General features: G+C 65.6%; 431 protein-coding genes, 4 tRNA genes, 2 pseudogenes and 8 riboswitches (2 of these 445 running past the window's edge). Of the genes and pseudogenes, 179 read left to right on the forward strand and 258 right to left on the reverse strand.

The features are described from left to right. The 22 genes from ACSYG9_RS01880 to ACSYG9_RS01985 all read right to left on the reverse strand — a co-directional run. A protein-coding gene (locus tag ACSYG9_RS01880; RefSeq protein WP_454840946.1) for a non-ribosomal peptide synthase/polyketide synthase crosses the window boundary here: on the reverse strand, positions 1-5,434 show its 5' end (the start). Its footprint begins 24,203 nt before the window's first position; only the first 5,434 of its 29,637 coding nucleotides appear in the window; the start codon lies at positions 5,432-5,434; its stop codon lies beyond the left edge, outside the window. A gap of 139 nt (positions 5,435-5,573) precedes the next feature. Then, positions 5,574-26,501: a non-ribosomal peptide synthase/polyketide synthase gene (locus tag ACSYG9_RS01885; RefSeq protein ID WP_454840948.1), complete on the reverse strand. Its 20,928-nt coding sequence runs from the start codon at positions 26,499-26,501 to the stop codon at positions 5,574-5,576. Between the two features lie 312 nt (positions 26,502-26,813). After that, positions 26,814-27,164 (reverse strand): hypothetical protein, encoded by a 351-nt coding sequence (locus ACSYG9_RS01890; protein WP_440125547.1) that lies wholly within the window; start codon positions 27,162-27,164, stop codon positions 26,814-26,816. 65 nt (positions 27,165-27,229) lie between these two features. Further along, entirely contained in the window at positions 27,230-29,176 is a 1,947-nt protein-coding gene (locus tag ACSYG9_RS01895; protein ID WP_440125549.1) for an acetoacetate--CoA ligase, read from the reverse strand. Between the two features lie 5 nt (positions 29,177-29,181). After that, a complete protein-coding gene (locus ACSYG9_RS01900) occupies positions 29,182-30,042 on the reverse strand; it encodes an aldolase/citrate lyase family protein (RefSeq protein ID WP_440125551.1) in 861 nt (286 codons plus the stop codon). Between the two features lie 166 nt (positions 30,043-30,208). Further along, positions 30,209-30,481 (reverse strand): GlsB/YeaQ/YmgE family stress response membrane protein, encoded by a 273-nt coding sequence (locus ACSYG9_RS01905; RefSeq protein ID WP_440125553.1) that lies wholly within the window; start codon positions 30,479-30,481, stop codon positions 30,209-30,211. A 122-nt stretch (positions 30,482-30,603) separates the two neighbouring features. Next, complete coding sequence (locus ACSYG9_RS01910; protein WP_440125555.1) at positions 30,604-31,716, reverse strand: NDMA-dependent alcohol dehydrogenase; 1,113 nt, start codon at positions 31,714-31,716, stop codon at positions 30,604-30,606. A gap of 60 nt (positions 31,717-31,776) precedes the next feature. Further along, positions 31,777-33,276: an aldehyde dehydrogenase family protein gene (locus ACSYG9_RS01915; RefSeq protein WP_454840950.1), complete on the reverse strand. Its 1,500-nt coding sequence runs from the start codon at positions 33,274-33,276 to the stop codon at positions 31,777-31,779. Positions 33,277-33,374: 98 nt separating this feature from the next. Further along, complete coding sequence (locus ACSYG9_RS01920; RefSeq protein WP_454840952.1) at positions 33,375-35,012, reverse strand: sigma-54-dependent Fis family transcriptional regulator; 1,638 nt, start codon at positions 35,010-35,012, stop codon at positions 33,375-33,377. After that, the gene (locus ACSYG9_RS01925) at positions 35,009-36,667 is read right to left on the reverse strand and encodes an AMP-binding protein (RefSeq protein ID WP_440125560.1); all 1,659 of its coding nucleotides are present in this window, start codon (positions 36,665-36,667) and stop codon (positions 35,009-35,011) included. The genes ACSYG9_RS01920 and ACSYG9_RS01925 overlap by 4 nt, the downstream gene beginning before the upstream one ends. A gap of 145 nt (positions 36,668-36,812) precedes the next feature. Further along, a complete protein-coding gene (locus tag ACSYG9_RS01930; protein ID WP_440127498.1) occupies positions 36,813-38,147 on the reverse strand; it encodes an MFS transporter in 1,335 nt (444 codons plus the stop codon). Between the two features lie 200 nt (positions 38,148-38,347). Further along, positions 38,348-38,896, reverse strand: coding sequence for a hypothetical protein (locus tag ACSYG9_RS01935; protein WP_440125562.1), 549 nt, complete (start codon positions 38,894-38,896; stop codon positions 38,348-38,350). An 88-nt stretch (positions 38,897-38,984) separates the two neighbouring features. Continuing rightward, on the reverse strand, positions 38,985-39,794 hold the full coding sequence (gene eutC, locus ACSYG9_RS01940) for an ethanolamine ammonia-lyase subunit EutC (protein WP_454842832.1): 810 nt from the start codon (positions 39,792-39,794) through the stop codon (positions 38,985-38,987). A gap of 5 nt (positions 39,795-39,799) precedes the next feature. Continuing rightward, positions 39,800-41,215 (reverse strand): ethanolamine ammonia-lyase subunit EutB, encoded by a 1,416-nt coding sequence (locus ACSYG9_RS01945; protein ID WP_454840954.1) that lies wholly within the window; start codon positions 41,213-41,215, stop codon positions 39,800-39,802. Positions 41,216-41,310: 95 nt separating this feature from the next. Then, positions 41,311-41,844: a DUF779 domain-containing protein gene (locus ACSYG9_RS01950; protein WP_440125564.1), complete on the reverse strand. Its 534-nt coding sequence runs from the start codon at positions 41,842-41,844 to the stop codon at positions 41,311-41,313. An 88-nt stretch (positions 41,845-41,932) separates the two neighbouring features. Further along, a complete protein-coding gene (gene adh, locus ACSYG9_RS01955) occupies positions 41,933-43,456 on the reverse strand; it encodes an aldehyde dehydrogenase (RefSeq protein WP_440125565.1) in 1,524 nt (507 codons plus the stop codon). 69 nt (positions 43,457-43,525) lie between these two features. Continuing rightward, positions 43,526-44,839 carry a GAF domain-containing protein gene (locus ACSYG9_RS01960; protein ID WP_454840956.1) on the reverse strand — a complete coding sequence of 438 codons (1,314 nt, stop codon included), beginning with the start codon at positions 44,837-44,839 and terminating at the stop codon, positions 43,526-43,528. Positions 44,840-44,875: 36 nt separating this feature from the next. After that, on the reverse strand, positions 44,876-46,375 hold the full coding sequence (mftG, locus tag ACSYG9_RS01965; RefSeq protein WP_454840957.1) for a mycofactocin dehydrogenase MftG: 1,500 nt from the start codon (positions 46,373-46,375) through the stop codon (positions 44,876-44,878). A gap of 1 nt (position 46,376) precedes the next feature. Then, entirely contained in the window at positions 46,377-47,795 is a 1,419-nt protein-coding gene (gene mftF / locus ACSYG9_RS01970; protein WP_454840958.1) for a mycofactocin biosynthesis glycosyltransferase MftF, read from the reverse strand. Then, positions 47,792-48,478: a mycofactocin biosynthesis peptidyl-dipeptidase MftE gene (mftE, locus tag ACSYG9_RS01975; RefSeq protein WP_440125569.1), complete on the reverse strand. Its 687-nt coding sequence runs from the start codon at positions 48,476-48,478 to the stop codon at positions 47,792-47,794. Before mftE ends, mftF begins: the two co-directional genes overlap by 4 nt. Before the next feature lie 105 nt (positions 48,479-48,583). Next, positions 48,584-50,632 (reverse strand): CocE/NonD family hydrolase, encoded by a 2,049-nt coding sequence (locus tag ACSYG9_RS01980; RefSeq protein ID WP_454840959.1) that lies wholly within the window; start codon positions 50,630-50,632, stop codon positions 48,584-48,586. A gap of 10 nt (positions 50,633-50,642) precedes the next feature. Next, positions 50,643-51,935 carry an ATP-grasp domain-containing protein gene (locus ACSYG9_RS01985; RefSeq protein ID WP_454840961.1) on the reverse strand — a complete coding sequence of 431 codons (1,293 nt, stop codon included), beginning with the start codon at positions 51,933-51,935 and terminating at the stop codon, positions 50,643-50,645. A 64-nt stretch (positions 51,936-51,999) separates the two neighbouring features. Between ACSYG9_RS01985 and ACSYG9_RS01990 the strand changes: the two genes are divergently transcribed. Beyond that, positions 52,000-52,998 carry a GNAT family N-acetyltransferase gene (locus tag ACSYG9_RS01990; protein WP_454840963.1) on the forward strand — a complete coding sequence of 333 codons (999 nt, stop codon included), beginning with the start codon at positions 52,000-52,002 and terminating at the stop codon, positions 52,996-52,998. A gap of 6 nt (positions 52,999-53,004) precedes the next feature. Here the strand turns inward: ACSYG9_RS01990 and ACSYG9_RS01995 are convergent, their stop codons facing one another. Beyond that, positions 53,005-53,664: a TetR/AcrR family transcriptional regulator gene (locus tag ACSYG9_RS01995; protein ID WP_454840964.1), complete on the reverse strand. Its 660-nt coding sequence runs from the start codon at positions 53,662-53,664 to the stop codon at positions 53,005-53,007. Positions 53,665-53,856: 192 nt separating this feature from the next. Between ACSYG9_RS01995 and ACSYG9_RS02000 the strand changes: the two genes are divergently transcribed. The 6 genes from ACSYG9_RS02000 (at position 53,857) to ACSYG9_RS02025 (ending at position 60,803) form a co-directional block, all read left to right on the forward strand. Further along, positions 53,857-54,663 (forward strand): TauD/TfdA dioxygenase family protein, encoded by an 807-nt coding sequence (locus ACSYG9_RS02000; protein WP_454840966.1) that lies wholly within the window; start codon positions 53,857-53,859, stop codon positions 54,661-54,663. Between the two features lie 41 nt (positions 54,664-54,704). Further along, positions 54,705-55,670, forward strand: a complete 966-nt coding sequence (locus ACSYG9_RS02005) for a TauD/TfdA dioxygenase family protein (RefSeq protein ID WP_454840968.1) — start codon at positions 54,705-54,707, stop codon at positions 55,668-55,670. 71 nt (positions 55,671-55,741) lie between these two features. After that, a complete protein-coding gene (locus ACSYG9_RS02010) occupies positions 55,742-57,319 on the forward strand; it encodes an ABC transporter substrate-binding protein (protein ID WP_454840970.1) in 1,578 nt (525 codons plus the stop codon). Between the two features lie 6 nt (positions 57,320-57,325). Next, positions 57,326-58,285 carry an ABC transporter permease gene (locus ACSYG9_RS02015; RefSeq protein WP_454840972.1) on the forward strand — a complete coding sequence of 320 codons (960 nt, stop codon included), beginning with the start codon at positions 57,326-57,328 and terminating at the stop codon, positions 58,283-58,285. After that, positions 58,282-59,148, forward strand: a complete 867-nt coding sequence (locus ACSYG9_RS02020) for an ABC transporter permease (RefSeq protein ID WP_454840974.1) — start codon at positions 58,282-58,284, stop codon at positions 59,146-59,148. The genes ACSYG9_RS02015 and ACSYG9_RS02020 overlap by 4 nt, the downstream gene beginning before the upstream one ends. Before the next feature lie 32 nt (positions 59,149-59,180). Continuing rightward, complete coding sequence (locus ACSYG9_RS02025; RefSeq protein WP_440125579.1) at positions 59,181-60,803, forward strand: dipeptide ABC transporter ATP-binding protein; 1,623 nt, start codon at positions 59,181-59,183, stop codon at positions 60,801-60,803. Positions 60,804-60,896: 93 nt separating this feature from the next. On the opposite strand, the gene ACSYG9_RS02030 is transcribed toward ACSYG9_RS02025, so the two are convergent. The 7 genes from ACSYG9_RS02030 to mftA are packed head-to-tail and all read right to left on the reverse strand — an operon-like array spanning position 60,897 to position 68,583. After that, the gene (locus ACSYG9_RS02030) at positions 60,897-62,864 is read right to left on the reverse strand and encodes a mycofactocin system FadH/OYE family oxidoreductase 2 (protein WP_454840977.1); all 1,968 of its coding nucleotides are present in this window, start codon (positions 62,862-62,864) and stop codon (positions 60,897-60,899) included. 4 nt (positions 62,865-62,868) lie between these two features. Next, positions 62,869-63,681 carry a mycofactocin-coupled SDR family oxidoreductase gene (locus tag ACSYG9_RS02035; RefSeq protein ID WP_440125581.1) on the reverse strand — a complete coding sequence of 271 codons (813 nt, stop codon included), beginning with the start codon at positions 63,679-63,681 and terminating at the stop codon, positions 62,869-62,871. Positions 63,682-63,732: 51 nt separating this feature from the next. Beyond that, positions 63,733-65,649, reverse strand: a complete 1,917-nt coding sequence (locus ACSYG9_RS02040) for a mycofactocin system FadH/OYE family oxidoreductase 1 (RefSeq protein WP_454840979.1) — start codon at positions 65,647-65,649, stop codon at positions 63,733-63,735. Between the two features lie 22 nt (positions 65,650-65,671). Beyond that, complete coding sequence (mftD, locus tag ACSYG9_RS02045) at positions 65,672-66,880, reverse strand: pre-mycofactocin synthase MftD (RefSeq protein WP_440125583.1); 1,209 nt, start codon at positions 66,878-66,880, stop codon at positions 65,672-65,674. 21 nt (positions 66,881-66,901) lie between these two features. Next, positions 66,902-68,146, reverse strand: a complete 1,245-nt coding sequence (gene mftC, locus ACSYG9_RS02050) for a mycofactocin radical SAM maturase (RefSeq protein WP_440125584.1) — start codon at positions 68,144-68,146, stop codon at positions 66,902-66,904. Positions 68,147-68,171: 25 nt separating this feature from the next. Further along, a complete protein-coding gene (gene mftB / locus ACSYG9_RS02055) occupies positions 68,172-68,486 on the reverse strand; it encodes a mycofactocin biosynthesis chaperone MftB (protein WP_440125585.1) in 315 nt (104 codons plus the stop codon). A gap of 1 nt (position 68,487) precedes the next feature. Continuing rightward, complete coding sequence (mftA, locus tag ACSYG9_RS02060; RefSeq protein WP_006553546.1) at positions 68,488-68,583, reverse strand: mycofactocin precursor MftA; 96 nt, start codon at positions 68,581-68,583, stop codon at positions 68,488-68,490. Positions 68,584-68,724: 141 nt separating this feature from the next. Here mftA and mftR point away from each other — a divergent pair, with 141 nt between their 5' ends. Together mftR and mftM are read left to right on the forward strand one after the other, a co-directional pair. Then, entirely contained in the window at positions 68,725-69,369 is a 645-nt protein-coding gene (gene mftR, locus ACSYG9_RS02065; protein ID WP_440125586.1) for a mycofactocin system transcriptional regulator, read from the forward strand. Continuing rightward, positions 69,366-70,175: a mycofactocin oligosaccharide methyltransferase MftM gene (gene mftM, locus ACSYG9_RS02070; protein ID WP_454840984.1), complete on the forward strand. Its 810-nt coding sequence runs from the start codon at positions 69,366-69,368 to the stop codon at positions 70,173-70,175. Before mftR ends, mftM begins: the two co-directional genes overlap by 4 nt. On the opposite strand, the gene ACSYG9_RS02075 is transcribed toward mftM, so the two are convergent. Next, positions 70,124-70,942 (reverse strand): NAD(P)H-dependent oxidoreductase, encoded by an 819-nt coding sequence (locus ACSYG9_RS02075; protein ID WP_454840986.1) that lies wholly within the window; start codon positions 70,940-70,942, stop codon positions 70,124-70,126. The two genes, mftM and ACSYG9_RS02075, sit on opposite strands and share 52 nt — an antisense overlap. Before the next feature lie 86 nt (positions 70,943-71,028). Here ACSYG9_RS02075 and ACSYG9_RS02080 point away from each other — a divergent pair, with 86 nt between their 5' ends. Continuing rightward, entirely contained in the window at positions 71,029-71,370 is a 342-nt protein-coding gene (locus ACSYG9_RS02080) for a winged helix-turn-helix transcriptional regulator (RefSeq protein ID WP_440125589.1), read from the forward strand. A gap of 5 nt (positions 71,371-71,375) precedes the next feature. Here ACSYG9_RS02080 and ACSYG9_RS02085 read toward each other — a convergent pair whose 3' ends face one another. From ACSYG9_RS02085 to ggt, 4 genes are all read right to left on the reverse strand, one after another. Further along, positions 71,376-72,050 (reverse strand): MadR family response regulator transcription factor, encoded by a 675-nt coding sequence (locus tag ACSYG9_RS02085; RefSeq protein ID WP_440125590.1) that lies wholly within the window; start codon positions 72,048-72,050, stop codon positions 71,376-71,378. Beyond that, positions 72,047-73,423, reverse strand: coding sequence for a MadS family sensor histidine kinase (locus ACSYG9_RS02090; RefSeq protein ID WP_454840989.1), 1,377 nt, complete (start codon positions 73,421-73,423; stop codon positions 72,047-72,049). Before ACSYG9_RS02090 ends, ACSYG9_RS02085 begins: the two co-directional genes overlap by 4 nt. Then, positions 73,420-74,586 (reverse strand): iron-containing alcohol dehydrogenase, encoded by a 1,167-nt coding sequence (locus ACSYG9_RS02095; RefSeq protein ID WP_440127500.1) that lies wholly within the window; start codon positions 74,584-74,586, stop codon positions 73,420-73,422. Before ACSYG9_RS02095 ends, ACSYG9_RS02090 begins: the two co-directional genes overlap by 4 nt. Before the next feature lie 212 nt (positions 74,587-74,798). After that, complete coding sequence (ggt, locus tag ACSYG9_RS02100) at positions 74,799-76,778, reverse strand: gamma-glutamyltransferase (protein ID WP_454840992.1); 1,980 nt, start codon at positions 76,776-76,778, stop codon at positions 74,799-74,801. Positions 76,779-76,931: 153 nt separating this feature from the next. Here ggt and ACSYG9_RS02105 point away from each other — a divergent pair, with 153 nt between their 5' ends. Next, positions 76,932-77,279, forward strand: coding sequence for a metalloregulator ArsR/SmtB family transcription factor (locus ACSYG9_RS02105; RefSeq protein WP_440125593.1), 348 nt, complete (start codon positions 76,932-76,934; stop codon positions 77,277-77,279). Between the two features lie 37 nt (positions 77,280-77,316). After that, the gene (locus ACSYG9_RS02110; protein WP_440125594.1) at positions 77,317-77,799 is read left to right on the forward strand and encodes an SRPBCC family protein; all 483 of its coding nucleotides are present in this window, start codon (positions 77,317-77,319) and stop codon (positions 77,797-77,799) included. A gap of 25 nt (positions 77,800-77,824) precedes the next feature. Here ACSYG9_RS02110 and madC read toward each other — a convergent pair whose 3' ends face one another. From madC to mdo, 3 genes are all read right to left on the reverse strand, one after another. After that, entirely contained in the window at positions 77,825-79,348 is a 1,524-nt protein-coding gene (madC, locus tag ACSYG9_RS02115) for a MadC family VWA domain-containing protein (RefSeq protein WP_440125595.1), read from the reverse strand. Positions 79,349-79,355: 7 nt separating this feature from the next. After that, a complete protein-coding gene (locus ACSYG9_RS02120; RefSeq protein WP_454840995.1) occupies positions 79,356-80,420 on the reverse strand; it encodes a MadB family AAA-type ATPase in 1,065 nt (354 codons plus the stop codon). A gap of 113 nt (positions 80,421-80,533) precedes the next feature. Further along, the gene (mdo, locus tag ACSYG9_RS02125) at positions 80,534-81,805 is read right to left on the reverse strand and encodes an NDMA-dependent methanol dehydrogenase (protein WP_440125597.1); all 1,272 of its coding nucleotides are present in this window, start codon (positions 81,803-81,805) and stop codon (positions 80,534-80,536) included. Between the two features lie 305 nt (positions 81,806-82,110). Between mdo and ACSYG9_RS02130 the strand changes: the two genes are divergently transcribed. Continuing rightward, entirely contained in the window at positions 82,111-83,166 is a 1,056-nt protein-coding gene (locus ACSYG9_RS02130) for a 2Fe-2S iron-sulfur cluster-binding protein (protein WP_440125598.1), read from the forward strand. Between the two features lie 24 nt (positions 83,167-83,190). Here the strand turns inward: ACSYG9_RS02130 and ACSYG9_RS02135 are convergent, their stop codons facing one another. After that, positions 83,191-84,432 (reverse strand): MFS transporter, encoded by a 1,242-nt coding sequence (locus ACSYG9_RS02135; protein ID WP_440125599.1) that lies wholly within the window; start codon positions 84,430-84,432, stop codon positions 83,191-83,193. Between the two features lie 274 nt (positions 84,433-84,706). Between ACSYG9_RS02135 and ACSYG9_RS02140 the strand changes: the two genes are divergently transcribed. Both ACSYG9_RS02140 and ACSYG9_RS02145 read left to right on the forward strand, forming a co-directional pair. Beyond that, complete coding sequence (locus ACSYG9_RS02140; protein WP_440125600.1) at positions 84,707-85,069, forward strand: SPW repeat domain-containing protein; 363 nt, start codon at positions 84,707-84,709, stop codon at positions 85,067-85,069. A 104-nt stretch (positions 85,070-85,173) separates the two neighbouring features. Further along, positions 85,174-85,806, forward strand: a complete 633-nt coding sequence (locus tag ACSYG9_RS02145) for a TetR family transcriptional regulator (RefSeq protein ID WP_440125601.1) — start codon at positions 85,174-85,176, stop codon at positions 85,804-85,806. A gap of 51 nt (positions 85,807-85,857) precedes the next feature. On the opposite strand, the gene ACSYG9_RS02150 is transcribed toward ACSYG9_RS02145, so the two are convergent. Together ACSYG9_RS02150 and ACSYG9_RS02155 are read right to left on the reverse strand one after the other, a co-directional pair. After that, positions 85,858-86,634 (reverse strand): aspartate/glutamate racemase family protein, encoded by a 777-nt coding sequence (locus ACSYG9_RS02150; RefSeq protein ID WP_440125602.1) that lies wholly within the window; start codon positions 86,632-86,634, stop codon positions 85,858-85,860. Positions 86,635-86,666: 32 nt separating this feature from the next. After that, positions 86,667-87,848, reverse strand: a complete 1,182-nt coding sequence (locus ACSYG9_RS02155; protein ID WP_440125603.1) for an FAD-dependent oxidoreductase — start codon at positions 87,846-87,848, stop codon at positions 86,667-86,669. Positions 87,849-88,055: 207 nt separating this feature from the next. Here ACSYG9_RS02155 and ACSYG9_RS02160 point away from each other — a divergent pair, with 207 nt between their 5' ends. The 5 genes from ACSYG9_RS02160 to ACSYG9_RS02180 are packed head-to-tail and all read left to right on the forward strand — an operon-like array spanning position 88,056 to position 90,663. Beyond that, on the forward strand, positions 88,056-88,517 hold the full coding sequence (locus ACSYG9_RS02160) for an Asp23/Gls24 family envelope stress response protein (RefSeq protein ID WP_440125604.1): 462 nt from the start codon (positions 88,056-88,058) through the stop codon (positions 88,515-88,517). After that, entirely contained in the window at positions 88,514-88,882 is a 369-nt protein-coding gene (locus ACSYG9_RS02165; protein ID WP_454841001.1) for a hypothetical protein, read from the forward strand. The genes ACSYG9_RS02160 and ACSYG9_RS02165 overlap by 4 nt, the downstream gene beginning before the upstream one ends. Further along, positions 88,879-89,073: a hypothetical protein gene (locus ACSYG9_RS02170; protein WP_054714775.1), complete on the forward strand. Its 195-nt coding sequence runs from the start codon at positions 88,879-88,881 to the stop codon at positions 89,071-89,073. The genes ACSYG9_RS02165 and ACSYG9_RS02170 overlap by 4 nt, the downstream gene beginning before the upstream one ends. After that, entirely contained in the window at positions 89,066-90,103 is a 1,038-nt protein-coding gene (locus ACSYG9_RS02175) for a DUF6286 domain-containing Asp23/Gls24 family envelope stress response protein (RefSeq protein ID WP_454841003.1), read from the forward strand. The genes ACSYG9_RS02170 and ACSYG9_RS02175 overlap by 8 nt, the downstream gene beginning before the upstream one ends. Continuing rightward, positions 90,100-90,663, forward strand: a complete 564-nt coding sequence (locus ACSYG9_RS02180) for a hypothetical protein (protein ID WP_440125607.1) — start codon at positions 90,100-90,102, stop codon at positions 90,661-90,663. Before ACSYG9_RS02175 ends, ACSYG9_RS02180 begins: the two co-directional genes overlap by 4 nt. 107 nt (positions 90,664-90,770) lie before the next feature. On the opposite strand, the gene tuf is transcribed toward ACSYG9_RS02180, so the two are convergent. The 7 genes from tuf to ACSYG9_RS02215 form a co-directional block, all read right to left on the reverse strand. Then, on the reverse strand, positions 90,771-91,961 hold the full coding sequence (gene tuf / locus ACSYG9_RS02185; protein ID WP_440125608.1) for an elongation factor Tu: 1,191 nt from the start codon (positions 91,959-91,961) through the stop codon (positions 90,771-90,773). A gap of 92 nt (positions 91,962-92,053) precedes the next feature. Continuing rightward, positions 92,054-94,156: an elongation factor G gene (gene fusA / locus ACSYG9_RS02190; protein ID WP_440125609.1), complete on the reverse strand. Its 2,103-nt coding sequence runs from the start codon at positions 94,154-94,156 to the stop codon at positions 92,054-92,056. A gap of 144 nt (positions 94,157-94,300) precedes the next feature. Next, positions 94,301-94,771 carry a 30S ribosomal protein S7 gene (rpsG, locus tag ACSYG9_RS02195; RefSeq protein ID WP_054714779.1) on the reverse strand — a complete coding sequence of 157 codons (471 nt, stop codon included), beginning with the start codon at positions 94,769-94,771 and terminating at the stop codon, positions 94,301-94,303. Further along, positions 94,771-95,145: a 30S ribosomal protein S12 gene (gene rpsL, locus ACSYG9_RS02200; protein WP_440125610.1), complete on the reverse strand. Its 375-nt coding sequence runs from the start codon at positions 95,143-95,145 to the stop codon at positions 94,771-94,773. Before rpsL ends, rpsG begins: the two co-directional genes overlap by 1 nt. Before the next feature lie 332 nt (positions 95,146-95,477). Further along, the gene (locus ACSYG9_RS02205) at positions 95,478-96,053 is read right to left on the reverse strand and encodes a DUF3558 family protein (protein WP_440125611.1); all 576 of its coding nucleotides are present in this window, start codon (positions 96,051-96,053) and stop codon (positions 95,478-95,480) included. Between the two features lie 8 nt (positions 96,054-96,061). Next, complete coding sequence (locus ACSYG9_RS02210) at positions 96,062-96,628, reverse strand: DUF3558 family protein (RefSeq protein ID WP_440125612.1); 567 nt, start codon at positions 96,626-96,628, stop codon at positions 96,062-96,064. 11 nt (positions 96,629-96,639) lie between these two features. Next, positions 96,640-97,269 carry a TetR family transcriptional regulator gene (locus ACSYG9_RS02215; protein WP_440125613.1) on the reverse strand — a complete coding sequence of 210 codons (630 nt, stop codon included), beginning with the start codon at positions 97,267-97,269 and terminating at the stop codon, positions 96,640-96,642. A gap of 101 nt (positions 97,270-97,370) precedes the next feature. Between ACSYG9_RS02215 and ACSYG9_RS02220 the strand changes: the two genes are divergently transcribed. Next, the gene (locus ACSYG9_RS02220; protein WP_454842835.1) at positions 97,371-97,907 is read left to right on the forward strand and encodes a TetR/AcrR family transcriptional regulator; all 537 of its coding nucleotides are present in this window, start codon (positions 97,371-97,373) and stop codon (positions 97,905-97,907) included. Positions 97,908-97,939: 32 nt separating this feature from the next. Here the strand turns inward: ACSYG9_RS02220 and ACSYG9_RS02225 are convergent, their stop codons facing one another. The 10 genes from ACSYG9_RS02225 to ACSYG9_RS02270 form a co-directional block, all read right to left on the reverse strand. Beyond that, entirely contained in the window at positions 97,940-98,740 is an 801-nt protein-coding gene (locus tag ACSYG9_RS02225) for an enoyl-CoA hydratase family protein (RefSeq protein WP_440125615.1), read from the reverse strand. Positions 98,741-98,753: 13 nt separating this feature from the next. Continuing rightward, a complete protein-coding gene (locus tag ACSYG9_RS02230; RefSeq protein WP_440125616.1) occupies positions 98,754-99,914 on the reverse strand; it encodes an acyl-CoA dehydrogenase family protein in 1,161 nt (386 codons plus the stop codon). After that, positions 99,911-101,935, reverse strand: coding sequence for an acetyl/propionyl/methylcrotonyl-CoA carboxylase subunit alpha (locus tag ACSYG9_RS02235; protein WP_454842837.1), 2,025 nt, complete (start codon positions 101,933-101,935; stop codon positions 99,911-99,913). Before ACSYG9_RS02235 ends, ACSYG9_RS02230 begins: the two co-directional genes overlap by 4 nt. Before the next feature lie 32 nt (positions 101,936-101,967). Next, the gene (locus tag ACSYG9_RS02240; protein ID WP_454841009.1) at positions 101,968-103,566 is read right to left on the reverse strand and encodes an acyl-CoA carboxylase subunit beta; all 1,599 of its coding nucleotides are present in this window, start codon (positions 103,564-103,566) and stop codon (positions 101,968-101,970) included. Beyond that, positions 103,563-104,711, reverse strand: coding sequence for an acyl-CoA dehydrogenase family protein (locus ACSYG9_RS02245; RefSeq protein WP_454841011.1), 1,149 nt, complete (start codon positions 104,709-104,711; stop codon positions 103,563-103,565). The genes ACSYG9_RS02240 and ACSYG9_RS02245 overlap by 4 nt, the downstream gene beginning before the upstream one ends. Continuing rightward, positions 104,708-106,363, reverse strand: a complete 1,656-nt coding sequence (locus tag ACSYG9_RS02250; RefSeq protein WP_454841013.1) for an acyclic terpene utilization AtuA family protein — start codon at positions 106,361-106,363, stop codon at positions 104,708-104,710. Before ACSYG9_RS02250 ends, ACSYG9_RS02245 begins: the two co-directional genes overlap by 4 nt. A gap of 68 nt (positions 106,364-106,431) precedes the next feature. Next, positions 106,432-107,223, reverse strand: coding sequence for a TIGR03084 family metal-binding protein (locus ACSYG9_RS02255; RefSeq protein WP_454841015.1), 792 nt, complete (start codon positions 107,221-107,223; stop codon positions 106,432-106,434). 80 nt (positions 107,224-107,303) lie between these two features. After that, entirely contained in the window at positions 107,304-108,083 is a 780-nt protein-coding gene (locus tag ACSYG9_RS02260; protein WP_440125621.1) for an SDR family oxidoreductase, read from the reverse strand. 7 nt (positions 108,084-108,090) lie between these two features. Continuing rightward, positions 108,091-108,522, reverse strand: a complete 432-nt coding sequence (locus tag ACSYG9_RS02265; protein ID WP_454841017.1) for a nuclear transport factor 2 family protein — start codon at positions 108,520-108,522, stop codon at positions 108,091-108,093. 135 nt (positions 108,523-108,657) lie between these two features. Beyond that, positions 108,658-109,587 carry a LysR family transcriptional regulator gene (locus ACSYG9_RS02270; RefSeq protein ID WP_454841020.1) on the reverse strand — a complete coding sequence of 310 codons (930 nt, stop codon included), beginning with the start codon at positions 109,585-109,587 and terminating at the stop codon, positions 108,658-108,660. A 46-nt stretch (positions 109,588-109,633) separates the two neighbouring features. Here ACSYG9_RS02270 and ACSYG9_RS02275 point away from each other — a divergent pair, with 46 nt between their 5' ends. Then, entirely contained in the window at positions 109,634-110,056 is a 423-nt protein-coding gene (locus ACSYG9_RS02275) for a PaaI family thioesterase (RefSeq protein WP_454841022.1), read from the forward strand. Here the strand turns inward: ACSYG9_RS02275 and ACSYG9_RS02280 are convergent. The 5 genes from ACSYG9_RS02280 to ACSYG9_RS02300 all read right to left on the reverse strand — a co-directional run bounded on the left by ACSYG9_RS02280 (position 110,048) and on the right by ACSYG9_RS02300 (position 114,688). Then, a complete protein-coding gene (locus tag ACSYG9_RS02280; RefSeq protein WP_440125625.1) occupies positions 110,048-110,365 on the reverse strand; it encodes a DUF202 domain-containing protein in 318 nt (105 codons plus the stop codon). The genes ACSYG9_RS02275 and ACSYG9_RS02280 overlap by 9 nt on opposite strands. A 6-nt stretch (positions 110,366-110,371) precedes the next feature. Continuing rightward, positions 110,372-110,740, reverse strand: coding sequence for a DUF202 domain-containing protein (locus ACSYG9_RS02285; RefSeq protein WP_440125626.1), 369 nt, complete (start codon positions 110,738-110,740; stop codon positions 110,372-110,374). A gap of 33 nt (positions 110,741-110,773) precedes the next feature. Beyond that, the gene (locus ACSYG9_RS02290; RefSeq protein ID WP_454841025.1) at positions 110,774-111,214 is read right to left on the reverse strand and encodes a QcrA and Rieske domain-containing protein; all 441 of its coding nucleotides are present in this window, start codon (positions 111,212-111,214) and stop codon (positions 110,774-110,776) included. A 123-nt stretch (positions 111,215-111,337) separates the two neighbouring features. Next, complete coding sequence (locus tag ACSYG9_RS02295) at positions 111,338-112,858, reverse strand: DHA2 family efflux MFS transporter permease subunit (protein ID WP_454841026.1); 1,521 nt, start codon at positions 112,856-112,858, stop codon at positions 111,338-111,340. Between the two features lie 150 nt (positions 112,859-113,008). After that, positions 113,009-114,688, reverse strand: coding sequence for an FAD-dependent oxidoreductase (locus ACSYG9_RS02300; RefSeq protein ID WP_454842839.1), 1,680 nt, complete (start codon positions 114,686-114,688; stop codon positions 113,009-113,011). Positions 114,689-114,863: 175 nt separating this feature from the next. Between ACSYG9_RS02300 and ACSYG9_RS02305 the strand changes: the two genes are divergently transcribed. Beyond that, positions 114,864-115,355: a histidine phosphatase family protein gene (locus ACSYG9_RS02305; RefSeq protein ID WP_440127503.1), complete on the forward strand. Its 492-nt coding sequence runs from the start codon at positions 114,864-114,866 to the stop codon at positions 115,353-115,355. A 136-nt stretch (positions 115,356-115,491) separates the two neighbouring features. Here the strand turns inward: ACSYG9_RS02305 and ACSYG9_RS02310 are convergent, their stop codons facing one another. The 26 genes from ACSYG9_RS02310 to ACSYG9_RS02435 all read right to left on the reverse strand — a co-directional run bounded on the left by ACSYG9_RS02310 (position 115,492) and on the right by ACSYG9_RS02435 (position 141,586). Continuing rightward, on the reverse strand, positions 115,492-119,463 hold the full coding sequence (locus tag ACSYG9_RS02310; RefSeq protein ID WP_440125629.1) for a DNA-directed RNA polymerase subunit beta': 3,972 nt from the start codon (positions 119,461-119,463) through the stop codon (positions 115,492-115,494). A 115-nt stretch (positions 119,464-119,578) separates the two neighbouring features. Beyond that, positions 119,579-123,085, reverse strand: coding sequence for a DNA-directed RNA polymerase subunit beta (rpoB, locus tag ACSYG9_RS02315; RefSeq protein WP_440125630.1), 3,507 nt, complete (start codon positions 123,083-123,085; stop codon positions 119,579-119,581). Between the two features lie 359 nt (positions 123,086-123,444). Continuing rightward, the gene (locus ACSYG9_RS02320; RefSeq protein WP_454841028.1) at positions 123,445-124,296 is read right to left on the reverse strand and encodes a hypothetical protein; all 852 of its coding nucleotides are present in this window, start codon (positions 124,294-124,296) and stop codon (positions 123,445-123,447) included. 73 nt (positions 124,297-124,369) lie between these two features. After that, a complete protein-coding gene (locus ACSYG9_RS02325) occupies positions 124,370-124,972 on the reverse strand; it encodes a hypothetical protein (protein WP_454842841.1) in 603 nt (200 codons plus the stop codon). A gap of 47 nt (positions 124,973-125,019) precedes the next feature. Next, a complete protein-coding gene (locus tag ACSYG9_RS02330; protein WP_440125632.1) occupies positions 125,020-126,267 on the reverse strand; it encodes an MCE family protein in 1,248 nt (415 codons plus the stop codon). Then, positions 126,264-127,565: an MCE family protein gene (locus tag ACSYG9_RS02335; RefSeq protein WP_440127505.1), complete on the reverse strand. Its 1,302-nt coding sequence runs from the start codon at positions 127,563-127,565 to the stop codon at positions 126,264-126,266. The genes ACSYG9_RS02330 and ACSYG9_RS02335 overlap by 4 nt, the downstream gene beginning before the upstream one ends. A 29-nt stretch (positions 127,566-127,594) precedes the next feature. After that, positions 127,595-128,857, reverse strand: a complete 1,263-nt coding sequence (locus tag ACSYG9_RS02340) for an MCE family protein (RefSeq protein ID WP_454841030.1) — start codon at positions 128,855-128,857, stop codon at positions 127,595-127,597. Beyond that, positions 128,857-129,855 (reverse strand): MCE family protein, encoded by a 999-nt coding sequence (locus ACSYG9_RS02345; RefSeq protein ID WP_440125634.1) that lies wholly within the window; start codon positions 129,853-129,855, stop codon positions 128,857-128,859. Before ACSYG9_RS02345 ends, ACSYG9_RS02340 begins: the two co-directional genes overlap by 1 nt. Continuing rightward, positions 129,852-130,931: an MCE family protein gene (locus ACSYG9_RS02350; RefSeq protein ID WP_440125635.1), complete on the reverse strand. Its 1,080-nt coding sequence runs from the start codon at positions 130,929-130,931 to the stop codon at positions 129,852-129,854. The genes ACSYG9_RS02345 and ACSYG9_RS02350 overlap by 4 nt, the downstream gene beginning before the upstream one ends. Beyond that, positions 130,928-132,298, reverse strand: a complete 1,371-nt coding sequence (locus ACSYG9_RS02355; protein ID WP_440125636.1) for an MCE family protein — start codon at positions 132,296-132,298, stop codon at positions 130,928-130,930. Before ACSYG9_RS02355 ends, ACSYG9_RS02350 begins: the two co-directional genes overlap by 4 nt. Continuing rightward, positions 132,295-133,155 (reverse strand): ABC transporter permease, encoded by an 861-nt coding sequence (locus ACSYG9_RS02360; protein WP_440125637.1) that lies wholly within the window; start codon positions 133,153-133,155, stop codon positions 132,295-132,297. Before ACSYG9_RS02360 ends, ACSYG9_RS02355 begins: the two co-directional genes overlap by 4 nt. A 4-nt stretch (positions 133,156-133,159) precedes the next feature. Continuing rightward, on the reverse strand, positions 133,160-133,951 hold the full coding sequence (locus tag ACSYG9_RS02365; protein ID WP_440125638.1) for an ABC transporter permease: 792 nt from the start codon (positions 133,949-133,951) through the stop codon (positions 133,160-133,162). Positions 133,952-133,959: 8 nt separating this feature from the next. After that, the gene (locus ACSYG9_RS02370) at positions 133,960-135,045 is read right to left on the reverse strand and encodes an ABC transporter ATP-binding protein (RefSeq protein WP_454842843.1); all 1,086 of its coding nucleotides are present in this window, start codon (positions 135,043-135,045) and stop codon (positions 133,960-133,962) included. Between the two features lie 337 nt (positions 135,046-135,382). Continuing rightward, entirely contained in the window at positions 135,383-135,769 is a 387-nt protein-coding gene (gene rplL, locus ACSYG9_RS02375; protein ID WP_169689996.1) for a 50S ribosomal protein L7/L12, read from the reverse strand. Positions 135,770-135,895: 126 nt separating this feature from the next. Next, positions 135,896-136,423 carry a 50S ribosomal protein L10 gene (rplJ, locus tag ACSYG9_RS02380; RefSeq protein ID WP_169689997.1) on the reverse strand — a complete coding sequence of 176 codons (528 nt, stop codon included), beginning with the start codon at positions 136,421-136,423 and terminating at the stop codon, positions 135,896-135,898. Positions 136,424-136,841: 418 nt separating this feature from the next. After that, positions 136,842-137,555, reverse strand: coding sequence for a 50S ribosomal protein L1 (rplA, locus tag ACSYG9_RS02385; protein ID WP_440125639.1), 714 nt, complete (start codon positions 137,553-137,555; stop codon positions 136,842-136,844). Positions 137,556-137,665: 110 nt separating this feature from the next. Next, positions 137,666-138,100 (reverse strand): 50S ribosomal protein L11, encoded by a 435-nt coding sequence (rplK, locus tag ACSYG9_RS02390; protein ID WP_003937618.1) that lies wholly within the window; start codon positions 138,098-138,100, stop codon positions 137,666-137,668. Positions 138,101-138,179: 79 nt separating this feature from the next. Further along, positions 138,180-138,980 (reverse strand): transcription termination/antitermination protein NusG, encoded by an 801-nt coding sequence (nusG, locus tag ACSYG9_RS02395; RefSeq protein ID WP_440125640.1) that lies wholly within the window; start codon positions 138,978-138,980, stop codon positions 138,180-138,182. Positions 138,981-139,028: 48 nt separating this feature from the next. Then, complete coding sequence (gene secE, locus ACSYG9_RS02400) at positions 139,029-139,454, reverse strand: preprotein translocase subunit SecE (protein WP_454841032.1); 426 nt, start codon at positions 139,452-139,454, stop codon at positions 139,029-139,031. Positions 139,455-139,487: 33 nt separating this feature from the next. Continuing rightward, a tRNA-Trp gene (locus ACSYG9_RS02405) sits at positions 139,488-139,560 on the reverse strand. 179 nt (positions 139,561-139,739) lie between these two features. Next, on the reverse strand, positions 139,740-140,165 hold the full coding sequence (gene hadB, locus ACSYG9_RS02410) for a (3R)-hydroxyacyl-ACP dehydratase subunit HadB (protein ID WP_454841034.1): 426 nt from the start codon (positions 140,163-140,165) through the stop codon (positions 139,740-139,742). Then, positions 140,152-140,724, reverse strand: a complete 573-nt coding sequence (gene hadA / locus ACSYG9_RS02415) for a (3R)-hydroxyacyl-ACP dehydratase subunit HadA (protein WP_440125643.1) — start codon at positions 140,722-140,724, stop codon at positions 140,152-140,154. The genes hadB and hadA overlap by 14 nt, the downstream gene beginning before the upstream one ends. An 87-nt stretch (positions 140,725-140,811) precedes the next feature. After that, positions 140,812-140,979, reverse strand: coding sequence for a 50S ribosomal protein L33 (rpmG, locus tag ACSYG9_RS02420; RefSeq protein ID WP_031937658.1), 168 nt, complete (start codon positions 140,977-140,979; stop codon positions 140,812-140,814). Between the two features lie 61 nt (positions 140,980-141,040). After that, a tRNA-Met gene (locus ACSYG9_RS02425) sits at positions 141,041-141,113 on the reverse strand. A 44-nt stretch (positions 141,114-141,157) separates the two neighbouring features. Beyond that, a tRNA-Thr gene (locus tag ACSYG9_RS02430) sits at positions 141,158-141,230 on the reverse strand. Between the two features lie 273 nt (positions 141,231-141,503). Next, a tRNA-Tyr gene (locus ACSYG9_RS02435) sits at positions 141,504-141,586 on the reverse strand. A 150-nt stretch (positions 141,587-141,736) separates the two neighbouring features. Between ACSYG9_RS02435 and ACSYG9_RS02440 the strand changes: the two genes are divergently transcribed. After that, positions 141,737-142,228, forward strand: coding sequence for a YajQ family cyclic di-GMP-binding protein (locus tag ACSYG9_RS02440; RefSeq protein ID WP_440125644.1), 492 nt, complete (start codon positions 141,737-141,739; stop codon positions 142,226-142,228). Between the two features lie 94 nt (positions 142,229-142,322). Here ACSYG9_RS02440 and htpX read toward each other — a convergent pair whose 3' ends face one another. Together htpX and ACSYG9_RS02450 are read right to left on the reverse strand one after the other, a co-directional pair. Further along, positions 142,323-143,138: a zinc metalloprotease HtpX gene (htpX, locus tag ACSYG9_RS02445; RefSeq protein WP_240959921.1), complete on the reverse strand. Its 816-nt coding sequence runs from the start codon at positions 143,136-143,138 to the stop codon at positions 142,323-142,325. Between the two features lie 167 nt (positions 143,139-143,305). After that, positions 143,306-144,355 (reverse strand): polyprenyl synthetase family protein, encoded by a 1,050-nt coding sequence (locus tag ACSYG9_RS02450; protein ID WP_440125645.1) that lies wholly within the window; start codon positions 144,353-144,355, stop codon positions 143,306-143,308. A 144-nt stretch (positions 144,356-144,499) separates the two neighbouring features. On the opposite strand from ACSYG9_RS02450, the gene ACSYG9_RS02455 reads away from it, so the two are divergent. Next, positions 144,500-145,723 (forward strand): geranylgeranyl reductase family protein, encoded by a 1,224-nt coding sequence (locus ACSYG9_RS02455; RefSeq protein WP_454842845.1) that lies wholly within the window; start codon positions 144,500-144,502, stop codon positions 145,721-145,723. A 45-nt stretch (positions 145,724-145,768) separates the two neighbouring features. Here ACSYG9_RS02455 and ACSYG9_RS02460 read toward each other — a convergent pair whose 3' ends face one another. The 4 genes from ACSYG9_RS02460 to menD all read right to left on the reverse strand — a co-directional run bounded on the left by ACSYG9_RS02460 (position 145,769) and on the right by menD (position 149,912). Next, on the reverse strand, positions 145,769-146,467 hold the full coding sequence (locus ACSYG9_RS02460; RefSeq protein ID WP_440125646.1) for a demethylmenaquinone methyltransferase: 699 nt from the start codon (positions 146,465-146,467) through the stop codon (positions 145,769-145,771). 75 nt (positions 146,468-146,542) lie between these two features. After that, positions 146,543-147,685, reverse strand: a complete 1,143-nt coding sequence (locus ACSYG9_RS02465) for a glycosyltransferase (protein ID WP_440125647.1) — start codon at positions 147,683-147,685, stop codon at positions 146,543-146,545. A gap of 125 nt (positions 147,686-147,810) precedes the next feature. After that, positions 147,811-148,242: a DUF3592 domain-containing protein gene (locus tag ACSYG9_RS02470; RefSeq protein ID WP_440125648.1), complete on the reverse strand. Its 432-nt coding sequence runs from the start codon at positions 148,240-148,242 to the stop codon at positions 147,811-147,813. Positions 148,243-148,292: 50 nt separating this feature from the next. Beyond that, the gene (gene menD, locus ACSYG9_RS02475) at positions 148,293-149,912 is read right to left on the reverse strand and encodes a 2-succinyl-5-enolpyruvyl-6-hydroxy-3-cyclohexene-1-carboxylic-acid synthase (RefSeq protein WP_440125649.1); all 1,620 of its coding nucleotides are present in this window, start codon (positions 149,910-149,912) and stop codon (positions 148,293-148,295) included. Between the two features lie 95 nt (positions 149,913-150,007). On the opposite strand from menD, the gene ACSYG9_RS02480 reads away from it, so the two are divergent. Genes ACSYG9_RS02480 through ACSYG9_RS02490 form a run of 3 tightly spaced genes read left to right on the forward strand, consistent with a single transcriptional unit; the run spans position 150,008 to position 151,746 of the window. Continuing rightward, positions 150,008-150,598: a flavin reductase family protein gene (locus ACSYG9_RS02480; RefSeq protein ID WP_454841036.1), complete on the forward strand. Its 591-nt coding sequence runs from the start codon at positions 150,008-150,010 to the stop codon at positions 150,596-150,598. Between the two features lie 57 nt (positions 150,599-150,655). Next, positions 150,656-151,063, forward strand: coding sequence for a hypothetical protein (locus tag ACSYG9_RS02485; protein WP_454841037.1), 408 nt, complete (start codon positions 150,656-150,658; stop codon positions 151,061-151,063). Further along, the gene (locus tag ACSYG9_RS02490; RefSeq protein WP_454841039.1) at positions 150,970-151,746 is read left to right on the forward strand and encodes a VanZ family protein; all 777 of its coding nucleotides are present in this window, start codon (positions 150,970-150,972) and stop codon (positions 151,744-151,746) included. Before ACSYG9_RS02485 ends, ACSYG9_RS02490 begins: the two co-directional genes overlap by 94 nt. Positions 151,747-151,863: 117 nt before the next feature. Here ACSYG9_RS02490 and ACSYG9_RS02495 read toward each other — a convergent pair whose 3' ends face one another. The 3 genes from ACSYG9_RS02495 to ACSYG9_RS02505 form a co-directional block, all read right to left on the reverse strand. Continuing rightward, positions 151,864-152,304, reverse strand: coding sequence for a DUF6918 family protein (locus ACSYG9_RS02495; protein ID WP_169690127.1), 441 nt, complete (start codon positions 152,302-152,304; stop codon positions 151,864-151,866). A gap of 83 nt (positions 152,305-152,387) precedes the next feature. Continuing rightward, positions 152,388-153,320 carry an o-succinylbenzoate synthase gene (locus ACSYG9_RS02500; protein WP_454842848.1) on the reverse strand — a complete coding sequence of 311 codons (933 nt, stop codon included), beginning with the start codon at positions 153,318-153,320 and terminating at the stop codon, positions 152,388-152,390. Between the two features lie 71 nt (positions 153,321-153,391). Continuing rightward, on the reverse strand, positions 153,392-154,030 hold the full coding sequence (locus ACSYG9_RS02505) for a hotdog domain-containing protein (RefSeq protein ID WP_440125653.1): 639 nt from the start codon (positions 154,028-154,030) through the stop codon (positions 153,392-153,394). Positions 154,031-154,092: 62 nt separating this feature from the next. Here ACSYG9_RS02505 and ACSYG9_RS02510 point away from each other — a divergent pair, with 62 nt between their 5' ends. After that, positions 154,093-154,986, forward strand: a complete 894-nt coding sequence (locus tag ACSYG9_RS02510) for a 1,4-dihydroxy-2-naphthoyl-CoA synthase (RefSeq protein WP_440125654.1) — start codon at positions 154,093-154,095, stop codon at positions 154,984-154,986. A gap of 94 nt (positions 154,987-155,080) precedes the next feature. On the opposite strand, the gene ACSYG9_RS02515 is transcribed toward ACSYG9_RS02510, so the two are convergent. Beyond that, a complete protein-coding gene (locus ACSYG9_RS02515; RefSeq protein ID WP_440125655.1) occupies positions 155,081-155,365 on the reverse strand; it encodes a DUF4193 family protein in 285 nt (94 codons plus the stop codon). A 122-nt stretch (positions 155,366-155,487) separates the two neighbouring features. Here ACSYG9_RS02515 and ACSYG9_RS02520 point away from each other — a divergent pair, with 122 nt between their 5' ends. From ACSYG9_RS02520 to ACSYG9_RS02560, 9 genes are all read left to right on the forward strand, one after another. Then, positions 155,488-155,649, forward strand: a complete 162-nt coding sequence (locus tag ACSYG9_RS02520; protein ID WP_440125656.1) for a hypothetical protein — start codon at positions 155,488-155,490, stop codon at positions 155,647-155,649. Beyond that, a complete protein-coding gene (locus tag ACSYG9_RS02525; RefSeq protein WP_440125657.1) occupies positions 155,646-156,092 on the forward strand; it encodes a hypothetical protein in 447 nt (148 codons plus the stop codon). The genes ACSYG9_RS02520 and ACSYG9_RS02525 overlap by 4 nt, the downstream gene beginning before the upstream one ends. Positions 156,093-156,114: 22 nt before the next feature. Further along, on the forward strand, positions 156,115-156,495 hold the full coding sequence (locus ACSYG9_RS02530; RefSeq protein WP_454841040.1) for a VOC family protein: 381 nt from the start codon (positions 156,115-156,117) through the stop codon (positions 156,493-156,495). Positions 156,496-156,629: 134 nt separating this feature from the next. After that, the gene (locus ACSYG9_RS02535) at positions 156,630-157,802 is read left to right on the forward strand and encodes an inorganic phosphate transporter (RefSeq protein WP_440125659.1); all 1,173 of its coding nucleotides are present in this window, start codon (positions 156,630-156,632) and stop codon (positions 157,800-157,802) included. Beyond that, a complete protein-coding gene (locus ACSYG9_RS02540) occupies positions 157,799-158,071 on the forward strand; it encodes a hypothetical protein (RefSeq protein WP_454841042.1) in 273 nt (90 codons plus the stop codon). Before ACSYG9_RS02535 ends, ACSYG9_RS02540 begins: the two co-directional genes overlap by 4 nt. A gap of 31 nt (positions 158,072-158,102) precedes the next feature. After that, the gene (locus tag ACSYG9_RS02545; protein WP_454841043.1) at positions 158,103-158,498 is read left to right on the forward strand and encodes a DUF3349 domain-containing protein; all 396 of its coding nucleotides are present in this window, start codon (positions 158,103-158,105) and stop codon (positions 158,496-158,498) included. 12 nt (positions 158,499-158,510) lie between these two features. After that, positions 158,511-158,807: a DUF3349 domain-containing protein gene (locus ACSYG9_RS02550; RefSeq protein ID WP_054718026.1), complete on the forward strand. Its 297-nt coding sequence runs from the start codon at positions 158,511-158,513 to the stop codon at positions 158,805-158,807. Next, positions 158,780-159,952, forward strand: a complete 1,173-nt coding sequence (gene menE / locus ACSYG9_RS02555) for an o-succinylbenzoate--CoA ligase (protein ID WP_454841045.1) — start codon at positions 158,780-158,782, stop codon at positions 159,950-159,952. Before ACSYG9_RS02550 ends, menE begins: the two co-directional genes overlap by 28 nt. Before the next feature lie 56 nt (positions 159,953-160,008). Continuing rightward, positions 160,009-160,878 (forward strand): 1,4-dihydroxy-2-naphthoate polyprenyltransferase, encoded by an 870-nt coding sequence (locus ACSYG9_RS02560; protein WP_440125663.1) that lies wholly within the window; start codon positions 160,009-160,011, stop codon positions 160,876-160,878. 23 nt (positions 160,879-160,901) lie between these two features. On the opposite strand, the gene ACSYG9_RS02565 is transcribed toward ACSYG9_RS02560, so the two are convergent. From ACSYG9_RS02565 to ACSYG9_RS02585, 5 genes are all read right to left on the reverse strand, one after another. After that, a complete protein-coding gene (locus ACSYG9_RS02565; protein ID WP_440125664.1) occupies positions 160,902-161,291 on the reverse strand; it encodes a phage holin family protein in 390 nt (129 codons plus the stop codon). Positions 161,292-161,333: 42 nt separating this feature from the next. After that, entirely contained in the window at positions 161,334-161,915 is a 582-nt protein-coding gene (locus tag ACSYG9_RS02570) for a Clp protease N-terminal domain-containing protein (protein ID WP_440125665.1), read from the reverse strand. A 4-nt stretch (positions 161,916-161,919) separates the two neighbouring features. Further along, positions 161,920-162,138, reverse strand: a complete 219-nt coding sequence (locus ACSYG9_RS02575) for a helix-turn-helix domain-containing protein (protein ID WP_454841048.1) — start codon at positions 162,136-162,138, stop codon at positions 161,920-161,922. A gap of 97 nt (positions 162,139-162,235) precedes the next feature. Then, positions 162,236-163,348, reverse strand: a complete 1,113-nt coding sequence (locus ACSYG9_RS02580; RefSeq protein ID WP_454841049.1) for a PLP-dependent cysteine synthase family protein — start codon at positions 163,346-163,348, stop codon at positions 162,236-162,238. Beyond that, positions 163,345-163,707, reverse strand: a complete 363-nt coding sequence (locus ACSYG9_RS02585; RefSeq protein WP_454841051.1) for a DUF4229 domain-containing protein — start codon at positions 163,705-163,707, stop codon at positions 163,345-163,347. The genes ACSYG9_RS02580 and ACSYG9_RS02585 overlap by 4 nt, the downstream gene beginning before the upstream one ends. Positions 163,708-163,906: 199 nt before the next feature. On the opposite strand from ACSYG9_RS02585, the gene ACSYG9_RS02590 reads away from it, so the two are divergent. Continuing rightward, positions 163,907-164,116 (forward strand): BldC family transcriptional regulator, encoded by a 210-nt coding sequence (locus ACSYG9_RS02590; RefSeq protein WP_072704338.1) that lies wholly within the window; start codon positions 163,907-163,909, stop codon positions 164,114-164,116. A gap of 191 nt (positions 164,117-164,307) precedes the next feature. Continuing rightward, positions 164,308-164,517, forward strand: coding sequence for a hypothetical protein (locus tag ACSYG9_RS02595; protein ID WP_440125669.1), 210 nt, complete (start codon positions 164,308-164,310; stop codon positions 164,515-164,517). A gap of 13 nt (positions 164,518-164,530) precedes the next feature. On the opposite strand, the gene ACSYG9_RS02600 is transcribed toward ACSYG9_RS02595, so the two are convergent. The 7 genes from ACSYG9_RS02600 to hemL form a co-directional block, all read right to left on the reverse strand. Further along, entirely contained in the window at positions 164,531-165,508 is a 978-nt protein-coding gene (locus ACSYG9_RS02600; protein WP_440125670.1) for an AAA family ATPase, read from the reverse strand. Positions 165,509-165,559: 51 nt separating this feature from the next. Continuing rightward, on the reverse strand, positions 165,560-166,525 hold the full coding sequence (gene ccsB / locus ACSYG9_RS02605) for a c-type cytochrome biogenesis protein CcsB (protein ID WP_440125671.1): 966 nt from the start codon (positions 166,523-166,525) through the stop codon (positions 165,560-165,562). Continuing rightward, a complete protein-coding gene (gene resB / locus ACSYG9_RS02610; protein WP_440125672.1) occupies positions 166,522-168,198 on the reverse strand; it encodes a cytochrome c biogenesis protein ResB in 1,677 nt (558 codons plus the stop codon). Before resB ends, ccsB begins: the two co-directional genes overlap by 4 nt. A 119-nt stretch (positions 168,199-168,317) precedes the next feature. After that, positions 168,318-169,142: a cytochrome c biogenesis CcdA family protein gene (locus tag ACSYG9_RS02615; protein ID WP_454841053.1), complete on the reverse strand. Its 825-nt coding sequence runs from the start codon at positions 169,140-169,142 to the stop codon at positions 168,318-168,320. After that, positions 169,139-169,747 (reverse strand): TlpA disulfide reductase family protein, encoded by a 609-nt coding sequence (locus ACSYG9_RS02620; RefSeq protein WP_454841054.1) that lies wholly within the window; start codon positions 169,745-169,747, stop codon positions 169,139-169,141. The genes ACSYG9_RS02615 and ACSYG9_RS02620 overlap by 4 nt, the downstream gene beginning before the upstream one ends. Beyond that, positions 169,744-170,394, reverse strand: a complete 651-nt coding sequence (locus ACSYG9_RS02625) for a histidine phosphatase family protein (protein ID WP_169690034.1) — start codon at positions 170,392-170,394, stop codon at positions 169,744-169,746. Before ACSYG9_RS02625 ends, ACSYG9_RS02620 begins: the two co-directional genes overlap by 4 nt. Positions 170,395-170,458: 64 nt before the next feature. After that, complete coding sequence (hemL, locus tag ACSYG9_RS02630) at positions 170,459-171,784, reverse strand: glutamate-1-semialdehyde 2,1-aminomutase (RefSeq protein ID WP_454841056.1); 1,326 nt, start codon at positions 171,782-171,784, stop codon at positions 170,459-170,461. A gap of 149 nt (positions 171,785-171,933) precedes the next feature. Here hemL and ACSYG9_RS02635 point away from each other — a divergent pair, with 149 nt between their 5' ends. Next, positions 171,934-173,862 (forward strand): acyl-CoA dehydrogenase family protein, encoded by a 1,929-nt coding sequence (locus ACSYG9_RS02635; RefSeq protein WP_440125674.1) that lies wholly within the window; start codon positions 171,934-171,936, stop codon positions 173,860-173,862. Positions 173,863-173,877: 15 nt separating this feature from the next. Here ACSYG9_RS02635 and ACSYG9_RS02640 read toward each other — a convergent pair whose 3' ends face one another. The 8 genes from ACSYG9_RS02640 to ACSYG9_RS02675 form a co-directional block, all read right to left on the reverse strand. After that, on the reverse strand, positions 173,878-174,360 hold the full coding sequence (locus ACSYG9_RS02640) for a hypothetical protein (protein WP_440125675.1): 483 nt from the start codon (positions 174,358-174,360) through the stop codon (positions 173,878-173,880). 258 nt (positions 174,361-174,618) lie between these two features. Beyond that, a complete protein-coding gene (locus ACSYG9_RS02645; RefSeq protein WP_440125677.1) occupies positions 174,619-175,155 on the reverse strand; it encodes a hypothetical protein in 537 nt (178 codons plus the stop codon). Continuing rightward, on the reverse strand, positions 175,152-176,129 hold the full coding sequence (gene hemB, locus ACSYG9_RS02650) for a porphobilinogen synthase (protein WP_454841058.1): 978 nt from the start codon (positions 176,127-176,129) through the stop codon (positions 175,152-175,154). The genes ACSYG9_RS02645 and hemB overlap by 4 nt, the downstream gene beginning before the upstream one ends. A gap of 82 nt (positions 176,130-176,211) precedes the next feature. Further along, complete coding sequence (locus tag ACSYG9_RS02655; RefSeq protein ID WP_440125679.1) at positions 176,212-177,777, reverse strand: uroporphyrinogen-III synthase; 1,566 nt, start codon at positions 177,775-177,777, stop codon at positions 176,212-176,214. 60 nt (positions 177,778-177,837) lie between these two features. Then, positions 177,838-178,827: a hydroxymethylbilane synthase gene (gene hemC, locus ACSYG9_RS02660; protein WP_454841061.1), complete on the reverse strand. Its 990-nt coding sequence runs from the start codon at positions 178,825-178,827 to the stop codon at positions 177,838-177,840. Then, complete coding sequence (locus ACSYG9_RS02665) at positions 178,824-180,248, reverse strand: glutamyl-tRNA reductase (protein ID WP_454841063.1); 1,425 nt, start codon at positions 180,246-180,248, stop codon at positions 178,824-178,826. The genes hemC and ACSYG9_RS02665 overlap by 4 nt, the downstream gene beginning before the upstream one ends. Next, positions 180,245-181,135, reverse strand: coding sequence for a redox-sensing transcriptional repressor Rex (locus ACSYG9_RS02670; RefSeq protein ID WP_440125682.1), 891 nt, complete (start codon positions 181,133-181,135; stop codon positions 180,245-180,247). The genes ACSYG9_RS02665 and ACSYG9_RS02670 overlap by 4 nt, the downstream gene beginning before the upstream one ends. Positions 181,136-181,291: 156 nt before the next feature. Beyond that, positions 181,292-181,582 carry a glutaredoxin family protein gene (locus tag ACSYG9_RS02675; protein ID WP_440125683.1) on the reverse strand — a complete coding sequence of 97 codons (291 nt, stop codon included), beginning with the start codon at positions 181,580-181,582 and terminating at the stop codon, positions 181,292-181,294. A 163-nt stretch (positions 181,583-181,745) separates the two neighbouring features. Here ACSYG9_RS02675 and ACSYG9_RS02680 point away from each other — a divergent pair, with 163 nt between their 5' ends. Continuing rightward, positions 181,746-182,750, forward strand: coding sequence for an HAD-IB family hydrolase (locus ACSYG9_RS02680; RefSeq protein WP_440125684.1), 1,005 nt, complete (start codon positions 181,746-181,748; stop codon positions 182,748-182,750). A 12-nt stretch (positions 182,751-182,762) separates the two neighbouring features. Here the strand turns inward: ACSYG9_RS02680 and ACSYG9_RS02685 are convergent, their stop codons facing one another. From ACSYG9_RS02685 to ACSYG9_RS02715, 7 genes are all read right to left on the reverse strand, one after another. Then, on the reverse strand, positions 182,763-183,761 hold the full coding sequence (locus ACSYG9_RS02685) for a 1-acyl-sn-glycerol-3-phosphate acyltransferase (protein ID WP_440125685.1): 999 nt from the start codon (positions 183,759-183,761) through the stop codon (positions 182,763-182,765). Further along, the gene (locus tag ACSYG9_RS02690) at positions 183,758-184,828 is read right to left on the reverse strand and encodes an NAD-dependent epimerase/dehydratase family protein (RefSeq protein WP_440125686.1); all 1,071 of its coding nucleotides are present in this window, start codon (positions 184,826-184,828) and stop codon (positions 183,758-183,760) included. The genes ACSYG9_RS02685 and ACSYG9_RS02690 overlap by 4 nt, the downstream gene beginning before the upstream one ends. A gap of 224 nt (positions 184,829-185,052) precedes the next feature. Next, positions 185,053-185,154: a 30S ribosomal protein bS22 gene (locus tag ACSYG9_RS02695; protein ID WP_003402602.1), complete on the reverse strand. Its 102-nt coding sequence runs from the start codon at positions 185,152-185,154 to the stop codon at positions 185,053-185,055. A gap of 203 nt (positions 185,155-185,357) precedes the next feature. Beyond that, complete coding sequence (locus tag ACSYG9_RS02700; protein ID WP_054719598.1) at positions 185,358-185,594, reverse strand: helix-turn-helix domain-containing protein; 237 nt, start codon at positions 185,592-185,594, stop codon at positions 185,358-185,360. 172 nt (positions 185,595-185,766) lie between these two features. Further along, positions 185,767-186,585: a pyrroline-5-carboxylate reductase gene (gene proC / locus ACSYG9_RS02705; protein WP_454841066.1), complete on the reverse strand. Its 819-nt coding sequence runs from the start codon at positions 186,583-186,585 to the stop codon at positions 185,767-185,769. An 85-nt stretch (positions 186,586-186,670) separates the two neighbouring features. Further along, a complete protein-coding gene (locus tag ACSYG9_RS02710) occupies positions 186,671-187,510 on the reverse strand; it encodes a thioesterase family protein (protein ID WP_454841068.1) in 840 nt (279 codons plus the stop codon). Further along, entirely contained in the window at positions 187,507-188,193 is a 687-nt protein-coding gene (locus tag ACSYG9_RS02715) for a MerR family transcriptional regulator (protein WP_454841070.1), read from the reverse strand. The genes ACSYG9_RS02710 and ACSYG9_RS02715 overlap by 4 nt, the downstream gene beginning before the upstream one ends. An 89-nt stretch (positions 188,194-188,282) precedes the next feature. Here ACSYG9_RS02715 and ACSYG9_RS02720 point away from each other — a divergent pair, with 89 nt between their 5' ends. Then, positions 188,283-188,699 carry a hypothetical protein gene (locus tag ACSYG9_RS02720; RefSeq protein ID WP_454841072.1) on the forward strand — a complete coding sequence of 139 codons (417 nt, stop codon included), beginning with the start codon at positions 188,283-188,285 and terminating at the stop codon, positions 188,697-188,699. Here the strand turns inward: ACSYG9_RS02720 and ACSYG9_RS02725 are convergent. The 3 genes from ACSYG9_RS02725 to ACSYG9_RS02735 are packed head-to-tail and all read right to left on the reverse strand — an operon-like array spanning position 188,658 to position 191,882. Next, positions 188,658-189,644, reverse strand: a complete 987-nt coding sequence (locus ACSYG9_RS02725; protein WP_454841075.1) for a sugar phosphate isomerase/epimerase family protein — start codon at positions 189,642-189,644, stop codon at positions 188,658-188,660. The genes ACSYG9_RS02720 and ACSYG9_RS02725 overlap by 42 nt on opposite strands. Positions 189,645-189,654: 10 nt before the next feature. Next, positions 189,655-190,932, reverse strand: a complete 1,278-nt coding sequence (locus tag ACSYG9_RS02730; RefSeq protein WP_454841077.1) for a hypothetical protein — start codon at positions 190,930-190,932, stop codon at positions 189,655-189,657. Continuing rightward, complete coding sequence (locus tag ACSYG9_RS02735) at positions 190,929-191,882, reverse strand: Ppx/GppA phosphatase family protein (protein ID WP_440125693.1); 954 nt, start codon at positions 191,880-191,882, stop codon at positions 190,929-190,931. Before ACSYG9_RS02735 ends, ACSYG9_RS02730 begins: the two co-directional genes overlap by 4 nt. A 45-nt stretch (positions 191,883-191,927) precedes the next feature. Between ACSYG9_RS02735 and ACSYG9_RS02740 the strand changes: the two genes are divergently transcribed. After that, the gene (locus tag ACSYG9_RS02740; RefSeq protein ID WP_454842850.1) at positions 191,928-192,728 is read left to right on the forward strand and encodes a hypothetical protein; all 801 of its coding nucleotides are present in this window, start codon (positions 191,928-191,930) and stop codon (positions 192,726-192,728) included. Positions 192,729-192,823: 95 nt separating this feature from the next. Here ACSYG9_RS02740 and ACSYG9_RS02745 read toward each other — a convergent pair whose 3' ends face one another. The 3 genes from ACSYG9_RS02745 to ACSYG9_RS02755 form a co-directional block, all read right to left on the reverse strand. Next, complete coding sequence (locus tag ACSYG9_RS02745; RefSeq protein WP_440125694.1) at positions 192,824-193,513, reverse strand: winged helix-turn-helix domain-containing protein; 690 nt, start codon at positions 193,511-193,513, stop codon at positions 192,824-192,826. A 64-nt stretch (positions 193,514-193,577) separates the two neighbouring features. Then, on the reverse strand, positions 193,578-194,750 hold the full coding sequence (locus ACSYG9_RS02750) for an ATP-binding protein (protein ID WP_440125695.1): 1,173 nt from the start codon (positions 194,748-194,750) through the stop codon (positions 193,578-193,580). Positions 194,751-194,911: 161 nt separating this feature from the next. Continuing rightward, positions 194,912-195,667: a phosphoglyceromutase gene (locus ACSYG9_RS02755; RefSeq protein ID WP_440127511.1), complete on the reverse strand. Its 756-nt coding sequence runs from the start codon at positions 195,665-195,667 to the stop codon at positions 194,912-194,914. 140 nt (positions 195,668-195,807) lie between these two features. Between ACSYG9_RS02755 and ACSYG9_RS02760 the strand changes: the two genes are divergently transcribed. Then, positions 195,808-197,577 (forward strand): hydroxysqualene dehydroxylase, encoded by a 1,770-nt coding sequence (locus ACSYG9_RS02760; protein WP_454842852.1) that lies wholly within the window; start codon positions 195,808-195,810, stop codon positions 197,575-197,577. A gap of 154 nt (positions 197,578-197,731) precedes the next feature. Here the strand turns inward: ACSYG9_RS02760 and ACSYG9_RS02765 are convergent. The 5 genes and pseudogenes from ACSYG9_RS02765 to ACSYG9_RS02785 form a co-directional block, all read right to left on the reverse strand. Then, positions 197,732-198,058 (reverse strand): annotated as a pseudogene (locus tag ACSYG9_RS02765) (transglycosylase family protein); the annotation flags it as partial. Between the two features lie 421 nt (positions 198,059-198,479). Then, entirely contained in the window at positions 198,480-199,007 is a 528-nt protein-coding gene (locus ACSYG9_RS02770) for a YbjN domain-containing protein (RefSeq protein WP_440125696.1), read from the reverse strand. Next, positions 199,004-200,386, reverse strand: coding sequence for a D-inositol-3-phosphate glycosyltransferase (gene mshA, locus ACSYG9_RS02775; protein WP_440125697.1), 1,383 nt, complete (start codon positions 200,384-200,386; stop codon positions 199,004-199,006). The genes ACSYG9_RS02770 and mshA overlap by 4 nt, the downstream gene beginning before the upstream one ends. Before the next feature lie 5 nt (positions 200,387-200,391). Further along, the gene (locus ACSYG9_RS02780; protein ID WP_454841080.1) at positions 200,392-201,219 is read right to left on the reverse strand and encodes an alpha/beta fold hydrolase; all 828 of its coding nucleotides are present in this window, start codon (positions 201,217-201,219) and stop codon (positions 200,392-200,394) included. 5 nt (positions 201,220-201,224) lie between these two features. Continuing rightward, a complete protein-coding gene (locus tag ACSYG9_RS02785) occupies positions 201,225-202,418 on the reverse strand; it encodes an MFS transporter (protein ID WP_440125699.1) in 1,194 nt (397 codons plus the stop codon). A 59-nt stretch (positions 202,419-202,477) separates the two neighbouring features. Here ACSYG9_RS02785 and ACSYG9_RS02790 point away from each other — a divergent pair, with 59 nt between their 5' ends. The 4 genes from ACSYG9_RS02790 (at position 202,478) to ACSYG9_RS02805 (ending at position 205,578) form a co-directional block, all read left to right on the forward strand. After that, a complete protein-coding gene (locus ACSYG9_RS02790; protein ID WP_454841082.1) occupies positions 202,478-203,251 on the forward strand; it encodes a PIG-L deacetylase family protein in 774 nt (257 codons plus the stop codon). A gap of 28 nt (positions 203,252-203,279) precedes the next feature. Beyond that, positions 203,280-203,744 carry an SRPBCC family protein gene (locus ACSYG9_RS02795; protein ID WP_440125701.1) on the forward strand — a complete coding sequence of 155 codons (465 nt, stop codon included), beginning with the start codon at positions 203,280-203,282 and terminating at the stop codon, positions 203,742-203,744. 4 nt (positions 203,745-203,748) lie between these two features. Beyond that, positions 203,749-204,780, forward strand: a complete 1,032-nt coding sequence (locus tag ACSYG9_RS02800; protein ID WP_454841083.1) for a tocopherol cyclase family protein — start codon at positions 203,749-203,751, stop codon at positions 204,778-204,780. An 87-nt stretch (positions 204,781-204,867) separates the two neighbouring features. Beyond that, the gene (locus ACSYG9_RS02805) at positions 204,868-205,578 is read left to right on the forward strand and encodes an LppP/LprE family lipoprotein (protein ID WP_454841085.1); all 711 of its coding nucleotides are present in this window, start codon (positions 204,868-204,870) and stop codon (positions 205,576-205,578) included. An 18-nt stretch (positions 205,579-205,596) separates the two neighbouring features. Here ACSYG9_RS02805 and ACSYG9_RS02810 read toward each other — a convergent pair whose 3' ends face one another. Beyond that, on the reverse strand, positions 205,597-206,850 hold the full coding sequence (locus tag ACSYG9_RS02810; RefSeq protein ID WP_454841086.1) for an ROK family protein: 1,254 nt from the start codon (positions 206,848-206,850) through the stop codon (positions 205,597-205,599). A 375-nt stretch (positions 206,851-207,225) separates the two neighbouring features. Between ACSYG9_RS02810 and ACSYG9_RS02815 the strand changes: the two genes are divergently transcribed. Beyond that, positions 207,226-209,226 (forward strand): APC family permease, encoded by a 2,001-nt coding sequence (locus ACSYG9_RS02815; protein ID WP_454842854.1) that lies wholly within the window; start codon positions 207,226-207,228, stop codon positions 209,224-209,226. A gap of 4 nt (positions 209,227-209,230) precedes the next feature. Here ACSYG9_RS02815 and ACSYG9_RS02820 read toward each other — a convergent pair whose 3' ends face one another. Next, positions 209,231-209,878: a TetR family transcriptional regulator gene (locus ACSYG9_RS02820; protein ID WP_440125705.1), complete on the reverse strand. Its 648-nt coding sequence runs from the start codon at positions 209,876-209,878 to the stop codon at positions 209,231-209,233. Positions 209,879-209,988: 110 nt separating this feature from the next. On the opposite strand from ACSYG9_RS02820, the gene ACSYG9_RS02825 reads away from it, so the two are divergent. After that, positions 209,989-210,738, forward strand: coding sequence for an SDR family NAD(P)-dependent oxidoreductase (locus ACSYG9_RS02825; protein ID WP_440125706.1), 750 nt, complete (start codon positions 209,989-209,991; stop codon positions 210,736-210,738). Positions 210,739-210,769: 31 nt separating this feature from the next. Beyond that, complete coding sequence (locus ACSYG9_RS02830) at positions 210,770-211,804, forward strand: DUF2804 domain-containing protein (protein WP_454841088.1); 1,035 nt, start codon at positions 210,770-210,772, stop codon at positions 211,802-211,804. A 2-nt stretch (positions 211,805-211,806) separates the two neighbouring features. Here ACSYG9_RS02830 and ACSYG9_RS02835 read toward each other — a convergent pair whose 3' ends face one another. Continuing rightward, entirely contained in the window at positions 211,807-212,901 is a 1,095-nt protein-coding gene (locus tag ACSYG9_RS02835) for a UDP-N-acetylmuramate dehydrogenase (protein ID WP_454841090.1), read from the reverse strand. 23 nt (positions 212,902-212,924) lie between these two features. On the opposite strand from ACSYG9_RS02835, the gene ACSYG9_RS02840 reads away from it, so the two are divergent. The 3 genes from ACSYG9_RS02840 to ACSYG9_RS02850 all read left to right on the forward strand — a co-directional run bounded on the left by ACSYG9_RS02840 (position 212,925) and on the right by ACSYG9_RS02850 (position 214,809). Continuing rightward, the gene (locus ACSYG9_RS02840; protein WP_440125709.1) at positions 212,925-213,434 is read left to right on the forward strand and encodes a DUF2505 domain-containing protein; all 510 of its coding nucleotides are present in this window, start codon (positions 212,925-212,927) and stop codon (positions 213,432-213,434) included. Positions 213,435-213,509: 75 nt separating this feature from the next. Then, positions 213,510-214,010, forward strand: a complete 501-nt coding sequence (locus ACSYG9_RS02845; RefSeq protein WP_440125710.1) for a DUF2505 domain-containing protein — start codon at positions 213,510-213,512, stop codon at positions 214,008-214,010. 4 nt (positions 214,011-214,014) lie between these two features. After that, on the forward strand, positions 214,015-214,809 hold the full coding sequence (locus tag ACSYG9_RS02850; RefSeq protein WP_454841093.1) for a class I SAM-dependent methyltransferase: 795 nt from the start codon (positions 214,015-214,017) through the stop codon (positions 214,807-214,809). A 13-nt stretch (positions 214,810-214,822) separates the two neighbouring features. Here ACSYG9_RS02850 and ACSYG9_RS02855 read toward each other — a convergent pair whose 3' ends face one another. Continuing rightward, on the reverse strand, positions 214,823-215,440 hold the full coding sequence (locus ACSYG9_RS02855) for a type IV toxin-antitoxin system AbiEi family antitoxin domain-containing protein (RefSeq protein WP_440125712.1): 618 nt from the start codon (positions 215,438-215,440) through the stop codon (positions 214,823-214,825). 103 nt (positions 215,441-215,543) lie between these two features. Here ACSYG9_RS02855 and ACSYG9_RS02860 point away from each other — a divergent pair, with 103 nt between their 5' ends. From ACSYG9_RS02860 to ACSYG9_RS02925, 14 genes are all read left to right on the forward strand, one after another. Further along, the gene (locus ACSYG9_RS02860; protein WP_440125713.1) at positions 215,544-216,296 is read left to right on the forward strand and encodes an LmeA family phospholipid-binding protein; all 753 of its coding nucleotides are present in this window, start codon (positions 215,544-215,546) and stop codon (positions 216,294-216,296) included. 119 nt (positions 216,297-216,415) lie between these two features. Further along, positions 216,416-217,495 carry a phosphotransferase gene (locus ACSYG9_RS02865; protein WP_440125714.1) on the forward strand — a complete coding sequence of 360 codons (1,080 nt, stop codon included), beginning with the start codon at positions 216,416-216,418 and terminating at the stop codon, positions 217,493-217,495. Positions 217,496-217,654: 159 nt separating this feature from the next. Beyond that, positions 217,655-219,277 carry an AMP-binding protein gene (locus ACSYG9_RS02870; RefSeq protein WP_454841094.1) on the forward strand — a complete coding sequence of 541 codons (1,623 nt, stop codon included), beginning with the start codon at positions 217,655-217,657 and terminating at the stop codon, positions 219,275-219,277. Continuing rightward, on the forward strand, positions 219,270-219,497 hold the full coding sequence (locus tag ACSYG9_RS02875; protein WP_454841096.1) for a ferredoxin: 228 nt from the start codon (positions 219,270-219,272) through the stop codon (positions 219,495-219,497). Before ACSYG9_RS02870 ends, ACSYG9_RS02875 begins: the two co-directional genes overlap by 8 nt. Then, positions 219,490-220,722: a CaiB/BaiF CoA transferase family protein gene (locus ACSYG9_RS02880; RefSeq protein ID WP_454841098.1), complete on the forward strand. Its 1,233-nt coding sequence runs from the start codon at positions 219,490-219,492 to the stop codon at positions 220,720-220,722. Before ACSYG9_RS02875 ends, ACSYG9_RS02880 begins: the two co-directional genes overlap by 8 nt. After that, the gene (locus ACSYG9_RS02885) at positions 220,719-221,150 is read left to right on the forward strand and encodes an OB-fold domain-containing protein (RefSeq protein ID WP_440125718.1); all 432 of its coding nucleotides are present in this window, start codon (positions 220,719-220,721) and stop codon (positions 221,148-221,150) included. The genes ACSYG9_RS02880 and ACSYG9_RS02885 overlap by 4 nt, the downstream gene beginning before the upstream one ends. Beyond that, the gene (locus tag ACSYG9_RS02890; protein ID WP_454841100.1) at positions 221,147-222,343 is read left to right on the forward strand and encodes a thiolase C-terminal domain-containing protein; all 1,197 of its coding nucleotides are present in this window, start codon (positions 221,147-221,149) and stop codon (positions 222,341-222,343) included. Before ACSYG9_RS02885 ends, ACSYG9_RS02890 begins: the two co-directional genes overlap by 4 nt. Positions 222,344-222,427: 84 nt before the next feature. Next, a complete protein-coding gene (locus tag ACSYG9_RS02895; protein ID WP_454841102.1) occupies positions 222,428-223,897 on the forward strand; it encodes an aldehyde dehydrogenase family protein in 1,470 nt (489 codons plus the stop codon). After that, positions 223,894-225,117 (forward strand): amidohydrolase family protein, encoded by a 1,224-nt coding sequence (locus ACSYG9_RS02900; RefSeq protein ID WP_440125721.1) that lies wholly within the window; start codon positions 223,894-223,896, stop codon positions 225,115-225,117. The genes ACSYG9_RS02895 and ACSYG9_RS02900 overlap by 4 nt, the downstream gene beginning before the upstream one ends. Positions 225,118-225,157: 40 nt before the next feature. Next, a complete protein-coding gene (locus tag ACSYG9_RS02905; protein ID WP_440125722.1) occupies positions 225,158-225,943 on the forward strand; it encodes a glucose 1-dehydrogenase in 786 nt (261 codons plus the stop codon). Further along, positions 225,940-227,196, forward strand: a complete 1,257-nt coding sequence (locus tag ACSYG9_RS02910) for a cytochrome P450 (protein ID WP_440125723.1) — start codon at positions 225,940-225,942, stop codon at positions 227,194-227,196. The genes ACSYG9_RS02905 and ACSYG9_RS02910 overlap by 4 nt, the downstream gene beginning before the upstream one ends. A gap of 7 nt (positions 227,197-227,203) precedes the next feature. Beyond that, the gene (locus ACSYG9_RS02915; protein ID WP_440125724.1) at positions 227,204-227,638 is read left to right on the forward strand and encodes a nitroreductase family deazaflavin-dependent oxidoreductase; all 435 of its coding nucleotides are present in this window, start codon (positions 227,204-227,206) and stop codon (positions 227,636-227,638) included. 21 nt (positions 227,639-227,659) lie between these two features. Next, positions 227,660-228,301 carry a TetR family transcriptional regulator gene (locus tag ACSYG9_RS02920; RefSeq protein WP_440125725.1) on the forward strand — a complete coding sequence of 214 codons (642 nt, stop codon included), beginning with the start codon at positions 227,660-227,662 and terminating at the stop codon, positions 228,299-228,301. A 187-nt stretch (positions 228,302-228,488) separates the two neighbouring features. Then, positions 228,489-230,063, forward strand: a complete 1,575-nt coding sequence (locus ACSYG9_RS02925) for an ABC transporter substrate-binding protein (RefSeq protein ID WP_454841103.1) — start codon at positions 228,489-228,491, stop codon at positions 230,061-230,063. 19 nt (positions 230,064-230,082) lie between these two features. On the opposite strand, the gene deoC is transcribed toward ACSYG9_RS02925, so the two are convergent. The 3 genes from deoC to ACSYG9_RS02940 form a co-directional block, all read right to left on the reverse strand. Next, positions 230,083-230,760 carry a deoxyribose-phosphate aldolase gene (gene deoC / locus ACSYG9_RS02930; RefSeq protein WP_454841105.1) on the reverse strand — a complete coding sequence of 226 codons (678 nt, stop codon included), beginning with the start codon at positions 230,758-230,760 and terminating at the stop codon, positions 230,083-230,085. Positions 230,761-230,841: 81 nt separating this feature from the next. Further along, complete coding sequence (locus tag ACSYG9_RS02935; RefSeq protein WP_454841106.1) at positions 230,842-231,696, reverse strand: TetR/AcrR family transcriptional regulator; 855 nt, start codon at positions 231,694-231,696, stop codon at positions 230,842-230,844. A 1-nt stretch (position 231,697) separates the two neighbouring features. After that, positions 231,698-232,141, reverse strand: a complete 444-nt coding sequence (locus ACSYG9_RS02940; RefSeq protein ID WP_440125729.1) for a hypothetical protein — start codon at positions 232,139-232,141, stop codon at positions 231,698-231,700. Between the two features lie 320 nt (positions 232,142-232,461). On the opposite strand from ACSYG9_RS02940, the gene ACSYG9_RS02945 reads away from it, so the two are divergent. Both ACSYG9_RS02945 and purU read left to right on the forward strand, forming a co-directional pair. Next, positions 232,462-233,340 (forward strand): class I SAM-dependent methyltransferase, encoded by an 879-nt coding sequence (locus ACSYG9_RS02945; RefSeq protein WP_440125730.1) that lies wholly within the window; start codon positions 232,462-232,464, stop codon positions 233,338-233,340. Further along, entirely contained in the window at positions 233,337-234,224 is an 888-nt protein-coding gene (purU, locus tag ACSYG9_RS02950) for a formyltetrahydrofolate deformylase (RefSeq protein WP_440125731.1), read from the forward strand. Before ACSYG9_RS02945 ends, purU begins: the two co-directional genes overlap by 4 nt. Before the next feature lie 16 nt (positions 234,225-234,240). Here the strand turns inward: purU and ACSYG9_RS02955 are convergent, their stop codons facing one another. From ACSYG9_RS02955 to ACSYG9_RS02980, 6 genes are all read right to left on the reverse strand, one after another. Next, complete coding sequence (locus ACSYG9_RS02955; protein ID WP_440125732.1) at positions 234,241-235,284, reverse strand: alpha/beta fold hydrolase; 1,044 nt, start codon at positions 235,282-235,284, stop codon at positions 234,241-234,243. Positions 235,285-235,367: 83 nt separating this feature from the next. Then, the gene (locus ACSYG9_RS02960; RefSeq protein ID WP_454841108.1) at positions 235,368-236,312 is read right to left on the reverse strand and encodes an AurF N-oxygenase family protein; all 945 of its coding nucleotides are present in this window, start codon (positions 236,310-236,312) and stop codon (positions 235,368-235,370) included. 107 nt (positions 236,313-236,419) lie between these two features. After that, positions 236,420-236,710 carry a DUF2516 family protein gene (locus ACSYG9_RS02965; protein WP_169690090.1) on the reverse strand — a complete coding sequence of 97 codons (291 nt, stop codon included), beginning with the start codon at positions 236,708-236,710 and terminating at the stop codon, positions 236,420-236,422. A gap of 88 nt (positions 236,711-236,798) precedes the next feature. Beyond that, complete coding sequence (locus ACSYG9_RS02970) at positions 236,799-237,677, reverse strand: heparin-binding hemagglutinin (protein WP_454841110.1); 879 nt, start codon at positions 237,675-237,677, stop codon at positions 236,799-236,801. Between the two features lies 1 nt (position 237,678). Continuing rightward, positions 237,679-238,206, reverse strand: a complete 528-nt coding sequence (locus ACSYG9_RS02975; protein WP_454841111.1) for a helix-turn-helix domain-containing protein — start codon at positions 238,204-238,206, stop codon at positions 237,679-237,681. 61 nt (positions 238,207-238,267) lie between these two features. After that, positions 238,268-239,521, reverse strand: coding sequence for a DUF445 domain-containing protein (locus ACSYG9_RS02980; RefSeq protein WP_440127514.1), 1,254 nt, complete (start codon positions 239,519-239,521; stop codon positions 238,268-238,270). A 169-nt stretch (positions 239,522-239,690) separates the two neighbouring features. Here ACSYG9_RS02980 and ACSYG9_RS02985 point away from each other — a divergent pair, with 169 nt between their 5' ends. The 3 genes from ACSYG9_RS02985 to ACSYG9_RS02995 all read left to right on the forward strand — a co-directional run bounded on the left by ACSYG9_RS02985 (position 239,691) and on the right by ACSYG9_RS02995 (position 241,736). Further along, entirely contained in the window at positions 239,691-240,395 is a 705-nt protein-coding gene (locus tag ACSYG9_RS02985; protein ID WP_440125736.1) for a TetR family transcriptional regulator, read from the forward strand. A gap of 43 nt (positions 240,396-240,438) precedes the next feature. Beyond that, a complete protein-coding gene (locus ACSYG9_RS02990) occupies positions 240,439-240,777 on the forward strand; it encodes a DUF4873 domain-containing protein (RefSeq protein WP_454841114.1) in 339 nt (112 codons plus the stop codon). 101 nt (positions 240,778-240,878) lie between these two features. Beyond that, a complete protein-coding gene (locus tag ACSYG9_RS02995) occupies positions 240,879-241,736 on the forward strand; it encodes a polyphosphate kinase 2 family protein (protein ID WP_454841115.1) in 858 nt (285 codons plus the stop codon). A gap of 4 nt (positions 241,737-241,740) precedes the next feature. Here ACSYG9_RS02995 and ACSYG9_RS03000 read toward each other — a convergent pair whose 3' ends face one another. From ACSYG9_RS03000 to ACSYG9_RS03035, 8 genes are all read right to left on the reverse strand, one after another. Further along, the gene (locus ACSYG9_RS03000; protein WP_440125739.1) at positions 241,741-241,962 is read right to left on the reverse strand and encodes a hypothetical protein; all 222 of its coding nucleotides are present in this window, start codon (positions 241,960-241,962) and stop codon (positions 241,741-241,743) included. Between the two features lie 94 nt (positions 241,963-242,056). Next, on the reverse strand, positions 242,057-242,620 hold the full coding sequence (locus ACSYG9_RS03005) for a dihydrofolate reductase family protein (RefSeq protein ID WP_440125740.1): 564 nt from the start codon (positions 242,618-242,620) through the stop codon (positions 242,057-242,059). Continuing rightward, positions 242,617-243,594 (reverse strand): helix-turn-helix domain-containing protein, encoded by a 978-nt coding sequence (locus ACSYG9_RS03010; RefSeq protein WP_440125741.1) that lies wholly within the window; start codon positions 243,592-243,594, stop codon positions 242,617-242,619. The genes ACSYG9_RS03005 and ACSYG9_RS03010 overlap by 4 nt, the downstream gene beginning before the upstream one ends. A 60-nt stretch (positions 243,595-243,654) precedes the next feature. After that, positions 243,655-244,512, reverse strand: a complete 858-nt coding sequence (locus tag ACSYG9_RS03015; RefSeq protein WP_440125742.1) for an SDR family oxidoreductase — start codon at positions 244,510-244,512, stop codon at positions 243,655-243,657. An 80-nt stretch (positions 244,513-244,592) separates the two neighbouring features. Next, on the reverse strand, positions 244,593-244,820 hold the full coding sequence (locus ACSYG9_RS03020; RefSeq protein ID WP_440125743.1) for a hypothetical protein: 228 nt from the start codon (positions 244,818-244,820) through the stop codon (positions 244,593-244,595). 60 nt (positions 244,821-244,880) lie between these two features. Continuing rightward, the gene (locus ACSYG9_RS03025; protein WP_440125744.1) at positions 244,881-245,966 is read right to left on the reverse strand and encodes an NAD-dependent epimerase/dehydratase family protein; all 1,086 of its coding nucleotides are present in this window, start codon (positions 245,964-245,966) and stop codon (positions 244,881-244,883) included. Then, entirely contained in the window at positions 245,951-246,178 is a 228-nt protein-coding gene (locus ACSYG9_RS03030; protein ID WP_454841118.1) for a hypothetical protein, read from the reverse strand. The genes ACSYG9_RS03025 and ACSYG9_RS03030 overlap by 16 nt, the downstream gene beginning before the upstream one ends. A gap of 18 nt (positions 246,179-246,196) precedes the next feature. Beyond that, a complete protein-coding gene (locus ACSYG9_RS03035; protein ID WP_440125746.1) occupies positions 246,197-246,736 on the reverse strand; it encodes a ferritin-like domain-containing protein in 540 nt (179 codons plus the stop codon). Positions 246,737-246,986: 250 nt separating this feature from the next. Between ACSYG9_RS03035 and ACSYG9_RS03040 the strand changes: the two genes are divergently transcribed. After that, positions 246,987-247,664 (forward strand): DsbA family oxidoreductase, encoded by a 678-nt coding sequence (locus tag ACSYG9_RS03040; protein WP_454841119.1) that lies wholly within the window; start codon positions 246,987-246,989, stop codon positions 247,662-247,664. A 44-nt stretch (positions 247,665-247,708) separates the two neighbouring features. Here the strand turns inward: ACSYG9_RS03040 and ACSYG9_RS03045 are convergent, their stop codons facing one another. Next, entirely contained in the window at positions 247,709-248,155 is a 447-nt protein-coding gene (locus ACSYG9_RS03045) for a DUF5709 domain-containing protein (RefSeq protein ID WP_440125748.1), read from the reverse strand. Positions 248,156-248,309: 154 nt separating this feature from the next. Here ACSYG9_RS03045 and ACSYG9_RS03050 point away from each other — a divergent pair, with 154 nt between their 5' ends. Further along, a complete protein-coding gene (locus tag ACSYG9_RS03050) occupies positions 248,310-248,465 on the forward strand; it encodes a DUF6131 family protein (RefSeq protein ID WP_169690105.1) in 156 nt (51 codons plus the stop codon). Positions 248,466-248,608: 143 nt separating this feature from the next. On the opposite strand, the gene ACSYG9_RS03055 is transcribed toward ACSYG9_RS03050, so the two are convergent. The 4 genes from ACSYG9_RS03055 to ACSYG9_RS03070 form a co-directional block, all read right to left on the reverse strand. Continuing rightward, a complete protein-coding gene (locus tag ACSYG9_RS03055; RefSeq protein WP_454841120.1) occupies positions 248,609-248,818 on the reverse strand; it encodes a CDGSH iron-sulfur domain-containing protein in 210 nt (69 codons plus the stop codon). Next, entirely contained in the window at positions 248,811-249,521 is a 711-nt protein-coding gene (locus tag ACSYG9_RS03060; RefSeq protein ID WP_454841121.1) for a HemK2/MTQ2 family protein methyltransferase, read from the reverse strand. The genes ACSYG9_RS03055 and ACSYG9_RS03060 overlap by 8 nt, the downstream gene beginning before the upstream one ends. Before the next feature lie 96 nt (positions 249,522-249,617). Beyond that, positions 249,618-251,237, reverse strand: a complete 1,620-nt coding sequence (locus ACSYG9_RS03065) for a phytoene desaturase family protein (RefSeq protein WP_454841122.1) — start codon at positions 251,235-251,237, stop codon at positions 249,618-249,620. Beyond that, positions 251,234-251,689 carry an SRPBCC family protein gene (locus tag ACSYG9_RS03070; RefSeq protein WP_454841123.1) on the reverse strand — a complete coding sequence of 152 codons (456 nt, stop codon included), beginning with the start codon at positions 251,687-251,689 and terminating at the stop codon, positions 251,234-251,236. Before ACSYG9_RS03070 ends, ACSYG9_RS03065 begins: the two co-directional genes overlap by 4 nt. A gap of 137 nt (positions 251,690-251,826) precedes the next feature. On the opposite strand from ACSYG9_RS03070, the gene ACSYG9_RS03075 reads away from it, so the two are divergent. The 3 genes from ACSYG9_RS03075 to ACSYG9_RS03085 all read left to right on the forward strand — a co-directional run bounded on the left by ACSYG9_RS03075 (position 251,827) and on the right by ACSYG9_RS03085 (position 255,386). Next, entirely contained in the window at positions 251,827-252,807 is a 981-nt protein-coding gene (locus tag ACSYG9_RS03075) for a PfkB family carbohydrate kinase (protein WP_440125753.1), read from the forward strand. Beyond that, complete coding sequence (gene surE, locus ACSYG9_RS03080) at positions 252,804-253,580, forward strand: 5'/3'-nucleotidase SurE (protein WP_440125754.1); 777 nt, start codon at positions 252,804-252,806, stop codon at positions 253,578-253,580. Before ACSYG9_RS03075 ends, surE begins: the two co-directional genes overlap by 4 nt. Positions 253,581-253,904: 324 nt before the next feature. Then, positions 253,905-255,386, forward strand: a complete 1,482-nt coding sequence (locus ACSYG9_RS03085) for an aminotransferase class I/II-fold pyridoxal phosphate-dependent enzyme (RefSeq protein ID WP_454841125.1) — start codon at positions 253,905-253,907, stop codon at positions 255,384-255,386. Here the strand turns inward: ACSYG9_RS03085 and ACSYG9_RS03090 are convergent. Next, positions 255,379-255,861, reverse strand: a complete 483-nt coding sequence (locus tag ACSYG9_RS03090; RefSeq protein WP_440127515.1) for a YetF domain-containing protein — start codon at positions 255,859-255,861, stop codon at positions 255,379-255,381. The two genes, ACSYG9_RS03085 and ACSYG9_RS03090, sit on opposite strands and share 8 nt — an antisense overlap. Continuing rightward, the gene (locus ACSYG9_RS03095) at positions 255,861-256,391 is read right to left on the reverse strand and encodes a hypothetical protein (protein ID WP_454841127.1); all 531 of its coding nucleotides are present in this window, start codon (positions 256,389-256,391) and stop codon (positions 255,861-255,863) included. The genes ACSYG9_RS03090 and ACSYG9_RS03095 overlap by 1 nt, the downstream gene beginning before the upstream one ends. Before the next feature lie 152 nt (positions 256,392-256,543). Between ACSYG9_RS03095 and ACSYG9_RS03100 the strand changes: the two genes are divergently transcribed. Continuing rightward, the gene (locus ACSYG9_RS03100; protein WP_440125757.1) at positions 256,544-257,194 is read left to right on the forward strand and encodes a superoxide dismutase family protein; all 651 of its coding nucleotides are present in this window, start codon (positions 256,544-256,546) and stop codon (positions 257,192-257,194) included. A gap of 71 nt (positions 257,195-257,265) precedes the next feature. Further along, a complete protein-coding gene (locus ACSYG9_RS03105) occupies positions 257,266-257,823 on the forward strand; it encodes a DUF2231 domain-containing protein (RefSeq protein ID WP_454841128.1) in 558 nt (185 codons plus the stop codon). Between the two features lie 49 nt (positions 257,824-257,872). Here ACSYG9_RS03105 and ACSYG9_RS03110 read toward each other — a convergent pair whose 3' ends face one another. Then, positions 257,873-259,054, reverse strand: a complete 1,182-nt coding sequence (locus ACSYG9_RS03110; protein ID WP_440125759.1) for an alcohol dehydrogenase catalytic domain-containing protein — start codon at positions 259,052-259,054, stop codon at positions 257,873-257,875. A 191-nt stretch (positions 259,055-259,245) separates the two neighbouring features. Between ACSYG9_RS03110 and ACSYG9_RS03115 the strand changes: the two genes are divergently transcribed. The 3 genes from ACSYG9_RS03115 to ACSYG9_RS03125 all read left to right on the forward strand — a co-directional run bounded on the left by ACSYG9_RS03115 (position 259,246) and on the right by ACSYG9_RS03125 (position 261,997). Next, positions 259,246-259,815: a type 1 glutamine amidotransferase domain-containing protein gene (locus ACSYG9_RS03115; protein WP_440125760.1), complete on the forward strand. Its 570-nt coding sequence runs from the start codon at positions 259,246-259,248 to the stop codon at positions 259,813-259,815. 18 nt (positions 259,816-259,833) lie between these two features. Further along, on the forward strand, positions 259,834-261,243 hold the full coding sequence (locus ACSYG9_RS03120) for an alpha,alpha-trehalose-phosphate synthase (UDP-forming) (RefSeq protein WP_454841130.1): 1,410 nt from the start codon (positions 259,834-259,836) through the stop codon (positions 261,241-261,243). Positions 261,244-261,319: 76 nt separating this feature from the next. Continuing rightward, positions 261,320-261,997 carry a PAS and ANTAR domain-containing protein gene (locus ACSYG9_RS03125; RefSeq protein WP_454841131.1) on the forward strand — a complete coding sequence of 226 codons (678 nt, stop codon included), beginning with the start codon at positions 261,320-261,322 and terminating at the stop codon, positions 261,995-261,997. 39 nt (positions 261,998-262,036) lie between these two features. Here the strand turns inward: ACSYG9_RS03125 and mbp1 are convergent, their stop codons facing one another. Both mbp1 and ACSYG9_RS03135 read right to left on the reverse strand, forming a co-directional pair. Further along, complete coding sequence (gene mbp1 / locus ACSYG9_RS03130; RefSeq protein WP_440125763.1) at positions 262,037-262,273, reverse strand: microaggregate-binding protein 1; 237 nt, start codon at positions 262,271-262,273, stop codon at positions 262,037-262,039. A gap of 98 nt (positions 262,274-262,371) precedes the next feature. Then, on the reverse strand, positions 262,372-262,617 hold the full coding sequence (locus ACSYG9_RS03135) for a DUF6480 family protein (protein ID WP_440125764.1): 246 nt from the start codon (positions 262,615-262,617) through the stop codon (positions 262,372-262,374). Between the two features lie 230 nt (positions 262,618-262,847). Between ACSYG9_RS03135 and ACSYG9_RS03140 the strand changes: the two genes are divergently transcribed. The 3 genes from ACSYG9_RS03140 to ACSYG9_RS03150 are packed head-to-tail and all read left to right on the forward strand — an operon-like array spanning position 262,848 to position 264,752. Further along, complete coding sequence (locus ACSYG9_RS03140) at positions 262,848-263,087, forward strand: hypothetical protein (RefSeq protein ID WP_440125765.1); 240 nt, start codon at positions 262,848-262,850, stop codon at positions 263,085-263,087. A gap of 8 nt (positions 263,088-263,095) precedes the next feature. After that, positions 263,096-263,452: a hypothetical protein gene (locus ACSYG9_RS03145; protein ID WP_440125766.1), complete on the forward strand. Its 357-nt coding sequence runs from the start codon at positions 263,096-263,098 to the stop codon at positions 263,450-263,452. A gap of 46 nt (positions 263,453-263,498) precedes the next feature. Beyond that, positions 263,499-264,752 carry a glycosyltransferase gene (locus ACSYG9_RS03150; RefSeq protein ID WP_454841133.1) on the forward strand — a complete coding sequence of 418 codons (1,254 nt, stop codon included), beginning with the start codon at positions 263,499-263,501 and terminating at the stop codon, positions 264,750-264,752. Positions 264,753-264,880: 128 nt separating this feature from the next. Here ACSYG9_RS03150 and ACSYG9_RS03155 read toward each other — a convergent pair whose 3' ends face one another. Continuing rightward, positions 264,881-265,306 (reverse strand): STAS domain-containing protein, encoded by a 426-nt coding sequence (locus tag ACSYG9_RS03155; protein WP_440125768.1) that lies wholly within the window; start codon positions 265,304-265,306, stop codon positions 264,881-264,883. Between the two features lie 297 nt (positions 265,307-265,603). Here ACSYG9_RS03155 and ACSYG9_RS03160 point away from each other — a divergent pair, with 297 nt between their 5' ends. Both ACSYG9_RS03160 and ACSYG9_RS03165 read left to right on the forward strand, forming a co-directional pair. Beyond that, complete coding sequence (locus ACSYG9_RS03160; RefSeq protein ID WP_440125769.1) at positions 265,604-266,038, forward strand: ATP-binding protein; 435 nt, start codon at positions 265,604-265,606, stop codon at positions 266,036-266,038. Continuing rightward, entirely contained in the window at positions 266,035-266,817 is a 783-nt protein-coding gene (locus ACSYG9_RS03165; protein ID WP_440125770.1) for a SigB/SigF/SigG family RNA polymerase sigma factor, read from the forward strand. The genes ACSYG9_RS03160 and ACSYG9_RS03165 overlap by 4 nt, the downstream gene beginning before the upstream one ends. A gap of 25 nt (positions 266,818-266,842) precedes the next feature. On the opposite strand, the gene ACSYG9_RS03170 is transcribed toward ACSYG9_RS03165, so the two are convergent. From ACSYG9_RS03170 to aceA, 4 genes are all read right to left on the reverse strand, one after another. Beyond that, positions 266,843-267,910 (reverse strand): alcohol dehydrogenase catalytic domain-containing protein, encoded by a 1,068-nt coding sequence (locus ACSYG9_RS03170; RefSeq protein ID WP_440125771.1) that lies wholly within the window; start codon positions 267,908-267,910, stop codon positions 266,843-266,845. Between the two features lie 52 nt (positions 267,911-267,962). Beyond that, positions 267,963-270,287: a 5-methyltetrahydropteroyltriglutamate--homocysteine S-methyltransferase gene (metE, locus tag ACSYG9_RS03175; protein WP_454841135.1), complete on the reverse strand. Its 2,325-nt coding sequence runs from the start codon at positions 270,285-270,287 to the stop codon at positions 267,963-267,965. A 19-nt stretch (positions 270,288-270,306) separates the two neighbouring features. After that, entirely contained in the window at positions 270,307-271,203 is an 897-nt protein-coding gene (locus ACSYG9_RS03180) for a 3-hydroxybutyryl-CoA dehydrogenase (RefSeq protein ID WP_440125773.1), read from the reverse strand. A gap of 165 nt (positions 271,204-271,368) precedes the next feature. Continuing rightward, positions 271,369-272,658 (reverse strand): isocitrate lyase, encoded by a 1,290-nt coding sequence (gene aceA / locus ACSYG9_RS03185; protein WP_169686904.1) that lies wholly within the window; start codon positions 272,656-272,658, stop codon positions 271,369-271,371. Positions 272,659-273,185: 527 nt separating this feature from the next. Between aceA and ACSYG9_RS03190 the strand changes: the two genes are divergently transcribed. From ACSYG9_RS03190 to ACSYG9_RS03250, 13 genes are all read left to right on the forward strand, one after another. Next, entirely contained in the window at positions 273,186-274,349 is a 1,164-nt protein-coding gene (locus tag ACSYG9_RS03190; RefSeq protein WP_440125774.1) for a globin domain-containing protein, read from the forward strand. Positions 274,350-274,403: 54 nt separating this feature from the next. Continuing rightward, the gene (gene ramB / locus ACSYG9_RS03195) at positions 274,404-275,816 is read left to right on the forward strand and encodes an acetate metabolism transcriptional regulator RamB (protein ID WP_440125775.1); all 1,413 of its coding nucleotides are present in this window, start codon (positions 274,404-274,406) and stop codon (positions 275,814-275,816) included. A gap of 15 nt (positions 275,817-275,831) precedes the next feature. Beyond that, entirely contained in the window at positions 275,832-276,233 is a 402-nt protein-coding gene (locus ACSYG9_RS03200) for a TIGR03618 family F420-dependent PPOX class oxidoreductase (RefSeq protein WP_440125776.1), read from the forward strand. A gap of 262 nt (positions 276,234-276,495) precedes the next feature. Further along, positions 276,496-277,764, forward strand: coding sequence for an urea ABC transporter substrate-binding protein (gene urtA / locus ACSYG9_RS03205; RefSeq protein WP_440125777.1), 1,269 nt, complete (start codon positions 276,496-276,498; stop codon positions 277,762-277,764). 30 nt (positions 277,765-277,794) lie between these two features. Next, entirely contained in the window at positions 277,795-278,679 is an 885-nt protein-coding gene (gene urtB / locus ACSYG9_RS03210) for an urea ABC transporter permease subunit UrtB (protein ID WP_454841138.1), read from the forward strand. Next, positions 278,679-279,803 (forward strand): urea ABC transporter permease subunit UrtC, encoded by a 1,125-nt coding sequence (gene urtC, locus ACSYG9_RS03215; RefSeq protein ID WP_440125779.1) that lies wholly within the window; start codon positions 278,679-278,681, stop codon positions 279,801-279,803. The genes urtB and urtC overlap by 1 nt, the downstream gene beginning before the upstream one ends. Next, the gene (gene urtD / locus ACSYG9_RS03220; protein ID WP_454841139.1) at positions 279,800-280,582 is read left to right on the forward strand and encodes an urea ABC transporter ATP-binding protein UrtD; all 783 of its coding nucleotides are present in this window, start codon (positions 279,800-279,802) and stop codon (positions 280,580-280,582) included. Before urtC ends, urtD begins: the two co-directional genes overlap by 4 nt. Position 280,583: 1 nt before the next feature. Continuing rightward, positions 280,584-281,276: an urea ABC transporter ATP-binding subunit UrtE gene (gene urtE, locus ACSYG9_RS03225; RefSeq protein WP_440125781.1), complete on the forward strand. Its 693-nt coding sequence runs from the start codon at positions 280,584-280,586 to the stop codon at positions 281,274-281,276. Beyond that, the gene (locus ACSYG9_RS03230; RefSeq protein WP_440125782.1) at positions 281,276-281,962 is read left to right on the forward strand and encodes a GntR family transcriptional regulator; all 687 of its coding nucleotides are present in this window, start codon (positions 281,276-281,278) and stop codon (positions 281,960-281,962) included. Before urtE ends, ACSYG9_RS03230 begins: the two co-directional genes overlap by 1 nt. A gap of 51 nt (positions 281,963-282,013) precedes the next feature. Beyond that, positions 282,014-282,553: a carboxymuconolactone decarboxylase family protein gene (locus ACSYG9_RS03235; protein WP_440125783.1), complete on the forward strand. Its 540-nt coding sequence runs from the start codon at positions 282,014-282,016 to the stop codon at positions 282,551-282,553. A 286-nt stretch (positions 282,554-282,839) separates the two neighbouring features. After that, positions 282,840-286,379 (forward strand): urea carboxylase, encoded by a 3,540-nt coding sequence (gene uca / locus ACSYG9_RS03240; protein ID WP_454842857.1) that lies wholly within the window; start codon positions 282,840-282,842, stop codon positions 286,377-286,379. Between the two features lie 5 nt (positions 286,380-286,384). Next, positions 286,385-288,094: an allophanate hydrolase gene (gene atzF, locus ACSYG9_RS03245; RefSeq protein ID WP_440125784.1), complete on the forward strand. Its 1,710-nt coding sequence runs from the start codon at positions 286,385-286,387 to the stop codon at positions 288,092-288,094. A gap of 169 nt (positions 288,095-288,263) precedes the next feature. Continuing rightward, positions 288,264-288,920 carry a GAF and ANTAR domain-containing protein gene (locus ACSYG9_RS03250; RefSeq protein ID WP_454841143.1) on the forward strand — a complete coding sequence of 219 codons (657 nt, stop codon included), beginning with the start codon at positions 288,264-288,266 and terminating at the stop codon, positions 288,918-288,920. A 22-nt stretch (positions 288,921-288,942) separates the two neighbouring features. On the opposite strand, the gene ACSYG9_RS03255 is transcribed toward ACSYG9_RS03250, so the two are convergent. Genes ACSYG9_RS03255 through ACSYG9_RS03265 form a run of 3 tightly spaced genes read right to left on the reverse strand, consistent with a single transcriptional unit; the run spans position 288,943 to position 290,709 of the window. After that, on the reverse strand, positions 288,943-289,281 hold the full coding sequence (locus ACSYG9_RS03255; RefSeq protein ID WP_440125786.1) for a cupin domain-containing protein: 339 nt from the start codon (positions 289,279-289,281) through the stop codon (positions 288,943-288,945). Continuing rightward, positions 289,278-290,090 (reverse strand): methyltransferase domain-containing protein, encoded by an 813-nt coding sequence (locus ACSYG9_RS03260; protein WP_454841144.1) that lies wholly within the window; start codon positions 290,088-290,090, stop codon positions 289,278-289,280. Before ACSYG9_RS03260 ends, ACSYG9_RS03255 begins: the two co-directional genes overlap by 4 nt. Before the next feature lie 28 nt (positions 290,091-290,118). After that, positions 290,119-290,709 carry an ATP-binding cassette domain-containing protein gene (locus ACSYG9_RS03265; RefSeq protein WP_454841145.1) on the reverse strand — a complete coding sequence of 197 codons (591 nt, stop codon included), beginning with the start codon at positions 290,707-290,709 and terminating at the stop codon, positions 290,119-290,121. 9 nt (positions 290,710-290,718) lie between these two features. Between ACSYG9_RS03265 and ACSYG9_RS03270 the strand changes: the two genes are divergently transcribed. Together ACSYG9_RS03270 and ACSYG9_RS03275 are read left to right on the forward strand one after the other, a co-directional pair. Beyond that, entirely contained in the window at positions 290,719-291,789 is a 1,071-nt protein-coding gene (locus tag ACSYG9_RS03270; RefSeq protein WP_440125789.1) for an ABC transporter substrate-binding protein, read from the forward strand. Positions 291,790-291,797: 8 nt separating this feature from the next. Further along, positions 291,798-292,616 carry an ABC transporter permease gene (locus tag ACSYG9_RS03275; protein WP_454841146.1) on the forward strand — a complete coding sequence of 273 codons (819 nt, stop codon included), beginning with the start codon at positions 291,798-291,800 and terminating at the stop codon, positions 292,614-292,616. Here the strand turns inward: ACSYG9_RS03275 and ACSYG9_RS03280 are convergent. Next, positions 292,579-293,370 (reverse strand): hypothetical protein, encoded by a 792-nt coding sequence (locus tag ACSYG9_RS03280; RefSeq protein ID WP_454841148.1) that lies wholly within the window; start codon positions 293,368-293,370, stop codon positions 292,579-292,581. The genes ACSYG9_RS03275 and ACSYG9_RS03280 overlap by 38 nt on opposite strands. Before the next feature lie 82 nt (positions 293,371-293,452). Between ACSYG9_RS03280 and ACSYG9_RS03285 the strand changes: the two genes are divergently transcribed. Beyond that, positions 293,453-294,136: an ArsR family transcriptional regulator gene (locus tag ACSYG9_RS03285; protein ID WP_440125792.1), complete on the forward strand. Its 684-nt coding sequence runs from the start codon at positions 293,453-293,455 to the stop codon at positions 294,134-294,136. A 38-nt stretch (positions 294,137-294,174) separates the two neighbouring features. Here ACSYG9_RS03285 and lpdA read toward each other — a convergent pair whose 3' ends face one another. The 3 genes from lpdA to ACSYG9_RS03300 form a co-directional block, all read right to left on the reverse strand. Beyond that, the gene (lpdA, locus tag ACSYG9_RS03290; RefSeq protein ID WP_440125793.1) at positions 294,175-295,578 is read right to left on the reverse strand and encodes a dihydrolipoyl dehydrogenase; all 1,404 of its coding nucleotides are present in this window, start codon (positions 295,576-295,578) and stop codon (positions 294,175-294,177) included. Between the two features lie 78 nt (positions 295,579-295,656). Next, a complete protein-coding gene (locus ACSYG9_RS03295; protein WP_440125794.1) occupies positions 295,657-296,472 on the reverse strand; it encodes an ABC transporter permease in 816 nt (271 codons plus the stop codon). Beyond that, positions 296,469-297,416 (reverse strand): ABC transporter ATP-binding protein, encoded by a 948-nt coding sequence (locus tag ACSYG9_RS03300; RefSeq protein ID WP_454841150.1) that lies wholly within the window; start codon positions 297,414-297,416, stop codon positions 296,469-296,471. The genes ACSYG9_RS03295 and ACSYG9_RS03300 overlap by 4 nt, the downstream gene beginning before the upstream one ends. 87 nt (positions 297,417-297,503) lie before the next feature. Between ACSYG9_RS03300 and ACSYG9_RS03305 the strand changes: the two genes are divergently transcribed. After that, a complete protein-coding gene (locus ACSYG9_RS03305) occupies positions 297,504-298,211 on the forward strand; it encodes a TetR/AcrR family transcriptional regulator (protein WP_454841152.1) in 708 nt (235 codons plus the stop codon). 48 nt (positions 298,212-298,259) lie between these two features. Here ACSYG9_RS03305 and ACSYG9_RS03310 read toward each other — a convergent pair whose 3' ends face one another. The 6 genes from ACSYG9_RS03310 to ACSYG9_RS03335 form a co-directional block, all read right to left on the reverse strand. Next, positions 298,260-298,826, reverse strand: coding sequence for a response regulator (locus ACSYG9_RS03310; RefSeq protein WP_454842859.1), 567 nt, complete (start codon positions 298,824-298,826; stop codon positions 298,260-298,262). A 71-nt stretch (positions 298,827-298,897) separates the two neighbouring features. Then, a complete protein-coding gene (locus ACSYG9_RS03315; RefSeq protein ID WP_440125798.1) occupies positions 298,898-300,139 on the reverse strand; it encodes a histidine kinase in 1,242 nt (413 codons plus the stop codon). 26 nt (positions 300,140-300,165) lie between these two features. Beyond that, positions 300,166-300,936, reverse strand: a complete 771-nt coding sequence (locus tag ACSYG9_RS03320; RefSeq protein WP_440125799.1) for an ABC transporter permease — start codon at positions 300,934-300,936, stop codon at positions 300,166-300,168. Beyond that, positions 300,933-301,841 carry an ABC transporter ATP-binding protein gene (locus tag ACSYG9_RS03325; RefSeq protein WP_454841155.1) on the reverse strand — a complete coding sequence of 303 codons (909 nt, stop codon included), beginning with the start codon at positions 301,839-301,841 and terminating at the stop codon, positions 300,933-300,935. The genes ACSYG9_RS03320 and ACSYG9_RS03325 overlap by 4 nt, the downstream gene beginning before the upstream one ends. Positions 301,842-301,938: 97 nt before the next feature. Then, positions 301,939-302,778 (reverse strand): SDR family oxidoreductase, encoded by an 840-nt coding sequence (locus ACSYG9_RS03330; RefSeq protein ID WP_440125801.1) that lies wholly within the window; start codon positions 302,776-302,778, stop codon positions 301,939-301,941. Positions 302,779-302,829: 51 nt separating this feature from the next. Continuing rightward, the gene (locus ACSYG9_RS03335; RefSeq protein ID WP_440125802.1) at positions 302,830-303,555 is read right to left on the reverse strand and encodes a MerR family transcriptional regulator; all 726 of its coding nucleotides are present in this window, start codon (positions 303,553-303,555) and stop codon (positions 302,830-302,832) included. Positions 303,556-303,597: 42 nt separating this feature from the next. Here ACSYG9_RS03335 and ACSYG9_RS03340 point away from each other — a divergent pair, with 42 nt between their 5' ends. Further along, positions 303,598-304,071: a DUF6194 family protein gene (locus tag ACSYG9_RS03340; RefSeq protein ID WP_440125803.1), complete on the forward strand. Its 474-nt coding sequence runs from the start codon at positions 303,598-303,600 to the stop codon at positions 304,069-304,071. A gap of 52 nt (positions 304,072-304,123) precedes the next feature. On the opposite strand, the gene ACSYG9_RS03345 is transcribed toward ACSYG9_RS03340, so the two are convergent. Beyond that, a complete protein-coding gene (locus tag ACSYG9_RS03345; protein WP_454841156.1) occupies positions 304,124-305,533 on the reverse strand; it encodes a wax ester/triacylglycerol synthase domain-containing protein in 1,410 nt (469 codons plus the stop codon). On the opposite strand from ACSYG9_RS03345, the gene ACSYG9_RS03350 reads away from it, so the two are divergent. Beyond that, a complete protein-coding gene (locus ACSYG9_RS03350) occupies positions 305,532-307,538 on the forward strand; it encodes a prolyl oligopeptidase family serine peptidase (RefSeq protein WP_454841157.1) in 2,007 nt (668 codons plus the stop codon). The two genes, ACSYG9_RS03345 and ACSYG9_RS03350, sit on opposite strands and share 2 nt — an antisense overlap. Positions 307,539-307,586: 48 nt before the next feature. Here ACSYG9_RS03350 and ACSYG9_RS03355 read toward each other — a convergent pair whose 3' ends face one another. Further along, positions 307,587-308,444 carry an alpha/beta hydrolase family protein gene (locus ACSYG9_RS03355; RefSeq protein ID WP_454841159.1) on the reverse strand — a complete coding sequence of 286 codons (858 nt, stop codon included), beginning with the start codon at positions 308,442-308,444 and terminating at the stop codon, positions 307,587-307,589. Between the two features lie 4 nt (positions 308,445-308,448). Next, positions 308,449-309,501 carry a patatin-like phospholipase family protein gene (locus ACSYG9_RS03360; RefSeq protein WP_440125807.1) on the reverse strand — a complete coding sequence of 351 codons (1,053 nt, stop codon included), beginning with the start codon at positions 309,499-309,501 and terminating at the stop codon, positions 308,449-308,451. Between the two features lie 95 nt (positions 309,502-309,596). Here ACSYG9_RS03360 and ACSYG9_RS03365 point away from each other — a divergent pair, with 95 nt between their 5' ends. The 4 genes from ACSYG9_RS03365 (at position 309,597) to ACSYG9_RS03380 (ending at position 311,101) form a co-directional block, all read left to right on the forward strand. Next, a complete protein-coding gene (locus ACSYG9_RS03365; RefSeq protein ID WP_440125808.1) occupies positions 309,597-309,986 on the forward strand; it encodes a phage holin family protein in 390 nt (129 codons plus the stop codon). 185 nt (positions 309,987-310,171) lie between these two features. Continuing rightward, positions 310,172-310,492 carry a hypothetical protein gene (locus ACSYG9_RS03370; RefSeq protein WP_440125809.1) on the forward strand — a complete coding sequence of 107 codons (321 nt, stop codon included), beginning with the start codon at positions 310,172-310,174 and terminating at the stop codon, positions 310,490-310,492. A 77-nt stretch (positions 310,493-310,569) separates the two neighbouring features. Beyond that, positions 310,570-310,770 carry a PspC domain-containing protein gene (locus ACSYG9_RS03375; protein ID WP_440125810.1) on the forward strand — a complete coding sequence of 67 codons (201 nt, stop codon included), beginning with the start codon at positions 310,570-310,572 and terminating at the stop codon, positions 310,768-310,770. A gap of 130 nt (positions 310,771-310,900) precedes the next feature. Beyond that, on the forward strand, positions 310,901-311,101 hold the full coding sequence (locus tag ACSYG9_RS03380; RefSeq protein WP_440125811.1) for a PspC domain-containing protein: 201 nt from the start codon (positions 310,901-310,903) through the stop codon (positions 311,099-311,101). A gap of 512 nt (positions 311,102-311,613) precedes the next feature. Here the strand turns inward: ACSYG9_RS03380 and ACSYG9_RS03385 are convergent. The 6 genes from ACSYG9_RS03385 to htpG form a co-directional block, all read right to left on the reverse strand. Then, complete coding sequence (locus tag ACSYG9_RS03385; protein WP_440127517.1) at positions 311,614-312,570, reverse strand: alpha/beta hydrolase-fold protein; 957 nt, start codon at positions 312,568-312,570, stop codon at positions 311,614-311,616. 296 nt (positions 312,571-312,866) lie between these two features. Next, complete coding sequence (locus ACSYG9_RS03390) at positions 312,867-313,880, reverse strand: alpha/beta hydrolase (RefSeq protein ID WP_454841160.1); 1,014 nt, start codon at positions 313,878-313,880, stop codon at positions 312,867-312,869. Between the two features lie 249 nt (positions 313,881-314,129). Beyond that, positions 314,130-315,755 carry a chaperonin GroEL gene (groL, locus tag ACSYG9_RS03395; RefSeq protein WP_169686940.1) on the reverse strand — a complete coding sequence of 542 codons (1,626 nt, stop codon included), beginning with the start codon at positions 315,753-315,755 and terminating at the stop codon, positions 314,130-314,132. A gap of 276 nt (positions 315,756-316,031) precedes the next feature. Further along, positions 316,032-316,559 (reverse strand): DUF6764 family protein, encoded by a 528-nt coding sequence (locus ACSYG9_RS03400; protein WP_440125813.1) that lies wholly within the window; start codon positions 316,557-316,559, stop codon positions 316,032-316,034. Positions 316,560-316,645: 86 nt separating this feature from the next. Beyond that, complete coding sequence (locus tag ACSYG9_RS03405) at positions 316,646-317,422, reverse strand: HAD-IIA family hydrolase (RefSeq protein ID WP_440125814.1); 777 nt, start codon at positions 317,420-317,422, stop codon at positions 316,646-316,648. 33 nt (positions 317,423-317,455) lie between these two features. Further along, positions 317,456-319,381, reverse strand: a complete 1,926-nt coding sequence (htpG, locus tag ACSYG9_RS03410; protein ID WP_440125815.1) for a molecular chaperone HtpG — start codon at positions 319,379-319,381, stop codon at positions 317,456-317,458. 124 nt (positions 319,382-319,505) lie between these two features. Here htpG and ACSYG9_RS03415 point away from each other — a divergent pair, with 124 nt between their 5' ends. Then, on the forward strand, positions 319,506-320,768 hold the full coding sequence (locus tag ACSYG9_RS03415) for an FAD-dependent oxidoreductase (RefSeq protein ID WP_440125816.1): 1,263 nt from the start codon (positions 319,506-319,508) through the stop codon (positions 320,766-320,768). Positions 320,769-320,771: 3 nt separating this feature from the next. On the opposite strand, the gene ACSYG9_RS03420 is transcribed toward ACSYG9_RS03415, so the two are convergent. Then, positions 320,772-321,296, reverse strand: a complete 525-nt coding sequence (locus tag ACSYG9_RS03420) for a helix-turn-helix transcriptional regulator (RefSeq protein ID WP_440125817.1) — start codon at positions 321,294-321,296, stop codon at positions 320,772-320,774. 130 nt (positions 321,297-321,426) lie between these two features. On the opposite strand from ACSYG9_RS03420, the gene ACSYG9_RS03425 reads away from it, so the two are divergent. The 13 genes from ACSYG9_RS03425 (at position 321,427) to mnhG (ending at position 337,761) form a co-directional block, all read left to right on the forward strand. Further along, positions 321,427-322,053 (forward strand): DUF1707 SHOCT-like domain-containing protein, encoded by a 627-nt coding sequence (locus ACSYG9_RS03425; RefSeq protein WP_440125818.1) that lies wholly within the window; start codon positions 321,427-321,429, stop codon positions 322,051-322,053. A gap of 79 nt (positions 322,054-322,132) precedes the next feature. Then, positions 322,133-325,576, forward strand: coding sequence for a TM0106 family RecB-like putative nuclease (locus ACSYG9_RS03430; RefSeq protein WP_454841162.1), 3,444 nt, complete (start codon positions 322,133-322,135; stop codon positions 325,574-325,576). 80 nt (positions 325,577-325,656) lie between these two features. Then, positions 325,657-326,121 (forward strand): SRPBCC family protein, encoded by a 465-nt coding sequence (locus tag ACSYG9_RS03435; RefSeq protein ID WP_440125820.1) that lies wholly within the window; start codon positions 325,657-325,659, stop codon positions 326,119-326,121. A gap of 85 nt (positions 326,122-326,206) precedes the next feature. Continuing rightward, positions 326,207-326,935, forward strand: coding sequence for a phosphatidylserine decarboxylase (locus tag ACSYG9_RS03440; RefSeq protein ID WP_440125821.1), 729 nt, complete (start codon positions 326,207-326,209; stop codon positions 326,933-326,935). After that, positions 326,932-327,855: a CDP-alcohol phosphatidyltransferase family protein gene (locus tag ACSYG9_RS03445; protein ID WP_454841163.1), complete on the forward strand. Its 924-nt coding sequence runs from the start codon at positions 326,932-326,934 to the stop codon at positions 327,853-327,855. The genes ACSYG9_RS03440 and ACSYG9_RS03445 overlap by 4 nt, the downstream gene beginning before the upstream one ends. A 21-nt stretch (positions 327,856-327,876) precedes the next feature. Then, positions 327,877-330,078 carry an AAA family ATPase gene (locus ACSYG9_RS03450; protein ID WP_440125823.1) on the forward strand — a complete coding sequence of 734 codons (2,202 nt, stop codon included), beginning with the start codon at positions 327,877-327,879 and terminating at the stop codon, positions 330,076-330,078. A gap of 1 nt (position 330,079) precedes the next feature. Next, positions 330,080-331,258 carry a hypothetical protein gene (locus tag ACSYG9_RS03455; protein WP_440125824.1) on the forward strand — a complete coding sequence of 393 codons (1,179 nt, stop codon included), beginning with the start codon at positions 330,080-330,082 and terminating at the stop codon, positions 331,256-331,258. A 232-nt stretch (positions 331,259-331,490) separates the two neighbouring features. After that, positions 331,491-334,328 (forward strand): Na+/H+ antiporter subunit A, encoded by a 2,838-nt coding sequence (locus tag ACSYG9_RS03460; RefSeq protein ID WP_440125825.1) that lies wholly within the window; start codon positions 331,491-331,493, stop codon positions 334,326-334,328. After that, positions 334,325-335,044, forward strand: a complete 720-nt coding sequence (locus tag ACSYG9_RS03465; RefSeq protein WP_440125826.1) for a Na(+)/H(+) antiporter subunit C — start codon at positions 334,325-334,327, stop codon at positions 335,042-335,044. Before ACSYG9_RS03460 ends, ACSYG9_RS03465 begins: the two co-directional genes overlap by 4 nt. Beyond that, entirely contained in the window at positions 335,041-336,627 is a 1,587-nt protein-coding gene (locus ACSYG9_RS03470) for a Na+/H+ antiporter subunit D (RefSeq protein ID WP_440125827.1), read from the forward strand. The genes ACSYG9_RS03465 and ACSYG9_RS03470 overlap by 4 nt, the downstream gene beginning before the upstream one ends. Beyond that, on the forward strand, positions 336,627-337,166 hold the full coding sequence (locus ACSYG9_RS03475; RefSeq protein ID WP_440127518.1) for a Na+/H+ antiporter subunit E: 540 nt from the start codon (positions 336,627-336,629) through the stop codon (positions 337,164-337,166). Before ACSYG9_RS03470 ends, ACSYG9_RS03475 begins: the two co-directional genes overlap by 1 nt. Before the next feature lie 2 nt (positions 337,167-337,168). Further along, on the forward strand, positions 337,169-337,429 hold the full coding sequence (locus tag ACSYG9_RS03480) for a monovalent cation/H+ antiporter complex subunit F (RefSeq protein WP_169686955.1): 261 nt from the start codon (positions 337,169-337,171) through the stop codon (positions 337,427-337,429). Beyond that, complete coding sequence (gene mnhG, locus ACSYG9_RS03485; RefSeq protein ID WP_440125828.1) at positions 337,426-337,761, forward strand: monovalent cation/H(+) antiporter subunit G; 336 nt, start codon at positions 337,426-337,428, stop codon at positions 337,759-337,761. Before ACSYG9_RS03480 ends, mnhG begins: the two co-directional genes overlap by 4 nt. 27 nt (positions 337,762-337,788) lie before the next feature. Here mnhG and ACSYG9_RS03490 read toward each other — a convergent pair whose 3' ends face one another. From ACSYG9_RS03490 to ACSYG9_RS03505, 4 genes are all read right to left on the reverse strand, one after another. Then, the gene (locus ACSYG9_RS03490) at positions 337,789-338,910 is read right to left on the reverse strand and encodes a glutamate--cysteine ligase (RefSeq protein ID WP_440125829.1); all 1,122 of its coding nucleotides are present in this window, start codon (positions 338,908-338,910) and stop codon (positions 337,789-337,791) included. Positions 338,911-338,988: 78 nt separating this feature from the next. After that, positions 338,989-339,639 carry a superoxide dismutase family protein gene (locus tag ACSYG9_RS03495; protein ID WP_440125830.1) on the reverse strand — a complete coding sequence of 217 codons (651 nt, stop codon included), beginning with the start codon at positions 339,637-339,639 and terminating at the stop codon, positions 338,989-338,991. 97 nt (positions 339,640-339,736) lie between these two features. Continuing rightward, positions 339,737-340,378 carry a LytR C-terminal domain-containing protein gene (locus ACSYG9_RS03500; RefSeq protein ID WP_440125831.1) on the reverse strand — a complete coding sequence of 214 codons (642 nt, stop codon included), beginning with the start codon at positions 340,376-340,378 and terminating at the stop codon, positions 339,737-339,739. A gap of 43 nt (positions 340,379-340,421) precedes the next feature. Beyond that, entirely contained in the window at positions 340,422-340,787 is a 366-nt protein-coding gene (locus ACSYG9_RS03505) for a DUF3263 domain-containing protein (RefSeq protein WP_440125832.1), read from the reverse strand. A 134-nt stretch (positions 340,788-340,921) separates the two neighbouring features. On the opposite strand from ACSYG9_RS03505, the gene ACSYG9_RS03510 reads away from it, so the two are divergent. The 3 genes from ACSYG9_RS03510 to ACSYG9_RS03520 are packed head-to-tail and all read left to right on the forward strand — an operon-like array spanning position 340,922 to position 343,323. Then, a complete protein-coding gene (locus ACSYG9_RS03510; protein ID WP_440125833.1) occupies positions 340,922-341,521 on the forward strand; it encodes a peptide deformylase in 600 nt (199 codons plus the stop codon). Then, entirely contained in the window at positions 341,511-342,500 is a 990-nt protein-coding gene (locus ACSYG9_RS03515; protein ID WP_454841166.1) for an N-acetylglutamate synthase, CG3035 family, read from the forward strand. Before ACSYG9_RS03510 ends, ACSYG9_RS03515 begins: the two co-directional genes overlap by 11 nt. A gap of 19 nt (positions 342,501-342,519) precedes the next feature. After that, positions 342,520-343,323 (forward strand): exodeoxyribonuclease III, encoded by an 804-nt coding sequence (locus tag ACSYG9_RS03520; protein ID WP_454841167.1) that lies wholly within the window; start codon positions 342,520-342,522, stop codon positions 343,321-343,323. A gap of 15 nt (positions 343,324-343,338) precedes the next feature. Here the strand turns inward: ACSYG9_RS03520 and ACSYG9_RS03525 are convergent, their stop codons facing one another. Further along, positions 343,339-343,683: a GNAT family N-acetyltransferase gene (locus ACSYG9_RS03525; RefSeq protein WP_454841169.1), complete on the reverse strand. Its 345-nt coding sequence runs from the start codon at positions 343,681-343,683 to the stop codon at positions 343,339-343,341. A gap of 136 nt (positions 343,684-343,819) precedes the next feature. On the opposite strand from ACSYG9_RS03525, the gene thiD reads away from it, so the two are divergent. Next, the gene (thiD, locus tag ACSYG9_RS03530; protein ID WP_440125837.1) at positions 343,820-344,668 is read left to right on the forward strand and encodes a bifunctional hydroxymethylpyrimidine kinase/phosphomethylpyrimidine kinase; all 849 of its coding nucleotides are present in this window, start codon (positions 343,820-343,822) and stop codon (positions 344,666-344,668) included. A gap of 39 nt (positions 344,669-344,707) precedes the next feature. Here the strand turns inward: thiD and ACSYG9_RS03535 are convergent, their stop codons facing one another. The 6 genes from ACSYG9_RS03535 to thiO form a co-directional block, all read right to left on the reverse strand. Then, complete coding sequence (locus ACSYG9_RS03535) at positions 344,708-346,174, reverse strand: M28 family metallopeptidase (protein ID WP_454841170.1); 1,467 nt, start codon at positions 346,172-346,174, stop codon at positions 344,708-344,710. Positions 346,175-346,201: 27 nt separating this feature from the next. After that, positions 346,202-346,981 carry an ABC transporter permease gene (locus ACSYG9_RS03540; protein ID WP_440125839.1) on the reverse strand — a complete coding sequence of 260 codons (780 nt, stop codon included), beginning with the start codon at positions 346,979-346,981 and terminating at the stop codon, positions 346,202-346,204. After that, positions 346,981-347,910: an ATP-binding cassette domain-containing protein gene (locus ACSYG9_RS03545; protein WP_440125840.1), complete on the reverse strand. Its 930-nt coding sequence runs from the start codon at positions 347,908-347,910 to the stop codon at positions 346,981-346,983. Before ACSYG9_RS03545 ends, ACSYG9_RS03540 begins: the two co-directional genes overlap by 1 nt. 58 nt (positions 347,911-347,968) lie before the next feature. Beyond that, the gene (gene thiG / locus ACSYG9_RS03550) at positions 347,969-348,766 is read right to left on the reverse strand and encodes a thiazole synthase (RefSeq protein ID WP_440125841.1); all 798 of its coding nucleotides are present in this window, start codon (positions 348,764-348,766) and stop codon (positions 347,969-347,971) included. Next, positions 348,759-348,974 carry a sulfur carrier protein ThiS gene (gene thiS / locus ACSYG9_RS03555; RefSeq protein WP_440125842.1) on the reverse strand — a complete coding sequence of 72 codons (216 nt, stop codon included), beginning with the start codon at positions 348,972-348,974 and terminating at the stop codon, positions 348,759-348,761. The genes thiG and thiS overlap by 8 nt, the downstream gene beginning before the upstream one ends. Next, positions 348,971-350,035, reverse strand: a complete 1,065-nt coding sequence (thiO, locus tag ACSYG9_RS03560; protein ID WP_440125843.1) for a glycine oxidase ThiO — start codon at positions 350,033-350,035, stop codon at positions 348,971-348,973. Before thiO ends, thiS begins: the two co-directional genes overlap by 4 nt. Continuing rightward, a riboswitch (TPP riboswitch) is annotated at positions 350,031-350,145 on the reverse strand. (Overlaps the previous gene by 5 nt.) Positions 350,146-350,171: 26 nt before the next feature. Between thiO and thiE the strand changes: the two genes are divergently transcribed. Next, positions 350,172-350,873 (forward strand): thiamine phosphate synthase, encoded by a 702-nt coding sequence (gene thiE / locus ACSYG9_RS03565; RefSeq protein WP_169686969.1) that lies wholly within the window; start codon positions 350,172-350,174, stop codon positions 350,871-350,873. Positions 350,874-350,877: 4 nt separating this feature from the next. Here the strand turns inward: thiE and ACSYG9_RS03570 are convergent, their stop codons facing one another. Together ACSYG9_RS03570 and ACSYG9_RS03575 are read right to left on the reverse strand one after the other, a co-directional pair. Further along, on the reverse strand, positions 350,878-351,762 hold the full coding sequence (locus ACSYG9_RS03570; RefSeq protein WP_454841172.1) for an NUDIX hydrolase: 885 nt from the start codon (positions 351,760-351,762) through the stop codon (positions 350,878-350,880). Next, positions 351,752-351,874 (reverse strand): hypothetical protein, encoded by a 123-nt coding sequence (locus tag ACSYG9_RS03575; protein WP_440125845.1) that lies wholly within the window; start codon positions 351,872-351,874, stop codon positions 351,752-351,754. The genes ACSYG9_RS03570 and ACSYG9_RS03575 overlap by 11 nt, the downstream gene beginning before the upstream one ends. A gap of 72 nt (positions 351,875-351,946) precedes the next feature. On the opposite strand from ACSYG9_RS03575, the gene ACSYG9_RS03580 reads away from it, so the two are divergent. The 3 genes from ACSYG9_RS03580 to ACSYG9_RS03590 are packed head-to-tail and all read left to right on the forward strand — an operon-like array spanning position 351,947 to position 356,572. Then, entirely contained in the window at positions 351,947-353,287 is a 1,341-nt protein-coding gene (locus tag ACSYG9_RS03580; RefSeq protein WP_454841174.1) for a hypothetical protein, read from the forward strand. Beyond that, complete coding sequence (locus ACSYG9_RS03585) at positions 353,284-354,258, forward strand: glutamate ABC transporter substrate-binding protein (RefSeq protein WP_440125847.1); 975 nt, start codon at positions 353,284-353,286, stop codon at positions 354,256-354,258. The genes ACSYG9_RS03580 and ACSYG9_RS03585 overlap by 4 nt, the downstream gene beginning before the upstream one ends. A 7-nt stretch (positions 354,259-354,265) precedes the next feature. Next, a complete protein-coding gene (locus tag ACSYG9_RS03590; RefSeq protein WP_454841176.1) occupies positions 354,266-356,572 on the forward strand; it encodes a tetratricopeptide repeat protein in 2,307 nt (768 codons plus the stop codon). A 51-nt stretch (positions 356,573-356,623) separates the two neighbouring features. On the opposite strand, the gene ACSYG9_RS03595 is transcribed toward ACSYG9_RS03590, so the two are convergent. The 3 genes from ACSYG9_RS03595 to fgd all read right to left on the reverse strand — a co-directional run bounded on the left by ACSYG9_RS03595 (position 356,624) and on the right by fgd (position 361,032). Then, on the reverse strand, positions 356,624-357,832 hold the full coding sequence (locus tag ACSYG9_RS03595; protein WP_440125849.1) for an acetate/propionate family kinase: 1,209 nt from the start codon (positions 357,830-357,832) through the stop codon (positions 356,624-356,626). Further along, complete coding sequence (gene pta / locus ACSYG9_RS03600; protein ID WP_440125850.1) at positions 357,829-359,913, reverse strand: phosphate acetyltransferase; 2,085 nt, start codon at positions 359,911-359,913, stop codon at positions 357,829-357,831. The genes ACSYG9_RS03595 and pta overlap by 4 nt, the downstream gene beginning before the upstream one ends. Positions 359,914-360,018: 105 nt before the next feature. Beyond that, a complete protein-coding gene (gene fgd / locus ACSYG9_RS03605; RefSeq protein WP_440125851.1) occupies positions 360,019-361,032 on the reverse strand; it encodes a glucose-6-phosphate dehydrogenase (coenzyme-F420) in 1,014 nt (337 codons plus the stop codon). A gap of 691 nt (positions 361,033-361,723) precedes the next feature. Here fgd and ACSYG9_RS03610 point away from each other — a divergent pair. The 3 genes from ACSYG9_RS03610 (at position 361,724) to ACSYG9_RS03620 (ending at position 363,637) form a co-directional block, all read left to right on the forward strand. Continuing rightward, positions 361,724-361,939, forward strand: coding sequence for a DUF559 domain-containing protein (locus tag ACSYG9_RS03610; protein WP_440125852.1), 216 nt, complete (start codon positions 361,724-361,726; stop codon positions 361,937-361,939). A 91-nt stretch (positions 361,940-362,030) separates the two neighbouring features. Then, positions 362,031-362,804 carry a TSUP family transporter gene (locus ACSYG9_RS03615; RefSeq protein ID WP_440125853.1) on the forward strand — a complete coding sequence of 258 codons (774 nt, stop codon included), beginning with the start codon at positions 362,031-362,033 and terminating at the stop codon, positions 362,802-362,804. Between the two features lie 74 nt (positions 362,805-362,878). Next, positions 362,879-363,637 carry an HAD-IIA family hydrolase gene (locus ACSYG9_RS03620; protein ID WP_440127519.1) on the forward strand — a complete coding sequence of 253 codons (759 nt, stop codon included), beginning with the start codon at positions 362,879-362,881 and terminating at the stop codon, positions 363,635-363,637. Positions 363,638-363,703: 66 nt separating this feature from the next. Here ACSYG9_RS03620 and ACSYG9_RS03625 read toward each other — a convergent pair whose 3' ends face one another. The 8 genes from ACSYG9_RS03625 to ACSYG9_RS03660 form a co-directional block, all read right to left on the reverse strand. Beyond that, a complete protein-coding gene (locus ACSYG9_RS03625) occupies positions 363,704-363,949 on the reverse strand; it encodes a WhiB family transcriptional regulator (RefSeq protein WP_330136120.1) in 246 nt (81 codons plus the stop codon). 375 nt (positions 363,950-364,324) lie between these two features. Then, on the reverse strand, positions 364,325-365,668 hold the full coding sequence (gene cobU, locus ACSYG9_RS03630) for a bifunctional adenosylcobinamide kinase/adenosylcobinamide-phosphate guanylyltransferase (RefSeq protein ID WP_440125854.1): 1,344 nt from the start codon (positions 365,666-365,668) through the stop codon (positions 364,325-364,327). Continuing rightward, entirely contained in the window at positions 365,668-366,468 is an 801-nt protein-coding gene (locus ACSYG9_RS03635) for an ATP-binding cassette domain-containing protein (RefSeq protein ID WP_440125855.1), read from the reverse strand. The genes cobU and ACSYG9_RS03635 overlap by 1 nt, the downstream gene beginning before the upstream one ends. Continuing rightward, positions 366,465-367,427, reverse strand: coding sequence for an iron chelate uptake ABC transporter family permease subunit (locus ACSYG9_RS03640; RefSeq protein WP_440127520.1), 963 nt, complete (start codon positions 367,425-367,427; stop codon positions 366,465-366,467). The genes ACSYG9_RS03635 and ACSYG9_RS03640 overlap by 4 nt, the downstream gene beginning before the upstream one ends. 59 nt (positions 367,428-367,486) lie before the next feature. Continuing rightward, positions 367,487-368,380, reverse strand: coding sequence for an ABC transporter substrate-binding protein (locus tag ACSYG9_RS03645; protein WP_454841179.1), 894 nt, complete (start codon positions 368,378-368,380; stop codon positions 367,487-367,489). An 83-nt stretch (positions 368,381-368,463) separates the two neighbouring features. Next, positions 368,464-368,609: riboswitch (cobalamin riboswitch) on the reverse strand. A gap of 12 nt (positions 368,610-368,621) precedes the next feature. After that, complete coding sequence (locus ACSYG9_RS03650; RefSeq protein WP_454841181.1) at positions 368,622-369,845, reverse strand: O-succinylhomoserine sulfhydrylase; 1,224 nt, start codon at positions 369,843-369,845, stop codon at positions 368,622-368,624. Then, positions 369,842-370,252, reverse strand: a complete 411-nt coding sequence (locus ACSYG9_RS03655) for a rhodanese-like domain-containing protein (protein ID WP_440125858.1) — start codon at positions 370,250-370,252, stop codon at positions 369,842-369,844. The genes ACSYG9_RS03650 and ACSYG9_RS03655 overlap by 4 nt, the downstream gene beginning before the upstream one ends. Before the next feature lie 83 nt (positions 370,253-370,335). Beyond that, a complete protein-coding gene (locus ACSYG9_RS03660) occupies positions 370,336-370,779 on the reverse strand; it encodes an Rv0361 family membrane protein (RefSeq protein WP_440125859.1) in 444 nt (147 codons plus the stop codon). Between the two features lie 286 nt (positions 370,780-371,065). Between ACSYG9_RS03660 and ACSYG9_RS03665 the strand changes: the two genes are divergently transcribed. Beyond that, the gene (locus ACSYG9_RS03665; protein ID WP_440125860.1) at positions 371,066-372,460 is read left to right on the forward strand and encodes an FAD-dependent oxidoreductase; all 1,395 of its coding nucleotides are present in this window, start codon (positions 371,066-371,068) and stop codon (positions 372,458-372,460) included. Between the two features lie 69 nt (positions 372,461-372,529). On the opposite strand, the gene ACSYG9_RS03670 is transcribed toward ACSYG9_RS03665, so the two are convergent. Continuing rightward, complete coding sequence (locus tag ACSYG9_RS03670) at positions 372,530-373,012, reverse strand: DUF456 domain-containing protein (protein ID WP_440125861.1); 483 nt, start codon at positions 373,010-373,012, stop codon at positions 372,530-372,532. Further along, positions 373,009-374,232, reverse strand: coding sequence for a formate-dependent phosphoribosylglycinamide formyltransferase (gene purT, locus ACSYG9_RS03675; RefSeq protein ID WP_440125862.1), 1,224 nt, complete (start codon positions 374,230-374,232; stop codon positions 373,009-373,011). Before purT ends, ACSYG9_RS03670 begins: the two co-directional genes overlap by 4 nt. 88 nt (positions 374,233-374,320) lie before the next feature. On the opposite strand from purT, the gene ACSYG9_RS03680 reads away from it, so the two are divergent. Continuing rightward, a complete protein-coding gene (locus ACSYG9_RS03680; protein WP_440127521.1) occupies positions 374,321-377,041 on the forward strand; it encodes a vitamin B12-dependent ribonucleotide reductase in 2,721 nt (906 codons plus the stop codon). Between the two features lie 27 nt (positions 377,042-377,068). Further along, positions 377,069-377,497, forward strand: a complete 429-nt coding sequence (locus tag ACSYG9_RS03685) for a hypothetical protein (RefSeq protein ID WP_440125863.1) — start codon at positions 377,069-377,071, stop codon at positions 377,495-377,497. A 6-nt stretch (positions 377,498-377,503) separates the two neighbouring features. On the opposite strand, the gene ACSYG9_RS03690 is transcribed toward ACSYG9_RS03685, so the two are convergent. Then, positions 377,504-377,884 (reverse strand): VOC family protein, encoded by a 381-nt coding sequence (locus ACSYG9_RS03690; RefSeq protein WP_440125864.1) that lies wholly within the window; start codon positions 377,882-377,884, stop codon positions 377,504-377,506. Positions 377,885-377,974: 90 nt separating this feature from the next. On the opposite strand from ACSYG9_RS03690, the gene ACSYG9_RS03695 reads away from it, so the two are divergent. Further along, the gene (locus ACSYG9_RS03695) at positions 377,975-378,355 is read left to right on the forward strand and encodes a nuclear transport factor 2 family protein (protein WP_440125865.1); all 381 of its coding nucleotides are present in this window, start codon (positions 377,975-377,977) and stop codon (positions 378,353-378,355) included. A 77-nt stretch (positions 378,356-378,432) separates the two neighbouring features. Next, entirely contained in the window at positions 378,433-379,530 is a 1,098-nt protein-coding gene (locus ACSYG9_RS03700) for a CoA transferase (protein WP_440125866.1), read from the forward strand. Between the two features lie 34 nt (positions 379,531-379,564). Here the strand turns inward: ACSYG9_RS03700 and ACSYG9_RS03705 are convergent, their stop codons facing one another. Next, positions 379,565-382,837 carry a protein kinase domain-containing protein gene (locus ACSYG9_RS03705; RefSeq protein WP_454841186.1) on the reverse strand — a complete coding sequence of 1,091 codons (3,273 nt, stop codon included), beginning with the start codon at positions 382,835-382,837 and terminating at the stop codon, positions 379,565-379,567. Positions 382,838-383,405: 568 nt separating this feature from the next. Here ACSYG9_RS03705 and ACSYG9_RS03710 point away from each other — a divergent pair. Next, the gene (locus ACSYG9_RS03710) at positions 383,406-384,638 is read left to right on the forward strand and encodes a DUF222 domain-containing protein (protein WP_454841188.1); all 1,233 of its coding nucleotides are present in this window, start codon (positions 383,406-383,408) and stop codon (positions 384,636-384,638) included. A gap of 24 nt (positions 384,639-384,662) precedes the next feature. Here ACSYG9_RS03710 and yczR read toward each other — a convergent pair whose 3' ends face one another. Further along, positions 384,663-386,120 (reverse strand): MocR-like transcription factor YczR, encoded by a 1,458-nt coding sequence (yczR, locus tag ACSYG9_RS03715; protein ID WP_454841190.1) that lies wholly within the window; start codon positions 386,118-386,120, stop codon positions 384,663-384,665. Positions 386,121-386,292: 172 nt separating this feature from the next. After that, positions 386,293-387,582: an adenylosuccinate synthase gene (locus ACSYG9_RS03720; RefSeq protein ID WP_454841191.1), complete on the reverse strand. Its 1,290-nt coding sequence runs from the start codon at positions 387,580-387,582 to the stop codon at positions 386,293-386,295. Positions 387,583-387,827: 245 nt separating this feature from the next. On the opposite strand from ACSYG9_RS03720, the gene ACSYG9_RS03725 reads away from it, so the two are divergent. Further along, complete coding sequence (locus ACSYG9_RS03725; protein WP_440127523.1) at positions 387,828-388,478, forward strand: hypothetical protein; 651 nt, start codon at positions 387,828-387,830, stop codon at positions 388,476-388,478. Between the two features lie 13 nt (positions 388,479-388,491). Here the strand turns inward: ACSYG9_RS03725 and ACSYG9_RS03730 are convergent, their stop codons facing one another. From ACSYG9_RS03730 to ACSYG9_RS03740, 3 genes are read right to left on the reverse strand one after another with little or no spacing between them, the layout of a single operon-like run. Continuing rightward, entirely contained in the window at positions 388,492-389,493 is a 1,002-nt protein-coding gene (locus ACSYG9_RS03730) for a TauD/TfdA dioxygenase family protein (protein WP_454841193.1), read from the reverse strand. 26 nt (positions 389,494-389,519) lie between these two features. Further along, entirely contained in the window at positions 389,520-391,754 is a 2,235-nt protein-coding gene (locus tag ACSYG9_RS03735) for an arylsulfatase (protein ID WP_454841195.1), read from the reverse strand. Continuing rightward, entirely contained in the window at positions 391,751-392,455 is a 705-nt protein-coding gene (locus ACSYG9_RS03740; RefSeq protein ID WP_454841196.1) for a TetR/AcrR family transcriptional regulator, read from the reverse strand. The genes ACSYG9_RS03735 and ACSYG9_RS03740 overlap by 4 nt, the downstream gene beginning before the upstream one ends. 249 nt (positions 392,456-392,704) lie before the next feature. Between ACSYG9_RS03740 and ACSYG9_RS03745 the strand changes: the two genes are divergently transcribed. Next, entirely contained in the window at positions 392,705-394,273 is a 1,569-nt protein-coding gene (locus ACSYG9_RS03745; RefSeq protein ID WP_454841197.1) for an ABC transporter substrate-binding protein, read from the forward strand. Positions 394,274-394,346: 73 nt separating this feature from the next. Here ACSYG9_RS03745 and ACSYG9_RS03750 read toward each other — a convergent pair whose 3' ends face one another. Beyond that, entirely contained in the window at positions 394,347-394,925 is a 579-nt protein-coding gene (locus tag ACSYG9_RS03750; protein ID WP_440125878.1) for a TerD family protein, read from the reverse strand. A gap of 213 nt (positions 394,926-395,138) precedes the next feature. On the opposite strand from ACSYG9_RS03750, the pseudogene ACSYG9_RS03755 reads away from it, so the two are divergent. The 13 genes and pseudogenes from ACSYG9_RS03755 to ACSYG9_RS03815 all read left to right on the forward strand — a co-directional run bounded on the left by ACSYG9_RS03755 (position 395,139) and on the right by ACSYG9_RS03815 (position 409,189). Then, a pseudogene (locus tag ACSYG9_RS03755) lies at positions 395,139-396,187 on the forward strand (glycosyltransferase family 1 protein). Next, the gene (locus ACSYG9_RS03760; protein WP_454841198.1) at positions 396,184-397,263 is read left to right on the forward strand and encodes a glycosyltransferase; all 1,080 of its coding nucleotides are present in this window, start codon (positions 396,184-396,186) and stop codon (positions 397,261-397,263) included. Before ACSYG9_RS03755 ends, ACSYG9_RS03760 begins: the two are co-directional and overlap by 4 nt. Continuing rightward, entirely contained in the window at positions 397,260-398,258 is a 999-nt protein-coding gene (locus tag ACSYG9_RS03765; RefSeq protein ID WP_454841200.1) for a glycosyltransferase, read from the forward strand. Before ACSYG9_RS03760 ends, ACSYG9_RS03765 begins: the two co-directional genes overlap by 4 nt. Further along, positions 398,255-399,097 carry a glycosyltransferase family 2 protein gene (locus ACSYG9_RS03770; RefSeq protein WP_454841202.1) on the forward strand — a complete coding sequence of 281 codons (843 nt, stop codon included), beginning with the start codon at positions 398,255-398,257 and terminating at the stop codon, positions 399,095-399,097. Before ACSYG9_RS03765 ends, ACSYG9_RS03770 begins: the two co-directional genes overlap by 4 nt. Continuing rightward, positions 399,094-399,212: riboswitch (cobalamin riboswitch) on the forward strand. It overlaps the preceding gene by 4 nt. Before the next feature lie 35 nt (positions 399,213-399,247). Further along, on the forward strand, positions 399,248-400,447 hold the full coding sequence (locus ACSYG9_RS03775; protein ID WP_454841204.1) for an ABC transporter substrate-binding protein: 1,200 nt from the start codon (positions 399,248-399,250) through the stop codon (positions 400,445-400,447). Continuing rightward, a complete protein-coding gene (locus ACSYG9_RS03780; RefSeq protein ID WP_454841207.1) occupies positions 400,444-401,469 on the forward strand; it encodes a FecCD family ABC transporter permease in 1,026 nt (341 codons plus the stop codon). The genes ACSYG9_RS03775 and ACSYG9_RS03780 overlap by 4 nt, the downstream gene beginning before the upstream one ends. A gap of 73 nt (positions 401,470-401,542) precedes the next feature. Next, positions 401,543-402,364, forward strand: coding sequence for an ABC transporter ATP-binding protein (locus tag ACSYG9_RS03785; protein WP_454841209.1), 822 nt, complete (start codon positions 401,543-401,545; stop codon positions 402,362-402,364). Continuing rightward, positions 402,357-403,004, forward strand: coding sequence for a (2Fe-2S)-binding protein (locus ACSYG9_RS03790; protein WP_440125884.1), 648 nt, complete (start codon positions 402,357-402,359; stop codon positions 403,002-403,004). The genes ACSYG9_RS03785 and ACSYG9_RS03790 overlap by 8 nt, the downstream gene beginning before the upstream one ends. Next, a complete protein-coding gene (locus tag ACSYG9_RS03795) occupies positions 403,001-403,561 on the forward strand; it encodes a DUF7676 family protein (protein WP_440125885.1) in 561 nt (186 codons plus the stop codon). Before ACSYG9_RS03790 ends, ACSYG9_RS03795 begins: the two co-directional genes overlap by 4 nt. A gap of 185 nt (positions 403,562-403,746) precedes the next feature. Next, positions 403,747-403,951: riboswitch (cobalamin riboswitch) on the forward strand. A gap of 151 nt (positions 403,952-404,102) precedes the next feature. Then, positions 404,103-406,385, forward strand: a complete 2,283-nt coding sequence (metE, locus tag ACSYG9_RS03800) for a 5-methyltetrahydropteroyltriglutamate--homocysteine S-methyltransferase (RefSeq protein ID WP_454841212.1) — start codon at positions 404,103-404,105, stop codon at positions 406,383-406,385. Between the two features lie 26 nt (positions 406,386-406,411). Then, entirely contained in the window at positions 406,412-407,629 is a 1,218-nt protein-coding gene (locus ACSYG9_RS03805) for a cobalamin-independent methionine synthase II family protein (protein WP_454841214.1), read from the forward strand. Between the two features lie 313 nt (positions 407,630-407,942). After that, complete coding sequence (locus ACSYG9_RS03810; RefSeq protein WP_454841216.1) at positions 407,943-408,533, forward strand: helix-turn-helix domain-containing protein; 591 nt, start codon at positions 407,943-407,945, stop codon at positions 408,531-408,533. After that, positions 408,533-409,189: an RES family NAD+ phosphorylase gene (locus ACSYG9_RS03815; RefSeq protein ID WP_454841218.1), complete on the forward strand. Its 657-nt coding sequence runs from the start codon at positions 408,533-408,535 to the stop codon at positions 409,187-409,189. The genes ACSYG9_RS03810 and ACSYG9_RS03815 overlap by 1 nt, the downstream gene beginning before the upstream one ends. 15 nt (positions 409,190-409,204) lie before the next feature. On the opposite strand, the gene ACSYG9_RS03820 is transcribed toward ACSYG9_RS03815, so the two are convergent. The 3 genes from ACSYG9_RS03820 to ACSYG9_RS03830 are packed head-to-tail and all read right to left on the reverse strand — an operon-like array spanning position 409,205 to position 412,747. After that, positions 409,205-410,119 (reverse strand): aldolase/citrate lyase family protein, encoded by a 915-nt coding sequence (locus ACSYG9_RS03820; protein ID WP_440125890.1) that lies wholly within the window; start codon positions 410,117-410,119, stop codon positions 409,205-409,207. Further along, entirely contained in the window at positions 410,116-411,321 is a 1,206-nt protein-coding gene (locus ACSYG9_RS03825; RefSeq protein ID WP_454842864.1) for a CaiB/BaiF CoA transferase family protein, read from the reverse strand. Before ACSYG9_RS03825 ends, ACSYG9_RS03820 begins: the two co-directional genes overlap by 4 nt. A 22-nt stretch (positions 411,322-411,343) precedes the next feature. Then, a complete protein-coding gene (locus ACSYG9_RS03830; protein ID WP_454841219.1) occupies positions 411,344-412,747 on the reverse strand; it encodes an LLM class flavin-dependent oxidoreductase in 1,404 nt (467 codons plus the stop codon). Positions 412,748-412,854: 107 nt separating this feature from the next. Here ACSYG9_RS03830 and ACSYG9_RS03835 point away from each other — a divergent pair, with 107 nt between their 5' ends. Then, positions 412,855-413,565, forward strand: a complete 711-nt coding sequence (locus tag ACSYG9_RS03835) for an FCD domain-containing protein (protein WP_440125892.1) — start codon at positions 412,855-412,857, stop codon at positions 413,563-413,565. A gap of 23 nt (positions 413,566-413,588) precedes the next feature. On the opposite strand, the gene ACSYG9_RS03840 is transcribed toward ACSYG9_RS03835, so the two are convergent. Further along, entirely contained in the window at positions 413,589-414,128 is a 540-nt protein-coding gene (locus ACSYG9_RS03840) for a flavin reductase family protein (protein WP_454841220.1), read from the reverse strand. 60 nt (positions 414,129-414,188) lie between these two features. Here ACSYG9_RS03840 and ACSYG9_RS03845 point away from each other — a divergent pair, with 60 nt between their 5' ends. Next, complete coding sequence (locus ACSYG9_RS03845) at positions 414,189-415,148, forward strand: aldolase/citrate lyase family protein (protein ID WP_440125894.1); 960 nt, start codon at positions 414,189-414,191, stop codon at positions 415,146-415,148. A 104-nt stretch (positions 415,149-415,252) separates the two neighbouring features. On the opposite strand, the gene ACSYG9_RS03850 is transcribed toward ACSYG9_RS03845, so the two are convergent. The 3 genes from ACSYG9_RS03850 to prpD are packed head-to-tail and all read right to left on the reverse strand — an operon-like array spanning position 415,253 to position 418,846. Further along, entirely contained in the window at positions 415,253-416,377 is a 1,125-nt protein-coding gene (locus ACSYG9_RS03850) for a bifunctional 2-methylcitrate synthase/citrate synthase (protein WP_454841223.1), read from the reverse strand. A gap of 52 nt (positions 416,378-416,429) precedes the next feature. Next, positions 416,430-417,344 carry a methylisocitrate lyase gene (gene prpB / locus ACSYG9_RS03855; protein ID WP_454841225.1) on the reverse strand — a complete coding sequence of 305 codons (915 nt, stop codon included), beginning with the start codon at positions 417,342-417,344 and terminating at the stop codon, positions 416,430-416,432. Beyond that, positions 417,344-418,846 (reverse strand): 2-methylcitrate dehydratase PrpD, encoded by a 1,503-nt coding sequence (gene prpD, locus ACSYG9_RS03860; RefSeq protein WP_454841227.1) that lies wholly within the window; start codon positions 418,844-418,846, stop codon positions 417,344-417,346. Before prpD ends, prpB begins: the two co-directional genes overlap by 1 nt. Before the next feature lie 144 nt (positions 418,847-418,990). On the opposite strand from prpD, the gene ACSYG9_RS03865 reads away from it, so the two are divergent. Beyond that, the gene (locus ACSYG9_RS03865; protein WP_454841229.1) at positions 418,991-420,415 is read left to right on the forward strand and encodes a short-chain fatty acyl-CoA regulator family protein; all 1,425 of its coding nucleotides are present in this window, start codon (positions 418,991-418,993) and stop codon (positions 420,413-420,415) included. Position 420,416: 1 nt separating this feature from the next. After that, positions 420,417-420,674 (forward strand): WhiB family transcriptional regulator, encoded by a 258-nt coding sequence (locus ACSYG9_RS03870; RefSeq protein ID WP_440125899.1) that lies wholly within the window; start codon positions 420,417-420,419, stop codon positions 420,672-420,674. Between the two features lie 24 nt (positions 420,675-420,698). Here ACSYG9_RS03870 and ACSYG9_RS03875 read toward each other — a convergent pair whose 3' ends face one another. The 4 genes from ACSYG9_RS03875 to ACSYG9_RS03890 all read right to left on the reverse strand — a co-directional run bounded on the left by ACSYG9_RS03875 (position 420,699) and on the right by ACSYG9_RS03890 (position 424,698). Next, positions 420,699-421,475 carry an ATP-binding cassette domain-containing protein gene (locus ACSYG9_RS03875; RefSeq protein WP_440125900.1) on the reverse strand — a complete coding sequence of 259 codons (777 nt, stop codon included), beginning with the start codon at positions 421,473-421,475 and terminating at the stop codon, positions 420,699-420,701. Beyond that, positions 421,472-422,521, reverse strand: coding sequence for an iron chelate uptake ABC transporter family permease subunit (locus tag ACSYG9_RS03880; RefSeq protein ID WP_440127525.1), 1,050 nt, complete (start codon positions 422,519-422,521; stop codon positions 421,472-421,474). The genes ACSYG9_RS03875 and ACSYG9_RS03880 overlap by 4 nt, the downstream gene beginning before the upstream one ends. After that, positions 422,521-423,609, reverse strand: coding sequence for an ABC transporter substrate-binding protein (locus ACSYG9_RS03885; RefSeq protein WP_440125901.1), 1,089 nt, complete (start codon positions 423,607-423,609; stop codon positions 422,521-422,523). The genes ACSYG9_RS03880 and ACSYG9_RS03885 overlap by 1 nt, the downstream gene beginning before the upstream one ends. 12 nt (positions 423,610-423,621) lie before the next feature. Further along, positions 423,622-423,812, reverse strand: a riboswitch (cobalamin riboswitch). Further along, the gene (locus ACSYG9_RS03890; protein ID WP_440125902.1) at positions 423,805-424,698 is read right to left on the reverse strand and encodes an SDR family oxidoreductase; all 894 of its coding nucleotides are present in this window, start codon (positions 424,696-424,698) and stop codon (positions 423,805-423,807) included. It overlaps the preceding riboswitch by 8 nt. A 138-nt stretch (positions 424,699-424,836) precedes the next feature. Here ACSYG9_RS03890 and ACSYG9_RS03895 point away from each other — a divergent pair, with 138 nt between their 5' ends. Together ACSYG9_RS03895 and ACSYG9_RS03900 are read left to right on the forward strand one after the other, a co-directional pair. Further along, positions 424,837-425,007 (forward strand): hypothetical protein, encoded by a 171-nt coding sequence (locus ACSYG9_RS03895; RefSeq protein ID WP_440125903.1) that lies wholly within the window; start codon positions 424,837-424,839, stop codon positions 425,005-425,007. Between the two features lie 105 nt (positions 425,008-425,112). Further along, positions 425,113-425,625, forward strand: coding sequence for an Rv2732c family membrane protein (locus ACSYG9_RS03900; RefSeq protein WP_440125904.1), 513 nt, complete (start codon positions 425,113-425,115; stop codon positions 425,623-425,625). A gap of 21 nt (positions 425,626-425,646) precedes the next feature. Here the strand turns inward: ACSYG9_RS03900 and cobF are convergent, their stop codons facing one another. Next, positions 425,647-426,396 (reverse strand): precorrin-6A synthase (deacetylating), encoded by a 750-nt coding sequence (gene cobF, locus ACSYG9_RS03905; protein ID WP_440125905.1) that lies wholly within the window; start codon positions 426,394-426,396, stop codon positions 425,647-425,649. Beyond that, positions 426,393-429,989: a cobaltochelatase subunit CobN gene (gene cobN, locus ACSYG9_RS03910; protein WP_454841230.1), complete on the reverse strand. Its 3,597-nt coding sequence runs from the start codon at positions 429,987-429,989 to the stop codon at positions 426,393-426,395. The genes cobF and cobN overlap by 4 nt, the downstream gene beginning before the upstream one ends. 54 nt (positions 429,990-430,043) lie before the next feature. Next, a riboswitch (cobalamin riboswitch) is annotated at positions 430,044-430,260 on the reverse strand. A gap of 13 nt (positions 430,261-430,273) precedes the next feature. On the opposite strand from cobN, the gene ACSYG9_RS03915 reads away from it, so the two are divergent. Genes ACSYG9_RS03915 through ACSYG9_RS03925 form a run of 3 tightly spaced genes read left to right on the forward strand, consistent with a single transcriptional unit; the run spans position 430,274 to position 433,520 of the window. Next, the gene (locus ACSYG9_RS03915) at positions 430,274-431,362 is read left to right on the forward strand and encodes a cobalamin biosynthesis protein CobG (RefSeq protein ID WP_454841231.1); all 1,089 of its coding nucleotides are present in this window, start codon (positions 430,274-430,276) and stop codon (positions 431,360-431,362) included. Further along, positions 431,359-432,009, forward strand: coding sequence for a precorrin-8X methylmutase (locus ACSYG9_RS03920; RefSeq protein ID WP_454841233.1), 651 nt, complete (start codon positions 431,359-431,361; stop codon positions 432,007-432,009). The genes ACSYG9_RS03915 and ACSYG9_RS03920 overlap by 4 nt, the downstream gene beginning before the upstream one ends. Then, positions 432,006-433,520, forward strand: coding sequence for a precorrin-2 C(20)-methyltransferase (locus ACSYG9_RS03925; protein WP_454841234.1), 1,515 nt, complete (start codon positions 432,006-432,008; stop codon positions 433,518-433,520). Before ACSYG9_RS03920 ends, ACSYG9_RS03925 begins: the two co-directional genes overlap by 4 nt. A gap of 28 nt (positions 433,521-433,548) precedes the next feature. Here the strand turns inward: ACSYG9_RS03925 and ACSYG9_RS03930 are convergent, their stop codons facing one another. Together ACSYG9_RS03930 and ACSYG9_RS03935 are read right to left on the reverse strand one after the other, a co-directional pair. After that, complete coding sequence (locus ACSYG9_RS03930) at positions 433,549-434,097, reverse strand: TetR family transcriptional regulator (RefSeq protein ID WP_454841235.1); 549 nt, start codon at positions 434,095-434,097, stop codon at positions 433,549-433,551. A gap of 7 nt (positions 434,098-434,104) precedes the next feature. After that, the gene (locus ACSYG9_RS03935; protein WP_454841237.1) at positions 434,105-435,544 is read right to left on the reverse strand and encodes an MFS transporter; all 1,440 of its coding nucleotides are present in this window, start codon (positions 435,542-435,544) and stop codon (positions 434,105-434,107) included. A gap of 236 nt (positions 435,545-435,780) precedes the next feature. Here ACSYG9_RS03935 and ACSYG9_RS03940 point away from each other — a divergent pair, with 236 nt between their 5' ends. From ACSYG9_RS03940 to ACSYG9_RS03955, 4 genes are read left to right on the forward strand one after another with little or no spacing between them, the layout of a single operon-like run. After that, positions 435,781-438,108: a xanthine dehydrogenase family protein molybdopterin-binding subunit gene (locus ACSYG9_RS03940; protein ID WP_454841239.1), complete on the forward strand. Its 2,328-nt coding sequence runs from the start codon at positions 435,781-435,783 to the stop codon at positions 438,106-438,108. Beyond that, on the forward strand, positions 438,105-438,992 hold the full coding sequence (locus ACSYG9_RS03945; RefSeq protein ID WP_454841240.1) for an FAD binding domain-containing protein: 888 nt from the start codon (positions 438,105-438,107) through the stop codon (positions 438,990-438,992). The genes ACSYG9_RS03940 and ACSYG9_RS03945 overlap by 4 nt, the downstream gene beginning before the upstream one ends. Then, positions 438,989-439,474 carry a 2Fe-2S iron-sulfur cluster-binding protein gene (locus ACSYG9_RS03950; RefSeq protein WP_440125914.1) on the forward strand — a complete coding sequence of 162 codons (486 nt, stop codon included), beginning with the start codon at positions 438,989-438,991 and terminating at the stop codon, positions 439,472-439,474. Before ACSYG9_RS03945 ends, ACSYG9_RS03950 begins: the two co-directional genes overlap by 4 nt. A 1-nt stretch (position 439,475) precedes the next feature. Continuing rightward, entirely contained in the window at positions 439,476-440,312 is an 837-nt protein-coding gene (locus ACSYG9_RS03955; RefSeq protein WP_440125915.1) for a mycofactocin-coupled SDR family oxidoreductase, read from the forward strand. On the opposite strand, the gene ACSYG9_RS03960 is transcribed toward ACSYG9_RS03955, so the two are convergent. Then, the gene (locus ACSYG9_RS03960) at positions 440,305-441,060 is read right to left on the reverse strand and encodes a cobalt-precorrin-4/precorrin-4 C(11)-methyltransferase (RefSeq protein WP_454841241.1); all 756 of its coding nucleotides are present in this window, start codon (positions 441,058-441,060) and stop codon (positions 440,305-440,307) included. The two genes, ACSYG9_RS03955 and ACSYG9_RS03960, sit on opposite strands and share 8 nt — an antisense overlap. Then, on the reverse strand, positions 441,057-442,256 hold the full coding sequence (gene cbiE, locus ACSYG9_RS03965) for a precorrin-6y C5,15-methyltransferase (decarboxylating) subunit CbiE (protein WP_454841243.1): 1,200 nt from the start codon (positions 442,254-442,256) through the stop codon (positions 441,057-441,059). The genes ACSYG9_RS03960 and cbiE overlap by 4 nt, the downstream gene beginning before the upstream one ends. Before the next feature lie 56 nt (positions 442,257-442,312). Then, a riboswitch (cobalamin riboswitch) is annotated at positions 442,313-442,504 on the forward strand. Between the two features lie 34 nt (positions 442,505-442,538). Here cbiE and ACSYG9_RS03970 point away from each other — a divergent pair. Genes ACSYG9_RS03970 through ACSYG9_RS03985 form a run of 4 tightly spaced genes read left to right on the forward strand, consistent with a single transcriptional unit; the run spans position 442,539 to position 448,348 of the window. Further along, on the forward strand, positions 442,539-444,434 hold the full coding sequence (locus ACSYG9_RS03970) for a VWA domain-containing protein (protein WP_440125918.1): 1,896 nt from the start codon (positions 442,539-442,541) through the stop codon (positions 444,432-444,434). Continuing rightward, positions 444,434-445,048: a cob(I)yrinic acid a,c-diamide adenosyltransferase gene (cobO, locus tag ACSYG9_RS03975; protein WP_454841244.1), complete on the forward strand. Its 615-nt coding sequence runs from the start codon at positions 444,434-444,436 to the stop codon at positions 445,046-445,048. Before ACSYG9_RS03970 ends, cobO begins: the two co-directional genes overlap by 1 nt. A 10-nt stretch (positions 445,049-445,058) precedes the next feature. Beyond that, positions 445,059-447,428: a cobyrinate a,c-diamide synthase gene (locus tag ACSYG9_RS03980; protein WP_454841246.1), complete on the forward strand. Its 2,370-nt coding sequence runs from the start codon at positions 445,059-445,061 to the stop codon at positions 447,426-447,428. Beyond that, positions 447,410-448,348: a cobalamin biosynthesis protein gene (locus tag ACSYG9_RS03985; protein WP_440125920.1), complete on the forward strand. Its 939-nt coding sequence runs from the start codon at positions 447,410-447,412 to the stop codon at positions 448,346-448,348. Before ACSYG9_RS03980 ends, ACSYG9_RS03985 begins: the two co-directional genes overlap by 19 nt. Positions 448,349-448,418: 70 nt before the next feature. On the opposite strand, the gene ACSYG9_RS03990 is transcribed toward ACSYG9_RS03985, so the two are convergent. The 3 genes from ACSYG9_RS03990 to ACSYG9_RS04000 are packed head-to-tail and all read right to left on the reverse strand — an operon-like array spanning position 448,419 to position 451,556. Then, positions 448,419-449,951 (reverse strand): CotH kinase family protein, encoded by a 1,533-nt coding sequence (locus tag ACSYG9_RS03990; protein ID WP_454841247.1) that lies wholly within the window; start codon positions 449,949-449,951, stop codon positions 448,419-448,421. After that, positions 449,951-450,628 carry a DUF4956 domain-containing protein gene (locus ACSYG9_RS03995; protein ID WP_169687043.1) on the reverse strand — a complete coding sequence of 226 codons (678 nt, stop codon included), beginning with the start codon at positions 450,626-450,628 and terminating at the stop codon, positions 449,951-449,953. Before ACSYG9_RS03995 ends, ACSYG9_RS03990 begins: the two co-directional genes overlap by 1 nt. 22 nt (positions 450,629-450,650) lie before the next feature. Beyond that, entirely contained in the window at positions 450,651-451,556 is a 906-nt protein-coding gene (locus tag ACSYG9_RS04000) for a VTC domain-containing protein (RefSeq protein WP_454841250.1), read from the reverse strand. A gap of 149 nt (positions 451,557-451,705) precedes the next feature. Between ACSYG9_RS04000 and ACSYG9_RS04005 the strand changes: the two genes are divergently transcribed. Both ACSYG9_RS04005 and ACSYG9_RS04010 read left to right on the forward strand, forming a co-directional pair. After that, entirely contained in the window at positions 451,706-452,140 is a 435-nt protein-coding gene (locus ACSYG9_RS04005) for a DUF1801 domain-containing protein (RefSeq protein ID WP_440125924.1), read from the forward strand. A gap of 101 nt (positions 452,141-452,241) precedes the next feature. Then, on the forward strand, positions 452,242-452,796 hold the full coding sequence (locus tag ACSYG9_RS04010) for a hypothetical protein (protein ID WP_440125925.1): 555 nt from the start codon (positions 452,242-452,244) through the stop codon (positions 452,794-452,796). Here the strand turns inward: ACSYG9_RS04010 and ACSYG9_RS04015 are convergent. The 4 genes from ACSYG9_RS04015 to ACSYG9_RS04030 are packed head-to-tail and all read right to left on the reverse strand — an operon-like array spanning position 452,771 to position 456,003. After that, the gene (locus ACSYG9_RS04015; RefSeq protein WP_454841251.1) at positions 452,771-453,511 is read right to left on the reverse strand and encodes a cobalt-precorrin-6A reductase; all 741 of its coding nucleotides are present in this window, start codon (positions 453,509-453,511) and stop codon (positions 452,771-452,773) included. The two genes, ACSYG9_RS04010 and ACSYG9_RS04015, sit on opposite strands and share 26 nt — an antisense overlap. Continuing rightward, positions 453,508-455,001, reverse strand: coding sequence for a cobyric acid synthase (locus ACSYG9_RS04020; RefSeq protein WP_454841253.1), 1,494 nt, complete (start codon positions 454,999-455,001; stop codon positions 453,508-453,510). Before ACSYG9_RS04020 ends, ACSYG9_RS04015 begins: the two co-directional genes overlap by 4 nt. A 4-nt stretch (positions 455,002-455,005) precedes the next feature. Further along, on the reverse strand, positions 455,006-455,770 hold the full coding sequence (locus tag ACSYG9_RS04025; RefSeq protein WP_440127526.1) for a CbtA family protein: 765 nt from the start codon (positions 455,768-455,770) through the stop codon (positions 455,006-455,008). 38 nt (positions 455,771-455,808) lie between these two features. Beyond that, a complete protein-coding gene (locus ACSYG9_RS04030) occupies positions 455,809-456,003 on the reverse strand; it encodes a CbtB domain-containing protein (protein ID WP_054714377.1) in 195 nt (64 codons plus the stop codon). A 30-nt stretch (positions 456,004-456,033) separates the two neighbouring features. Then, a riboswitch (cobalamin riboswitch) is annotated at positions 456,034-456,152 on the reverse strand. Positions 456,153-456,220: 68 nt separating this feature from the next. On the opposite strand from ACSYG9_RS04030, the gene ACSYG9_RS04035 reads away from it, so the two are divergent. Then, positions 456,221-456,757: a histidine phosphatase family protein gene (locus tag ACSYG9_RS04035; RefSeq protein WP_454841254.1), complete on the forward strand. Its 537-nt coding sequence runs from the start codon at positions 456,221-456,223 to the stop codon at positions 456,755-456,757. Positions 456,758-456,760: 3 nt separating this feature from the next. Here the strand turns inward: ACSYG9_RS04035 and ACSYG9_RS04040 are convergent, their stop codons facing one another. From ACSYG9_RS04040 to ACSYG9_RS04050, 3 genes are all read right to left on the reverse strand, one after another. After that, positions 456,761-457,690, reverse strand: a complete 930-nt coding sequence (locus ACSYG9_RS04040; RefSeq protein WP_440125929.1) for a cation diffusion facilitator family transporter — start codon at positions 457,688-457,690, stop codon at positions 456,761-456,763. Positions 457,691-457,867: 177 nt separating this feature from the next. After that, the gene (locus ACSYG9_RS04045) at positions 457,868-458,962 is read right to left on the reverse strand and encodes an FUSC family protein (protein ID WP_454842866.1); all 1,095 of its coding nucleotides are present in this window, start codon (positions 458,960-458,962) and stop codon (positions 457,868-457,870) included. Between the two features lie 34 nt (positions 458,963-458,996). Beyond that, complete coding sequence (locus ACSYG9_RS04050) at positions 458,997-459,413, reverse strand: DUF3151 domain-containing protein (protein WP_440125930.1); 417 nt, start codon at positions 459,411-459,413, stop codon at positions 458,997-458,999. A gap of 80 nt (positions 459,414-459,493) precedes the next feature. Between ACSYG9_RS04050 and ACSYG9_RS04055 the strand changes: the two genes are divergently transcribed. Then, a complete protein-coding gene (locus tag ACSYG9_RS04055) occupies positions 459,494-460,579 on the forward strand; it encodes an Rv0361 family membrane protein (protein ID WP_454841255.1) in 1,086 nt (361 codons plus the stop codon). Positions 460,580-460,645: 66 nt separating this feature from the next. Here ACSYG9_RS04055 and fbaA read toward each other — a convergent pair whose 3' ends face one another. Then, positions 460,646-461,373 carry the 3' portion of a class II fructose-bisphosphate aldolase gene (fbaA, locus tag ACSYG9_RS04060; RefSeq protein ID WP_440125932.1) on the reverse strand. Its footprint extends 310 nt past the window's final position, so only the last 728 of its 1,038 coding nucleotides appear in the window; its start codon lies off the right edge, out of view — the gene reads right to left on this strand; its stop codon occupies positions 460,646-460,648.

Below are 461,373 nucleotides of genomic sequence, written 5' to 3' on the forward strand. Positions count from 1 at the left end.
ACTCGTGCCGTCCCAGCACATCCGACACCGCAGCCTGCAACGCGGCCACATCCAACGACCCCGACAACCGGATCGCCACCGGAATGTTGTTCACCGCAGAATCGGGCTCGAACCGATTCAAGAACCACATCCGCTGCTGAGCCAACGACAACGGCACCCGCTCCGGACGCACCTGCGCCACCAACGGCGCACGCCCGTCACCCCCGGCTCGTTCCACGCGGGCAGCAAGATCTTCGACACCGGACGCTTCGAACAAGGCACGAACCGGAACGGTGGTCCCCAGTGCTGCGCCGAGGCGGGCCACCACCTGAGTGGCGATCAGCGAGTTGCCGCCGAGGACAAAGAAATCGTCGTCGAGGCCCACCCGGTCGAGGTCCAGCACGTCAGCGAAGACGCCCGAGACGATCTCTTCGATCGGTGTCGTGGGAGCGCGGAAACGGCGGGTTTCGAAGACGGGCTCGGGCAGTGCCTTACGGTCGATCTTGCCGGAGCTGCCGAGCGGCATGACATCGAGCACGACGAACGTCGTGGGAACCATGTACGCGGGCAATACCGAGGACAAGGCTTCCTGGGCGCCTGCGCTGTCGAACGTGCCCCCTTGCGCGGGAACGACATACGCGACCAACTGCTCGTGACGTACGTCGGCCGCAGCCTGGGTCGCGGGGGTGCGTTCGAGGAGCGCCGACTCCACCTCGCCCAGCTCGACGCGCAGACCGCGCAGTTTGACCTGGAAGTCGCTGCGGCCCAGGTATTCGAGTTCACCGGCCGATGTCCACCGGACGAGGTCGCCGGTCCGGTAGACGCGTGCGCCCTTCTGGAACGGCGAGGCCACGAAGCGTTCGGCGGTCAGTTCCGGCCTACCGAAGTATCCGCGTGCCACCTGGATACCCGACAGATACAGCTCACCCACCACACCCGTCGGAACGGGCGCGAGGCGGTCGTCGAGGACATAGGCGCCGGTGTTCCACACCGGTGACCCCATCGGCACGGAGCCCGCGGTGAGGTCGCCGACCGGCCGGGCGGTCGCGTGCACGGTCGCCTCGGTGGGACCGTACAGGTTGTGGAGTTCCGCATCGCTCACACGCGCAAACTGTTCGGCCACCGAGACCGGGAACGCCTCGCCCGCCACGAGGACGACGCGGAGTGAGGTGCATTCGGCGGCGGAGACGGCACCTGCGAATACGGCGAGCATCGACGGCACGAACGATGTCGCGGTCACGGCCCGGTCACGGATCACCTGTCCGAGATAGGCCGGATCGCGGTGACCGTCAGGCGTGGCGATGACGAGGCGGGCGCCGACTGCCGGCGCACCGAACAGTTCCCACACCGACACGTCGAATGTGAACGGTGTCTTCTGCAGAACGACGTCTGCCGCGTCGAGGGCGTATTCGGTCGTCAACCACAGCACCTGGTTGACCGCGGACGCATGGGACACCGCGACGCCCTTCGGCCGGCCCGTCGACCCCGACGTGAACAACACATACGCCGCATTCGACGACCGCAACGGCGCCGAACGCTCTGCGTCCGTCACCCCCGCATCGGAGAACTCCGACACATCGAGCACGTCGAGTTCGACCGAAAGCACACGATCGTCGGCAAACGCGTCACGCGAGGTCGTCAGCACGACCACCGGAGCAGCAGTATCGAGAATGTACCCGTTGCGATCGGCAGGCTGATCCGGATCCAACGGCACATACGCACCACCGGCCTTGACGATCGCATACATCCCGACCAGCAGATCCAACGATCTGCGCACAGCCAGACCCACCGTCGACTCGGGCCCCACACCCACCGAAATCAAATACCGCGCAACCCGATTCACACGAGAATCGAACTCCGCGAACGTCAACGACCGACCCTCGAACTCGAGCGCCACCGCACCCGGAGTCCGGCGCACCTGCGCCTCGAACAGATCCACCAACGTCGACGACGACTCGACCTCGCGCGCGGTGTCGTTCCACCGCTCCAACACCAGAGACCGTTCATCACCATCGAGCAGATCGATGTCACCGACCTTGATCTGTCGGTCTGCGACGATCGCTTCGAGCACTCGCACGAAACGGTCGGCGAAAGTCGTCATGGTGGTCGGGTCGAACAGGTCGGTTGCGTAGGTCAGATCGACGAGGTAGCCGTCGGCAGCGTCGTCCGACACGGTGACCTGCAGATCGAACTTGGCCACCGCAGCGTCGGCGTCGAGCGCCGATACGGTCAGACCGGGAAGCTCGAGTGTGCCGATGTCGAGGTTCTGGAACGCGAGCATCACCTGGAACAGCGGATGCCGCGCAGTCGAACGCTCCGGATCGATGACCTCGACGAGACGCTCGAACGGCACATCCGCGTGCCCGAACGCCTCCAGGTCGTTGCGTCGCACCTGCGAGAGCACCTCATCGAAGGACTCATCGCCGTCGACCCGCGTGCGCAACACCAAGGTGTTGACGAACATCCCGATCACGTCGTCGAGTGCAGCCTCACCGCGACCCGCGACCGGAGTACCGATCGCGACATCATCGGTGGCGGCCAACCGCGCGATGAGCACCGACAGTGCAGCGTGAACGACCATGAAGTCGGTGGTACCGGTGCGACGCGCGAGGTCTGCAATATTCGCACGAAGATCGGATCCGATCGTAAACTGCTGCGCCGCACCGCGATACGATTCCACCAGCGGGCGGGGCCGATCGGACGGCAGGTCCAGCTGTTCCGGAGCTCCCGCGAGCGTGTCGCGCCAGAACGCCACCTGCGACGCGAACACCGAGTCCGGATCGTCCTCCGAACCCAGCACCTCCCGCTGCCACAACGCATAATCCGCGTACTGCACCGGCAACGGCTCCCAAGCCGGCGCACTGCCTGCTGCGCGGGATGCGTACGCCGTGACGACGTCGCGCGTCAGTGGGCCCAGCGAGAAGCCGTCGGCCGCAATGTGATGCAGAACGAGAACCAGGACATGCTGGTCGTCGGACAGTTCGAACAGCTGCACGCGGACCGGCACCGAAGAGGTGACGTCGAAGCCCGCCGAGACGAGCTCGGTGATCTTCTCGACCACGCCCGACGGGTCGACCGGCACCGGCGACAGATCAGGAGCGACCTCCGACACCGGCAACACCCGCTGATACCCGACACCGTCGACGTCCGGATACACCGTCCGCAACGACTCGTGCCGTCCCAGCACATCCGACACCGCAGCCTGCAACGCGGCCACATCCAACGACCCCGACAACCGGATCGCCACCGGAATGTTGTTCACCGCAGAATCGGGCTCGAACCGATTCAAGAACCACATCCGCTGCTGAGCCAACGACAACGGCACCCGCTCCGGACGCACCTGCGCCACCAACGGCGCACGCCCGTCACCACCGGCAGCGATCGCGGTGTCGACAAGGGAGGACAGTTCGGCTGCGGTGGGCGCGTCGAAGAATTCGCGGACGTCGATGCGCACCTTGTGATCGGCGTTGATTCGGGCCACCACGCGGGTCGCGCTCAGGGAGTTACCACCGAGCTCGAAGAAATCGTCGTCCACACCGAATTTCTCGACACCGAGCACCTGCTCGAAGGCCGAAACGACGGCGTGTTCCGTCGGCGTGCTCGGTGCGCGGTATTCGCGTGCGAGGGAACTGAAGTCGGGCTCAGGCAGAGCGCCCCGGTCGAGCTTTCCGCTTGCGCCGAGCGGGAATTCGTCCATCTCGACGAACAGCGACGGCACCATGTAGTCGGGCAGCCGGTGACGCACTGCGTCGGCGAGCTCGGTCCGCTCGATGTGTCCGCCGTCGGTGACGAGGTAGGCGACGAGGTGATCTCCGAGGCCGGGGTCGGAATGCACGACCACAACGGCCTGCCGCACACCCGGATGATCGAGCAGAGCGGATTCGATCTCGCCGAGTTCGATCCGGAGGCCGCGCAGTTTGACCTGGAAATCTGTCCGGCCGATGTAGACGAGTCGGCCTGCGTCGTCGAGTTCGACGAGGTCGCCGGTGCGGTACATCCGGTCGCCGGGTTCGCCGAAAGGATCAGCGACGAACCGGTCGGAGGTGAGGTCGGGGCGACGGAGGTAGCCGCGTGCGAGCTGTACACCCGCGAGATACAACTCTCCCTCGACACCTGCTGGTACGGGCCGCAGTCCTTCGTCGAGTACGTACAGCCCGGTGTCGGCAACCGCGTCACCGATCGGCACGACGGTGTTGTCGGCGGCGGTCGCGAAGTAGGTGACGTCGACCGCGGCCTCGGTCGGGCCGTAGAGATTGTGCAGACCCGCGGAGCTGATCTCATAGAAGCGGGCGACCGTCTGCGGAGGCAGAGCTTCACCGGATGCGAAGACGTAGCGCAGGGTGGTCACCGATGCCGCGGTGGGTTCGGCGAGGTAGACCGCGAGCATCGACGGAACGAAGTGCGCGATGGTCACACCCCGGTCGATCATCGTCCGGGCGAGATAGGCGGGGTCGCGGTGCCCGTCGGGGACCGCGATGGACAAGCTGGCGCCCACCTGGAGGGGCCAGAAGAACTCCCACACCGACACGTCGAACGTGAACGGCGTCTTCTGCAGTACGACGTCGTCGGCGCGCATCGCGTATTCGGACTGGCGCCACGCGATGTTCGCGGTGATCGCACGGTGCTCGACCGCCACGCCCTTCGGCCGGCCGGTCGAACCCGAGGTGAAGATGACGTAAGCGAGGTGGTCGGCGGTCAATGCGCCGTTCCGCTCGTCCTCCCCGATCGGACCGTCGGCGTAGCCGGACACGTCGAGGGTGTCGATCTCGACGACCGGCACGGTTCCGGGTAGGTCGACGGCATCGCGCGCGGTGGTGACCACCGCGACAGGTTCGGCGATCTCGAGCACATAGGCGCTGCGGTCGGCGGGGTGATCCGGGTCGAGGGGGACGTACGCTCCGCCGGCCTTGACGATGGCGTACATGCCGATGAGCAGATCGAAGGACCGGCGGATCGACAGGCCGACCCGGGTGTCCGGTCCGACACCGAGCTCGATGAGGTGACGAGCGAGGCGGTTGGCGCGGGCATCGAACTCGCGGTAGGTGAGGCTCTCGCCCTCGAACTCGAGTGCGGTGGTATCGGGAGTGGCCGCGACCTGCGCGTCGAAGCGCGCGACGAGCGTGTGCGGATCCGCTGTCACGGGGGCAGACGCGTCGTCACCGAGGACCTCGGATGCATCGGCAAGCAGGGTATCGACCACCGCGGGGAGACCGGCGCCTCCCAGTAGTCCCGGCGCCACGTTGGACAGCACGACGGGAAGAAGCGCGTCGAAACCGAGCACACCGCCCATCGCACCGTCGAGAGTGGTGATCTCCTGCTGCAACCCGGCATAGGTGAGGTGCGTGTCACCATCGGAGAGCGCGATGCGGTCGGGGTCGACGTCCACAACTGCGGCGAGCAACCGGGGAAGATCCTCGATCGTCAGCGCCGGCTTGCCCGCCATACCACCCGTCATCTACGTCATCCTCCTGAAAATAGCCTGCGACCGGCGTATCACCGCGCGCTCTGCTGTTCGACGCCGTCCGGGGACGGTACGCCCCCGGACGTCCGAACGACAGTCGATCCTCCATTATCCCGAACCGACCGACAGGCGGCTAATCCGTGCCGGTGACCGCCTCCGCGGAAGCGATCACGTCGCGGATCAACCGACCGAAACCGTCGGCGCCGAGTTGCGGCAGCATCCCCGGGACGAGCCCGTTGAGTACTACCGAGACCAGTGCTTCGGCGGTGAGTGCACCGCCCGTCGTCGAGGCCATCGTCTCGAGCCGCTGCGCGAACTCGCCGAACGTGACGTCGCGGTCGCCGTGGCCGAACGCGACGGTATCCGGTGCGGCCGCAGCCGCTCGAGCCGCCAGATCCGGCAGGTCGGCGACCGTCCGGGCCTTCCGCGGGCGGACGGCGCGTGCGCGTTCGTCGTCGCTGCGTAGATCGATGGAGCGCAGCACGACCTGCGGGTCGTCGGTCACGACGTCGAGAACGCGGCGGAACCGTTCGATGAACACCTCGATCGTGCTGCGGTCGAACAGCGCAGTCGCGTAGGTGAACGTCACGTCCATGTCGCCCAGGAGGCCGCCGTCGGTGAACCGTTCGACGACGGTGCACTGCAGATCGAACTTGGCCTGATCTGCACCGGTCTCGAGCGGCTGCACCGCGAGCCCCGGAAGCTCGAGGACACCGGTGTCGATGTTCTGGAAGGTGAGCATCACCTGGAACAGCGGAGTGTGCGCGCTGGTGCGACGCACCCCCAATGTGTCCACGAGCCGCTCGAATGGGACGTCGGCGTTGCCGAATGCCGCCAAGTCCTTTTCCTTCGCGTGCCCGAGCAGGCCGGCGAACGTCGAGCCGCCCGCGACGCGGGTGCGCAACACGAGGGTGTTGACGAACATGCCCACGAGGTCGTCGAGTGCCTCTTCCCCGCGGCCCGCGGTCGGGGTACCGACCGTGATGTCCTCGGATCCGGACAGCCGCGACATCAACACCGCGAAGGCCGCATGCATCACCATGAATACGGTGGCGCCCTGATCACGCGCCGTCTTCTCGACACGTTGCGCGAGCGCCTCCCCCACGGCGAACGTGATCGACTCGCCCTCGGTCGACTGACGCGCAGGCCGCGGGCGGTCGGTGGGCAGCGCGAGCACCTCGGGCGCACCGGAGAGTTCGCCGGTCCAGTACGCGAGCTGGCGCGCGAGTTCACTGTCCGGATCCGCGTCGTCGCCGAGTACCGACGACTGCCACAACGTGTAATCGGCGTACTGGACGTCCAGCGGAGCCCAGTCCGGCGTCGTTCCTTCCATACGCGCGAGGTACGCGACCATCACGTCGCGGATCAGCGGGCGCATCGAATAGCCGTCCGCGCTGATGTGGTGGGCGACGACAGCTAGCACGTGCTCGCCCTCATCGGCGATCCTGAACAGCGCGACCCGCACGGGCGGGGTCTGTGCGGTGACGTCGAAACCGGTGCCGAGCACCTCGGTGAGTCGTCCGACGAGATCACCGGCCGACACCGCGATCGGTTCGAGATCGGGCATCGCCTCCGCGACGGGGAGCACGACCTGGACCGGACCGTCCTCGGTGTCGGGGTACACCGTGCGCAACACCTCGTGCCGGGCGACGACGTCTGCGACCGCGGCACGGAGCACGTCCGTGTCGAGGGCGCCGGTGAGCCGCACCGCCACCGGGATGTTGTAGACACCCGACTCGGGGTCGACCCTGTTGAGGGTCCACATGCGCTGCTGTGCCAGCGACAGCGGGATCCGATCGGGCCTCGGCCCTGCGACGAGCGCGACCCGTGCCCCGCGCCCGACGGACGGCTGGATGTGCGCCGCGAGGGCCACGATCGTCGAGGCCTCGAACACGGTGCGCACCGCGACACGAGTGTCGAGGGCCACGCCGAGCCGAGCGGACAGCTGCGTCGCCAGCAGCGAGTTGCCGCCCAGTTCGAAGAAGTCGTCGTCCAGTCCCACTCGTTCGATACCGAGCAGTTCCGCCACGGTCGCTGCGACGATTTCCTCGACCGGTGTGGTCGGCGCCCGGAAGGTACCCGCTTCGAGCTCCGGTTCGGGCAGTGCGCCACGGTCGAGCTTGCCGTTGGTGTTGAGCGGCAGGGCATCGAGAACGACGAACACGGACGGCACCATGTACGACGGCAGGCGCGCCCCGAGCCGCACCCTGAGGTCGTCGACGTCGACATCCTCGTTCGACGGCACGACGTACGCGACGAGACGATCGCCGACGTGGGCGCCACTGCGCACGAGCACCGCGACGTCGCGCACTGCGTCGAGGTCGCGGAGAACTGCTTCGATCTCGCCCAGTTCGATGCGGTAGCCCCGGACCTTGACCTGGAAGTCTGCACGCTCGAGGTATTCGAGGTGGCCTTCGCGGTTCCAGCGCACGATATCGCCGGTGCGGTACATGCGGCCACGGCCGAACGGATCGGCGACGAACCGGTCCGCGGTGAGGTCGGCGCGGTCGTGATAGCCGCGTGCGAGCTGGATGCCCGCAAGGTACAGCTCACCGGCGACGCCCGGCGGGACCGGCCGTAGCCGGTCGTCGAGAACATACACGGCGGTGTTCCACTCGGGCACACCGATGGGCACCGATACGGTGTCGTCGTCGCGCACTTCGTGGACGGTGACGGAGACCGCGGCCTCGGTCGGACCGTACAGGTTGAACAGGGCCGCCTCGTTCGATGCGCGGAACTGCTGGGCGACGGGTGCCGGAAGCGCTTCACCGATGGCGAGCACCCGTCGCAACGACGGCGATACTTCGTCTTGTGCGACGGTCATGAGCATCGACAGCATCGACGGCACCGTGTGCAAGGTCGTCACACGCTGCGCGCGCAGCAGAGTCAGCAGATAGTCGGGGTCGCGGTGACCGTCCGCCGTCGCGACCACGAGACGCGCCCCCGAGGTGAGGGCGGACCAGAACTCCCACACCGACAGGTCGAACGTCGCGATGGTCTTGAGTAGCACCGCGTCGTCCGGCCCGAGATCGAACGCGGAACGCTTCCACTCGAGCTGGTTGACGATCGCAGCGTGCGGCACCGCGACGCCCTTCGGCCGTCCGGTCGAGCCGGACGTGAAGATCACGTAGGCGGTGTTGTGTGCCCGCAGCGGCGACGTGCGATCGCGATCGGTGATCGGCGCGTCGGAGTAGTCCGACAGATCGAGGTCGTCGAGCACCACCTCGGGCACACCGGGATGCTCGATCCTGTCTGCCGCCGTGGTGACGACCGCTGCGGGAGCCGCGGTGCCGAGGATGTACGAGTTGCGTTCGGACGGCTGGTCCGGGTCGACAGGCACGTAGGCGGCGCCGGTCTTGGCGATCGCGTACATGCCGATGAGCAGCTCGGGTGAGCGGCGGGCGGCGAGCGCCACGCGGTCCTCCGGCCCGACTCCGAGACCGATCAGGTACCGGGCGAGACGATTGACGGCCGTATCGAATTCGGTGTACGTCCACTGTGCGCTCTCGTACACGAGTGCTACCGCGCCGCCGTCACGCCGGACCTGCTCGTCGAACAGGTCGACAAGCGTGCGCGAACCGTCGAGGTCGTGGTCGGTGTCGTTCCATGTGGTGAGCACGTCGTCGCGCTCGCCGGGGAGCAGCACCGCATGATCGCCGACGGGGGCGTCGGGTGCCTGCAGAACGGCACCGAGGAGCTGTTCGAACCTGGCTGCCACACCGCGAGCGGTGTCGTCGTCGAACAGATCTGTGGCGTATGTGAGAATCGCGTCGATGCCGGCGGGTGCGCCGTCGTCGTCATAGCGATCAGCGACGATCAGGTGCAGATCGAACTGGGCCGTTCCGCCCTCGAGGTCGAGCGGCGCCACCGCGAGTCCGGGCAGTTGCAGCTCCGTTCCGGCCTGGTTCTGGAACGAGAAGCCCACCTGGAACAGCGGATGACGAGCCGTCGATCGCGCCGGGTTGAGCACCTCCACGAGTCGCTCGAACGGCACATCGGCGTGCGCGAACGCCTGCAGGTCCGTCTCGCGTGCCGCTGCGAGCAGATCGGTGAACGATGTACCCGCGTCGACCTCGAGCCGGAGCACGAGAGTGTTGACGAACATGCCGATGATGTCCTCGACGGCCTGCTCGTTGCGGCCCGCGATAGGGGTGCCCACCGCGATGTCCGAGGTTCCGGACAGTCGTGCGAGCAGCGCCGCGAACGCCGCGTGCACCGCCATGAACACGGTCGCATTGTGGCTGCGCGCCAGATCTCTGAGTCCGGCGTGCACATCGGCGCCGACAACGAACTCGATGCGGTCACCGCGGAAGGACTGCTGCGCAGGCCGAGGACGGTCGAGCGGCAGGCCCAGCTGATCGGGCAGATCGGCGAGCGCATCTCGCCAGTAGCCGAGCTGCTGCGCCGCAATCGATTCCGGGTCGTTCTCCGATCCGAGTACCTCGCGCTGCCACAGAGCGTAATCGGCGTACTGCACCTGTAGCGGCGCCCACACCGGGTCGGTGCCGGAGGTGTGCGCCGCGTACGCAGTGACGAGGTCGCGCACGAGCGGAACCATCGACGAGCCGTCGGCACTGATGTGATGCACCACGACCGCGAGCACATGCTCGTCGTCGTCGACGCGCAGCAGTTGCATGAGCACCGGCACTTCGGAGGTCACGTCGAAGGTCGTCGCGGCGATATGCCGCAGGCGTGTCTCGAGATTGCCCGCGTCGATGTCCACCGGGGTGAGGTCGACGTGCACCAGCGAGGCAGGAAGGATTTTCTGCGCCGGACCGTCGCCGGTCTCGGGGTACTCGGTGCGCAGCGACTCGTGTCGCGCCACCAGGTCGGTGACAGCGGACTGCAGTGCTGCGGCGTCGAGTTCCCCGGTCAACCTCAAGGCAAACGGAATGTTGTACGCCGTCGACTCCGGATCGAACCGGTTCAAGAACCACATCCGCTGCTGCGCGGGCGACAACGGCACCCGCACCGGACGCGGCCCCGCCACGAGCGGAACCCGCCCACCACGACCCGACTCCTGCTCCACCCGCGCCGCCAACGCCGACACCGTCGACGCCTCGAACAACGCACGCACCGGAACCTGCGCATCCAACGCCGCACCGAGCCGCGACACCACCTGCGTCGCGATCAGCGAGTTACCACCGAGAGCGAAGAAATCATCGTCCGTGCCCACCCGCTCGACACCGAGCACATCGGCGAACACACCCGCCACGATCTCCTCGATCGGAGTGGACGGCGCACGGAACTCACGCGTCTCGAACGCCGGCTCCGGCAGTGCCCGACGATCCAGCTTGCCGTTGACCGTCAACGGGATCGAATCGATCACCACGAACGCGGACGGCACCATGTATTCGGGCACCACCGCACCCACACCGTCGCGCAGCGCTTCCAGCTCGACCGAAACACCCTCGGCAGGAACCACATACGCAACGATCCGCGCAGCACCCGGCGCATCCTCACGCACGATCACCGCAGCCTGCGCCACCTGGGCCTGCGCCAACACCGCCGCCTCGACCTCACCGAGTTCGATACGGAAACCACGGATCTTGACCTGGTCGTCGGCACGCCCCAGATACTCGAGATCTCCCGAGACCACCCAGCGCGCCACATCACCGGTGCGATACAACAACGCACCGTCCGAAGAGAACGGATCGGCCACGAACCGCGTCGACGACAACTCGGACCGGCGCAGATAACCACGCGCGAGCTGACCACCACCGACGTACATCTCCCCCGCGACCCCCACCGGTACCGGCTGAAGACGCCTGTCCAACACATACACACGCAGACCCGCGATCGGCACGCCGACAACACTCGCAGATCCCACCTCGGCGAGCTCAGCACCGATCTCCCGGTACGACACATGCACCGTCGTCTCGGTGATGCCGTACATATTGACCAAACGCGGCGCAGTGCTGATCTCCGGTCGCTGCGCTCGCCCGGCATCCCCGTGTCGCTCGAACCACCCCGCCAAACGACGCGGCTCGAGTGCCTCACCACCGAAAATCACATACCGCAGCGCGAAATCCGCACTATCGGAGGCCACACGATCGGCCTCGGCAAGCTGATAGAACGCCGACGGCGTCTGGTTCAGCACCGTCACCCGCTCACGAACCAGCAACTCCCGGAACGCTTCCGGCGACCTCGACGTGAAGTAATCGACCACCACCAAGGTCCCGCCGTACAACAACGGACCCCACAGCTCCCACACTGAGAAGTCGAACGCATAGCTGTGGAACATCGTCCATACATCCGACGAACCGAACCCGTACACCGACTCCGTGTTGACCATCAACCGCACCGCGTTGCGATGCGGAATCAACACACCCTTCGGCCGGCCCGTCGAACCAGACGTGTAGATCACATACGCGAGGTTCGTCGAACCGAGCGTCGCTCGACGCTCCGCGTCGAGGATCGGCGCATCGTCCACCCCGGACAGATCGACCCGGTCGAGTTCGATGACCGGAACACCGCTCGGGAACGAAACATCCTCACCGGAATGCGTCACGACCGCGACAGGCCGCGCATCCGACACCAGGAACTCGATGCGCTCGGCGGGCGAGTTCGGGTCGACCGGCAGATAACCGCCACCGGCTTCGAGCACCGCAAGCAGCGCCACCACCAGATCGGCCGACCGCGGTAGCGTCACCGCCACCAACGACTCAGGCCCAACCCCGACGTCGATCAGATGCCGCGCCAGACGACGCACCCGCGAGCCGAGTTCGCGATAGGACACCGACTCGTCACCGAACCGCACCGCCACCGCATCACCACGTGCGGCGACCTGCGCCTCGAACATGTCCACCAGCGTCACATCCGCCGGCGCCACGTCATCGCCCAGCGAATTCCACCGCGACACGACGAGCTCGCGCTCGAAGTCATCGAGGATCCCGATGTCACCGACCACAACCGCCGGATCCTCCACGACCGCCCGCAGAATCCGCAGCAGCTGCTCCGCGAACGCGGCGACACGCAGGTCGTCGAACAGATCGGTGGCGTAGGTGATCGCGAAATCCATTCCGCCTGCGCCGTTGTCGGCAGTGATCGATCCTGCACCGATCGCGTCGGCGAAGGTGAACTGCAAGTCGAATTTCGCCAAGGGGGCTTCGTACTCGAACGCGCTCGCGGTGATCCCATCGAGTTCGAAATCCACCGCGCCCGTGTTCTGGAACGTCAGGGCCACCTGGAACAGCGGATGCCGCGCCTGCGACCGTTCGGGATCGATGATCTCCACGAGCCGTTCGAACGGAACGTCGGCGTGCGCGAAAGCGTCGAGGTCGGTCTCGCGGACCTGGGCGAGCAGCTGCTCGAACGGCACGTCGTTCTCGAACGTGGTGCGCAGCACCAGGGTGTTGACGAACATGCCGACCAGGTCGTCGAGTGCTGCCTCGCCGCGGCCGGCGATCGGTGTGCCGATCGAGATGTCGTCGGTGTCCGACAGCCTCGACAACAGCACGCTCAGGGCCGCGTGAATCACCATGAACAACGAGGTGTTGTGCTCGCGCGCGAGCGTATGGAGGCGTGCATGCAGCGTGGGGTCGATCCGGAAACTGCTGGTCCGGCCCTCACCGGTCGCGGTCTCGGGCCGCAACCGGTCGGAGGGAAGATCCAGCTGATCCGGAATTCCGGCGAGCTGCGAGGTCCAGTACTCGATCTGCTCCGAGAGAACCGATTCGGGGTCGTCCTCGGAGCCGAGCACGTCGCGTTGCCACAGGGAGTAGTCGGGGTACTGAACTGTGAGCGGCGGCCAGGCGGGCGGCTCGCCGTGCGTCCGCGACGCGTAGGCCACCATGATGTCGCGCGCGAGCGGACGCAGCGAGAATCCGTCGGATGCGATGTGGTGCACCACGAGGAACAGCACGTGGTCGCGTGGGCCGAGTTCGAACAACACCACCCGCATCGGGACCTCGGCAGTGACGTCGAATCCCGTTGCGGTGAGTTGCTCGGCTCGCACGAGCAGCGACGCCTCGTCGACGCTCTCGGTGATCAGCTCCACAGCGTGCGAGGCAAGGACGGACTGGTGCCCGACACCGTCGACGTCCGGATAGATCGTGCGGAGCGATTCATGACGCTCGACGACGTCGCCGAGCGCGGCGGACAGCGCCTCCAAGTCGAGAGTGCCGGTAAGTCGGACACCGACCGGAATGTTGTTCACCGCAGAGGCGGTGTCGAACCGGTTGAGGAACCACATGCGCTGCTGAGCAGGAGACAGCGGAATCAGCTCGGGGCGGGAGCGGCGGACAAGCTCGGGCCGGGTTGCGGTTCCGTCGGCGTGCTCGGCGCGCAGCGCGAGCGCTTCGACGGTCGGGGCATCGAAGAGCGCGCGCACGGGTATCCGTGTGCCCAGCGCTTCACCGAGACGAGCGACCACCTGCGTCGCCACGAGCGAGTTACCGCCGAGCGCGAAGAAATCGTCGTCACGGCCCGCTCGGGGAATCCCGAGTACCTGCGCGAAGACTCCCGCGACGATCTCCTCCACAGGAGTGCGCGGTGGCATGAACTCGCGGACCTCGAAAGTCGGGGCGGGCAGCGCATTTCGATCGATCTTGCCACTGGCATTGAGCGGGAACGCGTCGAGGGCCACAATCGCCGACGGGACCATGTAGGACGGCAGCACCTGCGCGAGCTCGGTCTTCATGTCGAGTGGGTCGACGGTGGTCCCGGAGGTAGGCACCACATACGCTACGAGCTGCGGGCCGGCGCCGGGGTCATCGCGGACGATCGTTACGGCCTGCCGCACCCCGCTCACTCCGACGAGGGCGGACTCGACCTCGCCGAGCTCGATCCGGAGGCCGCGCAGCTTGACCTGTCGATCGGTACGTCCGAGATATTCGAGTTCGAGCGTCTCGATCGACGGAGAGCCGGGCTCCCCGGACGTAACCGGAACCCATTTGACGAGGTCGCCGGTCCGGTACATGCGCGCACCGACCGTCGAACGCGGATCTGCCACGAATCGCTCCGCGGTCAGATCCGCCCGGCCATGGTAGCCGCGGGCGAGCTGAACACCGGTGAGATAGAGCTCTCCCGCCACGCCGACCGGAACCGGACGCAGTCGCGAGTCGAGCACGAGCACATCTGTGTTCCACACTGGGCGACCGATCGGCACGACCCGCTCTTCGCCTGCCTCTGCGGTCCGAAATACGGTTTGCACCGTCGCTTCGGTCGGCCCGTAGACGTTGTGCACGGGCGCATCCCCGAGTTCCGCGAACCTGGCGGTGCTGTTGGCCGAAAGCGCCTCGCCGCCGCAGAACACATGGTTCAACGAGGCCGCCGCTGTCTGCTCGAGATATTCGAGGACCGCGTCGAAGACAGTGGGCACGAACTGCACCACGGTGGTGGCGGTATTGGCGATCTCCGCCGCCAGTCGAGCAGGATCACGGTGGAGATCCGGGGATCCCACGACGATGGAGGCACCGGTGTGCAGCGGAAGGAATATTTCCCAGACCGACGCATCGAAGGTCACGGGAGTCTTGAGCAGAACTGCGTCGGACTCCGTGAATGCGAACCGGTCCTGCATCCACAGCATCTGGTTGACGACCGAAGCGTGGGTCACGCCGACACCCTTGGGCCTGCCGGTGGATCCTGACGTGTACAGCACGTACGCGAGGTTCTCGGCGCGTAGGGGCGCGAGGCGGTCGGCGTCGGTCAGCGGCGTGTCGTCGAATCCGGAGAGGTCGAGTGCGTCGACATCGCACGTGGCAGCCGAGGTCTCGGCGCACACAGATGCCGCAGACCCAGCGGTGAGGAGCAGCGACGGCGCCGAGGACTCGAGAATGTACTCGATGCGTTCGGAGGGCTGGTCGGGATCGACCGGTACATACGCACCACCCGCGGCGATCACCGCGTGTATGGCGACAACCAGGTCGGCTGAACGGCTCAGCGCGACCCCCACACGGGTATCGGGACCGACGCCGCGGTCGACGAGGTAGCGAGCGAGCCGGTTGACGTCGCGCCCGAACTCCCGATATGTCCGCGGTGCGCCGAGTGCGTCGGTGCCCGGGATCAGCGCCTGAGCATCCGGAGTTCGTGCCACCTGCCGGTCGACCAGGTGGGGCAGCGTGACCGCGGAGTCGATGTGGTGTTCGGGTCCGTGGGATGCCGACTCGACCGCCGCGAGTTCGTTGCCGGTGAGCAGCGGAAGGTCGCCTACCGGCAATGCCGGTGTGCCCGTGACCGCCTCGAGCAACGAGAGGAAGCGCTCGCCCATGCCTGCGACGGTCGAGGCATCGAACAGATCTGTGGCATAGGAGAATTCGACCGAGTATCCGCCGTCCGAGCTGTTGTCGAGCGGGACGTCGAGAACGGTCACGACGAGATCGAACTTCGACATGCCGCTGTCCAGCGGAATGTTGGACACAGCCATGCCCGGTAGTTCGAGCGACACCTGGCCGACGTTCTGGAATGCGAGCATCACCTGGAACAACGGATTGTGGGCCTGGCTGCGGACGGGCGCGAGCACATCGACGAGCCGCTCGAACGGGATCTCGGCGTGCGCGAAAGCGCCCAGATCCGACTCACGCACGTGGGCGAGGAGTTCGCCGAAGGTTTCCGCCGGATCGACACGCGTGCGTAGTACGAGGGTGTTGACGAACATGCCGATCAGACCGTCGAGGGCCCGGTCACCGCGACCGGCCACCGGGGTACCGATCGTGATGTCGTCCGATGTTCCGAGTCGTGCAAGAAGTACTGCGAGCACAGCGTGGACCACCATGAATTCTGTGGTGCGCTGCTCGTGTGCCAACCTGTCGATCGCGGCTCGCAGATCGGCACCGATCTCGAATCGGTGCACCGCCCCTGCGTTGGTGGCCACCGCCGGGCGGGGACGGTCGGTGGGCAGTTCGAGGCTCGCGGGTACTCCGTCGAGCGCGTCGATCCAATACCGGATCTGCTGGGAGATCAGCGAGTCCTGATCGTCTTCGGACCCGAGGACCTCGCGTTGCCACAGCGTGTAGTCGGCGTACTGCACCTGCAGCGGTTCCCAAGCCGGATCGTCCCCGGTCGAGCGTGCCGCGTAGGCGATCATGATGTCTCGCGTGAGCGGAACCATCGAGAACCCGTCCGCGGCGATGTGGTGCAGGACCGCCACCAGCAGATGCTCCTCCGGTCCGAGCTCGAGCAGGCAGACAGCGAAGGGAACTTCATGCGCCACGTCGAACGCGATGCCTGCGAGCCTACGCAGCGCATCGGGGGCGTCGGCTTCGGTCGTGGGAACGGTCTCCAGCGCGATCGCGACGTCGCCCGGTGCGAGGATCTTCTGGTAGCCGTAACCGTCGACATCCGGGTAGATGGTGCGCAGCGATTCGTGCCGCGCCACGACGTCCCGCAACGCCTCCTCGAGCGCAGGGACATCGAGCTTGCCCGACAACCGCACCGCAACCGGGATGTTGTTCACCGAGGAGTCGGGGTCGAAACGGTTGAGGAACCACATCCGTTGCTGCGCCAGCGACAGGGGCACCCGGGCCGGGCGATCCTGCGCGATCAACGGGATCCGGTCCGCCTCGGCGGAACCGGACTCGGCGGCGACGGCCAGAGACTCGACGGTCGACGCCTCGAAGATCGTGCGCAGCGGCAGGCGATGACCGACAGCCTCACCGATCCGCGACACTACCTGCGTCGCAATCAGCGAGTTACCTCCGAGCGCGAAGAAGTCGTCGTCGAGTCCGACTCGATCGAGCCCGAGCACCTCTGCGATGACCGTGGCCACGATCTGCTCGACGGGTGTGCTCGGGGCCCGGAACTCCTTGACCTCGAAAACGGGCTCCGGCAGGGCTTTACGATCGAGCTTGCCCGCGGGGCTCAACGGCAGCCGGTCGAGCACAACATACGCGGTGGGCACCATGTACGCGGGCAGCCGAGTCGTCAGAGACCGCGAGATCGCCGCAGTATCGAGCGCAGCCTCGGTCCCACCGACGAGATATGCGACGAGTTGCTCACCCGAACGCGGATCCGATCGCACCAGGACCACAGCGTGGGTCACGTCCCCGGTTTCTACGAGGGCAGCTTCGATCTCACCCAGCTCAATCCGCAGTCCCCGCAGTTTCACCTGGAAATCGGTACGACCGATGTATTCGAGTTCCCCGGAACGACGGCCCCACTTGACGAGGTCACCGGTTCGGTACAGTCGCTCCCCCGCCACATACGGCGAGGCGACGAACCGTTCGGCAGTCAGATCCGGGCGCGTCACGTATCCCCGCGCCAACTGCACACCCGCCAGATACAGCTCGCCCGCAACCCCCACCGGGACAGGTCGGAGCCGACCGTCGAGGACATAGACAGCGGTGTTCCACACCGGCAGGCCGATCGGGACCGACACCGTGTCGGCCCGGGTGACCTCGTGATAGGTCACATCGACCGCCGCCTCGGTGGGCCCGTACAGGTTGTGCAAGCGCGCCTGGGGCAGGGCCGTGCGCAGACGAGTCGCGACGGCAGCCGACAGCGCCTCCCCCGAGGCGAATACAGCACGCAGCGTCGAGACGTTCTCGACACCGGATGCTGCTACGAACACCGCGAGCATCGACGGCACGAAATGCGCCACCGACACCGAAGTCTCGATCATCGTCCGCACGAGATAGTCCGGGTCGCGGTGACCGTCGGGGGCCGCGATCACGAGCCGTGCGCCCACCTGCAACGGCCAGAAGAATTCCCACACCGACACGTCGAATGTGAACGGCGTCTTCTGCAGAACGATGTCGTCGCCGCCGAGTCCGTACTGGTCCTGCATCCACAGAAGGCGGTTCACGATAGCGGCGTGCGAGATCGCGACGCCCTTCGGCCGGCCCGTCGACCCCGACGTGAACAACACATACGCCGCATTCGACGACCGCAACGGCGCCGAACGCTCTGCGTCCGTCACCCCCGCATCGGAGAACTCCGACACATCGAGCCCGTCGAGTTCGACCGAAAGCACACGATCGTCGGCAAACGCGTCACGCGAGGTCGTCAGCACGACCACCGGAGCAGCAGTATCGAGAATGTACCCGTTGCGATCGGCAGGCTGATCCGGATCCAACGGCACATACGCACCACCGGCCTTGACGATCGCATACATCCCGACCAGCAGATCCAACGATCTGCGCACAGCCAGACCCACCGTCGACTCGGGCCCCACACCCACCGAAATCAAATACCGTGCAACACGATTCACACGAGAATCGAACTCCGCGAACGTCAACGACCGACCCTCGAACTCGAGCGCCACCGCACCCGGAGTCCGGCGCACCTGCGCCTCGAACAGATCCACCAACGTCGACGACGACTCGACCTCGCACGCGGTGTCGTTCCACCGCTCCAACACCAGAGACCGTTCATCACCATCGAGCAGATCGATGTCACCGACCCGCGCTGTCGGATCCGCGACGACCGCTTCGAGCACTCGCACGAAACGGTCGGCGAATCCCCGCGCGGTAGCGGCATCGAACAGATCGGTCGCGTACGTGAACGCAGCTCCGAGTCCGTTGGGCGTACCGTCGCCGTCGAACGCCTCGGTCAAGGTCAGTTGCAGATCGAACTTCGCGACGGCCGAGTCGATGTCGACGACGTCGAGGGTCAGTCCCCGCAGGTCGATGCGCGACGCACGAAGGTTCTCGAACGACAGCATCACCTGGAACAACGGATGCCGCGCCGTCGATCGCTCCGGATTCAGTACCTCGACGAGACGCTCGAAGGGCACATCCGCGTGCCCGAACGCACCGAGCGCACTGTCGCGGGCCCGAGCAAGATGGTGGATGAACTCGTCGGCCGCGTCGACCTCGGTGCGCAGCACGAGGGTGTTGACGAACATGCCGATCAGGTCGTCGAGTGCCTGCTCACCACGGCCGGCCACGGGGGTACCGATCGCAATGTCGTCCTGCCCGGACAGACGCGACAGCATCACCGACAGGGCAGCGTGCACCACCATGAACAGCGACGCATTACGCGTGCGCGCGAGATCGACCAGACCTCGGTGCAATTCGGGATCGATCCGGAATTCCACCATCGCCCCGGCGTACGACTGCTGACTCGGCCGCGGCCGGTCCGCAGGAAGGTCGAGCTGGTCGGGGATTCCTGCCAAGGTGCGACGCCAGTAGTCGAGTTGACGCGAGATCAGCGACTGCTCATCATTCTCGGAGCCGAGGATCTCCCGCTGCCACAGCGTGTAGTCGGTGTACTGAACGGGCAACGGTGCCCACGACGGTTCTTCCCAGTCGGTCCGCGCCGTGTACGCAACCATGATGTCGCGCGCCATCGGACCGATCGACCAGCCGTCCGCAGAGATGTGGTGCACCACAACGACGAGGACATGCTCCGAGTCGCCGAGCTCGAAGAGCTCGGCCCGGATCGGGACATCGGAGGTCACGTCGAGACCCGTGGAGGCGAGGCGGCGAACAGCCTCGGGCAGTTCGCCGGCCGCGATCACGGTCGGGGTCAGGTCGGGAACGACTTCAGCGGCGGCACGAACGACCTGGTGCGGACCCTCGGGCGAGTCCGGGAAGACGGTACGCAGCGACTCGTGACGGTCGATGACATCCATGATCGACACCTGCAGGGCAGCGACGTCGAGTTCGCCGCGCAACCGCAGCGCCATCGGCAGGTTGTAGGTCGCCGATTGGGTGTCGAAGCGATTGAGGAACCACATGCGCTGTTGTGCGAGCGAGAGCGGGACCCGTTCGGGCCGAGGCATCTTCGCCAGCGCTATACGCGCACCGCGGCCGGCTTCCTGCTCGACCCGCACGGCGAGTGCAGCGACGGTGGTGGACTCGAACAGAGCTCGCACCGGAACCTGAGCGTCGAGCGCGACACCGAGTCGCGAGACCACCTGCGTCGCGAGTAAGGAGTTACCGCCGAGTTCGAAGAAGTCGTCGTCGAGCCCGACGACCTGCAGGCCGAGGACGTCGGCGAACACCGTTGCGACGGTCTCTTCGATCGGGGTGGTCGGCGCCCGGAACTCACGGTAGGTGATGACGAGTTCCGGTTCGGGCAGTGCCCGCCGGTCGAGCTTCCCGATCGGAGTGAGGGGAACCTCGTCGAGAACGATGATCTGGGCCGGAACCATGTAGGAGGGCAGCGAGAGACCCACGTGGCGTGTGAGGTCTGCAGTGTCGACACCGGTGGCGTCGATACCGGGAGCGGGATGCACATACGACACCAGAGCCGTTTGACCCGAGGGCATTTCGTGTCCAACGGTGGCCGCGAAGTCCACCAGGTCGTGGGTCAGCAATGCCGCATCGATCTCACCGAGTTCGATGCGGTAACCGCGGACCTTGACCTGGAAATCGGATCGGCCGGTGAAGACCAGCCGATCGTCATCGTTCCAGCGCACGATGTCGCCGGTGCGGTACATGCGGTCGCCGAGATCGCCGAACGGGTTCGCGACGAAACGGTCTGCCGTGAGCGACCCGCGACGATGATAGCCGCGAGCAAGCGCGTGCCCTGCGAGGTACAGCTCGCCCGACACTCCGGCAGGCACCGGCCGCAGACGTCGATCGAGTACGTAGGCGACCACTCCAGCAACAGGAGTGCCAACGGTAATCGGACCGTCGGCCGTCAGCTCGGCGCGGGTGGACACGATTGTCGTCTCGGTCGGCCCGTACGCATTGAAGAAACGGCGACCCGGCGCCCAGCGGGCGACGAGATCCGCGGTGGAGGCGTCACCACCGACATTGAGGGTGCGGAGCGACTCCAGACCGGCCGGGTCGACCGATCCGAGTACCGCCGGGGTGATGACGGCGTGGGTGACCTTCGTGGCCTCGATGAGCGCGCGAAGCTCACCGCCGCCGTAGATCGTGGGCGGAGTGACGACGAGTTCGGCGCCTGTGGCTCCCGTGAGCGTCCAGTCGAGCACCGACGGGTCGAAGCTCGGCGAACAGATGTGGAGGATCCGCGAATCCGCGGTGACCTCGTAGAGCTCGACGGATTCACGGACGAGTCCGGACAGCCCGGTGTGGGTGACTGCGACGCCCTTCGGTCTACCCGTTGAACCCGAGGTGTAGATGACGTACGCGGTGTGATCCGGACGGAGCGTGCGGATCCGGTCAGCGTCCCCGACGGGAGCACTGGAGAGGGTCGCGCATTCTGCGACGAACGCGTCGCTGCCGAGATCGATCCAGTCGACGACGGCGGGGAGCATGCCGATTCGCTCGGCCGTCGTCAGACCCGTCAGAGCTCCCGAGTCGTCGAGCATGTGGGCGATACGCTCGGCCGGATGTTCGGGATCGACGGGCAGGTACGCTGCACCGGTCTTCGCCACCGACCAGACACCGAGAAGCATTTCCCAGGAGCGTGGAAAAGCCAGCGCCACAATTTCTTCCGGTCCGGCACCTCTGGCGATGAGGTAGCGTGCGATCCTATTCGACATGTCGTCGAGCTCGCGGTAGGTGATCGCCGTATCGCCGTCGCGCACCGCGATGCGGTCTGGATGGAGCCGGCCCCCTTCGACCAGGAGGTCGACGAGGGTGACGTGCTCGGTGACGACGGCGCCGTGGGTCGCGACCAGGCGGTCGACCTCACCGGGAGACAAGATCTCGAGGTCACCCACTGGGGTTGTGGGGTCGGTGACGACACCATCGAGAATGCGAACGAATCGTTCACCGAACGTGGCGACGGTGGCCTCGTCGAACAGGTCGGTGGCGAACTCGAAGACCGCTCCGAGCCCCGCCGGCCGCCCGGCGTCGTCGAGCCGCTCGGTGACCCAGAGCTGGATGTCGAATTTCGAGATGGGCATGTCGAGTTCGGTGCCCACAGCATGAACACCGGCGAACGACACGTCACGCGCGTGCGCCGGTTCGAGCGACAGCGCCGCCTGGAAGAGCGGGTGCCGAGCGGTGGATCGTGTGGGGTTGAGTACCTCGACGAGCCGCTCGAACGGAACATCGGCGTTCGAGAACGCGGTGAGGTCGGTTCCACGGACGTCGCCGAGGAACTCTTCGAACGAGGAACCGGGATCGATCCGGCTGCGCAACACGAGGGTGTTGACGAACATGCCGATCAGGTCGTCGAGTTCCTTCTCGCCACGACCCGCGACAGCGGTGCCGATCGCGATGTCACCGGACCCGCTCAGCCGGGAAAGCAGCACCGCGTAAGCGGCGTGCACGACCATGAACAGTGATGCGTGATGAGTACGTGCGAGATCAACCAGGCGCCTGTGGGTTTCGGCGTCGATGTCGAATCGGTACTTGGATCCGCCGTAGCTTGCGACCGCGGGTCGCGGCCGATCGGACGGAAGATCGAGCTGATCGGGAAGCCCGTCGAGCTCCTCGATCCAGTAGGCAATCTGCTTTGCAGCAGCCGATTCCGAGTCGGATTCGATGCCGAGCGCGTCACGTTGCCATATCGCATAGTCGGCGTACTGGATCGGCAGCGGCGCCCACTGCGGCGCGTGCCCCTCCGCGCGCGCCGAGTAGGCGGTGACGACGTCACGAGCGAACGGACCGAACGACGATCCGTCGGACGCGATGTGGTGCAACACCATCGCGAGGACGTAGGTCGCCGACCGGTCACGGCTGTCGGGAGCGATCCGGTACAGGGCCACCCGGAAAGGAACATCGGTCGTGACGTCGAAACCACGGCCTGCCATCTCGAGGACGGCAACCTGGAGTCCCGCTTCGTCGACCTCCAATGGTTCGAGGACCGAGGTGACCTGATCGGCAGGCAGGATCACCTGGCGGGGTTCACCGTCGACCTCGGGGTAGACGGTCCGCAGCGTCTCGTGCCGATGCACTACGTCAGCGAAACCATCGGACAGCGCGCGTGGGTCCACATCACCGGTGAGGCGAACTGTGAACGGCAGGTTGTATGCCGCGGTCGTGGTATCGAACCGGTTGATGAACCAGATGCGCTGCTGCGCGGTCGAAAGAGGCAGGACCTCGGGCCGTGGCCGCGCCACCAACGCACGCCGTGCACCCGATCCGATCTGCTTCGCGACCCGGGTGGCGAGACCCACCACGGTCGATGCTTCGAACAGTGCGCGCACCGGAATCCGAGTGTCGAGCGCGGCACCGATGCGAGAGACGACCTGGGTGGCAACGAGAGAGTTTCCGCCGAGTTCGAAGAAGTCGTCGTCGAGACCCACCCGCTCGACACCGAGGACCTCGCCGAACGCAGCGGACACCGCCCGTTCCGCAGGGGTCCGGGGTTCGCGGAAGGTACGGGTACTGCTGAAGACCGGCTGCGGCAGCGCTTTACGATCGAGCTTGCCGCTGGTGTTGAGCGGCAGTTCCTCTAGCACCATCAGCGACGCCGGAACCATGTACGACGGCAACGCGCGCTCTGCGTGATCTGCGAGGTCGGCGACCTCGATCGTCGCTGCCGGGGTGGGCACCACATACCCGACGAGCTGATCCCCGGTGGGCGTCTGCACCACGAGCACGACGGCTTGCGAGACGTCGTCGTGCGAGAGCAGAACCGCTTCGATCTCACCGAGTTCGATGCGCTGACCGCGGAACTTCACCTGGAAATCGGTGCGCCCGATGTAGTCGAGGAGGCCGTGGTCGCCCTCGGGCGACACCCAGCGCACCAGGTCGCCGGTTCGGTACATCCGGTCGCCGGGCGCACCGAAGGGATCGGCAAGGAACCGATCGGAGGTCAGGTCCGGCCGGTCGAGGTACCCGCGAGCGAGTTGAACGCCAGTGAGATAAAGCTCTCCCGGACGCCCCACCGGGACGGGACGGAGGCGCCGGTCGAGGACGTAGACACGGCTGTTCCACTGCGGCATACCGATCGGGACACTGTGCACGTCGCCCGGTCCGGCGCGGTGATAGGTGATCGACACCGCGGCTTCCGTTGGCCCGTAGAGGTTGTGCAGGTCTGCAGAGCACAACCCGGCGAAGTCGGCAGCCGTCTCCGAGGGCAGCGCCTCGCCGATCACGAAGACATGGCGCAGCGTGTCGCAACTGCCTTCGGGGGCATTGGCCACGAACACGGTGAGCATCGAGGGCACGAAGTCGGTGAGCGTCACCCGGTGCTCGGCGATCTTGTTCGCGACGTAGACGGGGTCGCGGTGCCCCTCAGGGGTGGCGATCACGAGAGTCGCGCCCACTCGCAACGGCATGAAGAAGCCCCACAATGACACATCGAACGTGGTTGCGGTCTTCTGCAGGTAGACGTCAGTGGAGACAACGTCGTACTGGTCGTTCATCCACTGGATCTGGTTGTCGATCGCAGCATGACCGACTGCGACGCCCTTGGGGCGGCCCGTGGATCCGGACGTGAAGATCACGTACGCGGTGGTGTCGGGCCGCACGGGTCCGAGACGTTCCGAATCGGTGAGCGGACCACCGTCGCGCGAACGATGGTCGAACGTGTCGATCTCGACTATCGGCGCTGTGTCGGGGAGCCCGGCGCGGTCGCGCGAGGTGGTGAGCACTGCCACCGGTTTCGCGGTATCGAGAATGTACTCGGTGCGGTCGGAGGGGTGGTCGGGGTCGAGTGGTACCCACGCGCCGCCCGCTTCGAGGATGGCGTACATGCCGACCAGGAGCTCGAGAGACCGGCGAACAGAGAGACCGACGAGCGATTCCGGGCCGACGCCACGGTCGATGAGCTCGCGGGCAAGTGAGTTTGCCCGCTGCGCGAACTCGCCGTAGGTCAGCGACTCACTCTCGTAGACCAGTGCGGTCGCGTCGGGAGTTGCGGCAGCCCGGTCCCGGAACTCGGCGAGCAGTGTGCGCTGTTGGGTCGCGTGATCGGTGCGGTTCCAATCGACCACGACACGGTCGAGTTCGGCGCTTGCGGCGAGCGGGATGTCCCAGACGAGCCGATCGGCGTCGGACGCGACGAAGCGGTCGAAGAACTCGACGAATCGCGCATGGTTGGCACGTGCCTGTTCGGCCGCGTAGAGGTTGGGATTGGACTCGAAGTCGATGTGAACGCGGTTGCCGTCGCTCTTGTAGACGTTGACTCCGAGGTCTTCGATGAGACCGGTCGACAGGATATTGATGTGCCCGACCATGTCGCCGAGGCGAATCTCGTTCTCGAACAGCATGATGTTGACCCACGGACCGAAGAACGTGGACTGCGCCCCGGCCGAATTGTCACGATCGCGGACGATGTCCTCGTGCCGGTAGCGCTGGTGCCTCAAGGCTCCGGACACTGCGGCACCCGAGGCGGCGATCAGGTCGTGGACGGTGGTGTCGTCGGTGACATCCAGGCGCAGCGGAACGACGTTCGAGACCATGCTGCCGGACCGGCGCAGCACCGCGGTCGTCCTCGCGGCGACAGGCAGACTCAGCACGACATCGGTACGACCCGTCATCTGCGCGACGTACGCCGCGAACGCAGCCACGACGGCCGTCGCGAGACTCGCCCCCTCACGCTCGGCGAGTACGTCGACGTGGTGTTCGGTGTCGTCGGTCAGCGCGGCGCTGTCGATGCGGCTGACGGGGGCCGGCGCTGCCGCGCGGTCGGCCAGACTCGACGGTTCGTCGATACCCTCGATCTGTCCCGCCCAGTACTCGCGATCGTCGGCGAACCGTTTCGAGTCGCGGTAGTCCATCTCGACGTCGTAGACCTTGCGCAGGTCCGACGCGCGGTTCGGGCTGGCCTCGATCCCTTCCACGGCCGCGGTGTACAACTCCGCGATCCGGGTCATGAAGGTCGCGGCAGCGAACCCGTCGAGTGCGAGATGGTGGACGCGGTTGTACCAGAAGTAACGGGTCTCGCCGATGCGGAGCACCGTTGCGGATATGAGCCGATCACGGAGTACGTCGACGGGCCGACTGCGGTCCTCGCGCATCCACGTGAGCGCAGCCGAACGAGGATCTTCTTCGCCCCGCAGATCCACGTATCCGAGCGGGGCGTCCAATGCAGGATCGACGAGCTGATAGGGATGCGCGTCCACCTCGATGAAGCGGAGGAACCCCGACCCGGTTTCGAGGGCGGCACGGGCACTGGATTCGCGAAGTACGTCGAGATCCAGATCCCCATCGAGTTCGACATACTGGGCGATATTGGCTGGCACCGTCGGGTCGACGTGCTGGGCGAACCACATGCCCAGCTGTGCCGGCGAGAGGGGAAACGCACCGGGCGGCACCGCTGCCGCACTCGTCCTCTTCGTTTCCGCGCCGCCGATACCCAGCGAGTCCAAACCCCAACCTTCCTCTCACCGTCGGACGACGACCGACCTGCGCACCGACCTGCGGAGCACATCACCGTACCCCGCGTATATCTGCAGATCAGGTGAGGATCGTTACGGCGAGCCCGGCAGCGGGATGCCCCACTGGCCCGACGACGCAGCCCACAAACCCTACCGATCGGCAACAACCGTTCGAGACAGGTTACTCGCTGGTCATCTCAGGCGCCCTTCGCATACACACCGGCCCAATCTACAGGGTTCGGACCAGCACACGAGCGGTCGCAGGCAGGACACGGCGCCGTCGCCTGGACGATGAGAGGAGGATCACCACACGACCGCGATGATCACGTTGAGGATGCCGAGTCCACCTGCCACGTGGGCGAGCGCAGCAGTGGAACCGGGGTCGCGCTTCTCCTTCTTCAGGCCGACGACCGCGACGGCGAGGATCACCAACGCGATCACGAGCTTGATCCCGATCTTCATGTGGTTCACCTCGACCGTGTCCTGCGCTTCACGCAAGCCCACGAGGGCGATCCCCGTCACCACCTGAAGGATCGCGCCGTGCAGCATGCCCATCACGACACGCGGCTCCTTGATGACCGCGAGCCACGAGCCGATGATTCCGGCGAGGCCGATGAAATGCAGGATCAGAAGGATCTTGATGGCGACGTCCATGGCCGCAATCCGAACATTTCAGGCGCTACCTGTCCAGTAAGGCAGCACTCACGACGTGGTGTACTTCACCCCTGATCGCGGTACCACTCGAGGAGTTCCGGAACGTCGATCGCTGTTCGCTCGACGGTCGCCGCGGCGTCGGCTCCCTGCAGGATCCGCTTGATCGGAACCTCGAGTTTCTTACCGGTTCGGGTATGTGGGACGCCCGGTGCGGCAAGGATCTCGTCCGGTACATGCCGGGGCGAGACCCGAATCCGAAGTTCATTGCGGATCCGCTCGCGAAGAGCCTCGTCGAGGGTCACCCCGTCGGCGAGGACGACGAACAGGGGCATCCAGTATTCGCCGTAAGGTCGCTCGACTCCCAGCGCGAGCGCCTCGACGATCTCCGGCAAGGCTTCGACCACCTGATAGATGTCGGCTGTACCGATCCGGACCCCGTGCCGATTCAGCGTCGCATCGGAGCGCCCGTGCATCCGAACAGAGCCGCGCTCGGTGATGGAGATCCAGTCTCCGTGCCGCCACACACCCGGGTACACGGAGAAGTACGCCTCGCGGAGCCGGGTGCCATCAGGATCGTTCCAGAATCGAACCGGCATCGACGGCATCGGCGCGGTGATCACGAGCTCGCCCACCTCGCCGCGCACCGGACGACCCGCGGCGTCGAATGCATCGACGGCGACGCCGAGGCACGGCACCGACAGCTCTCCCGGCCACACCGGCACGGTCCGGACCGATCCGATGAACGCCGACACCACGTCGGTGCCGCCGGTGATGGACATGACCTGGACCCGCTCACCTGCGTTCTCGCCCAGCCACAGCGAGGATGTGGGCGGCAACGTCGAGCCGGTGATACCGACCCCGCGGAGAGCGGAGAGGTCGTGTTCTCGACGCGGGACGATGCCCGCTTTGATGCACGCGAGGACGTAGCCGGGGCTCGTCCCGAAGACTGTGACGTGTTCGTCGGCCGTGATCCGCCACAGCCGGTCGACGTCCGGGTAGGAGGGGGCGCCGTCGTAACAGACGATCGTGGCGCCGACCAGCAGTCCCGCCGCGAGGAAGTTCCACATCATCCAGCTCGGGCTCGTGTACCAGAAGAATGTGTCGCGATGGCCGATGTCGAGGTGCAGCGACAGCGCCTTGAGGTGCTCGAGCAACACTCCCCCGTGCCCGTGCACGATGCCCTTGGGCAGACCCGTGGTACCGGACGAGAACACCGTCCACAGCGGGTGGTCGAACGGCACCGGGACGGGCTCGAGTTCATGTTCGCCTGCGGTTGCCTCTTCCCAGGTGAGAATGCCCGGATCGAGGAGGGTGTCACCGGAGGTCTCGCTGCGGGCGACGAGCACCGTCATCTCGAGGCCGGGCATGTGTTCACGCAACCAGACGATCTCGGCGATCCGATCGTGTCGGCGACCGTTGTACCGGTAGCCGTCCGCGGTGACGAGGACCTTCGGTTCGAGCTGGCCGAGCCGATCGAGCGCGGCGGGGGCGGCGTAGTCCTGCCCGCAGGCGGACCACACGGCACCGATTCCTGCGGTGGCGAGCAGTGCAATGATCGCCTCGGGAATATTGGGCAGGTAGCCGACGACCCGGTCTCCTGTTGTGACCCCGTACTCACGGAGTGTGGCTGCGAGGGCTGCGGTCTCCCGGTGCAATTGTGCCCAGCTCGTCTCTCGACGCTGTCCGTCCTCGTCGATGTGGACGATCGCCGGGCGATCCTCACGAGCGTTGCGGAAGACGTGCGCGGCGTAGTTCAGCCGGGCCCCCGGAAACCACACTGCTCCGGGCATCGTGGCATCGGCGAGTGCAGGTCCGGGGTAGGTGCCGCCGCGGATTTCGAACCAGTCCCACACGGCCTGCCAGAACTCGCAGGAGTGCTCGATCGACCATTGCCAGAGTGTGTCGTAGTCCGGCAGCTGCACAGCGTGTCGTTGTTCGACGAAGCGGCCGAATGCCGTCACCCTGGCTTCCGCGAAGTCCACCTCGGTGGGCACCCACTGTTGCCGGACCATCACCGTCACCTCCGTTCCGGCTCGACCTCGGTACGGTCCGCTCGGTAATCGTTGGCGCGCGCCTCCACTGATCGGTGAAGGATCTGTTCGGCGTGACGCAGCACGGGCGCGTCCACCATCTGTCCCTCGAACCGGAATGCGCCTCGCGACTCGGGCACCGCCGCGAGGACTCCGCGAGCCCACTCGACCGACTCACTGCTCGGCGCGTATGCGGCGCGGATGACGCCCACCTGATCGGGGTGGATCGCGACCTTCGCATCGAAACCGACGGCGGCCGCATCGAGTGTCTCGCTGCGGAGTCCGGCATGGTCCCCGAGGTCGGGACAGGCAGCGTCCAGCGCCCAGCGGCCGTACGCTTTCGCCGCAAGCAGAACCGAGGACCTGACATGCTTTGCGACGTCGCGGTAGGTGCCGTCCGCGTGCCGGATACCCTGCCCGCCGAGCGCAACAGCAAGCGCCTCCGCACCCCACATGACACCGATGGTGCCCATCGCCAGTGCGATCTCGGCGACCGCGAGCGCGCCGCGTGGCGAATCGACGAGCGCGATCACCTCGAGCGGGGCAAGTGCCGTTACCTGCTCCGGTGATTCGCATCGCGCGAGCATCACCCGGGTGTACGGGGTGTCGGCAAGGGCCCGCAGGTCGCGGCGATGCTCGTCGGTGCCGGATGGGCCGACGCGGACGACCGTGCGCGCCGGATCGAGCGACCGGTCGAGAAGGGACCGGCGAGCGTAGTCCTTGTCGGCCGGTGCGACCGAGTCGCCGAGATCCAGGACTACGACATCTGCGGTCGCGGCGGCCTTGCCGTAGCGCTCCGGGCGATCTGCGGGGCAGAACAACCATGCGGGTCCCGGGATCATGCTCATGTCGTCGCCTTCCTGTGCGTCCATTGTGCCGGTGGGGCACGGTGCGATGGTGCGGTTCTGCTCACCTCCCGTGGCCCGGTGCGCGGCATGTCCTCGAAGACGACGATGGCCCCGACCCGGACTTCTCCGGCGGGGCCATCGGCTCGATGCCGTCAAGCGTTGTAGATCAACTCCTCGCCCTGGTCATCGATGTGTAGATCAGGGTAAGGACCACTGCGGCCGCGATACTGATGATCCAGCGGATCCAGTCGATACCACCTGTGTCCTCGTTACCTTCCGACGAGATCGCGCCCCAGACCCAGTAACCGATGAGGGCGCCGACGATGCCGATGATGACCGTGATGATCATGCCCATCGACTGCTTGCCCGGGATCACGAGCCGGGCCAGCACACCGATGACCGCACCGAAAATTATGGTGCCGACGATTTCCCAGAACATCGCGCGCTCCTCTCGTAGATGATCTTGCCGCGACGAACTGTCTTCCAGTGTGTGCGTCCACGTAGTGACTACGGGGCGAATTCGGAAGATCGACTACCGAAAGTTGCGGGGACGGGACCTGATCACGAGGCGTGGATGATCACACCTCGAAGGTTCTTGCCGTCCCGCAGATCCTGGTATCCCTGATTGACCTCGTCGAGTGTGTACCGGGTGGTGACCAGCTCGTCGAGTTTCAGTTGTCCCGCGTCGTAGAGGCGCAGCAGCCGCACGATGTCGTATTGCGGGTTGGCCGAACCGAACAGCGAGCCCTTGATGGTCTTCTGGAACAACGTCAGGTCGGTGCCGGACACGTGCACGGTGAGTTTCTCGGGATCGGCCAGGCCGGTGATCACCACCGTGCCACCCTTGCCGATGACCGCGGTTGCCGCCGACACGACTTCCTCGTCGACGGTGCCCACCAGGATCAGCGCGGCATCGGCACCCTGTCCCCAACTCAACTCGTTGACCTTCTCCGCGGCCTCCGCTGCGGTGGAGAAAGCATGCGTTGCTCCGAACTTCAGGGCAGCGTCGCGCTTCATCTCGACGGGGTCGACCACCACGACGTACTTCGCTCCGGCGTGGACCGCGCCTTGGACGGCATTGATCCCGAGGCCTCCGATGCCGTAGATGACGACGATGTCGCCGGCACGCACATCACCGGCGTACACCGCGGTGCCCCATCCTGACGGCACACCGCAGCCGACGAGGACAGCGGTCTCCAGGGGCAGCCAGTCGTCGACCTTGACCACCGAGTGCTGCGAGATCGTGGCCCGCTCGGAGAACGTGCCCAGCATGCACATGGCTCCGAAATCAGTGCTGCCCGAATGGAAGCGGAAGGATCCGTCGGGCATCGATCCTTCGAGGATGGTCGCGCCCATGTCGCACAGGTTCTGACGGCCCGTCGAACAGTATCGGCACGTTCCGCAGTTGGGAATGAAGCTGCACACCACGTGGTCTCCGGGCTTGACCTTGGTGACTCCGGGACCGACCTCCTCGATGATGCCGGATCCTTCGTGGCCGCCGACGATCGGATAGCGCGGTGGGAGGTCTCCGTCGGTCAGATGCAGATCGGAGTGGCACAGGCCCGCAGCGGTGTACTTGATCAGGACCTCTCCTGGGCCGGGTCCGTCGAGTTCGAGCTCCATCAGTTCGAACGGCTTGCCCGCTTCGAGCAGTACTGCGGCTTTGGTCTTCATCTCGTCCTCCGTTGTCTCGCTGTTGTTTCAGCACGTGTGGGATTCGGGGCGCCTTCGGGTTCAGAGCGCAATGTTCACAGCTTTGGTCTGCGTGTAGAGGTCGATCGCGCTCGCGCCGAGTTCGCGTCCCCAGCCCGACTGCTTGAACCCGCCGAAGGGCATGGCGGTATCGAAGCCGTTGTACTGGTTGACCCACACCGATCCGGCTTTCAGCCGGCGGGCAGTGCGGTGGGCCTTCGACAGGTCACGTGTCCAGATCCCCGCGGCGAGACCGTAGATCGAGTCGTTGGCGGCCGCGTCGATACCACCTTCGGCATCGAAGGGCATCGCGGAGACGACCGGTCCGAAGATCTCTTCTCGCACCACACTGAACTCGGGCCGTACATCGACGAGGACGGTCGGTTCGACGAAGAAGCCCTTGTCACCCCAGCGTTGTCCGCCGGTCAGCGCACGTGCTCCGTCGGTCAGGCCTTCGCGCAGGAAGCCGGTGACGCGATCCAGCTGTTCTTGCGAGACCAGGGGTCCGAGCTGGGTGGCCGGATCCATGCCCGGACCGATCTTCACCTTGCTCGCGGCATCGGCCATCGCCTCGGTGAACTGATCGAAGATGGGCCGCTCGACGAACAGGCGCGTTCCTGCGACACAGCATTGACCGTGATTGAACAACCATGCATCGAGCGACCCTGCGACCGCCGCGTCGAAATCCGCGTCGGCGAACACGATGTTGGGGCTCTTACCGCCGAGTTCGAGCGAAACCTTCTTCAGGTTGCCCTTCGCGGCGTCGACGACCTTCTTCCCGACCTCTGTGGAGCCCGTGAACGCGATCTTGTCCACCCCGTCATGCGCGGAGAGCGCGGCGCCCGCATCTCCGAACCCCGTCACGACATTGACGACGCCGGGCGGGAAGCCGGCCTCCTCGAACACTTCGGCGAGGAGCAGTGCGGTCAGCGGTGTCTGCTCGGCCGGTTTGAGGATGACGGTGTTGCCTGCTGCGAGCGCAGGCGCAAGTTTGAACGCGGCCATGAGAAGCGGGAAGTTCCAGGGCACGATCAGTCCGCACACGCCGACCGGTTCGCGCAGGGTGTAGGCGTGGAATTCGCCGCCGGGCACGAACGGCATCGACACGTTGACGGTGCTGCCCTCGATCTTGGTGGCCCAGCCCGCGTAGTAACGGAAGATGTCGGCGGACCAGGCCGTGTCGACCGCCGCAGCGATCGCAGCAGATTTGCCGTTGTCGAGTGCTTCGAGCTGACCGAATTCCTCGGCGCGCTCGGTCAGCAGATCGCCTACCCGCCAGATCATCCGCTCACGTTCGGCTGCCTTCATGGTCGGCCACGGACCGTGGTCGAATGCGGAGCGGGCCGCGCGGACGGCTCGGTCGATGTCTTCCGGGCCGCCGTGAGCGACGTCGACGAGCTTGTCGCCGTTGGCGGGGTCGCAGGTGGCGAACACGCGACCCGACGCAGCATCGACGAACTCGCCGCCGATGTAGAGGCGTCGGGTTGCGGAAAGGAACTCTCGGACGCGCGGGGCGACGGTGTATTCGGCCACGGCAGTCATACGAACCTCCAGAAGTAGTGTGACACGAGTCATACTTCCCCGGAGGGGCGTCTCCGAACTGTCCAAGGTTTGGACACTCACCAGGGCCCGTCACGACGTCAGACGATGCCGAGTGCCTTGATCCGGCTGTACAGCGTGGTGCGGCTGATACCGAGTCGCGCCGCGGCATGAACCTTGTTCCCTCCGCTGTCGCGCAACGCGTCGATGATTGCTTCACGTTCGGCGCGTTCGAGGCCACCGAGTTTCGCCACTCGGCCGCTGCTGCGGTATTCCGGTGCGAGATCTTCAGCACGGAGCGGCAGCGACGACTCACGTTCCGGAATTCCGGCGAGCACCGCGCGGAGTTCGGCGAGGTTGCCCGGCCACGAACGACCTGCCAGCGCCGCGACCGCCCCCGGACCGAGACGGATGTCGGGTCTGCCGAGCTCATCTGCAAGTGCCGCCGCGAGGTCGCCGATCTCCCGGATACGTTGGCGCAGTGCAGGAATTCGCACTTGCCTGGCGCATCGTGCGAGGAGTTCACGGACCGGCTCGCGCACCGTGTCGAGGGGGTCCGATGTGAACACGAATCTCGGTCCCGATTCCAGCACGGAGACGAGCAATCCCAGGACGGGGTCCGGAGCCGAGTGCACATGCTCGACCACCACCACGTCCTCGCTCGTTGCCCCGTCGACGGTAGCCAGCAGCGCTGCCGACCACTCCCGTTGCCCTTGTGCGACGATGCGCGCAGCGTCGACGAAAATTCCACTGCGGCCCGAGAATTCACGGGCCGCCCAGGTGCGTCCGCTGCCGGGTTCGCCGACGACGACAACGCTGCCGGCGCCGGCGCGGGCACGCCCGAGCTCGCCTCGGAGACTGCTCGACGTGGTCTGGGCCACCGCAGTTCGACGCACCGGCTTCCGGTCTCCTGTGGCGTCGAGGAGGAACAGCGCGCTGCCGTCGATACCGGGAATGCGGTCGACCCTCAGGGTGGTGCGACCACCCGCGGTGAGTGCGAAGTCCATGGTTCGCGACTCACCGGAGGGTAGGTCCATCGCGATCGCGCGCAACGCTGCATGATCCGCCGGAACGAGCAGATCCACGGCGGCCTTGTTGGTGAGCATGATGTCCTCGCCCATCGCCGCAACGGCGAGCCCGCGCCGCTGCGCCGCGCGTTGGAATGCCTCGACCACTCGCTGGTCCGCTTCGCGGGCACTCTCGAGCAGGCGCGCTTCGATATCGCGTGCCGCGCGGGCCACAACTGGCGCGAACAGGGGATTCGCGGTCTTCCCGACCGCCGTGATGTCGAGAATGCCCTCGATCCTGCGGGTGACGGGGTGGACCAATGGATGGCCGTAGCAGCTGAATCCCTTGAGCGGCTCGAGAAAGTGTTCCTCGCCGTGCACGACGAGCCCTTGCCTCACCTCGAGCGGCGTTCCGAGCGCATTCGTGCCGAACGTCTCTTCACTCAACTCCGCGCCGGGAAGAACACCGAGATCGTCCATGGCACGTTGCATGGTTGCAGAGTCGAACACGCGGGTCACGATCCGGCAGTCACGATCGACCAGAATGATGCAGCACTCGGTCCCGGACAGTTGCGTGCCGAGCTCGTCGAGCACCGGCCGAGCCGCGCTGCGCAGCCGACCGGAGGTGTCGGATGGGCCCAGCAGTGTGGGCTCGGGAAGGTGCCCCGGATCAAGACCGCTCAGCTCGGAACGCTTCCAGGACAGCGCGATCTCGGGCCGCAACGGGTTCACCTGCGATCGGCCTCCTCGAGGAGCGCGACCGACACCTCACGCATCTCGACCTTGCGGATCTTGCCGGTGACCGTCATGGGGAACTCGTCGACGATGTGGACATAACGTGGGATCTTGTAGTGCGCGAGTTTGCCGGTGCAGAATTCGCGCAGCGCGTCGGCGTCGAACGCATCGGCGCCCTCGCGCAAGCGCACCCACACCATCAGTTCCTCGCCGTACTTCTCATCCGGAACACCCACGACCTGGGCATCGAGGATATCGGGGTGTGTGTAGAGGAATTCTTCGATCTCACGCGGATAGATGTTCTCGCCGCCGCGGATCACCATGTCCTTGATCCGGCCGGTGACGGACACGTAGCCGTCGGAATCCATCACTCCGATATCGCCCGTGTGCATCCAGCGCGCCGTGTCGATGGCTTCTGCAGTTTTCTCCGCCTGCTCCCAGTACCCCAGCATCACCGAGTATCCGCGCGTGCACAGCTCCCCCGGTTCACCGCGCGGCACGGTGAGCCCGGTCGCGGGGTCGACGATCTTGACCTCGATGTGCGGTCCGACCCTCCCGACGGTGGACACGCGCTGCTCGATGGTGTCGTCACTGCGGGTCTGCAGCGACACCGGCGACGTCTCGGTCATCCCGTAACAGATGGACACCTCGCTCATGCCCATTCGCTCCATGACCTGCTTCATCACTTCCGTCGGACACGGCGAGCCTGCCATGATGCCGGTGCGCAGGGAGGACAGATCGACGGTGTCGAAGGACGGGTCGGCGAGTTCGGCGATGAACATCGTCGGCACGCCGTACAACGACGTGCAGCGTTCTTCGGCGACGGCCGCGAGGGTGGCGGCCGGATCGAACGCCGGCGCGGGAATCACCATGGTCGCACCGTGACTCGTGCACGCGAGGTTGCCCATGACCATGCCGAAGCAATGGTAGAACGGCACGGGGATGCACACCTTGTCCTGCTCGGTGTAGTGGCACAGCTCCCCGACGAAGAATCCGTTGTTGAGAATGTTGTGGTGACTGAGGGTCGCCCCCTTGGGAAATCCGGTGGTTCCGGACGTGTACTGAATGTTGATCGCGTCGTCGGGGGACAGTTCCGTCCGGGCTGCATCGAGCGGTGACCGATCGGTTTTCAGCGCCGCCCGACCCCCGGCGACGAGCTCGTCCCACTCCGAACGGCCGATCAGTACGACCTGCTCGAGGTCTGGGCACTCACCTCGCACCTGATCGATCATCGCGGCGTAGTCGGAGGTCTTGAACTCCGGTGCGGAGATCAGCATCCGGATGCCCGCCTGCGCAAGCACGTACTGCAGTTCGTGCGAGCGATACGCGGGGTTGATGTTGACGAGCACCGCGCCGATCTTGGCGGTGGCATACTGCACGAACGTCCATTCGGCGCAGTTGGGAGCCCAGATTCCGACACGGTCGCCTTTGCCGATTCCCGCGCGCAGCAGTCCGAGGGCCAGGGTGTCGACCTCGGCGGCGAACTCGGAGTATGTCCAGCGTCGGCCGGTGGCTCGCTCTACGAGTGCGTCGCGGTCGCCGTGCCGGGCGACGGTGCGGTCGAGGTTGTCGCCGATGGTGTCGCCCAGCAATGGGACATCCCATGCCCCGGAGTCGTAGCTGGGCAGTGCGGGGGTGGCGATACCGGTCATGATGACTCTCCTGCGGTGGGGCGCGGCCGGACAGACGGGTTCTTCCACCATCCTCGTCTTTTCACGGCCGCAGGTGTGCGGATTCTGGACAGCTGCTGACGACTGACAGCGCCTTCCCCGAGGACCTCGGGGAAGGCGCCCGCTCCTAGAGCGCTCGGTCGCGGGTCTCGACGAGGGCCGCGGTGCAGACGAAGCTCACGAGACCGATCACCATGAGCATGACGCCGATCGCGATACCGCCGTACGCAGCCGCGAGCGGGGCGGCGATCATCGGCGGGATGGCGCCGCCGAGCACACCGGCGAGGTTGTAGCCGAGTCCGGCGCCGGTGTAGCGATACCGGGTGTGGAACATCTCGGGCAGCAGCGCACCGCACGGTCCGTAGGCGATACCGAAGATCGCGAGGGTGACCATCATGCCTACGACGAACGCGACCGGGGAGCCCGTGTCGAGCAGCGGGAACAGTGCCAGAGCCCAGACAACGGAGAATCCGCACGACACCATGATCACGCGCCTCCGGCCGAACCGGTCGGAGTAGAGCGCAGACAGCACGATCGCCGCACCGAAGACCACCGATGATGCGATTCCCACCATGAGAACGAACGGCCGGTCGAAGCCGAGAGTCGACGTCGCGTAACTCGTGAGGTAGGCAGTGCCCATGTAGAAGAAAGCGAACATGATCGCGAGAGCACCGGCCGAGAGGAGGATTTCCTTCGTCTGGTGGCGCAGGGCGTCCAGGAAGGGCAGGGAGCGCTTCTGCTCGGGCTCGGCGGCGCGGGCTTCTGTCTCGGCGCGGAACACCGGTGTCTCCTCGATAGCGAGGCGCATGTAGAGGCCGATCGCGACGAGAACGATGCTGAACAGGAACGGGATCCGCCACCCGTAGGTGAGGAACGCCTCGTTGGTGTCGCCCAACGCGAGACCGGTGAAAAGGAAGGTTCCGCTCGAGAGCGCGAACGCGATAGCCGGACCGAGCTGCGGGAACATCGCGTAGAGTCCGCGTTTGCCCGGCGGGGCATATTCGGCGGTCAGCAGTGTGGCACCGGCCCATTCACCACCGACCGCGAAGCCCTGTGCGAACCGCAGAAGCACGAGGATGATCGGAGCCGCGACACCGATGGTGTCGGCACCGGGCAGAAGGCCGATGAGCAGCGTCGCGATGCCCATGAGGAGAAGGGTCGAGACGAGCGTCTTCTTGCGGCCGATGCGGTCGCCGAAGTGACCGAAGAGCATGGCTCCGACAGGGCGGGCGACGAACGCCACCGCGAAGGTAGCGAACGACGCAACTGTGCCGGCGGTGGCACCGAGCGCGGGGAAGAACACGGTGGGGAACACGAGCGCTGCGGCAGTGCCGTAGATGAAGAAGTCGTAGAACTCGATCGTCGTGCCGATGCAGCTCGCAATCGCGACACGACGTATACCCGGCCCTCCCCCGTTACCGGTTGATGCGGTGGCAGTGGGACCGGGACGACCGGCCTCCACCGCCTGTTCCGCTGAGGGCTCGCCCGCCCCGGGTGTCGACACAGTGGTCACGTGGATCCTCCGTTGTCCGTCCTGACCGCGGTCGGCTACGTCGCCGCGGATTGGGAGGAAAACTAGTGATCCGCCTCACCCCCACACCACCCCCGAAAGGGGGTGGCTGTGAAAAGCGTCACATAGTGAGTCGAACGAACTATCTCCGGTCAGTTCCCGGATGCCCCTTCGAGCTCGGCGCGCATCTCCCGCCACACCGTCGCGTACGAGTCGATACTGCCAGCGGTCGCCCACGCCAGTGAGCCGCCCTTGATCTTCTCGAGCGCCTCCGCGAAGAGATCCTGGTATCGCGACAGACGAGGAACGAATGCCGACACGTCGTCGAACAGGTTCTGAGCCTTCCGATCGACGTCGAGCAACGCGTCGAGGAAGCCGTCGGAATCCGGGTCTTCGAGCAGCTTCGACAGCGTTTCGTCGAGCGGGCCGAACTGCTCGAACAGCTCCGCGATCGAATCTTCGTCGATGGACACACGCTCCGCATCGAGCTGGTCGGACAGCTCCGCGAAGCCTTTGTCGGTCAGCGAGACACCGCCGTCCGACGATGCAGCTTTACCTTGCTCGACGAGCGCTGCGAGCGCCGCCTGCCCCGACGAGACCGACACACCCAGATGCGCGGCCAGCACCTCCGCAGAAACCTGCTTCTTCAACCGCACCGTCTGCAGCAGTGCCAACTCGTCCACGTTGCCCGCGAAGGCCATATCTCACTCCTCGTCGCCCCGTCGGGGCTCTGAACAGGCGGGCCGAACCCGCCTCACGTATGAACCGGGACCGGTTCGGCCTCGATTCTCACCCACCGGGTCCGAGACCGGGGCTGCCACCCTGCGCCACGTCGCGCACACTGGTGTCCTCGAGATCGATGCCCGAGCGCCCCAAGCGCCGTGCTCCGCCGACCAGGTTCGCCACCACCCGCGCGGCTTGCGAGTACCCGAGACCATCCGGAGGATGCACGTTCGACACACAATTGCGCTCGGAGTCGGAACGACCCGGCCGGGGGTGATGCGTCAGGTAGACACCGAGGCTGTCGGCGAACGACAGTCCCGGGCGCTCACCGATGAGAACCACCACGGTCTGCACACCGAGCGCGGCACCGATATGGTCACCGAGCGCGACCCTCGCCGACGTCGCGATCACCGGGGATGCAACCGACAGGTGGCGCGGCAGCGCGTCCACGATTGCCCGGGCCGTGGGTACGCCGTGCGCTTCGAGCGCATGAGCCGAAAGCCCGTCGGCAAGAACGAGTCCGACGTCGGCGCCTGCGGTAGGCAGGTGCGCCAGGTTGCCGGGGAGCCGTCCGAGATCGGGGCGACGCAGATACTCGTTGCGGTCCCGGACCCGGCTCGCCACGAGCACCGGTGAACCGAGATCCGCGTCCTCCACCTGCTGCGTCAACGCGGCGACATCGAGTTCACGGTGCACTGCGTCGCGCGCCTCTGCGTGCGAGGCGCGGAACTCCAGAACCCTGGGCGTGGAGAGGGCATCGCCGGCGCGGCCGAGCCCGATGCGTGCCCGCGTCGACGTGCGCAGCGCCGTCCAGAAGTCGCCCGCGCCGGGACCACCCGAGCTACTGGGGTCGCCCCAGCTACTGCGGGGACCGATCGCGCTCACGTCACATCTCCGGTGAGTGCACGCAACGGCGACGATGCGACATCGACCGGCAGGATGCGACCCGCGTCGTCGGCCATGCCGAGACCCTGCAACCACGATTCGAACTCCGGCGCGGCGCGGAGCCCGAGAACTCTCCGCGCGTACAACGCGTCGTGGAAAGACAGAGATTGGTATCCGAGCATGACATCGTCGGCGCCGGGCACCGTGATCACGAAGGACACCCCGGCGACACCGAGCAGGGTGAGCAACGTGTCCATGTCGTCCTGGTCGGCCTCGGCATGGTTGGTATAACACACGTCGACCCCCATGGGCAGGCCGAGCAGCTTGCCGCAGAAGTGGTCTTCGAGGCCGGCCCTGATGATCTGCTTGCCGTCGTAGAGGTATTCGGGACCGATGAAGCCCACGACAGAGTTGACGAGCAGTGGATCGAATTCGCGCGCCACCGCATACGCTCGCGTCTCGAGGGTCTGCTGGTCGACGGGCCTGCCGTCCGTCCCCAGGTGGGCCCCCGTCGACAACGCCGAGCCCTGCCCGGTTTCGAAGTACATCACGTTGTCACCGACGGTCCCGCGTTCTTGCGACCTGCCCGCGGCGTTCGCCTCGCTGAGCAGACTCAGATCTATTCCGAATCCGGTATTGGCGCCCTGGGTGCCCGCGATCGACTGGAACACCAGGTCCACGGGTGCGCCCGCCTCGATCAGAGCGACCGTGGTGGTGACATGCGAGAGCACGCACGACTGCATCGGGATGCCGAACCGTATGCGGATGTCATCGAGCAGGTGCAGCAGCTCCGACGTTGCGTGTCGCGAGTCGGTGGCGGGATTGATGCCGATGACGGCATCGCCGCATCCGAGGAGCAGACCGTCGAGGGTCGCCGCGGCGATACCTCGCGGATCATCGGTGGGATGGTTGGGCTGCAGACGGGTCGAGAGGCGTCCGGGCAACCCGATGGTCGTGCGGAAGGCAGAGGTGACCTCGATGACGCGGGCGACCGCGACGAGATCCTGATTCGACATGAGTTTGCTGACAGCCGCGACCATTTCGGGCGTCAGTCCCCGCGAGATGGAAGCAAGGACAGCAGCGGCACCGGGCCTGGAGGCAGAATCGAGCAGCCAGTCGCGCAGGGCACCGACGGACAGGTGCGCGACGGGGCGGTACGCGTCGGCGTCGTGCCGGTCGAGGATCAACCGGGTGACCTCGTCGCTCTCGTACGGCACGACGGTCTCGGTGAGGAACGTGCCGAGGGGAACATCGGCGAGGGCCCACTGCGCGGCGACGCGTTCGGCTTCCGTCCCGGCAGCGCACCCGGCGAGTTCGTCCCCGGATCTGCGCGGCGTTGCCTTCGCGAGGAGATCGACCAATCCGTGGAACTCGTAGGTGGTCCCCGCCAATTGCTGACGATAGGTCGTCATCAGCACCACCTCCGCGTTCGTCGACGGCTCGGACCCACATCGTCGCGCATTCCGTCTCGTCAGGCGCGGCGACGCGGTGTCCGTGTCGAACGACGTTATGCCGGTGGCGTCGCTCCCGGTACGGGACAGGCGTCGGCGGCCGTCGCGACCACGAGCGGCTCGGTAGCAGGCACCGGCCGAACGCCCGCGTCCCAGTGCTTGCCGAGCAGGAGTTGCTCGTCGTCGAACAACACGTGTTCCTCAGGGGTGAAAGCGCGCCCTCGGCTGAGGAATCGGAGACCTTCGGGCGTCTCCAAGCTGAATCCGGACCCACGTCCGGGCACCACGTCGACGACGAGTTGCGTGTGTTTCCACGCCTCGAACTGCGAACCCGAGATCCACACCGGAACCGCGTCTTCGCCGGACGGAAGATCGGGCGCGATCTCTCCCACTTCGAGCCGCAGATCGAGGACACCGAGCAGTACATCACGGTCGCCGACGATGAAATCGCCGTCGGGATAACACATCGGCGCAGATCCGTCGCAGCAGCCGCCGGATTGGTGCATCATGAGCGCCCCGGACCGATTCGACAATCGTCGAAGCAGATCGACGGCACTTCCCGTCGCGATCACGCGAAGCGGAGCGGGCATGTGAACCTCCCGTTGTCGGCGGATGGATATCTCGGGCGCATGGAACCGGCGCCCGCCCCGCCGGAGCGTGGCAGGCGCCGGGGTCGGGTCAGAAGAATCCCTGCGCCTTCGGGGCGTAGGACACGAGGAGGTTCTTCGTCTGCTGGTAGTGATCGAGCATCATGTGGTGGTTCTCGCGGCCGATGCCCGACTGCTTGTATCCACCGAATGCGGCATGTGCGGGGTACTGGTGGTAGGTGTTGGTCCACACCCTGCCCGCCTGGATCTCGCGACCGGCACGGTAGGCGACGCCACCGTCGCGCGACCACACGCCTGCGCCGAGACCGTAGAGCGTGTCGTTCGCGATCTTGATCGCGTCGTCGAAGTCACCGAACGACGTGACCGACACGACCGGACCGAAGATCTCCTCCTGGAAGATCCGCATCGAGTTGTCGCCCTGGAAGATCGTGGGCTGCACGTAGTAGCCACCCGAGAGATCGCCGCCGAGGTCGGCCCGCTCACCACCGGTGATGACCTTGGCACCCTCACTCTTGCCGATCTCGATGTACGACAGGATCTTCTCCAGCTGGTCGTTGGACGCCTGCGCACCGATCATCGTGTCGGTGTCGAGCGGGTCGCCTTGCCTGACCGCCTTGGTGCGGACCGCCGCGAGCGACAGGAAGTCGTCGAAGATGTCCTGCTGGATGAGGGCACGCGAGGGGCACGTGCACACCTCGCCCTGGTTGAGGGCGAACATCGTGAAGCCTTCGAGGGCCTTGTCCTGGTAGTCGTCGTTCGCCGAGAGGACATCGGAGAAGAAGATGTTGGGGCTCTTGCCGCCGAGTTCGAGCGTGACGGGGATGAGGTTCTGCGACGCGTACTGCATGATCAGGCGTCCGGTCGTGGTTTCGCCGGTGAAGGCGATCTTGCGGATGCGGGGACTCGACGCGAGCGGCTTTCCGGCCTCGACACCGAACCCGTTGACGATGTTCAGCACGCCCGGGGGCAGCAGATCGCCGATGATCGAAACCAGGTGAAGAATCGACGCGGGAGTCTGCTCGGCAGGCTTGAGGACGATCGCGTTGCCTGCGGCCAGAGCGGGCGCAAGCTTCCATACGGCCATGAGAATCGGGAAGTTCCACGGAATGATCTGACCGACGACGCCGAGTGGCTCGTGGAAGTGGTAGGCGACGGTGTCGGAGTTGATCTCCGAGATCGAACCTTCCTGCGCACGAATGGCACCCGCGAAATAGCGGAAGTGGTCGATCGCGAGCGGAATGTCCGCGTTGAGGGTCTCACGAATCGGCTTGCCGTTGTCCCACGACTCGGCGAGCGCGATGGATTCGAGGTTCTGCTCGATGCGGTCGGCGATCTTGTTGAGGATTACGGCGCGCTCGGCGGGCGAGGTCTTGCCCCACGCCGGTGCGGCGGCGTGGGCGGCATCCAGGGCGAGTTCGATGTCCTCCTCGGTGCCGCGGGCAACCTCGGTGAACACCTGGCCGGTCACCGGGGTGACGTTCTCGAAGTACTCTCCCTTCACCGGCGCGACCCACTGACCCCCGATCCAGTTGTCGTACCTGGACTGGAAGGACATCAGGGCGTCGGGTGAACCGGGGCGCGAGTACACGGTCATGGTGCATCTCCTACAGCGTCGTATGGCCGGGTGGTGTGATTCGGAACACTACGATCGCCGAGGTTGCAACTACGTTGCGAGCCGCAGATCCAATCGATCGATCTTTGCCTTGACCTGTGCGTACTGCGGAGAAGTCGGAGCGAGGGTGGTCAGATACGCCGACCACGCCGCCAGATCGTCACGTCCGTGTATCGAGGCTGTCCACCGGGCAAGCAGACCCGGGTCACCGCCCCGCAGCAATGCTGCCTGCACCCGGGTGCGCAGATCCTCGCGGATCTCCACGATGCCCGGCGCATCGGAACCCGGCAGCACCGGGCCACTGTAGAGACGGACGGCCGACGCGGCGTCACCGCGATCGAGCGCGCGGCGCACTTCCGTTACGTCCGTGTCCAGTTCCGTGAGCAACCGATACGGCCGAGACCCGAGATGCTCCGATCCGAGTACCTTCCGCAGACGGGACATTTCGGCTCGAATCGTGACGGAGTCCAGCTCGTTCTCGTCGAGCAATACTGCGAGCCGGTCCGAACTCAGCCCTTCGGGATGGTCTGTGAGGATCAGCAGGATCTCGGCGTGCCGCTGCGACAGGTGAATCCGGTCGTCGCTGTTGCGGAGAGTCGGCCTGCCCGAGCCGAATGTGTCGAGTCGCGGTGCCGAGGAGGCGAACAGGTGCGGCGAGGTCATCATGTGCAGCCGAAGCTCGGCTTCGGCTGCAGCCACGGTCGCGCGAACCAGCTGCAGGACTTCCGGGACCGCCACCCGCGAGCCGCCGGTGATGTCGATGGCCCCGAGAATCCTGCCGCTGGCCGGGTCGTGCACGGGCGCAGCCGAACAACTCCACTCGTGCACCGCGCGATTGAAATGCTCGGCCGCGAAGATCTGCACCGAATGGTCCAGCGCCAAGGCGGTTCCCGGGGCATTGGTGCCCACGCGATCCTCGCTCCAGTCCGCACCCTCGACGAAACTCATGGTCTGCGCGCGGTCGCGCGCGCTGTGATCACCCTCCACCCACAGCAGCCGGCCCTGTTCGTCGCTGATGGCGACGAGCAGACCGCTGTCGGCGGCATCCTCGACGAGGAGCTTGCGCACCACCGGGCGGATGAGTGCCATCGGATGGCCGGCACGGTACTGCTCTAGATCGTGTCCGGTGAGGAGCGCAGGCTGCGCGACCAGATCGGGGTCGATTCCCCGCTGCAGACTCCGGAGCCACGAGTCGTGCACGATCGATCGCACTCCGTCGGGCCGGCCCTCTCCGGCCGCACCGACAATCGTGCCGTGCGCGCGGAGCACCGCTCGCGCATGCGCAGCTGCATCCTCCCCCGGGCGCAGCGCCACCCAGGGGTTCGTCGTCGCAGCGCTGGTCGTCGCGGTCTCACGAACGGTCATCCGGCAGCGTCCTCCATGCGGCCACTGTAGTCCGAATCACAGCAGAAGTGTGTGGCCGGATCCTCGGTTCGGTCCGGCTGTGACTCGGTGGGCCAACATCACCGCGGTCGCGTGCGGGCCGCGACTGGGCACTTCGGGGAACACCGAGGTGTCGACGACGCTCAGCCCGTCGATGCCGTGGACTCGGCATCTCTCGTCGACCACAGAGTGCTCGTCGTCTCCCATGCGGCACGTGCCGGACAGATGCAGCGACGTTCCCAGGTGCGATGCGAGCCACGCGTCGCTGGGTCCTCGCTCCCCTGCGTCGACAGCGACACTGCCAGGTGCAACGACATCCGTCATGTCTGTCAGAAGGTCGACGGCAGTGCAGACACCGTCGCGCAGCGTGGCGCGGTCGTCGGGGTGCGCGAGATAGCGGTAGTCGAGTACGGGCGGCGCAGACGGATCCTGCGGATCCAGCATCACGCTTCCGCGACTACGTGGCCGTGTGAGCACAACACCGAGCACCGGGTCGGCAATACCGCTGCCGGGTATCGCCACACCGAACGGCACCGTGTATGCGCGGAATTCGAGCGTCTCGGTGTGCAGCACGGTTTCCAACAGCGGTGCCCGCATCGGGATGCCGTCCCGATATCGGTACGGCACGGCGATTTCGGGGTGATCGCTGAATCCTTCCCCCACTCCGGCAAGATCGTGGACGACGTCGATTCCCAGGCGCCGCAGTCGGGGCTCAGGTCCGATCCCCGACAGCATCAAGAGCTGCGGCGAGCACACTGCGCCCGCACACACGACGACGTGCCCGGCGTCGATCCTCCGGACACTCGCAGCGTCCACGACCTCGACCCCGGTCGCGCGCCCCTTCGACAGCACGATCCGGACGACCTTCGCTCCCGTTCGCACCGAAAGGTTGGGCCGGTCCATCACGGGTGCGAGATAGGCGAGCGAGGGGCCGTAGCGTACGCCGTCGCGCACATTCATCGGCACGCGCCCGACCCCCACCGGCCCCGGCGCATTGAGATCGGCGACCGGCCGGTGCCCGGCAGCCACTGCTGCGTCGTGGAATGCCGCGGAAGCCGGGTGGAGCCGGTCCTGCGGCGTGCGCACGACCGGGACGGGGCCATCGCTGCCGTGTACCCCGCCCGGGAAGTCGGCATCCGATTCGATCGCCCGAAAATGCGGGAGTACCTCGTCGTACGACCAGGATCGTGGCCATGACTCGAAATCGCCCGGGCGTGCACGGACGAAATACGCGCCGTTGACCGCGCCGGAACCTCCGAGGCCTCGGCCACGCACGACAGTCGCATCGACCCCCTTCGTGAGGCGCGCAGAATACGCTGCAGTCCACTGACTCTCGGGCCCGATCGGGAGTTCTGCAGCAGAACGCAGCTCCGGCGGAAGCGCGTGCCCCGCACCGTATGCCCGTCCGGCTTCGAGCAGCAACACCGAACGATCGGGATCGTCGCTCAGCCTTGCGGCGACCACGCAGCCGCAGCTGCCACCGCCGATCACCACGACGTCGGCCCGCTGCGGGGCCATGTCAGCTCCGGATGTCGGGGATCAGCGCCGACGGGTCGCGGGCGTCGATCACGCCCTTCCACAACCCGGCGCCATAGGCCAGGTCGTCCAGTCGCTTGTAGAGAACGTACCGGATCGGGTCGATCCCACCTTCTTCACGGTGCCCCATCCAGTCCCAGATACCCTCTGCCACAGCAAAAGCCAGGACAGCACGCCTCACCTTCGATGAAAAGAGTGACGCGACCACCGTCACCGGCCAATAGTGCCTGCATACCGCCGACGCGACCTGCCACAAACCACCTGCGAACCCCTGAGCAGTCAGGACCGCGGCGATCCGTGTCGGCTGATCGAGCTCGGCGAACATGCGGCGCAATCGCACCAGCGTCGCCACCTGGGTCAGCAGTGCACCGACCACTCCGATCCGGGTGAAGGTCGCCAGTGCGAGACACGCGAGCAGCGTCCAGATCGACATCACCATCGGCGGCACCGACCCGGGGTGCCTGGCAGCCAGCGGAGCCGCACCTGTTCCGTAGAACGCCTTGCGAGTGATCCAATTCCGGAACTTGGTCCGATGGTCGTGCGCGACACGCGCGATGGGTTCGTATCGCAGCCGCCATCCGTCGGCCTGCAGCCGCCAGCACAGATCGACGTCTTCCGCGACCTGCATCGACTCGTCGAATCCACCGCACACCTCCAGGGCATCGCGGCGCACGAGCAGAGCCGCACTCGGAACGTAGGAGACGGGACTTCCCGCCACCACCGCAGCCTCGCGCCGGCCCAGATCCAGGGACGAGCGTGCGTGCTCGTACCGTGCGAGCGCGCCGTTGTCCGGGTCGAGCGCGACGATGCGCGGGGCCACCAACGCGACCGCCGGGTCGCTGAAATGCCCGAGTCCGGCTTCGAGCCATCCGAGCCGAGGTACGACATCGGAATCGAGGAACGCAACGAACTCCGTTGATGCGTCACGTAATCCGGTGTTCCGTGCGGCGGCAGGACCCCGCGACACATCGTGGCGGAGCACGCGAACCTTGCCACGCTCCGGCGTCTTGATCGGAGTATCGGACCCGTCGTCGACGACGATGACCTCGTGGCCGTGCAATGCTTGCAGCAATCGACGAAGGCCCGCTTCGTTGTCCTTGGTGGGAATCACCACCGTGACGTCGGACATCGACGGCAGTACGACGGGCCGGGGGTTTCCCACACCGGAGTCCAGCAGACGCCTCGCCACCACCGCAGTCTGCGAATCGACGACTTTCAGGAAATCTCCGTCGATCATCGACGCCGCTGCGGGCGCGAGCTTGAGCATCCGAGTGGGCGAACCGCCGATCAGGACACGACCAGCGGCGAACTTGCGTACCCGCGGGTCGAGACGCACCCCGAAGCCGTCGGGAAGCCTGGCCAGTCGAGTGTGCGCGACCCGAGATGATGTCGCCTGACTCACCGAAGTCTCCCCTCCGTCCCCGGTTGCCACCGGGCGACCTGCGCGGTCGCCCGCTCCACCAGATTCGCGAACAACTCGGCCCCGAGTTCGGCGGTGGATCCGGCCGGATCACCCAGCACTCCGTTCGCAGACACCGAAACGATACCGGCTTCGCGCAACCGCGGCATCAAAGTGCGGATCGATTCGGTCGCGCCCGCTACAGCACGATTCATGTCGACCGTTTCGGGAGCAAGATGCAGCATCAAGCTCGTTTCGGTGATGCCTGCGTGCGCGTCGGAACCGGGAACCGCGCACGGCAACCATGCGACGTCCCTGCCCTCGTAACGCAGCAGCGCGACAGCCTCGGCCAGCGGATACGCATTGCCGCCGTGCCCGTTGACGAACAGCACCCGCTGTGCCCACCGGCATGCCGAGCGGCCGTATTCGACGAGCATCGCTTTGGTGACGTCGGCGCCGATCGACACGGTGCCCGCGAACCCCTCGTGCTCGCCACTCGCGCCGTACGCAAGGGGCGGGGCGAGCGCAACGTCGGGCAAAGCCTCGGCCACGGCCACGGCGATGCGGGTGTCGGTATCGAGGGGCAGGTGGGGGCCGTGCTGTTCGAACGCGCCCACTGGTACCGCGACCGTCACCCCGTGGGGTTCGACGTCCGGCCAGTAGGCGGTGGAAAGCTCCCGTGTCACCGCTCCGATGCTAGGGGGTGACACCCCCCGCCATGTAACCCGGTCGAGCACCCGCGGCCTTGCCTGCCGTTCCGACCTGCAAGGGCGGGCCGGGCCGACGAAAACTCATACCAGGCGACGAGGGATCGAGCGATTCCAGTTCTCCGAGTGGATGCGCCTTGTGCCGTGAAGACGGTCGAATTCGTACGCATCGAGTTGGGCGGTGATCACGAAGTCCTCGGGGGTCGAGGTGAGAACCGTGCGTGTCCTGACCTCGGTCTGCCAGTCGCCCCGGCCCAGATACCGCACTGTCTCGGTCTCGCCGCGGGCCGAATCGACCTCGTTACCCTGGAAACTGAACCACTCGGTGGTGGCTCGCCGCAGTACGGTTCCGGTTTCATCGATGACGAACTCGCCCTGATCGTCCTTGATCTCCAGGGTTGTCACCGCAGTCTCGAGGTCCCGCGTCGTACGCCAGTGGTGCTCGCCCGTCTCGACTTGTGTCACGCTCAGCGGCTCGGCCGCCTCGGGTTCCCCGAACGGCCGAAGCGCCGCGTCCTCGGCGACACGACCGGGACGGGTGGGCAGTATGAGCCGACTGTCGCCGGTCACCAACGTGACCGTCGCCGCCTCCGGTGACGGCCATACGAGTGGGAAGTACGACGTCGAGATCGACAACCTCACACGGTGTCCCGCCGGGAACTCGTGAGCCATGCCGTTGAGTTTGACCCGCACCTCGTATCGGCGACCGGGCTCGACCGGTTGCGGGTCGGCGCTGCCGTCCCGATGTGTGAGGTTGAGCAGCCCGTAGGTCACTCGGGTGGCCTGTCCGTCAGGGGCGATGTCGCTCAACCGAGCCGCGACCATGGCAACAGGCTTGTCGGCCGACACCGTCAGGTCGAGCTTCGGCAGTCCCACAACGGTGAGCGATTCGGTGAGCGGATCCGTTTCGAACACCAGGGCACCGCCGTCCTCTTCGCGCTGGTCGGACGGCAGGTCGGGGGTCGCGGCATAGGATGCCCATTTGCCGCCTGCCATCCCGACACTCATCGGCGACCGCACGGTCAGCTCCCGGGTCGCGGACGCCTCTCCCGCACCGAGTTCAGGGTCGAGGCCGAACCGGGTGATCGTGTACTCACGATCCTCCACCTGCGGCGATGGCCAGCACGGCTCGGCGATCCATGTTCCGGGTCGTTCCGGGTAGGACGGATGCGGCGGGACGCTGTCCTGACGCCACATGCGCAACATCGGTTCGTCCATGACCCCGTTGTCCACACCCTTGAGCCAATGGTCCCACCACCGCACGACTTCCTGGAGGAATCCGATCGCGGGGCCGGGGACGCCCAGGTGCGGGTACTTGTGGCCCCACGGACCGATCAGTCCCTTACGCGGCACGTCGAGATTTTCCATCAAGCGAAAGATGGCGTTCGTGTAGCCGTCCGCCCAGCCACCGACGGCGAAGACCGGACACGCCACATCGGAATAGTTCTCGTTGATCGACGCGCGCTTCCAGTAGTCGTCGCGATGCTGATGCTCGAGCCATTTCTCGACCCAGAGGCCACTTCCCCGCAGTCTCTCCAGCCACATGTCGCGCCACCTGTCGCCGACGATCTCCGGGTCGGGCGCCATGCTGTTGAACGCGAACATCACGGTTGCCTCGGAGAGATTGTCGGACAACAGGCACCCTCCCATGTAGTGCATGTTGTCGACATACAGATCGTCGGTGGCGGACGCCGTGATGATCGCTTTGAGTGCGGGAGGTCGCTTCGCGGCGACATGCAGGCTGTTGAAACCGCCCCAGGAAATCCCCATCATGCCGACGTTGCCGTCGCACCACTGTTGTTTCGAGAGCCAGTCGATCACCACACAGGCGTCGTCCTGTTCCGCCGGGAGGTACTCGTCTTCGAGCACTCCGTCGGAGTTGCCACTGCCACGCAGATCCACCCGCACGCTGGCATACCCGTGGCCTGCGATGTAAGGGTGGTTCAGGTCGTCGCGTGCGCGAGTGGTGTCGCGATGACGGTATGGAATGTATTCCAGCACAGCAGGAACCGGATTCCGCTCGGCGTCCTCCGGCAGCCAGATCCGTGCAGAGAGCCGCGTTCCGTCGGGCATCGTGATGAACGTGTTCTCGATGACGCGCACGTCGTGGGGAAATGACGTCACGGTCTGCATACAGACCCTCCTATTCCGGAACGGGTTCGATATCGAAGGGCAACAGCTCGGTGGCAAGCTCGAAGAACTTCGCGAGTTCGTCGGTAGACCCGGCTCCGATGGACAAGGTCGCCAGCTTCGTGCGGTACCCGTCCTGGTTCGGCAGCTCGGAGAGCCGATCGCCCGGGGCGACCTTCAAGGAAACGACGGTGTCGGGGATTCGTTCGAGGAGCCGTGCGATGTCGTCTTCCCCTGGAATCTTCCGCACGATTCCGTCGGAGTAGTAGCCGATATGACATTGGGTCGCCACCGCGTAGTTGCCCTGGCGCGGAACGATACGTGGTTTCCGGCCCAACGCGATGTCGATCGCCACCTCGTGGTTGGACGTTCCGTCCACCTTGATGAAAAGGTCGCTGTGCGACTGAGAGATTCGTGTGTTCACCTCGATGATCGAAAGCGTGTCCGTCTTCTCGTCCCACATGAACTCGCTGTTGAAACATCCGTTGTCGAATCCGATGTGCCGCAGGTAGCGCTCGGTCAGGTCGATCATGCGGTCCTGCACCGCCTCGGGTACGGACGACCCGGGATAGTCGAGACGATCGAAACTGTGCCCCTCCGCGTCCTTGCGCATGTCGAACACGCCGTGGATCTGGTATTCGCCGCGGAACATCGTCCCTTCCGGAGCAATCTGGACACCGGTGATGATCTGTTCGGCCAGGCAGGACTTACCTCCGCTGCCGCCCAGCTCATCGGGGAGGTCGACCATGGCCAGGACTTCGTCGAACGCGTCCCCCACCAAACCGATGTTCTCCCGGATCTCCTCGAGTGCCGCCTCGAACTGTTCCGCGTTGCGGATCTCGAACCCCATCTGTGACGAGTGGGACTTCACGGGCTTGACCCAGAACGGGAAGTCGAGCTCGATGGTCTCGAGAGGGTTGTCATCGAACGGGTCGAACATCGAAAACGCCGGAACACACTCGGGGATGACCTCGCGTTGAGTCAGCCGGCTCCATGCCTTGTGCTCGCACTCGAGCACACTGCGCAGACTCGGCGCGGGCAGCCCGCGTTCGGCGGCCAGAATCGGGGCGAGAACACTGGTCGGGAAGTCCCAATGGGCGATGATCGCGTCGACGCTCCCGGGGAACTCGTCGAGTTGGCGCCGCGCTTCGTCGAGCAGGTCCGCGAACACGTAGGAGTCGGGGTCTACAAGAGTGTGATAGTCGAGCAATCCGTGAAACTTCAGTTCTTCCGCGTCGCTGACCGTGCCGAGCTCTTCACGCTGCTGGTCGGTCACGCCGAGGACGAATACGTTCTTTGCCATCATCGATGGGTGCCCGATCGGCGAGAGTGCAAACATCGGGCAGTCCGGCAATGAGTACGCTCCTGACGTGCAGATCGAACCTGACGTGCAGATCGAACACCGTCCGCTCGACGACCCGGACGCGCAGGAACTCATCGGCGAGGTCCAGCTCGAGTACGTCCGGCGCTACGGTGGGCCCGACCACACCGAACTGCTGCCGGACGAGTTCGCTCCCCCACAGGGTGTCTTCCTTGTCGCATACGGTGACGGAACGCCCGTGGGCATCGGCGGCTGGCGAGCGAAGGACGCCACCCATGCCGGCCTGCGCGACGGGGACGCCGAGCTGAAACGGATGTATGTGCGCAGCAACGCCCGGCGGCGAGGCATTGCGCGACGGATCCTCGGGGCGCTCGAACGCACCGCCGCCGACGCAGGTCGTCGACGAACGGTTCTGGAAACCGGTACCGAGCAACCCGAGGCGCTCGCGATGTATGCCGCGGCCGGATACGACCCGATGCCCGAACGCTTCGGGCTGTACGGCGACGCCGACTCGTCGCTGTATTTCGCCAAGGAGTTGCCGCCTGTCCGGTTGGCGACAGAGCTGGATCTCTGTGTCCTGCAGGACATCGAACGTGCTGCCGGACAACCGTTCGCCGACATCGGCATGACGCTCGTCGCCGAGGACGAACCGCCGACCCTGGATGAGCTTCGAACCTATGTGGATGCAGGCCGGTGCTGGGCCTGGCTGGACGGGGAAAACCGACCTGTGGGATATCTGATCGCAGAGCTCATGGACGGCGCAGTCCACATCGAGCAGGTGTCGGTGCACCCGGACGCCGCACGTCACGGAGTGGGTCGTGCGCTCATCGATCACGTCGCGGGGTGGGCACGCGATCGCGGTTGTACCATTCTGTCCCTCACCACTTTCCGCGACGTACCCTGGAATGCGCCGTACTACGAGCGGATCGGCTTCGAGGTCGTGGAAGATTCCCACCTCACACCCGAGCTGGAGGCGATCCTCGCCGACGAACGGGCACGCGCCATCGGGCAGTGGCCACGCATCGCGATGGTGCGCGAGCTCGACTGATCGGCGCTACCGCCGCGCCACCGCCTGAATACCGCGGGTCTCCTCCGATGTCGGCGCACAGAGTAATCCCTCCCACGCATCGATGAGTGCGGGCACCTCGGTCGGCGCCAGTTCGGTTCCTGTGCGGATGTACTGCGCGAGTGTTCCGAGCACACTTGTGTACACCATGACAATCCGTTGTCTTCGTGCACCTTCCGGAAGTTCGTAGATAACGCCGCGCAGTACCCTGTCGATCTCGAATCCACTCGCGGTGCCACCGGGGTCTGCCGCAGTGAAGGTCTCGCCGATGACCTCCGCTTCGAGGAGCCTGTCGAGCAGAGCCACGTAGTACTCGCCACGGCGGACGCTGTCGGCCAAAGGTTCGACGAGACACCACAATGCATCCCGCGCAGTGAATGTCGCGCCGACCGCGACCCACTCTCGGATCAACTCGCCGCGATAGGCGCTGATCCGAGGCAGGCGATGATCCAGGATCGCAGTGAGCAAACCCTCCTTCGAGCCGAAGTAGTACCTGACGACCGACGCATTGTTCTGCCCCGCGGCCGCCCTGACGTCTCCCAAGGTCACCGCGTGATATCCCCGCACCGCGAACAGACGTTCGGCTGTCTCGACGAGCAGCAGTCGTGTTTCTTGTCCTGAGCTGTACCGGCCCCGTCGGCTCGTCACGACCATCCACCCCGAGTCTGAAGTCGTGCGGCGATTGCCGCGGTACGGACCTCCCGGATTCGTAGCTCTACCGGACTACCCGCCCGATGTAAACCCTTCGACGCACACCGATCGTATGCGTACCCAACTTAACTATTCGGAATTACTTTGGCCCTCGTTGAACCGCCCGCCATGCGTCGAGAGGCCCGATCGATGACCACGCTCGAACAACCCATTGTGACCGTTGTGCCCCTCACGGGGACCATCGGCGCCGAGATCCACGGACTACGTCTGGACTCGCTGACGGACGCCGACGTCCGCACGATCAGAGACGCGCTCACTCGGCACTGTGTGTTGTTCTTCCCGGGCCAGGGTGTCGATCCGGCCGTCCACCGGGACTTCTCTCAGCATTTCGGCGAAGTCGTGTATCCGCACCAGCATCTGGCCAACCTCGAAGCCGAGGGCTATCGCGAGATCAGCGTCATCGGCACCGACAACGGAAGTGCCTATCAGGCGAATCGCTGGCATTGCGATGTCTCGTGGCGGGCCGCGCCGTCGCGGTTCTCCATCCTGCACATGCAGGTGCTGCCTTCGGCAGGTGGTGACACGCTGTGGTCGAACCAATACGCCGCGCTCGAAGCGCTGTCTGCCCCGCTCCGCGAGGCTTTGTACGGTCTGAGCGCAACACATCGGATCTCCCCCCGGCCGGATACAACCGAGGCAACGCACCCCCTGGTGATCCGTCATCCCGAGACCGGCCGCGAAGCGTTGTTCGTCAACGATCTGTTCACCTCTCACATCAACGAGTTGTCCGCAGACGAGAGCCGAGCACTTCTCCGACTCCTCGTATCGGTCTCGATCCGCCCGGAATTCACGGTCCGGCGCCGTTGGCAGGTCGGCGACATCGCGATCTGGGACAACCATTTCGTCCAGCACAACGCGATCTACGACTACGGCGACGAACCGCGCCGCATCCATCGCATCGAGGTGGCACCCGAGACACCCGTCCCCGCCCGCTGACCCCGTTGTCCACTCACTTCACATCACACGAGGAGATACACATGACCACCGTCGAAACCCGCCCCAGCACCGCCACCGACATCTATGCGGCCGGCGGAATCACCGTCACCAAGCTCGGCGAGAACATCGGCGCACTCATCGAAGGCGTTCATGTCTCCGGCGACATCTCGCCCGACACCGCCTACGCAATCCGCTACGCGCTCGCCGCCAACAAGGTGGTCGTCTTCCGCGGCCAGCATCACCTCACCGACGACATCCAGTACCAGTTCGCCGGAACGCTCGGGACGCCGACCACCACTCACCCGACGCTGACCTCGGAGGACAACCGGACCCTGATCCTCGAAGGCGCCGCCAACAGCTGGCACACCGATGTCACCTTCATCGATCGGATTCCGAAGGCCTCGATCCTCCGTGCGGTCGAGATCCCGCCCTACGGTGGTGCCACCACCTGGGCGTCGACGACCGCCGCGTACGCGCAGCTTCCCGCTCCGTTGAAGGCACTCGTGGACAACCTGTGGGCAGTCCACAGCAACGAATACGACTACGCCGGGGTCCACGCCGACAAGCAAGGCATCGCCGCGCGGACGAACGAGACGATGAAGAACTTCACCCGCACGGTTTTCGAGACGGAACACCCCGTGGTTCGCGTCCACCCCGAGACCGGTGAGAAGTCGCTCGTGCTTGGCCATTTCGTCAAGAAGTTCGTCGGGCTGAAGAGCTCCGAGTCGACGGCCCTCTACCAGCTCCTTCAGGAACGGATCATCAAGCTCGAGAACACCCTGCGGTGGGCCTGGACGCCGGGCGACCTCGTCATCTGGGACAACCGCGCCACTCAGCATTACGGCATCGCGGACTACGGCGACCACAAGCGCAGCGTCCACCGGGTGACCGTGGCCGGCGATGTCCCCGTCTCTGTCGACGGTGAAGCCAGCCGCATCATCACCGGTGACGCATCGCACTTCTCCGTCGTCGACACCCCCGACCGTTTCCCCGGTTTCGAATCCTGATCCACCTCGCCCCTGTCGGATCCGGTCACTCCCTCATGAGTGACCGGATCCGCTCCCGAAAGGAACCTTCCGTGTTCAGCCGCCCCGCACACCTTCGGCGCCACTCCATGCTCGGAGCGATCACCCTGTCCCTCGCCGGTGTCCTCGCCGTTGCGGGATGTACCTCGGCGGTCGACCAGGCTGCGGCAGAGGCCGGCAGCGCAGAGGTCACCGAAGGTGGTGTGCTCCGGATCGGAGACGGCGGCGACCTTGTGCCAGCCTCGTTCTATTCCGGTGCCCTGGCGGGAGCCACCATCACCGGACTGGTCTACGACACCCTCGTCAGCTACCCACCGGACGGTTTGGAAGCGGAACCCGTACTGGCCGAATCCTGGGAGGTCTCTCCCGACGGCAAGTTGGTGACCCTCACGTTGCGACCCGACGTGACCTTCCACAACGGTAAGCCGTTCACCTCCGAGGACGTCGAGTTCAGCTTGCGCACCTACGCGGACCCCATGCGGGCCGGTCAGCTCGCGAGCACCGCTGCGCTGATCACGGAGTACGACACCTCGAACCCGCACGCCATCACCCTGACGCTCTCACAGCCTGCCAGCAATATCCTCGACCTGCTCGACATCGTGCCGATCATCGACGAAGCCACCATCGCCGACTTCGACGCCGGTTCGGGCTACAACGGCACCGGAGCGTTCCGCTTCGTGGAGTGGAAGCCGAGTTCATCGATCACGTTCGAGGCCAACGAGAGTTACTGGGACGGAGCTCCTCACCTCGACGGTGTCGAGTACATTGTCATTCCCGATGCCCAGACGCGAGTCTCCCAACTGCGCTCCGGTCAGCTCGACCTGCTACTCGCCCTGGCTCCTCGCGATGCTGAACAGCTCGAGGGCGACAATCGCTACCAGCTGGTCGATCAGGTAGGGGTGGAACGCAACTGGTACATCGGTGCGAATGTCCAGGCACCCGGGATCAGCGACGTCCGGGTCCGTCAGGCCATCGCCTACGCGGTGGACAACGATCGCATCCTCGCCGACGTCTACCAGGGCTACGGAACCGCCGGCAGTCTGCCCTGGCCGGAATACTCCCCGGCCTACGACGCGGACCTCAACGTCACCTACGCCCAGGACGTCGACAAGGCCAAGGCGCTGGTTGCGGAAGTCGGCGCCATCCCGGTCATCCCGATCACCTACACAACGGGCTCGAGTGAGTCCGAGGCCGTTGCGCAGATCATCCAGGCGGACCTCGCCGCAGCCGGGATCGAGACCAGGCTCGAGCCGGTGGACCAGGCAACCAATCTCAAACACCTGATCGGCGGAACCTACGGCGGGCTCTGGATCACGGCCCACACCTACACGCAGTACACACCGGCGACGCTTCCGACCAGTGCCTACCCGTTCAACTCGAAGAAGAACACGTCGAATTTCATCGATCCGGACTATCAGGCCGCAGTCGCGAACGCGTGGCAGATCGTCGATCCGACCAGCGCCGAGGCCCAAGCCGCATACAAGGTCCTCAACACCGAGTTGCTCGACAACGCGTTCCTCATCGAGTTGTTCGCCTCCGAGAATTGGCTTGCCATGTCAGGAAACGTCCACAACATCGACTGGTCGAAGAAGGCCGAGCTCGACCTCAGCGACACCTACCTGAGTGAGTGACCGAGTATGCTCAACTACGCTCTGCGACGGATACCCTCCGCACTCGTCGTCCTCGCCGTCGGATCAGTTCTCATCTTCGCGCTGCTCCGATTGGTTCCCGGTGATCCCGCGATGGTTCTCGCCGGACCGGACGCTCCTCCGGAAGCAATCGACGCACTGCGCGCCGAACTCGGGCTCACCGGATCCCCCATTGCACAGTACTTCTCGTGGCTGTCCGGGATCGTCACGATGGATCCGGGAAGGTCACTGGTCCTCGGCGGTGAGATCGGTTCGCTCCTGCTCGATGCACTGGGCAACACCCTCGTTCTCGCGCTGTCGGCCCTGGTCCTCGCTGTTGCCGTAGCGCTCATACTGAGCACCGTGTCGGTGATCGTGGACCGCAAATGGCTGGGCAGCATCGTGACCACTTTCGGCACCGTGGCCGTGGCCATTCCGAACTTCGTCACCGGCGCTGCGCTGGTGGTCCTCTTCGGTGTCGTGTGGGCTGTCCTACCCGCAGGCGGCATACCCCGCAGGGGATTCCTCGACGACATCGGGATATCGGCGCAGCATCTGATACTGCCCGCGGTGTGCCTGGCGTTGCCGATCGCGGCCTCACTCACACGATTTCTCACCGAATCGCTGCGCACCCAGCTCGAGGAGCCCTACGTCACGACCGCGCGAGCACTGGGGATCTCCCGCCGCCGGATCGTGCTCACCCAGGCCCTCCCGAATGCACTTCCTGCATCGATCACCGTCCTCGGTATCCAGATCGGCCACCTGCTCGGAGGCGCCGTGCTGGTGGAAGCGATCTTCGCGTGGCCCGGGCTCGGCCACCTCATCGAGCGCGCCATCTCGAGCCGGGACTATCCGGTGGTGCAGGTGATGCTGTTGTTCTCAGTGGCACTGTTCGTGATCATCCAGTTGGTCACCGACCTGGTCAATGCGTCGCTCGACCCTCGAATCCGGCTGGGAGACAAAATATGAGCACGACGACTCTCACCGCTGACGCGACCTCCCCGGTGGGCACGGACCGCGACAGCGTCTGGAGCGCACTTCGTCGCGGCCGCGGTCTGGCCGGTCTGATCCTGGTCGGAATCGTGGTCCTGGCCGGGGTGTTCGCGCCGTGGCTCGCCCCGTTCGCCCCCGACCAGCAGATCCCGGGCTCTACCCTCCAGCCGCCGGGCGGCGAACACCTCCTCGGTACGGATTCCGTCGGCCGCGACGTCCTCTCCCGCACCCTGTACGGCATCCGCATCGACCTGCTCGTCGTGTTCCTCGCCGTTCCGGTGGGCGCGGCACTCGGCTCGCTGCTCGGCCTGGCTGCAACGCGGTTCGCCTGGCTCGACACTCTGGTTCAGCGGTCGTTCGACCTGATCCTCGCCTTCCCGACCATCGTGCTGGCCATCGCGCTGACGATGGTGATCGGCCCGGGTGTGTGGACGATCACCACGGTGATCGTGCTCGCCGAGATCCCCGTGTTCGGCCGCCTGATGCGAACGTCGGTGCTCACGGTACGTCAGGCACCCTTCGTCGAGGCAGCACGATCCGTCGGCGCCGAGGAGGGATGGATCATGCGCAGGCACATCCTCCCGAATTGCCTCGAACCACTCACGGTGCAGCTAGCGCTCGCGATGTCTGTCGGAGTGTTCATCGAGGGTGCGATGAGCTTCCTCGGCCTCGGAATCACACCGCCCACGCCGTCCCTGGGATCACTGATCAAGGAAGGCACCCAGAACGCCTATCACTCACCGTTGTTCGTCGTAGGTCCGCTGGTCGTGGTGGTCGTTCTCGTCCTCGGCCTGCTCCTGATCTCGCAAGCACTGGCCGCCCGTTCGCGTCGCCGCTGACACCGGCCGCACTCACCAGCAAGGACCTTCCTGTGACCACACCACTGCTCACCGTCTCCGGTCTCACCATCGACTTCGGAACCGGGCATCCCGCCGTCGACAACGTCTCGCTCCAGGTCGAGCGTGGCGAGGTCGTCGCGCTGGTCGGCGAATCCGGATCAGGCAAGTCCATGACCGCGCGGGCGATCCTCGGCCTCCTCCCCGCGACCGCGTCCGTAGCGGGCTCGATCCTGCTGGACGGAAACGAGGTGATCGGTGCCGACGAGGGCGACCTCGAGCGACGCCGCGGCTCCGACGTCGCACTGATCTTCCAGGAACCGCAGAGCGCATTGAACCCGGTGCGCCGCATCGGCTGGCAGTTGCGCGAAGCCATCTGTGCACACCGGAAGGTCTCGAAGGCCGAAGCGAGAAAGCTCGCGATCTCGCTTCTCGACCAAGTCGAGATCCCCGAACCCGCGAAGCGGGTGGACCACTTTCCCCATCAACTCTCCGGCGGGCAGAAGCAGCGTGTCGCGATTGCGCTAGCACTCGCCAACGATCCAGATCTGCTTGTCGCCGACGAACCCACGACCGCGCTCGATGTCACCGTGCAGGCCGAGATCCTCGCCCTTCTCGTCCGCATTCGTCAGCGCACCGGCATGGGAATTCTGCTCATCACCCACAACATGGGCGTCGTCGCGCAGCAGGCCGACCGCGTGGTCGTACTGAGGCGCGGAGAGGTCGTCGAAACCGACACCACCCATTCGCTCTTCGATGCACCCGAGCACCCGTACACCCGGGCGCTGCTCGCCGCTGTACCTCGATTGCCCGAGCACGCGAGTGCACCAGCCCCGGCGAAACCTGCATCCGAGGTCGTTCTCGAACTCGACTCCGTGGGCGTCACCTATCCCGGGCGTCGCGGCACCGAGGCGTTCCGCGCGGTCGACGCGGTCGACCTGACCGTCCACACCGGCGAAGTGGTCGGCCTCGTCGGCGAATCCGGTTCCGGCAAATCCACTCTCGGTCGCGTCGCAATCGGTTTGGTGCAGGCAACGTCGGGGCGGGTGTCGGTCGAGGGCCACGACCTTGCCACGATCTCCGCTGCGCAGCTCCGCACACTGCGTCGCGATGTGGCGTTCGTGCAGCAGGATCCCGCAACCTCACTCGACCCGCGGCTCTCCGTCGGAGCCAGTGTCCGGGAGCCGTTGGACGTGCATTCCGTCGGCACACCGGCGGAGCGACGGAAGCGGGTTCTCGATCTGTTCGACGCGGTGCGCCTGCCTGCGGCCCTCACCGTCCGTTTCCCACACCAGCTCTCCGGCGGACAGCGGCAGCGTGTCGCACTGGCCCGAGCGCTGGCTCTGGCGCCGCGCTTGCTCATCGCGGACGAACCCACCAGCGCTCTCGATGTCTCGGTGCAAGCCGAGGTGCTCGACCTGTTCGCCGAGATCCAGATCGAACTCGGGTTCGCGTGCTTGTTCATCAGTCACGACTTGGCTGTGGTGCACCAGGTCGCCGACCGCGTCGTGGTACTGCAGTCGGGGTCGGTCGTCGAGACCGGTCCGGTCGATGCTGTCTTCACTTCACCGCGCGAGCCGTACACCCGGGCGCTCATCGACGCGGTACCGGTTCCGGATCCGGCCCGCCGACACGGCGACACCGTGCTTGCGATCTGACACCTTCTCAGCACCGCAACGACATGTAGAAGTCAGAAACGACGGTAGGTGCCGCGTATTTCGATACACCAACCGACATCCGCGACACCTACGTCAGACTCCCACTTCCAGCGCCGCACGGTCGCCTTCGAGGATCGCGGCGTGGGCTCGGCGCGGGGTCACGGCATCACCCACTCGCGACACGCGGATCCCGCTCTCCGACAGAGCTGTCCACAGTTCGTCGACGGGTTCTTGGTGAGTCGCGACGACCACGCCGTCGACCGTGAGCACACGGGTTCGTCCGGTGGGGTGATGTGCCAGCGACACGTCGAGTCCTTCGTCGCGGGCCGCCACCCCCGTCACAGTCACGTCGGTGATCCTGTCGATGCACTTCTCGTGTGCACGACGCAGCCAGCCGTCCATGTCGAGAGTGAGGCCGAGGTCCTGGCCGACGATCATTCCCGGGGTACACACCGTCACGTCGCAGCCGCGGTCGGCGAGTAGTTCGGCGACCGACGTCGCCTCGTGGAATCCGAGATCGTCGACGACGAGTATCCGGCCGGACGGCGTTGCGCGACCTTCCAGCACGTCGCGCACGTCGACAACCTGCTGAATCGCAGCCGCCCATGCGGGACGGAGTGGACGTGCGCCCGTCGCCACGATCACCGCGTCGGGCCGCAGTTCGCTGACGACATCGACATCGACGTCGACGTCTGTACGGATCTCGACGCCTGCTCGCAGGCATTCCGCTTCTAGGCTCGTCACCATCGAGAGAAGTTCACCACGGTGGGGTGCGGTTGCTGCGTCGCGAATCTGGCCTCCTACCCGCGCTTCCCGCTCACACAGGGTGACGATGTGACCTCGACGGGCAGCGGTCGCGGCGGCCTGGAGACCGGCCGGTCCCCCACCCACCACGAGCACGCGGCGGCCGGGCACGCGAGGCTCGGGTAGCGGCACCGACTCCCGGCCCGCACGCGGGTTCACGGTGCAGCCGATCCACCGGCCGAGACCGACGCGGCCGATGCATTCCTGGTTGCAGCCGATGCACGGGCGCACCTCGTCGTCGCGACCGGAGAGCGTCTTTCCGGCGAAGTCCGGATCGGCGATCTGTGCTCGCACCGCGCCGACGAGGTCACACACACCGCCGGACAGGGCTGCCCGAACCTGGTCCGGTCTCGTGAACCGCCCGACACCGACGACCGGCAGGGACACCGCGGCGCGGATTGCACTGGGCACGAACAGGGAATAGCCGTGCGGGGTCGCCATCGGTGCCTCGATGAGGTGCAACGTTTCGGTCGCGACACCCACTGAGGTGTTGAGGTAGTCGACGTGACCGGTGGTCTCGAGCATCCGGGCAACCTGCACCGCGTCGTCGACGTCGATACCGCCGCCGGTGCCGTCGTATCCGCTCAGCCGCACCCCGACCACATGGTCCGGCCCGATCTCGGCTCGGACTCGAGCTACCACCTCGAGCAGCAACCGCGCTCGTCCACTCAGGTCGCCACCGTATCGGTCGGTGCGCGGATTGGCACCGGACGCCAGGAAAGCACGCAGGATCGAGGCCTGCGAACATTGGATCTCGACACCGTCGAATCCGCCGTCGATGCATCGACGCGCGACGTCGGAGTATCCGTCGACGAGTTCAGCGATCTCGGGTTCACCGATTGCCATCGGCACTTCCCGGAACAACGGGTCGGGGTCCGTTCCCGGCGACCACAGCGGACGTCCGGTGTACATCGAGCTGCCTTGTGCGCCGTTGTGATTGAGCTGCGCGAGGATTCGGGCTCCGTGTCGATGCACGGTGTCGGTGAGTTGTCGGTATCCGGGTAGCACCGCCGGATCCCACCCGCGGATCAGTTTCTCGTAGGGCCGGTCCGAGGGATGCACGGTGTGTTCCTCGGTGATGATCATGGCTGCACCGCCGCGCGCACGCGCCTCGTAGTAGGCGATGTGCTGATCGGTGATCATGCCGTCGACCGCGAAGTTGGTGAGGTGGGCGGGGAAGATCATGCGGTTGCGCAGCGTGAACGGCCCGATCCGCAGGGTGTCCTGCGGATCGGCTCCGTCCGCGTCGCGCGACATCGGTTCAGACCTTGGAGTTGCCCTGGTCGAGCGCCATCTGACTTCCGGTGATGGTCTTCGCACGGTCGCTCGCGAGGAAGAGCACCGAGTCGGAGATGTCGTCGGGATCGGCGATGGGCTTCTCGGTGAGGATCGGGACGAAATTCGGCCCCCATGCAGGGTGCTTGTCGAACAACTGCAGGACGGCAACATCGGTGCCCATGGGGGTGTTCACACCGTACGGGTGGATGGAGTTGACGCGGATGTTGAACTCTCCGAGTTCCTTCGCGGCGGCCTGGGTGATGCCCACGAGGCCGAACTTGGCTGCTGCATAGTTGATCTGGCCCGGCATTGCCTTGAGGCCCGCGACCGAGCTGACCACGATGATCGATCCGCCGTTGCCCGCCTCGATCATCGCGGGTGCCGCAGCCTTGAGGGTTTTGAACACGCCTGTGAGGTTGATGTCGATGAGCTCTTCGAACTGGTCGTCGGGCATTTCCCAGAATCGGTTCCATGTGCAGATACCCGCATTGGCCACCACGACGTCGAGCCGGCCGAATTGCGCCACGCCCTCGTCGACCACGGATTTCAAGGCGGCGCTGTCGCGGACGTCCCCGATTCGGGCAACGATCTTGCCGCCCACCTCCTCGACCAACCGGACGGTCTCGTGGAAGTCGTCCTCGGTTGCCTGCTCGTAGGTGGCGTACTCCGTGACCGGTTTCGCGACGTCGATCCCGATGATCGATGCGCCTTCGCGCGCGAACCGCAGGGCATGGTTGCGGCCCTGCCCCCGCGCGATACCGGTGATGAAGACGACTTTGCCGTCGAATTCGCCCATTGCAGCCGTTCCCTTCGATCGTCGAGTAGAACTTGTTTCAGTTTGCTCAGATTACAGCGTGCGTCCCAGTTCGTACCCTTCCTCGACCGCTGAACGGACAGTTCTCGGTGCGACGCAGTCGCCGATACGCATCGTCTTCGGCCGCCTGGGCGAACCCGGACGCAGCGGGGCGCAGTCGACGAGGGTCGCCTCCGCCACCACCACCGAGTCGTCCGCATGGCGGCACCGGAGGTGAACACCGTCGCCATCGACCGCACTCACCGTGACGTCGAGGTGCCGGGTGATACCGGCCTGCGCGAAGCGTGTACCGGCCGCAACGAGATCGCCCGTGGGCGCCAACCTGGACCCGGCAATCGGATCGACGGTCGCGTAATGTACCTCGGCCCCGAGTTCCGCGACACGTTCGGCAACCGCGACGGCGGCCGGGCCGCCTGCAGGGTCCCACACGACCACCCGGCCCGAGGTTCGGCAGGGCTTCGCCAGCGCCTCGACTGCCGTGAGGTACCGGCTTTCATCTGCGACGGGAAAACCCGGGCGGCGGGGTTCACCGCCGGTGGCCAGCACCACCGCGACGCCCTGTGCGACTGCCGACTCGATGTCGGCGTCGACGGCTTCGGTTCCGCTCCGAATCTCGACTCCTATTGCACGACAACGACTCTCGATCCAGCTGGTGAGTGCGGAAAAATCAGCACGGCCCTGCCCGGCCGAGATCAGCGCCGTCAGGCCTCCGACACGTTCGTCCCGCTCGGTCAATACGACACGGTGCCCGCGTTCGGCGAGCACACGCGCAGCTTCGAGACCGGCCGGTCCGCCGCCGACGACCATTACGTCGCGGGTGTCGTCTGCGTGCCGAACCGGCGGCCGGGTCTCTCGCCCTGCCTCCGCGTTTCCGATGCATCCGACGATCGGGTTGCGGAAATCCCGGACGAGACACGCTTGGTTGCATCGCACGCACGGTCTCGGCCGTCGACCGTCTCGGATCGAGCGCACGAGATCGGGATCGGCGATCTGCGCACGCGTCATCTCGACCATGTCGCAGATCCCGTCGAGCGCGAGTGCCGCACGCTCGGGGTCGACGACACTACCCTGCAGGACCACCGGGCAGGCGCCGTCGACAGCGTTGCGAATCCCGCGACACAGGTCGCCGTTGAATCCTTCTGGAGTGTGCGCGTCGGGGCGGTAGGCCTCGGGTGTGTAGAGACCACCGCGCACGACGGTGAGCAGGTCGAGATGCGGGGCGAGGCCGCGTGCCCACTCGGCCGCAACATCCGGGGTGATACCCGCCCAGGGAGCGTTCTCGTCGCACGACAGGCGTAAGGCCACTATTCGCGTCGCACCCAGCTCGGCGCGAACGGCGGCCAGCACCTCGCGCAGCAAGCGCAGCCTGTCGGCGCCGTATTCGTCCGCGCGATGGTTGGTGAGCCGGGACAGGAACTGGCGCAACAGCGCGGTGGGCCCGGCATCGAGTTCGACTCCGTCTGCATCCGACGCGACTGCAATCGCGGCTGCACGCCGGAATCCCTCGATGACGGCATCGATGTCGGCGGCGGTCATCTCGGCGGGCAGTTCGCGGGTCGCCGGGTCGGGTACACGCGACGGAGCCCACAGGGCCGACTGCGACCAGGCGCTGGACCCCTGCAGGCCGCTGTGTCCGAGGCCGACGAGGACGAGAGAACCAAGGGGACGGCACGCGTCGACGATTCGTGCCCACCCGGTCCCGCTGTCTTCCGCGAGGGGCGCGCGCTCGTAGGGATGATCGAGACGGTGGACCGATGCGACCTCGGTGACAACGATGCCGGCGCCGCCGCGCGCACGCCGCTCGTAGTAGGCGACGTGCTCAGCTGAGAACGACCTTCCCTCTGCGAGATTCGTCTCATGGGGACCGAAGATCACCCTCGCCGGAGCAGTACGTCCGGCGAGGGTGATCGGATCGGTGAGCCTGATCGGGCAGGCACGCCCTGAGCTCATCTGTGTCGGAACGAGATTCGTCTCAGATGCCGAGGTCGCGGCGGAACCCGGCCGGTACGAACACGTCGTCCGGGGTCAGCTCGTGGATCGAGTTCTTACCGAGACCCATGAGAGCGGAGCCGATCCCACCACTGAGGATGTCGAGGACGTTCTCGACACCGGCCTGACCGTTCGCGGCGAGACCCCATAGGTAAGCGCGTCCGATGAGAACGCCCTTGGCCCCGAGCGCCAGTGCCTTGACGACGTCGCTGCCGCGGCGGATACCGCCGTCGAGCAGCACCTCGACGTCCTTGCCGACCGCCTCGGCGATAGCAGGCAGCGCGCGAATCGGCGCGGGAGTGCCGTCGAGGTTGTTACCGCCGTGGTTCGACACCGAGATCGCGGTCACTCCGGCATCGACTGCCCGCTTGGCGTCGTCGACGCGCATGACGCCCTTGAGCACGAACGGTCCGTCGCCCCACTGCTCACGCAACCACGCAACGTCTTCCCACGTGGGCAGCGGGGTGGTCATCCATTCGCCGTACGCACCGAAGAACGTGGGCGCTTCTCCGCCCGGGAGCGTGAGGTTCGGTGTGGTCAGATCGGGGACTCCGCCCGTCTTGGCCCACTCGAGCAACCACTTGGGACGTGTGATGCCCTCGGGACCGAACTTGATCATCGCGTCGAGATTCATCTTCTCGGGGATGGCCGGGCTGCCCCAGTCGCGGCCGTTGGAGAACGACCAGTCGAGGGTCATGATCAGGCCCTTCGCCCCGGCTGCACGGGCACGTTCCATGCGCTGGACGAGCACCTCGCGGCTGCCCACCCAGTACATCTGGAAGAACGTCTTGTCGTTGACCGCGGCGACATCTTCGATGGATTTGCTCGCGAACGAGCTCAGTCCCATCGCTACACCTCGGGCAGCCGCGGCGCGAGCCACCGCGACCTCACCGTCGGGATGCACGGCCTGCACGCCGGTCGGGGAGATCATCACCGGCAGTGACACGTCCTGCCCCAGGATGCGGGTGCCCATCTCACGTTTGTCGGACAGCCCGGCAACGTGCGGAGCGAAACCGAGTTCGCGGAACGCGGCCGTGTTGTCGTCCACCGTGAGACCGGCTTCCGACCCGGCAACCAGTGCGCCGTAGACGGACTTGGGCAGTCGTTTGCGGGCGCGCTCCTGCGCGATCGCGACCGTTTCGAACCAGGGGTCCTGGGCCCACGGGTTCTTCAGCCAGGAGGGCTTGGCCATCTGAAGTGGTCTCCTCGGGATCTACAGACCTGCGAGCGGATTCTCGTCGCAGAACTTGGCGGGGGGTTTGGTGAGCAGGGTCAGGGGCACCGGCGCCGCAGGGGTGCGACGCTCGGCGCGCTTGCCGGTACGCGAGTGGTCGACGCTGGACTGCGGCACGGTGCGTTCGCCTTCGAGTGCCGATTGTCCGTATCCCTGAACACATTCGGGATCCGGTCCGTCCATCGGAAGACCTGTGAAGAACTTCGCGGCCATGCATCCGCCGCGGCAGGAGTCGTAGAAGTTGCACGACGCACACGCACCGGCGGACTGCGGTTCGCGCAGCGAACGGAACAGTTCCGAGGTCTTCCAGACCTGTGAGAATCCGCCGTCGGTGAGGATGTTGCCTGCAAGGAAGTTGTCGTGAATCGCGAACGGGCAGGCGTACACGTCTCCGATCGGGTCGATCAAGCACACGACACGGCCGGCGCCGCACAGGTTCAGGCCGGGCAGCCCACCCCCGCCGTCGGAGCCTCCGAAGGCGGACAGGTGGAAGAACGAATCGCCGGTGAGCACCCCTTCGCCGTGCGCGACGAGCCAGTCGTAGAGCTGTCGCTGCTGCTCGTGGGTGGGGTGCAGGTCGTCCCACACGTCCACGGCACGACCGGAGGGGCGCAGCCGCGTGATGCGGAGTGTCGCGCCGTACTGATCGGCGAGAGCCTTGAACTCGTCGAGCTGATCGACATTCTGGCGGGTGACGACAACGGAGATCTTCGCGTCGCGGAAGCCGGCCTCGGACAGATTCTCGAGCGCACGCACGGCCATCGCGAAGGAGCCCGGACCGCGCACCGCGTCGTTGACCTCGGCGGTCGCGCCGTCGAGGGAGATCTGCACGTCGACGTAGTCGGAGGCGGCGAGGCGCGCGGCGACCTTCTTGTCGATGCGCACGCCATTGGTGGAGAACTTCACGCCCACCTGATGCTCCGTGGCGTAGTCGACGAGCTCCCAGAAGTCGGAGCGCACTGTGGGTTCACCGCCGCCGATGTTGACGTAGAACACCTGCATGCGCTGGAGCTCGTCGATGATCGACTTGCACTGCTGCGTGCTGAGTTCGCGGGGGTCGCGCTTACCGGAAGACGACAGGCAGTGCACGCACGACAGGTTGCAGGCGTAGGTCAGCTCCCAGGTCAGGCAGATCGGGGCGTCGAGACCTTTTTCGAACTGGTCGACGAGGCGACCCACCTTCGGTGGTGCAGAGGTTACGGGCGGTTCGAGCAGAGACGTCATGGCGAATCCTTGCTGGGTCGGAACGTCAGGCGGGAACGATCATGTTCGAAGCGGCCAGCGTGCCGAGGGCACGCACGTAGGGTCGCTCGGCGCTCTCGTCGATCCCGTGGGCGCGCAACGCCTCTTGCACCGATGCATGACCATCGAGCGACTTGACGACCTCGACGATGACGGTGTTCTTCAGGAACGACAGCTTGCGGGTGCCGAAGTGGTAGAGCAACGCCCCGAAAGGTTCGGGGCGAAGCGCTACCTGCGGATGGAGCCGCCAGGTGGCACCCGGGTCGAACGTTTCGGTGTCCATAGCTTCGGGGGACACGTCGGTGGCTCCGGGCGCGGTCATGTCAGTACACGCCGCACATACCGTCGATGGACACCTCTTCGACGAGAGACTCCTCGATCAGATCGGACTCGATCACGGCGTTGTCACGATCGGACATGCTTCCTCCTCGGTTCTTTCGCACTTCGGTTTCTTCACACTCCAGAACTGGAGCCCGGTGTCACACCACACTTGCACTGTGACCCGGTTAACCACTCTAATGGCATCGAGTGCAGAATGTCACGTGAGGGAGGGCACAACGATGCGAAGCCGACGAAAACCGTCCGCTCGGGTAGGACGACGCCCGTCCACCACGAAGGAGAGCCTGTCCGCGATCGGCATCGAGTTGTTCCAGAAGGCGGGCTTCGACGAGACCAGCGTCGACGACATCGCTGAGGAAGCAGGCATTGCGCGGCGTACCTTCTTCCGGTACTTCCCTTCCAAGAACGCTCTGGCCTGGGGCGATTTCGATGCGCATCTCGATCACATGCGGGACCTCCTCGCAGCGATCCCCGACGATGTCCCCCTGGCCGAAGCACTCACCACCGCGATACTCGACTTCAACACCTTCCCGGATTCGGAGACCGATCGCCATCGCGCACGAATGAGCCTGATCCTGCGCACGCCGGCACTCCAGGGGTACTCGGCGGTGATGTACGAAGGGTGGCGGCGCGTGGTAGCCGAGTTCACCGCACGTCGCACCGGCGCATCTCCGGACGATCACATGCCGCGCACGCACGGGTACCTGCTTCTGGGTGTGGCTCTCGCCGCGTACGAGGAGTGGCTGGACAACCCCACGGCGAATCTCCGAGAGCTGATCGCCACCGGAATGCAGCCCCTCACAGCAGGACTCGACTACAGTGATCTCACCGTCGCTCCACACTCCACCGAGGTTGGCCTGCCATGACCGTGCTCGATTCCCTCGCCCCGTGCCCTCCCGGACGCTGGTCGCATGACCACGTGACGGTCGAGCACGTTCCGAGCGGCGGTCTCACCCTGCGTCGTGGCGACGACCGATTGCACGTGACGCACTCACTCACCGCCGACCAGCTCAGCGAACGGCTCGTCGCCGAAGTCACCGCCTCGGTGCAGGACGCCGCCTTCGGACAGGAGGAGTTCGAACTGACCATGGTGGGGCTCGTCCGCTCCACGGTCCCCGGCGCACTCGACGCGTGGGTCACCTACTACCGCAATTCACTGGGCGAACTCCTCGACGGCACGGCAGAATTCGCCCCGATCCACGACAAGGCCGAAAAGCTCGTTCGGGGCCACGTCCTCGACCTCGGGTCGTGCTTCGGTTTCCTCCCGCTCCGCCTTGCTCGCGCAGGTAGCCGCGTGACGGCCACCGACATCCTGCCCGGCACCATGCGCCTCCTCGACGCCGTCGCGCCCGAGCTCGGCATCGAACTCGACACGATCGTGTGCGACGCCGCGCACGTGCCCGTCCCCGACAACAGCTACGACACCGTCACCGCCATCCACCTGCTCGAACACGTCGACGACGAGATAGGCGACGCCGTGCTGCGCGAGGCACTGCGGGTCGCACGTGAACGCGTCGTGGTTGCCGTGCCGTTCGAGGACGAGGCAACCGCGTGCCATGGGCACATCCGGACGTTCGATCTCACCGCGCTCGTGACGCTGGGCCGCAGGACCGGGCTGCCCTACGAGACGTTCGAGCACCATGGCGGCTGGCTCGTCATCGATGTGCGCTGACGCACATGAACGTCCAGTCCACCGTCACCGGCACGGACCTGCGGCGACAGCACGTGATCGGCGTCGTAGTCGCCGGAGCGTAGCGGCCGGAATTCGATCGCAGGTTCGGTGTCGAGGTGGTCGAGCCGAGCATGCAACCGGCGCTCCTCCACGTCGAAACCCTGCGCGTCGAGGAAGTTCGCACTCGCGATCAGATGCGGTCGCAGCACCCGCATTCCGGTGTAGAAGCCGGTGCCGTGGAGCAGCGGCCACAGCACGTGATCGATGGAACCGCTGATTCCTCTCGGACCCAGCGCAGACTCCCGGTCACCCGCGGTCACCACGACGAGGAGCGTCTTGCCCGCGAGGCCGCCGTCCCCGTACTTGACGACATGTCCGTGCTCGTCGTGCACTCCGAATGCGAACCCATTGGTGAACACGCGGTCGAACCAGCCTTTGAGTATCGCGGGCATGCCGTACCACCACAGCGGGAACTGCACGACGATGTACCGTGCCGCCCGCACCGCATCCTGTTCGCGACGAATGTCGGCAGCGAGCCCTCCGGTTACGGTGGCATGCTTCTGCTGCGCCGACAAGGTGTCGTCCACCGGATCGACGAAATCTGCGCCGGAGAGCACCGGATTCCAGTTCTGCGCATAGAGATCCGAAATCGACACATCATGGCCGACGCACCGCAGCCGATCCGTACCAGCCCGGAACAGCGCGTGATTCAACGAGGTTGGATCGGGATGCGCGTGCACCCACAGCACGCTTTCGTTCGACGTCATACTCCCATACTGTGAGCCTGCAGCCCCGATGTGAAGTACGCACATTTGTGTCCGATAGTGACAGAAACGTAAGTATTGGAGGTCCGATGCACAGGAAAGCGGTGGCAACGGCGCTGCGAGTGTGTCCGGTCGAAGTGGCGGTCGCGGTCCTCGGCGGGTCGTGGAAGCTGACGATCGTCAAGTACCTGCTCGACGGACCGCGTCGATTCGGGGAACTCGGACGACTCGTCGGACCTGTCAGTCCACGGGTCCTCACCCGGCAGCTCCGCGACCTCGAAACCGACGGCATCGTCACCCGTACCGTCTTCGCCGAGGTGCCGCCGCGGGTCGAATACACATTGACCGATCTCGGGCGGACACTCGACATCGCAGTCGCCTGGCTCGACGAGTGGGGCAAGAACTTCGAGGAGCAGTTGCCCTCGCCCTGACGAGGTCAGATCAGGCCCTGCTTGCTCGCCGCATACACCGCCTCCGCACGCCGGCTCACTCCGAGCTTGCGCATGATGTTGCTGACATGGAATTTCACGGTGGTCGCCGAGATATACAGCTGCTCACCGATCTTCGCGTTCGACAGGCCACCCGCGAGCAGTTGCAGCACCTCGAGTTCCCGCCCGGTCAGTTGTTCGACCGAGACGCCCTGACCGTTGAGGGACCGCACGACCGCCGCTGCACTGCGCGAATCGAATGCGCTCTCCCCACGCGACACCGCGCGAATGGCACGAACGAGTTCGGTGGTGTCGACATCCTTGACGACGTAGCCGCGGGCACCTGCATGCACCGCACGGACGACGATCTGCTCGTCGAGGAAGGTAGTGAGGACGAGCAAACCGGTGCCGGGGTGGGACGCGGACAACTGCCCGCACAGGGCCAGACCTTCGAAGTCGGACCCGGCCGACAGTTTCAGGTCGAGCAGGACGATGTCCGGACGCATCCGGTCGACCAGCGCGACCGCCTCCACATCTGTGGACGCCTCCCCCACCACTTCGAGGTCGGGTTCCCGATCGAGGATCGACCGCAATCCTTGTCGCAGGATCGCGTGATCGTCGACCAGCGCGATCCGGATCGTGCCGGAGGGCGCCCGCTGCGGTTGTTGTCGGGTCGCGGTCATGGTGTCTCTCCCGTGGTGGCCGGGTCGGCCGGGCGCCGAACCGGAATCCGGACGGCGACGCGAACCCCGCCGATCCCGGCTCGGCGCACCTCGAGGGCGCCGCCGAGTTCGTGTGCGCGGGCCTTCATGTTGGCCAGCCCGCGATGACGGCCGTCGAGATCGTTGCCCGCCGCCAGCTTCAACATCAGCCGCATGCGCGCGGGATCGCCGTCACCGTCGTCGGCGACGGACAACAGCACCGAGTCGGGGCTGTAGGTCAGGCGCAGGATCGCCCGGGTCGCGTTCGCGTGCACGGCGGCATTGAACAGGGCCTCACCCGCGATCCGGAGAAGTGAGTGTTCGGCGTCGCCGGACAGTTCGACGGGTGTGCCGCCCACCCGCACCGCGATGTCGAGTTCGGCGGGCGTGTGCGCCACCCGGAGTTGCTCGAGCATCTCGGGGAGCGACGAGCGATCGGCGTCGGAGGTGCGGTTGAGGGCGTAGATGGCGGATCGGAGTTGTTCGACGGCGCGGCGGGTCAGCTCCTTGGCCAGATCGAGACGCTCGCTGCGCTCTTCGGTGGGAATGTCGCTGCGACACACCTCTATTTGCATTCCGGCGGACAGCACGGCCTGGGTGACACTGTCGTGGAGTTCACGTGCGATGCGGTGACGTTCCTCGTCGAGCGCTTGATGCCGGTGAGCGGCGCCGAGCCTGCGTTGGGTCAGTGCCAGCTCGCGCAGCGTCGCCTCGAGTTCTTCGTTGCGTGCTTGCAGGTCGGCCGCCGAACGATTGGCTTCCTGGTACGCCAGTTCGGCGCGGTGGAGCAGCAACTGTCCCCGCTGATACAGCGCCGAGTTCTGGAGCGCGACCGCGGTCTGGCTCGCCAGAATCGACAGCACCGCACGATCCGTGGTGTCGAGGACGCGATGCTCGGGTGTCCACGCCGCGATCGCTCCGGCCACACCCCCGTCGAGGACGATCGGCACGAACGCACGGTGCGGCGCGACCTCGGTGCCCTGCTCGATCGATCCGCGGCGGATGTCCTCGAGGACGGAGACCACCTCGTCGGGCAACGGTGGCCCTTCGACGTTGTCGACCAGGAACGGGGTGGCGTCGGGCCCGAGCACGAGTCGGCGCGGACCTGCGTCGGGCAGGGTGCCGTCGGTGAGCGCGAACGCCACCCAGCGGGCGCTCAGATGTGCGCGAGCGGCCTCCGCAACTGCGCAGATCAGTGTCTCGGGGCCCTCGACGGTGCGGACCAGGGCTCGGGAGATCAATTCGAGCGCATACACAACCCGTTCGAGACGTTCTGCCGCACCGCGATATTGAGGATAGAACGTCGGCTTTCCCGACCTGAGGCCGGTGAGCGCCGAGAGATCCGGCGCGCTCACAGTGCCGTCCGGAACAGTTCGATCATCTGCTCGTGGGTTGCGGTACGCGGATTGGTGGACATGCAGGCGTCGCGGAGTGCCCCCTCGGCGAGCCGCGGGAGGTCGCCCTCGGTGACTCCGAGCTGCTTCAGCCCTCGTGGCACACCTACCCGGCGGGAGAGGTCGTCGATCCGCGCGGCCACCGCTTCGACTGCGTCGGCTGCGGGTCCACGTGCTTCGTCGAGTCCGAGCGTCGCGGCGATGGTGACGTACGGATCGGGATCGGACGCGCCGTTGAATCGGATGACATGCGGGAGCAACACCCCGTTGATGACGCCGTGGGGCTGATCGAGGAGACCACCTACCTGATGGCTCATCGCATGCGTGGCACCCAGAATCGCGTTGGTGAAGGCGAGTCCGGCCTCCAGGCTCGCCTGTGCCATCGCCGCGCGCGCCGCCATGTGGAGTGGGTCGTCGATCGTCCGGACGAGTGTGCCGGTGACCATGTCGATCGCCCGCAGCGCGTGATGGTCGGTGAGGGGATTGTGTGCGAGGGAAACGAATGCCTCGACGCCGTGCGTCAGCGCGTCGAGGCCGGTTGCCGCGTTGAGATCGTCGGGCATGGTGGTGAGCAGTCGCGGGTCGATCACCGTGAGATCGGGCACCAGGGACCGCCCGATGATGGTGATCTTGCTGCCGCGTGCGGTGTCGGTGACCACACAGAACTGGGACACGTCGGCACCGGTACCGGACGTCGACGGCACCATCACCATCGGTGGAATCGGCAGGCTCGCACGGTCGACTCCCTCGTAGTCGAGGATGCTGCCGCCGTTGGCGGCGAGGATCGCGATACTCTTCGCGGCATCGATCACCGAGCCGCCGCCGAGCGCGACGAGCACATCGCAGCCGGCCTCTCGGTACACCTCGTGTCCGGCCGCGACCTCGTAGTCCTTGGGGTTCGGAGTCAGGTCCGACCAGATGGTAGGACTCAGGCCCCGGTCGAGGAGGTGGCGGCGCAACTCGTCGACCCAGCCTGCTGCTGTCAGGCCCGGGTCGGTGACAAGCATCGGCCGAACCCCGCCGAGGCGCGCCGTCGCGTGCGCCGCCTCGACCAGCGACCCCTCCCCGAACACGATCTCGGGGGCGTGGAACTTCACGACGCCGGGGCGGCTCCCTTCGCCGATGTGGTGGCCCACCCCTGCATACCCGGGTTCCGGCACGACGACGGCCACGGCTCACTCCTGACGATCCGGACGAAATTTCTGTGATCCAGCTTACGTGGGCATCCCAAGCCTAGGACGCTGCGGACAGGCACGCACCGGGCCTGCGGACGGGCGCTGAACCTACCCGAACGGGTAGGTCCGGTTGCGTCAGGTCTCGTCGGTTCAGGTCGTGGTCACTGACCGGTGTCTCCCATGACGGCACCTTCACGGCGCGGATCGGCGCCACCGATCCAGCCGTCGCCGTCGCGCTGGAGCGCACTGAGCCCGCTGGATTGCGGCGCGACCGACACCTCGTGCCCCATGTCGCGGAGTTGTTGCACGAGGGGGTCGTGTGCGCCGTCGTCCGAGGCGTCGATCGCGGGGTGTTCTCCACCGACTCCGGTGACCGGTGTGTTCGCAGCTCCGAACGACACCGCAGAGACGGCCTGCTGCGGGTCGAGTCCCCAATCGAGCGAGTTGACGAGGGTCTTGACCACGAACTGGATGATCACCGAGCCACCGGGTGATCCGACGACCATCTGCAGATCGCCGCGTCCACCGTCGGGGGTGCGGTCGAATACGAGGGTTGGGGCCATCGAACTGCGCGGACGCTTACCGGGTTCGACGCGGTTGGCAACGGGCATGCCGTCGTCGTCGACAGGCTCGGCGGAGAAGTCGGTGAGCTGATTGTTCAAAAGGAATCCGTCGGTCATGTGGAACGACCCGAACGCCGACTCGATCGTCGTCGTCATGGATGCGACGTTGCCGTAGCTGTCGGCAACCGAGATGTGGCTGGTGCCGTGTTCCGGCGTCTGTTCGGGAACGCCGAGCGGCACGGGACCGAAATCACCCGGTTGCGCTTCGCCCATGCTCTTTCCCGGATCGATCAGGCCCGCACGTTCTGCGAGGTAGTCCGGGTTCACGAGGGTGTCGAGCGAACCTCCGGGCAGCGGAACGAAATCGGAATCGGCGACGTACTTGTCGCGATCCGCGTAGGCGAGTCGCTCGGCCTCCGAGACCAGATGGACGGCATCGGCGTCCGGCACGCCACCGTCGGAATCCACGGTGCCGGGCGGCAACCCGGCGAGGTCGAAGTTCTCGAGGATGCCGAGTGTTGCGGCCACCGTCACACCGCCGGACGACGGATTCGGCATCCCACAGATCTCGTAGTCGCGGTACGGGGTGCACAGGGGCGTGCGCACCTTCGCCTCGTATCCGGCGAGATCGTCGAGGGTCATCGTTCCGGGCGTGCGCCCACCCGAGTCCGTTGCCGTCGCGTCGACGATGGCCTGCGCGATGTCACCCGTATAGAAGGCGTCGGCGCCACCCGTGGCGATCGCGCCGAGGGTCTTGGCCATGGCCGGGTTCGTGAGCGTCTCCCCCGCCGGTTTGGGGCTCCCGCCCGGGAGCAGGAAATACGCGCGGGCATCGTCGTCGACCGCAAGTTGCGCCGCGGAGTCGGCGATCGAATCGGCCATGCGATCGCTGATCACGATTCCCTGGTCGGCGAGTTCGATTGCGGGGTCGAACAGGTCGGACCAGCCCGTCGAGCCGTGTTCGGCGTGCACCATTTCGAGCATGCGCAACACGCCCGGCACTCCGATAGACCGCCCGCTGGCGCGCGCGTCGGGCTTCGGATCCGTGCGGTCGGTGTCGCTTATCCAGCGTAGGTAGTTCTCGGTCGCGGACATCGGGGCCGTCTCGCGGCCGTCGTAGGCCTCGACCTCTCCGGATTCGGCGTCGTAGTACACGAGGAACGCGCCACCACCGATGCCGGACGACTGGGGCTCGACCAGTCCGAGCACCATCTGCGCGGCCACCAGCGCATCGGCCGCAGTGCCACCGTCGCGGAGGACTTCGCAGGCCGCTTCGGTCGAGACCGGGTTCGCAGTCGACACCGCATACGAATCGGCGGTCACCGCGGTCATGCCCGTGCGATAGCCGGTGGCGATCTCGGGATTGGTCGAGATATCGCGGTCACCTGTCTCCGGCGACGGGGGTGCGCCCGTGAGCGGCGTTCCGTTGGGCCCCGCAGTACAGGTCGCGGCAGCACTCTGCGTGTCGTCGCTGGCCCCGCCCTCGGATCCCGACGCGCACGCGCCGACGAGCGCGAGCGACACCGCCGCTGCAGCAGCGACCCTGATTCCCGACCGAATTCTCTCCCCCGAGATCATCCTCCGACGGTAGCCGGGCGAGCGCGGCGCCGTCGGCATTCGCACGACATCGAGTTTCTCCGAGTGCCCTTGACAGACGGCACATACGAGCGCATTCTTTATTCAACCAGATGGTTGATAAACCTGAAGGTTGCTAAAAATGGAGGCTCGACCGTGCACGACGACGCGAACGACGACCAACTCGACCTGGCATTCACTGCCCTGGCCGACCCGGTCCGCCGCCGCATCGTCGCCCGGCTCAGCCGCGGGCCCGCCACCGTCAACGAACTCGCGGAACCGTTCGCGATCACCAAACAGGCGATCTCGAAGCACATTCAGGTTCTGGAACACGCCGGACTCGTCACGCGCACACGCGACGCCCAGCGCCGTCCCGTCCATCTGAATCCCGCGCGGCTGGAGATGCTGACGGCCTGGATCGACCGCTACCGGTTGGTCAAGGAACAGCAGTTCCGCGATCTCGATGCCGTGCTGGCCGGGGAATCGGCCGACCCGAAACCATAAGGGTTCCCCAGAGGAACCTCCCTCGGAAAGGTTCGTCATGAGCAACGCCCTGAACGTCACCGTCCCCGACGGTGTCCCCTTCATCGACTACGCGCGCGAATTCGACTTTCCTGTCGCCGACGTGTTCCGCGCCCACAAAGACCCCGACCTGATTGCGCAGTGGCTGGGCCCACGCGGCATGGAGATGACGATCGACCACTACGATTTCCACACCGGCGGCAGTTACCGGTACACCCACACCGACAACGATGGTTCGTACACGTTCACGGGAGTGTTCCACACCGTGCGCGAGAACGAATTCGCCGTTCAGACATTCGAATTCGATGGCTTCGCCGATGTGGTGAGCATCGAGTTCCTCACTTTCACCGATCTCGGCGGCGGGCGCTGCAGGCTCAGCGGCCACGCCGTGTACCCGAGCATGGAAGCTCGCGACGGAATGGCATCGTCCGGGATGGAGACCGGCATGAGCCAGGGCTACGACCAGCTCGACGAAGTTCTGGCACGCGTGTCGGCGCCGTGAACAGCCGAGCTCGGCCACGCACCGATCACCGAAGCGCGTGGCCGAGTTCCGCTGCGTGCGAAAGCAATTGTTCGCCGTCACGCGCAACGACCACGTGATCGCACACGTCCGCGTAGTCGGGCATCGCGCATGTCGCCTGTGCCCAGTACCGCTTCGGTTCGGGCGTGATCCATGCCAGGCGATGAACCCGCCGCCGGAGTTCTTCGAGCCGATCGACCCGCGCAGGCAACCCGTTGCACCGCCCGTCCCCCACAACCAGAACCGAGGTCCGGTTGTCGATCGATCCGGCGTGCTCGACCAGCAGCTCGTCGAACACCCTGCCGTAGTCGCTGCTGGCCTCGAGATCCACGCCGGGATGCGCGAGCACCGCCGCGAGCGCGCCGTCTCCATCAGCAGCGAGTAGCCGCTGCGTCACGTCCACCGGGCGATCCACGAACGCGACCACCCGGCAACGATGCGCGCGACCATGGATCGCCTGTGCAAGACGCAACGTGAACGCGGTGATCGGGCGGACCGACAGCGACACGTCGGCGAGCACGAGCAATCGCACGCGATCGGGACGCGGCGCACGGACCACGAGGTGGAACGGCACTCCGTCGGTGCGCATCCCGGCGCGCGCGGTACGGCGCATGTCGAGCCGGCCGCGGGTCAGTTCACGGGGGCGTGGTCGCGCGGGACCGCGCATCCGCCGCAGTACCTCGTGGCACGCGAGCTCGATCTCGGCACGATCGACACCCGCCGCGTCACGGGACTCCGGAGCTTCGACTTCCTCGGTGCCGGACGGGCTCACCCCGGCCAGCGATGCCACGAACGCCTCGACTGCGTCGACGAGACGGCTCAGTTGCGCCTCGCTGAGTGGCCCGTCGAGGACGTCACCGCCGTACATTCGGTGCGGATCGTATGCATCGAGCCACGCGAGGATGGATGTCGGGTCGTCCCACGACAACGACCCGACGACCGCGGCACCAGGATCCGCGGACAGTTCGCCGACCGTCGTCGAACCGGCACGCTCGACGTCGACCGTGTAGGTCACGCCGCGCCGGCCCGAGTCCGCACCGGTGTCGACCGACAGCTCGGCATCGGACGACGTCATCGACACATCGTCGTCGTCCTTGTGCGGATTGAAGCCCTTCTCGGCCTCGGGAGTGTCGAAGTGGTCGCCGACTTCTGCAGCACGCTCGTTGTATTCGGCGTAACGGGCGATGCTCGGATCGTCGTCGATCTCGAGGGCGGTGGGAAGGGAGTCGGCGAACTGGGCACGTAGCGGGTCGTGAGAGTCGGCCGTGGCAGCGTCCACCGCACCGAACAACTCGTCGAAAGCACGCTCGAAACCGGCACGTTCATGCGGGTATTTCGCGCACACCGCGCGCAGGCACGACCGCAGCGCCACGCGATCACGGGCCCCCACAAGGCCGAACACCCTCCGCACTTCGATGGTTTCGGCGGGTGAAGCCGCGACACCGTGCTTACGCAGCAGCAGACCGAACACCGCGGACACCACGTCCAGCGGGTGCCGGGCGCGCCGGCGCTCGGGAGCACTCACATACATGACGCGGTCACCGCCGCGCACCGCTGGCGGCCGCGTCGCGACCGCCTCCACCACGACCCCGGAAGACCGCAGTGGTGGTGTTGGCAGGATTCGACGCCACGGTCACACGTTCCGCCGGCACCGTCGCGGCAGCGGGTGCCGGTACCGGTACCGGCGTCGTACCATCGAGGCGATTCTTGACGAGGTCCACGTCGCCGGTGTATTTGAGCAACGTCGACAACAGTACGTCGCGCATATCGACTACCGGATTCGAATCGGGTACACCACTTTCCATCACCGACGCGGCACGAGCCGCATCGATCACCTCAGAGATGGACGGGCTCTTTCGCAGTGGCAGATCGCGCAGTGTGCGCGCCAGTTCGACGACCTGCCCCGCGGTACCCGAGGACACCTCGGGTGCGCGGGCGGTCACGATCTCCCGTTCGCGCTCGAGGGTCGGGTATCCCACGTGATAGTGCAGACAGCGGCGTTTGAGAGCCGGGGACAGCTCCCGGGTGTCGTTGGAGGTGAGGATCACCCACGGCATCGAACGGGCGGCGAATGTGCCGACTTCGGGAATCGTGACCTGACGTTCGGCGAGAACCTCGAGCAGCAACGCCTCCATGGACTCCTCGGTCCTGTCCACCTCGTCGACGAGGAGCACCACAGGCTCCGGTGACAGCACGGCATCGAGCAGCGGGCGGACCGAGAGGAACGCCTCCGAATAAAGACCGAAGTCCTGTTGGGCGAGAAATCGGGACGCGTCGGCAATGTCGGGGTGCTGGCCGAGAAGTTCACCGATCCGGTCGCGCAGCATCTGTACGTGCAACAACTGTTTGGCGTAGTCCCACTCGTACAGCGCGCGGCTGTCGTCGAGTCCCTCGTAGCACTGGAGCCGGACCAGCCTGCGACCGCCGACGGCGGCGAGCGCCTTGGCGAGCTCCGTCTTGCCCACCCCGGCCGGACCTTCGAGCAGCAGCGGTCGTTCGAGTGCGGTGGCGAGGTGAACGACGGTCGCGAATTCGTCGTCGGCGATGTAGTCGTGCCGGCGCAGCGCGTCCTGCAGTTCGGCGCCGTTGGAGAAGGTCGTCATGGGTCCTCCGGTGCGTGCGGGCTCGGGCCCGGGAGCGGGAGCGGGTAGAGCGTGGGATCGCGCCCGGGAGCGGGCAAGGGGCAAGCCGCCCCCGGGCGCGGGGTCTTGTCGGGTCAGTAGGACCGATTGATGCAGTGATCGACGACGGGGATCATCGACTCGACCGTGACCTCACGGGGGTTGCCCGGGGTGCACCAGTCACCCTGGATGTGCTCCGAGATCGCCCGTACGGTCTTCTCGTCGCCCGGGATCGTCTCGCCGCGACCGGCGTACTTGCCGGTGTTCATCCGGTTCTTGTCGTACGAGTCGGTGCGGACCTGTCCGAAGTTGTCGGGAATCCCGACGTCCTGCGCCAGCCGGATCGCGGCCTCGACTGCGGCGTCGGCAGCCTGCACAGTCGTCATGTTGCGGGTATCGACACCCATCGCCGTCGCAATGCGTGCGTAGTTCTCGTACCGCGATGGCAGGTTGTACTCCCACACCCGCGGAAGCGCGATCGCGTTGTTGAGCCCGTGGTGGCTGTCGAAGAACGCCGACGTCGCGTGCGAGATGGAGTGCACGATCCCGAGACCACCGGAGTTGAACGCCTGCGCAGCGATGTACTGGGCATTCATCATTCCCTCGCGCGCCTTGAGGTTGCGGGGCTCGTACACCGCCTCCCGCAGGTTCTTCGCGACGAGTTCGATCGAGTACAGAGCGTTACCGAGCGACGGCGCGAAGTCCAGGCGCGAGACGTAGGGCTCGGAACCGTGAGCGAGGACGTCGAATCCGCAGTACGCCGTGAAGTGTTGCGGGCAGGTGTAGTAGAGCAGCGGATCGTCGATGGCCAGGGTGACGATCGTCGCCTCGTCGAAGCCGACCCATTTGTGCGGGTGATCCATGTCGGAGGTGTCGGTGATGACGTAGGCCCAGGAGGTCTCCGAGCCGGTACCGGCCGTGGTGGACACCGCGATGTGGGGCGGATTCTCCTTGTTGGTCGATTTCGCGAAACCCTCGAACTCGTTGATGTTTCGGCCGTCGTGGGCGATGACGACGCGGGCGCCCTTCGCGGCGTCGTGGCTCGACCCGCCGCCGACCGAGATGATCGAGTCGCACTTTTCCTTCTGGTAGAGCGCCGCTGCTTCCATGACGTTGTAGTCCTTGGGGTTGGACTCGACCTTGTCGTAGAGGACGACCTCGACACCCTGGTACTCGATCTTGCCTACGAGTTCTTCGATGATCCCGGAACCGCGCAGGCCGGTGGTCATCAGAAGGGTGCGCTTGAACCCGAGATTCTTAGCTTCGACACCGATGATGTCGTGCGCCCCGACTCCCATGAGAGCGCGCGGGAAGGGGTGGAACTCCTTGATGGGAAAGTCCCAGATCTGGTTGAGCTCGATTGCCATCGTGGTTCTCCTCGATTATCGGCGGGATGATCGGCGGGTGTGATGTACGCCTCATGCACGAACAACAATCGACCAGGGAGTTCGCCCGGAGAAGGTCCGCACACGGAAACCGTCCGGTCGCGGCGGCAGGACCGTCCGATCGGGCAGGCAGGCCGGGACCGAACGGGTGGGCAGCACATCCGCGGCCCACTCCCGGTAGCGTGTCGGTGCCACACTACGGCTGGTATTCTTCAAACTAGAACGCGTTCTAGAATTGTGGTGCGCAGCACACTGCCGCCCCACGTTTGCACGAGAGGACAATTCCCATGACGACAGTCGAGGTGCCGCACGGGTCACGATCGGTGATTCTCACCGTGTCTGCCGTCATCGAGGAGACGCCGGACAGCCGCTCGATCGTCTTCGCCGTGCCCGAAGAACTGCGCGAGAAGTTCGCCTACAAGCCCGGCCAGTTCCTCACGCTGCGCATCCCGAGCGACCGAACGGGATCGGTCGCTCGGTGCTACTCCCTGGCGAGCTCGCCGTTCACCGACGATGCCCCCAAGGTAACGGTCAAGCGCACCGTCGACGGGTACGGCTCCAACTGGCTGTGTGACAGCATCTCGGCGGGCGACGAGGTCGAGGTCCTTCCTCCGTCCGGGGTTTTCACGCCGAAGTCCTTCGACCACGACTTTCTGCTCTTCGCAGCAGGCAGTGGCATCACCCCGGTCATCTCGATCCTCAAGTCCGCGCTGACGCAGGGCTCGGGCAAGGTCACACTCGTGTACGCCAACCGCGACGAGAAATCCGTCATCTTCGCCGAAGAACTGCGCGCACTCGGTGAGAAGCACGCCGACCGGCTCACCGTCCTGCACTGGCTCGAGTCGGTGCAGGGCCTGCCCACGGCGACACAGCTCGCCACCGTCGCAGCGCCGTTCGCCGACCGCGAAGCATTCATGTGCGGACCCGGCCCGTTCATGGACGCGGTGCACCGGGCGCTACACGATGCCGGAATGCCGCGCACCAGCGTGCACGCCGAGGTGTTCAACTCGCTCGCCGGAGATCCGTTCGCCGACCACGAGCCCGTCGAGATCAGCGACGACGAGGCCGCCGACGCAGCGACCGTCGAGGTCGAACTCGACGGAGAAGTCCACACCCTGTCGTGGCCTCGCAAGCAGACGCTCGTCGACATCATGCTGGCCAAGGGCATCGACGTGCCGTACTCCTGCCAGGAGGGCGAGTGCGGATCGTGTGCGTGCACCGTGCTCGAGGGCAAGGTCGAGATGGAACACTGCGATGTGCTCGATCCCGAAGACATCGAGGCCGGATACATCCTGGGCTGCCAAGCGCGCCCCGTCACCGACACCCTCAAGATCGAATTCTGATCATCCTCGAGGTGTCTGCGGCTCCTACGCCGGCGTGACCTCCTCGAGGCGCACCGGCGCACGCTTCGGCTGCCGCAGCACCAGCGCGATCCCGGATGCGAGTGCGAGGGTCGCGACGATCGCGCTGTAACCGACCGCGGTGGCGGTGAGCCCGAACGTGCCCGTGGCCACGCCGGCAGCGATGGCGGGAACCGAGAACGCGAGATAGCAGACCACGAACATGGTCGCGAAGATCTGTGCCCGCTGGTTGGGGCGACCCAGGCCACTCACGATTCCCATGGCACCCAGGAACGTGGACCCCCAGCCGAACCCGGCAACCGCGGTGCCCACGAAGTACAGCACCACCATGCCCGACAGCAGGGCAGCCGCAACCACGACGACACCGGCCGTAAGCAGGACCACGCCCGTCACGACGACGCGGAGTTCGGCGAATCGTCGCATGACCACTGCCGCGACCGAGCCCGCTGTGAACAGGGTCGCGACGGCGAGCCCGGCAACGAGCCGGTCATCGATACCGAACACCGCATCGACGATCGACGTCCCCAAGGACATGTACAGGCCGCCGAGCGCCCACGCCGACATCAAGCACGGCAGAACCAAGAAGAACTGTGCACGCACTCCCTGCGGGAGCGCGACACTCGGCTTCAGGGCACGCAGCGCTTCCCTCCGAGAGGAGAATCCTTCGGGCTGCGAATGCTCCGGCACGAACGGGAGCGCGATCACGATCGCGATCGCGAGGGCCGCGACGAGCGCATAGCTCAGCACCGTCGGGAACGGCGCGAACTGAACCAGCAGACCGGCACCCGCCGCACCGAGCCCGAGCCCGAGCGACGGTGCGATGCTGTTGATCAGCGGGCCGATCCGAGGGTTGGGTTGCAAGTCGATCATCCCCGCGGCGACGGCGCCCGTGGCTGTACCCACCGCCAATCCCTGGATGATGCGCGCCACGATCAACCATCCCGCACTGTCAGCGAGAATGAACACGACCATCGAGATCGCGAGAATCAGCATCGCGGCGCCGACGAGCGGACGGCGGCCGATGCGATCCGACAACGAACCTACGGTGAGCAGGGTCGCGAGCAGAGAGACGACATAGATCGCGAAGACCACGGTGAGCACGGCCGCCGAGAATCCCCACATCTCCTGGTAGACGGGGTACAGAGGTGACGGTGCCGACGACGATCCAGTGAGGGTGAACGCCCCCACCCCCATGACCGCGAATCCGAAAACACGCGATCCGGCATCGGATGGGGCGGACGGAGCCATCGAACCTCCAGCAGTCGAACCGGCGACAAGGAAACAAGGAAACAAGGAAACAAAACACGAGCAGCAGCGCCGCACATAACGGCGCTGCTGCCTGTGCAACATCGTCGTCCGGAAAAATATTTCGCTTACGTCACGATCAACACCGACAACCGTGCTGGGCTGCAGAAAGGTTTATCACTTGGCAACTCGCCCGGTCATTGACCGACCGGTCGATCAGGCCTATACCGAAAGTGAGGGACACATCCTCACAGACACATTTCACAAGGAGGCCACCATGTTCTCCGACAGCCGGCTGCAGGACTACGTAGCCGTCGTTCTGGGCGTTTTCGCCGCCCTCTCACCACTGTGGTTGGACACCAATTCCAACGCCATGTGGTCGCTCATCGTCCTCGGTGTGCTCGTCGCCCTGTGCGGCATTGCACAGATCATGAGCCCGGCAACAGCTGCGATCGACTACGCCATGGGCATCTTCGGCGCACTGCTGTTCATCTCGCCGTGGGTGATGTCGTACACCGCATTCAGCGGAGCGTCGTGGACCGCATGGGTCGTCGGTGTGCTGACCGTGGTCGTCGCGGTCGCTGCGCTGCCCGCCATGAATACCCGCATGCACGGAGGCCGCTTGGCGACACATCACTGAGACGACTGTCATATCCGAAACCGATCACTGTCCCGGTGGAAAAACCGGCTAGCGTCCGGCGCTGCCATCGGGACGGTGACCCCTCCAACTCTCGGAGGTGATCGGTGAGTACTCGGCGCGCCACTGCGCACCCCGCCACCCGCAACCGCATCCTCGACGCCGCCGAGGACTTGTTTGCCGAGCAAGGATTCGATGCGACCGCGACCACCGCCATCGCGACTGCAGCACACGTGCCGAAGGGTCTGATCTTCTACTACTTCCCCACCAAGGAGGCGATCCTCGACGCACTGATCGCCGAACGGCTCCCCACCGAACCGATTTCCGACGTCATCGCACTCGTTGCACCGGGAGATCCGGCATCGAGCCTGGTCAACCTGGATACTGCCCTGAACCTCGAACGGAACGAGTCCTCGGTACTCCGCGTGATCATCTGGCGGGAGGCCGAAACACACACCGACGTGCGCACTCACGTACAGCGCCTTCGCACACACCTTCATGACACCACGATGCGCGTCCTCCAGGCGAGTTCACCGGTACCGGTGTCGGTGAACGCCCTGCGCACTGCAGCGACCGCATGGGTCTCGGCGATGCTCTCCGCAGCCACGACCGACCGACTGTTCGGTCGCGACGGCCTGCCTCGTGCCCACGAAGAACTACAGAACATTGCACGCTTGATCGCGGCAGGGATGTCCCGGATGACGCCGCTGCCGGGGATGCTGGCCCGGATCCGGGGGTGACGACAGCTCTGCCGCCACGCGGGGCCCCGGACTCAGCCGATCGGGCCGGACTCAGCCGATCGGGTTCGGAGCCGTCCCGAACAACTCGCGGCCGGCGGCGAAGGCGCCGGCACCTGCCGGAAGGGTGCCACGCTCGCCGCTGAGAAACACCTCGATGCGCCCCGATCCCGGCGAATCACGGCCGAGCGCGTCCATTCTGCGCAGTGTCTGCTGCGCGACGGCCTCGGCGCTGTCGAACAAGCGCACCCCCGCGGGCAACTGCGCGACGATCGTGTCCGCGACAAGCGGATAGTGCGTGCACCCGAGAACGACTCCCTGGACATCGTCGGGCGTGCGCTCGACGGCCGAAGCAATCGCGGCAGACGCGCCGTCGCGGTCGCCACGATCGATCGCATCGGCGAGACCGTGGCACGCGACTCCGACGACGTCGCTGCCGTTTGCGAACTGTGCGATCAGATCAGCCTGGTACCGACTCGCAGTGGTCGCCGCGGTCGCCCAGATCGCAACCGACCCGCACGCGGCGGCCGCCGGCTTGATGGCGGGAACAGTGCCCACGACGGGCACATCCGCGCCGAGGTCGGCGCGCACGTGCTCGAGGGCGGTGACGGACGCTGTGTTGCACGGCAGCACCACGACCTCGGCTCCCCGCTCCACTGCCCGCCGGGCTGTTGTGACTACACGCTCGATGACCCAATCGGACGGCTTCGGACCCCATGGTGCGCCTGCGGGATCCATCGACAACATCAGGTCGAGGTCGGGGCGCAGGCGCCGCAACCATGCGGACGTCGGAAGCAGCCCGAAACCCGAGTCGATAAGAGCAACCATCACCCTACGAATCTAACGGGTCCGGGCTACCGGGCTCACGCCATGGTGGCGAGCAACTCCTCGATGGGTGCGCCCGCCGCGATCTTCATCCGGTTCTTCATGACCTGAGCCGGCATGCCACCGCCGACGACACCGACGAGCCGGCCATCACGTTCGTAGAAGGCCAGGAACTTGCGGCCGTCGTCGCGCACCACGTGCACGGTGTCGTCGCCGCGTACCGCACCGAGCCCCTGGATCTTGATCTCGTACTGGTCGCTCCAGAAGTAGGGCACCGCCGAGGCAACTCCCACATCGCCCGAGACCAGAGCCTTCACGAGCACGGTGGCCTGCTCACCCGCGTTGGTCCAGTGTTCGATGCGCTTACGACCCCCGTCAGGAAGCTGCCAGGATGCGACGTCGCCGACCGCCCAGACGTGGGGAGCCGACGCGCGACCCACCTCGTCGCACACGACACCGTTGTCGAGCTCGATGCCCGAACCGTCGAGCCACGCGGTGACAGGGATCGATCCGATACCGAGCACAACCAGGTCGACAGCGACTTCGGAGCCGTCGCCGAGCACGGCGGAGGTGACGCGCTCGTCGCCGCGGAGTTCGGCCAGACCGACTCCGGCCCGCACATCGACCCCTTCTTCGGTATGAAGTCGCGAGACCAACGAACCGACCTCGGTACCGAGAACGGACGCCAGCGGAGTCTCCTGAGGCTCGACGAGCACGACCTCGACGCCTTTCGCACGCAGGCTCGCTGCAACCTCGCACCCGATGAACCCGGCACCGACGACAAGAGCACGTGCTCCCGGCACCACGTCTTCACGCAGCGCGCGACTGTCGTCCATCGATCGCAGTACGTGCACGCCCGCGAGTTCCTTCAGACCCGGGATCCGCCGCGGACGAAGGCCCGTCGCGATCACCAGTTCGTCGTAGCCCAACTCGGTTCCGTCGGCGAGCGTGACAGTCTGCGCAGCCGTGTCCACCGACGCGGCCGGGCTGGCGAGCCGCAGATCGATCCTCTGCTCCTCGAAGAACTCCTGGGGGCGCAGCGTGGTGTCGTCGCGGTCACCGCGGAGGACGTCCTTCGACAGCGGAGGGCGGTCGTACGGTAGGTGCGTCTCGTCGCCCACGAGCACCAGTTCGCCCTCGAACCCTGCGCGGCGCAATTCCTCCGCGGTTCGCACACCGGCGAGTCCCGCTCCGACAACGACGATCCGATCAACTGCCACCTGAGTCCATCCTCCTGAAGTCGTGACGTATGCCACGTGATTGCTTCGGGTCTTCATACCAAATACAAGTGGCGGTGAACAGAGCGCCGATCTGCTCTGCGCGGCACATCTCCCCCCGCCTGGCGGATACTTAGAGTCGAAAGTACAACGAAGATCTCCATACGCGACCGGCACAGCCCCACGCGACACAGCCACGAGGGAGTTTTCATGACGAGCGACAGCGGCGCAGGACTCAGCCGCGTGCAATTCGGAGCCGGTTCGTCTCACGGCCCCGTCGACACCCAGGGACGGACGATCATCGCGGACGCCGTCGTCGCAAAAATCGCCGGAATCGCAACACGCGAGATCAGCGGGGTGTTCGACGTCGGCGCAGGCACCGCACGCGTCGTCGGCGCCCTACGCGACCGGATTCCGGGAGCTCGGATCAACCACGGTCAGGGCGTTGCCGTCGAAGTCGGCGAGAAACAGGCCGCGATCGACATCGGTATCGTCGCCGAATACGGCGTTGCGCTCCACGAACTGGCCGTCGCCATCCGCCACAACGTGATCGTGGCAGTCGAGCGCATGACCGGGCTCGAAGTCACCGAAGTAAATATCACTGTGTTCGACGTCGTCCTCCCGGACGAGGCGGTGGAGGCCGGGGCGGAGCAGAAGCCTCGCGTGCAGTGACCGTGAACGGCCGGACCACGAACGGTGACGCCTCCATGCGTGCTGCCGACCGCAACGAGGCCGATCTCGTCGACGACGTCGCGAACACGGTGCTGAGCATCGCCGGAATAGCCGCTCTGCACGGTGGTGAATTCGGTGAGATCGCCACGTACCTGCCCGGCAGGCGCGTCTCCGGCATCCGGCTGGGCCCGGACGTGTGCGAGGTCCACGTGACTGCTCTCTACCCCGCCGACCTTCCCGCGCTAGGCGAAGCAGTGCGGCGATACGTCGAACCCCTCGTCGACGGGCCGGTCCGCGTGGTGTTCCAGGACATCCGACGGCCCCTCGCCGACCAGATCTCCGCAGAAAATCAGGTGACATCGTGAACCACAACCCAACGACCAACACCGTTGTCGGACTCATCGCAGGCCTACTACTCGCCCTGGCAGGAATTCTGGGCGGATTCAGCGGGCTCCTTTTCGCGGTACTGCTGGGTGCACTCGGCGCCGCCATCGGCGCGCACCGCGACGGCATCCTCGACCTGGGTGCGCTGTTACGAAGCCGTGGCCGTGGCTGACCCTGCTCCTTCGGCCGCACGCTCCGACTCAGAATCCTCCGATCTCGCGGGGGCACGCGGAAGCCTCACCATCAAGGACCGTGCTATCGAGCGGATCGCCGCTGCCGCCGCGCTTCAGGTACCCCACGTCGTCCGGCAGAGCAGCAGCATGAGCCTGCTCACCGGTCGCGAACTGCCCCGCGCCGAGGTGATCACCGCGGGCAGTGCCGTGGCGGTCAATCTCTACATCGCGGCGGAATGGCCCTACGATGCCGCTGCGCTCACACGGCGTGTGCACGACGCCGTCGCATGGCACCTGCACGAGTACACCGGACTTGTGGTGCACGAGCTCAACGTGTTGATCGTGTCGACCGCGCGCGCAGTCGAAGACGAGCCGGTCGAGCAGTCAGTGCCCGTCGAGTATCTGGAATCCGACATCGTCGCCGGACATACCGGACCGCGCTCCGACATTCCCGTGACACCGCCGCTGCCACCGCTCGCCACACCCGCGGCCGCACCCGCCGCGGCGCTCATCGCAATCGGCGCGCTCGGTCTCGCGTTCGTCGCCGCACGGGAGTTGTTCATCGTCCGCGGCACCTACGACGGCGCGCCATGGATCCGCAACTCGTTCGAATGGTTCGGACGGCTGCACTGGCATCCGTGGATCGCACCCGTTGCAGTAGTGCTCGTTCTGCTCGGGGTCGCCGCGATCGCGGTGGCACTGAAGCCGCGCAGGCGCACCCACCTACCGCTGACGCAGTCCGGCACCGTTCCGACCGTCTGGATGCGACGGACCGACATCGCCCGAATGTGCAGCGCGCGCGCATCAGCCTTGCCCGGTGTACTCCACGCGCGGACCGTCGTCGACCGCAGGCGCGCGCTGATCCGCGTCGTCGCGGCGCCGGACAGCGCGATCGACGATCTCAGCGCCACCATCCGCGCGGAAGTGGAACCGCGGCTGGCACTGCTGGCAGACCCGATTCCGCTGGTTCTGAAGGTCTCGCGCCACGAAGCGCCTGCCGCCACCACCGAAACGGGAACACTGCCGTGAAACTCCGCACCGTGCTCGTCAACCGGTTCTTCGCCTTCGTGGTCGGATGTGCCTTCCTCAGCGCAGGCGCATTTGCACTGGCCTGGGTGTGGCGGGTGCCGTTCGCACGCGAGCGACTCGCCGATCTCGACCGGCCGCTCATCATGGACCTTCCCGATCAGCCGTGGTGGACACCGGCATTGTGGACCGTCCTGGCCGCGGGCTGCGCGATCGGGATCGTGCTGCTCGTCGTGAACCTGTCGAGGCGCCGGACCTCGACCGTGGAGCTGTACGACGAGGTGACCGATGCGACGCTCGGCGTCGACCTCGGTCCGGTCGCAACAGGGGTGGCCCGAGAGCTCGAAACATTTCCCGGTGTCCGGTCGGTGCGTAGCCGTGCGGTCGTGGAACGGCACCTGCCGACACTGTCGGTGACCGTCCAGGCCGAATCCGGCATCGATGTCTCCGAGTTCACGGCCTGCGCGGAGGATGCGGCGCGTCGGGCCGCCGCCGCAGTCGGTGGTGCCCGTGTCGCGACCCAGATACTGCTGCATCTGGACCCAGCGGGTGAGGTCCGCTGAACGATCCTTCACCCTGACCTGCTCGCGGCACGACACTTCTTCACAGAAACGCCGAACGGCGCCCACCCCGGAGGGTGGACGCCGCTCGAGCGTCAGTGAGTACTAACTCACGCGATGATCTTCGTGACGCGACCGGCGCCGACGGTACGGCCACCCTCGCGGATCGCGAAACGGAGGCCCTCGTCCATGGCGACCGGCTGGATCAGCTTGACGGACATCTCGGTGTTGTCACCGGGCATGACCATCTCGGTGCCCTCGGGAAGGGTCACAACGCCCGTCACGTCCGTGGTACGGAAGTAGAACTGCGGACGGTAGTTGTTGAAGAACGGCGTGTGACGGCCGCCCTCTTCCTTGTTGAGGATGTAGGCCTGGCCCTCGAACTCCCGGTGGGGAGTGGTGGTGCCGGGCTTGATGACGACCTGACCGCGCTCGACGTCCTCACGCTTGATGCCACGGACGAGCAGACCGACGTTGTCGCCTGCCTGGCCCTGGTCGAGCAGCTTGCGGAACATCTCGATGCCGGTGACCGTGGTCTTGGTCGACGTTTCCTTGATGCCGACGATCTCGACCTCTTCGTTCACGTTGACCACACCGCGCTCGATACGGCCGGTGACGACCGTGCCGCGACCCGTGATGGTGAAGACGTCCTCGACGGGCATGAGGAACGGCTTGTCGGTCTCACGGACCGGATCCGGGATGGAGTCGTCGACGGCCTGCATGAGGTCCTCGACCGACTTGACCCACTTCTCGTCACCCTCGAGAGCCTTGAGAGCCGAGATCGGGACAACCGGAGCGTCCTCGTCGAACTCCTGCGAAGCGAGGAGCTCGCGCACCTCCATCTCGACGAGCTCGAGGATTTCCTCGTCGTCGACCATGTCGGCCTTGTTCAGGGCGACGAGGATGTAGGGCACGCCGACCTGGCGAGCGAGCAGCACGTGCTCGCGCGTCTGCGGCATCGGGCCGTCAGTGGCGGCGACAACGAGAATCGCGCCGTCCATCTGAGCAGCACCGGTGATCATGTTCTTGATGTAGTCCGCGTGACCCGGAGCATCGACGTGCGCGTAGTGGCGCTTGTCGGTCTGGTACTCGACGTGGGAGATGTTGATCGTGATACCACGAGCCTTCTCCTCGGGAGCCTTGTCGATCTGGTCGAACGCGAAGCTCTCGTTGAGATCCGGGTACTTATCGGCCAGCACCTTGGTGATCGCAGCCGTGGTCGTCGTCTTGCCATGGTCGACGTGACCGATGGTGCCGATGTTCACGTGCGGCTTGGTCCGCTCGAACTTCGCCTTCGCCACTGGAATGTCCTCCTGGACTGTTGTTGCGTGCAGTATGCAGCAGTGCGGTTTGTATTACTTGGTCGTGCAGACGACCGGTTCCAACCCGAAGGTTACTCGCCGGTGGCCTTGGCGATGATTTCCTTCGAGACGTTCGACGGAACCTCTGCGTAGGAATCGAACACCATGGAGAAGTTCGCGCGGCCCTGGGTCTTCGACCGCAGGTCCCCGATGTAACCGAACATCTCCGAGAGCGGAACCAGCGCCTTCACGACACGGGCACCACTGCGTTCCTCCATGGCCTGGATCTGGCCACGGCGGGAGTTGAGGTCGCCGATCACGTCACCCATGTACTCCTCGGGTGTCGTGACCTCGACGGCCATGAGCGGCTCGAGGATCACCGGGGCAGCCTTGCGGGCCGCTTCCTTCAGCGCCTGAGAGCCGGCGATCTTGAACGCCATTTCGGACGAGTCGACGTCGTGGTACGCACCGTCGAGGAGCGTGACCTTGACGTTGACCAGCGGATAGCCCGCGAGCACGCCGTACTGCAGAGCATCCTGGGCACCTGCGTCGACCGACGGGATGTACTCGCGCGGAACGCGTCCACCGGTGACCTTGTTCTCGAACTCGTAGGTCGCGCCGTCCTCGCCCGTGAAGGGATGGAGGGCGATGATGACCTTTGCGAACTGGCCCGAGCCACCGGTCTGCTTCTTGTGGGTGAACTCGTGCTTCTCGACGGCCTTGGTGATGGTCTCGCGGTACGCGACCTGCGGCTTACCGACGTTGGCCTCGACCTTGAACTCGCGACGCATGCGGTCGACGAGGATGTCGAGGTGGAGCTCACCCATACCGCCGATGACGGTCTGGCCGGTCTCCTCGTCGAGCTCGACGGAGAACGTCGGATCCTCTTCGGCGAGCTTCTGGATCGCGGTGCCCAGCTTCTCCTGGTCGGACTTGGTCTTCGGCTCGATGGAGACCTGGATGACCGGGTCCGGGAACGTCATCGACTCGAGCACGATCGGGTTCGCCTGGTCGCACAGGGTGTCGCCGGTCGTGGTGTCCTTCAGGCCGATCATCGCGTAGATGTGGCCTGCCACGGCCTCGTCGACCGGGTTCTCCTTGTTGGCGTGCATCTGGAAGAGCTTGCCGATGCGCTCTTTCTTGCCCTTGGTGGCGTTGAGCACCTGAGCGCCCGGCTCGACCCGGCCCGAGTACACGCGGACGAAGGTCAGCTTGCCGAAGAACGGGTGCGCAGCAATCTTGAAAGCCAGAGCCGAGAACGGCTCGTCCTTGCTGGGCTTACGTGTGAGGGTGGTCTCCTCGTCGTTCAGCTTGTGGCCGATGACCTCGCCGATGTCCAGCGGAGTGGGCAGGTAGTCGATGACCGCATCGAGCATGGGCTGGACACCCTTGTTCTTGAACGCGGTGCCACACAGAACCGGGTAGAGCTCGGAGTTGACGGTCAGCTTACGGATGGCGCCCTTGATCTCGGCGACCGTGAGCTCCTCACCACCGAAGTACTTCTCCATCAGGGCTTCGTCGGACTCGGCGACGGTCTCGAGCAGCTTCTCGCGGTACTCGGCGACCTTGTCGGCGAGATCGGCGGGGATCTCTTCGACGGTGGCCTCTGTGCCGATCGGGGTGGTACCGCGCCAGGTGAGCGCCTTCATCTCGACGAGGTCGACGACACCGTCGAAGTCGTCCTCCGCACCGATCGGAATCTGCAGGACCAGCGGCTTCGCACCGAGACGATCGATGATCGTCTGCACGGTGAAGAAGAAGTCCGCGCCCATCTTGTCCATCTTGTTGACGAAGCAGATGCGGGGAACGTCGTACTTGGCAGCCTGGCGCCAGACCTGCTCGGACTGGGGCTCGACGCCCTCCTTGCCGTCGAACACGGCGACCGCGCCGTCGAGGACGCGCAGCGACCGCTCGACCTCGACCGTGAAGTCGACGTGGCCGGGGGTGTCGATGATGTTGATCTGGTTGTTGTTCCAGAAACAGGTGACCGCAGCGGAGGTGATGGTGATACCTCGCTCCTTCTCCTGCTCCATCCAGTCGGTGGTGGAAGCACCGTCGTGGGTCTCACCGATCTTGTAGTTCACACCGGTGTAGAAGAGGATGCGCTCGGTCGTGGTGGTCTTACCGGCATCGATGTGCGCCATGATGCCGATGTTGCGGACCTTGTTCAGGTCGGTCAGCACTTCCTGTGCCACAGGTAAACCCCGCTCGTAGCTCGTGTCGGTCCTTGGGTGCGGACCACATGTTCTTAGGTTGTCAGCCGGCCTTTACGGGACCGACACAGATGTGCGAGCAGCCGATCGGGGGATCATATGACGATCCACCCGACCGGCGTCGACTCACCAGCGGTAGTGCGCGAACGCCTTGTTGGCTTCAGCCATCTTGTGCGTGTCCTCGCGACGCTTCACAGCGGCACCGAGGCCGTTGCTGGCATCGAGAAGCTCGTTGGCGAGACGCTCGACCATCGTCTTCTCACGACGCTGACGCGAGAAGGTGACCAGCCAGCGCAGGGCCAGCGTGGTGGAGCGGCCGGGGCGAACCTCGACCGGCACCTGGTAGGTGGCGCCACCGACACGACGGCTACGCACCTCGAGGGCAGGCTTGACGTTGTCGAGCGCGCGCTTGAGAGTGACGACCGGATCGGTGCCGGTCTTCTCCCGAGCCTGCTCGAGCGCCTGGTAGACGATGCGCTCGGCGGTGGACTTCTTGCCGTCGAGGAGGATCTTGTTCACGAGCTGGGTGACCAGCGGCGAACCGTAGACCGGGTCGGCGATCAGGGGGCGCTTCGGAGCGGGTCCTTTACGTGGCATCAGCCCTTCTCCTTCTTCGCTCCGTAGCGGCTACGTGCCTGCTTGCGGCCCTTGACACCCTGGGTGTCGAGCGAGCCACGGATGATCTTGTAACGCACACCGGGGAGGTCCTTCACACGACCGCCACGCACGAGCACCATCGAGTGCTCCTGGAGGTTGTGGCCCTCACCCGGGATGTATGCGGTGACCTCGACCGAAGTGGTCAGGCGCACGCGAGCGACCTTACGAAGTGCCGAGTTCGGCTTCTTCGGGGTGGTGGTGTACACGCGGGTGCACACACCACGACGCTGCGGGCTGCCCTTCAGGGCCGCGCTCTTGACCTTGGCGGTCTTGTCGCGGCGACCCTTGCGGACCAGCTGATTGATAGTGGGCATCTATCGGCTTTCTCGTTGTCTGGAGCTGCTCAGGCGAGCAACACTGGCTGTTCTGAAATTAGGGATCCATCGGTTGGAGCAAGGAAGCAACTGCTCCGCACTCGCACCCCGTGCGCACACGAGGTCGGGTGTGTCGCGTACCCCCACACAGGCAGCCGGGGACTCGCACCTGCAGATATCTACAGACCGCGCGTACGGCATCGCCTCGCATAGGCACACAGATCGGCCCGGGCATGCCGGACACGACCCACAACGATACCCGGCGGCGGCGCATGCGGTCAAAGCGAGACGCGACGAATGACCGCGCACGTCGGCGCGGCATGAGCGAGAAGTCAACTGCTGAGGTTGAGGGTGAGCCGTGCCAACGTAGCAGCAGCCTCACACGGGTCCGTACCTCCGGTCGTGTACTGCACCCACCATCCGAAGATCCCCGTGGTTGCCGCACCGGCGGAGATACCACAGGACAACGGGTCGTTCGGTCGACGCATCTGCAGCGCCCGCCTCCCTTCGACGGTGGTGTCCTCGACCGTGTAGCCGAGCTCGTCACCCGCCTTACGTTCGTGGTCGAGCGAGCCGGTCTCGAACCAGTTGAACGTGACCTTCACTACTCCCGACGGACCGTCCCCCTCCCACCGGCAGATGGCCCCGAAAAACCCTCGGTACACCGCCGCGGCACCCACCGTCTCTGCGATCTTCTCGTCGGCGACGGCGTCGCATTCGGTGAGCAATTTCGTGAACTCCGCCGACAGTCCCGGGCCGCCGCCCGCGCCCTGCGGCACGGCACGGCCTTCGATGCTGCGCGCACATCCGGTGATCAACAGAAGGGCGGCGCAGAGCGCGACGATACTCACGACGATCCGACGAGGCCTGGCGTGCTCGCTCGCTGTACGCCGGCCGGGCCGAGACATGCCCGCTCTCATGACTGCGCCCTCTCCACGCTCAGTTCGGCGAGGTCCCGCGCGACAGCGCACGAGTCGGCCGTTGGCGTGAAGTTCGCGTACGTGACCGACCAGTGAATGAAATCGCCGCCGAAATCCACCCCGATTTCGCACAGGACGGTCTGACCCAGCTCGTTCTGAGCCGAGCCCATGAATCCGGGCCGACCGCCGATCTCGACGTCCACGGCAGGTCGGCCGATCAGATCCGACCCCGCGCGCTCACGGCCGATCGGACTGCCCCGGTACCACGAGAAGCTCACGCTCGGGCCGCCGACGTAGGTCTCCCACTCGCATCCCACCGAGTTCCGGGTCACCGTGGAGAAGTCTCCGAGCGCGAAAACCTCTCGGACCTCATCGTCCGAGAGCGCACCGCATTCGCCGAAGAACGGTCCGGGCTCGGTGGCTTGCAGCGCCGTCGTCTCCGGGCCACCGCCACCCACATCGTCCTCGGATGACCCGCACCCCGCCACGAACACTGCGGCGAGCGCGGCCATTGCCACGGTCGCCGTGATCCTCCCGGTCCGCCCGGTCCCCTCGACAGGCATGTGCACAGACACTACCCAGCCGTACGTCCGCCCGCTTGTCGACTGCGCGCATCGACCAGTACGGCATCGAGCTGAGCGGCCCAGTGCCGCACGATCTCGGCACGCCGGCGCGAATCGTCGGTCAGGACATCGGCAAGACCGAGGCCCCGCGCAAGGTCGAGGGTCGCTTGAACCATGCGGTGTACGACCGGGTCGGTATCGTCGGCTCCGAGTTCTACGATCGCGGCGCGGTGTGCGACCCGTCCGAAACGTTCTTCGAGAGGGACGATGCGTTCACGCAGAACGGGATCGGCTGCGGCCGCCGTCCACACCTGCAGCGCCGCCTTGAACAGGGTTCCGGAGTACTGCTCGATGATGCCCGCGACGACCCGCTCGGTATGTGCAACGCCCGAGACGGGGGCGACGTTCTCGTCGCGGACCTGATCCATACGGCTGTCGAACATGACCTCCAGCGCCGCAGTGATGAGGTCTTCCCGTGTCGGGAAGTGATGTTGGGTCGCGCCGCGTGACACGCCCGCACGCTGCGCGACGACCCCGACCGTCGTAGCGGCCCACCCTGATTCGGCCAATGTGTCGATGGTGGCCTCCAGCAGACGCTGCCGTGTCGCTCTGCTGCGGTCCTGCTTGGGTTCGCGCGTCATAAGTGCCTTCTCCTGATCCCGAGACCGTCCGTTCATATCGCGGCTCCGTACACTCGTACCCCAGGACGAGACGGAAAGGCAGTTTCACTGTGGCAACGTTGGTGAGACGCGAGGACTATTTCGACGCTGCGATCGAGCTTCTCTCGTCGGACGATTACGGGGCGCTCAAGCAGGCGCAATTGTGCGCACACCTCGACGTCACCACGGGGTCCTTCTACAACTACTTCGCCAGCTGGGCGCAGTTCCGCAAGGAATTCCTCGAGAACTGGCTCGAACAGCAGACGATCCGGCTCGTCGCGACTGCGCGCCTCGAAGCCTCCCCGGTCCGGCGCCTCGAGCTGCTGATCGACTTCGCGTGCGGTCTCCCCCACCACGCCGAGTCGTCCATCCGAGGCTGGGCACACACCGACGCAGAAGTGCGTTCGGTGCAGGCCACCGTCGATTACCAGCGGTACCTGGTGGTAGTGGAAGCGACGTCGGCGATCCTGGACGATGCCGGGGCCGCCGAGGGCTTCGCCCGCACGGCGCTCTACTGCCTCGTCGGTTACCAGCAGACGGTCCCGCTGCCCGAACTGGACACGCTGAGGTGGGGACTCGGACGAATTCTGCACGAGCTCCTGGCCACCACGGATCGCTGATTCGAACGATCCGGGACTGTCCGGGCGGTCGGTCACCGACGGGCCCACGAGGGGGGTCGCCGTTGGAGGAAGGCCGTCATTCCCTCGACTGCCTCGTCCGAACCGAACAGTTCGGCCGATTGCGCTGCGAGTTCAGCTCCGTGCCGATCGAGATCTTCCAGCATCTGCCGCGTCAGCAGTTGCTTCGACGCCGCGAGGCCCTGCGGTGAGCACTCACGGAACTCGGCGAGCAGTTCCGCTACGGTATCGGCGGGGTCATCGGCGGTGATCGTCACCAGACCGTGCGCGCGGGCCTCCTCGGGACCGAAACGCTCTCCGGTGAGGAAATACCGTGAGGCGGCCCGCGACGACAGTCGCGGTAATACAGTCAGGGAAATGATCGAGGCAGCCAGCCCCAGACGTGCCTCCGTGAGGGCGAAGGTGGTGCGCGGGCCCGCTACGACGATGTCGCACGCACCGACGATCCCCATCCCTCCGGCCCGGACATGGCCGTCGATCTGCCCGACAACGGGTTTGGGGGTTTCGAGGATCTGCCGCAACAGACCGGTCATCTCGCGGGTCCGGCCCGCGGCCGCTTCCTCCGGTGCCCCCTTCGAGTCAGTGCTGCCGGCCTCACGCAGATCCGCTCCGGCACAGAATGTTCCGCTGGTGTGCGTGAGGACGATCGAGCGTACCTGAGGATCCGCGGCCGCATCGTCGAGCCGTTTCTGCAGTTGATGCAGCAGGGTCGACGACAGGGCGTTGCGGTTGTGCGGCGAGTCCAATGTCAGTGTCGCGGCACCGTGGGCGACGTCGTAGCGTACGAGCGGATCTTCGGGTTCGGTGTGCGTCATGACATCTCCTGCCCTAGTAGGAACGCGGCAGTCCCAGCGAGTGCTGCGACACGAAATTCAGAATCATCTCGCGGCTGACCGGGGCCACCCTCGCGATCCTGGCGGCCCCCAGCATGGCGGCAAGACCGTACTCCTGTGTGAGCCCTCCTCCGCCGTGCGTCTGGATGGCCTGGTCCAGGCTTGCGATAGCAGCTTCGCCCGCTGCATATTTGGCCATGTTCGCGGCCTCGGCTGCGCCGAAATCGTCCCCGCTGTCGTAGAGGGACGCGGCCTTCTGCATCATCAGCTTCGCGAGCTCGACCTCGATCTTGCGCTGCGCCAACGGGTGTGCGATACCTTGATGCGCACCGATCGGTTCTTTCCATACGGTGCGTTCGCCTGCGTATTTCACTGCGGCATCGAGCGCGTAGCGACCCATGCCCACGGCCATGGCGGCGCCGAGGATGCGTTCGGGATTGAGTCCGGCGAACAACTGCGCGAGTGCCGCGTCGGGTTCGCCGACGAGTGCATCCGCCGGGAGACGGACGTCGTCGAGGAAAAGGGTGAACTGACGGTCGGGTTCGATGATGTCCATTTCCATCGGGGTCTTGGTGAACCCGTCGGTATCGGTAGGCACGATGAACAGTGCGGGACGCAGTTTCCCGGTGCGGGCGTCCGTGGTGCGGGCGACGATGAGAACAGCATCTGCCTGATCGACGCCCGAGATGAACACCTTGCTACCCGACAGAATCCAATCGTCGCCGTCACGCTCGGCCACGGTGCCGATCTTGTGGGAGTTCGAACCGGCGTCCGCTTCGGTGATTCCGAAGGCCATGATCTTCGATCCGTCGGCGAGCCCGGGCAACCACTGCTGCTTCTGCTCCGATGTTCCGTACTTGGAGATGATGGTTCCGCAGATGGCGGGTGAGACGACAACGAGCAACAGGCCGCATCCGTGCGCCGCGAGTTCTTCCTGCACCAGCGCCAATTCGTAGATTCCGGCACCGCCGCCGCCGTACTCTTCGGGGAGGTTCACACCGAGAAATCCTAGTTTCGCTGCATCCGACCATAATTCGGTCAGCGGTTCGTTCCTACGAGATCTCGGAAGTACGTAATCGACGTAGTTGTAGCGTTGGGCCAGAGACGCTACGGCTGCTCGGAGTGCTTTCTGCTCTTCCGTTTCGATGATGTTCATTCACGTTCTCCTGAGATAGCGGATTGTTCCTCGCCCGACGCCTGATCGTCGGCGGATACGACGGCAAGCACTGTGCCGACGTCGACCTGCGAGCCGACGACGACCGCGAGCTCGGTGAGCACCCCTGCCCCGGGCGCAGTGACCGTGTGCTCCATCTTCATCGCCTCGAGCCACAGGATGGGCTGGCCTGCAGTGACAGTGTCCCCGACGGCCGCGCCGAGTCCGATCACTGTGCCCGGCATGGGGGCAAGGAGTGATCCCACGGCGCGGTGCGATGCGGGATCCGCGAAACGCGGTACCACCTGCAACCGGACCGGCCCGAGCGACGAGTCGACGTGGACAGTGTCGTCGTACCGCGCGACGGCGAACTCACGGCGCACGCTGTCATGGTCGAGGACCACACGTTCGGGCATGCACTCGACAAGGACGACACCGGGGAATTCGTCTGCCACCAGTCCGGCCCTGGTACGGCGATACCGGATTTCATGCTCACCGTGGTTGCCGAGATACTTCTTGGCCTGAGGCACCGAGGGTAAGTTACGCCATCCTGCCGGAAGACCTGCGCCGACGGTCGCCGTGGCACGATTGTTCGCCGAGTCTGCCAGGGCAGCCACAAGCGCGGACATCGCTTCCGCTTCCGGGGACGCGACCGCCGCCGACAGCGCGCCGAGACCGTGTGTGCCGAAGAACGCGGTATCGGTGTCGCCTGCCAGGAATGCCGGATGACGGAGCACGTTCACCAGCAGGTCGCGATTGGTGTGGATTCCGTGGATCTCGGCTCCGACGAGCGCACGTGCAAGTATCCGTGCGGCGGTCGTCCGTGCCGGTGCAAAAGAGATCACCTTTGCGAGCATTGCGTCGTAGTGAATTCCCACCTGCGACCCGTCGACGACACCCGAATCCAGTCGGATACCGGCGCTGCAGAGTGCCCCGAACTCGATGACTGTGTCCGGCACCGCAATCCGGTGCACCACCCCGGTCTGAGGCTGCCAGTCACGGGCCGGGTCCTCGGCATAGAGCCTGACCTCGATCGAATGTCCACGGACCGGGGGCGGTTCGGGGTCGAGCCTGGCGCCGTCGGCGATGCGCAGTTGCAGATCGACCAGATCGAGCCCGGTCACACATTCGGTGACGGGGTGTTCGACCTGCAGACGAGTGTTCATCTCGAGGAAGTAGAATTCGCCCGCATCTCCGGATGCCAGGAATTCGACGGTGCCCGCCCCCTCGTAGCCGATGGCTTCGGTGGCACGACGAGCGGCGTCGAACAGCTTGTCGCGCATGCCTGGAACTGCCTCGACAAGCGGTGAGGGTGCCTCTTCGACGACCTTCTGATGCCGGCGTTGAATAGAGCATTCTCGCTCTCCGACCACCCAGACGGTGCCGTGCCGATCCGCGAGCACCTGCACCTCGATGTGTCGGCCTGTGTCGAGATAGCGCTCGCAGAACACGGTCGGATCGCCGAACGCCGACTCCGCTTCCCGGCGGGCCGCCTCGAGCTGGGCGGGCAGCTCGCCCGCTGACCGCACGATCCGCATCCCACGTCCACCACCGCCCGCGGACGCCTTGATCAGCACGGGCAGGTCGGCGTCGGTGACCCGGTTCGGGTCGAGTTCCGCGAGGACCGGTACGCCTGCGTCCGCCATTATCTTCTTCGCCTCGACCTTCGATCCCATGCGGGAGATCGAGTCGGGACGCGGTCCGATCCAGGTGAGTCCGGCATCGAGAACCGATTGTGCGAACTCGTGGTTCTCGGAAAGGAATCCGTATCCGGGGTGGATCGCATCGGCACCGGCGGCGTGCGCCGCCGCGATGAGCGCGTCCGCATCGAGATACGTGTCTGCGGGTGAGGTTCCCGGGAGCCGCACCGCGACGTCCGCGTCGGCCACGTGTGGACTGCCCGAATCGGCGTCGGAGAACACCGCAACGGTGCCGAGTCCTGCCCGGCGGCACGACGCGAACACTCTCCGGGCGATCTCTCCACGATTGGCGACGAGAACGGTCTCGATACCCGCCCGGAACACCGCGTTGCTTCCTGTGTCGGTCACGGTCTGCCTCACATCCGGAAGACGCCGAAGCTGTCGGCGCCCTCGATCGGCGCGGTGGCGATGGCCGAAAGGCACATGCCCACCACGGTGCGGGTGTCGCGGGGGTCGATGATGCCGTCGTCGTAGAGCCGTCCGGACAGGAACATCGGCAGTGATTCCGCCTCGATCTGGTTCTCGATTGCGGCCCGCATCGCCTCGTCCGCAGCTTCGTCGAACGCCTGGCCCCGGGCCTCGGCTGCGGCGCGTCCGACGATCGAAATGACGCCGGCAAGTTGCGCACCACCCATCACCGCCGATCGCGCACTCGGCCACGCGAAGAGAAAACGCGGGTCGAAAGCACGCCCGCACATGCCGTAGTGCCCTGCTCCGTACGATGCGCCGAGCAGGATCGAGATGTGCGGCACGGTCGAGTTGGCGACCGCGTTGATCATCATTGCACCGTGTTTGATCATTCCGCGTTCCTCGTACTCGCGTCCGACCATGTACCCGGTGGTGTTGTGCAAGAACAGCAGTGGCGTGTCCGCACGATTCGCCAGCTGGATGAACTGGGCGGCCTTCTGCGATTCCTCGTTGAACAGCACACCCCGGGCGTTGGCGAGTATGCCGACCGGGAATCCGTGCAGCTGTGCCCATCCGGTGACGAGCGACGACCCGTACAGAGGTTTGAACTCGTCGAAATCGGAGTCGTCGACGATCCGGGCTATCACCTCGTGCGGGTCGAAGGGCCGCTTGAGGTCGCCGGGCACGATCCCGATCAGCTCTTCCGCGTCGTACCGGGGTTCGAGCGCATTCGGAACGGCCGCGGGCCCGCGCTTGCGGTGGTTGAGTCTCCGCACGATGTTGCGCCCGAGGCGCACCGCATCGTGTTCGTCGACCGCGAAGTAGTCGGCCGAACCTGATGTGCGGGCGTGCATTTCGGCACCGCCGAGTGCTTCGTCGTCGGATTCTTCACCCGTGGCCATCTTCACGAGCGGGGGTCCGGCCAGAAAGACCTTGGACCGCTCCTTGATCATGACGACGTGATCGGACATCCCGGGTATGTAGGCGCCACCGGCAGTGGAGTTGCCGAATACCAAGGCGATGGTGGGGATACCGGCGGCAGACAAGCGCGTGAGGTCGCGGAAGAGTCGGCCGCCCGGAATGAACACCTCTTTCTGGGTAGGTAGATCGGCCCCTCCCGATTCCACGAGTGAGATCAGCGGCATCCGGTTCTGGAGAGCGATATCGTTGGCGCGCAGACTCTTGCGCAGGGTCCACGGGTTACTGGTGCCGCCGCGCACCGTCGGGTCGTTTGCGACTATCACGCACTCGACACCTTCGACGACGCCGATACCCGTGACCACACTGGCCCCGACGGGGAACTCGGTGCCCCAGGCCGCGAGAGACGAGAGTTCGAGGAAGGGCGAATCCGGATCGACCAGCAGTTCGATCCGCTCCCGGGGCAGAAGTTTGCCGCGATCGTGGTGCCTGCGGACGTACTTCTCGCCGCCGCCCGCAAGCGCCTTGAAGTTCTCGGCGTCCAGGTCTGCGAGGCGCTCGCGCGTCGCGTCGGCGGCAGCACAGAATTCGACGGAGGCGGGATCGAGGGACGATGGCAGTATGCTCACCCGTGGTACCCCAATCGCTTCGCGGCAAGTTCGATGAGGATCTCGCTGGTACCTCCGCCGATACCGAGAATGCGCATGTCGCGGTACTGGCGTTCCACTTCGGACTCCGCCATGTAGCCGAGTCCACCGAAGAGCTGGACCGCCTGGTGCGCAACCCATTCACCGGCGTCGACCGCCGTGTTCTTCGCGAAACACACCTCGGCGATGAGGTCCAGGTCGCCACCGACGGCCCGTTCGACGAGTGCCCGCGAATAGACGCGCGCGACGTCGATCCTGCGCGTCATGTCGGACAGGGTGCGCTGCACGGCCTGGCGAGTGATCAACGGGCGTCCGAACGTCTCCCGTTCGCGGCACCATGCGACGGTCAGATCGAGGCACCGCTGGGCGCCCGAATAGGCCTGGGCAGCAAGCGCGATCCGTTCGGACACGAAACCTTGGGCGATCTGGAAGAATCCGGAGTTCTCGGCGCCCACGAGGTTGGTGACCGGAACCCGGACGTCGACGAATGACAATTCGGCCGTATCGGAGGCACGCCAGCCCATCTTGTCGAGCTTGCGGGATACCGTGAACCCCGGTGTGCCCTTTTCGATCACGAGCAGCGAGACGCCACTCGCGCCCGATCCGCCGGTCCGGACGGCGGTGACGACGAAATCGGCGCGGCAGCCGGACGTGATGTACGTCTTGGCGCCGTTGACGATGTAGTGGTCACCGTCGCGCACCGCGGTGGTGGTCAGGTTCCCGACGTCGGATCCGCCGCCGGGTTCGGTGATCGCGAGCGACCCGATGAGCTCGCCCGCGAGTGTGGGCTTCACCCATCGGTCGATCTGGTCGGGATTGCCCGCAGCAATCAGGTGGGGCAGGGCGATGCCGCAGGTGAACAGCGACGCGAACGCACCGCCGGAAGCGCCGGCCTCGTGGAATGCCTCGCACACCGTGAGGGTGTCGGCGCTGTCTCCCCCGGAGCCGCCGACCTCTTCGGAGAAACCCACGCCGAGTAACCCGAGTGCTGCCGCCTTCTTGTGGAGTTCACGAGGAAGTTCGCCGTCCCGTTCCCACTCGTCGAGGTACGGCAGTACGTCGCGTTCGACGAAACCGGCCACGGTCTCGCGCAGTGCACGACGTTCGGGGGTGTTCCAGATGCTCACGTGTGGTCCTCCAGGAAGGTGATCGGGATATCGAGGTAGCGGGCCCGCAACCACTCGCCGAGACCCTTGGCCTGCGGGTCGAATCGCGCGCGGGATGCGACACCGCGGCCGAGGATTCCTTCGATCACGAAGTTCACGGCCCGCAGATTCGGCAGCAGGTGGCGAGTGACGGTGAGCGGTTCGGTTTCGGGGAGAAGTGCCTTGACGGCCTCGACGGTGAGAGTGTGTGCAAGCCAGCGCCACTCGTCGTCGCTACGAACCCACACACCGATGTTGGCGTCTCCTCCCTTGTCGCCGCTGCGTGCGCCGGCCACTGCGCCGAGCGGTGCGCGACGGGTGGGACCGTCGGGGAGCGGCGCAGGCAATTCGGGTGCATCGAGTGGGTCGAGTGTCCGGGTCTGCTCTGCAGCCGGCACCTCGACGCGTGCTCCGTCGGGAAGAACGGCCACGTGGGGAACCTGTGCGGCGTCGACGTAGCCAGCCGTGTACACGCCGTAGGCATTGCCGGATCCGGGTGGCGCGGTGAGAAAGAAGCCAGGGTACCCCGCGAGCGCGAATTCCACTGCAGTGGATGTGAATCCGCGTCCAACGACCTTCGGGTCGGGGTCGCGGGCGGTGCAACGCAGCACCGCACTCGCGGCTTCCTCGGTGTCGGCGTCGGCGTGGTCGGTGCGGGCGAGCGTCCATTCCAGCTCTGCGGGGCGGGCCGGAAGATTCGCTTCGACCTGGCGTCGCACGAGTTGCGCCTTGGCCTCGATGTCGAGTCCGGTGAGAACGAACTCGGCCTGATTGTGGAATCCGGCCAGCGCGTTGAGGCACACCTTGAGCGTGGGCGGTGGCGCCTCACCGCGCACGCCGGAGAGCCTGACGCGGTCGGGGCCGACCTGATCGAGCCGGACAGTATCGATACGTGTGGTGACGTCGGGGCCTGCGTAACGCCCGCCCGTGACTTCGTACAACAGTTGCGCTGTCACGGTTCCCACGGTGACCGCACCACCCGCCCCGGGGTGTTTGGTGATCGTCGACGATCCGTCGGCCTCGATCTCGGCGATCGGGAATCCCGGCCGGTCGAGATCGTCGAGTTCGGTGAAGAACGCGTAGTTACCGCCGGTGGCCTGGGTTCCGCATTCGATCACGTGTCCGGCCGCCACCGCACCGGCCAGTGCATCGAATCGGTCTCGGGCCCAGCCGAAGTGCGCAGCGGCGGGGCCGACGATGACGGAGGCGTCGGTAACGCGTCCCGTAATGACGATATCGGCTCCGGAGTTCAGGCAGTCGACAATGCCCCACGCACCGAGATACGCGTTCGCGGTGAGCGGCGGAGGATCGGTGGTCAGGCCGAGATCGTCGACGCGGGCGATGAGATCGTCACCTTCGACGTGAGCGATGTTCGGAGCGAGTCCGAGCGTGTCCGCGAGATCGCGCAGTGCTGCAGCGAGACCCGTGGGGTTGAGTCCACCCGCGTTCGCAACCAGACGCACACCCTTGTCCAACGCAAGACCCATGCACTCTTCGGCTTGACGCAGGAATGTCTTGGCGTAGCCGGTGGCGGGATCCTTCATCCGGTCGCGGCCCAGAATGAGCATGGTCAGTTCGGCAAGGTAGTCGCCGGTCAGGTAGTCGAGTTCACCGCCCTCGAGCATTTCACGCATCGCCGACAAGCGATCTCCATAGAAACCGGAGCAATTACCGATTCGCACTACGGCGGAGCGCTCTCGATTCACTGTGCTTTCCCACTTTGTTCGCGTCCGGATCCGGGCGGTCCCGCGAATGCCTGCGCGATGTCGAGCCAGGCGTCGGCGTCCGGCCCGCGTGCGACGAGCGCAGTGTCGCTGCGGTGCACACGCTGCGTGACGAGCAGGCAGAAGTCGAGAGCCGGACCGGTCACCGATTGCGCAGCTTCGGCCGGCCCCCAGGTCCAGGTGCTGCCGTCCGGTGCGGCGAGCTCGACGCGAAACGGCTCCGTCGGGACCGCGCGGTCGCGGAGGACGAACGCGAAGTCGCGAGTGCGGACACCGATGTGCGCAACGTGTCGCAGGCGTGACGTCGGCCTGGGTGCCGTCCCGAGCGCCGCCGCGACGTCACCTCCGTGCGCCCAGGTCTCCATGAGCCGCGCCGTCGCCATCGATGCCGCCGACATAGGCGGCCCATACCACGGGATCTTCACCCCCGCGGGGACGTCGGCAAGGGCACGGCCGAGGGATTCGCGGCAGTGCCGCCACTCGGCGAGTAGGTCCTGAGACGGCAGGGCCGCATACTCACCCGCGCCTTCGTCGACGAATGTCGTTGCGTCGGTGATTTGCGCGATCTCGGCGACGAACGCGGCGGCATCGGTGACCGCGGTGAGTGCCGCACGATCGGTCCACAGCAGGTGGCCTATCTGGTGCGCCACGGTCCATCCCGCCGCCGGGGTGTCGCGACGCCAGTCGTCGTCGGACAGATCGGTCACGAGTGAATCGAGGGCATCGCCTTCGGCGCGTAGGTCGTCGAAGAGCCCGGGCAAGTCCGCCATGCGACCAGCGTCACATGAGCCCGCAGATAAATCAAGCACTCTTGATTGTTTTTTGCGAAGGCTTCAGGCCCGAGCGGAAATCAGACCCCGTATCCACCGTCTACGTCGAGCTTCTGCCCACTGATGAATCCGGCGCGATCGGACGCGAGGAACAACACCGCCTCAGCAATGTCGCGAGCGTTCCCGAAGCGGCGCAACGGAATGTTCCGCCTGGTCACTTCGAGAGCGTGTTCGTCGAGATCGCCGGACGAGATGAGCCGGTCCGCCATACCGTCGACGAGCATTCCGGGCCCCACGCTGTTGAATCGCACCCCGAATCGGCCCTCCTCCGCCGCAAACGCCCGCACGAGTGATTCGACCGCAGCCTTCGGCCCCGCAGAGAGCCCGTCCCGGACCGGGTAGCGTGTTGTCGCCGCGGTGGTGACGGCCACGACCGCTCCCTTCGTGCGACGCAGTGCCGGAAGGACCGCGGACACGAGGTTGAAGAACGCCTTGGTCTCGCCATCCACCGCCGCACCGAATTGCGCTGGCGATACTCCCGACAGGTGCATCATCGGAATGTGCGGGCCTGCAGCATGCACGACGATGCAGACTCCGTCGAACTGTTCGCAGACGCTACGCACCCAACGGACGGTTGCCTCGGAATCGGACAAGTCCAGGGCGTCGGCTCTGCTGACGACGCCGAGACCACGGAGTTCCGCGGCCAACTGCTCGGCCGCCTCCACCCGGCTTCGATACGTGAAGGCCACGTCATGGCCGGCTGCGGCGAAACTTCGGCAGATCTCGGCACCGATCCCGCCGGTGCCACCGGTCACCAGGACCGTCCCCCGCCCCGCCTCGCCGCGGTCCGCAGTGCTCACACCCTGCTCAGTCGACACTGATCCTCCGGTGTGTGAGCTGCCAACCACTCGCGGTGCGGACGAAACGGTCGCGATAGACACCGCTCGACCGGATAACCGGGGTACCGCCGACCCCCGTGACGAAGTGCCAGTACGCCATCGATGTCGCATCGTCGCCGGCGGGATCCACCGACACATTCGTGATCACATGCATTGTTCCCGTACCGGGCCCCTGGACACCGTCGGCCCGCCGTTCCCTGGCGCCTGCCAACGCATCCTCGCGTCCCCGTCGCACCTGGGCCACGAGCCCGGAGCCTCCACCACCGGGAAATTCCCACACGATGTCCGCCGAAAGGAGCGAGCCGTATTCCTCCAGAGTTCCGAAATCCGCTGCCTGGGCAAGGCACGAGATGGCATTCGTGACGAGGGTGATCCGTGCGGCCCGTTCCACATAGTCCACGGCGATGCTTCCTCCTGTGTCGTTCGGGTGCGGCCTGCATGAGCCGCTGCGACCGTACAAGGAGTACAACGGGACTTCGGGAGCAAATCCCACACAGAGGTATTTCCGGCCGGATTCCCTGGAAAGACCGGTCCGTCACGGTGCGTCGGTGCTCCCCCGGGCCGCTCCGGTCCGCCTGGACCGGACGATCATGCGCAGGAGTTCGCCCGCGGGACCCTGGAGAACGCGCGGAGGTCGCCACACCGCGCGCAACACCCGCGAGAGATCCAACCCCTCTACACCGACCACTTTCAGCTGCCCGGACGCGACATGGTCGGCGACGGCGAAGGTACTCAGCACGGCCGGCCCCACCCCACCGAGTGCGCTGGTGCGCACCGCCGCTCCGCTACCCAGTTCGAGCAGTGGAGGTGGCCGCTGGTACTCCTGCAATGCGAGGTCGAGGGTGCGTCGTGTGCCGGATCCTTCCTCGCGCACCACCAGGGGCGTCGCAGCGAGTTCGGCCACCGTGAGTGGCCGACGACGGCGTGCCCACGGATGGCCCGGTGCCACCACGACGACCAGCTCGTCGCGCGCCACTTCCACACTGTGCAGACCGGTGGGGACACTGGGACCCTCCACGAATCCGACGTCGCATCCGCCCGCCGCAGCGATGTCGCACACCTGCATGGAGTTGTGTACCTGCAACTGGATCTGGACGTCGTCGTGGACCGCACGGAAGGCACCGAGCCATGGCGGGATCAGGTGTTCGGCGACGGTCATCGAAGACGCGACCACGAGTTCGGGATGATCTTCGGCGCTGAGCGCCGCTGCCGCATCGAGCAGTCGGTGCGCGTCTGCGAGAACTTCCCTGGCCCAGTGCGCAACCACCGTGCCCTCCGGGGTGAGAACCGATCCGGACCGGCCGCGCTTCACGAGCACGGCACCGAGTTGCTTCTCGAGACGCCTGACCGATCGCGTGGCGTTCGGCTGCGCGATCCCCACCCTCCGGGCCGCGGCCCCGAGACCCCCGTGGTCGTCGATGCCGACGAGCAACTCCAGCGCTGCGAGATCCGGCCACTCGGTCATGCAGAAACGATATGCCAGCCATCCGTCGCTGAGGCAGAATGCGGCCATGTCGTCATTCGGTATCGAGCGGGCCCGAGACGTCCTCGCCGCGCAACCGTTCAGCGTCCTGATCGGCGCACAACTGTCGGCCTACGGCCGGGAGGGCGTGTCGCTCGAAATTCCGCTGCGACCCGAACTGCTCCAGCAGTTCGGATTCGCACACGGCGGAGTTCTGTCGTACGCAGCGGACAATGCGATCACATTCGCCGCAGGCACCGTGCTCGGACCGTCGATAGTCACAACCGGATTTTCCATCGACTACCTGCGTCCCGCACAAGGCACTCTGCTGCGCGCCCACGCTCGCGTCGTCGAATCCTCGAAGCGCCGGGCGCTGTGCCGGAGCGAGATCATCGTGGTCGCCGAAGACGGTTCGGAGAAGGTGTGCGCGGCGGCCCAGGGTGGCGCCCGGCTGATCGAAATTTCACGCTGAGAGCAACATCAGGACCAGAGCACAGCTCCCGAGAGTTGCAACGGTGCCTGCGAGCAGCAGGTTGCGCCACAGAAAGTAGATGCCGTTGCCGCTGTCCATTCCACGCACTCGCGCGCGATGCCCCTCTCGCGAGGTGAACAACAACACCAGGACCGGGACCAGGCACGCCAGCCCGATCGCGGCCACTACGGGACCCGGACCAGGCGCCAATCGCATGAAACCCAGGATGATCGCACCGAGCACGATCTCGGTGCGAAGCCACGCCAGGGAACTGCGTTCGGGCTGCAGGCCCGGGTCGTCATGGCGCACGCGCGATCACACCACGATCGCCACGGCCAGAACTATCGCGGCAACTGCGAGCAACCCGGCAAGCAGATACGCGATCCAGGGGAACGGCAAGGGCAGACCGGCCCGCATCGCGCTTTCCACGCTGATCCAACGCATCACCGAAGCAACGACGAGCACGACCGCGAACGCCAGCAACACACACGCGACTACCGTGCGCAGGACCGGGTCGATGATCTCGCCGGCGAAAGTCTCCAGCGCCACTGCCGCTGCGATGAGACCCAGAGCGGTCCGGACCCACGCGAGGAAGGTGCGTTCGTTGGCGAGCGTGAACCGCGGGTCGGGATCGGCACCCTCGCGCAGGGCCCGCGGCCTCCGGTCTCGTTGTGTCGTCCTCACACGGCGGACTCTATCCGGTCCTTCCGCGGCAGGTCAGCCGACGACCACATCCGCACCGCGGGCCTGCGCGGGACGCGACTTCAACGGCCTCTTCGCGGGCCCAGCCACCGGTACCCCATCGAGTGCGAACTTACTTCCGTGGCATCGGCACACGATCAGGTCGTCCTCCACTTCCGTGATGTTGCACCCCTGGTGGGTACAGATCGCAACGAACGCGTGAAAGTCGCCTGCCGTCGGCTGGGTGACAACGAGTCGTTTCCCGTCGAGAAACACGCCACTGCCGACGGGCACGTCGGTCACGGCCGCGACGACCTCGGCTTCCGGCCCGGGAGGCGCGGTGGTCGTTGCGACCGGCTCCGCCTCCGGTTCCTGCGACGTCGATGCACCGCACGCGGTCAGTGTTCCCGCCACCAACGCGGTGCCTGCGCTCGACAACACGGCTCGCCGGGGCATCGGGGAGAGGTCGCTACTCATTCACACTGTCCGTTCCGATCGCTGACACATCCCGACTCAGCGTAGTCGCGCGACGACGACGGGGGCCGCGACATACATCACGACCACCGTCGACTTCGAACGACTCAGTGCATCGAGAACGACTCAGTGCATCGAGACAGCCGTCGGATCGGTCGGCTGGACCGACTTCGTACGCGGCAGGAACGCCGCGGGAATCAATGCGACCACCATGACGAGCATCGCCACGAGAAAGGTGTCGCCGAAGGCGTCGGCGAGCGAACCGAGGACGGTCTGCTGCACCTCCGGTGGAAGCTGCGCGAGCATCTCTGCGTCGGGTTGACCGGTCGTCCCTTCGGGCGCCCCCTCGGGGGCGATGATCCGGCTGGTGAGAATCACGGACATCGTGGCCGTACCGATCGAGCCCGCCGCCTGCTGGACGATGTTCATCAACGTCGAGCCGCGCGCGATGCTGTGATCGGTGAGTGTCTGCAAGGCAGCGGTCATCGTGGGCATCATGGTGCAGCCCATGCCCATTCCCATGACGAACAGTGCCCCGAGCAGGAGCGGATAGCCGGTGTCGACACCGACCTGCGTGAACACGGACATGCCCGCGATGATGAGCACAAGACCGACCAGCACGATCTTGCCGGGCCCGATGCGGTCGACCAGCTGTCCGGCGATGGGCATCGTGAGCATCGCGCCGAGTCCCTGCGGCGCGAGAAGCAGCCCGGCCATGAGTGTCGTTTCGCCGTGCACCTGGAGGAAATAGCTCGGGAACAGCAGGCCGGCACCGAAGAAGCCGATCGCGAAGACCGTCATGGTGAGGACCGCAAAGGTGAGCTGGCGGTTCTTGAACAACTTCAGGTCGATGAGCGGGTGGTCGGTGCGTACCGCGTGGTACACGAACGCGCCGATGAGCGCGACCCCGACTATGCCGGGAACGAGAACCCGAGCCGATGCGACCGTGCCGGTCTCCGGCAGCGACGACACGCCGAACAGGAACAGCGCAAGGCCCGGCGACAACAGCAGCATTCCGACGAAGTCGAACGATTCGGACTTCTTCGGTGAATCCTTCGGGAGCACGACGAAGGCCGTGATCAGCGCGACGGCACCGATCGGGAGGTTGATGAGGAAGATCCAGTGCCAGCTCGCCACGTCGATCAGCCAGCCACCGAGGATGGGGCCGCCGATGGGACCGAGCAGCATCGGGATACCGAGGACCGCCATGACGCGACCGACGCGCTGTGGACCCGCAGCCCGCGTCATGATCGTCATGCCCAGGGGCATGAGCATGCCGCCGCCGAAGCCCTGGAGGACGCGGAATCCGATCAGCGAGGTGACATCCCACGCGAGGCTGCACAGAACCGAGCCGGCCACGAACAGAACGAGAGCGGTGAGGTACAGGCGCTTGGTACCGAACCGATCGGCCGCCCATCCAGTGAGCGGAATCACACTGGCGAGGGCGAGGGTGTAGCCGGTCATCGTCCATGCGACCGTCGCATAGCTCGCCTGGAATTCCGACATGAAGGTCGGAAGCGCGACAGAGACGACGGTGACGTCGAGGATCGACATGATGGCACCGAGCACCACCACCGATGCGATTTTCAGGACTGCCGCGTCGAGCTTCGTGTCCGAGGCCGAAGAACCTGCAGGTGGCGCTGTCATAGGCTACTCCGATGAATGCAAAGGCTTCCGCCTGATTGGAATCGAGGTGGCAGGCCCGCGCGAGAGAGCGCCGGTGGTCGTGGCAGATACCGGAACGCGTGCGCGCCGAGTGCCGATCTTAGCGACGATGAGCCAACGCGCCCAACGGATTTATCGCCGCACGGCCCCGATCAGAGGAAGACGACGGCGGCGACGACCGAGTTCGATGAGCGCCGCCCGCTCTGTGATCTTGATTCGTGGCCGGCCGCTCGCGCGACCCGCAGCGCGTTCCGCAGCGTCGATGGCCCGCCACCCGTCGAGGTCGACGCGATCCGGGCGCCGCTCGGCGAGAAGCTTCCCGAGACTCCGGCGGTCGCCCCGCGGCGGTGCCAGCCGACCCGAGTCGAAATCGGCGAGTAACGTGGCCACGGTTTCCTTGGCGCAGGCCTTGTTGGTGCCGATGACGCCGCTCGGCCCGCGCTTGATCCAACCGGTGACATAGACACCGGCGTCTACGCGGCCACCGGCACTGGGGACGACGGCACGCCGGTCGTCGAACGGCAGATCGGGAACGGGCACACCTCGATAGCCGATCGACCGCAGTACGAGTCCCGCGTCGATGTCATCGACGTCATCGGTCACCCGCGCAACGAGCGCGCCCTCGGAATCTTCGACCAGCTCGGTGCGCGCGACCCGGACGCCGTCGACGCGGTCCGTGCCGAGCACCTCCGCGGGCACGGCGCGGTAGCGGAAGACTATGCGCCGATTGCCCTCCCGCACCTCGCTCCCCGCGTACTCACGCGCGAGCTGCACGCGCATCGCCACGGCGGGATCGCTCGCCACAGCGTTCGCGCCGGCCTCGTCGAGTTCCAGGTCGGCTTCGTCGATGACGATGTCCACACCCTCGAGCTCGCCGAGCGCGAGGAATTCGGGGTTGCTGTACGCGGCCTGCGCAGGCCCTCTGCGGCCGAGGAGAACGATCTCACGGATATTGCTGTGCCGCAGCGCCTCGAGGGCGTGATCGGCGATGTCGGTGCGCGCGAGGTCCTCGACGTCCATCGCGAGGATACGGGCGACATCGATTGCGACGTTGCCGTTGCCGACGATGACGGCGCGTTCACCGGACAGATCGAAGGTGCGGTTCGCATAGTCGGGATGGCCGTTGTACCAGGCTACGAATTCCGTGGCTGCGTGGCTGCCCTCGAGATCTTCGCCGGGAATGCCGAGGCGACGGTCGGCGGAGGCGCCCACCGCATACACCACCGCGTGGTGGTGGTCGAGCAGCTCCGCGTGGGTGAGGTCGCGGCCGATCTCCGTGTCGAGGTGCAATGCGAAGGCGTCTCGGCGGAAGGACCACTCGAATGACTCGGTGACCGCCTTCGTACCGGGATGATCGGGCGCGACGCCGGCGCGAACCAGTCCGAACGGGGTCGGCAGCCGATCGAACATCTCGACCTCGACATCGGATCGTTCGAGCAGTTCCTGCGTCGCATAGCAGGCCGCGGGACCGGCGCCGACGACCGCGACGCGCAGTGTTCCGCGATCCCGCGGCGCAGCCGGTGTCGGCACGAGAGGATTCCAGCCCTCCGGCATGGGATGCGCGCGGTAGTAGTCGGCGTTGATCTCGGCGAACCGGGCCTGGGACGGTTCGAGCTTGTCGTCGGGAAGGATGGCTTCGACCGGGCATGCGTCGGCACATGCACCACAGTCGATACAGGTCTGCGGGTCGATATGAAGCATCTCCGCCGACCCGAATTCACGCTCGTCGGGGGTGGGGTGAATGCAATTGACCGGGCAGACGGCGACGCAGCTTGCGTCGTTGCAGCACGTCTGGGTGATGACGTAGGCCATGGCGAGATCCTCGAGGGGTGGGCGGCACAGCCGCATTTTCATGTAACACGCTGTAACAGTTACCTGAACTGTAGTCGTGCATTCGCACCCTCCGCAAGGCCGGTCCGCCGGATCGACATCAAAAGCCGGAGTCGACGTTCCGGTTCGGGCACGCAGCCCCTACGGTGGAGCGATGATGCCCCGCACCCTGATCCTGCTTCGCCACGGGAAGTCCGCGTACCCGGACGACGTGGACGATCACGAGCGCCCCCTCTCTCCACGCGGCCGCCGAGAAGCAGGTCTCGCCGGTCGATGGATGCGAGCCAACCTGCCTGAAATCGACGCAGTGCTGTGCTCCGACGCGACACGCACGCGCAAAACCCTCGCCGAAGCGACGATCGACGCACCCGTCGACTATCGCGCGGCGCTCTACGGGGCCACTCCCGAGGCCGTTGTCGCGGAGATCCGCTCGATGGACCCGGAAATTCACACCTTGCTCGTGGTAGGGCACGAGCCGTCGCTGTCCGAGACGGCTCTGAGCCTGGCCACAGACCACAGCAGCGACATCGCCCAGCAACTCTCCGAGAAGTTTCCGACCTCAGCGCTCGCGGTCCTCACCGTTCGAGGCAGCTGGGACGACCTCGAGCCGGGCCGCGCCGAGCTGACGGACTTTCACATCGCACGCTGAGCGTTTTCACATCGCACACTGAGCGGCACAGCAATACTGCGCGTCAGAGCGACGCTCCCTACGGACAATATCCCGGAAACCACAAAGGTCCCGCCCTGAAGAGAGAGGGCGGGACCTTTGTGACTACGGCAGCGAACTACCGGTAGTCGTTGGAGTAACCGTAGTCATCCAGAGGCACTGCAGCACCGGTGTTCTGGCCGAAACCGTCCGGTGAGTAGTACTGGTCGTCGTACGCCGGGATGGCGTATGCGGCGGCACGAGCCTCCTCGGTGGGCTGAACCTGGATGTTCCGGTACTTGTTGATGCCGGTACCGGCCGGGATCAGCTTGCCGATGATCACGTTCTCCTTGAGACCGATCAGCTTGTCCGAGCGGCAGTTGATGGCCGCATCGGTCAGCACACGAGTGGTCTCCTGGAACGACGCCGCCGACAGCCACGAGTCGGTGGCCAGCGACGCCTTCGTGATGCCCATGAGAACGGGGCGACCGGCAGCCGGCTCGCCACCTTCCTGGACCACACGACGGTTCGCGGCCTCGAACTCGCTGCGCTCGACGAGCGAGCCGGGCAGGAACTCCGTCGCGCCCGAATCGATGATCGTCACGCGACGCAGCATCTGACGGACGATGGTCTCGATGTGCTTGTCGTGGATAGACACACCCTGGCTCCGGTAGACCTCCTGGACCTCGTGGACCAAGTGGATCTGAACCTGGCGGGGACCCATCACGCGCAGCACCTCGTGCGGATCGGCAGCACCTTCGAGGAGCTGCTGACCGACGTCCACATGGTCGCCGTCACCGAGGACGCCCTCGGTGCCGTCGGCCTTGCGGATCACGTGCAGACGCTGACGCTTCGACAGCTTGTCGTAGACGACCTCTTCGCCACCGTCGTCGGGGACGATCGTGATCTTGTAGAAACGATCGTCGTCCTCGAGGCGGATACGTCCGGAGACGTCGGCGATCGGAGCCTTGCCCTTGGGGATACGGGCTTCGAACAGCTCCTGGACACGGGGCAGACCGCCCGTGATGTCCTCACCGACACCACCCTGGTGGAACGTACGCATCGTCAGCTGCGTACCGGGCTCACCGATCGACTGGGCAGCGACGATACCGACGGCCTCGCCGATGTCGACGAGCTTGCCCGTTGCCATCGAGCGGCCGTAGCAGGTCGCGCAGACGCCGGTGCCCGTGTCGCAGGTCAGGACCGAGCGGACCTTGACCTTCTGGATACCGGCCTCGAGGAGAGCCTCGATCGCGGGATCGCCGAGGTCGGAGCCGCGCTCGACCACGACGTTGCCTGCCGCATCGATTGCGTCCGTCGCCAGCGTGCGAGCGTACGTGCTCGTCTCGATGTGAGCATCGCGGACGAGCCTGCCGGTCTCGTTGCCCTGTGCGTCACGCTCGGGCTCGGCAATGATCATCTCGATACCACGCGGCGTGCCACAGTCGACCTCGCGGACGATGACGTCCTGCGAGACGTCCACCAGACGACGGGTCAGGTAACCCGAGTCGGCGGTACGCAGAGCGGTATCGGCCAGACCCTTACGCGCACCGTGCGTGTTGATGAAGTACTCGGCGACGGTGAGGCCCTCACGGAACGAGGACTTGATCGGACGAGGAATGAACTCGCCCTTCGGGTTGGTCACCAGGCCCTTCATACCCGCCAGCGAGCGGATCTGGGTCATGTTGCCCGCGGCTCCGGACTTCACGATCGTCGGGATCGGGTTGTCGTCCGGGTAGTGCGCCTCCATAACCTGGCCGACCTCTTCGGTCGCTTCCTGCCACAGCTTCACGAGTGAATCGCGACGCTCGTCCTCGGACAGCTTGCCTCGGTCGTACTGCCGCTGGATCGAATCGGCCTGACCCTCGTAACGCTCGAGGATCTCCTTCTTCTCCGGCGGAACCAGCACGTCCGACATCGCGATCGTCACGCCCGAACGCGTGGCCCAGTAGAAGCCCGCGTCCTTGAGCTTGTCGACGGTCTGTGCGACAACGATCATCGGGTAGCGCTCGGCGAGATCGTTGATGATCCCGGCCTGACGCTTCTTCGGCATGATGTCGTTGACGAAGCCGTAGTTGGCCGGCAGCAACTCGTTGAACATCACGCGACCGAGCGTGGTCTCGGCGAGCCAGTCCTCGCCGTAGCGCCATCCCTCGGGGAACAGTTCGTTCTCGATCTCGCGCGGCGGACGCTGCTGCGACAGACGCACCCGGATGGGGGCCTGCACCGAGAGCACGCCCCGGTCCACAGCCATGATGGCCTCGGCCGGCGACGAGTACACGCCCTGCTCCGGCTCGTCGGCGGACGCAGGCTTGTACGCGCCTACCCCTTCCTCGACGAGGCGGGTCAGGTGGTACAGACCCGTCACCATGTCGAGACGGGGCATAGCGAGCGGACGGCCCGATGCCGGCGACAGGATGTTGTTCGACGACAGCATCAGGATGCGTGCCTCGGCCTGAGCCTCTGCCGACAGCGGCAGGTGCACGGCCATCTGGTCACCGTCGAAGTCGGCGTTGAAGGCCTCACACACGAGCGGGTGCAGCTGAATGGCCTTACCCTCGACGAGCTGCGGCTCGAACGCCTGGATGCCGAGACGGTGCAGCGTAGGTGCACGGTTGAGCAGGACCGGGTGCTCGTTGATGACCTCTTCGAGGACATCCCACACCTGGGGGCGCTGACGCTCGACCATGCGCTTGGCCGACTTGATGTTCTGCGCGTGGTTCAGGTCCACGAGACGCTTCATCACGAACGGCTTGAACAGCTCGAGAGCCATGAGCTTCGGCAGACCGCACTGGTGCAGCTTGAGCTGCGGACCGACGACGATGACCGAACGGCCCGAGTAATCGACGCGCTTACCGAGCAGGTTCTGACGGAAACGACCCTGCTTGCCCTTGAGCAGATCGGACAGCGACTTGAGCGGGCGGTTGCCCGGACCCGTCACCGGGCGGCCACGACGACCGTTGTCGAACAGCGCGTCGACGGACTCCTGGAGCATCCGCTTCTCGTTGTTGACGATGATCTCGGGAGCACCGAGGTCGATCAGTCGCTTGAGACGGTTGTTCCGGTTGATGACGCGGCGGTACAGGTCGTTGAGGTCGGAGGTCGCGAAGCGACCGCCGTCGAGCTGCACCATCGGGCGCAGCTCCGGCGGGATCACCGGAACGGCGTCGAGGACCATGCCCATCGGCGAGTTGCCGGACTGCTGGAATGCCGCCACGACCTTGAGACGCTTGAGCGCACGGAGCTTCTTCTGCCCCTTGCCGCTGCGGATGATTTCGCGCAGCAGCTCGGCCTCGGCGTCGATGTCGAAGGTCTCGATGAGCTTCTGGATGGCCTCTGCACCCATCGCGCCGGTGAAGTACTCGCCGTAGCGGTCCTGCAGCTCGCGGTAGATCAGCTCGTCGACGATGAGCTGCTTGGGAGCGAGCTTTGTGAAGGTCGTCCAGATCTCGTCGAGACGATCGAGCTCACGCTGAGCGCGGTCGCGCAGCTGACGCATCTCGCGCTCGCCGCCGTCCTTGACCTTGCGACGGACATCCGACTTGGCGCCTTCGGCCTCGAGCTCGGCCAGATCGGCTTCGAGCTTCTGCGCGCGGGCCTCGAGGTCTGCGTCGCGCTGGTCGGCGACGCCCTTCTTCTCGACCTCCATCTCGGCCTCGAGCGTCGAGAGCTCGTTGTGACGGAGCTCGTCGTCGACCGACGTGATGACGTACGCAGCGAAGTAGATGATCTTCTCGAGATCCTTCGGAGCGAGGTCGAGGAGGTAACCGAGACGGCTCGGCACGCCCTTGAAGTACCAGATGTGGGTCACGGGTGCGGCCAGTTCGATGTGGCCCATCCGCTCACGACGCACCTTGGCGCGGGTCACCTCGACGCCACAGCGTTCGCAGATGATGCCCTTGAAGCGGACGCGCTTGTACTTACCGCAGTAGCACTCCCAGTCCCGGGTGGGGCCGAAGATCTTCTCGCAGAAGAGGCCGTCCTTCTCGGGCTTGAGCGTGCGGTAGTTGATGGTCTCCGGCTTCTTGACCTCGCCGTACGACCAATTACGGATGTCGGCCGCAGTGGCCAGACCGATCCGGAGTTCATCGAAGAAGTTGACGTCGAGCACGTAACTTCCTTTCCCCTGTGCGGGCTTTGTTGCTGCTAGTTGTCGCTATCGCTGCCGGGGCCCGATGCGGTACGCGGCCGGTGTGACTCGGTGGCGTACCGCATCGGTTCGGCTCCTAGTTCGCGAGGTCGTCGACCGTGGCCGACTCGTTGCGGGAAAGGTTGATGCCCAGGTTGGCTGCTGCCCGCTCCAGGTCCTCGTCGTCGCTGTCGGCCATCGCAATGGCAGCGCCGTCGCTGGACAGCACCTCCACGTTGAGGCAGAGGGACTGGAGTTCCTTGAGGAGCACCTTGAACGACTCGGGGATGCCGGGCTCGGGGATGTTCTCGCCCTTGACGATCGCCTCGTACACCTTCACGCGACCCACCACGTCGTCGGACTTGATGGTGAGCAGCTCCTGCAGCGTGTATGCGGCGCCGTACGCCTGCATGGCCCAGCACTCCATCTCACCGAAGCGCTGACCACCGAACTGCGCCTTACCGCCGAGCGGCTGCTGCGTGATCATCGAGTACGGACCGGTCGAACGCGCGTGGATCTTGTCGTCGACCAAGTGGTGCAGCTTGATGATGTACATGTAGCCGACCGCCACCGGGTACGGGAACGGCTCACCCGAACGACCGTCGAACAGCGTCGCCTTACCGTCGGGACCGACCATGACCTCGCCGTCGCGGTTCGGCAGCGTCGACGACAGCAGACCCGTGAGCTCCTCTTCACGAGCACCGTCGAACACCGGCGTTGCGATGTTCGAGTCGGACTCGGCGGCGAGCATCTCCTCGGGCAGGTTCTGTGCCCAGTCGGGACGTGATCCGTCGTCGGCGACCTGCACGTTCCAACCGGCCTTGCCGATCCAGCCGAGGTGAGTCTCGAGGATCTGGCCGATGTTCATACGACGCGGAACACCGTGGGTGTTCAGGATGATGTCGATGGGCGTGCCGTCGGGCAGGAACGGCATGTCCTCCTGCGGGAGGATCTTGCCGATGACGCCCTTGTTGCCGTGTCGGCCTGCGAGCTTGTCGCCGTCCTGGATCTTGCGCTTCTGCGCGACGTACACGCGGACGAGCTCGTTGACACCCGGAGGCAGATCGTCGTCGTCCTCGCGCGAGAACACGCGCACGCCGATGACCTTGCCGGTCTCACCGTGAGGAACCTTGAGCGATGTGTCGCGGACCTCGCGCGCCTTCTCACCGAAGATCGCGCGGAGCAGACGCTCCTCGGGGGTGAGCTCGGTCTCGCCCTTCGGGGTGACCTTGCCGACCAGGATGTCGCCGTCGCGAACCTCGGCACCGATACGGACGATGCCGCGCTCGTCGAGGTCGGCGAGGACCTCGTCCGAGACGTTCGGGATGTCGCGGGTGATCTCCTCGGCACCGAGCTTGGTGTCGCGGGCATCGATCTCGTGCTCCTCGATGTGGATCGAGGTCAGGACGTCCTCTTCCACGAGGCGCTGCGACAGGATGATCGCGTCCTCGTAGTTGTGGCCTTCCCACGGCATGATCGCCAGGAGCAGGTTCTTGCCCAGCGCCATCTCACCGTTCTCGGTGCAGGGTCCGTCGGCCAGGACCTGGCCGGCCTCGACACGCTGGCCTTCGTCGATGATCGGACGCTGGTTCGAGCAGGTGCCCTGGTTGGACCGGTCGAACTTGCGCAGACGGTAGGTGCGGCGGGTGCCGTCGTCGGCCATCACCGTGATGAAGTCGGCCGACACCTCCTCGACCACGCCGGGCTTCTCGGTGACGATGACGTCGCCCGCGTCCACTGCGGCACGCAGCTCCATGCCGGTACCGACGACCGGGGCCTCGCTACGGATCAGGGGAACGGCCTGACGCTGCATGTTCGCGCCCATGAGGGCGCGGTTGGCGTCGTCGTGCTCGAGGAACGGGATCATGGCCGTCGCGACGGACACCATCTGCCGCGGTGAGACGTCCATGTACTCGACGGAGTCGGCACCGACGTACTCGATCTCCGCGCCCTTCTTACGGACGAGCACGCGATCCTCGGCGAACGTGTTGTCCGCGCTGATCGGCGAGTTCGCCTGCGCGATGAGGAAGCGGTCCTCTTCGTCTGCCGTGAGGTAGTCGACCTGATCGGTGACGACACCGTCGACGACCCGGCGGTACGGAGTCTCGATGAAACCGAACGGGTTGACCCGCGCGTACACCGACAGCGAACCGATCAGGCCGATGTTCGGGCCCTCAGGGGTCTCGATCGGGCACATGCGGCCGTAATGCGACGGGTGGACGTCGCGGACCTCGAGGCCCGCGCGCTCACGCGACAGACCACCGGGGCCGAGAGCCGACAGGCGACGCTTGTGCGTCAGGCCCGACAGCGGGTTGTTCTGGTCCATGAACTGCGACAGCTGCGAAGTTCCGAAGAACTCCTTGATCGCGGCCACAACAGGACGGATGTTGATCAGGGTCTGCGGCGTGATCGCCTCGACGTCCTGGGTCGTCATGCGCTCACGAACGACGCGCTCCATGCGGGACAGGCCCACGCGGATCTGGTTCTGGATCAGCTCACCGACGGTACGCAGGCGGCGGTTACCGAAGTGGTCGATATCGTCGACCTCGACCGGAACCTCGACACCGCCCGGAGCGGTCATCCAGTTCTCACCCGCGTGCAGACGCACGAGGTACTCGATGGTCGCGACGATGTCTTCCTCGGTGAGGGTCGACGCCTCGATCGGCTGGCCGGTGTTCAGGCCCAGCTTCTTATTGATCTTGTAACGGCCCACACGCGCCAGGTCGTAGCGCTTGTCCTTGAAGAACAGGTTCTCGAGGAGCGTCTGTGCGCTCTCCTTCGTCGGCGGCTCGCCCGGACGAAGCTTGCGGTAGATGTCGAGGAGCGCCTCGTCGGTGCCTGCGGTGTTGTCCTTCTCGAGCGTGGACATCATGATCTCGGAGAAGCCGAAGCGCTCCACGATCTGCTCGGTGGACCAGCCGAGTGCCTTGAGCAGCACGGTGACGGGCTGACGGCGCTTGCGGTCGATGCGCACACCCACGGTGTCGCGCTTGTCGACGTCGAACTCGAGCCATGCACCGCGACCGGGGATGACCTTGACGCTGTGCAGGTCCTTTTCGGTGCTCTTGTCGACGGACTTGTCGAAGTACACACCGGGCGAACGCACGAGCTGCGACACAACGACACGCTCGGTGCCGTTGATGATGAAAGTGCCCTTGTCGGTCATCATCGGGAAGTCACCCATGAAGACCGTCTGGCTCTTGATCTCGCCGGTGTTGTTGTTGATGAACTCGGCCGTGACGAACAGCGGAGCCGCGTACGTCATGTCCTTGTCCTTGCACTCCTCGACGGAGGCCTTGACCTCGTCGAATCGTGGATCGGAGAAGGAAAGGGACATCGAGCCCGAGAAGTCCTCGATCGGCGAGAGCTCGGCGAGGATCTCTTCGAGACCACCGGCGACGCTGCCGTCACCACGATCAGCAGCCTTCGCGCGCCAGCGCTCCGACCCGATCAACCATTCGAAGGAATCTGTCTGTAGATCGAGGAGCCCGGGAACTTCGAGGGGTTCGCGAATTTTCGCGAACGAAACCCTCTTCGGGGCTCCGGGGATTCCGGCAACTGCCTTGGTCTGGCTAGAGACTGCCAAGATGCGTCCTTCCAGCACCTCACGCGGGTCGCTCCAACCGGTGCGACCGCCGCTGTACCTGCTTCTTCATGTGGGGCGTTTCGGCTGGTCGCAACCCGAACTGAAACCCAGCCGAAGAATCCGATGAAGTCGCTCTCGGCGAACGATTCACGGGCTCACAGGTCAGGGGGTGGACAGGAGGCAGCCAGCGCAAAGAACCAACTTACACCGAACACACGGAAATGTCCACGGGGGTGCCTCAAAGAAACCTGGAGGCGACGTTGCGGGGTCGGTATCGCACAGGCGTACCGATAGAGTGACGTCTCACGTCGTTCTCGTCAAGAGTCATCGGCCCCCGGTGTCACACCCGCAACGCGACCGCCCCGGGCGCGACGCGTCTACTGATCGCGGATCTCCGAGACCAGCCAACGGCCATCCGCCTTCTCCATCCGCACCAGCAGCGGCGCTGCCGCACTCCCCTGTGCCACTCCGTCACCGGTCGCGCTGACATTGATGTACGCAGCGACCTCGGCGTGGACCTCGTCGATCATCCGTGCGCCGATGTGCGCCACATTCACCTCCGTCACGGTGCGGGTCTGTACCGCGGCGTCCTTGGTGACCTGGGCCGTCGAGTCGAACTCCACACGGCGCTCGTCTGTGAGCAGTTCGCGTATCTCGGCGAAATCCTCGTCGATGGTCTCGAAGTTGTACCCGTGCATCGCCTCGATCGCGTGCGCAGCAGCCTCGGTCACCGCAGCCGTCTCCGCCTGGTCGACCCACGCGACATTGCTGTCGGACGCTCCGGGGCGGAAGGCTGCGACTACGGCGAGCGCGCCCAGCACGACGGCGACCAGGGCCACCGCGAGCACCGGCATCCAGCTCGAACTCGGCCGTTTCACGTCGCCGGCCGGTAGCCCGGGGCCGGAATCGAGCGCAGGGGTGAGATGCGGCCGGTCGTCGGCCGACGGCCGAGTCTCGCCTGTTCCCGCGGCAGAGGCCCCTTCAGAATCGACCGTATCGATCTCGGTCTTCTCGTCGGCGCCGTTCGACGGATCGGAACCTACCGCTCTGTCGGGCCCGTCGGTGACCGCACCGGTCGAGCCGGCCGGCTCGACCCGATCGGATTCGCTACTCGAAGAAACGGGGCCGGGGGTGACCGGACCTGCGCTCGACTCGGTCCTCGGACGGGACGCACCGGCGATCTTGGGTCGACGGCGCGGCGGCCCGGGATTGCGTCGCTGCGGTGGCACTAGGCGTTCTCCTTCGTCGGCTCGCTACTACTGTCGTTCGAGCCGTCACTGCTGGTCGAAACGTTCTTGCGGGTCACGGTGTCGCGACACCATTCGGCGCGGGAGCCTGCTCCGCGGGCGCGGATTCGGCAGGTGCAGGTTCTGCGGGTGCAGACCCCTCCGGTGCCGGCTGTGCGCCCGGAGCAGGCCCCTCCTCCATGCCGACCGAGCCGAGAGGCTCGATCGTCACCGCTTTCCAGACGTCGCCGTCCTTCGCCATCGAGGCGTTCACCGAAACCTTGTTGACCGTGAAGTACTCCGGGGTGGTCGTGCGCACCGCGAGCACGACGAGCGCTTTCGCCTGATCGTCGTCGGTGTTCAGTTCGGTCAACGACCCGAAGAGCACCTCCGCCGACATGCTGGTTCCCGTCGCAGCGACCTGATCGCGGATCTGCTGCTCCGTCGCGGCGAGATCGCCCAGCAACGCGTCTCCGGTGATCGACGAACGCATGTTGTCGAGCGACGCGTCGACATTCTGTGCATCGACACTGTTGAGGTTGATCGTCGCTTGGAAGGCGCCCGCCAGCGCGGCGTCGCGCGTGTCCGCCACCGAACGATCGACGATCAGTGCCTTCGCCCAGCCGAATCCGAACCACGCGACGGCCACAAGGGCGACCACCGCCAGCGCGCTCACTATCGAAAGGGCGACGGTTCTTGCTCTCACTCCACTAACCTACTCACTGCTCACTTCGGGGTGACTCCGAGAAGCGGCGCCAGCTGCGTCGCCACCGGATTCAGATTGAGCTTGTCGGGATCCTTCTTCGGCGTGAAATCCCACGGCTGGATGGTCGCGGGGTCGGCGAACACGATCCGGTCCGCGCTGCGTACACCCGTCACACTGCCCTGTGGTGCATCACAGGAAGCTTCCGTGTTGAACGGGAAGTCCTGGGCGTGATCGTCGAAGTTCGGGTTCTCCGCACGCATCTGCTCGATGATCTCGTACGTGCCCTCGTATCCGAGGGTGCACGACGGCGGGTTGTTCGTCTCCAGCACGATGCCCTGCCTCACCGTACCGTCGCCCGGGGCAACGGTGCCTGCGCTGGCCGCAACGGCAGGAAGGAATGCCAGCAGCGGCTGCAGTGCAATGGCCTGAGGTGCGAGGGTCTCGCCGAGCGCAGCGAGGTTGGTCAAGTCCGCGGTCAGGCCCGGTCCCGAATCCGCGATCAGCCGGCCCAGCTCTTCGCTCGCAGACGTACCGGTCTCGATGAGTCGGCGGATGTCGGGGTCGCTGTCGCGCAGCTGCGCGGTGATCAGGTCGAGATCGGAGCTGAACTGCTCGATTGCGGACGACTGCTCGGACTGGGTGTCGAGCACGGTCCTGCTGTCGCGGATCAACGTGACCGTCTGCGGCAGGTATTCGACACCCGAGTCACTGAGCTGTGCGAGCGAATCGACGAGCACCTGCAGTTCGTCGCCGCGGCCGTCGAACGCGTCGCCGAGTTCGGTGACCACCGTGTGCAGTGCATCCGTCGGCACCGACCGGGTCAGTTCGTTGGTGCTCACAAGCAGGTCTTCGACAGGCACCGGAAGGTCGTCGGCAGTCGACTCGATGATCGAACCGTCGACGAGATAAGGACCTTCGTCGGTGGGCGGCCGCAGATCGACGTACTGCTCGCCGATCGCCGACCGGTTCGCGACCACGGCCTGAGCCGATGCAGGGATCTCCGGCCCTCCGTCGTCGAGTTTCAGTTCGACGTCGATGCCGTCGCTGGTCAGCGAAAGGTCGCCCACCCTGCCGACCGGCACGCCTCGGTAGGTGACTTCTGCGTTCTTGAATACACCGCCCGAGCTGGGGAATCGGGCGTTGACGGTGTACTGGCCGAAACCCATGAGATTGTCCAGCCGGACGTAACGGGCCCCCACGAACACCACGCCGAGCAGCGCGATGACGACGAATGCCACGAGCTGAATCCTCACCAGTCGTGATCTCATCGGCCACCCCCGATTCCGAGCTGATCCATCAAGCCTTCGAGCGGGTTGGGCGGCGGGGCCGGTGCGGGCGCGCGGCTCCCGCCGGCCTCACCGATACCGGGAATTTCGACGCCCTCCGGCAGCGCGACACCTTCGGGAAGGGTCAGGAGATCGGGCAACGTCGGGGTCGGCAGTACCGGCAGCAAGGACACTGTCGGCCATCCCACGTGCGGCCCGTTTCCGTTGTAGTAGGGATTGGACGGGTCGACGACCGGCTTCGGGTTTCCGAATTTCGGCTGCCGGTAGACCGGCTCGCCCTGGCCCACGCCGAGCGAGGCGAGTGCGTCGCCGATCTGCAGGTCGACGATGAGGAACAGGTTCATCGAACCGCCGACGATGATGTCTTCGACACTGTCCGGGAACGGCACCGTCGGAACGAACGACAGGGACTGTACGAGGTCGTCGCCCGACGCGGCGAGTGCCTGAAGGGTCGGACGCAGAGCGAGCAGGTCGGCAATGAGATCGTCCTTGGACTGATCGAGGATGTCCGTCCCGACCGTTCCGAGCCGATCGAGCTGGACCAGGAGTTGCGTGAGTTCCGGCCGCTGCTGTTCGAGCACCTCGGTCGCCACCGGCAGGTCGTCGAGAATCGCCGCGACCTGATCGTTCTGCACGGCGACCCGCTCGGACAACGCATCGAGACCATCGATCGCGCGGGTGATGTCGTTTCGCTGCTGTTCGAGTCCGGTGATCAGGGATTCGGCTTCCTCGATGAGGCTGCGCGTCGTGCCCTCCCGACCGTCGAATGCCGTCGACAACTCTTCGATGACCGGGGCGAGCTGCCCGACACCACCACCGTTGAGCAACAGCGACAGTGCTCCGAGCACCGGTTCGATCTCGGTCGCATGCCGTGTCCGTTCGAGGGGAATGGTGGCGCCGTCGACGAGCTCACCCGTCGCCGGCTCGTCCGACGGAGGCGCGAGCTGCACGAACTTCTCGCCCAGCAGACTGCTCTGTTCGACAACCGCGAACGTGTTCGCGGGCAGGTCGGCTGCAGAGTTGAGAACGATCTCGACCTCGGCGGTCCATCCCTCCCCTGCCACGTCGATCGACTCGACGCGGCCCATCGGCACGCCGTCGACCTTGACGGTCGACTGCGGCACCAAGTCGAGGACGTCGTCGAATTCGATGCTGACCCGGATCGGCTCGTCGCCGAGATCGGCCCCGCCCGGCAGCGGAACGTCGTAGATGCCGCCACAGCCCGAGACCGTCACCGCGACAACACATGCCCCCACCCCGACGACCGTCGAACGCGGCAGGCTCGTCCATCCATGGGCCACCGAGCGCCTCACAGGCCGCCTCCCTCTCCGCTGACGTCCAGCCGAGGCGACACGACTCCCGGCACCGTGCCCGGGACGACCTGCCGCTGAATGTTCTCACCGCTCATGATTCCGAACGGCAGAATCAGATCCGGCGACCTCGTGTCCTCGGTGATCTGTCCCATGATGTCGCCGCAGCGGTCGATCAGGGGCTGCATCTGCCGTCCGAGCGCTTCGAATTCGGGATCGCCGGGCATCAACTGGCCCACGTCGATGAGCTTGCAGAGGACCGCTGCCGGATCCTCCAGGTCGGGCAGGACGAGGCGCGAGGACAACGACCCCGATTCCGCGTCGTACGAATTGACGAGGTTGCTCACCGCGAGCGGAAGCAGCGTCAAGGAGTTCACCAGTGACTGACGATTGTTCGCGAGGTTCTCGGTGACAGGAACCAGCGCGTCGACATTGTCTTTGACCGCCTCCTGGTTGTCGCGCACGAACGTCGTGACGTCCCCGAGCGTCATGGAAAGCTGCTCCAGCGCTTCTCCGAGGTTCTGGCGTTCCCCGGCGAGAAAGCCGGAAAGGTCGGCGAGCTGGGTATTGAACTGCCGTACCTGCTGGTCGTTGGCGGCGAGCGCACTGACGAAGACCTGGAGGTTCTCGATGGTTCCGAAGAGGTCTCCGCGCGACTCGTTGAGTGTGCGAGCGGCAGCGGACAATTCGTCGATGCTCTGGCCGAGAGCCGCACCGTTTCCTTCGAGGTTCTCGGCACCGACCTCGACGAATTCGGTCAGCGCACCGTCGGCGTTCGCGCCCTCCGGCCCGAGCGCCCGCGCCAGTTCGTCGATGCTCGCGTACAACTCATCGACCTCGACAGGGGTAGCCGTTCGTTCCCGGTCGATGACGGCGCCGTCGCTCATCGTCTCACCACCGGAGTAGGCGGGGGTGAGCTGAACGTAGCGATCGGCGACGACGGACGGGGTGATCTGCACTGCCCTGGCGTCGGCCGGGATGTCCACCCCACGATTGACGCGCATGTCGACCTTGACGACCTCTCCCTGAGGTTCGACCGAGGTGACGCTGCCGACCTCGACACCGAGGACCCGGACGTCGGATCCCTCGTAGATGCCGACGGCCTTGTCGAAATAGGCAGTGACAGTAGTCGTTCCAGCGCGGGTGAACACCCACCACAGGGCGCCCGCGACCACGAGTACCACAGCCACTGCGAGCGCGATGAACGCAATGCGTCGACGACCGGCCTGGTTCGGGGAGTCGGCGTTGTCTGCGTGTGCCATCAGTTCCCCCCTCCCAGGGTGCGACCCGGCTCGCGGTATCCCGGAATCTCGGGCAGACCGGGCGGCGTGAGATTCACGACCACCTGGTCGAACCAGCGCCCGTTGCCGACGACGTTGGCATACAGACGCACGAACGGCTCATACAGCTTCATGGCCCTGTCGAGGTTGTCGTTGTTGTCCTGCAGGATCTGGACGACTCCACGCAGGTTTTCCAGGGCGGGACCGATCTGTTCCTGGTTTTCGACCACGAGGGCCGAGAGTTCCGTCGAGAGCCGCTTGGTCCCGTCGAGCAGCTGCGAGATCGCCTGCTGACGGTTGTTGAGCTCGGTGATCAGCAGGGCTCCGTCGCTGAGCAGACGATTGAACTCGGTGTTCCGGTCGGCGAGAATCTGCGACACGTTGCCCGTGGCTTCGAGCAGCCGCTTGAGTTCCTTGTCGCGGCTCGCGATCGTCTCCGACAGCCTGCTCACACCGTCGAGTGACGCGCGAATGTCGTCGGGAGTCTCGGAGAATGCGCCGGCCAGCGTCTCGAAACTCGTTGCAAGCTGGTCGGAGTCGATGTCGCCGAGCGTCGTGGCCGCAGACGAGAACGCCTCGATCACGTCGTACGGCGAGACCGTGCGGTCGAGCGGAATCCGATCGTCCGGGTCGAGGACCTCGGCGCCACTCGGATTCAACGCGAGATACTTCTGCCCCAGGATCGTCTTGATCTGGATCGATGCCGAGGTATTGTCTCCCACCCACGCGTCCTGAACCCGGAAGGACACGACGACGCGATCCCCTTCGAGTTCGACGGCACTGACCGTGCCCACCTTGACGCCCGCGATGCGCACCTCGTTGGTGGGCTTGAGTCCGGCTGCCTCGCTGAACTCGGCCTTGTAGGTCGCTCCGGCTCCGATGATCGGCAACGAATCGAGGAAGAATGCGGACAGTGTCGCCAGCAGAATCACGACGATGCCCAGGGCACCGGCGGCTGCCGGACTGCGGCGTTTGCTCATCGTCCCTGCAACTCCTGCATCCCCTCCTGCGTGCATCGCTGCGCCGCATTCGTATAGATGGGCTGGTTCACGGTGGGTAGCCCTGTGGGGAGATTCAGGTACGGCACCGAACCGGGCCCAGCGATGATGTCGATACCGCACAGGTAGAACTGGAACCACGACCCATAGCTGGCGACACGGCCGAGCTTCTCGAGCTTGACGGGCAGGTTGGCGAGCACATCGTTCACCTCACCGCTGTTCGCGTTGAGGTTGCCGGTCAGCTCGTTCAGGGCGGTGATCGACTGGGTGACCGACGAGCGTGTCGGCTCCAGCACGTCCGCCACCGCATCGGTCAGGCCCGCGAGGGACTGCACCGACGAACCCACCGTGTCGCGATCAGCGGCCAGCCCACTGACGAGTGCCTGTGTATTCACCAGGAGCGAGTCGAGTTGTTCGTCCCGCTCGTCGATCGTGGTGAGGACGGTGTTCAGGTTGTCGATCACGGCACCGATCACCGCGTCCTTGTCGGCGATCGTGTTCGTCAGACTTGCAGTGCTGCGCACGAGATCGTCGATGGTTCCTGCTTCGCCTTGGAATACCTGGATGATCTGGAACGACAGTTTGTTGACGTCGTCGGCGCTGAGCGTCTGGAACAGTGGACGGAATCCGTCGAACAATGTGGTGAGGTTGACGGCAGGCCGCGTCCGTTCGATGGGAATGGTCTCCCCTTCGGTCATGCGCTGCCCCTGGTCGCCCTCGCCTTGTCCCAGCGCGATGTATCGCTGGCCGACCAGATTGCGGAAACGCAGAGCTGCGGTCGATGTCGCGGGAAGCCAGTCGCGTTGATCGAGGGAGAACGTCACGCGGGCCTCACGTTCGTTCACGATCGCGATCTCGTTCACCTGCCCGACCTTCACACCGGCGATGCGCACATCGTCGCCCTCGTTGAGTGAGGTGACGTCGGAGAACACGGCGTGGAACTTCGTTCCTCCGGCCCCTCCGACGCTCGCGATGGTGGCTGCAAGGACACCGGTCGCGAAGATGGTGACCACGGCGAACACGATCAGTTTGGTCAGCGGTGCAGCAAGACCTCTCACTGGAAGCTCACCTCCGCGCCGCGGAGTGCAGGAGCGCCCAGCCGCGTCGTCCACGCCGGGACATCCTGCGGTGCAATACCGGTGGCCTGGCCGTAGATCACGTCGAGGGTGTCCTGCTCGGCACGTGAACCTTCGTACGAGACCGGGGTCGCGGAGTCCGAACCCGAAAGTCCGATGATGGTGCTCACGTCGTCGGGCACCCCCGAGCCTTCGGGGGCCGGGAACATCGGGATCGACGCGGGTCCCGGATTACGGGAGGGAACCTGATAGGAACCGTCGTTGATCGAGCCGCCTGGATACTGCGGGAAAAATCTACCCGGCTCCGTCACCTGGTCGTAGCAGGCCGGACCGCGGGTGTCGAGCAGACGCGGTTCGTCCTGGTTGGGCAGGTAACGACCCTTGGGATTGGTGAACTGGATGTTCGCGCGCGCGGCGGGGAACGGGTCGTCGGCGGCAAGCAGTTCCACCGCGGCGGGCTTTGCTTCGGCGAAGCCCCGGAACGTGCACTGGAACGACGGCGAGTACCGAGCGAGCAACTGCAATGCTTCTTTCGAATCCGCGGAGATACTGATCAGGGAGTTCGCATTGGTCTGGAGGAAATCTGCGGTCGATGCGGACGCGCCGGTCGCGGTGGCAAGCAGGGTCTGGATCTGGTTCTGCTCCTCGACGATCGTCGCGCCGGTGGTCCGGAGGTTGTCGAGCGCGTTGATGAGGTCCGGGGCTGCCTCGGAGTAGGTCTGTGTGAAATCGGCGAGGCCGCGCAGGTCTTCCTGCAGCGTAGGTAGTTCCACGTTGACCTCTCGGAATATCCGCTCGAGGTTGTCGACCGTCCGGCCGAGGGTCTCGCCTCGTCCGCTCAACCCCTGCGCGAGTGCGCCCAGTGTGTTCGCCAGATCCTGCGGGGGGATCGCCTGCAGGAGGGGCAGCAGGCCGTCGAGCACCTCCCCCAGCTCGGCGGTCTTCTCGCTCGTGTCCTGTACCAGGACGTCGCCTGCCTGCAGCGCACGTCCGGGATCGGCCGGGATCATCAGAGAGATGTAGCGCTCCCCGAAGAGCGTCTTGGGTAGCAGCTGCCCGGTCGCGTTGGCCGGAATGAGCTCGGCTTTCTCGGGCTCGATCGCGAGGTGTGCGGTGACCTGATCACCCTCGGCGCTTGTCGAGCGCACCTCTCCCACGATCACACCGCGCACCTTGACGTCGGCGTTCTTGGGCAGGGCGTTGCCGACGCTGTCCGTGATGAGCTCGACCTCGACGACCTTCTTGAACGTCTTGTTGTACAGCGCGATCGTGCCTGCGATGAACAGCGCCAAGACGAGGAAGAACACCAATCCGAGTGTGCGCCGACGAAAAACCGAGGTGTCGCTCATCCGGCCACCCTCACCGTCGTGCTCGTGCCCCAGATAGCAAGACTGAGGAAGAAATCGAGAACCGCGATCGTGACGATTGCGGTCCGTACCGCACGCCCCACGGCCACGCCGACTCCTGCGGGGCCTCCACTCGCGTGGAATCCGTAATAGCAATGGATGAGGATCAGCACGAACGCGAACACCAGGACCTTGGCGAACGAATACAGCACGTCCTCCGGCGGCAGGAACAAATTGAAGTAGTGGTCGTACGACCCCGGAGACTGCCCGTTGAACAGGGTGCTGATCACTCGCGTCATCAGATACGCGGCGAGCAGACCGACGATGTACAGCGGGATGACAGCAACGAAACCGGCGATCATCCTGGTGGTCACGAGAAACGGCACTGACGGAACCGCCATCACTTCGAGGGCGTCGATTTCCTCACTGATCCGCATCGCGCCGAGCTGGGCAGTGAAACCGCAACCCACGGTGGCGGACAATGCGAGGGCCGCGACGATCGGCGCAAGCTCACGAGTGTTGACGTAGGCGGACAGGAAGCCGGTGAGTACCGAGGACCCCAGCTGTTCGAGTGCCGCGTAGCCCTGCAGACCCACGACGACGCCGGTGAACCCGGACATCATCGCGATCACGCCGATGGTCCCGCCGATCACAGCGAGCGCACCGCTGCCGAAGGTGACCTCGGCGAGAAGCCGTAGCACCTCCTTGCGGTAGTGCGTGATGGTGCGGGGAATCCATCCGACCGCCCGTGCGTAGAACGACATCTGCTCGCCCGCGCGGTCGAGCATGTTCAGGGGTGCGCGCAGCACTTTCCGGCCACGGATCAGTACGAGATCTCCGCGCCCTTTGGCGATTGTCATCGCTTCACGACCCCTTCGCCGGAACGACCTGCAGATACACCATCGTCAGGATCAGATTTGCAAAGAACAGCAACAGGAACGTGATGACGACGGTCTGGTTCACCGCCTCGCCCACGCCCTTCGGGCCGGGACCCGGATTCAGTCCCTTGTACGACGCGACGACACCGGCGATGATGCCGAAGACCGCAGCTTTGAGTTCCGCCACGTAGAGGTCGGGAAGCTGCGCCAGGGCAGAGAACGACGCGAGGTACGCCCCCGGAGTTCCGTCCTGGAGGATGACGTTGAAGAAGTACCCGCCCGCGATACCGACGACCGAAACCAGTCCGTTGAGGAGCAGAGCTACCAGCACCATCGCGAGCACGCGCGGCACCACCAGTCGCTGTATCGGATCGATGCCCAGCACCCTCATCGCGTCGATCTCTTCACGGATGGTTCGTGATCCGAGGTCTGCGGTGACCGCGGAACCTGCCGCACCCGCGATCAGCAATGCCGTCACGATCGGGCTGCCCTGCTGGATCACCGCGAGAACACTGGCGGCGCCGGTGAACGACTCCGCGCCGAGCTGCTTGATCAGCGACCCGGTCTGCAGCGACACAACAGCACCGAACGGGATCGCCACCAACGCGGTGGGGAGGATCGTGACGCTGGCGATGAACCAGGCCTGTTCGATGAATTCCCGGAACTGGAACGGACGCCGGAAGGTGTTGCGAACAACGTCGACGAACAGCTCGAAGATGTTTCCGGCTTGGGTGAGCGCGCCGTGCACGGGGCGCACGAGCGAGGTACTTCCCCCCATCTATTCTCCTACTTAAGGCCGTGAGGCTGGTCGTATCCCTGGGATGAGTACGCGGGGATCACCTGAGTGTCGTCGTCTCTGTAGTCATGCTCGGGGTAGGCCACCCCCGTGCTCTCTTCCTCGAGCGATTCCACGATCGCAGCCTGGGCCGCGGGCGGGAGCGTGTGCAGGATCTGACGGACTCGATCCTGGCGTCGGTGCACCGCCTGACGCACCGGCATACCGGGCGTCGCCTGCATCTGCGGAATGATGCCTTCCACGTCCTCGACACCGCCTGCGTGGTGCCCGGCGTCCACGAGTGCCTGCTCGTGCGCCATCTGCGCTTCGTCCTTCTCTTCGGACATACCGATCGGACCGATCATCGTGCCGTTGAGGAACTGCTTGACCACCGGTTCATCGGATGTGAGCAGCACCTCGCGCGGACCGAACATCACCAGCTGCCTGCGGAACAACATCCCGATGTTGTCCGGCACCGTACGAGCCAGGTTGATGTTGTGCGACACGATCAGAATCGTGGCATCGATCTCCGCATTGATATCGATCAGAGTCTGCGAGATGTAGGTCGTGCGCACCGGATCGAGACCCGAGTCCGGCTCGTCCACCAGAATGATCTCCGGATCGAGCACCAGCGCGCGGGCCAGGCCTGCGCGCTTGCGCATGCCGCCGGAGATCTCACCGGGAAGCTTGTCCTCCGCACCGAGCAGACCCACGAGTTCGAGCTTGCTCATCACGATCTTGCGGATATCCGACTCGGACTTCTTGGTGTGCTCACGCAGCGGGAAGGCCACGTTGTCGTACAGGTTCATCGACCCGAACAGAGCGCCGTCCTGGAACAGCACCCCGAACAGCTTCCGGATCTCGTACAGATCCTTGCTCGAGCACTGCAGGATGTCGGTGCCGTCGATGACGATCGAACCCTGTTCGGGTCGCAACAGACCGATCAGTGACTTGAGGAACACCGACTTACCCGTACCGGACGGACCGAGCAGGGCACTGACTTCACCGGCGGGAAGCGTCAGCGATACGTCCTGCCAGATCCGCTGCGAGCCGAAGGACTTGGTCAATCCCTCGACAGAAACCTCTACACCCACGATTACCTCCACACTGTTTCGACGCCATCCACCCCTGTGGGTTGGGCCACTCTATCGCATCGAAGTGGTAACTGTGACAGTGAATACTACTCGTGAGTAAGTTGGCAAATCAATGCCACTTACATAGGCAGACTTATCCGATGACCTGCACAGATGCACAGTGGGTACGGTATTCGGAAATCGAGCGCGATGTGCCGTAACACGCGCGCGATTCCGAATAGGAGAAGATTCGCCACGCACCACAAAAAAGCCGCCCCCACGGATTCGAGATCCATGGGGGCGGCTTCGATGTGCGCGCCACTACGCGCGGGAAAATCCCGCGCGAGTGTGGTGAACCGTCTTACTTGACGGAAACCTTGGCGCCGGCCTCTTCGAGCTTGGCCTTGGCAGCATCGGCAGCGTCCTTGGCGACCTTCTCGAGGATCGGCTTCGGAGCACCCTCGACGAGGTCCTTGGCTTCCTTGAGGCCCAGGCCGGAGACGAGCTCGCGCACGACCTTGATGACCTGGATCTTCTTCTCGCCGGCACCTTCGAGGATGACGTCGAACTCGTCCTGCTCGGACTCGGCCTCAGCAGCAGCGGCCGGCGCACCGGCGGCAGCGACGGCAACCGGAGCAGCAGCGGTGACCTCGAAGGTCTCCTCGAACGCCTTCACGAACTCCGAGAGCTCGAGCAGGGTCAGTTCCTTGAACGCGTCGAGCAGCTCTTCGGTGGTGAGCTTCGCCATGGTGGCGGTCCTTCCTGATAAGTCCCATGTCGCTGATCCGCGACCGATTGGGAGGGTGCATGCCGGGGCATGCCTGGATGTATCTGTTTTCGCGGTGATGCAGATTCGCGGTGATGCGGATCAGCGTCAGGCGGCTTCTTCTGCCGCCTTCTTCTCCTGCAGGGCGGCCGCAAGGCGAGCCACCTGGGAAGCGGGAGCATTGAACAGGCCTGCAGCCTTTGCCAAGTTGCCCTTCATCGCACCGGCGAGCTTGGCCAACAGCACCTCGCGGGACTCGAGGTCCGCGATCTTGTTGACCTGGTCCACGGACAGCACGTCGCCGTCCATGTACCCGCCCTTGATGACGAGTGCCTTGTTGTCCTTCGCGAACGCCTTGATGGCCTTCGCAGCGTCCACCGGCTCGCCCTTGACGAACGCGATGGCGGTCGGACCGACGAACAGGTCGTCGAGACCCTCGACGCCCGCCTCAGCGGCGGCACGCTTGACCAGGGTGTTCTTGGCGACGGAGTAGGTCGCACCCTCTCCGAGCGCGCGACGCAGCTCGGTCAGACTTCCCACCGACAGGCCACGGTATTCCGTGACCACAGCGGCCGTCGAGGTCTTGAACTGCTCGGTGATCTCCTCAACTGCGGAGACCTTCTCGGGCTTTGCCATACTTCGCCTCCTCTCAGTTTCAGTCGTTTTCCCGGCGTCCCGAACGGGACGTCCCACCTGCGACAGGCGTTGGGCCGAGAAACGACGAACGCCCCGGCGCAGGGCACACGGGGCGTAAAGGAGAAGGCGGTGGAATTCGGCTCCGGCCCGAAGGCTCGACGCAGATTCTCTCGCACTCCCTAACCTCGTCCTCCTGCGTGGGCCGCCGGACAAATCCGGACCTTCAACCGATTCCATATACGGAAAAGGTGACCAACGGTCTTGGGTAGAACATGATCGGGGTGAAGATCGGCACAATGCCGAACTACGATGTAAAGAATAGCGGACGGCAGGGCCGGAATGCAAAACGGTCGGCACGGAGAAACTCCGTGCCGACCGCTCGTTGCGTTCGCAGAACGTCCGAAGGTGCTACCGCAGCCTATTCGGCAACTTCGAGGAGGTTACGGGTACGCGCCGGATCCACCGGGATGCCCGGTCCGGTGGACGTCGCGACAGTGACCTTCTTGATGTAGCGGCCCTTCGCACTCGACGGCTTCGCACGAAGCACCTCGTCGAGAGCAGCAGCGTAGTTCTCGACCAGCTTGGTCTCGCCGAACGACGCCTTACCGATCACGAAATGCAGGTTCGAGTTCTTGTCGACGCGGAAGTTGATCTTGCCGCCCTTGATATCCGTGACGGCCTTCGCAACGTCCGGGGTGACCGTACCGGTCTTCGGGTTCGGCATCAGACCGCGCGGGCCGAGCACACGAGCGATGCGGCCGACCTTGGCCATCTGGTCCGGGGTCGCGATGGCGGCGTCGAAGTCCGTCCATCCGCCCTGGATCCGCTCGATCAGATCCTCGGCACCGACAACATCCGCGCCGGCAGCCTCGGCCTCTGCGGCCTTCTCACCGACAGCGAAGACGACGACGCGAGCGGTCTTGCCCGTGCCGTGCGGCAGGTTCACCGTGCCGCGGACCATCTGGTCCGCCTTGCGCGGATCCACACCGAGGCGCATCGCGACCTCGACCGTGGCGTCGTAGTTCTTGGACGACGTCTCCTGCACCAGCTTCGCCGCATCGAGCGGGCTGTAGAGCGTGTCCGGGTTGATCTTCTCGGCGGCGGCGAGGTAAGCCTTGCTGCGCTTTGCCATGTTGATTCCTAACTTCTCACCGGTGGGTGAATGTTTCGGGAGTGGTGCGGGCCTGGCCGGCCCTCCCACGCTTGCTTGCTGAGTCGACTCGGCGGGCGACGCCGCCAGGGTCAGCCCTCGACGGTGATACCCATCGAGCGTGCCGTGCCCGCGATGATCTTCGCGGCGGCCTCGACGTCGTTCGCGTTGAGGTCTTCCTGCTTGGTCTTCGCGATCTCGCGCACCTGATCCATGGTCACCTTGGCAACCTTGGTCTTGTGCGGCTCGCCGGAGCCCTTCTGCACACCGGCAGCCTTGAGCAGCAGCTTGGCGGCAGGAGGAGTCTTCAGCTTGAAATCGAACGACCGGTCTTCGTAGACCGTGATCTCGACGGGCACCACATTGCCGCGCTGCGACTCGGTCGCTGCGTTGTAGGCCTTGCAGAACTCCATGATGTTGACGCCGTGCTGACCCAGCGCGGGACCGACCGGCGGGGCCGGATTGGCCTGGCCGGCCTGGATCTGGAGCTTGATGAGCCCGGCGATCTTCTTCTTCTTGGGGGGCATCTCTATTCCTAGTTTCTTGCTCGGTGTGGTTCTTGCGTATTCCTACTGCAAGCTTTCGTGTGTCGAGACGATCAGCTGATCAGAGCTTCGAGACCTGCGTGAAAGACAATTCCACGGGAGTCTCGCGACCGAAGATCGACACCAGGACCTTGAGCTTCTGCTGCTCGGCGTTGACCTCGCTGATCGACGCGGGCAATGTCGCGAACGGACCGTCCATGACGGTGACCGACTCACCGACCTCGAAGTCGACCTCGATCGCCGGCTTGCCTGCGGCTGCAGGCGCCTGCTCGCCTGCAGCGGGTGCACCTGCGGCGGGCTTCTTCTTCTCCTGCTGCGGAAGGAGGAACTTCACGACCTCCTTGATCGTCAGCGGCGACGGCCGAGACGTCGCACCGACGAAACCGGTGACGCCGGGCGTGTTGCGCACGGCGCCCCACGATTCGTCGTTCAGCTCCATACGCACCAGGATGTAGCCGGGCAGCACCTTGCGGTTGACCTGCTTACGCTGACCGTTCTTGATCTCGGTGACCTCTTCGGTGGGCACCTCGACCTGGAAGATGTACTCGCTCAGGTCGAGGTTCAGCACTCGGGTCTCGAGATTTGTCTTCACCTTGTTCTCGTAGCCGGCGTACGAGTGGATGACATACCAGTCGCCCGGCTCGAGACGCAGCTGCTTCTCGAGCGCTGCCGCAGGATCGACATCGTCGGCGGTCTCAGCGGCGACCGCAGCGTCCGCCTCCACCAACTCTTCGGTCTCGGGGTCGTCGACGACCGCCTGGTCGGCAACTGCCTCGTCGACGACTGCCTCGTCGACAACGACCTCGTCCGAAACGCGCTCGTCGTCCGAGGGCTCGTAGGAGTCGTTCTCGGGGGTGCTCACCGGGGCACTTTCCTCTCGTCGATCACAATTTGCCGGCGCGCGTACGCGCTAGCCGAACAACCAGTTGACGCCCTGGGCGAACGCCAGGTCCAATCCGAAGATGAACGCAGTCATGACGGTCACGAACGCAATGACGACGAGCGTGTAGGTCGTCAGCTGTTTGCGATTCGGCCAGATCACCTTGCGAAGTTCCGCGATGACCTCGCGGAAGAATCGACGCAGGCGCTTGAAGATGTTTTCGGACTTCTGCGCAGCGGGCCGGTCGGCCGATTTGGCAACGGACCGGCGGGCACGTGAGCCCTCTACGTCGGCAGAAACCGATGTCTGCGCGGCGCCGGAACGGCGAATTGCGCGCTTACCACTCGGACGCGGGACCGAGGAGGAAGCGTCGGGGGTTGCGCCGGTTTCCGTTCCAGCGTCACCGGGTGCAAACCCTCCGGTGCCGCCGTCGCGCCTACCGCGCTCCTCGCTCACATCGTTCCTCTCGATCGCTGGGCAGTCCGGGTGCAGGGGCGACAGGACTTGAACCTGCAACCTGCGGTTTTGGAGACCGCTGCTCTGCCAATTGAGCTACGCCCCTTTGGCCGACCATGAGTGTCGAAACCTCGACACCTCGCAGATCGGCCGATCTGCGACCACATGACACGCGCGCCACCCCACCGGTACATCACAAGTACCGAAGAGCAGCGCGCTGCGCTATGCGATCCCAGAAGCCCTAGTGTACTTCATTGCCCCGGGACTACCCAATCCGCAAGGCCGTCAGGCCAGGCGGACCGTTGCAGTGGCTCGCCCGAAGATCTTACGCCCTTCGGACTTCGCCACGATCGCGACCACTGCTGTCTTGCTGACCGGGTCCACCGACTTGACCTTGCCGGTGAACTCGATTGCGGCGGCCTGATCGGCCTCCACGAACACCGGGCTCGTGAAACGAACATTGTATTCGTTCACGGCACCCGGATCGCCGAGCCAGTCGGTGACGAAGCCGGCGGCGATGCCCATGGAGAGCATGCCGTGTCCGACCACGTTGCGCAAACCGGCAAGTTCGGCAACCTTGTCGCTCCAGTGGATCGGGTTGGGATCACCCGAGACACCGGCGTAATTGACCAGGTTTCCACGCGTGAGCGTCACGACACGCGAAGGAAGTTCCTCGCCCGCCGTCACGTCATCGAAGCTACGGAGCGTCATGCATCATCACATCCTTGACAGCCTCCGCGATGTTCGCGTCGACCTCACCGCCCGTGCGGCCGACAAGCGTGGTCCACGTGGTGAGCACGAGATTGTCGTACTGATCGGTGATGACGTTCTTCGTGGTGATGATGTCGCTGCCTGCCACCTGACGGAAGTCGTCGAGGTACACGTCACAGAACAGTCGATCGCCGACCTGGATCGGGCGGTGGAAGACCAACCGCTGATCGGTCTGCATGATCTGACTGAGGTCGTATCCGGTGACGATCTCCTCGAACAGCTTGCGCTGGGCAATCATCCCGATGATCGACACGAAGGTCAGCGGCGCGATCAGGCCGTCGTATCCGAGACCTTTGGCAGCTTCTTCGCTGTGATGCGCGGGGTGAGTATCGAGCACGGCGCGGGCGTATTCACGGACCTTCTCGCGGCCGACTTCGTAGAAGTCGTCGACGCGGTAATGGTGCCCGACCATGGACGCGGCGTGAGCCGCAGCATCGAACGGGATCCCGGCCCGTTCGGTCACGTCCACGGGTTGCTCATTCATGAGAGTGCCAGTCATACGCAAAACCTCCGCAATTCCGCTCAACGCCTAACGGCGTGGGCGGCACTGCGGAGAGCTCACGCGTCGACGTCGATCCCGAACAGACTACTTCGACTCGCGATGCGCCTGATGGGTGCCGCAGTTCGGGCAGAACTTCTTCAGCTCGAGGCGGTCGGGATCGTTACGACGGTTCTTCTTCGTGATGTAATTGCGGTGCTTGCACACCTCGCAGGCCAGGGTGATCTTCGGCCGAACGTCGGTGGAGGAGGCCACGGGATGCCTTCTTTCGCGTAAATCTGATCGCTTCGGATCAGGGTGGTTCGTTCTACTTCGGTAGCGGTGACCGGACTTGAACCGGCGACGCAACGATTATGAGTCGTTTGCTCTACCAACTGAGCTACACCGCCTCGGTGTCGAGTGTCGCATGTATCGGCGTCACTCCAATCCAGCGAGCCCCCTGACGGAATCGAACCGTCGACCTTTTCCTTACCATGGAAACGCTCTGCCGACTGAGCTAAGGGGGCGCGGCCACCGTGAGCATCTCTGCTCCCTGCGGCCTCCAAAAGATTACACACACTCGCCGTGAGTACAAAATCGGCAGGTCGGTGCACGTAAACGTCCTACGGACACCACGAGAGCGCTACCGGTGCCCGCACGGCGAACCATCCGGGCGAACGGTCCGTCGACGAGCACTTGCCGATAACCCCGGAGTCCGCCACCTACAGCAGTACCTGAAAATGCGGCAGTACCTGTAAATGCAGAACAACCCCGGTTCGAGGAACCGGGGTTGTTCTGTGTGGCAGATGTAGGATTCGAACCTACGTAGGCATACGCCGACGGATTTACAGTCCGCTCCCATTGGCCGCTCGGGCAATCTGCCGGGTGCGATCGGGATTGCTCCTCGATGCGTTTGGAAGAATACAACGCAGACCCCCCTCAATTGCAAACCGGGTGGTGACGGGGTTGCGCGAAGCGATAACGTCGGCTGCACAAGACCCCTACCGACCGATCCGAAGTGGAGATTCTCAACGTGGCTGATTCGTCGTTCGATGTGGTGAGCAAAGTCGATCGCCAGGAGGTGGACAACGCCCTCAACCAGGCAGCGAAGGAGATCGCGAACCGCTTCGACTTCCGCAACACCGGCGCCTCCATCGGATGGGCAGGCGAGGAGTCCATCACGATCACCGCCGACACGGAAGACCGCGTCCTCGCAGCACTCGATGTGTTCAAGGAGAAACTGATCCGGCGCGATCTCTCTCTCAAAGCCTTCGACGCAGGTGAACCGGCCCAGTCCGGAAAGACCTACAAACTCACCGGTTCACTCGTGGAGGGCATCTCCCAGGAGAACGCGAAGAAGATCTCCAAGCTGATCCGCGACGAAGGCCCGAAGGGCGTCAAGGCCCAGATCCAAGGCGACGAACTGCGAGTGAGCAGCAAAAAGCGCGACGACCTCCAGTCGGTGATCTCACTGCTGAAGAACGCAGATCTCGATATCGCATTACAGTTCGTCAACTACCGCTGAGAACGACGCGGACCGACCCCATTTCCGTCCCCACACCGGACGCGCGGGCGCCTTCTGTGAGCTCGAAGAAGGCACCCGCGCTGTGCCTGCAGGCTCAGAGCGGACCCGCCATGCGTTCGAGCCGAGCGATCCGATCGGCCATGGGCGGGTGAGTCGAGAACAGCCGGCCCATCTTCTCGCCGGCCCGGAACGGGTTCGCAATCATCATGTGCGACTGGGCCGCCAATTTGGGTTCCGGTGGCAGCGGTGCGGCCTGGGTGCCGCGTTCGAGCTTACGCAGGGCCGAGGCCAGCGCCAGCGGGTCGCCGGTGAGCTCGGCCCCCGATTGGTCGGCCTGATACTCGCGTGAACGCGAGACGGCGAGTTTGACGACGGTCGCCGCGATCGGGCCCAGCAGCGACACCAGCAACAACGCGAGGGGGTTCGCACCACCCCCACGGTTGCCGCCGAACGCACTCGCGAAGAACGCGAAGTTCGCCAGTCCCGAGATCACCGCGGCCATCGCACCTGCGACCGACGAGATCAAGATGTCGCGGTTGTACACATGCGACAGCTCGTGACCGAGAACAGCGCGGAGTTCGCGTTCGTCGAGAATCTGCAGGATGCCCGATGTACAGCACACCGCGGCATTGCGGGGGTTTCGTCCGGTCGCGAACGCGTTGGGTGCGTTGGTCGGACTGATGTACAGCCGTGGCATGGGCTGGTGCGCGGTCGTCGCGAGTTCGCGCACGATGCGGTAGATCTGCGGTGCCTGTACCTCGGTGATCGGCTGAGCGTGCATCGCCCGCAGTGCGAGCTTGTCGCTGTTGAAGTACGCGTAGGCGTTCATACCGACGGCCATCACAACCGAGATCACCAGGATGGTCGTGTTCTGGAACAGCGCACCGATGAACACGATCAGCGCGGACATCCCGATCAGCAGCCCTGCCGTCTTCAGGCGGTTGGCATTTCCGTGCACGTCACGCCTCTCCCCGGAGATCGCTCGTGTCGGACAACGCTTCCGCTGCCCGACCCGGCGACATCTGTCCCATCTACCTGCCCGTGCAACGGACGAGCGAACCCGGAGGTTCCCGGTGACTACCCGACGCGAGCGACCGTGAAATCGACCAGGCGACGTAGTGCCTCGTTGGCAGGTCCCTGCGGTAGCGCATCGAGCTCGGCGTGCGCCTGATCGACGTAGGTCTGCAAGGTCTTCTTGGCGGCATCCATCCCCGGCGACCGCCCGAGCAGCTCGAGCGCTTCCGCGATCATTGCCTCGTCCTCGAGGGGACCGACGAGAAGTTCTCGAAGACGATCGGCATCGGGTCCCTCGTCCTTCAGTGCATACAGCACAGGCAGGGTGTGGACACCCTCGCGCAGGTCGGTGCCGGGCGTCTTACCCGAGTCCGTGGTATCCGACGCGATGTCGATGATGTCGTCGACGATCTGGAATGCGACGCCCACCGCGTCACCGAGACGCTCGAGCCGCTCGATCTGCTCGTCGTCGGCACCCGAGAACGTGCCTCCGAACCGGCCGGCAGCGGCGATCAACGATCCGGTCTTCTCCCACACCACCCGCAGATAGTGCTCGATCGGGTCCTTCTGCTCGCTCGCACCGATGGTTTCGCGCATCTGACCGGTGACCAACTCGGCGAACGTCTTCGCGATGACCTCCACCGCTGACGGCCCGAGTGTGGAGGTGAGCCGGGACGCGTGGGCGAACAGATAGTCGCCGGCGAGAATTGCCACGCTGTTGCCCCATCGCATGTTCGCACTGGGAGCTCCGCGCCGGACGGTCGCTTCGTCCATCACGTCGTCGTGATAGAGCGTGGCGAGATGGACAAGCTCCACCACAGTCGCGGCCGTCACGATCGACGGGTCGTTCGGCTTCGGCCCCAACTGCCCCGTGAGCAACGCGAACAGCGGCCGGAACCGCTTCCCTCCGGCTTTCGCGAGATGCAGCGCCGCTTCGGTCAGGAAATCTTCACCGTCGGACAGTTCTTCGACCATCAACGTCTCGACCGCGGCCAACCCGTCCCGCACGTTCTCGGCCAGGACCGGGTCGCCGAGTTCCACACCTGCGACCATGGTGTTCGACACCGTGCCGGCGGCCGGCGCCGTCCCCTCAGTGCTCACAGAAGTACCCATCCTGTCTGTCGGCTCGGCTCCACGGTAGTGAACCTAGCCGCTCGTTTCGTCGCCCACCTCGTCGAGGCGCAGATCCGCGCCTGAGAAGATGGACTCGTGGTGGCCGACAATTCCGCGGGAGAACCGCACCGATCCGTGTTCTACATGCCCGACAGTACCGACGTACTCGTCATCGGCGCTGGTCCAGCAGGTTCATCGGCCGCGGCCTGGGCTGCCCGATCCGGACGCGAAGTGCTTCTGGTCGACTCGGCCACGTTCCCCCGCGACAAGACCTGTGGCGACGGACTGACTCCGCGGGCGGTCGCAGAGCTCGATCGGCTCGGGCTGGGCGAATGGGTGCGCACGCGCACCGTCAACCGCGGACTGCGGCTGGAGGGTTTCGGAGGCAGCTTCGAACTTCCGTGGCCGTCGGGAGCGTTCCCGTCGTCGGGCAGTGCGGTCCCTCGCACCGAACTCGACGATCGGATCCGCCGCACCGCGGTTCAGGCAGGTGCACGGATGGCCGAGGGCGCGAAGGCGGTCGACGTGGTGCGGGACGGTGATCGGGTGACCGCTGTGGTCTTCCGCACGGCCGACGGCCCGCGCACCGTCGCCTGCCGACGCCTCATCGTCGCCGACGGTGTCCGCTCTCCGCTCGGCAAAGTACTCGGCAGGCAGTGGCATCGCGACACGGTCTACGGCGTCGCGGCCCGCGCCTACGCGACCTCCCCTCGCAGCGACGATCCATGGATCACGTCACATCTCGAACTTCGGGACGACTCGGGGGCCCTGCAGGCCGGATACGGATGGGTGTTCCCGTTGGGGACCGGTGAGGTGAACCTCGGCGTAGGAACCCTGGCGACCGCCGCACGCCCCGCGAACGGGTCGCTTCGTCCGTTGATCGAGCTGTACGCGTCGAAGCGTCGTTCCGAATGGGAACTCGGCGAAGTGAATCGCGTCGCATCGGCTCTGCTCCCGATGGGTGGTGCGGTCTCCGGTGTCGCCGGGCGCAACTGGGCCCTGGTCGGGGATGCCGCGGCCTGCGTGAACCCTCTCAACGGCGAAGGTATCGATTACGGACTCGAAGGCGGCCGGCTGATAGCCGATCTCCTCGACAGCGACGACCTCACCGAGACCTGGCCGGCATTATTGCGGGAGCACTACGGCCGGGCGTTTTCCACAGCTCGGCGACTCGCCGGCCTGCTCACACGACCGAAGTTCCTTCCCTCGACCGGGCCCGTGGGAATGCGCTCACGCGCCTTGATGACGGTGGCCGTGCGGGTGATGGGAAATCTCGTCACCGACGAGGACCACGATCTGGTCGCCCGCGTGTGGCGGACCAGCGGGCAAGTCTCGATGAGATGGGATCGGCAGCCCCTGTTCTCCTGAGAGATCGGCTCTTCTGAGAAATAGGCTCCTCTGAGACGCGCGGTGTTACCGCACGGCGTGATGCAGCACGGTGATGCCGCCCGTGAGGTTGCGCCACCGCACGTCGCTCCAGCCGGCGGCCTCGATACGCTTGGCGAGCTCTTCCTGCGCTGGCCACGCACGAATCGATTCCGCGAGGTAGACGTACGCGTCGGGATTGCTGCTCACCAGCCGGGCCACTCCTGGAAGCGCCTGCATGACCACTTCCATGTACACCGAGCGCAACGGCTCGTGCACGGGCGTGGAGAACTCGCACACGACGAGACGACCGCCCGGCTTGGTCACCCGCGCAATCTCCCGCAGTGCCGCGTCGGTGTCGGCGACGTTGCGCAGACCGAACGAGATCGTGGCGGCGTCGAACACGGCGTCGGCGAACGGGAGGCGCATCGCGTCGCCCGCGACCATGGGCACCTTCCGGAACTCACCGGCGTGGAGCATCCCCTTGGAGAAATCCGTCGCGACGACCCACGCGCCGGAGCGGCCGAGTTCGACCGTCGAGACACCTGTTCCGGCAGCGAGATCGAGCACTCGCTCCCCCGGTTCCAGATCCAGTGCCGCTCGGGTGGCACGACGCCACTGCCTGTCCAGCCCGAACGTCAGCACCGTGTTGGTCAGGTCGTAACGCGCGGCGACCCCGTCGAACATGGACGCGACCTCGCGCGGCTCCTTGTCGAGAAATGCGCGCGATCCGTGAGTTTTTGCCACGGCCGAAACGTTACCTTCTGGTGGGACGGGCCCTGCCGCGACACCACCCCGCGTACCGGTGCTGTGAGACCACGGTTACGCGGTGCGCGGGAGCATGCAGGATGTGTCCCCTTGCACTTCCCTGTAATGCTCGAGGAGCTGGTCACAGATCACGGGCCAGGTGCGGCCGAGCACACTGCGACGGGCCGCACGACCGAACTCCGACCGCAGCTGCGTATCGGCAAGCGCACTGAGCGCCCCCGGCAGGAGCTCGGCGAACCGGTCAGTGGGCAGCCGGTACCCGTTGCGACAGTGTGCGACGAGATCCCGGGGGCCACCCGCGTCGGGGACAACGGTCGGCAGACCGCTGGCCTGCGCCTCCTGTACCGCCTGGCAGAACGTCTCGTGCTCGCCCGGATGGACGAAGACATCGAGGCTGGCGTACGCCCGTGCCAGATCGTCGCCATCGAGTTGTCCGGTGAACACTGCCTCCGGCATCAGTGCTTCGAGCCGAGCGCGCTCGGGGCCGTCCCCCACCACCACGAGCCGGAACGCCCCACCTTGCGCGACGTCGACGAGTCGCTCGACGTGCTTCTCCGGTGCGAGCCTGCCGACGAACCCGAGGATCGGACGCCCGTCCGGTGACCACTGCGCGCGCAGTGTGTCGTCTCTCTTCGACGGCGCGAACCTGTCGATGTCGACGCCTCGCCCCCACCGATGAACGCGAGGAATGCCGTGAGCGACGAGCGCGTCGACCGCAGACGACGACGGGGCGAGAGTCCGGTCACATCCACTGTGGAGTCGACGCGTCCACCGCCATGAGACCCGAGCCGCGACCCCCAGTCCGTAGCTTTCCGCGAATCCTGCGACATCGGTTTGATAGATCGCGACGGTCGGCACGAGCAGCCTCTTCGCCACTGCGAGTCCGCCTGCTCCGAGGAAAAACGGCGACGCGAGGTGAATCACCTGGGGATCGAATGCGCGCAACGCGGCAACCATGTCGAGCTGAGGCACCCCGACAGGAAGCGAACTGATCTTCGGCACTCGCACCGCGGGGACCCTGTGAACGGGAACACCGAGATGCTCGGCGGGGGCGGGAGCGCGTCCCGCAATGGTGTCCGGCGCCACGATGATCGCGTCGTGACCCCCGCGATCGAGATGCTCGAGTACCCGCAGTACCGAGTTGGTCACGCCGTTGACGTTCGGGAGGAAGGATTCCGCGACGATGGCTACTCGCACCACGCCACCATGAACGACGCGCCGGTCGACGAGGTGCGCGGGAGTTGACCGGCCGACGAAGACGAAGCGAACGTTTCGTACCGGGCGGCGTCGCCGCCGTCCGCGGCGGACGTCTCCCGGCTGCCTCACTCGAGGGGGGACGGCTCCGGCTCGGTCCGGGAGAACCTTCGCAGGTACACGAGAAGCCCACCGGCGATCACCCAGGTGACGACTATCACCGACCCTGCAGGCACGATCGCGATCCGCGCATCCCGGCCGGTGACCCGGACCAGATCCGGATCACTGCGCGCATACTCGACTGCAATGCGCTGCCCGGTGGTGAGACCTGTGGGGTAGAGCACACCCAACTCGGGGTTGTGCGTCACCCCATCGGGGGTGACGAAGCTCACCGCGGATCGCAGTGACCCCGCCGACAACACCTCGGCCGAGGCGGTGCCCATGTCGGATCGGATCGTGTGATCGTTGCGCCACGCCCCGAGCACCAGGATCACCGACAGTGCGGAAATGCCGATGGCGATGGCGAGAACAACCCGCCGGGCGCGCGTCACCGCCGCCACCGTGCTGTTTGCACCCGCTGTGCGCCCGCTTCGAACGCCGGACTCTGTCGTCACAGTCGCGACCGCACCGCCGCGTGAAGATCGCGCAATCCGGCGCGGTCGGTCGTGACCTCGATGACCCGGATGCCACCGGCGGGTGGGCTGACGTCGGTGAGCGCAATCGCGAGTCCGTGAAGATCGACTCGGCTGTGCGGCACGCGATACGCCGCGCAGAGCGCCGCCAGATCCATTCCGTGAGGAGTCCCGAACACACGCTCGAAGACGCCCGCGTACTGGGGATCACCCTGCTCGAGGAGTTCGAAGATTCCACCGCCGTCGTCGTTGGCCACGACGATCGTCAGGTCGCGAGGTCGAGGTTCCGGTGTACCGACCAACAGACCCGAAGCGTCGTGCAGGAAGGTGAGGTCGCCCATCAACGCGATGGTTCGTCCTTCCTCGTAGGCGAGGGCTGCGCCCACCGCTGTCGACACCGTCCCGTCGATGCCTGCGACTCCGCGGTTGGACAGCACCTTCACGCCCGGTTTCGGATAGCTCACGAGTGCCGCGTCGCGTACCGGGTTGGAGGCCCCGAACAACAACTGGTCGCCCTCGCGCAGCGAATCGGTCACCACTGCCGCGACATGCAGACCGGTCGCGTCCGGATGGGTGTCGAGTTGGGTCCGCACCGCCTTGTCGGTGGCTGCGGACAATTGACGGCATCGTTCCAGCCACGCGTCGTCCGGCGAACCTGAGATCACTGCGCGGGTTCCCGTCGCGAGGACATTTCCGGAGACGTCGGGCCAGCGTGGGCCTGTTGTCAGCGCATAGACGGCCACGTTCGGGTCGGCGAGCAGACGCGACACCGGCCGATGCAGGGTGGGCCTACCCGTGATGATGGCCTGCTTCGGCGCGATCTGCGTGAGGGCAAGGGGGTGAAGCGGAAGCCCGTGCAACGGTGCGGTGGGCTCGGCGACAGTCGGGAGTCCTGCAAGTTCGGGCCGGAATGCTGAGCCGTGCCCCGACACCACGACGGTGTCGGCGGTGATGTCGATCTCCACCGGCACATCGAGGGTTGCGTGCACCGTCGTGGTCCAGGCCTGGCCGTCAGGCCGACCCTCGGGCACGGCACCTTGTGGTCCCGGATCCGGCACCAGCGGTTCACGCAGCGGGATGTCGAAGTGCACGGGGCCGGCGTTGCCGGACCTGGTTCCGCGAGCGGCGGCAAGAACACGGCTCACCGCCGACCGCCATTGGCTGTTCTGGGCGATCCCCTCTGCGAGTCCGAGGCTGATGGTGGCGCGGACCTGGCTGCCGAACAATCCGAGCTGCTCGACGGTCTGATTCGCACCCGACCCGAGCATCTCGTACGGCCGGTTGGCGGAGAGCACCACGAGAGGGATGCGCGCGTAGTTCGCCTCGAGGACCGCGGGCCCCAGGTTCGCCACGGCGGTGCCGGAAGTCATGACGACGGGCACGGGCCGTCCGGAAGCGAGCGACAGACCGAGTGCAAGAAAACCCGCGGTCCGCTCGTCGATGCGCATGTGCAATCGCAGGCGGCCCGCATTGTCGGCGGCCTGGAGAGCGAACGCGAGCGGTGCGTTGCGTGAACCGGGGCACAACACGACATCCCGGACACCGCCCCGAGCAAGTTCATCGACGACAGCGGTGGCCTGGGCGGTGGACGGGTTCACGACGACCAGGGTAGTGCGGGCCCGGCGAGCACCCGGTCGCAACCCGAGCCGGGCCCCGCAGGGGCATCCCGAGTCACCGGGCCGACAATGGTGTGATGCGCACCGTCTTCGAGCCTTCCGATCTCAGCGCCGGACGGTTCTATCGCCTGCTCACCGCCACAATCGTGCCTCGCCCGATCGCATGGGTGTCGACGGCGTCCGCGGACGGCGTCGCGAACGTGGCCCCGTACAGCTTCTTCACTGTGACGAGTACCTCCCCTCCCGTCGTTCAGTTCACGTCGGTGGGAAGGAAGGACAGTTTGCGCAACATCGAGGAGACCGGTGAATTCGTCATCAACGTCGCGTCGGTGCCGCTGATGGACCAGGTGAACGCGTCGTCGGCACCGTTTGCGCATGACGTCGACGAATTCGCCGCGGTCGGTCTCGACGCCGAGCCGAGCGAACGGGTACGCCCGCCACGGGTCGCGCAGTCGCCCGCCTCGATCGAGTGCACGCTGCATCGGGTGATCGAGGTCGGCGACTCATTCGTCGTCATGGGCGACGTTGTCGCGATGACCGTGCGCCAGGACGTCCTCGCCGAGGACGATGCGCCGGACTTCGCGCTGCTCGCCCCTGCGAGCCGGCTCGGACGGATCGAGTGGGGGCTCACGCCGGCCGTTCGGAGCATCGATCGACCGAGGAGTTGACTCGCCGAGCCCTCCGGAATTTCCCGGGTGCTGACCTACTGACGGCACACTCGCGATATGGATGAACAGCTGAGGCTCGGCGCCAGCGCGGTATTCCTCGGCTTCGTAGCGGGCACAGTCATGCTCGTGCCTTTCGTTGCAGCGAGTTACCGTCGGCACGGCTCCTTCCCGATCGGCCGTGCCCTCACCTGGGCCGCCGCCCTGACCTACGGCTGGGGAATCTGGACCTACACTCTGCTGCCGCTGCCCGATCCCGCGACGCTTCAGTGCGCGGACGTCAACACAGATCTGTTCGCGTTCACCCGTGATATCGACAATGCGTGGTCGGACGCGGCAGGGGTCCTGTCGCACTACTGGCAGACACCGCGTTCATGCAGCTGGCTCTCAACGTCCTGTTGTTCGTCCCCCTCGGCTTCTTCTTGCGCACGCTCGGCGGACGAGGGATGGTCACCGCGGGTGCTGTAGGGCTCGGGCTGTCGGCGTTCATCGAATTCACTCAACTGACCGGCGTGTGGGGCCTTTATCCGTGCGCCTACCGTGTCTTCGACGTCGATGACCTGCTCACCAACACCGTCGGCGCGATCGCGGGCTCGATGGTGGCACTGCTGGTACCTCGCAGGCTTCGCGGTGCGGCCGAAAACGATGCACCAGGACTACCGCGGCCGGTGACGAAACCGCGGCGTCTGCTCGCAATGGTGTGCGACCTGGTCGGTTACTTGGTGGTGACTGCTGTCATGGGGACCGCAGTCCAGGCCTACATCCTCTACGTGGCCCAAGACCGCGCGACGGTCGTCGAGGGGCGGGTCGCCGAGGTGCTTTCGACCGCGGTGGCGATCACCATGTGGTTTGTCATGACGATGCTCACCGGTCGGACACTCGGCGATCAGGCGGTACGGCTCCGCTACACGGGTGGTTCGCTTCCGACTGCGCTGACACGCCTCGCTCGTTTCGCAGGCGGAATCGGCGGATACGGGATACTCGCGATACTCCCCGGTTCCTACAGTGGCCTCGCTCCGGTCTTCGCGTTCGTGGCTCTGGTGACCGCGCTGAGCACACGGAACGGACGTGGTCTTCCGGGTGTCCTTGCGCGCCAGGGCTTGTCCGACAGCCGAACCCGAAGCCCCGATGTGCGCGTGGCCGACAGATGACGATCGTCAGGTTGCACTGGCATCGTCAGGTTGCACTGACACAGCCGGACGAAGCCCGGAAGACGACGGTGCCGCCGCGGCCGAAGCCGCAGCGGCACCGTCGACGAAAGTCCAGGCCTACGCAGCGTGCTTCTGGATGAGGTCACCCAGACGCGGCAGAGCCTCGACGACGTGCTTCTGCGCCGAACCGCGGAGCGAATCGTAGACCTTCTTGACGGCGGCCTTGTCGCTACCCGCGATCTTGTCGTCGGTCACGCCCAGCAGCGCGTTTGCGACCTCGTCACCGCGTGCGGTGAGGTAGTCGGCAAACGAGCCGTTGCCTGCGAAGTCCGCCCAGAACGGCTGGAGCCGCTCGACGAAGTCGGGCAGGAGACCTTCGACGGCACCCGGAACGATCGACGGGCCGACCTTCTTCACCGCGGCGTATCCGCCCTTGAGTGCGAGGCCCGACGCGCCCTTCTTGTCCGACACCTCAGCGTCGATGAGTGCGAGGACGTCGCTCTGGACCGCCGGGAGTTTATCGGCGCCGAGCAGGGCATCACCGAGAGCTGCAACCACTTCCATGCCTCCGTTTTGTGAAGAATGTGACTGTTGGGACGCCCGAACGATATACGACGACGCACACCGCGCCTATTCCGCAGTCACTCGAGCAGGGCGTGGCATCTGCGCACTCGATCGAGCCACCATCGCTCCCGCTCCGCATCGACGCGCACGGCGTCGAGTCCGGACCGGCTCGGCGCAACCCTACCGACCGGCAGTGTGCCGTTCGACATGGCTCGGGGGGTCGCCACGTCCGCCGTGAAGAAGCCGCCGGTACCGAGGCCGCACGCGAACGGGAGGTCCGGCAGTGCCGCGGCCGCCGCAAGTCCGGCTCCCATTCCTACGGCCGAGTCGAGGGCGCTCGACACGACGATCGGCACTCCGCAGTCTGCGAGCTCATCGGCCAGTGCCAGTACCCGGCGGATGCCGCCGAGCGGAGCAACTTTGACGATCGCGACGTCCGCACCACCTGCCCGAACCACACGCATCGGGTCGTCGGCCCGCCGAATGCTCTCGTCGGCCGCGATCCGGATCCCACCCGGAATGCTGCGCTCCAACCTGAGACGGAGTTCGACGAGTTCAGGCACCGTAGCGCAGGGTTGTTCTGCGTACTCGAGAGGAACCTGGGCAACCAGCTCGGTCAAGGCCGTCACTGCGTCGTCGACACTCCACCCGCCGTTCGCGTCGACCCGCACGTGGGGAACCAATTCGCGCACAGCACGGACCCGGGCGAGATCCTGTTCGAGATCCTGACCGCGTTCGGCAACCTTCACCTTCGCCGTACGCGCACCGGGAAACCTCGCCAATATGCCGGGGACCTGCTCGGGATCGACGGCAGGCACCGTGGCATTGACGGGAACGTGTGCTCGCAGGGGTGCGGGGTCGTCGAGCCATGCCGATTCGAGCGCGGAACGCAGCCATTCGGCGGACTCGACGTCGTCGTACTCAGGGAACGGGCCGAATTCTCCCCACCCCGCCGGGCCCTCGAGGAGGACGACCTCCCGCGCGGTGATACCCCGGAACCGCACCCTCATCGGGAGCGACACGACGACCGCGGCTGCCAGCACCTCATTCAGTGGTGGGATCGCCGCGGTCCCGGACGGCGTCACGGCTGTCCCGGGAGCAATTCGATCATCAGCGCCTCGGAGTCGGCGAGCACAGTGCCGTCCAGGGTGCGCAGCTCGGCGCTGCAGAACGCCTTTCGTCCGTCGACGCTGTCCACGCGACCCTCGACGACGAGTTCGTCCCACAACGGCGTGATCTTGCGGTAGTTGACATGGAGATAACCGGTGCGGGCGATGGGCCGTCCGGATGCGTGGATCACCATCCCGAACAGGTCATCGAAGAGCAACGGAATGGTGCCACCGTGCACAGCGCCGTTACCCCCGAGATGGTAGCGGCGGAAGTGGCCTCGTTCGCGCACACCGCCGGCATCGAACTGCTCGATCGTCCACGGCGGGAGCAGCAGACTGCCCCGTCCGGGGAGATCGACGTTGAAACCGGCCGGGGACTTTCCTTCCCGGACCTCGTAGGACTCGAGCAGGTCCCCGAGAGCCTCCGCTTGCGCGATGGCCTGGTCCACGACGTCATCAGGTGCGTGTGTGGAAACCGCGAGGTCCTGCAACCGGCGGAACGCATCGACGAAGCGACCGAAGTTCGGTCCCGCTTTCACCGGTTCGTAGACGGGGAAGCCACCGTGATGCTCGTATGCGTCGTCGCCGCCTCGATTGTTCTGCTCGCTCATGATCCTGCACGTTATCCGCCCGACGCGCGCACATCGGCACTACCCGGCCTTAAAGTGACGACGTGACCTTCAATCCTGAACTGTGGCGCCCCGTTGCGGGGTTCGAGAACCTCACCGACATCACCTATCACCGTCATGTCACGCAGGGCACCGTCCGTGTCGCGTTCGATCGACCCGAGGTGCGCAATGCATTCCGCCCGCACACCGTCGACGAGCTGTATACCGTGCTCGACCACGCACGGACGACCTCCGATGTGGGGGTGGTGTTCCTCACCGGCAACGGCCCGAGCAGCAAGGACGGCGGCTGGGCGTTCTGCTCGGGCGGCGACCAACGCATTCGCGGACGCAGCGGCTACCAGTACGCCAGCGGCGAGACCGCTGAGACAGTCGACAAGGCCCGTGCGGGTCGCCTGCACATCCTCGAGGTGCAACGCCTGATCCGGTTCATGCCGAAAGTCGTGATCGCCCTCGTCAACGGCTGGGCCGCGGGGGGCGGGCACAGCCTGCACGTGACATGCGACCTGACTCTCGCTTCGCGGGAGCATGCCCGGTTCAAACAGACCGACGCCGACGTGGGCAGCTTCGACGGTGGCTACGGCAGCGCGTACCTCGCGAAGATGGTCGGACAGAAGTTCGCCCGGGAGATCTTCTTCCTCGGCGACACCTACACCGCCGAGGACATGCACCACATGGGCGCGGTGAACCGTGTCGTCGCCCACGACGAACTCGAAGATGTCGCGCTCGAGTGGGCCGACAAGATCAACGGCAAGTCGCCGCAGGCACAGCGGATGCTCAAGTACGCATTCAATCTGCAGGACGACGGGCTGGTCGGTCAGCAACTGTTCGCTGGTGAAGCCACCCGCCTTGCGTACATGACCGACGAGGCAGTCGAGGGCCGCGACGCATTCCTCGAAAAGCGTGAGCCCGACTGGTCCCCCTACCCGCGGTACTACTGACCTGCCAAGGTACTACTGACCTGCCGATCGGGCCGAGGATCACTCGGCCCGGCCGCGGCGATTCAGGGCCGCGACATGCGGCGGTGCGGGCAGGTCAGGCGCAGTCGAGACAGTAGGGATCCTCTGTCGGCGACGACGCCCTCCGGTTGTGATGATGGACGAGGAAGCATCGATAGCAGGTGAACTCGTCCTCCTGGATCGGCACGACATTCACGCTGAGTTCCTCGCCCGACAGATCCGCTCCGGGCAGATCCGGCGATTCGATGACCTCGGCTTCGTCAGCGTCGGCGAGTCCCGTCGGCTTCAGGTCGAGTTCGTCGATCGCAGTACCGGTGCCTGCAAGCTCGTTGGTGCGTCGGACGTCGTAGTCGGTGCTCATCGTGGTCTCCTGGTCCGTGCGGGGCATTATGTCCCGCCCCGAGGCCGGGGCGTCGGTGCGTCGGGGCACCTCGGCGGTAGTTATGTCCAGGAGTTTCCGGCTTCAAACATCTGATGTCGGGCATGACCCGTTTCGACGTGATACTGCGACTCCGGCTACGCCGCTTCCGGCAAGGTCACGTCGAGTGGATGTGGAAGGCCTCGTTCGAACTGCTCACCCGCGGCAGTTCCGACCGGGCGAAGACGAACCTGCAGAGCATCGGGTCGGGCACACTCGAAACATGACCGATCGCGAGCGTCCCCATCCCTCGCACACGCGGCCGGACGGCGTCACCGATGCGACGGTCGCGGCCGTCGGGAAGCTGTCCGAGGCACTCGAAACCGTCGAGCGGGCACGCGGACACCTGTACGGATTCCATCAGCTGATGGGCCACGCCGATTTTCAGGTCGAGCAGGCCGCAGAGATGCTCCGCGCCGCGGGCAGCTCCGAGCTTGCCGACCGGATCGAGCGCGAACTCGTGGGCCGTAACGTTGCCGAAGGGCGCTGGACGTTCCAACTCGTCGAGGAGTTCGACGACGGCTACTGGACCGAGCTACGCACCCTCGACGCGGAGGTACGCGACACGTTGGTCGCAGGACGCAGACATCTGTTCGAGGCCGAGTCGAAAGAGGCGCGTCGTACCCACGGATTGCGGGGGCACGAGGCTCGTCCTGTGCCCGAAGGATAGGCGCGGCGGCGAAGGTGCAGACATGGAAATACTGAGCAGCCGGACGATCCTGCGTCCACGCGACTACGACGCCACCCTGGAGTTCTACGGCGGGACCCTCGGCCTCGCCATTGCCCGGGAGTATCCGGGCGGCACCGTGTTCTTCGCGGGCCAGGGCTTGATCGAGATCGCCGCGCATGGCGAACGCGACGGCACTCAACGCTTCCACGGAGCGCTGTGGCTTCAGGTCCGAGACGTGTATGCCGCACAAACGGAGCTCACGCTCGCGGGAGTTGTGATCACCCGAGCCGCGCAACAGGAACCGTGGGGGCTGCACGAGATGTGGATCGACGATCCGGACGGGATCCGTGTGGTTCTGGTGCAGATTCCGCCGGACCACCCGATTCGCAAGGATCTCCGCTGAACCCGTCGGCGTGACGTTGCACACGGTGGGGAACCGCCGACCTCCCGCTCGAGTGCGAATCGCCCTCTGAGCACCCGTGGGAAACCTCCCATTAGCTGTACATTCACCGCCTATTTACCCCACAATCGGAAGACGTGACCGCAGAGTTCGTTGTCCTACTGGTAGTGGTCGTCACTGCCCTCGCATTCGATTTCACGAACGGCTTCCACGACACGGGCAACGCGATGGCCACCTCCATCGCCACCGGGGCGCTGAGGCCGAAAGTAGCTGTCGGCCTGTCGGCCGTGCTCAACCTCGTCGGGGCATTCCTGTCGGTCGAGGTCGCCGCGACTGTCGCCAAAGGCGTGGTCAATCTCGACAACACCGGTGGCTCGGCACTGTTGCTCATCGTGTTCGCCGGACTCGTCGGCGGCATTCTCTGGAACCTTGCGACCTGGCTGTTCGGCCTCCCATCGAGTTCCTCCCACGCTTTGTTCGGCGGTCTGATCGGCGCCGCCATCGCCGCTCTCGGTATGAGTGGCGTGGTGTGGGACGGTGTTCTGGGCAAGGTGATCATCCCGGCTCTGCTCGCACCCGTCGTCGCTGCACTGGTCGCAACAGTGGGCACCTGGTCGGTTCATCGCCTGACCCACGACATTCCCGAAGAGTCCCGCGGTAAGGGCTTCAAGATCGGCCAGATCGGCACCGCCTCGCTCGTCTCACTCGCGCACGGCACCAACGACGCACAGAAGACGATGGGCGTGATTTTCCTGGCGCTTGTGGCATACGGGACGATCACGCCCGAAACCGAGATGCCGTTCTGGGTCAAGTTCACGTGCGCTGTCGCGATTGCGCTCGGCACCTATCTCGGGGGCTGGCGGATCATTCGCACCCTCGGCAAGGGTCTGGTCGAGATCACGCCACCGCAGGGAATGGCGGCGGAGTCCTCCTCGGCTGCAATCATCCTCACGTCGAGCCATTTCGGGCTCCCGTTGTCGACGACTCACGTGGCCACCGGCTCGATCCTCGGAACAGGCCTCGGCACGAAAGGCGCCGAGGTTCGCTGGGGCATCGCCGGCCGAATGGCCGTGGCGTGGCTGATCACCTTGCCGTGCGCGGGTGTGGTCGGTGCCGTATGCTGGCTGATCGCTCACCTGATCGGCGGCCTCCCCGGTGTCCTCGTGGTATTCGCGATCCTGTGTGCGCTCGCTGGCCTGATGTATCTGCGGTCGCGCTTGCAGCCGATCGATGCGTCCAACGTCAACGCGTCATGGGAAGGTGACGGGGGCACCGAACTCGATCCCGTCGCCCAGGAGGGACGTCCGTGAATCTGCTGGTCTCCACGCTCGATTCTCTGTGGCAGGTCGTGTTGGTCGGTCTCGTACTCGGGGCCGGTCTGCCCACCGTCTTCGCACTCGGAATGCGGTCGGCGGCGCTCGGGGACGACGGCACCGGAACGGTCGACCCCGGCCGGCGGGCATTGGGCCGCATCGGAGCGGTCGTCTGTTTCGTGATTGTCGTCGTCGCGATCATTGCGGGGATACTCCTGTTGACTGCTGACTTCCTGTCCAGCAGCGTCGGTATCCAACTGTTCTGATCACCACCGAAGAGAAGGATCAACGATAATCTTGCCTCGGTATTCTCTTCGCTCGGTGTTGGACTGGCTACGGGCCGGTTATCCCGAAGGAATCCCTCCCAAGGACCACTTCGCCCTGCTGTCCGTCCTCCGACGCAGGCTGACGGACGAAGACATCGCCGAGATCCTCGAGCTGTCGGTCGCAACGGCACACGAGCACCCGCAGCGGAAAGTGGACTACGACACGCTCCGGAAGATCATCGCGGGGGTGCTGAACGAGCAGCCGACCGACGAGGACATCGAACGGGTCACCGAACAGCTGGTCGCGGGAGGTTGGCCCGTTGTCGGGACCGACGAACAGGCCGGCGACATCGAACAGGCCGTTACCGACGACACCCGAAACGGTCACCCTGCCACCGGTGACGATCAGCCCACCGGATCGTACTGAGGAGCGTCCGCGATGCTTCCTCCGTTCCTCGCTTCGATCATCGAGTGGTTGCGCGCCGGTTATCCGGAGGGTGTACCCGAACAGGACTACGTGCCGCTGTTCGCACTCCTGAAGCGGCGGCTGTCCGACGACGAGGTCGATCAGGTCGCTGATGCTCTTGTCGACGAAGGCGATCTGCCGATCAGCAAAACCGACATTGCCGTACTCATCACCAAGATCACCAACGAGATGCCGCTCGGGCACGACATCGACCGGGTCCGGGTGCACCTCGAAGCCGGGGGTTGGCCACTGACCGGGCACGACTTGTGAGGACAGATCTCACCGTCCTCGAGGTTCCGGTCGGAGGCAGGGCCCACGACGTCGTGCCGGCGCTGCAGCACATGCTCGACGGCCAGGGCCCTCCCCTGCTGCCGGTTCCCGCCGGCGATCACCGGGAGATCCGCCGCCTCACCGATGCACTGCATCCCGGTGAACCGATCGACGACACGGTAGGTCTGGTTGTCGCGACCTCGGGTACGACCGGAACTCCCAAGGGCGCTCAGCTCACCGCGGCAGCTCTGCGCGCCAGCGGAAACGCCACACACGAACGAATCGGCGGCACCGGCTCGTGGCTGCTCGCGCTGCCTGGGCATCACATCGCCGGGATGCAGGTACTACTGCGAAGCATTCTGTCGGGCACCGAGCCGGTGATCATGGATGTGTCGCACGGCTTCGACCCCACCGTTCTACCTTCCGCGGTCGCGGCGATGCGCGGGCCGCGACGCTACACGTCGATGGTGCCGACCCAGCTCATCAAGGCCCTCGACCATCCCGACGCGGCCGCAGCGCTCGCAGAACTCGACGCAATCCTGCTCGGCGGTGCAGCCACCCCCGAACCTGTGCTGCGTCATGCCCGCGCGGTCGGCGTGAATGTGGTGCGCACCTACGGGATGAGTGAGACGTGCGGCGGTTGCGTTTACGACGGTATACCGCTGACCGGCGTCGATGTCCGTGTCGACGCGGAGAGCCGGGTGTGGCTCGGCGGTACGGTGCTCGCGTCCGGGTACCGCGGCCTGCCTGACCACGGCGCGTTCGCCCAATCGGGTTGGTTCCGCACCGACGACGCCGGGCTGTTCGACGACGGGGCCCTCCGCATTCTCGGCCGGCTCGACGAGGCCATCTCGTCCGGTGGGCTCACCGTGGTGCCGCAGGTCGTCGAAGCCGTTCTCATCGAGCACCCCGCAGTGCGGGAGGTTGCGGTGATCGGACTGCCCGACGACCGGCTCGGGCACAGGGTGGCAGCGGTGGTCGTTCCCGAGCACGGCAGCGCCCCCACACTCGGTGAACTACGGGAGTGGACGTGCGCAACCCTGGACGCGACCGCCGCTCCGCGCGAGTTGCATCTCGTGGACGTGTTGCCGCTGCGTGGGCCGGGAAAGATCGATCGTCGCGCCCTGGTCGCCAGGTTCTCTTGAGCGACAGGCCGGGTCCCACCCCGGACGAGCGCACGCCCGAGTGCGAAGATCGACGAATGGCAACCGCTGGTCAATGGCTCGAAGGAGCCCGCCCCCGCACCCTTCCGAACGCGATCTCTCCCGTCATCGTGGGTACAGGCGCCGCGGCGGCACTCGATGAGGCCGTGTGGTGGAAAGCGCTGCTCGCCCTTGTCGTGTCGCTCGCCCTCAACATCGGAGTGAACCTCGCCAACGACTACTCCGACGGGATCCGCGGCACCGACGACGAGCGAGTCGGGCCGATGCGTCTGGTCGGTTCGGGTGCGGCCTCACCCGCCGCGGTCAAGCGCGCCGCCTTCGCGTGTTTCGGAGTGGCCGCAGTCGCGGGTGTCGCGCTTGCTCTCACCAGTGCGTGGTGGCTGATCCTGGTGGGCCTGGTGTGCATCGTCGGCGCGTGGTATTACACCGGAGGCCGTACGCCGTACGGCTACAGCGGCCTCGGCGAAGTGGCCGTGTTCGTGTTCTTCGGTCTGGTCGCAGTGCTCGGCACTCTATTCGTACAGGCACAACAGGTGACGCTGGCGGGGCTGGCGGGTGCAGTGGCGATGGGCTGCTTCTCCAGCGCGGTGATGGTGACGAACAACCTGCGTGACATCCCGACCGACACCGAGAGCGGCAAGCGCACGCTGGCCGTCCGGTTGGGTGACCCACGTACCCGCACACTGCATCTGGGATTGCTCACGACGCCGTTCGTCATGTCGCTCGCGCTGGTGGCGGCGACGCCGTGGGCGTTGGCCGGGTTGCTTGCGGCACCGCTCGCGGTGCGCGCACACGCGCCGGTGCGTTCAGGTGGGCTCGGGCTCGAGCTCCTGCCGGCGTTGCGCGACACCGCGCTCGCGATGCTGGTATGGGCAGTAACAACGGGTATCGCGCTCGCCTTCGGCTGAGGCCGCCGCGTCCCAGCGGGTCGTCAGTCCCGGTCGGGCACGACCAATCCCAGAACGAAGTTGACGATGGCGATGATGAGCCCACCCCAGAACGCCGCCCAGAAGCCCGAGATCGTGAGGCCGCCGTCGAAGAACTCGGCCACCCACGACGTCAGCCACAACATCAGCGCATTGATGACGAGCAGGAACAGTCCGAGGCTCAGGATCACCAGTGGGAGTGACAGCAGCTTCACCAGCGGCTTCACCAGGGCGTTGACGACGGTGAAGATCGCGGCGAGGATCAGCAGCTTGATCGCCGTCTCGCCGGTGAACTCACCTCCGTCGACACCGACGATATCGACGCCGGTGACGAGTCGGGCCGCGAGCCACAATCCGATCGCGTTGATGATCAATCGCAGGATCAGTGAAATCATGCAGTCACTGTGACATACGCGCCCCCGAGATGCGGGCGTGGCTCAAGCGGCAGAGTCGAGTTGCTCCATCAGCACTTGCCGGAGACGGTCGCGGGTCACATGAGCCTCGATCAGGGAGATGATCTCCGTGTCGTCGCTCCGGATCGTTCCCAGGACGATGTGCTCGGAGCAGATCGTGCGGTCATGGTGGGCGATCGCCTCTCGCAGCGACAGTTCCAAGGCCTTCTTGGCATTCCGGTCGAACGGGATGTGACCACCGAACAGATCGGAGAACCACCCGCGCTGCTCCTTGCCCGTTTGCCTTTCCGGCCTGTCGAGCACGCCTTCACCGAAGGTCTCCTCGAGCCGGGCTCGTACGACGTCGAGATCGATGCCGATGGCTGCGAGTGCGGCAGCGTCGTCGAGCCCGAGCGGATCGTGCTGGTTCAGCGCGGCCAGATGCGCGCGAACGCCGTCGGCCGTCAGACCGACATCCGCTAGCAACGCACGCAGATGTTCCTCGGCGGTGACGAGTACGCCGAGCAGGACGTGCCCGGGCGTGATCCGATCGGCGTTCAGGCGTAGGGCTTCGGCCTGGGCAGCTACGACGGCGGCGCGAGCGCTGCCGGAGAATCGTTCGAACATGGCTCTACCTGCGCTTCCGGTTGTACTTCTGATGGACGGCCTGTCGGCTCACGTCGAGCGCAGCTGCGATCGCCTGCCAGGACCAGCCCTGCTGACGCGCACTCTCGACCTGGATGGATTCGAGTCGTTCGAGTAGGCGCCTCAGGGCAACGACAGCGCGCAACCCTTCGGCAGGGTCGGGACTCGCAGCAGATGCCGCAAGCGTGGTTGCTTCGTTGTTCATGATGTCAATTTAAGTTGACATCATGAGAATGTCAACGAAAATTGACGGCACTGTTTGTCAGATGCACTGCTCGTCAGAAGGTCGACGGGGTGAGCGGTCAGCCGTTCTCGCGAGGCTCCCAGCGACCGGTCGCGGCGAACCTCTCCAGCACCGCGCCCCACTTCGACGCCTCCAGCCCTTCCGCCGCGAGCCACTCGTCGGAGTAGTACGTACCGGTGTAGCGCTCACCGCCGTCGCACAGCAGGGTCACCACACTGCCGTCCCGACCGCTGGCCAGCATCTCGCCGATGAGGCCGAAGGCGCCCCAGAGGTTGGTTCCGGTAGATCCGCCGACCCGCCTACCGAGAGCAGTACTGCCGTGACGCATGGCTGCGATGGACGCAGCGTCGGGCACCCGGACCATCCGGTCCACCACTTGCGGCACGAACGAGGGTTCGACGCGCGGCCGGCCTATTCCCTCGATCCGCGATGGCATTCCCGTGGCGTAGTCGGCGGCACCGGTCTCGTACGCTCCGAAGAACGCCGAGTTCTCCGGATCCACTACGGCGAGCCTGGTGCCGTGCCTGCGGTATCGGATGTAGCGGCCGATCGTTGCACTGGTTCCGCCGGTACCGGCGCCCACGACGATCCAGTCGGGCACCGGGTGCCGCTCGAGGCGCATCTGCTCGAAGATCGATTCGGCGATGTTGTTGTTTCCCCGCCAATCGGTGACCCGCTCGGCGTTCGTGAACTGATCGAGGTAGCAGCCGCCGAGTTCGTCGGCCAGTCGCTGCGCCTCGGTGTAGATCTCAGGAGGACGGTCGACGTAGTGACACCGCCCGCCCTGCGCCTCGATCAACGCGACCTTCGCGGGCGAGGTCCGCCGGGGTACCACGGCAACGAAATCGAGGCCGAGCAGTTGCGCGAAGTACGCCTCGCTCACGGCAGTCGAACCGGACGATGCCTCGATGACCGGAGTATTCTCGCCGATCCATCCGTTGCACAGGCCGTACAGGAACAGCGACCGGGCAAGTCGATGCTTCAGACTGCCGGTAACGTGCGTCGATTCGTCCTTCAAATAAAGGTCGATGCCCCAGTCTGCAGGTAGCGGATACCTCAGCAGGTGCGTGTCGGCACTGCGCTGCGCATCGGCCTCGATCAACCGGACGGCATTGTCGACCCAACCGCGGGACGCGCTGCGATCGACCACGCCCGGACCTGCGTCGGTCACCTCTCACTCTCGCCGCGGAGGCGGCTTTCGAGATCAGCGCGAGTGGTGCGACGCCGTTCGTCGACCGAGGCAATGCCCTCGTTGACCCGTCGGCGCAGCGGAGCGAACAGGACGAGAGAGAGCGGCAACGCGATGAGAACCGCGAACAGTGCCGCGACGAGCAGCGGGATCTCCACACCGAATGCCTGCGGGATGTACAGGATGACAACCGCAAGGACGACGACGAGCGCAAGCCTGGCCAGTGAATACAACGCGACATCACGCACGAGCGTGCCGGTGCCCGAATTGCTCGCATTCGGGGTGTTTCGGCCGGGGCCGGACGGGGTATTCGCTGGATCGGAGCGGTGTTCGTCGGTCACTCCCCCAGGGTAGCCGTCGATGCCGATCCGGCCGCTTCCGAAGGCTCGGCGATAGCTGGACATCCGTCCGTTTTGTCCATTACTTCCGCTTTACCAACCACTGACCGTTCGAGCAACCAGGGGTTCCGGTGTCAACATGGCGTGGGACAACCCGATCGAACAACCCGATCAAGACAAAACAACCGGGAGGACATTCACAATGAGCGCACCCACCTTCAACGGCGCCAAAGAATCCCTGCTCACCCCCGGCCAGGTCGCCGCCCTCTTCCACGTGGATCCGAAGACCGTGACCCGTTGGGCACATGCAGGCCGTCTCGGTTCACTGCGCACACCCGGCGGACACCGTCGATTCCGCGAGTCCGAAGTCCTCACGTTGCTCCGCTCCCTCACCACCGAAGCCACCCGCTGAGGCGAACCGCCCGGCCTCGGAAACGAAGCCGGGCGGGCCCTGTCCTGCCCCACCGCACTCCGGGCGATCGCGAAACAGCCTCGATGCACCCGCGTCGATGTCACACTCGGACAGGCCGCATAGACTGGGGGGAAATCGGACAGTACGACGTCGGAATCGAAGCGGCGCCGAACGCGGCCAGGAGGTGCATCGTGCTTTATCTGTTGGCACTCATCGGTGCGGTGACGCTCGTCTTCCTGCTGTGGAAAGCATTCGGCCCCGACCTGAACAAGACCCCTACGCGCGGCCTCGGCCCCGACGACGACCCCGAGTTCCTCTGGAAGGTCGATCGCGAGGTGCGCCGTCGGCACACCGACGAGTCCGGCCGGACCGACGGCCCGGGCCAGGAGAACACCGACTGACCCGGGCGCCCGCCTACCGCGCGAAACCCGCCGCCACCTCGGCGGCGAGTTGCAGCAGCGCACGTCTGGTGGGCGCCTGCAATCGCTCCAGGTCGACTTCGGCGCCTTCCTCCAAATGAGGATCGAACGGCAATAGATGCACCGCTCGGCACCGCTGTTCGAAGTGCCCCACGAGCCGATCGAGGTCGACCTTGCCCGATTTCGGGCGGACAGCGTTGACCACCGCCACCGACCCGCTCACCAGGTCTCGGTAGCCGTGCGCGTCGAGCCAGTCGAGCGTGGCCGACGCACTCCTTGCGCCATCCACCGAACCCGAACTGATCACCACCAGCGCATCCGTGTTCTCCAGGATTGCGCGCATCGCCGAGTGCATCAGTCCCGTGCCGCAATCGGTCAACACGATGCTGTAGTAGCGCTCGAGCAGCGCGAGGGTCCGTTCGTAGTCCTGCGCGCTGAACGCTTCGGAGACAGCGGGGTCGCTGTCGGAGGCAAGCACTTCGAGCCGGTGCACATTCTGCGAGGTGTAGGCACGCGCATCGCTGTACCGCTCGATGCGCTCCTCGTCGCGCAAGAGCGTCCGCACCGTGGCGGACGTTTCCGTCGGCACCTTCTGGCTCAGCGTGCCGCGATCGGGATTCGCATCCACAGCGACCACCCGGTCGCCTCTGAGCGACGCGAACGTCGAACCCAGGGTCGCCGTCGTGGTCGTCTTGCCCACACCACCTTTGAGACTGAGCAGCGCGATCCGATAGCACCCGCGCAGTGGTTGTGAGACCTGCTCGACGAGCTCCCTGCGCCGCTGATCACGTGCGCTGTCGCCCACATCGATCCGTCCCCCGGTAGCGTGGAAGAGCGCACGACGCCATCCTCGTTCGGGCGCAGGGGTGGCCCTGCGGACGAGAAGCGACGAGTCGAGATCCCGAGCCGACAGGTTCCCGGGGTCTGCACCCGACAGACTTGCCCCTGGTAGCCGTCCGGATCCTTCCGACATCCGCGTTCCCCCCGATCGCAGTTCCTCACGCCGCCGAGGACGATAGCAGGATCAGTTCAGGCCGGCGTACGAGTGCAGACCGGACACGACCATATTGATGATGAACAAGTTGAACAGCATGGCCACGAAACCCACGACGTTGATCCACGCCGCACGCGTATTGCGCCAGCCCGAGGTCGCGCGGGCGTGGAGATAGGCAGCGTAGATCACCCACGTGATGAACGAGACGGTTTCCTTCGGGTCCCATCCCCAGAACCGGCCCCATGCGGCCTCCGCCCAGATGGCGCCGAGAATGATGCCGATGCCGAATAGCGGGAAGCCGACGATCGTGGTCCGGTAGGCGAGACGGTCGAGCACCTGAGCGTCGGGCAGTCGCGCTGCGACAGCACCGAGGATGCCCTTCTCGGAGCCCTTGGGCTGGCGGATCCGCAGCAGGAACAGCACGCTCGCAGCGCCGGCGAGAAGGAAGATTCCGCTGCCCACGCTGATGATCGTCACGTGGATCGGCAGCCAGAACGAACGCAGGGCCGGCACCACCGGTGCAGCGTCGGCGTAGAGCACTGTGGCCGCCACGAACATCAACACTGCGACAGGGGCCAGCACGTACACCCATAGGATGCGGTAGGCAGGCTTACGCAGCATCACCAGACTGAACACGACCGCCGCAGCGCAGGCCATCGCAACGAACTCGTACATGTTCCCCAGCGGAAAACGTTCGGTGGCCAGGCCGCGCAGCACGATCGATGCAATCATCAACGCCGCGGCCACCACGACGAGGGCGCGGCCCATATTGCCGAAGCGCTCCGACAGGGTCCTTCCCGTGGCATTCTCCACGCGTCCGGGGGTCGCCTCGTCGGATCCGACGCCACCGGCAGCGACGAGCTCACGTCGGGCGACCACATTCGAGCGATAGGTCGCGTACTCGACCACGAGCAGGAGCATGGCCAGCACTACGACGGCGAATGCCGCTTCGAAGCTCCAGTCGCTGTACTTCGCGAGGGTGTCGTTCAGGGTCATGCTTTCTCCTCCTGTGCCTCGCCGTCGGGCACACGACCGCCTGCTGCGTTCTCACCGAGAAGTCGGGAGACCAGCCGATCGAATTCGTCGCCCCACCCGGCCTGGTCGGTGCGAGCGAGGCCACCGAGCTCTACTACAGTTCGTCGTTCACCGTCAGCAACTGTACCCGTCCGATAGACGCGCACCCACACCCTTCGCCGTTTGACCAGGAGGGACAGCAGCAGACCCGCCATCATCGCGACTGCCGAGACCAGCACCCATGATTGGAATGGGTCGTGGGAGACCTGCAGGTTGACGAAGTCGACGGCCCCGTCGAACTTCACCTCGGTGCCATCGGCCAGTGTGACGCTCTCTCCCGGCTTCAGGTTGACGCGCTCCTGCTTGACCAGTCGACCTTGATTGATCAACTCGGTATTGAGCGAGAAGAGCGACTGCGGGCTGCCGGTGTCGAGACCGGAATCGCCCTTGTAGATGTCGATGGCAACGGCCGGGTCCATCATCGCCGGGAACGCAGACGACAGCAGCGTGCCGTGGAACGCAGCGGTCGGGGCGAAGAGCCCTTCGAGCGCGATCTGATTCTTTCGTCGTTCGTCTGCGTCCGGGAACATCCCGCCGGGCGGATCGAATCGCATCGCACCGCTGCTCAGAAACGTCGTGGCGTCCTCAGGTGCCCACTGCAGCGTTTCGGTGCGTGTCTCACCGTTCGGCCAGGTCACCGTGAAGGTCGGCGCGTAGCCGTGGCCCTGGAGATAGACGCGGTCGCCCCCCACTCTGAGCGGATGGTTGACCTTCAGTTGCGCGTCGCTCCAGACGTTCGCCGCGACATCCTCCCCGTACTGGTACTCGATGTTGGAGGTGAACATCTCGGCCTGACCGTTGTCGAGATAATCCGCAACGAAGTCATGCACCCGCACGCAGATCGGTGTCAGTCCCGTGCCGTCGAGTTCGATACCGGCGATGAACGAGTCGAACGAGGCGGGCGATGTGGTGCAGAACTCCTCGCCGTTTGCGACCAGGATGCGCTGGCCCTCGTAACCGAAAAGTTTGCCGAGGGCAACCGTGGCGAGCAGCGCGACCAGCGAGATGTGGAAGACGAGGTTCCCCGCTTCGCGCAGATATCCCTTCTCCGCCGAGAGCGTCAGCTCACCGTCCCGGCCCTTCGCGGTTCCCTCGCGCCGCTCGACGCGCCACCCGCGTAGCTCGCCGCTGATCCGGTCGAGCACCGCATCGGGCTCGTCCTCGAACGTGGTCTCGACGTGATGCGGCAGACGCGACAGATTGCGCGGTGTTGCGACAGGCCGGGCACGTAGCGCGCGGAAATACTCGGCGCAGCGCGGCAGGATGCAGCCGATCAACGAGATGAACAGCAGGGCATAGATCGCGGTGAACCAGAAGCTACCGAACACATCGAACAGTTCGAGCCGGTCCATGAAGGGCCCGAGCGTCGGGCGGGCGGCGATGTACTCGTCGACCTTTCCGACATTGAGGTTTCGCTGGGGCAGCAGGGCACCGGGAATGGCGGCGAGCGCCAGGAGGAACAACAGGACCAACGCCGTGCGCATCGATGTCAGTCCGCGCCACGTGTTACGGACGAACGCCACGGCGCGCCCCGTCGGGCTCTGTTTCGGGGCGCCCGGCCGAGGCGCCGAGGTCTGCGTGTCGGTGGCCGTCATCTGATGTTCGACGCGGATCCTCCCTCGTTCACCAGGGAGTACAAGCGCCGACCTCCTTCCAAAGGGTGGGGGCTACGTGGAGCGACCGGATCGGGCCGAGAAGGACATGTGGGGCGGCGTCACACAGGCAAGGTCACGTCCGAGATGAAAGAGTCCCGCACCCAGGACACGAACAGGTCCCACGCGCCGGTGACGAGGGCGATGCCGACGGCAATCAGCATGATGCCGCCGAACAATTGGATGGTCCGGGCATGACGTCTCAGCCAGCCGACTCCGCGCAGCGCCCGGGCCGAGCCGAACGCAAGGACGACGAAGGGCAGCCCGAGTCCGATGCAGTACGCCACGATGAGCGTGACCCCGCGGGCAGCCGTCGCGCCTTCGGTGCCTGCGGCGAGCGAGATCACCCCCGCGAGGGTGGGTCCCAGACACGGGGTCCATCCGAGCGCGAAGACCGCGCCGAGCAGCGGCGCACCCGCAAGACTCGAAATCTGCTTCGGCGCGGTACGGGTGTCCCGCTGCAATGCCGGGATCAGGCCGATGAACACCATGCCCATGACGATGGTGACGACACCACCGATCCGCATCAACAGCTCACGGTTGACCGAGAGCAGGGAAATCGCGCCGAACACCGACGCCGTTGCCAGGACGAACACGACGGTGAATCCCGCGACGAACAGTCCTGCTGCTCCCGCGACCCGCAGTCGGCCGTCGTCGCGAACCGTGGTGGTACGTGAGCCGGCCTGCGCTGCGGTGACCGCGGGTGCCTCGGCGCCGACGACGCCCGCAAGATACGACAGGTAGCCGGGCACGAGCGGGACCACGCACGGCGAAGCGAACGACACCAGCCCCGCCAGGAGACACGCACCGACAGCCAGGAGAAGCGGGCCGGACGCTGCGGCATTCTGGAAGGTATCGCCGATACCGGAAGCGAGAACTGTCGTCACTTTTGGTCCTCGGTGGGTTCTGCGGCAATGCGCTCGACGACCGGTTGCAGGTCGCTCGCGAGAAGTTCGGTCAGATAGACCGCCGCGACTCGATGGTCACGGTCGAGAACGACCGTGGTCGGCACCACGGAGGTCGGATAGTTGCGGCCGAGTGCGAGCAACGAACGCATCGCCGGGTCGTAGATCGACGGGTAACCGATCTGCTGATCGGTCACGAAGTCCTGTGCTTTGTCCCGCTGGTTGTCGCGCACGTTGATGCCGAGGAAGGCAACTCCGAGGTCCTTGGTCGCCTCGTAGACCTGCTCGAGGTCATCCGCTTCGCTACGACACGGCGCGCACCACTGGCCCCACACATTGAGGACCACGACCTCGCCGGCGAAGTCGTCGAGTGAGATCGTCTGCCCCTCGTTCATGAGATCCTCCCCCGTCAGCGTGCCGAGGGTGCCGCGGTCCGCGGGCGGATCGTAGAAGATGCGAGTCTCGCCGCCGGGCGAGACGAAGTCGAACGTACCGCCGGTCGCGACCGCGTCGGTGCCCGTCGCGCAGGAGGACAGGAGCAGTGCGCCGCACAACAACCCGCCTATCGCGTGAAGTGCCCTTCTCATGCGCCGTGGACGTTCGGGTCGGAGGCGCCCGCCGGCTCCGAATAGACCAGGTCCACCAGAGTTTCGCCCTCGTACACCAGAGACGTGAGAGAGGCGAGGCTGCACTGCCGGTGACGCGGGTCGTGCCACAGGCGTTCGCCTTCGAGGAACCGGCGCAGCGTCCACACCGGCAGTTGATGGCTCACACACACGGCCTCGCGACCTGCCGCAGCGGCGCGCGCAGTATTGACCGCGGCCAGCATGCGATGCGCGATCTGCAGGTACGGCTCACCCCAGGACGGTGTGAACGGGTCGCGCAGCTTCCACCAGTGCCGCGGGCGGCTGAGGGCTCCGTCGCCGACAGCGACCTTGAGACCCTCGAAATCGTTGCCCGCCTCGATGAGGTTCTCATCGGTGCGGATCTCGAGACCGTGCTTCTGCGCGATCGGCGACGCGGTCTGCTGGGCACGCTCGAGCGGGGAGGCGACCACGTGCGCGATGTCGTGGTCCGCGAGGGAAGCCGCCACGGCCCGAGCCTGCGCCTCGCCGGTAACCGACAACCGGAAGCCGGGGAGGCGGCCGTAGAGGATGCCGGACGGGTTGTGCACCTCACCGTGCCGCAGCACGTGCACGATGGTGCGGGTCTCGGACGGGGCGGCTTCGGTCACGTGCGTGTTCCTCAGGTCGTTGAAGCGGGTGGATGTCGGGGCGCTCGCGGTCAGGCCCTCGCTGTCAGGAGGCGGTGGCGGCTGCAGCTGCCTTCGCCGCGTGTGGAAGTGCATCGGCGATCCGGGAGAACGCGTCGTCGTCCAGAACCGAGGAGACGAACCAGGTCTCGAACGCGCTCGGAGGTGCGTAGACGCCGTGCTCGAGCAGGGCATGGAAGAACGCGGGGAATCGCCAGGTCTGCGCGGCCTTTGCCTCGTCGTAGTTGGTGACGGGGTCCTCGGTGAAGAACACGCTGAGCATCGTCCCGGCGTTCTGGATCCGGTTCGGAACACCCTCGGCGGTCAGCGCGTCGCCGAGAAGGCGGCCGAGGGTTGCGGCATTGCGCTCTAGGGCGGCGTACACGTCCGCGTCGGCCGCGCGCAGGCTCGCGAGGCCTGCGGCCACTGCGACCGGGTTACCGGACAACGTTCCCGCTTGGTAGACCGCGCCCGCCGGCGCCAGGTGCGCCATGACGTCGGCCCGACCGCCGAACGCGGCAGCGGGCAGGCCGCCGCTCATCACCTTGCCGAAGGTCATGAGGTCGCCTGCGACACCGTCGATGCCGTGCCAGCCCGTCGCGCTCGCGCGGAACCCCGTCATGACCTCGTCCATGATCAGCAAGGCGCCGTGGTCGCGGGTCAACGCGCGCAGCCCCTCGTTGAACCCGGGTGCGGGCGGGACGGTCCCCATGTTTCCGGCGGCGGCTTCGGTGATCACCGCGGCGATCGCCCCGGGATGCGCGTCGAATGCCGCGCGCACGGCTTCGAGGTCGTTGTACGGGACGACGAGGGTGTCCTCGGCCTGCGCCCCGGTCACACCCGGCGACGTGGGCAGACCGAATGTCGCGACCCCGGAGCCCGCATCTGCAAGCAAGGCATCGACGTGACCGTGATAACAACCCGCGAACTTGATGATCTTCGTGCGGCCGGTGAATCCGCGCGCGAGACGCACCGCGCTCATGGTGGCCTCGGTGCCGGAGTTGACCAGCCGGACCTGCTCGACCGGCGTGATCCGGGCGACGATTTCCTCGGCGAGTTCGACCTCACCGGCAGTAGGGGCGCCGAAGGACAGACCCGATGCGGCGGTGGTGCGTACGGCGTCGACGACAGCGGGGTGCGCCTGCCCGAGAATCAACGGTCCCCAGGAACACACCAGGTCGACGTAGGAATTGCCGTCGACATCGGTGAGTGTGTATCCGGATCCCGAGGCAATGAACCGCGGGGTACCGCCAACCGAACCGAATGCGCGGACCGGGGAATTGACCCCGCCGGGAGTCACCTTCGACGCCCGGGTGAACAGTGCCGTCGAATCGGCGTCGTGGACGGAGGAAGCAGCGGGAGTCGCAGTCACGACGTCCAGTGTCCCAGTTTCCCCCGATTTGCCAAAAAGCCGATCGGTGTGCGATAGGAGCTGTGATTCGGATCTCACTACAGTCCTCATCCGCGTCGAGGCTCCGTGAAGCCCCCATGGGACGGCGTTGCGGTCATAGGGTCGGAACCATGGCGACTACAGGTGAACATCTGAGCAGGGCCCTCGACGGTGCATGGCACAGCGCACGCGAGCGCGCCCGGACGAACATGGCCGACCCGGCATTCGCGCCGCACTACACCCCCGACCTCGAACAGGCCCGCGACATCACCCTGAAACAGATGCGGTTGCTCGCCGAGCACGGGTACGCCGCGTCGGGTTTCTCCGTCGAATCGGGTGGTACCGGAGATGCCGGAGGCGCCGTCGCCTCGATCGAGATGCTCGCGATGTCCGATCTGTCCCTGATGGTCAAAGCCGGCGTGCAGTGGGGCTTGTTCGGCGGGGCGATCGAGAATCTCGGCACGAAGCGCCACCACGACAAGTACGTCACTCCCCTGATCGATTTGGATCTGCTCGGTTGCTTCGCCATGACGGAGACGGGCCACGGCAGCGACGTGCAAGCCCTCGAGACCACCGCCACCTTCGACCCTGCCACCGATGAGTTCGTGATCCACTCCCCCACCCCGTCGGCCCGCAAGGACTACATCGGCGGTGCCGCGCAACACGCGAAGGTTGCTGCAGTGTTCGCGCAGCTCGTGACGAACGGCGAGTCGTATGGGGTGCATTGTTTCGTCGTTCCTCTCCGCGACGACGAAGGTAACGATCTTCCCGGTGTCACCACCTCGGATTGCGGATACAAGGGCGGACTGCCGGGCGTCGACAACGGCCGGATCGTGTTCGACAACGTTCGGGTACCGCGCGAGAACCTGCTCAACCGGTACGCGGACGTCGAGGCGGACGGCACCTACACCTCCGACATCGAGAGCGCGAGCCGCCGCTTCTTCACGATGGTCGGCACTCTCGTCCGCGGGCGGGTCACCGTCGGCGGGTCGGCAGGCTCCGCGGCCCGTGTCGCGCTGTCGATCGCGACGCGGTACGCGCTGCTACGGCGTCAGTTCGATGCCCCGGGCCGTGACGACGAGGTGCTCCTGATGGACTACCTCGTCCACCAGCGGCGACTGCTGCCGCACATAGCGAAGTCGTACGCGCTGGGTTTCGCTCAGAACGAGCTGATCTCGGCGATGCACCGCATCCAGTCGGTGCCGCTGACCGACGTGGACCCCCAGGAACAGCGCGAACTCGAAGGCCGCGCCGCAGGCCTCAAGGTGGCCAACACCTGGCACGCGGCCCGCGCTATCCAGGAAGCACGCGAGGCGTGCGGCGGCGCAGGCTACATGGCCGAAAATCGGCTCACTGCCCTGCGCGCCGACGTCGACGTGTTCACCACATTCGAGGGCGACAACCACGTGCTCACGCAACTCGTCGCGAAGGAATTGCTCACGGCGTATGCCGACGAGGTTCGTGGCATGAGTCCTGTGGAGTGGATGAGGTTCGCCGCCGACACGATCTCGGATGTCGTGAAGAAGCGCACCGCGGCGCAGCAGATCATCCAGACGATCCTCGACACACGTCAGGACAACGAGGAGGACGGCAGCCTTTTCAATCGGGGCACCCAGCTGACGATGTTCGAGGACCGCGAGCAGTATCTGCTCTCGACCGCAGCGCGACGCCTGCAGGCTGCCACCAAGCGCGAGGACAACCCGTTCGACGCATTCAACTTCGTGCAGGACCACGTGCTGCACGCCGCGCAGGCCCATATCGACCGTGTCGTCCTGGAGGCCTTCGTCGCGGCCATCGACGACTGCAAGGACGAAACCGCATGCGGGCTTCTCTCCGATCTGTGCGATCTGTTCGCGCTGACGGTCATCGACGAGGACAAGGCGTGGTTCATGGAACACCGGCACCTGTCGGTCGAGCGCTCCAAGGCGGTGCTGCGTGGGATCAACGAGCGATGCCGCACATTGCGGCCGCACGTGATGACTCTCGTCGAGGGCCTCGGCGTACCCGAGTATCTGCTCGGGTCGGCCATGCTCGACCGTGAGGGAGCACCCCACTCCTGAGTATCGGAGAGGGCCTCAGGCGCCGACCAGTTCACCGAGACGCACGCGGAGCCGGTCGGCGTCCTTGGCCCACGCTCGTACGAATGTCCCGCCCCGCAGCCGCAAGCCGACGGCGGTCCGCCCGCGGGGAACGTTGGCGAGTTCTCCGAGTACACGGGCGCTCTCCCAGCGCTGCGGTTCGTCCCACGAATCCATCGCGGGAGGCAGTACCGCCTCGATCTCGCCGACCTCGAGTTCCTCGGTTCCCTGCCGCAACGCAGTGCGAGTGAGTTCGACGCTGACGTGACGCCGCGCCGCGGTGACCATGACGTAGGCGAATCCGGCGAGCACGATCGCGAGCACCGGCAGTGCAACCCAGTGCACGACGGGACCTGTCGTGAGTTCGACGATCAGCGCCACCGCGCAGAACACCGGACCGAAAGCGACCGTGCGCCATCTCGCGCCCGGCTCGTAGAACAGCGGCTCGGATACGCCTCGAGGTTCGGTCTGGCCGGTCAAGCGGTGAGCGCCCCGGGAATCACGACCAGCAGCGTTGTCACAACACCGAGTACGGCAATCAGACCGATCAGCACAAGTTCGCGACGACGACCGTAGGGCCGGGGTTTCACCTGCATGACGTCCTTACGCTCGACGGAGTGCGGCCACGGGCCGACGATGGTGAGCCCACCGTACTCTGCACTGCGCGGTGCGCAAACCCGGCACTGCGCGGTGCGCAAACCCGGTACTGCGCGGTACGCAAACCCGAGTGCCGTGAGGTCAGTTCTCCGGTAGCCGTAGAAAATACGCGTTGGACTCGCGCCGATGCATCAGCACGATCGCACCCACCGTGAGCACTGCCGAGGCGATGGAGATGATGCCGAGCGCCAATCCGGATCCCCCGGCACCGACACCCACCCCGAACACGGTCGGCAACGTGGACAGGGTCATGAACACACCGATCAGGGTCAGTGCCATGCGTGCCCAGTTCTTGCCCTTGTACATCTGCCGGACCACGAGATAGAGCATGCCGACGATGACAAGTCCGAAGACCACGGTGAGGACAACGACCATCGGGATCGCGGCATCGAGGTCGGAGCGGGAGAGTTCCTCCGTCCCCGTGTCGGCTGTCATCTCGACCATCATGTCGACGAGTTCGGTCCGCCCGCTCCAGAGGTCGAATGCCCCGAACAGCAGGGTGATCACGGTGAGAAGCAGAACTCCGCACCACAATTGGTAGGCGGTGACGACGTCCTGCGGGGCCGGGCGGGCTGCGTGTGCGGAAGGGCCGGGCGTCGGGGGTAGTGGAAAGCTCACGACAACCTGCCCGCAACTTCGGCGGCCCAGTACGTCAGCACGATGTCCGCCCCTGCGCGACGAATCCCGAGCAGCGATTCGTGGATCGCAGCGTCCCGGTCGATCCAGCCGTTCGCCGCCGCCGCGGTGATCATCGAGTACTCCCCTGAAATCTGGTATGCGGCAACGGGGACCGGCGACCGGTCGGCCACTTCGCGCAGGACGTCGAGGTAGGACATGGCCGGTTTGACCATTACCATGTCGGCCCCCTCGGCCAGGTCGAGGTCGAGTTCGTACAGTGCCTCGCGCCGATTCGCCGGATCCTGCTGGTAGGTACGGCGATCGCCTTCGAGCGACGAGCCGACCGCTTCACGGAACGGCCCGTAGAACGCTGACGAGTACTTCGCGGTGTAGGCGAGCTGGGAGACGTCGGCGTGACCGGCAGCGTCCAGCGCCGCCCGGATCGAAGCCACCTGCCCGTCCATCATGCCACTGGGCCCGAGTACATGAGCGCCGGATTCAGCCTGTGCCACCGCCATTTCCGCGTACCGCTCGAGTGTTGCGTCGTTGTCGACGACACCCGACGCCGTGAGTACCCCGCAGTGCCCGTGGTCGGTGAACTCGTCGAGGCACGTATCGGCCATGATCACCGTTGCATCGCCCAGTTCGCTGCGCAGCGCAGCAAGCGAACGGTTGAGCACTCCGTCCGGATCCGTTGCGCCCGAACCGCGCGCATCCTTGTCTTCGGGTCGCGGTACACCGAACAGCATGAGACCACCGACACCGGCCTCGACGGCAGCGGTCGCGGCCGTGAGCAACGAGTCGTCGGTGTGCTGGTACACGCCCGGCATCGACGGGATCTCCCACGGCTCGGTGCGCCCGTCGGCGACGAACATCGGAAGCACCAGGTGCCTGGGTTCGAGCGAGGTCTCCCCGACCAGGCGACGCATCGCCGCGGTCGTACGCAATCGGCGGGGACGGATATCGGGGAACATGTCGTCAGGACCCTTTCGGAGCTGGATACAGGTCGTGCGCGGTTTCCGGTAGCGGTTGCTACCGGAACCGCGCACGAGTGGGTCAGCGGCGGGCGCGGGACTTCTTACGCGGCGGAGGCAGAGCTCCCTCGGCACGCAGTCGCGCTGCGTGCTCGGCGAGCGCCTCGACCAATGGACCGACCTGCGCGGTCTCGGGTCGCACGTCCACCCGCAGCCCGAATTCGATCGCGGTCTCGGCGGTCTTCGGACCGATGCACGCGACGATGGTGCGCGCGTGCGGTTTCCCGGCAATACCGACGAGATTCCGGACCGTGGACGACGAGGTGAAGCACACCGCGTCGAAACCGCCGGTCTTGATCATCTCGCGGGTCTCGGCCGGCGGCGGAGCAGCCCGGACGGTGCGGTACGCAGTGACGTCGTCGATCTCCCAGCCGCGTTCACGCAAGCCCTCGGCGAGCGTCTCGGTCGCAATGTCCGCACGGGGCAAGAGCACCCGGTTGACCGGATCGAACACGTCATCGTACGGCGCGAACTCGGCAAGCAGACCCTCGGACGACTGTTCGCCCGCGGGGACGAGTTCAGGGGTGATACCGAACGAGCGCACCTTCTCGGCGGTGGCCTGGCCGACGCAAGCGATCTTCACTCCGGAGAACGCGCGGGCATCGAGTCCGAACTCCTCGAACTTCTCCCACACGGCGCGTACGGCGTTCGTCGAGGTGAACACCACCCACTGGTAGCGACCGTCGACCAAGCCCTTGACGGCCCGTTCCATCTGGGCGGGGCTGCGGGGAGGCTCTACGGAGATCGTCGGCACCTCCATCGGAATGGCGCCGTGGGAGACGAGCCGATCGCTCATCTCACCTGCCTGCTCCTTCGTCCGGGGAACCAGTACGGTCCAGCCGTACAGAGCACGCGATTCCCACCACGACATCTTGTTGCGCTGCGACACGACCTTGCCGACCGTCACGACCAGCGGTCCGACGAATTCGGAGCCTGCGTCGTTGAGGGTCGCCAGCGTGGCCTCGACGGTGCGCTGCTGACGCGTCGTGCCGCGCACCGTGATGGCTGCGGGGGTCTGCGGAGCAATACCGTGCTCGACGAGCGCGCTCGCGGTCTCGGCGAGATGTCCGGACGTCGCGTGCAGCACCAGCGGACCGGGAGCGGCGGCCAACGCCGCCCAGTCGACCTCGCCGCGGACGTCGGCCTCGGTGTGGGACGACCCGAGGGCCATACCCGCGTAGCTCGGAACTGCGGAACCGGCGGGCAGTCCGGGAAGCACCTCGAACACCACCTGCGTGCGGGCCACAGCATTGACCTCGGCGATCACAGAATCGGTGGTCAACGGATCGCCCGCGACGAGACGCACCACGTCGTGACCGTTCTTCGCTTCGGCGACCAGCGTCTTGGCGACCTCCGCGGGCTCCCCCAGTGCGGGACGCACGTCGGCGATCGGCTCGCCTGTCTCCGGGTCGGTGCCGAGGTCGGTGCCGACCAGAGCCACGACATCCCTGTCGACGTCCGGGTCGGTGAAGGCGATTGTGGCACCCGTGAGGGCATCGCGCGCTCGGACGGTGAGCAGCGCCGGGTCGCCGGGACCCGATCCCACGAACAGGATCCGTCCGGGAGTGTTCTTACGGACTCGGCTCATCGGTTGTTCTCCAGTGCAATCAAATCTGCGGTAAGGGAAATTCGGGGCTGAACGGAAACGTCAATCATCGGCGGCCCACTGCTCGTCGTCGACGATCAGTTCTTTCGCGCCGAGGTCGAGTAATTCTCGGGCGAGTGCCCTTCCGAGTTCCTCTGCGCGGTCGGGTGAACCGACGATGCTCGCGCGGAGCACGTCCGATCCGTCGTGTGCGGCCGCGCACCCGCGTACGGACAGTTCCTCGAAGACACGGCCGTCGTCGTCGAGCGACTCGACGATCTCTGCGATCGCGCCGACCGGCGCGGTGCACCCTGCTTCGAGCTCGGCGAGCAGTGCACGCTCGGCGACAACCGCCGCGCGACTCGCCGGATCATCGAGACCGGAGAGGATTTCGATCAGGGCGTCGTCCTCGGCGCGGCACTCGACGGCGAGCGCTCCCTGAGACGGCGCGGGCAGCATCTGGACGGGCTCGAGCGCTTCGGTGACCCGGTCGAGCCGCCCGATCCGCGACAGACCGGCGCGGGCGATGACGATCGCGTCGAGCTCGCCCGAATCGACCTTGCCGATGCGGGTGTCGATGTTGCCGCGCAACGGCTCCAGCTGCAAACCGAGGCCCATCGCTGCCAGCTGGGCGCGGCGCCGCGGGGCGGACGTGCCTACCTTCGATCCGGCGGGTAGTTCTCCGAGTACCAGCCCGTCGCGAGCAACCAGGGCATCGCGCGGGTCCTCACGAGGAGGAACCGCCGCGACGACCATGCGCGGATCCTGCTTCGTGGGCAGGTCCTTGTACGAATGCACCGCCACGTCCACTTCGCCGGCCAGCAGGGCCTCGCGGAGTTCTGCGGTGAACACACCGACACCGATGCGCTGCACGGGCCCCGGCGTGATATCGCCCTTCGTCGTGATGACCACGAGCTCCGCCGGATGCCCGGCCGCGATCAGGGCGTCGCGGACAGTGCCTGCCTGCGTGGTGGCGAGCACGCTGCCCCGAGTACCGATGCGCAATGTGCGCTGCTCGCGCGATGCGTCGATCCGGGTGGCTTCGGCGCTCATACCTTGCCGTCCTTTCGTGGAGCACGCAGCTCCGTCGTGATGACCGGATCAAGTGCGGCGGACAGATCCGCCGACGTGGTCGGGTCGGCCAGTGACCCCAGTTCCTTCGTGGGAGTCGCAACTGCTTCGACTGCCCCCGGTCGCAGTTCGAACAACTCTCGCAGCGCCTCGGCATACTGGTCGCCACCCGGCGTCGAAGCAAGCTGCTTGACCCGCACGGTCGGTGCGTGCAGCAACTTGTCGACGACGCGGCGCACGGTACGCGCGACCTCGTCGCGCTGACCGTCTCCGAGATCAGGGAGCCGGGAATCGAGACGCATGAGTTCGCCCTCGACAACTTCCGCTGCACGCTGTCGCAGCGCGGTGACAGTGGGCGTCACCTCCGCGAGCCGCTGCGTGGTCAGGTATCCGGCGAGCTCCGACGCGACGATGGCGCGCGCTGCCTCGGCATCGGCGGAGGCAGCACCCGCGGCGGGGTCGCGCTGCAATGCCTCCATGTCGAAGACCGTCACGCCGGGGAGCCCCGACACGGCGGGTTCGACGTCGCGGGGAAGTCCGAGATCGCAGATCGCCAGCGGGCGTTCACCGCGTTCGGATTGCGCGAGAGCACGGTGGGCGTCAGCGAGGGTGACGACCGTGCCGACCGCTCCGGTGCAGGTGACAGCGACATCGGCCTTGGCGAGAGCTGCAGCAAGATCACCGAAATCGACGACCTGAGCGTCGACGCCGTTGCCGCGGGCCGTGGCGGCGAGGCGTTCGGCGCGGTCGCGGGTGCGGTTCGTGAGAATGATCTCGGCAACGCCCGAACGGGTCAGATGCGCTACCGCGAGACCGCCCATTGCGCCCGCACCGATCACTGCGGCGGTGCGCCCCTGCAGGCCGCCGTTACCGAACAGTGCACCGGCCTTGTCGAGTGCGACCGACACGACCGACGCGCCTGCTGCGTCGATCCCGGTTTCCGAATGCACACGCTTACCGACTCGCAACGCCTGCTGAGCAAGTTCGTGCAATGCACGCCCCGCAGCCTGCTGCGCATCGGCGGTGGCGTAGGCAGTGCGGATCTGACCGAGAATCTGCTGCTCACCGACGACCATGGAGTCGAGGCCGCTGGCCACCGCGAAGAGATGCTCCGCCGCAGCTTCGCTGTAGCGCACGTATGCGTGCTTGTGCAGGTCCGCGAGAGTCAGTCCGGCGTGCTCCGACAGCAATCCGCTGACATCGGCGAGCGCACCGTGGAAGGCATCGACAACGGCATAGATCTCGACCCTGTTGCAGGTCGAGACGATCATCGCCTCGGAGATGTGATCCGACGCCATCATCTTGTCGGTCAGCTTGGGTCGATCGGTGTCCGCGACGGCCACCTTCTCGAGAACCGATACCGGGGCGCTCCGGTGCGAAATGCCAACGAGGAGGACACTCACGGCGCAATCACCGATCCGTTTCTGGTCACGGCCGAACCCAAGGGGCCCGCCTTGCCTGTTCTGGATCGCCGAGCCGGACTCGGCGTGGACACAGCAGACCCGAGCGGGCCGCGGGCGGGCTGAACGCTCGTCGTGTGCGCTCCCCCGGCAACCCGGAGAAGTTCGTCGTTTCGTGCGCTGTTGAACGAGAGCACCTGTAGTTCGACCGCGAGGTCGACGCGGCGCACCTCGACGTGTTCGGGCACCTCGAGCTCGATCGGCGCGAAGCTCAGGACGCTGCGAACGCCGGAACGCACGAGCACATCGCAGACGTCCTGCGCGGCATCCTCGGGCGTGGCCACGACACCGATGGTGGCGCCCAGTTCGTGAGCGTCGGATTCGAGCCGGTCGACGCCCCGGACCACAAGGCCACCCACGGTCGTCCCCACCAGAGCGGGGTCGGCATCGAACAGCCCCGCGAGGGTGAATCCGCGACGATCGAAACCTGGATAGCAGGCGAGAGCGCGACCGAGACTGCCCACTCCTACGAGAACGACATGGTGGCCGCGATCGAGCCCGAGTGCATTCTCGATGCGCGCCTGCAGGCGGATGACGTCGTAGCCGACGCCGCGTACGCCGTTGGGGCCGAGGAACGAGAGGTCCTTGCGGAGCTTCGCCGAACCGACCCCGGCGGCGCTCGCCAATTCTTCACTCGAGACGATGAGCGTGCCCGCTTCGGAGAGGCTTCCGAGGACCCGCAGATAGTTGGCGAGACGCGTCACAGTAGCCTGGGGGATATCCCGGTACTGAGAACCAGGAGCGACACGCTCGGAACTCCGAGTGGCACCCTCGCCGGTCCCGGCGCTGCCGCGGGCGTCGTCGCCCTGCGGTGGGTGCGGTTGCGTCACGTTCGTGGCTCCTCGTCCGGCCGGTGGACACGTCCGGCCTCACGGTGATCCGGGATTTCGTCCTCACCACGGTAACCGCTTGTGAAGCCATGCACAAAGTTGCTCGAAGGCCCCCGAATGTGCTTCCCACCTGCGCCACGACCTGGCGCGACAGCCTCACCGGGCGAGATCTGCGCGCAATCGCTGCTCGTCGACCTCCCAGTAACTGTGCTCCTTGCCGTCGAGGAGCACAACAGGAAGACGGTCCCCGAACTCGGCCCGCAATTCGGGGTCGGTGGCGGCGGCTTCGTCGACATCGATGCAGGTGACCTGCACCCCGAAGTCCGCGCACAGTGCTTCGAGAACGGTGCGCGCAGGTCCACAACTACCGCACCCGGCACGGATCAGGAGCGTCACCTCGTGTGCAGATACAGGGGTTCCGGCCGGGCCGGAGTGTCGATCGGTCATGACCTCCACTGTGCGACATGGGGCCCGGAGACGAACGTCACACCCGCAAAGGGGGTGACCGCCGAACCCTGATAGCGCGTCCACCACGGGCTACGCTTGCGGCGGGTCGTGCATTGGGGTGTGACGATAGGTCGGCACGACCGTCACGACACGGGAGGTGCGAGTGCCTGAACGTTCGTTGCCATACGGGCGGGGTATGGGTGAAGCGTGGGCACGGTTCATCCGTCCCGGCAGGCGCCTGTTGTCGCGCAAATTCGGTCCGAGCGAAGAAGAGGTCCGCGCGAACCTCGCCGGCGAAGCGAGTGCCGACGCTGCACTCGCATTGCACGGTGCACGGACAGAACCGGAAGCAGCGCCCGAGCCAGGAGCCGAACCCGAGGCCCGCGGCGCGATCGATCTGACCGCAGCCGCCTTCTTCGACGTCGACAACACGATGGTGCAGGGCGCGTCGATCATCCACTTCGCCCGCGGCCTCGTTGCGCGCAACTACTTCCGCAAGACCGACCTCTTCGAGTTCGCGTGGCAACAGGTGAAGTTCCGGATCACGGGTAAGGAGAACAGCGCCGACGTCGCAAGCGGCCGCGACAAGGCACTGTCCTTCGTGCAGGGCAGGTCGACAGCGGAACTCCGCCGACTCGGCGAAGAGGTCTACGACGACATAATCGCCGACAAGATCTGGCCAGGCACCCGCATGCTCGCGCAGATGCATCTCGACGCGGGCCAGCAAGTGTGGCTCGTCACGGCCACCCCGGTCGAACTCGCCGACGTCATCGCCAAACGCCTCGGTCTGACCGGCGCCCTGGGAACCGTTGCAGAGTCGGAGAACGGGGTGTTCACCGGCCGTCTGGTGGGCGACATCCTGCATGGACTCGGCAAGGCCCACGCGGTGCGCGCCCTCGCGATCCGCGAGGGCCTGAATCTCAAACGGTGCACTGCGTACTCCGACAGCCACAACGACGTACCGATGTTGTCGCTCGTGGGTACGGCGGTTGCGATCAATCCCGATCCCGATCTGCGGCAGGTCGCACGCACCCGGGGGTGGGAAGTACGAGACTTCCGCACGGCACGTAAGGCAGCCAAGGTCGGAGTGCCGACGGCCCTCGGCCTCGGCGCGGCCGGCGGCGCAGTCGCCATTGCGCTCGGACGGCGCCGCGACCGAGCCGCCTGACCCGGCCTGCCCTCAGCCGAGGAAAACGTTTCTGCGGCGAGTGAGCAATTTGTAGAGCGTCTGCTGAATCACTTCACGAACGTGGTCGGTGACCTCGAACAACACCATCGGATCGTCGGCCGCGACTTCGTCGTGGACGTCGGTCGCAATGGGCGTACCGAATTCGATGTACCACTTGGATGGCAACGGCACCGCACCGAGCGGGCCGAGCGCGGGAAAAAGCGGAGTGATCGGGAAGTAGGGCAACCCCAACAACCGTGCAAGCGAGGTGAGATCGCCGATGTTCGGGTAGATCTCCTCTGATCCCACGATCGAGCACGGAATGATCGGTGCATGTGTCTTCAGCGCTGCCGAGACAAAACCGCCGCGTCCGAAACGCTGCAGCTTGTACCGCTCCTTGAACGGCTTGCCGAGCCCCTTGTACCCTTCCGGGAACACGGCGACGACCTGGTCTTGTTCGAGAAGCCGTTCGGCATCGGGATGGCACGCGAGGGTATGCCCCGCCTTACGCGCCACGGTGCCGACGACCGGCATGTCGAAGGCGAGATCGGCCGCAAGCATCCGCAGCGGCCGGTGTGCGCGGTCGTGCACGGCGACGGAGGTCATCAGGGCGTCGACGGGCAGAGTGCCCGCGTGATTCGCGACGATGAGTGCTCGCCCGTCGGCCGGAATGTTCTCCACCCCCCGCACTTCGACGCGGAACCACTTGTCGAACAGTGGACGCAGCGCGGGCATGAGGATGTTGTCGTTGAAATGCGGGTCGAAACCGAAGTCGTCGACCTCGTAGTCACCTGTGATCCGGCGCCTCAGGAACTCCGCGCCCCCTGTCACGTGCCCGATCAGGGCGGTACGCAGATCGTCGAGGAGTCCGTCGACGACGGTGTGCTGCGATGCGACATCCCCGGCCGGGGCGCCTTGCGACGGGTGCACTTCGAAGGACTCCGCGGGCCGGCCCGAAGCGGTGCGCCGACTTCCTCCGTGCAACGGTATGACCTTGGCAACCTGAGTCATCGCACCTCCGTCCGCTCCCCGAGAGTGGAAAGCAGCATCGATTCGGCCTTGTCGATCCATTCGGACTTCACGATGCGGGACATCCCGATTCCTCGCGCGAAGTCGTCGAGGGCTTCCTTGGTGGTCCAGCGTGGTTCGAATCCGAGTTCTTCGCGCATGCGTGTCGTGTCGAGTCCGCATCCGAAGTGGAAGTAGTCGAGTTCTTCCTTCGTGAACGACTTCATGACCGATCCCACAAGGGCGTGACCCACATTGCGGAACAGGCTGTAGGGCATCGGCACGGTCAGGCCACCTGCCCGTCGGACGGCCTGTGTCATCATCACGATGCCGTCGCCTGCCACGTTGTAGGTACCGGACGGACCGCCGAGCGTTGCGCACTCGAGAGCGCCGAGCGCATCCTCCTCGTGCAGCAACTGCAATCGTGCGTCGCGACCGAGGACATTGGGAACCAGCGGTGAGGTGAGGTAGTTCGAGAGCGAACCAGGCAGGCGGTTCCCGACTGTGGGCGCAAGACGCAGGATCGTGGTGGCGATGTCGCTGCGTCGCCGGGCCAGACCTCGCAGGTAACCCTCGATCTCGATCATGTCGCGGGCGAACGCGCCGGTGGGGCGGCGCCTCGCGCTCATCTCCTCCGTGAATTTCACGGGGTCCTTGGCGCTGGAGCCGTAGACGACCGACGACGACCGCAACACGACCTTGCGCACCGACGGCGCCTTCTGGCACACCGCGAACAGTTGCATCGCGCCGATGACGTTCATGTCTTTCATCGCGGCGCGTGCTCCGGATTTGGGCGCCTTGGTGACCGCCGACGCGTGCACGACGGTGTCGACGTTCATGTTTCTGATGACCTTGCCGATCAGTGGATTCCTGATGTCGGCGAGGACGAATTCGGCGCGCCCCATGCGTCGGTGCATGTCTTTGGTGGGCGACTGGGTATCGACTGCGATGACCCGTTCGATGTCGGGGTTCTGAGCCAGCCGGGTGACGAGGAAGCCACCGAGAAATCGGCTCGCACCCGTCACCAATACGACACCTGGCGGCTCGGCCTGTCGCCCGTGTGAAGTCACAGCACCCCCTGCTTGCAGAACATCTCCGTCGGCGGTCCCACCTCGGCCGCAGGACGGTATGCGCTACAACGATACGGTGACATCGGCAACATCGCATGACACCCGGGTAAACGTCCGGTTGCTCGCCGTGCAGAAACGTCGAATGCCCGCCACCATGGGTGACGGGCATTCGTTCGGCAGTACTGCTACCGGCGGCAGCTCGGATGCCGATGATCGACAGTGGCCTACTTGCCGAGTTTCCTACGCTGCACGCGAGTGCGGCGGAGCAGCTTGCGGTGCTTCTTCTTCGACATGCGCTTGCGGCGCTTCTTGATCACAGACCCCATGTGGGTTCCCTCGCGTTCTTATAGCGTTCCTGCGCACGCCGGTGACGTACGCCTTCTTCTGTCGGACGCTGGGCCTCGTGGTGACGAGCTCAGCGCCTCACGACACCGGCTGACCGGTACGACGAATTGCAATCGTACCGGTGCAGGAACGACCGGATGAAATCGAGGTCCGCTCCGTGCTCCCACAGCCTTCCGAGCCAGGTTCACCCGACGTCGAAATACGATGTCTCGAGATAGTCGTGAACCGCCTTTGCGTGCACCCGGAACGAGCGTCCGACGCGCACAGCAGGCAGTTCACCGCTGTGTACAAGCCTGTACACGGTCATCTTCGATACCCTCATCAACGACGCCACTTCGGCGACCGTCAGGAATTGGGTGCCTGCGAGGACCGACTGTCCGTCTTGGGGTTGACCCTTCGACGGTGTATTTCCTGAAACCATTACACACCTCCGGCACGTCCGCGCCGCCGGCTTCCCCTCCGGCGGAACAGACACGCACGTGCTCATTCGAGCTTAGCGTGACGAATGGTTCCTGTGCGACGATGACGGCCACCAATTCCACTTCCGTCACACCAGTACGGCGTGTCGCGAGGCCCGTCCACCTGATGTTCGGCTAGTCGGAACGTGCGCCTAGCTGCACCGATCGTTGCCGCGCGGCCTCGAGCGCGTCGTAGAACGCGGTGCGGATCCCACCCCGCTCGAATTCTCTGATAGCTGCGGCCGTCGTACCTCCGGGCGACGTCACGGCTGCACGCAGATCCGCCGCGTTCTCTCCGGATCGGGCGAGCATTGCCGCGGAACCGGTCATGGTCTGCACCACGAGATCCGTGGCGACGGCACGGCTGAGCCCGAGCGCAACGCCTGCGTCGATCATCGCCTCGGCGACGAGGAAGAAGTACGCGGGGCCGGAACCCGACACCGCGGTGACCGCATCCATCTGCGATTCGGGTACGACCGAAACGGTGCCCACCGATCCGAGCAACTCGCGCACGAGGTCGAGGTGTTCACCCTTCACGTGGCGTCCTGCGGCAAGCACGCTCGCGCCCTGCCCGACGAGCATCGGGGTGTTGGGCATCACTCGGACGACGGGAGCACCTGCGGGGAGTTTGTTCTCGTACTGGGCAGTGGTGACGCCCGCGACGAGCGAAACGACGATCTGCTCGGTGTCGTTGTCGAGATCCGCCGAGGCCACGTCGGCGATCACCGGGTCGACGTCGCCGGGTTTGACCGCCACGACGATCACGTCGGCACCCTCGACCGCGTCGGCCGTGCCGTCGGTGACGCGGATCGCATACGCACGCGCCAGTTCGTCTGCTCGCTCGGGCAGCTTCTCGACCACCACGAGGTCCTTGGTGGCGTAGCTGTTCTGCAGCAGCCCCGAGATCAGGGCCTCACCGATTCTGCCGCCACCGATCACCGCAATTCTCGTCATGGGTGACAGCGTGCCACGGGTCCCCCGTGTGGCACGCATCGCAGTCCCGCGGTCGACAGGCCGACGCTTTCGACGGCGGAACGGGTCAGCGTGGAATCATCGCGAGCTGGCGGGACTGCACCACCACTGCCCCCGACGAATCGACCACGGTGTGATCCGATTCGAACCACGTCTGCCCGAGCACGATGCTTTCATTCGTCAGGCGCAGCCAGCCCGGCGCGGGAAGCGCGCGCAGATATGCGGTCAGCTGCACGGTGGGTGCCCACCCGAACATGCCGCGGTTCATCGTCACGGGCGCCGAGATGTCTCCTGCCATGAGCGCGAACAGGGCCAGCGTGTCGAGGTCCGCCTCGTCGGCGGGGCGGAGCTTCGTCCACATCGCGATGCGTGGATCGCCGTCCTGGTCGCCGCGGAGGAATCCGGCAGTGGACTCGTCGACACGGATGTCGACGGACCCGCACAGGTTCACGATCTGGCCCATCGGGTGGTCAGGAGTGACCACCACAACGTCCTCGGGCGGCGAAGCGAGCATCTCGGTGGCGGGATGCGGTACGACGTACCGCGGGTCGCCGCCGTCGGGCACGCCGAGCGTGATACTCGCGCGTACCGCGACGCGGCCACCCTGTCCGAGGGTGGCATCCACGACGGAGGCCTGCTTGCCCAGCTTCCGGACCACGGTGGTGATCTCGACCTCCCCCGGGTCGGGCGCGGATACGAAAGACGCGCTCACCGCGAGAGGTTGAACTGCGGGGTCGGCTCCGGCCTCTATTCCGGCGCGGCGGGCTGCGGCTGCGCTCACTGCGAGCATGCAGCCACCGTGCACCTTGGGTCCGATGGTCCAGGTGGGTGCGATGTGCGCCGACCAGGCGCCCTCGCCGTCGGCCGTGAGTGTGGTCAGGTCACGGAACGGATGGTCGGTGGTCACTGGATCTCCTGCGGGTTTCGAGCGGGTTCTGTGTTTCGAGCGGGTTCTGTGGAACCTGTCTGGTCGGCGTCTGCCGCCGCGGCGAAGATCCGGGCGGCGCGGTGCTGGTGCGCGAGACGCCTCATCGCGGCGAGTACCGGCTCGTACAACGCGGTGCCCAGCACGGCAGCTTCGACGGTTTCCTGCCGAGTGCTCGTCGGAAGGAGATCGACGTCGAGGTCGGCGATCTCGCGGATGTGCTCGCCGTAGAGGTCGATACGTCGGTCGGACATGGTCAGACCGGCCGAGTCGAGTGCTGCGAGCGCAGCTTCGAGCTGGGCGACCGCGGTGAACTTCGGGTCGTACAGCTGCCCGAGCCGTTCGAGCAGTGCGCGAGTGCGGGGATAGTCGGCGTCGGGTGGGTTGTCGACATATGGCGGGAGCGCCATCACTGCCTTGCCGAGAGTGACGAACAGATCCTCGTCCGGATTCTCCGCGAGCGCCACCACTGCCTTGATCTTGTCGAGCGGCAGGCCCTGACCTGCGAGCGCACGAATCAAACCGAGCCGGCGTACGTGCTCGTCATCGTATCGGGCCTGCGTAGCGCTCGTTGCGTGGCCCGGCATCAGCAGTCCCTCGCGCAGGTAGTACTTCACGGTGGCCAGCGGCACACCACTACGCGCCGCCAATTCCGAGATTCGCATGTCACCTCCGATTTGCTGTTGACATCAGATACTACAACTATCCAGTATTGGATAGTTGTAGTATCCAATACGAAAGGAAGGGGCCTCCCATGCATCCCGTGCTCGTCATCGCCGTCGGGGTCACTCTGCTGACCGTTGCAGGTATCGCCTTCGGGGGAACCTTCCTACTGCGCATCGCGAACGGCGGCGTACCCGTCAACGACCTTCAGAAGTCCTTCTTCCGCGCGGGCCACGCGCACGCCGGAGTCCTCGTGACGCTCGGCACCCTGATCGCCGTCACCACCTACGTCACGGGTGCATCACCGGAATGGGGAGCCGCGGGTTCCATCGCCGTGCTGACCTCCGCGATCCTCATCCCTGCCGGATTCTTCCTCTCGGTGCTCGGCGCGGATCCCACACGTCCGAGCCGGATGATGGCATCGGTGTGGCTCGGCGCCGCGTCACTGACCGTCGGTGTCGTGATCTCAGGTGTCGCGGTTCTCTGCGCCGGGATCGGCGCTCTCTGACACTTCGGAGCTACCCGGTACCCGGGCTGCCTCCGCATGCGGGACTCGAACGACACCTGCCGCACGCGGGTGCTCAGGACCAGGGGCGATCGCGCTCTGCGCGGGGCGGTCGAGATGCTCTCGCGCGAACGAGAGCGCCCGGCCGAGCATCACCGACCGCTCGGACCGGGTCCGCGCGCTCTGCGTACTCACTTCGAGCACGACCTGGCCCGCGTAGTCGCTGCCGGCGAGTTGCCTGCACACGTCGGCGCACGGCTGTTCGCCGTCCCCCGGGATCATGTGTTCGTCCATCGACGACCCTCGGCCGTCTGCGAGGTGGAGGTGATTGAGACCCGCTCCCATCCGGTCTGCGAGCGCGAGCGCATCCATCCCCGCGGTGGCGGTGTGCGACAGGTCGAGCGTGTAGTGATCGAAGCCGGTGTCGGTCGGATCGAGCGACGGGCTGTAGGCCGACACTGCCGGGCCGGGACCACCACGGCGCCGCAGACGATCGGTCCCCCGGTCACGGAACAACACGTCCGCACGCATCGGGTACATGTTCTCGACAGACACAGATACGTGGCTGCCCTGCTCGAGGGTCTTCACCTGATCGACGAATCCTTCGGCGTACCGACGTTGCCAGCGGAAAGGCGGATGTACCACCACGGTCGATGCACCGAGGATCTCGGCCGCTTCGACCGACCGTCCGAGCTTCGCCACCGGATCCGCACCCCAGACCCGTTGAGAGATGAGCAGGCACGGCGCATGCACCGCGAGGACGGGAACTCCGTACTTGCGCACGAGCCTGAGTACCGACCCCGGATCCTGACTTACCGGGTCCGCCCACACCATGAGTTCGACCCCGTCGTAGTCGAGGTCGGCGGCGAACCGGAACGCCGCCTCGGTGTTCTCCGGATACACCGAAGCCGTCGACAACCCGACCGGGATTCGCCGCGCTGTCACCACGACTGCAGCCTCATCCGTTGGGTAGTAGGAACAACAGCGGACCGAATGCCACGAACGCCCCCACCCCGACAGCGATCAACTGGCTGGTGATGTCGTCCGTACGGCGCAGCACCCGCACCAGTGCCACGAGGCCGACGATCACAAGCAATGCCAGACCGAACGCCACCCACGGCATCATGTCCCACAGCTTCTCGAAGCCCTTGAACAACAGACCGCCGACGACGATCGCGGCGATACTCTCGCCGACGAGCAACATCCACTGTTTGGCACTGCTCCCTGACCCGTCGACGACGTCGTCCGAATCGGTGTCGGGCTTGGCCTTGCCGGATGCGCTCTTGCCGGAGGTGCCCTTCGAGGAGGTGCCCGACGCCCGCGCCCCGTCCTTCGCTGCTGTCCCACTACCCGAAGCGGCCTTGCCCGAGGACTTGCTCGGCGCAGCCTTGTTCTTCGACGGGAACTTGCTCTTGGAAGGCGACTTGCCGCCGCCCTCGTCGTTGGCCACGCCGATGGTGGCGGTCTCGTCGCCCTCGTTGTCCGCGCCGGTTCCTTGGAGATCGCTTGCCGGGCCGGAAAGCAGTCGAGGCTCGGGGGTCTCGGATGCACGCGGAGACGGCGATGCCTGCTGGACCACAGGGACGGACCCGGTCACATTGTCCAGGTGCGCCCTGGCTCGACGCGGTAGAGCCTCCGGACGGATGACCTCGGTCGGCGATTCGACCTTGGCGCCATCCGCGATCGTGGCCGGACGGTCCGGCGCGGCGGTCTGCCCGAACTCGGTCTTGCCGACGGCGGGTTTGCGGACCGCCCGCGTGCGGACCACGGGCTCGGCAGCGACCGGCTCGACGACAGCGGGCGTCACCGTCGTCGCGTCCACGTCGGCCACAGTCGAGGTGATCGTCGTCAGCTCGTTGGCAGACGGTGGCGCCGGGGTCGACAACTCCGGTGCCACTACCTTCGGAGTGGCGGGCACGACCGGCTCGACCTGCGGTGTCTCGGGAACGACAGGCTCCACTTTCGGCGTCCTGGGGGTCGCCACCGCAGGCGCCTGCGGACTGCGATCGTCCCCGGCCGGACCGCGCCCGGACTCCGGCGTCGCGATCGGCTGCGCTTCGGTGGCCGGCCGGGTGATCGGTATTTCGCCGGTCAGTTCCGCAACCGAGATGCCACCGGTGGTGCCGCGGCGGCGGCGGCCACCACCGCTGCTGCGTGTACCGACCTTCTTGCCGTTACGCGCGAGCAGTTCCGCTACCGATATCTGTCCGGTATCCGTGCCCTTGCTGTCGGTCACTTGGATGCCACCACCAGTTCCCCGCCCATCTCAGTGTCGAGCTTCCGAAGAATCAAACCCTCACGCAGCGCCCACGGGCAGATCTCCAGGGTCTCCACCCCGAGCGCCCGCATACTTGCTTCGGCCACCAGTGCACCTGCGACGAGTTGCTGGGACCGGTCCGAGCTCACGCCCTCGAGCTCCGCGCGGTCCGAGGTGGTCATCCGCGAGATGAACGCGATCAGCTGCCGCAGACCGCTCGCCGTCAACGTTCGCCGGACATGAATACCCGCCGACGAGGGTGCTGCACCCGTCAATCGTGCCAGTGTACGGAAAGTCTTGGAAGTCGCGACGCAAAGATCGGGGTCGCCTGCACGACGCAGATGTTTCGTCGGCCCCGCGAGTTCGGCGTCGAGCCAGTCGCGTAACGCCGCGATACGGCGCTTGCCGGGAGGATCGTCCCGGAACCAGTCCCGGGTCAGGCGTCCGGCACCCAACTGCAGCGAGTACGCCACATCAGGATCCTCGTCACCACCGAAGGTCAGCTCGAGCGAGCCGCCACCGATATCGAGATTGAGGATGCGACCGGCACTCCATCCGTACCAGCGGCGCACCGCGAGGAACGTCAGTCGGGCCTCGTCGACACCGGACAGCACATCGAGGTTCACCCCGGCCTCGTTCCGGACCCGGGCCAGAACCTCCTCCGAATTTCCGGCGTCGCGGACCGCCGAGGTGGCAAACGCCATGAGTTCCCCGCATCCGGAGGTTGCGGCGATGCCTGCGAACTCCTCTGCCGTCTCCACGAGCCGATCGGCACCGGACATCGTCAGGTTCCCGTCGTCGTCGATGTTCTCGGACAGCCGCAGTGTTGCCTTGGTCGAGCTCATGGGTGTGGGATGGCCGCCACGATGGGCGTCCACCACCAGCAGATGAACGGTGTTGCTTCCGACGTCGAGTACCCCTAGGCGCACATTGATACGGTACTGGGTCTACCGTCAGGGGTTGTGACAGCAGGTATGTCCGGAACTCGGCCCAAGCTCGTTCCGGCCCCAGAAGTTCCCCTCGACTTTCCACGCGAATGGGTCGAGTTCACCGACCCCGACAACGACGAACACATCATCGCTGCAGATATGACTTGGCTGCTCTCCCGGTGGACTTGCGTGTTCGGGACACCCGCATGCCAAGGCATCATCGCCGAGCGACCCGACGACGGATGCTGCTCGCACGGGGCGTTCCTGACCGACAGCGACGACCGGAAGAAGCTGGCCGGCGCCGTGAAGCATCTCACTCCGGACGACTGGCAATTCATGGAGAAGGGCCTCGGGAAGAAGGGCTATCTCGAGGAGGACGAACTCGAGGACGAGCCCGCGCTGCGCACCCGCCGCCACAAGGGCGCGTGCATCTTCCTCAACCGCCCGGGATTCTCAGGCGGCGTGGGCTGCGCGCTGCACAAGATGGCGTTGCGCCGCGGAATCGAACCGCTCGAGATGAAGCCGGACGTGTGCTGGCAGCTCCCCATCCGCCGGACCCAGGACTGGGTCGAACGACCGGACGGCACCGAGATCCTGCGCACCGCGATCACCGAATTCGACCGGCGAGGCTGGGGTGAAGGCGGCCACGATCTGGACTGGTACTGCTCCGGCTCCCCCGATGCACATGTCGGTGCGAAGCCGGTGTGGCAGTCGTACGCACCCGAACTCCGGGAACTGATCGGGAAACCGGCCTACTACGAACTCGCCCGGCTGTGCAAGCGCCGCGAGGGTCTCGGTCTGATCGCGATCCATCCGGCCACCGCGGCCGCCGAGCACCACCGTTGAACCCGCGCGTGGTTTCGATGGATCCCGCTACCGAAACCACGCGCCGGGCGCCTCGAGCATCGGCCCTCCGGCTTGTATCAGCCCTCCAGCTTGTATCAGCCCTCCAGCTTGTAACCCAGCCCCCGCACGGTGACCAGATGCTGTGGCTTCGCGGGATCGGTCTCGATCTTCGAACGCAACCGCTTGACGTGGACATCGAGGGTTTTCGTATCGCCGACGTAGTCGGCTCCCCAGACTCGGTCGATGAGCTGCCCACGAGTCAGTACGCGCCCCGAGTTGCGCAGCAGGTACTCGAGCAGATCGAATTCCTTGAGCGGCAGGGCCACGTCCTCACCGTTGACCTGCACGACGTGCCGGTCGACGTCCATGCGCACCGGACCGGCCGCAAGCACCGCGTCATCCTGCCCGATCTCGACGTCCGGGTCGGCGCCTCGCCGCAGTACCGCACGGATCCGGGCGATGAGCTCCCGCGCCGAGTACGGCTTGGTCACGTAGTCGTCGGCGCCGAGTTCGAGTCCCACGACCTTGTCGATTTCGCTGTCACGCGCGGTCACCATGATGACCGGCACGCCTGAACGGTTTCTCAGCTGCTTGCACACATCGGTACCGCTCATGCCCGGAAGCATCAGGTCGAGGAGGACGATGTCCGCCCCGCCCCGGTCGAACTCTGCCAGCGCGGTGGGCCCGTCCCCCGCGATTGTCGTCTCGAAACCTTCCTTGCGCAGCAGGAATGCGAGCGGATCCGCCAGCGACTCCTCGTCTTCCACGATCAGCACACGCGTCACCGTTGCGTCCTCCGTTGCTTCTCTGTCCTATGCCACCCGATTCCGGGTGCGGTTCCGATCGGACTCACTGCCCGACCGTCGTATCGTGCCGCGTTGCGGCGGGCTCGTCGTCGCCCTTCTCGAAATGGGCGGGGATGAGCAGAGTGAATGTCGAGCCTGTTCCCGGCTTGCTCCACAGCACTATGTCGCCGTGGTGGTTCGCCGCGACGTGTTTGACGATCGCAAGACCGAGGCCGGTACCACCCGTTGCCCGCGACCGCGCCTTGTCGACGCGGAAGAAGCGCTCGAAGACGCGCTCCTGGTCCTGACGCTCGATCCCGATCCCCCGATCGGTGACCGCGATCGCGACACAGCCGTCGCGCAGCGATCTGCTCACCGTCACCGGACTGCCCGGCGGGGAATAGGCGATCGCGTTCTCTATCAGGTTGGTCAGCGCCGTCACCAGCAGGAGGTGATCGCCGAGCATCTGATATCCGTTCGGACGGTCGGTGTTGATCTCGATGTTCGCGTTCTCGGCGGTGAGCCGGGTGCGGTCGAGGGCGTCGTCGATCACCGTGTCGACATCGACCTCTTCGAGGTCCGGGAGCTTTTCGGCGCCCTGCAACCGCGACAACGCGATCAACTCGGTGACCATGTTGCCGAGCCGGGTCGCTTCGCTCTGGACCCGCTGCCCGAAGTGGCGCACGCTCTCCGGGTCGTCGACGGACTCGAGCAGGGCCTCGGCCAGCAACGCCATCGCCCCCACCGGAGTCTTGAGTTCGTGGCTGACATTGGCAACGAAATCCCGGCGGGTGGCTTCCATCCGGACCTGCTCGGAGTCGTCGTACGCGTAGAGCACCACAAAACGCGGATCGTCGTCGAGCAGCTTCGTGGCGACGCAACGCACCGCGACACGGTCGCGTCCGTGCGGGCTCTTCCGGCTGAGGTCGATTTCGACAGTGGTCCCGTCGTCGAGGACCCGGCCTGCGGCGGTCCAGGCGCGTTCGTCCAGAAGCCGCCGGCTCACGAGGCCGAGTTCCTCTGCGCGCGGGTTGTAGAGGATGACGTCGTGGAACTTGTCGACGACCGCGATACCGGTGGAGGCACCGTATACGACGCGGTCCAGCACGGTCGCCATCGTGAGTTCGTCGTCGCTGCCACGGTCGCTACGTCGGCGCGACCACATCACTGAAGCGGCGAGCAGTGCGCCCAGTATTGCGGCGACAACGGCCACCAGGACGATCTGCAGAACATTCACGATTCGAATCGTAATGACACCTGTCCGTGCAGCCACAGGGGGTCGTCAACACTCTCTGCACGTCACAAGCCATTTTTCAACGGTTGGCCCGGTGTTCACCCGAAATTTGCCGAACCCCGCGCGACGAAGAGTCACGCGGGGTCCGGTTTGTCTGTTCACACCTATTTCGCACCCTGGTTCGCGACGGCCGCAGCGCCCGCCGCGGCAGCCTCGGGGTCGAGGTAGGTTCCGCCGGGATTGAGCGGACGCAGATTCTCGTCGAGGTCGTAACGCAGCGGGATACCGGTCGGGATGTTCAGGCCGGCGATGTCGTCGTCGGAGATTCCGTCGAGATGCTTGACCAGGGCCCGCAGCGAGTTTCCGTGCGCGGTGACCAGCACCGTCCTCCCCGCCAGCAGGTCCTTCGAGATGGTCTCTTCCCAATACGGGATCAGCCGGGTCACGACGTCCTTCAGGCACTCGGTCAGCGGCACCTCGTCGACGTCTGCGTAGCGTGGGTCCTGGTCCTGGCTGTACTTCGAACCGGGCTCGATCGCAGGCGGAGGGGTGTCGTAGCTGCGACGCCAGAGCATGAACTGCTCGTCGCCGAACTCGCCCTTGATCTCGGCCTTGTTCTTGCCCTGCAGGGCGCCGTAGTGACGTTCGTTGAGTCGCCAGTCGCGCACCACCGGGATCCAGTGGCGGTCGGCAGCGTCGAGAGCGAAGTTCGCGGTGCTGATCGCACGGCGCAGCAGCGAGGTGTAGAGGACGTCGGGGAGGACGTTCTGCTCTGCGAGCAGGGCGCCTGCGCGCTTGCCCTCGGCCACACCCTTGTCGGTGAGGTGCACGTCCACCCAGCCGGTGAACAGGTTCATCGCGTTCCATTCGCTCTCGCCGTGGCGGAGCAGAACAAGTGTTCCGATACTCATGGCTCCAATCCTGACACGATCGCGTGGGCGATTCCTCCACGGGCGCGTCGAATGTCCGCTATATCTGACAACGCGCGTTGCCATACCTGTCGGGCGCCGCCCGACAGGTGCCACTGCGAACCGGGGGTATCCACTTGACCGAATTCCGCATGACCCGCCGCACCGTCCTGACCGCATTCGGCGCACTCGGCGCTGCGGCCGCCTTGCCCGGGATCGCCGACAGCCGGCCACATGCCGGGATCACACCCCGCTCCCCCGCCCTCCGTTCGACCGGACATCGTGTCGCCGTCCTCGGCGGCGGGATGGCCGGGCTCGCGGCAGCCCACGAACTCATCGAGCGCGGATTCGACGTGACGGTGTTCGAACCGACTGCCCTCGGCGGCAAGGCCCGCAGCATGCCGTCTCCGGGCACCGCGGCAGGCGGGCGTCTCGATCTTCCCGGCGAACACGGATTCCGCTTCTTTCCAGGCTTCTATCAGCACATCCCCGACACGATGCGCCGAATCCCCTTTCCGCACAACCCGAACGGAGTCTTCGACAATCTGGTTGCAGGCCCGGCGTTCCGCATGTCGATCCCAGGAGGACCGGATCTGACGGCACCGAGTGCGATCGACCGGCTCGATGTGTACGACGCCGAGTCGCTGCAGCGTTCACTTGCCGCCGCCTTCTCACTCGGCGGCGCCATCCCACCGCACGAACTGTCCGTCTTCCTCCGGAAGCTCACGATGTTCTTGACCAGCAGCATCGAGCGCCGTGATCACGAATGGGAACATCAGACCTGGTCACAGACACTCGAAGCCGAAGGGAAGTCGAAGGGCTATCACGACATTCTGGTATCGGCACTGACCCGGCAGCTCGTGGCCGCGCGTCCGGACAGGGTCTCCACCCGCACTATCGGCATCATGGGGCAGGCCTTCGTCTGGAATGCGATGGGTGTCGTGCCGACCTACGGACACCTCGATCGCCTACTGTCGGCACCGACGAACGAAGCGTGGATCGACCCGTGGGCCCAGCTGTTGCGAGACCTCGGAGTGAGGTTCGAAATGGGCTGGGCAGCAGAATCGTTCGACATGTCGGGCGGGAAGATCACTGGCGCCCGCGTCGTCGATACGGCAGGAAATCGCGCACAGGTCGACGCCGACTGGTTCGTCGCCGCGATGCCCGTCGAACGCGCCGTTCCGCTGTGGTCGCGCGAGATGCTCGATGCCGAAACACGTTTGGAACTCATGCAGCACCTGACCACCGATTGGATGGTCGGCATCCAGTACTTCATGCGAAGGCCCACTCCGATTGCCGCGGGACACGTCGCGTATCTCGGGACACCGTGGGCGCTCACGTCGATCAGCCAAGCACAATTCTGGCGTGGATCGTTCGCCGACCGGTATGGCGACGGCAACGCGGTCGACTGTCTCTCGGTCGACATCTCCGATTGGGACACCCCCGGAATCCTCTACGGCAAGACCGCGAAGGCATGCACGGGCGAGGAGATCGCTCGCGAGACCTGGGCCCAGATGAAGATGTGTCTCGACGACACCGGCGAACAGAATCTCCGCGAGGAGGATCTCGTGTCGTGGTTCATCGATCCCGGCGTGCGCTGGAATGCGGCGGAAGGCCGCAATGCCAACGACACCCCGCTGCTGATCAACACGGTGGGATCACACGCGAATCGGCCCGATGCCCGTACCGCGATCCCGAATCTGTTCCTGGCGGGCGACTACGTGCGGACCGACATCGACCTGGCCACCATGGAGTCGGCGAACGAATCCGCCCGTGCCGCAGTAGGCGCTCTGCTCGATGCCGCCGACTCCCCTGCGCCGCCACCTGCGATGTTCACGCTGCACGAGCCGCCCGAACTACAGCCGCTGAGACAGATCGACGCCGATCGCTATCGCTCCGGACTGCCACATCTGCTTGCGTGAGCATGCGAAGCGCCTCGGACTCCTGGGCGAGACGAGCGCCCGCCCCCAGCGCCCTGCCTCCAGCGCCCCTCAGAGCACTGTCCCGCGCGTACGGGGTACACGCGGGACAGGCCACAAATCTGCTGGAGCGATCAGATCAGAGGTGATCGGATCAGAGGTACTGACCACAGACCGGCCACGCACCGGCGCCCTGGCCTGCGAGAACGTTCTCGGCAACGCGGATCTGCTCGGCCTTGGAGGCGTTGCTGGCAACACCGCTGCCGCCGTATGCCTCCCAGGTGCTCTGGCTGAACTGGAGACCACCGTAGTAGCCGTTACCGGTGTTGATGGCCCAGTTTCCGCCGCTCTCGCACTGAGCGACGGCATCCCAGTTGCCGGACGCTGCGCTCGCGGTGCCGGTTCCCAGGGCGAAGGGGGTGACGACGAGGGCAGCCGCGGTTGCGACGGTGCCCAGGGTGCGCTTGATGTTGAACTGTGCCATGTCTGGTGAATCCTCTCGGCTGCTTTTTGCGGGACCCGGGACCGAATGTCGGTCGGATATCGATCGCCGGATTATCGGCGACCCGATTTGTCTCGCACTGCCCCTCGGGTATGGGTTGATCCGGATTTCCCGCGGGGCAGATTCAGCGGCTACGGGTCCGGTGTAACGACCTGTTCGTTGTCGGTCGATAACAACGTTAAATGCCAATCACGAAAAGGTCACGGACCGGTTTACTGGCACATTCGTGCAGAAAAAACCTTGATCAACAGGGGTTTCACCAGGTGAGCAAATGGAAGAAGCTGTCTTCCGACATGGAAGCACACGCTCATGTTGTGGGGATCGTCACAATTGGATCCTGTGCAGACCTCTCGAATCGGACAATATAAATGCGTCCGAATCGCGCCGAATCCGAAGTGTGACGTTATTTGCCGGTACTACTCGGCGGTTCGAAATCGGTCCCGGTTTCCTGCTCGATGAGGTGCCGGAACGGTTCGAGATTGCGCAGGGATTCACCGCGGGAGATGCGCCACTCCCATTCGCGCTTGATCGACGTGAGGAAGCCGATCCCGAGAATGATGTTGAAATCGTAGTCGGCGGCTTCGAGGACCTGACCGAGCACTGCGTCCAGCTCCTCCGCGGTGACGGATTGCTCCGAGATCCGGCCGACGAGATAGATGTCGCCGATCTTGTCGAGGGTGTACGCCACCCCGTACAGGCGGCGATTGCGCCGCAGCAGATACTTGTAGACACCCTCGAAGTTCTCGTCGGGCTTGCGGCACACGAACGCCTCGACGCGGAGACCGTGCGTGCCGACCGTGAGCAGTGTGGTGGTCTTGAGCTTGTTCTCACCGGGCAGTTCGACCACGAAGTGGCCGCCCTCCTTCCTCGAGAACTCCAACTCGCGATCGCGCAGTGTCGCCTCGATCAGTTCGCTCAGCCGTTCACTCACGCCTTCACTCCGCTCGTACGACGCAACTTCCACAATCCCCGCTGCCTGCGCAGCGAATACTCGGTCGAACCGGACACCCGGTTCCGACGCATACCCGCGCGCCGGTAGCTCTCGAGCAGGCCCTCCGCGGTGTGTTCCCACGAGAAGTTCTCGGCATGCTTCGGCGCGGCCGCCGCGTATGCGGCGAGCCTGCCCGGGTCGGAAACAAGCGACCCCAGCGCGGCCGCCCAGTCGTCGATACGATGTCCGCGCACGAGCACACCGGTCTCACCGCCCCGCACCGCGACACCGAGTCCGCCTACATCGGCCGCGATGACCGGTGTCCCGCAGGCCTGCGCTTCGATTGCCACGAGCCCGAACGATTCCGAATAGCTTGGCACAGCAACGAGATCCGAGGCCCGGTACACCTGGGCGAGACGTTCGGACGGCTGGGGAGGCATGAACGTCACCTGCGCGGCGATCCCGAGATCACGGGCGAGTTCGATCAGTGAATCCGGTCGTTCGAGCCCGCTTCCCGACGGTCCGCCGACGACGAGCACCCGCAACGGAATGCCGGGCGCATCGGCGATTGCCTGCGCCGCAGCGCGCAGTAGTACATCGGGAGCCTTGAGCGGCTGGATCCGGCCGACGAACGTCACGATCGTCTCTCGAGGATCGAGCCCGAGCTCGGCCCGCGCAACATCCCGTTCGCCCGGACGGTAACGCGACAGATCCGCTCCCGGCGCGACGACGTCGATCCGCGACCGATCAGCACCGTAGATTCGTTCGAGCGCGGCAGCCTCGTCGGTGGTGTTCGCGACCATACGGTCCGACTCGGCGACGACCTGCTGTTCCCCGATCTGGCGCGCGGCGGATTCCGGCTTGTCGCCTGCGGCAAGGGAGGCGTTCTTCACCGCCGCCAACGTGTGTGCGGTGTGGACCAGCGGCACTCCCCAGCGATCGCGGGCAAGCCACCCGACCTGGCCCGACAGCCAGTAATGCGAGTGCACCAGGTCGTAGTAACCCTGGGGGTGGCGGGCTTCCTCCCGCAGGACGCCCGCCGCGAAAGCGCACAACTGCGTGGGCAGATCGTGCTTGTCCAGGCCTTCGAACGGTCCTGCCTCGATATTGCGTACCAGAACGCCGGGAGCGGCATGCTGCACGGCCGGATCGGCCGACGACGTCGCGCGGGTGAAAATCTCCACCTCCACGCCGCGACGCGCCAGCTGGATTGCGGTCTGGAGGACGTACACGTTCATGCCACCGGCGTCGCCTGTGCCGGGCTGCGCCAGCGGCGAGGTGTGGACCGATATCACGGCCACGCGGTGCGGGCGGCTGGGCTGGGACGTCACCCCTCCATACTGCCTTGCGGGTCGTTCCCGCCGGGAATCGACCTCCATGCCGGCTATGCGTCGACCGACTCGGCGAACTCGGTCACCTCGGCCACGAACCGCGCGGGATCCTCGACGAACGGACCGTGATCGACCCCCTCCCAATAGGACGTCGACGCGTTGGGGAGCAACGACTCGGCATGGCGTGCTGCGGAGACATCCACCACCGAATCCGCGGTGCCGTGCAGGAGGAGAACCGGGATGTCGAGGCTGCGGAGCAGATCGTCATTGCTCACGGACCGGTCGAACAGCGCGGCACGCACGTGGGGAGCGGTGCTGAGAGAGGCACCGAACAGCGCCTGAGACACCACGCCCTTTCCTTGGGGCGGTCCGGTCAGTGCGTTCCCGAACGAGCCGAGCGCCGCGATTGCCTCGCGCGGCTTCTCCGACATCGCAGCGGGGATCGCGGCACGCATTGCCGCGCCGACCTTTCCGCCTTTTTCGCCGCGTCCGATGCTCGTGATCGCGCCGACGAGCACCACACCGGACACATTCGCGGAGCCGTGCATCGTGAGGTAGTCGCAGATCACCAGGCCCCCGTAGGACCACCCGAGCAACACCGCATCGTCCGCGTGCTCGGCCTCGAGCACCGCGTGCACGTCTGCTGCCCAGTTCTCTGAGTTGTCGTAGCCCTCGCGCGGAGCCCCGCTGTACCCGTGACCGCGCAGGTCCAGCGCGATGACCCGGAAGCTGCGTGCGAGATCGCCGAGGACTTCCTCGCCCCAGCATCGCGACGACTGCGCCCAGCCGTGCAGGAGAACGAGCGGGCGCGCGGATTCCGGTCCGAACGTGCGGTAGACGATCGGTGTGCCATCGCTGCTGGAGACTTCACGCACTGTCATGGCGGTCACTGTAGCCGCGCGCGCAGGTGGATCCCGGCCGCGCATGCCACCGCGATCAGGCCTGCCACGGCACCGACCCCGTATCCCGCACCTGCATCGACCCGATCGATGACCTGGCCGACGAGGGCCGACCCCGCAGCCACGCCCACACCGAGACCCGCGACAGTCCAGGTGATTGCCTCCGTGAGCCGATCTGACGGAACGATCTGCTGGGTGAGCGAAGTCGCGACGATCATCGTCGGCGAAATCGCCGAGCCCGCGAGAAAGTACAGCACCGCAAGCACGGGTACGGATCCGGCGAGCAGCAGCGGCCACAGCAGCAGTGCGACCAGGGTGGTCGCGATCAGCAGTTGACGGGTCAGCGACGATGTCGTCGCTCGTGCACCGAAGATGATGCCGCTGAGCGCCGAGGCGAAGGCGAACAACGCCACCACGACCGTCGCTGCTCCGGGCGCACCGTGTTCCGCGGTGAACGCGACCCCGACGACGTCGACGACCCCGAAGATCACACCCATCGCGAACATGACGGCGATGAGCGCGACGAGCACCGGCAGCCGTAAGAGGTTGACACTCGGCGTCTCGGCCGTGCGGGACTGCACCGGCGGCTCCGTTCCGCGCAGCCCTGCGAGAACGAACGTGCCCACCAGAAGCAGGATCGCGCCCAGCAAGGGGCCCGCCTCGGGAAACAACGCGATGCTGAGTCCGACGGACAGGACCGGGCCGACGATGAAACACAACTCGTCGATCACCGCTTCGAGTGCGAACGCCGTGCGTAACTGCGGTGTCCCGCCGTAGAGCTGGGTCCAGCGGGAGCGCACCATCGCCCCGATCGTCGGCATCAGACCTGCCGGGATCGCACACAGGAACAGCAGCAGCACAGGCCACTCGAACCGCACACCCAGGAGCATCGTGAGGGTGGCGGCCGCACTGATCGTCGCGGCCGCAGGCAGGACGCGGTACTGACCGAGCCGGTCGACCGACCGCGACACCAGGGGCGTCAGGAGCGCGTACGACAACGCGAATACCGCCGACAGCGCGCCACCGAGCGCGTAGTCGCCGCGCAACTGCGAGAACATCGTGACGATGCCGATCCCGATCATCGCGATCGGCAGGCGCGCTACGAAACCTGCCGCACAGAATGCGATGGAACCCGGCGCAGTGAACAGATCGCGGTAGGAACCGCCCGATTTCTGTGACACCTCTGTGGGATTTCCTCTCTCGGTACCGCGCACGGCCGCGCCGTGCCAGCATGCAGAATATGAGCGTTCTGGTCTGCTTTCACGCGCACCCCGACGACGAGGTCTTCACTACGGGTGGAGTGATGCGACTCGCCGCCGACGCGGGGCACCGCGTGGTCCTCGTCGTCGCGACGGACGGGGCGGCCGGTGAGCACCCCGCGGGGCTGCTGTCTGCGGGTGAATCGCTCGCGGATCGTCGGGTGCGGGAGCTCGAACGATCCGCGGAGGCACTCGGAGTGGCGCGGCTCGTGCAGCTCGGATATCCGGATTCCGGAATGGCGGGGACCCCGGAGAACGGCAACGCGGCGGCCTTCGCGAACGTCGATGTAGGCGAGGCGGCCGCGCGGTTGGCATCGATAATCGAAGCCGAACGCGCCGACTCGGTCACCATCTACGACCCCAACGGCGGCTACGGGCATCCCGATCACATCCAGGTCCACCGTGTCGGGGTTCGGGCAGCGGAATCGACCGGTCACGATGCGGTGTACGAGTCGGCCATGAATCGCGATCACCTGCGGCGGCTGCTGGCGGCGAACCCCGAGGTGACGAGCGAGGCACAACCGCCCGACCTCGACACGTTCGGTCTACCCGAATCGGAACTCACCACCGCCGTCGATGTCACCGGCACCATCGCCGCGAAGGTCGCCGCCATGCGTGCCCACGAGTCTCAGGTCGGCGATTTCGGTCCGATGCTCGCCATGTCCGAAGACCAGTTGAAAGCCGCGTTCGGAATCGAGTGGTTCCGGCGACGCGGCAGCGCCCCGGGCCTGCAGGAGACGTCGCTGCGTTTGTGAACGGTAATCCCCCACGAAAGGCGAATCTGTGGAACAACGAATCACTCTCACGCGATCGATCGCTGCGCCGCCGAGCGCGGTGTGGGCTGTTCTGACCGACCTCGAGTCCGCTCCCGAGACCCTCAGGGGCGTCACCGCCGTCGAACGCGTCGATGGAGGTGGCGAGTACCGGGTCGGAACCCGGTGGCGCGAGACCCGGGTGATGTTCGGCAGGTCCGCGACCGAAGAGATGCAGGTGACCGAGTCCGTGCCCGAGCAACGCACTGTCATCACGGCCGAATCCGGACGCGCGCGCTACCGGACGGTCTTCGAGCTGTCACCCACCGCTACAGGCACGGATCTGACGATGGACTTCTCGGGCGACTCCGGCCCGCTCGGCGCCGCGGCACAACTGGTGATGACGCTCACCGGCCCGCTGGCGAAACGCGCGACGGTCAAAGCTATGCGTCAGGACCTCGAGGACGTCGCTGCCGCCGCGGAACGATCGGTCTAGGCGAGTGCAGCTTCTCCGGCGGTACCGCGAAAGTGGCGCGACCCTCCCGTTCGGCGATCTTCTCACCGCGCACGGCGTTGCCATGGAGGGATACTTCTGGCGATTCACCCAACCCGAGACCGGGCGCGTGGTCATCGCGCTGTGCGGTGTCAACCAGGCATCCGACGGGAACTGGGCGACTCTCGGGCTCGCAGCCCATCCCGGCGGCTTTGTTCGCACCGAGGCGCACCCGGAGGGCACCGCGCATCCGGGCAGGCTCGGTGCGATCGCCGGGACCGCGTTCAGCGGTGGCGCAGAACGTGTCCGGATGGATCTGGGGCGCGACGCGCAGCTCGACGTCCGTATTACCCCGACGCTGCCGTGGCCGCGGCGCCGATTCGGTGGTTCGAGCGTGTTCCAGTCGGTCCCCGCATTGATTCAGTACTGGCATCCGTGGCTGCTCGGCGGGCGCGCGGAAGGGCGCGCCGTTCTCGGCGATGAGGTGTGGGATCTCGGCGGTGCCCAAGTGTACGGCGAGAAGAATTGGGGACGAGGTGGTTTCCCCGACTCCTGGTGGTGGGGGCAAGCGCAGGGATTCGCGGATTCGTCGGCGTGCGTCGCGTTTGCCGGCGGCGAGATCCACACCGGGCCGCTGCGCACGACCGTGACGGCGGTCGTGGTGGTATTGCCCGATGGGCGTGTCGTCCGTCTCGGCAATCCGGTGGTGTCCCCGATCCGCGCCGACGTCACCGACGAATCGTGGTCACTGCGCGGTGGTAACCGATGGTGGCACGTCGAGATCGAGGGGTACTCTCCGATCGGGCGTGCGCACGTGCTGCCGGTACCGCTTCCCTCGGAGCGTCGCAACGTGGCCGGCTCGATCGAGCACCTGGCCGGGACACTGCGCGTGACCGTCCGGGAACGGGGCGCAGTGGTGTGGGAGGACGAATCCGCGCTCGCCGCACTCGAACACGGAGGACTCGAACCGGCGGGGGCCGAACTCCGTCGCCGGAGGTCGAAATCGGACGCAACAGACGCACCTCCCACGCTGCAGTAACGAATTCGTAACTGTCGCTAACAGATACACGCACATCGACGACGATCCACATGAGTCCACGGCCACGTCGGGGAAGGAAGGTGAGACATGACGAACCGCCGGATCAGCACATCGATCGCACTTGTTGCTTCCGCAGCCCTGCTCACCGCATGCGGTGGCAGCGACACCACGACGCTCACAACGACGACTACAACACCGATCACGGCTCCGGCCGACGCCGATGACCTGCAGAAACCGGAGCCAGCCGAGCGAACGACGACTCCCGGAGCGGCGGAGTTCGTCCCGGCGCCCGCACCGGCGGAGGGCACAGCCCGGCCTCAGGCCACACCCGCGCCCGACAACCCCGTCGCTTCACCGGTTCCGGAGGACAGCACCGGCCCGTGCCTGGATCCGGCCTCGTCGGTGGTCTCCGACGCTCTCGCCTCACTCGGAAACACCACGCCGAACGGGGACCCCTGGGTCGCGGGAGCCTCCACCGATGCGGCCGGAGAATGCCCGCAGCTGCTGTGGATGATGGCCGAAACACCCGGCGGAACAGTCAGTTCCCCTTCGCAGGTGCTGTTCTTCCACGACGGCACCTACCTCGGTACCGCCACCTCGGACTTCTACGCCTACACCCGTGTGGTGGGCGCGAACGATTCGACGGTGTCGGTACAGTACCGGTGGCTCGCTCCGCAAGACGCGAATTGCTGTCCATCGGGTGGCCCGGCCGTCATCGACTTCACGTGGGACGGGACACAAGTGGTGATGGAGCAGCCCCTGCCACAGGAGATGCTCGACTCCTACGGTTCGCGGTGACCGACGCCGTCCCGATCCTCATACCGTGACTGGTCGCATGACACCGAGCGGATCGGAGTACAACGAACTGAGCGACACGGCACCGGCGGCATGGGCCTGCACCCTGTTTCCGAACCCGGTGATGTGAACATTCTTGTGTGGCAACGACGATGCGCGCTCGAGCGCTCTCACCACATACGTGATTCCCTCGGGATACTCCGTGAAGGCCTGCCCACCGAGAACGACGCGATCGGGGTTGAACAGGTCGCGCAGAAGCGCCACGGTCCGTCCGAGCGTGGATGCGCGGTCGGCGAGAATGGCGCGTGCCGTATCCGACCCTGCTCGCGCCACTTCGTACAGTGCCCGCATCGACCGGTCGCCAGGTGTGAGCACTCCTTCGAGGTGGGCACGCTCCAGCACTGCCCGATCACTGATCGTCGCTTCGAGGCATCCGGTGCCACCGCAGGTGCACCGCGCCGACGAACCGGTGGGCAAGTGCGAGATCGACCCTGGCCCGGTCGCCGGCGTATGGACCTTGCCGTCGAATGTGATGGCGACACCCGCTGTTTCCCGTGCATAGATGTAGAGGTGGGCACCTGCCGTGCCACCGGAAGTCTTGTTCGGGGTCAGCAGCAGTTCCGCTGCCGCCATCGCTTCGACGTGGGCCGCCACCGACACCGGCAGGTGCAGACCACTGCTCACCGCCTCGCCGACTCGGGCCTGCGACCAGCCGAGGCGCGGATGGTCGACGAGTCCGGCTGCGGAGTCGACGCGACCGCCGATCGCGACACCCGCCCACAGCGCAGTGCGGCGGTGCCATCGGGAGACGAAGGCCTTGGCACTTGCCGTGATCGAGGCGAGTGCGAGGCTCTGCTCTCCGCTCGGGGTGGGGATCTCCACAGCACTGATGATTCGGCCGCGCAGGTCGGTGGCGACGATCCCGGTGACGACTGCGCCGATGTGGATTCCGACGGTGAGGAACCGGTCGTGCTCGACCTCCACCGGAATCCGCGGACGACCGACGGCACCGGATTCGGTGAGGTCGGCGCGTTCGCGCAGCAGACCGGCCGCGAGTAGAGCGCTCACCTGCCGGTTCACTGTGGCGATGCTCAGGCCGGTTGCCTTGGCGATCACGTCGCGGGAGACGGGACCGCGGTCGGCCGCGACACGGAACACCGATCCTGCGGCGCCGTCGGCGATACGCAGATCCGGAACGACGATCCGCGCACGCGTGGCGGCCGGGGCGAGCGAAAATCGGGAGAAATCCGGACGGGACAGGGTGGGAGCTGACACGTGTTTTCCTTGGAAACTCGGTCCCGGGCATCTCGACGCGAGCGTGACGCTCGAACGTGAATGATCTGACCCGGAGATGGCACGATTCGGACATCGACGCGCCTGACCTCGACGTGCACAGCGCACGCAACTGAAGGATCCCGGACCGGAGCCCCGAATCGGCGCGGATCTACCTACCGCAGAGGCGACAACAGAGTTCGCGCGCCAGGGGAAGCCGGGAGCCCAGAGCGGCGGTCACGTAAGTGACACGCAGAGCGGAAACTCGACCGGACGACATGCCACGAAGGTTATGTCACGGTTCGGATTGTCCACAAGCCGAAGGGAAATAGGCCCGTGACGGGCACCGCTGACGCCGGGAAGGACTATGCTTTGCTGGTGTCTCGTGCACCGTCCGCGGTGAAATCGCTGCTGCTCGGCAAACCGTTCCGCAGCGACGCGCTCGACCATATGTTGCTCACGAAACGCATCGCACTTCCCGTGTTCGCGTCCGACGCATTGTCGTCGGTTGCGTATGCACCCGAAGAGATTTTTCTCGTACTGTCTGTTGCCGGCCTGTCCGCCTACGCGTTCACCCCGTGGATCGGAGTCCTCGTCGCCGTCGTTCTCGCGGTGGTGGTCGCGAGCTACCGGCAGAACGTCCACGCGTATCCGTCCGGGGGTGGAGACTACGAAGTGGCGACGAAGAACCTCGGTGCCACTGCGGGCTTGACCGTCGGCAGTGCCCTGCTCGTCGATTATGTGCTCACCGTCGCCGTGTCGATCTCCGCTGCAGCATCGAACGTCGGGTCTGCGGTGCCGTTCGTGGCACACCACAAGGTGTTGTTCGCCGTGGGCGCCGTCGTGATCCTCACCGCCGTCAACCTCCGCGGACTGAGGGAGGCGGGGATCGCGTTCGCCGCACCGACATACGCATTCATGATCTCGATCATCGTGATGCTCGGCTGGGGGCTGACACAGATCTACGTCCTCGGCCGCGATCTTCGTGCCGAATCGTCGTCTTTCGAACTCGTCGCCGAGCACTCCCCCGCGACGGCACTCGCTTTCACGTTCTTGATCGCACGGGCGTTCTCGTCGGGATGTGCGGCGCTTACCGGCGTCGAGGCGATCAGCAACGGGGTGCCTGCCTTCCGGAAACCGAAATCCCGCAACGCCGCGACAACGCTTCTCATGCTGGGCGGGCTCGCGATCACCCTGCTCCTGGGGATCATCGTGCTCGCCGAGAGGATCGGAGCGGTGATCGCCGAGGATCCTGCCACCCAGTTGCGGGGCGCTCCGGAGAACTACCATCAGAAGACGCTGATCGTGCAGATGGCGGAGACCGTCTTCTCCGGCTTCCCGCCCGCCTACTATCTGATCACCGCACTGACCGCCTTGATCCTGGTGCTTGCGGCAAACACCGCGTTCAACGGCTTCCCTGTGCTCGGCGCGATTCTGGCTCGAGACCGCTACATGCCGCACCAGCTTCACACCCGCGGCGATCGGCTCGCGCTCAGCAACGGCATCCTCTTCCTCGCAGCTTCGGCGTGCGCGTTCATCGGGGTCTTCCACGCCGAGGTCACCCACCTGATCCAGCTCTACATCGTCGGGGTGTTCGTCTCGTTCACATTGAGCCAGACGGGGATGGTCAAGCACTGGACACGGCAGCTTTCGGCAGAAACCGACTCCCGTGTGCGAGCGCGAATAAGGCGATCACGCGTAGTGAACCGGGTGGGTGCGGCACTGACCGCCTCCGTCCTCGTGATCGTGCTGATCACGAAGTTCCTCGCAGGCGCATGGATCGCTATCGTGGCGATGACAGCGGTCTTCGCCACGATGAAGGCAATCCGTCGCCACTATGACAGCGTCGCAATGGAACTCTGGCCGGTCGAGTGGGACGATGTCCTGCCGAGCCGGACGTATTCGATCGTCCTCGTCTCGAGCCTCCACGCACCCACCCTCCGCGCTCTGGCCTATGCGCGTGCGACCCGGCCGGACACCCTCGAAGCCGTCACGGTCGACGTCGATACCGACGACACCAGGGCGCTGGTGCAGGCGTGGGATCGCAGTGACGTCACCGTCCCGCTGAAAGTGATCGATTCCCCCTATCGGGAGATCACCCGCCCCGTTCTCGACTACGTGCGGCGCATCAGGCGGTCGTCACCGCGTGATGTCGTGACAGTGTTCATCCCCGAGTACGTCGTCGGGCATTGGTGGGAGCAGATCCTGCACAACCAGAGCGCGCTGCGCCTCAAGAGCCGGCTGTTGTTCCAGCGCGGTGTGATGGTGACAAGCGTGCCGTGGCAATTGCGCTCCTCCGCACACATGAGAGAGCACGACGCGCGGCCAGTTCCTGGCGCGATGCGCCGCGGAACAGGCACCGGCGACTGCCTCGGATGAGCGCTCAGCGCACCTCGCGGGCCGCCTGTGTTTCCTCGGACAGAGGTGCCACGAGCACGGCCTCCCACGCGTCGACCAGCGCCGACAGCTCAGCGTACGTGGGGGGCCTGCCTACGGCGTCGCACCGCGACAGGGCTCGAACGATGCTTTCGTAGACGAGATCGAGACGCTGCTCGGCCACATCGGCCGGCAGGTGCCCGGCCGATGTTCTCAACGTGTTGTCGGCGAGGTAGCCGTTCGATGTCGCCATCGCGGCGGCCACGTGCTCGGCCAGCCGCCCTTCGTCGAGCAGCCGGTAGAGCATCGCAACATAGTGATTGTTGCGGCCGAGCGTGTTCGCGAGCGGTTCTGCAACCGCCCACAGGGCGTCTCGGGTGGACAGTGCGTGCCTGTCCTGAAGGAATCGCCGAACGAGCGCGCCACGCTCGGCATCGACCGCGGGGAACCGATGGTCGGCCACCGCGTCCAGCAATCCGTCCTTCGTACCGAAGTAGTAACCGATGACCGACGAATTGTGCTGGCCTGCAGCCTTCCGTATATCGGCGAGAGTGACCCCGTCATATCCGCGCCGCGCAAACAGCTTCTCCGCGGTTTCGATCAGACGGATGCGAGTCCGCTCTCCCGAGCTGTAGCGCCCGCGACTCGTCGTCATAGCAGACGACGTTAGTGTCGGTTACGACGATCCGCATGGCAAGCATGCTGCTCGGAGCTGTCGGAGAATCGGCCGGGCACGCTTGCACCACCCGCACTACGATTCGGCGTATGACCATTACTGCCGAGTCCCGCATTGCCGTCGTCACCGGAGCTTCCTCCGGCATCGGAGAAGCCGCCGCGCGCACCCTCGCGGCGCAGGGCTATCACGTGGTGGTCGGCGCGCGACGCCTCGATCGTCTGCAGAAGCTGGCCGACGAAATCGGAGGCACGGCCCTCGAACTGGATGTCACGGACGAGGACTCCGTCGAAGCATTCACGACGGTACTGCCGCGCGTGGACGTGCTGGTCAACAACGCCGGTGGTGCGAAGGGCCTCGCCACGGTCCTCGACGCTGTCGAGGACGACTGGCGATGGATGTGGGAAACCAATGTCATCGGCACCCTGCGCATCACCAAGGCTCTGCTTCCCAAGCTCATCGATTCGGGTGACGGACTGATCGTCACGATCACGTCGGTCGCCGCATTCGAGGCGTACGACAACGGCTCCGGATACACAACGGCCAAGCATGCGCAGGCGGTCCTGCACCGCACGCTGCGCGGGGAACTGCTCGGCAAGCCCGTCCGCCTGACGGAGATCGCGCCCGGTGCCGTCGAGACGGAGTTCTCGCTGGTTCGCTTCGAGGGCGATCAGGAGCGTGCCGACAAGGTCTACGAGGGCATCACGCCGCTCGTCGCGGAGGACATCGCGGAGATCATCGGATTCGTCGCGTCGCGGCCGTCGCATGTGAACCTCGATCAGATCATCGTCAGGCCCCGAGATCAGGCAAGTGCGGGACGGTTCAACCGCACCGCCGACTGACGGTCGTCTCGCGGCAGTAGTCTCGCGAGGTATGCAGCAACAACGCCTGTCTCCCGGTCCCCTGCTCGACGAGAACGGCATCCTCGCAGAAGCCGGCTGGGCGACGAGCGAAGTCCGTGCGTACGAGCGGAAGCGTGTCGCGGCCTCGAAGCTGCGGATCAAGGAATGGGACTACTACTGCGTCCTGTCCGATGGTGACGCGGGCCCATACGGCATCGCGCTGACCGTCGCCGACAACGGATACGTCGGTCTGCTCGGTATCAGCTGGCTCGATCTGGCGGGCCGCACGGAGGTGACCGAGAACAAGCTCGTCCCGTTTCCCCTCGGACGCATGGGCATGCCGGGCAGCGCCGATACCGGAGACGTCGTGATCCACCGCGGCGCGATGCGGATCGAGTACCGGAACGAGGGGCAGGCGCGGCGCCTGATCGTCGATCATCCGGGCTTCGACGGTGGCCGCGGGTTGTCCGGTGAGCTGCTGCTGTCACAGCCACCGATGGACCGGATGGCGATCGCCACTCCGTTCCCACGCGCACCGAAGGCCTTCTACTACAACCAGAAGATCAACTGCCTGCCTGCGTGGGGGTCGATCAGGGTCGACCACGTGACCCACGAGTTCGACGCTACGAGCGCATTCGGGGTTTTCGACTGGGGGCGCGGGGTGTGGACCTACGACAACACCTGGTATTGGGGTTCGGCATCCGGGGTCGTCGATGCCGCCCCGTTCGGATTCAACATCGGCTACGGCTTCGGCGACACCACGGCGGCGTCCGAGAACATGGTGTTCCACGACGGAGTCGCCCACAAGCTCGACCGCGTGCATTTCCATCGCCCTGCCGACACCTACGACGGCGCACCGTGGCGGTTCACGAGCAGCGACAACCGCTTCGAGATGGAATTCGATCCCATCCTCGACCGCGCCGCAGACGTCAATGCCGTCGCCATCCGCTCGACACAGCACCAGGTGTTCGGCCGCTACACCGGATTCGTACTGCTCGATGACGGCACCCGCATCGAGGTCGAGAACCTCCTCGGGTTCGCCGAAGAGGTCCGCAACCGCTGGTGAGGTCAGATCACGCAGTTGACGGTCACGGGTTCCGGGTGCAGCCGCACGCCGAACACATCCTCGACACCGTCGCGCACCTCGCGGGCGAGGGTCACAAGATCCGCGGTGGTCGCTGTTCCTCGATTGGTCAACGCCAGCGTGTGCTTCGTCGACAAGCGCGCAGCCGCCTCGCTCCCCGGGAAGCCCTTCACGAACCCGGCGCGTTCGATGAGCCATCCCGCCGACAGTTTCGTTCCCCCCACCGCGTCGTACCGTGGAATTCGAACGTCCATGCCGACGTGCTCGGTGATCGCCGCGAGAACCCCCGGCAACCGGTCGTCGGGGACGATCGGATTGGTGAAGAACGAACCTGCACTCCACGTGTCGTGGTCGTCGGGATCGAGCACCATGCCCTTGCCCCGACGCAGCGCGAGCACCCGGTCACGCACCTGTGCGGCGGGAAGTCGGTCCCCTTCGTCGGCGCCGAGCGACGCCGCCAGTTCGCGGTAGCCGAGGGCAGCGCTGGATCCGTCGGAACGCACCTCGAGTTCGACTTCGAGGACGAGCGCCTCATCGGAATGTTTGAGGATGCTCGTTCGGTACCCGAGCCCGAGAGCCTCCGGACCGACCCACTCGGCGTCGCCGCTGCACCGGTCCAGGAGTCTCACGCGCCGCAGCACGGACCCGACCTCGACGCCGTACGCCCCGACGTTCTGCACGGGGGTCGCGCCGGCGGAGCCCGGGATGCCGGACAAGCATTCGAGACCCCCGAGTCCGGCCGCGACGGTGCGTGCCACGACGTCGTCCCATACCGCTCCCGCCTCGGCGCGGACCGTTCCGCTCCCGAGGTCGACACGTGGGTTCGAGATCTTGACGACCACGCCGTCGAATCCGCCGTCACCGATCACCAGATTCGACCCGCCCGCGAGAACGAGGACCGGGATCTTCTCGGCGTCGAGACAGCGCATCACGTCGATCAACGTGTCGGTCGAGGTGCAGTCGGCGAGGTAGCGGGCGGGCCCGCCGAGCCGCAATGTCGTCAGCGTCGACAGAGGCACGGATTCGGTGACTGCAGCTCCCGCGTCGACGAGCCGGGCCCTGATACGTGGATCAAGCACCTGCAAACGGTAGCGTGCCGGATATGGGCAGCCCTATCGACCACTCGACGCACTACTCGTTTCCGCCTGCGGCAGTGCATGCGGCATTCGTCGACCCGCGGTACTGGGACAGCCGCCTCGCGGAGGCCGGCGGCCCTGGCGCGGCTGTCGAGAGCGCAACGACCGGTGACGGCACGATCGAACTCGACCTCCATCAGGCGATCCCCGCGGAGCATCTCCCCGCGGTGGTGACGAACATCCGTCCGGGCGATCTCGTCATTCGACGCCACGAAGCGTGGGGCGCGCTGGAGGGTGATCGGGCGCAGGGCCGATTCTCCGCCGGTGTCGAAGGGATGCCCGGCAAGGTCGAGGGCACCCTCATGCTCATTCCCGACGACGCCGGGTCCATAGTCCTGATCGAGGGCACGGTCGAGGTGAAGATCCCGTTCCTCGGGTCCAAGATCGAGGGCATGATCGTCGACGAACTGGTCGGATTGTTCGACGCAGAGAAAGCCTTCACCGCCGACTGGCTCGGTCGCGCGCAGCAGTCCTGACCTAGGGCTCGATCGACCGGTCTGCGCCCGCGGACGATTTTCCGGACCGCGCGCAGGCCGGTACGCTGGCCTGCCGTGGCACGCCATAGCGACTACTCTGCCCGCTTTCCGTATTCCCCGGAGCGGGTCTATTCGGCGCTGTCCGACCCCGATCATTGGGAAGCCCGCATGTCGGAGATGCGGAAGTACTCGGAGAACCACGTGGAGGAGTTCACCGTCACCGACAGCGGTATCGATCTCGTCCTACACCACGTGATACCCCGGTCGGAACTGCCGGAGATCGCACAGACGGTCATCAAGAAGGACATGATCATCACGCGCACGGAGTCGTACGGCCCGTTCGATGGCACGGCGACAGGTCGCTACGAGGCCTCGATCCCCGCGGGCCCGGGAAGCCTCTCCGGCACCATGACGCTGTTCGAGAGCGCGCCCGGGTGCACACTGCGGACCTCGTCGGCCGCGAAGGTCGATCTGCCGTTCATCGGCGGCAAGCTCGAAGAGATGATCCTGCGCAATCTCGTCGAAGTGTTCCGCACCGAGGCGGCGATCACCGCCGACTGGCTCGCGCGGCAGTAGGACGGTGCGGTCACAGAACACAGCGGTCGGACAGCCCCCTGAAGGCGTCGTCACCCGCGGTACCACGGGGATCAATCGCTTGCGGCGCAGCGATCGCTGGACGGTGCACGAGCCCGCTACGACACGCATGCTGACGCAGACTCCGAACCCACTGGCGGTCGATCTCGGCTACGGAGCGATGCCAGTGACCACTTTCGAATGGGCTGCGCGTCTGCGCACAGTACGTTCCGACCTGCGCGTGGTCGGCCTCGAAATCGACCCCGAGCGCGTGGTTCCGGGACGGAACGGGGTGGAGTTCGCCCGTGGCGGCTTCGAACTGGCGGGCCTGCGGCCGGCGCTGATCCGTGCATTCAACGTTCTTCGCCAGTATCCGGAAGAGGCGGTGGCCCCGGCGTGGGCGCGACTGCGCGCGGGACTGGCACCTGGTGGGTTGATCATCGACGGCACATGCGACGAACTGGGTCGCCGCTGCGCGTGGGTGCTGCTCGACGAGCAAGGCCCACGTACCCTGACCCTGGCGTGGAGCCCGTTTCACGTCGACTGTCCGTCGGACCTCGCAGAGCGACTCCCCAAAGCGCTGATCCACCACAATGTGCCGGGTGAGCCGATCCATGAACTGCTCACGGCTGCGGACCGCGCGTGGGCGACCTCCGCACCGCACTCGGCGTTCGGTCCCCGCCTTCGGTGGCGCGCGACGTTGGATCTACTCCGAAATCAGGGATTCGAGGTGCAGGAGCAGCGACGCCGGGTGCGCGACTGTATTCTCACCGTGCCGTGGAGCACGGTGGCGCCGCACTGAACCGGGATGCCGGTCAGTCCGCCGAGAGCAACGCCAGTTCGATGCGATCGGCGACGGCGGTCGGCTGGCCGGCAACGGCAGCGTGCAGATCATCGGCGTCTGCCCGGCCGAGAGTGATCGCGTCTCCGACAAGTTCGTCGAGAACCTCCTGCGACACACCACCGGCGGCGAGATCCACGGCAGTGCGGGCAGGCGTGGTGACCCGGAAACACCCCACCAGTTCGACGTCGGAAGAGGCGAGTTCGCGATGATGCAAGGCCAGTCGGTTGCTCGGCACCGTCCGCTGGTCGACCGTCGACAGGTGCAGGAATCTGGGCTGCAGGTGTCCCATTCCGTGGAGGTCTGCGGCGCTCTGATGCGAGACCACGGCGGTGCCCTCGTACCATGCGCACCATTGCGCGAACTCGTCGAACTTGGTCGGTGGGCTGTCGCCGAGGCGGAAAAGTTCGCACTCCACCCGCAGCCACTGCCCGGAATCGACCCGCGTGGAAAACTGCTCGGCCGTGATGCCGTGCCCCACGGCTTGGCGGGCGGTGAAGAAGCCGGCCTGCGTCACCGCCAGGCGCCGAAGCAGCTCATCTGCATCCGCCCGCCCGGATGCGCCGTACTCTGAATCCGTCCACCCAGTCATGGCGCCCACAGTACCCAACGAATGTGTCGAAGCTCACATTATTCACCCAGTTGGTACGTGTCTGCTCATGGGAATTTCAGACTCGTCGGGAACAATCGGCCCCATGACGCAACCGAAGCGCAGCCGCCTCGCCATGATCGCCGTCATCGTCATCGCCGCGCTTGTCGCGGTCCTGGTGGGCGCCGAGGTCTACGTGCGCAATCGCGCAACGACATGCCTCGCCCAATCCTTCGAGAGCGAACTCGGCACCGGGGTCGACGTCGACCTGAGCTGGAAACCGGTGCTCCTGCAACTACTCGATCGCCAGGTGCCGTCGGTGAGATTCGACAGCGACGACACCGCGTTCGGTCCCGCGCAGCAGATGCAGGTGCACGCCGAGGTTCAGGACGTCGATCTGCGCGATTCCGCCGAGGGCGCAGGGACGATCGGTAGCTCCCGCGCCGAAATCGACTGGCCTACGAGCGGGATCCTCGCGACGGTGCAGAGCCAGTCGGTGGGCGCACTCGTCACCGATGTCACCGCCGACGAGTCAGCGGGCACGTTGACCTTCACCGTCGGCGGGCAAGGGCTCGCCGAGTTCACCGCGCGGCCGGTGGTGAGCAATGGAACGGTCGCGGTGGAAACCACCGATGCGTCGCTCTTCGGGATCGGCCTGCCGACGGCACTCGTCGACGGCGTGGTGGAGATCCTCACTTCCGGCTTGCAGCAGTACCCGCTGGGCATGCAGGCCACCGAGGTGAAGGTCGCCGACTCCGGCGTACAGATGACACTCGAAGGCGGACACTTCGTGATGCCGGAGGCACCGGAGGGTCAGCAGCAACCTCAGCAGCAGGGAAGCTGCGGTCTGCTCTCCTGACCTGCGCGAGCAGGACCTTCGAAAAAAGAGTGTGACTCTCGCCATAAGAAGTACTACATTCTTGTCATGGCGAAATCACATTCTACTTCTTGCAGGACAAATGGATCGAGGCGTGTCGTATGACCATCGCCGTTCCCGACACCCTCGACGAAGCCCTCTCCCCCCGGTGGCTTACAGCGGCGCTGCAGCCCAGGTTCCCGGGGATCGAAGTCACGGCCGCGAAGCTCGGTCCGATCGTGGACCGCGTATCCACCAATGCGCGCTTCACGATCGAGTGCGCCGGAGGACTCCCCGAAGGCCTGCCCTCCGAGCTCTGCGTCAAGGGCTACTTCAACGAAGAAGGCCGGACCACCCGCGCCGCAGGCGAACCCGAAGCATTGTTCTATCGCGATCTCCGCGACCACATCGGAGCGCGCACCCTGCGAAGCCACTACGCGGACTTCGATCCGGACACCCGCCATGGCGTCGTGATCACCGAGGACATCGTCAGCCAGAACAGCATCTTCCTCGATGCCGCCAGCAGTTACACCGCCGACCAGGTGGCAGAAAGCCTCGGAGAGTACGCCACACTGCACGCCGCCACGTGGGGCAAGCCGAAGTGGGAACACCAGCAGTGGCTGGCACCCCGACTCACCGGCGCCATCCGAGCAATGGGCACCGAGGAGATCACCGCACGTATCGACCGGAACTTCCACGGACCGAACGGCATACGAGTTCCCGCCGAACTGAAGGACGCCTCTCGGCTCGTCTCCGCCTATCTGGGCCTCGTCGACGCCCTCGCGGCCGAGTACGAGACCTCCGACTGGTGCGTGATCCACGGCGACGCGCATGTCGGCAACATCTATCTCGACGGACAGGGCCGACCGAGCCTCGTCGACTGGCAACTCGTCCAACGTGGCATGTGGTACATGGACGTCGGCACCCATATCGCGACCGCACTGTCGCCGGAGGAACGGCGCCGCACCGAGGACGATCTTCTCGTTCACTACCTCGATTGCCTTGCCTCGCACGGTATCGAGCCACCACAGGTCGATGCCGCACGACGCGCGCTCCGACGAGGTATGGTGCGCGGCCTCTACCTCTGGGGTATCACCGTCAAGGTGGAGCCACGGCTGATCGAAATCCTCCTGCACCGCCTCGGCACCGCGGTTGCCGATCACGACGCCCTCTCCCCCGATTTGTTCTCGACTCCTCACTGACACACCGACCCGGTATTGAATCCGGATGAGAATCATGGCAGTCTGAGCAAGAATCACGTTCTACCTCGACATGCATCTATTGCGCATACGCGGCAACAGCCTCTCTCTATGCCGCGCGCTGATCTCGACCATGCATCTGTGAAAGGTGTTGTGAAAACGTTGGTTACGAATCGACTGAGTTCGATTGTCCGCGAAATCCCCCCGCCTCTGCGCAGCCACTACGAAGAAAACGGGTGGTGGACCCGCGAGACACTCGGAGAAATTCTCGCAGACGGGCTGAACAAGCACCCCGACATGGGATTTCACGTGCATTCGGACGTCCGTCCGTACAAGGGGACCTTCGCCGAGGTCGAACTTGTCGCACGCAGACTCGCGGCGGGCCTGAAGGCCCGCGGGATCGGTCCCGGCGACGTCATCGCAATGCAATTGCCGAACTGGATGGAAGCCGCCGCAACTTTCTGGGCATCCGCCCTGCTCGGCGCGGTGACGGTGCCGATCGTCCACTTCTACGGTTCGAAGGAACTCGGCTTCATTCTCGAAGATTCCGAACCTCAGGTGTTCATCACGGCATCCCAGTTCGGGCGCATGACGTACTCTCCGGAAGCGAGCGCGCACGTACCGATCGTCGGCGTGGTCGGGCTCTCCCCGTCTCTTCGCTCACCGCAGAGCCGAGACTTCGACGATCTGCTCGCCGATGAGCCGCTGCAGGACGTCGCCGAGGTGGACCCCGCAGCCCCCGCGCTCATCGCATACACCTCCGGCACCACCCGGAACCCCAAGGGCGTCATTCACACTCATCAGACACTCATCTGCGAGACGCGGCAACTGATGTCGAACTACGAACCCGGTCGCGGGCGCCAGCTCACCGCCCTGCCTGTCGGGCATTTCATCGGGATGCTGGGCGCGGTTCTGTTCCCCGTCCTCGACGCGATCCCCGCCGACATGTGCGACGAGTGGAACCCCACCCGGGTCATCTCGCTCATGGACTCCGATGGCGTAGCGATCGGTGGTGGCCCACCGTATTTCGTCACCAGCCTGCTCGACCATCCCGATTTCGCGCCAGACCATCTACGCTTCTTCGGCCCGATCGGCCTAGGTGGATCCACCGTACCCGCGTCCGTCCCACGCCGCCTGACCGATCTCGGTCTCGTCGTCACGCGCTCGTACGGGAGCACCGAGCACCCCTCGATCACCGGATCCGCCACCACCGCACCGGAAGACAAGCGTCTTCTGACGGATGGTTGCCCGCGGCCGGGCGTCGAGATCCGCCTGACCGAGGACGGCGAGATCGTCAGCCGCGGCCCCGATCTGTGCCTCGGATACACCGACGAGTCCCTGACCGCCCGCGCATTCGACGACGAAGGCTGGTATCACACCGGAGACGTCGGAACTCTCGACGACGACGGTTACCTGACCATCACCGATCGCATGTCCGATCTCATCATTCGCGGTGGTGAGAACATCGGCGCAGCAGCGGTCGAGGACACACTGCTCACCATGTCCTCCGTCGTCGAGGCCGTCGTCGTCGCCGCACCGGACCCGCGTCTCGGCGAGCGTGTGGCAGCGGTCCTGCGACTCGGAGAGGGACAGTCGATGCCCACACTCGACGAGGTCAAGGCACACTTCGCGGCCTCGGGTGTGGCACGGCAGAAGTGGCCGGAAGAACTGCACCGGGTGGACGACTTCCCGCGCACCGCGTCGGGAAAGGTTCAGAAGAACCGAATTCGGAAGCTCGTCGCAGATGCTGCACTACAAGATGTACCGGAGACGACACATGCCTGAAGAACAGTACGTGGTCGAACTCGATCGTGAGATCTGTATGGGATCGGGGGTCTGCGTTTCGTATGCCGCAGACATCTTCGCCATGGGCAGCGACGCTGCTGCCCAGGTGACGAGCCCGATCGTGACGGATGTATCGGATGTCGAGGTCGCCGCGTCCGGTTGCCCTACCGGCGCCATCACCGTCACGCGCCGCACCCTGGGAGCGAAGAGCAATGATTGAGCAGGAAGCGAATACCGCGCCGCGTGCATTCGACGGAGTCCGCGTCGTCGAGCTCGCGCAATGGGTGTTCGTGCCCGTCGCCGCGGCGCTGCTCGCCGACTGGGGCGCCGATGTCGTCCGCATCGAGCCACCCGAGGGCGATCCGTACCGTGGCCTCGCGACCCAGGGTATCGGTGCTGATCGAGGTGGCCCCAACCTTTCGATGGCACTGGCCAACCGGGGTAAACGCTCCATCGCACTTGATGTCCGGAGCGACGAGGGGATCACCGTCCTGCACGAACTCCTCTCCTCGGCGGACGTGTTCATCACCAGCCTCCGTCCGGGTGCACTCGTTCGCCTCGGCCTGGACGCGGAGACCCTTCGTCGGCGCTATCCGCGCCTGATCTACGCGCGCGGGCACGGGTTCGGTGCCCGCGGACCCGACTCCGACAAGCCCGGATACGACAGCTCCGCCTTCTGGGCACGCGGCGGAGTCGGTCACACGCTCACCCCCACTGAACGCGACTACCCCATCAGCCAGCGCGGCGCGATGGGTGACCGCAACGGCGCGATGGCCCTTGCATTCGGAATCTCGACCGCGCTGCACGAGCGGGAGAAGACCGGCGCGGGCACCGTCGTCGATGTCTCGTTGCTCGCCACCGCGATGTGGATGCTGTCGTCCGACCTGCTCGTCGCGCTCAACGGCGACGACGTGATGCCGGTGACAGACCGTGGGCCGCAGGTCAATCCGCTCACCGGGACATACCGGACCCGGGATCTTCGGCACATCCAGCTGATGTTCCTGCAGGGAGATCGATACTGGCCGGCATTCGCCCGCCTCATCGGACGCGACGACCTCATCGACGATCCCCGGTTCGTCGACATGGCCGCACGGCGGGAGAACAGTGCGGCGTGCGTCGAGGAACTGGACGGAATCTTCGCGAAGTACACGCTGGACGAGTGGAAGCAGATCCTCGCCGAGCTCGACGCCCCGTGGGCGCCGGTGCAGTCGGTGCACGATGTGATCGACGATCCGCAGGTCGCGGCCAACGGCTACGTCGGCGAGGTCCGGCTCGATGACGGGCACACCTACCGGTTGCCCGCGGTCCCGGTCCAATTGGATCAGGAGCCTCCCATCCTGCGACGGGCCCCCGAGCACGGTGAGCACACCGAAGCCGTACTGCTCGAACTCGGCTACGACTGGGAACGGATCGGGTCGCTCGCCGAGAAAGGTGTCATCCCGTGACGGCACACGAAGCGAAGACACACCGCCCCCTGCCGGTGGCCGACGCGACGTCGGCACCGTACTGGGCCGCGGCAGCGGAACATCGTCTCGAGTTGGCGCGCTGCCGGGAGTGCAGCGCTTTCGCTCACCCGCCCGACAGCGTGTGCCCGAACTGCGGATCCACCGATCCCGCTTTCGAATTCGTTCCTGTGAGCGGGCACGGCACCGTACGATCGTGGACGACCGTCCGCCAATCCTTCCTCCCCGGATTCGACGACCTCCCGTTCGTCCTGGTCGACGTCGAACTCGCCGAGCAGTCCGAACTCCGGTTGATCGGCCGGTTGCTCGACGGACCCGACGTCGAACTCCGAATCGGGACGCCGGTCGTCGCAGCGTTCGAGCAGCTGACCCCCGAGGTGTCGGTTCCTGCCTTCGAGGTCGCGTCATGAGCGGTTTCGCTCGCAACGAGGTGGCGATCGTCGGCTACGCGCAAAGCGATATTCGACGCACTGCCGGTCGCACGCTCGGTGCCCTCACCGTCGACGTGGCCCGCGCAGCCGTCGCAGATGCCGGACTCGAACTCGCGCAGATCGACGGCTATGTCAGTTCGAGTCTGTTACCGAGCGCGAGCGGTCGCGTCGCGGAGGACGGCGTCCGCACGGTGTCGTCCGCGTGGCTGGCCGGGCGACTGGGCGGCACCCCGCGCTATGTCGCAGGGTTCGACGGGATCGGCCAGCTGACCGGCTCGGTGTCGATGGCCGTCAACGCGATTGCCAGTGGCGCCGCTGACTACGTCATCGTGCACCGCGCGCTGCACAACCCTACGGGGAGCTATCACGGTAATCCGATGCAGGAGGTGCACGGTCCGCAGCAGTGGACCGCGCCCCAGGGTTTCTTCGGCCCGCTGGCCATGATCGCCCTGCCGTACAACGAGTATCTGCAGCGATACGAAGCCAAGCCGGAGTCGATGGCGGCCGTGGTGACCGAAGCCCGGAAGAACGGCGCACGGATCCCGTGGTCGTACTGGTACGACCGTCCACTGGGCCGGGACGAATACCTTTCCGCACCAACCCTGTTCGACCCGGTGCGCAGGTTCGACTGCGATATCCCCGTTGACGGCGTGGCCGCATTCGTGCTCACGAGCGCCGAGCGCGCGAAGGACCTCCCGCACCCGCCGGTGTACATCGCCGGATATGCGAACGGAATACCTTCGCGACGACGACTCCCCCTCCACTGGCCGCTGGACGACATCCTCGGCGCAGGAGCCGAGTTGGTACGTCGCCTCGAGGAGTCCTCCGGGATCGGCATGAGGGAGATCGATCTACCCCAGGTCTACGACGGTTTCTCCCCGTTCGTATGGTTCTGGCTCGAATCCCTGGGCCTGTGCCCAGCGGGCGAGGCTCACCGATTCGTCGAGGAAGGCGGTATCGACAGCGACCGGCCCGGTGCGATTCCGGCACTGTCCGGGGGCGGTGCGCTCGGAAACGGCCGGATGCACGGCGTGCCGCAGATGCTCGAGTGCTATCTCCAACTCTCCGGGCGCGCAGGTGTTCGGGGACGCGAGGGCATGACAACCGCTGTCGCCTGCCATTCTTCGCCACACTACGGCGGTGCCGTCGTGTACTCCGCCGAACACTTCTGACACATCATCGTTCAACAAATTGCAATCATGCTGTTGTCCTAACGAGAACTATGTTCTACTACTAACAGGGAAAAGGGGGACGACTTGAGTATCCTCACCGAACGTCGTACCTATGTGGCCGGTGAATGGGTCACCGGCGACCAGGTCATCGCAGTCGAGAATCCGGCCGACGAAACCCACGTAGCCGATGTCAGCGCGACACCCGTCGCCGAAGTCGAACGCGCGATTCTCGCCGCCCGGACCGCCTTCGACGACGGAGTGTGGGCGCAGCGCACACCCCTCGACCGAGCCCAGGTTCTGCACACACTGATCGACCACCTCGAGGCGAACCACGAGACCCTGGTCGACACCCTGGTCGCCGAAGCCGGGCAGCCCGTGCGGTTTGCCGACGAAACCCAGTGCCGCACGGGAATATCCATCGCCCGTCAGACCATCGACATCTATCAGTCGATGCGACACGAAGAGGCCACGCCGGTTCCGGTCGACGATCTGACACGGGGACGGGTTGCACTCAGTATCCTCCGGCACGAACCGGTCGGAGTCGTCACCGCGATCACCCCGTACAACGCGGCACTGATCATGGCCCTGCAGAAGCTGATCCCCGCACTCATGGCAGGAAACTCGGTGATCCTGAGGCCGAGTCCCCTCACTCCGATCTCGTCGCTGATCTTCGGACATGCCGCCGACGCCGCAGGCCTGCCGCCCGGCGTACTGAGCGTGGTCGCCGAGGAAGGCACCGAGGGCGCGCAGTTGCTGACGACCCATCCCGCGGTCGACATGGTCTCGTTCACCGGATCCACCGTCGCCGGACGCAGTATCATCACGCAGGCGGCCCCGACGGTGAAACGCCTCTCCCTCGAACTCGGCGGCAAATCGGCACAGATCTACCTGCCCGACGCGCTCGAGCGGGTCGGCATCGGCGCCATGGGCGTCGTGGCACGCACCGCAGGGCAGGCGTGCGTCGCGGCGACACGCATGCTCGTCCCTGAGGAGCACAAGGAAGAGGTACTCGAGCGCGTTGCCGCCGCGTACAACTCGATCAAGGTCGGATCCCCCACCGATCCGACCGCACTGATGGGTCCGGTGATCAGCGCAGCGCAACGATCCAAGTGCGAGCAGTTCGTGCAACTCGCAGAACAACAGGGCGCCAAGGTCCGGACCGGCGGCAAGCGACCGGAAGGACTCGATCGGGGTTACTACTTCGAGCCGACCGTCCTCGATCTGCCGAACAACTCCAACCCGGCAGCGCAGGAAGAGATCTTCGGACCCGTTCTCGGGGTGATCGGCTACCGAGACGTCGACGACGCAGTGCGGATCGCCAACGACAGCGTCTACGGGCTGTCCGGCCAGGTCTACGGCGCCGACACCGCTACCGCAGTCGCAGTCGCTCGCCGGATCCGCGCGGGCGCCGTCAACGTCAACACCACCGTTTTCAGCGCACTCGCACCCAGCGGGGGCTACAAGCAGAGCGGACTCGGACGCGAACGTGGCCCCGAGGGCATCCGCGAATTCCAGGAAGTCAAGCACATGTCGATTGGAGAGCTCGCACAATGACCACATCGAACGGCACCCCGAACCTCAACCTGGACTGGCTCGTCTCGGTCGACGACCACATCCTCGAACCCCCCAACCTGTGGGTCGATCGCGTCGCCAAGAAAGACCGCGATCGTGCACCCCACATGATCAAGGACGACAAGACGGGGATGGACGTCTGGGTCTACGACGGCAAGAAGTTCCCGAGCAGCGGTCTGAGCGCTGTCGCAGGCAAGTCCAAGGAGGAGTTCAGCCCCGAGCCCCTCAACTACGACGAGATGCGACCCGGTTGCTACGACCCGCTCGCCCGTGTGGAGGACATGAACAAGGCCGGCATCCTCGCGTCACTGTCGTTCCCGACGGTCACCCGTTTCTGCGGTCAGATGTTCATGGAAGCCAGCGACCGCGAGTTCGGGTTCACCTGTCTGCAGGCCTACAACGACTGGCACCTCGAGGAGTGGGCCGGCGCCGCTCCGGGCCGTTTCATTCCGTTGATCCTCATCCCATTGTGGGATCCCGCCCTCGCGGCGAAGGAGATGGAACGCTGCGCCGCCAAGGGCGCCACGACCTTCGCCTTCTCCGAGAACCCCGAACCGCTGGGTCTGCCCACCATTCACGACAAGGACCGCTACTGGGACCCGGTCATGGCTGCCGCGAACGATCTCGAGATGGTGGTCTCGATGCACGTCGGCTCGTCATCCACGGTGCCGCGAGTCTCGAAGGATTCGCCGTTCCTCGCCAATCTGGCATGGGGCGCGACACGGACTTCGGGAGCAATGCTGACGTGGCTGTTCAGCAGCATGTTCCAGCGCTACCCCAACCTCAAGATCGCGTTGTCCGAGGGTGAGATCGGCTGGGTGCCGTACTTTCTCGAACGTGCCGAGCAGGTACTCGACAAGCAGCGGTACTGGATCCAGCGCGGTGCGCAGTGGAGCGACCACGGCAACAACGACCTGGATCTGGACAACCTCGATGTTCGGGAAGTATTCCGCAAGCACATCTTCGGTTGCTTCATCGAGGATCATCACGGAATCGCCAGCATCGACGAGATCGGCGAGGACAACATCATGTGCGAGACCGACTACCCGCACTCCGATTCGACGTGGCCCAACTGCATCTCGGTGGTCAAGAAGCAGATCGAGCATCTGACGACCGAACAGCAGTACAAGATTCTGCGTGGCAATGCCGAGCGGCTGTACCGCTTCACTCCGGCGCAGCCCCCGGTCCTGGCCGGAGTCTGACCTTGCTCCGCCCGAACAAGGAACCGAACAGGAATATGCCATGAATCGATTGCTCGAAGACAAATCCGCCATCGTGACGGGAGCGGGCTCGGGAGTGGGCCGCGCGACCGCCTTGCGCCTCGCCGAAGAGGGCGCACGGGTCGTGTGCGCCGACATCGATGCCGATCAGGCGAAAGAAACCGTCCGTCTAGTCGAGGCCGACGGCGGCGCCGCAACGGCGGTCGGGGCCGATGTGTCCGACGAAGACCAGGTCGAAGCGATGGTGCGGGCAGCGGTCGAGCAGTACGGCCGACTCGACATCCTCGTCAACAATGTCGGGATCCCCACTCCACGACTGGGCGCAACCTTCGAGGAACACACCCGCGAGGACTTCCAGCGCCTGGTCGGGGTGAATCTGGGTGGCGTCTTCTTCGGGAGCAAGCATGCCGTCCTGCAGTTCAAGAAGCAGGGTTCGGGCGGTGCGATCGTCAACACCGGGTCGGTCGCCGGACTCGTCGCGTGGGGCGGTTCGGTGTACGGCGCAACCAAAGGTGCCGTACACCAGTTGACGCGCGCGGTGGCAATCGAGGGCGCACCTCACGGTATTCGGGTCAACGCCATCGCCCCCGCGGGGATGCCGCTGACCGGATTCATGACCGCGGGCGGACTGGATCCGGAAATGGGTGCACGCTCCGAGGTCACCGACCGTATCGCCACCCAGCATCCCCTCGGGCGGTTCATCACCGCCGAGGACTGTGCGGAAGCGATTCTGTATCTGGCATCCGACATGTCGAAGAACGTCACCGGTGTCGTCCTGCCCGTCGATGGAGGGTACGTCGCACGATGAAAACCACATCGCTCGACCGAGACCGGGTACGCGAGTTGTTCGACCTGCAAGGGTCGTACAACGAGGCCACCGGCGGAAAGTTCTCCGAGGATCCGTACCCGATCTGGCATCGACTCCGCAGCGAGAAGCCGGTCCACCGAGGTACCGTCCACGAGCTCACCGGGATATCGGATCCACTGATGTTCCAGGGGCTCCCGTTTCCCGACCGAGACCACTTCTCGGTGTTCAGCTTCGAAGCATGCAACGAGGCATTTCGGAACCCGAAGGTGTTCGCGTCTTCTCCCGAGGCCGTGGATGTCGATCCCGAGTCCGGTTCGCTGCTGCACAAGAGCATGTTGTCGATGGGCGGACGCCAGCACCGGCAGTACCGCAGTCTCGTCCAGCCGTCGTTCCTCCCGTCGAATGCTGAGTGGTGGATCCGGAACTGGATCGAGGAAGCGGTTCACCTGCTCATCGACGGCTTCGTCGACGATGGACACGCCGAGCTCAACGTCGACTTCTGCGCTGCCATCCCGGTTCTCACCATCACCGGCAGTTTCGGTGTGCCGATCGAGCAGGCCCTCGACATCCGCGAGGCCCTGACCCGCGACCGGCAGAAGATCATCGATATCCTCGATCCGATCATCACCGCCCGGCGGGAGGAGCCGCAGGACGATCTGATCAGTGTTCTCGTCCAGGCCGAGCGCACCGACGAATCCGGTGCCACACAACGCCTCTCGGACGAAGAGATCCACACCTTCTCGCAACTGCTGCTCGCGGCGGGCTCGGGCACCACGTGGAAGCAGATGGGCACCACGATCACGGCACTGGTGCAACGTCCGGACGTGCTCGAGGCGGTGCGCGACGATCGTGGCCGGTTGCGCGCAGCGATCGAGGAGACGCTGCGGTGGATGCCCACCGACCCGATGTTCTCACGGTGGGTCACCGAGGACATCGAGTTCTACGGGCAGGACATCCCGAAGGGCTCGGTCGTCCACCTGTGCGTCGGTGCGGCGAACCGCGACCCCGAGCGATGGGAACGACCCGACGAATACGACATCACCCGGCCCACGAGGTCGACGCTCGCATTCGGTCAGGGCGCCCACATCTGCCTGGGAATGCACGTGGCGCGCGGGGAGATGACCGTGGGCATCAACGCCTTGCTCGACCGGCTCCCCGGGCTACGGCTCGATCCGGCCGCCGAACCGCCGCGACTCGTCGGGATGTACGAGCGCGGAGCCACCGCGATCCCAGTCCTCTTCGATACGAAGTGAGGTGCCCATGGCCGAAACCGAGTACACACAGACGGACATCAGCCTCCGCGGCGACGAGCACATCCGCGTCTACCGCGAGAGCGGCGGACAAGAGGGTTACATCTGGAACGGTGTGCCGACGCTCCTCCTCACCGTGACGGGCCGACGTTCGGGCGAGCCGAAGACCTCCGCGCTGATCTTCGCCCAGGACGGCGACGACTACCTCGTCGTCGCGTCGAAGGGCGGCGCACCGAAGCACCCCCTCTGGTACGTGAACCTGCAGGCCCATCCCCATGCCGAGGTGCAGGTACAGGACAGGACGATGTCGGTGCTGGCGCGGACAGCTACGCCCGAGGAGAAGCCCCGGCTCTGGAAGATCGTCACCGACACGTGGCCTAACTACGACCTCTACCAGTCCCGCACCGACCGGGATATCCCGGTCGTGGTCCTGTCACCAACGTGATGATGTCTAGAATCGGACACCATGTCCCGGGCTGAGGAACGAGCGGTCGAACGATCCGTGGCCGTACAACGGTCACGTTCGCGCGTCGAGAATCAGATCCGGGCGATTCTCGACGCGGCGCACCGGCTCGTCGAGGCGAAGGGCGACGCGTTCACCACCCAGGAACTCGCGAAGGAAGCCGGAGTGGCCCTCCAGACCTTCTATCGCTACTTCGCGAGCAAGGACGAGTTGCTCCTCGCCGTCATCAGCGACGGGCTCAGCGACGCATGCCGACAGATGACCGCCGCTGCCGACGATCTCACCGACCCATTGCAGCGACTGCGCTTCTTCATCACTGCATCGTTGGGGGGCCGGTCGAGAGACCCGGAACGCTACACCTTGGCCCAGTTCATCGTGGCGACCCATTGGCGGTTGCATCGTGTCTTCCCGAAGGAGCTGGCCGAGGCCGACCGCCCCCTGGTCGATCTCATCCACACCGAGATCCGGGCGGCCGCGAACGCCGGCCTGGTGACGTCCACCGACACCGAACAGGACGCATGGTTCATCGTCGAGCTCACCCGCTCGGTGTACCACCACTATGCGTACGCGGCAGGCACCGTCGCGGAGGTCCAAGAGCAGTTGTGGCAATTCTGCCTCCGCGCTCTCGGTGGTTCGCTGCGCTGACCTTCGCTCCTCATCGGATCCGATAGGGCCGACGCCCAGTCGAATTCGAGGCCGTCCCCGGCCGCAGATCTTTCCGCTCGATTCGTCTCGTCGCGCGCACTCACAGCCGGCATCCGAGTCGTCACGAGAACCATCGGGCATCGCTCGTCGAAATCTCCCAACCCACAACCTGATCGAGAGGTCGTCGATGATCCGCCGTAGACGAATACGGAAGTTACCGGCCGCACTACTGTCCCTCACGTTGTTCACGTTCGTCGCCGCGTGTGGCAGTGGCGACACCTCCGGCGCGGACGCCACCGGCAACGACGGGGAACCCGTCGCCGGCGGCTCCGCCACGATCCTCGAGATCGCAGAGCCGCCAACGCTCGACCCCGCCAAGCTGTCGAACACCTGGGCTCATATGGCACCCTTGGGAAATGCCCTCTACGGCACCCTGATGGTCAACAGCACCGAAGACTTCGAAATCGAATACAAGATGGCCACCGACTTCTCCACAACCGACGGCGGAACCACTTTCGATCTGAAGCTGCAGCCCGGTCTGACCTTCACCGACGGCACGCCTCTCGACGCCGCGGCGGTGAAGTACAACTGGGACCGGCTGAAGGAACCGGCGACAGGGTCTACTGCGATCCGGGTCGCCAGTCAGATCGCGAACACCGACCCGATCGATGCCGAGACCCTCCGCGTCACCCTGGCGGCGCCGAACCTGCAATTTGCCCAGGGCATCGCTGCGACGTCGCTGAACTGGATCGCTTCTCCCACCGCGCTGGAGAAGGGCGCAACGGCATTCGACGATGATCCGGCCGGGGCCGGACCGTTCAAGGTTGTGCGCTGGACGCGCCAGGGCGAGATCGAAATGGAGAAGAACCCGGATTACTGGGACGCGCCCAAACCGTACCTCGACACATTGACGATTCGCACCGCCCACGAAGCCACTCAGCGTATGAACGCAATGACCACCGGTGCAGCAGATCTCGCATCCGAGTCCAGTGCCAACAACATCACTGCTGCCGAGGCGCAGGGATTGAACACCGAGGTAGTTCCGACCGGCGGTGGTCAGATCATCGCAATGAACCATCGTCGAGCTCCGTTCGACGACATCCGTGCCCGGCAGGCCGTACAGCTCGCGCTGGACACCGACAATCTGAATCTCATCGTCTACAACGGTGAGGGCGTCGTGCCGGAAACTTTGTTCGCAGAGGAATCCCCGTACTATCAGGACCTTCCCTTCCCCGAGACGAACTCCGAGGAGGCGCAGAAACTGTTCGACGAACTGGCCGCCGAGGGCAAGCCCGTGTCGTTCACGTTCATGTCGTATCCGGCAAGTGAGAGCAAGACACTTGCCGAAGCCGTCCAAGCCCAGCTCAGCGCCTACGACAATGTCGATGTGAAGGTCGAGATCCACGATATCGCCAACGCCCAGGCGCGCACCGCGGCACGCGACTTCGACATGTCGATCACCTCGGCGATCATCCAGGACCCCGACTACGGCCTGTGGTCGGCCTTCCATTCCACGTCGCCCGGCAACTTCATGGGCGTCAGCGACCCGGAGCTCGACGACGCACTCGACCGCGGGCGCGAGTCCGCATCACACGACGAACGCGTTGCGGCCTACAACACGGTCGAGGAGCGTCTCGCGGACCTCTCGGTCGGAGTCTTCTACACGAAGGCAACACCGGGCATCATCTACGGCGAGAATGTCCACGGTGTCGAGCTCTATACTCTGGGTTCGCCGCTGGTGGAGGAACTCTGGGTCAACTGATCCGACAGTCTCTCCGGAGTCAATCGAGTGGGTCACTCGCGAGGTCATCGAGCACCGCGCGGCTTCCTGATAGTCCGAGCCGTGTCGCTCCGGCTTCGAGCATCCGCACCGCGGCCTCCGCGGTGCGGATGCCGCCGCTCGCCTTGACCCCGAGTCTCCCACCGACCGTTTCCGCCATGAGCTGCACCGCGTGCTCCGATGCGCCCCCGGCGGGATGGAACCCGGTGGAGGTCTTGACGAAGTTCGCGCCGGCTTTCTCCGCCGCTCGGCATACTTCGACTATCGCTTCGTCGGAGAGCGCAGCCGACTCGATGATCACTTTGAGCACCGGATCGAATCCGATCGCCTCGCGGACGGTGAGAATGTCGGCGAGCACAGCGTTGTAGTCGCCTGCGACCGCAGCTCCGACGTCGATGACCATGTCCACCTCGCGGGCACCCTGCTCGACGGCGAGGCGCGCTTCGGCACCCTTGATGAGCGAATGGTGCTTACCTGACGGGAAGCCCACCACCGTTGCGATCACCACACCGTCCGCACGCACCGGCAGCATCGACGGTGAGACACATACCGCGTACACACCGAGATCCCGGGCTTCGTCGACGAGGGCCTGCACGTCCGCCGTGGACGCTTCGGGCTTGAGCAGGGTGTGGTCGATCTTCGAGGCGACCTGTGAGCGGGAGAACGTGAGATCCGGCATGCTGTCAGCTTTCCACACGTCAGAATCGTTCGAATGTGGGCGAGGTGTCGTGGTGTACTACGAACTCGACCGACGTTCCGGTCACTGCCCTTCCGGTGACGCTCCGAGCGCTCGGAGAATGAACGGGAGCGTGCGGGCCACTGCCTCGTCCGGTCGACCCCCGGCGATCAAGGCCGAGCGTTGCGTCTCCAGACAGGCCATGACTAGCCGGCCCGTATCGGTCGGGTCCGCCTCCTCGAACACTCCATGGTCCATGCCGTCGCGCAGGAGTGCTTCGACAAGTTCGACCAATGGTGCGATATGGGTGAAGAACTGTTCACGATCCTTCGGGGGCAGCGCCGAAGCCACCGACTCTCCGACACCCCGTTGCAGCGAGAACTCGATCAGTACGAGCTTGATCAGCACCTGCAGCCGGTCGAGAGGGTCTGCCCGGTCCTTCAGTTCTCGCTGTGCCAGCGCCATGAAGCGCGTCATCTCCCGCTCGGACCATGCCATGAGCAGCGTGGTCTTGTCGGGAAAGTAGTTGTACACCGCGGTCCGCGCGACGCCCGCCTTCTCGGCGATCGTCTGCAATTTGACTCCTTCCCAGCCATTTTCGTGGAACTCGACCGCGAACGCATCGAGCATTGCCGCCCTGGTGACGGCTTTGTGTTCCGCCACTGTGGCACCACCGGTCAGTTTCGGCATGGCAATACCCTCGCACTCGCTTGTCGTCGGCAGATCGAACAGATCGGCCACCACCCGATGATCACCTTGCCACGCAGCAACGTGGTCGAGAACCAGCACCGATGACAGGCGGGCCAGTGATTCGGCTACGGTGTCGACCTCGGCGGCACCGAGTTGTGTGCGTCGGGTGAGGCGCTCGAGTTCGGCGGTGATGGTCCGTCGCACTTCGTGCTGTACGAGGTGGACGATTCCCGATGGGCTGGTGCGCACGTCAGCACACAGCAACGTCGTCGCTTCGGCGCGCGCTGTCGAGTACGGTGCGCACCACCTTGATCGCCAATACCGCGACCACCGCCGCGTTGGCCCAGGACAGGATTTCGATCGGCGCGAGGCCGGAGGCGTGCCGCTGCAGCACCGGCAGGAACATCGACGCGGTGAACAGTGCCAAGGACAGCGCGGTCACCCGCTCTCCCACTTGTGCGATCACCACGAGTGGCAACAGCACAAGCGCCGCGAACCGCGCCGTGTGGCCGAGGTCGTGCAGTAGCTGCGTACTCGTCGCCCCTTGCCCGCTGAGGACCAGAAGCGCGGTTGCGACCAGCGCGGCGGTCGCTGCAGCGGTTGCGATACCGAGCAACGCACTACGACGAAGTAGTGCGTGCGCACGCCCGTTCCTCGCCCCGCCTCCCTCGGACTGGATTACCAGTAGATCCACCGACTCCTCCTTTGTGATGACGTGTCGTCACATAAACCTCGCGGCACGAACAAAACGGGCGCCGAAATGCGAATTCGGTCCAGCGCGATCTCAGCAGACAGTTCGGCGCTACACCACCCCGGGATGTATCCCGCACGGAGTTGTGACCACGCCCGCATCTCGCACGGAATCCGGCCGTGTTCTGCATCATTACCGCGATTCCGGAAACCTCACACAGCCGGATTATTGTGACGAATTGTCGTCAAAAACACACTTCCGAGCGTCCCCCTCGGAGGGTGGGACGGGCCCGCACGTGTCGCCGAAGCCAGTAGATTGACGAAATGAGCGACAATCCGGCAGAGACGGCCCGCACATTCGACGACGCGAGCCTCACCTTCGACCTTCTCACCGACACGGTATGGGGCCCGGCCGGAAACGCATTGTCCTTCCAACTCGGACTCGGTCCGGGCGCGACGGTGCTGGACGCATGCTGCGGCGCGGGTGCGTCAGCACTCCCCATCGCGGCAGCAGTCGGCCCGTCGGGCCGCGTGCACGGCGTCGACATCTCTTCCGACCTACTCGAAAAAGCCCGGTTGATCGCCGAGGCACGAGCATTGCAGAACATCGATTTCGTGTGTGCGGACGTAACGACCTGGGAGGCGCCGTCGAACATCGCCACCGACGGGTACGACGCCCTCGCGATCTCCTACGGCGTGTTCTTCCTTCCGGACATGCACCGGGCGTTCGCACGCCTCGCCGGTCTCGTGCGACACGGCGGCCGCGTGGGTGTGACAGTGTGGCGAGAGGGATCGCTGGAGGAGTACTCACGGGTCGTGTTCGATGTCGCATCGCGCTTCGACCCCGACCTCGCCGAGCGCGGATCACTACGTGCGAGGACACCCCTCCGCGAGATCGACACTCCCCACACGCTCGAAGCGTGGCTCACTGACGCAGGCACCCACTCCGTGGAAGTGCGTGTCCTGTCGAATCTGTTGCCCGCCACCGACGAACTCTGCTGGAATCTCGTTACCGGCACCGGTTACCGGGCGGCGCTGAACGGTCTCGACGCCGACGAGATCGCGGCGGTCCGGCGCGGCATCGCCGACGAGGTGACCGCGCGCGGTATCCACACCATCGACTTCACCACGCTGGTGGGCACCGCCACCGTACGACGTCCCCCGACAGCCGCTTCCAGGCACCTGAGACAATCGCGACCATGACTCGTTCCACCTCGACCGACGACCGCCGTTACGTGTTGACCCTGGGCTGCCCCGACAGCACCGGGATCGTCGCGAAGATCTCCACTTTCCTCGCAGAGGTCGGAGGGTCGATCGTCGAGGCTGCCTACCACGCCGATCAGGACAGCGGCTGGTTCTTCACCCGGCAGGCGGTGCGGGCCTCTTCCATCCCGTTCGGCATCGACGAACTGCGGGAGAAGTTCGCCGTGGTGGCGGACGGAATCGGTCCGAACACCGAATGGACGCTGTCCGACACCGGCCAGCGCAAGCGCGTGGTGCTGCTCGTCAGCAAGGAAGCGCACTGCCTGCACGATCTACTCGGACGGGTCGCGGCCGGCGAACTCCAGGCCGAGGTGCGCGCGGTCGTCGGCAACCACCGCGACCTCGAGGAAGTCGCGCGCCGCCACGGCATCGACTACCACTACGTCTCGTTCCCGTCCGACCCCGCCGAGCGCGGCCCCGCGTTCGAGCAGGTTCGCAAGATCGTCGACGCACACGATCCACACGCTGTCGTCCTCGCACGGTTCATGCAGGTCCTGCCTGCAGACCTGTGCGAGCACTGGGCCGGACGCGCCATCAACATCCACCACAGCTTCCTGCCGTCCTTCGTGGGCGCCCGGCCGTACCATCAGGCCTTCACCCGCGGTGTGAAGCTCATCGGCGCGACGTGCCACTACGTGACGGCAGAACTCGACGCGGGCCCGATCATCGAACAGGACGTCATTCGGGTGAGCCACCACGACAGCGTCGGAGACATGGTTCGGCAGGGACGCGACGTGGAAAAGCTCGTCCTCTCCCGCGGCCTGCGCTGGCACCTCGAAGATCGAGTGCTCGTGCACGGCCGGAAGACTGTGATCTTCAACTGAGCATTCGTCGTCCGGTCTAGGAGACCACGGCTCCGGCGCGCTCGACGAGGTGCAGCACTTCATCGTCGAACGCGTCGATGGCTTCGACGGAACTCATGTGGCCGACGCCGTCCAGCACGACCAGGCGCTCGAGATTTCCGGCCTCCTCCAGGCCGGCCGCGAGCCGTCGCGCATGCACCGGAGGTGTGAGCCGGTCGGCGGTGCCGACGAGCACCGTCGTGGGAACGTTGAGGTTTTCCAGGCCTTCGTGGATGTCGAGGGTGCTCAGTGCGAAGCCCCAGCCGCCCCGCGTGCGCGGAGGGCACCCGAGCACGATCTTCTCGCAGAAGTCGACCTCTGCCACACTCGCCGATGGGGAGAGTGCCACGTATTTGAGGGCCCGAGTCGTGAACTTCGATTCCACCAGCGGCACCTGTGCACCCAGCAGCGGACGTGCCACCTTCACCGGCACCCGCGGGAACCGTTCGGGAAGCGCGATCAGAGCGGCGTGCGCGACGAGGTTGTCCATTCCGGTACTGGCCAGGAGCACACCCGCGGCCTTCTCCGAGACCTGCTCGGGGAACCGCTCGGCCCACGCGATGATGCTCATTCCGCCCATGCTGTGCCCGGCGAGCACCGCTTTGCGACCGGCCGGGACCACCGCGTCGAGGACCGCAGCGAGGTCGTCGGCCAGGACGTCCGGTCCGAGTGGGCGCGTGCCTGCTTCACTCGAGCCGTGTCCGCGCTGGTCGTAGACGACAACTCGGTATCGGTCGGCGAATGCGTTGATCTGCGGCGCCCAGTACATCCCGCTGCACGTCCACCCGTGACTGAACACAAGCGGTTGCGCGTCCGGATCGCCGTAGGCGAGCACGTGGAGCCGGGCACCGTCGTCCGTCCGGACCTCGATCTGCTCGGCTTCCAGGCTCGGGGTGGAAAGCAGTGCGTGGGGAGCCACATCCGTTGTCCGCACCACGGTGGAGCGGGAGCGACGCGCGGCGACGATGCCCGTCACGACACCGGCGAGCGCACTGGCGCCTGCCGCGAGAAGCATGGCCTGACGACGGGTGGGCTTGTTCACGTATGTTCTCCTGCGTGCATGTCCGGGTGGTCCCGGTGATCGGTTGTCGGTGTGGTCGAGTCAGCGTGGGGTGGGCACACGGCTCACAGCACGTGGGCCTTGCGAAGCAGGTGCGCCGACGGACCACCGATCAGGCCCACCGAGTCGAGGAACTCGACCGTGCGTCGCGTACCCTGCCGCAGTTTGTCGTGGTAGTGCGTGTTTGCGCGTACGGCGGCCTTCGCCTCGGCGATGTCCAGGCCTGCCGCCGCGTACACCTGGTCGTTGATCAGGTTCGTGACGATCAAGTAGCCGGATACGCCCAGATGCATGCGGACGTACGCGCGCTGGGCTCGCGTGGCCGTGCGCATCCTGCGTTCGGTTTCCTCGCGGGCGTACCGAATGTGCCGCGACTCTTCGACGACGTGAATATGGCTGACGGTGCGGGTGAGAGGCTGCACCCGCTCGTCGCGCATGAAGTCACGCTGCATCATGTCCAGGATCTCTTCGGCGAACAGCGTTGCACCGAACGCAAGTGCACCCGACGCGACGGCCTTGAAGCCCCGTCCGCTCACGCGGATCCACCGCTTCGGGCGGTACGACGGCACGCCGAGTCGCTTCGCCGAACGCGCGAACATGATGGAGTGACGGCACTCGTCGGCGATCTCGGTGAGACCGAACTGGACGTACGCGCTGGAAGGATCCTGCTGGTAGAGGTCTCGGATGAGCATCTGCATGAGGATCATCTCGAACCAGATGCCCGTGCCGGCGATACTCGCTGCTTCGTGCGTGGTGAGAACGATCCGCTGCTGCTCCGACATCCGTTCCCACAGGTCCGTGCCGTAGAGACTGGACCATTCGGGAGTCATCCCGTATTTGTCGCCCGGGATCGGAGCGTCCCAGTCGATCTCGAATGCGGGGTCGTACGACTTGCGTGCCGCTGAGTCGAGGAGTCGTTGTGCTGTGCCCTGCTTACCGTCGGTTGCGTACGACCCGCGTACCCGACCGGGCGCACTCTCGATCGACCCGTTGGTTCGAGTGATGGACATCGCGAACCACCTCGTCTCGAATGATATCCGTTACTCGAAGTGTCATTATCTGAATCACACTTGTCAAGGGGTGGGTCGAGACGATCGCAGATCGAGGCAATCTGGCGTTACCAGCGCGGCTTCTGCACCTCTTCCACGCGCGGGCGGACATCGACCAGGTATACGCAGACCGCAACCACGGCGATGATGCCGAGCATCCCGACGGCCCCGAAGAGCAGCAGGACGATCAACGCGGCCACGAGAATTCCGAGCCATACGGGTTTGGTGAGCTTGTCAACCGCAGGAAACGCCTCGGCGGGTTGACGAACTGCATGGAACAAAGCGAAGCCGGCTCCTACAAGCGCAAGGACCTGTAGAGCGAGCATGATCAGACCGGCGAGAGAATCGACGTTGGGCACAAGACCCAGTCTACGAGAATCGGCTCCCGCGCAACTTCGTGCGCGAGAGCCGATCCGGATCGACCCGGTCAGGACCGAGTTGCTGCAGTCAGTTGCCGGTGGTCTTGCGAGGCGCAGCCGTCTTGGCGGGCGCCTTCGCCGCAGGCTTGGCCGGGGCCGTCTTGGCAGGCGCCGCCTTGGCCGGGGCCTTCTTCGCGGGTGCCTTCGCCGCGGTCTTGGCCGGGGCCGACTTCACGACAGGCTTCGGAGCCACCGCGTCCTGCTTCTCCGTCACAGCCTCCGCTGCCTCGTCCACATCGTCCTTGACGGACTCGACGCGCGTTGCCGCTTCGCTGCTCGCTTCTTCGGCCTGTTCACCGAGCTCGAGGACGCGGAGGGCAGCGTCATCACCCGCATCGGCGATCACGGTGCCGACCTCGGTGGCCGTGTCGGAGATGCGGTCCGCGGTGAGTCCTGCGAACTTGGCGGCCTGTTCGCCGACCACGCGCGTCTGCCGTGCGACGGTCCCCAGAGCTTCTTCGGTGAGATCGACGACGTCGCCGAAGGCGGCCTCGGCGCGACCGAGGCGCTCTTCGACGGCCGGCTGCTGACGCAGACGTTCGATGGTCTCTTCGCCCCGCTCGGCGAATGCAGAGTAGAGATCGGAAGCGACCTTGAGGTACGCCTCGGCGACCCTGCGCAGCTCCTCGCTGCTGAATCGTTCGCGCAGGTCGGCGATTTCCTCGGGAAGTTCCGAAGGCAGTTCGCTCAGACGGGCCCGCAGCGACTCGATGGTCTCGGTCAAATCGGCCGGGACCGACGCGATGCGCTCGCGGGCCGTCTCGACGCGGCCGTTCACATCGGTCTGGGTGTTCTCGGCGCGCTCGCGCACCTGAGCCACGACATCGGCAACGGCCTGGACGACGGCGTCGCCGGCACCGACCGCTGCGTAGAGGGATGTTCGGAGTGCAGCGTTGGGATCGGTCATGTCAATTCTCCTCGTCTAGGTCAGTGGGATTCGCGCGATCTGCTGGAACCACACGGGCGGCGACGCTCCCGGGCGCCGATTCCGGCAGTACCGACTCGTTCTCGCGGCAGAAAGAGTCGTAGATGTCGAGCAGGACCTGCTTCTGCCGCTCCGACAAGGCGGCGTCGGCAAACAGCGCGTCGCGCACCGCGCTGTGAGGTCGCTCCTCGAGAATTCCCGCTCGCACGTAGAGAACTTCGGCCGACAGCCGCAGTCCCTTCGCGATCTGCGCAAGCACTTCCGCGGACGGTTTGCGCAGCCCACGCTCGATCTGACTGAGGTACGGGTTGCTCACCCCGGCCAGCTGCGACAGCTGCCGCAGCGACACCTGGGCGGCCTCACGTTGTGAGCGAATGAAGCCTCCGATGTCCTGGGCGGCGTTGTTGACCACTCGCGCAGCGATGTCAGTAGGCCCTGCATTCTCGGTGAACCCTGCGTTCCCGTCCTGGTCGTCCCCGGCCGACGCGGCCGAATCTCGAATCGTGGACATGGCACCCAGCGTACGCAGAGGTGCTAGCTACAGCAAGCGCTCTGCTAGCACGTGACGCAGGTCATGCGAACAGCAGCTCGGAGATCGTGTAGATGGCGAGCCCCGCGAGTGCCCCGACGACGGTGCCGTTGATGCGGATGAACTGCAGATCGCGTCCTACCGCGAGCTCGATCTTGCGACTCGCCTCCTCCGCATCCCAGCGTTCGACGGTCTCCCTGATCACCGAAGTGATCTCATCGGCGTAGTTTGCGGCAACGAAGCGAACACCGGCGAGCAGCCATCCGTCGACCTTGCCGCGCATATCGGTGTCCTCGCACAGCCGGATACCGAAACGTTCGACGTTCTCGGCCACTTTCCTGCGCAGCGTGCTGTCCGGGTCGTCCACCGACTCCAGGATCATCCGCTTGGCGACCTTCCAGGTCGCCGAGGCCAATTGCGTGATCTCTTCGCGGCCCATGATCTCGGCCTTGAGTTTCTCTGCCTTGGCGATCGTCACCGGGTCGTACTGCAGATCACGGGCGTAGTCGACGAGGAACTTCTCGACCGCAAGCCGGACCTCGTGCTCCGGGTTGGAACGGACCTTCCAGGTGAAGTCGACCAGTTCCCGATGGATCTTCTCGCCCAGCATCAGGTCGACGAACTTCGGGGACCACGCCGGCGAATCCTTCGTGATGATGCGGTCGATGGTTTCCTGACTGCCGAGCGCCCACTGATGTGCGCGTTCTGCAAGCATGTCGATCAGCGGACGTTGCCGCCCCTCGGCGAGGAGCTCACCGAGAATGCGGCCGAGGGGCGGTCCCCACTCGGGCTCGGCAATCCTCTTGACGATGGTGTGGTCGATGATCTGGGCGATATCGTCCTCGCGGAGGATGCCCACCACCCCGCGCAGGATCGTCGAGGTCTCTTTCGCAACCCGCTCGGCGTTCTGCGGTTGCGCCATCCACCCACCCAGCCTCAGCGGAATCCGAGCGGATTCGACCTTCGCCGACACCACGTCGGGCGCAAGGAAGTTGGTTCCGACGAAGGAGCTCAGGCTCGCGCCGAGCTGATCCTTCTTCCGCTTGATGATCGCAGTGTGCGGGACCGGAATCCCGAGCGGATGACGAAAGAGCGCAGTCACAGCGAACCAGTCGGCGAGGGCGCCGACCATACCCGCCTCTGACGCAGCACGAACGTATCCGACCCACGCACCGGCACCCTGGGTCTCCTGCCACCGGCAGAACAGGTACACCGCTGCGGCCACGATCAGAAAGCCTGTCGCGACCGTCTTCATCCGGCGCAGATCCCGGCGTTTGGTGTCGTCCTCGAAATTCATGTACTGCACCGGACCATTGTGCCGAAATTCGATCGTCGCCACCGGACCCCGCGCGTCGCGGCGCCACCGACTCTGCGTAGACATCACCGGGCACACCACCGAATCGCCCGAGGAGCACGCGCCCGTAGACTGAGCGGACGATCGAGACCGAATGGATGTGCCGAAACAGATGCCTTCTTCCCCACCTCCCGCGACCGACACCCCGCCCACGAAGCAGGACGGTCGCAAACGTCGTTGGCACGAGCACAAGATCGCGCGGCGCGAAGAACTCGTCGAGGGCACCATCAAGGCCATCCGCACCCGCGGACACGAGATCGGGATGGACGAGATCGCCGCCGAGATCGGTGTATCCAAGACCGTGTTGTACCGGTACTTCACCGACAAGAACGATCTGACGACGGCGACCATGATGCGGTACGTCGAGACAGTTCTCGCGCCGCGCATCTATTCGGCGGTGTCCGAGGACCTCGACGAGTACAACCTCGCCCGGGTCGCGATCGCGACGTATGTCGAGACGGTTGCCGAGGATCCTGAGGTCTACCTTTACATCATGTCGAACAGCTCGTCGGCGAGCCGCGACGTCGTCGCCGATTCCGAGCGAATGATCGCAGAACTCGTGTCGGCGGTGCTCGGCGAGCGGCTGCGGTTGCTCGAGATGGATTCGGGCGGCTCGGTACCGTGGGCGTACGGAATCGTCGGCGCGATCCAACTGGCGACGCACTGGTGGATCTCGAACAAGTCCATGACGGCCGAAGACCTCGTCGACTACCTCACGATGATGGTCTGGGGTGGGATCACCGGAATCGCCCAGGTCTCGGGATCGCCCGGACGGTTCAAGTCGCGGCCGCACCCGCTGCTCCCGACCGAAGAATAGTGACGTCATTCACGTTACTGTGAGTTACGTGTAATCTCGGGTCATGCCTGATACGACGTCGCCGCACGGAGACGAGAACGCGCACGAACAGACCGACGGCTACAAGGGACCGGCCGACGTCGCGGTCGGAGAGCAACACGCCACCGTCGAGGTCGAATTGTCCGGGCACTTCGATCCGATCGTGGGTCGGCATGTGTGGCGCGGTCGCCTCCGCGAGTTCGGTGCGGCCCTCACACCAGATACCCCCTCGGGCCCGGGCACCGAAGTGACGCTCCGGATCCCGGCAGCCGACGGCAGTATCGCCACGGCCACCGGACGCGTCACCGAGATCGACCTGTGGGGAAGCCACATGATCGACGGCATCTCCGCACCGCCCTACTGAAGCCATACCGAATCCCCTCAGGGACCCTCTCACCGAACCCTCTCACCGAACACGGACGAAGGAACGGACCGAACCGACGTGCGTGTGGCACGCTCATCGCCATGGGAAACAACGGCGACGGATGGCACACCCCGGCAGCGGCGGTACTGCGCGCGGGGCCACACAACCGGGTCGCCGACCTCGACACCAACGGCACACCGGGCTTCAGCGGAGGCAAGGAACTCGGGACGACGCTGATAGAGGAACGTGGCGCCGTGCTCTCCGATCTACAGGAGATGCTCTTCGCGAACGGGCGCCTGGGCGACGAACGTTCGGTGCTCCTCATCCTTCAGGGCATGGACACCGCCGGCAAAGGCGGGATGGTCCGCAGCGTGATCGGACACGTGGACCCCCAGGGGGTCGATCACAAGGCATTCGGTGTGCCGACTCCGGAGGAGAAGCGTCACCACTTCCTGTGGCGTGTCCACAAGGCTCTCCCCCGGGACGGCCAACTCGGGGTATTCGACCGATCGCACTACGAAGACGTCCTCGTCGCCCGCGTCCGCAATCTGGTGCCCGAGACCGTCTGGCGTAGGCGCTACGACGAGATCAACCGCTTCGAGAGCGACCTCGCGGCCAACGGCACCACTATTGTCAAGGTCGCGATGTTCGTCTCCCTCGACGAACAGAAGCATCGATTGGCCGAGCGGCTCGAGCGTCGGGACAAGCACTGGAAGTACAACGCCAGCGATGTCGACGAGCGCGCACTGTGGCCCGAGTACCAGCAGGCCTATCAGGACATGCTCGACAAGACCAACACCGAGCACGCTCCCTGGTACGTCGTGCCGTGCGACCGGAAGTGGTACAGCCGAATCGCCGTCATGGAGCTACTCATCGACGCCTTCGAGAATCTCGACCTCGATTGGCCGGAACCGAACTTCGACGTCGAGGCCGAGAGAAAACGACTGGAAGAATCTTGACCGGTCAGAACAAGTGCGGAGTCTCGATATGACGATGGTGATCTCGCCGGATGGTGCCTGCCACCATGCCGAATGCGAGGAGCAGGGCCGCGGCTGCCGCAATTCCGCTGGCGAGTGCGAACGCGGTATGTCCGGACCCCGCTGCAACCAGTGTGAATGCGATCGTGATCACTGCGATCAGCGCGAGCGCGTATCCCGACCACGCGACGAAGAGATTGAGCTTCATAGCCTGTCTCCTTCCCCGAGGACTGCGTTTCGGTTGTCCCCGACGGTACCCTCGAGTGCCGTCCGTCACAAGGTCGGATGGTCGTCGCCGGAGGTCAGCGGTCCGGCGTGACAGGCGGTTTCACGCGATAGGTCGCGATCGCGAACTCCCCGTTGCGGGTGAGATCGGTCAGTTCCAGTTCGAGATGCCTCGGCAACAGCGGCTTACCGGCACCGATCGTGACCGGAGCAAGGGACACGATCATCTCGTCGAGCAGGCCGTGATCGGCGAACTGACCTGCCAGGTCTCCACCTCCGATCATCCACAACTCACGATCACCGGCGGCCTCGGCCATCTCGGCGTAGACCGTGCGAACATCGTCCTGCGTGAACCGGATGTCGCCCGGCCCGTCCGGCCCCTGCGCCACCGGCATGCCATCTCGGTGCGTGAAGACCCAGCAAGGAAACGTGTACTCCCACTTGTCGAGCCCTTCATGGTCCAACACCCATTGATACGTCGAGGCGCCCATTGCAGCCGCACCGATCCTGGACATGAATGCCGAACCCCCTCCGGGTCCGTCGTGGTCGATGTGACGCGACAGCAACCAGTCGAGGCTGTGATCCTCCGTCGCGATGAATCCGTCGAGTGTGCTTGCGGTGAAGAAGGTCATCCGAGTCATGTCGCGCTTCCTTCCGGCTCGTCGCCGAGCGTGAGTGGGGAAAGTCCGCGCTGCCATTCGAGCGGGTCCCCGTTGTCGATGTTGCGGCCTGCATTTCGCAGCATGTGACGCACGAGCTGCCGCCGATGCGCCGCGAATGTGAGCACGTGGGAGATGACACCACCGAGCATGAAACTCTCCGGCGGGTCACACAATGCGTCGATCAGACGATCGCTCCAAGCATTGCGACGATCGATGTCGCGTACGGCTTCCGCCCACTGCGGCGCGATCACTTCGAACTGCTTGCACAATGAGGCCGCGTCCCCGTCCGAACGCATGGGTTCGTCGGCACCGATCATCGATGCGAGCCACATCTGCTTCGCCCACACCAGATTGCCGAGTACCTGTGCGATCGACTCTTCTGGGCCGTCCCATTCGAGCACCACGAGGTCCGGGAATCTCACTCGTTCGTACTCGACCACGTCGAGATCGGTCGCGACGTTCAGCAGCGCCCGTGTGTCGTCGAGATCATGATGAACCATCTGCGCAGTCACCTGACCTGTTCCTGCGCGGTGTCCGTATCCGCCGGCGTCATCCTCCACCCACAGATGCATGGGGGGATGAAAGTGGACTCCGTTGGGAGCGGGTAGCCAGTGCGAGTAGCCGGAGGGCGCGAGTGTGCGGCCCCCGGTCGCGCTCGGTGGATATCCGTACGCTCGGGAGAACGCGCGGCTGAACCCCTCCACCGAATTGTATCCGGCAGAGAAAGCCGCATCGGTGACACCGCAGCCGTCACGCAACTGCCACGCAGCACGCTCGAGCATCACCCTTCGTCGCAGCGCAACCGGGGATTCCCCTGTGCCCATCGAGAATTGGCGACTGAAATGCCATGGCGAGGCGAAGGCGCCACGCGCCATGTCACCGAGGTTCGCGTGGTCCTCGTCGAGGACGGCATCGAGCAGTTCGCGTAGTCTGTCGCGTCCGGGTCCGGTCATGAATCCAGTGTCACCCAGAGGGTGTGGCCCGCGCTTGACCGTTCTTGCTCGCCTCGCAGATCAACCGGGCAACGTCTCGCCGCCGATGGGCGCCAGCACCTCGCCGCTGTAGTAAGACGACATCGTGTCGGACGCGAAGAAGACATAGGACGGTGCGATCTCGTCGGGCTGTGCGGCGCGTCCGTACGGCGCTTGCTGTCCGAACTCCGACACCTTGCCGGCATCCATGGTTGCGGGAATCAACGGTGTCCAGACAGGTCCGGGTGCGACGCAGTTGACGCGAATTCCCCTGTCCTGGAACGTCTGCGCGAGCGAATACGTCAAGGCGATGATTGCGCCTTTGGTTGCGGAATAGTCAATGAGACTCTTGTTGCCGCGCAGGCCATTTATCGAGGCGGTGTTGATCACCGCAGACCCGCGAGGCAGGTAGGCCAACGCTGCCTTCGTCACGTGGAAGAAGCTGTCGACGTTGACTGCGAACGTGCGGCGCCACTGCTCGTCGCTCAGCTCGGCCAGATCGTCCACCGGTTGCTGGGTGCCCACGTTGTTGACGACGATGTCGAGCCCACCCAGCCGGTCGGCTGCCTCGGCGACCACGGATCGGCAGTGCTGCGCATCTGCAAGGTCCCCGGGCAACAGATGACACGAACGACCCGCCCTACGCACCAGAGCGGCGGTGTGTTCGGCGTCAGGATGCTCTTCCAAATAGGCAATAGCCGTGTCCGCACCTTCCTTCGCGAACGCCACCGCCACCGCTCGCCCGATACCGGAGTCACCGCCCGTGATCAGCGCTTTTCGCCCGACGAGGAGGTCTCGTCCTCGATAGTCCCGCATCTCGTCGCGCGGGCGTTCTGCCATCTGCCCGGTCTCTCCCGGGTAGTCGATGGTGTGAGGTTCCCGTTCCCTACCGTCGTCCATGGCGGTCGAGTACCCCCACCGGGGTGAGATACACACCATCGCGCTGCGCGATCTGGCCGAATCTCACCGGGCCGAGCCACTCAGTCCGAGGTGCGACGCCGGAAATTGAAGGCGATCATCACTCCGCCCACCAGGAACACGACGATCCCAGCAATGATTCCGAGAGTCGCCCAACCCTCGAAGCCATCGCCGGCCGCGGCAAGCACGAGGGCGATGAGTGCAATCCCGACGAGGACACAGCCATATCCGACCCATCCGGCCGCGCGACTACCTGTGGTGGGTCGGTTGTGCTGGGGTGCGTTGGTCATGCCTCGGGTATACCCACCTCACCTCCACGGTGAAACACTCACTGCGAGCCAGGTACGCGCCTACGGCGGGATCCGCCTATCGATCGGTCCGCGCTCGACGAGTGTCGCCGCCGTCTCGCGCACGGTACGCGTACGCAGCACCGGGCTCGGTGTCCCCGCACCGGACCGCATCCCGCTCACCGTTTCGTTCCACACCTGTGGACCGTCGTAGGCGGGCTTCCAGGCCAGCATGCTCATGGCCCGACTGCAGTCGAGCATGGGGGTCGCATACGCGAGCTCGATCCACCCGCCCTGGACAGGCTGAATGCGCAGGCCCCAGGTCGCATCGGCGATTGCTGCCAGGGCACGCCACGGAACCGGAAGCGCTGCGCACTCGAAGGGCGCCACGAAGTCGGCCGCCAGCACCGCGCGCTCGGAACCCAGGTTGAAAGTTCCAGGAACACGTTGTTCGAGAGCGGATACTATCGCCGCTGCCACGTCATCTGCGTGCACAGCGGGAATTCTGAGACTACGATCGATCGGCAACAGCGGCAGATGCCGGAGTACCACACCGGGCAGGAAGTCGGGAGATACGTAGCGTCGCAAGGCCGTTCCGGCAGCTCGCTGGCCGATGAAGCCGGGCCGGAATCGAGTTAGTGCAGGGGCGTCGGCATCGGCGGACAAATCATCGAGGATCTTCTCGGCCTGCACTTTGTCGGCGCTGTAATCGCAGGAGCTCACCCCGGTCACAGGCCAGGATTCGTCGACGAACCGCTCGTTCGCGCCTGCTGCATACACCGCGCCGGATGACATGTGCACCACGTGCGGCACTCCGGCCTCGGCCGCCGCAGTGAACACCGCTCTGGTCCCCCCGAGCGCAGTGCGGCGAAGGTAATCACGGCGGTGCGACGGTTGAAATCCCCACGCCAAGTGAACGATCGCATCGGCGTCGCGCACGATCGACCGAAGCTGGGCGTGACAATTGGGATCCGCGAGGTCCAGACTGTGCCAGCGGGCCGACGCATAGACGTCGCGCGCCGGAGGAATCCGGCGCGCGACGGCAATGATCTCAGGCCGCACGGCACGAGACGCGAAACGCCGGAGCACCGCAGTGCCCACATTTCCGCTTGCTCCCGTGACGACGATCCGATTCAGCGGCTTTGCCATGCCTCTTCGATCTGCGGGTAGGCAGCCGCAATACGGTCGAGCGTCGCATCATCGGCTGTATCGATCTCCGCGCGGTGTCGCTGGGCGGTCACCAATGCACCTTCCGGACGACCTGTTCCCGCAGTCTCTTCGTCGATCGGCGCGTCTGCTTCGAGTTCGTGAATCACTTCGTCGAGCCGGAGCGCAACGAACTCTCGTTTGCTTTCACTCATGATTGGTCGCCTCGCTGATCAGCGGGCCGACTTCGCGGCCTTCTTCTCGGTATGCGCATCGGAATTCGCCAGCGCTCCGGAGGCGTTCTCGAGGTGGGCACGCACGAACCACTGGAACTTCTCGAGCTGGCCGGTCTGCCCGATGAGAATGTCCTCCGTGATGGGGTCCAGCTTGCCGACCTTCTCGATCGCCTTGCGATTGTCGGTGATCACGCCGTCGTACACCAGATCGAGGGCGGCAAGGTGTGCCTGCGCCGTGTCGCGAACCACCGAATAGTCGTCCCACGTGCGGTACTTTTCGATAGCACCGGGTGTTCCGAGCGGCGATTCTCCGAGCGCAGCGATCCGCTCTGCCACCTCGTCGGCATACCCGCGGACAAGCTCCACCTGGGGATCGATCATCTCGTGCACACCGATGAAGTTCGGACCCACCACGTTCCAGTGGATGTGCTTCAACGTCAAGTGCAGATCGTTGTAGGCACTGAGGCGTTCCTGGAGTGCGCGCGCCACAGCGGCGCCGTCCTTGTCGCTGAGACCGGGCACCGTGTATTTCGACATGTTTCGTCTCCTTGGGGGGTGCTGTTTGTAGGTGACCACCGCATACCCCGGATGTCGCTCATCCGAAACCTCCGAAAGACAGAACCGCCCACACCCGCGCCGTTCTACGCCACGCTCTGAAATCGGTGCGTTCCGCCCGATATGTGCCCGGCGCCGATCCCCTGTGTTCGGCGGGGACCTCCGCGTGTTTCTTCTCCGCGAGCCGGGGCACCCACTCGGAGAAAGACAACTTCACCGACTAGGAGGAACCATGATTTCGGTCGAACCCGGCACCGTTGTGGTGTACACGGATGTGGTGTGCGGCTGGTCCACCCTTGCGCTCGCCCGCTTCATACGGGAACGGGATGCCGCTGGGTTGTCGGACAGCCTCCGGCTCGACCACCGGCTGTTCTCTCTCGAGGACATCAACAGGTTTCCTGTACCGAAACGCTATCTGGACGCCGAGTTTCCTGTGCTGGGAGCATGCGAGCCGGATTTCGGCTGGAAGCCGTGGCAGAGAGACTCTGCAACCTGGCCGTGTACGTCGCTACCGGCGAACGAGGCTGTGCACGCCGCGAAACTCCAGTCGTTTCGGGCCGCAGAGGAGCTCGATATGGAAATCCGGCTGGCCTTCTTCCGCGACAGCCGGACGATCTCGTTGCATCACGAGCTTGTCGACATCGCGACGCGCTGTCCGCACGTCGATGTCGATGTCCTTGCCGAAACGCTCGACGCGGGCGCGGCTCGGGCCGCGATGATGCGCGATTACCGCAGGAACACAGCAGAGGTACAGGGTAGCCCCCATTTCTTCCTCGCCGATGGAAGCGACGTCCACAACCCCGGGATTTCGCTGCACTGGGTCGGCGAGCCTGGCGCCGGTTTTCCCGTCGTCGACCGCGACGACCCACAAGCCATCCGCACACTCGTGGAACGAGCCTCGCAGGCCTGAAGGCCGTCGACCGGTCGAGGTGGACCCGTATGCTCCGGTCCGGTTCAGCTGTCCGGATCGATGTCTTCCTCGTCCAGTCGGTGTACAGCCGCTTCCTCAGCGGAAGCAGCACCGCCGTCGATTCCGACGTCGTCGCCGACCAGGTCCTTGTCGACATCCTCGCCGGTTCCCTCGTCGGGCGCTACGAGCCGGCCGGACCGTTCGCCGCCCACTTCGTCGCTCCTGGACGGGTAATCCAGTCGGGCGTCGTCCGGCGCGGCGGTGGCGCCCTGCATCGCGGTCAGAGCCGAGTCCGGTTCTTCTTCCGCGAGACGCGATTCGAGGCTCTCGTGAGGTTCCATCGCGAGCGGACGGTCCGGCGGCGAATATCCTTCGTCCAGAACGTCGTCCTGGCCGCGGTCGATGAGGGTGTCTTCGGGCTGCAATTGGTCTTCGTCGTCGACGCTGTACTCGCCGGGAACGCTGGCGCCGGGGTTTTCCGATGTAGGCATATCTCAGACGATGCCACTCCGACTCGAGCCTCGCCATCGTTTGAGGCTGTGGGAATCTCCCCGCGGAAATCGGGTTTTGCAGTACGCGTGTACGGGTATTCGGAACTCAACCTCCGATGCCAACGGGCGACGGATAACACAGCGAGGTGACGCGATGATCATTCTGGGATTGGTTCTGCTGGTGGTCGGATGGCTGACAGGAATCTCGATTCTCACCACGATCGGGGTAATTCTTCTGGTGGTCGGGGTCATCCTCGCCATCCTGGGTGCAACGGGTCGAGCCATCGGAGGCCGCGCCCATTGGTATTGACCCCCATCGGCATGACCTCCAGGTTGGCATCGACCTCCGAGGAGCGGCCTGGAAGGGTTCATTTCTGGGTTGACAGCGGGCCGAGGCGTTTCGACGCTTCGGCCCGCTGTTGTCTCATCGAGCCGTACAGGCGTCGAGTTCGCTCACTTCGGAGTCGGACGAGATCTGCGGTGGCTGGTGTCGCACAACGGATATGTGTCACTGCGTCGGCATCGGCATACCGCGACCATGAACCGATCGGATATGGTCTCGTTGCCGTCTTCCGTCACAATGCGCACGGGCCCTTCGACAAGCGCGGGCCCGCCTTTCACCAGACGCACCACCCGCAGATTCCGCGTGACGTCTTCACTCATCCGGGAGACGCTCACTCTCACCGCCGAGGCGCATTCTGTCTGCACGGATCACCACCACTTCCTCGTTGGTGACGTTCTGGCCTGCCAGACGCGCTTCCTGGAGATATCGCATCCTGCTCTGCAGCACGGGACCGAATGGAATACTCTGCCGGGCAACAACTGCCGCTTTCAGGTCCTTCCCACGCAGCCGGTCCAGGGTAGCGTCGACGCCGCTGAATCCAGAATGCACGATCAGCGCGAATCCGTCGGCCGACAACAAATTCGGTAGTTCGTCGCACAACGGATCGATGACACAGCGGCCGTCCGGGCCTGCGTCCCATCGTGGGTCGGCCTGCCCGCCCGCGTGCGGGACATAAGGCGGGTTGGACACGACGATATCGAACGGCCCGGACCGGGTGGCGACTTCCAGGTCTCCACGGAACACTCGCACTGGCAGCCCGCGTGTGCGGGCGTTGAATCGTGCTGTCAGCACCGCACGGGACGCGATATCGACGGCTGTCACCGAAGCAGCGCCGAGTCTGGCCGCGGTGACGGCAAGAAATCCGCTACCTGTGCAGAAATCGAGCACGTGTGCATTGCGAGCACCACCTGCCTCGCCGAGAGCCTGCGCGAGCAGAAACGAATCTTCCTGCGGTCGGTATACGCCCGGCACTCGCCACACTCGGGCAGGCTGCCTATGGATGGGCACTGGTGGAGCTGTCACGACATCATCACCTCGGATCCTAGGGGCGCACGGGGAATACCCCGTGGTGATGCGATCAAACCCCGCCGGTGCGCCGATCAGAGTCCGGAGGCGACATCACGTCAGCAGTCGCCGGGTCAGTCCGTGCAGCCCACGACGCAGCCCTCCGGTGGGCTTCATGTCCTCCAGCGCTGCCCGGGCAGCGTTCCATCCGCACATCCCGTGCACTCCGCCGCCGGGGTGGGCACCGGCGCTCGCGAGGAACAGACCGTCGACGGGGGTGCGTGGACCCCCGAAACCGGGAAGGGGGCGTAGGAAGAGCTGCTGGTGGATCTGTGCTGTTCCCCCATTGACAGCTCCTCCGACAAGGTTCGCGTCGGCAGCCTCCAGATCGTGCGGTCGTTGCACGGTGCGCCCGACAATCGACTGCTCGAATCCCGGCGCGTATGCCTCGAGTTGGGTATCGACGCGTTCGGCGAGAAGATCCGCCGAGTGGCTGTCGGTGATTCCCCGGGGCAGATGGGTATAGGCCCAGCAGCTCTCCGTTCCTGCCGGAGAGCGCGACGGGTCTGTGGCGGTCATCTGCCCGACCAGCATGAACGGCGATTCGGGCACCACACCGGTCTCGAGGTCTGCCACCCACCGCACCATTGCACGCGAATCGGCACCGACGTGCACTGTTCCGGTTCCGGCCAGAGATCGCGACCGCCAGGGCACAGGCCGATCGAGTGCATAGTTGACCTTGACGACAGGGGTGTCCCATTGGAAACCCCGAAGATCTGAACGGATCCGATCGCTCACCGCATCCGAGGGAAGCAACTGCCCGTACAGTGCGGGCGCCGAGACATCGGCGAGCACTGCCCGACGAATACGGATACGCTCACCGGACGCGGTTTGCACTGCCACCGCCCGTCCACGCTCGACCTCGATGCGGGTGACCTTCTGCCCGCACAGCACACGCGCACCTGCACTCTCTCCGCGGCGCACGAGCGCGTCGGTCAACGCCCCTGCGCCTCCCGCAGGCGCCGGAAACCCGACGTCCTGAGCGAGCATGGTCAGGACATACCCCATGACTCCGCTACCGGGTGCGTCCGGTGGGGCGTCCGCGTGCATGGCATTACCGAGCATCAGCAAGCGCGCCGACGATCCACCGAAGAGTTCCTCGGACATTCGTAGAACCGGCAGCGCGAGCATCCTCGCGAAACGCACTGTCTCCCCGGTCCCCAACGCGCGGACCAGCGATGCTGCTCCAGCCACGGGAGGAAACGGCCGAAGCAGCGCATGCAGGAACGGTGTGCGGACCCGCTCCCACTGTTCGACCAGTGCCAGCCATGACTTCCCGTCGCCGGCGCACCGCCGTTCGAGGTCGGCCGCTGTGTCGGCGGGGTCCGGTCGTACCACCACCGCGTCGTCGTCCTCCGGTCCGTCCGGGTGACCGAATGCCGCCGCAGAACGGCACCAGCGCAGGCCGTGCGATTCGAGGTCCAGCGCGCGGAAGGCAGGCGATGCGGCAGCAAGCGGATGGAACGCGCTGAACAGATCGGCGATGAAGCCCGGATGCAGTTCGGCGCTGCGAACTGCACCACCCGGCGTCGGTTGCTCTTCGAGTACGACCACATCCCAGCCCGCGTCGGCGAGCGCAGCCGCCGCGGTCAATCCGTTGGGCCCGGCGCCGATGACGACCGCGTCCACCGTTCCCACTCCTGTCTCTTGTCGGTGATCGATGTCGGCACTCATGCTGTCCTCCCCTCCGGTGTCGCGCGTTCGGCGATCAACGCCAAGCGGTGCAGACACTCGCGATTGCGCGGACGAACCAGCTCTGCTTGGAGCACACCCGGGATGATGCGTGCAGGGCCGCCGACGACGCGTTCGGACATGGTGATCCGGGATCCGCTGCCCGAGGGGTCGACGGTCAATCCGATTTCGGCACGGCCGAAGAACCACGCCCGCGCAGAGAGAAGGAGTTCGTGCTCTGCAGTACGCGCGATCACCTCCGTGAAATCGTGAAGCATCGCGGGCCACAGGCCCACCGAGTGGTGGATCCGACTCCCCACCTCGGGCCAGGTGGCATCCACCTGGCGAATTCGCGAGGCACCCACGACCCATCCTGCATACCTCCACCCGTCGGCAAGCACATCCCAGACCTCATCGGGCGAAGCAGCAGTTTCCTGCCAGGCGATTCGCGACATTGCATCCTCCATGGTCGATCGTTCGTGAGCCGACGTCTGCGTATCTGCGAACTGCGGTTGGGCGTACCCATTCGGGGTTCGATGCACACGACCGGAGATCGGGTGTGACGCAGCACCGGCGCGGGTACCAGAAGAACATGAAATCTGCCCCCGGCAACACGACCACGTCCGATGCTGATGACGCCTCTCCGTGTGCGTTCGTGTTCGCTCCTTCACCACTGTTGACGGTTACGATCGAGACAGCGCCCGACGACGGTCACGAATTGCATGTCCACGCGGGCGGACAGGGGTTCTGGATCGGCCGGATGGCAGCGATCCTCGGCATGGACGTACACCTGTGCGGACCGTTCGGCGGCGAAGCGGGACGTATTCTCGTCGACCTCATCAACCGCGAAGGCCTCACGGTCCACCCTGTGACGACCTCGCGGGAGAACGGCTCGTACGTCCACGATCGCCGGGGCGGCGAACGCAAAGTGGTGGTGGAAGTACCGCCCCCTCCCCTGACGCGGCACGAGACGGACGACCTGTTCAGTGCGTCGCTCGCTGCCGCCATGGCCGCCGACGTAGCGATCATCGGTGGCCCCCACTGTGACGAGGCGGTTCCGGTCGAGGTCTACCGGAGACTGTGTGCGGATCTGTCCGCGTTGAACATTCCGGTGGTGGCCGACCTTTCGGGTCCGACTCTGACCGCCGCCCTGGAAGGTGGAGTCACAGTACTCAAGGTGAGCCACGAAGACCTCATCGAGGACGGTCTGGCACCGTCGGACCACGTCGATGACCTTGTCGCCACGATGCGCAGGCTGCACGACGAAGGGGCGGAGACCGTTGTGGTCTCCCGGGCAGGCGACCCCGCCATCGCGCTGTGCGACGGCGAGTTGTGGGAGGTCGAGACGCCACCCGTTCAGATCGTCGACCACCACGGTGCGGGAGATTCCATGACGGCGGGCTTCGCGGCGGCCTTCGCGACCGGAAAGCCTGACGTCGAAGCACTTCGGCTGGGGGCCGCAGCAGGCGCCGTCAACGTGACCCGCAGGGGGCTCGCCACCGGACATGCCGGTGCGGTCGCGCGGATGGCAGAGAATGTGCAGGTGCGGCGGATGAAAGAGGGGCAACGATGAAGGCACTCATCGTCAACGACGACGGCATCGACAGTCCGGGCCTCACAGTATTGGCACGGGTCGCAGTGGAGGCCGGACTGGACGTGAGCGTGGCCGCACCGCACCTCGAGCGCAGCGGCGCGAGCGCATCGTTGTCCGCACTCGAAGAGGACGGCACGTTGTCGATGTCGCGGCGGGCCCTTCCCGGTTTTCCCGACATCGAAGCCTTCGCTGTCGAGTGTTCCCCCGCGCTGATCTCATTTCTCGCTGCGGAGGGCGTATTCGGCCCGCCACCGGACATCCTGCTTTCAGGCATCAATCTCGGCCCCAATACCGGTCACGCGATCCTGCACTCGGGCACTGTGGGCGCCGCGTTGACCGCCGCGAGTCACGGAGCGCGTGCCGTCGCATTGTCGTTGGACGGGACGACGCCTTCCCGATGGGAGACAGCAGAATCAGTGGCTGCCCGTGCCGTGCGCTGGGCAACCGATCATGCTCCTGCGGGACAGGTACTCAATGTGAACATTCCGGACATCCCTCTAGAGGAACTGCAGGGCTTACGGACTGCTCCCCTGGCCGAATTCGGCGCCGTGCAAGCGGAAATCGGCGAGGTACGGGAGGACGGTCGCCAGGCCCGCAGCGTCGCGGTGACCTTCCGAAGCGTCGTCATCGACGAAACTCGAGAGAGCGATGCCGCACTGCTGCATCGCGGCTGGGCCACCGCGACAATGCTGACGATGCCGTTCGAAGTGTCCGGGACCGATCTCAGCGCGTTGACGTTCTCGGCGGCGTGACCGGCCGCCTCCGCGCCCGGCCGGTCCTCGACAACCCCGACGTGGGTGGTGGATTCCATGGGGAAAAAGAGGGTACGCACCGACCCATGGAACTCATTGTGATCGTCGCGCTCGTTGCAGTAGTGGCTTTCGTTGTGGCCCGCCGCCGAATCAACAGACGCCCATAACACGCGTCAGCCCTTCACTTCACGCGGATCGCTTCCGTAACTGTTGCGTTCCCCGATGGTTCCGTCGAGGTTGCGGATGATGTGCTCGGTGCGACGTCTGTGCGCCTCCTCGATGCGCGAGGATTACGGGGCACGAGTCCCGGGTAGCCGCCAGAGCATGGATCAGTCGGAAACACCGTTGCTCACAGCCTTGGAGCAGTATCACCGGCTCGACCGCTACGGGTTTTCCCCACCCGGGCACCGTCAGGGTCGCGGGGTCGACGAGCGTGTCACCCGAGTACTCGGCGGTGACCCATTTCGGTCCGACGTGCTCGCATCCGGCGGGCTCGACGACCGGAGAACGCGCAACGGCTACCTGCCCCGAGCCGAGGCACTCATGGCCGAAGCCGTCGGAGCCGAGCGGGCTTTCTTCTCCACCTGCGGAAGCTCACTGTCGGTGAAAGCCGCAATGATGGCAGTTGCCGGCGATGACCCCGGGGGGTTGTTGCTGGGGCGCGATTCACACAAATCGGTCGTCGCCGGATTGGTCTTCAGTGGAGTCACTCCCCGATGGATCACGCCGCGCTGGGACGACGAAATGCATTTCTCCCATCCACCGTCGCCGGAACAGGTCGAGCAGGCGTGGGAATCACATCCCGATGCCGCGGGAGCGCTGATCGTCAGCCCGAGTCCCTACGGCACGTGCGCAGACATCGCCGGTATCGCGGAGGTATGTCACGACCGGGGCAAGCCGCTGATCATCGATGAGGCGTGGGGTGCGCATCTGCCCTTCCACGAAGATCTACCGACGTGGGCGATGGATGCGGGCGCCGACGTGTGCGTGGTCAGTGTCCACAAAATGGGAGCAGGCTTCGAACAGGGATCGGTTTATCACGTGCAGGGCGATCTGGTCGACAGCGTCCACCTGTCGGCCTGCGCCGATCTGCTGACCACCACGAGCCCCAATGTGCTGATCTACGCGGCGATCGATGGCTGGCGGCGTCAAATGGTCGAACGCGGCACCGAATTGCTCGGTAATACACTCGGTCTGGCCCAGCACGCGCGAGATCGGATCTCCGCGATCGATGGCCTCGACGTTCTCGAAGACAGGTTGCTCGGAGAAGAAGCATCACACGAACTGGATCGACTGCAGATCCTCGTCGACGTCTGCGCGCTCGGCGTCTCGGGCTACCAATGCGCGGACTGGCTGCGCGAGCACTGCCATGTGGATGTGGGAATGACCGATCACCGCCGGATTCTTGCGACGATGTCGATGTCCGACAACGAGACGACCGTGAACCGGCTCGTCGAATCCCTCGAGCGGTTGGTGCTCGCCGCGGAGTCGTTCGAGTCGCCGCCGAAGATTCACTTACCCACTCCGGACGAGATCCAACTCGAGTCCGTCATGTCGCCACGGGAAGCGTTCTTCGGCCGCACGGAGATGGTTTCCGGCGATCGCGCCGCAGGACGGGTCGCAGCAGAACAGATCACCCCCTACCCACCGGGCATCCCTACCGTGGTGCCAGGCGAGCGATTGGACCAGTCCGTCATCGACTATCTGCGGAGCGGCCTGGACGCCGGGATGAACCTCCCCGACGCAACCGACTCGTCGCTGCAACTATTTCGAGTAGTGGCCCAGGATCGATCCTCGGTCAGCTGATGTCCGGATGGACGGGTTCGTCCGCGCCCTCCCCGCCGGTCCGCGTGAAGAACGATACGCGTCCGTTGGTCTCGAGGACTGCGAGTTCGATCTCGTCGAACCGGCGGATGCCCTTCTGGCGTGCGCTGCTCATCAGATCGTCGAGCGACATCCTTTCGGTGCGCAGTCGGTCGAGATCGGGAACTCCGTCGCGGACGATGATGACAGGGATTCCGTGCGTGACACCCCGCATGCGGGGAAACCGGGAATTGATCCATGACAGTCCCATGGTGAGCAAGGCGAACACGCCGACCGCCAGGACAGCCGCAGTGACGGAGTAATCCTGCTGCGTGACTCCTTGCTGGATGAGATCGCCCATCGCGATGTAGAGGATCAGCTGGAAGGTACTCAGTTCGCCTACCGTCGACCTCCCGACGATCCGCGTGACCACCCACAGGAACAGAAAGAGAACCGCCGCGCGGATGATGATCTCCATCAGGGCAACACCCACGTCTTGAATTCCACAGTGACCACATCGATTCCGTTCTCGTGTACGGATGCCGAGCCCGATGCTCCTGTCTGGCTGGACGGTTGGATATACGCGTCGAACCCGAGTGAGAGCGTGTCGCCGGGAGGTGGCTCGAGGGTCATATAGGTGCGATCGGCGTCGGAGGTCTCCGCCGACGGCTCAGGCGTCCACCCCTGACTTTCGAAGATATCGAAATAGTCGGACTCGACGACGATCACCACCGGCTCCGTGAAACCCCCTGGTTTCCGGACCGTCAGATTCCAGGGGACGTCCAATCCTGGCCGAGCGACCCGCGGGTACTCGAGGTCGAGTTCGTATCCGCCACCGGATGCATGTGCGGTCGCACTGTAGACCCCCAGACGCCCGGTGAAGCCGACTACGACCACGACGAGGAGAAGACCTATCGCACCTCGCCGCAGCCAGGCGACAGCCGGGCAACGGGCGACGGTCCCGACATCGTCCAGTACCGAGTCCGGGATTCGATCGGAGGTGTCCATCGTCCGAATCTCCCACGATCATGACCCACGCGCCGGGCTTCGTGTGAAATGCCCACAGGCGGCTACGCGGTGGCGGTACCGGGTACGCGAGGCGCCCTCGACTTCGATGGCAGCGAGGGTTCGGTGCCGTGCGCTGCGGGTACGCGACCTTCATGAACACACGACACACCACTTTGATCGCGACGGTGTCACTGACCGCGCTTCTGGCTGTCGGCTGCGGCGACGACGAAGCGACAACCGATGACGCCACCGTCGAGACACCACCCCTGACCACCGCCGAAACAACAACCGACGACATCCCCACGCCCGCGCCCGGTATGGCAGGCGGATTCCAGGTACCCGGAGAACCCAGCGACGACGACGATGCCTTCACCTACGACGAAGCCGCCGTGCCCGTCGGCTCCGTGGTGAGAGTCGACTCCGAGGAGGAGGACGGCCGCACGACGATCACCCTCGACGCGACGGGCCTGGCACCGATGCGTGACTTCGGCGTGCACGTGCACACCCAGCCGTGCGGGCCGCAGCCATCGGACGCGGGGCCTCACTATCAGAACGAGGTGGACCCTGCCGCGACCCCGGATTCGCCATCGACAGACCCTGCCTACGCGAATCCCCAGAACGAGGTCTGGCTCGACATCACGACCGACGACAACGGCGCAGCCCAGGCTTCGACGACCGTCGACTGGGAGTTCCGCGACGATGAGGCCAATTCCCTCGTGCTCCACGCGCAGCACACCATGACCGGGCCGGGTGAGGCCGGGATGGCGGGCGATCGGCTCGCGTGCATCGACACCGATTTCTGAGGTCCGTCGCCGCCGATCGAGATGCGGGTGATCGGAGTTTCGGATAGTTCGTCCGAGGTACCCCTTCTTCCATGACGGGATTGTTCTCCACACTGGAATCCGCGACCGTCCTCGACCGTCCGTCGAGGACCATCCGCGATGCTGTCCGCCGTGCCACGTCAGGTATAGCGGGTGACCTGTTGCGCGGCGACGTGGCGCCGGGGCATCCGCTTCACCCCGCGCTGGTGGCGATTCCGATCGGCGCTTGGTCGTGCGCTCCGTTGTTCGACTTCGTATTCCGCAAACCGGAAACCGCACGGCAGCTGATCGGCATCGGATTGATCGCAGCTGTTCCCTCGGCGTTGACCGGCTGGGCCGACTTCGCTGAATGCGATACCCAGCAGCGACGGGTCGGTCTGGTCCATGCAGCAGTCAACGGCACCGGCATTGCGCTGATGGGGCTGTCCTATCTGGGCCGGCGTCGAGGCAGCAGTCCCGCGGCGAGGGCAGCGAGCACGGTCGCGACCGCGATGATCGGCTTCGGGGGCACCCTCGGCGGGCACCTGGCATTCGCGCTGGGTGCCCGGGTGGAGCGCCGATCCCAGCAGCCTCCGGCCGCTGGGCCAGCGTTCGATCCGGTCCTGGCGTAGATCGCGGGCGATCGCCCCCACGGGGCCTTGCGTCCGGTCGGTCGGTCGGTCAAGGCGTGAAGACGACCTTCACCGCGCCGTCCTGCTTTCGCTGGAAGATGTCGTATGCATGGGGTGCCTCTGCCAATGACAACCGGTGGGTGGCGAACGTATCCACTCCGAGTGGGTCGTCGTCGGTGAGAAGAGGCAATATCCGGGGCACCCAGTGCAACACATTGGCCTGGCCCATGCGAAGCCGAATCTGCTTGTCGAACATGGTCAGCATCGGCATCGGATCGCTCATTCCGCCGTATACACCGGACAGAGAAATCGTTCCTCCGCGGCGCACCACGTCGATCGCGGTGTACAGCGCATTCAGCCGGTCGACTCCCATCCGCTCCATCATCGGGGCGGCAATGGCCGACGGAAGGTAGCCGGTGGCCGTCTGCGCCAACTTGGCGACGGGTGAGCCATGAGCTTCCATACCTACTGCGTCGATGACCGAATCGGTGCCCCGGCCATCGGTGCGGTCCCGGATGAGATCTGCGAGTCCGGAACCGACGTCACCGAGATCGATGACGTCCATGCCCCTTGCGGCGGCCCGCGCAAGCCGTTCCGGCACGAGGTCGACGGCGATGACCCGAGCGCCACGGTGCATCGCGATACGACCTGCCATATCGCCGATCGGGCCGAGTCCGAGCACGGTGACCGTGCCGCCCTCCGGGATCTCGGCGTACTCGACGGCCTGCCATGCGGTCGGAAGTACGTCGGAGAGATACACGAATCGATCGTCGGCGGGGCCGTCCGGGACTTTGATGTGGGTCGTGTCGGCGTGGGGAACGCGCAGATACTGCGCTTGCCCGCCGGGAATGCTGCCGTACAGCTTCGAGTATCCGAACAACGCGGCCCCGCTCCCCTGCTCACGCACCTGGGTGGTCTCGCACTGCGAGTAAAGACCGTGATCGCACATGAAACACCCACCGCACGAGATCTGGAAGGGGATGACCACCCGGTCGCCGGGCGCCAGTTTCGTGACGGCAGAGCCCACCTCTTCCACGATGCCCATGGGCTCATGACCGAGGATGTCGCCGGGAGTCATGAACGCACCGAGTACTTCGTACAGGTGCAGATCGGAGCCACACAGATTGGTGGTCGTGACCTTGATGACAGCGTCGGTCGGTTCTTCGATTCGCGGGTCGGGGACGGTATCGACACTCACGTGACGTCGTCCCTGCCATGTCACTGCTTTCATCGTTCCTCCGCTCGTCGATAGGTGCACACCGGCGTACCCGCAGTCCGGGAAGGCAAACGGACTGGGCAGCAGAAGAATCCGGTCAGCTGTTCGGGCCGGCCCGGCACCGACTCACGCGCGGGTGTCACGTTTGCTCACCAGCTGGCAGCGGGTATGCGGGAACCATCGACTTCGAAGAAGGGGTGACCATCATGGACACAGCACAGCCTGGACGTCTGACCGGCCGGACCATCGCCATCCTCGCGACCGACGGCGTCGAAGAAGTGGAGCTCGTCGAGCCTCGGCGCGCGGTTGAGCGGGAGGGTGCCACGGTGCGGTTGCTGTCGCTGGAGAACGGGGAGATCCAGGCGATGGAGAAGGATGTGCACGCCGCGGGCAAGCACTCGGTGGACCAGCTTGTGGCAGACGCGGCGGTGGACGACTTCGACGGTCTTCTCCTACCCGGTGGTACAACCAATCCCGACCAGCTCCGTCAGGACGCAAAGGCGGTCGCATTCGTCCGTGATTTCGTCACATCGGGCCGACCCGTCGGCGTCATCTGCCACGGTCCGTGGACGCTCGTCGAAGCCGACGTCGTGCGCGATCGGACGTTGACGTCGTATCCGAGCGTCCGCACCGACATCCGGAACGCGGGTGGCACGGTGGTGGACGAGGAAGTGGTCATCGACAAGAACCTGGTGTCCAGCCGTAACCCTGCAGATCTGCCCGCGTTCTGCTCGGCAGTGATCGACGTCTTCGCTGATCGGCAACCGGCCGGGTGAGGGGCCGGAGCTACAAGCATGAGAGAAGCAAGGCCGAGCGATTTCGTCGTGGTGGCGAACCGCCTTCCCGTCGATCTCGTCGAGCAGTCCGACGATGGTCCCGCACGATGGCAGCGCAGTCCCGGTGGACTCGTCACGGCTCTCGAACCGGTCCTCCGCTCCGTCGAAGGTTCGTGGGTGGGATGGACGGGTACCGCCGGTGTCGCACTCGATCCGTTCATCGAAGACGGGCTGGCCCTCCATCCGGTGTCCCTGGACGAACACGAGGTCGCCGAATACTACGAGGGGTTTGCCAACTCGACGCTCTGGCCGCTCTATCACGACGCCCTGGTTGCCCCGACCTTCCGCCGGGAATGGTGGCATACCTACCAGGAAGTCAACCGCCGCTTTGCCCGAGCCGCCTCGCTGGCCGCCGCACAGGGTGCCACCGTGTGGGTCCACGACTACCAGCTCCAACTCGTTCCGCATATGCTCCGCGAGTTGCGGCCGGATGTCAGGATCGGTTTCTTCTTGCACATTCCGTTCCCACCGCCAGAACTGTTCCTGCAACTGCCGTGGCGAAAGGCGATCGTGGAGGGCCTGCTCGGCGCCGACCTCGTCGGATTCCACCTTCCGGGAGGCGCCGAGAACTTCCGGTATCTCGCACGACGACTTTCCGGCCCGTCCAGCACTCATCTGTCCGCGGGCGGCCGCATCGACCTCGGTACACGGAGTGTGCGGGTAGGCGCCTATCCGATCTCCATCGACTCGGCGCGGCTGCGCGACTCCTCCGCCGAGCCGAACACCGTGATGCGCGCCGAACAGATCCGGGCGGAACTCGGTGATCCCGAGATCTTTCTGCTGGGCGTGGATCGGCTCGACTACACCAAGGGCATCGAGCTGCGTGTCGAGGCCTTGCGGGAGTTGTTCGTGGAGGGAGAACTCGATCCCGAAAAGACTGTGATGGTGCAACTCGCCACCCCCAGCCGCGAACGTCTCGAAGCCTATGCCTCGTTGCGGGACGACGTCGAGCGGGAAGTGGGCCGGATCAACGGCGAGTTCGGTCGTCTGCGCGGCCCTGTCGTGCACTACATCCATCGTCCGGTCGCACGGGACGAGCTCGTTGCGATGTACACCGGCGCCGACGTCATGCTCGTGACACCGCTGCGCGACGGAATGAACCTCGTCGCGAAAGAATACGTGGCCTGCCACGCCGATGGTAGAGGTGCACTTGTCCTCAGCGAATTCGCCGGGGCCGCGGCAGAATTGCGCCGCGCTTTCCTGGTGAATCCCCACGATCTCGAGGACGTGAAGAACGCGATACTCAGCGCCGTCCGATTCGACGATCCCGGGTTGACTCGGCGTATGCGCACGATGCACGACCACGTCATGAAGCACGATGTTGCCCGGTGGGCGCGCACCTTCCTCGACGATCTGCAGACGGCGTAGCCCACCACGGCGCGTCACGCCCCGTATGTACCTTCCGGTGAACCATCCCGGTATGGGGTGACGCATAATCTGACCTATGAAGGAAAGCGTCTCTTCTCCCGACACGGCTGCCGTAGCGCGCCGCTTCGAGGGCACCCAGTCCCCGCATGTCGGAAGCTTCCGCTACCTGCTCGCCGACGACACGTGGGAGTGGTCCGACGCGGTGGCGGCGATGCACGGCTACATCCCGGGCACAGTTCATCCCACCACCGCATTGCTGCTGCATCACAAGCATCCCGACGACAAGAAGAAACTCGCAAAGCTGCTCGAGGCGGTCCGGACCACGGGAGAACCGTTCAGCAGTAAACATCGCATCATCGATACCGGTGGCAACGTCAAGAGCGTGGCGGTGATCGGCGACCGGCTGTTCGACAGAGATGGCACCATACTCGGCACCAGCGGGTTCTATCTCGATCTTTCCGAAGCCATCGAGGAAGACATCCGGGAAGGCGTGGATGTGGCTGTGTCGGCCCTCGCCGGGGCCCGCGCCGTGATCGAACAGGCCAAGGGGATCTTGATGGTGGTGTACGCCGTGTCCGCCGAACGCGCCTTCGAGGTACTCACCTGGCGTTCCCAGGAGACCAATGTCAAGGTGCGAGCACTTGCGGAACAACTGGTCGCCGAGGCAGCAGGCGGTTCCGGCGCACAGCCGATCGCGCGCACCGAATTCGACCATCTCCTGATGACGCTGCACGACAGAGTGCCCGAGGCCTGATCCAGACCCCGGGCACCCCCCGACAACTACGGGTGCGAGCTACTGCTGTGACCGCTGCCGCGCTTCGTCCGCCTCGGCTTCGGCGCGGGCCTTCTCTGCCTCGGCTTCCTTCTGGGCCACTTCCCGCTGGCTTTCGGCCTTGTCCTGCTGGGCGCGTCCCTCGCGAGCGAGGTCGTCGTTTCCGACCAGAGCTCCGGCGGCTTCCTTGGCCTTACCTTTCACTCCTTCGACTGCACCTTTGATGCCCTCGCTGGGGCCGCTCTTGTCATCAGTCATTGCGATTGATCCCTTCTCGTGTGGATTCAACTGCTGTGGATTCACCTGTTCGGGCCCCTGCCTTCCGTTCTCCGTGACATGCCCCGGTCCACCGCTGCTCAGAGCAGCAGTCCGATGATCAGAGCCACGAAGATCAGGACGATCACCACGACCGCAGCGAGCGAGAGCCACCCGGTGGGTGGAAACCTGAAGCTCGTACGCGGTTCCGGCGCAGACAAGCCCGAGGTGCCCGACGACTCGGGTGGTGTCGATCCAGGGCGTACTCCACCGCCCTCATCCAGATCGGGAGTGCTGTCGGGGCTCGGGTCTGTATTACCGTGCGGTTCAGGATCGGAGACGCTCATGTGCCCTCCTCTGGTCGTTTCCGCATCGTGTCGGACGAGTACCCGAACTCGGCAACCGCAACCCTCGGGTCGCGGATTCTGTCGGCCGGACCTACACCGGATGCCCGATGCCGGCTGTTCCAAACCATCGTTCGGGGCGATCCGGGTTCCTCCGTGGGGAACCTGGGTTTGCTCAGCCACGAGGCGGGGCATCCGGTGGATACGGAAGTTCACACGAAAGGAGCTTCGGCATGCCTACGTGCGATACATGCGGCAACAACTACGACAAGACCTTCACGGTCACTCGAGAGAACGTGACCGGCACATACGACAGTTTCGAGTGCGCGGCGGTCGCGATGGCGCCGGAGTGCGCCCACTGTCATTGCAGGATCCTCGGACACGGAGTAGAGGCGAACGGCGTGATGTTCTGCTGCGCCCACTGTGCCCGTCAAGTCGGTCAGGACCAGCTCACCGACCGCGTCGGAAGTTGACCTTCGGTATGAGCCAAGATGTGGAGAAACGCTGGCGCGACCCGAAGGCCTTCCGAAGCGCCGTTCGGTATGCGGCTGCGGTGATCGTGATCGCCCTACTGATCATGTTCGGAGTGATCGTCTGGTCCGCCATGTCAGGTGACAGCTGCGCGGACGCAGAGTTTGCCGTGTGCACCGATCCCGCCCGCCAGATCCTCATGTTCGGCCCCGTTGTCGTGCTTCTTCTGGGGGGACTCGGTGCCTTCGTACGCACCTATCAGGTGTGGAAGGCCGGCGGCCGGTGGCCTATCTGGCACGGAACCGGTTGGGCGCTCTTCGTTCTGATGGTGATGTACGCCGGTATCTCGGCGACGGCAGCGACGTAGCCCGACTTTCGAACAACCTGCGCCTCGGCGCCCGGGAAGGAAGCCGATGCACATCTCCATGGTGTCGGAGGATGCGAGTCCGCTCGCTGCTCTCGACGATGCCGATGTCGATGGACGACACGTCCACATCGCCGAACTGTCTTCTGCCTTGGCTCGCGCAGGGCACCGCGTGGTGGTCTACACCCGCCGCGACAGCAGCGACCTTCCCGAGCGAGTGCGCACCGAAGCGAACTACGAGGTAGTGCATGTTCCGGCCGGTCCGCCCGAGCCGCTCAGGAAGGACGAACTACTTCCCTTCACGGGTGAGTTCAGTTCGTTCCTCCGGAAGGAATGGTCACGCGAACTTCCCGACATCGCACATGCCCATTTCTGGATCTCGGGAATCGCGGCACAGTTGGCAGCGAGAGAACTGGGAGTTCCCACCGTACAGACCTTCCACGCACTGGGAATAGTCGAACGCAGACATCAGAACGGCCGGCCTCGGAGCACCGGGGATCCCGGCCGGGCGGATCGGATCCGGCTGGAGAAACTCGTCGCCCATGGGGCCACCAGAGTATTGGCAGCCTGCTCCGACGAAGTATCCGAACTCGCTCGCATGGGGCTTCCTCGCACTCGTACGTCCGTCATTCCTTGCGGCGTCGATGTGAGACGATTCGAACCTGTCGGGCCCACGCTCCTCCCCCGCCGAACGAAGTACCGCATCGTCACCGTCGGAAAGCTCATGCCTCGAATGGGTTTCGACATCACGATCGAAGCCTTGCGGGCACTTCCCGAGACCGAACTCGTGGTGGCCGGGGGCACTGCGGGCGGTGAACTGTCCGACGACCCGGAAGCAGCACGGCTTGCCGACGTCGCACGCCGGTGCGGCATAGCCGACCGCGTGCGGATACCCGGCCGGATCGCGCCCTCCCAGGTGCCCGCCCTGTTGCGTTCAGCGGACATCGTCGTGAGCACCCCCTGGTACGAGACGTTGGGCGTTGTGCCTCTCGAGGCCATGGCGTGTGGACGACCCGTGATCGCGGCTGCAGCAGGCAGCGTGCTCGATATCGTGGTCGACGGTATTACGGGCATTCTCGTACCACCCCGCCTTCCCGAGGCACTCGCGAAGGCCGCACGGCGGCTACTCGGCGATCCCACGACGCGCGACACCTACGGGATCGCGGGCCGCGACCGCGCCGTCGCACGGTACTCGTGGGATCGCGTCGCAGCAGACACAGCACGGGCGTACGAGCGGATTCTGCCTGTGCCGTGCAAAGAATCCCCGCGCGAAGAATCCCTCAGCGGCATGAAAGAGAAATAGCGTGCCGGACGCCTACCATCGCAACAGTATCGGCGTAGAAAAACCGTTGCCGTGCAAGCCTCCACCCTGCACGGCAACGGTGTCGCGACACACTGACCACTTCAGTCTGCCGCGCTCTTCGGATGGCATCAGGCGGCGAAACTCAGCGATCTCATGGCACTTTCGAGAGAGAGATGCTGAGAGATCCGCTTGTCGGGGTCGGCGATACGCAGCAGTCGCTGAACCGGTCTCCCGCCAACGAGTGCCCAACGTGCATCGCTCTGGCGGCTTACCTCATCGAGGTCACGGAACACCGTCAAGCCCGCCGTTCCGTAGAACCCTACTTCGGACAGATCCAGGATCATCCGCTGCGAGGAGCGAAGCTGTCTACAGGCGTAGTCACTCAGTGCAGAAGCGTTACGGAGGTCGATCTCTCCGGTGACGCCCAAACGAACCAAGGCCGAACTGATCTGTTGCGCGCGAAATTGTGCACCGACGGCCCAGCTGATCGCGGCAAGGCTCGGAACGGCGCGAATGGTGTGGCTCGGCTCGATAGGGCTTTCTGTAGCAGTCATTGCACTTCCCAACGTCTGAGGAATTTCAAAGGCGCTACAGGCGCGGCAGCAGCAACAGTTCGCCCGCCGGAATACCACCCATAAGCGGCACCTTCGACTTCAGGCTGTGTGCTCAACCGGACTCAACACTAGTGCAGATGCGCCCGGCACTCAACTGGATCAGTCATCTCCAACTCGCAGCGGAGCAGCGTCGGAGGGCGGTGTTTCGAGAACTCATAGGCTGGGTAGTCTTCCCCTCGAAGAAACTGGAAGAGGACACTCAGCACCGCTACATGCAGTCACGGAGAACAGGCACTCATGGCGAAATCCGCGTCGGTAGATTCGGCACACAAAGATGCTTCACCCACAGTCGAGCTGCGGGTGAAGGCCGATGCCGACCAGCTTTCGGTGCTGCGCGCTGTCGCAGCAGCGATCGCCTTGCAACACGACCTCGATCTCGACACCGTCGAGGACATCAAACTCGCGGTCGACGAGGCAGCAACACGGTTGATCGTGAATTCTGTTGAGCTGTCGACCCTTCTGTGCAGCTTCCAGGTCTCACCGACCGGAGTGAAGATCAGCTTGTCGGCCCCTACCCGCCCGGACGCTCCTACCCGGCAGCCCCGCTCGTTCGGATGGCATGTTCTGAATTCGCTCACCGATTCGGTGGCCGTATCGTCGGGCGTCGACGAGCGCGGCGACACAGTGAGCACTATCGAGATGGCCATCTCCGACCGTAGCGCGGCTCGGTGAAAGAGAAGAACCGACGGTCGAATGACGATTACGCCGATGTCTTCGACGATCTGAAAGGGCTCTCTGTTCTCGGCGAGAAGGACGCGGCACGATCCGTGATCCGCGAACGCGTCGTCGAACGCTGCCTCCCACTCGCAGAACACATCGCGCGGCGTTTCGACGGGCGCGGTGAGTCGTTCGAAGACCTGCTGCAGGTCGCGCGTCTCGGGCTGGTCAACGCGGTCGACAGGTTCGATCCCGAGCGCGGCGCCGACTTCGTGTCGTTCGCGGTGCCCACGATCATGGGTGAGGTCCGGCGGCACTTCCGCGACACCGCGTGGGCGGTGCGGGTTCCCCGCCGCATGAAGGAACTGCACCTGTCACTGAGTCACGCCACCGCAGATCTGTCGCAGCGTCTCGGACGCGCGCCCTCAGCGAGCGAGCTCGCGCAGGAGTTGGGTATCGACCAGGAGGAAGTGCTCCAAGGGCTGGTCGCCGGCAATGCCTATACCACGATTTCTGTGGATCGGTCGTCGTCGCAGACCGACGACGGTCTCACTCTGGCCGAAACACTCGGCGAGTACGACACGGCCCTCGACGAGGTCGAGAACAACGAAGCACTGCGCCCGTTGCTCGACGCGCTACCGGAACGCGAACGCTCCATCATCATGCTGCGATTCTTCGGAAACATGACGCAGACACAGATCGCCGAACGCGTCGGAGTGTCCCAGATGCACGTCTCCCGTCTACTGGCGAAAACTCTGGCACAGCTGCGGGATCAGCTCGGCGACAACTTCTGAGCCGAGCCGATCCCTCCGCCTCGGCTCAGAAGGTCGCGGCATCGATGACGAATCGGTACCGCACGTCGCTCGTCACGACCCGGTCGTAGGCTTCGGCGATGCGATCGGCGGAGATCAGCTCGATCTCTGCGGCAATGCCGTGCGCTGCACAGAACTCGAGCATCTCCTGAGTGGACGCAATCCCTCCGACGTTCGATCCCGCGATCGCCCGGTCGTTGTTGCCGAGTGAGAACGCCCGCAGCGACAGTGGATTCTCGGGTAGCCCCAGTTCGACGAGAACACCCTGCAGCGACAGCAGCGACAGGTACCGGTCCAGGTCGAGGTTGACCGACACGGTGTTGAGGATCAGGTCGAACTTGCCGCGAAGTTCCTTGAAGATCTCCGGGTCGGTGGTTGCGCGATAGTCGACGGCACCGAAGCGCAGGCCATCTTCCTTCTTCGCCGAGGAATGGCTGAGCACGGTCACCTCCGCGCCCAGCGCAGCGGCGATCTTGACGCCGACGTGCCCCAGCCCGCCCATCCCGATGATCGCGACCTTGGTGCCGGGACCTGCCTTCCAGCGCTTCAACGGTGAGTACAACGTGATACCTGCACACAGCAACGGTGTCGCCGCAGCAGGATCGAGCCTGTCCGGCACCTTCAGTACGAAGTGCTCCGTGACAACGATGTGTGTCGAGTAGCCGCCCTGGGTGACCTGGCCGTCGCGGCCGACGGAGTTGTACGTCGCGGTGACTCGCTCGAGGCAATGCTGTTCGAATCCGGTCGCGCACGGATCGCACTGACCACACGAATCGACGAAGCATCCCACGCCGACCCGGTCGCCGACGACGTGCTTCGTGACGTCGTCGCCGGTCGCCGCGACGCGCCCGACGATCTCGTGTCCGGGCACAACCGGATACTTGGTACCGCCCCATTCGTTGCGGGCCACATGGATGTCCGAGTGGCAGATACCGGCGAATTCGATCTCGATCAGAACGTCACGCGGACCCAGCGGACGGCGCTCGATCGTGGTCTTCGTCAAGGGAGCATCTGCAGCGGTGGCAGCGAACGCCGTCGCGGTGATGGCCGGAACAGGAACAGCAGAGTCATTCATGTTCCTATACCTACTCCCCCACGAGTGACCGCTCGCCCGCGGGTGCACGGCGTCAGAGTCGTTCCGAGGATTCCGCCGTGGCTACGGCCCGGCGACGCAACCGACGCGCCGCTGCGACGAGGTTGCGCAGCGATGGCTCGACCTGCCAGCTCCGCCGGGATTTGAGTCCACCGTCCGGGTTCGCCCACAGCCGGTCGAGGTCGACGGATTCAGCTGCTTCGGTCAGCAACTCGTCGAGTTCGTCGATGTCGGGAATGCGCGCCGAACGCGACTCGTAGACGCCCGGCCCGACGCCGTGCGTCAGGGCCCGATCCTCGAGCGCCCCGAGCACCCAGCTGATCGACCTGGTCGCGACGATCGCGGTGACATCGGCATCGAGTCGTTCGATGGCGTCGACCACCGATTTCTGACCCGAATACGTCAGGTGTGTGTGGATCTGAGTCTCGGGTTGGGCCCCGCCGGTCGCGAGGCGGAACGCATCGACGGACCAGTCGAGGTACTCGGCGCGCCCGTCCTGCCGCAACGGCAACAATTCACGGATCGCCGGTTCGTCGACCTGGATGATTGCGATCCCCGCCTTCTCCAGGTCGGAGATTTCGTCTCGGATCGCGAGTGCCAGCTGGTCGGCCGTCTCATGACGCGGCTGGTCTATCCGGACATAGGACCGCGCCAGCATCGTGACGGGTCCGGTGACGATGCCCTTGACCGGTTTTTCGGTGAGGGACTGAGCAAATGCGGTCCACTCCACCGTCATCGGTCTCGGCCGCACGATGTCGCCGTACAGGATCGGCGGGCGTGCGCAGCGCGACCCGTAGGACTGCACCCATCCGAAATGGGTGGTCGCGAAGCCTTCCAGCAGTTCGGCGAAGTACTGCACCATGTCGTTGCGCTCGTGTTCGCCGTGCACGAGAACGTCGAGGCCGATGTCCTCCTGCAACCGGATCGTCGACTCGATCTCGGCTTCGATGAGCGCGGCGTATTCCGCGTAGGACAGGCGTCCCTGGCCGAGCTCGTACCGCGCCGTGCGCGCCTCCGCGCTCTGGGGGAACGAGCCGAGCGTGGTTGCGGGGACGGGTGGAAGCGCCAAACGCTTCTGCTGGGCGACACGACGTTCCTCGTAGGGCGCGCGGATACGATGCTCGGCGGTGAGCGCGTTGAGTCGGGCCCGCACGGTGTGCCTCTGCTTGAAATGCACCGAAACGGGCGGCCGGCGCCACTTCTCCTCGGCCCCGCTTGTGAGAGCCTTCGCAAGCGAGACGACCTCACCGACCTTCTGTTTCGCGAACGCCAGCCGATCCGCGACGTCGCCGGGGATGTCGTACTCGACCAGGAGGTCGTACGGCACGTGCAGCAACGAGGAGGATGTGGAGACGACGAGATCAGGCGCGACTGCGGCGAGCGAATGCAGGTAGTCGAGAGTACGGCGCCGATCGACCTTCCACACATTGCGTCCGTCGACGACGCCGGCGTAGATCCGCTTGCGTTTCAGGCCTGGCACGGCGGCGAGCTCGTCGGGAGTCATCCGGCCGTTGACGAGGTCGAGACCGAGTGCTTCGATCTTCGACGCCGCAAGGATCGGTAGTGCCGCACCGAAATGGCCGTACGGCCCGGTCACGAGGATGCGGGGTCGCAGCGGTGCGTGCGAGAGCACGTGGTAGGCCCGTTTCAGGGCCGCGAGTTCGTCAGCAGTGCGGTCCTCGGTGAACGACGGCTCGTCGAGCTGCACACAGGTGGCACCGCGCTTCGCAAGTTGCTCGAAGAGTCGCTTGTACTGTTCGAGCAGCGGGTCGAGCAGAGCGAGTGGCGAGAACCCGTCCTGTTCGGAGGTCGGCGCAACCTTCGACAGCAGCAGCAGCGAGACCGGGCCGAGTACGACGGGCCGCAGTTCGACACCCTCGGACATCGCCCGATCGAACTCGTCGAGCAATGCGTCCGAGTTCAAATGAAAGGAGGTGTGTTCGTCGAGTTCGGGCTGACGATAGTGGTAGTTGCTCCCGAACCAGCGTACGAGTTCGAGGGGCGGGAAGTCTGCGCGGCCCCGGCACATCATGAAGTAGAAGTCGAGCGGGTCGAGTTCGTCGACGAGCGGGCGGAACCGTTCCGGAACCGCACCGAAAAGCAGTGCATTGTCGAGCACGTGGTCGTAGAAGGAAAACGTATTGCCGGGGACCTGCGTCAACCCGGTAGCGGACAGTTCACGCCACAAGTTCTCCTGTAGCTCACGGCCGACTTCGAGGATCTCCTTGCGGGTGCCGTCGCCGTGCCAGTAGGAGTCGAGAGCACGCTTGAGTTCGCGACGGGGTCCGATGCGCGGGTACCCGAGAATACTCGAGCCGTGGCGTGCCATGCCGGAATCGACCTCTCCCTCAATACCCATCACGGTAGGTGTTGCCTGACTAACCGGCTTTCTTGGCCGCGCGGCCGTTCTCTGCGTACTCGTAGAATCCGGCGCCCGACTTCTTGCCGACGAGCCCCGCCTCGACCATACGGAGAAGCAGCGGAGGTGCCGAGTAGAGGGGCTCCTTGAATTCGTCGTACATGGAGTCCGCGATCGATTTGACGGTGTCGAGCCCGACGAGGTCGGTCAGTTCGAGCGGTCCCATCGGGTGGGCGCAGCCGAGCACCATCGCCTTGTCGACGTCCTCTTTGGTGGCGAAACCGGATTCGACCATCCGGACCGCCGAAAGGAGGTACGGCACGAGCAGGGCGTTCGCGATGAATCCTGCCCGATCGGACGACCGGACGACCTGCTTGCCGAGGATGTCGCCTGCGAAGGCCTCCGCGCGTCCGGATACCGCGCGGCTGGTTTTGAGGGTGGTCACGACTTCCACCAGGGGAAGTACCGGGACCGGGTTGAAGAAGTGCATCCCGATGACACGTTCGGGTGCCGTTGTCGCAATTCCGAGCTTCATGATCGGGATCGACGACGTGTTGGAAGCGAGCACGGCGTTGGGATCGGTGACGACCTTGTCGAGCTCCGCGAAGATCTCGGCCTTGACCTTCTCGTCCTCCACGACCGCCTCCACCACGAGCTGCCGATCCGCGAAGTCCTCGAGGTCCGAGGTGAAACGAAGCCGCCATGCGGCCTGCTCACGCTCGCGTTCAGTGATCTTCCCGGTACTCACACCGCGGTCGAGGGACCGGAGGATCCGCGCACGTCCGGCCGCTGCGAGCTCGCGAGTCTGCTCGAACACCAGCACGTCCACATGAGCCCGCGCACACACCTCAGCGATACCCGATCCCATGATGCCGGCGCCGATCACACCGACGCGCTGAATCTTTTCACTGGTCACGTCGAATCTCCTCAACTACCTGTGCTCGGCGACTACGGATTCGGCGAGTACACGGGTAACTCACCGGGTACGGCCAAAGCCCCGGATTCCGGACAGGCGGCCCGCAATGCTGATTGCGGGCCGCCTGGCTGGTTCGCTGAAGCCCCGGAGAGGCGGTGCGAGCTCCTAGTGGAACTGGCCTTCTTCGGTGGAGCCCTTCAGGGCAGCCGTGGAGGTGTTCGGATCGACCGTGGTGGCGATCGAGTCGAAGTAGCCTGCGCCGACCTCACGCTGGTGCTTGATGGCGGTGAAGCCGCGCTCCTCCGCAGCCTTGAACTCGCGCTCCTGCAGGTCGACGAAGGCGGTCATGCCTTCACGGGCGTAGCCGTGGGCCAGGTCGAACATGCCGTAGTTGAGCGAGTGGAAGCCGGCGAGGGTGATGAACTGGAACTTGAAGCCCATCGCGCCAAGCTCCTTCTGGAACTTCGCGATGGTCGCGTCGTCCAGGTGAGCCTTCCAGTTGAAGGACGGCGAGCAGTTGTAGGCCAGCAGCTGGTCGGGGAACTCGCTGCGGACTGCCTCGGCGAACTTCTTGGCGACCTCGAGATCCGGCACACCGGTCTCCATCCAGATGAGGTCGGAGTACGGTGCGTATGCCTTGGCGCGGGCGATGCACGGCTCGATGCCGTTCTTGACGCCGTAGAAGCCCTCGGCCGTGCGGGTGCCGTCGAGGAACTCGCGGTCGCGCTCGTCGACGTCGGAGGTGAGCAGCGTGGCAGCCTCGGCGTCCGTGCGGGCGATGACAACCGTCGGGACGTCCGCGACGTCGGCCGCAAGGCGCGCCGAGGTCAGGGTGCGGATGTGCTGCTGGGTCGGGATGAGCACCTTGCCACCGAGGTGACCGCACTTCTTCTCCGACGCGAGCTGATCCTCCCAGTGCGAACCGGCGACGCCTGCCGCGATCATGGCCTTCTGCAGCTCGTAGACGTTGAGCGCGCCACCGAAGCCTGCCTCACCGTCGGCGACGATCGGAGCGAGCCAGTTGTCGACGGAGGTGTCACCCTCGACCTTGGCGATCTCGTCGGCGCGCAGCAGCGCATTGTTGATGCGACGAACGACCTGCGGCACCGAGTTCGCCGGGTACAGCGACTGGTCCGGGTAGGTGTGGCCGGACAGGTTGGCGTCGCCCGCGACCTGCCAGCCGGACAGGTAGATGGCCTTGAGGCCTGCGCGAACCTGCTGAACGGCCTGGTTGCCGGTGAGGGCGCCCAGCGAGTTGATGTAGTCCTCGTTGTTCACGAGGTCCCACAGGATCTCCGAACCACGACGGGCGAGGGTGGCTTCCTCGACGACGGTGCCCTGCAGCTTGACGACCTGCTCGGCCGTGTAGTTGCGGGTGATCCCCTTCCAGCGGGGGTTTGTGTCCCAGTCCTTCTGGATTTCTTCAGCGGTCCTCGGGGTGCCGGTGGTCGACATCAAAGCTCCACTCTCTAGATCTACTCCGCTCGGCGTCAGGCAGTACATTCGTACTACTTCACATCCTTTGCGGCCCATTCGGATGTACATGAAGACAATGACACACCAGAAAACGCCCCGCTACCTGTTGCTAATGCCAATCTCGGCAATTTTTACCGGCAGCTTTGCAAAGATTGCTAATCAATGGTGAGACCAACAACCGCGTCGCAAGATATGAAAGTTACCCGCCAGTAGCACTGACCTCGACTTTTGCTCCCCGCTTGCCGTTGCCCGCCGCACAACACCCCGCGACGCCCGCCACCTCGCAGAGACCCGCTACGGTTCCCCGATGTGACCTTCTTCACAACACCTCCAGGCCTGCACACGCCATGTAAATGACCTTGAAAGCACCCTGCTCAGTCGTACGATGTGCCGCACGACCGGATCGGGGCCGGTCGCGCAGAGTGCTGCGCGCCTCCTGCTTCGGTTGACATCCGCACAACCGAGGAGCAGTCATCCTTTCAGCCACGTCGCGTCCGATCGTCGAGATGACCCTGCCCGTGGTCGGGGCACACATCGGCGTGATCTCCGAGGTCTTCTACGAGAAACTGTTTGCCGCAGTCCCCTCTCTGCGCACAAACCTGTTCAACAGCGCGAATCAAGCCGATCGCTCGCAACAACAGGCACTCGCGAGCTCCGTTGCCTCCTTCGCAACGCTGCTCGTGACGCAGGAACCCGACGATATCGACGCGATCATGAGCCGAATCGCCGCCAAGCATGCGTCGCTGGGCGTGACATCCGACCTCTACGAGGTCGTGCGCACCCACCTGTTCGCTGCGATCGTGGAGGTCCTCGGCGACGCCGTCACGCCCCAGGTCGCAACGGCTTGGAACGAGGTCTACTCCCTGATGGCCAACTCCCTGGCCGAACAGGAGTCACAGCTGTACCGGCACGCGGGTGTGGCCGCCGGCCAGGTGTGGAGGCAAGCGCTGGTAGCCGCGCGCGAGTACGACGGCCAGCACTCCGCAACCCTGTTCCTGCGCCCCCTCGATGGCAAACCGTTCCGCATACATCGTCCCGGCCAATACACCTCGGTCCGCATCCGCTTCGCGGACAGGACGGAACAGATCCGCCAGTACACGGTGACCCATGGTCGCCAAACCGGTGAGTGGGCCCTGTCCATCAAACGGGTGCCGGGCGGGCTGGTGTCACCGATCCTCGTGGACCAGGTGGAGGAAGGAGACCAGCTCACCATTTCACAGCCGTTCGGCGGAGTCGTCGTCGACAGCGACGACAACCGCCCGTTGCTCCTGGTGTCTGCCGGAATCGGCGTCACCAACACCCTCGCGACACTCCAGTATCTGGCCACGTACAACCCCGGCCGGGAGGTGACCATCATCCACGTGGAGAGGTCCGCATACGAACACGTACGGCGCATCGAGTTCAGCGCGGTGGCGAAGTCACTACCCAACTCGCAGTTGTTCCTGCGCTATACCGATTTCGACGGGGAGCACGAGGACGGAAGGAACCCGCTCACCCGCGTCCCGTTACCTTCGAACGCGCAGACGTATGTGTGCGGACCGATCGACTTCATGCGGTCGATCCGTCGTGAACTGATCGGCGCAGGTCTGTCCCCGGCATCGATCCATTTCGAAGCATTCGCGCCCGGCTCATGGCTCGGCCTCGAGAGCGAGCACGCACCTGTTCCTTAGCCGTGTTGCGAACCCTACATTGCAAAGCTGGTAGAACCGCCTTACGCTGGGCGAATGGCCAAGACCTACGTCGGCGCCCGCTTGCGCCAGCTACGGACCGAGCGTGGACTCAGCCAAGCCGCACTCGCCAAGACACTCGAAATCTCTGCGAGCTATCTCAACCAGATCGAACACGACGTCCGTCCCCTGACCGTGCCGGTGCTGCTACGGATCAGCGAAGTGTTCGGCGTCGACACGACGTTCTTCTCGTCGCAGGACGATACGCGCTTGATCGCCGAGATGCGTGAGGTCGCGCTCGACCAGGAAATGGGGATCGAGGCCGACGCGCAGGAGATCGCCGAGATGGTCACCGCTCATCCCGGTCTGGCACGCGCGATGGTCAACATGCACCGCCGATTCCGCAACACCACCGCGCAGCTCGCCGCCGCGACAGAGGACCGCTACAGCGATGGCAGCGGAAGCGGTGCGATCACGATGCCGCACGAAGAAGTTCGCGACTACTTCTATCAGCGACAGAATTACCTCCACGAACTCGACACCGCCGCCGAGGAGCTCGCCAACCGGATCCGATTCCATCGAGGTGATGTCGGCGGCGAGATCGCCAAACGCATGGCTGCACTCCACGACGTACAGGTCGTCAAACGAATCGATCTCGGCGAGAACGTCCTGCACCGCTACGACCCCGAGACCCGAGTCCTCGAGATCGCACCGCAGCTGTCGGGAGGACAGCAGGTGTTCAAACTCTCGACCGAACTCGCCTACCTCGAGTGCGGCGATCTCATCGACAAGCTCGTCGACGACGGCGGCTTCACCAGCGACCCGTCGCGCACCCTCGCACGGCTCGGACTCGCCAACTACTTCGCAGCAGCACTGATCCTCCCCTATTCCCAGTTCCACGAGATCGCCGAGGACTTCCGCTACGACATCGAACGCCTCTCGGCGTTCTACGGACAGAGTTACGAAACGGTCGCGCACCGCCTTTCGACCCTGCAACGCCCGAAACTGCGCGGTGTGCCGTTCTCGTTCGTACGCGTCGACAGGGCAGGCAACATGTCCAAGCGGCAATCCGCCACCGGTTTCCACTTCTCGACGAGCGGTGGCACCTGCCCGTTGTGGAACGTGTACGAAACCTTCGCGTACCCGGGCAAGATCATGACGCAGATCGCGCAGATGCCCGACGGTCGCCGCTACCTGTGGGTCGCACGCACCGTCGAACGCCGTGCCGCGCGCTTCGGGCAGCCGTCGAAAACTTTTGCGATCGGCCTCGGCTGCGAACTACGCCATGCGCACCGGCTCGTCTACGCGGAAGGCCTCGACCTCGACGAATCGAACCCCGGCACTCCGATCGGTTCAGGCTGCCGCGTGTGCGAGCGGATGAACTGTCCGCAACGTGCGTTCCCGCCCCTCGGTAAGGACATCGACATCAACGAACACCGCAGCTCTGTCTCGCCGTACCTCGTGCGCTGAGTACTCTTTCTCCTCATGGCACGCACCCCCGACACGCTGGGCGACAAGGCCCTCGAGTTCCTCTCCGAGTACCACCTCGCGACCCTGACGACGTCGCGCAAGGACGGGACCCCGCACGTCGTCGCGGTCGGATTCACGTGGGACGCCACAACGAGGTCGGCGCGAATCATCACGTCCGAGGGCACACAGAAGGCTCTCAACGCCGAGCGCGGCGGATACGCTGCCGTCAGTCAGATAGACGGTCGACGCTGGCTGACTCTGGAAGGCCCGGCACGCGTGGCCCGCGACGCCGACTCCGTCATCGACGCCGAGCGCCGGTACGCGGCCCGCTACCGGCAACCCAGACCCAATCCTCGACGCGTCGTCATCGAAATAACGGTCGAGCGGGTCATGGGCTCCGTCCTCGAGCCTGCATAACTCCTCGCACGTAAGTTTGCCTGCCACGATCGCATTCGAATCGTGGCAGCGATGAACAGACGTAACAGCGACCGGCTTCGGACTCGCGCATCGGCCTGCTCGACACTCGCGGGCCGATGTGAGCATGTCGTAACACCGGTGTCATCAACTTCACGGAACGGTCACTGGAAGACACTCCGGCGCAACAACACCCACCTAGGGTATGGACCCACGGATACAGCGCTGTATACGCCGCCCGGTCCCCTTCCACGAAGGACACCCCATGACAGTTGCCCGAACCAAGTTCGCCACGAGCGCCGCAGCGCTGGTCGCCGTCGGCCTCACCCTCACCGCGTGCGGAAGCAAGGCGGCGGACACCTCCACAGCGAATGCATCCGTCTCTGACGGGACATCGTGCGTCGACACCTCCGGTGACAGCATCAAGATCGGTTCCTTGAACTCACTGTCCGGAACCATGGCAATCTCCGAGGTCACCGTGCGCGACTCGATTGCGCTGGCAGTAGAGCAGATCAACGCCGACGGCGGTGTGCTCGGCAAGCAGATCCAGATCGTTGCCGAAGACGGCGCGTCCGAGCCCACCGTGTTTGCCGAGAAGGCGGAGAAGCTCATCAGCTCCGACTGTGTCGCGGCGGTGTTCGGCGGTTGGACCTCGTCGAGCCGCAAAGCGATGCTTCCGGTGTTCGAGGACCGGAACTCGTTGCTGTACTACCCCGTCCAATACGAGGGGCTCGAGTCGTCGTCGAACATCTTCTACACCGGGGCGACAACCAATCAGCAGATCGTCCCCGCCCTCGACTACCTGAAGGAGCAGGGCGTGAAGTCCCTGTATCTGGTGGGTAGCGACTACGTTTTCCCGCAGACGGCCAACCGGATCATCCGCGCCTACGCCGATGCGAACGGCATCGAGATCAAGGGCGAGGACTACACCCCGCTCGGCTCGACCGACTTCTCCACCATCGTCAACAAGGTTCGCACCGCCGACGCCGATGCCGTGTTCAACACGCTCAACGGTGATTCCAACGTCGCTTTCTTCCGCGAGTACACGAACGCAGGCCTGAAGGCCGCTGACATGCCCGTCGTGTCGGTCTCGATCGCCGAAGAAGAGGTCGTGGGTATCGGCGCGCAGAACATCGAGGGCCAGCTCACCGCGTGGAACTACTACCAGACAGTCGACACGCCCGAGAACACCTCGTTCGTCGAGGCATACAAGGCGAAGTACGGTGACGCGAAGCCGACGTCCGACCCCATGGAAGCCGCCTACACCTCGGTGTTCCTGTGGAAGAACACCGTCGAGAAGGCCGGATCGTTCGATGTCGCAGCGATCCAGGAAGCGGCCGACGGGGTGAGCTTCGAGGCACCCGAAGGCACCGTGACGATCGACGGTGACAACCACCACATCACCAAGACCGCCCGCATCGGTGAGATCCGCGGTGACGGTCTGATCTACACGATCTGGGAGTCCGACGGACCGGTCGACCCCGACCCGTACCTCGAGACCTACGACTGGGCCGCATCCCTCTCCGGGAACTGACCGGTACCACCGTCGACGAGGAGTACCGATATGGATATTGTTGCAGGACAGTTGTTCACAGGATTGAGTATCGGTTCGATCCTGCTGCTGGCAGCACTGGGGCTGTCGCTGACGTTCGGTCAGATGGGCGTCATCAACATGGCCCACGGCGAATTCATCATGGCCGGTAGTTACACCGCTTTCGTGGTGCAACAGGTGATCTCGTCCGCCGGAGTCTCCCTGTTCGTTTCTCTCCTCGTCGGTTTCCTCGTCGGCGGCGCACTCGGAGTCCTCCTGGAGGTCACCCTCATCAGGCGGATGTACCACCGCCCGCTGGACACGCTGCTCGTCACCTTCGGCGTCGGTCTGCTCCTCCAGCAACTCGCCCGCGACATCTTCGGCGCACCCGCCGTCAACGTTGTTGCACCGGAATGGCTTTCCGGCGGTATCGAGATCCTCGGCGCGGTGGTCCCGAAAACCCGCCTGTTCATCCTCGTTCTCGCCACAGTGTGTGTGGTCGCCCTGATCACCACGATGAAGTACACACCGATGGGACGGCGGATCCGTGCGGTCGTGCAGAACCGCGACCTCGCGGAAACGGTCGGGATCTCGTCGCGCCGCACCGACCTGACCACCTTCTTCATCGGATCCGGACTCGCGGGCCTCGCCGGCGTGGCGTTGACGCTCATCGGATCGACCAGTCCGACCATCGGGTCCGCCTATCTCATCGACGCGTTTCTCGTCGTCGTCATCGGTGGTCTCGGCCGAATCGAAGGTGCCGTCATCGCCGCAGTCGCCCTCGGCCTGCTCAACTCGTTCATCGAGTACTCGACCACCGCCTCGATCGCGAAGGTGATCGTGTTCGTGCTCATCGTGATCTTCCTCCAGGCCCGCCCGCAGGGCCTGTTCGCGGTCAAGACAAGGAGCCTGGTCTGATGTCGATGACCTTCCACGCCCGCGACCTCACCCGCCCCGGACCCGTGCGCACCGCCGCCGGATTCACTCTCGCCGCACTGATGCTGTTCGGCGTCGCCCCCGCCGCGCTGTCCGACTTTCGCCTCGGACTGCTCGGCAAGTTCCTGTGCTTCGCGATCGTGGCCGTGGGCATCGGACTCGCGTGGGGCCGCGGCGGCATGCTCACCCTCGGTCAAGGCGTGTTCTTCGGACTCGGCGCCTATATCATGGCGATGCATCTGAAGATGGCCGACGCCGAGCTCCGCGGCGACACCGTCCCCGATTTCATGCAGATCGCAGGCATCCGCGAACTACCCGCATACTGGGTTCCGTTCTCCTCGCCCCTGGTGACCATCCTCGCGATCGCCCTGGTCCCAGCCCTCGTAGCACTGCTTCTCGGCCTCGGCGTCTTCAAACGACGCGTCAAGGGTGCCTACTTCGCGATCCTCTCGCAGGCGCTCGCCGCCGCCTTCGCGATCCTGCTCGTCGGTCAGCAGTCGACCGGAGGATCCAACGGCCTCAACCGTTTCCGAAGTTTCTTCGGTTTCGACCTGGCCGATCCCGTGAACAAACGGATGCTCTTCTTCATCGTCGCCGCGATCCTGCTCCTCGTCGTTGCCGCGACCCGGCAGCTCATGCAGTCCCGCTACGGTGAACTGCTCGTCGCAGTCCGCGACCAGGAGGAGCGAGTCCGATTCCTCGGATACGACCCCGCCAACATCAAGGTGGTCGCTTACACCGTGGCCGCATTCTTCGCCGGGATCGCAGGCGCGATGTTCGTTCCGATCGTAGGCATCATCTCCCCCGCCGACATCGGGATCGTCCCCTCGATCGCCTTCCTCATCGGTGTCGCGATCGGCGGCCGCACCACTTTGCTCGGCCCCGTCCTCGGTGCGATCGGGGTCGCATGGGCCCAAACCGCCCTGTCCGAGAGCTTCCCGTCGGCTTGGACCTACGCTCAGGCACTCCTGTTCATCGTCGTCATCGGTTTCTTTCCCGCGGGGATCGCCGGGCTCGCCAAGCTCCGCCGACGTCGCGCGAAGGCGGATTCCACCGACGACCCGACGACGTCCTCGTCCGAACCCGAATTGGAGCCTGCCCGATGAGCGCACCCGAATACGGCGGCAACGCAGGTATGTCCGCCGAGTACCTCGAAATCTGCGACCTGCGTGTCGAATTCGACGGGTTCACTGCCGTCGACGGCGTCGACCTGACGCTGTTCCAGGGCGACCTGCGGTTCCTCATCGGCCCCAACGGCGCAGGCAAGACGACACTCGTCGACGCTGTCACCGGTCTCGTCTCCGCGACCGGGTCGGTCACCAGATCCGGTATCGAACTGCTCGGCAGAAAGACTCACAAGATCGCGCGTCTCGGCGTCGGCCGCACCTTCCAGACCGCGTCGGTGTTCGAGGAACTGTCGGTGCTGCAGAATCTCGACATCGCCGCAGGCGCAGGCCGCTCACCGTGGCAGCTGCTCCGCCGACGCAAGGAGGTCCTGCCCGAGATCGAGCAGGCCCTCGAGACGATCGGCCTCACCACACACCGCGATACACCCGCAGGGATCCTCGCCCACGGCCAGAAGCAGTGGCTCGAGATCGGGATGCTGCTCGTGCAGAACGCCGACGTGCTCCTCCTCGACGAGCCTGTCGCAGGTATGAGCGGCGAGGAACGCGAAGAGACCGGGCAATTGCTCCGCCGAATCGGCGCGCAGCGCACCGTGGTCGTCGTCGAACACGACATGGACTTCATGCGCGCGTTCGCGACCTCGGTGACGGTGCTCGCCCGCGGAAAGGTCATCGCCGACGGCACCGTCGACGAAGTACAGAACAACCCGCAGGTCCAGGAGGTCTACCTCGGGACCACCGCCGCAGCACAGGAGGCGTGAGATGCTCGAATTCGTCGACGTGCATGTCGCATACGGACGCACAGAGATCATCCACGGACTGTCCCTCGAAGTCCCCTCCGACGGAGTGGTCGCGGTGATGGGCCACAACGGCGCAGGCAAGACGACGCTGCTGCGTGCCGCGGTCGGGTTGTTGCCCGTCACGCGAGGAAAGATCCTCTTCGACGGCGAGGACATCACAGGACTGCGCCCCGCCGCCCGTGTTGCGCGCGGACTCGCGTACGTGCCGCAGGGCCAGCAGTCGTTCGGTCAGCTCACCTGTTCCGAGAACCTGCAGGTCGTCGCCGACGGACGCAGGAACGGCAGGAACCTGATCGCGAATATGCTCGATCTCTTCCCTGCTCTCGTCCCGCTTCTCGACCAGCGCGCAGGTCTTCTATCCGGCGGCCAGCGACAACAACTCGCCATCGCCCGAGCGCTCATCACCGAGCCGCGCATGCTCATTCTCGATGAACCCACCGAGGGCATCCAGCCGTCGGTCGTCGCGGAGATCGAGAACACCATCGTCGAGCTGAGCCGCTCGGGCGACCTCGGCGTGCTGCTCGTCGAACAGCACATCGGATTCGCGCTCGACAACGCCCTGCGCTACTACGTCGTCGAGTCCGGCCGCGTCACTTCCACCGGCGCCGGTGGCACCGAGGCCGCACGCACCGTGCGTGAAGCGATGGCGATCTGATGACAACCGCAACTCACCGCGATCGGGTATATCGATCGTTGCGCGACGACCTGATGTCCGGCGCCTTGGCAGCGGACGAGCGACTCGGCGAGGAGAAGCTCGCGGATCGCTACGAGGTATCGCGGACACCGGTACGGGAGGCGTTGGCCAGGTTGGTCTCCGACGGGCTCGTCGAACGGCGCGCCGGTGGACTGTTCCCGTACCGTCCGCGCTTCGACGACCTTGCCGACCTGTACGAACTGCGCATCACCCTCGAACTTCACGGAATCCGCCGGGCACTCGACAATCCGGCGATCCGTCACGATCCGGCCGTCCTCGGCAAGGAACTGGACTTCTGGCACACGCTGCGTGCCGACCCGCCCGCGCCCGATGCCGGTTTCGTGGCCCTCGACGAGCGGTATCACCTGGCAGTGCTCGCAGCATCCGGAAACCGCGCGTTGTGTGACGCCCTCGCTACGGTGAACGGCAAGGTCCGGCCGGTGCGAATGTTCGATTACCTTACTCCGGACCGCATGACTGCGACCATCGACGAACACATCGAGGTGGCCGAACTACTTCTCGACGGGAAACTGGACGAAGCTCACCGGGTCCTGCTCGGCCACATCGATACCTCCAGGGCCGTCGTGATCCGACGGGCCGAGGAAGCACGCGCGATGGCCCGCTTCGCGCAAGCACTGCGGGACTGACGAGTACGTGTCGCACGTGACTGATGCGCGACGTTCGTGCACACTACGACCGTGACGCCACGAATCCAGCCCGGACGGTTGAAGGAACTCGGCCCGATCAACTGGGTTGCGTGGAAGGCACTGTCCCGCGTCGCGGGCACGGACGACGCACATCTGTTCAGCACTCTGGGCCGATCGGGCCGGCTGTTCCGGGGCTGGCTGCACTATTCGGGCATGCTGATGCCGTTCGGCAAGCTGAGCCGCTTCGAAGCGGAGATGGTCATCTTGCGTGTGGCTCACTTGCGGGCCTGCGACTACGAATTCGACCATCACACGCGCCTCGGCGCGCGAGCCGGAATCACCGACGAGATGCGCGAACGGATCGTCACCGGGCCGTCCGCAGAGAGCCTGAGCCGACGGCAGCGCGCAGTCCTGACGGCCGTGGACGAATTGGTCGGCACTCGGAACCTCACCGATGAGACGTGGTCGGCGCTCGCGCAGTTCTTCGACGACCGGCGCATGATCGAATTCTGCCTCCTTGTCACCCAGTACGACGGCCTCGCCACCACCATCGGTGTGCTTCGACTCGATCGCGATTTCGGCGGCGAGTAACGCTTCCCCCTCCTGACGTGCGGGCTATTCCTGCATCGTGCGCTCCACCCGGTATCAACGGTGACAGCTCTTCCTAACCGACGCTTTACCGCAGGAAACCGGGACGAAACACCGGGCTCATAGCGTATACAACAGTGTCCACAACGGCGGATACAGGGGTGGCACAACCACTTCTGCATTTCTCGATGTGAATCCTGTTCGCCCGCCAATTTCGAAGGAGCACGCCGTGGCATTCGGATTCGATACCCTTCTGGTCGCGAATCGCGGTGAGATCGCCTGCCGCATCATGCGCACCGCGCACCTGCTCGGGCTGAAGACGGTGGCGGTCTATTCGGATGCCGACGCATCCGCCGCACACGTCGAATCTGCCGATATGGCAGTACGTCTCGGTCCTGCGCCTGCCTCGGAATCTTATCTCCGGGCCAACCGCGTGATCGAGGCGGCACTCACTTCCGGTGCCGGCGCGATCCATCCTGGCTACGGCTTCCTCTCCGAGAATGCCGAGTTCGCCGCCGCATGCGAAGCCGCAGGCATCGTGTTCGTCGGCCCGACTGCCCACCAGCTGAGCGTGTTCGGCGACAAACACACAGCGCGCGAAGCCGCACGCGCGGTGGGAGTTCCCCTGGTCGCCGGAAGCGGGCTCCTCGCCTCCCTCGAGGACGCGCTCGCCGCGGCCGACGAAATCGGGTATCCGGTGATGCTCAAGGCCGTCGGTGGCGGCGGCGGTATCGGAATGCAGGCCTGTCTCCACCCCGACGACCTCCGCGAAGCATACGACCGCGTGCTGCGACTGGCGTCGGCGAACTTCTCGTCCTCGGGAGTCTTCCTCGAACGGTTCATCGTGCACGCCCGCCACGTCGAAGTGCAGGTCTTCGGCGACGGCCTGGGCCGCACGGTCAGCCTCGGCACGCGCGACTGCTCACTGCAGCGACGCAACCAGAAGGTGGTCGAGGAAGCACCCGCACCGAATCTGCCCGACGAACTCGTCGAGCAGATGCTCTCGTCGTCGCGGGCGCTTGCGTCATCGGTGCAGTATCGTTCCGCAGGCACGGTCGAGTTCGTATACGACACCTCGCGCGACGAAGTGTCGTTCCTCGAGATGAACACCCGCCTGCAGGTGGAACATCCGGTCACCGAAGAAGTGACCGGAGTGGATCTCGTCGAGTGGATGCTCCGGCTCGCCGGTGGCGAGGCGACGTTGCTCGACGCAATTCCGGATTCGGGGCCCGAGATCACGGGACACGCAGTGGAGGCCCGCGTGTATGCGGAAGACCCAGGACGGGAGCACCGGCCCAGTTCCGGCTTGCTCACGCACGTCGAGTTCCCCGCGCACACCCGCGTCGAGACCTGGGTCGATACCGGTACCGAGGTCAGCTCTTTCTACGATCCGATGATCGCGAAGGTGATCGTACGCGGCGAATCACGCCGCACCGCGTTCGCCGGACTGGCAGAAGCCCTCGACGACACCAGCGTGTACGGCGTGCAGACGAATCTTTCTCTGCTGCAGCAGATCTGTTCTGATGAATCGGTCCTGCGCGCCGAGCACAGCACGGCAACACTCGCGGGTGTCTCCGGCATCGGACGTCGGATCGACGTGCTGCGCGCAGGCACCATGACCACCGTTCAGGACTTTCCGGGGCGAACGGGATTGTGGGAGGTCGGGATTCCCCCGTCCGGGCCGATGGACGACCTGTCGTTTCGCGCTGCGAACATCGCGGTCGGCAATGTCGAAGGTGCTCCGGGATTCGAATGCACGCTCCAGGGACCGCGACTGAGCTTCTCGGACGACACCATCGTGTGCGTAACCGGAGCGCCGGCCGACGTCACGCTCGACGGTGAGCCCGTGCCCATGTGGGAACCGATCGCGGTCTCCGCTGGTGCGGTGCTCGACGTCGGAACCCCGGCCGACGCTGGCCTGCGCACCTATGTGGCGGTGCGCGGCGGCCTCGATGTGCCACTCGTCCACGGCAGCGCCGCCACCTTCACGCTCGGCGGTTTCGGTGGACCGACCGGCGCGGCGGTCGCTACCGGTGACGTGCTGGGCCTTGCGGACCCCACCGCAGCCGCCGCTCCGGCACCCGTACCCGCAGACCGCCGACCCGAGTTCGCTCACACCTGGCATCTTGCTGTCACCGAAGGCCCCCAGCCCGCGCCCGACTACTTCACCCGCGAGGACATGGCGCAGTTCTACGACACGACATGGACGGTGCAGGCGCACGCGAACAGGACAGGACTCCGGCTGGATGGTCCCAAGCCCGCCTGGTCGCGCAGCGATGGCGGCGATGCCGGACTGCATCCGTCGAATCTGCACGACAATCCGTACAGTATCGGGGCACTCAACGTCTCCGGCGATACACCGATCCTGTTGGGACCCGATGGGCCGAGCCTCGGCGGTTTCGCGTGTCCCCTCACCGTGGTGTCGGGACATCGCTGGAAGCTCGGCCAGATCCGTCCGGGCGATTCGGTGCGGTTCGTGCCGGTCTCCGATGAGGACGCCATCGCTCTCCGGCACGGCGCGAACTGCACCGTCGATGTGCCACCGTTCGCACCGCGCACGACTCTCGACGGCGGACGCCTCGGCCACTTCGACTCGATGTTCGACAGGCCCGAGGTGGTGTACCTGCGCGGCGGCGACGACAACATCCTTGTCGAGTACGGCGAGAGGACTCTCGATCTCGGCCTGCGTATGCGGGTCCACGCATTGTCCGAAGCGCTCACCGCAACGCAAGCGTCCGGCATCATCGACGTCACCCCGGGTGTGCGGTCGTTGCACATCCATTTCGACCCGGACGTCCTCCCCCAGTACCGGTTGCTCGGCGTACTCCAGGATCTCGAAGCCGAACTGCCGCCGACCCATGATCTCGTGGTGCCCAGCCGCACCGTCCGGCTGCCGCTGTCGTTCGACGATCCGTCCATCTCCGAGGCGCTGTCCCGCTATCGCAGCGGCGTGCGCGACAGCGCGCCGTGGCTCCCCTCCAACATCGAGTTCATCCGCCGCATCAACGGTCTCGGGTCGGTGGACGAGGTTCGCGACACCGTGTTCGATGCCGAGTATCTCGTTCTCGGTCTCGGTGACGTGTATCTCGGTGCGCCTCTGGCAGTTCCGCTCGATCCTCGGCATCGGCTCGTGACCACCAAGTACAACCCGGCCCGGACGTGGACACCGTCGGATGCCGTGGGCATCGGCGGCAAGTACCTGTGCGTCTACGGAATGGAGTCGCCGGGCGGCTATCAGCTCGTCGGCCGTACGGTGCCGATCTGGTCCGGCTACCGGCAGTCGGGGCCGTTCGAGGACGGCAAACCCTGGCTGTTCCGGTTCTTCGACCGCATCGTCTGGGAGCCCGTCTCCCCGGAGCAATTGCTCGAGTACCGGGCTGCCTCGGCGGCCGGACGCTTCGACGCCGACATCTCGGAGGGAACGTTCGCATTGGCCGACCATCTCCGATTCCTGGAGAACAACGCCGAGTCCATCGCGGAGTTCGACGCGAAGCAGTCCGCCGCATTCGAGATCGAGAAGAAAGCGTGGCACGACTCCGGCGAGTTCGACCGCATCGAAACCGTGCCGATCGAGGTCTCCACCACGGTCGACCCGCTTACCGGAATGCCCGACGGGTCCACCGTCGTCGCGGCGTCGCTCGTCGGCAACGTATGGCGCGTCGAGGTCGCCGAAGGTGAGATCGTCGGCCTCGACACCACCGTCGTGATCCTCGAGGCCATGAAGCTCGAGATGCCCATCCGCAGTGAGCGGGCAGGAACAGTCCTGAAGGTACTCGTCACACCGGGCGCGAGGGTCGCGCCGGGCACCCCCCTTCTCGTGATCGGATAGAGCCCATGACCACCGATTTCGTCACTTCCACCGCGACCGACCGCGTGCGACGCGCGCTGGCCAGGATCGAGGAGGTCGACCGCCCGGAGGTGTGGATCACCCTGCGCGATGCAGCCGACCTCCTCGCCGACGCCGCCGCTGTGGACGCACGTGTCGCGGCCGACGAGTCGCTTCCACTCGCGGGCCTCGTGGTCGCGGTGAAGGACAACGTGGATGTCGCCGGCCTGCCGACCACCGCGGGATGCCCCGAGTTCGCGTACACACCGCAGACGACTGCATCGGGCGTCACCCGGCTCGTCGACGCGGGTGCGGTGGTACTCGGGAAGACCAATCTCGACCAGTTCGCAACGGGTCTCGTGGGAACCCGCAGCCCGTACGGTGCGGTGCGGTGTGCATGGGATACCGAGCGCATTTCCGGCGGGTCCAGTTCGGGTTCTGCGGCTGCTGTGGCCCTGGGCATCGCCGACATCGGGATCGGCACCGACACCGCCGGTTCGGGGCGCGTGCCTGCGGCCCTGCACGGCATCGTCGGCATCAAGGCCACGCTGGGAGTGATTCCGACCCACGGTGTGGTGCCCGCGTGCGTCGACTACGACTGCCTCACCGTCTTCGCCGACTCGCTCGACCTCGCGACACGCGCAGCTGCCGCGATGGCAGCACCGGACGAACGCGACCCGCGTAGCCGCACGTGGCCCGCTGACGTACCGCTTGCAGCTCCCGCACAGATCCGGCTCGCGGTGCCCCGGCCGGAAGACCTCGTCGCCCTGTGCGCCGAGTACCGCGACGCGTTCGACGCGACCGTGCGCGAGGCCTGCCGCTCGGGCATCGAGGTCACCGAGGTCGACATCTCACCGCTCCTCGAGGCCGCAACCCTGCTGTATGACGGAGCCCTGGTTGCCGAACGGTATGCGGCAGTAGGCAGGTTTCTCGAAACCGAGCGGGCAGGTGCCGATCCCACGGTTGCCGCAATCGTCTCGTCTGCAGCGCGCCCCTCCGCACACGAACTGGTCTCCGACCTCGACTCCCTGGTCTATACGCGGACATATGCGCGCGTGCTGCTGGACGGCTTCGACGGCCTGTTGCTTCCGACCACTACCGAGCATCCGACGATCGCTGCGGTTCAGAGTGAACCGGTGGCCATCAATCGCCGGATGGGTACGTACACCAACTTCTGCAACCTGCTCGACATGGCTGCGGTTGCGGTGCCCGGCGCCGTCACATCCGAAGGCCATCCGTTCGGGGTGATGGTGGTGGTGCCCGGGTTCGACGATCAAGTGGCGATCGACATCGCGGCGCGCCTCACCGGTGTGGAAGCACCGCAGTTCGTCGACGCAGGCGTCGAAATTGTGGTATTCGGAGCCCACCTGCGGGGTCAGCCATTGTACTTCCAGCTGGAGGCCATCGGCGCCCGCTTCTCCGAGCAGGTGCACACCTCGGACGCGTACCGGCTGATGGCGCTGAACACCACCCCGCCGAAGCCCGGCCTGGTGCGACACGGCGGCGGTGAGGGCGCCGCGATCGCCGGTGAGCTGTTCCGCGTGTCCGAGGCCGGGCTCGGCAGGTTCCTCTCGACTCTGCCCGCACCGATGACTCTCACGAGCGTCGAACTCTCGGACGGCCGCTGGGTCGTCGGATTCGGTTGCACCCACGACGCATCCGCCGATGCACTCGACATCACCGGATTCGGCGGTTGGTTGGCCTATACGACGAGCTGACGGCCACGCCGTGTCGGTCTCATGTGCCGGTCGTACGGTCCGAGGCAGGCCGCTCGCCGTTGTTCGAGCCAGATGACGACCGCGGTGGAGCGAGCGGACTATCGTCGACCAGGTACGCGAAGAAGGGTGATGGGCGATGTCGGATCAGGACGAACGATTGAGCGGGATCATGGCTGAGCTTGCTCGGTCGATGACAGACGCTACCGATCTCGAGTCGTCGCTCGAACGCCTCACCACGGCCGCGATCGCACTGATTCCGGGTGCGGATTCTGCCGGGGTTCTCATGGTCACCGGACCGTCCGAGTTCGAGACCCACGCCGCCACCTCCGAACTGACGAGGCGGGTGGACAAGATTCAGGCAGAACTCCGGGAGGGCCCGTGCGTCGATGCTGCGCTGGAAGCGGAGATGACACACACCGCCGACCTGCGATCGGAACCCCGATGGCCGCAGTTCTCCGCAGCCGCGGTCGAGGCGGGCGTATTCAGTATGTTGTCGTTTCGCCTGTTCACCCACGGCAACGAGTCCGGTGCCCTCAACCTGTTCGCGTCCGAAGCCGGGGCATTCGATGCCGAGTCGATGCACGTCGGCGGGGTCCTCGCTGCGCATGCGGCCATCGCGGTCCTCTCCTCCCGCAAGGAACTGCAGTTCAAGTCCGCGCTCGCCAGCCGCGACCTGATCGGCCAGGCGAAGGGCATGCTCATGGAGCGGTTCGCTGTGGGAGCCGAACAGGCGTTCCAGATGATGGTTCAACTGTCGCAGGAGACCAACACGCCTGTTTCAGTGATCGCGGCCCGGATTGTCGAATCCGGTCCGGGCCGCCGCTGAGCCCCACTTGCGATGCGCCGAATCAGCGCAGGATCGTCAGCATCACGACGGAGTCGGTGTTTGCAACGAGTTTGTGCATGATGCCCTCGTCGACATGCACCGCGGTACCCGGGACGAGCGAGACCGTCTCGTCGGCGGTACTGAACGACACGTCGCCACTGGTTGCCTGCACGAGAATCGGTGCAGGCGCGCGGTGGTCCTTCAGGATCTGCCCCGCAGCGAAACCCATTCGGATCACCGTGGCACCCGGCCGCGACACAAGCTTCTCGAGGCGCGGGGCGTCGCCGTCCTTGACGTCGAGATGCGTGAGTCCTTCGATCACGGTCATCGTGCCGTCGGAGTCGGTTGCGTCGGTCATCATGCCGCCTTCTTCTTCGCGATGATCTCGATCGCGACGAGGTGCTTCTTGTATTTCGTGAAGGTGGACCGCATCTGCAGCACACGCGCTCGCGCGTCGGAGTCCCGTAGTACGTTGCCCACGAATTTCACTGTACCGACGAGCCCTTCGTCGGCGAGGATGCGCTGGGGTTCGAGCAGTGCCATAGGTGCGAAGCCCACGGTCTCGACCTCGAATCCAGCGTCGGTGAGAAGCTTCGTCCATTCGGCCGCGGTGAGCGGACGCGCGTTGACCTTGATGGACCGCGCAAGAGACTTGCGGATCTCGGTCTTGACCTCGTCGTCGACCTCGTCTGGCTCGATCGCCAATTCGTGGATCGCGTAGCGACCACCCGGTCGCAGCACGCGTAGTGCTTCCTCGATGATCTCGCTCTTGTGCTTGTCGGTCTGCATGGTGAGCATCGCCTCACCGACCACGACATCCGCGGACGCATCGTCGAGCCCTGTCTTCGACGCCTCACCGCCGACGACCGTCCCGGAGAAATTGATGGCCTTGCGGGTCAATTCGGCTGCACTCTCGTCGGATTCGACACCCACATAACTTTTGGGAGCGAGCTCCAGGATGTTCTGCGCCGTGCGGCCGAGGCCAGGCGCGAACTCGACGACGTCGACGCCGCGCAATTTCGCGTCGGACAGCATCCGTTCCGTGAGTTCTTTCCCTCCGGGACGCAGAACGCGCTTTCCGAGGCGCGCGAGCAGCCAATGGCCGGGTAGATGGGCGGCATCCCGATCGGCCAACGGCAGTGCGTCGTCGGCTCCGTGCTTGTCGTTCATGGTCGACCCCTCTCGGTGCACATCCTATTTACAGGAATAATGTACGGTAAATCCCCATGGTGGTGAATATGTCGGTGATCTCGTGGGCGGTCATCAGCACGCCTGCCCCCTCGGCCGCGGCCCGCCCCAGCGCGACGCCCACCGTCTTCGCCGATGCAGAGTCCAGGTGCGCGAACGGTTCGTCGGCGAACACCACCGAGGGGCACGCGAACAGTGCCCGGGCGAGAGCCGCGCGGCGCTGCATCCCGCCGGACAATCGGAAGGGCGGCAGATGCGCAACATCCCTGAGCCCCACCTCGTCGAGCGCGCGTTCGACGTCCGGGCGGGGCCCGGACCTCCACACATCACGTCCGGGCGCACCGAGCAGAACATTTCCCCCCACGGACATCCACGGCAACAACCGTGCCTCCTGGAAGAGGATGCTCTGCCGTTCGATCCGACGGGTGACGGTGCCCGTCGAGGGCTCGAGCAGTCCGGCAGCGGCGTGCAGGACCGTGGTCTTGCCCAGACCGGATTCACCCAGTATCACCAGGATTTCGCCTGCGTCGAGCCGCAGAGACACATCGTCCACGATGACCTTGTCACCGCGGGACAGACCTACCCTGTCGAATTCGATCAAAGGATCTCCGTGAACCGTCATCATCTCCCCCCTGAAATTCGTGCACTGAAGGTTCGCGCATCGAGGATTCGCGCACCGAAGGTCGGCTCCCTGCTGCTGGCATTCGCTGTGGCCACCGCTGTGCTCACGGCGTGCAGCAGTGACGACGACACCTCGGCGTGTGGTACCACGGACTCCGGGACCGATGCCGCCTCGGGCCTGCCCGACTCGCTGAACGTCGGAGTCGCGAACAACGTGGCGATGGCGGCGCCCCTGACCGGACTCGGCGACCTCGGCGTCGACGACACCTCGACGAACACCGCGAGTACCCCGGAAGAGTTGCGTACCAACTTCATCGCCGGCAACTACGACCTCGCGGCGATGCCGATCAACATCGCAGCGAACCTGTGCGCGCAAGGCATCGACCTCGTCCTCGTGGGTACGGTCAGCGGCAACATCGTGTACCTGATGGGTCCGGACGGCACTACTCTCGACGATCTGCGCGGGCAGACCGTCCACATCCCCTTCGAGAACGACATCATCGATCTGGTGACGCGGCAGATCCTCGACAGCGCCGGAATGACCTACGACGGTGAGAATCCCGATGTCACGCTGCAGTACCACCCCACACCGCTCGATATCGCGACCGGCCTGACGTCGGGGACGATGCAGTACGCGATCCTGCCGGAGCACCTCTCGACGGTGGTGGCGGGAGCCACCGAGAACATCGTCGAAGCACAGAGCATGCAGGACCTGTGGATCGAGCAGACCGACGCCTCGTCCCTGCCGTTCGCGGGATTCGTGCTGCGCGGCGAGGTCGCGCGCGAGTACCCGGATCTTCTCGGTGCCCTGCAGACGAACCTGCTGGGTTCGGTCGTCGACGTCGTCTCCGACCCGCAGGCCGGGGCGTCGGCGATCGCCGACGTGGTGCCGATTCCCGCCGAGGTGGTCGCCGAGGTTCTGCCCGAACTGCGCCCCACCTACCTTCCGGCCGCGGACGGTCGCGCCGACACCGAACTGCTCTACGAGTCGCTGATGCGGACGGTCCCGGAGTCCATCGGCGGAGAGTTGCCCGCCGACGGCTTCTACGGAGTGGGCTGACGAACGCGATGGGAACGCCTGTGAAGCAGGGCCGCTCGCCGCAGTACGCTCTCGGCGCCGCTCTGTGCGTCGTCGCGCTGCTGGCCACCTGGCACTGGTTGTCACTGGGTCAGTCCCCCGCCGTGATGCCGAGTCCGGCACAGACGCTCGAGGCGCTGTGGGAGATCACCGCGGACGGCTCCCTCGCCACCGAGCTGGCGATCACGCTGCTGCGCGCGGCCACCGCGACGATGCTCGCGCTCTGCGTCGGCCTGCTGTTCGGCTGGGCCGCGACCGTGTCGCGGTTCGCCGACGGCGGCCTCGCGCCGGTGCGCGCGATTCTGCAGGGGCTTCCCCCGATCGTGCTGATCGTGTGTCTCGTGCTGTGGATGGGCAGCGACCCCTCGATCACGATCATCGTGTGCGCGACCGTGATGGTGCCGCTCATCGCTGCGGCCACCGCGTCGGCGCTGCAGTCGATCGACCCGCATCTGCTCGAACTCGGCGCCGGGCTGCAGTTGAGCCGCACACGTCGGCTGGTATTCATCGTCGCGCCGTCGATCCTGCCCCCGATCGTGGCGGCGACGGGCGCAGTCGCGTCCGGGTCGGTGCGTGTCGCGGTGATGGCCGAACTGCTGTCGGCCCCGGACGGGGTGGGCGCGGCGATCGCGCAGACCCGGACCCTGTTGCAGACACCGAAGTTGTTCGCATGGACACTCGCGATCATCGTCTGCGCGCTGCTGGTGGATCTGGCCATCCGAGTCGTCGTCAAGAGATGGACCGCCCTGTTCTCACCGAGTGACCGTGCCGCTACCGCACGTACCCGGAAGGGCACGCGAATCCGTTGAACGACGCCACATCGCACACACTGCGCGCCGACAACTTCCACGTCCCGTCGAGGTACACGAAGGTCAGGCGCAGCGGGGTCTCGGGACCGGGGGCGCCCGCGAAGGTCACCTGGAGACGACCCGAGGCCTGCGTGCCGTCGAAGTCGATCGGGTCGATGACGCGTGGCCGGACGACCTGCAGCATCGTCCCGGCGCGTGCCCCAATCTGTTCGAGCACCGCTCCGGCCTCGGTACCGCGTTCGACGTGGGACTGGCGGTACGAGAGCGAATTGGACGGGGCGACGGCCGAGTGCAGCGTGGCCGTGAGTTGTTCGGCGCTGGGCGCGGGCACCTGCGGTGTCGCGGCGACAGGGTCGGACGGCGGGGCAGCCGAGACCTGGGGTGCAGAAGCAGGGCCAGGTGCCGGAGCCGTAACGGCGGGGGAAGCTGCCGCGGGAACAGGCCCTTCTGGAGCACCCACGTCCGGGGCAGGTTCGGCCTGGCCGGTGGGCGCTGCTTCACCGGCCGGGACCTCTGCAGCGCCGGCGCCCCGATCGGCGGCGAGTGACTGGAGCGCGGCGAGGATCGCGGCGTTCGACGTCGACTCAGCGACCGGCTGCCGGCCCTGCTCACGCACCTCCACGGCAACGAACACCGACGCCACCGCAACCACGACCGACGCCACGGCGATAAGTGCGAGAGCAAGGGTAGCCGCAGTTCCGAGTCGGTTTCGACCTGGTCGTACCGTGGACGGTGAATCGGTCGTAGCCTTCATGGGGACGACTATAGAGGAATTTCATCATTTTAATAAGGTGAGCCTCACCTGAGGTCACCCGGGATCGTGACAGGAGTGCGAGTTGGCAAAGCGGGTGAAGCAGCGCGAGCGCGTACTCGACATGCTTCGGGATTCGACGGGCCCCCTCGACGCACACCACCTCGCGGCCGCGCTCGACCTGCACGTCACGACGATCCGGTTCCACCTCTCCGGGCTCGTCGAGGAAGGACTCGTCCGCACCCAGGCGCTGCCCGCCGAGAAGGTCGGCCGGCCCCGCATGGGCTACATCGCGGTGAAAGAGCCGTCCTACACCGATCTCGTCGCCCTGCTCGCGGCGCGCATCGGCGGTAGCGCAGCCGAGCGCGAGCTCAAGGCCTTCGAGGTCGGCGACGACTGGGCCGGGATGCTCGGGCTCGTTCCCGCCCCCACGACCGACGCCGGCGCACTCGTCATCGAGTCCCTCGAACAGCTGGGCTTCGAAACACAATCGGCCACCAACGCATTCGGCACGCACAGCATCACCCTCTGCACGTGCCCGCTCGCCGAGATCGCCCGCAGCAATCCCGAAGTCGTGCGCGGAATCCAGCGCGGCCTGATCCAGCGGGTCCTCGACGACCACGCCGCCGCGCTCGGAGCTTCCTACACCGTCGACGTCTTCCCCGATCCTCAGGACGGGAACTGCCTGGTCGAACTGGTGTTGCGCCCGGCACGACACGGGCCCGGAACGACAGCAGCTCGCGGCGACGGTCGAGTCGACACGAGCTGAGTCGGTACATCCGAGCGGGGATCCACCCGCGCGGAAGATCAGAAGTTGATCATGTGTCCTGCGAGGCCGTGAATGGCTTCCTGAAGCGCTTCCGACAGGGTCGGGTGCGTGTGGACGTTACGCGCCAGTTCGTTGACGGTCAGGTCCCACTTCTGTGCGAGGGTGAGCTCGGGCAGCAGCTCGGAAACGTCAGGGCCGATGAGATGTCCACCGATGAGTTCACCGTGCGTCTTGTCGGCGATCAGCTTCACGAAGCCGTTCGGATCGCCGAGACCGTGCGCCTTGCCGTTGGCGGTGAACGGGAAGGTCGCGACCTTGATGTCGTAACCTTCGGCCTTCGCCTGCTCCTCGGTCAGACCGAACGACGCGACCTGCGGCTGGCAGAAAGTCGCGCGCGGCATCATGCGGTAGTCGCCCAGCTCGAGGGTCTCGGCGTTGCCGATGGTCTCGGCGGCGACGACGGCCTGGGCCTCGGCGACGTGCGCGAGCTGCAGCTTGGCGGTGACGTCACCGATGGCGTAGACGCCGGGGACGTTGGTACGCATGCGCTCGTCGATCGCGATCGCACCGCGATCGGTCAGCTCGACGCCGGTCTTCTCGAGGCCGAAGCCCTCGACGCGCGGGGCGAAACCGACGGACTGCAGCACCTTGCCGACGGTCATCGTCTCGACGTTGCCGGTCTTGTTGTCCTTGATTTCGACGGTGACGTCCGAGCCGTTGTCGGTGATCTTCTGGACCGCAGCACCCGTCTTGATGGTGATGCCGAGCTTCTTGTACGCCTTGGTGATCTCCTTGGAGATGTCGGCGTCCTCGTTGGGCAGGGCCCGGTCGAGGAACTCGACGATCGTGACGTCGACCCCGTAGTTCTTCAGGACGTAGCCGAACTCCATGCCGATGGCACCGGCGCCGACGATGACGATCGAGTCGGGGAGGTCGCGGGTGAGGATCTGCTCCTCGTAGGTCACGACGTTGTCGCTGAGTTCGGTGCCGGGCAGCAGCTTGGTCACCGAGCCGGTGGCGATGATGACGTTGTCGAAGGTCACCCGGTCGGTGCCGCCCTTGGTGAGCGCCACCTCGATGGTCTTGGCGTCGACGAACGACCCCTTACCGTCGTACTCGGTGATCTTGTTCTTCTTCATGAGGAAGTGCACGCCCTTGGTGCGACCGTCTGCCACCTTGCGGCTGCGGTCGAAGGCTGCACCGAAGTCGAACGACACGTCCCCCGAGATGCCGAACGTCTTGGCCTCTTTCGTGAAGAGATGTGCCAGTTCGGCATTGCGGAGAAGCGCCTTCGAGGGGATGCAGCCCACGTTGAGACAGACACCACCCCAATACTTCTGCTCGATGATGGCGGTGCTCAATCCCAGCTGTGCCGCGCGGATAGCAGCGACGTACCCACCGGGGCCGGCTCCGAGGACAACGACGTCATAGTGTGAGGTCACAGCCATAGAGGGTAGTCCTGCCCGATCCGGCTGTCTGCCGATGGTCCGGTTACCCGCCGGTAGGGAGAGTTTTCGCACTCAACGCTGCGCGCCGTACCGCCTCACAGCGAGGGGCACCGTCACCGCGAGGATCACCGCGATCCATCCGAACGCAGCAGCGGCAGGATGGTGCATCGGCCACGCCGAGTCGGCTGCCACCACGGTTCCCGAACCGAACAACTCCCGCAGTGCAGCCACCACCGAGCTGATCGGATTCCACTCCGCGATGATGCGGACGACGGACGGCATTGCCTCCGTGGGTGTGAACACGTTCGAGAACATGATGAGCCCGAAGATCATCGGCGCCGCCTGCTGGAGCAGCTGCTCGTCACGGATCGCCATACCGAGGAGGAGGCCGAGCCAACTGAGCGCCGCCCGGAACGCGAACAGCAGCACGATCGCCAGGGCGACGTCACCTGCGGGTGCGTCGATACGCCACCCGGCGAGGTACCCGATCCCCATCATTGCGGCGAGGGCAACCGCACCGATCACCGTCTCCGCGAGCGCGAGCCCCGTCGGCACCCCGGACCGTGCGATGGGCAGCGCGCGGAACCGGTCGGTGAGCCCGCTGTTCATGTCTGCATTGGCAGTGCTCGCGGTGCCCATCAGGCCCAATGCGGCGACGAGGACGAACACACCCGGCATCAGGTACGACCGATACACCGAGGGGTCGGAGTCACCGGCGAGCGCGCCGCCGAAGACGTAGCCGAACAACACGACCATGCCCAGCGGCGCGGCGAGCGAGACTGCGAGCAGCGCCGGCGAGTGCCGGTATGTGGCGACGGTGCGACCGAACACCACGCGTGCTGCCGCGACCGTACCTACTGAGGACTGCACCGGGTGATCGATGGTCACGATGCCGGGGTCCTTTCGGTGAGCGCGAGAAATGCCTCGTCGAGGCTCGCGCGGCGTCTGCCTATGTCGTGGACGTCGATTCCGTCGGCGTCGAGGACCCGCAGGATCGGGAGCAATTCCGGTTCACCATCCATACCGAAGGCCAGTCGGATCGAGTGTTCCTGCACCACAGCCGATCCCACTTCTCGTGCACCGAATTCGTTCAGAATCTTCACAGCCCGGCCACAGTCGGCAGATGCGACGACCAGGTCGACCCCCGCGCCGACCGCGGCGGTGATCTCGGCAGGCGTACCGGTGGCGACGGTGCGGCCGCCGTCGAGGATCGTGATTGCGTCCGCGAGCCGTTCGGCCTCGTCCAGATACTGGGTGGTGAGCACCACCGTGGTGCCTTCTGCGACGAAATCCAGGATGTATCCGAATATGTCGTTGCGACTGTGCGGGTCGAGGCCGGTGGTGGGTTCGTCGAGGAACAGTACTGCGGGGCGTACGACGGTTCCCGCGAGGATGTCGAGACGGCGCCGCATGCCACCGGAATAGCTCTGGACCTGCTGATCGGCCGCGTCGGCAAGACCGAAGCGCTCGAGCAGGTCGCGGGCGTGGCGCCGGGAGTCGCGCGCTCGCATCCCGGAGAGCCGCGCGAACATCGTGAGGTTCTCAGAGCCGGTAAGCCGTGGATCCACGGAGTGGAACTGGCCGACCAGTCCGATGCGTCGTCGCACCTGCACGGCGTCGACGACGGTGTCGAAACCGAGAACCCGCGCCCACCCGGACGACGGGCGCAGGAGCGTCGACAGCATCCGCACAGTGGTGGTCTTGCCAGACCCGTTCGGCCCGAGCAATGCGTGCACCGTCCCTTCCCGCACGCGAAGATCCACCCCGTCGACGACCGCGCGTTCACCGTAGCGGCGGGTCAGGCTTTCCGTTTCGATGACGTTCACGCGCATCTCCTCATCTGTAAACAGCGTTCGCAGATTTAGTGTAAGCATCTGCGAACACTGTTCGCAACTGGCTTCTCGAGGCATGCTGAGGTCATGCCGACCTCACTGTGGCTGAGATCCGACGAACCGAAGCGCGGACCACGCCCCACGCACACGCTCAGCGATATCGCCGAGACCTGCGTCGACCTCGTCGATCGAGAAGGTATACGCGCACTGTCCATGCGCCGCGTCGCCGACACCCTCGGCACCTCCGCCGCATCGCTGTACCGGTACGTGTCCGGAAAGGATGATCTGCTCGCTCTGATGGCCGACCGCGTCGCAGGCGAATACGAGTTCGCACCGCTCACCGGCGACGTGCGCGCCGATGTCCTGGCCATAGCGGAACAATCTCGAGCGCTACATCGGAAACATTCGTGGCTACGTGAGATCCCCACCACCGACATGGGACCGAACACCATCGCCTATCTCGATCACCTCATCGGTGCACTCGCCCCGGCGAAACTCGCCCCGACGGCCACCATGATGGGTGTCGCGCTGCTCAATGGGTGGGTGGCGAACTTCGCCCAACAAGAATCCGCAGGGATGGTCGCTTCCCGGTCGGGCGGCGGCGCCGGACATCTGGCGGCCATGCTCGCGCGCGGTGACTATCCGCACTTGGCAGCGCTGTTCACCGGCACCGGCGAAGACTCTCCCGCCGCTCCACTCGACAACGACGCGGCGTTCGTCGCGGGCATCGACGCGATGCTCTTCGGCATCGCACCACTGCACGCCACCGACACGACTCCCCATGGCCGAAGGTGACATTCATGCAGTCCAACGGCATCGAGGTGACGTTCGGCCATGCGGAGTTCAGCCGAGGATTCCGCGCTCGTAGGCGGCAGCCACCGCCGCGGCACGGTCCGACACGTCGAGCTTCCCGAAGATGTGGATGAGGTGTGTCTTCACAGTCGCCTCACTGACAAACAACACCCGCGCGATCTCCCGGTTGGATGTCCCCTTCGCCACCAGCACCAGAACCTCACGCTCGCGGGCACTGAGTGACCGTGGAGCGCCCGCACCGCGCACCCGCGACATCAGACGCGACGCGACCACCGGCGACAGGACCGTACGTCCTTCTGCAGCTGCCCGCACCGCGGCGAACAGTTCGTCGCGCGGTGCATCCTTGAGCAGGTACCCGGTGGCGCCTGCCTCGATCGCGGGAATGGTGTCGGAGTCCGAGTCGTAGGTCGTCAAGACCAGAACGCGACTGCGGGCACCGCTCGAGGTCAGCTCGGCGATCGCCTCGACACCCCCGCCTCCCGGCATCCGCAGATCCATGAGTACCACGTCGGGATCCAATCGGGCGACCAGCGCCACCGCTTCCTTCCCGTCCCCGGCTTCACCCAGGATCGTGAATTCATCCGAGGCAGAGAACATTCCGCGCAGTCCATCACGGACGACGGGATGATCGTCGACGATCAGTACGGTGATGCCCTGTTCGTCGCTGCTCACGTCACCGACCCCGCCTTCACCAGCGGCACTCGCACCGATACTGCTGTTCCGGCGCCGATTTCGGACTCGACGTCCAGAACCCCGGCAATGCGGGCTATGCGGGAACGCATGCCCCTCAAACCGAATCCATCCACCGTCTCCGCCGACAGGTCGAATCCGCGCCCGTCATCACGGATATCGATGCTGACCTCGTCGTCCATGTACGACACGGTGACACCGACGCGGTGCGCCGACGCGTGTTTGGCGACGTTCGCGAGCGCCTCCTGCGTGATCCGAAACAGCGTGGCGGCGATGTCGTCGTGCAGATGTTCCACAGTTCCCGTCACCGTGAAGTCGACCCGGATCCCGTGCTCGGCGGACCAACGGTCCACGCATTCGGCCAGGACTGTTTCGAGTGTGTCGTGCTCGAGCACTTCCGGCGCGAGATTGTGCACAGAGCGTCGCGCCTCACCGAGGCTGCGTCGGGCAAGGTCCGCGGCCTCGGCCACGTGACGTCTCGCCGCGTCTGGATCAGGAGTGGCGCCAGCGGCCTGCAGCTGGGTGACGATTCCGGCGAGGCTCTGCGCCAGGGTGTCGTGGATCTCCGCTGCAAGACGACGCCGCTCGTCGTCGATTCCGGCTTCTCGTGCATGCCTCAACAATTGCGCATGCAATGCCTGGTTCTCCGACAGCGCCTGTTCGAGACGGGCATTCGCACGTTCGAGCTCGGCGATCGCGTCGATCCGTTCTTCGGTCCTACGCAGGTCGCGCTCCCCGATCCGGTACGCCACCATCGCTATCGCAGCGTTGAGGAAGAACAGCAGGACGAAGACGATCCAGATCTCCGGATCTCGTGGAGGCAATCCCCCCGCTTGCGAGCCGGCCAACGTCACCGCCGTCGCGACCAACCCGGCACGGGCCCACCGTTCCCCGACCAACCAGGGCGCATCGAAGTAGCCCATCACGGCGTAGATCGCGAAGAACGGGTTGAACAGGCTCAGGACGAACGCCAGGACCGTGCGGGCGATGTAGTAGATCGTGCCGGACCCCTGATGACCACGCAGCCGCCGGATCTCCCAGCCCGTCAGCACCACTACCAGCAGCGACGCCGGGATCCGTTGATCGGGGGCCATCAGCAACGATGCGGTGCCTGCGGACAGTAGTGTTCCGGTCGCGAGCAGCGCGATCGGACCCCACCGGTGGAAGCGGCTCCACGGGTCGTCATCCAGCTCGTGCGTCGTTGTTCGCTCTGTCGCCACGGTGTCCAGGATGACGGCTGGAGGCGTCACTGCCAACGGAACCAGCGGATCGCTGCGGCGGTGAGCACCACCGCCCACGCCGTGACCACGGCCAGCCCACTCCAGGCGGGCCAGTCACCCGCTGCAGCCTGGTCGAGAATCTGCGCGGCCGCCCCGAAGGGGGTGAGTTCGACGATCCGTTGCAGTACCTCGGGCATCGCCTGCACCGGAAGCCACACCCCCGCACAGAACATCATCGGGAAGAACACGATCGTGCCCAAAGTCTGCGCTACACGCTGCGACGACGACAACGCCGAGATCGCGGCGCCGAGACTCAGTGCCGCAGCGAGGGTCACGAGTACCGCGAGAGCATAGCCCCACGGCTGCGCGGGAAACGTCACATCGAACACCACACGGCCGACGACAAGCGCGAGGACCACCGACACGGCAATCGCCACGGCGTGCACGACGATCTGTGCCGCCAACAGGTACGCCGGGCGTGCCGGAGTCACAGCCAACCTACGGAGAATGCCCTGCTCGCGGTATGCAGACAACACCGTGGGCATCGTCTGGATACCACCCACGATCATCGCCAGCAGCAACGTCACCGGCACGTACAGGTCGATCACCCGCAAACCACCGAGGTTGGGATCGGGTTCCCGGAACGACGGGATCAGACCGAGAATCGTCAGGAGCAGAACAGGGAAGACGAGGATCCAGAACAACGCCGCGGGTTGGCGTGCGAACAGTCGCGTCTCGGTGCGCAACACCGCGATCGCCGGCGTGGTCGTCGCGCTGCCCATGATCGAGGTGGTCATGATGTGCCTTTCGATCCGGTGATGTCCAGGTAGGCGTCGTCGAGGGTTGCGTCGGCCACACGGAGTCGTTCGGCGCTCAATCCCGCCCCGGCGAGCACCGAGAGCACGGCCACGACCGATTCCTCACCGCCTTCCACCACGACCCGATCGTGATCCGTTCGTACTGCAGCAACGCCGGGCAACGACTCGAACCTGCCGACGTCGAACGGACCCGAAGGGCGGAACGAGACGACGACAGCGGTGGACGACCTGCCGATCAGTTCCGTAGGTGTGCCCAGCGCTTCGACCCGGCCCGAGCGGAACACGGCGACCCGGTCGCACAGCCTCTGGGCTTCCTCCATGAAGTGTGTGACGAGCAGGACGGTGACACCGGCGTCACGGACTTCCTCGATCAGCTCCCACGTGTCGCGACGTCCGCGGGGGTCGAGGCCGGTGGTGAGTTCGTCGAGCACCACCACGCGCGGTGTCCCGATGAGCGCAAGAGCGATGAACAGACGCTGTTTCTGCCCTCCCGACAGTTTCGCGAACTGGGTGCGGAGCAGAGCCCCGAGCCCGAGACGTTCGGCAAGGGCCAGACCATCCGCAGGCCGCGTGTAGAACGAGGCGTACAGCTCGAGGGCCTCACGCACGGTCAGTTTCGGCTGCAGTTGACTTTCCTGCAATTGGGTTCCGAGCAGTTCGGTGACGGCGCGGTGGTCACCGATCGGATCGAGTCCTGCGACGCGGACGGTACCGGAGTCGGGTGTGCGTAATCCGGAGAGGCATTCGACGGTGGTGGTTTTCCCCGCGCCGTTGGGGCCGAGAATCCCGAAGATTTCACCGTCGTCGACGTGGAGATTCACGCCGTCGACGACGGTGCGCCCGCCGTACGACTTGCGTAGGTCTGTCACTTCTACGATTGGCATGCGTCGAGCGTGCCCGCCGGCACGGGTCGTGCACATCGACCGAGCGGGTCGAATCCGCATCAACCGATCGGTTGATGCAGGCCGGTACGCGATTGTGTCAAGGACGGAACCGGAACATCTGCAGAATGTACCCGGGAACTCCGCTGAGCGGAACGGCAACGGGCCAGTCATCCGAGCGGAAGTACGCCTCGGTTCCGCCGTCCACCGTCACGATACTTCCCACCATGAAATCTGCTGCGCGGGAAAGCATGAACTCGACCCACTCGGCGATCTGCTCGGCGTCACCGAAACCACCGATCGGTACTGGAAAGCCCTCGACCCGCTTCGCTTGCGGACCGGCCAGCTGCGTTTCCAGCAATGGTGTCGAAATTGCGCCCGGTGCAATGACGTTGAGACGAATCCCGGAACCGGCCCAGTCGTCGGTGACCGCGATACGACGAGCCCACCGGGTAACCGCGATCTTCGTCGCCGCGTACGTGAACGGGGCTGCCGCAGCGGAGATGCGTCCTGCACGCTTGACACCCTTGTCGAGGTCTCCGGCGAGAAAGGCCTTCACCGCAGAGTTCGGCACACCGGGAGTCGCCGTCGTCGAGTTCGATCCGAACACCACCGCTTTGCTGTTGCCGGTCGCGGCGAGGGCGGGTCGCCAGCCGACGAGCAGATCTATCACACCTCGCACGTTGACCTGGGCGATCACCGCTTCCTTTCCTGCCACGGGTCCCAGCCCGGCGGCGAGCACGGCGCCATCGAGGCGTCCGCCGGCAAGCTCGAGCGTCTGCCGGATCGCCGTGGAGCGACCCTGCGGCGTCGACAGATCCGCGACGACGTCGGCGTCCGATCGGTCGACCCCGATGACCGTGTGTCCCTTCGCGCGCAATCGCTCGGCGCTCGCCTTGCCCATCCCGGATGCCGCCCCGGTCACTACATAGATACCCATGTGTCCCCCTTCACTGCGTGCGGACCAGTACAACATGTGGACCCGGCCCGCTCATCGATGGGAGATGATCTCGGCAAGGACGGCTCCGGCACGCAGCAGCGCAAGTGTTCGCGCTGCGATGTCGTCGATCCTCGAGTCCAGCGCCGTCAGCGACACGTCGATGTCCTGGAGGTCGCGAAGATCGGTGAGGGCTCTGTGGACGTCGGGTATGCGATAGCCGGCGGCACGCAACGCCGCGACGATACGAGCCTCGCGGATCGCCGCGAGCGGGTAGCGGCGGGCGGACCCCGCGTTCGTGACCACCCGCTGTGGCGTCACGAGCCGCTCTTTCTCCCAGAAACGTAGCGTCGAGGTACGAACACCGAGGGCGTCGGCGAGTTCGGTGATCGTCATGGTGTCGCTCTCGGTGGGCTCGACGTCGATCTCCGCCTCCGTGCGGATGAGGAGGAGGGCCCGCCGTGCTTCGAGTGCCTGATCTCGCTCGCGAGCGAGTTCGACGTGGAGCAATGCCACCGGGGCAGGCGCATCGGACGGCGCGAGGAAGCGGATCTCACGCATCACTCTCCGCGCCTCCACCGGACCGACGGCCACTGCGAGGTCGCGGTAGGCGTGCAGGTCGCGAACGTGTCGCGCGGAGAACACCCGGTATCCGTTGTGCCTCCTGGGTGCAGGGTCGATGACGCCGTGTGCTTCGAGGTCTCGGATCTGCTGTACCGAATAGCACGTGGCCTCGGCGACAGCGGCGGTGCCCAGGTCGACCACCTCGCCACGCGCCATTGCCGAAACCCTCCATAAGCACTTCAACTACACACTTGAAGTATGAGTATGGAGCAGATTCTCGAGACGGTGCGCGGCTTCGAAGGGATTCTCGAGCTCGCACCCGCCGAAGGCAGTGAGTTCCCCGAGGTCGCGTGGGGCGATCATTTCTTCTATTACGCCCCCGACGGGCAGGTCCCCCAGCGCGGGCAGCCGTTCGCGACGATCGTGACGAAGGACTATCCCGGCGACACCGAGTCCGAGCTGGATTCGCCGGACCGGTGGAGACTGAACATCCACGTCGGCCGGGCGAGGCTTACCGAACTCACCGGCGAGGAACCACGGGCAACGGAATCCGCGGTGGACTTCAGTGCCGCCGACACCGTCCTTCCCCATCCGGTCTATCGAGCTCAGGGGTGGATTGCGATCGTCAACCCCGGTGCCCGGACGTCGGCCACCGCCGGCGATCTTCTCCGCCGCGCGCACGAGGACGCGCGACGCCGGAAGACACCACAGAGCCGCGACTCGCACGGATAGGAACACCGTGCCGACAAGGTGCGCGTGTCTTCCGAGCGTGCGTATGTCTCGGTCACCCACCGAGTGCGACCCGAACCTCGATGATCGCCTCCCGCAGCATCGACTCGTACTCGTCGACATCGGGCACCGCACGGGGGCTCGAGTTGATACCGATCGTGACGGTGTCGCCGAGGCCGTACACACCGTGCGTCAGTGTCATCACCGGTGACAACCCCGGAAATCCGGCGCTGAACACGACCGGGGCACCCGCGAGTTCGAGGTCGGCACGGCCGCGGTTCACGCTCGATACCACCGTGTTCCCTGTGACGGTCTCGGGAACCTCGCCCAAAGGGTACCGATCGATCCCGAACTTCAGCAGCGGCGCGGGAACGAACTCCTTCGCCGAATCACGTTGCGCCAACAGCGGGCTCGACAGTCGTGCGCGGCGATCGGCGATGTCGTCAGCGATCAGCGCGGCCCGCGCGGACAGATCAGGTTCGGTCACGAACAGGTCGACACCGGCGTTGCGGTAGTTGTTGCGCGACACCCCTGTCGCGTCGACCGCGATGGTGACCTCGGCGCCGAGCCGATCCGGCACCGTCTCACCGCGCAACACCAGGAAGCGGGACAGGGCGACGGAGATCGCAGTCAGCGCCGCCACGGTGACGGTGACGCCGGTTCCGCGGAGTTCCTCGACGGGGCACACCACCATGCGCACGGCCCGCTCGTCGCCGGGGGCGGTATTGATACCGACGAGGGGACGCCCCGCGGCCGGCTCGGGAATCTCTCCTGCGGCAGTTGCGTCCGTCAACCCTCGATCAGCAGCGGCGGCTCGGCGGCCTGCCGCGACGAGTCGCGCGAACTGGACCGGGAACCGGAAGGATCGTGCCAGCATCAAGGACATCGAGACAGCGTCCGGAGCCGACGAGCGCGGTGGTTCCTCGGTGCCGAACAATGCGCGCACCAGTTCCGTCGCCCGAGCCCCGTCGGCGAAAGCGTGCGACACCTGAAACACCACAACAACGGCGGTCCCGTCACAGCGAGGAGCGTCGCGCACACCGGTGAAGACGTGCACCCGCCACGGGCTCGTCCGCGCGTCGATCGAGGTGGCCACCAGCGACCCCAAGCGTTTCTGAAGCTCGGCCCACGTGTGGTCGGTCAAGACGTGCTCGACCACCAGGTCGTCGCCGTACTCCCTCGGCTCCCAATACGGGTAGTCGAGGTTCTTCGGAACTTCGCGGATCCTGCACCGGAGTTCCCCCACCCCCGCGACACGTCGCCGAACCGCGACACGCACCGCATCGGCGTCGGCGTCACCTGCGAAGCAGTACAGCAGGAACTGATCACTGCGGATCCGCTCCGCGAGCCAGTACATCTGCGCGTCGGAAGGGGTGAGCTGCACGGCCGCGAGCGTACCGTCGACCCATTCACGGGGCCCCACCGTCGGCACCCCACCGCTCCGGTCCAGGTAGAAATAGGGCATGAGCGATACCACCGACCCCTACCTCTGGCTCGAGGACGTCACCGGCGAAAAGCAACTCGACTGGGTGCGCGCACGTAACGACCGCACGGTCGATGCGTACACCCGCACCGACGATTTCACGACGCTGGAATCCCGGATCCGGGAGATCCTCGATACCGACGCGCGCATCCCCTACGCGCGACGTCGCGGCGAGTATCTCTACAACTACTGGCGCGATGCCGAGCACGTGCGCGGACTGTGGCGACGCACCACTCTCGACCAGTACGTCCTCGACAATCCGGAGTGGGATGTCCTCGTCGACCTCGACGCGGTGGCCGCCGACGAGAACGAGAACTGGGTGTGGTCGGGTGCTCAGGTTCTCCGTCCTGACCAGAACCGCGCGCTCATCAGCCTGTCGCGGGGCGGTACCGATGCAACTGTGATCCGCGAGTTCGATCTGGTCACACGACGGTTCGTTTCGGGTGCCGACAGCTTCGAACTCCCCGAAGCGAAAACCGACATCAGCTGGATCGATGTCGACGCCGTCTTCGTCGGAACCGACTTCGGCGACGGCTCCCTCACCGATTCGGGATACCCGAGGATTGCGAAACGCTGGCGCCGCGGCACACCGATCGCCGACGCCGAGACCGTGTTCGAGGGCGAGACCACCGACGTCGCCGTGGGCGCCGGATACGACAACACTCCCGGGTACGAACGCAGCTTCGTCGACCGCGCCATCGACTTCCACGCCGCATACCAGTACGAACTGAAGCCCGACGGCACCCTGATCAAGCTCGATGTCCCCGACGACGCGCGGGTGAGCGTGTACCGCAACCACATGCTCGTCCGACCCCGATCCGAGTGGCTCGGGCACCCCGCCGGTTCCCTGCTCGCGGCCGACTACCCCTCGTTCCTCGACGGTTCGCGCGAGATGACGGTGCTGTTCACACCCGACGAACACACTTCTCTCGAGCAGTACACCTGGACGCAGAACCATCTGCTGATGGTGACCCTGCGCGATGTCCAGACCCGCATGCGTGTCCTCACGCCCGGACCCGACGGATGGACCGACGAGGAACTCGAGGGATTGCCCGACGCGACCTCCACGGCCATCATCGACGTCGATCCGCGCGAGGGCGACGAATTCTTCCTCAACTCCAGTGGTTTCACGACCCCCGCTACCCTCCTCTCCGGCACGGTCGGACAAGCACTCGAGCCGATCAAGCAGGCGCCGTCCTTCTTCGACTCCGACGACGTCACCGTCACACAACATTTCGCGACGTCCGACGACGGAACGCAGGTCCCCTATTTCGTCGTCGGTAGCAACACCGATACGGCATCCCCGACCCTGCTGTACGGGTACGGCGGATTCGAGAACTCGATGGTCCCGGCGTACAGCGGCGGTGTGGGGCGGGCATGGCTCGAACGCGGAAACACCTATGTGATCGCGAACATTCGCGGAGGTGGAGAGTACGGCCCCACATGGCACACCCAGGCCCTGAAAGAGAACCGTCACAAGGTATTCGAGGATTTCGCCGCGGTCGCCAAAGACCTGGTCGCGCGGGGAATCACGACTACAGAGCAACTGGGGATCCAGGGAGGCAGCAACGGCGGCCTGCTGATGGGTGTAATGCTCACCCGCTATCCGCAGCTGTTCGGCGCCATCGTGTGCCAGGTCCCACTGCTCGACATGAAGCGCTATCATCTGCTGCTCGCCGGCGCCTCGTGGATGGCGGAGTACGGCGACCCCGACAACCCGGACGAGTGGACTTTCCTGTCCGAATATTCGCCGTATCAGAACACGGATCCCGATGCGACATACCCGCCGATCCTGATCACGACGTCCACGCGTGACGACCGTGTGCATCCCGGGCATGCCCGCAAGATGGTGGCGCTCCTCGAGGAGCAGGGCCACGAAGTCTGGTATTACGAGAACATCGAGGGCGGGCACGGTGGTGCCGCAGACAACGCGCAGGCAGCGTTCAAATCTGCGCTGACCTTCACGTTCCTGACAGAAGTGCTCTAGCAAGAAGTGGATCCGAGCTCGGTTCCGGGCTCGGATCCACACCGTCGGTCACCGGTCGCGCAGCCAGGCGACGATCCGCTCGATCGTATCGTCGTTGTCACGGATCCAGCCGTTGTGACCGAGTGCTCGTTCCAGGTGCCACGTGGTGACATCGGCCGCAGGCAACTTTTCCACCAGGTGGCGTGCCGACATCACCAGGGTCATGTCGTCCCCCTCGACGGTGACCGACAGAACCGGAAGGTCCAGCAGGGCGAGACGCTCCTCGTAGTCGATGTCGGCACCGGCCGGCTCGAATCGGCCACTGCGCGCCAGCCTCGCCCAGTCGGAGATCAGGGGACGCGACTGCCGTCCGAAACCCGCGACGCCCAACCGGTCGCCGGGCCAGAATCCGGCGACGCTCGCGGTGAGCGACATCGCCGTCGAGCCGAGCAGGAGGCGGGGGGCGTGTACCCCGGGGAATTGGCGGTAGTACGGGGTTCCGGAGGCCACGAGCACCAGCCCACCGAGGCGACCACGACTACGCGCTGCGTACATCACACCCAACTGACCGCCCATCGAGTGCCCGAGCAGGAATGGCGTCGAATCGGGGAATCGTTCGCGCACCACCTCGAACATCGCGGGGAAGTGCACTGCGACGATCTCCTGGTAACCGTACGCGCTGTCGGGCCCTGGTCTGGGACGACTATCGCCCTGACCTGCGAGTTCGCAGATCGCCGCATCGAATCCGCGTTCGGCGAGGGCATGCGCGAACGGTTCGTAGTACCCCGCGGAGATACCGAGGCCCGGAACGATCGCCACCACCGCCCGCGACGAGTCGAGCCGGCTCTCATGTTCGTGAGCCGGCCCCGGAAACAAGCGCACCGCGGTTGTCGTGCCATCTGGAAGCTGGATCGGTACGGTCTCCACCAACTCAGACTAGGCCCGAATCACCGTCCTGGTCAGCAGACCGAGATGCGGCGGTTCCGAGCCCCGCAGCGTCGAGCGCGGTCTCGGTGAGCTCCCGACCGAGGGCGATCATCTCGACAGCCTTGTGGAAATCGAGACTGCGGCAAGCCGTGCGGGGGACTTCGACCAGCACGTCCGGCGGATAGGCCGCAAGCTGGTGGCGAGCGAGAGCGGACTGCATGATGTCGAGCGAACGGTTCATCACTGCGACCCGACTGAACTTCGGCGCTGCGGCTTCCCCATGGCCGACGTGGATTTCGGAGGCGGCGCCGTCGGGGGACTCGGGGTGGAGATCGTCACGGCCGAACTCTTCGTCGGTCGCTCCCGTACCGAACCTGCCGACGACCGAACGGACGATGTCACTGTCGAGCAGCAGCGACGCCGACCGCCGGAAGCGTCCGACCCATTCTTCCGCGGGACGCGGTTCCGCACTCGCGTTCTCCGGCGCGTGTGTACGACCGCGTTCTTCGGCTCCGAGGCTCACCCCGATCGTCAGATCTGACGGGACACCGACTGTCGGGGCCACCGGTAGCGGAGCGAGTGTGCCGCCGTCGGTGAGGACGCGGCCGTTGAGAACATACGGGGTGATGACACCGGGTATCGCGATCGACGCGCGGATTGCGACGTCGACAGGTCCCCGCTGGAACCACACCGGGCGGCCCGCCGCCAGGTCGGTTGCCACAGCGGTGAACGGGATCGGAAGGTCTTCGATGACGACGTCTCCGATGAGATCGCGCACTTTGTTGAGAACCTTCTCTGCGTGGATGACCCCCGGAGACGTGACGGACACGTCCAACAACCGGACAACATCGAGCTGGGACAGACTCTCCGCCCACTGGGTGTATTCATCGAGCTTTCCCGCAGCACGGACACCGCCGACAAGCGCGCCCATCGACGACCCCGCGATACCGACGATCTCGAAGCCGCGCTCCTCCAGGACCTGGATGGCTCCGATGTGGGCGTAACCTCGGGCACCCCCGCTACCGAGAGCGAGTGCGACGCGTTTCCGATCGGCCATGGCCCCGATGGTGCCATGGCCGGACGCTCTGCAGTGCGGCGGGACTCTGCACTGTAATACCGCCGCAGCCGGCCGAGCGGAGATACCCTGACACCATGATCAGGCTGCTTGCCACCACAGTTGTTGCGTTGATCGCCAATGCGATTGCCTTGATCGTCGGCGCGTGGGTCCTGCCCGGCATGACGCTCAGCTCGTTCGCGTTCGTCATCGCCGTGGTGATCTTCACCGTGGCCACGGTCCTTCTCGACCCCCTGATCCGTCAGGTTGCGATGACGAAGACCCCGGTGCTCATCGGGAGCAGCGCGCTGATCTCGACACTACTCGCGCTCATCGTCACCGCGATTTTGAGCGACGGCCTCCGGATCGACGGCCTCACGACCTGGATCCTCGCTACCGTGATCGTCTGGGCTGTCGCACTGATCGCCCGCTTGTTGCTGCCCTATATCGTCTTCAAGAAGACACTGGCCAAACGCAGAGCTGCCTGACAGCTGCCCCGCATCATTTCGCAGACACCCGCACGGGGACAACCCCGTGCGGGTGTCGTCGCAGAAAACCCTGAAAGAAGGTTCAGGGTACAGACGGGGGTCTGTCCCCGATGTGCCCGACGTGGTCTGTGGCGCACGATCGATACATCGATTCAGCGAGCCTCACAGACTTCGGGAGAGTCCCCATGCGTAAGACGATCATGACCGCACTGCTCACCGGCGCCGCAGCACTGACGATCGGAACAGGTGTTGCTGCAGCAGAATCCGCTCCCAACGTCGTCGGGATGGAGGAGCACGTAGCCGCCTCGACGCTCTCCGCCACCGGTACGCCGTACTCGGTCACCAACCGCTCGGGGAACATCGCGGGCACCTGCGCGGTAACTGAGCAGCGCGACCGTGGCTACCGGACGGAGACCGAATCAACTTACAACTCCAGCACCGGCAACTGGGATCGTAAAGAAACGAAAGTCTGGCGCGGCATCGGACTGACCATCGTATGCCGCTGACATCCAGCGTCATTCAATACGCACCGGACCTCAGCCGCTCGGCTCGACACACATTCGACAGGGAGAATGATCTCGTCATGACCTACGACAACAATGCACCGCGACCTTTCACCCGCTCCACCTCACAGCGCATGCTCGGTGGCGTGTGCGGCGGAATCGCGGAATACTTCGGCATCGACACCAACCTCGTACGAGCCGGCGCCGTACTTGCAGCGTTCGTCACCGGTGGTACCGCCGTCCTGCTGTACGTGGCGCTCTGGATGCTCGTGCCCGAATGAATGGACGAGTTCTCGGCACTGCCACACGCTGCTCGCACCAACCCGCCGGCTGCACCCCGAGAAGAAGATCAGGGTGAAGATCGGGGCACCACCTGATGTGCGCACGCACGACGAAAGGCACGATCAACCTATGTCCTTCGAAAGCAACGAACCCCGCATCTTCACCCGCTCGACCACGTCTCGCATGCTTGCTGGTGTCTGCGGAGGGATCGCTGAATACTTCGGCATCGACGTCAACATCGTCCGGGCTGCTGCTGTTGTCGCCACCTTCATCACCGGCGGCACCGCCATCTTGATCTATCTCGCGCTCTGGATGCTGATTCCGGAGTGAGACAGTGAACGCCGTGGATCTCGATCCGAGACCCACGGCGTTCGAACACTCAGGGCTACAGCGAGCCGGTGAGGAGCGCCGGCCCGATCGCCAGCAGCAACCCGACGAGCTGGTTGATCACTTCGAGACCTGCGGTGATGCTGCCCATCTTTCCTCCTGTGCTTCGCCGGAGGTCTCATACCTCCGGACATCGGAATTACCTGGATATCAACAGATTCAGCTGAGGAACTCTGCACTCTGCGACAGCAGAGAGAAGATGAAGACGATGATTTCGGTGATGGTGGTGCTACCCATTGATCCTCCTACGCCGGGACGGTCGAGCTGATACGGCACGCACTTCGAGATCGCATCGTGCCGTAACTCACATTACGACACGGTCTCAGTCCCCGACAGTGTTATTGCGTTGGAAGATCTTTGAAATCTTTCGTACTGATACTGTTGCAACACAACAGCATTCATTGATGACGGCAGGATGCCGACCGCCCCTGGGCCAGGGGCGGTCGGCATCCTTGTCACAAACCGATAGAACTCGCAATCATCGGCCAGGAAGTGTGCAGGTCATCCTGCCAATAGTCCCAGGAATGCGTTCCCCGCGTCCGGAACTCGAAGGTGGCAGGAATACCGAGTTCATCGAGACGAGAAGCCAAACGGTGCGTACAGTCGTTCACCGCAGCCTCGATGACACCCCCGACGACGATCTGGTTCAGAAGAAGACCCGGATCCCCGTCGACCGACCTCGCGCCCAAGTTCTCATGCGGACCGGGCAAGCCCGTCGCCGACGAGACATACAGTTCGATGCCCCGCAACTTCTCCGCGTTGACGTACGGATCGTTCGCGGCCCATCCCGGCCCATCGAGCGGACCCCACATGTTCTCGACGTCTGCGTCCCCCCGACTCTCGACAACGGTACGTACATAGAGCTGCCCCAGCTCCGTACTCGTTTCGGCACACCCGCTGTACGCACCCACGGCCTCGTACAGCTCAGGCGCAGCGATCGCAAGACTCAACACCGACGTACCCGACATCGACAATCCTGCTATCGCATTGACACCCGAGGCACCGAAGGTCGTATCGATGATCGGCGGCAGCTCCTGGGTGAGGAACGTCGTCCACTTGTTCCTGCCCAGCGCGGGGTCGTCCTGCTCCCAATCGGTGTAATAAGTGAAAGAACCATCCAACGGCGTGACGACATTGACATTCTTATCGGCGAAGAACTCGTCGATGTCAGTTCGGGCATCCCACGTGGCCTGCCCTTCCCCACCTCCGGCTCCGTTGAGGAGATACAGCGTAGGTCTCGGGATGCTCACATCCGCCGCCGTCCGCACCCGCAGAGGGACGACACGGTCCATCGCCGCCGAATAGACGTGCGCGACGATCGTGCGATCGTTCTCGACCTCGATGCGGGACAGCCCCGACACCGTCTGCGCAGCAGCTACATTCACCCACAGGGCAGAGGGAATCGACGTCAGAGCGACCACGGACAATGCCACGCAAGCCCGCCGGAACGACACCACCCGACCGCCTCCCGAGTCTTGGAAACCGGCCGGACAAACCTCGATCTCAAGGCCTCCCCGGCCGGGATGAAACCATTTCTACACCAGAAAACCACCCAACGGTCACGAAACGGTCAAAATTTCGGAATCCGAGTTGCGGACACCGTGCAAGGAGGGCCGACTCATCGGAGCCGGCGTCACCGAAGGCACGACACCACTGTCACAACCCGATGGCTGCCGCCACCGTCACAACCCGATGGCTGCCGCCACCGTCACAACCCGATGGCTGCCGCCATCATGGGCCACGACTTGTGCAGATCGTCCTCCCAGTAATCCCACGAGTGCGTACCATTCCTCCATTCGAAGTGCGCGGGAATCTCCAACTCCTCCAGCCGATCCGAGAGGCGCGTCGTGCAGTGATGGACGGCCGCTTCGATGGTCCCGCCCACGACGAGCTGACCCACCAGACCGAGGGGGTCGTAGTTGATCGACCTCGAACCGAAGTGATCGTGTTCACCCGGCAGACCCGTCGCCGCCGACACGTACAACTCGATCCCTCGGAGCTTTTCCGCATTGAGGTACGGATCGTTCTCGATCCACCCCGGCCCGCCGACCGGCCCCCACATGTTCTCGGGGTCTCCTCCCTTGACCCGCACCACCGCCTGAACGTAGGCCTGCCCCACCGGTGTGCTCGTTTCGGCGCAACCACTGTACGCACCGACAGCGCGATACAACTCGGGCGCGGCTGTTGCCAGGCCGAGCACCGATGTACCCGACATCGACAGACCCGCAATCGCATTGGCCCCGGTGGTTTCGAACTGCTCATCGATGATGGGCGGCAACTCCTCGGTGAGGAACGTCGTCCACTTGTTCCTGCCGAGCTCTGGGTCGTCCCGCTCCCAATCGGTGTAATAGCTGTAGCGTCCGCCCAGCGGAATCACCACATTGACGTTCTTGTCGGCGAAGAACTCGTCGACATCCGTCTGTTCGTCCCATGTGGCAACACCCTCGCCACCACCGGACCCGTTGAGCAGATACAGCGTCGGTCGCGGCTCACTGGTGTCGGCAGGCAACCGCACCCGGAGCGGCACGACGGTATCCATCGACGCCGAATACACGTGCGCAATGACAGTACGGTCGTTCTCCACCTCGATGTGCGAAAGTGCCGAGATCCGCTCCCCCACTGTCGGCGACCCCGGAACCGGCTCGGCCGATACCCCTGCGGGCACACACACCGCAGCCGCCAATCCGACCGTCACGACACCACACGCACGCCGAAACCACATCGACAAAAGACCCACACCCCTCGAAAAACCGTCCCGTCCCACGGCGAGTCCAACGCTCGCCCCGGCGGCGCTCCCCGACCAGCCCCGAATAACACCATCGTTCTTACACGATTCCGATGTGAAGGTCACGAGAAGGTCAAGATCTTGGTATGCAACACAAACCACGCTTCGAACATGCAGCGAGGCCCGACCCCACCGAAGTGGGATCGGGCCTCGCTGTGCAGCTCGGGTGGAGCAGTCAGGACCGGATCAGAAGTCCATGCCGCCCATACCACCGGTCGGGTCGGCCATGGGAGCGGCGGCCTTCTCCGGCTTGTCGGCCACAACGGCCTCGGTGGTCAGGAACAGAGCCGCGATGGATGCGGCGTTCTGCAGCGCCGAGCGGGTGACCTTGACCGGGTCGTTGATGCCGGCTTCGAGGAGGTCCTCGTAATCGCCGGTGGCAGCGTTGAGGCCGCTACCTGCGGGCAGGTTACGAACCTTCTCCGCGACGACGCCCGGCTCGAGGCCTGCGTTGAACGCGATCTGCTTCAGCGGAGCCTCGAGGGCGACCTTGACGATGTTGGCACCCGTGGCCTCGTCGCCCTCGAGCTTGAGGTCGTCGAGAACCGGGGCGGCCTGCAGCAGGGCCACGCCACCGCCGGCGACGATGCCCTCTTCGACAGCAGCCTTGGCGTTGCGCACGGCATCTTCGATGCGGTGCTTACGCTCCTTGAGCTCCACCTCGGTCGCAGCGCCTGCCTTGATGACTGCAACGCCGCCGGCCAGCTTGGCCAGGCGCTCCTGCAGCTTCTCGCGGTCGTAATCCGAATCCGATGCCTCGATCTCGGCGCGGATCTGGTTGACGCGGCCTGCGATGGCGTCGGGATCGCCCGCGCCCTCGACGATGGTGGTCTCGTCCTTGGTGACGACGACCTTGCGGGCCTGGCCGAGCAGCTCGAGGCCTGCGGTCTCCAGGGAAAGGCCGACCTCTTCGCTGACGACCTCGCCACCGGTGAGGATGGCGATGTCGGCGAGCTGAGCCTTGCGACGGTCGCCGAAGCCCGGAGCCTTGACGGCGACGGACTTGAAGGTGCCGCGAATCTTGTTCAGGACGAGGGTGGACAGAGCCTCACCCTCGACGTCCTCGGCGATGATGACGAGCGGCTTGCCCGACTGGATGACCTTCTCCAGGAGCGGCAGCAGGTCCTTGACCGTCGAGATCTTGGAGCTGACGAGCAGGATGTACGCGTCCTCGAGGACGGCTTCCTGGCGCTCGGCGTCCGTAGCAAAGTAGAGGGAGATGTAGCCCTTGTCGAAGCGCATGCCCTCGGTCAGCTCGAGCTGGAGGCCGAAGGTGTTCGACTCCTCGACGGTGATGACACCTTCCTTGCCCACCTTGTCGATGGCCTCGGCGATGAGCTCACCGATCGCGGGGTCGCCAGCGGAGATACCGGCGGTCGCAGCGATCTGCTCCTTGGTCTCGACTTCCTTGGCGGTGTCGAGCAGCTTGGCGGTGACGGCCTCGACGGCCTTCTCGATGCCGCGCTTCAGACCCAGCGGGTTGGCGCCGGCAGCGACGTTGCGCAGGCCCTCACGCACGAGCGCCTGAGCGAGAACGGTGGCGGTGGTGGTGCCGTCGCCCGCGACGTCGTCGGTCTTCTTGGCAACTTCCTTGACCAGCTCGGCGCCGATCTTCTCGTACGGATCCTCGAGCTCGATCTCCTTGGCGATGGACACACCATCGTTGGTGATCGTGGGCGCGCCCCACTTCTTCTCGAGCACGACGTTGCGACCCTTGGGGCCCAACGTCACCTTGACTGCGTCGGCGAGGCTGTTCAGGCCACGCTCGAGGCCGCGACGGGCCTCTTCGTCGAACGCGATGATCTTGGCCATTGCGAAGTGATCCTCCGGATATCGGGGTGACACCTAGGACGGCCGCTCGTCGGGACGCCCCGTTGTTGTGCATTCGGTCGGAATCAGTGCCCGCGACGGACGACCAGGGGTGTCGATATTTCCCGGTCTCACCCTCCCGACCTGGCACTCCCTCATTGCGAGTGCCAACTGCATTTTTAGCACTCGAGGGTGGCGAGTGCAAGGTTACCGGCACTCGACCACCCTCGTCGCGGTGCAGAAGTTTTCTACACGCATCAACTGACGACGCTGCAGCGACTAGCGACGTGTAGAGCCGACCCCCACGGCACACCACTGCCCCGTGGCGGTGTTGACAGCGAACGACTGGGCACCGACGCAGGTGACACCGGTCGTGTCCGCCGTCGCTCCCGAACCCCAGCCCGCCACCGACAAAGTCGTCGCCGGACCCTGCGCCCACGAATGACTCAGGCCGCCGCCGAGCGCGAACGCGTACGACCGCCCACCGTCACGCGCTGCGCTGAGTGCAGTACCGAACCCGGTTGCCTGGGACTCGGCCGTACCCGCGGACTCGGCGACCGACACCGCAGTGCCGCTGTCGGCTGCCGACGCCCGCGCAAAACCCTCACCGGTGGTCGTCGCACCACAGCTCGCCGTATCCGACACCAGGATCTGATTCTCGGACGGCGGCGACACGCACGTCACCGGCGCGGCCGACGCCGTACCCGTGCCCACCAAGGCAAACGATGCTGCCCCGACTGCAACCGCTGCGAAGGCCTGCGCAACACGACGACCGGAAAGGACGGACCGGAGAGAACGAATGGACAAGAAGTGCTCCTCTGCGCTGGAAGAAGGAGGGAGAAAGCCCCCGCGCGCAGGGTACCGGGCGTGAGGTGCAGCACGCGAGAGCCCGATCACACCGCTCGAAGCAGCTCCGGAAGATCGGCGACCGAGTCGAGAACGTGGTCGGGCCGGTCGAGGGCGAGCTCGAGCACGGACTGCCGGAATTTTCCCGTACGCACCAGCACTCCTGTCATTCCGAGCCGCTGCCCGGGAAGCACCTCGCCGTACAGATCGTCACCGACCACGACCATGCGGGACGGGTCGACATCCATGATGTCCGCAGCTGCAAGGAAACCCTGCATCGATGGCTTCCCCACCGCCACCACCGACTGACCGCTGAGCTCCTCCAACCCGGCAAGGTAAGCACCCGTATCGAGATGCAGCCCGTCGGTTCCCTGCCAGCTCGCCGCGCGGTGCATCGCAACGACGGGTACACCGTCGAGCATCAACTCGGCAACACGACTCAACGTCCGATGCGTGAACACCTCCCCCGCACCGCCGAGCACCACCACCTCAGGCTCGTCGTCGTCCCGTTCGACCCCCTCTAGGTCGGCATCGACATTGCCGTCGTTGAGCACCCAGCACCGGCGCCCCGGATAGGTCTGCTTCAGATACTCGGCCGTGAGCGATGCGGCGGTGACGATCTCGCTCGGCTCCACGGGCATGCCGAGATCGCTGAGCGTTGCAGCGATCTCGGCACACGTCCGTGACGTGGTATTGGTCAGGAAGGCTCGCGCCACACCGTCTTCCCGGAGACCCGCGAGGACGTCGGCGGCGCCCGGGACCGGTTCCCACGACGTCACGATCACGCCCTCGATGTCGAACAGCACTCCCGCCACGTCACTCATACCCCCGAGCCTATCGCCCGGAGAGAGCCTGCTTCAGACCGTGCGGGCGAGCCGGTCTGCGAGCAGATGAGTGAAGCGTGCGGGATCGTCGACCTCGCCGCCCTCGGCGATCAAGGCCATCCCGTACAGCAACTCCGCGGTCTCGGCGAGAGCCGGATCGTCCGGATTACCGCCGTGCGCCGTGCGCAACCCCGAAACCAGAGGGTGACCGGGATTCAGCTCGAGGATTCGCTTGGTCTGCGGCACCGGCTGGCCCGACGCCTTGTACATGCGCTCGAGCGCAGGCGACATGCTGAAAGTGTCGCCCACGATGCACGCAGGCGACGTCGTCAGGCGGGACGACAGACGCACCTCCTTGACGTACTCGTCGAGGCTGCTCTTCATCCACGTCAGGAGATCACCGAACTCTTTCTCCTGCTCCTCACGTTCGGCTTCGGCCGCCTTCTTCTCGTCCTCGGTGTCGAGATCGACCTCGCCCTTCGCCACCGACCGGAACGCCTTGCCCTCGAACTCGGGTACCGAGGTCACCCACATCTCGTCGACGGGGTCGGTCAGCAACAGCACCTCGATTCCCTTTGCCGTGAATGCCTCCATGTGCGGGGAGCTCTCCAGCAGCTGACGGGACTCGCCGGTGATGTAGTAGATCTCGTCCTGGCCGTCCTTCATGCGCTCGACGTATCCGGCGAGCGTGGTCTGCTCGTCGGCGCTCGCCGTGGAGTCGAACGACGAGATCGCGAGCAACGTGTCGCGGTTGTCGGTGTCGGAGATCAGACCTTCCTTGAGGACGCGTCCGAACTCGTTCCAGAAGGTCCGGTATTTGTCGGCGTCCTGGCTCGCCATGTCCTTGACGGTGGACAGGACCTTCTTCGTGAGACGACGACGGATGGCCCGGATCTGGCGGTCCTGCTGCAGGATCTCCCGGGAGACGTTGAGCGACAGGTCCTGCGCATCGACGACACCCTTGACGAAGCGCAGGTACTCGGGGATGAGGTCTTCGCAGTCGTCCATGATGAACACGCGCTTGACGTAGAGCTGGATGCCCGTCTTGCGTTCGCGGGCGAACAGGTCGAACGGCGCATGCGACGGAATGAACAGCAGCGCTTGATACTCGAAGGTTCCCTCGGCGCGCATCGGGATGATCTCGAGCGGTTCGTCCCACGCGTGGGCGACGTGCTTGTAGAACTCGTGGTACTCGTCGTCGGACACCTCGTCGCGCGAGCGTGCCCACAGGGCCTTCTGCGAGTTGAGGGTCTTGGTCTCGAAGGTGACCTCGTCGGTGCCGTCCTCGCCCTTGGTGGTCCGGGAAACCTCCATGCGGATGGGCCACGCGATGAAGTCGGAGTACTTCTTGACGATCTCCTCGAGTTTCCACTGCGAGGTGTAGTCGAAAAGATGATCGTCGGCATCCTCTGGCTTGAGATGCAGGGTGACCGATGTTCCCTGCGGCGCGTCTTCGACGTCTTCGATCGTGTAGGTGGATTCGCCGCTCGACTCCCACCGGGTTCCGACGTCCTGCCCCGGCTTGTGGGTGACGAGCGTGACCTTGTCGGCCACCATGAACGCCGAGTAGAAACCGATGCCGAACTGGCCGATCAGTTCCTCCGATGCCGCGGCGTCCTTGGCCTCACGAAGTTTCTTTCGCAGCTCCCCGGTGCCAGACCTCGCGAGGGTTCCGATCAGCTCGACGACCTCGTCGCGCGACATGCCGATGCCGTTGTCGCGGATGGTCAGGGTGCGGGCGTCCTTGTCGACATCGAGTTCGATGTGCAGATCGGACGTATCGACGTTCAGGTCCTTGTTCTGGAACGATTCCAGGCGGAGTTTGTCCAGCGCGTCGGACGCATTGGAGATCAACTCACGCAGGAAGGTGTCCTTGTTGGAGTAGATCGAGTGGATCATCAGATCCAGCAGCTGGCGCGCCTCGGCCTGGAATTCGCGCTGTTCGACGTGTGTACTCAACTCACTGTCCCCTTCGACAAGCAGATTTCCCCCTCGAATATTAGGACGGCCCGCGACACGCGTGCAGAAGCCCCCGATAGAGCCATGATGGAGGGACGTACCTCTGCATCGACAGGAGTTGGTCATGACGATTCGTCGAGTGGCCGTGGCAGGTGCCGGCATCGTGGGGCTGTCCACCGCATGGTTTCTGCAGGACCGAGGTGTGGCGGTCACCGTCGTCGACCGGGCAGGCGTCGCATCGGACGCCACTGAGGCGACCGAACGCGCGTCGTGGGGCAACGCAGGTTGGCTCGCGCCCGCCCTTACCCTGCCGCTACCCGAGCCGTCGATCCTGAGGTACGGGCTGCGAGCAATGCTCACGCCGTCGTCACCGGTATACGTGCCGCCGACGCTCGACTTCAAGCTGATCCGCTTCCTCGCGGACTTCGCGCGGCACTGCACCACACGTCATCAGATGGCGGCGCTCGAGGTGTTCGGCCAGGCCAACAGGGTTGCACTGCAGGCTTACGACGATCTCGCGGCCGGAGGCGTTGCCGAACACACCCGCGACGCCGACCCCTTCCTCGCGGCGTTCATCGCGGAGACCGACCGCGACCACCTCCTCGAAGAATTCGATCACGTACAGGCCACAGGGGGCGAAGTCGACTACGACATCCTCGATGCCGACGCAGTGCACTCGCTGGAGCCTCTGCTCGGCGACAAAGTGCGCGCGGGGTTGCGGATCCGCGGCCAGCGATTCATCGATCCACCTCGATTCGTCGCCGCCCTCGCCGATGCGGTGCGCGCACGCGGCGGTCGGATCCTCACCGGTTTCGATGTCACCGACGTACGAGACCCCGGCAACGGCGTGGTCGACGTGATCTCCGCGAGCGGGGACGCCGTGTCCGTCGATGCGGTGGTCCTTGCGACGGGAGCGCGGCTGAACGCGCTGGCGCATGAATTCGGTGTGCGCACCCTCGTTCAGGCAGGCCGGGGGTACAGCTTCAGTGTCGTGCCCGACGAACTACCCAAGAATCCCGTGTATTTCCCGGTGCAGCGGGTGGCCTGCACTCCCTTGCGCGATCGGCTCCGCATCGCCGGGATGATGGAGTTCCGCAGTCCCGACGCACCGCTCGATCCACGACGGGTCCGCGCGATCGTCGATACGACCCGCCCGCTCCTGCGCGACGTCGACTGGGCCGGCCGGAGTGAGGAATGGGTCGGTTCGAGGCCGTGCACGGCGGACGGGTTGCCGCTGATCGGTGGCACCCGATCACCGCGCGTGTTCGTTGCGGGCGGTCACGGTATGTGGGGTGTCGCGCTCGGACCGCTGACCGGCCGGTTCCTCGCGGATGCGATGACAGGTGACACCGACCCGTTGCTACGGCATTTCGATCCTCTGCGGTGACGGTTACCGCTTGTTCGCGAGGCGCTGGTCCATGCCGTCCAGCCATGTGAGCACTGCGCGCTCGTACGCGATACCGAACTCGACGGTGGCGGCCGAGAAGTCCGGTAGCCCGTCGTCTGCGACGAGGTCTTCGTAACCGGCGAGCTGTTTCTCGTGCGCTGCGCGGTAATGCGCGAGTATCTCTGCGAGCCGTTCCGGACGCAGGTGATCGGCGAAGGCGACGGTGAGAAGCAGGGGATGCCGGATGTTCTCCGGTCCCGGGTCGCGATCGATCCATTCGGCGAACGCCTGCGCTCCTGCGTCGGTGAGGGTGTAGGGCTTGCGATCGCGCGGGCCTTTCTCACCGGGCACGATCAGGCCGTCTCGTTCCATCGCGGCAAGTTCGCGATACACCTGGCTGGTGGTGAGCGACCAGAACTTGCCGATGCGCTCCTGCGCGGTGGTCACCAGGTCCCAGCCCGTCTTCGGGCCCTCGTGCAGAAAACCCAGTAGCGACGCTGCGGTCGCGTTGAGCGGACGTCCGGCCATCACGCGCTCCCTTCATCCTGCCATCCGGAAAACCGTTGACATTCCACTGTGTCATATCCATCATGGAAGCAACGACGTTCCACAATGGAAGCTCTTCAGGGCAGGAAATCTCCGCTGGAGGAAGACCCCCATGGCCACCGAGAACCCCTACATTCCCGATTCCGAGAGGATCTCCGATTCCGAACGCGAGCAGTTCGTCGACGAACTTGCACAGCACGTCGGCACCGGACGCCTCACCATCGACGAGTTCGACACCCGTGCCTCGGCCGTCTACGCATCGACGAGCGTCGACGAGGCGCGCGCGCAGTTCACCGACCTTCCGCAGTCCGCTCCTCCAGCGCCGACCACAGCACGTGCTCGTCGACGACTCCCCGTCCATCAGAGGATCGAGTGGACTGCGTGGCTCGGCGTAAGCGCGATCAACGTGCTGGTCTGGGCCTTGGTGTCACTCGGGACGGCATCGATGGTCTACCCGTGGCCGCTGTGGGTCATCGGCCCGTGGGGCCTGGTACTCCTCGGCCGGACCGTACTCGGAATCGAAGGAGGCGGATGCTCCTCGCGCGCACACGACCCACGACGAGACGCCGCCCGGGCAGCAATGCTCGCCCGCCGGGAGGCGATGCGCGCCCACTCGATCGCGCACCGGGAGGCCATGCGCGCCCACTCGATCGCGCACCGGGGACAGCTCCGCTGCGCACCGCTCCCACGGACACGACCGCTCGCACCGCTCGCAGCGACCTCGCATCGGCGTTGGTAACTCCGTCCGCGAGGTAGCCGTCAGCTGTCACCCGCGTCTGCCATAGTCGGGCAACGACACCACGCGGGAGGCGGCGCCGATGTTTCTGCTCGACGATGTGCTGGTCTACAGCTCGCGCGATCTGGCCGATGCCGCCCGGTGCGAGTTCTCACTTCTCAGCACGGTCGACGCCGTCCTCGGTCGCGGGCCACGACCCACTGCCGTCGACGATCCGATGCTCGATCGCACCGCCCGTCTCGGTGGCGCCCACGAGCAACGCGTCCTGGACCGGTACCGTGCCGAATTCGGCGACGGTGTCGTGCAGCTCGCCCGCCCCGATCACACCCGCGAGGGCTACGACGCTGCTGCCCGCGCCACGATCGAGGCCGCTCGATCGGGTGCCGACGTCATCCACCAGGGCACGTTCTTCGACGGCCGGTTCGTGGGCTTCTGCGATTTCCTCGTCCGCACGGGCGACACGTACGCCGTGTACGATACGAAACTCGCGCGGCACGCGAAAGTCGAAGCGCTCCTGCAGCTCGCCGCCTACGCCGATGCCCTCGCACACACCGGAGTCCCGGTCGCGCCGCACGCACACCTAATCCTCGGCGACGGCACGACCTCGTCGTACCCCCTCGCCGACATCGCTCCCGTCTACTCGCAGCGCCGGCTTCATCTGCAGCGCCTGGTCGACGGCCATCACGACTCTGGACTTCCCGTGGGCTGGGCCGACGCGGGGCACACTGCGTGCGGCCGCTGCGACACGTGCGAACCTCAGGTGGCCGCCCACCGCGATCTGCTGCTGGTCGCGGGCATGCGGTCCATACAGCGCGCCCGCCTGATCGCCGGCGGCGTCACGACGATCGACGATCTCTGCACGCGGGAAGCGCCCGTGCCGGGAATGTCTCATCGCACATATGCCGCACTGCGTGCACAAGCGCAGGTACAGCTGCGGCAGGAGCAGACCGGCGAACCGGTCGTCGACGTCTACGAACCGGGTTCCCTTGCCGCACTGCCCGAGCCGGACGACGGAGACATCTTCTTCGACTTCGAGGGCGACCCGCTGTGGTGCGAGGACGGTGGCCCCGACTGGGGACTCGAGTACCTGTTCGGTGTGCTGGAAGGACCAGGTTCGGGTCCGAGTGCGACCGATCCGACGTTCCGCCCGTTCTGGGCTCATACGCGCGCCGAGGAACGACGCGCACTGCTCGATTTCCTCGAGTACGTCGAACAGCGCCGCCGAACGCACCCGAAGATGCACGTCTACCACTACGCACCGTACGAGAAGTCCGCACTGCTGCGCCTGGCGGGCCGGCACGGCGTGGGCGAGGAGCAGGTCGACAGCCTGCTCCGCGACGGCGTTCTGGTCGACCTGTATCCGATTGTGCGCGCTGCTCTTCGGGCAGGCGAGTCGTCGTACAGCATCAAGAAGCTCGAGCCGCTGTACATGCCGGCGCGGCAGGGTGAGGTGCTCGATGCCGGTGCGTCGATAGTCGCGTATGCGGACTATTGCGATCTCCGCGACGCCGACCGGACCGAAGAGGCCGCGAAGCTGCTCGACTCGATCGCGTCGTACAACGAGGACGACTGCGCATCGACGTGGCGGCTGCGCAACTGGTTACTCGACCGGGCCGCAGAGCACGGTATCGCCACCACCGGGGTCACACACGAGGAGTCCGCGCCCCCCTTCGAACCGCACCCCGCAGAGGTCACGCTCTGGGAGTTCGCGGGTGAGGCAACGAGCGAGCGCACCGACGACCAGCAGGCCGCAGCATTGATGGCGGCCTCGCTCGGCTACCACCGGCGGGAGCGGAAACCGTTCTGGTGGGCCCACTTCGATCGCCTGTCGAATCCGGTGGACGAATGGGCCGACACCCGCGACACGCTCGTCGCGACCTCCGTCGCGGTCGAGGCCGACTGGCACCTGCCGCCGCGCAAGCGCAAGGCCCGGCGGCATCTGGCCGTCACGGGTGATTTCGACACCGGGAGCACGGTGCGCGCGGGGGATTCTGTGTTCGTACTGTACGAAGCGCCGGCACCGCACGGACTACCCGACGGCGGCCCGTGGACGCGGGCGTGGTCGGGCGGGAAGATCCTCGAACGCCGGTCCGGCAGCGATTTCCACGATGTGCTCGTGATCGAGGAGTTGCTGCAGACCGACGACGAATATGCGGCTCTGCCGATGGCGATCACGCCCGGTTCCCCGATCGGGGCGGCCAGCATCGAGAAGGCGATCGAATCGGCGGCGGGCGCCATGTGCGCGTCATTACCGGATCTGCCGTCCACGGCCGGCGTCGACATCCTGCGAAGGACCCCGCCGCGCACGCGTTCCGGCGCGCTCCCTCCGGTCGGCGACGGCGGGTTCCCTGCCGCGATCACTGCTGCCGTCCTCGACCTCGACGACTCGTACGTCGCCGTGCAAGGTCCGCCCGGCACCGGGAAGACGTACACGGGATCCCGCGTCGTCGCCGCACTCGTCCGCGAGTATGGCTGGCGGGTCGGGGTGGTCGCGCAGTCGCACTCCGTGGTCGAGAACATGCTCGACGGCATCGTCAGGGCGGGCGTGCCAGGCGAGGCCGTCGCGAAGGCCAAGGCAAGGACCGCCGAGCCGACATGGACACCCGCGAAGGACACCAAGGCCCTGACGGGATATCTGGACGGACTCCACGACGGCTATGTCGTCGGCGGCACCGCATGGGATTTCACGAACACGAACTGCATCGCACCGGGCAGCCTGGACCTGCTGGTCATCGACGAGGCAGGGCAGTTCTGCCTGTCCAATACCGTCGCCGTCGCCACCAGTGCACGGAACCTGCTGCTCCTGGGTGATCCGCAACAACTGCCTCAGGTCAGTCAGGGCACGCACCCCGAACCCGCCGACGAGTCGGCCCTCGGCTGGCTCGCCGAAGGTCACGGTGCACTGCCCGCCGACCGTGGGTTCTTCCTGTCGCGAACCTGGCGCATGCATCCCGACCTGTGCGCGCGGGTGTCGGACCTGTCGTACGACGGGCGGCTGCTGTCCCAGTCCGGCCACACCACGGCACGCGCCCTCGACGGCCTCGCACCCGGCGTGCACACGGTGACCGTCGACCATGTCGGCAACGCGACGTGCTCGGTCGAGGAGAGCAACGAGGTGATACGGCGGGTGCAGGCACTGCTGGGCACCGGGTGGCGCGACGACACAGAAACCGCACCGAGACCGATCGAGGAAAAGGATGTGCTCGTCGTCGCACCGTACAACGCGCAGGTAGCGATGATCCGGTCCGGGCTGTCCGACGTCGGGCTGACCCGGGTGGATGTGGGCACGGTCGACAAATTCCAGGGTCGTGAGGCTCCAGTGGTGCTGATGTCGATGACGGCGTCGGCGATCGAGGACGTACCGCGCGGGATGTCGTTCCTGCTCTCACGCAACCGGCTCAACGTCGCGCTCTCACGAGGACAATGGTGTGCGATCGTCATCCGCTCGCGTGCATTGACGGATCATCTCCCGGCGACACCCGACGAACTCGTCGACCTCGGAGCGTTCCTGCGACTGACCCGGTGACCGCCACCACATCATCGGATACGATCGACGCCGGATCATTTTTTGTAACCTCGAGTACCACACACCGAGCAGGAGCAGACATGTCGAAGACACTCGAAGCCACCATCGACGTCGCAGCAGACCCGAACCGGGTGTGGAGTGTGGTCTCGGATCTGCAGCGGATGGGCGAGTGGAGCCCTCAGTGTCGCAAGATGATCATCCGAGGGGGCAGCGTCGGCGCAGGAACCTCGACGATCAACATCAACCGCAAGGGTCTGCTCGTGTGGCCGACCACATCGAAGGTCCTCACGTTCGAACCCGGTCGCGAATTGCGTTTCCGCATCAATGAGAACCGCTCGATCTGGTCGTTCGTCCTCGAACCCACCGCGACGGGCACCCGGATCGTGCAGCGTCGCGAAGCCCCCACCGGCACCAGTAAGGTCTCGCAGACCCTCATCAAATACATCCTCGGAGGTCAGGAGAACTTCGACGACGACATGGTCGTCGGCATGAATTCCACACTCGCCCGGATCAAGAACGAAGCCGAGGGGCGCGCATCCGTCTGACCACGCGCGTCTATACTCACGTACTCTCGGGTGTCCTGGGGGCAGCCCGGCCGGGCAACCCGATGAACGTGAGTGAAGAGGAGCCGTGGCACGTAAGCCCACACCCGTCGGAACACCACCGACCAGCGGTGCAGCACATGTCGTCGACCTGATCAAGAAGGCGATTCCGCCGCTTCACCCCGGTGGCGTGCCGTTCGTCGCTGCACCCCTGGTGGTGGCCGCACTCGGCCGCAACCGCAAGTGGGTCCGCCGCGCCGGCCTCGCTTCCGCCGCCGCGACGGCGACCTTCTTCCGGCACCCACACCGAGTGCCACCGAACCGGACCGGCATCGCAGTCGCACCCGCCGACGGTGAGGTCGCGCTCGTCGACACGGCCGTCCCACCCGCCGAACTCGGACTCGGCACCGAGCCGCTCCCCCGCGTGAGCATCTTCCTGTCGGTGCTCGACGTGCATGTACAGCGCAGCCCCGTCGGCGGCATCGTCCGTAAGGTCGTACACCGCCCCGGGCAGTTCCTCTCCGCTGATCTCTCCGACGCGAGTGAAGTCAACGAACGCACGAGCATGTTGCTCGAGATGCGCGACGGCGCGCTGGTCGGGGTCGTGCAGATCGCCGGTCTGCTTGCCCGGCGCATCGTGTGCGACGCACAGGTGGGCGACACGGTTCCCATCGGCGACACGTACGGACTCATCCGCTTCGGTTCCCGCGTCGATACCTATCTGCCCGCGGGCAGCACGCTGCTCGTCGAGCGTGGTCAGCGCACGATCGGAGCCGAGACGGTCATTGCTGCGCTTCCGTCCGCTCCGGTGCTGTGACCCCCCTCAAACCGAACGTCCCCGTAGGGGACGACAACCACGCGACCCGAAGTCGCCCGGCAGCAGTGCGCCTGCTTCCGAGCGTGATCACGATTCTTGCGCTCTCTGCTGGGTTGTCGGCCGTGAAGTTCGCGCTCGACGGGGAACTCGGCATCGCCCTCGGCATGATCGGCGCCGCCGCGGTCCTCGACGCGCTCGACGGTCGCATCGCGCGCTTGCTCGATGCGACCAGCAAGATCGGCGCCGAACTCGACTCGCTTTCCGACGCCATCGCATTCGGCGTCGCACCCGCGCTAGTGCTGTATGTGACGTTGCTCGACGGCAGCGCGTTGGGCTGGATCATCGCGTTGCTGTACGCGGTGAGCATCGTTCTGCGTCTTGCCCGCTTCAACACCCTGCTCGAGGACGACTCCGTCCCCGCGTACGCCCGCGAATACTTCGTTGGCGTGCCGTCACCTGCCGGCGCCATCATCGCGTTGAGCCCGATTGCGGCGTACGTCCAGTGGGGAGACGGATGGTGGACCTCGTTCCCCCTTGTCGTCGCGTGGACGCTCATCTCCGCCGGCCTGATCGTCAGCCGGATCCCGACCCTCGCGATGAAGTCCGTATCCGTACCGCCGCGTCTCGCGATCCTTCTCCTGGCGCTCGTGGCCGCCGGTGCGGCAGCGCTGGTCACCTACCCGTTCGTCCTGATGCTGGTGCTGGTGGGCGTGTACCTCGTGCACATTCCCTTCGCGATCCGCTCGAAGCGGTGGGTGGCGGCACGCCCGGCGACATGGGACATCAAGCCCTCCGAACGTCGGGCGATCCGCGCCGAGTCCCGCGCGCTGCGGCCCGGCCGCACCGTCGGCCGGCGCATGCTCACAGCCACGGGGCGTTCCTCGGCGCGCCTCGGGCTGCGTCGCCCGCGCGGAGGCTGACCACGATCTAGGCTCGTGCGGGTGACCACCCCACAACTCGCGCTGACCGTCCGGCTCAACACTTCCGCGGCCGATGCCCGCCGCGGACTCGTCCGCCTGCACCCGGAGGTGCTCACCGCGCTCGGACTCCGCGAATGGGATGCGATCGCACTCACCGGGGCGCGACGCACCGCGGCCGTCGCGGGGCACGCACCGGCGGGTACCCCCACCGGGACGATCCTGCTCGACGACGTGACTCTCTCCAATACCGGGCTACGCGAGGACGCCACGGTGGTCGTCGGACCGGTCACCGTGTACGGAGCACGCTCGGTGACCGTCTCGGGCTCGACCCTGGCCAGCACCGCGATCCCCGACGCAACCTTGCGGCAGGCGCTGCTCGGCAAGGTCGTCACCGTCGGCGACGCGGTGTCGCTGCTGCCGCGCGATCTCGGCCCCGGCACCAGCAGCGCCGACACCACGCGCGCACTGTCGCGGACATTCGGCATCGCCTGGACGACAGAGTTGCTCACCGTCGCGGCGGTCGATCCATCGGGGCCGGTCAGCATTCAACCGAACACCGCGGTCTCCTGGAGCCACGGGGGTAGCGCCGTGCCTCTGTCCGCGGAGGCAGCCACCATGTCGGTCACCGCACCACTTTCCGGACACGTATCCGAGTCGGAGCCCCAACGGCTGTCGTCGCGTTCCGTCGAAGACCTCGTCGGGCTACAGGCGCAGGTGAGCAAGCTCTCCGAATGGCTCGGCCTCGCCCTCGACGAACCGGAACTGTTGCGAACCCTCGGTGCATCTCCGCACCTGGGTGTGATGGTCACCGGCCCCGCGGGGGTCGGGAAGACCACATTCGCCCGGGCGGTACTCGCGAAGCGTCGCGTCGTCGAAGTCGACGGCCCGAGCGTCGGCGCCCTCGCCGCCGCCGATCGGCTGGCGCGGATCACCGCGGCCGTCGACGCGGTGCAGAGCGGCGGTGTCCTGCTCGTCACCGATGTGGACACCGTCCTGCCTGCCGACGCGGAACCGGTGGCGGCACTGATCGTCGAGCAGCTCCGCCGCGCGGTCGAGACGGACGGTGTTGCACTTGTCGCGACGTCCGCCGCACCCGACGGCGTCGATCCGCGGATGCGGACACCCGAGCTCTGCGACCGCGAGTTGTCGCTGCCCCTGCCCGACGGGGCCACCCGCCGGGCCCAGCTCGAGGTGCTGTTGAGGGCGGTGCCGTCCACGGGTCTCGACCTCGATGCGATCGCCGAACGCACTCCCGGCTTCGTGGTCGCCGATCTGGCAGCGCTGTGTCGCGAGGCTGCACTGCGCGCCGCGTCCCGCGCGAGCCGCGACACCGACGAGCCGAAGCTGACGCAGGACGACCTGGTCGGCGCGCTCGAGGTGATCCGGCCGCTGTCCCGCTCGGGCTCGGAGGAGCTGGCGATCGGCAGTGTAAGTCTCGACGACGTGGGCGACATGGTCGAGACGAAGCAGGCGCTGACCGAGGCAGTGCTGTGGCCACTGCAGCATCCCGATTCGTTTGCCCGACTGGGTGTCGATCCGCCTCGCGGGGTGCTGCTGTACGGCCCGCCCGGCTGCGGCAAGACCTTCCTCGTGCGCGCACTGGCGAGTACCGGGCGATTGAGTGTGCACGCCGTCAAGGGCGCCGAACTGATGGACAAATGGGTCGGCGCGTCGGAGAAAGCGGTGCGAGAACTGTTTCAACGCGCGCGGGACTCGGCGCCCTCGCTCGTGTTCCTCGACGAGATCGACGCCCTCGCTCCACGCCGCGGCCAGAGTTCGGACTCCGGGGTGTCGGATCGGGTCGTGGCGTCTCTGCTGACCGAGCTCGACGGCGTCGAGCCGCTGCGCGACGTCGTCGTGGTCGGGGCGACCAACCGCCCGGATCTGATCGACCCGGCATTGCTGCGTCCCGGGCGGCTCGAGCGCCTGGTATTCGTGCCGCCGCCGGATGCCGAAGCGCGCGCCGCGATCCTGAAGACCGCAGGCCGGTCGGTGCCGTTGGACGAAGACGTCGACCTCGAGGCGCTCGCCGAGGAGCTCGACGGCTACTCCGCGGCCGACTGCGCGGCGGTGCTGCGCGAGGCCGCGCTGGCCGCGATGCGGCGGCGGGTCGATGCGGCCGCGGTGACCTCCGAGGATGTCGCCGCCGCCCGCGAGGCGATACGGCCGTCGCTCGATCCCGTCCAGGTCGAGCATCTACGGGCGTACGCGGACGGACGCTGATATGTCGCCGACCTCGACGTCCGTGCGAGCAAGCGCGCCGGCTGCGCTCGCTGCGGCTGCGTGCGCCGGCGCGGTCGCGGTGTTCGTCCTGATGGTCGGTGAGGCGGCGCTCCCGACCGGCACCCGCAGTGTTTTCTCGCCGATGATCACCGCGGTGCTCGCTGTGGTGTCGGTGGTGGGTCTGCAACGGTCGGGGTCCCCGCGGACTGCGTGGTCGTTGGGCGCAGGCGCCGTTCTCGTGCTCGGCTCCCTCCGGTACCTGGTGCCTGCAGGCGCGTCGGCCGACACCTCGACCACCGTCGGGCTGGTCGCTTCCGGTACTACCGGAGTACTGCTGGGCACGGCCGTCGCCGGTGCATGGGCGGTGCCGAACGGACCGTGGGCACTGCTCACAGGTGCGTGGTCTGCGTTCCTCACCGCGGCAGCGGTCGGCACCCAGGTGCCGATCGATTCGGTGCGGTGGACGATCACGCAGTGGCTGCTGGCGCTCGCATTGGTGACGCTCATGGCCGCGGCACTGACCGCAACACCCGGTGGTCGTACCCAGCGGTTCGATCCGCAACTTCTCACGGTCACGGCGCTCGCCGCGGGCGTGCTGGCCGTCGGTTGCCGCTTGCTCGGCGAACTCGTGACCTCCGAGTCCGGTTCCGGCTGGGCAAGGATGTGGGTGGTGGCGGTGGGAGCTCTCGTGGCGGTGGTGATCGGCGCCGAGGTCACCGCCCGTGTCGTGCCCGCCGGAGACGACCGGTTCGTGCTGACGGTCATCGGGGCGGTGGCTGCGGGATACCCGGTGATGCTCGACCTGTTCGGTAGCGAGCAGTGGTGGCTGCCGTTGCTCGTGGTCGCGGCCGCCGCTCTCGGCGTGTGTTGTTCCCCATACATTCCGTACGCGGCCGCGGGTCTCGCGCTGGCGCTGGCGGTCTCGACCGCCGCGGTGTTGTGGCCACAGTTCGCCGACAACGTTCCCCTGCCGGTTCGCCTGGCCCTCATCGCCGCGGGCACAGGCCTGGCCCTCGCGTCGTCGCTACCCGGATCCGCGTCCGTTGCCGCACTCGGCTTGTCGCTGCCGGTGCCACTGACCGCCGTGATCGGAGCAGTGTGGTTGCTCCCGGCGGACACCATGTGGACGGCGCTCGCACTCGCCGCGACGGGCGCCGTCTGCGCCTGGCAGGTGCGCTGAGCCACACTTCCGTGCACGCAACCCCCGATTCGCAACGATGCGAAGCCTCTCGTTAGTATGGGGTCATTCCGGTTTGCCCATTAAACGGCGAACGGCGCGCATGTCGGGGCGTCCCGCGTTTCGGCTCTTGTGTCGAACGCATTGTCAATTCTGCGACGGTCATCGCCGCTGCAGATGCTGAGAACAGAACAGTTTCACGCCGCCGCCTGGCCCGACCCCGACGGAGTGCCTTTTGCTCGCCATACTCATCGCTCACGCGGTCGCCGCGATCCTGGCACCGCCGCTGGTCAGAGTCATGGGGAGAAATGCTTTCCTGCCGTTGGCGGTCGTCCCGCTCGCGAGCCTCGGCTGGGTCTTCGCGAACTGGGGTACCGAGCAGGAGTTGAGCATCCGATGGGCATCGGCGGTGTCGATGGACATCGACATGCGGTTCGATTCCCTCTCCGCGATCATGTGCCTGCTGGTGCTGGGCATCGGCGCACTGATTTTGCTCTACTGCGCGCGCTATTTCGAGGACGACGAGCCGCGTCTGGGGATCTTCGCAGCCGAGATGGTGGCATTTGCCGGCGCGATGTTCGGCCTGGTCACCAGCGACAACATGCTGGTGCTCTACACGTTCTGGGAATTGACCACAGTCTTGTCGTTCCTGCTGGTAGGCCACTATGCCGAACGTGCGTCGAGTCGGCGAGCTGCCACCCAGGCGCTGCTCGTGACCACTGCCGGTGGCCTCGCGATGCTCGTCGGCATCATCATCCTCGGCCAGCTCGTGGGCAGCTACAACCTCTCCGCGGTGATCGAGGCGGCACCCGAAGGCTGGCTGGCCGGTGTTGCCATCGTGCTGGTGCTCATCGGTGCGCTGTCGAAGTCCGCGGTCGTGCCGCTGCATTTCTGGCTTCCCGGTGCGATGGCCGCCCCCACACCCGTGTCCGGCTATCTGCACGCCGCCGCGATGGTGAAGGCCGGCATCTACCTGGTGGCACGATTGGCACCGGCGTTCGCCGACGCGGCGCCGTGGCGCCCGATCGTGATCACCCTGGGCCTCGCCTCGATGATCCTGGGTGGCTGGCGCGCCTTCCGTGCGTTCGACCTGAAACTGATCCTCGCGTTCGGCACCGTCAGCCAGCTCGGATTCCTCACCGCGCTCGTCGGCATCGGCAGTCGTGAGGCCGCGCTCGCCGGACTGACGATGGTGATTGCGCACGCAATGTTCAAGGCGTGCCTGTTCATGGTGGTCGGGATCATCGACCACTCGACGGGCACTCGCGACATCCGCAAGCTCGCCCACCTCGGCTTGCGAACTCCGATATTGGCGGTGGTGGCGGCCATGGCCGCTGCGAGTATGGCCGGACTGCCACCGTTCATCGGTTTCGTCGGCAAAGAAGCCGCGCTCGAAGCAGCGCTGTCCGCCGACGTGGTCCCGGACTGGGCGCGCATCGCCATCGTCAGCGGCATGGTGCTCGGCTCGATCCTCACCCTCGCCTACAGCATCCGGTTCATCTGGGGAGCCTTCGGCCGCAAGCAGCTCAAGCGGCCCAGCCCGTCGGTGCAGAATTTTCACGCTCCCGGCGCGTTGCTGCTGTCGGCACCCACTCTGCTCGCGGTCGCCGGTCTTGCAGCCGGTCTTGCGGCGCCGTGGGTCGACACCCTCGTCGCGCCCTACGCCGACACACTGCCTGCCTCACTCGCCGAGCCCTACCACCTGGCGTTGTATCACGGCTTGACGTTGCCACTCGCCCTCACCGCCGTCGTGATCGTGGCAGGAATCATCCTCTATCTCGCGCACCGTACGGTTGCCCGCCTTCGTTTCGAGCACCCGCCACTCGGTAACGCCGACCGCATCTACGACGCAACGCTGCGCGGCATGGACAACATGTCGACGAGGTTGACGAGTTTCATCCAGCGCGGTTCGCTACCACTGACACAGGCCACCATCCTCATCACGCTCGCGCTGCTTCCCACCGTGCTGTTGTTCGTCTTCGGTGCAAGGACCACACCGGAGCTACGCGCGTGGGACACGCCGTGGCAGTTCACCGTCGGTCTGATCATGATCGGTGGGGGACTGGCCGCGACGGTAATGCGGAACCGGCTCGCCGCAGTCCTGATGGTCGGTGTCACCGGTTACGGTCTCGGCGTCCTGTTCGCATTGCAGGGCGCCCCCGACCTGGCGTTGACGCAGTTCCTCGTCGAAACCGTCACCCTGGTGATGTTCGTGCTGGTGCTACGGAAACTGCCTCCCGAAAACGATCGACAAGCCGAGATCGGCAAGCGCGGCCCCCGGGCCCTGCTCGGCATCGCGGTGGGTTCAGTGGTGACCGTTGTGGGAGCGTTCGCGGTGGCCGCGCGCACTGCCGACCCGATCTCACTGCAACTTCCCGAACTCGCCTACGAACTCGGCCACGGCAAGAATGTGGTGAACGTACTACTCGTCGATATCCGCGCATGGGACACCCTGGGCGAGATCTCCGTGCTGCTCGTCGCCGCGACCGGTGTCGCGAGCCTGGTATTCCGGACCCGCAGGTTCGGTACCGCACCGCGTGTCTCCGACGCACCCGCCGCCCAGCTCGATGCGGCGGGGGCCAACTCCGAGATCACGTGGCTGCGCGGCGGTGATCTGATCGATCCGCGCTACCGGTCACTGGTCCTCGAGGTCACCACACGGCTGGTGTTCCCCACGATGATGGTGCTGTCGGTGTACTTCTTCTTCGCCGGCCACAATGCCCCGGGCGGCGGATTCTCCGGAGGCCTCGTCGCGGGGCTGGCTCTGGTCCTGCGCTATCTGGCAGGGGGACGATACGAACTCGGAGAGGCGGTTCCCATCGACGCGGGCAAGATCCTCGGACTCGGCCTGACATTGTCCGCAGGCACCGGATTGTTCTCGTTGTTCCTCGGAGCGCCGGTGCTCTCCTCTGCGGTTCTCGAGGTGACACTGCCGTTGATCGGCGACATCAAACTCGTCACCGCACTCTTCTTCGACCTGGGTGTGTATCTGATCGTCGTCGGCCTGATCCTCGATGTGCTCCGAAGCCTCGGAGCCCGGCTCGACGCCGAGGTCGTGGGTGAACGCCGATGACCACCAATCTGACCCTGGTCGTCATCGTCGGCGTACTCGTCGCCTGCGGTGTCTATCTCCTGCTCGAGCGCAGCATCATCAAGATGCTGCTCGGCCTGCTCCTCATCGGCAACGGCGTCAATCTGCTGATCATCGCCCTCAGCGGCCCGGCCGGGGACGCCCCGGTCGTCGGGTCCGACAATGCGAGACGCGAGGACATGTCCGATCCGCTCGCGCAGGCCATGGTGCTCACGTCGATCGTGATCACCATGGGTGTCGCAGCCTTCGTGCTCGCACTGACGTACCGCTCGTACTCCATCCGCGCACGCGACGAAGTCGAGAACGACCCTGAGGACACCATGGTGTCGCAGCGGCGGACCCTTGCCGAGGCCCCGGGCCGCGACCGGTCCGACGACCCGGTCACCGGCGTACCGAGCATGAGTGGCGACGCGTTCGACGCCGAAGGCAATCCGATCCCGCTCGATGCCCTCACCAACATCGAGGACCTCGAGGTCTACGAGGATCTGCACGACGGTGATTTCGACGATCCCACCGATTCCGCCTATGACGATCCCCGCAACCCCGGCAGCGGCAATCCGCGGCATGCGCCGAAAGACAAGCACGCACCGAAAGACAAGGGCGAAAAGAAGCCACAGGACAGGGGCACCGACGAGGGGGACGGCGTCAGCGAAGTCGAGGCAAGGACCGAGGACGACGGGAAGGAGAGCGACCGATGACCTTGGAAACCGCCGTTCTCATTCCCCTGCCGATCCTCATTCCGCTGCTCGCGGCCGCGGTCACCCTGATCCTGGGCCGGCGGCCACGGGCTCAGCGCTTCGTCACCATTTCGGCCCTCGTCGCGTCGCTCGCGGTAGCAGTGGCACTGCTCTACTTCGCCGATCAAGATGGCATCGAAGTGGTGCAGGTCGGGGGATGGGAAGCACCGTTCGGTATCTCTCTCGTGGCCGATCGGCTCGCCGCACTGATGCTCGTGATCGCGGCGATCGTGCTGCTGTCGGTCATGTGGTTCGCCGTCGGTCAGGGTATCCACGACGGCAACGAGCAACAGCCGGTGTCGATCTTCCTGCCCACCTACCTCGCACTCACCGCGGGCCTGAACATCGCGTTCCTCGCGGGCGACCTGTTCAACATGTTCGTCGGATTCGAGGTGCTTCTCGCCGCGTCGTTCGTGCTGTTGACCTTGGGTGCGAGCGCCGATCGCGTCCGCGCCGGGGTCTCGTACGTCATGGTCTCGATGGTGTCGTCGATGATCTTCCTGATGGGCATGGCGTTCGCCTACGCCGCTACAGGAACGTTGAATCTGGCGCAGATGGCACTGCGGATGGACGACGTGGATTCAGGCACCCGTACGGCGATCTTCGGTGTGCTGCTCGTGGCGTTCGGCATCAAGGCCGCGATCTTCCCGCTGTCGTCGTGGTTGCCCGACTCCTACCCCACCGCACCCGCCCCCGTCACCGCGGTCTTCGCGGGCCTTCTCACCAAAGTGGGTGTGTACGCGATCATCCGTGCGCACACCTTGATCTTCCCGCAGGGCGAGCTCGACGACGTCCTGCTCATCGCCGGTCTTCTGACGATGGTTGTCGGGATCCTCGGTGCAATCGCGCAGAACGACATCAAACGTCTCCTGTCGTTCACGCTCGTCAGCCACATCGGCTACATGGTGTTCGGAATTGCGTTGTCGAACCAGACCGGCCTCGGCGGCGCAGTCTTCTACGTCGCACACCACATCCTGGTGCAGACCACGCTGTTCCTCGTCGTGGGCCTGATCGAACGACAAGCGGGGTCTGCGTCACTTCGTCGACTCGGCTCCCTGGCCGTGACCAGTCCACTCCTGGCCGTCCTGTTCCTCATCCCTGCACTCAACCTCGGCGGCATCCCACCGTTCTCCGGCTTCATCGGAAAGATCGCGTTGTTGCAGGCCGGGGCAGAAGACGGATCCGCTCTCGCGTGGATTCTCGTCGCCGGTGGCACCATCACCAGCCTGCTGACGTTGTACGCGGTGGCCCGTGTCTGGGCCAAGGCATTCTGGCGGGCCCGCGCCGACGCGCCAGAAGGTGAACTCGCCGACATCGGGCCGTCGGCACTGATCGACGAGTCCGAAGCCGACATCGCGTTCGAGGAGCGGGCGGACGTGGGGAAGATGCCCATGGGCATGGTGGTCCCCACCATCGCGCTCGTTGTGATCGGGCTCGGGCTGACCGTATTCGCAGGGCCGCTGCTCGACATCAGCGGCCGCGCCGCCGAGAATCTGCGTGACCGCTCGGTGTACATCGAAGCCGTGTTGGGAGAGACTCCATGATCAAACGCGGCAATCTGCTACGCGTCTCCGTGGTGCTCTGGATGGCGTTCGTGTGGGTGATGCTGTGGGGCACCTTGAGCGTCGCCAATGTTCTCGGTGGGCTCCTCGTCGCGGGACTCCTCGCGATACTGTTGCCGCTGCCGAAAGTTCCGGTGGAAGGCCGTGCCCATCTGTTGTCTGCCCTGCGGCTGGGCGGGTACATCTTCTTCGAGTCGATCAAGTCGACGATCTCGGTCGCGTGGCTGGCGATCCGGCCCGCCGCACCCCCGGTGACCGGGGTGCTGCGCTGCCGGTTGACGATCAAGTCCGATCTGGTGCTCACGCTCTGGACCGACATCATGAACAACATTCCGGGCACCATGGTGCTCGAGATCGACCAGGTTCGCCGGATCGTCTACGTCCACGTGCTGGACGTCAGCACCGACAAGGCCGTCGCCGACTTCTACCGCTCGGCACGGTTGATCGAACGTCTTCTCATCGACACATTCGAACGGGACTCGGAATGGCAGCCGAGCCCGTGGCGAAGCGGAACGGAGTAATGATGACCGTGATGCTCGTGATATCGGGCGTTCTGCTGTTCGCGTCGGCCCTCCTGATCGGATATCGGGTACTGGCAGGACCCAATTCGCTCGATCGCCTCGTCGGAGTCGACGCCCTGCTGGCCATCGCGATGTGTGGTCTGGCGGCGTGGATGGTGTACACCCGCGACACCACGATTGCGCCGGCCGTCGTCGCGCTGGCTCTGGTCGGGTTCATCGGGTCCGTCTCCGTCGCACGATTCCGGGTGCGTGACGAAGAATGAGTCACTTCTTCGACGTCGTCGGACATGTCTTCATCCTCATCGGTGCGATCATCTCGTTGACCGCGGCGATCGGAGTCGTCCGCTTCCGCGACACCCTCTCGCGCATGCATCCTGCAACGAAACCTCAGGTCATCGGCCTGCTGTTCGTGCTCGGCGGGGCGATGCTCAACCTGTGGGGCTCGTTCGACGTATGGATGCTCGCATTGGCGGGCATGTTCATGGTGCTCACCGCACCCGTGATCGCGCATCGTGTGGGCCGCATCGCGTACCGGGAGCAGCTCGGTCGCGACGGACTCCTCGACGACGATGACTTCCCCCCGTACCGCGCCTAGACCTACTGCGCGACGAGCTGGAAGTACTCAGCCGCGTAGTTCTTCGACCAACGAATCGACGACCGCGAGCAGGCTTCCCTCATGCCCCTCCGCGACACGTCGCTGACGCTGGTACGACGCACCCCGAACGGGGATCTCGGCGACCGCAGCGAGTTCGTCGGAGCACCCGAGCCGCACCGCCGTCGGCGTGAGTTGCTCGAGTAGATCGTGCAGATCGTCGGTGACGAGGCGCTCATGGCACGCGGGGTCGAGGATCACCTCGGCGTCGAGACCATAGCGGGCCGCTCGCCACTTGTTTTCCTTGACGTGCCACGGCTGGAGCGTCGGTAGTTCTTCGCCGCGATCGAGGCATTCGTCGTAGTACACGACCAGACAGTGGACGAGCGCGACAAGCGCTGAAAGTTCGGCCGCGTTGGTGATGCCGTCGAAAACCCGGACTTCCAGCGTGCCCCACTTGGGTGCGGGTCGGATGTCCCAGTGCATCCCACCGGGTTTACTGATGACACCCGATCTGAGCTGATCTTCGATGAACCGGGTGTACTGCTCCCAGTCTGCGAAATGGTACGGCAGCCCCGCGGTGGGCAACTGCTGGAACATCAGTGCCCGGTTGCTCGCGTACCCGGTGTCGAGCCCCGCCCAGATCGGCGATGATGCCGACAGCGCCAGCATGTGGGGATATTTGACCAGCATGGCGTTGAGGATCGGAATGACCTTGTGCGAGGACGACACTCCGACGTGCACGTGCACACCCCAGATGAGCATCTGTCGGCCCCACCAACGGGTGCGCTCGATCATCTCGTCGTATTCGGGCGATTGGGTGACGACCTGGTCGGTCCATTGCGCGAACGGGTGGGTGCCCGCGCACATCAGGTCGACGCCGAGCGGATCGGCGGCGCGCCGCAGCAGATCCAACGATTCCTTCAGATCGTCGACAGCCTCACCGACCGTGTCGTGCACGTCGGTGACCAGTTCGACGGTGTTGCGCAGAAACTCCTTGGTCAGCCGCGGCGTGTCGCCCGGAAGCTCACCGACGGCATCGAAGACGACCGCTGCAGTATTGGACAACTCACGGGTGGTCTTGTCGACCAGCGCGATCTCCCATTCCACACCGAGTGTCGGGCGCGGAGAACCCGGAAATTCGACAACCACCACTCGATCCAACCACAGGGCCCACTCGACCGAGTGCCGGTCGGGTGGGCCCTGTGAGAGGAATTACGGCTGATGCACTCAGGCCACGACACCGCAGGCGAGACGGTCGCCGGCGTTGTCCTGATGCACGACCACCGAGGTGCCCCGCTCGCCCTGGAGATCTTCGAGAGTGAACTCGGCGGTGGTGACCGTCGCGGTCGCGGAGCCGTCTTCGTGGACGACGACGGAAAGCAGATCGCCGCTCTCCGGAATCGCGGTGTGGCCCGGAACCTGGAGGTGGCCACCGGCCGACAGGAAGGCACCCGGTTCGCCACCGGCGGGAGGCGCGGACTCGGGCTCGCACACACCGAATTCGTGGATGTGGACGCCGTGGTATCCGGGCTCGAGACCGTCGACCTCGATGGTGACCTCGACGTTGCCGTCGTGCTCGGCAAAGCTGACGGTGCCCGCGGAGTCGCCGGCGACGTTCTGCAGGTCGGCGGTGAGCGATGCACCCGAGCCGCCGGACGCACTGGCCCCTGCCTCGCCACCCTGCGAATCGGTGCCGTGCGCATCGCTGCCGTGCGATTCGCCTTCCGGCGCGGCCGACCCCGTCCACACCGGCGGCGTCGTGCCCGGCACGGTGGTGGCTTCCTCGTTGTTCGAGCATGCACTCAGGCCCACCGCGGCAATCGCGACGATCGGGGCCAGGGCACGCCAGGTCATGCGACGAGTGGAACTGGGGGCCATCAAACCGCTCCTTCGAAGTACCGAAAAGTCATCTGATCATAGCCGGGCCCGATTCTGCGCCCTGTCGTGATGGTCCTGTCGTCCGTCTCGACCGGTTTCACGGCTCCGCGACGATGACGATCACGCCCGGCGCAGAATCCATGATTCCCTCGAAACGCGGCTGCGCGGTGACGCCGAGGGCGGCTGCCACGGACTCAGCGGTTTCCTGCTCACCGGAGCCGGTGCCGTAGTACACGGAGGTCTGCGCCAGAAGTCCTTCGCTGTAGTTTCCGGTCTCGGCGATCGTGAAGCCTTCGTCCTCGAGCAGGGTTGCGGTCTGCGCAGCGAGCCCGGCGATGTTGCTGTTGTTGTAGACGCGGACGCTCGCCGACGACGCAGACGCACCCGAGAGCGAACCCGACGATGCAGTGCCCGGCGATGCAGTGCCCGATGCTCCTGTACCTGTTGCCCCTGCACCGGGGGCCGACCCCGGCGAGGTTGCCGAAACCGCGGGCGCCGATGCGGCGCCCGCAGCGCCGGGCGCAGAAACGGGAGGCCGGGTGGTCGCCGGCGCCGGCGCAACCGCGGAGGTGGTTTCGGTGGTGGCCGCAGCTGTCGACGCTGCGTCCTCGTCCGAACCGCCGAGTGATGCGAATCCGAGCCCGGCGAAGAGGATCGCCAGGGAGATCAGCAGCATCGCAATGGCTCGTAGCGGTAACCCGGAGGATCCCCGGTTCGCGTTCTCTGCGGTTCTGCTCACGTCTTCGACCATAGTTGCCCGATCGGCCGACACGTGTCGCGCGCTAGCGTGTCGTCTCGAATCCGAGGCGTCGAGCAGCGCGCGCCTTCTGCCTACTGGACCGCAATCGACGAAGGCGTTTGACGAGCATCGGGTCTGCGGCGAGGGCTTCCTGACGGTCGATCAGAGCGTTGAGCACCTGGTAGTAGCGGGTTGCGGACAACCCGAACAACTCCTTGATCGCCTCTTCTTTGGCACCGGCGTACTTCCACCACTGCCGCTCGAACGCCAGGACGTCGTGCTCCCGACGGCTCAGGCCGTGCTCGCCGATATCGTGCGGGCTCCCGCTGTCGATCGGGCTGCTCTCGGCGACCTGACGCGCATCGTCCGCTTCGGATGGGTCCGTACCGTGCGCTGCTGCGCCGTCCATCTCACTCCTCGACTGCTCGAATCACACCGCAACGACAATTACACCTGTGTGTTTCCGCGAGTCATTCAATCATGGGGGTGCGACACATACCGGCCGGACGAAGGGACGACTCGCGCGCATTATCCTGGTTCACCATGGCCATCCTTCCCATCGTCATCACCGGCGACCCCGTTCTGCACAACCCCACCGAGCCGGTGACCGAAACACCCGCGGAACTCGCGCAACTGGTCGCCGACATGTACGAGACGATGGACGCCGCGAACGGCGTCGGGCTCGCCGCGAACCAGGTCGGGCTCGCCAAGCGCCTGTTCGTCTACGACTGCCCGGATCGCGACGCATCCGGCAATGTGGTCCGCCGCCGCGGCGCAGTGATCAACCCGGTGCTCGAGACCTCCGAGATCCCGGAGACCATGCCCGACCCGGAAGACGACCTCGAGGGTTGCCTCTCGGTCCCGGGGGAGAACTTCCCCACCGGGCGTGCCGACTGGGCGAAGGTCACCGGTACCGACGAGAACGGTGAGCCCGTCGAAATCGAGGGCCACGGATTCTTCGCCCGGATGCTGCAGCACGAGGTCGGTCACCTCGACGGCTTCCTGTACGTCGACGTCCTGATCGGACGCAACGCGCGCGCCGCCAAGAAGACGATCAAGCGCGCGGGCTGGGGTGTACCCGGCCTCACGTGGCTGCCGGGGAGCGTCGACGACCCGTTCGGGCACGACGACGATGACGACTGACAACCCGGCGACGACCGACAACCCCGCAGGGGCGGCGATCCCGCTCGGCACGCGCGTCGTCGTCCGGTATCGCCTGCCCGCGGGGTACAGCCATCCGATGACCGACGTCATCGGTGATCTGGTGTCGCTCGAACCGGTGGTGGTCGTGCGTACCGCCGAGAAGAAGCTCGTCCAGGTCTCTCCGAGCACTGTAGTGGCGCTCAAGGCGCTGTCTGCCCGCCCGATCCGCATCGCCGAGATCCGCTCGCTCGAACACGCCACGGCCGCGGGGTGGCCCGGTCTCGAGCAGGCCTGGGTCGATGGCTGGTTCCTGCGCGCCGGTGGCGGGTTCACCGGACGGGCCAATTCCGCGACACCTCTCGGACCACGCGGCACCGTGGGGGACCCCAACGATCCCGACGTGCGGGCACGGCTGCGTGAATGGTTCGCCGAGCGTGGGCTGCCTCTGCGGTTGCTGCTCCCCGACCGACTCGCCCCGGCCCCCCAAGGTTGGGTGCCCATCGGCAACCCGGTCCAGGTGATGGCAGCAGACCTCGACAATGTTCCGCTCCCCCCGGGTCTCGGCCCGGTGGTCGTCTCTCCGGCTCCCGACGGTGACTGGCTCTCGCTCTACCGTGGCGGCGACCTTCCGGATGTCGCAGGCGTGGTTCTCGGCGCGGTCGTTGCGGGCACGCTCGGTTTCGGCCGCATCGGTCCACCCGGAGCCCGGCCGGTCGCGATCGGGCGAGCCGCGATCACCGACGCTCCCGACGGCCGCCGTTGGATCGGCCTGAGCGCGATCGAGGTCGCCCCCGAGCATCGCAGGCGAGGCGTGGGCACCTTGTTGAGCGGATCACTGCTGGGGTGGGGCCGCGAACTCGGCGCCACCCACGCCTACGTCCAGATCGAGGGGGACAACACGGCCTCCCGGGAGCTGTATTCAGGGTTGGGTTTCGTCGATCACCACCGCTACGGGTACGTGACGGAGCCCGTCGGCTAGGTCGCCTACAGTGGTGGCCGTGCGCCTCGCTACCTGGAATGTGAACTCGGTCCGTGCCCGTACCGATCGGATCGTCGATTGGCTGCAGCGAACCGACACCGACGTGCTCGCGATGCAGGAAACGAAGTGCAAGGACGAGCAGTTCCCGTACGCCAGGTTCGAAGAGCTGGGCTACAAGGTGGCGCATGTCGGCCTGAACCAATGGAACGGTGTCGCGATCCTCTCGCGCGTCGGACTCGACGACGTCCAGATCGGTTTCGAGGATCAGCCCGGCTTCTCGAAGGATCCGGACCTCTCCCCCGCGCGTGAGGCGCGCGCGATCGGTGCCACCTGCGGCGGTGTCCGAGTATGGAGCCTGTACGTGCCCAACGGCCGCGAGCTTGCCGACCCCCACTACACCTACAAGCTCGATTGGCTCGCGAAGCTGCGCGCCGACGCGCAGGGCTGGCTCTCTGCCGCCCCCGATCTACCGGTCGCACTGGTCGGCGACTGGAACGTCGCACCCACCGACGAGGACGTGTGGGATCCGGCATTCTTCGAGGGCAAGACCCATACTTCGCAACCCGAGCGCGATGCATTCTCGGCGTTCGCCGAGACCGGGTTCGTCGATGTGGTGCGCCCGCACGCGCCCGGGCCCGGTGTGTACACATACTGGGACTACACGCAGCTGCGCTTTCCGAAGAAGCAAGGCATGCGCATCGACTTCGTGCTCGGGTCACCGGCCCTCGCGGCGAAGGTCACGTCCGCGTCGATCGACCGCGACGAGCGCAAAGGCAAGGGCGCAAGCGATCACGCACCGGTGATCGTCGACCTCTCCGAGTGAGCCGGAGCTCTTGCGTCAAGCCCTCCTCGCCGATGCGATCGGCACGATCACGTCGCGATAGCCCGGATTCGACGTGAGATACCGCTGCACGTACGTACACACCGGCCGGACTCTCCAGCCCCGCCTCCGTGCAATGTCGAGCGAACCGCCGACGAGAATGCCGGCAAGGCCCCGGTGCCCGAAGTCCTCGACGATCACGGTGTGCAGGAAATCGACCACGGGACGCCCCCGCCCGGGGATGCCCGCCGGATGCTCGGAATCGAAATACCCGAGAATGCCCACGAGGTCACCATTGAGACGCAACTCGAATCGGTTCTGATCGGCATTGTCGGACACCTCCGCCGTCGACAAGTTGATCATGAACGCCTCCCCGACTTCTTTCCTAGTGTGACGCACGCCACTATAGAGCACACGCGCGCGCCTCCGGGATGGCACTCCCACCGACGAAGTGCTGACACCGGCAGCTGCCCGAACGACGACCGGTAGGGTCACCTCCGTGCAGCTGCTTCCCCTGGCCGAACAAGGCCATACCCCGATTCGTGTGCTCACCATCGCCGGCACGGACTCCGGCGGAGGCGCAGGTATCCAGGCCGACTCCCGCACGATGGCGATGTGCGGTGTCCACGCGTGCGTCGCGGTGGCCGCGGTAACCGTGCAGAACTCGGTCGGGGTGAGCGGCTTCCACGAGATCCCCCCGGAGACGGTGGCAGCCCAAGTGCGATGCGTCGTCGATGACATCGGGGTGTCCGCGGCCAAGACAGGCATGCTCGCGTCGACGGAGATCATCGAAGCCGTCGCTGCGGTGTGCTCGGAAGTCGGCATCGGCCGCGACACCGACGTCCCACTCGTCGTGGACCCCGTGTGTGCGTCGATGCACGGCGATCCCCTCCTCCACGCGAGCGCACTCGAGGCCGTCCGCTCGGCGCTGATCCCGCTGGCGACCGTCGTGACCCCCAACCTCGACGAGATCAGGCTCATCACCGGCATCGAGGTGGTCGACGACCGCACTGCGAGACAGGCCGCGGAAGCGCTGCACACACTCGGCGCACAGTGGTCGATCGTCAAGGGTGGCCATCTCCGCACTTCGGAGTCGAGCACCGATCTGCTGTTCGACGGCGACCGTTTTCTCGAGTTCCCGAGCCCGCGCCTCGCCACGGGCAACGACCACGGTGGCGGCGACACACTGGCTGCGGCGATCGCATCAGCGCTCGCCCACGGCCGGTCGGTGCCGGATGCGGTGGCGTTCGCGAAGGAATGGGTGACGAAGTGCCTCGAGTGGTCGTACGACCTCGGCCACGGCCACGGCCCGGTCAACCCGCTGTGGCGACTTCACGGGCAGCCCTGACGGACTGAGGTCTCGCGGGTCCGGCTACTGCGTGAATGCCTACTCCGTGAATCCCGCGCGTGCCTCGGTGCGCGCAGGCCCGCCCGGGACTCCGTCCGGGCCGTCGAGCGAGTCCGCGTAGACCGCGGTGCTGTAGGCGACGGACGCCGCTGCGACTGCGAAGGCGTCGCGGTCGATGTTGTCCACTGTGTCCTCAGGCCGGTGGTAGTTCGGGTCGTACTCCTGCTCTGCGGTGCCGCCCCACTTGTCGGCCTCTTCGGGGGACTTCACTTCATCGGCGCCTGTGAATGTGCCACCGGCGGGGATGCCGACTGCCATGAACGGGCCATAGTCGGAGCGACCGTCGAAATCGGTGCCGTCGGCATCGATCCCGCGCTCGGCGAAGAAGCCCGAGATGGTGCGCTCGATACCGGCCGATCCCTCGGGCCCCGGTCCGGCACCTTGCGCGTCGGAATCGTCGCCGTCCAAGAGAAGATAGCCGGGATTCGGCGAGCCGATCATGTCGAAATTCAGGTAGAGGGCGATCGCCTCGCGCTCTTCGGGAGACAAGGACTCGACATACTCGGTCGACCCGACGAGCCCTATCTCCTCGGCGCCCCAGAACGCGAACCGCACAGCGTTGGTGACGCCGGGGTCGCTACCGATCTGCAGTGCGGTCTCGAGGACGGCCGCGACACCGCTGCCGTTGTCGTTTATCCCCGGCCCTTCGGGCACGCTGTCGAGATGTGCACCGACGACCACGACATCGTCGGTCGAGCCCGTTTCGGTCTGCGCAATGACGTTGCGGGAACGCTGCGTCTCGGTCTTCGTGTCGAGGACGAGATCCGCCGACGGTGACGCCGCAACCCGCTCGCCGTCTGCCAGGCCGATTCCGCCGACGGGAATCCGTCGCGGCGCGGTCTCGTCGAGCGTCGCCCCGGCGAGGGGACCGTCCTCGGTGTTCACGACGAGCAGTGCCGCAGCACCCGCATCTGCAGCGACCGTCTCTTTCGTCGAGAAGGTGCATACGCCGCGGTCGACCACCACGATCGCTCCCGCCACGTCGAGACCGTCGTAGTCGGTGGCCTCGCATCCCGGGGTGTCGTCGGTGGGTACCCGCACAACGGGCGCGGTCAGCCCTTCGGGTCCGGTCGTGGGCGAGTGGCCAAGCGCCCGCACATCGAGGGGCCGGCCGCCGACCTCGAGGGTCTGGTCTTCGACCTCGAAGGTGGTGGCGTCGAATTCGGGTGTCTGCACGTCGAATCCGGCGTCGCGCAACGCGCCTGCCACGTAGTCGACGCTCGCGTCGTAACCGGCGGTGCCGAGCGCGCGGTTACCCCCGTGCTCGGTCGCTATGCGCTCGAATTCGGTGAGGTGGCCCATCAGGGCATCGATCTGCACGCTGTCGGCGAGAGCGGCCGGATCGACGGGCGAGGAGTCCGTGCGAGCGTCGTCCGTGCAGCCCGCGATCACCACGGCCGCCACCGTCAATATTGCGATGCGGCGGCCGACCACCGTGTCGATCATTGCCCGAGCATACTGACCCGGCACAGTTCAGGCGTCGCGTTTACCGACCACCGCGAGCGACACACCGAACACGACTGCCGTGAACAATGCGAAGTACAGCAGCGAACCCCACGGCCCCCAATGGAAGTCGACCCCCTGCTCCATACCGAGGAAGTGGTTGATGTTGGCGAACGGCAGGAACGGCTGAATTTCACGACCGACCCGGCCGAACAACGAGAACAACGATTCGATGAGCAAGGGCCACAACAGTAGGAGCGCGATCGTGCCCGCCGACTGCCGCAGCAATGTCCCCACACCCACCGCGAGGAACACCGCCAGGAACGCGTAGAACGCAATGCCGTAGATCGCGCGCCACGTGTCGCCCTCGAGCACGAGGTCGCGGCCTGCCTCCGAACCCGCGAGCGCTTTCGCGACGTACACGGCGATCAGGCCCACCACGCCGGTGACGACAGCTCCGATCACACCGATGAGAACCGATTTCACGGTCAGCACGAGAGAACGGTTGGGATTGGCGATGAAGGTCGTCCGGATGACGCCGAAGCGGTACTCGCTCGTGACCGACAGTGCCGCGAGGATCATCAGCACCATGATGCCGAAGCCCGTGACACCGGTAGCGGCGACATCGGGGGTCAGATAGAACCGGGCGGCCTCGTCGTCGATCGACATGGAACTGCGGGCAACCGCGCCCATCATCGCGGCGAAACCGATGCCAAGGGCGACGATCACCGCCAGGCACCAGAACGGAGACTGCACCGACGTCAATTTGATGCGTTCCGCACGCAAGGTGTCCAATGCTGGTGATGCCATTACAGGCTGCCCTTCATCACGTCGTCGAAACCGGTGCCGTGGAACTCCACGTCGCCTCCGGTCAGTTTCATGAACGCATCCTCGAGGGATGCATGGCGGCCCGCCAGCTCGTGCAGGACGATCGAGCGTGCCGCGGCGAGCTCACCGATCTCTGCGGCACCGGCACCCGAGACGTGCAACGCACCGTCCTCGTCGATCACCGTGTGCCCGCGTTCGGTGAGCGCGCTGCGCAGCTCATCGAGTTGGGGGCTGCGAACCACCACGAGGGATTCCGACGCCCGATCGACGAACTCCTCGACCGACATGTCGGCGATGAGCTTGCCGCGTCCGATCACAATGAGGTGATCGGCGGTCTGGGCCATCTCCGACAGCAGGTGACTCGACACGAGCACCGTGCGGCCCTCCGCAGCAAGGGCTTGCATGAACCGGCGGATCCACACGATGCCCTCGGGATCGAGACCGTTGACGGGTTCGTCGAACAGCAACACCTTCGGGTCGCCGAGCAGCGCACCTGCCAGGCCGAGGCGCTGCGACATGCCGAGCGAGAAGCCGCCGGCGCGTTTGCCTGCGACCTCGGTCAGCCCGACCTGACGCAGTACCTCGTCGACGCGGGAATCCGGCAATCCGTTGGAGGCGGCAAGCCACCTCAGGTGTGCGCGAGCTGAGCGGTTCGGATGCACCCATTTGGCGTCGAGCAGCGCACCGACGGTCTGCAGCGGACGTTTCAGGTCCCGATACTGCTTGCCCTCGATGAGCGCGGTGCCCGATGTCGGACGGTCCAACCCCAGGATCATGCGCATCGTCGTCGATTTGCCTGCCCCATTGGGGCCGAGGAATCCGGTGACGATCCCCGGGGGGACAGTGAACGTCACGTCGTCGACAGCAGTGGTTGAACCGAAGGTCTTGGTCAGTCCGGTCACTTCGATCATGGACCATAGACTGCCGGAAAATGGGTCCGAGCGCAGCATCACGCCCGCGACCAGGGCCTCAGGGATCCAGGGGCGACGATGCCTGGGCCCAGAATCGCTTGGGAATGCGTCCGGCATGCCGAGCACGGAAGCCGGCTTCGACCGCGTGACGCATCGCTGATGCCATCAACGCCGGGTCCTTCGCTCGGGTGACCGCCGTGGCGAGGAGCACCGCGTCGCAGCCCAGTTCCATGGCGAGGGCAGCATCCGAGGCAGTACCGATACCGGCGTCGAGAATGACGGGTACCCCAGCGGATTCCACGATCATCTCGATGTGGTGTGGATTGGCGATACCCAGCCCCGTCCCGATCGGCGATCCGAGCGGCATCACCGCGACACACCCGACATCCTCCAGGCGACGCGCGAGCACCGGATCATCGGTGGTGTACGGCAGGACATTGAACCCGTCGTCCACGAGCTGCTCTGCAGCAGAGACCAATTCGATCGCGTCGGGCAACAGGGTTCGTTCGTCGGCGATGACTTCGAGCTTGACCCAATCGGTTTCGAGCGCTTCCCGGCCCAGTTGCGCGGTGAGGACCGCCTCCTTCGCTCCGCGGCACCCCGCGGTGTTCGGCAGCGGCGCGATCCCGAGCCGAACCAGCAGGTCCAGCACGCCCGTTCCCGACGTCGCGTCGACCCGACGCATCGCCACAGTGGTCAATTCGGTACCCGAGGCAACGAGCGCGTCCTCGAGCACTGCAAGGTTCGCAGCACCTCCCGTGCCGGTGATCAACCGGGACGAGAACGATCGCCCGGCGATGGTCAGCGGGGGGAGATCCTGCCCCGGGTCCACCCGCGCGAGTGCGTGTTCAGCCACCCTGCACCGCCGTGAGGATCTCGATCTGCGCACCCTTGCCGATTTTCTCGCTCCAGCGTCCCCGGGGGAACAACACCCCGTCGACGGCGACCGCGATGCCCTTCTCGGGCAGTCCCATCTCGGCCAGCAGGTCCGTCATGGTCGGTTCGTCTGCAAAATATTTCTCCTCACCGTTGACGGTGATACCGACCGAAATCTGATTCGTCATCGCACGCTCTCCTTCGCGAATCGTTGGGGATCTGCATGTGCCACCTCGGCGAGCGGGTCGTCGGCGAGCTCGGCGAGCACCGAGTCGACCGTGATCGCGGTGAGCAGAATTCCGTTGCGCCCGTGCCCGGTAGCAGCAATCACCCGATCCGACAATCTGCCGATCAGCGGCAGATTGTCAGGACTCATCGGGCGCAGCCCCGCGCTCGCCTCGTGCAGTTCGTACTCACCGATCGCGGGAAACAGCATTTCGGCGTCGGCGATCAGGTCGCGCACTCCCGCGACCGTGACCTCGGTGTCGTCCGCTTCGTACTGGGTCGCTCCCACGACGATCCCGTCGGCGCGTGGCACCAGATACGCGGGGCGTCCGTGCACACTGCCGCGCACGGTGTGCTGCGGCGGCGGGGTTGCTCCGGGGCGTACGCGCAGCCGCAGGATCTCACCTTTGACCGGCCGGACCGGAAGGTCCGGCCACAGTCGCGCCGATGCGTACCCCGCGGCGAGCACGACGCGGTCGTCGGACAGTTCGTCGAGGTCGCCGACGGAAGCCTGGACGAACTGCACACCCGCGGCGACGGCAGCGCGATGCAGCGCTTCGACGAGCCTTCTGTTGTCGACGGACAGTTCGGTGGGGGCCAGCAGGCCGAGCCTGATCCGCGGACCCAGCGACGGTTCGAGATCACGGATCTCGGCCCGGGTGAGGATGCGCATCTCGTGGCCCTGCTCCGCCACCCAGGTTGCGATCGTGCGCAGGTCGGCGGCGTCCGCGGCGTCCAGAGCAACGGTCAGCGATGCACCCGCGGTGAAGACGTCGATGCCGGTCTCGCATTCGAGGTCGTGCGCGAGTGCGGGCCAGCGCTGCAGCGAGGCCGCCCCGAGATCGAGGACGTGCTCTTCCCCGGGCCACCCTTCCGACAACGGTGCGAGCATTCCGCCCGCAACCCAGGATGCGCCGGTGCCCGGGGCACGATCGTGGACGGTGACCGTCCATCCCGCGCGGGCTGCACGCCACGCGACGGCCAGACCGATCACGCCACCACCGATGACCGCTACTGTCGACACGACATCCACCTCACTCCCTGCGCCGGCATGATCCGGTTCAGGTCATAACGGTCGGGGCCGGCAGGCCCCCTCTCAGCCCCGCGTTCCTCGGGACTCCCGTGTTGTCACTTTCGAGGTAGAGGCTACCGTCTTGTCCGTGACGACCTACCCGACCACCTACCGCGGCAGCCATCCCGACCCCCGTGGACGCCTCGCGACCGCGCGGTTGTACCTGTGCACCGATGCCCGTCGCGACACCCGCGATCTCGCCCGGTTCATCGAGGAAGCCCTGGTCGGCGGCGTCGATATCGTGCAGTTGCGCGACAAGGACTCCGCAGGTGAGAAGAAGTTCGGCCGCCTGGAGGCCGGTGAGGAACTCGCCGCGCTCGAGGTGATCGCCGATGCGTGTGCACGCCACGGGGCACTGTTCGCGGTCAACGACCGCGCCGACATCGCGCTCGCCGCAGGCGCCGACATTCTGCACCTCGGACAGGGCGACCTGCCGGTGAAGCAGGCGCGGAGGATCCTCGGCGACGACATCGTCATCGGCCGGTCCACGGCCAGCCGCGCGCAGGCCGTGCTCGCCGACGGCGAGGACGGAGTGGACTATTTCGCGTCCGGTCCGGTGTGGGACACCCCGACCAAGCCGGGGCGCACAGCAGCCGGACTCGACGTCCTCCGGGAGGTACACGCTTCGCATCCGCAGCGACCGTGGTTCGCGATCGGCGGTGTGGATCTCGAACGTCTCCCGCAGGTGCTCGACGCGGGCGCCCAGCGCATCGCGGTGGTGCGCGCGATCACGAAGGCCGACGACCCGCGCGCTGCCGCGGCAGCGCTGAAGGCTGCGCTGCCTGTCTGACGTCCTAGAGCCAGCCGAGTACTGCCGACGGGGACAGCGCCATGGTGCCGTGGGGCAGACGCGCACGCAGTCCCCGATCGGCGGTCACCACCACTGTCACGGCCGGATCGAGCGCGGTCGCCGTAGCGGGAACAGCCGAAGTATCGGGAGCAACTGCTGCGGCAAGCCGCGCGAGTTCGTCGTCGCCACTGCCGTCCGCGGTGTGCACGCGGGTGCGGTCGTTGTCGACGATCGCGCTACGCGCACGGCCTTCGAGCACCGCCTCGACCCGCGACACCCACCCGAATGTTCCGTCGGGAAGTTCGACGGTGCGTGGGAGGGCCGCCGCGATGCCGGTGAGCAGGGCACCTGTCGCACCGGGACGGTCTCGCCACCATCCGGACGGCCCACCGGCTCCGAGAACGTTCGCGGTGTCGAGCAGCATCCTCACCGGGCGGGTGCGCAGAGCAGACCAGGCTTCGGCGAATCCCGCGTGCAACGGCAACGATTCGACCTCGTCCTCGCCCACCCACCGCAACTCGGTGCTCTCCCCGTTCATGGTGGTGTCGAGCGGTGCGGGCGCATCGGCCACCACGGTCGTGTAGGACCAGGAGCCGGGCCTTCCCGAGGTGACCCGTTCGGCACGTACCGCGACCGACGTACTGTCGATTCCCGCCTCCTCCTGCGCCTCGCGTACCGCGGCGTCGACTGTGGATTCGTGACTGTCGCGGGCGCCACCCGGCAACGCCCATGTACCGCCCTGGTGGCTCCACGCCGCGCGGAGCTGGAGCAACACCGCAGGGGTCCCGTCACTCCGCGGGGCGCGCAGCAGCAATCCCGCTGCACCGTGCACGCCCCATCGACGTCCTCCGTCCGGCCCTACTGCCCAGCCGTCCCCATCACCGCGCATCGAATCCGCCCTCCTCGCCCTCGGCCGTCGCGAGGGCACGACGTCCCCATTGGGGGTCGGTACCGGCGCTTTCGAACTCCGGATGAACTCCGACGATGTGGACGCCTGCCAATACGTCCCATTCAACTTATATGCTCGCCACAATCGGGTTTCTCGAGGAAGGGGTTGTGCCGTGAACGTGCGCATGACCCCTCCGATCGATTCCGTCGGCGGGTCGGGAGGCTCGGCCGAGGATCACGACGGGCGGCGTGACCGCAGCGACGGAGTACGTGAGTTGTTCCGGTCGACACCGGCCAAGCTGATTTCGCTCGGGTTGATACTCGCAGTACTGCTGGTGATCTCCGGTGTGGCATCCGCGCAGGTCGCGAGTAGCCGGAAGGCCACCCATGATCGCCTTCTGGCAACCACCGAGCCGCTCGCGAACGCCGCCCAGAACCTGTACAGCGCGCTGTCCATCGCCGATGCGGCTGCCGTCACCGGATTCATCTCGGGCGGGATCGAGCCTGCCCCGGTGCGCGACCGCTATGTCGAGGCGATTGCGGAAGCGTCCGGGCAGCTCGTAGTCGCCGCAGCGGGGCTCGCAGAGCAGGACGAGCTCGGCGCAGTGAACGTTGCCGCGGTCGCGCGCATGCTCCCTATGTACACGGGGCTGATCGAGACCGCCCGTGCCAACAATCGCGCAGGCAACCCGGTCGGCGCCGCGTACCTGGCCGAGGCATCGAACATGATGCAGACGTCGATGCTGCCGGTGGCCCAGGAGCTGCACACGCAAGGCGTGATCGCAGTGAACTCGACGCAGCGCGCCGCAGTGGCCCCTCCGTGGGGTGCGATCGGGCTGCTTCTGGTCACCGTGGCGGCGTTGTGTGCAGCACATATCCTCGTGAGCCGAAAGACCCGACGCACCCTCAACCCGGGTCTGATCTTCGCGATCGGTGCAACCGGGGCGTTGCTGTGCTGGCTCCTCATCGCCGGCCTGGTGTCCTCGAGCGCAACCGAACGCGCCATCGAGCAGGGCGCGGAGCCGCTTGCAGATCTCACGGCGAGCCGCATCCTCGCGCAGCAGTCCCGCACCGCCGAGACACTTCTCCTCGCGCGGCGGGACGCGAGTGGGGCATATATCGGGGTCTACGACGAGACGATCACCCGTCTCGGGGATCGGCTCGACGGTTACACCAAGGGTGGCACCGTGGAGATCGGCACCGACGCCGCGTCCCGGGCGGAAGCAGCCAGACAGGCGTGGATCAGGTCGCACTCGCGAACCGTGGCGGCGCTCGAACGCGGCGATTTCACCGCTGCTGCGGTGCTCGCCACCGGCCCCGGGCCCGATGAGGCAACCGCGCAATTCGCCCGTCTCGATGCGGCGCTGAGCGAAGGCATCGAGGACACCCGTCACGAACTCCGCGACAACGAGTTCCGTGCGTCGCGCACGTTGTCGGGTCTCGCTCCCGTGGCGATCGCCCTGATGGTGCTGTCGCTGACCGCTGTCATCATCGGACTGTGGCCACGACTTCGGGAGTACCAGTGACAGCGCGGCGCCCTGCGGGTGTGTGGATCGCGGCCCTGTGTGCGGTCGCGGCGGTTGCGGCAGGGTGTTCAACCGAGGTCCCGCCCCGCGAGTCGACCACCGAGACCTCCACCGTCTCGCTTCCGATGCCCGAGGACGCCGCCTTCGCGCCCTCCCCGTCTGCGGTGCCCACGGCGCCGCAGTGCGGCGATCCCACTGCGAGTCTGCGTCCCACCGGCAACGAGACCGGGCCTGCCCTCGACGCCATCCGCGCCCGCGGCAGGCTGATCGTCGGACTCGACACGGGCAGCAATCTCATGAGCTACCGCGACCCCGCAACCGGCCGCATCACCGGATTCGACGTCGAGATCGCCCGGGAGATCGCCCGCGACATTCTCGGCGATCCGGAGGCAGTGGATTTCCGAATCCTGAACTCTTCGGAACGCGAGCAGGCCCTGCAGGATTCAACCGTCGACATCGTCGCGAAGACCATGAGCATCACCTGCGCACGACGCGAGCGCGTGGATTTCTCCACGGTCTATTTCCTCGCGCAGCAGCGAGTGCTCGTCGTCAAGGATTCCGATGTCCGAAGCGCCGCAGATCTCGCGGGCCGACGGGTGTGCATCGCTGCGGGCACGACGTCGCTCACGCGCATGCAGCAACTGCAACCGGCAGCGTCGATACTGACCGTGCCCTCGTGGGCCGATTGTCTCGTCGTCCTGCAACAGCGACAGGTCGACGCTGTGTCCACCGACGACACGATCCTTGCCGGACTCGCCTCCCAGGACCCGTATCTCGAACTGGTCGGACCGTCGTTGGGATCCGAACCGTACGGCATCGGGATCGCCAAGGGCAACGACGATCTGGTGAGAGCGGTCAATGGCACCCTCGCGCGGATCCGCGCCGACGGCACGTGGACCGAGTTGTACAACCGGTATCTCGCGGTTCTCGGCCAGGCGCCTGCCCCACCGGCCCCGACGTACGTCGATTGAGGATGTCATGACACGCGACGAATCAGCCGATCCACCCGACTCCGGGCCTGCGACCGAGCGTTCAGCTCCCGCCACCGAGCGTTCAGCTCCCGCAACACAGCGTTCGGCGCCCGCAACGCAGCGTTCGGCGCTTCCCGATTCGGCTCCGCACAGCAGCACCCCGTCGGGGCGGTCCTCGACTCGACGCTCCCGCACGCGCGGACATCTGCACCGACGGGTCGCCGATCTGGTCGACGTGCCGGTGCCCTCGCCGATCGATCCTGCGTCCGCAGTTCTACGCGATCCTCATGTGGCCGAGGGGAAACGGTTCTGCTGGAAGTGCGCCAACCCGGTGGGACGCAGCAGCCCGAAGGGCCCCGGGCCGACGTCCGGGAACTGCCCGAAGTGCGGCTCGCGGTTCGAGTTCACACCTGCCCTGCAGCCCGGAGAGCTCGTCGCCGGACAGTACGAGGTACAGGGTTGTATCGCCCACGGCGGCCTCGGGTGGATCTTCCTCGCGATCGATCGAAACGTCAGTGACCGGTGGGTCGTTCTCAAGGGACTTCTGCACACCGGCGACGCGGAAGCTCAGGCGGTGGCAGTCGCCGAGAAGCAGTTCCTCGCCGAGGTGAGCCATCCGAGCATCGTGCGGATCTACAACTTCGTGGAACACCCCCGGCCCGACGGCACCCCGATGGGGTACATCGTCATGGAATATGTGGGCGGACATTCGCTCCGCGAGGTGCTGCGCACGTGCCCCGACCAGCGGATGCCCGTCGAGCAGGCCATCGGGTATCTCTTGGAGACCCTTCCCGCACTCGGGTACCTGCACGAGATCGGGCTCGTCTACAACGATCTCAAGCCCGAGAACATCATGGTCACCGACGAGCAGCTCAAACTCATCGATCTCGGTGCGGTCGCCGGTATCGAGGACTACGGGTACCTGTACGGCACCCCCGGCTACCAGGCACCCGAGATCGCACGGACAGGACCTACGGTCGCCAGCGATATCTACACGGTCGGACGGACTCTGGCGGTGCTCACTCTCGACATGCCCTCCGACAAGGGGCGATACCTCGACGGTTTGCCTACGCCCACCGAACAACCGATTCTTGCCGAGCACGATTCGTTCCACCGGTTGTTGCTGCGCGCCACCAACACTGATCCGAACCGGCGATTTGCGTCGGCCGATGAACTGGCCGGCCAGTTGACGGGGGTATTGCGCGAGATCCTTTCGCAGAAGAGCGGCACCGAACATCCCGGTCTGTCGCGTATGTTCAGCCCTCCACGCACCACGTTCGGGACCGACGAGGCGGTCGCAGAAACCGATGTGTATGTCGACGGAATGGAACGTGATTCCGCCATCGAGGCACGTAATGTCGCTGCAGCGCTGCCTGTTCCGTTGCTGGATCCGAACGATCCGAGCGCGGCGTTGCTCGCTGCCGCAGTGCACAGTGAACCGCAGCAGACCCTGGACTCGCTGCGGCATGCTCGCGAGAGCGGCATCGAACGCGTCGTCGGCAGTGCGGATGTGGCGTTCTCCCGCGAGCTGACCCTCGCCGAGACGCGCGCCTATCTCGATCTCGGAGAAGCCCAGCATGCTGTGGAGCTCCTCCAGCGTCTGGAGAGCGACATCGGCTCCGATTGGCGCATCGACTGGTATGCGGGACTCGCCTCGATGCTCATGGAGGAATTCGAGGTTGCGTTCGGGCGATTCGAGAAGGTGCTCGAAGCGTTGCCGGGAGAGCTCGCCCCGAAGCTCGCGCTCGCCGCGACCGCCGAGTTGATCCTGCAGCATTGGGAGAGCGACGACCCGTCCGCGTGGCGCCAGTTCTGTGAGGAGTCCTATCGCACGGTGTGGCGTACCGACCACAACACCGTCAGTGCCGCGTTCGGTCTGGCACGTCAGCTCACCGCGCGCGTGAGTCTCTCCGCGGCTGTGGAGATTCTCGATCAGGTGCCCGCCACGTCGCGCCATCACAGCGCCGCGACGATGACGAGCACGCTGATCCTGTTGCGCGAGGGCGATATCGATTCGATCACCGAATCCGATCTCCGCGAGGCCGCGCGACGGGTGTCCGCGCTACCACCGGACGAGGGGCGAGCTCTTCAGATGGAGGCGCTCGTTCTCAGTACTGCGCTCGACTGGGTGCGTGCAGGGAACCACTCCCGGCACGAGCACAGCAGGTTCCTGGATGTACCGTTCACAGAACGAGGGCTGCGACGGGGAACCGAGGGAGCGTTGCGTCAGCTCGCAAGACAAGCCCCGGCGCGCATGCATCGCTATACTCTCGTCGACCTCGCCAATGCCATCCGTCCCCGAAGCCTGTTGTAACGACGTCCGCGCACGGGGGCGGGCTTCCGATGCCGTTCGCAGTCCACCGAGTTACACGAATGCCACTGCGGCGCGCGCGATCGCGAGTTCCTCGTTGGTAGGAATCACGAGTACCTCGACCCGGGAGTCGTCCGCCGAGATCCTGCGCTCACCACCCCCGGATGCTTCGTTGCGCTCCCGGTCCAGGACGATGCCGAGCCTATCCAGTCCCGCGAGACTGTCGCGGCGGATATCGACGTTGTTCTCGCCCACCCCACCGGTGAACACTATGGTGTCGGTGCCGCCGAGGATCGCGAGGTAGGCACCGATGTATTTCTTCAACCGATGTACGTACACGTCGTAGGCGAGTTTCGCGTCGGCGTCACCGTCGGCGATCAACCCGAGAAGCGCCCGGAAGTCGTTGACGCCCGAGAGACCCTTCAGCCCGGAACTGCGGTTGAGGATGCGGTCGATCTCGTCGACGTTCATACCCGCGGCCCGGTTGAGATGCATCAGTACGCCGGGGTCGATGTCGCCACTGCGTGTGCCCATCACGAGCCCTTCGAGGGGCGTCAGACCCATCGACGTGTCGAGCGGGCTGCCACCGGCGATCGCCGACGCGGACGCACCGTTGCCGAGGTGCAGCACCACCTGGTTCAGCTCGCCGTAGTCGCGGCCGAGGAACGCGGCGGCACGGTTCGAGACGTATTCGTGTGAGGTGCCGTGGAATCCGTAGCGGCGAATCCCATTGTTCCGTGCGATGTCCCGGTCGATTGCGTATGTCGCCGCAGCAGCAGGCAATGAATGGAAGAAGGCCGTGTCGAACACTCCCACGTGCGGGACGTCGGGCAGCTCTTCGCGGGCAACCTCCATACCGACGACGTTCGCCGGGTTGTGCAAGGGCGCGAGGACGGACAGGTCGGAGACAGCCTGCACCACCGCGTCGTCGATGAGGGTCGGCTCGTAGAACCGGTCGCCGCCGTGGACCAGTCGGTGTCCGACGGCGACGATCCCGACTTCTTCGAGTGGGCGCCCGAGTCCTTCGAGCATCTCGAGAACTTTGCGCAGGCCGAAGCGGTGGTCGGGGATCTGTCCGATGTGTTCGTCGGTGCCAGTGGTGTGATGGAAGACGATGCGCCCGTCGGGTTCACCGATCCGTTCGATGAGCCCGTGTGCAGGTGCTTCCGCGGTCTGGGGGTCGACCAGCTGGAACTTGATCGATGACGATCCGGAGTTGAGCACGAGGACGGTGCCCGCCGTGAGCGGATCGAAAGTACTCACTGGGCATCTCCCTGAGCTTGAATTGCGGTGATCGCCACGGTGTTGACGATGTCCTGGATGAGTGCGCCGCGCGACAGGTCGTTGACGGGTTTGTTCAGTCCTTGGAGCACGGGGCCGACCGCGACCGCGCCCGCGCTGCGCTGCACCGCCTTATAGGTGTTGTTACCGGTGTTCAGGTCGGGGAAGATGAATACGGTCGCTTTCCCCGCCACAGCGGAGTCGGGCAGTTTCGTACTGGCCACCGAAGGTTCGATCGCAGCGTCGTACTGGATCGGCCCTTCCACCGGCAGGTCCGGTCGCCGCTCCCGCACGAGAGCCGTTGCGGTGCGCACCTTGTCGACGTCGACACCTGAGCCGGACTCGCCCGTCGAGTACGAAAGCATCGCGATGCGCGGTTCGATACCGAATCGTGCTGCGGTGGCCGCCGATGAGATTGCGATGTCGGCGAGCTGGTCGGCGGTCGGGTCGGGCACCACGGCGCAGTCGCCGTAGGCCAGTACGCGATCCGACAGGCACATCAGGAAAATGCTCGACACCGTCGACACGCCCGGTTCGGTCTTGATGATCTCGAAGGACGGCCGGATCGTGTGCGCGGTGGTGTGTGCAGCACCGGAGACCATGCCGTCCGCGATCCCGAGGTGCACCATCATGGTGGCGAAATAAGAGATGTCACCCATGATTTCGCGTGCCCGCTCCACGGTCATGCCCTTGTGGGCCCGAAGCCGCGTGTACTCTTCGGCAAACGTGTCGATGTGTGCGGACGTGCGCGGATCATCGATGTTCGCCGCCGAGATGTCGATGCCGAGTTCGGAGGCACGCTGACGCACCGCGGCTTCGTCGCCGAGAATGGTCAGATCGGCGATGCGCCGCTGCAGGACCCGTCCGGCGGCGCGCAGGATCCGGTCGTCGTCCCCCTCGGGCAGCACGATGTGGCGTCGCTGCTCGCGGGCCCGGTCGACGAGCTGATATTCGAACATCTGCGGGGTCGTCACCGAAGGGCGCGGCAAGCGCAGCCGTTCGAGCAGTTCCGACGCGTCCACATGCCGCTCCATCAGCGCGAGCGCGGTCTCGATCTTGCGCTGTGCCGACAGCGCCATGCGTCCGCGTGTGCGGTCGGCCGCCGAGGCCGTGTCGAAGGTGCCCAGCGCGGTGGTGAGGATCGGCAGGCTCGGCTTGAGACCTGCGACGAGTTGCGCGATGGCCGGGTGAGGCAGCAGCCCGCCGTTCATGATGATTCCGGCGAGCGTCGGGAACCCCTCTGCCGCATTGGCATTGACGAGCGCGAGGATGACGTCGGTGCGGTCGGCGGGCACGATGACCACGACGCCTTCGGTGAGGCGCTCGAGGATGTGCTCGGCGGTCATACCTCCGACCATGATGCGCAGCACCTCGCGTTGCAGCAGGTCGGGGTCACCGCTGTAGAGCTCGCCGTCGATGGCCGTCTGCAGCTCACCCATTGTGGGAGCCATCAGGATCGGGGTCTCGGGCAGCGCCCATACAGTTTCGGTGCGGTCCGCGAGCGCCGCAGTGACGTCGTCGAGGCGGTCCGGGTCGCAGCGGTTGACGACGGTTCCGCCGAGGTGCGCGTGGTGCGCCGACAATTCGTTCGCACACACCGCGGCCAATTGGGCGATCTCGTCGGGGGTACGGCCCGCACCGCGCAGGACGAGCAGCACGGGTGCGTCGAGGTTCGCGGCGATCCGCGCGTTGTAGGACAACTCGCTGGGGTTCGCGATCTCGGTGAAATCGCTGCCGACGATGACGACGGCGTCGCACCGATCGGCGACGAAATGGTACTTGGTGACGATGTCGCTGAGCGCCGCTTCAGGGTCGGCATGGACATCGTCGTAGGTGACGCCGATACAGTCGTCGTAGTCGAGGTCGACGGTCGTGTATTCGAGGAGGAGTTCGAGGATGTAGTCCGTGTCGCTGTCGGAGCGGGCGATGGGCCGGAACACCCCGACACGTGCGGTGGAGGCGCACAACATCTGCAGTACGCCGAGCGCAACGGCCGATTTCCCGGTGTCGCCCTCGGGTGCCGCGATGTAGATGCTCGACACTGACCCTGCGTTGGCGCTCATGGATCTCACCCTAATGCGGGCCGCACTGATGTGCGGAGTGCGGGCCGCACTGATGCGCGGAGTGCGGGCCGCACTGGTGTGTGGAGCGGCCCGCTCGATCCGGACTCAGGCGAGAGCGCGCAGACGCGGAGCCAGATCCCGCTCGAACAACTCCAGAAAACGCCTCTGATCATGACCCGGCGCGTGAAAGACCAAATGGTTGAGACCGGCATCGATATACGCCCTGACCTGTTCGACCGCGGCATCCGGATCCGACGCCACAATCCACCGCTTCGCCACCTGCTCGATCGGCAGAGCGTCGGCAGCCGCCTCCATCTCCACCGGATCCTCGATCGAATGCTTCTGCTCCGGCGTCAACGACAACGGCGCCCAGAACCGCGTATTCTCCAGCGCCAACTCCGGATCCGTGTCATACGAAATCTTGATCTCGATCATCTTGTCGATCCCCGCCACCTCACGCTCGGCCTTTGCCGCACCCTCGGCCACCGCAGGCAACAACTTGTCGGTGTACAACTCCATCCCCTTACCCGAGGTACAGATGAACCCATCACCCGCCCGACCCGCATACCGCGCCACCACCGGACCACCCGCCGCGACATACACCGGAACACCACCGTCGGGCACGTCATAGATCGACGCCCCCACCGTCCGGTAGAACTCCCCCTCGAAATCCACACGATCACCGGTCCACAACGCCCGCATCAACCGCACCGACTCCCGAAGACGAGCAAACCGCTCCTTGAACTCCGGCCACGCATCGCTGTACCCCGTCGCGATCTCATTGAGCGCCTCACCGGTCCCCACACCCAGCATCACCCGCCCCGGATACAAACACCCCATCGTCGCGAACGCCTGCGCGATCACCGCCGGGTTGTACCGGAACGTCGGCGTGAGCACCGACGTCCCCAACTGCAACCGCTCGGTACGTTCCCCCACCGCCGTCATCCACGCCAACGAGAACGGCGCATGCCCACCGTTGTGCCGCCACGGCTGGAAATGATCCGACACCGTCGCCGAATCCATCCCATGCGCCTCGGCGAGCACACCGAGCTCGACCAGTTCACGCGGACCGAACTGCTCGGCCGATGCCTTGTATCCCAACTTGAGTGCCTGTGCCACCGAACGTCTCCTGTTTTCGTCTGCAGTTGCCTCGAGTATGCCCGCATCCCGTGTTGCCGAAGGGGAGGTTGTGTACGAATATCTTCGATTCTGCGCGCACAACCTCCCCCTGGACCCGCTGCTGCGGTGCTCATCTGTGGATAACTCACGGCGGTACACAGGTTCGTGCACAGGGGATTTCGTCGTATCTCGAAACCGTGCACGCTGTGGGACATGATCGACGAAGGTGAGCCTTTCTCCGGCACGGCAGCCGTCGCCGCCGGACTCGTGACGAGACACCGGTTACGGCACCATTTCGTCCGTCTACACCGCGACGTCTACATCGCCCGGGAAATACAGCCCACTCCCCTGCTCCGCGCGAAAGCTGCTCGACTGTGGGCCGGTTCGAGCGGAGTCCTCGTCGGGATGTCTGCAGCAGCAGTGCACGGTACCCGATGGCTGGACGCGACCGCACCGGCAGAACTGGTGAGAACCGGGCATGTCCGCTCCGTGCCCGGAATCGTCGTGCGCAAGGCCTCCTGCATCGAGACCTGCACGGTCGACGGCATGATCGTCACGACCCCCTCGCAGATGGCATTCGACCTCGCACGACGGGACGACGGTCTCCAGCGGAGGGTGGAGATCTTCGATGCACTGTGCAACGCCACTCACCTGTTGGTACACGACGGCGCCGATTTCGTAGCGCGCCGACATGGGCTGGAAACAATGGCGCGTGCTGGTCGAATACGACGGTGCGCACCACTGGACCGACGCAGACCAGCGCACCCGCGATATCGATCGCTACGCCGGGTTGTCCGAACTGGGCTGGACGGTCATCCGCGTCGGCGCTGATCTGCTGTATCGGCGCCCAGGTGTACTCGTCGAGCGGGTCCGAAGCGCGCTTCGTCGAGCGGGGGTATCCGGATAGCGACCGAGGTGAAGGTTGTGTGCGGTTTCTGGGCGAGAACCGCACACGACCTCCCCTTCGGCGCGTGAAAGCGATCCGTAGACTTCCCCCGGTGACCCCGCTCGAACTGTTTCTCATCGCCCTTGCCGGGCTCGGGGCCGGGGCGATCAATTCGCTCGTCGGCTCCGGCACCCTCATCACGTTTCCCACCCTGATCGCGTTCGGGGTCCCGCCCGTCACTGCGACGATGTCCAACGCGATCGGGCTGGTTGCGGGCGGCGTATCCGGCACATGGGGGTACCGGAAGGAACTGAGGGGTCAGTGGCCGCGGCTGCGCTGGCAGATCCCCGCGTCTTTCGCGGGAGCCATTCTCGGTGCGTGGCTGCTGTTGCACCTGCCCGAGACCGTGTTCGAAACAGTCGTGCCGGTGTTGCTGATCCTGGCGCTGCTACTCGTTGTTTTTCAGCCGAAGATCCAGAAGTGGGTCCTGCAACGCACCGGGGACAACGCCGACGGCGACCTCGGTCCGGTGCGCACGACCCTGCTGATCGTCGGCACCTTCGCCGTCGGTATCTACGGCGGCTACTTCACCGCAGCTCAGGGCATCCTGCTCATGGGATTGTTCGGGGCGTTGCTGCAAGACCACATCCAGAGGCAGAACGCGGCGAAGAACCTGTTGTCCCTGATCGTCAACATAGTCGCAGCGACGGCGTACATTCTCGTCGCGTTCGACCGGATCAACTGGACCGTCGCAGCGCTCATCGCGGTGGGCTCCTTGATCGGCGGGTGGCTCGGGTCCCATTACGGCCGGCGCCTGTCGCCCGTCGCGCTGCGTGCGGTGATCGTCGTGGTCGGACTCATCGGACTGTATCGACTGCTCGCCTGAGGTTCCGGTGAGAGACTGGGCGGGTGAGTTCGGAAGACGATGCTCCCCCTACTGCGCCTGTCTGGAACTACCTCATGGACATGGACGGTGTCCTCGTGCACGAGGACGTCTTGATCCCTGGCGCCGATGCCTTGCTCGAAGAACTCCGCGTGAACGAGATCCCGTTCATGGTCCTCACCAACAATTCGATCCGCACCCCGCGCGATCTGAAGGCCCGTCTTCTGCGGACGGGCCTCGACGTACCCGAGGAATCCATCTGGACCTCGGCCCTCGCCACCGCGACATTCCTCGCGAATCAGCGTCCCGGCGGAAGCGCTTATGTGGTGGGCGAATCGGGCCTGACGACGGCGTTGCACGACATCGGCTATGTGCTGACCGAAAGCGATCCTGACTACGTGGTACTCGGCGAGACCCGAACGTACTCGTTCGAGGCGATCACCACCGCGATCCGGCTCGTCGAGCGCGGTGCGCGGTTCATCGCGACCAACCCCGACCCGACGGGCCCGTCGCCCGAAGGGTCGCTGCCCGCGACCGGTTCGGTCGCAGCGCTGATAACCCGTGCCACCGGCCGCGCCCCGTACTTCGTCGGTAAACCCAATGCTTTGATGATGCGTTCGGCTCTGCGAGCGATCGGCGCGCACTCGGAACACACGCTCATGATCGGCGATCGTATGGACACCGACATCGTCTGTGGCCTCGAAGCGGGACTTCAGACGTTGCTCGTGCTCACCGGAATCAGCACCCGTGCCTCGGTGGAGATGTATCCCTATCGTCCGACGCGAATCATCGACTCGGTTGCCGATCTGGTGGGCCGCACCGGAAACCCGTTCTGACGCTGACGCGAACAGGCATCCGGTCCAAGCTTTTCCGCGTGCCCATCGCGCACTCGAATCCCAGCGTCAGCGAATGATCTTGCCGCGGCGGTACTCGTGGCCACCCCACACACCGGACTGCTTGTCCTCGGCAGCGTAGGTGCGGCAGGCATCGAGGATCGGGCAGCGCGCGCAGACGCGTGCCGCGTAGTCGAAGTCCTCGCTCGGGTCCGGAAACCACCGATCGGGGTGTGCGTCACCGCGGCATGCGGCGACGTCCCAGTCCGGGGCATCGTAGGTGGGAGCAAGCAGGTCTGCCAAAGTCATGGTCATCGGTCTGTCTCCTTCCGGGCCGTCGCGGCACAGGTGTGTCCCACACAGGCAGCGGGGACGTCATGTCCTTCTGGGATTGCACATTCTCGAAGAGTGAACGGCCCGGGGTGTCACCGTGAGGCGACTGGCAACCCGGGGCGCACACACCCCGGGAATCGGGGTGTCAGCAGCTGAATCCGGTTGGTCGACCGGACTTTTCGACTTCATGGTCGAGGAGTCGGATCATCGATCGCGATCCATTCCACAGATATGGGTTGGTACGCATCCGAGTCCTCCTCTCCACATTCCGGCCGCTGGCACCGAGGATCCAGTGTGCCACGATTCGAGGCCGGAAACTAGGAAATGTGGCCCACGTCCAATTTGGATGCGTGCGTATCAGCGCAACGGCATGGGGATGCCGGCAACGACCATCGTCACGGAATCCGAGACGGACGCAACCGACGCGTTGAGTCGGCCGAGCAGATCACGGAACAATCGCCCGGAAGCAGTGGCAGGCACCACTCCGCTGCCCACCTCGTTGCTCACCGCAACCACGGGCACACGACACGCTTTCCACGCGTCGAGCAGTTCGTCGATGTCGGCGTCGACCGCCGCGACATCCCCGCCGTTCCACACATCGTGCACGTCGAGTCGCGCGGTCAGCCACGTGCCGAGACAGTCGATCAGCAGCGGCTCGGTGGCCTCACGCAACACCTGCGCGACGTCGACTGTTTCGATGGTTGCCCACGTATCGGGTCGCCGCTCACGATGCAGCGCGACACGGCGTGCCCATTCCTCGTCCCCTTCGCGAGCGCCCCCGGTCGCGACGTACGTCACCGATTCGTATCCTGCGGACAGTTCCTCCGCGTGACGCGACTTACCCGAGCGAACCCCGCCCAGCACGAGAGTGCGGGAACCCGACGATCCTGACGATCCGGATCCCATGCGCAGAACCTCCCCATCGGTTCCCACGCGGGCACCGCAATGCCGTAACCGTTCACGAAGCTGTGCGATCGGCGGGTTGTGATGTCCCAGGTGCACTGCGACGACATCCGTCGAGTCCCCCGCTGCGCCGCATCCGCGCAGAGACTCGACGGTCTCGGCGAATTCGGGCAGGCCCAGGTGCCCGGAAGACAGGTCGGATCGGTCCCCGAAGGTCTCTTCGAGAAACACCGCATCGAACGCGGCGTCACGCACCGCCTCGAACCAGGACTCCGATAGCGGCCCGGTGTCGCAGGCCCACAGGATCCGCGACCCGTCGGGCCCGGTGATGTCGTAGAGCACGGCATCTCCGTCACGGAACACCTTGTGTTGCGCCTCCAGTACCCGCACCGTGTACTCACCGACCTGCAGTTCGTCGCCGGCCTCGACCGGCACGAACCGCACCGGGTCCCCGGGCCCGACCCACGGCAGGCACTCATCGAGGGCGCCAGGTGGGCCGACAACATCGATGACATGCCCCGCGTCCACCCACGACCGGAACAGCAGGGCCTGCGGTCCCAGGTGATCCGGGTGCGCGTGAGTGAGCAGGACGTGGCGCACATCCGCGAGGGTCCGGCCGAATCGCACCGCCGCGCGGGGTGCCTCCGGTCCGCAGTCGAGCATCAGCACACCATCGACCAGTGCTGCCGTCTGCCCGCGAACCTCGTTCCTGCGTGCCGCATCCCCACACGAATCGCATCGGCAGAAGGGGTTGGGCCACCCGTCCGCAGCACCGGTGCCCAGCAGCAATACCTCCATCACAGCTCCTGTGGTTCGACGGGTTCGGGCCGGTCACGCAAGGGCAGCACCGCGCGACCCGCGGGGCGGTCGAGCACCTCGACGCGGGCACCGTAGATCTCGGCGATGCGCTCGACGGTGAGCACTTCGGCGGATAGTCCGTCAGCGACGATCCGACCCCGGTCCAGCAGCACCAACCGCTCGCCGTACTGACTCGCCGACGTCAGGTCGTGCATCGCCGCGATCACCGTGAGCTCACCTTCGCGGCGCATCGAGTCGACGAGGTCGAGCACCTGCTGTTGATGTCCGATGTCCAACGCGCTGGTGGGCTCGTCGAGCAGCAGCACCTGCGGTTGCTGCGCAAGCGCCCGGGCCAGCACGACCCGCTGCAGTTCACCACCCGACAGCGCGGTCGCGAGCCGCGACGCGAAGTTCTCGAGTTCGAGCCTCGCGATGACCCGTTCGACGATCTCGCGGTCGCGCGGTTGTTCACTTCCGAAGCGCGGAACATGAGGGGTGCGGCCGAGGTGGATCAGCTCACGCACGGTGACGCCCTCGGGAACGATCGGTCGTTGCGGCATCAACGCGACCGCACGCGCGATGGCGCGACGACCCGAGTGCCGAGGTGTCACCCCCGCGATCTCGACATCGCCGGCCACGGGCACCAGCCCGGCGAGCGCGTGCAGCAGCGTGGTCTTGCCCGACCCGTTGGGCCCGACCAGCGACACCCACTCCCCCGCGCCGACGACGAGATCGACGTCGTGCAGCACCTGCACGCCGCCGCGCTCCGCGCACAGACTTCGGCAGGTCACGCCGTTCATGCCACACCCCGGCTCCGCCGCAGCACGACGAGGAAGAACGGCGCACCGATCGCCGCGGTCACGACGCCGATCGGCAGTTCGGCCGGGGACATCACCGTGCGGGCCAGGACGTCGGCGAGTACGAGGAACGCTGCGCCGACCATCAGCGACAGCGGCAACAGCATGCGGTGCCCCGGACCGATCAGCAACCGGACGGCGTGGGGAATGACGATGCCGACGAACCCGATCAGGCCGCTGGCAGAGACGACGGCGGCCGTGCCGAGCGTCGCGATACACACGAGGATCAGCCGGACCCTGGCCGGGTTGATGCCGAGGCTCGAGGCTTCGACGTCCCCGACCGACATGACGTCGAGAGTGCGCCTGTGCAGCATGATCACGACGACCGAGACGATCACGTACGGCAGCACGGTCCGTACATCGGACCAGCCGTCGGTGGCAAGACGTCCGAGCATCCACGAATAGACCTGGCGCAGCGTGTCGTCGTGGAGCTGCATGAAGAACGTCTGGATGGCGTTGGCGAATGCCGCGACCGCGACACCGGCGAGGATGATGATCACCTCGGTGCGACTGCCACCGACGGTGCGCCCCAGGGCGTAGGTGGCTCCGACGGCGAGCATCCCGCCTGCGAACGCGGCCACGGGCACCCCGGCGAATCCGGCTGCGCCCCCCACGACGATTGCGAGTGTCGCGCCGAGGCCCGCACCGCTCGACACACCGAGCAGGTACGGGTCGGCGAGCGGGTTACGGAAAACGCCCTGGTAGGCGGCTCCGGCGATCGCGAGCATCGCGCCGACGATCACGCCGAGCACCACCCGAGGCATGCGAATGTTCCACAGGATCGCCTGCTGTCGGGTGCTCAGGCCCGAGTCGACGTCGACGAACGGGATCTTGTCGAGCACATCGAGCAGGACGCCTTGGGGGGTGAGCCCGGCCGGACCGACGAGGATCCCGACGAGCATCGCCGCAACGAGTGCGACCACCGCGCCACCCAATACGACTGCGCGGCGACGCGATGTGATCACGGTGCAGGCTGGCCTGCGGGGACGGCGGCGACGATCGCGGCGAGTTCACGCACGAGGTCGACGACGCGTGGACCCCACCGGCTCGCGATGTCCTCGTCGAGGACATGGACCTGTCCGTCGCGGACTGCGGTGAGTTCTGCCCAGCCGGCCCGTTCAGCGACCGTCTCGGGTGTCACACCGCAGCACTGCGAGTCGGCGAGGAAGATCAGATCGGGGTTCTGCTCGACGATGAACTCGGACGACAGCTGCGGGTATCCGTCGCCGCCGGTCGCGATGGAGGTCAGTCCCAGCAGCGAGTAGATCTCGCCGATGTAGGTGTCGTCGGTGACGCTGTAGTACGTGTTGTCGAGTTCGTGGTAGTACCGCAGAGGTGTCTCACGCTCGGGCACGGAGGCGACGAGTTCGCTGATCTCGGTCTGCATCTGCGCGACGAGTTCCGCGGCGTCCCCCACATGGCCTGTTGCAGCACCCACCTGTTCGAGCTGGTCGTAGGTGTCGTCGAGGCTGACCGCAGCGGGAAGGAGCAGCACGTCGACGCCGGCGTTCCCGAGTCCGGCGACGAGGTCGCCGTTGTCGTCGGTGGCGACGACGAGATCGGGGTCGTAGCCCAAGATGGCCTCGACGTTGGGGTTGTAGCCGGACAGATCGGTAACCGGCACGCCCTCTGGGTAATCGGACTGGTCGTCGACGGCGACCACCTGGTCGCCCGCACCGACCGCGTAGAGCATCTCGGTGGTGGTCGGACTCAGCGACACGATGGCCTGCGGAGTTCCGGATTCAGCAGGTGGAGCACTGTCGGACGCGGCATCGTCACCGCTGCCGCAACCGGCGATCACCAGTGCGAGGGCAGCGACACCGGCGGTGAGAAACCTGCGGGAAGTGAGGGACACAACCATCCTCCGTGGCTCGGAGGACGAAAACAGCACGGCTGCAACGAGAAGTTGCGGCACGACACCGTCCTTCGTCCGAGGACCAGTACGTGCCCGCGGCGCCGGCTGACCTGACTCACCGGTCGAATACCGGTCTCACAGTTGCGGGACAGCGCCGGATTCTCACCGGCTTCACCGAAACGCTGCGGGTGCCCTGCCCGATTGGCAGAGCACCCGCAGCGTATCCCACAGCGTTTCGGGATCAGGCGAGCGCCTGCTCCAGGTCTTCGAGCAGATCTTCGGGATCTTCGAGCCCCACCGACAAGCGCACGACGCCGTCGGACAGGCCGATCGCGGCGCGTCCTTCGGGGCCCATCGCCCGGTGGGTCGTGGTCGCGGGGTGGGTGATGAGCGACTTGGAGTCGCCGAGGTTGTTGGAGATGTCGACGACGCGCAGCTTGTTCAGCAGCTCGAACGCCCGTTTCTTGCCCTCCCCCTCAGCGGCGGCGAGTTCGAAGGTGAGGATGGTCCCGCCCCCGCTCATCTGGGACCTCGCCAGCTCGTACTGCGGATGCGATTCGAGGAACGGGTACTTGATCCAGCTCACCTCGGAATGCGACTCCAGGAACTTGCCGATGCGCAAAGTGGAATCGACCGCGGCACGCAACCGGACGGGCATCGTCTCGAGACCCTTGAGCAGGGTCCACGCGTTGAACGGGCTCAGCGACGGGCCTGTGTGGCGGATGAGGTTCTTGACCGGGCCGTCGATGTAGTCCTGGGGCCCGAGGATCGCTCCGCCGAGCACCCGGCCCTGCCCGTCGATGTGCTTGGTACCCGAGTACACGACGATGTCGGCGCCGAGATCGAGACTGCGCTGCAGCAACGGGGTGGCGAAGACGTTGTCCAGCAACACCTTTGCACCTGCCGCGTGGGCCATCTCGGACACCTTGCGGACGTCGACGAGGGTCTGCATCGGGTTCGACGGGGTCTCGAAGAACACGGCTGTGGTGGGCACCGACAGCGCCTTCTCCCACTGGTCGAGGTCTTCACCGTCGACGAACACCGTCTCCACCCCCCACCTGGGCAGAATCTCGTTGCACACCACGAAGCATGATCCGAAGAGGCTGCGTGCTGCGACCAGTCGATCACCCTTGCCGAGCAGCGCGGCAAGCGCCGTGAACACCGCCGACATGCCCGATGCCGTGGAGTAGCAGGCTTCGGCACCGTCGAGCAGGCGCAGCCGCTCCTCGAACATCGTCACCGTCGGGTTGCCGTACCGGGAGTACACGAAGTGGTCGACCTCGCCGGTGAATGCCTGTTCGGCGGCTTCCGCTGATTCGTAGACGAACCCGGAGTTGAGGTAGAGCGCCTCGGACGTTTCCTCGAAGCCGGATCGCAGCACGCCACCGCGCACGCCGAGCGTGGCGGGACGCACGGAATCGGGCAGCGCCTTGCTGAACGCACCGCCCTGGGGAATTGCACTCACGACTGCCTCCACGGCAGGCCCGCGGCCCGCCAGCCCTGTCCGCCGCGATGCTTGTCGGCATCGAGCGGCCCTTCGAATCCTTCGAGAACGTTGTACGCAGGGGCCAGGCCCGCGGCCGTCGCAGCTTCGGCGGCGCCGATCGAACGCTGACCCGAACGACACAGGAAGATCACCGGACCACCGCTGATCCCAGCGTCCTTCAACTCGTCGACGAAGCGCTCGTTGGGGGCCCCGGCCGGATACGACACCCATTCCACGAACAACGTGCGGCGCCCGATCGATGCGGTGTCGGGCACACCCACGTATTTCCATTCGGCGTCGGTGCGCACATCGACGAGCACGGCATCCTGATTTTCCTGCAGCAGCTCCCAGGCGTGCTGCGGCGTGATATCACCTGCGTAGCTCACGGGAATACCTTTTCACAGGTCAGACCCGAGCGATTACGCGGGATAGTGGGCGGTCCACGACCCGCAGGATCGCACCGGGTCGATCAGGCAGTGCAGACGCGCCAGACGTCGTCGACGAGAGTCAAGTGCCACGTCTCGGTTGTCGACTCCCCGTCGATCGCGGTGGTGACGTCGACGGTGGCCTTGTCGCCGTCGATGACCACGTTGTCGCTGCGCTGCAGGTCGATGTCGCCATCGGCCCCAGCGAGCGGCCCCTCACCGCGGCTCAGTTCGCCGCAGCGGAGAATGACGAGGACGTCCTCGTCATCTGCGTTGAGGGCCTTGACGTAGTCGCTGGTCGTGCGTGTGATCCGTTCGTTGTCGTCGAGGTTCTCGCCCTCGGGCGAGAGGATCTGCGTGACGACGAGCACCAGCGCGAGGACGGCGATCACGAGCACGGCCCCGATGAACGGCCAGGGCGTGCTGCGAGTGGGCCCGTCCGGGTCGAGACCGTCGGGGTCGGGTTCGGGATCACGCCGTTGTGCCATGCGGATCATCCTATCGTCGGCAGATCCGCGCCGGTCGGCCGCATTTGCGCCAATAAACCCTAGTGAGGTAGGAATTGACCATGGCCACCACTCCGCTCGTTCGACGCCTCGCCGTCGACCTGTGCCGCGTGAGTGCCCACATGTGTTGTCGCTGAAGCGATTCTCCCGACGTTTCCCGGAGTTCTCATCCACCGTCATCCCGCGCGACCTGCGCGCGCCCACTGAGGGCAGCCTTAATTTAAGCTGGATATGTCCGTCCGCACATCGAAGAGGTAGTTGATCCCCTGTGACTGATCAGAGCCGTCCCCTTCGCGTCGCGATCGTCGGTGCCGGCCCCGCCGGTATCTACGCCGCCGATGCACTCATGAAGTCCGACACTGCGCAGGATCCCGGGGTGAGCATCGACCTGTTCGAACGCATGCCGGCCCCGTTCGGCCTCATCCGCTACGGCGTTGCGCCCGACCATCCGCGCATCAAGGGCATCATCACCGCACTGCACAAGGTGCTCGACAAGCCGAACGTGCGACTGCTCGGCAATCTCGACTACGGCGTCGACATCACGCTCGACGACCTCTACCGCTTCTACGACGCGGTGATCTTCTCGACCGGCGCCAACGCCGACCGGGAACTGAAGATCCCCGGCATCGATCTCGACGGCAGCTACGGCGCCGCAGACTTCGTGTCCTGGTACGACGGCCATCCCGATGTTCCGCGCGCCTGGCCGCTCGAGGCCGAGAAGGTCGCAGTCCTCGGCGTCGGCAACGTTGCGCTCGACATCGCGCGCGTGCTCGCCAAGACCGGCGACGAACTGCTGCCCACCGAGATTCCGCCGAACGTCTACGAGGGCCTGAAGAACAACAAGGCCGTCGAGGTCCACGTCTTCGGGCGTCGCGGACCGGCCCAGGCCAAGTTCACCCCGCTCGAGCTGCGCGAACTCGACCACTCGCCGACCATCGAGGTCATCGTCGACCCCGAGGACATCGACTACGACGCAGGCTCCGAGGCGGCGCGCCGCAATTCCAAGCAGGTCGACATGGTCGCCAACACCCTGCAGGACTGGGCCATCCGCGACGCAGGCGATCGCCCGCACAAGCTGTTCCTGCACTTCTTCGAGTCGCCCGCCGAGGTTCTCGGCGAGGACGGCAAGGTCGTCGGCCTCCGCACCGAGCGCACCGAACTCGACGGCACCGGCAACGTGCGCGGCACCGGCAAGACCCGCGACTGGGACGTGCAGGCCGTGTACCGCGCAGTGGGTTACCTGTCTCAGAACATCGCGAACCTGCCGTTCGACGACCAGGCAGGCACCGTCCCCAACGAGGCCGGACGCGTGCTCGCCGACGACACCGTCGACGGTCCCGACCGGTTCATGCCGCGCACGTACGTCACCGGCTGGATCAAGCGCGGCCCGGTTGGCCTGATCGGCCACACCAAGGGCGACGCCAACGAAACCGTCGCGAACCTCCTCGAGGATCGCGCGGCGGGCCGCCTCTCCGCTCCTGAACTTCCGGGCGAGGACGACGTCGTGAAGTTCCTCGAAGAGAAGAACCTGCCCTACACCACGTGGCAGGGCTGGTACCGCCTCGATGCGCACGAGCGCAGCCTCGGTGAGGCGGAAGGCCGCGAGCGCGTCAAGGTCGTCGAGCGCGATGACATGTTCCGCGCCTCGGAACCCCACAAGTAGACGCTGCGCACTACCGCGTCTCCGGCCGGATGCCACATCTACTGATGCGGCATCCGGCCGGTCTCGTTCTCAGGCGAACAACACCGCACCCAGCCACGCGCCTGCAGCTACGAGCCCACCGAGCAGTTCGACGAGCATCGACAAGCCGACCGCCTTCGTCGCTTCCACCGTCGAGCGCCACGCGTCCTTGTGCGTCCGATGCCGCTGTGCCTCCGACGCGTACATGCCGAGCAGGAACCCGAGGAACAGGCCGATCACCGGGATCACGAAGAAACCGACGATGCCGACCACCCCGCCGATGATCAGCGACCGCGTGGGCACCCCCGACTGCTGAAGTCGCTTACCCGGCCAGGTGTATTTGACGACCCCGGTGACCAGCAGCGCGACCGTTGCCACCGCGAATACAGCCCAGGCCACGGTGCCGCCGGTCATGAACGCCCATACCGCGATCGCCGCAAAGATCAGCAGCACACCCGGCAGGATCGGCACGACGATCCCGACGAGCCCGACGAGGATCGCGAGACCGACGAGAAGCTCGCCCCCTGCGCTCACGGCGCGACCGGGCGAACGAGCGATGCGGCATGCGTCGCGCGTTCGCGGGCGCTGTCGACGTCCGGGCCGGTAGAGACGGCCACTCCCATCCTGCGACGCGGGAACGATTCGGGCTTACCGAACAGGCGCACATCCGTCTCCGGTGTACGCAGTGCCTCGACGAGTCCGTCGAATGCGATACCGGTCGCGTCGAGTCCGCCGTAGATCACCGCGGAGGCACCCGGACGCAACTGCTCCACGTCCACCGGCAGCCCGAGGATCGCGCGGGCGTGCAGTTCGAACTCGGAGTAGCGCTGGCTGCCCATGGTCACGAGGCCGGTGTCGTGGGGGCGGGGACTCACCTCGGAGAAGTAGACATCGTCGCCCTTGACGAACAATTCGACGCCGAACACCCCGCGGCCCCCGAGCGCTGTCGTCACGGCCGCCGCGACCTCCCGCGACCGGAACAGCGCGGCGTCGCTCATCGGCTGCGGCTGCCACGATTCGACGTAGTCGCCGTCGCGCTGCAGGTGGCCGATCGGTTCGCAGAAGTAGGTCTCGACCTCACCCGATTCGCCGACGGCGCGCACGGTGAGCTGTGTGATCTCGTAGTCGAAGTCGACGAACCCTTCGACGATGACGGTGCCGTAGTTGATGCGTCCCCCGGCCAGAGCGTATTCCCACGCGGCGTCCAGGTCGTCGGCCGAACGCACCGTCGACTGGCCTTTACCGGACGACGACATGACGGGTTTGATCACGCAGGGGAAGCCGATGGTCTCGGTAGCTGCTCGGATCTCGTCGAGGGAGTCCGCGAACCGGTACGGCGACGTCGGCAGGCCCAGTTCCTCTGCGGCGAGCCTGCGGATGCCTTCCCGGTTCATCGTCAGCTGTGTGGCCCGCGCGGTGGGGATCACCTCGGCGAGGCCGCGTTCTTCGACGGTGGCGAGCGCGTCGGTGGCGATGGCTTCGATCTCCGGGACCACGAGGTGGGGTCGTTCGGCCTCGATGACGGCGAGGACTGCGTCGGGGTCGCCCATGTCGATGACGTGGGCGCGGTGCGCGACCTGGTGGCCGGGGGCGTCAGCGTAGCGATCCACTGCGATGACCTCGACACCGAGTCGCTGCAATGCGATGGTCACCTCCTTGCCGAGCTCGCCCGACCCGAGCAGCAGGACACGGGTGGCGCCCGGCGACAGCGGAGTGCCGAGACGTGGAGATATTCGGGGACGCGGTGGGACCATGGTGGGACTATATGTGGCAACCGTCGCCGCGCCCGGAAGGAAAGCGATGAGCAGTGCACCACAGTCGAGCAGCACAGGGCGGCGCACCATGATTGCGCGTCCCGATCACGCTCGCGACGATGCCCACCGCGCTCGCGCTGATGTCCACCGGTTCACGACACCCGGGGTCGATCCCGCCGACGAGGTGACCTGGCAGCGCCGCGACGCCCGCATCGTCCACCACGGCACCGGTGAGGTCGTCTTCGAGCAACCGGGCGTCGAGTTCCCGGAATTCTGGTCGCAGAACGCCACGGATATCGTCACGCAGAAGTACTTCCGCGGGCAGCTCGGCACCGCCACGCGCGAACATTCGCTGCGTGATGTGGTCGCGCGCATCGTCGACACGATCACCGCGTGGGGCACCTCCGACGGTCACCTCGACGACCCGACCGCGTTCGCCGCCGAGCTCACACACCTGCTCCTGCATCAGAAGGCGTCGTTCAACAGCCCGGTGTGGTTCAACATCGGCGTGCCCGACACTCCTCAGCAGGCCAGCGCTTGTTTCATCCTGTCCGTCGACGACAGCATCGACTCGATCCTCGAGTGGTACCGGCAAGAAGCAGTGATCTTCAAAGGTGGCTCCGGGGCCGGCGTGAACCTCTCACGCATCCGATCGTCCGTCGAGCATCTCGGAGGAGGTGGCACGGCGTCGGGTCCGGTCAGCTTCATGCGCGGGGCCGACGCATCAGCGGGGACCATCAAGTCGGGTGGCAAGACCCGCCGCGCCGCGAAGATGGTGATCCTCGACGTCGCGCATCCCGACATCGAGGAGTTCGTCGACTGCAAGGCGATCGAGGAACGCAAGGCGCGAGTGCTCGCGGGCGCCGGGTTCGACATGGGGCTGAGTGGTTCCGACATCCATTCGGTGCAGTATCAGAATGCGAACAATTCGGTGCGGGTCACCGACGAATTCATGCAGGCCGTCGTCGACGACGCGCAGTGGCCGTTGCGCGCGGTGACGACCGGCGAGTCCGTCCGCACGGTCCGAGCGCGAGACCTCCTGCAGCGCATCGCTGCTGCCGCGTGGGAGTGCGCCGACCCGGGCATGCAGTACGACACCACGATCAACCGTTGGCACACCGCTGCGTCGACCGGCCGGATCAACGGCTCCAACCCGTGCTCGGAATACATGCACCTCGACGACTCCGCATGCAACCTGTCGAGCCTGAATCTGCTGACCTTCCTGCGGGAAGACGGCGTGTTCGACGTTGACGGTTTCCGTCATGCCGTCGCGGTGATGCTCACCGCGCAGGAGATTCTCGTCGGTCGCGCCGACTACCCCACCGAGAAAATCGGTGAGACGTCCCGCCGGTTCCGGCAACTCGGACTCGGATACGCGAATCTCGGTGCGCTGCTGATGGCGTCGGGTCTTCCGTACGACAGCGACGCCGGTCGGGCATATGCCGCCGCGATCACCGCGTTGATGACGGGGCACGCCTATGCGGTGTCGGCTCGTCTCGCGGAGCGAATGGGGCCGTTCGATGGGTACGACGAGAACCGCGACTCGATGCTCGGCGTGCTCGCACGGCACCGCGGTGCGGTCGACGACATCGATGCCGCACTCGCCCCTCCGGCCGTGCTGGCCGCGGCCCGCCAGGCGTGGGATCGTGCGGTCACCGACGGCACCGAGCACGGCGTGCGGAACAGCCAGGTCACCGTGCTCGCTCCCACCGGCACGATCGGCCTGGCGATGGACTGTGACACCACCGGAATCGAGCCCGACCTGGCCCTGGTCAAGACGAAGAAACTCGTGGGCGGGGGCAGTTTGTCGATCGTCAATCGCAGTGTGCCACGAGCACTGGCGCGACTCGGATACGGTCCGGCCGAGGTCGCCGATATCGTCGCTCATCTGGATCGGGAGCACACCCTCGCGGGCGCTCCGCATGTACGCACCGAGCATCATCCGGTGTTCGCAACATCGATGGGCAGCAATGCCATTGCGCCGCGCGGACATGTGACGATGATGGCTGCAGTACAGCCCTTCCTGTCGGGTGCGATCTCGAAAACCGTGAATCTTCCGGAGTCCGCCACCGTAGACGACATCGCCGACCTGTACCTCGATGCGTGGCGGCTGGGGCTCAAGGCGCTCGCCGTCTATCGCGACAACTGCAAACTCGGGCAGCCACTGTCGACGTCGATACCGTCGTCTCCGGCAATTGCTCCGGTTGCGACTGCTCGTCGCGAGCGTCTGCCGCGCACCCGCAATTCGCGCACGTTCGAGTTCCGGGTTGCCGACTGCAAGGGTTTTGTCACGATCGGCGAATACGACGACGGGCGTCCCGGCGAGATGTTCCTCCGCGTGTCGAAGCAGGGCTCCACCCTCGCAGGCATCATGGACGCGTTCTCCATGGCGGTCAGTTACGGCCTGCAATACGGGGTTCCGCTGCGCACATTCGTGCGGGCGTTCACCAGTACACGATTCGAACCGGCGGGCATCACCGACGATCCGGATCTGCGGATCGCGTCGTCGATACTCGACTACATCTTCCGCAGGCTTGCGGTGGATTATCTCGACACCGAGGAGCGGATGGAACTCGGTGTGCGTACCGGTGGTGAACGCGCCGCACACGACGGACTCGCACCCGAGCTGCAGGCCTCGGAGGAGGCACACGTCACCGCCGACACCCGCGAGGGGCACGTTGCGTCGGGTCCTGCGCGGTCCGGCTCCGGTTCGGATGCGCCGTACTGTATGCAGTGCGGCGTACAGATGCAGCGGTCGGGATCGTGTCACGCCTGCCCGTCGTGTGGGAACACCAGTGGCTGCAGCTGATCGGCGCTCGTATCGCATACTGGCCGGATGGACTTGGGGGTCGACACAGAACTGACGTTGCTCGCGGCCGGATCGATATTCCTGCTCGCGCTGGCGCTGGGCGTGTGGAAATACCGCCAGATGGCAACATCGGAGACGCATCTCGCGCACCCGTATGTGGACATCGCGCACCGTTCGGCGTTGATGTATTCCTTCGCGACGCTGCTCGTGGCTGTCTTCGTCGAGCTCAGCGCGTGGCCGACCTGGGTGAATCTTGCGGCTACCGCCGTGCTCGTGGTGTTCTTCGTCGGCGCGATCGCCAGTTACGTCCTTCACGGTGCGTGGCGCGACACCACCAACCAGTTCGCGCATCCCACGCGAGGTCTGGGCGTCGCGATGGCCGCGCTCATCGTCGGCGAGATGGGCGGGTTCGCGGTGCTGCTCGCCGGGTTCGTGAAGGGGAGCTTCCTGACGTGACCTGGGTCAGGCGTGATTCTCGATGAGCGAGAGTACGTTGCTGTGCGGGTCGCGGAACCACGCGACCCGCAGCCCGTCGGGCGCGGTCCACGCATCGTGGTCGTCCTGATCCATACCGGTGTACCGAATGAAGTCGACGCCCTTGGAGCGGAGTCGTTCGACGGTCTCGTCGAGGTCGAGCACCCGCCAGCCCAGGGCGGTGTAACCGGTCTCGCCGCGCGACTGCACGAGGGTGACCCGCACGGGGGCTCCTTCGCCCCCGTCGATCACCAGCGTGAAGTTGTCCCGATCGATCTTCCGGAAGCCGAGGGTGTCGACATAGAACATCTCCGAGACATCGAGATCGGTGCTGGGCACGAAGCTCACGAGTTGGCCGCTGATCGTCATGGCACCACTCTGCTCCGTACGCGCCTCGGTCGGCAACAGATCGGGTCACATTCGTGTTGACACCGACCGCGTTCACCTAGTCTTGGACCTATGAGCACCTCGGAGATCGCGACCGTTCTGGCCTGGCACGATGCCGTCAACAGCAACGACATCGAGACCCTTGTGGAGTTGTCCAGCGACGACATCGTGTTGCCCACCGATGACGATGATCCCGACCAAGGCCTCGACGAACTGCGCGAATGGGCGACCTCGTCGGGCGTGACCCTCGAGATGGGACGTATGTTCGTGCACCACGGCATCGTCGTCGTCGAAGAGACGTCGACCTGGGCGTCCGACCCTGATACGCCGGTCGAGGAAGCCATCGCCTTCCGTGTGGTCGAGGACCAGGTCGTCACGGTCGTACGCCACGCCGACCTGCAGGACGCCTTCGAGGCGACCGGGCTCGGCGAAGCCGACCTGTACGAGCAGTGACGCAACCCATATGTTGAACGCTCGCTAAGGTACTCTCCGAGGCGTTAGTCCCTACGCACCGGAGTGAGGTTCGACGAGTGTCAGCTGAAGCAGTTGAGAAGAAGGGTCCCCTCGCGAGTATCCGCGTCGTCGAGTTCAAGGGGCTCGGCCCCGGACCGCACGCTGCGACGCTGCTCGCCGATCTCGGCGCCGACGTCGTCACGGTCCAGCGTCCCGGCGGCATCCCGCCGGAAGGCGCACGCGATCCGATCCAGCGCAACCGCCGCATCATCGAGGCCGACCTCAAGAACCCCGATGACATCGAGAACGTACTCTCGCTGCTCGAGCGCGCCGACGTGCTCATCGAGGGCTTCCGTCCCGGAGTGACCGAACGCATGGGCTTGGGCCCCGACGTGGTACTCGAACGCAACCCTCGGATCGTGTACGGCCGGATGACGGGGTGGGGTCAGGCAGGTCCGCTGGCGAACGCGGCCGGCCACGACATCAACTACATCTCCCTCACGGGCGTGCTGCACGCGATCGGCCGTAAGGGTGAACGTCCGGTGCCGCCGCTGAACATGGTCGGCGACTTCGGTGGCGGTTCGATGTTCCTGATCTTCGGCATTCTCTCCGCGCTCGTCGAGCGAGGTGTGTCGGGCAAGGGGCAGGTCGTCGATGCGGCGATGGTCGACGGCGCGCTGGCACTGTCGCACATGATGTGGGCGTTCCGCGGCCGCGGTGCATGGTCGGACGAACGCGGTGTGAACATGCTCGACACCGGCGCCCCGTACTACGAGGTGTACGAGACGAAGGACGGCAAGTACATGGCCGTCGGATCGATCGAACCGCAGTTCTACGCGCTGCTGCTCAAGGGTCTCGACCTCGACGCAGCCGAGCTGCCCGCCCAGAACGACATGTCGTCGTGGCCGGAGATGAAGAAGTTGTTCACGGAGAAGTTCCTGTCGAAGACGCGCGACGAGTGGTCGGCGATCTTCCTCGGCACCGACGCGTGCGTCTCCCCCGTACTCACCTTCGCTGAGGCACCCGCGAATGAGCACATCGCTGCACGGGGGTCGCTCATCGAGCTAGAGGGCATCACCCAACACGCTCCCGCTCCGCGGTTCTCCCGCACCCCGGCGGGCACACCGGCCGCGCCTGCCGGCGAGGCCACCGACATCACGACCCTCTGGGTCTGACCAGACGAGCGCAATGATTCGCTGCCACCCCGGATCAGTCGCGATCCGGGGTGGCACCGTGCTTTTCGCACTCTTCGACGAGTTCGAGAGCACGCTGCGCGCGGTGCAGGAATCCGCGTTGCTGCAGCAACACGAACCACTCGCTCGCCCACCGGTGGGCGAGCACGACGTGCTCGGGCGAGGGATCAGTGAGTAGCAACCGGATCGCGGTATCCTCCTCGATCTGGGCGGTGTGCAACGCAATTCCCGTCTCGGGACGGGGTCGGCCGTATTCGGCGACCGGCCGTGGATGTGCGATCGGGTACCCCAACCGGACACGTTCGTTCTCGACGGCCGCAGCAAGACGGTCCAGTTTCATCGTCGCGGCAGCGCGCGCACCGTCCTCCAATCGGGTCGCCGCGATGTCATGCCTGCCGCGCAGCGCCTTCACCCGAGCACCGATCACATACCGCGCAATCTTGAAATCCACGACGCCGCCCTCGGCCCCCAGCTCGTAGCCGTCGTCGAGTAGTCGTTCGGCCTCGTCGAGATCTCCCTGCTCGTACAGGTACTCCCCCAGCACCGACCCGGCGAGCAAGGCCGACGACGAGTGCGGTCCGCTGCCGAGTCGCGACAAGCGCCAGGCCTCTCGCAGTAGATCGCCCGCCGCATCGAGGTCGAGTTGTTCGCGTGCGGCGAGTCCGAGGAGCGCGTTGCCGTGCATGAGGTTGTACGGCCCGGCGTTGAGATCGTGGTAGGGAGCTGCGAGATCCTGCAACTGCCGCGCCTTCGAGAATTCGCCGCGGTAGACGGCGTCGAACGTCGCGGCGTTGAGACCCGACGACACGACGATCGGTGCGAGTGTGTCGGCGCGATCCAGGAGTCTCTCGACGAGCCCGTCGGCGGCGCCGGTTCGGTCGCGCCGCACGTCGAGGATGCTCCGCACCACTTCCACTTCGATGGCGGCGTCGACGGCTTCGTCGCCGATGATCCGGTCCGCGTCGAGACCACGTTCGACCCTCGCGAGCGCACGCTGACCGCGTTCGGTGTCGTGGGTGACGACGTAGGCCCACGCCAGGGCCAGCTGCAGCAGCGGCCGGACCGCCACGGCCCCGCGCGGAAGCTTCGAGACCAACCCCACCAATGTGGTGGCGCGGCCATCGGCCAGGAGGTCTCGGGCGTGACGTTCGACGATGTCGACCGCGTAGTCGCCGTCGGCAGCCGCGAGGGCATGGTCGACGGCTTCACCGGTCATCGCATGCTGTTCGAACCACTGTGCTGCAGTCCGGTGAAGTCCGGGCATGCGCTCCGGAAAGTCGCGTTCGAGTCGTTGTCGCAGGAACTCGGCGAACAGCGGCTGGAAGCGGAACCACCGTCCGTCCTCGTCGACGCGGTGCAGGAACAGATCGCGGTCCTCGATGTCTTCGAGCATCGCCTGACCGTGCCCGTGGCCGCTCAATACCGACGCCAGGCTCCCGCACGTCTGTTCCGTCACCGCCGCGGTGAGCAGGAAGTCGAGGAGTTCGTCGTCGAGTGAGGTGAGGACATTTTCGGTGAGGAACTGCCCGATACCGCGGTGCCGACCGGACAGGTGCGCTACCAGATGCGCGGGATCGTCGTGCCCCTGCAACGACACCGATGCCAATTGCAGGGCCGCGGGCCAGCCTTCGGTTGCTGCGACGAGATCGGCGACGGTGGCGTCGTCGAGCTCCGTATCGAGATGTCGCCCAAGGAACTTCTTGGTCTCGTCGATGTCGAAAGTGAGCATGCGGTGATCGATCTCGACGAGCTCGTCGAGCACCCGCATGCGACTCACCGGCAGCCCCGCACGGGTACGTCCGACCACCATGACCTGGAGGTGATGGCACCCGTTGTCGAGCAAGAATGCCAACGCTGCGATCGTCGCCGGGTCGGTGACACGATGCCAGTCGTCGATTATCACCACGAGTCGTTCTGCAGCGGTGTGGATCTCGTCGATCAAAGAGGTGAGCACGTAGCGTTCGGCATCGTCGCCGTGTTCGTCGAGCGCCTGACCCAGTTCCTGCGCGAGGGTGGGTCGCACCTGCCTGATCGCCTCGATCAGATGCGCGAGGAACCAGACGACGTTGTTGTCGTCGTGGTCGACGTTGAGCCACGCCACCGCGACACCCTGATCGTCGAGTTGATACCGCCATTCGATGGCGAACATCGTCTTCCCGAAGCCCGGCGGCGCATGCACCACGACGAGCCTGCGGCGGTGCTGCTCACCGAGCAGATCCAGCAACGACCAGCGTGCGACGAGACGCTTGGACGGAACCGGCGGGCGGAACCTCGTCGCCGGGGCAGGCGGAGTGGTCGATCGACTGCCTGTGCGCCGCGTGCGCACCCGCCCGCTCGTCGCGGCGGACGCTGCCGTGTGAGCCGCAGCCGTGCCGGAGTCCTTCAGGGCGTCGGCAACCGCGAGATCATCGACACGCAAACCGTGTTCGGCCTGCACAGTGCGCAGGATCTCGCCGAATTCGGCGGCGGTCTCGGGTCGGGAATCGGGGTCCACCGACATGGCCTGCTCGATCGCCGCGCACAACTCGCCTGGCACTCCATCTGCCCGCAGATCCGGAATCGGCTGTGTGGTCAGGCGTACGAACTGTGCGACGACGCGCTCGCCACTGCGGCGTTCGAACGCCGCGTGACCGGTGAGTGCACAGAAGGTCGTCGCTGCAAGGCTGTAGACGTCGGAGGAGGGGGTCGGGGCGCGACCGGAGAGCACTTCCGGGGCGGTGAAGGCGGGCGAACCGGTGACTTCACCGGTCGCAGTCTCGAATCCCCCGCGTATTCGGGCGATCCCGAAATCCGTGAGCTGCGGTTCGCCGAACTGGGTGAGCAGGATGTTCGCGGGTTTGACGTCGCGGTGCGCGATGCCGAGCCGGTGGGCGGTCTCCAGGGCGCCTGCCAGTTTGATGCCGAGCTGGAGTGCGTCGTGCCAGTGCAGCGGGCCGGACCGGCGGATCTGCGCGTCGAGTGAATCGCGGGGGTGATACTGCATCACCAGGTACGGCCGTCCCGAATCTGTGGTGCCTATCTGCAGCACGTTGACGATGTTCGGGTGGCCCGACAGTTGCCCCATCGCGCGCTGCTCGCGCAGAAATCGTTCGAGGTTGTCGATGTCGAGATCGGAAGTGAGGACCTTGACCGCCACGATCCGGTCGAGCGCGACCTCCCGGCAGCGATAGACGATTCCGAACCCGCCGCGGCCGATCTCTTCCGCCTCGACGAATCCGGCCGCAGCCAACTCCGCGGCGACGTCGGGTCCGGCGTCGCGCTGCGTCTGCAGCGGATCCTGCGCGGCCACGATCGACCCTCACTTCGTCGGACACAGACCCGGTCTCGAGTCCTGTATCCACGATATCGCCGACCACCGACACGGCACGGCGGGTCCGCGAGACCGACCGGTAAGGGCGCCACGCCCGTGCGAGCGGTGACGGTGTTCCGTCCGACAGCATCGTGAGCAGCTCCTCGGAGCAGTACCAGGGTCTGAGCAGCACCAGGGTCGCGGGGCCGGACCGGTCGGCCCTACCTACAAGAACTGTGCATTGCCTCGACGTGGCCGACCAATCTTCTCGGGCTTCTCGGGCCCGACGCCGGGCTACAGGTCCTGGACGTCAGCGACCCCGCGAATCCCGTTTTCACCCGCCTTGTTGACCGAGCCCGCGATGATCGGCGGGACCTGGGCTGTGCGAGCCCGGGCGCTGTCGATGGTCGACGAACAACAGCAGGAAGCTGTGTTGATCTCGATGTTGCTCGACAGGCGGGGCGCGTCGTTCTCCCCTATCCATGAAGCCGAACATTCACTCGAAATACTAGAACAAATGTTCGCACTTCTCCTTGTAATTCGAATCTGCGTTCTATAGAATTCGATCATGGGTGGGGGCCTCTGGAAATACGACGACACACAACTGACGGCCGAGGCGCTCGCCGTCTCCGCCGAAATCCATACCTGGCAGGTACACCGGGTGGATCTGATCATCGCGATGATCGAACGCGACACCGTCAAAGAGCACGGCTACCGCAGCCCCGCCCACTGGCTGTGCGCCGCCACCAACCTCGAACTCGGGGAATGCCACCGCATCGAAACACTCGCTCGGCTCTTACGGTTGGAACCGGAAGTGCGCGAAGCCTATTCATCCGGCCTTCTCGATGCACAGAAGGCACGGCAGATCGCCTACTTCTGCCAGCACTACCCCCGCACCATGAACCCCTGCGAGTTCGAGAAGGCCCGCGACATCCTCATCGAGCACGCCAGCAAGAAGGTCGCGACCACAGCGACCGTGCGGGCATTGATCCGCCGACTCGAACACCTCTTTGGCACCGGCGACGGACCACCACCGGGTGAAGACTCTTCACGCAACGAACTGTTCGTCTCGACCACCTGGCACGGCCGGGTCGTCATCAAAGGCGAGTTCGACGCGCTCACCGGCGCGCGTCTGCGGCATCTGCTGTCCCCGCTGGCCACACCACGACCGGAGGTAAATGGCGTCAAGGACGATCGGCCGGCGTCGAAACGCAACGCCGACGGGTTCGATCAACTCCTTCAGTTCGTCGAAGCCGCCGGACTCGTCCCGGTCGAAGGCGGCGTGAAACCGCACGTGACGGTCACCGCGTCGATCAACGACCTGACGACCAACACTGCGGTGAAAGAACTATTCGCGAACAGTCCCGAGCATGGATATGCGACCGAGCCGTGGGCCGGGCCGTTGTCGATCGACGCTGCCCGGATGCTTGCGTGTGATTGTCAGGTCACCCGGATCCTTCTCGACGAACACGGGGTGCCGCTCGCGCACGGGCAGACCCGCCGCACCGCGAGTCGGGAGCAGCGACGTGCCCTGGCAGTCCGTGACGGTGGATGCGCTTTCCCGGGGTGTTCGTCACCACCGGCGTGGGCGGATGCGCATCATCTTCGCCATTGGGTCGATGGTGGTGATACCGATCTCGACAATCTGGTATTGCTCTGTGGTCATCATCATCGGTTGATGCATCACACCGAGTGGGAGGTGGAGATGACCGGCGAGCGTCGGCCGCAGTTCATCCCGCCCGTGAGTGTGGATGTGTTCCGTAAACCGATCCCGGGGAACAGGCCGGATCTGGTCGCCTGACCGACAGGTCAACGAACCCAGCGATCAGACGACGAGCCGGGACGTCTCGAGGTCGCCGCCCTGCGCTACCTGTACATACGCGTCGGCCACTGCCGCCACCGCGTTCCGCAGCATGTCTGGGTGCTGCGTGTACGGCAACCGTACGAATCGTTCGAATGCCCCCTGCACTCCGAAACGCGGTCCGGCCGCGAGCAACACACCGTGGCTCGGTGCGATGGCCGCAAGTGCCGTCGACACCGGCTCCGGCATCCTCACCCACAACGACATCCCACCCTGGCCCGGGGCGTACTGCCACTCGGGCAAGCGGTCGTCGAGTTCCTGACACAGCGTCTGCCGCTGCTCTCGGAGCTGCGCGCGCCGTTGCTCGAGAAGGTCGTCGACGTCCGACAGCAGGTGCGCAGCCGCGAACTGCTCCATGACGGGCGTGCCGAGGTCCACACCCGATCGGGCTCCGGCGAGCCGCACGATCATCTCGCGGTCGGCGCGAATCCATCCCACGCGCAACCCGCCCCACAGGGATTTGCCGGTCGATCCGACCGTCACCAGCGAGGAACCGGCCGGGAACGACGCAACAGGCGGGGGCGGCGGCGCGTCGAGCCACAGGTCCACCATCGTTTCGTCCACCACCAGGGTCATGCGGGCGTCGTACATGATGCGCGCAAGTTCGGCGCGACCGTCCTCGTCGAGACACAGACCGGTGGGGTTGTGAAAATCGGGGACGAGAAACGCTGTGCGCGCGGCGGTCTGGCGGGCGGCACCGGCGAGCGCTCCGAGGTCCCACCCGCCGGAGGGCCCGGCCTCCGGTCGCACCGGCACCGGGATCGGACGCGCACCGTGCCGCCGGATGGCTTCGAGCGCATTCGGATAGGTCGGATGATCGACGATCACTCGGTCGCCCGGATCGGTGAGCACACCGAGCAGCAAACGCATCGCGTGCTGGGCGCCGCTGGTGACCATGATCTGTTCGGGCGAGGTAGGAAGCCCGCGTTCCCGGTACCGGCGCGCGATCACCTCGCGCAGCGCTATCACACCGATCGGTTCCATGCCGTGTGACGACAGGTACGCCGACATCGACCGCAATGCCAGTCCGTACGCGGCCTCGATTTCGGCGGCGGGAGCGGGGAGCGAGGCATTGCTCATGTCTATCGCGTCGTTTCCGGGTGCTGCCATCACCTTGACGGCACCGCGAGCACGCGACCCGGCAGGCATAGCAACGGTGCTGCGCGCGCCTTGCCGGCTGCGCAGGTAACCCTCGTCACGCAGCGCCGAATACGCCGAGGTGACGGTGGTGCGGCTCAGCGACAACGCAGATGCGAGTTCGCGCTCGCTCGGCAATGCCACACCCTGTGGGACCCTACCGTCGTGCACCAGGAGGCGGATGCCGTCGGCGAGGGCCCGGTAGGCCGGCCGAACATTGCCGGCGTCCTGCCAGTTTCCGAGGTCGCGGACCAACGAACCGGCCCCTATCGCACGTGTGATCACCGGTCCAGTATCGCGGATAGTGGACTGCCATCGAACAGGCCAGTGAGCGCCAGAAGCTCGGTGAACCGGAGGGCTCCGTGGGCACCGAGCAGGTAAGCAACCAAAAAGTGAGGTTCGCATTGCTGCTGGTTCACCATCGGTGATGCGAACCTCACTTTTATGGTGCGTGCCTTCAGGCGAGGATGTCGCGCCGCACGATCGTTTCGTCGCGGCCCGGCCCGACACCGATGCACGAGATGAACGCGCCGGACAGCTCCTCGAGACGCAGCACGTAGTTCTGTGCGTTCTTGGGAAGCTCTTCGAAGGTGCGGGCATGGGAGATGTCCTCCCACCAGCCGGGCATCTCCTCGTAGATGGGCTTGGCGTGATGGATGTCCGTCTGCGTCATCGGCATGTCGTCGACGCGCACACCGTCGACCTCGTAGCCGACGCAGATCGGCACGGTGTCGAGACCCGACAGCACGTCGAGCTTGGTGAGGAAGTAGTCGGTGATGCCGTTGACGCGCGTGGCGTAGCGGGCGATGACTGCGTCGAACCAGCCGGTGCGGCGCGCGCGACCGGTGGTCACGCCGACCTCACCACCCTGCTTGGCCAGATATTCGCCGTGGTTGTCGAACAGCTCGGTCGGGAACGGACCGGAGCCGACACGCGTGGTGTACGCCTTGAGGATCCCGAGGACCGTGGTGATCCTCGTGGGTCCGATGCCCGAGCCCACAGCCGCGCCGCCTGCGGTCGGGTTCGACGACGTCACGTACGGGTAGGTGCCGTGGTCGACATCGAGCAACGTGCCCTGCGAGCCTTCGAGCAGCACGGTGTCGCCGCGTTCGAGCGCCTCGTTCAGCTGCAGACGAGTGTCGGCGATGCGGTGCTTGAATCCTTCGGCCTGGCCGAGGACCTCGTCGACGACCTGCTGCGGGTCGAGAGCCTTGCGGTTGTAGATCTTGACGAGCACCTGGTTCTTGAACTCGAGAGCCGCCTCGACCTTCTGGGTGAAGATCTTCTCGTCCAGGACATCGGCGACGCGGACACCGACACGCGCGATCTTGTCCTGGTAGCACGGGCCGATACCGCGGCCCGTGGTGCCGATCTTCTTCGCGCCGAGGAAACGTTCGGTGACCTTATCGATGGCCACGTGGTACGGCATGATCAGGTGAGCATCGGCCGAGAGCAGCAGACGCGAGGTGTCGACGTCGCGCTCTTCGAGGCCTGCGAGCTCGTCGAGCAACACGCCCGGGTCGACGACGACACCGTTTCCGATGACGTTCGTGACGCCCGGCGTGAGGATGCCCGACGGGATCAGGTGCAGCGCGAACTTGTCACCGTTCGGCAGCACGACGGTGTGGCCTGCATTGTTCCCGCCCTGGTAGCGCACGACCCACTGCAGACGTCCGCCGAACAGATCGGTTGCTTTGCCCTTGCCCTCGTCGCCCCACTGGGCTCCGATCAGGACGATTGCCGGCATCTCGCGCTCCTCAAGCAGGTTGTTCGTGCGGGCGGTCTCGCCTGCAGGGTCCTGCCCGATTCCGGGCAGCAGCCGGGACCACAGTGTAGTCCACCATCGACCGAGCTCCGGTTTCGGTATCCGATTACTCTGCCCGGCCCGCCACGATCCGGGGTCCCCACGACCGGCACCGGTTCGGATTACAGTGGACGCCTGACCGACGGCCGCCCGATCGTGACCAGCAAGGAGATCAGTTGACCCCGGTAGTGCTCAGATGCGGCGATGTGCCACTCCCCTTGGCACTCACCTCAGTAACCGCGCTGTCGGCTCCTGCGATTCCGGAGAAGGACGACTTCGAGGATGTGTTCGCCCACATCGAGTCGGTGGACGACCCCCGACTGATCATCGTGGGCGACGACGCTGCATTCGCGGCAACACTGACACGGCTGATGCGCACCGACCGCCTCGGGGTCGAGGTCGCGTTCGTCCCCGAGTCGCGGACACCCGCGACGGAAGCCTACGGATTGCGCACCGGTTCGAAGGCCGCGTCCATTGCACTACAGGGTGAGGCCAAGTCGATCCCGCTCATCCGCGACGACGCGGGGGTGGCTCTCGTGGGGCGCGCGCTCGTCCGCGGCGACGAGAACGGGCTCGTGGGTGAGGCATACGTCGACGACACCCGCTTGTTCTCCGGCACGGTGCCCGGCATCCGGATCGAGCCGACTCCGCAGATGCCGGGACTACGCGCCGCCGTCGACCGGGCCCGATGGTTCGGCGGCTACAAGTGGCTCACCGGCAGGGCCGTCCAGCTCGGTTCTCCCGAGGCTTTCCTCACCCGCGACGGTGTCCCCAATTCTCGCGCGCTCAAGCGGTCGACCTTCTACCGCCACGAGACGAAGTGGAAACTGGTGCGCTGAGACGAGTCCACTTCTACACGCTTGCGAATCCCGGTAGCCGCACTGGATTGTCGACCACGGAATAGGTCGAGGCGTCGCCGTCACGGACTCGGCTGGTGTTGCCGTGCACGTCCACCGGCACGTCCCCCGCAAGGGTCGTTCGTCGCAGCTCCCGGGGATGGTCACCGTAGTCGGCCACACCGTAGTGCTGAGTGTTGCGGTTGTCCCAGATGGCGACGTCTCCGTCCGCCCAGGCCCACCGCACTGTGTTTTCGAGTTTCGTGATGCGATTCTGCAGCAACGAGAACAGGACGCTGGTCTCCGAGGCCTTCAGGCCGACGAAATCGCGGACGAAGTGGCCGAGGAGCAAGCTTCGCTCCCCCGTTTCGGGGTGTACACGCACCACCGGGTGCTCGGTCTCGAACGGCAGCCTCGCGAATCCACTCCGGAAGTCCTCCTTCGACTTCGAGTAGTTTCCGCTCAACTGTTCGGGAGCGAGCGCTGCGGCATAGTCGGAACGGTTGGAATGCACCGCCCGCAGATTCTCGACGAGCAGGCGCAGCGGGTCGGGCAACTGCTCATAGGCGGCAGTGGTCGACGCCCACGTCGTGGCACCTCCGTAGGGCGGCACTTTCACCGAACGAAGAACCGATGCCTTGGGGATCCTGTCGACGAAGGTGACGTCGGTGTGCCAGCCACTCGCGGCTCCTTCGAGGACCAGTGTTTTTCTGTCGTCGGCGCCCAGGGACGGATGCGCTGTGGTCGGAACGCCGATTCGCTCGCCGAACTCGTATTGGATTTCGTCGGTCAGGTGGTGCTGGCCACGGAAGAAGATCACCTTGTTCACGGCGAGCGCATACCTGATTGCAAGAGACGTTTCGTCGGAGACGTCTCCGGACAGCGTGACGCCGTCGATGACGGCCCCGAGTCGGTGGCCGACCTTATGGACCGTGATTCCCCCGTTCGCGTAGATTTCGAATGCGGCGTCGGCGGATGTTCCTGTGGAGACGGGGGTTCCTACGGACGAGTCGATCATGGTGCGACTTCCTTTCATCGGTATTGTCAATCGATCTGCATCGCGAATCGGATGACGTCCTTCTCCGCTACCGGTCGGCTTCCGGTCGTTTCGACGGTGATTCGATGGAGCACGCCGTTCCACGCGAACGGCGGTTCGTAGTCTTTGCACACGGGCAGCCCCCTGTCGTGTCCGAGGGTCAACGATGCGCCACCGTGCTGCCACGCGTGAGGCAGTTCGTGGTTGCTGTCGGCGGCCCCGACGACGGCATCATCGATGACCGCTTCGACTCTCAGCAACCCGTTCGGTGCGGGCCGGAATGCACATCCGACGCTGTGCCGTCCTGCCGTCAGCGGCCGATCCGCGACCACTCGGATCTCTCCGCCCGGTGTCGCGGCGACCACCGTCAGGATGCCGCGGTCCACGAACCCGGCGAATCCGCCGGTCCAGTCGCCCAGCGCGAACAGAACCCCCTCGGCGCCTCCTGCGAGCACATCCACGTCGGCGAGGACACGACCACCACCGGTCATCCGTGGCAGCGAGTCGTCGGAGATGGGCCCGCCCTCCGGGTACAGGGTGAGCACCGAGGGGACCGGATAATGTCGCGGCCTGATGCCCGCCCCTCGACCCCGCAGGCTGTCGGCGAGCGGGGTCACGTTGTTGCGGTCTGCCTCGATGAACCACTGGCGTTCGAGGGCCAGGACGACGGCCGGGTGTTCGCCGGATACATCGTGCGCCTCGGAGAAGTCCTCGTCGAGGCGGAACAACGACCAGGTGTCGGTGTCGAAGTCCCTGCTCCCTTCCATCAGGAGTTCCTCGTCGAGAACACCTTTCGATACATGGTCGGTCGTGGCCTTCCATCCGTCGGCGATGATCGAGCGGGATCCGAGCATCTCGAAGTACTGGGTCGTTCGGGGCGGCGGCGACGCAGCATCCTCGAACGACGGGAGCAGACTCGCGCCATCGACCGGGAGTTGATCGACACCGCCGACCGTATCCGGCATCGTCACGCCGCACGCGTCGAGGATCGTGGGCAGAATGTCGATCGCATGGGCGAACTGATCACGAACCCCACCGGCGTCGCGGATTCCGCTGGGCCAGTGCACGATCATGGGAACGCGGGTGCCGCCGAGCCAGGTGTAGCGCTTCCACAGCCGGAACGGCGTGTTGCCTGCCCATGCCCATCCCCACGCGTAGTGCGGATATCCGTCGAGTCCGCCCCAATCCTCCAGGAGTGCCGCACTTTCCGAGACGTCGTCGCGGATGTGATGCGTGAACCTGTGCTCGTTGTGCGTACCGCCGACCCCACCTTCGGCGCTGGCACCGTTGTCGGACATCAGGAAGATCAGTGTGTTGTCGAGGACCCCGAGCTTGTCGAGACTGTCGACGACCCGCCCGATCTGTGCGTCGGTGTGGGTGAGGAAGCCTGCGTAGACCTCATGCATCCTCGCGTAGACCCGGCGCTCCTCATCGGTCAGCGAATCCCAGTCGGGTACCCACGACGGCCGGTCGGTCAGCGTCGTGCCTGCGGGTACGACCCCGGTTGCGAGTTGCCTCTCGAACACCTCCGCTCGCCAACGTTCCCAGCCGCCGTCGAACTGCCCTGCGTAGGCATCGGCCCACGACCGTTCGACATGATGCGGCGCGTGCATGGCCCCGGTCGCGAAATACAGGAAGAACGGCCTCCCGGGCGCCGACTCCTGCTGGCCGACGACCATCCGAATTGCCTCGTCGGCGAGGTCTTCGGTCAGGTGGTACCCGTCTCCTGGTCCGCTCGGAGGGGCGACATAGGTGTTGTCGCGCACCAGCTCGGGCGCCCAATGATTGGCGTCGCCGCGAAGGAAACCGTAGTACTTCTCGAAACCCATCCCGAGCGGCCACCGATCGAACGGTCCCGCGCTGCTCCGTTCGCCCGGCGGCGTCAGGTGCCATTTTCCCACCGCCATGGTGCTCCAGCCGGCGTCCCGCAAGATCCGCGGCAATGCCGCGGCCGTCGGAGGGATACTCGCGGTATACCCCGGTTCGGTAGTGGGAATGTCGGAGAGGAAGCCCATCCCCACGGCGTGGTGGTTACGGCCCGTGAGCAGCGCCGCACGAGTGGGTGAGCACAGTGCCGTCACATGAAAACGATTGAATCGCAGCCCACCCGAAGCGAGCCGGTCGATGTTCGGAGTCGCGATATCGGACCCGTAGCAACCTATCTGCCCGAATCCGAGGTCGTCGAGGAGGATGACGACGATATTCGGTGCCCCTTCGGGGGCCCGATTCAGGGGAATGCTCATGAAGTTTCCGATCGGTTCTCGTGTGCGCGCAAAGCAGCGGCCGTCGCTTCCGACAGGGGTGTGGCAAGCGCCTGCGCGGCAGTGTCCAGCAGGTCGGTGACGAAGACGTCGAACGGCAGCTCCGGAGTCTCACCGTTCGACAGTTGTTGTTCGAAACTCGCCAGAGCGAGCAGGCAGTTGGCAAGAACGATGTGAATCCGCCGGTTCCGGAGGGCCGCCGGTACGTACGACATCTGCGCCCTGATCATCTCTGCCACGCGAATCGCGATCGGACTGATCGGCCGTTCGCCGCCGCCGAACCACGCTGGAATCTCGTTGAACCGGTACAGGAACACACGAGTGAGGAAACCGACGTATCGGCTGTCCGGGTCGGGTACCTCGTCGGCCAAGGGAAGAAGCACGACGTCGAGGCACTTCCTCACCGACGGCACTTCTCCACTGGACATCGCGCTTTCGAACAGTTCGGCACGCACCGCATCGACGCGCTGGAGACGATGAGCGAATACTGCGTCGAGCAATCCTTCTTTGCTTCCGAAGTGATACTGGACCGCGTAATTGTTGGTCTGCCCGGCAGCTGCCGCGATCTGTCGTGACGACACGCCTTCCGGCCCGTTCTCGGCCACCAGCTTCTCGGCCGCCGAGATCAGAAGCAATCTGGTCTTCGATCCGTCGACAGGCTGCAGAGGATTCGAATCCTGCATGCTCTTCGAGTCTTTCACAGTTCCGGTCTCCGGTTTCAGTCGATCGATTCTCGCAAGCTATCCCCGGTTCACAGTTAAGTCAACCGTTCGAATCGAGAAATTTCTATTCCGGGAAATTTTCAGCAGTTTGGGTTCGAACGGTTGACTTAACCGGAGTTCGAGGCTTACTTTCGGATCGATTCCGACGCGTCCGGCATCCGCCGTCCGCCCTCTGCGCTTCGCCCGTTCGGTAAGCCGCCCGAGAGGTTGATGATGATCAGACCCCATTTCGCAACGACCGTGCTCTTCACCACCCTCTCGGTGCTACTCCTCACCGCGTGCGGCTCGAGCCCGAGCGAATCACCCGCTCCGTCCGTCGCAGGCGACCCGGTGCCCGGAGGGCAATTGAGTGTTCTGCAGATCGGCGAGCCCAGAACACTCGATCCCGCCGGTCTTTCCAATACATGGGTGCACCAGCCCATGCTGGGTAACGCCCTCTACGGGAACCTGATGATCAATGATCCCGACACCAACGAAATCGAATACACCATGGCGTCAGGATTCGACAGCACCGACGGTGGTACCACCTACGAGCTCACGCTTCGGCCGGGTCTCATGTTCACCGACGACACGCCGCTCGACGCTGCCGCCGTCCAGTTCAACTGGGAGCGGCTCCGCGACCCCGCACTCGGCTCCACCGCCGTCCGCCAGGCTTCACAGATCGCAACTACCGAAGTGGTGGACGCGACCACGCTGAAGGTCGTTCTGCACGAACCGAATCCCAGCTTCCCGCAGGGGATGCTGGCCACATCCATGAACTGGATCGCTTCACCTGCCGCACTCGAGAAGGGCCGAGCAGCATTCGACGAAGCGCCTGTCGGGGCCGGACCGTTCGAGCTCACGCGATGGATGCGGCAGGGTACAATCGAACTCGAACGCAACCCGGATTACTGGGATGCGCCCAAGCCCTACCTCGACGCGATTACGATTCGTTCGGTATCGGACACCAACCAGCGGGTGAACGCGATCACCACCGGCGACGCCGACCTCTCTGCGGAAACCAATCCGTCGAGCATCACCAGGGCCCAGAACTCGGGAGCACAGGTTTCCACCGTGTCTGCCGGCGGCGGGCAGTACCTGGGAATGAACTTTCGACGCGCGCCGTTCGACGACGTGCGTGCTCGCCGGGCGGTCGCGCTGGCCGTGGACCGCGACATGATCAACTCCGTCGTGTTCAACGGTGACGGCGAAGTGCCGCATACTCTCTTCCCGGCGGACTCACCGTTCTATTCCGATATCCCGCTACCGGAGCAGGACAAAGCGACCGCTCAGGCGTTGTTCGACGAGTTGGCCGCCGAGGGAAAACCCGTCGAGTTCACGTTCACGACATACACCGGCGTCGACAATGTGGCCACCGCCGAATCCCTGCAAGCACAGCTCGGCGCCTACGACAACGTCTCGGTGGAGGTCGAAGTGGTGGACTTCCCCACGGGCGCCGCGAGGGCCGGTGCGCACGATTTCGACATGATGGTCTCGTCGGCGATCACCCAGGACCCGGACTACGCGCTCTGGACAGCGTTCCACTCCGAGTCGACCGGCAATTTCATGGGGGTTTCCGACCCTCGACTCGATGAAGCACTCGATGCAGGCCGAACCGCGGAGACGATCGACGAACGCACCCAGGCCTATGAAGTCGTCCAGCAACGGATCACCGAACTCCATCCGGGAGTCTGGTATGTCCGGGCCACGCCGTCCGTGATGATGGGCGAGGACGTTCACGGGCTGCGGCTCTACACCCTGGCCTCGCCGCTACCCGAGGAGCTCTGGATCGAGGACTGAGCCCGGCCGAAAACGACGCGTGGGGTGCCCGGCAGACGCCGGGCACCCCACCTTTGCCTTTCCGTCCGCGCGCTCAGCCGATGTTCACGCCGTAGTCCCGCGCGATACCCGCGAGCCCGGACGCATAGCCCTGTCCGATGGCACGGAACTTCCACTCGCCGCCGTGCCGGTACAGCTCACCGAACACCATCGCAGTCTCGGTGGAGGCATCCTCGGTCAGGTCGTAGCGGGCGAGTTCGCGGTCGTTGGAGCGATCGACGACGCGGATGAACGCGTTGCGGACCTGACCGAAGGACTGGCTGCGCGCGTCGGCGTCGTGGATCGACACCGGGAACACGATCGACTGCACGTCCGCAGACAGGGCGACGAGGTCGACGTTGATCGATTCGTCGTCGCCGTCGCCCTCACCCGTGAGATTGTCGCCGGTGTGCTCGACAGCGCCGTCGGGCGAACGCAGGTTGTTGTAGAACACGAAGTGCTGGTCGGAGAGCACCTTGCCGCCCGCTCCCGCGACCAGAGCGCTGGCGTCGAGGTCGAAGTCGGTGCCTGTGGTTGCGCGGACGTCCCAGCCCAGGCCGATCGTCACTGCCGTGAGGTTCGGTGCCTCCTTCGAAAGCGAGACGTTTCCACCCTTGGCCAAGCTGACACCCATACCGGTCCCTTCGTTCGATGGTCGTTACCTGCCACCCTAGCCAGATCACCCGAATCGGGCATGAGTGCGGCGGTACTACCTCTCCGGTGTAGAGACCCGTCGGCCCGGGTATCCCGTTCGAAGACCAGGAGCAGCAGAAAATGCGCCCGCGCGCAGTCGCCGAGAGGGCGCCCCAGAAGAAGGCAGGTTCGTGTGACAGTTCGTGTTGCGTCCGTGCCCGCCTCGCACGTCTACGTGCGGCACCTCGCATGTCCGGACGGCGACGACGTGACCCGGCTTGCAGATCCGGTGCCGGAAGATGGACGCAAGATCCCCGGGGGCTGGTGGCCGCCGTTGATGCTCGAACCCGGCTGGGTGAACGACCACCACACCGAATTCGACGTCTTCCATCTTCACTTCGGGTTCGATGCGGTGAGCGCGGAGCAATTGCAGGATGTGGTCGCCGAACTCGCCCGGCATCGCAAGCCGCTCGTCTACACGGTGCACGATCTGCGTAATCCTCACCATTCGGAGCCCGGGGACCACCATAAGCAGCTCGACGTGCTGATCCCGTCGGCTGACGAACTCGTCACCCTCACCCCGGGGGCGGCCGACTACATCCACCGGCAGTGGGGTCGACGCCCGACGGTCCTGCCGCACCCTCACGTCGTCGAACGGCGTTGGATGGAACGTCCGCGCACGCCCGGCCCGTTCGTCGTGGGAGTGCATGCCAAGAGTCTGCGCGCCAATATGGATCTGTTCCCGGTGCTCGACACCCTCAGCGAAACCGTAAGGACGCTGCCCGGCGCGGTGTTGCAGATCAACGTGCACGACGAGGTCTTCGACCCGGACAACAAATACTGGTTCAACCCCAAGGCGGTGCGCACATTCAGCGTTACGGCGACGATGCGCAAGTCGACGTCCGCGTACACCGATACTTCTCCGACGACGAACTGTGGCGATACCTCTCCGGCCTGTCGGTCTCGGTGCTTCCGTATCGTTTCGGAACCCATTCCGGTTGGCTCGAAGCATGCTTCGACCTCGGAACCGCCGTGGTCGCGCCGAGCTGTGGATTCTACGGCGAACAACGTCCGTGCGGGGTCTACACCTTCGACGAGACGAGGTTCGATCCCGCCTCCCTCGACCGAAACGTGCGAGAGCTCTACCACAGCAAGAGGTTTCCGCGCGGGTCATGGACTGCGCGCATGGACGAACGTCACGACCTCGCGTGCGCCCATCGGAACATCTACGAGCGGGCAATCGCCAGGTGCGGTGTGCTGTGACGATCAAGCCACTTCGGATCGCGCTCATCGCGTCGAACCGGTATCCCATCCGGCAACCGTTCGCGGGCGGCCTCGAAACGCACGTGTGGCACCTGGCACGCGCCCTCTGCAAGGACGGTCACGAGGTGACGCTCTATGCCGCGCCGGGTTCGGATCCCGACCTGCCCGCCTCCTTCCTCGAAGTGCCCGCGTTCGACGTCAGCGCGGCGACCCGCCGCGACGAATCGATGCCCGCGCGCGGCTTCCTCGGCGACCACCACGCCTACCTGTCGTTGATGCTCGCATTGGCAGGACCTGCGGGCGATGCATACGACGTCGTCCACAACCACAGCCTGCACTATCTTCCCATCGCGATGGCGCGCACACTGCATACCCCGATGTTGTGCACCCTCCACACCCCTCCCACGCCATGGCTCGAGTCGGCCATCGCGGCACCCGGCGGTTGCCCCGGCACATTCGTCGCGGTCAGCCGGCACACCGCATCAGCGTGGGAGCACGCGACCGGGCCCATCTCGGTGGTACCCAATGGCGTCGACCTGTCTGCGTGGCCGGTCGGACCGGGTGGAGACGAACTGATCTGGTTCGGCAGGCTCGTGCCCGAGAAGGGGGCGCACGTCGCGATCGACGCGGCCCGGCGCGCCGGATACCGGTTACGGCTTGCCGGACCGATCAGCGACCCCACCTACTTCACCACCAACGTCGAACCACGTCTCGGCGCGGACGCCACCTACCTGGGGCACCTCCCCCAGCAGGAACTCGCTGCTGCAGTGGGCAATTCAGCCGCATCGATCGTCACTCCACAATGGGACGAGCCATACGGGCTCGTGGTCGCCGAATCCCTCGCATGCGGAACCCCGGTCGTCGCGACGGCTCGCGGTGGAATCCCGGAGTTGGTGGACGAGACCAGCGGTTGCCTGGTCGGCCCGGACGATGCCGCGGCACTGGCCGCAGCGATACCGCACGCCGTGACGCTCTCGCGTGCCGCCGCCCGCGCACGCGCAGAGCAACGGTGTTCCGAACGCACGATGGTCGATGCCTACGTTGCTTTGTACCGGCAACTCGCGGGGGCCACATGATCGGCTATTACATTCATCACCATGGGCACGGGCACCGCACTCGTGCGGCGAGCATCTGTGCGCATCTGGAGACCCCGGTGACAGCGCTGTCGTCGGCCCCGCTCGGGTTGTGCGCCGACGTCGTCGCCGATGTGGTGGCGCTGCCTCGCGACGACCGGTCCGTGGACACCGCGCACGACCCCACCGCACACGATGTCCTGCACTGGGTGCCGACTCACGACGATGGCCTGCGCGAGCGCATGCACGCGCTCGGTTCCTGGATCGCCGAGGCACGTCCGCGTCTGCTGGTGGTGGACGTGTCCGTCGAGGTGACCCTTCTCGCCCGCTTGTACGGGATCCCCGTGGTCGTCCTCGCGATGCCGGGTGATCGCACCGATACAGCACACACACTCGCTTACCGGGTCGCCGACCATCTGATTGCTCCGTGGTCGCGGGAGGTATACGACCCGCCGTGGCTGCATCCGTACGCGGACAAGACGACGTACGTCGGCGGCATCAGCCGTTTCGACGGACGGCCCGCTCCCTCCCGGACCTCGCGCATCTGTCCGCGGGTGGTGGTGATGAGCGGCAGCGGGGGGTCGTCGATCACGAACCGCGACCTGCACGGATACTCGACGCGTTTCCCCGCCTACGAGTGGCGTGGACTCGGCCTGGAGGGCGGGTCCTGGGTCGACGACCCGTGGCAGTTTCTCACCGGAGCCGACGTGGTGATCGGACACGCCGGACAGAACACGGTCGCCGACATCGCCGCTGCCGCACGACCGGCCGTCATCATTGCGGAGCCACGCCCCTTCGACGAACAGCGCTCGAGCGCTGCCGCTCTCGACGCCGAAGGCTTGGCCGTGGGGCTCGACGGCTGGCCCGACCCGGGACAGTGGCCCGAGCTGATCGGACGTGCGCGCAACCTGGACCCGATCGAATGGAAACGGTGGCGGGTCGAGGGCGCGGCGGCAAGGGCCGCGGCGGTCGTGGACCAGCTGGCAGGCACATCGTGACCGTCGCGGTGATCACCGTCGCCGCAGGCCGGAGTGTGCATCTGCGTCGGCAACTCGAAGGAGTGGCCCGAAGCGGGTACGTACCCGACGAGCACATCGTGGTGGCGATGGGTGATCCCGCGGTTGCCGGGGTCGTTGCAGCGGCAGGAGCACCCGCGCAGGTCGTGCCGATGGATGTCCCAGGAGCGACACTCCCGGTGGCGGCTGCACGGAACCTGGGCGCGCAGGCGGCGACCTCAGATCTGCTGGTGTTTCTCGACGTCGACTGCATCCCCGCACCCGGCCTGCTCGGACGGTATGCGGACGCTGCCGAATCCCATCCCGGGGCTCTGCTCAACGGGCCGGTCACCTATCTTCCGGAACCCGGCCCGCAGGGGTACGTCCTCGACCGCCTCACCGATTCGGTTGCACCGCATCCGGCTCGTCCATTTCCGCCCGACGGCGAGATCGTCGTGAACACGGCGCATGACGTTTTCTGGTCGCTGTCGTTCGCGGTACGAGTTCCGGTGTGGCAACGGATCGGCGGGTTCTGCACCGACTATCACGGCTACGGCGGCGAGGACACGGACTTCGGACAACTGGCTGCGCGAGCGGACGTACCGATGGCGTGGGTCGGCGGCGCGCACGCCTTCCACCAGTACCACCCGGTGTCGAGCCCTCCGGTCGAGCACCTCGACGACATCCTCGTCAACGCAACCCTGTTCCATCGGCGGTGGGGGTGGTGGCCCATGCGGGGCTGGCTCGACGAGTTCGAACGCATGGGTCTCGTCGAACACGATGTCGCTGCCTGCCGGTGGGTTCGCACCGCGGTGGAATCCCCGCTCAGACGGTTGTGCTAATTTCAGCGCGTCATTGTGACGACAGATGAGGAAGCCGGTGCGAATCCGGCGCGGTCCCGCCACTGTATCCGGGAAATCCCGGGAGCCAGATACTCACGTTGCCACACCTCACTGTCCGGGGCGGATCTCCCCGAGAGAGGCGTCATCGCCATGCGTGTGCGCGCAGCATCTCCGAAAGTTCTCGTGTCACTGGTAGCTGTAGGCGTGGTGCTGACCGCCTGCTCGACCGCCACGACCGCACCCGAGATGGACACCACGGCGGACGGGTGTATCACGGACTTCGACGCGACAGTCGACTACTTCCCCGACAAGTCCGAGATCGTCGATGCCGAGAACTTCTCGATCACCTACGAGAACAGCTACCAGGTACTCACCGTGGAGGAACCGTTCCCCGGCGGCTCCCCCGAATCGTACGTGCTGGTCAAGTGTGGTGCACCCGCTCCGGAACTGTCCGCAGAACTGGCCGATGCCCAGCAGATCACGGTGCCGATCTCGAGCTTGTATTCCGGTTCGACCACGCACCTTCCGCTCGTCACCGAACTCGACGTGCTCGACGTCCTCACCGGTGTGTCCAATGGATCCATGGTCAGCGACACCGCGGTCGTCGACCGCATCGCCGCCGGTGATGTCACCGAGTACGCGTCCGGCGGCACGATCGACACCGAAGCCGTCGTGGTTGCCGCACCCGACGTCGTGATGACCGGCGGAATGGACGACCCCGCATACACGCAGCTGCGTGAAGCCGGGATCGGTGTGGTCGCGAACGCCGAGTGGCTCGAATCGTCACCGCTGGGTCGCGCCGAGTGGATCAAGGTGATGGCCGCCCTGACGGGCACGCAAGCCCGCGCCGAAGAGGTCTACGACGGTATCCGCAGCGACTACCTGGAGGTCGCCGACAAGGCTGCGGGAGCAGAGCCCGCACCGGCGCTGCTCGGCGGTATGTCGCAGGGCACCTGGTACATGTCGTCGGGCGGCAGCTACATGGGCCGCCTGTTCAGCGATGCCGGGGCCACGTGGCCGTGGCAGGACGTCACCAGCACCGGGTCGCTGCCCCTCGACTTCGAAGCCGTGATCGCGGAGTCCTCCGACGCCCCCACCTGGCTCGTCGTCAACAGTTGGACCTCCATCGGTGACGCCCTCGCCGACGACGAACGCTACGGCGAACTCGCGGCGGTCGGCACCGGTCAGGTATGGAACGCGAACAAAGCCCTCGGGCCGGGCGGCGGCAACGACTACTACGAGCGTGGCGTGCTCCGACCCGACCTGGTCCTGTCCGACCTCGTAGCGATCCTGCATCCCGAACTGCTGCCCGATCACAAGTTCACGTTCTACCAGCAATTGCCGGCATGACCACCGTGCTCGGCGCAGCACCTGCGGTCGCTGAGAACTCTGCTCCCCCCGTCCGCGCCCGGCGGGTGGCGGTGGCGTTCTCCGCGCTCGTCGCCGCGCTCGTGGTCGCCACCGTGGTATCGGTGACGGTGGGGTCGGTCACGGTGCCTCTCGACGAAACTCTGCGCGTCCTGATCGGGCAGGACGCGCAGAATCCTCGCTGGGGCATGGTCATCCACGACCTACGGCTGCCCCGCACGCTCACCGCGATCGCGGTGGGCGCGGCACTCGGCATCGCCGGTCTGCAGATGCAGACCCTGTTCCGCAACGCCCTCGCCGACCCGTACATCCTCGGCGCGAGCTCGGGTGCGAGTCTCGGTGTTGCGATCGTCGTCGTGGCCGGTGGCGGCGGAGCCAGTGGATTCACAGCGAATCTCGCCGGGCTCGGCCGCACGGGAGTGGTCATCGCTGCAGCGCTCGGCGCAGCGGCCGTGTTGATGCTGATCGTGGTGTTGTCGCGGTGGGTGCGTTCGGCAGTGACACTGCTGCTCATCGGTGTAATGCTCGGATCGGCGACCACAGCGGTCGTCTCCGTACTCCTGGTCTACGCCGACCCGCAGCGCGCTCAGCAGTTCCTCGTATGGGGCCTGGGCAGTTTCACCGCGACCACATGGTCGGATCTGAAGTTGCTGATACCCGTGGTGATCGGGGGCACAGCCGTGGCGCTCCTGACGGTGCGGGCCCTGAACGCGCTGCTCCTCGGTGAGGGATACGCCCGCTCCATGGGCATCGATATCCGCGTCGTCCGGTTGACGACGGTGGTGTCGGCCGCACTGCTCGCAGGCGTCACCACTGCGTTCTGCGGGCCCATCGGATTCCTCGGTCTCATCGTTCCGCACCTGTCGCGCATGGCATTCGGCACTTCCGATCATCGAGTACTGCTGCCCGGAGTCGCACTGTTCGGTGCGGTGGTGGCGTTGGTGTGCGGTGTGGCCAGCCAGATGCCCGGCACCGACACGGTGTTCCCGCTCAATGCGCGGTGACCGCACTCGTCGGCGCGCCGGTCGTCATCATCGTCCTCGTGCGCAGCCGGCGTGGAGCGCTGGGAGCGGCCTTGTGAACAGCCTGACGAACGGTGTGGAACTGCGCGAGGTGACGATCGGCTACACACGCCGCCGCGCGTTGCGGAGCAGCGGCGTCACCGAGATCGCGACCGGTCTCGATGCCGTCGCGCGCCGCGGTGAACTCACCGCGCTGGTCGGCCCCAACGGAGCAGGGAAGTCGACGTTGCTCCGCACCCTGTGCGGACTGCAACCGGCGCTGCGCGGGCAGGTCCTGATCGACGGCGACGACTTGTCGTCGATCCGTCCCGCAGACCTCGCGACCCGCATCTCCGTGGTCCTGACCGAACGTATCGATCCCGGTCTGCTGACAGTGCGCGAACTCGTGTCCCTGGGACGCACACCGCACCTCCCGGCCAACGCACGGCTCTCACCGGAGGACAAGGCCGCGGTCGACTGGGCGCTCGACGCGGTCGGCGCGGCAGAACTGGCGTCCCGGCAGTTCAGCGAGCTGTCCGATGGGCAACGGCAACGCACGCTCACTGCCCGCGCGCTCGCTCAGGATCCCTCGCTGCTCGTACTCGACGAACCGACATCGTTTCTCGACGTTCCCTCGAGGGTCGAGCTCGTCGACGTGCTACGTCGGCTCGCTCGTGAACAGAACCTGGCCGTGATCATGTCCACCCACGAACTCGAACTCGCGCTGCGTGTGTCGGACCGGATGTGGTTGCTCGACGGCGACCGGACACTGACCTGCGACTCCCCCGCTGCGCTGGCCGAATCAGGGCGTATCGGGGCAGCATTCGATCGTGGGCGGATGCGCTTCGATCCGCGCACACTGGTGTTCGACCTCGAACCGGAGGACAGCCGTGCCTGATGCTGCTGCAGTACTCGAACGCATCGCCGCGCTGAGTCCCTACTTCGCGGTGAGCACCGGTCCGGTATCGGACAGCCGGTGGCAACCGACCTCTGCGCTGCGCGACTGTACGGTTCGCGATCCTCTGGTGTCGGACACGGCGCACCGAATGGGAACCGGGGAGACGCGAGTGGCCGCGTCGACTCTGTTCTTCGGCTACGCCGCACGAATGTGGTCCGTTGCGTTGGGCTCGGTCGTGGACTCCGGCCGATGCATCCGGCTCGACCCGGAGACGTTGCTGTGGCGCAACGACGGGGGTCTGCGTCTGCACATCGTCGACCCCGAATTCGGTTCGGCCACCGGTGAAGTTCTCGATGACCAGCTCGAACCGCTTATCGAGGCGTGGAGCGACATCGTCGCCCCCGGGTTGATGTGGGGGAACTCCGCGTCTGCGCTCATCGGGGCCGGACGAGTGATCGGTGAAGCAGCGCAGACACACATCGACACGCTCTTGGACGATCCCCGTCTGGCCGGCGCGCTGGTTCGCTCGACCGGCCGGCGTCGCAGTTGCTGCCTGTACTACCGCGTCCCCGGGGGCGGAGTGTGCGGCGACTGCGTCTTCCCCAGCCCACCGAAAACATCGACGAAGGAGATTCTGTGACAGTCGTATTCGACCCCGAGATCGTCGACACCGAGGACGGCGGTCGCGAACAGCGCTGGGCACTTCCCACCGACGAGGACTCACTGCTGCGTCTGATCCGGCTGCTGTTCGACGAGTACTGGAACGACATGTGGTTCGGCCTGCTCATCGAAGGTTCGGCGCTCGAGGTCGCCGCGCCCAACGCTCCGAAGAAGATCTCGATGTACGACGGGTATGCGACCGTCGACTTCGGTCGCTGGCATTTCCATCTGTGCATCGGCGAGCACACCGCGAGCGGCCCGGAACTCGGCCGTATCCGCCGCTGCAGCCGCGCCGAGTTGTACCGCAGGATCGGCAAGGACGACGCCCCGACATCGTGGGGTGTACGCCTGTTCAACGGCCGCGACGAGCAGATGCTCACTGTCATGTTGCCCACCCCGTTCCTCACCAACATGCAGCAACTGACCGAGGCACCTGTGTGGGAGCACCTCGAGGCGTGGGATCGGATCCGCTCGGAGTTCCTCGGCCTGGAGCCGGATCCCCGCGACCGCACCGGTAAAGGCTTTCGCCACTCCTGACCAGCACAGCCGACAGGAACGCACCGACGAAACTACAACCCGCGCAGACAGATACAACCCTTGGGAAGGGCGGTATCTGTCTGATTGCGTTGTAGCCGTTCCGCTTCAGCGATTGCCCATTCGAACGAGGACGTGGCTATACTCCGGGATGTAGTTGGTTCGCCGTGCCGGTCGTGAGGAGCCCCGAAGACCGTGGCGGCGTCGACGCATCCTCGATCGGGATGCGGAGAGGGAACCCGGTGAGAATCCGGGACTGTCCCGCAGCGGTATGCAGGAACGACCGCCGTCATCAGCACTGGGCATCATCCCGGGAAGCGACGGCCACTAGGTACGGGCCCACAGGCCCGGGCGCTTGCAAGTCCGAAGACCTGCCATCTGCGCCGGGCACGCCGTGCCCGGCGGTGTGCCGCCTCGTGGACAGGGCGCGCGGACCGGCATCGCATTCTTTCGCTCCGGCTGGATCGGAGTCGACTGGGCTCGGTCGGATTCGTGCACCCAACGGGCGGTAGGCCACCACGGACCGACCACCGGAGTACCACCAGTGTCTACATCCTCTGCACCGGCCTTCCACGCCACCGTTCTCGGATCCGCACGGATCGGACCGAACCGCGAGCTCAAGAAAGCCGTCGAATCCTATTGGGCCGGAAAGATCGATCGCGACGCCCTTGATAAGGTCGCTGCCGATCTGCGCGTCGACACCTGGGCCGCACAGCGCGATGCCGGGCTCGACTCGATCCCTGTCAACACGTTCTCGTACTACGACCACGTTCTCGACACCGCAGCCATGCTCGGCGCACTGCCGCCTCGTGTGTCAGGAATCGCCGACGACCTCGACCGCTATTTCGCCGCAGCGCGAGGCAACGACGACGTCGCACCGCTCGAGATGACGAAGTGGTTCGACACCAACTACCACTACCTCGTGCCGGAAATCGGCCCGGACACCGTCTTCGCCCTCGACACCTCGAAGGTTCTCGGCGAGGTCGCCGAGGCCCGTGCGCTCGGTATTCCTGCCCGCCCGGTTGTCGTCGGACCACTGACGTTCCTGCTGCTGTCGAAGGCCGTCGACGGGCAAGGCCCGCTGCTCGACCGCGTCGGTGAACTCGTCCCGCTCTACCGGGATCTGCTGGCGCAGCTCGCCGCCGCCGGGGCCGAGTGGGTGCAGCTCGACGAACCCGCACTCGTCCGCGATCTCGACGACGCGACCGTCGCCGCGGTCGAGCAGGTGTACGGCACGCTCTCGCAGGCGCAGGACCGTCCCGCAATCCTCGTCGCCTCCTACTTCGGCAACCTCGGTCCGGCGCTCGCTGCGCTCGCCCGCACCGGTGTCGAAGGCCTCGCAGTCGACCTCGTCGCAGGTGACGCGGCCGGCATCGCCGGACTGCCTACTCTGTCGGACAAACTGATCGTGGCGGGTGTGGTGGACGGCCGCAACGTGTGGCGCACCGACCTGGAGAAGGCGCTGGCGGCCCTCGCGACACTGCTCGGCTCGACGGGTTCGGTGGCGGTGTCGTCCTCGTGCTCGTTGCTGCACGTTCCGTACACGGTCGAGGCAGAATCAGGCCTCGACGAGTCGCTGCGCGCGTGGCTGGCGTTCGGTGCGGAGAAGCTCGCCGAGGTGGCCACGCTGTCGACCGCGCTGCGCAGTGGCCGCGACGCCGTGGCGTCCGAGCTCGACGCGGCTCGTGCCGCCGCCGAGCTGCGCGCGTCCGATCCTCGTCTGCGCAACAACCAGGTGCGCGGCATGCTCGACTCGATCACGGGGGATCGCAGTCGCACGTCGGCCGATCAGCGCCGCGAGATCCAGCAGCAGCACCTCGACCTGCCTTTGCTACCGACCACGACGATCGGGTCGTACCCGCAGACCACCCGGATCCGCGTTGCCCGCGCTGCACTGCGTAAGGGCGAGATCGAGCGGGCCGAGTACGTGCAGCAGATGCGTGACGAGATCGCCGAGGTGGTCTCCCTGCAGGAAAAGCTCGGAATCGACGTGCTCGTGCACGGTGAGCCGGAGCGAAACGACATGGTGCAGTATTTCGCCGAGCAACTGGACGGTTTCTTCGCAACCGAGAACGGCTGGGTCCAGTCCTACGGCAGCCGTTGCGTGCGTCCGCCGATCCTCTACGGCGACGTCGCGCGCCCCGACGCCATGACCGTCGAGTGGATCACCTACGCTCAGTCGCTCACCGAGAAGCCGGTCAAGGGCATGCTCACCGGTCCCGTGACGATCCTTGCGTGGTCGTTCGTCCGCGACGACCAGTCCCTTGCCGACACCGCCGATCAGATCGCCCTGGCCATACGCAACGAGACGGTGGACCTGCAGGCCGCAGGAGTCCGCATCATCCAGGTCGACGAGCCTGCACTGCGAGAGTTGTTGCCGCTCCGCGTCTCCGAGCAGGCCGAGTACCTGAAGTGGGCTGTGGGAGCCTTCCGGCTCGCGACGTCGGGCGTGGCGGATTCGACCCAGATCCACACCCACCTGTGCTACTCCGAATTCGGCGAGGTCATCGAGGCTATCGCCGAACTCGATGCCGACGTCACCTCCATCGAGGCTGCACGTTCACACATGGAGGTTCTCGACGACCTCAACGCAGTCGGATTCGATCTCGGCGTGGGTCCCGGCGTCTACGACATCCACTCACCGCGTGTTCCGAGTGAGGACGAGATCGCCGAGTCTCTCCGTGAGGCGCTGCGCGCTGTTCCGGCCGAGCGCCTGTGGGTCAACCCGGACTGCGGCCTCAAGACGCGCGGCACCGACGAAGTCACGGCGTCGTTGACGAACCTCGTCGCCGCGGCGGCAACAGTTCGATCCGAGCTCGACCGATAACGATTCCCAGAAAGAACTCGATCACCATGAGCACCAAACACATTCGCACCACCCACGCCGGGAGCCTCCCTCGCACCGACGAACTGGTGGCCGCCAACCGGGCACGCCGGGAGGCCGCAGACGGGTTCAGACTCGACACGACGACCGAGTACTCGGAACTACTCGCCGGACAGGTCGAGGCCTTGGTCCGTCGCCAGGTCGACCTCGGGATCACCACTCCCGGCGACGGTGAGTACGGAAAGGCGATGTCTTCGGCCGTCGACTACGGTGCCTGGTGGTCGTACTCGTTCCAGCGCCTGTCCGGGCTGGAACTGACCGAAGGTGGGCCGTTCGGCGGCGAGCCTGCCCGGTCGACTCCGGGCAACGTGCAGCTCACGACGTTCCCGGACCGACGCGACTGGACGAAGTTCGCCGACGCGTACGGCGACCCGAGGAGCGGTGTCTCCGTCGGCGACGAGGCACCGGTGTTTCCGACCGCGACGGGCCCCGTCACCTACACCGGACATGATGCGATCGCATCGGACATCGCGAACCTGAAAGTCGCCCTGTCCGCGTCCGGTGCAGACAACGGCTTCATCACCTCGCTCTCGCCCGGTAGCGCATCGCGGATCGGGAACGAGTACTACAAATCCGAAGAAGAGTTCGTCTGGGCATGCGCGGACGCGATGCGCGAGGAGTACCAGGCGATCATCGATGCCGGAATGATCCTGCAGATCGACGATCCGTCGATCGCCGAGAACTGGGATCAGATCAACCCGGAACCGACGGTGGAGGACTATCTCGCCTTCACCCGCATCCGCATCGAGGCACTCAACCATGCACTGCGCGGATTGCCACAGGACCGGATCCGTTTCCACCTGTGCTGGGGCAGCTGGCACGGGCCGCACACCACGGACCTCGAGTTCAAGTACCTCGTCGAGACGATGCTGACGATCGATGCCGGTTCGTATTCGTTCGAGGCCGCGAACGTCCGTCACGAGCACGAATGGCGGGTCTGGGAAGACGTGACGCTACCCGACGGCAAGCAGATCGTGCCGGGCGTGATCAGTCACGCCACGAATGTGGTCGAGCATCCCGAACTCGTCGCGGACCGGATCGACCGGTTCTCGAGTGTCGTCGGCCCCGAGAACGTGATCGCCTCGACGGACTGCGGTCTGGGCGGTCGAATCCACCCGCAGATCGCGTGGGCGAAGCTCGAATCGCTCACCAAGGGTGCAGAACTGGCATCCGCGCGTCTCTGGTAATCGGTGCGGCTCCTGCGTGGTTCCGGTGGCGACTGCCACCGGAACCACGCACTGCGGCGCTTCTGCACGTGAGCGCGTGTGACCCTTCCGACCCACGTTCCGCGTGGGCGTTCAAGCAGAACCGGTTCCCGGGCGGATGAGACCCGTTTCATATGCGGCGATGACGGCCTGGACCCGGTCACGCGGGGACAGCTTCGCAAAAGATGCTGCTGACAGGGCCGATGCAGCACCCCTTCATATCACGCAGATCCCGCGTATCCCGCGTATGCTGGTAGACGAGCAGATACAGGAGGTGGGTGGGATGACGACACACATGACAACGACCCCGAGTACCACACTGGAACAAGTCTCGCAGGCCGTGGCCGACGCGGTCACCGAGGCCAAGATGGGTCTCAGCGGGACGCTCCGGAGGACGCTCAGTCAGTCTCTGGTCGATCACCTGCTCGCAAGTGTCCCTGCGCTGCAGGTCGACGCCGACGCCGAGGACGACTGGGGGCCGAGAATCTCGGCCGAAGAGGCCGCAGCGCTCGAGCAGGCCAACCTGGCACTACAGGTCGAGCAGCGGCGCGCCGAGCTGCGCGTGTCCCTGTCACGAACCCAAGCCGCTGACGTTCTCGGCATCTCCCCGCAGACAGTGTCCGAGTGGGTTGCTCAGCGTCGCCTGATCGGCCTCAAGGACGGTCGCGAGTGGCGTTTCCCGGCGTGGCAGTTCACTCCGGACAATGCCGATCCGGTTCTACCCGGCCTGACGCGACTCGCCGATACCTTCCCCGGCGGGGAGGTGAGCCTGTCGCGGTGGATGAGCCGGCCGAACGACAACTTCGACGGTCGTACACCCGCGCAGGAGATGATCCGGGACAGTGACCACGTGTTCGCTGTCGTCCGGACACTGGCAACCGCCTGATGGCCAAGCCCCTCGATCCGCCTGCCCGTCCACTGCCTGCCGCGAACCATCTGTGGACATGGACACCCGCTGATGGTGCCGCGGCACCCTGGTACCGGATCTACCACCACGATCGGTTCACCTCCGGCGGCGCAGCGTTCAAGCCCTACGGTCCGAGCGGCCGGTTCGATCACCACACCCCCTCGTTCACCGACCCGGCGATCGATCCGGACGGTCGTTCGGTCCTCTACCTCGGAATCGACCTCGCAACCTGCGCCGGTGAAGTGTTCGGCGAGGCCGGGGTCGCGGCACTGTGCTCGAAGTGGCGTGCCGCCCAGGTACGCCCGCTACGCGAGATCGTCACGTTCGGCCAGGACGAACCCGGTGCTGCGATGGCACTCGGGGCGTTGCCCGCGCTCGCTTCCGGCAACGAGAACCGCGAGCTCACCCAACAATGGGCCCGCGCGATCTACGAGGATCAACCCGCCGCCACGAAGATCGAAGGGATCCACTACCGATCTGCCTACCGTGGCGACCGCGCCCTCGCACTGTGGGATTGCTCCGACGACGTCGAGGTCGCCGTCGACCGACACAACCGGCTTCTGGATCTCCCGCTTGATCACGGCCGGGGCCCACGCTCACCGTCGATCCCGTCCAGCAGTCGCACCACTCCGTAGACGACGGTGAGCAGTTCAGCGTCGCGCCCGCTCCGCCTGTTCCAGAACGGCAAGCGCCAGCTTGACGTGTGCGGCGTCGACGAGCTGCCCGTCCACGCTCGTCGCACCGAGACCCTGAGCTTCCGCCTCGCGATAGGCCTCGAGATTCCGCTTCGCCTGGCCGATCTCCTCCTCCGTAGGTGAGTACACCTCGTTGGCGATGTCGATCTGAGACGGGTGGATCGCCCATTTGCCGCTGAAACCCAACGCCGATGCACGACGGGCCTCGCGTTCGTATCCGTCGGCGTCCGCGAAATCGGGATACGGGGCGTCGATGGCGAGCAGCCCACCGATGCGTGCAGCGGTCAGCACGGTCATTCGCGCGTAATGCCAGAAGTCACCGGGGTATTCGTCGCGCGGCCGGAAGTTCGTGTCGACCCGGGCTCCCTGCGACACCGAGAGGTCGCCTGCGCCGAAGATCAGTGCGTCCAACCGGGGGCTGGACAGCGCGATCTCCTCCGCGTGCGCGACACCGGCGACGTCCTCGATGAGCACTTCCAGCCGGATACGTTTCGTCATGCCGAGGGTGTCCTCGACCTGCGTGAGGAGGGTGTCGACCCACCACACGTCACGAGCGGCGGTGACCTTGGGAACTATGACGACATCGAGGTTCTCGCGCGCTCCGGTGACGACCTCGACGATGTCTCCGTACGCCCAGCGGGTGTCGATACCGTTCATCCTGATCGCGCGGGCGGTGTGTCCCCAATCGAGTTCGTTGAGCGCACGAACAGCTTTGCCGCGGGCCTCTTCCCGCTCCGCGGGGGCGCAGGCGTCCTCGAGGTCGAGGAACACGAGGTCGGCATCGGAAGCGGCAGCCTTGGCGAACATCCGCTCGTTGGACGCCGGTGTCGCCAGTTCCGACCTTCGGATCGGACGGGGCTGGGAGGTCATGACGAATTCCTTTCCGACGTGATGATGTTGCGTTCACACAGATCGACGAGTTGCTCGTCGCCGAGACCGAGGAGTTCGGTGAGGACCTCTTCGGTGTGGGCGCCCAATGCCGGCCCGAGACCGTCGACGATTCCGGGATTCCCCGAGAATCGCGGAACCGGCGCCTGGACGAGCATGCTCCCGAGGTCCGGGTCTTCGACACGGACGAACACCTCACGGGCCTTCATCTGTTCGTCCTCGACGAGCTGGGAGATGTCGTAGACGGGCGCCGCAGCAATCTCTCCCGCTTCGAACACGGCCATCGCCTCGTCGAGCGTGTGCTGCGCCACCCATTCGGCCACGATCTTGTCGACCTCGTCCAAATGCGCGAGACGCCGTTGCGGATCGGAGAAATCGGGATCGTCGACGAGGTCGTCGCGCCCGATCGCCCGGAACACCCGCAACGCGATCGTCGGAGAGCTTGCCGACATCGCGAGCCACTGGTCGTCCTGCGTCCGGTACGTGTTGCGGGGTGCGGAGATCCCCCACCGGTTCCCCGTGCGCTGCGCGATCTCGCCGGTCTGGTCGTAGGTGAGCAGCGACTGTTCGAGCAGACGCGCCAACGGGTCGACCAGATTCACGTCGATCAGCTGACCGTCCGCACCGTGGACATCCCGGTGGTACAGCGCCATCATGATCGAATACGCGGCATTCAACGAGGCCACCCCGTCGGCGAGCATGAACGACGGGAGTGTCGGTGGGCCGTCGGATTCGCCGACGGTGTGGGCGAATCCGCTCATGGCTTCACCGAGCGTCCCGAATCCCGGTCGCGACGACTTGGGTCCGGTCAGGCCGAACCCGGTGACGTGCAACATGACGATCTTCGGGTTGACCGCTCTGAGAGACTCGTAGTCGAGCCCCCATCGGGTAAGGGTGTGCGGCCGGGTGTTCGCGACGACGACGTCGCACTCCGCAACGAGACGTCGTACGAGTTCTTGACCGTCCTCGGTGCGGAGATCGATAGTGACGGAACGCTTGTTGCGTCCGAGGCTCTTCCAGACGAGTCCGATCCCGCCCTTCTGCACACCCCATCCCCGGATGGGGTCGCCGCCCTGCGGTTGCTCGACCTTGATCACGTCGGCGCCGAACTCGCCGAGATACGTGGCCGCAAGTGGTCCGGCCGCCAGGGTTGCGAGATCGAGAACCCGGATACCGTGCAGCATGGTGCTGCGCGACGGTTCGGGATCAGGCATGCTCGACCACCCGGTCGTCCACAAGTTCGGTCTGCGCGCTTGCAGTCATGAGGTTCTCGGGGCGCTCGAGCCCCAGGTTCTCACGCAGCGTGGACCCGGTGTACTCCTCACGGACGAGTCCGCGCGCACGGAGTTCAGGCACGACGAGCCGCACGAAGTCTTCGAATGCGCCAGGGAAATGAGTTGCAGCGATGACGAATCCGTCGCACGACCGCGACTGGAACCATTCCTCCATCTGCTTTGCGATCTGGGGGCCGGTGCCCACGAAGCGAGGTCCCTGCAGCAGGGTGGCGCGGTGGTTGGCGAGGACGCGCAGGGTCAGTTCCTGGTCTCCGATGTGACGCTTGACGCCCTGCACAAGGCCCCGGATGCCGGATACGCTCTCGATCAGCTCGTCGGTGACGACGTCGTCGAGGCTGTGACCCGAGAAGTCGTGGTTGGTGACCTCGGACAACAGGGTCAGCGACGCCTGGGGGTGGACGAGGTCGTGCAGGAAGATGCTCTCCTTCTGTTGCGCGATCTCCTCGGTCTCGCCCGGGATGACATAGACCATGGGAAGAACCCTCACCGTGTCCGCCGCCCGGCCGTACTCGGTGACGAGCGCCTTCTGATCGGCGTAGTGCTCTGCAGCGACGGCCTGGCTGGGGTCGCCGGTGAAGATGAGATCTGCCCACTTGGCGGCGAACTGGCGGCCGCGACCGGATTGGCCGGCCTGGATCAGCACGGGCCTGCCCTGCGGCGTCCGCGGCACGGTCAGCGGGCCTTGGACATCGAAGAATTCACCGTGATGATCGACTTCGTGGACCTTCTCCGCGTCGGCGAAGATACCCGACTGCCGGTCGGCGACGATCGCATTGTCTTCCCACGAATCCCACAGTTTGGCAACGACTTCCACGAATTCTTCGGCGCGGTCGTAACGCTTGTCGTGGTCGAAGTGCTTGTCCACACCGAAGTTGCGCGCCTCGGCGTCGTTCACCGACGTGACGATGTTCCAGGCCGCGCGTCCACCACTGAGATGGTCGAGTGTCGCGAATGTCCTTGCGACGTGGAACGGCTGGTAGTAGGTCGTAGAGTAGGTCGCTCCGAGTCCCAGATGCGTGGTCGCGGCTGCGGCAGCACCGAGAATCGCGGTGAGGTCGAGCTTGATGGGCCTGGCACCGTAGCGGACGGCGTCGGCCACGGAGTTGCCGTAGATACCCGGCATCGCAAGCCGGTCGTCGAAGAACATCAGATCGAAGCTGCCCTCTTCGAGGACCCGTGCGATCCGCTGGTAGTAGTCCAGGCTCAAGTAGTCCTGCGCCGAGTTCGGGTATCGCCAGGATCCCGAGTACACGGACACGTTCGACGCCTGCATGAACGCCACGAGCGTCATCTGGTCGGTTCTGCGCTCTGTCATGGAAGGCTCCCTTACCGGAAATAAACACATCTGATGTCAACTGATATATTTAATGCTCGGTGATAGATTGTCAACACCAAAAATGCGCACAGGGAAGGGCGGTCACGATGACGGAGACCGACCGGGGTCCGTGGATCGTCGGCGAGACGTCCGATGAGACATCGTCGAAGCAGACGGGCCGCGAGCGTGTGCGCGCAGCGCTACGTCACCGGATCCTGTCCGGCGACCTCTCCCCCAACGATCGCATCGACCTCGACGCTGTCGCAGAGGAGTTCGGAACGAGCCGCACCCCCGTGCGGGAGGCGTGCCTGGCGCTCGCGCAAGAAGGCCTGGTCCGCGTCGCGCAACGCAGTGGCATCACCGTCATCGGGGTCTCTCCGGAGACCATCATCGAGAATTTCGCGCTGATGGCCGCGTTGTCCGGGGTCGCATCTCAGTGGGCCGCAGGTCGGATCACCCACCAACAGCTCCTCCGCGTACGCGAACTGCATCGAGAGATCCGCGTCGCCGCAGCCTCCGGCGACGACATCGCCACCCTCAACTGGCTGTTCCACCGCGAGATCAACAAGTCGTGCGGGTCGACACGCCTGCAGGGAATGCTCAGCGACGCCGGGCGCATGATTCCCCAGCGATACTTCGAACTCTTTCCCGAACGCGTCCCCTGCAGCCTCGACGAACACGACGCCCTCATCGGAGCGCTCGCCAGAGGCGACGGCGCCGAAGCCCGGCGCATCACCGAGCAACACTTCACTGGAGCGGCACAGATGCTGAGCACCTACATCGCCCAGGCCACCCGCAACGGCACCCCGCCCCGATAGCTCTTCCTCCTCGAGCGCTCTTCCTACTCGAGCCGCGAGTGGTCGCCGAGGCTGTGCCACCCGCGGTCGTGGTAGACGAGCGGTGCACTGGAGTGCCCGCCCATACGGTCGTCGACGCCGGACATGTCACCTTCCTGCACATCGACATCCATCGCCTCGGCGACGATCACCCACGCGGCCCCCGCCTTCACGCGTTCCACGGCCCGAGCACGGATACGGGTGTGCACGTCGCGGAAATACACCTCTCCGGTGGGCATCCTCTCCCAGAGCGACACATCGGCGAAGCGATCGATTCCGCTGGTGGCGCCGAGTTTGGCGAGGTGCAACTGCTCCGCCCCGAGGAGGTGCACCACCACGGTGTCGGCCACAGCGATCGTCGGCGAACTCGACGAAGCGTCGGAGACCGAGAACATCAGCATCGGAGGGTCAGCGCTCACCGATGCCACCGACGTGGCCGTAAGCGCCACCGGCCCGCCCCCTGCGTCAGCGGTGACGAGTGCGACGCCCGCCGGGTGAGCGCGGAACGCAGCGGTGAAACGGCTCGGGGTTGAAGTCGTGGACACGACCGTATATTACTCATAATCAGATACATCAGTACAGTCTGAATATATGAAAGGTGTCCCATGAGCACCCGCACCATCCGCCCGAGGCGCAGCACCCTCGCAGTACCCGGATCGAATCCCAAGATGATCGACAAGGCCCGCGGGCTGCCCGTGGATGCACTGTTCCTCGACCTCGAGGATGCGTGCGCGCCGAACGCGAAGGCCGCAGGCCGCAAGATCATCGTCGAATCACTCGAGGCCGGCGGATTCGGCGACAAGATCCGGACGGTGCGCGTCAACGACTGGACAACGCCCTGGACCTACCGCGACGTCGTCGACGTGGTCGAAGGCGCAGGCGCGAATCTGGACTGCATCATGCTCCCCAAAGTGCAGGACGCCGCGCAAGTGCGCGCCCTCGACATGCTCCTGACCCAGATCGAGAAGTCGGTCGGGCTCGAGGTCGGCAGGATCGGAATCGAAGTACAGATCGAAACCGCTTCGGGACTCATCGCTTTGGACGCCATCGCTCAGGCAAGCCCGCGAATCGAAACGCTCATCTTCGGCCCCGCCGACTTCATGGCGTCGATCCACATGAAGTCACTCGTGGTCGGCGAGCAGCCGCCCGGATACGACGTGGGCGACGCCTACCACCACATCCTCATGTCGATCCTCATGGCCGCGCGCGCCCACGGAAAGCAGGCCATCGACGGCCCCTACCTCGCTATCAAGGACCTCGACGGACTCGGACGCGTCGCCGGACGGGCGGCGGCACTCGGATTCGACGGCAAATGGGTACTCCACCCCACCCAAGCCGACGTGATCAACGAGACTTTCAGCCCCGATCAGGCCGACTACGATCACGCCGAGAACATCTTGGACGCGTACGAATGGTGCACCTCGGAAGCAGGCGGATCCCGCGGCGCGGCGATGCTCGGCGACGAGATGATCGACGAGGCCTCCCGCAAGATGGCATTGGTCATTTCCGGCAAGGGACGCGTGGCGGGCATGACACGAACGTCGGTATGGCAACCTCCGCAATGACCTGAAGTGGCCCCCACCGGGTCATCGGTGGGAGCCCCTTCAGGAATGCGTCCCGGGTCAGGAGACGTTGACGGAAACAGCCCGGGGCGCCGCTGCGGTGGGTATCAGGCCACGACGGACCGTTGCGGGACACCCGTGTATTCGCTGAGCGGACGGATCAGCGCGTTGGATTCGCTCTGTTCGATGATGTGGGCCGTCCAGCCGGTGATGCGGCTCATGACGAAGATCGGCGTGAACACCTCGATGTCGAAGACCATGAGGTAATACGCAGGCCCCGTGGGGAAGTCGAGGTTCGGCTTGATTCCGGTGGCGTCGGCCATCGTCTTCTCGAGGATGTCGTACATCCGTGCCCACTTGTCGCCTCCGGTGTGCGCGGCGACGTCGAGGAACGCCTGTTTCATCGTGGGCACCCGCGAATCACCGTGCTTGTAGACGCGGTGGCCGAAACCCATCACCTTCTCCTTGCGAGTGAGCTTGCCGCGCATCCATTCTTCGGCACGTTCCGGTTCGCCGATCTCGAGCATGTCGTGCATGACGGCCTCGTTGGCACCGCCGTGCAGCGGACCTTTGAGTGCACCGATCGCCGCGGTCACGGCACTGTAGATATCCGACATCGTCGAGGTCACCACGCGCGCTGCGAACGTGGACGCGTTGAAACTGTGCTCCGCGTACAGGATCAGCGACACCTCGAACGCCTTGACGATCTCGGGCTCCGGCACCGATCCGAAGCACATGCTCAGGAAGTTCTCGGCGAAGCCCAGAGAATGGTGCGGCCGGATCGGGTCGAGACCATGGCGACGTCGATGGTCCGCTGCCACGATCGTCGGCAGGACCGCCATCATGCGCAGCGACTTGGCGCGATTCGCGGCGGGAGTGCTGTCGGCCTCCGCCGGATCCTCGGCACCGAGATAGCTGATCGCAGTCCGCACCACATCCATCGGGTGACAACTCTCCGGCAACTTCGCGACGAGCGCGAGCAGTGAGCGGTCCGCGCGGCGTTCGGCGCGCTCACGCTGCATGAACAACGCCAGTTCGGCGTCGGTCGGCAGTTCACCGTTCCACAGCAGGTAGGCGACCTGCTCGAAACTGCAGTGGGCGGCCAGATCCTGCACGGCGTAGCCGCGGTAGGTCAGCGAGTTGGTCTCGGGCACCACCTTGGAGATCGCGGTGGTGTCGACGACGACGCCGGCCAGGCCCTTGTAGATCGTCGGAACAGCGGTGTCCGTCATCACTGCCTCCTTCGGAGGTCTCGTGGACGCTGCCTCCAGCGGAGGCCAGTCGTCACTGCTTGGTCGAGAGAGTGAAATTGAATATGCCGGAATCGAATTCGTTGTAGCGCTCGTACTCGAGCAACTCGTAGAGACGTGAGCGGGTCTGCATCTCGTCGACGAGGGTTTCCTGCGTCCCCTCCTCGTGGATGACCCGTAGTCCCTTCTCGATGGCGCCCATGGCCAACCGAAGAGTGGTCACCGGGTAGATCACCGCGTTGTAGCCGATCTTCTCGAGGACCTGCGCCGGGATCAGCTGCGACTTGCCGAACTCGGTCATGTTCGCGAGTAGCGGGACATCCACTGCCGCACGGAACTTCTCGAAGTCCGACGCGGTGTGCAGTGCCTCGGTGAAGATGAGATCGGCACCGGCGTCGGCGTACGCCTTCGCACGGTCGATCGCAGAATCGATTCCTTCGATGCCTGCGGCGTCGGTGCGGGCGCAGATCACGAAGTTCGGGTCGCGACGAGCCGCCACCGCAGCACGCAGCCGGCGCACCATCTCGTCGGTGCCGACGATGGCCTTGCCGTCGAGGTGCCCGCACCGCTTTGGATTGACCTGATCCTCGAGGTGCAGTCCGGCGACCCCCGCGTCTTCGAGGACGGTGATGGTACGGGCCGCGCTCATCGGCTCACCGAAGCCGGTGTCGGCGTCGACGAGTACCGGCAGATCGGTCACGCGGGCGATCTGGGCGCTGTGCGCGGTGACCTCGGTGAGGGTGGTCAGCCCGATATCGGGAAGCGCCAGTGCGGCCGAGAAGGCCCCACCGGAGATGTAGACGCCCTCGAACCCGATCTCCTGGACGAGTTTGGCCGTGAGCGGGTTGACAGCGCCGGGCAGACGCGTGATGCTGCCCGATTCGAGGCTCTTCCGGAAAGCGATGCGCTTGTCCGCGGGCGTGGTGGAGGCAGCGATCAGACCCGTCATCAGAACAGGCCCTTCGGCAGCTTCGGTGCACGCGCCAGCACGTCGTCGGACACGGTGAACGTGAGTTGGTTCAGTTCGCCGGCCTTCAGTTCCGCGACACGCTGGGCTGCCTCGAGGAAGCGCTCCTGTTCTGCTGCCGCGACAACACCCTCGGCGAGGATCCGGAACTTCTCGATGTATTGGGTGCGGGCGAACGGGCGCGCACCGAGCGGGTGAGCGTCGGCGATGGCGAGTTCGTCGACGATGACCTCGCCGTTCTTCAGTGTGACCTCGGCGCGGGCACCGAATGCCTTCTCCGCCGGGTCGGTGGAGTGGTAGCGGCGCGTCCACTCCGGATCCTCTGCGGTGGAGATCTTGTTCCAGAGCGCGATCGTGTCGGGGCGCTGCGCACGCTCGGGTGCGTAGGAGCGCTCGTGGTGCCACACGCCGTCCTGCAACGCGACCGCGAAGATGTACATGACCGAGTGGTCGAGGGTTTCACGCGAGGCCTGCGGATCGAACTTCTGCGGGTCGTTCGAGCCGGTACCGATCACGACATGCGTGTGATGGCTGGTGTGCAGCACGATCGACTCGATCTGTTCGAGGTCGCCGATGCGCTCTCGCATGCGACGGGCGAGGTCGATCGGAGCCTGACTCTGGTACTCGGCCGAGTGCTCCTTGGTGTAGGTGTCGAGAATGGCGCGCTTGGCCTCCCCCGGCGCGGGCAGCGGAACGTGGTACTCGGCCTTCGGTCCGCCGAGCAGCCACGCGATCACGCCGTCCTCACCCTCCCAGATGGGAGACGGCGCACCCTCGCCGCGAAGGGCGCGATCGACGGCCTCGACCGCCATCTTGCCTGCGAAAGCGGGAGCGTAGGCCTTCCAGCTGGAGATCTCGCCCTTGCGGGACTGTCGCGTGGCCGTCGTCGTGTGCAGAGCCTGCCCGACGGCCTGGTACACGGTCTCGCTGTCGAGTCCGAGGAGCGTGCCGATCCCGGCTGCGGCGGACGGGCCGAGATGTGCGACGTGGTCGATCTTGTGCTCGTGCAAGCAGATCGAGCGAACCAGGTCGACCTGGATCTCGTAGCCGGTGGCGAGGCCACGGATCAGATCGACACCGCTGCGTCCGGCGTGCTGGGCCACGGCGAGGATCGGCGGGATGTTGTCGCCCGGGTGGGAGTACTCGGCGGCGAGGAAGGTGTCGTGGAAGTCGAGTTCGCGCACCGCAACCCCGTTCGCCCACGCTGCCCACTCCGGTGAGTAGGTGCCGCCGATACCGAACACCGTCGAGCCCGGTGCGTACGGGTGGGTCTGAGCCTGTGCCCGAGCGTTGGACACGGGGCGGCGGGTGAGCGACGCCGCCGCGACTGCGGCGTTGTCGATGATGCGGTTCACGATCATGTCTGCGGTGTCGTCCGGGACCTCGACCGGGTCGGTCGCAACCTCCGCGATCCGCCAGGCGAGGTGCTCTTCCTTCGAAAATTCTTCCGCGGACCGATGGGTGCGTACGAGATGTGTCTTCACTGGATCCTCCGAACGTTGACGCTTCGATTTGCACGCTACGCAGGCTTCGCCAAGTTGGAAATCCCTTGCATATGCCTATTTTTGCGGAACACATCGAGCAAATTTGTAAATCTTGCGAATGTTGGAAATGTTAGATTCACAGCCATGCAGAAGATGTACGCCGGTGCGCGGCTACGCCGCCTGCGAGAGGAGCGCGGCCTGACGCAGACCGCGCTTGCGCACACGCTCGGACTGTCGACGAGCTACGTCAACCAACTGGAGAACGACCACCGCCCACTCACGGTGCCGGTACTGCTACGCCTGAACTCGATGTTCGACCTGGACATGACGTTCTTCGCTGCCGACACCGACGCGCGACTACTCGCCGATCTACAGGATGTGCTCGCGGAGAGCCCTGAGGCCGTGGATGTTTCACCGTCGGAGATCGACGAATTGCTGTCGCGGAATCCTTTCGCCGCGCGGGTACTCGTCGGCCTTCACAGGAGACTGCGCGGCGTCACCGAGCAGCTCGAACAACTCGCCCCGGGCGATCCGGGCGTCGTCGCCGACCAGTCCGCCACGACACCCTACGAGGAAGTCCGCGACTTCTTCTACGACCGCCGCAACCACATCGCCGAACTCGACGATGCCGCCGAGGAACTGTTCACCAGCCGGGGACTGACAGTCGGCGGGCTCGATCTGCAGTTGAGCGGTCTGCTGCACGACGAGCACGGCATCACAGTGGTCATCCGCACCGATGAACCCGACCGGATCGGGCCGAAGCGCACCTACGACCCGGTCACGAAGGTCCTGACCCTCGCGCGACGCCTGACCCCCGGTCAACGCGCATTCCAGCTGGCCACGCAACTCGCGTTCATCGCGCACGCCGGCACTGTCGACGCAGTTGTCGCAGATGCCGAGGGCTTGCCCGAACGCTCACGTGCCCTTGCGCGTGTAGGCCTGGCCAACTACTTCGCCGGGGCACTGATCCTGCCGTACACCCAGTTCCTGCGCTCCGCCGAGGCGATGCGCTACGACATCGACCTTCTCGGCGCGAAGTTCGAGGTGGGTTTCGAAACGGTGTGTCACCGGTTGTCGACTCTGCAGCGGCCCGGGCAGCGTGGGGTGCCGTTCTTCTTCGTCCGCACCGACCGTGCCGGAAACATCTCGAAGCGCCAGTCCGCCACCGCTTTCCATTTCTCCCGTGTGGGCGGCAGCTGCCCGCTGTGGATTGTGCACGATGCGTTCACGTCGCCGGGGCGCATCCTGACGCAGGTGTCGCAGATGCCCGATGGCCGTACCTACCTGTGGATCGCCCGCACCACCCATGAGGGCGCCCCCGGATATCTCGCCGCCAAAAGGGATTTCGCGGTCGGTCTGGGCTGCGATATCGGCTACGCCGACAAACTCGCCTACTCGCGAGGGTTGCGTCTCGACGATCCCGACACCACGGTGCCCATCGGCGCGGGTTGCAAAGTGTGCGATCGTCCGTCGTGCACCCAGCGGGCATTCCCGCATCTGGGCCGCACCATCCGGATCGACGAGAACAACGCGGGCCTCGTGCCCTACTCCGCCACCGAGAGCCGGTGAGATGCACGAGCGACACCTCGATCAGGATGTGGACTGGTGGGCGCAGGCCGATTGCCGGTTCTTCGGTCCCTCGGCCTTCTTCGGGCCCGACTCGGAATCGCCCGCCGAGCGACTCCGCCGCGAGAACCACGCCAAGCGGATCTGCGCCGGTTGCTCTGTCGCCGACAAGTGTCTTCAGTACGCGGTCGACAGCGGCGAACAGTTCGGGATCTGGGGTGGGACCTCGGAACGGGAACGTAAGTCCCTGACCCGTGCGTGATTTCGGTATCCGGAACTAACAGAATCACGCACGGGCAGCCGGGCTGCGCAACCTGTGGTAACGGATCACGGGAACTCCGTCATCGACCTCGACCGTTGCATGAACGCCGTACACCTGCTCGACCAGGTCAGCGGTGAGCGCCTCGACCGGCGTGCCGTGCGCGACGATCCTTCCCCGCGACAGCACCACCACCCGATCGCAGAACATCGCCGCGAGATTGAGATCGTGCAACGCCACGTAACTGGTCACCGGAAGAGCCGCGACCCGTTCGAGAATGTCGAGCTGATGCTGAATATCGAGGTGGTTCGTCGGTTCGTCCAGCAACAGTTCTTCGGGTTCCTGCGCGAGGGCCCGGGCGATCTGTGCTCGCTGACGTTCACCACCGGACATCGAGCGCCACAACCGGTCGGCGAACTCGACCATCCCCGTCACGTCGAGCGCCCGGTCGATAGCGGCGCGTCCGCGCTCGTCGCGCCCGAATGCGTCGGTGTGCGGAATGCGGCCGAGCCGCACCACATCTCGCACCCGAATGTCGACCTCGGTGTGTGCATGCTGCCCGACCATCGCAACCCTGCGCGCCAGACCTCGCCGGCCTAGGCTCCCGATATCGGTTCCGTCGAGAGTCACCGTCCCGTCGTCGGGACGATCGATGCCGGCAAGCAGGCGCAGCAGCGACGATTTTCCCGATCCGTTCGGTCCGAGCAGCCCGATAGTCTCCCCCGGCACCGGGTCGATCGTCACGTCGTCGATGACGAGGTTTCCGCCGCGGCTCCACCGCAGCGACTGCGCAGAGAGTGTCACGGCGTACTCCTCGTACGGAACAGGATCAGCGCGAATGCCGGGACGCCGATCAGAGCGGTCACTACACCCACCGGAACCTCCTGTGGCGCAAACACAGTGCGGGCCACCGCGTCCACCCACACCATGAACACCGCGCCCACCACCGCGGTGACGGGCACGAGATGACTGTGCCGGGGGCCCACCAGGAATCGTGCTGCGTGCGGAAGGACGAGACCGACGAACCCGATCGCACCCGCGGCACTGACCAGCACGGCAGTGATCAGAGCGGTCACCAGCAGGAACATCAGACGGGTACGGCCCACCGAGATGCCGAGTGTCGCGGCGGTCGACGAACCGAATGTGAATGCGTCCAGGGAGGATGCTTTGATCAGACACACGACGATACCGAGCGCGCACACCGTGCCGCAGAGCGCCACATCGCTCCACGTGGCGCCCGACAGCGATCCCAGGAGCCAGAACAGCACACCGCGGGTGCGTTCCGCATCGGCGGACGAGATCACGATGAACGACGTCAATGCCGAGAACAGCTGGGTTCCCGCAACTCCTGCGAGCACCACACGCGAGGTGCCGCCACCTGCGCCGGTGGCGAGCAACAACACGAGCGCGAACGACGCGAGCGCACCCAGGAATGCGCCACCCGACAGCGACACGGCGCCGCCCCCGATACCCAGCACCGCAATCATCACGGCGCCCGTCGAGGCACCCGACGAGATCCCCAGAACGAACGGATCGGCCAGCGGGTTGCGCAGGAGCGACTGCATGATCACGCCGCACACCGCGAGACCGGCGCCGCACACCGCGGCCAGCAGGGTCCGCGGCAGCCTCAGCTCCCAGACGATCCCCTCACGGATCGCGCTGACCGAACTGTCAGCGAGCCCCAACCGGTCGAAGATGACGGCGTAGACGTCCGGCACGGACAGTTCGGCCGGGCCGATCGTGACCGTCACAGCGATCGAAAGCGCCAGTACCACCAGTCCGATCGCAACGACGACTGCTGCGACAGGGCCGCGCTCGGTAGGCGACCGATCCTTCGTCGCCGACACCATCAGCCCGCGAGATTCCACTCGCGCAGTGCGGCGGCGACCTTCTCGATTCCGTCGATCGTGCGGATCGACGGGTTCATGTCGGCACCGTTGACGACGATGTACCGCTGGTTCTGCACGGCCGTCAGACGCTGGGTCACCGGATTCGTTTCGAGGAATTCGATCTTGCTGTCCAGCGCGTCACCCGCAATGCTGCGCCGGCTCAGGTCTCCGAGTACGAGGGCCGTGGGATCCCGATCGAGGACCGACTCCCAGCTCACCTGCGGCCACTCGTTCGTGGTGTCGTCGAAGACGTTCTTCGCGCCGACGGAGTTGGTGATGATGCCCGACGAACCGCAGCACCCCGCGACATACGGGGTGGCCGTGTCGGCGAACCAGTACGCGAGAGACACCCCGGAGGCGTCGATCTCACCCGCGGCCGTCTCGTACCGCTGCTGGAGTTCGGCGACGAACTCTTCACCGCGCTCGGTCACGTCGAAGATCGCGGCGAGTTCGCGAATCTCCTTGTACACCGCGTCCATCGTCAGTGGCTCGGTGCGGTTGCCGTCGGAGTTGACGCTGTTGTCGTCCTTGCCGTCGCAGTCGGTGGGCGAGAGGTAGGACGGTACCCCGAGCTGCTCGAACTGCTCCGCCGTCGCGACGCCGCCTTCGCCGAGGGTGCCGCCGAACGATGCCGACACGAAGTCGGGTTCGGTATCGAGCACGACCTCGAACGACGGATTGTTGTCGGCCAGGCGCGGGACCAGCTCGTTCTCGGCCGCGAGGTTCTCGCGCACCGGATCGGTCCACGTCGCGGTGCCGACCATGCGCTCGGCCAGGCCGAGCGACAACAGGATCTCGGTCGACCCCTGGTTGAGCGATACGGCACGCTGCGGCGCGGCGTCGACCGTGACCTCGTGGCCACAGTTCTCGATGGTCAGCGGGTAGTTCGTCGAGCCCGCCGCGGCGCTGCTCTCCTGCCGGTCGGCGGCATCGGAGTCCGCATCACTCGACGAACAGCCGGCGACGGTCAGTGCAACCGCGACGAGCGCGACGCCTGTGCGCAGCACCGTGTGCCGCCCCGTACGGGCGGCGAAAATCGAAATACTCATGTCCATCCTCGTGGTAATGCCTCGGCCGACGCAGGTGTCCTGGCTCCCGGATCGACGCTTTCCCCCGGCCTTCCAGCCCATACGGGCCGTGACCGTGAATTGGGGGATCGCTCCTCGGTGACAGTTGCGGGACAGCCCCGGATTCGCACCGGTGTTCCCTACGCCGAGTCACACAGTACAAGACCTCGTCCGAGGTCAGGCGAATGGCACACCACCGGTCACCGCAACGACCTCGCCCGTGACATAACTCGATTCCTGTGATGCGAGAAAGACATAGGCGGGGGCAAGTTCGGCCGGTTGCCCCGGCCGGCCGAGGGGGACATCGGCACCGAAGTGTTCATAGGCATCCCGGGTCATCGTCGCCGGGATCAGCGGAGTCCAGATCGGACCTGGGGCTACCGCATTGACGCGGATTCCCTTGGACGCGACGTCCGCTGCCAGCCCCCTGGTGAAGTTCACGATGCCCGCTTTGCTGGTTGCGTAGTCGAGGAGACCGGGTGACGGGTTCGTGGCCTGGATCGACGTGGAATTCACGATCGTCGACCCCGGAGGCATTTCGGCGACTGCGTACTTGCAGAGCCAGAACAGCGCATACAGGTTGGTCTTCATCACGCGATCGAACTGCTCGGTCGTCATGTCGGCGATGCCGCCCGGCTCCATATGCTGGTAGGCGGCATTGTTGACGAGGATATCGAGTCCGCCCAATTCCAGAACAGCGGTGTCCACCAGCCCACGGCACAGATCTTCGGAACGAATATCGCCGGGGGCGAGCACCGCCCGGCGCCCCGCATCCTCGATCAGCGTGGCCGTCTGCCGCGCATCGTCGTCTTCTTCGAGGTAACTCAAGACGATATCGGCGCCTTCGCGTGCGAACGCGACCGCGACGGCCCGCCCGATACCCGAGTCGGCACCGGTGACGAGGGCACGCCTGCCTTCGAGACGGCCGCTTCCCCGATACGTCCGCTCTCCGTGATCGGGTGCCGACACCATCTCGGAGGTGCGACCCGGATACGGGATCTCCCCCTGGTCCGCAAGTGGTGGCGTCGCGAATTGCTCTTTCGGATTCTGCATGCGGTGCTGGTCTGGCATCGGGTCCTCCGGACGTCGGGGTGACTCTCGGCATACCCGGTCCGCCGAGGCGGCACACGCGGTTCGTCGCGACGCTGTCTGGGTATGACGCTGTCTGGGGATGCAGAAACGCGACACCCCCCGACGAAAGGACGAGAGATGAACGCAGAGAAGGATCCGAAGACGGACGGAGCGACACGCAAGGAGAACGGTGCTGCTCCCGATGTGGTGTCCGACCCCGCGCAGTCGACGGAAGACCGGTCCTCCGACTGGACCGACGAAGGCGGCGCGACCCCGTCGGGTCCCGCGACGGATACCGACGAAGACTGACGCCTCTACCGATTCTGGGTTTACCCTGGTAGTCGACACCTTGTACCGGATCGTGCGCGGACGTCCATAATGGCCTCTCGTGTGGTCGAACGAGGAGGCGTGCCCGTGAGTGAAAACCTGTCGGCGTACCGGAGCGACTTCGCGCGGATCGAGAAGCGGATCGCCGGGGAGTTCGATGCCGGGAAGCGGCGCTGGGTGCTCGCCGGGTTCATGACCCTGTTGGCCATCGGGCTACTGCTGCCGTTGACGTCGACGCAGTGGTCGTGGATGGCGCTCGCCGACTGGTTCGGTGGGGGCGCCCCCGTCTCCATGCCGCTGCGGATCTTCGTGACGCTCGCGGCGGTGTTCGGGGTGCTCGTGTCGTCGATAGCACTGGCCCGGCGCAGCTGGAGGTTCGCGGTTGCAGCGACGCTCGGCTGCGGTCTCGGCTCGTTCTTCGGCCTCTTCGGCTACTGGTCGCAGACGGGAATGATCATCGACGGCCCGCACGCTCCTGGGATCGGGATGGTGATCGCGTGGGTGTCGATGGTCGCGCTGACTTCGCAGTGGTTACCGATCGCGCTCAGCAAGTCGCCCACCGATCCACGCCCACGACCGACTCTGATTCGCTCGCACTGACCCCGATCGTTTCTGCGCGGCTCAACCAGCGCGGCGCAGCAGATAGGTGTCCATCACCCAGCCTCGCGCGGACCTGGACCGCGTCCGGGCCACGTCGATGGCGTCGAGCACCTCATGCAGACGTCCCGCGACGAGTTCCTCGTCTTCCGTTCCGAGGTTCGCGCCCCACCAGATGTCCCAATCGCCGTCGAGTTCCCGGCAGGCAAGCTGACCGTCGAGCATGACGATGAGATTGTCCGCTCCCGATGCGACCTCCTCACCGAGGCGCCGACCGGTGGTGATCGTGACCGGGCCACCGATTCTGTTGAACACCAGACGATGCCGGGCAGCGAGCAGTTGAATACTGCTCACACCTGGCACGACGTCGTAGTCGATGTCGAGCACACCGCGATCACGGATCCGCTCTACGACACGAATGGTGCTGTCGTACAGACTCGGATCGCCCCACACCAGAAATCCGACCGTCTCCTCGTCACGGATCTCTGTGCGCAGCACCGCCTCGTACGCCTCGGCACGGGCCGCATGCCAGTCGCGTACCTCCGTCCCGTACTGCTCCGGTGCCCGGTCGCGCGGGGGGTCGGGCACCACGATCGTGCGGTATCGCCCGGTGGTGTGACGACGCAGGATCTGTTCGCGCACCGACACGAGATCGTCCACGCCGCGCTGCTTGTCGGCGACGACGAACGCGTCGACGCTCTCGAGTGCCTTGACGGCCGCGACTGTGAGATCGTCCGGACCCCCCGGCCCGATCCCGATCAGTCGCAACCTCATCCTCGGTCCTCGAGATCACCCTCGACGTCGAGGTACGCCTGCTGCAGTGCATTCAGGGTTTCCGGATCCGGCTCTGCCCACAGTCCACGATCGGCCGCCTCGGTGAGTCGTTCGACAATGCCGCGCAGTGCCCACGGGTTGGCCTCGCGCAGAAACTGCTGGTTCTCCGGGTCGAGCGCATAGTTCTGCGCCAGCGACTCGTACATCCAGTCCTCGACAACTCCGGCGGTGGCGTCGTAACCGAACAGGTAGTCGACGGTCGCAGCGAGTTCGAACGCGCCCTTGTAGCCGTGCCTGCGCATCGCGGAAATCCAGCGCGGGTTGACGACACGCGCGCGGAACACGCGCGCGGTTTCCTCGCTGAGCGAGCGGGTGCGCACCGTGTCGGGGATCGTCGAATCACCGATGTACGCCTTGGGATCGGTGCCGGTGAGTGCGCGCACCGTGGCGACCATGCCGCCGTGGTACTGGAAATAGTCGTCGGAATCTGCGATGTCGTGCTCGCGCGTGTCGGTGTTCTTCGCTGCCACCGTGATCCGGCGGTAGTTGGCGCGCATGTCGTCGGCTGCGGCAACACCGTGCAGGTCGCGTCCGTACGCAAACCCGCCCCACGCGGTGTACACCTCGGCGAGGTCGGCGTCGGTACGCCAGTTTCCTGAGTCGATGAGCTGGAGGATTCCGGCACCGTACGAACCCGGCTTGGATCCGAAGATGCGGCGCACGGCTCGCTCGGCGTCACCGTGTTCGGCCTCGTCGCGCTGCGCGTGGGCACGCACGTAGTTCATCTCGTCGGGTTCGTCGAGGGCGGCGATCATCCGGATCGCGTCGTCGAGCATGCCGATCACGTGCGGGAACGCATCGCGGAAGAATCCGGAGATGCGCACGGTGACGTCGATGCGCGGACGGCCGAGTTCCTCGAGCGGCACGATGGTGAGTTCGCGGACGCGACGGGATTCGGGGTCCCACTCGGGGCGGACGCCGATGAGGGCGAGTACCTCGGCGATGTCGTCGCCGGCGGTGCGCATCGCGGAGGTGCCCCACACCGACAGTCCCACCGACTGCGGATACTCCCCGGTGTCAGCGAGATACCGCTCGATCAGTGCGTTCGCGAGCGCGACTCCCGTGTCGTAGGCGAGTCGGCTCGGCACGGCCTTGGGGTCGACGGTGTAGAAGTTGCGGCCGGTGGGCAGCACGTTGACGAGGCCGCGCAACGGCGAACCCGAGGGGCCTGCGGGAACGTATCCGCCGCCGAGAGCATGCAGGACGGCATCGAGTTCGTCGGTGGTCTGCGCTAGGCGCGGCACCACCTGTTCGGCGGCGAAGGCCAGCACCCGCGACACCTCGCTGTCGGCGTGGCCGAGTACCGATTCGACTGTGGCCGGAGCGGTATCGACACTCCATCCGCCGTCTTCCATCGCCTGCACGAGCGCGCGAGCCTGGGTTTCGATCGCATCGACCTCGGCAAGCGGCGCGTCGGTCTTCAGTCCGAGTGCGGTCCGCAGCCCGGGCACCGCGTGACTCTTGCCGCCCCAGACCTGGACGGCGCGCAGGATCGACAGCACGAGGTTGACGCGTGCCTCACCTTCGGGAGCGGCCCCGAGCACGTGCAGCCCGTCGCGGATCTGAGCATCCTTGACCTCGCACAACCAACCGTCGACGTGCAGCAGGAAATCGTCGAACTCGGCGTCGTGCGGCCGGTCGTCGAGGCCGAGGTCGTGGTCGAGTTTCGCGGCCTGGATCAACGTCCAGATCTGTGCGCGGATGGCGGGCAGCTTCGCCGGATCCATCGCCGCGATGTTGGAGTACTCGTCGAGCAGCTGCTCGAGCCGCGCGATGTCGCCGTACGATTCCGCGCGGGCCATCGGCGGAATCAGGTGGTCGACGATCGTGGCGTGTGCGCGGCGCTTCGCCTGCGCGCCCTCACCGGGGTCGTTGACCAGGAACGGGTAGATCAGCGGCAGGTTCCCGATGGCGGCGTCGGTCGCGCACGACGCAGACATCCCCGCATTCTTCCCGGGCAACCACTCCATCGAGCCGTGTTTCCCGAGGTGGACGACGGCATCGGCACCGAAACCCTGCTCGACCCATCGGTATGCGGCGAGGTAATGGTGCGACGGAGCCATGTCGGGATCGTGGTAGATCGCAACCGGATTCTCCCCGAATCCGCGCGGCGGCTGGATCATGAGGACGACATTGCCGGCCTGCAACGTAGCCAGGACGATCGCGTCACCATCAACGAACAACGAACCGGGCGCGGGCCCCCACGCCTCGGTCATCGCGTCGGTGAGCTCGGCGGGCAGGTCCTTCGTCCACTCCACGTACTCGGATGTGGTCACTCGCACCGGGTTACCGGCCAGCTGGTCGGCTGTGAGCCATTCCTCGTCCTGACCACCTGCATCGATCAGCGCGTGGATGAGGGTGTTTCCGGCTTCTGTGTCGTCGTCGACGTCCATCCCGGGGAAGCCTGCGCCGAGGTCGTATCCGAGATCGCGCAGTGCTCGCAGCATCTTGATCGCCGACACGGGAGTGTCGAGACCGACGGCGTTGCCGACGCGTGAGTGCTTGGTGGGATAGGCCGACAGCATGATCGCGATACGCCGGTCCGCGGGCGGGACATGCCGCAGCCGCGCGTGCGCAACCGCAATACCCGCCACGCGACGGCAGCGTTCCGGATCGGTGACGTAGCGGGGCAGGCCGTCGGAGTCGAGTTCTTTGAACGAGAACGGCACCGTGATGATGCGGCCGTCGAATTCGGGAACCGCGATCTGGGTCGCGGAGTCGAGCGGGGACACGCCGTCGTCGGAGTCTGCCCAGCTGTCGCGGCTCCACGTCAGGCACAGCGCCTGCAGAATCGGAATATCGAGCGCGGCAAGGGCTCCCACATCCCAGGCCTCGTCCTCGCCGCCTGCGCTCACCGTCGCGGGCTTGGTGCCACCGGCGGCGAGCACCGTGACGACGAGTGCGTCGAGGCTGCCGAGTTCCGCGAGCAGGTCGTCGGAAGCCCCCCGCAGTGAGGCGCAGTGCACGACCACGCCCTGAGCCTTACCGGTCGCGTCGATCGCGTCGGCCAGATCGTGTGCGAACTGCACGTTTCCGCTGGTGTGGTGGGCGCGGTAGAACAGCACCCCCACCCGCGGCAGCGACTCGTCGGCCGGGGCAGGCCGGTCGAGTACACCCCATTCGGGTAGTTCGGCGGGCGGCTCGAAGCCCTCACCGCCGAGCAGCACGGTGTCCGACAGGAACGCGTGGAGCTGCGCAAGGTTGGCAGGGCCGCCGTGGGCGAGATAGCGATGCGCCTCGGCAGCGGTCCCGATCGGCACCGTCGAGTAACTCATGAGCTCGGCGTCCGGTGTCTGTTCACCACCCAGGACGACGACCGGAACACCCCGTCCGAGGACCGCGTCGAGCCCGTTCTGCCAGGACCTGGCAGAGCCGAGAATCCGCACGATGACCAGGTCGGCGCCGTCGAGGAGTCCGCCCAGGTCTGCGTCCACGTCGAGGCGCGACGGGTTCCCGACCACCCAGTCGGCGCCGCTCGAGCGGGCCGACAACAGGTCGGTGTCCGATGTCGACAGCAAAGCGAGGCGCGTCACGACGCAACCCGAAACTCGAGGCACACGGCCATGTTCAGTCTCCAAAACCCTCGTGGACGTACTCATGCCGTGGCCGGTCTCCTGGCTGACGGATCATCGCTACTGCGCCGACCTTCCCGGACTGCCGTCCAGTGGTCTCCGTTCCGGCAGGCCGGTACGGACGAGGGCGAGCAACTACCCGCTCACAGTGGCGAGGGCCGCGCCGGTTTCTCACCGGCTTCCCGTAACCACGGCGTCGCCAGCGTAGCGCACCATTTTCTGAGGATGTGCAACCATGTGGTCCTGTGGAGCACGTCTCGCCCGATCTTCCCCCCGACCGCTGCCCCGGGCTGCTGCGACCGCACGTCGCAGCCGACGGGGCGCTGGTGCGTCTGCGCGCCCCCGGGGGCCGTCTTCCCTCCGGCGGGCTCGGTCGACTCTCAGCCGCGTCGCAGGAATTCGCCGACGGTGACGTGCACCTCACATCCCGCGGAAACCTGCAGATCAGGGGAATCTCTCTCGACGCGTGCGGCAATGTGCCCGCCGGTCTCACCGACGCAATCGCGACCGCCGGTTTCCTGCCGTCACCTTCGCACGAGCGGGTCCGCAACGTGGTCGCATCGCCGTTGTCGGGGCTCGTCGGCGGGGTCGCCGACATCAGGCCTCTGATCGGTGCACTCGATACTGCGCTGTGCGCAGAACCGGCGCTCGCCGAGCTGCCCGGCCGATTCCTGTTCGGTCTCGACGACGGCCGCGGCGACGTCGCCGGGCTCCGCTGCGATCTCGCCGCTGTCGCCGTGGACATGGCAACCATACGGATCGTGATCGGCGATCTGGCCGGGCCGACGGTGCCGATGTCACAGGTCGTCGACACGCTGATCGGTCTTGCCCTCGACTTCGTGCGGACACGCGGGACGCTCTGGCATGTGCGGCAACTACCCGGGCGCGGCACCGAGCTCGGTGGCACTGGGCCCGCGCCCGAACCACCACCGCATGCGATGCCGTACGGAGTGCTCGAAAACGCGGTATCCGCGCTGGTCCCGCTCGGAATCCTCACCCCGGGCATGGTCTCGGCACTGCCCGACGACGGCGTGATCATCACCCCGTGGCGTGGCGTGGTCCTGCCCCAGGGGGCCGATACCTCCGCGTTGTCCGCCGCGGGCTTCGTCGTGTCGGACGACTCCGCGTGGCCCAGGGTCACCGCCTGCACCGGATCTCCCGGGTGTAGCCTCGCCCGAGGTGACACCCGGGCTCTGGCCCGTCGCACCGTCGCTTCCGGCACCACAGCAGACCGCCTACATGTCGTGGGCTGCGAACGCGCCTGTGGTGCACCGAATTCCCCGCATACCCTTGTTTTCGCCAGCCGTTCGACGTCACACAGGAGCTCGACGTGACCCTGCAGCCACCACCCCGCCGCTACGAGTACGAGACGGAGGGTGCTGAAATCTACATCCGTTCGTTCGCGACGATCCGAGCCGAATCCGATCTTGCGGCGATTCCGGGCGACGCCGAGAAGGTTGCGGTGCGGATGATCCATGCGAGCGGTCAGACCGACCTGACGAACGATCTGGTGATCCATCCCGATCTGGTCTCCGCAGCCAGGACAGCACTCGATGCGGGCGCACCGATTCTCGCCGACGCGAACATGGTTGCGGCGGGCGTCACCCGCAAGCGACTGCCCGCCGACAACGAAGTGCTGTGCCTGCTCGGCGATCCTCGCGTGCCGGGCCTGGCCCAGCAGTGGAACACCACGCGCTCGGCTGCGGCCGTGTCCCTGTGGACGGAGCGGCTGGAGGGATCGGTCGTCGCGATCGGTAACGCGCCCACTGCACTGTTCCACCTTCTGGAGATGCTCGATGCCGGCGCACCGCGACCCGCAGCGATCATCGGCGTGCCGGTGGGGTTCATCGGCGCTGCCGAATCCAAAGAGGCCCTGATCGAACACGATCTGCGGATCCCGCACCTCGTGGTGCGGGGCAGGCGGGGTGGATCGGCGATGGCGTCGTCGGCGCTCAACGCACTGGCTCAGGAGACGGAATGACCGGCAGGATCTACGGCGTGGGGCTCGGGCCCGGCGACCCCGAACTCATCACCCGCAAGGCCGCTCGCCTGATCGCGGAGGCCGACGTCATCGCCTACCACTCGGGCACGCATGGCCGGTCGATCGCGCGCGGCATCGCGGCCGGACTTATCCCGGACGGCGTGATCGAAGAGAAGCTGGTGTACCCCGTCACTACCGGCACCACCGACCACCCCGGTGGATACGACGGGGCGATCGCCGATTTCTACGACGAGTGCGCTGGGCGTCTTGCCACCCACCTCGACGCCGATCGCACCGTCGTCGTGCTGTGCGAAGGCGACCCGTTGTTCTACGGGTCGTACATGTACCTCCACGACCGGTTGTCGAAAGAGTATGTTGCCGAGGTGATCCCCGGGGTCACGTCGTTCTCGGCGGCGGCAGCCGCGGCCGCCGAGCCGCTTGTGCGGCGCACCGATGTGCTCACCATCCTCCCTGGCACTCTTCCCGAACCCGAGTTGGCACGGCGGCTGGCCGACACCGACGGCGCGGTCATCATGAAACTGGGCCGCACCTTCGAATCGGTGCGAAGCGCCCTGGAACAGTCCGGACGACTCGGCGATGCCGTGTACGTCGAGCGTGCAACCATGGGCGGGCAACGCATCGTCGCAGCCGCAGACGTGGATCCCGATACGGTCCCGTACTTTTCGGTGATCCTCACCGCCGGCGACAAGGCTCCTCGCAATCGCGGAGTGCTCGACCGATCCCGCCCCGCCGCGCCCGAGACGGAGACCTCGGTCGAGACACACGAATTGCTGGTGATCGGACTCGGCCCCGCCGACGACAGATGGCTCACTCCCGAGGCATCGTCGGCTCTCGCGTCGGTCGATCACGTCGTCGGATACGGTCCGTACGTCGATCGGGTTCCGGTTCGCCCCGGCCTGCAGCGACATTCGAGTGGGAACACCGTCGAGGTCGATCGCGCCAGATTCGCACTCGACCTGACATTGTCCGGCGAGAAGGTGGCCGTGGTGTCCGGCGGTGACGCCGGGGTGTTCGGGATGGCGTCGGCGGTGTTCGAGGCCGCGCAGGATCAGAAGTACTCGTCCGTGCCGATCCGTGTGCTGCCGGGAGTGTCGGCGGTGCAGGCCGTCGCGGCCCGCGCAGGGGCGCCCATCGGCGGGGATTTCGCGGTCATGAGCCTGTCGGATCGGCTCAAGCCGTGGAAGGTGATCGAGAAGCGGCTCACCGCAATCGCGGAAGCCGATCTCGTGCTGGGGATCTACAATCCCGCGTCCCGGTCGCGGACGACTCAGGTCGCCGACGCGCGTTCACTGTTCCTGCGGCATCGGCCGGGCGACACCGTCGTCGTGATCGGAAGGGACGTGGGAAGGCCGGGTGAGTCGCTCGAGGTCACCACCCTCGAGAAACTCGATCCCGCGAGCATCGACATGAAGTGCCTGCTCATCATCGGTGGAGCAGGCACCTCGACGTTGCCGTCCGGTTCCGTGTGGACGAAACGCTCGGTCGGGTAGGCCCGGCGCCGCACTGAGCGCTCAGAAGTCAGAGTTCGGTGTCGTCGACGATCTGCTGCACGAGCGCACCGTACGCCTCGATCAACTTCGCGCTGTCGATCGCCTGGGGCGTCAGGATCTCGAAGGTGCGCAGGCCGCTCGCCAGGCCCAGCAGCAGCGTCACGACCATTCGGGCACGCGCCTTGTCGGGCGTCTGCTCGCCGATCATCGCTGCGATCCGAGGCACCACTCGTTCCGCCATCTTCGTGCGGGCAGTTTCGGGATCCGGGGCTTCCTGCACGAGATACGGGGCCATTGCCCAGAATTCGTAGTCGCCCGAGTTCCGGCGTTCGACGATGGCCCGCACCAGCCGGTATCCGGGCGCTTCCTCAGCGGGATCGAGGTCGGCGAGTCCCGGAGACTCGGGCGCAGCGGCCTGGAAGAGCTCGGCCTTGCTGCCGGTGAGCTTCATCACCAGGGTGGGTGAGACACCGGCCGCCTCTGCGATATCCCTGATGGTCGTGCCGTTGAAGCCCCGCTCGGCGAACAGTGGCCGGGCGGCGTCGAGAATGGTGTCGCGAGTCGTCCGTTCGGTCATCGCCGCCTCACACCGCCTCTGCCGGATCGGCGACCGGAGGCGTGCGCACCGGCCGATGCTTCGGCAGGAGCACGGCACACACCATGGCGACGAACGTGGACGATCCCGCGATCACGAAGATCACGATGATGGCGCCGTGTGCGGGGAAGGTCGCGCCGGACGCTTCGATGGTGATACTTGTGAGCAATGCGGCGACCACCGCACTCATGCTCGACATCCCGATGGTGCGCAGGAGGCTGTTGAGGCCGTTCGCGGCTGCGGTTTCGGTGACCGGAACAGCAGCCATGATCAGCGCAGGCAGGGTCGCATAGGCCAACGCGTTGCCGATGCTCACCATCGCCGCACCGATGATGATCAGGGCGACGGTGTCGTCCCAGGCGATACGGAAACTGTAGGCCGCGGTCATGACGATCGTCCCGAGCATGAGGGTGAAGCGCCCACCGAACCGCATGGTGAGTCTCCCGGCCACCGGCGCGGTCACGAACATCGCCAGGCTGCCGGGGATCATGCACAGTCCGGCCGTTGCGGCGCTGAGCCCGAATCCGAAGCCGGTGATCTCGGGTAACTGCAACTGTTGTGTGGTCGCCAGCAGGCTGGCGTACGCGGAGAATCCGATGAAGAGTCCGGCAAGGTTGGCAAGCAGCACCGTGCGCCTCGCCGACACGCGCAGGTCGACCATCGGGGCCTTTACCCGCAACTGGTAGGGCACGAAGGCAACCGCGATGGCGACGGCCGCGACGAAGCACGCGACGGTCTGCGCACTCGACCAGCCCCACGCCGGGCCCTTCGAGATCCCCAGAAGCAGAGCCGTCAGGGCGAGCGACAGCAACAGCGCACCGAGAATGTCGAAGCGGCCCCGAGTTCCCGTCGCGGAGGCGGGAACGACGAGCAGGATGCCCAGCGTGAGTAATGTGCCGACTGCCGCAGACACCCAGAAGACGGACGTCCAGCCGAAGTTGTCGTACAACGCGCCCGCCGCCGGCATGCCCAGTGCACCACCGATTCCCATGGTGGAGCTGGTGAGCGCCACAGCACCGGCGACCTTCTCGCGCGGAAGCACATCGCGCAGGACTGCCATCGCCACCGGGATGAGCGACGACGAGAACCCCTGCAGGCCGCGACCGATGAGCACGAACAGATAGTCGCCTCCGATCGCCGCGATCAGCGCACCGGCGACCATCATCGACAACGACAGCACCATCATCCGGCGCTTGCCGTACATGTCGGCCATCCGGGAGACGATGGGCGTGGCCACTGCTCCGGTCAGCAAGGTGATCGTGATGAGCCAGCCGACATCACCCGCGGTGACATCGAGCAGCTCCGGGAGATCCGGTAGCAGGGGTACCACGAGGGTGGTCTGGAGGGCCACGACGAGACCCGCCGCGCTCAGCAGCGCCGTGATCACGCCGCTGGGCACCGGGTTCCGCGACGCGGCCGCTGCATCCATCCCGATCCTCCATCGTCACCTTCGGTGAACGTCGTTCACCCCTACGCAGTGAACGTCGTTCATCCCACGAGTGTCAACTGCCCTGACGCCTCCCGTTCCGGGACGTCACACGGCACGCCGGGGCCTTACGCCACTGAGAAGCACGTGCTCACTCTGGGAGAATGTGATTGACACCTCACTTCGCGGGGTGCTAGACACTTGCTCAGCATCCACCGAAGGCCGAGGTGAGTATTTCTGTGACAAGGCCCAGCATTTCCGCTTACGTCGGGACTCGCATCAAGCGAGTCGAAGACCCCCGACTCCTGACCGGCGCCGGCATGTTCGTCGACGACGTGACACGTCCCGGCATGCTCCACGCATGTTTCGTGCGCAGCCCGTTCGCACGCGCCCGGATCGTCGACATCGACATCTCCGACGCTCTCGCACTCGACGGGGTCCACGCGGTGTACGTCGCCGCCGACCTGGCACCCGGAATTCACGAGCAGACCTACGCGCTCGACGGGCCGTACATGCCGGCTCTGAACTGGCCCCCGCTCGCCGAGGACGAAGTGCGGTTCGTCGGCGATCCCGTCGCACTGGTCGTGGCCGACGACCGGTACATCGCGGAGGACGCGGTCGAACTCGTCGCCGTCGACTACGACCCGCTGACACCGGTCGTCGACTACACCGCCGCCGATCGGGCCGACGAGCTGGTCCACGCCGCGCACCCCGCGAATATCGCCGCGGCCATGGGCGGTCCACTCCCCGACGAGCTGGCGAAGACGTTCGACGAGGCAGCCCACGTAGTCTCCCGCACCATCCATCAGCAGGCCTACATCGCCGTCCCCATGGAAACCCGCGGTCTCGTCGCCGAATGGTCGGCCGGAGAGATGACCGTCTGGGCCTCCACCCAATCCCCGCACGAGACCCGCGGCTTCACCGCCCGGCTCCTCGGGCTCGACGAGCACAGCGTCCGGGTGATCATGCGCGACACCGGTGGCGGCTTCGGGCAGAAGGTCGTTCCGCAGCGCGAGGACATCGCCGTGCTGCTCGCCGCCAGGAAGCTTCCGGCCGCGGTGAAATGGATCGAAGACCGGCAGGAACACATGATGTCGGCAGGTATGGCCCGTCAGGAATGCGGCGATGCGCGTTTCGCGTTCGACGCCGACGGCAAGCTGCTGGGTGCCTCGATCGACCACGTCCAGAACGTGGGCGCCTACCCGATCCCGTCGCCGGTGACCTCCGGGGCGGTCGTCGGGATGCTGTTCCCCGGACCCTATCGCGTGCCCGCCGCCGCGTTCTCGATGAAGCTGACGTATACGAACACCGTCGGCCGGGTCGCGTATCGCGGGCCGTGGCAGTTCGAATCCCTGGCGCGCGAGATGCTGCTCGACGTCGCGGCACGACAGATGGACATCGACCCCGTAGAACTGCGGCGGCGCAACATGCTCAGCGCCGCAGATCTGCCACTCGCCAACCCGCTGGGCATGCCGTACAACGATTCGACGCCGCTCGAGACGTTCGAGCACGCCCTGTCGATCCTCGACTACGACGCATTCCGCCGGGAGCAGGAACGCGCACGCGCCGAAGGGCGCTACATCGGGGTCGGCACCTGCACCTACATCGAACCCACCACGGGTGCAACGCCGTTCCACGCCACCGAGGGTGCGACGATTCGCATCGAGCCCTCGGGCAAGGTGAACGTCTACGTTGCCGGCGGGTCGTCGGGCAACAGCCTCGAAACCACCGCTGTGCAGCTCACCGCCGATGCGCTCGGAGTCGACATCGCCGACGTCCACACGATCCAGGGCGATACCGCGATCACCCCGTTCGGCGCCGGAACCGGCGGTAGCCGCTCCGGGTCGATGATTGCGGGAGCAGTGCGGGACACCGCGTCGGTGCTGCGCGACCGAATCCTCGCGATCGCGGCGCACAAACTCGAAGCCGCGGTCGAGGACATCGAGTTCGTGGACAGTCGCGCGACGGTCCGCGGCGTCCCGAACGTCGGGATCACATTGAAGGAGATCGCCGAGATCTCCTACTTCCAGGCCGAGACCCTGCCACCCGGAGTACCTCCCGGACTCGAATCCAGCGGCCGCTACCATTCGCCGTCGATGATGTTGTGGGCCAACGCCAGCCACGTCTGCACGTGCGAGGTCGATATCGAGACGGGGGCCGTGAAGATCCTCCGATTCATCGTCGGTGAGGACTGCGGTCCGATGATCAACCCCGACATCGTCGAGGGCCAGATCTACGGTGGCACCGTCCAGGGAATCGGTGGCGCTCTCTACGAGCACCTCGCATACGACGACGACGGCAACCCCGTGACCACCACGTTCATGGACTATCTGCTTCCCACCACCGACACCGTCCCCGACATCGAGATCGGGCACGTCGAATCCCCCAGCGCCGGGCCAGGCGGCTACAAAGGTGTCGGTGAGGGCGGTGCGATCGGAGCGTCCCCGGCCGTGGTCAACGCGGTCGCCGATGCCTTGGCACCCTTCGGAGTGGAAGTGACCAGTTTGCCCCTGTCCCCCGCCACGATCATCAAAATGCTCGACGAGGTCCAGGCGGTGAAGGCATGAAGCCCTCGGCGTTCGACTATCACGCACCCGGCACCGCTGCCGACGCGGTCGCGCTCATCGCCGAACTGGGCGACGAAGCAAAGTTCATCGCGGGCGGGCAGAGTCTGATGCCGATGCTCAACCTGCGACTCGCCGTGTTCGACCACCTCGTGGACCTGCGCAAACTCACCGAATTGCGCGGCATCGAAAAGCGCGGCGACTCGATGTGGATCGGGGCGGGCACCACTCACTCGACGGTCGGCCGTTCCGCCGAACTCGCGGCCGCGGTCCCGCTGTTGTCCCGCGCGACCCCGTTGATCGGACACTTCCAGATCCGCAACCGCGGCACCCTCGGAGGGTCGATTGCGCACGGCGATGGCGCAGCCGAATACCCCGCGGTCGCATTGGCGCTGGACGCCGAGATCGAGGCTTTGTCTCCACGAGGATGCCGCACGATCCCGTCGTCGGAGTTCTTCACCGGGATGTGGACCACCGATCTCGAAGCCGACGAGTTGCTCACCGGCGTGAGCTTCCCGACGTGGAGCGGGCGCTCCGGATTCGCGATCGAGGAATTCGCCCGACGCGCCGGCGACTTCGCACTCGCCGGCGCAGCCATCGCGATCCGCCTCGATGCCGCGTCGACACTCGACCGATGCGCGATCACGCTGTTCGGTGTGGCCCCGACGCCTGTCCGCGTCACCGCGGTGGAGTCGGAAATTCTCGGTCGGACCATCCACGAGATCGACGCCGACGAGATCGGGCGGAGCGCACTGAACTCGCTCGACACGGTCTCCGACGACCTGCACGGCCCCGCCGCCTACCGCCGGCGGGTGGGAGCGACGATCACAGCACGTGCGTGGCGTCGCGCGGTGGACGAGGCAACTTCTCGGGAGGGGTCCGAATGACCAAGATAGACATCGAAGTTCATGTCAATGGAAGCCCGCGTCGCCATTCGGTGCCGCCACGACTGACTCTCGCCGACTACCTACGCGTCGACTGCGGCCTCACCGGAACACATCTCGGCTGCGAACACGGCGTGTGCGGTGCGTGCACCGTCCTACTCGACGGAGAGGCCGTGCGTGCGTGCCTCGTCTTCGCGGTGCAGGCCGACGGCGCCGAGGTCACCACCGTCGAAGCAATGGCATCCGAGGACGGCACGTTGTCGCCCGTCCAAGCCGCATTCCGCGATCATCATGGTCTCCAATGCGGTTTCTGCACACCAGGGTTCATCGTCTCGGCCACGGCATTTCTGGAAGAGAACCCGTCGCCGACCGATGGAGAGATCCGGGAGGCACTGTCCGGGAACATCTGCCGATGCACCGGATACCAGGGAATCATCGCGGCAGTGAAGGCTGCCGCGGCCACCACAACAAGCACAGGGGAGTGACATGACAGGACGGGTCGAAGGCAAGGTCGCGTTCATCACGGGCGCAGCACGCGGTCAGGGACGCAGTCACGCGGTCAGATTGGCAGAAGAAGGTGCCAACATCATCGCGGTCGACGTCTGTAAGCAGCTGGACGGCGTGCCTATCCCGATGTCGACTCCCGAGGATCTCGACGAGACCGTGTCGCTGGTCGAGAAAGCAGGCGGCAAAATCTACGCCGCCCAGGCCGACGTCCGCGACATGGCCGCCATGCAGGCCATCGTCGACGACGGTGTCGCGCAGTTCGGTCGCCTCGACATCATTTGCGCCAACGCGGGTCTCGCGAGCTCGGGAGATCGTCTCGATGCCCTCGACGAGAAGGGCTGGCGCGACATGATCGACGTCAATCTCACCGGTGTGTGGGTGACGACGCGCGTCTCGGTGCCGCACATGCGCGAAGCCGGCAACGGTGGATCGATCATCCTCACCAGCTCGGTCGGCGGCATTCGGGCGTTGCCGCAGGTCGGTCACTACGTCTCCGCGAAGCACGGCATGATCGGCATCATGCGTACTCTCGCGATGGAGCTCGGCGAAGAGAGCATCCGCGTCAACGCGATCTGCCCGACGCAGGTGAGCACCCCGATGCTCCTCAACGAGTCGACGTTCAAGATGTTCCGCCCCGACCTGGAGCACCCGACCAAGGACGACTTCGCCCCGCTGTCGCAGATGATGCATGTACTGCCGACCCCGTGGGTCGACGCGATCGACATCAGCAACGCGGTGCTGTTCCTCGCATCCGAGGAGTCCCGCTTCATCACCGGCGTCACCCTGCCCGTCGATGCGGGCGCGATGCTCAAGTGAGCCGGTCGCGTGCCGGATCGTAGAGATGCGAGCACGCTACGTCGGGCGTGTCCCGGACACCGAGGGCACGCCCGACGAGTATCACTGCGGTGTGTTTCAACCCGGCCGCCTCGGTCTGGTCGGCGATATCGGCGAGCGTGCCGCGCAGCACGATCTGGTTCGGGCGCGAGGCGAATGCCACCACCGCAGCGGGGCAGTCGGGTCCGTAGGTCTCGGAAAGCTCGGCTGCAAGCACACGTATCCGGGTGATGGCCAGGTGCAGAACCACACTCGCCTGAAGGCCCGCGACCCGCGCGAGCGCTTCGGTGTCGGGCATCGACGTCGACCGCGCTTGCGTGCGCGTGAGCACGACGGTCTGTACGAGTTCCGGCACGGTCAGTTCCGCGCCGAGCGTCGCCGCAGCAGCCGCGTAGGCAGGCACACCCGGCGTGACGTCCCACGCCACGCCCGCGGCGTCGAGGCGCCGGGTCTGCTCGGTGAGCGCCGAATACAGCGACGGGTCGCCCGAGCACAACCGCACCGCATCGTGGCCGCGACGGTCGGCGTCGACGAGGTGCGCAGTGATCTGATCGAGGTCGAGATGCTGGGTGTCGATCAGTTCGGCGTCACCTTGGCAATGCGCGAGGATCTCTGCATCGAGATACGTGCCCGCATACAGCACGACCGGCGCCGTGCGCAGCAGATTCACGGCACGTAGCGTCAGCAGATCTGCTGCGCCGGGGCCCGACCCAACGAAATGCACTGTCATTTCTTCCCTTTCGTGACACTCCATTGAACCACCGGGCGCAGCGACCGCCATCCGGTGAATGTGCCGATCGAGGAGGCCTGTTCGACGGACAACCGCGACAGCTCACCTCCACATTCCTTCCACCACTGCACCAGCACTGCCTCGGTCTCCAAAGTCACCGCGTGCACGACGAGCCGGCCGCCCGGCCGCAGCGACTGCCAGCAGGCCTCGAGTACTCCGTCCCGACTTCCGCCGCCTCCGACGAAGATCGCGTCGGGTGCAGGCAATCCGGAAAGAGCTTCGGGCGCCCCGGCTCTCACAACTGTCAGCGACGGGACGCCGAGCCGGGCGGCGTTGGTTACGATCGTATCGGCCCGTGCCGGATCCTTCTCGACCGCGATGGTGCGGCAACGTGGATCGGTGCGGGCCCACTCGATACCGACCGATCCGGCACCGGCACCCACGTCCCACAGCAGTTCTCCGGGCCGGGGCGCGAGTGCACACACCGCGGCGGCCCGGATGGGCCGTTTGCTGAGCTGACCGTCGTTCTCGAAGCAATCGTCCGGGAGTCCCGGGATCGTGGACAGCCCCTCCGCCCCGACGCAGTCGATACACAGGAGACTGAGCTGCGGAGCCGTGACATTCACGAGATCGGCTGCGGTACCGCCGATTCTGCTCTCCTCACTACCCAGGTCGCCGAGTACCGTCACCATCGCGTCGGCGAACCCCTCCCCCACGAGCAGCCGCGCGATCTCCGGAAGACTCGACGAGTTCGAGGTCAGGACGATCAGCCGGCGACCTCGAGTCAGGTAACGACGCAGTGCGTCGATGTCGCGGCCGACGAGGGTGACGGTGTCGCATTCCTCGGCGGACCACCCCATGCGGGCCCGGGCGAGTGCCACGGACGACACGGCGGGGATCACCTCTACCGCGTCGCTGCCCAGGCGACGGATGAGGGTCGAGCCGATACCCGATACCAACGGGTCGCCGGACGCAAGCGCCACGACCCTGCCGGGGTGCCGGGCCAGCAGGTCGTCGAGACCGCTGAGCAGCGGGGACGGCCACCGTTCGAGGACCGCGTCGGTCGGCGGGATCATCGCGAGGTGCCGCTCGCCGCCGAGCAGGACGGCGGCGCCGAGCACGTGCTCGCGGCCGGTCGCCGACACGCTGCTCCAGCCGTCGGCGCCGATTCCGACGACGGTGATCCGTGAACCCATGGCCGTGAACGATAGCCCGTGGCCCGGTAGACGTGCGGGTGTGGATAGACTCGGCGACGGCAAGACACATCGAAGGTGCCCTTCACAGGGATAATCGGGAAGCCGGTGAGAATCCGGCACAGGCCCGCTGCGGTGACCCGGGAGTCGTCGATCATGCGCGTGAGCGCAGCCACCGAAGAATTTCGGGAAGGCGATCGCACGACGCTCGACCGGGAAGTCCGAAGACCGGCCTTCGATCGGTTGCCGAAGTGGACATCCCAGCGGGAGCCTGTGGAGGTTGGAGTGCTCGTGTATCCGTTCAGCGCTGTCGTCGGTTCCGACGACTTGGCGCTGGCCCTGACCCTGTGCGCGGTGTCGCCGTCGATCGGCGGTGTGCTGGTGCGCGGCGAGAAGGGCACCGCCAAGTCGACCATGGTGCGTGCGCAAGCGGGGCTGTTGCCGCAGGTCGCAGAAGTCGACGGCTGCCGGTTCGCCTGCGACCCGTCCTCCCCCGATCCGCACTGCCCCGACGGCCCGCATCCGGCCGACGCGCCGTCGCACATCCGGCCGGCACGGCTCGTGGAGTTCCCCGTCGGCGCGAGCGAAGACCGCGTCACCGGATCCCTGCACCTCGGCAAGGCACTGTCGGCTCGTACCGCCGAATACGAGCCGGGCCTCCTCGCGCTCGCCCACCGCGGCGTGCTGTACGTCGACGAAGTGAACCTGCTGCACGACCACCTCGTCGACCTGCTGCTCGACGCCGCTGCCATGGGACGCTCGACGGTGGAGCGAGACGGCGTGTCCGTCAGTCACGCCGCGACGTTCGTGCTGGTGGGAACCATGAACCCCGAGGAGGGTGAGCTCCGTCCGCAGCTCCTCGACCGATTCGGGCTCGCGGTCGACGTCGCAGCGCCCCGCGACCCGCAGTTGCGCGTCGAGATCGTGCGCCGCCGCCTCGCATTCGACGCGGATCCCGACTCGTTCGTCGCGCAGTGGTCCGCGGCCGAGCAGGATTTGTCCCGGCGGATCGCATCGGCGCGCGAACGCGTGTCGGCGGTGCGCCTGGGTGACGACGCTCTGGTGTCGATCGCCGAGATATGCGCGGCGTTCGACGTCGACGGTATGCGTGCCGATCTCGTCACGGCCAAGACGGCGGTCGCGCATGCGGCGTGGGCCGGTCGCGACGAGGTGACCCGCGACGACGTGGCGGTCGCCGCGAAACTCGCGCTGCCGCATCGGCGGCGCCGCAACCCGTTCGACAATCCCGATACCGATGACGATCGTCTCGACGAATTGCTGAATCGTCCCGATTCGCAGCCTGATCCCGACCTCGATCCCGACGACGACCCCGACGGTGGCGGCGCGCCCGACCCGGAGGACTCCCCTGCAGACTCACCGTCCGGCTCGAACGCAAGCGTTCCGAACTCGGTGGATGCACCGGCCGATCCGTACCGGACACGGCTGTTCTCCGTCGACCGCACCGGACGTGGCGTCGCGGGCAGGCGATCGAAGGCGGCCACCACCATCGGGCGTACCGTCGGCGACCGCGCCGGCGACACCGGCGCAATCCATCTACCCGCGACGATCCGCGCCAGCGCGCTGACCTCACGCGGCTGGGACGTGCGACGCAAGGTCGTCGAGGGCCGGGAAGCGAACCTCGTGTTGCTGTGCGTCGACGCCTCCGGGTCGATGGCAGCCAAGCAACGGATGACACAGGTCAAGACAGCGATCCTGTCGCTGCTGCTCGATGCGTACCGTCGTCGCGACACCGTCGGACTGGTGACGTTCCGTGGCAACAGCGCCACCGTCGCATTGCCCCCGACCAACTCCGTCGATGTCGCCGCAGCCCGGCTGCGGGAACTCCCGGCCGGGGGGCGCACGCCCCTCGCCGAAGGCCTTGCCGAGGCCGCCGAGACGATCCGGCGGCATCGGCTGCGCGACCCGGACAGGCGGGCGCTGCTCGTCGTCGTCACCGACGGACGCGCGACCTCGGGCACCGACGCGGTCGCCCGTTCACTGGAGGCCGCCGATGTTCTTCGAGCCCAAGGGGTCGCGGCGGTCGTCGTCGACTCCGAGACCGGTCGCTTCCGGATGGGACTCGCGGCGCAACTCGCCGACCGGCTCGGCGCCGAATATGTACAAGTGGGCGAGGTTCACGCCGACGCCCTCACCTCGATCGTGCGTGGGAGGGCAGCCTGATGCCGAAGGGACAACCCGAGGTCGTACCGAACGACGGACTCACCACCCGCCAGCGCCGCAACCGGCCCCTGCTGATGGTCAACACGGGCGACGGCAAGGGCAAGTCCACCGCCGCGTTCGGGTTGGCCTTGCGCGGCTGGAATCAGGGCTGGTCGGTGGCGGTGTTCCAGTTCGTGAAGTCGGCGAAGTGGCGGCTCGGCGAGCAGACGGCGTTCGAAACCCTCGGTGAGCTGCACGACGAGCGCGGCACCGGCGGTGCGATCGAATGGCACAAGATGGGCTCGGGCTGGTCGTGGTCGCGCAAGGAAGGCAGCGACGAGGATCACGCCGCCGATGCTCTCGCGGGATGGCGCGAGATTCAGCGACGTCTCGCCGCCGAACAACACGGCTTGTACGTGCTCGACGAGTTCACGTATCCGATCAACTGGGGTTGGATCGACGTCGACGAGGTCGTCGAGACGCTGACGTCGCGGACCGGACATCAACACGTGATGATCACCGGGCGCCGCGCCGACCCCAAGCTGATCGACGTTGCCGACCTGGTCACCGAGATGACGAAGATCAAACACCCGATGGATGCGGGGCAGAAGGGCCAGAAGGGCATCGAATGGTAGCGGGTGCAGCGTGGTAGCGATTCCGCGCTTCGTCGTTGCCGCGCCGGCATCCGGGCACGGGAAGACCACCGTGGCAACAGGTCTCATGGCCGCCTTGCGTCGCGCCGGCCACACGGTGTCGGGGCACAAGATCGGCCCCGACTACATCGACCCCGGTTACCACGCGCTCGCGACCGGTCGGCCCGGACGCAACCTCGATCCGCATCTCGTCGGCGACGATCTGGTTGCGCCGTTGTTCCTGCACGGCGCGGACGGCGCCGACATGGCGGTCGTCGAGGGCGTCATGGGTCTCTACGACGGGATGCTCGGCACCGACGGGTACGCATCCACCGCCCACGTCGCAGGACTGCTGGGCGCACCGGTGATTCTCGTCGTCGACATCTCGCATGCGTCGCGCTCCATCGCCGCCGTCGTCCACGGCATGGCGTCGTACGACCGGGGTGTCCGCATCTCCGGCGTGATCTTGAACAAGGCCGGGTCGCCGCGACATTCGGACGAGGTGATTGCCGCACTCGAATCCACCGGCATCCCCGTACTCGGCGTACTGCAACGCGACGACGGGATCTCCGCACCGTCGCGGCATCTGGGACTCGTCCCGGCACAGGAACGTGCCGAGGCAGCTGCGCAACTCGATCGTCTCGCGTCGCAGATCACCGAGCACATCGATCTCGACGAGGTCGCGCGCATCGCGCGTTCCGCACCCGACCTGGCCGACATACCGTGGGCCCCGCCCGCCTCGGGCACCGACGGCCCCGTGATCGCCGTCGCAGGGGGGCGGGCATTCACGTTCCGCTACACCGAGACCGAGGAGATCTTGCGCGCGGCAGGATGCCGGACGGTCACCTTCGACCCGTTGCGCGACGAGACCCTGCCCGAGGACACCGCAGGCATCTACCTCGGTGGGGGCTTCCCCGAGGTGCACGCGGCAGACATCTCGTCCAACGCTCCTTTGCGCGAACACCTTCGGACCGCCATCGCAGGTGGTGTGCCCACCGTCGCGGAATGCGCCGGACTGCTGTATCTGTGTCGAGACGTCGACGGCGCCGACATGGTCGGTGCACTGGACGTCTCCGCCCGCATGACACCGCGTCTGACGCTCGGCTACCGCACCGCGATCGCGCCCGCCGACAGTCTGCTCGGCCCCGCAGGAACCCGAGTGACCGGTCACGAATTCCACCGCACCACCGTCGAACCCGGCCCCACCCCCGCGTGGTTACTGAACGGACGGCCCGACGGATTCGCCACCGCGACGCTGCACGCGTCGTACCTGCACACGCACTGGGCCGGTCACCCTCAGCTCGCGGAGCGCTTCGTCGCTGCTGCACGTACGGCCACGCCGGTGGCCTCGCCCCCACGGATCCCTCGTGTCGCGGTACCGGACCTTCATCATCACGGGGATCGCGACGTCGCCGACGGCCTGATCGATCTCGCGGTGAACGTGTCGCGGCGGCCGCGGCCGGGATGGCTCGACGAGGCGCTGCGGTCGTCGCTCGATGCGCTCGACCGCTATCCCGACCCCAGTGCGGCACGCGCCGCACTGGCCGGACGACATCGGCGCAGCGTCGACGACGTACTGCCCACCGCGGGCGGCGCCGAGGCCTTCACCTTGATCGCGCGTGCACGCTCCTGGCGGATGCCGGTGGTGGTGCACCCGCAGTTCACCGAACCCGAAGCTGCGCTCCTCGCTGCCGGTCACGAGGTGCGGCGCGTGCTGCTGCGTGCCGGCGACGGGTTCCGGCTGGATCCGGCCGCGGTGCCGGACGACGCGGATCTGGTGATCGTCGGCAATCCCACCAATCCCACCTCGGTGCTGCACCCCGCGTCGGCGCTGCGGTCGCTGGTGCGTCCGGGCCGGGTCGTGGTGATCGACGAGGCGTTCATGGATGCGATACCCGGAGAAACGGAATCGCTGTCGAACGAGAGTATCTCCGGATTGATCACGGTGCGGTCGTTGACGAAGACCTGGGCGATCCCGGGCGTGCGCGCGGGGTACGTCGTCGGCGATCCCGAGATAGTGACCGATCTCGCGGCGCAACAACCGCCGTGGTCGGTGTCGACCCCCGCCGCCGCGGCAATGATCGCATGCGCCGCACCGAGAGCGACGGATGAGGCGACCGTGATCGCCGACGGGCTCGCCACCGATCGTGCCGCGCTCGTGGAAGCGCTGACCGCTCTCGGGCTCGAGGTCGCGGGAGATCCGGCCGCTCCGTTCATTCTCGTCCGGGCGGTGCGGGGAACACTGGAGGCGTTGCGTTCGAAGGGGTTCGCGCTACGCCGCGGCGACACGTTCCCGGGTCTCGACGACGGGTGGGTGCGGATCGCCGTCCGCGACCGGGCAGTGACAGATGCCTTGACGGATGCGTGGCGGTCGATCCTGTGAGCGGCACGTCGAGAGCCGCGGGCCTGGCGCTCGGGTACGCGGCCGATCAGGTGTTCGGCGATCCCCGTCGCTGGCATCCGGTGAGCGGATTCGGCAGGCTCGCGCGCGCCACGGAGAAGATCCTCTACGCCGATAATCGCCCCGCAGGTGTGGTGTTCACGTCGCTGCTCGTGGGGTCTGCGGCGGCACTCGGAGGTGCGACCGATCGCGCCACCCGTTCCCGGCCCTGGCTCGGTGTCGCAGTCACCGCTCTCGCCACATGGGTGGTGCTCGGTGGTCGCTCACTCGGACGCGAGGCCCGTACCATCGACGCGCAGCTGCGTGACAATGACCTCGCATCCGCGCGGGTTCAGGTGACGCACCTGGTGGGGCGCGATCCGTCACAGCTCGACGAGAACGGCGTCGCTCGGGCCACCATCGAGTCGGTCGCGGAGAACACCTCGGATGCTGTTGTCGCACCGCTTTTCTGGGGTGCACTGCTCGGCCCTGCCGGACTACTGGGATATCGCGCAGCGAATACGCTCGACGCCCGAGTCGGTCACCGCACCCCCCGGCTGGAGAAGTTCGGGTGGGCCTCGGCACGGTTCGACGACCTGCTCAACCTCGCTCCCGCACGATTGTCCGCGCTGCTTGCCGCCGGCCTGGGTCCGCGTCCGGGCGCTGCGATACGCGCGTGGCGACGGGATGCGCATCGGCATCCTAGCCCTAATGCAGGGCCCGTCGAATCGGCGTTCGCAGGTGCGCTAGGGGTGCAGCTCGGCGGCATCAACGTCTACCACGGCGACACCGAAGACCGCGGCACGCTGGGCGACGGGCCGGCACCCACACCTGACGACATCGGTCCCACTGCGCGGCTCGCTTCCCGCGTGGGGCTGGGTGCACTGGCAGTGGCCGCGCTCGTCGCCTGCGCCACTCGGTGATTCGAGTTTGCGGCAGTAATAGACAGCCACAACCGTTTCGAACGGTTGTGGCTGTCTACGCGCGTTGTTTCTATATCGCTGCGAGCGCCTCAGTGCGCTGCTGAATCCAGGTCCGCATCGAGTCGACGCTCGACTGCAGGCTTTCCGCGGCCAGACCGTCGCTGACCGGGACGCTGGACGCGAGACCGTCGAGGATCTCGAGTGCCTGCCCGCTGCCGTACATCTGCTCGTACAGATCCCAGTAGGCCGCCTCGTAGACGTCGGTGAAGGCGTCGGACGCCAGGAACCGGGTCTTCAGAGTGTTCCCGCCCATCGACGGCCCACCTCCGTCTCCGCGGTTCGGCCGGGCCATCCCCTCAGGTGGTGCCATCCCTTCAGGTGGTGCCATGCCGCCGCCCATGGAGACGGTGTCGTTCGGTCCGGCCGTCGTTCCGCCCTGCATGGCCATGTTGAGATCCCACGACACGACCGAGATCTTCTCCGTGTCGAGGTCGTACCAGAGGTAATAGTTCTGACCGGGCCCGGACATGTCGTCGCTGTTCACGAGGAGGTTCTGCGTGGCGACGTACCGCGCGAACGAGTCGACGTCGACCCAGTCTGCGAGATGTGCGTCGAACTCCTCGTCGCTCGCCGAGTCCATCCACTTCAGAAAGCTGATGATCGGCTGTACGTCGCCCGTGCCCTCGGCATTGAGCTGCTTGAACTGATCGGTGTAGTCGGCCTGGTCGTCGCCGACGTACGCGAACTTCGACGACGCATCGGCTTTGTAGAGATACCCGTCGGAGTCGAACAGGGAGTTCGCGTACGACTCGTCCGGGTGCTCGAGCAGTAGACGCGTCGCGGTCGCACTGTCGTTGACCGAATACACCGAGTAGGCGTAACGCTGCGTCGCCTGGTCGGTTGCGGCCGTGAGCGACAACGCCATTGTTTCGTTGAGTACCGGTGAGCCCGGTCGCACCGACAGCTGGGTCATCCCTTGATATGCCCGGCCGTCGACATTCTTCGAGAAGTCGATGAGCAGCGGCAGCGACGTCGGATCGTCCACCGAAATACTGGTGCCGCCCAGCCCAGGCATACCGCCACCTCCGCCGAACATCGCTGCAGGGTCGAAGTCCTCGGGGATTTCGAATCCCTCCGGTGGTTCCATTCCTTCCGGCGTCCGGAACCCGCCGTCCTCGCCACCGGGGCCGCCTCCCATGCCACCTCGCAACGCCGAGAGTGTCGAGTTGCCCTTGAGTCGGACGCCGACGTCGGTGATCGATGTGCCGTCGATGGTGATGTCGGCGGTGACCCACTCCTTCTCGCCGTCGTCGACGTACGAGTCGACCATGTCGTTGTATTCGACATCGCTGATCTCGAGCGACACCTCGTGCTCGACCGACGTGTCGAACAGGTCGACGGCGCCCGCGATGTTCTCGGTGATATCGGACGTGATCACGGTGGCGTCGCCGGTGATGTAAGGACGGATGCGGGCGGCGCCGAACACCGTCCCGACGATCGCGACGAAGACGGCCAGCGCTACGACAACCTTCCAATGCTGACGCAGCGACGTCGGAATTTTGTGCCGCAACCGTTTTCGCGGCCCGGTCGTCGGCTCGTCCATCAGATGTCCGTCTGGTCGTATCCGGTGAGGACAGTGACGCGTTGACCGGCGTTGACCTCGTTCAACGCGGCGATCAGATCGCTGGACTGCTTGCCCTTCTTCAGCTGTGCCGTGTAGTACAGCTCGGTGAGGGCACCGCCGCGGACGGATTCGGTGGATACCAGTTCGAACTCGGTGCAGTACTGGATCAGCACATCGGAGACGAGGTCGGTGTATCCGGTCTCCGGCGGCACCTGGACCTTCACGACCTGTCGCTGCACGTCGAGCTTGAACCAGTTGAACTTGTTCATCAGCACCAGCACCAGGCAGATCGCGATGGTCGCGGCGATCGCAAGCACATAGAAGCGAGTGCCGGTGGTCATGCCGATCGCCATCACCAGGAAGATGAACCCCACGTCGCGGGTTTCCTTGATGGCGTTGCGGAATCGGACCACCGACAATGCACCGACGAGCGCGAATGCACGGGCGATGTTCGATCCGACGACAAGCATGATCAGTGCGACGACCATGCCCACCATGACGAGGGTCTGCACATAGGACTGGCTGTAGGAGACATTCTTGTGGGTGTAGCGATAGACCCAGCCGATGATGGCCGAGAGAACAAACGACAACGACAGCGACATGATGATGTCGAGTGTCGTGAACGTTCCACTGAGGTCCTGGAAATCGAAGTTCATGAAGTTGTCCTGTGTCTGTGGATCAGTGGGCCGGAACGGCACGGAAGACGTCGGTGGGCAGGGAGGCGTCGACCTCATCGGGCACGACGAGTTCGGGTGCGCCCAGTCGGGAGCTCGGTGCGAGACCGAATGCTTCGACGGACTGGCAATACTTGGAAATCCGATTCACCGACATGTCGAGACGCGCGGTCATATCCGTCACCCAGTACGGGACACGTTCGTTCGCCTTGATCTCGACGATCGCAAGCTTGGGGGGAATCGTGAAGCGATTCTCTGCGGGCGCAGCGAAATGGAAGTCTCGGTCGCGGCCGTGGATCCTGTGGTCGATGGTCACACGCAAGCCCAGATCGGCGTCGACGCCGACGAAAGCCTCCCGCAGATATCCGGTCGTCACGATCGGCCGCAGATCGAGGTTGCCGATCAGAGTGGTCACTTCGTTGACGAAGGGTCGCTGCGAAGGTTCGCACCGGATGGCCTGACGGTCGTCGAGCCAGCTTCGCGCTGTGCCGTAGGGCAAGGCAATGCGTCGCTTCTGGGTCACTCGGTTGACGCGCTGCTTGATCTCGATCTGCACGGACGAGTCCTCGGTGCATTCGTGCGGCGCGCCGTAGAGTCGCATCCGCACCTTGCGGCGGAACTTCAGCCCCTCGATCTTCTCCCAGTAGAAGCGCAGGCTCGGGGTGTCGTAGTAGACCGACGTCACCGGATAGCCCCCGCGCGGGGAGAACGGGTCGTTCTCCATACGCGCGGCCAGTTCCGCACGCAGTTGTGGGACCCGCATCTCGTCGACGAGGTATTTGATCTCGTATCGATTGAAGGAGTGCAGTCTGCTCGCGGTCTGCTGATAGCCGGTGGGGCGGGTGGGAACGTCTTCGGCAGGCGCCGCACCACCGGGCGAACCTCTGCGGAACCGGTCGAACACACTCATGGCACACCCTTCGTCTACGCATCTCGATGAACGAATCGAGTACAACAAGCGGCGCTCGAGGAAACGTGCGATCAACCTGGCAGTTTGCTGTGAGCAGCCACTGCGGTGAACGTCTGCTGCAGGTCGGATGGCCCTGCCACACTGCCCGTATGGCCGAGAACAAGACAGCGAACAAGACACAGCCCACCGACGCCTCCGTCGCCGAGTTCCTCGACGCGGTCCAACATCCGGTCCGTCGTGCCGACGCGTGGACCTTGCACGACATGATGACCGAGGTGACCGGGCAGGGTGCCGTGATGTGGGGACCGTCGATGGTCGGTTTCGGCCGCTACCACTACCGCTACGAGAGCGGACGCGAAGGTGATGCGCTCGCGGTGGGTTTCTCCCCGCGTAAGTCGAACCTCGCCCTGTACGGGCTCACGATCGCTCCTGAAGCCGAACAACTCCTGGGCACGCTCGGTAAATACAAGGCCGGCGCGGCGTGCCTGTATGTCAACAAGCTCACCGACGTCGACCTCGGTGTGCTGACCGACCTCGTCCGCCGCGGATTCACATACATGACGACGGTGCAGCACCGGCTGTGACCGGTCAGGGGTCGCCCGATCGGATGTGGCGCCGATCACGTATCAGTGCAACACTGTAATCAGTGCAAAACTGCACGTCGATCTGTCCGAGGAGGACGATCATGCGAAATCCACACATGCACTCACGTGGCTTCGGCCGCCCCGGCGGATGGCAACAGGCCGATGTGCCCGACGCGAGCGACGCCGACGACTGGTTCTCCGGCCGACTACCCGATGACTGGTTCACCGGTCCCGCCACGGTGGAGGTCGATCGGGAAGAGATCATCGTGACCGGCGAGCTTCCCGCACCCGACGACACCTCCGACGCAGTCGTCGAAGGACGCATCTCGCGGTTCCGGGAAAGCACCCGCCCCGAACGGATGCGCATAGCCGACGAAGCCGAGGCCCGCTACGGTCGCAAGGTCGCGTGGGGTGTCACGCTCGGCGGCCACGACGTTTTGTTCACCCATCTCGCGGTGCCGGTCATGACGCGACTGCGTCAACCCGAGCGCAAGGTTCTCGACACTCTCGTCGATGCCGGAGTGGCCCGCTCACGCTCGGACGCGCTCAAGTGGACGGTGCGACTCGCCGGCCAGCACACCGACGAGTGGCTCACCGAACTGCGAGAGGCGATGAAGAAGGTCGACGATCTCAGATCGGAGGGGCCACAGATCTGAGGACCCAGTCGACAGCCTCGTCGACCGATGCCACCGTCGCGACCCCGGGCGGCGCTGCGGGGCGACGCACCACGATGATCCGCACCCCGAGTTCATCGGCGGCAGCGAGCTTCGCCCGGGTGAGTTCGCCGCCCGAATCCTTCGTGACGAGAGTATCGATCTCGTTGTCCTGCATCAGCCTCCGCTCACCTTCGACGGTGTAGGGGCCGCGGGCCTGCACCACTGTCCAGGACGGCGGGACCGCGTGGTCCAGGGGGTCGACCACGCGCACCGTCACCCGACGCCCAGCCAGCGGACCGGCGAAACGGCCCAGTGTCTGACGTCCGGTACTGAGAAAAATACTCTCTCCCGTCGCGGCTGCCGCAGCAGCGGCGTCGTGGTCGTCGACCCAGGTCCATGAACCGTCTCCCGTCCACCCCGGGCGTTGGAGCCGCAGGAGCGGTACGTTTGCGTGTGCACAGACGGCCGCCGCGTTGGCGCTGATCCCCGCCGCGAACGGGTGAGTGGCATCGACAATCGATTCGATACTGTTCTCGCGCAGATAATTCGCGAGTCCATCGACACCTCCGAAACCACCGATGCGGACCGGCCCCACCGGCAGTCGCGGATTCCGGACGCGCCCTGCCAGTGACGAGACGAGATCGACTCCCCTGTCCTGCAATGCAACCGCGAGCGTTCGCGCTTCCCCGGTGCCTCCGAGAACGAGCACGGTCATCTCAGCGTTCCCGACAGAATCGGCAACACCGGCGCATCCGTCAGCGTCGTCAACAGTGCATCGACGTCGAGATGCTCGTCGACCATATCGGCGAGAAGCTCGATCCTCTCCTCGCGTGCCGAAGCGAAACTCACCGTGCCCGTGCGAATCTCACGACCCGAGACCGCGGCCACCTCGCGCAGCCAGGCGGCGCGCAGTTCGTCGCCTTCGAGACTGCCGTGCCACATCGTTCCGAAGACGTTGCCGCTGCGCGCACCCCCGAGAAACTCGTCGGCGCCGCCGACTTCCACGCGTCCGTGGTGGATCTCGTAGCCGGACGCAGGCGCACCCAGCGCGGCGCCCGAAGGCAGCCGCAGCACTTTGTCCGGCCCGAACTCTGTTCGGACGTCGAGCAGGCCGAGCCCCTGCGCCACCGCGCCGGGGCGTCCCTCGACTCCGTGCGGGTCGCTGATCTCGCATCCGAGCATCTGGAATCCGCCGCAGATCCCCAATACGGCGCCACCCGCACGGGCGTGATCGACAATGGCGACGTCGAGGCCACGCGACCGCAGCCACTCGAGGTCGGCGAGGGTGGCCCGGGTGCCCGGCAGGATCACGATGTCGGCATCCGCGAGAGCCCGCGGGTCATCGACGAAGCGGACCCGCACATCGGATTCGAGGCAGAGTGCGTCGACATCGGTGAAGTTGCTGACGCGGGGCACCATCACCACCGCGATCGTGAGGGCACCGTCGGCGCCGTGTGAGGGTCGTGAGGCGAGGGCGAGCGAGTCCTCGGAATCGAGCCACAGGCCGCGTTGCCACGGTAGAACGCCGAGGACGGGACGTCCGGTGAGCTCGTACAACGAATCGAGCCCCGGTTTCAACAGATCCACATCGCCGCGGAACTTGTTGATCACGAATCCTCGGATCAACTCCTGATCAGCGGCGTCGAGCAAGGCCAACGTGCCGTACATCGACGCGAATACGCCGCCGCGGTCGATGTCGCCCACGACGAACGTCGGCAACCTACCGTGCTGAGCGAGGCCCATGTTGACGTAATCGTGGGCGCGCAGGTTGATTTCGGCAGCGCTTCCCGCGCCTTCGCACACCACTATGTCGAACCGGCTGCGCAGGTCGTCGAATGCCGCGAACGCCGCCTCCGCAAGATGTTTTCGTCCGCCCGCGAACTCGCCGGCCTCGAGAGTTCCGGCGGGACGACCGTGCACGACGACGTGGCTGCGCCGGTCGCTGCCGGGCTTGAGCAGCACCGGGTTCATCGCGGATTCGGGTACGGCGCGCGCGGCGACGGCCTGGATCCATTGGGCGCGCCCGATCTCCACCCCGTCGCCGGTCGCGGCATCAACCGCGACCATCGAGTTGTTCGACATGTTCTGCGCCTTGAACGGAGCGACCGTCAGGCCCCGCCGCGACAGTGCCCGGCAGATGCCGGTAACGACCACGGACTTTCCTGCGTCCGAAGTCGTCCCGGCGACGAGAATGCCTTCGCCCACGTCGTCAGGCCACGGTCCGAACGCGCGTCGCACGTTCGGTGAGAAACGCGAAGATGAATCCGAGGGCCGCCCACAGGGTGACCTGAACGGTGAACGACGCGACGCGGAACTGCCACAGCAGGCTTGCCGGAAAATCGTCACTCACTTCGTCGATGGTCGGCATCACGAGGTATCCCAGAATCACCACGACGAGGAACGCGATCACCGGACCCACGAGACGGACGGTGTGCAGACCCTGGTTCGCGAGGGCCTTCGCGACGGCCACCGCCACCGCGATGGCGATGAGACCGAGCACGACCGCGGCAAGCCACCACAGCGTGCGCTCGTTGATGGTGTCGGGATCGCCGACTGCGGGCGGGTTCGCCGGGTATTTGAAGAACGGAACCGCTTCGATCGCGAGCCATGCCGCGCCCGCACCGGCCAGTGCCAGCTTCCATCCCGGCATGTCGGTGTAGCGACGAGCGAAGTGCAGCACCGCGGCATACAGCGCACCGAGAGCAAGCCCGGCCAAGCCGGTCGCGAGGAACAGTCCGGCCTTCTGCCCGGTACGACTCACCTCGGCGTCGTCGCCGTGACTGTGTGATTCCTCCTCGACGACTGCGGCACCGCCGTGATCATGATCGGCTGCTTCACCTGCGGCTTCTTCGATCGCGATGGCGGAGTCTATGTGGGGCTCCCCCACGACGAACGCCACCGCACCGGCCAGCAGGCCGGCGAGGAGGCCCGCGAGGAGGCCACGCAGCAACAATTGGACGAAACTTCCGGACAGGCTCGCTTGTCCACCCGGCGACGTCGGCCGGGTTTCACTCAGTGACACGGGAGGCCCAGCAGATGCCGACCGTCGTGCATGAGTTCGTGCATGAACATGCCGGTACGGGATATCGCTCCCTGATCGAACCCGACCAGATAGAGCACGACGAAGGCGAGGATCACCGTTGCGGCCACCGCTACAGCGAGCGCGGCCGAGCCGAGTGAGTCGTCGGGTGTATGGACTACCGCCATGACAACCTCCTGGGATTACGCGTCCCATCCGAAAGGTCATGTGCCGTGGGAGTTCCCTGACTTCCTGAGATCTGCGATCTTCGGTTCACAGTGGCGCGACCGCTCCGGATTCTCACCGGATTCCCTGCACCTCGGCACATGCGTACCGACGAACTCTGGCACCGCAGGTCAGTCGGTGTCAAGCGGAGAACGCTGCACCTCGAGGGACACTGTGCCCGTGCCCCGCCTGTTCCTGATCTCCCACGCCTCCACCCACGCGCAACAGCATGTGCGCTTCCCTGCCGACGATCCGCTCTCCGAGCGCGGACGACGTGAACTCGACCGTGCCACGCCGCCGGTCGCCGATCGCACGATCACGGCCCCGGAGATCCGCACCGTGGACACCGCAGCGGCTCTGGGCTGGTCGGCGACCGTCGAACCCGCACTGCGCGACCTCGACTACGCGAAGTGGTCGGGCGTGCCGATGGACAGCATTGCAGAAGTCGAACTGGCTACGTGGCTGACCGATCCCGTGTCCGCTCCGCACGGCGGCGAGGCGATCGTCGACCTGATCGCGCGCGTCGGTGCGTGGCTGGACACCTTCGACGAGTCACCCGAGCGAATCGGGGTCGTCACGCATCCGGCGATCATCAAGGCAGCGGTGGTGCACGCACTCGGAGCGCCGGCCTCGGCATTCTGGAGGGTCGACGTCCGTCCGCTGAGCGTGACGCGGCTCAACGGCCGTGGCGGGCGCTGGACCGTGCGGCTGGGCTGAACCTCACCACGTCACGTCCTCCTCGCACTTGCGTCCGTCGATCGTCCGTTCCACCTGCACGGTCGCGTGGTCGAGTCCGTGCGACGACAACGTGGTTCGCGCCGAGTCGAGCACCCAGTTCGCGTCGTGGTCGCTCACCAGGTGCACGGTCGCCACGTCCATACCCGTGGTCAGTGTCCACACGTGCAGATCGTGAACGCCGGAGACGCCGGGCAGCGCAGCCAGATCGGCGCGCACCGCGTCGACGTCGAGGTGGCTCGGCGACGCCTGCGTGAGGATGCGAAGCGATTCTGCCGCGAGCCGCACTGCACGCGGCACCACCCACAGGGAGATCAGCACACCGACGACGACGTCGGCGAAGCTCCACCCGAACGCGAGGACCAGCACACCCGCGATGAGGACTCCGACGGAGCCGAGTGCGTCGGCGAGGACCTCCATGTAGGCCCCCCGCACCGCGAGGCTTCCCTTGGCGTCGGCGCGCAGGAGCAACATGACGACAACGTTGGCCCCGAGCCCGGCCGCTGCGGTGAGAATCAGCGGGGCGCCGGGGATCTCGGGAGTGTCACCGATGCGGTCGATCGCCTCGTACATCACCCATGCCGCGACACCGAGCAACAGGATCGCGTTGGCCATCGCGGTGAGCACTTCGGCGCGGTGCCAGCCGAATGTGCGGGCTGCCGCGGCACTGCCGCGACGGGCGAGAACGAGCGCCACCATGCCCATCGATACGCCGACGACGTCGGTGAGCATGTGCCCGGCATCCGCAAGCAGTGCAAGCGATCCGATCCACAGCCCGACGCCGGCTTCGAGCAGGAGGAACACGCCGAGGACCGCGAGAGAGATGGCCATCCTGCGGATGGTGCGATCCGACGGTCCTGCGCCCTGCCCATGGCCCTGGCCGATGCCGTGTGAATGTCCGTGCCCCGAACTCATGGCCCTCCCTTTCAGGTCCGGGCCATCGTATGCATAAATGCGCATGTGTACAACCGCTACGTCCCTACGTCAGGATCACCCACAGTTCCCGCGACCGTTCCTGCTTCGCACACCGGCTGCAACGGGTTTCCGAAACAGCGATCGTCGCGGGACGAACCGGCCGCACCAGGGCCGATCTCAGTCCTCCGGCGGATAAGCGGGCTTCTCGACCGTGGGCGGCAACGTTGCGAGTGCCGAGATGCGTTTGAGCCCTGATGTCTGCAACAGGTCGACGAGCAGAGAACGGATCTGCGCGAACACCACTGTCGCCGACACTCCGGCTCCGTCGATCAGTTCCGGGCTCATCTTCCTTGCCACACTGCGCAACACACGGGCGGCCTCGGCCGCGTCGGGTTGATCGCCGGGTTCGGCAAGCACCATCTCGCGAAGCACTTCGACCGCGTCGGCGAGTTCTTCGACGATGCCGACGAGCCGGGAATCGAGAATCTCGTCGTCACGGACCAGAGTCAGCGACCGTCGCGCGAGGACGCGGATATTGCGCATCGCGTTGTCGATGGGGTCGGCGGCGGCAGTCAGCCGTGCGAGCCGCGGACGACTGTTCCAATAGAGCGGGGAAATCCGGCTGACCTCGTGGCCACCCTGGAGGTTGCTCCGCATGGAGTCGATCGCGGATTGCGTGTCGCGGGCTTGCCGCAGGGCAGCTTCGATGGGCTTCGGATTGTTCTCGACGAGGCCGGTCTCGACCTTCCGCAGAACCTCGGCGGCGGTCTTGAGAATGTCTGCGGCGTTCTTCCTCGCGCGCCGGACCGGATGAGTGGGGACCAGCGCTACCACTGCGATCCCGACCAGGCCGCCGACGAGAGCATCGACCATCCGGTCGATGCCGCCCGTGCCGCCGGGGGGTATCAGCGTCGCAACCAGGACAGCCGAATTGCCTGCCTGCATCGAGAAGATAGGCCCGCTGTTGAGCGCCACCGCGGACGCCATGGCGATCGCCACGACCAGAGCGATCTGCCAGGGCCCACTGCCGATCACCGAGACGAGCAGGTCCCCGACGCCGATTCCGACGGTCACACCGCACACGAGTTCGACGGAGCGGCGCAGCCGGGCACCCAAGGACAACCCCAGGGACACCACGGCGGCGATCGGCGCGAAGAACGGCTGCGGGTGACCGATCAGTGTGGTCGCAACCCACCAGGCGATACCGGCAGCGAGCGCGCATTGCACGATCGGCAGCGCGGACGAGCGCAGTCGCAGCGACGACTTCCGCAATTTCGTGCGGAAGTCGTCGCGGGTGGGTAACGACCTATTCGACGCCAAGTTCCTCCGCCGCGCGGGGATCGCAGTCCTCGAGCAGATCGAGGCACCGAGCGTGCTCGTCCGCTTCGCCGATCGCCTTCGCTGCCTTGGCGAGCACGGCGACGCAGCGCAGGAACCCGCGGTTGGGCTCATGGCTGTAAGGCACGGGGCCGAAGCCCTTCCAGCCGTTGCGCCGCAGCTGGTCGAGACCCCGGTGGTAGCCGGTGCGGGCATAGGCGTACGCGGTGATCGTCTCGCCGGAGTCGAGCGCTGCCTCCGCGAGGTACGCCCACGCGATCGATGCGGTCGGATGCTCGGCCGCAACCTTCGCCGGCTCCTTGTGATCGAGCAGATCAGATTCCGCTTCGTCGTCACCTGGGAGGAGAGTGGGCTGGGGTCCGAGCAGATCACCGAATGAGGTCATGGCGCCCATTCTGCCCCTCCACCGTCGAGCCTGGATAAGCTCCCCACATAATCACCCATCATCCGAACGAGGTGCAGCGAGTGCCGGACCCGAAGAACGAAGACCCGACCGAAGACTCGACGGAATCGTCAGCAGGCGAGGTCGCGGAGAACGGGCCGGCCGATACGCCCGACGACGTAGACACCTCGGGGAAGGTCGACGACGCAGACACGTCGGGGAAGGTCACCGAGGCGGCAGACGAGAAGGCCTCCGAGGACGAGGCGCACGACGATGCAGCGCCCGACCGGGTCGAGGACAACGCGGACGACGCTGCCTCGGGCACCCCGTCGGAGGAGACCGAATCCTCAGTGGATGACAATGCAGCCGCCGCTCCGGAAGATTCCCGGCCCGACGACAACGAGCAGGACCCCGGCGCAAGAACCGACGAACCCGCCGACCCGGATCCGGCCGAGTCCGAGACCGTCGCCATGCCGATCGTCGAGAAGACCCCGGACCCTGCCGACGCAAAGACCGTCGCTATGCCGATCGTCGAGAAAGCCGAGCAGCCCGACGACGGCAAGCAGCCCGAGCCACCCGCAACGGATCCGTCCGAGGCACCGACGACTCAGATCCCGGTCAGGAGCCACGCCCCGAAAGCGGAGCCGCAGCGCATCGCGCCGCGCGTGCCCGAGGCCCCGCGCCCGGAGCCTGCGCCGTTCCAGCCCACGCCTGCCCCTACCCGAATCCCCCCGTCGCCTCGAAAGAAGCGCGCGGGTTGGATGGTCTTCGCCGGTGTCGCCGCTGTCGTGGTGATCGCCGTCGTCGCGGTCATCGCGTTCCTGCAGTACCGGGAGAGCAATTCCCCCGAGTCGCACATTCGCGCCAGCGTCGACGAGTTCGTGCAGGCACTGAGTGCAGGCGACCTTGCAACACTGCAGTCTTCGACGTGCGGCGGGCTCGCGGAGTTCTACGCGACGGTCGCCCCCGAGGAGTTCGACAGCATTCACACGCTGGCCGTGGAACAGGGCTCTGTGCCGGTCGTGTCGAGTATCGACAAGGTGCAGATCACCGACGACACCGCGATCGTCGAGGTCACAGCTCACCCGATGGGCGATCCGTCCGACGTCACGGCACGCACCTTCGACCTCGCGCTCCAGGGGGAAGAATGGAAGGTGTGCAGCGAATAGCGCGCAGACCCCTCGCGACGACGACGGGCGCCGGCTCGCGCCGGCGCCCTTCGTCGATCGTGATACCTACTTGGCGGACACCGAGCGTCCCGCGGACTTGAGGTCGTTGCACGCCTCGACCACGCGAGCGGTCATCGCCGCCTCGGCCTTCTTCAGGTAGCTGCGCGGATCGTAGACCTTCTTGTTTCCGACCTCGCCATCGATCTTGAGCACACCGTCGTAGTTGCTGAACATGTGTGCCGCGATCGGGCGGGTGAACGCGTACTGGGTGTCGGTGTCGACGTTCATCTTCACGACGCCGTAGCTCAGGGCCTCGTCGATCTCCGACTTCAGCGAGCCCGAACCGCCGTGGAAGACGAGGTCGAACGGCTTCGAGCCGTCCTTGAGACCCAGCTTCTTCGATGCGGCCTTCTGGCCTTCGTCGAGGATGCCGGGCTTGAGCTTGACGTTGCCCGGCTTGTATACGCCGTGCACGTTGCCGAACGTCGCGGCGAGGAGGTACTGGCCCTTCTCGCCCGCGCCGAGCGCCTCCACGGTCTTCTCGAAGTCCTCGACGGTGGTGTAGAGCTTGTCGTTGATGGCGTTCTCGACGCCGTCCTCTTCACCGCCGACCACGCCGATCTCGATCTCGAGGATGATCTTCGCGGCAACCGCGTCGGCGAGTAGCTGCTGAGCGATCTCGAGGTTCTCGTCGAGTGGGGTGGCGGAGCCGTCCCACATGTGCGACTGGAACAGGGGGTTCTTGCCTGCGTCGACGCGTTCCTTGGAGATCGCGATGAGCGGGCGGACGAAGC

The sequence above is a fragment of the Rhodococcus sp. SJ-2 genome, assembly GCF_053750035.1.

Coding starts and splice junctions, on each gene's coding strand:
- ACSYG9_RS01890 (WP_440125547.1), bottom strand. CDS start 27,164: ATGGACGTCGCCATCAAGATCCTTCTGATCCTGCATTTCATCGGCCTC.
- ACSYG9_RS01895 (WP_440125549.1), bottom strand. CDS start 29,176: ATGGTCCGGCAACAGTGGGTGCCCACCGAGGTGGACTTCGCGGAAGCC.
- ACSYG9_RS01900 (WP_440125551.1), bottom strand. CDS start 30,042: ATGAGCATGATCCCGGGACCCGCATGGTTGTTCTGCCCCGCAGATCGC.
- ACSYG9_RS01905 (WP_440125553.1), bottom strand. CDS start 30,481: ATGTTCTGGGAAATCGTCGGCACCATAATTTTCGGTGCGGTCATCGGT.
- ACSYG9_RS01910 (WP_440125555.1), bottom strand. CDS start 31,716: ATGAAGACCAAAGCCGCAGTACTGCTCGAAGCGGGCAAGCCGTTCGAA.
- ACSYG9_RS01915 (WP_454840950.1), bottom strand. CDS start 33,276: ATGACTGCCGTGGCCGAATACACCGTCGCCCCGCGCGTCCGAGAGTTC.
- ACSYG9_RS01925 (WP_440125560.1), bottom strand. CDS start 36,667: ATGACCGGTATCGCCACCCCCGCACTGCCCAGCTACGACTCCGGGGCA.
- ACSYG9_RS01935 (WP_440125562.1), bottom strand. CDS start 38,896: ATGGCCTTCGCGGGCAACGTGGACGAGTTGGCACTGCTGCAGACGGTG.
- ACSYG9_RS01945 (WP_454840954.1), bottom strand. CDS start 41,215: ATGACGACCTATCGTCAGCAATTGGCGGGGACCACCTACGAGTTCCAC.
- ACSYG9_RS01950 (WP_440125564.1), bottom strand. CDS start 41,844: ATGCCCGCTCCGCTTCGCGTGATCGCGACGGGAAGTGCCGTCGATCTG.
- adh (WP_440125565.1), bottom strand. CDS start 43,456: ATGACCGTGTACTCGCGCCCCGGTTCACCCGACGCCCTGATGTCCTTC.
- ACSYG9_RS01960 (WP_454840956.1), bottom strand. CDS start 44,839: ATGACCGTTCGTGAGACCGCGACGACCAGCGCTGCGACGACGAACCCC.
- mftG (WP_454840957.1), bottom strand. CDS start 46,375: ATGGCCCCGCAGCGGGCCGACGTCGTGGTGATCGGCGGTGGCAGCTGC.
- ACSYG9_RS01980 (WP_454840959.1), bottom strand. CDS start 50,632: ATGCAGACCGTGACGTCATTTCCCCACGACGTGCGCGTCATCGAGAAC.
- ACSYG9_RS01985 (WP_454840961.1), bottom strand. CDS start 51,935: ATGATGGCAAAGAACGTATTCGTCCTCGGCGTGACCGACCAGCAGCGT.
- ACSYG9_RS02000 (WP_454840966.1), top strand. CDS start 53,857: ATGACCACGCTCGAACAACCCATTGTGACCGTTGTGCCCCTCACGGGG.
- ACSYG9_RS02005 (WP_454840968.1), top strand. CDS start 54,705: ATGACCACCGTCGAAACCCGCCCCAGCACCGCCACCGACATCTATGCG.
- ACSYG9_RS02015 (WP_454840972.1), top strand. CDS start 57,326: ATGCTCAACTACGCTCTGCGACGGATACCCTCCGCACTCGTCGTCCTC.
- ACSYG9_RS02020 (WP_454840974.1), top strand. CDS start 58,282: ATGAGCACGACGACTCTCACCGCTGACGCGACCTCCCCGGTGGGCACG.
- ACSYG9_RS02030 (WP_454840977.1), bottom strand. CDS start 62,864: ATGTCGCGCGACGCGGACGGAGCCGATCCGCAGGACACCCTGCGGATC.
- ACSYG9_RS02035 (WP_440125581.1), bottom strand. CDS start 63,681: ATGGGCGAATTCGACGGCAAAGTCGTCTTCATCACCGGTATCGCGCGG.
- ACSYG9_RS02040 (WP_454840979.1), bottom strand. CDS start 65,649: ATGAGCTCAGGGCGTGCCTGCCCGATCAGGCTCACCGATCCGATCACC.
- mftD (WP_440125583.1), bottom strand. CDS start 66,880: ATGGCCAAGCCCTCCTGGCTGAAGAACCCGTGGGCCCAGGACCCCTGG.
- mftC (WP_440125584.1), bottom strand. CDS start 68,146: ATGACGTCTCTGCTCGAACCGCCCGTAACCTCTGCACCACCGAAGGTG.
- mftB (WP_440125585.1), bottom strand. CDS start 68,486: ATGACCGCGCCCGGAGCCACCGACGTGTCCCCCGAAGCTATGGACACC.
- mftA (WP_006553546.1), bottom strand. CDS start 68,583: ATGTCCGATCGTGACAACGCCGTGATCGAGTCCGATCTGATCGAGGAG.
- mftR (WP_440125586.1), top strand. CDS start 68,725: ATGCGAAGCCGACGAAAACCGTCCGCTCGGGTAGGACGACGCCCGTCC.
- mftM (WP_454840984.1), top strand. CDS start 69,366: ATGACCGTGCTCGATTCCCTCGCCCCGTGCCCTCCCGGACGCTGGTCG.
- ACSYG9_RS02075 (WP_454840986.1), bottom strand. CDS start 70,942: ATGACGTCGAACGAAAGCGTGCTGTGGGTGCACGCGCATCCCGATCCA.
- ACSYG9_RS02080 (WP_440125589.1), top strand. CDS start 71,029: ATGCACAGGAAAGCGGTGGCAACGGCGCTGCGAGTGTGTCCGGTCGAA.
- ACSYG9_RS02085 (WP_440125590.1), bottom strand. CDS start 72,050: ATGACCGCGACCCGACAACAACCGCAGCGGGCGCCCTCCGGCACGATC.
- ggt (WP_454840992.1), bottom strand. CDS start 76,778: ATGATCTCGGGGGAGAGAATTCGGTCGGGAATCAGGGTCGCTGCTGCA.
- ACSYG9_RS02110 (WP_440125594.1), top strand. CDS start 77,317: ATGAGCAACGCCCTGAACGTCACCGTCCCCGACGGTGTCCCCTTCATC.
- madC (WP_440125595.1), bottom strand. CDS start 79,348: ATGTATGTGAGTGCTCCCGAGCGCCGGCGCGCCCGGCACCCGCTGGAC.
- ACSYG9_RS02120 (WP_454840995.1), bottom strand. CDS start 80,420: ATGACGACCTTCTCCAACGGCGCCGAACTGCAGGACGCGCTGCGCCGG.
- mdo (WP_440125597.1), bottom strand. CDS start 81,805: ATGGCAATCGAGCTCAACCAGATCTGGGACTTTCCCATCAAGGAGTTC.
- ACSYG9_RS02130 (WP_440125598.1), top strand. CDS start 82,111: ATGACGACAGTCGAGGTGCCGCACGGGTCACGATCGGTGATTCTCACC.
- ACSYG9_RS02135 (WP_440125599.1), bottom strand. CDS start 84,432: ATGGCTCCGTCCGCCCCATCCGATGCCGGATCGCGTGTTTTCGGATTC.
- ACSYG9_RS02140 (WP_440125600.1), top strand. CDS start 84,707: ATGTTCTCCGACAGCCGGCTGCAGGACTACGTAGCCGTCGTTCTGGGC.
- ACSYG9_RS02160 (WP_440125604.1), top strand. CDS start 88,056: ATGACGAGCGACAGCGGCGCAGGACTCAGCCGCGTGCAATTCGGAGCC.
- rpsG (WP_054714779.1), bottom strand. CDS start 94,771: ATGCCACGTAAAGGACCCGCTCCGAAGCGCCCCCTGATCGCCGACCCG.
- rpsL (WP_440125610.1), bottom strand. CDS start 95,145: ATGCCCACTATCAATCAGCTGGTCCGCAAGGGTCGCCGCGACAAGACC.
- ACSYG9_RS02205 (WP_440125611.1), bottom strand. CDS start 96,053: ATGTCTCGGCCCGGCCGGCGTACAGCGAGCGAGCACGCCAGGCCTCGT.
- ACSYG9_RS02210 (WP_440125612.1), bottom strand. CDS start 96,628: ATGCCTGTCGAGGGGACCGGGCGGACCGGGAGGATCACGGCGACCGTG.
- ACSYG9_RS02215 (WP_440125613.1), bottom strand. CDS start 97,269: ATGACGCGCGAACCCAAGCAGGACCGCAGCAGAGCGACACGGCAGCGT.
- ACSYG9_RS02225 (WP_440125615.1), bottom strand. CDS start 98,740: ATGACGCACACCGAACCCGAAGATCCGCTCGTACGCTACGACGTCGCC.
- ACSYG9_RS02230 (WP_440125616.1), bottom strand. CDS start 99,914: ATGAACATCATCGAAACGGAAGAGCAGAAAGCACTCCGAGCAGCCGTA.
- ACSYG9_RS02250 (WP_454841013.1), bottom strand. CDS start 106,363: ATGCGTGAAATGCTCGAGGGCGGTGAACTCGACTACCTGACCGGCGAC.
- ACSYG9_RS02255 (WP_454841015.1), bottom strand. CDS start 107,223: ATGGCGGACTTGCCCGGGCTCTTCGACGACCTACGCGCCGAAGGCGAT.
- ACSYG9_RS02270 (WP_454841020.1), bottom strand. CDS start 109,587: ATGACCGAGTGGCCGGATCTCGCAGCGCTGGAGTTGCTCGTCGGCATC.
- ACSYG9_RS02275 (WP_454841022.1), top strand. CDS start 109,634: ATGTCGTCATTCGGTATCGAGCGGGCCCGAGACGTCCTCGCCGCGCAA.
- ACSYG9_RS02290 (WP_454841025.1), bottom strand. CDS start 111,214: ATGAGTAGCGACCTCTCCCCGATGCCCCGGCGAGCCGTGTTGTCGAGC.
- ACSYG9_RS02295 (WP_454841026.1), bottom strand. CDS start 112,858: ATGACAGCGCCACCTGCAGGTTCTTCGGCCTCGGACACGAAGCTCGAC.
- ACSYG9_RS02300 (WP_454842839.1), bottom strand. CDS start 114,688: ATGGCCTACGTCATCACCCAGACGTGCTGCAACGACGCAAGCTGCGTC.
- ACSYG9_RS02305 (WP_440127503.1), top strand. CDS start 114,864: ATGCCCCGCACCCTGATCCTGCTTCGCCACGGGAAGTCCGCGTACCCG.
- ACSYG9_RS02330 (WP_440125632.1), bottom strand. CDS start 126,267: ATGAGATCACGACTGGTGAGGATTCAGCTCGTGGCATTCGTCGTCATC.
- ACSYG9_RS02340 (WP_454841030.1), bottom strand. CDS start 128,857: ATGGCACACGCAGACAACGCCGACTCCCCGAACCAGGCCGGTCGTCGA.
- ACSYG9_RS02345 (WP_440125634.1), bottom strand. CDS start 129,855: ATGAGCAAACGCCGCAGTCCGGCAGCCGCCGGTGCCCTGGGCATCGTC.
- ACSYG9_RS02355 (WP_440125636.1), bottom strand. CDS start 132,298: ATGAGCGACACCTCGGTTTTTCGTCGGCGCACACTCGGATTGGTGTTC.
- ACSYG9_RS02360 (WP_440125637.1), bottom strand. CDS start 133,155: ATGACAATCGCCAAAGGGCGCGGAGATCTCGTACTGATCCGTGGCCGG.
- ACSYG9_RS02365 (WP_440125638.1), bottom strand. CDS start 133,951: ATGGGGGGAAGTACCTCGCTCGTGCGCCCCGTGCACGGCGCGCTCACC.
- rplL (WP_169689996.1), bottom strand. CDS start 135,769: ATGGCGAAGCTCACCACCGAAGAGCTGCTCGACGCGTTCAAGGAACTG.
- rplJ (WP_169689997.1), bottom strand. CDS start 136,423: ATGGCAAAGCCCGAGAAGGTCTCCGCAGTTGAGGAGATCACCGAGCAG.
- rplA (WP_440125639.1), bottom strand. CDS start 137,555: ATGGCAAAGCGCAGCAAGGCTTACCTCGCCGCCGCCGAGAAGATCAAC.
- rplK (WP_003937618.1), bottom strand. CDS start 138,100: ATGCCCCCCAAGAAGAAGAAGATCGCCGGGCTCATCAAGCTCCAGATC.
- hadB (WP_454841034.1), bottom strand. CDS start 140,165: ATGACGCTCCGTAGCTTCGATGACGTGACGGCGGGCGAGGAACTTCCT.
- hadA (WP_440125643.1), bottom strand. CDS start 140,724: ATGACTGGCACTCTCATGAATGAGCAACCCGTGGACGTGACCGAACGG.
- htpX (WP_240959921.1), bottom strand. CDS start 143,138: ATGTCCGCGCTGATCGTGTTCATCGGTGCGCTGTTCCAGAACACGACC.
- ACSYG9_RS02450 (WP_440125645.1), bottom strand. CDS start 144,355: ATGGGTACTTCTGTGAGCACTGAGGGGACGGCGCCGGCCGCCGGCACG.
- ACSYG9_RS02455 (WP_454842845.1), top strand. CDS start 144,500: ATGCCCGACAGTACCGACGTACTCGTCATCGGCGCTGGTCCAGCAGGT.
- ACSYG9_RS02480 (WP_454841036.1), top strand. CDS start 150,008: ATGCGCACCGTCTTCGAGCCTTCCGATCTCAGCGCCGGACGGTTCTAT.
- ACSYG9_RS02485 (WP_454841037.1), top strand. CDS start 150,656: ATGGATGAACAGCTGAGGCTCGGCGCCAGCGCGGTATTCCTCGGCTTC.
- ACSYG9_RS02490 (WP_454841039.1), top strand. CDS start 150,970: ATGCAGCTGGCTCTCAACGTCCTGTTGTTCGTCCCCCTCGGCTTCTTC.
- ACSYG9_RS02500 (WP_454842848.1), bottom strand. CDS start 153,320: ATGAGGGTGCGGTTCCGGGGTATCACCGCGCGGGAGGTCGTCCTCCTC.
- ACSYG9_RS02505 (WP_440125653.1), bottom strand. CDS start 154,030: ATGAGCGAGCAGAACAATCGAGGCGGCGACGACGCATACGAGCATCAC.
- ACSYG9_RS02515 (WP_440125655.1), bottom strand. CDS start 155,365: ATGAGCACCGACTACGACGTCCGACGCACCAACGAGCTTGCAGGCACC.
- ACSYG9_RS02520 (WP_440125656.1), top strand. CDS start 155,488: ATGACCCGTTTCGACGTGATACTGCGACTCCGGCTACGCCGCTTCCGG.
- ACSYG9_RS02525 (WP_440125657.1), top strand. CDS start 155,646: ATGACCGATCGCGAGCGTCCCCATCCCTCGCACACGCGGCCGGACGGC.
- ACSYG9_RS02530 (WP_454841040.1), top strand. CDS start 156,115: ATGGAAATACTGAGCAGCCGGACGATCCTGCGTCCACGCGACTACGAC.
- ACSYG9_RS02550 (WP_054718026.1), top strand. CDS start 158,511: ATGCTTCCTCCGTTCCTCGCTTCGATCATCGAGTGGTTGCGCGCCGGT.
- ACSYG9_RS02560 (WP_440125663.1), top strand. CDS start 160,009: ATGGCAACCGCTGGTCAATGGCTCGAAGGAGCCCGCCCCCGCACCCTT.
- ACSYG9_RS02565 (WP_440125664.1), bottom strand. CDS start 161,291: ATGATTTCACTGATCCTGCGATTGATCATCAACGCGATCGGATTGTGG.
- ACSYG9_RS02570 (WP_440125665.1), bottom strand. CDS start 161,915: ATGTTCGAACGATTCTCCGGCAGCGCTCGCGCCGCCGTCGTAGCTGCC.
- ACSYG9_RS02575 (WP_454841048.1), bottom strand. CDS start 162,138: ATGAACAACGAAGCAACCACGCTTGCGGCATCTGCTGCGAGTCCCGAC.
- ACSYG9_RS02590 (WP_072704338.1), top strand. CDS start 163,907: ATGAGCGCACCCACCTTCAACGGCGCCAAAGAATCCCTGCTCACCCCC.
- ACSYG9_RS02600 (WP_440125670.1), bottom strand. CDS start 165,508: ATGTCGGAAGGATCCGGACGGCTACCAGGGGCAAGTCTGTCGGGTGCA.
- ccsB (WP_440125671.1), bottom strand. CDS start 166,525: ATGACCCTGAACGACACCCTCGCGAAGTACAGCGACTGGAGCTTCGAA.
- resB (WP_440125672.1), bottom strand. CDS start 168,198: ATGACGGCCACCGACACGCAGACCTCGGCGCCTCGGCCGGGCGCCCCG.
- ACSYG9_RS02620 (WP_454841054.1), bottom strand. CDS start 169,747: ATGAGAAGGGCACTTCACGCGATAGGCGGGTTGTTGTGCGGCGCACTG.
- ACSYG9_RS02635 (WP_440125674.1), top strand. CDS start 171,934: ATGGCGACTACAGGTGAACATCTGAGCAGGGCCCTCGACGGTGCATGG.
- hemB (WP_454841058.1), bottom strand. CDS start 176,129: ATGTTCCCCGATATCCGTCCCCGCCGATTGCGTACGACCGCGGCGATG.
- ACSYG9_RS02655 (WP_440125679.1), bottom strand. CDS start 177,777: ATGAGCCGAGTCCGTAAGAACACTCCCGGACGGATCCTGTTCGTGGGA.
- hemC (WP_454841061.1), bottom strand. CDS start 178,827: ATGAGCGCCGAAGCCACCCGGATCGACGCATCGCGCGAGCAGCGCACA.
- ACSYG9_RS02675 (WP_440125683.1), bottom strand. CDS start 181,582: ATGACCGATCGACACTCCGGCCCGGCCGGAACCCCTGTATCTGCACAC.
- ACSYG9_RS02685 (WP_440125685.1), bottom strand. CDS start 183,761: ATGACTCAGGTTGCCAAGGTCATACCGTTGCACGGAGGAAGTCGGCGC.
- ACSYG9_RS02695 (WP_003402602.1), bottom strand. CDS start 185,154: ATGGGGTCTGTGATCAAGAAGCGCCGCAAGCGCATGTCGAAGAAGAAG.
- ACSYG9_RS02700 (WP_054719598.1), bottom strand. CDS start 185,594: ATGGTTTCAGGAAATACACCGTCGAAGGGTCAACCCCAAGACGGACAG.
- proC (WP_454841066.1), bottom strand. CDS start 186,585: ATGACGAGAATTGCGGTGATCGGTGGCGGCAGAATCGGTGAGGCCCTG.
- ACSYG9_RS02715 (WP_454841070.1), bottom strand. CDS start 188,193: ATGCGAATCTCGGAATTGGCGGCGCGTAGTGGTGTGCCGCTGGCCACC.
- ACSYG9_RS02720 (WP_454841072.1), top strand. CDS start 188,283: ATGCATCCCGTGCTCGTCATCGCCGTCGGGGTCACTCTGCTGACCGTT.
- ACSYG9_RS02740 (WP_454842850.1), top strand. CDS start 191,928: ATGTCCGGAACTCGGCCCAAGCTCGTTCCGGCCCCAGAAGTTCCCCTC.
- ACSYG9_RS02760 (WP_454842852.1), top strand. CDS start 195,808: ATGACCCGCCGCACCGTCCTGACCGCATTCGGCGCACTCGGCGCTGCG.
- mshA (WP_440125697.1), bottom strand. CDS start 200,386: ATGGAGGTCGATTCCCGGCGGGAACGACCCGCAAGGCAGTATGGAGGG.
- ACSYG9_RS02780 (WP_454841080.1), bottom strand. CDS start 201,219: ATGACAGTGCGTGAAGTCTCCAGCAGCGATGGCACACCGATCGTCTAC.
- ACSYG9_RS02790 (WP_454841082.1), top strand. CDS start 202,478: ATGAGCGTTCTGGTCTGCTTTCACGCGCACCCCGACGACGAGGTCTTC.
- ACSYG9_RS02805 (WP_454841085.1), top strand. CDS start 204,868: ATGACGAACCGCCGGATCAGCACATCGATCGCACTTGTTGCTTCCGCA.
- ACSYG9_RS02820 (WP_440125705.1), bottom strand. CDS start 209,878: ATGACGACGAGTCGCGGGCGCTACAGCTCGGGAGAGCGGACTCGCATC.
- ACSYG9_RS02825 (WP_440125706.1), top strand. CDS start 209,989: ATGACCATTACTGCCGAGTCCCGCATTGCCGTCGTCACCGGAGCTTCC.
- ACSYG9_RS02830 (WP_454841088.1), top strand. CDS start 210,770: ATGCAGCAACAACGCCTGTCTCCCGGTCCCCTGCTCGACGAGAACGGC.
- ACSYG9_RS02840 (WP_440125709.1), top strand. CDS start 212,925: ATGGGCAGCCCTATCGACCACTCGACGCACTACTCGTTTCCGCCTGCG.
- ACSYG9_RS02855 (WP_440125712.1), bottom strand. CDS start 215,440: ATGACTGGGTGGACGGATTCAGAGTACGGCGCATCCGGGCGGGCGGAT.
- ACSYG9_RS02860 (WP_440125713.1), top strand. CDS start 215,544: ATGACGCAACCGAAGCGCAGCCGCCTCGCCATGATCGCCGTCATCGTC.
- ACSYG9_RS02865 (WP_440125714.1), top strand. CDS start 216,416: ATGACCATCGCCGTTCCCGACACCCTCGACGAAGCCCTCTCCCCCCGG.
- ACSYG9_RS02875 (WP_454841096.1), top strand. CDS start 219,270: ATGCCTGAAGAACAGTACGTGGTCGAACTCGATCGTGAGATCTGTATG.
- ACSYG9_RS02880 (WP_454841098.1), top strand. CDS start 219,490: ATGATTGAGCAGGAAGCGAATACCGCGCCGCGTGCATTCGACGGAGTC.
- ACSYG9_RS02890 (WP_454841100.1), top strand. CDS start 221,147: ATGAGCGGTTTCGCTCGCAACGAGGTGGCGATCGTCGGCTACGCGCAA.
- ACSYG9_RS02900 (WP_440125721.1), top strand. CDS start 223,894: ATGACCACATCGAACGGCACCCCGAACCTCAACCTGGACTGGCTCGTC.
- ACSYG9_RS02905 (WP_440125722.1), top strand. CDS start 225,158: ATGAATCGATTGCTCGAAGACAAATCCGCCATCGTGACGGGAGCGGGC.
- ACSYG9_RS02910 (WP_440125723.1), top strand. CDS start 225,940: ATGAAAACCACATCGCTCGACCGAGACCGGGTACGCGAGTTGTTCGAC.
- ACSYG9_RS02915 (WP_440125724.1), top strand. CDS start 227,204: ATGGCCGAAACCGAGTACACACAGACGGACATCAGCCTCCGCGGCGAC.
- ACSYG9_RS02920 (WP_440125725.1), top strand. CDS start 227,660: ATGTCCCGGGCTGAGGAACGAGCGGTCGAACGATCCGTGGCCGTACAA.
- ACSYG9_RS02925 (WP_454841103.1), top strand. CDS start 228,489: ATGATCCGCCGTAGACGAATACGGAAGTTACCGGCCGCACTACTGTCC.
- deoC (WP_454841105.1), bottom strand. CDS start 230,760: ATGCCGGATCTCACGTTCTCCCGCTCACAGGTCGCCTCGAAGATCGAC.
- ACSYG9_RS02945 (WP_440125730.1), top strand. CDS start 232,462: ATGAGCGACAATCCGGCAGAGACGGCCCGCACATTCGACGACGCGAGC.
- purU (WP_440125731.1), top strand. CDS start 233,337: ATGACTCGTTCCACCTCGACCGACGACCGCCGTTACGTGTTGACCCTG.
- ACSYG9_RS02960 (WP_454841108.1), bottom strand. CDS start 236,312: ATGTCCATCACTCGAACCAACGGGTCGATCGAGAGTGCGCCCGGTCGG.
- ACSYG9_RS02970 (WP_454841110.1), bottom strand. CDS start 237,677: ATGACCGATCCCAACGCTGCACTCCGAACATCCCTCTACGCAGCGGTC.
- ACSYG9_RS02975 (WP_454841111.1), bottom strand. CDS start 238,206: ATGTCCACGATTCGAGATTCGGCCGCGTCGGCCGGGGACGACCAGGAC.
- ACSYG9_RS02980 (WP_440127514.1), bottom strand. CDS start 239,521: ATGAATTTCGAGGACGACACCAAACGCCGGGATCTGCGCCGGATGAAG.
- ACSYG9_RS02985 (WP_440125736.1), top strand. CDS start 239,691: ATGCCTTCTTCCCCACCTCCCGCGACCGACACCCCGCCCACGAAGCAG.
- ACSYG9_RS02990 (WP_454841114.1), top strand. CDS start 240,439: ATGCCTGATACGACGTCGCCGCACGGAGACGAGAACGCGCACGAACAG.
- ACSYG9_RS02995 (WP_454841115.1), top strand. CDS start 240,879: ATGGGAAACAACGGCGACGGATGGCACACCCCGGCAGCGGCGGTACTG.
- ACSYG9_RS03000 (WP_440125739.1), bottom strand. CDS start 241,962: ATGAAGCTCAATCTCTTCGTCGCGTGGTCGGGATACGCGCTCGCGCTG.
- ACSYG9_RS03005 (WP_440125740.1), bottom strand. CDS start 242,620: ATGACTCGGATGACCTTCTTCACCGCAAGCACACTCGACGGATTCATC.
- ACSYG9_RS03010 (WP_440125741.1), bottom strand. CDS start 243,594: ATGACCGGACCCGGACGCGACAGACTACGCGAACTGCTCGATGCCGTC.
- ACSYG9_RS03015 (WP_440125742.1), bottom strand. CDS start 244,512: ATGGACGACGGTAGGGAACGGGAACCTCACACCATCGACTACCCGGGA.
- ACSYG9_RS03020 (WP_440125743.1), bottom strand. CDS start 244,820: ATGACCAACGCACCCCAGCACAACCGACCCACCACAGGTAGTCGCGCG.
- ACSYG9_RS03025 (WP_440125744.1), bottom strand. CDS start 245,966: ATGGCAAAGCCGCTGAATCGGATCGTCGTCACGGGAGCAAGCGGAAAT.
- ACSYG9_RS03030 (WP_454841118.1), bottom strand. CDS start 246,178: ATGAGTGAAAGCAAACGAGAGTTCGTTGCGCTCCGGCTCGACGAAGTG.
- ACSYG9_RS03035 (WP_440125746.1), bottom strand. CDS start 246,736: ATGTCGAAATACACGGTGCCCGGTCTCAGCGACAAGGACGGCGCCGCT.
- ACSYG9_RS03040 (WP_454841119.1), top strand. CDS start 246,987: ATGATTTCGGTCGAACCCGGCACCGTTGTGGTGTACACGGATGTGGTG.
- ACSYG9_RS03045 (WP_440125748.1), bottom strand. CDS start 248,155: ATGCCTACATCGGAAAACCCCGGCGCCAGCGTTCCCGGCGAGTACAGC.
- ACSYG9_RS03050 (WP_169690105.1), top strand. CDS start 248,310: ATGATCATTCTGGGATTGGTTCTGCTGGTGGTCGGATGGCTGACAGGA.
- ACSYG9_RS03055 (WP_454841120.1), bottom strand. CDS start 248,818: ATGAGTGAAGACGTCACGCGGAATCTGCGGGTGGTGCGTCTGGTGAAA.
- ACSYG9_RS03065 (WP_454841122.1), bottom strand. CDS start 251,237: ATGAGTGCCGACATCGATCACCGACAAGAGACAGGAGTGGGAACGGTG.
- ACSYG9_RS03070 (WP_454841123.1), bottom strand. CDS start 251,689: ATGTCGCGAATCGCCTGGCAGGAAACTGCTGCTTCGCCCGATGAGGTC.
- ACSYG9_RS03075 (WP_440125753.1), top strand. CDS start 251,827: ATGAAATCTGCCCCCGGCAACACGACCACGTCCGATGCTGATGACGCC.
- surE (WP_440125754.1), top strand. CDS start 252,804: ATGAAGGCACTCATCGTCAACGACGACGGCATCGACAGTCCGGGCCTC.
- ACSYG9_RS03085 (WP_454841125.1), top strand. CDS start 253,905: ATGGATCAGTCGGAAACACCGTTGCTCACAGCCTTGGAGCAGTATCAC.
- ACSYG9_RS03090 (WP_440127515.1), bottom strand. CDS start 255,861: ATGGAGATCATCATCCGCGCGGCGGTTCTCTTTCTGTTCCTGTGGGTG.
- ACSYG9_RS03095 (WP_454841127.1), bottom strand. CDS start 256,391: ATGGACACCTCCGATCGAATCCCGGACTCGGTACTGGACGATGTCGGG.
- ACSYG9_RS03100 (WP_440125757.1), top strand. CDS start 256,544: ATGAACACACGACACACCACTTTGATCGCGACGGTGTCACTGACCGCG.
- ACSYG9_RS03105 (WP_454841128.1), top strand. CDS start 257,266: ATGACGGGATTGTTCTCCACACTGGAATCCGCGACCGTCCTCGACCGT.
- ACSYG9_RS03110 (WP_440125759.1), bottom strand. CDS start 259,054: ATGAAAGCAGTGACATGGCAGGGACGACGTCACGTGAGTGTCGATACC.
- ACSYG9_RS03115 (WP_440125760.1), top strand. CDS start 259,246: ATGGACACAGCACAGCCTGGACGTCTGACCGGCCGGACCATCGCCATC.
- ACSYG9_RS03120 (WP_454841130.1), top strand. CDS start 259,834: ATGAGAGAAGCAAGGCCGAGCGATTTCGTCGTGGTGGCGAACCGCCTT.
- ACSYG9_RS03125 (WP_454841131.1), top strand. CDS start 261,320: ATGAAGGAAAGCGTCTCTTCTCCCGACACGGCTGCCGTAGCGCGCCGC.
- mbp1 (WP_440125763.1), bottom strand. CDS start 262,273: ATGACTGATGACAAGAGCGGCCCCAGCGAGGGCATCAAAGGTGCAGTC.
- ACSYG9_RS03135 (WP_440125764.1), bottom strand. CDS start 262,617: ATGAGCGTCTCCGATCCTGAACCGCACGGTAATACAGACCCGAGCCCC.
- ACSYG9_RS03140 (WP_440125765.1), top strand. CDS start 262,848: ATGCCTACGTGCGATACATGCGGCAACAACTACGACAAGACCTTCACG.
- ACSYG9_RS03145 (WP_440125766.1), top strand. CDS start 263,096: ATGAGCCAAGATGTGGAGAAACGCTGGCGCGACCCGAAGGCCTTCCGA.
- ACSYG9_RS03150 (WP_454841133.1), top strand. CDS start 263,499: ATGCACATCTCCATGGTGTCGGAGGATGCGAGTCCGCTCGCTGCTCTC.
- ACSYG9_RS03155 (WP_440125768.1), bottom strand. CDS start 265,306: ATGACTGCTACAGAAAGCCCTATCGAGCCGAGCCACACCATTCGCGCC.
- ACSYG9_RS03160 (WP_440125769.1), top strand. CDS start 265,604: ATGGCGAAATCCGCGTCGGTAGATTCGGCACACAAAGATGCTTCACCC.
- ACSYG9_RS03170 (WP_440125771.1), bottom strand. CDS start 267,910: ATGAATGACTCTGCTGTTCCTGTTCCGGCCATCACCGCGACGGCGTTC.
- metE (WP_454841135.1), bottom strand. CDS start 270,287: ATGGGTATTGAGGGAGAGGTCGATTCCGGCATGGCACGCCACGGCTCG.
- aceA (WP_169686904.1), bottom strand. CDS start 272,658: ATGTCGACCACCGGCACCCCGAGGACCGCTGAAGAAATCCAGAAGGAC.
- ACSYG9_RS03190 (WP_440125774.1), top strand. CDS start 273,186: ATGACCCTGCCCGTGGTCGGGGCACACATCGGCGTGATCTCCGAGGTC.
- ramB (WP_440125775.1), top strand. CDS start 274,404: ATGGCCAAGACCTACGTCGGCGCCCGCTTGCGCCAGCTACGGACCGAG.
- ACSYG9_RS03200 (WP_440125776.1), top strand. CDS start 275,832: ATGGCACGCACCCCCGACACGCTGGGCGACAAGGCCCTCGAGTTCCTC.
- urtA (WP_440125777.1), top strand. CDS start 276,496: ATGACAGTTGCCCGAACCAAGTTCGCCACGAGCGCCGCAGCGCTGGTC.
- urtB (WP_454841138.1), top strand. CDS start 277,795: ATGGATATTGTTGCAGGACAGTTGTTCACAGGATTGAGTATCGGTTCG.
- urtC (WP_440125779.1), top strand. CDS start 278,679: ATGTCGATGACCTTCCACGCCCGCGACCTCACCCGCCCCGGACCCGTG.
- urtD (WP_454841139.1), top strand. CDS start 279,800: ATGAGCGCACCCGAATACGGCGGCAACGCAGGTATGTCCGCCGAGTAC.
- urtE (WP_440125781.1), top strand. CDS start 280,584: ATGCTCGAATTCGTCGACGTGCATGTCGCATACGGACGCACAGAGATC.
- ACSYG9_RS03230 (WP_440125782.1), top strand. CDS start 281,276: ATGACAACCGCAACTCACCGCGATCGGGTATATCGATCGTTGCGCGAC.
- uca (WP_454842857.1), top strand. CDS start 282,840: ATGCGCACCGCGCACCTGCTCGGGCTGAAGACGGTGGCGGTCTATTCG.
- atzF (WP_440125784.1), top strand. CDS start 286,385: ATGACCACCGATTTCGTCACTTCCACCGCGACCGACCGCGTGCGACGC.
- ACSYG9_RS03250 (WP_454841143.1), top strand. CDS start 288,264: ATGGCTGAGCTTGCTCGGTCGATGACAGACGCTACCGATCTCGAGTCG.
- ACSYG9_RS03255 (WP_440125786.1), bottom strand. CDS start 289,281: ATGATGACCGACGCAACCGACTCCGACGGCACGATGACCGTGATCGAA.
- ACSYG9_RS03260 (WP_454841144.1), bottom strand. CDS start 290,090: ATGAACGACAAGCACGGAGCCGACGACGCACTGCCGTTGGCCGATCGG.
- ACSYG9_RS03275 (WP_454841146.1), top strand. CDS start 291,798: ATGGGAACGCCTGTGAAGCAGGGCCGCTCGCCGCAGTACGCTCTCGGC.
- ACSYG9_RS03280 (WP_454841148.1), bottom strand. CDS start 293,370: ATGAAGGCTACGACCGATTCACCGTCCACGGTACGACCAGGTCGAAAC.
- ACSYG9_RS03300 (WP_454841150.1), bottom strand. CDS start 297,416: ATGCGCGTGAACGTCATCGAAACGGAAAGCCTGACCCGCCGCTACGGT.
- ACSYG9_RS03305 (WP_454841152.1), top strand. CDS start 297,504: ATGCCGACCTCACTGTGGCTGAGATCCGACGAACCGAAGCGCGGACCA.
- ACSYG9_RS03310 (WP_454842859.1), bottom strand. CDS start 298,826: ATGTTCTCTGCCTCGGATGAATTCACGATCCTGGGTGAAGCCGGGGAC.
- ACSYG9_RS03320 (WP_440125799.1), bottom strand. CDS start 300,936: ATGACCACCTCGATCATGGGCAGCGCGACGACCACGCCGGCGATCGCG.
- ACSYG9_RS03325 (WP_454841155.1), bottom strand. CDS start 301,841: ATGCCAATCGTAGAAGTGACAGACCTACGCAAGTCGTACGGCGGGCGC.
- ACSYG9_RS03330 (WP_440125801.1), bottom strand. CDS start 302,778: ATGGGTATCTATGTAGTGACCGGGGCGGCATCCGGGATGGGCAAGGCG.
- ACSYG9_RS03335 (WP_440125802.1), bottom strand. CDS start 303,555: ATGGCGCGTGGCGAGGTGGTCGACCTGGGCACCGCCGCTGTCGCCGAG.
- ACSYG9_RS03340 (WP_440125803.1), top strand. CDS start 303,598: ATGAGTATGGAGCAGATTCTCGAGACGGTGCGCGGCTTCGAAGGGATT.
- ACSYG9_RS03350 (WP_454841157.1), top strand. CDS start 305,532: ATGAGCGATACCACCGACCCCTACCTCTGGCTCGAGGACGTCACCGGC.
- ACSYG9_RS03345 (WP_454841156.1), bottom strand. CDS start 305,533: ATGCCCTATTTCTACCTGGACCGGAGCGGTGGGGTGCCGACGGTGGGG.
- ACSYG9_RS03360 (WP_440125807.1), bottom strand. CDS start 309,501: ATGGCCGATCGGAAACGCGTCGCACTCGCTCTCGGTAGCGGGGGTGCC.
- ACSYG9_RS03365 (WP_440125808.1), top strand. CDS start 309,597: ATGATCAGGCTGCTTGCCACCACAGTTGTTGCGTTGATCGCCAATGCG.
- ACSYG9_RS03370 (WP_440125809.1), top strand. CDS start 310,172: ATGCGTAAGACGATCATGACCGCACTGCTCACCGGCGCCGCAGCACTG.
- ACSYG9_RS03375 (WP_440125810.1), top strand. CDS start 310,570: ATGACCTACGACAACAATGCACCGCGACCTTTCACCCGCTCCACCTCA.
- ACSYG9_RS03380 (WP_440125811.1), top strand. CDS start 310,901: ATGTCCTTCGAAAGCAACGAACCCCGCATCTTCACCCGCTCGACCACG.
- ACSYG9_RS03390 (WP_454841160.1), bottom strand. CDS start 313,880: ATGTGGTTTCGGCGTGCGTGTGGTGTCGTGACGGTCGGATTGGCGGCT.
- groL (WP_169686940.1), bottom strand. CDS start 315,755: ATGGCCAAGATCATCGCGTTCGACGAAGAGGCCCGTCGCGGCCTCGAG.
- ACSYG9_RS03405 (WP_440125814.1), bottom strand. CDS start 317,422: ATGAGTGACGTGGCGGGAGTGCTGTTCGACATCGAGGGCGTGATCGTG.
- ACSYG9_RS03415 (WP_440125816.1), top strand. CDS start 319,506: ATGACGATTCGTCGAGTGGCCGTGGCAGGTGCCGGCATCGTGGGGCTG.
- ACSYG9_RS03420 (WP_440125817.1), bottom strand. CDS start 321,296: ATGGCCGGACGTCCGCTCAACGCGACCGCAGCGTCGCTACTGGGTTTT.
- ACSYG9_RS03425 (WP_440125818.1), top strand. CDS start 321,427: ATGGCCACCGAGAACCCCTACATTCCCGATTCCGAGAGGATCTCCGAT.
- ACSYG9_RS03430 (WP_454841162.1), top strand. CDS start 322,133: ATGTTTCTGCTCGACGATGTGCTGGTCTACAGCTCGCGCGATCTGGCC.
- ACSYG9_RS03435 (WP_440125820.1), top strand. CDS start 325,657: ATGTCGAAGACACTCGAAGCCACCATCGACGTCGCAGCAGACCCGAAC.
- ACSYG9_RS03455 (WP_440125824.1), top strand. CDS start 330,080: ATGTCGCCGACCTCGACGTCCGTGCGAGCAAGCGCGCCGGCTGCGCTC.
- ACSYG9_RS03465 (WP_440125826.1), top strand. CDS start 334,325: ATGACCACCAATCTGACCCTGGTCGTCATCGTCGGCGTACTCGTCGCC.
- ACSYG9_RS03470 (WP_440125827.1), top strand. CDS start 335,041: ATGACCTTGGAAACCGCCGTTCTCATTCCCCTGCCGATCCTCATTCCG.
- ACSYG9_RS03480 (WP_169686955.1), top strand. CDS start 337,169: ATGACCGTGATGCTCGTGATATCGGGCGTTCTGCTGTTCGCGTCGGCC.
- mnhG (WP_440125828.1), top strand. CDS start 337,426: ATGAGTCACTTCTTCGACGTCGTCGGACATGTCTTCATCCTCATCGGT.
- ACSYG9_RS03495 (WP_440125830.1), bottom strand. CDS start 339,639: ATGGCCCCCAGTTCCACTCGTCGCATGACCTGGCGTGCCCTGGCCCCG.
- ACSYG9_RS03505 (WP_440125832.1), bottom strand. CDS start 340,787: ATGGACGGCGCAGCAGCGCACGGTACGGACCCATCCGAAGCGGACGAT.
- ACSYG9_RS03510 (WP_440125833.1), top strand. CDS start 340,922: ATGGCCATCCTTCCCATCGTCATCACCGGCGACCCCGTTCTGCACAAC.
- ACSYG9_RS03515 (WP_454841166.1), top strand. CDS start 341,511: ATGACGACTGACAACCCGGCGACGACCGACAACCCCGCAGGGGCGGCG.
- ACSYG9_RS03525 (WP_454841169.1), bottom strand. CDS start 343,683: ATGATCAACTTGTCGACGGCGGAGGTGTCCGACAATGCCGATCAGAAC.
- ACSYG9_RS03535 (WP_454841170.1), bottom strand. CDS start 346,174: ATGATCGACACGGTGGTCGGCCGCCGCATCGCAATATTGACGGTGGCG.
- ACSYG9_RS03540 (WP_440125839.1), bottom strand. CDS start 346,981: ATGGCATCACCAGCATTGGACACCTTGCGTGCGGAACGCATCAAATTG.
- ACSYG9_RS03545 (WP_440125840.1), bottom strand. CDS start 347,910: ATGATCGAAGTGACCGGACTGACCAAGACCTTCGGTTCAACCACTGCT.
- thiS (WP_440125842.1), bottom strand. CDS start 348,974: ATGACGAATCAGATTTCGGTCGGTATCACCGTCAACGGTGAGGAGAAA.
- ACSYG9_RS03570 (WP_454841172.1), bottom strand. CDS start 351,762: ATGCGCGGTGATGGGGACGGCTGGGCAGTAGGGCCGGACGGAGGACGT.
- ACSYG9_RS03580 (WP_454841174.1), top strand. CDS start 351,947: ATGACCCCTCCGATCGATTCCGTCGGCGGGTCGGGAGGCTCGGCCGAG.
- ACSYG9_RS03590 (WP_454841176.1), top strand. CDS start 354,266: ATGACACGCGACGAATCAGCCGATCCACCCGACTCCGGGCCTGCGACC.
- pta (WP_440125850.1), bottom strand. CDS start 359,913: ATGAGCGCCAACGCAGGGTCAGTGTCGAGCATCTACATCGCGGCACCC.
- ACSYG9_RS03610 (WP_440125852.1), top strand. CDS start 361,724: ATGGGCTGGAAACAATGGCGCGTGCTGGTCGAATACGACGGTGCGCAC.
- ACSYG9_RS03620 (WP_440127519.1), top strand. CDS start 362,879: ATGGACATGGACGGTGTCCTCGTGCACGAGGACGTCTTGATCCCTGGC.
- ACSYG9_RS03625 (WP_330136120.1), bottom strand. CDS start 363,949: ATGACCATGACTTTGGCAGACCTGCTTGCTCCCACCTACGATGCCCCG.
- cobU (WP_440125854.1), bottom strand. CDS start 365,668: ATGGAGGTATTGCTGCTGGGCACCGGTGCTGCGGACGGGTGGCCCAAC.
- ACSYG9_RS03635 (WP_440125855.1), bottom strand. CDS start 366,468: ATGAACGGCGTGACCTGCCGAAGTCTGTGCGCGGAGCGCGGCGGCGTG.
- ACSYG9_RS03640 (WP_440127520.1), bottom strand. CDS start 367,427: ATGCTCGTCGGGATCCTCGTCGGTCCGGCCGGGCTCACCCCCCAAGGC.
- ACSYG9_RS03660 (WP_440125859.1), bottom strand. CDS start 370,779: ATGGCACAACGGCGTGATCCCGAACCCGACCCCGACGGTCTCGACCCG.
- purT (WP_440125862.1), bottom strand. CDS start 374,232: ATGGTCCCACCGCGTCCCCGAATATCTCCACGTCTCGGCACTCCGCTG.
- ACSYG9_RS03680 (WP_440127521.1), top strand. CDS start 374,321: ATGATTGCGCGTCCCGATCACGCTCGCGACGATGCCCACCGCGCTCGC.
- ACSYG9_RS03685 (WP_440125863.1), top strand. CDS start 377,069: ATGGACTTGGGGGTCGACACAGAACTGACGTTGCTCGCGGCCGGATCG.
- ACSYG9_RS03690 (WP_440125864.1), bottom strand. CDS start 377,884: ATGACGATCAGCGGCCAACTCGTGAGCTTCGTGCCCAGCACCGATCTC.
- ACSYG9_RS03695 (WP_440125865.1), top strand. CDS start 377,975: ATGAGCACCTCGGAGATCGCGACCGTTCTGGCCTGGCACGATGCCGTC.
- ACSYG9_RS03710 (WP_454841188.1), top strand. CDS start 383,406: ATGGGTGGGGGCCTCTGGAAATACGACGACACACAACTGACGGCCGAG.
- ACSYG9_RS03720 (WP_454841191.1), bottom strand. CDS start 387,582: ATGCCGGCAATCGTCCTGATCGGAGCCCAGTGGGGCGACGAGGGCAAG.
- ACSYG9_RS03730 (WP_454841193.1), bottom strand. CDS start 389,493: ATGATCGACTCGTCCGTAGGAACCCCCGTCTCCACAGGAACATCCGCC.
- ACSYG9_RS03735 (WP_454841195.1), bottom strand. CDS start 391,754: ATGAGCATTCCCCTGAATCGGGCCCCCGAAGGGGCACCGAATATCGTC.
- ACSYG9_RS03740 (WP_454841196.1), bottom strand. CDS start 392,455: ATGCAGGATTCGAATCCTCTGCAGCCTGTCGACGGATCGAAGACCAGA.
- ACSYG9_RS03745 (WP_454841197.1), top strand. CDS start 392,705: ATGATGATCAGACCCCATTTCGCAACGACCGTGCTCTTCACCACCCTC.
- ACSYG9_RS03750 (WP_440125878.1), bottom strand. CDS start 394,925: ATGGGTGTCAGCTTGGCCAAGGGTGGAAACGTCTCGCTTTCGAAGGAG.
- ACSYG9_RS03765 (WP_454841200.1), top strand. CDS start 397,260: ATGATCGGCTATTACATTCATCACCATGGGCACGGGCACCGCACTCGT.
- ACSYG9_RS03775 (WP_454841204.1), top strand. CDS start 399,248: ATGCGTGTGCGCGCAGCATCTCCGAAAGTTCTCGTGTCACTGGTAGCT.
- ACSYG9_RS03780 (WP_454841207.1), top strand. CDS start 400,444: ATGACCACCGTGCTCGGCGCAGCACCTGCGGTCGCTGAGAACTCTGCT.
- ACSYG9_RS03805 (WP_454841214.1), top strand. CDS start 406,412: ATGAGCACCAAACACATTCGCACCACCCACGCCGGGAGCCTCCCTCGC.
- ACSYG9_RS03810 (WP_454841216.1), top strand. CDS start 407,943: ATGACAACGACCCCGAGTACCACACTGGAACAAGTCTCGCAGGCCGTG.
- ACSYG9_RS03815 (WP_454841218.1), top strand. CDS start 408,533: ATGGCCAAGCCCCTCGATCCGCCTGCCCGTCCACTGCCTGCCGCGAAC.
- ACSYG9_RS03820 (WP_440125890.1), bottom strand. CDS start 410,119: ATGACCTCCCAGCCCCGTCCGATCCGAAGGTCGGAACTGGCGACACCG.
- ACSYG9_RS03825 (WP_454842864.1), bottom strand. CDS start 411,321: ATGCTGCACGGTATCCGGGTTCTCGATCTCGCAACCCTGGCGGCCGGA.
- ACSYG9_RS03830 (WP_454841219.1), bottom strand. CDS start 412,747: ATGACAGAGCGCAGAACCGACCAGATGACGCTCGTGGCGTTCATGCAG.
- ACSYG9_RS03835 (WP_440125892.1), top strand. CDS start 412,855: ATGACGGAGACCGACCGGGGTCCGTGGATCGTCGGCGAGACGTCCGAT.
- ACSYG9_RS03845 (WP_440125894.1), top strand. CDS start 414,189: ATGAGCACCCGCACCATCCGCCCGAGGCGCAGCACCCTCGCAGTACCC.
- ACSYG9_RS03850 (WP_454841223.1), bottom strand. CDS start 416,377: ATGACGGACACCGCTGTTCCGACGATCTACAAGGGCCTGGCCGGCGTC.
- prpB (WP_454841225.1), bottom strand. CDS start 417,344: ATGACGGGTCTGATCGCTGCCTCCACCACGCCCGCGGACAAGCGCATC.
- ACSYG9_RS03865 (WP_454841229.1), top strand. CDS start 418,991: ATGCAGAAGATGTACGCCGGTGCGCGGCTACGCCGCCTGCGAGAGGAG.
- ACSYG9_RS03870 (WP_440125899.1), top strand. CDS start 420,417: ATGCACGAGCGACACCTCGATCAGGATGTGGACTGGTGGGCGCAGGCC.
- ACSYG9_RS03880 (WP_440127525.1), bottom strand. CDS start 422,521: ATGGTGTCGGCGACGAAGGATCGGTCGCCTACCGAGCGCGGCCCTGTC.
- ACSYG9_RS03885 (WP_440125901.1), bottom strand. CDS start 423,609: ATGAGTATTTCGATTTTCGCCGCCCGTACGGGGCGGCACACGGTGCTG.
- ACSYG9_RS03890 (WP_440125902.1), bottom strand. CDS start 424,698: ATGCCAGACCAGCACCGCATGCAGAATCCGAAAGAGCAATTCGCGACG.
- ACSYG9_RS03895 (WP_440125903.1), top strand. CDS start 424,837: ATGAACGCAGAGAAGGATCCGAAGACGGACGGAGCGACACGCAAGGAG.
- cobF (WP_440125905.1), bottom strand. CDS start 426,396: ATGAGGTTGCGACTGATCGGGATCGGGCCGGGGGGTCCGGACGATCTC.
- ACSYG9_RS03925 (WP_454841234.1), top strand. CDS start 432,006: ATGACCGGCAGGATCTACGGCGTGGGGCTCGGGCCCGGCGACCCCGAA.
- ACSYG9_RS03930 (WP_454841235.1), bottom strand. CDS start 434,097: ATGACCGAACGGACGACTCGCGACACCATTCTCGACGCCGCCCGGCCA.
- ACSYG9_RS03935 (WP_454841237.1), bottom strand. CDS start 435,544: ATGGATGCAGCGGCCGCGTCGCGGAACCCGGTGCCCAGCGGCGTGATC.
- ACSYG9_RS03945 (WP_454841240.1), top strand. CDS start 438,105: ATGAAGCCCTCGGCGTTCGACTATCACGCACCCGGCACCGCTGCCGAC.
- ACSYG9_RS03950 (WP_440125914.1), top strand. CDS start 438,989: ATGACCAAGATAGACATCGAAGTTCATGTCAATGGAAGCCCGCGTCGC.
- ACSYG9_RS03955 (WP_440125915.1), top strand. CDS start 439,476: ATGACAGGACGGGTCGAAGGCAAGGTCGCGTTCATCACGGGCGCAGCA.
- ACSYG9_RS03960 (WP_454841241.1), bottom strand. CDS start 441,060: ATGACAGTGCATTTCGTTGGGTCGGGCCCCGGCGCAGCAGATCTGCTG.
- cbiE (WP_454841243.1), bottom strand. CDS start 442,256: ATGGGTTCACGGATCACCGTCGTCGGAATCGGCGCCGACGGCTGGAGC.
- cobO (WP_454841244.1), top strand. CDS start 444,434: ATGCCGAAGGGACAACCCGAGGTCGTACCGAACGACGGACTCACCACC.
- ACSYG9_RS03990 (WP_454841247.1), bottom strand. CDS start 449,951: ATGGACGAGCCGACGACCGGGCCGCGAAAACGGTTGCGGCACAAAATT.
- ACSYG9_RS03995 (WP_169687043.1), bottom strand. CDS start 450,628: ATGAACTTCGATTTCCAGGACCTCAGTGGAACGTTCACGACACTCGAC.
- ACSYG9_RS04000 (WP_454841250.1), bottom strand. CDS start 451,556: ATGAGTGTGTTCGACCGGTTCCGCAGAGGTTCGCCCGGTGGTGCGGCG.
- ACSYG9_RS04005 (WP_440125924.1), top strand. CDS start 451,706: ATGGCCGAGAACAAGACAGCGAACAAGACACAGCCCACCGACGCCTCC.
- ACSYG9_RS04010 (WP_440125925.1), top strand. CDS start 452,242: ATGCGAAATCCACACATGCACTCACGTGGCTTCGGCCGCCCCGGCGGA.
- ACSYG9_RS04015 (WP_454841251.1), bottom strand. CDS start 453,511: ATGACCGTGCTCGTTCTCGGAGGCACCGGGGAAGCGCGAACGCTCGCG.
- ACSYG9_RS04030 (WP_054714377.1), bottom strand. CDS start 456,003: ATGGCGGTAGTCCATACACCCGACGACTCACTCGGCTCGGCCGCGCTC.
- ACSYG9_RS04040 (WP_440125929.1), bottom strand. CDS start 457,690: ATGAGTTCGGGGCACGGACATTCACACGGCATCGGCCAGGGCCATGGG.
- ACSYG9_RS04050 (WP_440125930.1), bottom strand. CDS start 459,413: ATGACCTCATTCGGTGATCTGCTCGGACCCCAGCCCACTCTCCTCCCA.